The sequence below is a fragment of the Enterococcus sp. LJL99 genome, from assembly GCF_054871725.1.
Window position 1 is genome coordinate 173015 of the sequence record NZ_JBTXLT010000001.1, and the last position, 461373, is coordinate 634387.

The window sequence follows — 461373 nt, forward strand, 5'->3', positions numbered from 1 at the left end:
GCATAATCTGTGCATTTTTTAACATAATTTCTAAAATACTGTTAACTCAACGTTTATAAGAAGTTAGTTTTACTTTTTTTCAAGAGATTCCTGTGCTCAAAATTAATTATTTGCGTAGTAGCATAGATAATAAAAAGTAGCAATTTCTTTTAATTAATTTTTTGAATCACTAGCTATTTTTAACGTCTAAATTTATGCTTATTTATAGTAAAAAGTGATCAATCATGAAAGTACCGAAAAATCTAAAAGTTTCTTACTCGTTATTGAATGCTAATTCTACTTAGTATTTTAAATTTTCGTAGTTTGCCGTTTATTACGATACGTCCGAAAAATGAAGTAATTCAATGAAGTATTGTACCTAATTGATTCTTGAAGTTAAAGACTATCCTAACCTTGTTACTGCTCTTTAAGATAGTCTCGTTTTAGCAAGTAATAATAGTTCATATCTCTATATTCATCATACATTACTCTTTCTTCTTTTTGTGTTCCAACAAAAGTAAATCCACTCTTTAAAGCTACTTTATTACTAGATATATTTTCAACATCTGCAACAATTGTTAATCGATTCAAATTTAAGTTTATGAAAGCATGGTCACACAATTTTTTAACTACTTTAGAAATAATTCCTTGGTTTTTATATGTTGAATGAATCCAATAACCAATTTCAGCTTGTTTAGAAGTTAAATCAATTCCATGAAAATCTGTACAACCAATTAATTGATCATTTATAGCTATAAGAAAAAGGGCATCTGTCTGTTTGGCGATTCCTTCCAATTTCATTTTAAAATAACTTTCTTGACTCGTATAATCTACTGAAGCATCAACAAAATCTAAAAATGGTCTAAGGTGATCTCTATCCGAATCGATTAGCTTATGTAATTCTTTTGCCATTCTAATTTCGGGATAAACAAGGTATAATTCATCTTCAATATGCATCTTAAAATAGTTTTTATCCATCCTACTCAGCTCCTCTATAAATCACTTTGAATGTTTCAAAAACAACTAACGAATCTTCATCAAATTTTACTTCTTTATTTTCTTGGTACGAGCTTGTAAAAAATGCTATATGTACGTCACGCCAATATTCTAGTGACTTGTCACCCTCTCCTTCGGTAACAGCATGTTGCTCCGTAATTCCACTAAATTTTAGAACCTCAATTTCAGTATTTTTAATGAGTCATACTGGATTCCCTTTCCCATCTATAATTACATTCAAATCGTCCACTTGAGGGATTCTTTCATTTTCTAACTCATAAAGTTGATACAAACTCGTAGTCCCGCATTTTTCACCACTAAAGACTAATTTTGCCAGGTCATTCGCCATTTCTTCTTTTCTTCCAAAGGCATAAAAATCAACTTCTTTATTGGTATACTCAGGATTTTTTTCTTTAAACTTTGCTATATATAGTTCTATCTGATTCATATTTTTACTCCTTATTTCTGGTAACTTAATTATATTAGTAAAGCTTAGACGAGTGGAGCCAAAAGTAGCTACTATGCGATGCTTGATTATAACAATGAGATTGGGCAAACAGCTACTTGAAGGCTTCAGAAATAATCCGATATTAGTGTAAAACACCATGAATGAAACAAGTTGATGATGTAGAATCTTTAGTTGCTTACTAAAATTTGAAAAATATCCTTAAAAAGAATTCCGTAAATCATTTCTTTCATCTTGTTTTTTTATCTTAAAGTAAATGGTATAAATAATTCAATAACTTAATCCCCATAAATATTAAAGCAATTAAGTCTAAAAAATGCCAATTAATTGAGAAAAAACTTCTTAGTAGCATTGAAGCAATCATAATTAAGATGCCAATAAATGCGAACTTAACCTCTTCTATTCTTTCAATCACCTTTTTATTTCTCTTTTTTAGCGTTCCTACGTTTGGATTCCTCTAGTATTTAAAAAAATGCCATTCCATAAAAATAGTTTAAAAAAATGCTTTTATTAAACGATTTACTAAAAAATCAGTTTTCTATTTCGGTTACTGTATTCCTATAATTTTTTATAATATTTAGTGCCTCTTATTGTTTGATTTACAACATAACTAATAAAAAAAAGAATTGGTACGATAACTATACTTACAGAAGCTACTTGGCTTCCAACTCTATTAGTTAATAAAATAAAAACGATAAGCGTTTCTATTATCATAAATACTCCTGTAGCAACCATCGTTTTACTTGCATGTTTTCCCAATGCCTTTTCATCAATCTTTTCTCTTTTTTCTTTCGGGAGATCGTTATAACCAGCTATCCACATTAACCATTTCCCACTTTTAAGCTGATAACTAATAATAAAACTCATCAATGCAATACTTAGCATTAAAATTAAAATAATCATGTTTACAATCATTTCATAGCACCTTCTCATTTTTTCATTTCCTGCTTAAAGCTGATTTTATCAACTTTTTTCTTAAGCTGTTCTTCATCATATAAACGCATCAGCCGATAAACTTCACCTTCGATATTATATTTCATTTGCTTATTATAATTTAAATTTGTTAATGCTAATTCTACGTACTGCAAAACAACTTCCTGATCCATCTGCTTATCCTTCTCACTTATTAGTTTTTGACAATAAATCTCTTATACTCATTTTTTTGAGAGCAATCTATTTCAATTTTAGAACCATCCAATTTTCATTATAATAGTCATTTTTAAACTTTAGTGCATTTTTTTTATACCCCAAATTTTCAAAACCAAACTCAGTATATAATTTTATAACTGCTCGATTCGTTGAATTTAACGTTAAATTCACCTGTTCTAAACCCTCAATTGCTTTTAAATAAGAAATTGTATCACCTAAAATTTTTTCCCAATACCATTTTTCTGGAACCTAGAATCCACGTAAACTCCAAAAATAGTTCCTTTATGATTTGTCTTTATTCCTGTATCCCTTTTAAACGTTAAAAATTCCTACTAATTTTTCGTCTAAAAATGTACCTATAGTAAATACATAATCCTTTTGTTGGAGTTTTTCTTTTAATTCTAATAAAGTAACTTTTTTTTCTAAATCATAAGTAGATCCAAAAGCTGTTGGAAATTCCTTTAGAGCCTGTAAACGAAGTGTTTGATATTTTGAGGCGTCTTCTTGAGTTAAATTTCTACTCTTCATACTTTGACTCCTATCGGTCTTTTTTAATAAGCGTTTCTAATTCACTAACCACTACTTTATACTTATCCGAATTTTCTATTTCAAGTTGTTCAAGTTCTTTATAAGGATTCCAAACTCTATTCTTTTTCATAAACATTTTGTAATTTGTAAAAATTGCTACTACAATCAGAATAATCCCAAAACAAATTAACCATATTTTTTTAGATACCAGTATTCCTCCTAGAATAAGCGTATAGTACAAAATATTAACAAACTCTTCTTTTATAAATGCTTTAAAACTTTTATTCACTCTATGTATCTCCTTTAATGTTTTACTTTAAATCTAAAATTCCTCTTTTGAAACTAAATCTGTTTTTTCTGGTTTAAGAACTAAAACAGCTACTATGATACTAAGATTTTTATTCATTTTGTACCAACCAATCATTTGTCAGAATTCACTTTTTTCATTGTATCTTTTCCTAGTAATAAATAACTTAGAAAATATTTATCTCTTTTTAAGATTTCAACGCATTGTAAAACTTTTTATTGCATATGTTGGAATCTCTAGAAATTTTATAACAGTTTCACATCCAACTCCTATCATAGTGAATGTAACAAAAACAAATTTACTTTCTTCTGAATTTAATGATTCAATAACCGTACCAAGTACTTCTCATTATTATCTCCATAAATATTTTTTTACCCTATTCCCAAACCTTGCAAACTACTTCTAGAATACTTATTTCGAGGTTGGGACAAAAGCGGTTAGCTCTGAGAACCAAGTAGGTATGATACATCATCGAATCACTACGTTCTTCGTGATTTATCGCAATAAGAAGGAATTTCCGAAAATGACAAGAAACACGAAAAGTTTCCTTTCGCTGTTGAATGATTTCTACTTGGTGTTCTTCAAATTTTTGGTAACCGAGTGGGTATTGTGCAACATCAGCTCATTTCATTCGCTGTTTTTTACAACTATTTCGGCTTATTTCTGAAACCTTCAATTCTTAGAGCTTTAGCTCTTAGAAATTGTTGTGATCGAAGCGCAGCGTAGTAGCTACTTTTGCACCACCGTTTATCAGGTCATAAAACAATTGCTTAGAATTGAGCAATTGGACAAACCGTTCTTCGCAATGAATGATGGTCAGGAAATTGCCGATATTCTGGTTGTTTTACGCCGTTTGTTCGGTTTTAAAGGATAAAACAAAAGTGGTTTTCACTTTTGTCTCAGCCACAACTCTTTGCTAGGGATGTATTCAATTACTTATTTCCATAAAATAATTTTACCACAGATAATTTCATTAATAACAAGTTATTATGGATATTTATTTGTTAGAAAAAAATATCAGGTGAAAATCATTTAACATCGAATAGAAATGTTTCTTATCACTTTCATGCATTGTCGCATATTGAGATACACTCAAGAACGAAATGATTCAATGAGATATTGTAACTACTTAATTATTGAAGATAAATATTGATGTTCAAAGCTCTCTTCTACTTACTTTTCGATTTCTATTAATTCAAAATATTAAGAATTATTAATATACATACAGCCAACTGAAAATGAAGCTAAAAAAAATACTGTTGTTGAAGGAACTATTACAGAAACAGCTATCTTCTTCAAAAATGAGAGAGTCATTTTCAGGAGTTACAAAACAAAAAGAGGAAGTAGAAAATAACATAACAGTTTTAAAATAATTGATCCACCAACATATACCAACAGAACAACGATATTCTAATGAAAAAATTTGATATGCAAAAGAAGATAATAGAACCAATAATTAATTCAACTTTTCTGAACAAAATAATGCGACTATTGGAATCTCATAAATTTAAATACTATATTTTTGGTTATTTAGCACTATAACCAATACAATCTAGATAAATCAAGAGAGCACCCTATCAATTAATTGACAGAGGTGCTCTTAGACTGTAGATAAAATTATAAATATCGATTAATTTGGCATCAACGACACATGGATTTGAATAGAGAAATCCATAAAAAGAAAACAAACCACGAAACGAATAGTTACAGATGTATACGAAAATCATATTATGAGTTAGATTAAATATTGAAGGACTTAAAAAATCGACATGCGTCTAATTACCAATCCCTCTTAGTCTAAAATGTATTATGAGGTAATAAGAAAATTATTTGTTGCAATTTCGTTAATTCAGTTTAATTCTAAATCTAATTATAGAAAAAATCAGCAATAATCCTAAAACAATTATGGCAGGATTATTTGTTTCACCTGTATTTAACAACTCATTTCTAGATGAATTATTTGATATTGAGTTAATTGTTTTTTTATTTATATCATCTATATTTTTTTCAGTAGTACCTCTCTTCATCCATTTAGCATAGAGAGTCGTCGCCTGCGTTATCGGTGTATTAAAATCAAAAAGTTGTGTCAACGCTTCATCTACATACCAACCTGCAAACGTATATCCTTCTTTAATTGGATCATTCGGTTTGATTACTGTGGCGTTTTCCGCAATCGATTGACTCGGAACTAAGCTTCCACCATTACTATTGAAATCGACTGGGTACTTTTCTACCGGCAACACATTTTCCGTCCATTTAGCATAGAGAGTCGTCGCCTGCGTTATCGGTGTATTAAAATCAAAAAGTTGTGTCAACGCTTCATCTACATACCAACCTGCAAACGTATATCCTTCTTTAGTTGGATCATTCGGTTTGATTACTGTGGCATTTTCCGCAATCGATTGACTCGGAACTAAGCTTCCACCATTACTATTGAAATCGACTGGGTACTTTTCTACCGGCAACACATTTTTCGTCCATTTAGCATAGAGAGTCGTCGCCTGCGTTATCGGTGTATTAAAATCAAAAAGTTGTGTCAACGCTTCATCTACATACCAACCTGCAAACGTATATCCTTCTTTAGTTGGATCATTCGGTTTGATTACTGTGGCATTTTCCACAATCGATTGACTCGGAACTATGCTTCCACCATTACTATTGAAATCGACTGGGTACTTTTCTACCGGCAACACATTTTTCGTCCATTTAGCATAGAGAGTCATCGCCTGCGTTATCGGTGTATTAAAATCAAAAAGTTGTGTCAACGCTTCATCTACATACCAACCTACAAACGTATATCCTTCTTTAGTCGGATCATTCGGTTTGATTACTGTGGCATTTTCCACAATCGATTGACTCGGAACTATGCTTCCACCATTACTGTTGAAATCGACTGGGTACTTTTCTACCGGCAACACATATGCTGCCCATAGTGTAATATTATCCGTCACACGATTTTCATTGAAATCCCACAAAATTGGATTTCCCGATTCATCTAAGGCATGATACCATCCAATAAATTTGTACCCTGCTTTTTCTGGATCTGCAGGTTTTTCTGTTATCAAGCTCCCATCCTCTACCTCTATTTTGAACCAAGTGGGATAGCTTGTTCCATTATCTGGATCAAACACTACAGTATGTGTTTGTTCATATGCTGCCCATAGTGTAATATTATCCGTCACACGATTTTCATTGAAATCCCACAAAATTGGATTTCCCGATTCATCTAAGGCATGATACCATCCAATAAATTTGTACCCTGCTTTTTCTGGATCTGCAGGTTTTTCTGTTATCAAGCTCCCATCCTCTACCTCTATTTTGAACCAAGTGGGATAGCTTGTTCCATTATCTGGATCAAACACTACAGTATGCGTTTGTTCATATGCTGCCCACAATGTAGTATTATCCGTCACACGATTTTCATTGAAATCCCACAAAATTGGGTTTCCCGATTCATCTAAGGCATGATACCATCCAATAAATTTATACCCTACCTTTTCTGGATCTGCAGGTTTTTCTGTTATCAAGCTCCCATCCTCTACCTCTATTTTGAACCAAGTGGGATAGCTTGTTCCATTATCTGGATCAAACACTACAGTATGTGTTTGCTCATATGCTGCCCACAATGTAGTATTATCCGTCACACGATTTTCATTGAAATCCCACAAAATTGGGTTTCCCGATTCATCTAAGGTGTGATACCATCCAATAAATTTGTACCCTGCCTTTTCTGGATCTGCAGGCTTTTCTGTTATTAAGCTCCCGTCCTCTACCTCTGTTTTGAACCAAGTAGGATAGCTTGTTCCATTATCTGGATCAAACACTACAGTATAATGTTCTAATTCTTCAGCCTCCATACTAATGCTAGTCACTACATTAAAAAAACAAAAAAAAGCCAGCATAGCTACTAATATTCTTTTTTTCAAAAAAATCATCCTTTCAATATGTTAGTGACATTCTTCTATTCTAAATAACTAACACTAATTAAACTTAATCCATCACTGTTACGTCTATCTACACTTCAATTTTCTAGTTAAAACTTTTAGTCTTCGTGAAGCTTCACTTTATAGCCTAATCCTCTTATGGTACATACTTCTATGTAATCATTGTAATCTCTTAATTTCTTTCTCAAATACAACGACAATGTAGCTAACTGTGCTTTTTTTTGTGTTGATCCCCAAAGTAAGTTTGATAAATACTCATAGCTTTTAACATCATCAGGATTAACTAGAAGTTCCGCTAATAATTTGTACTCCCTTTTAGTCAGATAAACAGTACACTCACCTAATTTCACACTTAGCGACTCTGGAATTAATATAAGATTGTGTTTTCTATCATAATTCCCTTTTTTTATTTTTCTCATAAATACTCGATTAATTACTAGTATCAATTCATCACTATCTTCCTTTGAAAAGACACCATCTGCCCCAGAATATAGATATAGTAAACTAGACATTTTATCTTTTTTTTCTGGCAAACTAATCCATACTAACACATCAGAATATTTACGAATTTCGGTTAACCAAGACAATATATTTTTACCATCTTCAGGTAAATTGATAATAATACCATCTAATCCTAACAAATCTTCTTTTAACTTTTTTTTTATCAATCGTATATTAAAACCTTTTTGTTCTAATGTTTCTCGGAATAAATCATCAAAAGATGAAATCAATCCTATATTCATCATATACATTCCTCTCTATGAAAATATCTTTTTTAAGTTATATATTTAGATAACTTGATAATAAATAATTATACAATGTTAATAATGAATTGAAAGAACAATAATTTCATATTAGTTATGTTTTTTTTATCATATTTTTTTATTTTTCACTTTGAAAAAGATAAAAAAATATGCGATAATTTAAAAACTAAGTTAATTTACTATGAATCTTATGCCAAATTTTCATTTCAAAATAATTAGAATCACTTTAGATTAGATAAACCAACCATTATTAGTAAAATATATCTCTTTCATTAATATGAATTTCTGTTTTCTTAAAAAATTATGTTCAACAAATTCTTAGTAAAGGAAAAATACATTGAAAAAATAATTTTTAGAATAAAAATTTTTCAATATAATAAAAAGGAACGTAGCCTATCGAGATTGAGTCAAATGTGCTTAGCTCCAAGAAATAAGAGGAGTTTCCGAAGAAGCTGCTTTTATACCAACAGTTATTCGATTTTAAAAAGATAAGACAAAAGTGTTCTTTATTTTTGTTTCGCCCACATTTTTAGCTTAGCTCTCTAATTCACAAGTTTTATTGATTAATTTTTTTATATTTCAAGTTTTTGATTTCATATTTATTTCTATTTTTATGATTAAAATTATTCAGGAGGAATTTATAGATGGAACATATTTTTTTGGAAGATATCATATTGGATAAAGAAAATTTAATTAAGTATAACATTATTAAAAAAATTGAAGAGTCGGGTTTGTTAGAAGTTTCAAGCTCATATCTTTCAGCAGAACTTGGTATTTCACTCAGAACAGTATATAATTTGATAGATCAAATAAATAAAGATTTCTTATCTATTAAAAACCGGCCATTTTTTACTATCGCGCGAGGTAAAAAAATACAGGTCAACGAGACAGTTATTTCGTCAAAACTATTTAGGTCTTTTTGGTTTAAACAATCTTCCATTTATAATTTTTTCTATTCGATATCCTTCACAAAAACATATGATTTTGATTCCTTTTGCGAAGATAATTATGTAACTCATTCTACTATGTTAAGAAGGATAAACAAATTTAAACCAATTTTCAAAAGATTTAATATTAAATTTTCATCAACAAAATATAAACTGGTTGGAAACGAGGAGAATATTCGATCTTTCATATACCATTTCTTTTGGCTTGGATCTGATGGTATTTTTTGGCCATTCAATTGTATTGATGAAATCCCTATAATAAATTTCATAACAAAAAATCCAGCTTTAAATCAATTCTTATTTAATGAAATTATCCTAAAACAAATATCTTTTTGGATGGCGATTTGTATATTAAGAGTTTCCATCGGAGAGTTAATACTTGAAAATGAAATTGTTGAGTCACTCCTCCAAGAAAACAGATATTTTCAAGCAATTAATTATCAGTTTACGTTTGAAAGCTTGCCTAATTTTAATTTAGAAGATTTAAGATTTGTATTTTTGATGATTACATGCAAACCAATTTTTTCTAGACAGTCTCTATTCGCAAATTATCTTAATGATTACTATCAAGTTAAAATTCCCGAAATATATTCATTTTGCTCAGAATATAAAAAATATATTCTGACAAACTCAAACATAGCAATTACAGATTTTTCTCCTTATGAATTGGTTAACTTTATTTCTGTTACTCTAGGTGTCTATTTACAAGGTATCCCTTTTATAAGTTTAAAGCCCTTTCAAACAACTACTTATGACAAAGCACTTAAACTTTCAACTGATTTTTTAGAAATGTATATTGAGAAGAATCCAAATTTTATATTAAAAGATAAAAAAGAGCTTCTCTCTCAAATTTATTCTCAAATGTTAATACTAAGTTTTGGACCCGAAATTTTTTCTATACCAATCAAAATAGGACTCATTTGGGAAATAGAACGTGCTCCATTAGATCAATTAATTCACTTTTTAAGACTTTCATCGGGGGTTGAAATAACAGAACTAAACATTCATAGTAACAAAAATGCCTACAACTTAATAATTTCTACTTCTTATTTGGAAATTCCTCGTAATGTAAAATTATATGTGTGGCAACAAGCAACTATGTTTCACAACATTATTAATATATTATCAATCCTTATCTCACTTAATTAATATAGAGTTAATCAAATAACTTCGTTTTTGATAATCAATATTATTTGAATCCAAGTAAATCAAATAATATTTTGAAAATGATTTCAAGTTAAGATCATAAAAAATACAACTTATCTCAATCTGTTATGTTCAAATTTCAAATAATGTTGATAAATAGACCAGTTCTATTAACTATTATTTGTATAATTCTAAAAGGAAAAGCCTTTCTTTTTCTACTATTTGAAATTTCATTTCATTATGTTTTGAATATTTTACAATAAAGATAGACATTGTATACGTAGTAACTTTTTCAAGTTCTCCATAGTTCATCTAACACGTATCTTGTTTTTCATTTGAATCTACAGATATTCGTTAAATGGTTGGTTCTCTTTTTTCTAGATTTTTCTTCTCAGACTAGTACTACAACTGACCCAAAATTTAGGTCATCTTCTCAACCTCAAAATTTCTTTGTTGTACTTGAAACAAATCAAAATTCTGGATCAATTCACACAATTTTTAGCGAAGAAGAGGAAATTGAAAAAACTAAAGAATTTTTCGTTTCAACGTTTTTTTCTAACGATGATGTGAGTTTTGTTCCTATTAATAAAGTAGGAGAAGACTATGTAATCAAATGGATCATTGTATCTATGATATAGCGGGTGGATCAGATAGTGTTAGGTTTTATCATGGATTTCCACAAAGAGTAGTTATAAAAAACTGACTCTTATAGAACTCCATACTAATTACAACTGTATAGAATTTATGCAATCTTCTACATTAATTTGATAAACTTCACTACTTTAGCACTCATTGGATACTACATGAGTGGGACAAATAGCCATAGCGACTATCGCCCAACCAAACAGAATGGAAATTTAAAGTAATCGACCTACAACCAAACTCTCTTTTGCTGATTATTTTGAAATGGTATACTTGAAAAATATTGCTACCATAAGGATAAATAATCCTAACGAAATCGGAACAATCCATTTTAAGATAAACTTACTTATTTTGTTTCCAATTTTTCTTTCATATTCAAATTCAGGATTATATCGATCGGTTTTGAAATCATTTGGTAAACGAGATAAAAATAAGCCGTTCGTTTGTTTTATTACATATCCAAAAATAACGATTATCAAACTAATTAAAAAGAGAATAGCTACTATTATTAATTTTGATTCCAATGATTTTAGCCTCCTATCAATCGTTTTTGGTAAATCTGATATTACCATCAACTTAATCTAGCTTATTGTTCTTTTCCCCAATATAATTCATATTTTTTTATAGACATGTTTAATTCAGGATGCTCTTCCGCCATTGTTTTAATGAAAAGATATTCTGCTTTATGCGGCTCTGGCTCCCCTTTGTTTTCTGATAATTTTAAAATGCTATTTATTTCTTGATCAGACACCTTTTCAATAGCTTCTGACGTTGCTCCTGCTTGAAACATTCGTTCACGTTCAGTTGAATGTCCATCAAACGTTTTTTTAGTACGATCTATTTGCTTCTTGAGTTCTTTTGCATCTTCCATTATTTTTTTTGAGCCATCGTTTCCTTCAGCAATCTCTAAATCTTTTAACGCCGTTTCCCAATCCCTATTATAGCTAATATTGCGTTTCGCACTTAAATAACTATCTATTTGTTTTGATATTCTGTTTACCATATAGTCATTCGGATACTGTTGTTTCAAATTGTAGCTAATATCTATCGCTTGATCATAGTTTTCCTGATCTATATTGTCCAATAACTTTTTATAATCAATCCTATTTTCATTTGGTCGATTATTCGCTTCTATCTTTGAAGGATATTTTTTACTGCTACATCCCACGAGTAAAACCGCTATTAATGCTACCAAAACAATCACTTTTTTCATTCTTTTTGCTCCTTGCTAACTCTTTTTAACTATTTATTTCAAGAAATTTTTTCTAAGATTTGAGCAGCTGTTTCTTCTATAGATAAATGAGAAGTATCTATGTTTATACTATCGATTTTTTTAAAATTATCTAATCGCTCTATTGCTATTTTGATTGATTCTTCTGTTCTAGTTCCACTTAATATATCTTTTTGAATATTACTTTTTAATTTATTTTCTTCAGAAATTAATGAAATGGACGTAAAATCAATATCTATAATATCTAATCCACTTAAAATATCATCTATAATTTCTTGTCGATCCATTACCCAACAAAATATAATCGTTGTAAAATTTGAATTACTAATATATGAATTTAAAAGGTATTGAATATTATCAAGTACCATTTTTTTATTTTCTTCATTGAATACCCAAGGATTCATATACCAGCACCAATCGCCATCTAAAAAAACACAATTGTTTATACTGTTTTTTAGTCTATTTGAAACACTGCTTTTGCCAATCCCCATAGGGCCACTTATAAATAATAATTTTTTCAAAACAATACCTGTCTTTCTTACTAGTTATCATTCATTTTTACTATAGTCAATTTCATCCTTACAATTCTATACAATTCCATTTATTAACCATAAACGATTGTCCTTCATCCGTTGATTCAATAATACTTACACTAGTATTCTTTAGTGGCGTTCCTTTACGTATGTCGGCTAATTTTACTCCTTGAATCGTCTTGATAAAGCTTTGTAATAATAATCCGTGAGAAACAATTAGAACTGTTGCATCAGGATTTTCCTGAGCAATTCTCTCAAAAAATTGGAAACTTCTAGTTAGCACATCCTCAAATGTCTCTCCTTCGCTCGCTACTGCTTTATACAAATGCGGTTCCTTTACTAGTTGTTGAAATTCTTCTAGATGACGATAATCAGCTTCACGTTTTCCTTCCCATTTCCCGAATTCCATTTCTCTTAATTCAGGAATAGTTAATACTTCATGTGGGTAGTTATTTTCATTTAAAATGAGCTTACAAGTATCTTGTGCCCTTTTTAATGGACTAACCAACACTTTATCAAAGTGAATTGAACGTAACTGTTTCCCCATGTGAATGGCTCCATTTATTCCTTCTTCAATCAAAGCAGAGTCAACGATTCCTCCTTGGAAATACCCTTGTTGATTAAAGATTGTCTTTCCGTGTCTAACACAATAAAAAATGGTCATTTTCCATTCCATTCCTTTCTATTTTATGTACTTATATTTCTTCTTCAATTTATATAAGAGCAATTATCCATTTATCATTACTATTTTTCTTCATTCCATTATACCATCTTCATACCTATCTTTTACTATAACATCATCAATTCCTATGACTATTTCAGATAAAATAATAAGCAAAACAAACCATTTATCATTGCTATTAAGTATGATATAGTCAAATTAATAGAAGATTAAAAAAAGGTAGTGAGTACTTGTATTAAAGGAGGATTTATGAAAAAAGGTACTTGTTTTTTTATGGTTTCACTCTTAACTATTTTAGTCGGTTGTAAAAAAGAAGATGAGACAAAAGTCAAACTTGAAACAATTGATACAACTTTAGTGCAAAAAATTGTTGGAGAATGGCAGGATGATAGTTATGACTATGACGAATATATCATTTCAGTTGATAATCAAACGATTCATTTTAATTCAGAAATTTTATCCATAATTTCTACAGAAAATAATAAAATTTATACGAATGAAAAAAATGATAAAAAATCACATTACACTTTTGTAGTCGAAAATGATGCTGTTATTGTCTATCCAAGTTATGAAATAGAACAAACTTCAGATGAGATAATGGTTGGTGGAGATTTAGCTCCGATAACACTTAAAAAAAGTCCCGAAATTTCCACCACTAACATTTTAGGTAGCTGGAAATCGATTGAATCAAACTATCCAGCATTTATAAGAGTGAAAGCAACTTTTGATCCAGATCAAATTGAATTGATAATTGAACAAAATGAGGAAACAACAAATAGTAATCCTATTTTATTAACCTTAGAGTCTAAAAGTCATTCATCATTAACGTATCTAAATGAAGATAAAACAGTCAATTACACTTTTTCTAATTATGAAAACAGAAAACTAATTCTCGGAACAAGCGCTACTGGCAAGGACGTTATAGGCGAAGGGCGACCCTATATCTTGGAAAGAGTACAATAAATTTTAATAAGGGAAAAGAAACACCTTCGTATAACGAGAAATTGCCTCTCATTGCAAAAAGCAAGAAGAACACAATAGTTCAATGAACAACCTCACCTTTTTTTGGTACTAATCGCTTAAACAAATAGACTACTTTTTAGATAAAGATCGTTTTCACCGAAATATATCTATCATTTTTTTTAAATTCAATTATTTGTTATACTGAATTTATCAAATGGAAAGGAGATTTGAAAATGAAAACAACAGCGGAGTTAAAAAGTGAAGCTAAAGGTATTTTGAATGGACGCTGGAAAGATAGCGTCTTAATGTGTTTAGTTCCTACTCTAGTTTCGATTGCGATCGGATTGGTATTATTCTTTTTATTAGTTTTACCTACAATCACATTTGTTCAAAATAATGCTGATTTACTAAACAGTAGTGCAAATTATGATGGTAACTCTGGAGGTAGCGGTGGAAGTGGTTTTGTAGGTGGGTTGATTGGTGCCTTATTCAGTACAGGAATTTCTTGGACTTTTCTTGATCTTTTACGAGGAAAAAGAAAAACAATCGAACCTTTTTCAGATGCGTTTCGCGGTTTTGCAGGTCCAGTTATTCTAGGCGTTATTTGTATTTATTTATTAATGACTGTGTTTATTTCTTTATGGTTACTCTTGTTAATCATTCCTGGAATTATCAAAGGCTATTCTTATTCACAAGCTTACTTCATTTATTACGATCGTTACCAAGAAACAGACTTACGTCCTGGCTTTCTAGAATGTATTACTCGTAGCAAGCAAATGATGAAAGGACATAAAGGTCATTTGTTTATCTTAGATTTAAGTTTTATCGGCTGGCACTTACTCGCAATTCTAACTTTCGGAATTGGTTATCTTTGGTTGAAACCTTATATTACCGCAACTAAAGCAGCATTCTACGAAAATTTACCAAAAACAATTGCTTAAAAAATAAACCCGATTAAGTTGGACAAAAAGCTAAAAGCTTCGTCTCAGACTTAATCGAGTTTTTTTATTTAAAACTTATACTTTCTTGATAAATTGACTTTGACATTTTGCACAAGTAATTTTTATCTTCCCTTTTCCTTTTGGTGCCCGAAGTTCTTGTTTACAATTTGGGCAAGCAAAATATTTGTAGGCATGACGATTTTTAACCTTATTTTTTGTCCTAGAAAATCGATTAACTACCTTACTTTTTAACGCAAGATATTTTGTGTTTTCATTTGCACGCGGATAGATTTTTTTTGAAAAAAATCGATAGTAGGTTACTATAAGAATAAGCCAAGGAATAACCCGCAAAATAGTGGCATTTAAAAATATATTTAAAAACATCCCTGCAACACTTATACAAAGCAACGCACGATTCAATTGATCAAAGTGACCATATCTACCGCTCATCATCCGTTGAAATTTTGTTTGCCAACGTAATAATCGTTCCATCCATATTCGTCCCATTTTATCGCCTCTTTCTATTGCTATTATCCCAATAATTTTAAGCTGATTCAAGCATGACATTCAAAATAAAATAAATAGTTAATTATTGAACTCACTCCGCCTCATAAATTTTTTTATTAGCATTAGAAAAAAGGATGCCTCACACTTACTTGCTTGTTCAAAACTAAACGCTTCTATTTTAACTTTTTAATCTCTTAAAAATGAAAGATTTGATGTTTTTTTTATATAATCTTCATTTTTTTGATTCCAGCCTATTTCCTTCATTATTCAGTACTTATTGCACCATTCCAAGCGGACATCCCACCTAAAACATTGGTTATTTCATACCCTGAAGAAGCTAGCAATTGACTTGCAACTTGAGAACGTCCTCCTGAATGACAGATAACATAATAACTTGGCTCTTTTAGTGTGGCCATTTGTTCTTCTAATAAACCCAATGGTATATTTATCGCATTATGAATATGTCCATTTTCAAATTCACCCACTTCTCTAACATCAATCACCGTTAAAGTCGTTTGTTTTACTAACTGTTCAAATTCATTCATACTGACAGATTGATACATTCTTCTTCCTCCTTTGCAATTCAATAAAGATGGTTAGATTAGGGATTCAATAAATTAGTTAGAAAACTATGATGTTCAACTAACTTATTAAATCTACCAAAAACTTATACTATTAGTTCACAAAAAAATTCTTACTAAGCCAAACATTTTATTTCATATTTCATTACAATAGCTAAAAAAACAATAGCATCTTTTTGAATTTTCTGCCAAAATTTAGCATTTAGAGCATGACAAAAAACTCAAAATAATCTGAATCGCTTGGTTAAGCTTGGATTATTTTGAGTCTCTTTATTTATTTTTTTACTTGCTTAATCGTTCTTAGTGAGTGGTTCCAGTGTTTTCTTCAATATCAACATCTGTTTTTACCGCTGCTTCAATTGCATAAGTTAATGAATCGGCAATGGTTTGAATTGGCATTGATGCTGTTCCTACTGGACGATCAATCACTTGTGTTGGTTCAAACGGTACATGGATAAAGCCACCTTTTACTTTTGGAAATTCACGTTCAATCGTGTACAACAAACGGTACATGATATCATTACAAACAAACGTACCAGCCGTATATGAAATGTAAGCAGGTAATCCATGTTCTTGAATATTTTTCATCATCGCTTTAATCGGTAAAGAAGTAAAATAAGCTGTTTCGCCATCTTCCTCTAGCTTAACACCAATTGGTTGATTTCCTTTATTGTCTGGGATTCTAGCTTCTGCTAAATTGATTGCAACACGTTCTAATGAAACAGCTGCACGTCCACCAGCTTGTCCTACACAAATAACGATATCTGGCTGTTCTTTTTTCATTGCTGCTTTTAAAACATCCCCGCTTTCAGCAAACACTGTTGGGATCTCTAGCTTAATGATCTTCGCTCCTGCAACTTCTTCTGGGATCAATTTTACTGCTTCATAAGCAGGATTCACTTTATCTCCGCCAAATGGATCAAAACCAGTTACTAAAACTTTCATCGAAAAGTCCTCCTAAAAATTATTTAAATAAAATCATATAAACGATTTGGAATACCAGCATAAAAATAGCGATAAACCATTGATTTTTAATAACACCATATTTATCTTTCATATCTAACATTGCGACCGGAACAATATTAAAGTTGGCTGCCATCGGCGTCAACAACGTTCCACAATAACCGCATGTCAATGCTAACATACCAACAAGGGCAGGGTTGGCACCATACGCTAAAACAAATGGCGCACCAATTCCAACAGTCATCACTGTAATCGCAGCAAATGCATTTCCCATAATGATCGTAAACAATAACATTCCTACTGCATAAACAATAATCCCAACATTTACATTTCCTTCTGGTACTACATTTCCAACCAATGAAGAAATCACATCACCGACACCAGCGATAGTAAAAATAGCACCCAATGAAGCCAATAACATTGGTAACATACTCAATGGACCAACTGTTCCCAACATATCAGAAGCATCATCTAAAAACGTTGTTGGTTTATTATTTTTAGAGAAAATCATTAAAATAATCATTGCAACAAACACACCGACACCAACACCGACCAACGCGCCTAAATCTGTTCCTAGTGCAAAAATAATTGCAAAGACACCAATACTAAGTGCTGGAATAAAGATTTTCATGCCTAATTTTTTCGACATATCTTCCATATACTCTTTTGAAGGAAGTTTACTATTTCCTTTACTCACCTTCTTGAAAATAGCTGGAATGGTCATAGAGAAAATTAACACACCACTAACAATCGCTGGAATAAATTGACCACCGCCAATCACAATTCCCAACACACACCAGAAAAAACCAGTTCCATAACGATGTGGATTACTTTTATCTAAAAAATTTCTAATTCCTGTATATAATAGCACTAGACCCATAATGATATAAAGAACTTCTAATAATTTTGCGCCTAGTAAAATTTCTGGGTTTGAAAAATAAGACATTAGTTAGTTACGCTCCTTTTTTAGTTGAAACACCATAATATTTTTTCATCAATCGACGTTCTTTTAAGTAAAAATAAATACTTGCCGTTACCAATGCAACTAACGCTACTGGAATTTCTACAAAAGCCAATTGTGCAAGTGTTACTTCATAGCCTAATTCTTTTAACGTTGATTGAACTAATAGTCCGCCAGATCCCCCAATAAATAGTACCTGACCAAAGAACCAGCAAATATTTTCCATAGCTGACGCCATGCCTTTAAGCTCTTCTTCATACTCTGGATTCAATTCTAAATTTTGTGATTCAATCGTTCCTAAAGCCATTGGCAAAATAATCGGACGTACAAATCCAGCTACCCCGCCAAAACTAACATTAAATGCTGCAAAAATCATTCGGAAAACACCATAAATATCGATAATCAAACCAGCTGAAACTTTTTTAAATCGTTTGATTAACGTTGCCGCAGATTCTTTCAATCCGTTACGTTCTAACGTTCCTGTTGCCAACATAATAATAATAAAAATTGCCATTCCGCGATTACTTACGAAACTAGTCCCAAGGGTTTCAAACATCCCCTCAATCCCAATTCCACCAATCAATGCTGTTACAACTAATGAAATCATCACGATTAAGATTGAGTCAAGTTTCAATGCAAAACCAACGATTACAATCAGTACCCCGATTAAACTAAAAATATTTTCCACTACATATCCTACTTTCTATTTTGTTATATATGAATATTTAAAATCCAATTGTGCCATTGCTGGAATAATCCCTTTTAAATGAGTGTTTCTTAGATGAGCTTCTGCTGATTGATACAATGGACACACACCCATATCTTCCATAATAATCTGATCCGCCTTTTGTAACTCATCCCAACGTTTTTCAACATCTTGTGCATATTTTCCGGCAGCTAACGCAACTGCTTCATCATAGGCTTGATCACTATACTTACCATTATTATTCGCATTATCAGAAGTAAATAATGTCGTAAAATTACTGGCATCAGGATAAATTGCGGACCAACCACCCATCACTAAATCAAAATTTTGCGTATTGCTGCGATCTAAACGAACGGCGAACGGTACTGGAGAAACAGTAACCTTCATTCCAGGTAAAGCATCTTCAATACTACCTTGTAAATATTCTACAATCCGCTTGGATGAGTCCGTATCTGAAGCCAAAATATCAATTGTTAACTCATCAATAGATAACTCTTTTTTCGCTTTTTCCCAATATTCTTTCGCTTCTTCAGGTTTATAAGCTAAATAGTCCCCTGCTTCTTTGGCAAAATCTTCTCCTGTTTCAGGATTTTTCATCATGCCTTCTGGGATTAAACTAGTTGACGGAATTGAACCATTGCCTAAAATGATTGACGTCAAACTTTCACGATCAATTGCCGCTGAAATTGCCTTTCTGACATTCTCATTTTGAAATTCTTTTTTTGTTTGATTAAATTGTAACCACATGGTATTCGATTGTAATTGAGCAATAAATTCCTTGCTATCTTTTAATTGTTGCGCTTGCTCACCGCTCACGATAATATCGTCAATCTGTCCACTTTCAAATAAATTCAATGCAGTTCCAGCTTCTTTGATCACTTCAACATCGATCGAATCCATTGTGACATTTTCTTGATCCCAATAATTAGGATTTTTTTCATATTTCCATGAAGTGCTGATTCCCGGACCTTTGTAACCAGTTAAAACGAAAGCACCATTATAAACAGCCTTTTCGCTTGTACTATAACTCTCTTTCCCATTTTTAGTAACTTCGGCTTTATTTTGCGGGAAAAATGTCGGTAAGGTTAACAGATCTTTGAAATACGCTAACGGCTGTTCTAACGTAATTTCCAATTCATAGTCACTAACCGCTTTAATTCCTAACGTATCAACTGAAGCTTCTCCTTTGGCAATTTGCGGATAATTTTTGATTGGTTCATAAAGATAGGCAAATTCGGCTTGAGTTTCTGGATTTGTCGTTCTTTGCCATGCAAATACATAGTCTTCTGCTGTAACAGGGTCTCCATTTGACCACTTTGCATCTTGTCTCAATTTAAATAAATACGACTTTCCATCTTCACTAACAGTTGGTTCTTCTTCGGCACCCGCTAACGCTGGGACACCTTCTTTATCTAATCTATATAACCCTTCGCCAGTGTTTTTAACTACACCATAGCCAATCACATCCGTTTGTAAGGATGGATCGATTGAAGGAACTTCCGCTTGGACAGCGATTTTAAACGATTGATCCTTAGCCAATTCAGTTGATTCTTGCCCTTCAGAGGACGAATCAGTTGATTTTGTTTGACCACAGGCTGTAATAAACATGAGTGACATTGCAACAGTAATTCCTCTAATAATTTGTTTTTTCATAGCTATTCCTTTCTACCATCAATACTAAAACCAAAAGTTAAAATCCGTCATGTGAAAAGTTAAAAAAACGAAATTTTATTTCACCTAAAAATCTTTAACTCCTCCATTATACACAAAAATGAATGATTTTTTAATAAAAATTAGGATGTTCTACACAATTTTTTAATCTTGTATAGGACATCCTAAAAAGAAAATTTCTTTTTATTACTGATTTAAGTTAAAACTAAGGCTATTACGAACTAATTTCTATTTTACAGGAAAATTGATTTTCGAATGTAATTTTTCTGTTCGCAATTGCATAGCAACTTATTCCCCATATTGTTTTTTCATCATTCTAAATAAAATTCCAAAAACAAGTCCATCAAATATAATAGCTTCTATGTGCATATGCATATTATCAAGAAGGGATCCGTAAGGCATTCCAGCTGAAATAACTGGGATAAAATATCTGCCACTTTCTTGCCACTTATTACTAGGTAAATTACCAATAAAAAGTTGAATAATATGTAGTAAAAATATAATGATCATCGTATAACCTAGTGCTTTAAATACCATAAATTCATATCTTTCGTCAATTTCGTGCTTTCTGACTTTGACCAATAACTTAATTGCTTGTATTATAGAACGTATTCCAAAAATCCCTAAAAATAAAATTAGTAATGACGAGCCTATCCCCAACACTATATCCATATCCTTCACTCCTTGTCTTCTAAATAAAAAATTTCATCAAATGAACAATTGAAAAAAGCAACTAATTTTAAAGATAACTCTAAACTTGGGTTATACTTCCCATTTTCTATTGCAATAATCGTTTGTCTAGATACCTTTACTGCTTTTGCCAACTCTCCCTGGGTGATTTTTTTTTGTTTTCTTGTTTCTCTAATTGTGTTGATAACTTTCATGAAATTCTCCTTTTAAAAGTAAAGATATCTTAACTAAATCATAGCATTCGACTCAAAAAAAGTCTAGATATATTTACATTTTTATTATCAAGTATAGAATTATCGTAATTTAAGCAAAAAGTGATAACCAAATAGCATTTCAAGCCAGTCAAATAATAAAACTTTCTTAATTTTTCCAAATTTTATCAGAAGCTTTACCTTTATTTGCTTTAATTCAATATATATCCAGTGACTAGCTAAATCAATAAATATTTTAATTAGTACTTTATAGTAGAAACGAGGTTGTTATGCAGACATTTACATTTAAAAATAAAAATATTTTACCGATTTTATTGCTTCTTCTTTTATCAATCACAAGCCTGATTTTTCTTTTAAATAGAAATACTTCCGTTGTTGAAGACACCGCTACTGAAGAGCAAAAAGCGTTTATTACTACGATTGCTGAAGAAGCGCGGTTACTTCAAGATCAAACGCATTTATTTGCAAGTATTACGATTGCTCAAGCCATTTTAGAATCCAATTGGGGCCAAAGTGAATTAGCTGTTGAAGCCAATAATCTTTTTGGAATTAAAGGTTCTTACAATGATCAATCTAGTATTTTGCCTACAAATGAAGTGATAGATGGCGAGACGATAACAATTGAAGATTCGTTTAAAAAATACGATACTGTGCAAGAATCTATGGTTGATCATATCGATTTTTTGTCTGTCGGGACATATGAGGCAATCAAAACGAGTAAAAATTACAAAGAAGCTGCCTACGCTCTCCAAAATGGCGGTTATGCGACTGATCCTGATTATGCAGAAAAATTAATTGCTTTAATTGAAGAATTTCAGTTAAACAAATATGATTGATAAAAAAATAGTGAACCCCAAAGCGAACTATTACTTTTTGGGTTCACTACTTTCTTGCTGAGCTTTATCTTATCGATTATACTACTGCATTAATCGAAAAGATAACTCAACTGGATTATGATCAGAATATAAAAAACCAGTATCAACCACAGCTATTTTCTGTGCCTTGATATTTTTTGAAAGAATAAAACCATCAATCAACGCTACGAAAGACTCACCTTCAATATAAGGTTTATCGAGATTTCTTACCGAAGGTGTTACCATTCCAGTTTCTTGATAAGTAACAACTTCTAACCCAGCTGGCAATTCTTCTTTTGGAAAACGTTGGAGCCAAGAATAATCTTCTGATGTGTCATTTTCAAATATTTCGTTCGAAGAAGTCAAAAGGTCATGGTTAAAATCACCGCCACATAACACATAATTTCCTTTTTTATATTCCTTTTCCATCTGATCAAACAATGTCCTAAGTTGTTTTTTTTGAATAGCTTCATCTTTTAAATAGGCTGACAAATGAACATTGTACAACATCAAGCTTCTACCGTTTTCAACTGGAATTTCAGAAACAGTAAAGGCACGATCTAAATCAAAAAACTTATTAAAATTCGTCTCGATTGGCAAACTATATCTTCTACTTTCAATCATTTTCGTATTACTCAATGTCAGTAAACCTGATTTAGATTTACCAATTGGATCTAGAATGGGATACATCAAATAGGCTGAATCATAATTTACCGCAAATGCTTGATCGTAAGACGTAAATGCTTGTCCAATTTGAGTTACTTCATCTACTTTGCGACTTCTAGTAGCTGCTTCATCTACTTCTTGAAACAAAGCAAAATCTGGTGTTTGAGATTGAATCGTACTAATAGCACCATCAATAGCTTCTACCACACTTTGTTTACTTTCAGCTTTTGATTTTTCACCACCATCCATAAAAAAAGTATAGTCTGGTGGATAAGAACCATAACCAATATTATACGTCGTCACTTTATACTCATGATCTAGACTCAATTCGCTTTCCTCAGTTTTATGTGTAATGCTAAGTCGTTGATTATCCGCAACTCGATGATAACTTAAATAAACATAAGCAACATACACTAACAAAATGGAAAAAAGGATCACTAGTAAAAGCAGGAAATATCTCCACCAATTCTTTAGTTTATCTGTTTTCATTTTTTGCTCCTATTTTCAATTTATTGTAGTATTTATCGGGAAATTCTTACGAGGGAGTGTCTGAACACTTTCCCCTTATTTCACAGCATGGATACTGATCCATTTACTTGTTTCCTTTATTTCAATTATAACAAAGCCAAGCGATTTTAATAATGCAGTAAAATGGGAAACTTCTTCATATTCTTTTTTATGGTAATGAATTTTATATTTTTCCGTCACCACAAATAATGAACCATTACTTTTTAAAATACGATATAGTTCTCCAAATCCTGCTTCGACTTCATCCCAGTACATAAACGTTTGAATCGCAGTTACCAAATCAAATGTTTCTTTAGCAAAATCCAAATAAGCGACATCAGCAACTTCCAATTGAACCAAACCAGTTTCTATAGCTGTTCGATTTATTTTACTAGCAACTTCAAGTGCTGTCTGAGAAGTATCGATTCCAACTATTTTTCCAGTTGAAACCCTTTTAGTAAATTTTTGAATCGTCCTCCCTCCACCACAACCAACATCCAAAATAACCAGATTTGATTGCACTTCATAATTGGCTAGTCCCCAATCGGTCATATGATCAAATGTACGATTCCAAATTTTAGCTAAAACCAAACCAATTTTTCCAAATGGTTGCTTCGATTGACGAATAAAATAAGCAAATAGAAACTTCAATGCAAAAAAGCTAATCAAAAGAACAATAAAAACAACTTTCCAATTCATCCTTCATAACACTCCTTTTTGAACTTTAACATTTAATAGTTCAAAAAAATCATATCTTACTCTTAGATTACTGTCAACATTTTTTGAACTTTTTATTGAAAAAGTTCATTCACATTGATAAAATGATACATAGGAGGTTATTATGAATAAAGCTGAGCAACGAACGACAAAGAAAAAAGAAAAAATTATTCAAATAGCACTTGAACGGTTCTCTCAAAAAGGATATTCCTCTGTTAGCATTGAAGAAATTGCAGCAGAAGCTAACGTCTCTAAAGTCAGCATTTTCACTTATTTTGAAAATAAAAAAGGATTATTGGAAGCTTGTATGATTCAATCGATGGGCCAGCTCTTTTCTGAAGCAACCAAATTGTTAAATTCATCGATTCCTTATCGTGAAAAATTATTAGCCGCACTTGCTTTATGCCAAAACCAGTCCTCTATACAAGCGAGTCAACTCTTAACTGCTGAAATCAACCATCGAAATAGGCATGCTGAGCTAATTAGAACTAAGATAGAAAAACAAAAACTTACGATTTACGAAACGTATATCGACTACGGTCTGACTCATAATGAAATCGATCCAAGACTAACTAAATCCGCTATTCTCGCATTATTAGCCGCTATCAACGCTGAATCTTCCATTACCGAAGAATATCTTCCACAAATAATTCAGATTCTTTTCGACGGTTTTTTATTGAACTAACCGCTTGTAAAGTAAAAGTACGCTGAGATTCACAACAAACGAGTGAATTTCAGCGTACTTTTCAATTTTGACTAATCAACTAAAAAATTGTGGCTGAGACAAAAGTAAAAACCACATTTTGTCCCAACCTTTCTTATAAATCAAATTAAACGAAAGATTCAGTGACTACTGATTGCAAAGCATTCTTATTCTTCATCTTCAAGCTCAAACATTTGTTCACTCCAAAGATATCCTGCCGGATCTTCTGCGATGTGATACAATTTGGCTGCTTTATCCACTTGTAATTGTGTCAACAAATCCATTTTTTCATATGGAACAATCGACAAAATAGTTACCTCACTACCAATTAAATGTCTCATGCCTGGATAAACTTCTACTTTTCCATAATGCTTACCTACTTTTAAATCTTGACGTACAATCATCTTGTCATTAACTCTCATCACTTTGCTTCCTTCCTGTTTACGTATTAAGATCGATTTTGCAAAAAAACATTCCAAAATCAGATTAGTAAGATGTGAAACATTATTTAATTGCAACCTATGCATTTAAATAGACTTCATATATTATAAAATAGTCATCTTCTAGTTTGGTTATAGAAAAACAGTCTATTCTCCCCCCATAATAACATTTTCTTCCAAAATATTAAAACAATCTTGACTATCGCCATATTGTTAGGTTAAAATGACAGTATAAGAAAACAGAATAGAAGGCGCTCCGAAAAAAAGACTGCAATCTTATTGACCGAGCCCTGTATTATCAACACAACAATAATACAAACTGCCTATAACAATTACATTAACAATCTCTATGTTACTCAAAATTCAAAAAAACGTCTAGTATTTTACTTTGAATTTAGTTAATGTTTTATTTGTTGCACTTCGCAAAGTATTAGTGTTGACTGATACTTTTTTTGTTTTTCTTTTAAACAACGGTAATTAGAGCGAAAAAATAAATAGGCACTTTGTGAACGGACTGCAATCCATTCACAAAGCCCTGTAATATCAAACACAACCTTGATATACAAGTTGCCCAGTCAAATTCTCATTGACCATTTCATTTTACTCAATTTTTGTGGAAAACGCTAGTTTTTTTTACAATTTTTAAGCGAAATTTGAAATTTTAATTGGTTTTGGCTACTACTAGTATTGGAAAGGTGTCCAATACTTTTTTTTCGCTCTTTTTATATCGCAAATAAACTTTTGTTTGCTCTTACTTTGATTACAACTTACGACACACCTTTTATCCATTGACCAAATAGTTTGTTGCAACCAACTATTTGGATAAGACGTAAATTGTATCAAAATTTAATTGCTTGTCATTCTCTGCAAGTAATTAAGCCTGAATCAGCTACTCATCCATTATAACTCCTTAAATTTTTGATCAAATAGAATTTGCTCGAAATCTTATTTGATCAAAATAAAATAGTCATTCTCATTAGTAACTTCTTTTTCAGCTTATCTTTTTTGATAGGTATAAAACACTTACACACTAGGATGAGTAGCTGATTTCTTATTAATCGATTGTTTTTTTAATACACCTTATAGATTATTCCCCTATAGTAAACTGTAACTCCGATATCGCATACAGAACTGCTTGACCACTTAATAAGACACGATTGTTTTTTATTTCCGAATGAAGAATACCACTCCGCGGTGAAGCTTGATAGCAAATCAGCTGATTTTTCACTAATTTGTCACTCCAAAATGGAACTATATGACAGTGACCACTACCACATACTGGATCTTCAGGAATTTTTATTTTCGGAGCAAATGAACGTGATACACAATCATAGCTACTCCCTTGTGCAGTGATGTGAAAAAGTAAACCAGGTAGTTTTTCGATTGCTTTCATTTTAGGTTTATATTTTCTAACCTGATCTTCTGATGCTAAGACACAAACTAAATCTCTACCTAAATAGGCTTCAACTATTTCTATACCTAGCGCTTCACTCATAGCCTTAGTATCTACAATCGGCTTCAATTCATAGGCTGGGAAACTCATTTGATACAATTTTTGCTTTTTCTCTACCTCTAATTCACCACTTAACGTATGAAAAACGATTTGTTTCAACTTAGTCTCATAAAAATTTGTCAAAACAAAAGCTGCTGCTAACGTCGCATGACCACACAAATCGATTTCTCCACCCGGAGTAAACCAACGTAAATCATAATGATTTTCTTCTCTTTTTACTACAAAAGCCGTTTCAGAAAGATTGTTTTCTTTGGCAATACTCAATAATAAATTATCCGCTGGAAAAGCTTCTAAAACACAGACCGCTGCAGGATTCCCATGGAACAATTCATCTGTAAACGCATCTACTACATATTGTTTGATCATTTTTATCCCTTCCTTAAACGTTACAAAGTCATCTCTTATTAAAGAACCCTTCACTTATTTTGACTAGGTTACTAATTTTATTTTTAATGTACATGAAGCATATAAGAAAAACAATGTGAATTTTGAATGAAAAACAAATTTTTTACTTTGAAAATAAAATTATGATTCTTTGAGTTGAAAAATATATTTATAGAAATTTCTATTAACTAAGCAGTTTTACCTATAAGATTAAAAATCTAAAGCATTTAACCATAATACAACTTGTCTCTCTCTTTCTTTTAATTGAATTTCATCAGTCATTTTCCCTAAATATTTATCGGCAATGATTTCACCATCTGACATAAACAGAATTCGTTCAGTTTTGGCGGCGATTCTAGCATCATGAGTAACAAGAACTACAGTCGTACCTGTTCGATTGATGTCGTTGAACAAAGTCATAATTTCTGCAGCCGCCTTCGAGTTTAGTGCACCAGTTGGTTCGTCAGCAAAAATAATCACAGGTCGATTGATTAGTGCACGACAGATAGACACACGTTGTAATTGTCCTCCAGAAGCTTGGTTCACATCTTTTTGAGCAAGCTGGGCAACACCCGTCTGTTTCATTAATTCATCTGCTCGTTCATCAATTTGTTGCTTCGCTTCTTTCCTGCCTAAATAAGCTGAAATTACAATATTATCTTTCAAATTGAAATTTTTCAACAAGTTGGCTTGCTGAAACACAAATCCCATTTTAGTCAAACGTAACTCAGTCAATTGTTCCTCTGTTAAACTATTTAAATGTTTACCACAAAATTCAACGGTCCCTGAAGTAGGTTGCGTCATACCGCTAATAGTATATAGTAAGGTTGATTTGCCTGAACCACTAGCACCCATGATTGAAATAAATTCGCCTTCTTCAATCGATAAATTGATGTTGTTCAAAATTTGTTGAGGAGGCATATTTTCAATAGGAAAACTTTTTGATAGATTCATTGTTTTTAATAACATTGTTTTAGCTCCTTTATTCTGCTACTAGCATGATGTTGATCTTTTTTATAGACAAATTGACAAAATAGATAGACAGACAAACTACAACAAGCAAAGAGGCTGGTATAAGTAAATAATAAAGAACAGGATTCGCTACAAAAGTCAACGTTGAAACACCGGAAAGTAGTACACTCGCAACTTTTGATCCTAACAAATTAGTTGCAAGTTGGCCGATAATTAAGGCAATACCAAGACTAAAGATACCTCGTACCAAATATTGTTGTCCAATCGTTTTATTTGAAATGCCAATACTTTTCATGATGGCAATATTTTTCGCTTCTTTGGCTAAAATCATCTTGAAAAACATCGTAGTGATTAAACTAGCAATTAACAGGCCTAATACTAAAGCAACTATACTAATCATAGTAACTTGTTTGATAACACCACCCAATGTTTGTTGAATATATTCATTAGTATCAGTTACCTTTATATGCTTAAATTGCTGCTCTAACTTTTTTTTGATTTGCTTAATCTTTAGTTTATCTTTCACATCAAAATTAATCGTGTGCCACAAAATATTACTATTCTCACTAGCTAACATCGCTTTAGAAGTTTTACCACCATTGGTTACATCTTGATAAATTCCACTAACAGTTAATAATGTGGCTTTGTTGGCTAGCAAAATTATCAATTTATCGCCAACTGTTACATCGAATTCCTCGGCATTCATACTGGACAAGGCAATTTCTTTGTTATTTTGTGGAGCTTTCCCGCTAACATAACTCAATGGAAACGTTTGAAAATCATCTGTATTTTCAATTTTAATTGTGACATGCTTGTTATCAGTGTTCTTTACCTGGTAGGCACTAGTTGTATAGGAAACTTGTTTGGTAATATCAGGATCCTCTTTCAAAGCTACTTTTAACTGCTCAAATTCTTTTGGGTACTCCTTCGCTTGATGGACATCGATTCTTAGATCACTTTTCCCTGCCCCCATATACGAGATAAAACTCGGAGATTGGATTGTTTGCAAAAAGTGTAAGGGAACGCTCATAAGAAATAAACAAACGGCAACAATCAAGATTAATAAAATATAGCTTTTCAATTGAATTAAAACTTCTCGGACCCCAATAAAAATTGTGTGATTATGAATCAATCGTTTTTTTGCATTTAGTTGCAGCTTCCCAGCGGTTTTTCGATTACCACTAATCTCTCCAACTTGTAGTGCTTCATAAGCAGAAATTTTTTTGAAACGACGAAAGATAAGACGACAAAAAGCATAGACAAATAGAAATACACACAAAGCACCAACAAGTGGAACTAAATAAACTGAAAATGTTTTAGCACCAGTGCCCATATAAGTTGAGATGGATTGAGTAAATAAATTAGCCAGCGGTAAGGAAATCAGGTAGCCGACAATACAAGCAATTGCTGCAATCACTAAATATTTAGTCAAATAGATTTTTCGAATATTTTGATCATTAATCCCTATCACTTTCATAATTCCAATCTCACGATAGTCTTCTTCAAGCGCCGTTAAAATCGTAAACCGTAAACACAGAGCTGCAATCATTAAAAGTAATAGACTAATCAATGTAATAATCGCAACAATCAGACCATCAGTTAACGCATTTAACACTTGATACAATGAACGATTCAAGGCCGTACCGCTTTGAGGTAAATTAGACTGTTCGTATTGTTTTTCAAAGCTAGAAATTTTATCTTCATTTTTTAAGGCAAACTCAATTAAGTATTCACGCTTACTAATTTTGTTAGCCAAGTTTTGCCAATCGTTTTGACTAACTAAAAATCTTTTCGAAGTGACAAGAGCAGGATTCATTTGCGCATCTCGAATAAAAGTAGTAATACGATAGTTTTTTTGATAATCATTGATTTTGACCATTACTTGATCACCTAAGTTTAAGTGATATTTTTGCTGATGATAAATAGGCACACCAATTTCACCGTCAGCCACTTGGGCAATGTTATTTTCATTATCTAACAAAAAATCAAAATCTTTATTTTGTACAACAAAACTGTTTTCGATAATACTATTAACCTCAGAGTTTCCATTTTTTTGTAAGAATAGATTTTCTCCTGAAATTCCTAACATCGTTACAGTTTGTTGTGCTTGAATCAACTCATTATCTTGACTAAATTGGTCAATATCCTTTTGAGATAGGTCACCAGCGTACATTTGCACATAACTTGGCACCTTAGCTTTACTAAATAAATGATTTAATGAGCCATTTAAGTTAGTTATGACTATTAAAGCACTAGAAATGAGCAAAGTAGCTAGTAAAATAAACATAGTAAGGGTGAACATAATGATTTTATGATTTTTAAACTCTTTTTTTATACATCGTGTAATCATAAAGGTTCTCCTGTCAATTATTGATAGTTAACTATTCTTAATTCATTGCGATAAAGCCTTTTAGCTGAACACTAGCAAAAAGTTGGTAAAGATTACAACTAAACACCTTAAAATCAATACGATACAAAAAAATTTCTGTAAGTAGCAGAAGAACAAGAACAGCCATTCTTTCAAAATTTAATTTCATACTATCGAACATTATTTTGCAAACAAAGTTTTAGCCAATGACGTGGAGAAAAATATACTTCAAATCATTGGCTGCTGCGGATACAATTTTAAACAGAATAACAACAATAACTAAATTATCCTGTTTTGCTGAATCTTAGCTTTGTTTTTGCATGACTCACAGGAAACTAATCCAAGTTGTCTCATTCATTATGTTAACTTCTACCTTTTTTGATGAAAGGAATTTTTGCTACGATACCCGTTTGAACAACAGAAATCAAACTAGTTAATACGGCTTTTACGGTTAAAGCATCATAACTTGTTGTGGTACTGATTGATTCAACCATCTTTTCGTCAATGTCTTGTTTAAATGGGCGTTGTTTTTCTGTTTCACAGTATATTTCATAGGCTTTGACGATATTCTCACACGTTTCAAAATCTGTATCTGTAAGTTCGGTTAGTTTGTTTACTAATGCTTTATGATTCATTGATTATTCCTCCATTAATTTACTAATTTGATTTTTACTGATTTTTGTTTCATTTATACCTAATACTTGAAAAAAAGTTTCTAAAATTGCCATCTGATTTACTTTAATATGAGCATTTTCCAGATGACTGAGATCGTATAAAGTTTGGACACCAGCAAGTAGAAATTGTATATCAGCCAAGGGAGTCTTTGAAGAAAATATTTGTTGTTCATTTCCTTGGCTAATGATTTCTGCGTAAATTGGACAGATTATTTCCAATGTTCTTTGCAATGCTCGTTGTTTCATTAGGGCATTATTAGCTTCATACATCTGTTTTACCATGTTTATTTCATTATCCGATTGGTTTTGCTTAAATAAAGCTTTGATTAATTTTTCAATAGGCGTTATACTGTCGTCCGCTAAAATACTTTGCGCATATTTCAATTCCTCATCGACAAAACGCATGACGACTCCATCCATAACTTCTTCTTTTGAATCAAAGTAATAATAAAAAGTGCCTTTAGCAATCCCAATCTCTTTTAAAATCGTATTGACACTTGTTGATTCATAACCTTTTGTCATAAATAGCTTTGCTGCACAGTCTAAAATCTCATTTCTTTTAACATCAAAATCTTTTGTATTTGACAATGTATCCCCTCCCTCGACCAACGGTCTATAAGTATATATTACTCGACCGATGGTCTATTGTCAATTTTACTGCTTTTTATTTATCATCATTAAATAAGATAAAAAGAGAATTGATGAATAAGAACGTCATTTTAATATTCATTGCTTTCCAAAAATATAATTTCCTTCAGTGTACTTTTGCATAAAAAAAACGCTTCTTTTTACAGAAACGTCATTATACTACAAAATATTGTTGCTATTTATTTTTCAGTTGATTCATTTTCAAACTTCAGGCTCTTCATTACACAGTAACATAGTTTTGAATCTATTTATTTTGAAATCTATTACATACACTGGCAAAAACCCACTTTTTATAAACGTGCCTAAACTTAAATTTTTAAGCTTACCGTCTTTCTAACAACGTTACTGATTCAATATGTGTTGTTTGCGGGAAGTTATCAACTGGTTGAATTTCTTTTGCTTCATAACCACCTTCAACTAATAAAGCTATATCGCGAGCCAACGTAGCTGGATTACAACTTACATAAACAATTCGTTGTGGTTTTGTTTCAATCAACGTATCAATTAAGCTCGCTTCTAAACCTTTTCTTGGTGGATCAACGATTACAACATCTGGTTTGATTTCTTGTTCCAACATTCTTGGTAACACTTCTTCAACTAACCCACTAGTAAATGTTGCGTTTTCGATCCCATTTAATTTCGCGTTGCTTTCAGCATTTTTTACGGCTTCTTCAATGACTTCAATCCCATACACTTGTTTTGCTTCTTTTGCTAAAGTTAAGCCAATTGTTCCGATACCACAATACGCATCGACAACGATTTCTTCACCTGTCAAAGCCGCAAATTCTTTAACTTTATTATACATCACTTCAGTTTGAATTGGATTCACTTGATAGAATGAACGTGCAGAAATCTCAAATTTCAAATCAAAAATGGTATCAATCATCTTATCTTCACCATGTAGTAAAATTGTTTCATCGCCAAAAATGACATTCGTTTTCTTAGGATTAACATTTTGAACAATACTAACCACTTCTGGAAGTGCTGCTAAAATATCAGGAATAATTTTACTCGTTGGGAATAATTTAGGAGTACGAGTAATCAGCACCACCATCATTTCTCCAGTATAATAACCACGACGAACCACAATATGGCGTAAATTCCCAGTATTATCACTTTCGTTGTAAGGTTTTACACCATATTTTCTCATGATATCGCGAATTTTGATAATCGCTTCATCAATTTTAGGATCTTGAATATAAAAATGCTCTAAAGAAATCAAATCATGGCTATTCTTTCTAAAAAAACCAGTTTGTAGTTGATCATTTATTTTTCTAACAGGGATTTGCGCTTTATTACGATAGCCCCAAGGATTGCTCATACCAATAGTATCCAAAACTGGAACATCAGGTAATTTAGCTACTCGTTGCATTAAGTTCTTCACTTGGTTTGTTTTAAAATTCAGTTGCGCACCATAAGCTAAATGTTGTAGCGGGCTAATCCCAACTTTTGTAAAATTTTGATCCTTAACAGGTACACGGTCTTCACTTGATTTTAGGACATTTAATACTTTTCCGTACCCAAAACTTTTTCCTGTTTTTAAAACCTTGATTTCCATTTTTTCACCTGGCAAGGCATTTTCAATAAATAATGGATAGCCATCGATTTTTGCGACACCCATTCCTTCATGTGTTAAATCAATAATTTCAACTTCGATTGTTTCATTTTTCTTTACTGGAAAATTATTCATAAGTCGCTCCCTCTTCTATACGTCTAGACGCTCCACTTATTCTAATGAATAAAAGCAAAAAAAGCAATAAAGACTTTTGAATTATCCAATAAAGTCATTATTGCTTAAACATTATACCCACTACTTTTTACGAATCGGAAATTGAATCTCAGTCAACCACTCGTTTTCATTTTCTTTATTCCAAATACCGTCAAGATATGATTCTCTTAGGAAATCAGCGGGCTCATAACCATTTGCTTCCATCCATTTGACGAGTGCATAATAAGCTTTCGGAAATTGTTGATACGAACCTTTATGGAATAAACAAGCAGCTTGTTGAATTTGAGGAATTGTTTTAAAAGTTAAGCCTAAAGCATCTGATTTTATCTCTGTGACCGCTTCGCAAATTTCAACATCAATTGCAGTCTCACGATATTCACCATCGTGGTATATGCTGAAGCAATATTCAGGTTTCGCGCAAACACACCCTAATTGTTCCATTTTTGCGCCCATTTCTGGCATTACTTGGAATAACCTTTGATGAGAATCAATGATCTTTCGATTCGAAACAACTGTAACTTCTGGCAGTTCCTTGATTAATATTTCATATTCAGAAAAATCCTCTTCCTTTTCCATTAAATAAAATTCAACTTGCCCTAAACTTTTCGTTTTTTCAGCTATTTCAGCTAATAGTTTTAACTTTTTTTCTTGTAACAGCGACTTTTTAGATGTTCCACCGATAATTTTCTTAATTTCATCCAATTGAAAACCCATTTGTTTTAATGAATGAATACGATGCAAAGTATAAGATTGCCCTAAATCATAATAGCGATAACCAGTTTCTTTATCAATTCTAGCTGGTTTTAATAAACCAATCTCATCGTAATGATGAAGTGTTTTAATCGTCGTTTGATTCATTTTTGAGAACATTCCGATTTGATACATATTCATCACTCCCATCTAAACATTTTTGTAGCAATAAAAATTGCCAAGCCACCAATAACTAACAAAAAAATTGCAGCACTAACTCCACTATTGACTGGTTGATTCAACGTAATTGTTTCTAATAAGTTAATTCCTTGCGTCAACGGTAAAAATTGTAGGACATTTACAAGAACATTAGGCAGTATTTCTAGCGGTAAAGTCGCTCCAGATAAAAAAAGCATTGGAAAATAAACAATACTGCATAATAAATTCGTTGTATTCGTATTGGCAGAAACACTGGCGATAATCATTCCAATACCGAAAATAGCAAAGACGACTAAAATATAACCCAAAATAAATAGCGTGAAGTTTCCTATAAACTGAAAATCAAATAGTACGACCAATGTTAGCCAAACCAGAACACTAGATAAAACAGAAAGAGTCGCTTTAACTGCAAATTGAACGAGCAATACTTGAGCTGAACGAATCGGCGTCACTTTAAGCTGTTTCAACAGTTTATTTGCACGATATTGAGATAAAGTCAAAGGTAAGCCCATCAGTCCATTCGCACAAATGCCGATTGTACAAGCACTAGCAAATGTCTTTCCCATTGCCTCATTCCCACCACTAGCGTAGACAAAGCCTAAAACTGCCGAAACTAAAACAGGAAAAAGTAAGCCAAAAATCGGCACATCTAATTGTCTCACAGTTAGTTTAAATTCAGTCAAATACATGGTTTTAAATGCTCTCATCTTTTTCAACCTCCCCAGTATACCATAGATACGCTTCTTCTAATGTTTCCTTTTTGGTTTGAGTCTTAACTTCTGCGACCGTTCCTTCCACCATTATTTCACCATTTACAATGATTCCGATGCGATCACACAGTGCTTCAACCTCATCCATATAATGTGACGTCAATAAAATCGTTAGCCCTTGTTCCTTCAATTTTTTTAGTAGTTGCCAAACTTGTCTCCGCGCAATCGTGTCTAAACCTGTGGTTAATTCATCTAAAAAAACAACTTTTGGTTTTGGAATCAACGTTAATAATACCGATAATTTTTGTTGCTCCCCACCAGATAAATGAGTCACCTTTTGTTTTTCCTTCCCAGCTAAACCAAAATCTTTCAATAGCTGATCCCAAGGCTGAGGTTGTTCATAGTATGAAGCTGTCAATCTACACATTTCAGCAACCGTGATTTTATCTGGATAATGTGCTTGTTGAAATTGAACACCAATCTTTTCAAATAACGCTTTGGGTTGTTTCTTACCTATTTTTTTTCCTAGTAAATAAATTGATCCTTGGTCGACTTTCTTTAGTCCTAAAATACAATCAATGGTCGTCGATTTCCCAGCACCATTTGCTCCCAATAGACCATAAAACTCACCTTGCTTCACCTCAAATGTAAGATTTTTTAAAACTTCTTTTGCTAAATATTTTTTTTGAATCTGTTGTACCTCAATTATTTTCGTCATCTTAATCCCTCCTCCTTCTATAGAATAGATCCTCCTGTTAGCGGAGGGTCAAGAATTATTTTTTAACTTTTCATTCCTGATTTTTAATGAAACAAAAAAATCGACTTACTTGAAAATTAATTATCTTCAAGCAAATCGATTTATATTATTAAACTTAGAAATCTTTTGAACTACTCTTCTGTTTTTTTCTTATCCGCAATATAGCCGTCTCCATCGATATCCTCTTCAGTCAAACGCTCCACTTCTTTGACAAATTCTTTACTCGTCTCAGAGTATTCGTCAAAATCATCCAGCATTGAACCTATGATCGCATTTGAAGGAATATCATCTGTATTGGCATACATTTCAATATGTTGATGTAGATTGGTAAATTCCATCGGTGCATCACCGCCATACTCACCATCTAAATTAATCATCATCTTGCTCTTTTCGTTTAACGTTTCCGCACGTAAAAAGCTCGTTTTTGTATAGATAAGCCTTGGATCTTCAACGTGTTTACCACCTTTTAGCATTAAAGCGACTAAATGAAGGATTTCAAAAACATTCGCAGTCTTAACAACGATCAAAGAAAATTTCCCATCATCCAATTTAGCATCTGGCGCAATTTGCTCAAAGCCGCCAACTGAATTAGTCAATCCTAAGAAGAACATAGAAGCGTCCCCTTCATAAACCCCTTCATCATACGTCATGCGCATTTTGATTGGCTTAACTCTTGGTAACATTTCGGCACCTTTCGCCAAATAAGCTAAATAGCCAAAAATACTTTTTAATTCTGAAGGAACTTCATAAGTCAACTCGGTTAAATGACCGCCAGCCGCTATATTGATAAAATACGTTTCAGCAGCTTTACCAATATCCATCTTAACTAACTGATTTTTTTTGATGACCTCAGCAGCCTTTATGATATTATCTCGCGGAACTTTCAATGCTCTTGCATAATCATTGGTTGTTCCTGCAGGAATAATCGCCATTTTAGGCCGATCCTCTAACGGAGCAATTCCATTAACAACTTCATTGATGGTCCCATCACCACCGGCTGCTACAATCAAATCAAAACCTAATTGAGCCACTCGATGCGCTTCATTTTTTGCAGAGTCTTCTTCTGGAGTTGTAGCAAAAGCACTAGCTTCATAGCCACATTCTTCTAAAATGGACAAAATATCAGCTAAATTTTTTTTAACGAGTTCTTTTCCTGAGGTTGGATTATAAATCACTCTTGCTTTTTTCATACGATTTCCAGCTACTTTCTATCGTTTGGCTAATTCTTCTTGCAACAGCTTGTTCACAACACCAGGGTTTGCTTGTCCCTTAGTAGCTTTCATAATTTGACCAACAAGGAAACCAACCGCACGATCTTTTCCATTTTTAAAATCATCTACTGATTGTTGATTATTATCTAAAACGTCATTGATAATTGGTAATAATTGAGCAGGATCAGACAGTTGAACAAGCCCTTTCGCTTCTACGACCTGTTTTGCGTCGCCGCCATTTTCAATCAATTCTTTAAAGACTTTTTTCGCAATTTTAGAACTAATTGTGCCATCTGCAATCAATGTAATCAAACCAGCTAAATTAGCAGGTGTCAATTTGGTGTCTAAAAGCTCAATTTTTTCACTATTCAAGTAAGCAGATACTTCACCCATCAACCAGTTAGAAGCTTGTTTTGCATCTGCACCTTCAGCTAAAGTGCCTTCAAAGAAGTCAGACATTTCTTTTGTTAACGTTAAAACCATCGCATCATATTCTGGTAAACCTAGCTCATTGATATAACGTGCACGACGAGAAGCAGGCATTTCAGGCAAGCTAGCTCTTACTTTTTCAATCCACTCATCATCGATTTCAAAACGTGGTACATCAGGTTCTGGGAAGTAACGATAGTCACTTGATCCTTCTTTGACACGCATTAATAATGTTTTGTTTGTTGCTTCATCAAAACGACGCGTTTCTTGTTGGATTTCGCCACCAGATAAAAGAACTTTTGCTTGACGTTTTTCTTCAAACGCTAAACCTTTTTTAACAAAACTCATTGAGTTCAAATTTTTGATTTCAGCTTTTGTCCCAAATTCCTCTTGACCATAAGGACGTAAAGAAACGTTCGCGTCACAACGCATTGAACCTTCTTCCATTTTCACATCAGAAACATCTGTAAACAGGATAATTGAACGTAATGCTTCTAAATAAGCATAAGCTTCTTCTGGTGAACGCATGTCAGCTTCCGAAACAATCTCAATCAATGGTGTTCCTTGACGGTTTAAATCGACAAATGAATAACCTGCATCACCATGGATATTTTTCCCAGCATCTTCTTCTAAGTGAACACGTTCAATACGAATTCGTTTTGTTTTGCCATCCACTTCAATATCGATCCAACCATCGTGACCAATCGGTTGATCAAATTGGGAAATTTGATACGCTTTCGGATTATCTGGATAGAAATAGTTTTTACGATCAAAGTGTGTTTCTTTTGAAATTTCACAGTTCAAAGCTAAAGCAGCTTTCATGCCAAATTCAAGTGCTTGTTTATTCATTACAGGTAAAACACCTGGGAAACTCCAGTCAACGACGTTTGTGTTACTATTTGGCTCTGCTCCAAAATGAGCAGGAGCGGATGAAAATATTTTAGAATTTGTTTTTAGCTCTACATGGACCTCAAGTCCGATGACAGTTTCAAAATTCATTAGTCATTCCCCCCTAAGATCACAGGTTTTTTCGTATGGAAATCTGTCGCTTGTTCAAAAGCATACGCTGCTTTATACATCGTACTTTCATCAAATGGTTTCCCAATAATTTGCAAACCAACTGGTAATCCTTCTGAGAAGCCAGCAGGAATTGACATACCTGGTAAACCAGCTAAGTTAACTGGAATCGTCAATAAATCGTTCATATACATGGTAATTGGATCATTGATATTTTCACCTAGACCAAACGCTACCGTTGGTGATGCAGGACCAATGATAATGTCATAATTCTCAAACACGTTATCAAAATCTTGTTTAATTAAGGTACGAACTTGTCCTGCTTTTTTAAAGTAGGCATCATAATACCCCGCACTTAATGAGAAGGTTCCTAACATAATACGACGCTTAACTTCCACACCGAAACCTTCTGAACGAGAATTTACATACACATCTTCAAGGTTTGAGACATTTTCAGAACGGTAACCATAACGAATTCCGTCAAAACGTTGTAAGTTTGAACTTGCTTCTGATGAGGCAATAATATAGTATACGGCTACCCCATATTTTGAATGCGGTAAACTCACTTCTTCAACTGAGGCACCTAAAGCTTTAAATGTTTCTGCTGCCTTAAGAACGGCATCACGAACACCAGCATCCACTCCCTCACCTAAATATTCTTTAGGTAAAGCAACTTTCATTCCTTTAATATCGCCAGTCAAGCCTGCTGTAAAGTCTGGTACTTTCACGCCAGCAGAAGTGCCATCTTTTTCATCAAATCCACTGATTGCATTCAACGCTAATGCATTATCTTTAACATTTCGAGTTAACGGTCCAATTTGGTCTAAACTAGATGAAAACGCAATTAAACCAAAACGAGAAACACGTCCATACGTTGGTTTCAAGCCCACGATTCCGTTAAATGAAGCGGGTTGACGGATACTTCCGCCTGTATCGCTCCCTAAAGAAACAGGTACTTGACCTGCCGCAACGGCTGCTGCTGAACCACCTGAAGAACCTCCAGGAACTTTTGAATGATCCCAAGCATTTTTCGTTTTCTTGAAGTAAGAAGTTTCAGTACTACCGCCCATCGCAAATTCATCCATGTTTAATTTACCAACAGGAATCATGTCTGCTTGATAGATTTTATCCATAACTGTTGCATCATAAATTGGGTTAAAATTGTACAACATTTTTGAAGCTGCTGTCGTTAAAATATCTTTGGTTACAATGTTATCTTTAATCCCGATTGGAATACCAGCTAATGGATTTGATTCTGTAACTCCTTTTAAATCAATCCCTTTAGCAACTGCTAATGCTTGTTCTTCACTGATTGTGATAAACGCATCAATCTCTTTTTCTGTTTCTTTGATTCGAGCAAGTGTCTCTTTCGTTAAGTCCGTTGCAGTGATTTCTTTTGAAACTAATAAATCATGCAATTCTGTTAGTGATTTATCATATAATTTTGTCATTATGCACCAGCCTCCCCATTGTCAATAATAGCTGGCACTTTAATATAGCCATCTTCTGATTCAGGAACATTTCTCATTAAATCTTTACGGCTTGTTCCTGGAATCGCTACGTCTTCACGCATCACATTGATTGATTGTGTTACGTTTGATGTAAATGGAACACCCTCTGTATCAACTTCTCCTAATAATTCCACCATATCGATGATTTTCCCTAATTGATCTGTAAAATCAGTAAGCTCTTCATTTGAAAATGAAAGCTTAGACAATTTTGCTACATGTTTTGCTTGTTCTTCACTGATTGCCATGGGTACCCTTCTTTCCTCTAGAAAGACCAGTTAGACGTTTTTTCAAAAGCACTAATCCACTTTAAATAGAAAAATCGTTACTGGTCTTTATTCATTTTTATACTGTTAATGATTGATTTCATAAAAAAACAGCTTTTTTATTATTCTATCATAAAACTCTTAGAATTGAGCCTGTTGTTCATAGAAAATAGCTTAGTTTTTCAAAAATTTGTATGAAAAGAGAGCTTTCTTCCTGAATTTTAGTCCTCTTTGACAAAACTTTCGTCGATTGCACTCACCATTTGTTGTTCATCCCAAACTTCAATGCCAAGCTGTTCCGCCTTAGTCAATTTGCTTCCTGCTTCTGCACCAGCAACAACTAAATCCGTTTTCTTAGAAACACTTCCCGTTACTTTTCCACCAAGATTTTCAATTTTCTCTTTAGCTTCTTCACGAGTATAATGTGTCAATTTTCCAGTCAAAACAACGGTTTTATCTTTAAAAGGGGATTCAACCGCCTCTAGTTGCGAGGTTCTAACTCCTTTATACTCAAAATTCACGCCTGCTTTTGTCAACTCATCCATCAATTCATGAACTTCTTCATTTTCAAAATAAGTCACTAAGCTATCCGCAATCGTTTCTCCCATTGACTCTAAAGCAACGACTTCTTCTTGTTTTGCTTGACTGATTCGTTTTAGATCACCAAAATGTTCTGCTAATATTTTAGCTGCTTTGGCACCTACATGACGAATTCCTAAACCAAAAATCAAGCGTTCTACCGAGTTTTCTTTACTTGCTTGAATGGCTGTATAAATATTATTCGCTGACTTCTCTTTGATTTTATCCAATGTCATCAATTGGTCTTCATCTAAGAAATAGAGATCCGCAACATCTGCTACTAATTCTTTATCATACATCTGCGCTAATACTCTTGGCCCTAAGCCATCAATATTCATTGCATTTCGTGAAACAAAATGATTTAATCCTTCTTTGATTTGCGCTGGACATTTTGGATTAATACAACGCAAAGCGACTTCTTCATCCAAATGAACTAATTCACTGGCACAAACGGGACAGTGAGTCGGAACTTGATAAGGACGACTGTCTTCTGCTCGATCATCCAGAACAACTTGAGCCACTTCTGGAATAATATCGCCTGCTTTATAAATAATGACCGTATCATTCAGACGAATATCCTTCATCTCAATAAAATCAGGATTGTGTAAACTTGCTCGACTAACCGTCGTTCCCGCTACTCTAACCGGGGTCATAACAGCAGTCGGCGTCACAACGCCTGTCCGACCAATCGTCCATTCGATTTCTTCAATCACTGTTTTTGCTTCTTCTGGTGGAAATTTGTATGCGATCGCCCAGCGAGGCGCTTTGACAGTAAACCCTAACTCATCTTGAACAGAAAAATCATTTACTTTAATCACAATTCCATCAATTTCATAGGGAAGTTCTGCCCGTTTTTCATGATACTCTTCAATATATGCCCAGACATCATCAATTGTTTGACATAATTTCCTCTCTGGATTCGTGCGTAAACCAATTTCAGCTAATTCGTTCAAGGCATCGGCTTGTGTTTGCGCAGTCATTGGTCCAAAATCCGCTACAGTATATAAAAAAGTATTTAAATTACGTTTAGCAACGATACTTGTGTCAAGTTGACGTAAACTACCTGCTGCCGCATTTCGTGGATTTGCAAAAATATCTTGCCCAGCTTCTTCTCTCGCCTGATTCAAATCCACAAATGATTGTTTGGGCATATAACACTCACCACGAACTTCAATAGAAATCGGTTTTTTCAACTCCAAAGGAATCGATTTAATTGTTTTCAAATTTTCGGTAATATTTTCGCCAACCGTTCCATCTCCACGCGTTGCTCCTTGGACAAACTGACCATTTTCATACTTCAATGAGATCGCTAAACCATCAATTTTCAGTTCACAACAATAAGAGACTGCTCGTCCTGCTAATTTTTGCACCCGTTCATCAAAATCATAAATATCTTCTTTACTAAATCCATCATTCAGACTATACATTTGCACATCATGGGTCACTTTTTCAAATCCTTGCAGAATTTTCCCACCCACTCGTTGGGTAGGCGAATCGGCTGTAATCAAATCAGGAAATTCGGTCTCAATATCTACTAATTCTTTATACAAACGATCGTAAACATAATCTTCCACAGTTGGTTGATCTGCAACATAATACTCATGAGAATATTGATTTAACTTTATTCTTAGCTCTTTTGCTTGCTCAATTGCTTGTGCTAATGTTAACGGTTGTTCCACTAAAATCAGCCTCCTATATTTTTTCGATTGGCGCAAAGGCAGCCAGCAATCGTTTAATACCTTTTTCCGGGAAAGCAACATCTAGTTCTAAATCTTTCGCGTTACCTGAAACTCGAACGATTGTCCCTGTTCCCCAAGCCTTATGTTTCACCTTATCTCCTGCTTGCCAGTCTAGCGATTCTCCACCGCTTTCTACTTTGTTAGTGACTGGTTTTTTCGTTGGTTGCGCATAAGCTGGTTTAAAGACTTTAGGATCAAATGTTCTAGCTGGTGTTGCTGTAGTGGTTTGTCTACCTTCATTTTGAAGCAATTCTTCATCGATTTCGTTTAAAAAGCGACTCGGACGATTGTATTGTGTTTTCCCGTATAGTGTTCGTGAAAAAGCATTCGTCATAAATAAAATCTCTTCCGCACGAGTAATCCCTACATAAGCTAAACGACGCTCTTCCTCTAATTCACTTTCTTCCAACATTGCTCTAGATAAAGGAAAAACTCCTTCTTCTAAACCAATCAAAAAGACCACTGGAAACTCTAATCCTTTGGCAGCGTGCAATGTCATCAAGGTCACTTGAGAACTGCTCTCTTCAAAACTATCCAAATCAGAGACCAAAGCCAAATCACTTAAGAAATCAGCTAGTTTATTATCTTGTGCTTCTGAATCATCCTCGTTTTGAGCTTCAAAACGTTTATCAAATTCCTGGGTTACCGATAAAAATTCATCTAAGTTCTCTAGCCGAGCCTGAGCTTCTAAATTATTTTGACGTTTTAATTCATCCCGATAGCCACTACGATCCAATACTTCTTTGACTAGTTCAGTAATTGATAAAAAGCCAATCATCTCAGAAAGATCTTGAATCATCATTCCGAAGTTCCCTAATTCTTTCCCAGCTTTTCCCGAAATATTTGCTAAGTCTACATTTTGAGCGGCTTCCAATAATGACCAACCATGCATATCAGCAAAACTTCGCAGTTTTTCAACTGAACTTTTTCCGATTCCACGTTTTGGTTCATTGACCACTCGTTCAAAACTAATCGAATCACTGTTATTTGAAATAATATTCAAGTAAGCTAAAATATCTTTAATTTCTTTACGATCATAGAATTTATGTCCACCGACCATCGTATATGGAATATTAGATTTTAATAACATTTCTTCCATCACACGAGATTGTGCATTTGTCCGATAAAGAACTGCAAAATCACCATAAATTCGTTCGTTTTCTCGAATTTCTTTTTGAATCTGACTAACGATAAATTGTGTCTCATCTCTTTCATTATCGCCACTATATTGAACAATTTTTTCTCCATCGATATTTTCAGTCCATAATTGTTTTTCCCGACGGTTGCGATTATTTTTGATAACATTATTAGCAGCGGATAAAATCGTTTTGGTTGAACGATAATTTTGTTCCAATAAAATCACCGCAGCCTTTGGATAATCCTTTTCAAAATCTAAAATATTTTGCATATCGGCACCACGCCAACCATAAATACTCTGATCAGCGTCCCCAACAACACATAAGTTTTTAAAGCGTGCGGCTAACATATTGACTAGTGTATATTGCGCATGGTTTGTATCTTGATATTCATCTACATGAATATAATGGAATTTATTTTGATAATACCCTAAAGTATCAGGATCGTCCTTAAATAATCGAATCGTATTCATAATCAAATCATCAAAATCCATTGCCTGATTATTTCTTAATTCTTTTTGATAGGCTTTATAACATTTAGCAGCAATTTGCTCATAAGCTGACCCTTGCATTTCTTCCATTTTTTCAGGAGTCAGCAATTCATTTTTAGCATTACTAATCGTCCCTAAAATAGAGCGCGGATCGTATTTTTTCACATCGATATTCAAGTCATTTAAAATACGTTTCATCAACGTGCGTTGTTCTGATGGATCAACAATCGTAAAATTGCGATTATAGCCGATTTTATCTACATCTCGTCTTAAAATTCGAACACACATCGAGTGAAAAGTGGATACCCAAACATCTTCTCCACCATATCTTAAAAGCTTACTCACACGTTCTTTCATTTCTTTAGCGGCTTTATTGGTAAATGTAATCGCTAGAATATTCCAAGGATTGACCTCTTTTTCTTCAATTAAATAGGCAATACGGTGCGTCAATACGCGTGTTTTCCCACTCCCTGCACCAGCCATTACTAATAACGGTCCTTCAGTATATAATACTGCTTCTTTTTGTTTTGGATTCATACCTTGGATCAAGGCGTTTTCTTGTGCCATCATCAACGTCCTCTCTCTTTTTTCAATCTTGTCTATTATAACAAAAAAAGCCCAAAATCTGAACAGATTGTTCTGACCTTGCGCAAAGTTATTGTATGAAATGACTAATAAACTATTTAGCAATTGTTACTTCACTTCATTAAGCTTAATAATAAACAACTTACAAAAGCTAGCACAATCAAAATAAAAGTTATTAATTGTTCCTTAGAAATTCCATTGATATTCAATTTATTTGGCTTGAAGCTTGGGTTTATTGACTTTGTTTTATAATCTAAGCTACTTCCCAAAAAGACATCCGATGGAATCATAAACACTAATAAAATTCCATAAAAAACTGCCGTGCAGGAAGAAATCGACCATTTCAACCATAGACTAAGTAAACAACCACTCAACAAAGGAATTCCTAAATAACTTAAATTTATCAGTAATTGCCTCTTTATACTTTTTTTCATCAATCTCTCCTTTTCAACCACCACTTACAAATGATGTTTCCAAAACAAATTATACTCCCCAAAAAAGAATACTTGTATAAAAAGTCTCATCCTCTATCCATTGTTTATAAATACCATTATGATTTTCTACCGTTCGCTGAATGTTTTTGATTCCATAGCCTAGTTCCTTACGAGAGGCTCTTTGCTCAAGTTCCAAAACATCAAAACGATTCTTAACCTCAATCAATAAATTATTATCCAAAAATTTAATGATACAATCAACTTCTATTAACTGCTACAAATGCATTATCTATAAATTCCGATCACAATGCTAAAAATAGAAAATTCACTCATTATTTATTGTTCATTCAACAATAATACATTTCTTAATTCTTCAAAATTATTTTGAAAAATAAATCCTTTCATCCCAGTATTTGATGCACTTTCTATATTTAAAGGCATATCATCAATAAAGAAACAATCTACTGGATTTAATTGAAAATGAGCATAGAATGCACGATAGATGTCCAGTTCAGGTTTGATCATCTTCCAATCAGAAGAAATAAAGACACCTTGAAATAAATCAAACCCAGGAATTTTATCTTTAAACTGATGAAAATCTACAGAAACATTGGATAATATATAGAGTTCATGTCCTTTTCGAGCCAATTGTTCAACAATTGGTTTCATTTCTAGAATAGGATGAACATCATTATACCAATTATCAAGAATTGTTTTTGCTGTTTCTTCGAGTTCATTCGGTATTCGGTTACAAACGATTCGTTTCAACTCGTCCTTTTTTATTGTTCCTCTATCAAATTTTAGCCAGTCAATTGAGTGAAATATTTCTTTAAACAATATTTGTTGCGCTTCGACATCATCCGTGTATTTTTCAATCATTTCTTTAGGTTTATAAGAAATTAAAACATTTCCCATATCAAAAACTATTTTCTTTTTCATTTTCCCCTCTTTTCTTGATTTTAGAACTTATCGGAAAGTTCTAACAACACATATTTTTTATTCCCGCTAAAATTTCAGAAAACAAAAATGGTATGCTTGTTTTCTGAAACGTTCCTATTCAATTTTTTAACTTACTTTATTCTCATACCGAGCCAACAATTTTTCTTTATGCTTTTGCATGATGACATCCAAAGAAATATCATATTTATCAGCAATAATAAACAGATTATCCAGCACATCACCCAGTTCTTCTATTAAATTTTCCATTTGTTCTGCTCGATCAGCTTCAATTTCATCTGGACGATCCCTACCGATTTCCAGTGTTCGAATCGCACGACTAACTTCGCCTACCTCTTCTGACAAAAAATTGGAACGAATAAATGCATCATACTCATACCATTTTCTACTTTTATAAAAGTCACTAATAAATTGTTGATATTCTTTGATATTCAATTTTCTGCCTCCAAATTTTTCTTTAAAATAAAAATATTTTCTCCATCTTATCATACTATTTCATAATCAAATAACATTTATTATTTTTATTTCAAATTTATTCTGGAGTAGGATCGTCTCTTAGTTGATTTTTTTCTGTAAAATAATTTCTGCCTGATTCCACTCACCCGTTTCAATAAAGCCAAATTGTTTATATAGCGTTAAAGCGGACGTATTATCAGGTTTGGTCGATAGGGTAATATAGGAGACCCTTCATTTTTAAAATAATCAATCACAAGAGGGAGAACTTGTTTAGTCAGTCCTTTTCGTTGGTATTTTTCATCGATCATCAACTGCCATAACCAATAACGATAATTTTCTTCTTCAATTGTTTCGTCAAAAGCAAACATAGTAAAACCAATGATTTCATTTTCAGCCTCGATAAAAAAAGGACGTACTTTTTCAGTCGTTTCTTTAGACAATTGAATGGCATCTGGTACCGAAAATATTAGTGCTTCATCTATTTGCTTTTGTGTTACCTTTAAACTTTTTCCAAATGCTTCATTTTCACTAGTTACTGCTATTAATCCCATCTTATTAGGCTCCATTTCTAAAAGCTTTTTAGTTTCCTTGTAGTTTCAAGACATACATAAGCAACAAATCTAGGATAGCGATAATTAGGTAAACTGTTCCGATTTTTTTGCCAAAAAGACTATAAAAACTAATCACTCCAACAGAATAGACAAAAATTTCTAAAACTAATTTGTTGTTACCAGTTAATACATTAGGCGATTTGGGCGCTCCAAATCTAGCCCAAAGAATAGTCACAACCATTCCAACTAATAAGAAAAGTAGTTTTTGAACTATACTTTTTTTAATAAATACGCCACTAAAAATTCCTAAGACAGTAACTATTTCTAATAAAAAACGAACTGCTAGTACAATTCCTGAAATCATTTTTGTCCTCCTTATTCTTGCTAACTCTTCAATAAATCGTTACTTTATTTTACTTCAGAAACATTAAAAATAATTTCTTTTTCATCACTGATTCGTTTGGGATTACTTAACCTATATTCTTTCTTTACATCTCCTACCATTTGTTCATCTTCCAATTCCTGGTAATCCATTTTTTCATATATTTGCTTGGTACTTTCTTGTTTACCAAACGAATCTCCAGTTGTATTTGTAGTATAAATAAATTCTTGTCCATCGAATTCAAGAATCTCAACAATTGGGTCTCCTTCGATTGTATAATGGGTAATTTCTAGCTTAAAAGGCTCTTTCGCTTTTTTATATAAAGAATAGACTTTTTCCAGTTCCGCTTCATACTCTTTCAAACCGGCATTTTCCAAAGGAGTGATTTCTATTTTATTACTATAAACTTTACTCAAGGTAATCGGTGCTAGAACACCACCAGCAACGCCTTCTGGAACAGAAAAATACTGACTGATTACTAATTGTTTTTCATCTAAATTAAAATCGCAATACCATTCTTTGTCTTGTTTCTGATTTTCCTTCGTATAAACAATCGACCGATTTGTTTTAATTATTTGAAATTCTTTTTCTTTAAATAAAAGAGAATCCCCTTCTTTAAGAATCTGGTACTCGCCATAATTTTCTGGTTGATCCCCATACCACGTTCCAACGATTTGATTGACCAGTTCTTGATTGATTTTTTTTGATTGATTTTTACTTACAACTGTTTGACTAGTTTGCTTTTTGGTCGAACACGCAGCTACAACAAAAAGAAGTAAAACTAAGTTAATACCAACCCTCATTTTTTTCATGTTTTTTCCTCTTTCAAAACAAATTTCATTCTCCTATTACTTTATTATATACTATAGATAATTTTTTTTGACTTTTTTATCAAATATTAAAATAAGTAAAAGTAGGTTTTTGCTCGCTAGTGTCTAAAAATTAATAGCGGTTGGGACAAAGCGATTAACTCCTCACCTACCTGATTAGTTTCATTTTTAGTCGTACATGAATAACTATAGTCATAAAAAAATATTGCTTATCCTTGTTATAGCAATCAGGATAAACAATATTTTTTATCTCTTAAATACCTATTTGAAAATTTAGAGCTAAATCCCTTTCAAAGGGGAATGACTTCTAGCTATTTCCCAATACTACGTTTTTCTTAGAAAAGCACAAAAAAACAGACCCAACAGGATTTATGATTTTGATTCAATAATTTACTGGAGTGTCAAAAGTTGCTCCAATCTTAGCCTAAATTCCTGTTAGGTCCTATTCAGTTAGTAAGGAATACTTCAAATTCCCACGCCTTTCTAATAAAGTTTCTAAACCTTCATTCACCTATACGTAACCTACATCGTACGTATTCAATTAGCCATCATTATCTCAAAAGTTGCATATGTGTAACTCGTTTGCAAAATCTAAAGAACTAAAACTAATTGTGGGAACTTATGGCTCCTTACACTTATTATTATACATGAAAAGCGATTTTTTGCAAGCGTTTTCTATCGGGGTGATTACTAAGAATGAAGTATCAAATAAAAAAGCGATTAAGCGGTAAGAATAGAAGAAGCTTACTTCTTGAAATCATTCACTCTTATATTAACATTAACTTGCCAAAAATAAAAAAAGACGCTTCTATATCTACTCTAATGCTTGTATAGTTGTCGCTCTTAACAAAGATGGACTTTGTCTAAATAGTTATTTGTAGTTATCAAATGCACACCTAAATTCTGTAATCGACTATTCCAAAATATTCTCAATGGCTTAATAAGCGAATCATGCGCATCTTCGATTAATTGAACAGAATAATTATTTCTAAGCGCACCTTTGCATGTCGCTTGAACACAAGCATTACTCATTAACCCCGTAATAACCATATTATTGGTTTCTATTTCGGTAAGAACTTCTGTAAATTCACTTGAAGTAAAACTATCTGGTTTACTTTTATCAACAACATAATCCGTATCTCTTCTATTAAGTCTTACTGAAAGTGGCCCACAACCAATCTGTCTAACAAGAATCACAGGCAATCCTTTGCTGTGAAATTCATCCATTAAACTATTAATTCTCTGTAAAAATTTTTTTCGCCCCCAAAGTAGTACAATTGTCCCTTTTTGAACATCAATCACAACTAATACTTCTTTAATATTTCCTCTATTTTTTAAATTACTTCATCCACTTTTATTGTACTACTTCTTCAATATTTCTAATAATCATTTTTTCCCAATCTGAAATTTCCAACCTATTTTGAACGTTTTTAATTTTTATTGAATGTTTTTGACTGCTTTTGGTTGCGTATTTATTTTCTGTGTGATATTATAGTCAATGAAAAGAGGGTTGAAAATGCTTACAGAAGAAAGACATCAAATGATTTTGCACTTACTTGAACAACAATCCGTTGTCAAATCTCAGGAACTATCGACCTTACTAAACGCTTCTGAGTCAACGATTAGACGAGATTTACAAGAACTTGAGAACGCTGAACTATTGGAAAGAATTCATGGGGGAGCTAAACGAATTCTAAATTTAGGTTTCGAACAAAACATGAGTGAAAAATCAGTCAAAAACACGCAAGAAAAACAATTGATTGGTGCTTATGCAGCTAAATTCATTCATGATGGCGATGTGATTTATTTAGATGCTGGTTCAACAACCGTAGAAATTATTCCCTATCTTATAGATAAAAAAATCACAGTTGTCACAAATTCCGTTCACCACGCAGCTAAATTAGGGGACTTGAATATTGCCACGATAATTTTAGGTGGTTCCTTAAAACTTTCTACTAAAGCAATCGTCGGATCAACAAGTTTAGAACAATTAAGCCATTTCCGATTTAGCAAAGCATTTATGGGTATGAATGGCGTCCATCTAGACTATGGCTTAACTACTCCAGATCCTGAAGAAGCGGCTCTTAAAAGTTTAGCGATTAAACAATCTGATGAAGTTTATGTTTTAGTCGATCAATCAAAGTTGAATAAAATTACATTTACCAAAGTCGCTTCACTTGAAAAAATCACGATTTTAACAGATGATTGCGCACCAGAGTTATTAAAACAATTTCAGCAAAAAACAACGATTAAGGAGGTTACACAATGATTTATACAGTGACACTCAATCCATCCATCGATTTTATCGTTCATGTCGACGGATTAAAATTAGGTGATTTAAATCGCATGACCAATGATTTTAAATTACCTGGTGGTAAAGGAATCAACGTTTCGCGTATTTTAAAAAGAATCGGTACTGAATCAACAGCTTTAGGCTTCTTAGGTGGCTTTACTGGCATCTTCATTTCAGATTGGTTAAAAAACGAAGAAATTACCTCTCGTTTTACGACTGTTAGAGAAGACACTCGAATCAACATTAAATTGAAATCTGAAAGCGAAACTGAAATCAATGGTTTAGGTCCTGTTATTAGTAATGAAGAAATGCAAGAACTAAAACAAGCGTTGAGCACGATTACTTCAAATGATGTTGTCGTTCTTTCCGGTAGCACACCTGCTTCCCTTCGCGAAGGTTTTTATGAAGAATTGATTCAAATAGTTAAAGATAAACAAGCAGAATTTGTTATTGATACAACTGGTAAAGACTTACTTCACGCTTTGCCACAAAAGCCATTATTGGTTAAACCAAATAATCACGAATTAGCTGAATTATATAATGTCACTTTCCATTCGATTAAAGACATCATTCCTTATGGTAATCGCTTATTAACAGATGGTGCCCAGCATGTAATCATTTCGATGGCTGGCGATGGTGCACTGCTTTTCACTAACGATGGAGTTTATCGTTCAAATGTATTAAAACGTCCATTAAAAAATTCAGTAGGTGCTGGAGATTCGATGATTGCTGGTTTTGTAGGATCGTTTTCAAAAAATAATGATCCAGTCGAAGCATTTAAATGGGGAGTTGCTTGCGGTAGCGCAACTGCTTTCTCTGATGATTTAGCTACTAGTGACTTGATTCATGAACTAATTAATGAAGTAAAAATAGAAAAATTATAGGGGGCAAAAAAATGAACATCAAAGACTTATTAGCCAAAAATGTTATGATCATGGACCTTCAAGCGACAGATAAAAAAGGCGCCATCGATGAAATGGTTCAAAAATTGTATGACGCTGGTCGTATTTCTGATATCAATACGTACAAAGAAGGAATTTTGGCTCGCGAGGCACAAACATCTACTGGTCTTGGAGATGGTATTGCAATGCCGCATGCTAAAAATAGTGCAGTCAAAGAAGCGACAGTTTTATTTGCTAAAAGTAATAAAGGAGTCGACTATGAAGCTTTAGATGGGCAACCAACCTACTTATTCTTTATGATTGCCGCTCCAGAAGGCGCAAACGATACTCATTTACAAGCACTTGCTGCCCTTTCTCGTTTACTGATTGACCCTGACTTTGTTGCAAAATTAAAAGAAACAAAAACACCAGATGAAGTGCAAACGCTTTTCCAAACAGCTGAAAATGAAAAAGAAGCTGAAGAAAAAAGAGAACAAGAAGAAGCAGCTAAAGCAGCCACCGAAGCTTCTGAATCGAATCGTAAGTTTGTCGTAGCCGTTACAGCTTGTCCAACTGGAATTGCTCATACCTATATGGCAGAAGATTCATTGAAGAAAAAAGCCAAAGAAATGGGCATCGATATCAAAGTTGAAACAAATGGTTCAGAAGGAATCAAAAATCGTTTGACTGCTGAAGATATTGCTCGCGCTGATGGCGTAATCGTTGCAGCAGATAAAAAAGTAGCAATGGATCGTTTCGATGGTAAAGAATTAGTCAACCGTCCTGTAAGTGATGGCATCCGTAAAACGGAAGAATTGATTACACTAGCAACAAGTGGCAAAGCTCCTGTCTTCCATAGTAGCGGTTCAGATGCTCAAGAAGATGATGGTTCAGCAGAAGGTTCAATTGGTTCAAGAATCTATAAAGATTTGATGAATGGTGTTTCACATATGTTACCGTTCGTTATCGGCGGTGGGATTGCCATTGCGTTATCCTTTATGATTGATCAATTTATTGGTGTTCCTGATAGTCAGCTTAGCAGTTTAGGTTCTTACAATGAAGTCGCTAGCTGGTTTAATCAAATCGGTGGTGCTGCCTTTGGCTTTATGTTACCTGTTTTAGCCGGATATATTGCTTCAAGTATTGCTGATCGCCCTGGATTGATTGTTGGTTTCACAGCAGGTGCATTAGCAAGCACTGGTGGTGCTGGATTTTTAGGTGCTTTAGTCGGTGGTTTCTTAGCAGGTTACGTGATTGTCTTCTTGAAAAAACTTTTCAAAAGCCTACCAAAATCACTTGATGGAATCAAAACCATTCTTTTCTATCCAGTATTTGGTTTACTAATCACTGGCGGGGCCATGTTACTCATTAATATACCAATGAAAATTATCAATGACGGATTAAACAACTTCTTAATGGGTCTTGATGGAACAAATGCTGCTTTATTAGGTGCATTACTTGGTGGTATGATGGCAGTCGATTTAGGTGGTCCAATCAATAAAGCGGCTTACGTATTTGGGACAGCTTCAATTGCAGCAACGGTTACTGAAGGTGGTAGTATTATCATGGCTTCTGTAATGGCCGGTGGTATGGTTCCTCCATTGGCAATTTTTATTGCAACACTTTTATTTAAAAACAAATTTACGAAGGATCAACAAGATGCTGGTTTGACTAACTTAGTTATGGGTCTTTCATTCGTTACCGAAGGCGCTATTCCATTTGCTGCAGCGGATCCATTACGTGTGATTCCAAGTTTCGTTGTTGGTTCAGCGCTTGCTGGTGGTTTAGTCGGTGCGTTTGGTATTCGTTTACTTGCACCACATGGCGGTATCTTCGTTGCCTTACTATTAACAAATCCTATTTTATACCTATTGTTTATTGCGATTGGTTCACTAGTATCAGCAATCATCTTAGGTATTGTAAAAAAACCAGTTCCTCAACAATAAGCACTAACCAAAAAAGCGAAATACTTAAGAATCGACAGTTGATTCTTAAGTATTTCGGCTTTTTTTTAGTCCCCTTCTTCAAGGGTTTCATGGATTGATTCTAAACGACTATAGTCTAGAAAGACTACCTGTAGATGATTTCTAGCTTTCCTTAAATCAAAACGAGCAGAGTGTTCTTTTTGCGTTAAATTACTAATATTTATATCGTTTAGATTATCCTGCAATGCTTTAAAAGGAACTGCCGCCATTGCTTCTTTCGGTAAATAGAAGCGTAAAACAGAGGTAAATGTTTGATATTTTTCATCATTAATATCAATTTCCAAAAATTGACGAATATAAAACTCGTAGGCAGAAATCCCATTATCAATCGTTAAATCAGGATCTAAAACACGGTAGTTCATCATTCGTTGGTTACTTTCATCGACCCAAGGAAAATAGGCTTGCGCATTTAAAATGCCGTTTGTTCGATTTTCTACGTATTCTTTGTTTAGTGGATTATAGCTTCTAGTGACAAAATGGGTTGCTTTCTTTTTCTCTACAGGTTGAAATTGATGATTCTGGTATTGTACCGTTTGAATTGCATCTTCAGTAAAAGCATATTCAATGTAAGGAGGTCTTAAAACACCGATTCCATTGTTCCAGCCTAATTGATCAAAACCTAACTGATCTCTAAATAATCTTTGATACACTTGATTTACTTCTTTATCCCAATTGACAGGATTGGCAAATAGCGTAATTTTAATATGATTATTTTTTAATTCTTGAACAGAATGAACTTGTTGAATTTCCAGAAAAATCTGTTTAGGAATAATAGTAAAATAAGCATCTGAAAAATACATTTTCCAACAAGAAGTAAAACAAAGTCCTTTATAATATAAATCGAAACCAGCTAATTGATTACAATCTACAACTATTTCTTTACTGTCATTGTAACGTTTTGGTAATTTTTCTGTTTCTTCTGCTGTTTCGAACGTTCGTCGGTCAATTTTTTCTATATTATTATACAAATACTCATTTAGTGGTCGCATAAAGCCAAAAACACCAAAAGCTTCTATTCTAGTATCATAATAATTTTCAATCATCGCTTCATGTGCTAAGAAAACAGGTAACTGTATGATAGTTCTTTCTAAAAACCGCTTATCTACTACATGTATTTGGAATTCACCTTCTTCAGCATTTACTTTGATCCAAAGGTTTTCTTGGCGTTCCAAAGTAGCAATTTTCCGACTTATTTCGGTAACATCAAAATCTTCGACAGGCTCCTCGCCAAATCGAAAAGTTACCGGTGTTGTCACGATTCTTATAAAGAACAACCAATCTAAAAGACTGTCCTTCAATTCTTCTAAAGTAGTAGTTTCAAACTGATTCACCATATATATCTTATTTGTTTTTTCCAATTGGCTCACCTCATTTCTTATCTTAAGTATAGCTAAAAAATAGCTGAACAGCATCTTTTAAAACTCATCGGTTTAAAATCTGCTCACTTAAACAGTTAGCAACGAATGAAACATGTCTCTCCATTAATACAAACAGACTCTATTTAACCCTTTATTAACAAGCTTTCAGTTTCTTTTCATCACTCAATGGATTGCCATTTTTCACTTTTACTAGAATCGATTCATTTTAGTCCTAACGTTAGCCAAAATTTGACTTTCCATTTCTCCTAACATTTATCAATTAAAAAGATAAATAACTAACACTACATTATACCAAATTCTTTCACGATTATTCTATACTAAAAAAATAAACAAGGAACAAAACTAAGCTGCTGTTTTGTCCCTTGTTTATTTTTAATTCTACTAATTCGCTAGCTAAATTTTATTCAGCGAATTTATTTTTGTGATCATACCGATCATAATGAATATCATCACTAATCAAGTAATTATAGATATCATCTACTATTTCAATGCCTTCTTCTTCATATTTCTTCTCACGCATTCTTCCTCTTTCACCTGGATAATTCACTTCTTTAAATCCGGCACTTGGCGCCACTTCTTTCAATTCATCTAACATCGTTGAAATCGTCTGTTTAAATGTGTCTAACCCAACAAAGAATTCTGGATTAATCACAATATGCAACTGACCTAATTCTCTCCCTTTTGAAAGATCATGATACATTGAAGAAACATGTTTCCCAAACGGAACTCCTAGTAAAACACCAGATAAAATATCCACCATCATCATCAAACCATATCCTTTTGGTCCAGCGATTGGTAATAGCGCATTTACTTTTGTTGAATCAGTCGTTGGATTTCCTTGTTCGTCAACCGCCCAAGTATCAGGAATTGATTCTTTTCTAGAACGAGCATGTAAAATTTTGCCCCAAGCTTGCACGGTTGTTGCCATATCAAAAGTAATAATTCTTTCATCATTACTTGGCGCCGCAAAGGCAATAGGATTTGTTCCAAAGAATGGTTCACTACCACCGAATGGCACAACCATTGGATCAGATTGACAAACAGATAAAGCAACCATATCATTTGCTGCAGCTCTTTCTACATAATAAGCCAGTGCCCCACTATGAGAAATATTTTTAACACCAATTACAGCAACACCTGTTTCTTTCGCAATTTCGATTGCATGATCCATTGCTTTTTCTGCTGCAACAAACCCAGAACCATTATCTCCTTCAAAAACGCCACAACTTGGACCTCTTTTTTCAAAATTAAATTTAGGATCACTAGTGATTCCGCCTTTTGCAATTCGTTCAGAGTAATATTCTACACGCATAGCGCCATGGGAATGAATTCCTCTAGCATCTGCAAACGTTAAAACATCACTAACAATCGAAGCTTGATCTTCTGATAAACCTGCTTTATGGATTTTATTTTTGATTAAGTCATGTAAATCTGATTTTTTTATTCTCATTTTCATTCACCTTTTCCCTTTATTTTTAAATTTCTACTTAAATAATTCTCTCCCATCTTATAGTAAGCGTTTTCCAAAGATAATACATTAGTAGGTTCGGATAAAAAAAGAATCATTTTTTGTGCATTTTAAACATATAATCAAAATTGTTCTTTTTTTGTAAGCAAATGTTTAAAAGAAGCCGTTTGAATGAACAATATTTTTTAGTATTTTAACAAAATGACCTGAAACTTACTTTTTAGTTGTTTAATTTTCACAAAATTAATTTTGTCTCTTATTAGTATAAAAAATGACGTACCAACTTCATTTTCAAAAGTTAGTACATCATTTTTAAATCAACTAATTATTTTTCTACTGCTGATTCAGTAATCACTTCTACAGCTTTTTTCATGCTGATATCATGTTTTAACATATCTTCTGTTAAGAAACGTTTTACTTGATCAACAGGCATGTTGTATTGTTCTGATAATTCTTTAATTTCGTTATCGATTTCTTCTTGAGAAGCTTCGATTTTTTCAGCTGCAGCAACAGCTTCGATGACAAGGTTTGTTTTTGTACGAACTTCTGCTTCACCTTCGAATTGTTTGTGTAAATCAGCTTCTGTTGTACCAGTTAATTGATAGTACATTTCAGGTTCGATTCCTTGACGTTTCATGTTGTTTAAGAATTCATCCATAGAGCGGTGAACTTCATCATGAACCATTACATGTGGTAAATCAACGATTTCAGCATTGTCCACAGCTTGACGGATAGCCGCTTCGTCTTTTGCTTCTGTTGCAGCAGTTTCTTTTGCTTCAGTTAATTCGTTACGGTATTTTTCTTTTAATTCAGCTAATGTTTCAACTGAATCATCTACATCTTTCGCAAAATCATCATCTAATTCAGGTAATTCTTTTCCTTTAACTTCGTGAATTTTCACTTGGAAAACAACTGCTTGACCAGCTAAATCTTCTGCTTGATAATCTTCTGGGAAGGTTACATTTACTTCTACTTCTTCACCAGCTTTTTTACCGATTAATTGATCTTCAAAACCAGGAATAAATGAGTTAGAGCCTAATTCTAGTGAATAGTTTTCACCTTTTCCACCTTCAAAAGCCACACCATCTTTAAATCCTTCAAAATCAATAACAGCAGTATCGCCATTTTCAGCTGCTTCATCTTCTTTAATCACTAATTCAGCTTGTTTTTCTTGTTCTGTTTTCAAACGATTATCTACGTCTTCATCCGTTACTTCACGGTCTTGTTTTTCAACAGTTAGGTTTTTATACTCACCTAATTTTACTTCTGGTTTAACGGTTACTTCAGCAGTAACTACCCAATCTTCTCCTTTATTCATGCTTTCAACATCAATTTTAGGTTGAGATACTGGATCAATTCCAGATTCTTTGATTGCTGCTTCATAAACTTCTGGTAATACAGCGTTTAAAGCATCTTCATATAATGCTTCTTCACCATACATACGATTAAAAACTTGACGTGACACTTTTCCTTTACGGAATCCTGGTACATTAAGATTTTTCTTTACTTTATCAAACGCTTGTTTTAAACCTTTTTCAATTAGGGTTTGATCTACTGAAAAAGTTAACACACCATCATTGGTGCCTTTTTTTTCCCATTTTACAGACATTTGTTTCCCTCCGAGTTACTTAATTTTATACATCAATTCATGCTATGCATACCTTTAAATAGTACACTATCACTAGTTAAATGTAAACATTTTAGGTGACAAGATAGAAAATAAAAAAGGTTTTTTCTGCTATTTTTTATTTGTTTGTCGCTACATGTCATTTTTTTAAATCATAAACGCATTTATTCTGGTAAGATTGCAAAAGCTCTAACTGTAAATCCTGGTGCTTGTTGTATTTTTGGAACGCCTAAAACAATAACTGCTCCGGTTGCAGGAACTTCAGCTAAATTATTCAAGACTTCTACTTGAAACTTGTCTTGAGAAAGCCAATATCTTTCACCAATCAAATCCTTGTTTTCCGTACAACTGACTGCACTATCCGTATCTAAGGTTTCATGACCTATTGCTAAAATATTCCTTTGCTCATGCAAAAACTGTAATGCCTCTAATGACCAGCCAGGTGTGTGTGCTTGACCAAATTCGTCAAAATTATAAAAGTTTTCATGATTTCCCCACCGCTTAGACCAATCACTTGCAAAAGCTACCAAACTATCCGCTGGTAATTTTCCATATTTTGCTTCAAAATCCAAAATATCAGCGACTGTTACTTCATAATCAGAATTTTCATTAACTTCTTTTTCCTTATGTAAAACAAAAATTGGTAAGATTAATTCTTTTAAAGAAAGCTCTTCTAAAAAACGTTTTCCCGCAGAGAAATGAACAGGAGCATCAATATGTGTACCATATTGAGAAACCAACTGATATTCTTTAGCTAAAAAACCATCGTCATCAACGGTAAACAGAGTTCTTTCCTTTAATGGTTTAAATGAAGAGAAATAAGGAATTTCCGCTGAAACATTATGTGTTAAATCCAACCATTTTTTTGATTTTAAAATTGCTAAACATTCTACTATTGTTGTCAATTCGATCGACTCCTTTTTAATTTGCTTGGCTATTATTCTATATTAAACCCTTTTGGAATTCGCCGTAGTTCTTTTTTCTAAACAGCTTTCTACTTTGCTCATTAAAACTTAGCCTAACTTTAATCATATTATTTTATTATACGCTTAAATCGAAACGTAATAAATCTCAAAAAAACTCGTACACACTTCATATGAAAGGTACGAGGTTCTTTGCTGAATCATTTTTAGTTACTTCCATTACGTATCAACTGATCAACAAGATTTTTGGTTTGTTCAAAGGCATGCAACGCTGCAGTATCAATATTTTGATCAAATGAATCAGCCGCATCTTGACCAGCTATATCTGAAATGCCACGAATATTCAGCACTGGAATCTTATAAAAATGGGCGACTTGTGCTAAAGCTGTACATTCCATATCAGATGCCAATACACCTGGAAATTGCTGTTTAATGAATTCAACTAATTTTTTCTCACTCATAAATGAATCAGAAGTTACAATCAATCCACTATGCAGCTTATAATTAGTTGGTGAAGAAAGCAAATCAAAATACATCGTACTATTTTCTACTAAATAGTGACTAGGCATTTGCGGTACTTGTCCATAAATATAATCAAAACCAGTCGCATCAACATCACTATAGGTCAACGATGTCGCAAAAACAACATCTCCAATTGTAAGTTGCTCAGAAAAACCGCCAGCCGAGCCTGTATTAATAATCAAATCTGGATGATAGGATTCACAAAGTAAACTAGCGGCGGCAGCAGCATTTGCTTTTCCAATTCCTGTTTCTACTATATATATTGACGTTTTTTTCTCTACAAAAGTAATCTCTTCAATAATCGTTTTCCCTCGTTCAACAAGACGATTCACTTTATATTGCTTACGAAAAGGAGCCAATTCTTCTTTCATCGCTGCTGCGACTGCGATTTTCATTGAACATCCTCCCACAATTTTTTGATATCTTCTTGTACATCAACCTTCGTTCCACCAAAATGCTCTTCGATATAGTCTTTCACTTCTTGACTATGATAAAGCGCACTTAATTTTTGTAACTCTTCATCATTCTCACGCTCTTTTTTAGCAACAAGAACATTTATACTCAACTTGGTATTATCATCAATTTCTTCTTTATAAATAGCATCTTTCAGAACATTTAAGCCACCTTCAAAAGCAATCGTATTACTAATTAAAGCTAAATCAACATCTTGCAAAATTCTGGGGCCTGTTGTATCATCAATCAATTTGAATTCTAAATTTTTAGGATTTTCAACAATATCTGATGGGGTTCCCGTGCCACCATCAAAATCAGCTGATAGTTTGATTAAACCTGCTGATTCAAGCAAACGTAAACCTCGTGCTGTATTCGCTGGATTGTCGGCTAAAGCGACTAAAGCACCGTCTTTTACTTCATCAATTGATTGATATTTATCGGAATAAATTCCCATTGGTTCCATATAAGTTGTTGCGATTGGAACCAGTTCTTCTTGACTATCTTTATTAAAGCTTAATAGGTATCCTAACGATTGAAAGGCATTAACATCTGCTTGCCCTTCAACTGTAGCATTATTCAACTGTGGACCACCAGTTATTTCTTTGACTTCAATCTCTAATCCCGCCTTTTTGGTAGCCTCTGAATCAGCAATAAATTTCCAAATTTGGGCATCACTATCCGCCGAAGCAATCACAATTTTTTTTGATCCTACTTCTGCTTCCTTTGCCGTTGTCTCCTTCTTCGCCTGATTACCACAACCTGCTAAAAGGAGTAAACCTAAAATCACCAGAATCCCGAATTTCTTTTTCATACAATCCTCCTATTTCTATACATTCTCTAAACAAATAAAAATAGTTGCAAATCTGCTAAAACTTAAGTCTAACTAAAATCAATTATAATCGTTGAATTTTCCTATATTTTTAATGAAACTATCCACCGCTATTTTTCCAAACTTTTCTTAGTATTCAGGCTAGTGCATCGTCATGCCGCCTGTTACATTAATCGCTTGTCCAGTTAAATAAGCTGCCAGTGAACTAGCTAAAAACAAAACCACGTTTGCTACATCTTGAGGTTGCCCTGTCCGTCCAAGTGGCACTTGAGAAGCATCTTCTTTAGCGATTTCATCAGCTGTCAATCCTCGTAATTTTCCGCCTTCCACTCGTTCACGCCATTTCATTTCCGTTTCAATGATTCCTGGGCAAACGGCGTTAACCAAAATTTGATCTTGGGCAACTTCTAAAGCTAAATTTTTTGTCAATCCCAAAACAGCATGCTTTGAAGCAACGTAAGTGGACATCCCACGATACGCATTTTTCCCCGCTTGTGAGGCAATAATAATCACTCGCCCTGCTTTTTTTTCCTGCTTCATTTCATAAACAAGATACTTGCAAGCAAGATAAACGCCTCTAGTATTGACTGAAAAAACGTTATCAAAATCGGTTGTCTGGCTTTCTATGAAAAAATCCATTGTAGAAATTCCAGCTGAATGAACGAGTACATCTGGTATCAAGCTTCGTTCTTTCAATATTTTTACAAGCTCTTGAATAGATGCTTCTTGGCTTAAATCAACAAATAATTGATAGTTATTTTCAGCTAGTTGCGTAAACTGCTTTGAATACTGGATATCTGCATCAATCACGATTGCTTCTTGTTCGATAAATGTTTCCCGAATTGCTGCGCCGATTCCTTTGGCACCGCCAATAACAAGTACAACCTTTTGTTTTAATTCTGGAAATTTCACACCCTTCACTTCCACTTCTCTAAACGATTTGTCGTTCAAATGCGTCCGTACTGATTCCTTGTGCTAAAACCAAAGCTGCCCATTCTTTAGCAGAAAACAACGAATGGTCTTTATAATTCCCACAACTTTTAGCATCTGTACCTTGTACATCTGACCACTGCGTATCCTCAACAATTTGAGTTAAGGTTTCCTTCAATGCTTGTGCGACTTCTTGAGCTGAATGCTGACCCCAGACGATTAAATGAAACCCTGTCCGACAACCAAATGGCGAAATATCGATAATTCCAGATAAACGGTCACGTAATAAATCCGCAAATAAATGTTCTAATGTATGGATTGCTGCCGTCGGAATCTCCGCTTGATTTGGTTGCACCAAACGAAGATCATAATTGGTAATTTCATCTCCTTTTGGACCGATTTCTGTTGTTATTACACGAACATAAGGTGCTACTACTTTATTGTGATCCAAGGTAAAACTTTCTACTTCTGCCATTTTTATTTCCCTCTTTCTTCACTCACTTTTATTTTGTACCCCAAACCTCATTTGCTACATCAACTACTAAACGCAGTTTTGCCCACTGATCCTCTTCTGTTAAAATATTCCCTTCTTCCGTTGAAGCAAAACCACATTGTGGACTTAAACTTAATCGTTCAAGCGGAACATATTGACTCGCCTCATTAATACGAGCAATCAACGTTTCTTTATCCTCTAATTTTCCATCCTTACTAGTTACCAACCCTAAAACTACTTGTTTATTTTCTGGAACAAAACGTAAAGGTTCAAAATTCCCAGAACGATCATCATCAAACTCTAAAAAGAAGGCTTCTACTTCTTCGTGTCCTAATAAGGTATTTGCAACGGGTTCATACCCACCAGAAGTTGCCCAAGTAGAATGATAGTTGCCGCGACAAACATGTGTTGTAATATGCAGATCCTCTGGTAAATCAACTAATGCATCATTATTTAAACGTAAATAGAAATCTTGGATTGCTTGTGTATCATATTCCCCATTGGTCATTGTTTTCCAGAAACTCTTATCAACTAACATTCCCCATGTACAATCGTCCAATTTAATATCTCGACAACCTAAATCATACAAAGCCAAAATTGTTTCTCGATAAGCTGTGGCGATATCTTGGTATAATTCTTCTCTATCTGGATAAAATTCATCGACCTTTTCTTCGTTTGCCCCACGAACCAATTCTGCAAATAATTGTGCAGGTGCTGGAATACTTTGACGAACAGGCAACCCATCCGCAAGTTCAGTTAAAAATTTATATTCCTCAAACACTGGATGGTTTGGATTGAAACGAATCTTTCCAGATAAACGAGCCGAATCTGCACGCGTCTCTTCACCATGAAACAAGTACCCTTGATCCATCACATTATGCTCTACTCCGTTAAATCCCCAAAAGAAATCTAAATGCCAATAACTACGACGAAACTCCCCATCACTAATAAATTTCAAACCAATTTCTTTTTGTTTTTCAACTAATTCTCGAATCGCTTGATCTTCTATCGTTTTTAATTCATCCGCCGAAATAACTCCTGCGGCAAAATCTTCTCTTGCTTGCTTTAGTTCCTCTGGGCGTAAAAAACTTCCTACAATTTCAAAATGGTGCGCTGCTGATTGACACATAATGGATAGCCTCCTCAAATTTTAAATAAAAAAAATCCTTAGAACAGTCTAAGACTATTCTAAGGATGTAATAAACTTACATGGTACCACCTTAATTCACAAAAATCATTTGATTTTTGCCTCTGTTCCAATACGCTGTTTGCACGTAATATTGGGATTTTTGTTAACGAGTATCACCCCGTGTACCTCTAAAATAAATTGTCGAAGTACCCACTCAAAAGCCATTTTCAAATTCGTTTTCTTTCACCTTTTTTCAGCTACCAAGGCTCTCTGTTAGAAATGCCACAGAATTTTACTTTCTTTATCAACGTGTTTTTTATTAATTTTTAATTATAATATCAGAGGAAAGATGGCTTGTCAATTAGAAAACCTATTTATTTTTTTCATTTTATTTTATAAATACGAATTGAATCGTTCATACCTTGATAAAAAAATGATGATTTTCAGTGAAAAGTAACAAATGCAAGTACTCGCTAGTGATTCTTTTATTAAAACAAAGTTTCCCAGAAAATAAATGATTTCATGCACTTGTTTTTCTATCAAGAAAAATCATTAAATTGTATATTGTTCTCCAAATACCACTTCTGGGAAAATATTTTGAATAACTTGCTTCGTCTCTTTACTGATTTGTTGCATCTCACTGAATGATTGACCAAAACAATAAACAATCACTAAAGCATGGGTTGTTTTCTCTGAAATCATCGCTCGTTGTGAATCTGAGATTGGACTTCCAAAAGGACCCTGCTCATCACTTAATACTGGAAAATTCTCAATAATAATCAATCCTTTTCCAATTCCTTGATAGCTTTCATTTGCTTGCCCAACTCGATAAACCACTGAATCACCGAGTTGCTCTAAATCATAGCTCCCTACTGGAAGCTGAAATTTCATCGATAGATAATTATTCAAATCCACCAGTGTATTAATTTGATAAAGTCCATTTCCTTTAATAACCCGTCTTAACAAACTATCCGAAGAAGGACGATAACGTGAAGCATCTAATCCGATTGATTTGTAAAATACTTTCGTTTCTTTAATCCGTTTATTTGCTCTTAATGTTTCAAGGGTTTGAGTTTCTTTTATTTCATTCATCAAAGGTTCAAGGGAATCATCCCAAAGAGTAGTGTCATATTTACTATTAGATAAAGTCACCTCAGTGATAATCAAATTGGCTTTTCCTTGTAATTCATTACTTAATTGTATACTCACAAACTATTACCTCCATTTTGTTATTTTATGTCAAAAATTGAATTAATATCGACTGTTTCAATAATCACGCTTTTGTCCATACATCGTAAATGAAACAAAAGCATCGAAATGAGTTTTGCTTCATTTTAAGTATTTTGGAACATCGCATTCACATAATGGGGCATAAATCATTAGAATTCTCCTTTCATAACAGTCATGTGCTAAAAATCAACTCAGAGCAACTCATTAAATTTAAACGGACAAGTTAAATCAGCAATTTTTAATGCTAAAGATAGTTGCTCATAAAGGGAACAATCAGAAATGAACGCGTCATCCCCACTAATTAACTTCTTTATTTTTTGTATTCTATATCGAACCGAATTTTCGTGGATATTCAATGTTTGGGCGATTTTTTTGATGTCGCCCTCTTGCTGGACAAATATTTCTGCCGTTTCTAATAGTCTTCTATCTTTTTTAGAATCAGACTGCACAATTTTTTTAAGCAATTGTTGACTATATGTTGCTAAGACAGGGTCATTTCTATACGGAATCAATAATTGATAAACACCTAATTGATCATAAAAACTCTGATCTAATTGAAAATGTAAGGCATGATGAGCGCTTGCTAAAGCTTCATTTAGTGCCGTTTTAAACGAATACAATAACTGATGTTCATTACTAATCCCACCATAAAATTGCGAAATTGGAATACCGATTTTTTGTAAGATGGCTTCAATTGTTGGGTAATTTTGCCTAGCATTCATTTGACTAGTAGGAGCAATCAATAAAAAAATCCCTTCTTGATATTTAATTCCCTGAACAATCATTCCTAGTTGTTGATAGTTTTTTAGTAAAGAAAACCAATGAGAAAAAGAAATACTTAAATTTTTGGGTAATAAATAGCCAACTTTATAGCGATAAACATACGCATTTTTAAAAAAGAGGGTTTGAACTTGATGGTCTTCAAGCAATAATTCATTTTTTAGAAATCTCGTCAATTGTGATTCTAAGGCTTCTTGTGATTTTTCTAAGGAAATCATCGTGTTTAATTGTAAGATAATATCTTCAAAATGAACTGGAGCATTTTTTCCATAACTGAAGATAGGAAAGCCCATTTCATTAGCATAATCTAGCACTTCTTGCGAAAAAGAACGTAAAAAAATTTTTTTAACAATTAGACCAGATACTCCATCCCGATACAATAATTTCACAGTATCTAATAATAACTCTGGACTGTCTTTCAAAAAATATAAGCTAGTCAAAACTAAGGTGTTTGGATCAAATTTTCTTTTTGGGTTTTCTTTATCTTCATACTCATATTCTAACAAGCCAATTGTTTGAACTTGTTTCAGCGCTCCAGATTTTCCAGCCTCTAACGTTATAAAATCAAAAAAATCATACTGAATCATTTCTTGAATGGAAATACTCATAGCATGACCTCCCTTATTAATAAATATTTATTCATCTTTAGTATTCATTATCTATTCACAGTATACCATTTTTGTAATTTACACAAAATACTTTTTATTATTTGTGAAATTTACAAAATAATAATCGACTTTTCTGCTTTATAATAAAATCAATTTAAAAGAGTTACAAAAAATGAATGAATATTCAATAAGCAACGGAGGGGTAAAATGAAAAGAAGAGGCGTTACTGGATTATTATTCACGTTATTACTGGCTTTTTCTGTATTTTTTTACAGCGAATCTGCCTTGGCAGTACAGGATGATTCTCTGCAAAAAGTATTGGATAGCGGCACACTAAAGGTTGGTACGGCAGCAGATAATCCGCCAAAAGAGTTTATTCGCATGAATAATGGGAAAGAAGAAATTGTTGGTTTTGATATTGATGTTGCAAAACGGATTGCTAAAGAACTAGGGGTCGAATTAGAAATCACAAATATGAAATTTGATGGTTTAATCCCAAGTATCCAGACAAAAGAATTTGATATGGCCTTAGCGGGTTTTAATCCCACACCAGAACGAAAAGAAATTGTTGGTTTTTCTGATACCTATCATAATTTACCTTTTGTCATTTTAACGACTAAAGAAAAAGCTGAAAATTTTAAGTCTATTGATTCCTTAAATGGAAAAGAGATTGCTGCTCAAAAGGGATCTACCCAAGAAACAATTTTAAATGACTATTTACCAAATGCTAAACCAGTAGCATTAGGAAAATTACCAGAAGTAATCGCTGAAATCAATGCTGGAACAGTAGATGCAGGCGTGGTTGGGTGGTTAACCGCACGTAACTACTTGGATGTTTATCCTAATTTAGCTGTGGCAGATGTAAAAATCGATGTTCCAGAAGAAAAAACAGCGCAAGTAATTGCTTTTCCCAAAGAAAGCCAAGCACTTATTCAACGCGTCAATGAAATTATTGTTGAGATGAAAAATGATGGCTCTATGGAGCAATTATTAGAAAAAAATATCCAATTAGCAAATACAACAGATGAACAAGTAAGCACTCCCAATATGTTAAAAACCTATGGTCCAATCTTTCTAAAAGGTGCAGCAACCACTTTATTTGTAGCCTTAATTTGTGTTTTCTTCGGAACTTTACTTGGGATTTTCGTTGCATTATTAAGAATTTCGGCTAATAAGCTCTTAAAAGGGCTTGCTTTAGTTTATATTCAAGTACTGCGTGGGACACCTGCCCTACTGCAAGTCTTTATTTTTTACTTTGGCTTATCTTCCTTGATTCATATCCCATCCATTTATATTTGGGATGTTAATATTGCTCGATTGATTCCTGGCTGTATTGCCTTATCTATCAATTCAAGTGCTTATGTGGCAGAAATTATTCGTTCAGGAATTAATGCAGTTGATAAAGGACAAATGGAAGCGGGCTATTCTCTTGGATTAAACAAGAAAATCACAATGAAAGAAATCATTTTACCACAAGCAATCCGTAATATTTTACCTGCATTAGGAAATGAATTTATCTCTATGATCAAAGAGACTTCATTGCTTTCAGTAATTGCCGTTTCAGAATTGATGTTTGTCGCAGATACAGTGAAAGCAGCCACCTATCGAACGATGGAATCCCTTTTTATTGCAGCGATTATTTATTTCTGCATGACCTGTATTGTCTCTATCGCAATCTATTATTTTGAAAAGAAAATGGGAAAATCAGTTAGAAAATAAGGAGAACTTTTTATGAAACCATTAATCCAAGTGGAACATTTATCAAAAAAATTTGCTGAAAACCAAGTGCTTACCGATCTCTCAACAACTATTCATGCTGGAGAAGTTGTGGTCGTCATTGGACCTTCGGGTTCTGGAAAAAGTACCTTTTTACGTTGTTTGAATTTATTAGAAGAACCAACAAGCGGCAAGATTATTTTTGAAGAAACAGACTTAACTAATCCAAAAGTCAACATTTTTCAAATTCGGGAAAAAATGGGTATGGTTTTTCAATCCTTCAACCTATTTCCTCATAAAACAGTAATGGAAAATATTTGTTTAGCTCCATTAAAATTAAATAAAAAAAATCACGAACAAGCTCAGAAAAAAGCCCATGAATTATTGACTCAAGTTGGCTTAGCAGATAAAGCAGAAGCGTATCCGGATTCCCTATCTGGCGGACAAAAACAACGGATTGCTATCGCGCGTGCATTAGCAATGGAGCCAGATGTTATGCTGTTTGACGAACCAACTTCTGCTCTAGATCCAGAAATGGTCGGTGAAGTATTAGCCGTTATGAAAGACTTAGCTAAAGCCGGTATGACAATGGTCATCGTAACGCATGAAATGGGCTTTGCAAAAGAAGTTGGCGACCGCGTTTTATTTATGGATGAAGGAAAAATCCTTGAAGAAGCAGCACCAGAGCAGCTATTTTCACATCCTAAAAATCCACGTACAATTGAATTTTTAAGTAAAATTCTACATTAAAATTTTTGGAGGCTCATTATGTATATTAAACCTTTTGGTGTTGAGCGTTGGTTATCTTTGTATGAAACCAATGTTAAATACAATTTAACAAGTACCTCAATCATCCCATTTTCACTAAATGAATTGATTGATGTCACTTCTATTGATAAAAAACAAGTTGAAGAAGATATTTTTTCACTAAGATTAAGCTACGGTTCTATTAAAGGAGTACCTGATTATTTAACTGGCGTAGCTAGTTTGTATGATCGAATTACGCCTGAACAGGTAATTTCAACTCACGGTGGAGTCGGAGCCTCTCATTTAACCATGATGACTTTGATTGAACCTCAAGACCATGTTGTTGCTATCTTGCCTGCTTATCAACAAATTTATTCAGTTCCTGAATCGATTGGCGCTCAAGTCGACTATCTATTTTTACAGAAAGACGGAAACACTGATTATTTGATTGATTTAGATCATTTGAATACGATGGTCACGCCAAAAACAAAAGCTATTTGTTTAAATAATCCTAATAATCCTACTGGAGATGTAATTAGTGATGAGATACTGAAAAAAATCGTCGAGATTGCGCGTAAAAACGATGCCTACTTAATTTGTGATGAAGCATATCGCGGATTAGAGCATCGAGAAGGCTTCTCTTTATCTGTTGCGGATGCCTATGAAAAAGGAGTTAGTTTAGGCAGTATGTCCAAAGCCTTTGCCATGGCTGGACTCCGATTAGGTTGGATTGCAACACAAGATAAATGGCTCATTGAAACGGTAGAGATTCATCGTGACTATACCATGATTAGTTGCGGTGGATTAGATGAATATATTGCAGGTTTAGCTTTAAAGCATAAGCAAGTAATCTGCCAACGAAATTTATCAATTGTTCGTCACCGTGTTACTCTTTTTAAAGAGTGGATTGATCAGGAAGCAAAATTATCATGTGTATTGCCAAAAGGCGGAACCGTTGCTCTACCTTATTATGAAAGCCAACTTTCTTCAAAAGAATTTTGTCGCCAAGTGGCCGAACAAAAAAGTGTTTTATTAATGCCTGGAAGTGTCTTTGAACTGGAGAATTGCTTCCGTATGGGGTGTGCTAGAGAACCAGAAGAGACTTTCATAAAAGGTTTAGAACAAGTTTCTGATTTTCTAAAGCAACTGGATAAATAAAGGAGAAAAAAATGACGACTCTTAGAGTGTTAAATCAAACGATGGTAAAAAATGTTTTATCATTAGCAGACACAATTCAAACGGTTGAATCCGTTTATAAAAGTAAAGCTGAGCAAACTAGCACGATTTGGCCCATGATTTTTTATGAATTCGAGCCTGGTCAAGCAGACATGGACATCAAATCTGGTTTTATGAAAGAACTAGGTATTTATGGTTTAAAATTGGTCTCTTGGTATGGTGCAAATCCTAAAAAAAACTTACCTGCCTTATACGGAACAACGATGTTATTTGACGCTGAAAATGGCAAACCAATTGGGCTTGTGGATGCAGAATACATCACTGGCATGAGAACAGGTGCTGCTGGAGCAATCGGAAGTAAGTGGTTAGCAAGGAAAGATTCTGAAACGTTATTGATGGTTGGTACAGGACACCAAGCATTGTTTCAATTATTGAGTCATCTCCTTGTTATGCCTAATCTAAAACAACTTTATATTTGTGATCCGCTAGAACCACAAAATGAATTGAATTTTGTCAAAACATGTAAAGAAAAGCTAAAAGCGTTAGTAAAACAAACTGAGTCTTTTGCAGATGACTATGTATCAACTATTGATGCATTAATAATCGAAGCTTGTGTTGATTTAGCTGAAAAAGTGCCTAAAAGTGATATTATCGTAACGGCAACACCTGCTAGAACGCCCTTTATCAAAGCTAAGTGGGTCAAACCAGGTACTCATTTTAGTTGCGTCGGTGCCGATATGAGCGGTAAACAAGAAGTTGATCAGCAACTCTTTGCAAAAGCGCGAATTATTGTTGATGATTTGCACCAAGCAATCACTGTAGGAGAAACTGAAACAGCTATCAAAAAACAAGTAATCACTGAACAAGAAATTGCCGGTGAAATCGGTGCAGTGATATTGGGACAAATTGAAGGACGACGGACAGCTGAAGAAATCACAATCTATGACACAACCGGAATCGCTTTACAAGATTTAGCCGTCACAAAACAAGTTCTCGATCAAGCAGAAAAAATGGGTATCGGACAATTAGTAGATTTATAAAAAACCTAATTTCATAACATTTATGGTGGGGATTGAAAAAAGGGCGGTAACTTCGAGCCCTTTTTTCTCCAATCTCCTCACGATTCTCAATGTATTTGTACAAATTTTCATCACTTGTTCAAATACATTGATTTATATTCAAACCTTGATCCAACACTGTGAAATTTAACATCCGATAGTTTTGGATTTCTTAAATAGGTTGGCACCATTGAATAAATCGGAGTAATCCCTTGCGTATCCATCAATATTTTTTCGGCGTCCAATAAATCCTGAGTCCTTTTTTCAACCTCTAAAACATCTTCATTATCCGCTTTTTTCAGCAATTCATCGTATTCTTTATTGTTATATTTTCCCCAGTTATATGCAATATCTGAACGAAATAGTCGTAACATACTGCTTTTCTCCTCCAAATCAAAATACCTTTCTAAATCTATTTCTAGTTTCCCTTGATTTTTTCACTATACCAAATTCTAGTCCCTCTATCCTTTTAAACACTTCCTAATAAAAAATAAGCAAAACCATAAAAATCATGTTTCGATTTTTAGGAGTTTTGCTTATTTTATAGCATTATCACACTCTAAGATTGAATCAAAATTATTAGATTCAAAAATGCTGTGGCTACGGTATCAAATCACTATAATCTTCGTGGTTTATGGTTCACAGCTCTGAGTTTAACACTCATAACCTAAATTCGCTTTAGTCATTCTTTCGTAAAATTTTATCCATGCTTTTCCCTTTTGCTAATTCATCAACCAACTTATCCAAATATCGAATTTTTTGCATCAAAGGATCGTCGATTTCTTCCACTCGATAACCACAAATCATCCCTTTAATCAAGAGAACATTTTCATTCATCTGAGGAGCTTCAGCAAAAAAACGTTCCACAGTCACTTTCTTATCTAGTTGCTGTTTTAATGTCTCAGCATTATAACCTGTTAACCAACTAATAATTTCATCTACTTCCGTTTTTGTTCTATTTTTTCGTTCCGCCTTTTTAATGTATAATGGATAAATTGAAGAAAATTCCATTGTAAAAATTTTAGTATTTTTCATTTTTAAACGAACCTCCTAACAGTTATTGTGCTTCTGTTTATAATAACATAATAACTAAAAAACCGGATTAATCAAACATATACGAAAATTGAACTTCGTAAAATGGGGTCCATAACTTTCTCAACGAAACAATTGAAAATTTCATAAATTCTTTCATTTTCTTGCAAGTATCAAATCAATGATGGCTAGAAAACACTGTTTTATCTACCTTTTTAGCAATTTGTTTATTTATCACATAAAAAACAAATGTTCCAAGCAATAAAATAAAAATTGCTAGATCAAATGCATAGATTTTAGTTCCACCACTCAAATCAGAAATATAGCCTGTTAAAGAAGGAACAATTGCTGAAGAAGCCATCCCACAAAAATTGAATACACCGAACATTGTAGCAACATTTTTCTTAGGGGCAAATTGTCCTAACCAAGAAATAATGATTGGTTCAACCGCTAACTTTCCTAAAAAGCCATGCGCCATGATACCAAAAATCACTAAATTTTGATTATGAACATTGATAGTAAATAATAAAGAAACCGCGGCTAATAATTCCAATAAAACAATTAATTGAATTTTTTTCTCTGGGTATTTATCTGCCATTCGACTAAAAATCAAGGCTCCTGGTATCGCTGTAAAGAAAACCAATGAAGAGGCAAAGCCAATCATAACTCCTTCAAAGCCACGTTCTGTTTCTAAAAAATTGGGCAGCCATGTATTAATCAAATAATACGTATACAGTGTGGCAAAATACAAAATATAGGCAGCAATCATTTGTGGTTTGAATAGACTTTTAAACGAATTGTCTTGTGTCAATTTGCCACTATCTGGTTCTTCCATAATCACTTGCTTTTTTTCAGGCTTAACAAAACGGAAAAAAACTAAAATCATTACTACAATTAGAATAGCTGTAACAAAGTACAAGTATTGCCAAGGTAAGATTCCAGAACCAACTAAGTAACTAGCCGAAACCAATCCTAACCCACTCCCAATTGCGGTCCCACTATTAACGATTGCTGTGGCTAAACTTTTTTGCTCAGCAGGAACATACTCAGACGTAAATGAATAGGCAACCCCATAATACGTTCCACTTCCAATTCCAGAAATCAAACTAGCTATATACATAACTGGTAACGTTGTAGCGATTCCGGTAAGTATCGTCCCTAATCCGAAACAAAAAAAACCCGGTATCATAATTTTTTTCTTACCAAAACGGTCAACTAAAATCCCAGATGGAATTTGCATAATTACATAGCCCAAAAAATAAAAACTAGAAATATTTCCTAATTTTGTATCCGATACTCCACCAAAAAATTGACTAATGATTGGATAAATTGGTGTTAAAAGCGTTCGATTTAGCCAGATAACAATCCAACCTAACGTAAGAATGAAGACAATTTGTTTCCAGTAGACTTGTTTCTTTATTTTATTTGAATCCAATTTTTTACTCAGTTCCTTTCACTTTAAAAAAATATTACTACAAAAATCGGTAAATTAATCCCTTTGAAAAATAATAGTTATAATACGCTAAACAAGATATGCTGTAAAAATTTTGACGTATAATCAATAGAATAGCAATTTTTAACTCACTAGATAAGATAAACTTTATTTAATTCACCCAAAATTTTTATGTATTTATCACATTCACTTGAAGTTAAGTCAATCGATAGTGATTGACTATCTATACAATAATATTACGTTGGATGTAACCATTGGGACAGAAGCTAATATTCAAAATGCTTCTGTCCTAATAAAAATAATTCCATATCATTGCTTCAGTTGTTTCTTTCGCTTGATTTTCTTTATTACTAAGTAACTACTCAAAGCAAAGGAAAAACCAACTAGCCAAGAAACATCTGTTGCAAATTTACCACTTAATGAGCAGATAAAACCAATCAATGTCGCAATGTATGCTTGCCAATTAATACCATAATACTGATTTCTACTGTTATTGCCATTAAGATTCATATATAAAGCATCTAAATTTATTTTTTGTTTGGCAATGAAAAAGTAATGGGCAATCATAACGCCAGCAACTGGTCCTAAAATAGCTCCAATCAAATTTAAGAAAATAAAAATACTTTCTTGATTTTCCATCAATTTCCAAGGCATAATCATAAAACTAATGACAGCAGCAATCAGCACCCCTTTTTTATAATCGATTTTTTTAGGAAATAGCGCGCACAACTGATAAGCAGCTGGAACAATATTACCCGTAGCATTCGTAGAGATTGTTGTTAATAACAGGACACCTGTCGCCAAAACAACTGCTGGCAAACTATCCCACTTATTCACAATATTCAAAACATCCCATTCTGGTGCTCCATAATAAATAGAACCACCAATCAAAATCGTTACACTAGAAAAGGCAAAAATCAGATATGAAGTAATCAAACTTGCAGATTGACCAATCATTTGAGCTTTTGAAGAAACCGCGTTTTGAGTAAAATCTGAAACACTAGACCCAGGAGCAGCCCAAACAGAAAGGACAGAATTTATAATAATAAAATAAACAAATAAAGGATGAACACTACGAGTTGCCTCAACCTGATAAGACAAGATATTCCCGATTCCACCACTTTTAGACAAAGCCCAAACCATCATGCCACCGAAAATCAAATAAATCAACGGACTTAAAATAGCCGTAAACCTATTTAAAATAGCTCCGCCGCCTATGCCTATCAAAACATTCAGCAACCAAAATAGGGTAAATGTGATAAAACCTGGCACTGAAAGTCCTAAAATAGACGTAGAGCCACCAATTGTTAAAAATTCAGGCCAAATTTTACCAATTAATATTAATAATGCAATAGAACCAGTATAGGTTTGTAACCCAAACCAAGCAATAGCAGCTATACACCCTCTAAGAAATCCTGGTAGTTTTGCACCAACATTGCCATAAATTGACCGTAAAATGAATCGCAAATGGAATTCCATACTTTGAACCCGCCAGTCCATTGACACTCATGAAAAGTGATACAACAATCGAACTAATAATAATAGCAACTATAATATTAATCGGTGACAATCCTAAAAATAAAAAACCGCCTACTGCAGCATAATTAGGGATATTGTGAACAGAACCCATCCACAAAGTAAAATAATTAGCTGTTTTCATATTGCGTTTTTCTTTTGTTTTGGGTAATAAATCGTCAGAATAACCTCGTTTTTTAAATTGTTGAACTTCTTCAGAAGTAACTTCATATATTTGTTCTTCCAAAATACACCATCCTTTTACATTAAAATTAATAAGTAAAAAATAACCATTTATAACAAACATTAACAATCAAAATAATATTTAAAACCAGAAAGTATTTGTCCTATTTGGACAAACTATTTTTTTAAAACTAAAATCATTAAAAAGAAGAAACTAAACTATTTTTCTCCATCAAGCTAACAGTTACTCTTATACACAGAAAAAATAAGAACTGCTGTCAAATCAACAAGTAAACAAGAGCTAGTGTCTTTTCATTTTCTAATTGTTTAACCATTTGTTTATAATGCATAATTGATTGTAACAATTTATAGAAGTAAAAGCAATAATGGTTTTAATCTAGATTAAAATAACAAAAAAATAAAGATAGAGAGCGTAAAAAAACAATCAATATCTTTCAGTTTGTATTACTTTTCACTTTAAAAATTAGTCAATGATTCCACTAAAAAAAGCGCCCGCCATTCAGAATATATTCTAAACAGCTGACGCTTTTAATTATTATTATTTTGTAAATTCTTCAACTAATTCAATAACTTCTTCCATTGTATCGCAATCATTTAAGGCGCGATCTGCAAGTTCAGCCATTTTTTTAGTATCCAAACGTTTCATTAAGCTACGAGTTCGTAAAATTGAAGTCGCACTCATAGAGAATTCATCTAAGCCCATACCAACTAGTAGCGGTACAGCCATTTGATCTCCACCCATTTCTCCACACATACCAGTCCATTTACCTTCAGCATGAGATGCATCGATTACATTTTTGATTAAACGTAAAATTGAAGGATTGTATGGTTGGTAAAGGTAAGAAACGCGCTCATTCATACGATCTGCTGCCATTGTGTATTGAATCAAATCATTTGTTCCAATACTGAAGAAGTCTACTTCTTTAGCAAATTTATCAGCAATCACTGCTGCTGCTGGAATTTCAATCATGATACCAACTTGAATCGTATCAGAAACTGCTGTTCCTTCAGCAACTAATTTTGCTTTTTCTTCTTCAAAAATTTGTTTCGCTGCTCTGAATTCTTTCAAAGTAGCAACCATTGGGAACATGATACGTAAGTTTCCATGAACAGAAGCACGTAATAACGCACGCATTTGTGTACGGAACATTTCATCGCCACGTTCTGATAAACTAATACGTAATGCACGATACCCTAAGAATGGGTTCATTTCATGAGGTAATTGAAGGTAAGGTAATTCCTTGTCTCCACCGATGTCCATTGTACGAACAACAACTGGTTTACCTTCCATTCCTTCAAGAACTGCTTTATATGCAGTATATTGATCATCTTCAGTAGGGAAATCAGGAGAATCCATGTACAAGAATTCTGTACGATACAATCCAACTGCTTCCGCGCCATTATCACGCACACCTACTAAATCTTTTGGTGTTCCGATATTTGCTGCTAATTCAAAATGTTTTCCATCAGCAGTTTCTGTTTTCGCATGTTTAAGTTTTTCCCACTCAGCTTTAAGATCCGCATAAGCATTTCCTTTAGCTTCAAAATCAGCTTTTTCAGCATCTGTAGGAGCTAAAATAACTTCACCATCAATACCATTTACAGCTAAAATATCGCCCGCTTTAACTTTGGAAGTAATTTCCATTGTTCCTACAATCGCAGGTATTTCTAAAGAACGAGCCATAATTGCTGAATGAGAAGTACGTCCGCCAATGTCCGTTACAAATGCTTTTACATAAGTACGGTCTAATTGAGCAGTATCACTCGGTGTTAAATCGTGAGCAACAACAATCACTTCTTCGTTAATCATTGATGGGTTTGGTAAAGTTACTCCTAACAAGTGAGCCATAATACGCTTAGCAACATCACGGATATCTGCAGCACGTTCTTGCATGTAGGCATTATCATCCATAGCTTCAAACATACCGATATACATATCTGTTACATCTTTCAGTGCAGATTCTGCATTGACTTTGTTATCTTGGATCGCTTGTTTGATTTGACCAATCATTTCAGGGTCAGCTAGGACCATCAAATGGGCATCAAATACTTGAGCTTCTTCTTCACCAAGACTTTGTGCTGCTTTTTCTCTGATTGCTTGCAACTCAGTAGTTGATTTTGCAAGAGCTTCGTCAAGACGACTTTCCTCAGCTGCCACATCCTCTACTGTTGTTTTGCTAAACGACAAATCAGGTTGAACTAGCAGGTAAGCCTTCGCGATAGCAACACCATCACTTGCGGCAATTCCTTTTAGCATCTCTGACATTATTCTGACAATCCTTCTTTTTGCATCGTTTCAACGATTGCAGCGATAGCATCCGCTTCGTCAGCGCCTTCTACAGTGATTGTCACATCAGAACCTTGGCCAACGCCTAGAGACATAACGCCCATAATTGATTTAAGGTTAACAGATTTCCCTTTGTACTCTAAGTTAATATCAGAGTTAAATTTGCTTGCAGTTTGTACCAATAATGTAGCTGGACGAGCGTGAATACCTGTTTCTGCTACAACGTGAAAATCTTTCTTTTCCATATAAATCGGTCTCCTTCGTAAGTAAATATTTTTTTATGTTAGGGTTTTCTTTTTTTCTGTAATTCACAAAAATAGAGCAAAAAAGACCCTTTCAACTGTTAAGATTACCATTTTTTAAGCCTAGATACAACCGTTTTAGTATTTTTTTATTTGATTATTCTTCTGTTTTAAGATAACGATAAATAATTCGTCCATTTAAACCAGCTTCGCCAACTATATTTACCCGATCTGACAATTCTTTCCAAACTTCGCGAAAAGCTAAAAATTCATTCGATTCTACAACAATTTCATCAATCGAACCGTTCCTTAAAGCTTCAACTTTTTCTTCAAAAGAATTTTCACTCATTTCTATCACTACTTTCTAAATAATGTTTGTTTTTCAATGTAATTGTATGACAAAAAAAGAAGAATGTCTAAATCCTTTCCCTTTTCCAAAAATCTATCCGAAAACAATTGAACTTCTTCACAGTTGATATGATTCGATAGTCATTAATCAAAAAAAATTAACTTTTTTACCCAATCACCAAACATTCTCAAGTATTGCTAAATCATCAAATTTCTCTTATTTCATAATGATTACCTAAAAAAACAACAATTCTAACTTTTAAACTTTCAAATAGTACGAAGTAATTTGAAGTTCAATTACTTGATTCTTCGTTTAAACATGATATAATTATTTCAAAGGTCAAAGATGGTCAACTTTTTTTCTTGCCCCTTTTTCCTTACAACTCAGTCTTATATTTTGAAAGGACGTGTTCTATTATATGATGTGTCAAAATTGTCAACAAAATAATGCTACTATTCATTTGTACGCAACTGTAAATGGTCAAAGAAAACAATTAGATTATTGTCAAAGTTGCTATCAAAAGTTAAAAGCGCAAGCAAATAATACACAACCAACAATGTCGCAACAAGATCCTTTTGGTTTTGGAAGTTTAGATGATTTATACCGTTCTTTATCTCGTCAAATGCAACAGCAAGAAAATCCATATAATCAAGTTCCTCCAACTCAATTTGGTGGTTCGAATGGTATTAACGGCGGACAACCTCCCCGCAATAATCAAGGAAATGGTTTGTTGGATGAATATGGAATTAATATCACCGAAGCCGCTCGTAATGGAGATGTCGATCCTGTAATCGGCCGCGATGAAGAAATCAAACGAGTGATTGAAATCTTAAATCGTCGAACAAAAAACAATCCTGTTCTAATTGGTGAACCCGGTGTCGGTAAAACAGCCGTCGTCGAAGGTTTAGCACAAAAAATTGTCAATGGTGATGTGCCTCAAAAATTATTAGATAAGGAAGTGATTCGCTTAGATGTTGTGTCTCTTGTTCAAGGAACTGGTATTCGTGGTCAGTTTGAAGAACGGATGCAAAAGCTGATTGAAGAAGTTAAAAATGCAGAAAATATTATCTTGTTTATTGATGAAGTCCATGAAATCGTTGGTGCAGGTTCTGCTGGTGACGGTAATATGGATGCAGGAAATATATTAAAACCTGCTTTAGCTCGTGGTGAATTACAGATGGTTGGTGCTACAACCCTAAATGAATATCGAGTGATTGAAAAAGATGCTGCCTTAGAACGACGCATGCAACCTGTCCGAGTGGATGAGCCTTCTGTTCCAGAAACGATTGCTATTTTAAAAGGATTGCAAAACCGTTATGAAGATTTCCATCATGTAAAATATACTGATGAAGCGATTAAGGCTGCAGCAACGCTTTCTAATCGCTATATCCAAGATCGCTTTTTACCCGATAAAGCAATTGACCTCTTAGATGAATCTGGTTCTAAAATGAATCTAACGATTCAAGTCGTTGATCCAAAAATCATTGAACAAAAATTAATTGATGCAGAACAACAAAAACAAACGGCTTCATCCGAAGAGGATTTTGAAAAAGCAGCTTATTACCGTGATCAAATCAATAAATTGCAAGTGATGAAAGAAAAACAAATCACTGATGAGCAAACACCTGTGATTTCTGAAAAAGATATTGAACAAATCGTTGAACAAAAAACAGGTATCCCAGTTGGTGATTTGAAAGAAAAAGAACAAACACAATTGAAGAACTTAGCTCATGATTTAAATGAACATGTGATTGGTCAAAAAGATGCTGTAGATAAAGTTTCAAAAGCAATTCGTCGCAACAGAATTGGCTTAGGTAAACAAAATCGACCAATTGGTTCCTTCTTATTTGTTGGACCAACTGGAGTCGGCAAAACGGAATTAGCTAAACAACTTGCGCAAGAACTATTTGGCTCTCAAGAAGCAATGATTCGCTTTGATATGAGTGAGTACATGGAAAAACATAGTGTGGCTAAACTAATTGGGTCACCGCCAGGTTATGTTGGCTACGATGAAGCGGGTCAACTAACAGAAAAAGTTAGAAGAAATCCTTACAGCTTAATTTTATTGGATGAAATCGAAAAAGCACATCCAGACGTGCTGCATATGTTCTTACAAATTCTTGATGATGGCCGCTTAACAGATGCTCAAGGTCGAACAGTCAGCTTTAAAGACACCATCATTATTATGACAAGTAACGCTGGAACTAGTAAGATTGAAGCCAACGTTGGTTTTGGCGCTGCTAGAGAAGGGATAACACGATCTGTTTTAGGGCAGTTAAATAATTTCTTTACCCCTGAATTCCTAAATCGTTTTGATGGAATCGTTGAATTCAAATCCCTAAGTAAAAAAGATTTGATGAAGATTGTTACATTGATGTTAGCTGAAGTAAATCAACAACTAGCTTACCAACATTTAGTCATTACCGTTTCTGATGAAGTAAAAGAAAAATTAGTTGATTTAGGATATGATCCTACTATGGGCGCTAGACCTTTACGTCGAACAATTCAAGAACAAATTGAAGATGGGATTGCTGAATTTTATTTAGATCATCCTCAAGAACATCAATTGTTTGCTACCTTAGATAAAGATAAAAAGATTATTATCTCTAGTGAAAATACGGAACTAACTGAAAAAGTATCTGAAATAGACACGATAGAAGACTAAATTTCAGAGTATAACAAGAAAACCTCTCTTTTTTAATACTAAATGATACCTACTTGCTACTTTTCAAAGTTGAGGTAATAAGTAGGTATTGTATTCTCAAGGTTTGTTTATTTTAGTCACTATTTTTGTACAACCAAAACATAATCGCATAGAGATAAGCAATTATGTTTTGGTTGATAAAATGAATAACTTTGAACAAATTATCGAATTTCTGATTGCCTTATATCGTTTATTCGGTTTTAAAAGATAGACAAATAGAGCCTAACATTTTTGCTCAAGCCTATCTTCTAAAATCAAATAAATATGGATAGCTTAACCTCTTTCACTTTATTTCACAAACTTGCTAATTTTATTTATTCTTTTTTTTAAACAAAAAAGAACAAGTGTCATTTTTCCAAGCAAAGTTCTTTGTAATTTGGCCAAAAAAAATTATAATATAATTATAAGACTAATATAAAATATTAACTTTGCGTATTTTATGTTGTTATCGAAAAAAAAATCAAAAGGAAATTGAGGTGATTCAATGAAATTAGTCAATGTAACAAATAGTTATAAACGTTTAGTCAATAAACAATTAGAAAATACTGATGCGTATTTTGTGAAGGTCTATTCTGCTGGCAATACAACGGTCACTTACAGTGAGGCTGAAACCCATTCAGAAATTTTGATTGTAAACAAAAAACGCTCCATTCGAAAAACGGAAGCCAATGAAATTCTTGCTTATTTTCTAAAACGTATCCCAAAAGAAAAATACCATAAAGAAGACATCTCCATCATCCACTTACCCCATGCAATAGAAATTTCTATTCCGATAAAAGATTTAACTGCTTAATAAACTGTATAGAACATAAGAAAGATGTCTTCACACTTTTTTATGTTCTATACAGTTTATTCTTTCCTCTTCAAGAAGATTATGTCTTCATCTACCCTTATTCTGAAAAAAACTGGAAATTAACAAGTAGACAAAATTCTTTAGTGAGGTTGGGACAAAAGCGTTTAGCTCCGAGAAATTAAGAAGGAATTTCTGAAAATTGCTCTTCAAATTTTTGGTAAATTTCGGCTTATTTCTGAAGGAGCTGCTTTTTCACCACCGTTTGTTCGGTTTTAAGAGATAAAACAAAAGTGTTCTTTACTTTTGTCTCACCTTCTCTTTCGAATATTCTAAAATAATTTTGTTATAAATCAACTTGATCACATTTTCACAAAAACAAAAAGAAAGCGCTATTTTTATTAGAATTTGGATTGACAAATTGATAGTTAAAGACTAAAATGAAATTGAATTTAGGTTTACCTAAAAAATGAAAGGATGATGAAATATGAAGGCTAATTTATTATCTTTAAAAAATAATGAAGAAGGAATTATTTCCGATGTAACACATCCAGACAGTGGAATGAAACGTCGTTTATTAGATTTGGGATTTTACGAAGGAACACCGATTAAACGTGTTTTAGAAAGTCCTAAAGGAGATCCAATCGCTTATAAAGTGCGCGGAACCACTATTGCATTAAGAAATAGTGATAGCCAATACATATTGTTAAAAGGAGAAAACGATGAAGATAGAGAAGGAACAAAATGAACGCTTTATTGTTGAAAAAAGACAACCTAATGACCATGTGATTGCTTTAGCAGGAAATCCTAATGTAGGAAAAAGTTCTGTTTTTAATGAATTGACGGGCATGCGCCAACATACGGGAAACTGGCCTGGTAAAACAGTCGAATTAGCTCAAGGATACGCTTCACAAAAAGCTTACCCATTTGTTTTAGTTGATTTACCTGGTACTTATTCTTTGTCAGCGCATTCAGCTGAAGAAGAAGTTGCTAGAGATTTTATTGAATCTGACGATGCACAAGCGACGATTGTTGTTTGTGATGCAACGAGCTTAGAAAGAAATTTAAACTTAGTTTTACAAATTATTCGCATCACACCTAATGTTATTGTTTGTGTCAATCTTTTAGATGAAGCAAAAAAGAAAAAAATCGATATCAATTTAGACAAACTTCAAGAATTACTAGGTGTGCCCGTCGTCGGGACCTCTGCAGTAAAAAAAGAAGGTTTAGATCAATTATTACAGACATCAAAGGAAATGCTAAACGGAGAAATCAAGACCAATCCTTTTATGCGTGAAGCTCTTCAACAACTGCATTCACAAGAGGAAGAAAATGAAGGCATTGCTCTTTTGGATCGTGCTTCAGTCATTGCCAAAGAAGTTGTTACGTATAATAAAACCGATTATGATGCTAGAGATCGTAAGTTAGATAAAATTTTAACGCAAAAAAGTACTGGCCTTCCGATTATGATATTATTATTAATGATTATTTTTTGGTTTACTATTGAAGGTGCAAATGTTCCTTCAGACTTTTTAGCAGATGTTTTTGATCGTTTAGGAGAGTGGCTGACTAGTGTTGCTATTTCAGCTGGAATGCCCGTTGCACTTCGAGGTATGTTAATCGATGGTGTTTATAAAGTAATGACGACCGTTATTTCTGTTATGTTGCCACCGATGGCTATCTTCTTCCCGATTTTTACTCTTTTGGAAGATTTTGGTTATTTACCTCGCGTTGCCTTCAACTTAGATAAATATTTTCAAAAAGCTGGCGCATGTGGAAAACAAGCTTTAACCATGTGTATGGGATTCGGTTGTAATGCAGCTGGTGTTGTTGGGGCTAGAATAATTGATTCTCCAAGAGAACGATTAATCGCTACCATAACTAATAATTTCGTTCCATGTAATGGACGTTTCCCGATTTTGATTTCAGTTATCACTATGTTTTTTGTAGGTGGTTCGGTCACTTTATTTGGTTCTTTACGATCCGCTTTCTTCTTGACCGCTGTTATCTTGCTAGGAGTCGTTACAACTATCTTGGTATCACAATTGCTCTCTAAGACGATTTTAAAAGGGCTTCCTTCCTCTTTTTCTTTGGAATTACCTCCTTATCGTCGTCCACAAGTAAAACAAGTAGTCGTTCGCTCAATTCTCGATAGAACTCTTTTTGTTTTATTACGTGCAATTATTATTGCGGCACCTGCTGGGCTAGTCATTTGGATTTTAGCAAATATCAGTGTTGGTGATCAGAGTCTATTCCAAACAATCACAGTATTTCTTGATCCATTTGCAAAATTAATGGGGCTCGATGGTGTTATCTTGTTAGCTTTCATCCTTGGTTTTCCAGCAAATGAAATTGTGATTCCCATTATGATTATGGGATATATGGCAACCAGCACAATAACCGATTATAGTTCTTTAAATGAGTTCAAAAACCTTTTAGTTCAAAACGGCTGGACTTGGTTGACTGCTGCAAATGTCTTACTATTTACGCTATACCATTGGCCTTGTTCGACAACTATACTAACCATCTACAAAGAAACTAAAAGTAAAAAATGGACCTTTCTCTCCTTTATCATCCCAACAATTATTGGGGTGGGAATAACTATGCTGACGACACTCGTTGCACACTTATTCCACTTAGTTTAAATCAGTGCGCGAATGAATAAACATTTCTAGCCTACTTTCTGAAACTAAATCAATAATAAGAGCATAAACATCTTTCATATAAAAAGCGATAAATCATAAAAATTGCATGAACAATTTTTATGATTTATCGCTTTTTTTTGAGGTTACGCTCTCCATTCAAAATATCATAAGCTTTGCAAAAAAACGGTTTCAAAACTAGAAACCTTCTTGTATAATAAAGACTATACGAGTCGTAAATTTTTTAAGAAACTCTCGCGACGCTAAAAATGATTGGAGTAAAAAAATGAATTTTAGACGAGGTAACTACTCGATATAGCTGAAATTGATAGCCTCTATATCGAGATTATTGAATACTGCTGTCAAAAAGGCTATATCGCTATCGCTTATAACTAAATTTTAAGGAGATAGAAAAATGAATATAGCAAAACTAAGAGAAGCATGGATAAAAAGCGAGCAATCACAAAAAAAATTCAGTGGTTGGGATTTCAGTTACTTAGATAATAAAATGGATATGGAAAAACTAAATTGGTCTTATCCAGAAATCGTCTCATCTTATTTAAAGCCAACTATGAACTTATTAGATATGGGAACTGGTGGTGGCGAGCTGCTACAAAGTTTTAAGCATCCTTATGATAAGACCGCTGTTACAGAAGGTTACGATAAGAATTATCAATTATTAATGACTACGTTAAAACCCTTAGGCATTGACATTCAATTTGTGAAGGATGATGACTATTTAAACTTCCCTGATGATTCTTTCGATATTGTCTTAAATTCTCATGAATCTTTCTCAATTTCAGAGGTTCAACGAGTCTTGAAACCAAATGGTATTTTTATTACTCAGCAAGTGGGCGATTTTAACGGCGTGAACTTAGCCTCTCGATTAATTCCAAATTATAAAAAAGAGGGCTTTGATTTTCATCTATCAATAGTGGAAGCACAATTAAAAAAAGAGCAATTCAACATTTTATTCAAAAATGAACAATATTTAAAACAAAAATTTTATGATATGGATGGACTTATTTATTATGTAAGAACCATTCCTTGGGAATATACTGACTTTTCTGTCGAGAATAGCTTAGAACAACTAGTTGGTTTATACGATGAACTTCAACGTACAGGCTTTATTTATAATTTACAACATCGCTTTGTTCTAGTTGCTCGAAATAAAAAAAGGGAGTAAAAGCAACACTTACTGAAATAAATACTTCCAAATCTCATCTGTCTAGTCGATTAACTTAATTAGGCTCTTTGTCAAATAGGACTGATTGGCAAGATTAATTGAAAATCAGAATGGAGGAGCGACTCTTTCATTCTGATTTTTTTGTTATGTTATCTCAATCAAATCATTAATCAGAAAATGTCTTTATAATTAAAAATAAAAAAACTGAAATTCAAAAATCAGACGAATTCGAAAAAGTTAGGATATTTTTAAATTTCCCCTTCCTGTTCGTTAAGTTTTATGATTTTCAGCTTTTTTAAAGTATTTTTCTAATTGATGAAAATGAATCATTGTATTCAATTATCTGTGATTACATTTTATTGAATGGTGAAATCCATAATAATAAAAATAGGAGTAACGGCAATAAACATAATAAACCACATCTCTTAATCATTTTATTTTTCTTTATTATTCCAACGACCAGTAGAATGCTTCCTAGCACAAACAACAGTAACAAAATAACAGACATTTGTATTTCATTCCTCTTTTCATATAATAGTAAAAGCTTCTAAAATCAAAAGAGCTAGAACTATTTTTTCTTTTTTTGGTTTATAAAGTAAATAGTCTCTCTACAATTCAAGAGTAACACATCTTATTTGTAAGTGAGTTTTCTTAGTCAAATTTATTTATTTTTTAATCATTTTTCCCGATTAATGTCTTTTTCATTTGCATAAAGCAGATTATTAATTAATTTAGATTTATAAGATATACGCATCTTCCATTTCTATACAAAAAAATCCCTTTTTATCAAAATTTGATAAAAAAGGACTTCATGTAACTAGCATGTCAAGTTATGTTTTTAACATCGATAAATTCTGTTTTTTACAACAATGTTTTCAATTCTACATCTGGATACTTGTCCGCAAACCAACGTTCTGCAAATTGATTTTCAAATAGGAACAAAGGTTGGTCGAAACGGTCACGTGCCAAAATATTGCGGCTTGAACTCATGCGTTCATCTAAATCTTCTGGATTGATCCAACGTGCAATTTTTGAACCCATTGGTGTCATAACGACTTCAGCATTGTATTCATTCAACATTCTATATTGAAAAACTTCAAATTGAAGTTGTCCTACAGCACCGATAATATATTCTTCCGTCAAATAGGTTTTATATAGCTGAATCGCACCCTCTTGTACTAATTGATAAATCCCTTTATGGAAAGATTTTTGTTTCATTACATTTTTAGCTGTTACACGCATAAATAATTCTGGCGTAAATGATGGTAATTCTTCATACTGAACATTTAATTTCCCTTCAAATAACGTATCACCAATTTGATAATTTCCTGTATCGTAGATTCCAATAATGTCACCAGCCACCGCTTGCTCAACATTTTCACGCGTATCAGCCATAAACTGTGTCACATTACTTAATTTGACTTTCTTTTTCGTTCTTCCTAAAGTGACATCCATTCCTCGTTCAAAGGTTCCTGAACAAATACGAACAAAAGCAATACGATCACGATGCGCTGGATTCATGTTGGCTTGAATTTTAAAAACAAATCCTGAGAAATTTTCTTCATAAGGACTAACTTCTTGTCCCGCTTCAGTCAAATGAGCATAAGGAGCTGGAGCAAATTGTAGGAATGTTTCTAAAAAGGTTTGAACGCCAAAATTAGTTAAGGCTGATCCAAAAAAGACAGGCGTTTGGTCGCCACGAGCAATTTTTTCAGTATCAAACTCATCGCCAGCTTCTGTTAACAATTCAACTTCTTCAAGAGCTTGTGAATAAATACTTTCGCTGTGCAACGGTAAATCTGACGGTATATCGCCGTCTTTTAACGAAATAAAACGTTCTCCATCATTGGTCTCAGGACGATACACTTCTACTCGTTGATTGTAAATATCATACAAACCAGCTAAGCCTTTCCCCATCCCAATTGGCCAATTCATCGGGTACGATTCAATATCTAATAATTCTTCCAATTCTTCTAATAATTCTAGCGGTTCACGTCCATCACGGTCTAATTTATTGATGAAAGTAAAAATTGGAATTCCTCTTTTTTTAACAACTTGGAATAATTTTTTTGTTTGTGCTTCAATCCCTTTCGCACTATCAATAACCATCACAGCACTATCAACTGCCATTAATGTACGGTACGTATCTTCTGAAAAATCTTCGTGTCCAGGAGTATCTAAAATATTTACTCGCTTTCCTTGGTAATCAAATTGCATGACCGAACTAGTAACAGAAATTCCCCGTTGTTTTTCGATTTCCATCCAGTCAGATTTAGCAAAATTTCCCGTTTTCTTTCCTTTAACGGTTCCTGCTTGGCGAATTGCACCGCCAAAAAGTAATAATTGTTCAGTAATCGTGGTTTTCCCTGCATCTGGATGGGAAATGATGGCAAAGGTACGACGACTATCAACTTGTTGTTTTAATTGTGGATTATTCATTGCAAACTCCATTCTATTTTTTTGACTATCTATTTCAATTTTGGTATTTACTTTATTTACATATTTAAAATCTCCTATATTCAGACTTCAACTAGCATAGTATATCATGGAAATAGCCGTCTTATCAAAACCTTCTTGCTTTTTATTGAAAGAAAACGGAAAAAATCGTTATTTTCCTTTTTTCAACCTTTTAGAAAGACAAGAAAAAAGTAAAATAAACCGAAATTTTTAATTTGAAAGCACAGCTTCTTTCTAAAAATTTCAGTTTATTTAGTTAGTTTCTTTAGTTAACTAGAGTGAATCTGAAAAGAATCTTCTCTATCTTCTTGGTTCATCCTCTTCAACTTCCTTACGGAAAAAACGACGATTTTCTTCTGGTTCTTCATCTACTTCTTCTTCATCATGAAAAATAGCCTTTAAAACCAAAACTCGAGTGCCTTCCATTTCCTCAGAAATAAGTGTTAAATTTCCAATATCAAATGAAAGTTTTTCTCCTTCATCTGGAATTGTACCTAAAGCAGTAATTAAATATCCTGCCATTGTATCGACATCACTCATGTGTAAATCAGTATCAAACGCTTCATTGAATTCATCAATTAACATTCGTCCTTGGATCAAGTACTCATTTTCATTAATTTTCGAAAATAGATTTTCTACCTCATCCGATTCATCATCGATTTCACCAACAATTTCTTCTAATAAATCTTCTAATGTAGCTAATCCCACAACTCCACCATATTCATCTAGCAATATTGCCATTTGGTTTTGTGTTCGTTTCATTTCATAAAGAAGATCATCAATAAAAACTGTTTCTGGAACAAACAAAGGTTCTTGAATAATTGATAGTAGGTCAATATTTTCAAAGCCATTTTTATGCGCTGCTTTTAATAAATTTTTAGTATGCAAAATCCCGATAACTTTATCTTTATCTTCTCTATAAACTGGGATTCTTGAATAATTTTGTGCTAAAATCGCTTCAACATTTTCATTTATGCTGTCTTCAATATCAATCATAAAGGCATCTGTTCTGGGAACCATTACTTCTCGAGCAACCTTAGTATCTAAGGAAAAAACACCTTGCAGCATTTCCAACTCGTCGTTATCCAAAACACCTTCTGATTCGAGCATATAGCGCATCTCATCACGAGTCATCTTTGTATCCGCATCGTCAAACGTCATTGGAGTAAGTTTAGATAATAAATCAGTTGAAATCGATAAAAACCAAACAAATGGACGAGCAACAAAGCCAATGATTCGAACAAAGCCAGAAGTGTATTGAGCGACTTCTTCTGAGCGATTCATTGCGATTCTCTTTGGATAAAGCTCACCAAAAACAATCGAAACATACGTCAATAGCGCTAAAATAATGATATTCGCTAAGTTTTTAGCAGCAGAACCGCCACCTAAAACAGGCGCCAATCTAGCAGCTAGATTTTCAGCTAACGAAGCACCTGACAAAATATTGACTAAAGTAATACCGACTTGAATTGTTGATAAAAAATTGGTTGGATCATTTAAAATTTTAAGTAATTTCTTTGATTTTTTATCTCCTTCTTCGGCTTTTTGTTCTACACGATTTTTATTGATTGAAACAACCGCAATTTCAGCAGCAGCTAAAAAAGCATTGATTAATGTTAAAACAACTAATAAAATAATTTGCGCGATAAGCGACTGACTATCAGGGTCAGCAGTCATAATGTTTATTCTCTCCTCTTAAATTTTTTCTAATGAGTTTCAAGCTATTTCAAAATAAATATGATAGCATATTATCATTAATACCATACAAACTCAATGTTTTTTCTATTTTTCATTCATTGAATTTTCTTGTTCAATACTTAAAACAATCTTCTCTCTTTTATCCTCACGCACCATTCCCATTACGTGAGTAACAATCGTTTTTGCAATCGCATATACTGGAACACCTAAAAAGATTCCTAATAAACCAGCAATATTTCCTGCAACAAGTAGGACCAGGATGATTGTTAATGGATGAATTTTTAATGATTTTCCAATAACATTAGGATAAATCACATTTCCGTCAATCTGTTGAACAACTAATACAACAATACAACAAAGAATCGCTTTATATGGTTCATCAAAAATTGTCACAAAAACAGCTGGAGCTAATCCTAAATAAGGACCTAAATAAGGGATCAAGTTAGTAAACCCTGCAATGACACCAAATAAAAAGGCATAACGTACACCTAACAGAGAATAACCAATTGCCGTAAACGTTCCTACAAATAAACATTCAATCACTTGTCCACTAATATAATTTGATAATGTTTTATCCATTTTTTCAAGTAATTCGATAATACTTTCTTGTCTTTTTTCTGGTAAAAACTTTTTAATTCCTGGAACAAAACGATCACCATCTTTTAACATATAAAAAAGAATAAACGGTGCTGTAAAAACAACAATCGTCGTAGATGCTACCGTAGAAAAAATTGACCCAAGACTATTAGATAAACCACTTAAAAACTGTTGAATGATATCTCCATAAGAAATATCCAATTTTTCAATGTAGCTAGTCAAATCGACATCTTTAAAAATAGGCAATGCAGCCATTTTATAAACCCAGTCCTCAACATCGCTAAAAAAGTTCGGGATATTTGAAGCTAAACTAGCTAGTTGCGAAGCTAATTTTGGAATAACACTCACTAAAATCAAAACAAGTGCAACCACCAATATAAGTAGAACGATGATTACCGCATAGATTCGTTTCATTTTAGTTTTCATTAGTAACGTGACGATTGGATTTAGCATATAATACAAAAAGCCAGCCACTAAAACCGGTGCAAATAAGGTAGAAAAAAAGGTACCTATTGGTGCAAATAGAAAATTTATTTTTGATAAAACTAAAACGACTGTTGCAATAACCAATATTTCAATAGACCAAAAAAACAATTTAGAACTTTTCAATTTTTCGAACAAGACTGTTCCTCCTCCAAACAATAACTACGAATAAATCTTTTGCTAATTTTATTATAATATAATAAGTGTATTTATTGATTTTACCACATAATTTTAGAAATAGAATGCGAATACTCTTAGTTTTCAACATTTATTTTTTAGCTACTTATTTCACAAAAAATAGAAACGATTCGTTCTGTTGTTTGAAAAGCAAGCAACTAAAGGTATACTGAATTATTCGAACTCAAACGCACGAAAACAAATTTTACGGTATAATTAATTTGAAACTATTTTTGGAGGTACTCTAATGAAAATCATGCATACAACTGATGTAACGAATAAGACATATCTAGATGCTGTTTCGATTCGGAAAACCGTTTTTATAAACGAGCAAGGCGTTCCAAAAGAACTTGAACTAGATGACTATGAAAACAAGTGCATTTATTTAGTTTTATATTCCGATAAAGACGAACCAATCGCTACTTGCCGCTTACTTCCACTCAATAATGATACGGTTAAGCTACAACGAATGGCTGTAAAAAAAGAATTTCGCGGTCAAGCTTACGGGCGACTTTTAATTGAGGAAGCGGAAAAAATTGCCAAAGAAAAAGGCTATCAAATAATTACACTAGGCGCTCAAATTACAGCCCTTGGTTTTTACGAAAGATTAGGATATAAAAAATATGGTGAATTATTTTTAGATGCCGGTATTGAGCATTACCAAATGGACAAAACGCTTTAAATCCTTTAGCAAAAAAAAACTGGAGCACCCATTAAACAGGGACTCCAATTTTTTTAATCATTCTACACCACACCGGTCATTTTTTTGACAACTGCTGATAACGTTGATACCAGATATCCACATACTCATCTGAAAAAGGGCCTTTTTCATTGTTGATCCAGTCCACTAAAATCTTTACATTCTCTTTTAAAATGAAATCAATATCATTAGGATAATTCATTAATTTTCTGTGGAATTCATATTCATCTACATCGAGTAGACGTTTCTCTCCATCAGGAAAAACTTTGATATCCAAATCATAATCAATATACTTCAATGCTTCTTCATCCAAAAGATAGGGTGAAGCTAGATTACAATAATAAGAAACCCCCTTTTCTCTAATCATCGCTATTATGTTAAACCAGTACTTTTTGTGGAAATAAACAATGGCAGGCTCTCGAGTCACCCAACGACGACCGTCAGATTCCGTTACTAATGTATGATCATTGACACCAATCAATGAATATTCACTCGTTTTTAATACCATTGTATCTCGCCACGTTCGATGCAAATGACCATCGTGTTTGTAACTTTGAATCGTTACAAATTCACCTTCTTTTGGAATTGCCATAGTACCCCAACTTTCCCTAGTACGAAAAATTATTATAAAAGTTAAGTATTTTTCGTTTGGGTGTTCATTACACCGATATCACTACAATTATATCACAATTTTCAACTTTGCATACTAGAGAGTTTCGTTCAATCAAAATCAATTAGAGGTAAATCAAAACTTTCTAATTTATCATCTAATTTTTGCTTTTCAGAATCTTTAATCGTCGTTAAAAACATTATGAATTGTTGTTCCCAAAGAGTTTGCACATCTAATTCTAAAAAATCTTGCCACAGAAGTTTTTGTTCTCCACTATTCCTCTCAATTATTTTTGACAAAAGAGCCATTTCTTCCAATGAAAACTTTCTAAATAAATGAGTTAATTCATTTTCTGTTAAAATTTCTAAATCGAATAAATCCAAATAATCGTAAATCGAAACAAATTTATCGCGAAATAGGCAGATTTTTTCACTTTCGGATGATTGATTTGCTTGCTTTAGTATCACTTGAAATTCCTTATTAGTCACACCTTCATTCGGCAAATAAATGGCCTTTGATGAATTTTCAATGATAACTAGATGTTGTAAACAATTTTCACTTCGATCAACAAAAATTTGAGCCCATACGATATCTAAAGTTCTTTTATAATAAGACACATCTAGCAACTTTTGCTCTTTCAACAGTTGAATTAATTGCTCAAAGATCATTCTCTGCGAAATTTTCTCTATATTCTCAACAAGTCGCTCAAATTCCCTTTTATTTAAAACAAGTGTTGACCAATCAGGCTGTCCTGCAATCAATTTAGCTAGTACTTGAAGGAAAATTCGTTCATAAAGATTATTTACATCTTTACGATAATCCATTTTCAACTGTTTTTGGCTTATATAAAATAATTCATCAATTAAATGCGTTGAAAACAGTTGACAAAAATGATTTTCTACAAATAAATGCTGTAAATACTTTTCAATAAATAAAATTCCTTGGTACTCACGATCACTTACTGGAATAGCAAGTTGATAATCAATCCACGCACTATTGATTTCGTGAGCTTCATGTAAGATATCATACGTTTGAAAAAAAGTTTCTATTGCATTTATCGTTCCTTGATAAGCATCTACATCCAATGTAAGAGCATTTTTTCTAACTTTGTCATATAGCAGTTTTGTATCTGCAACTTTTTTGATAAGTTCTTGTTGTCCTGAATAAAATAGCTTTTCAATATCTTTTACCTCCTTTTCTTTTGCAAATGTTAGAACAAAAATAATTGATTGAAGAACGTTTTCCGCTTCTTCAATTGAGAAAGAAGTTGTTCCTCCACATTTTTCGAGTAATATTTTTTTCAATAATGTTAATACATCATATTGATTTATTTGATAAGTTAGTTCTTTCTTCATTTCTCATACCTCCAGTCTCGTAGATACTTACTAGCCATTCTTCTAAAGTAGCTTGCGTATTAGTTATAAAACCACTATTTTATCAACTAATAATCTATCATCAATCGTATTAGGAAGATCCATTCGAATAAAATAAAAAAGTTCTTGTAAATCAAGAAGTCTTTGAAAAAAATCTTGTTTCATAATATAGCTTGATTGACTTAACTGATTTGCTAAAAGAAAACTGACTGTCCACGAAAACTCTAAACGATGTGTTTCTGTCAGAGTCTTTTCTCGACTATCAACTAATTCATCAACTTGTGCTTCCGTCAATTCAAAATCCTTTCTAACTATTTTTTGATTGATTTCAGTAAATAATAATTTTTTTTGATCCCGTAATTCACTATTAAATAACTTCATCAAAGAATGATCCATAACTATCTCTCCTTTTCTTACATACTAATTAACATAAATAGAAGAAAAAGTATAGACTATATTTTATCTCTTATTTATGTTAATATAAGCTATATAAATACTAATAATTTTTGAAAAGCAACGATTTGTTTCTAACATTTGCTTATTTAAGATAGTTTAAACTCTTAATTGAATAATAAAATAACAAATAGGTCCTATACCAAAACTAACATGCAGTTTTGGTATAGGACCTATTTTTTGAATAGATTACGAGAAAAATGGCTATTAATTATTTTATAAATTCCATTTTTCTCTATATTTAGTTACGTTCGATTTTTTTGAATAATTCAATCATTTTTTGCTGTGGTTTTGGAAATACTAACTTAGAATATTCCGCTTCTTTTATCCAGCGCTGATTGTTTTGTAATTCTAATGGACCTATTTGACGACCATAAAAAACTAAAATATGCCATTTTAAATGACTAAAGACATGTGTCACTTCTCCAATGATTTTTTTTTGCCAAACCACTTGAGCATAATCCGCAAAAATATCTATTTCTTCTTCAGCCACCCTACCTTGCTCTGAAAGATCTAATGTCATTTGTTGATTTTCTTTCCCAAAATTTTCTTGTAATGACTCAAATTGTTTTTTGGTAACTTCTTCAATCGGGAACAGCCACATATTGGCTAACAATCCAGTTGACTCACGTTGATTCAATAAAAATTCCTGTTGTTTGTTTTCAATGATTCCAGCAAGATAATAAACATCTTTCGGTTTAACTTTTTTTGATTTTACTGGAAAATCAGTCATTGTATTGTTTTTATAGCTTAAACAGTAACTCTGAATAGGGCATTTTTCACATTTGGGTGAGGTTGGTGTGCAAATGGAGGAACCTAAATCCATCAATGCTTGATTAAAATCACCAGGTCGTTTTTGATCAATAATCTGATACATTGCTTGCTCAAAAATTTTACGACTACTAGCTTTAGCAATATCATCACTAATTTCAAATAGACGACTCACAACACGCATAACATTCCCATCAATCGCTGGTTCTGGTAATTGAAACGCAATACTTCCAATCGCACCTGCTGTATATGGACCGATTCCTTTTAGTTGGCGTATCTCGGTTATCGTTTCAGGCATTTTTCCATTAAATTCTGACATAATTTGTTGTGCAGCAATTTTCAAATTCCTAGCTCTTGAATAGTAGCCCAGTCCTTCCCAAGCTTTCAACAACTTGTCTTCTGGTGCTTCTGCTAGTGCTTGAATTGTAGGGAACCACTCCATAAACCGATAATAATAATCAATCACGGTATCGACTCTGGTTTGTTGTAACATAATCTCAGAAATCCAAATACGATAAGGATCTAAATTCACGCGCCAAGGTAAGTTTCTTTTTTCTTTCTCGTACCAAGTTATAAAATCTTTTTGAAAAGAGTTGAGTGTTGCTTGATTCCACGCTTCCCAATGGTGTTCACTCTTCATTTTCTAGTTCCTTTTCATTTAAATATTCTTGAATCAAATCTAAATCAAATTGTTTTTGGTAAAGGCTTTGCTTCACTTTCATTAAGCGTTTATATGGTTCTAGCTTACGATGTCTTTCCCATAATTTATCGCCTTCTTTTTTGATGATTTCTTCCTCTTGTTCTTCATCTTTTTCAAATGACAACTCTTCAAGAGCCAAATCAATAACCTCTCGATTAAACCCTTTTTGAATTAAATGTAGTTGAACTTTTTGTAGTCCATCTTTAAAACTTTTAGTTCGATAGCGTTTCATCGCCTTTTCAGCTGCAACTATAGCCACTTCCACTTGATCCTCCACTGTATAAAAAGTTAACCCATGCTGGATATCTTCATCATTCAAGCCTTTTCTTTTAAGTTGTTGCATAATCGTTTTAGGTCCCTTATCACTAGTTCTCATAAGCGTTCGAACGTAACTTTCACTAAATACTGCATCATTCAAAAGATTCATTTCTTCTAAACGTAAAACAATTTTCTTTCGATCGTCTAACAGAATCTCTTTCTCTTTTAAATAATCAAAAATTTCTTTTTTTGAACGCAATTGATAACTTAGATAGTTTAAGGACAGTTGTAACCCAACATCATAAGAGCCAGCTTTTTTGATTTCTTCAATACTCGATTGGGTTAGTTCTTGATCTTTTAGTAATCGTTGGCGAACTAACGTATCTTCTGAAACACGTAATTTTTCTCCCGAGGATAGCCAGATAAGATAAAACTGGCCTTTTTCTTTCGTAATTTTTATTATAGTTTCCATCTCTCTCCGCCTTTCTCATGAGAACGTACATTCTACTATACCATATAAATCGCAGAAGCTAAACTAGAGAGCGTCTGAAAATGATAGTAGTTAAGTTTCCCCTCAACTCATTTCTATTGACTCTAAAATGAACAATTTTCAATAGTTGAAACAAATCAATTCCTTAAACATCAATAATGAGTTAATGTTGCAAACTCATTTACAGTGGCTTGATTTTACCATTCAGCTAAATAAATCTTTGCATTTAAAACATCTATTTTATTGAAAATTCCAATCTATTTATATTTTTTTCGATATTTTTTAAAAAGTCCGCCTAAGATAACGACTACTACTAAGATATATAAGAGATTACTCGCTATAAACACACCTGAATTTTGAGCAAAGTTTTTCCAAAATTCAAGTTGCTGTTGCCAGTTTTTTTGAATTTGATTTTTCATTGGTTGTGCTACTTCTGAATCATCGGTCTCAATTAAATCAAGTTGAACAGGCACATATTCTACTGCATGATCTATTTGCTTATTTTTCTTAGTTAAGGTTTCTCTGTTTGTTCGAATATTCGTTAATCGCTCTTGAATTTTGATCATATCATCAAGACTAGTCGTTTTCTTCAACAACTCTATTAGTGCTGTCTCTTCAGCAGCTAATGCATTGATGTGACTTTCATTATCCACGTAATTCACTGAATAGTCAGTAGTATTTATTTGTTCATTGGTAGTAGTCCCTATACCATGAAGTTTTTCTAAACATTCTTCCAAATGTTCTTTAGGAATTCGCAATTGATAATTTGCTGCACTATTAGAAATATAGGAGTTCTCAATATAACCACTATAATCTTTTACAGTTTTTTGTACTGTTTGATTCCCTTTTTTAAATGAGTTAGTCGCTTGAGTGATTGTATAGGAAGAAACAACTTTATCCCCTCCTATGCCTGACTTATATTGAAGTAATGAATCTGAATCACTCTTATTCTCTGATTCTTCATTTGCTACTTCTTGGTTTAAATCCCCACTTGATACTTTTGATTTAACTAGACTTTCACTTTTTTCCATCGCAGTAGATGCTTTCTGTTCTATTGAACTATTTTTGATTAGAAAAAGACCACAGCAGAAAACAGCTACACATCCGATGGTAAATGCGATTCGATGCTTTTTCATCATTGTGAATAGATTAAAGCGTTGCTCTTTTTTTTCAGTTACTTGCTGCTCAAAGATTTTTTCTGTTAAACTATCTAATTTATCGACAGGTATGTCAATTGCATGCCATTGTTCGTGCCATTTTTGATTTAATTTCATTTTTCCTCCTCCAAATAGTTTTTTATTTTTTTTCGAGCTTCATACAATTTATATTTTGTTGTACCTAAAGGTTCTTCCATAACTAAACTAATTTCTTTGACTTTTTTTCCATAAAAATAGTGTAAAATCGTGATTTCTTGTAAATGTTTTGGAAGACGCTTTATTGCATCATAAATGTCCAATTTTTCTTCTTGTGATAACACTTCCTCTGCCTCTACCATTGGTTCATCCCACCCAAAAGTTGTTGTTTGATTTTTTTTAATAAAGTCTAATGAGGTAAAAATGACAATCCTAACACTCCAAGTGGTAAAATATTCTGGATATTTCAATTGATCGATTTTATTAATTATTTTAATCATAGCTTCTTGAACAATATCTAGCGCATCTGTTTCATTTTTAGTGTATAAATAAGCTGTTTTGTATAATTGTTGATAATTTTGCTTTAAAAGTTGTTCTAGAGCTATTTTGTCTCCTGCTATAGCAAGAGTAGCCAAATTTATTTCCATATTTTCAACTCCCTTATAGTTATTAGACGATAATGAAACACAAAAGGTTGGAATTTAAGTAAAAATTTTTGATTATTAAGACAAAAATATTATCTGTTTTATTAATCATACAACCATTGCGCAGGAGAAAATAGAAAAACTTATTTTTATTTTATAAAACTAAAGCGAACAATCTTCAAAAAATTGTACTCACCAATAATCTTTCTAGAAGTTAGACTCTTAATTAGTAAAAATACAGCTATTCTAAAACACTACTTACAATCCCATAAGCTAAACTAGGTAAACTATGCTAAAATAGAAGACGTATAAATTGGTGATTGAGATATAATTTTGTCTCAACCGCAACTCTTTATAAATATACGCATTTAAAGGATGAAATCATGAGTACACAACTTTTAAAAGAAGGACAAAATATTTCATTAAAAATTAAACGTTTAGGGATCAATGGCGAAGGAATCGGTTACTATAAGAAAACGATTATTTTCGTACCAGGCGCACTACCGAAAGAAGAAATTTCGGTAAGAATCAGTAAAGTGACTCCACGTTTTCTTGAAGGTGAATTACTAAAAATCATTAAAGCAGCACCAGAAAGAGTAGCACCACCTTGTCCAGTTTATGAAACTTGTGGCGGTTGTCAATTACAGCATCTTTCATATACCGCTCAGCTACATTTTAAAAAGGATCTACTAAAACAAGCTTTACATAAATTTAAGCCTAGAAATTTTGAACAGTATCAACTTCCTAAAACCATTGGGATGGAAAATCCTTGGAATTACCGAAATAAAGCACAATTTCAATTAAGAAAAATTGATGGAGAAGTCGAAGCGGGACTTTATCAAGCTGATTCTCATCGTTTAGTCCCAATCACTGATTGTCTTGTTCAACAACCAGTAACCACAAAGGTTATGAATGTCCTAGTCGAATTATTGAACAAGTACCAATTACCTATCTATAACGAGCGTAAAAATAGTGGGATCTTCCGAACATTAATGGTTCGTGTTGGGGTTAAAACAAATGAAGTACAAGTTGTCTTTATTACTCAATCGAAAAAATTACCGCAAAAAATAGCTTTAATCGATGAAATTACGCAGCAACTTCCAGAAGTGGTTTCTATTATGCAAAATGTTCAGAACAAACGAACTTCACTCGTAATGGGGGATGAAACGATTCATCTTTGGGGCAAAGATAGTATCAAAGAACAAATCAATGAAGTCGTGTTTGATTTATCATCGCGCGCATTTTTCCAATTAAATCCTGAACAAACTGAAGTTTTGTATGATCAAGCCATAAAAGCATTAGCTATTCAAAAAAATGAATCAGTAGTGGATGCATATTGTGGTGTAGGGACAATTGGCTTAAGTATTGCTAAACAAGCCAAAGAAGTTCGGGGAATGGATATCGTTCCCGCAGCGATTGTCGATGCCCAAAATAACGCTGAACGATTGGGAGTTAAAAATACTCATTATGAGGTAGGAACGGCTGAGGATCTTTTACCAAAATGGTTACAAAATGGCTTTAAACCAGATGCAATTATTGTTGACCCACCAAGAACAGGTTTAGATTCAAAATTACTAAATGCTATCCTTCGACAACCACCAAAAAAAATGGTTTATATCTCTTGTAATGTTTCAACTTTAGCAAAAGATTTAGTGCAGTTGGCTAAAGCCTTTGAAGTAGAGTATTTACAATCAGTTGATATGTTTCCACAAACTGCTCGCTGTGAAGTTGTGGTAAAATTGACAAAAAGATAAAAAAATTTCCGCTTTTTAATATAAGTACTTGAATTGCTAAAATTTTGAGTAGAAACGGAAAAATGATTAAAGATTGGAGAAAGTTATTTTTATTTTTTTCATTGTTGTTTGGGTTGTTCTTTTGCTCTTAATCGATTTATTGAGCAATCACTTTTAGATTTTTTAGAAGGTCTTTTTGCGACCTTAACAATTAATAGTTTTCTTTGCATGTTCTCAAAGAAATCGAGTAAAAAAGATGAGTAAAAATGAGATTGAAGAATCAAAAGTGATTTCTCAATCTCATTTTCTTTTTACATATCAAAGTTCTGATTCTTTTACAATATTACGCTATGATAAAAAATCAGAATGAATGAGTTCCTTCGCTCTTTCATTCTGATTTTTTTGACTTATCAATCTTTAATTGTTCCAAAAAAATGAAAAAAACAAAAACTATTTTTTACTTTTTTATTAATGGTAAACAAAAGTTGCACGAGATCTACTCTACGGTCATATATTAACTAACTAAGTTCTATTTCCACTTAAGAGGAATTGAACTATCTTTTTTATATATGGTCAAAAAAATAAAAAAAGACCGAAACCCTTGTATAGCAAGGATTTCAGCCTTCTAAAATTCAAAAGAATTATTTTAATGTTATGGTTTAATACCTTCGGACTTGTTTTAATATTTTCTGAAACCTTGATTTAACAACGTTTTAAGGATTAAACTTTTCTGAACAATTCGAGTTTTTCTTGCAAAGTATGGTCAAAGTATGGTCATTTTCGATTTATGACGCTTCTCTTTAAATTTGAGTTGATAATCTCTTTCTTGCATGGTTTAATTTAGATATATTAAAAACTATGGGGGATAGAAATGAATAATTTAGCACTTGTTATTATAATTTTAGGGTTGATTGGAGTATTTATTTTTAGAAAAAACAAGTCGAAAAGAAATATTTTTATAGCTGTTTCTATAGCTGCATTCTTAGTATTTGGATTAACTATGGATAAAGACGATAAAAACGAAACGACTGTTGAAAGTTCAAGTACTGAAAAGACAGTTGAATCTAAAAGTAAAAAAATTGAAAAGACAATAGATTCAACAGAAACAACTTTTAACGAACTGGAGCAAGCGGCAAATGATTCTTTAAATGACTTTTCTACTTTTGTTACAAATTATCAAAAGATACCTATGAAAGAAAAAACACCTTTTTGGGATAAAGTTTATGGTACTAAAGTAACATGGACTGGAACAGCTATTCAAGAAGGTGGAAATCGAGTATACATTATTGATAGTTCCAGATACACCCCTGACATGACTTGGGATTCTGTTTCTGGAACCGAAGATGAATATTATACCTTTGTTGCAAAATTTAATGACAAAATAACCGATGGTACTTTCATAACTGGAAACAAATATTCATTTACTGGATCTTTAGAAAGTCGTGGAACAGACCAAGAAATGGGATTCTTTTCTCATTGGAAGTTATATGATGCTGTTCAAAACTAATCAAGTCAATGTATATCCTCACTATTTTATGGTGAGGATTTTTTTGTGAAGCAAGTTAATTTTATCGAATAAAAGTATTGACTATATAGGACATATCCTATATAATATAATTATAGGAGGTGAGGGAAATGAAGAAGAAACGAAAAAAGAAGCGTAATAAGCAAGACTTGATTATCATAGTAAACCTGATAATAGCAGTTATCAGCTTACTAGAACAGTTAATCAAATTGCTTATCACACTCATTGACAAAAAGTAAGGTAAGGAGCTACGGCTCCTCTCCTTTATTCTTCTTCAATTATAGCATGAATTAAATCATAACTTCAATAAATAGAATAAAAATGAAAGGATTGAACTACAATGGAATACAAAACAGCTAAACGTTTAACAACTATTACAATCGTTCTATTGGCATTGTCAGTTATCTTGATGATAATTAACTGGATTATTTGAGGAGGAGTTTAAATGAAAGAATACAGTACTTCTGAGGCGCAAAGAAATGCTACTAAGCGCTATGAACAAAAAAATGCTGTTGCGAAGGCTTATCGCTCAAAAAAAGCCACTGCTAAAAATTTTATTCTAAAAACTGCAACTGATGAAGATATTTCTTTAGTAGAAGAATGGATTGCAGAACGCAAGAATGCAGTCGGTTTTAGAAATGCTGAATCAGATTAACAAAATAATAATAGAACCTCCTTCCTGTATCACATGAAAGGAGGTTTTAATTGATTAATTCGTTTTTAAAGGTTTATAATTGATATAAAAGGATTGAAATAATTTGAAAAAAATTAAAAGTTTTTATAATATGTTAAAAATCAAACTTTCTAATGACAGCATTGATAGTTATCATTATTTGGGAATCATCTACTGTTTGACACCTGTTTTTTTGTTTATTTTTTTTACAATAGAAATGTTTTTTTTGGGTTTAACTATACAGTACACAAAGTATATAATTAGAATGTTTTTAGAGTCTTTTTTAGGTATTCTATTCTTTATATTCAGTGTTCGGCTCCTTATTTTTTTTGTAAAAAAAGTTTTTTCTTATTTTAAAAACAAGTATTATCTATTGTGCTTTATTCTTTTTTTTACGATATTATTTCTTTTATTCGCCACTTTTTTATGGTTTATTATTGTTCTTGCAGATGTCCATAATTTTTTAGTTTTTATCTTTAATTTTGATACGCCATTAATTTTTCCATACCAAGCGTTGGAGCCAACAATTAACATTTTCGGAACAATACTTCAATTAATGGTTCTTTTTATATCTTTTATATCTTTATCCTTATTAATGAATTCGTTTTTACCTAGTAAATTACAAAAAAAAGATATTTCTCAAAAACAAAAACTTTTTCGTATAATATTTAAACTATCTATTGTAGTAATAGCAATTATACTTTCAATAGTATTTTCTATAATTGATAAAAATAATTTCAGCTCTATATCGCTACTTACTACACTATTTACATTTCTCTGTACACCTAAAACTATTCTTCGACTTTTTTCTAATAAAAAAAATATAGAAAAAGCTAATATTTCTGAAGATGTAACTAAAAGTTTTGAACTTATAAAATTTTGTTATTACGAATTTATTTTTTCGTGGTCAATTTCAATCTATATTTTCAATCCAAATGAAACGCAAAATAGAATTATAATTTCCTTTGTTATATTTTTTATATTAATAATAGCAACAAAGGTTAGTCAATTTTATTTAATAAATAAAAAGAATCATATATTCGATAAGTGGATTGTTAACGAAAATAGCAAAATAAATATAGAAAATACAAAAGAATAATTTATACTAAAAAAACCTAGAATTTAATCTAGGTTTTTTCTTTTTACGCATTACTAACTTTATGAATTAAATCGTTTTTATCCATCACAGACAGCCAAATATTACCACTATGCGATAAATTAACCTGACACCACTTATAGTTTCCCGAACCAGTTTGAGCACCGCTGACAGACTTAATATAATTTGTGTTAAAAACAAATAAACTACCTGTCTTGGTAGTTTGGTCTTTGAGGATATATCCGTTACTGTCTACTAAAACAATATCATCAACTGAGATACCGTTATCCGTCCAGTTGAATTCAGTCGGCACAAGGAAGTTACAACGTACTTGCCAGATACCATTAACCTTTTGTAAATCGTCCGCCCTGTAAATCCCTTGATTTACTTTTTGTGCTTTGTTACTTTGAGACGATAGTTGAGGCTTTACGGAGTTCGTTTTGCTTGGTGTTGTGGTTTGCTCTCCTTTGCCTATATAACGATAAATTGTAACAGGTGGCTTGCCGTTATAACCCCAAATAATATCGTGATCATTTACGGAAATTCCATTATATCCATAATTACAATGGATGATAGTATCCTTGTCATCCGTAAAAATACCTGTATGACCTGCTGCGCCACCACTTGCTCCACGATCACCCCAAATAAAAATGTCACCTCGTTTAACCTCGTAGTAACCTTTTGAGTTTAACGCTACTTTTTGCCATCCATTAGCTTCTAAATCGCCAAATAAACTATCTGTATTCCCCATCTTGTCTTGCTGTAAAAAACCTCCAGCAATCAATGCTAGATAAACAGCACTTGAACAGTCGTAGCTAGTTGGACCTAAACGAGCATTCATTGAATAGGTTACTTTTCCTTTACGCTCTGACATCCATTTAATCATTTTATTAATATCTGGCATTACTCTTCACCTTCTTTATTATATTGAGCTGTGCTGTGTAACATCGTCGCACCTAAAAAGGTTGTAATTGCTGCAATAGTGGTTACAGCAATATCTGTCGCTTCCCACCCATACGTTTTACCTAGTGAGCCAACAAGAACCCCTGTAGCTGGCAAAACAATAGATACAATCCACTTCACTTTGTTATATGTTTCGTTAGACATTTTCATTTTTTATTTCCTTCTTTCTTTTCTAGTTTTTTAACTAAATAACCATTTTCTTCTTTCAAATCATCTATTTCATGTTGTTGCTGAATAATCACTCGGTCTTTTTCAGCTAACAACTCATTTTTTATATCTAAATCAGCTTGTAATTTATCGACCTTTTCCTCAAGTTTTGCTAATCGTTTTTCCATAATGTCAAACGCTTTGTCGTCTTTTTGCATACGTGTTTGACTCTTCGTTCCCATATAAGTAAACAGCCCTGTAATGATTGCTACAATGACCGCTGGCGTAATCCATGCTTCCATCAAAACACCTCGTATTTAGCCGAAAGATAAATGAATATGTTATACCCTAGAAATAGAATCCAATCCATATTAGATACACCAAAAAATTCATTTAATATAAGGATGGTCGTGTACATCATCCAGAACATATTTAAGATGATTATAAAAATTCGTTGTGGTAACTTTGCTTTAAAATAGATAGACAAAAGTAAAATTACACCTAAAAAAATAGCCAACCCCCAAAAGAGTGGACTATCGAGAAAACCTATATTTTCTAATGGTGAATAATAGGCTACATCATCATGAAATGCTAACCATAAGCCATTTGCAATACTTTGAACTGCTACTATTTTTGTTAATAATTTATTTTGCATAACTTCCACCTCTCTCATTTAAATAATCTGAAAAAATACATTTAGTAAATTGGTCCAATAGTGACAATTTGTTTAAATCCATTTGTTCCGCATCGATTGGTTAATCGAAACAGTCCTCCCTCCTTTTGAAGTTGGAAATTATCCTGTGTTCCGTTCGTATTATTGCAAGAAACCATAAAAAAATGACCAATTTGAGGAATATATTTGATAGGTATACTTCCCATTTGACCCGTTTTATTCCACGCCCAACCATCAAAACGAATATATAAAACCCCACCAGTTACTCGCCAATGTAGCGAAGTATTACCTCCTATAGAAACCCAACTGGTATCAATTAAAGCCTCTTTAGGGAAATTTACCTTCATCATCGTTGTATTATCTATACCAACGATTCCAGCACTTCCATAACGTATAGAACCATCATTATCTGCACTAGCAGCGCCACCTCCGCCAACATCATAATTCGTGTACCTCCCTAATGCTTCATTTCTAGTTGATCCTTTAACGCCCCCAGCTTCAAAATAATCTGTGCTTGTACTTATGATTTTCCCAGTAGCTTTCTCATACTGTTCTGAAGTAATTAGAACCCTACCATCGGACATTTTAGACGTTCCTCGAACCCAAGCAACATCACTACCCTCTATCATTCGTCTATCAAACGTACTAGTAATGACTGAACCATTCATCGTTGCCCCTGTAATTGTAGATCCTGTAATATCAACTGCATTTAATTCCCTAATATTCAAAACGCTCTGATCAATTTCTTGTGAATGCCACTCACCGTCTCCGTAGATTCGATATTCTGTTATCTTGTTCCCACTCATCACCCACCAGCCATCACCATTTTTCGGTTTAGGTTCAACTGGAGGATTTGCACTAGTCGTTATCGTTGGTATTCTTGCAATATCAGTCTGTATCTGTGTTAATCCTTTGGAATCAGTCATAGCAGACCATTTGTAATCCGAAGCAATTTTACTTGGTGTACTACTATCCTTATTTTCTGCAATTCCCATGTATAGCTTTCCCTCAGAAGTAAACGATAGGTTTTTTCCATTTCCATCATCCGCATAGGCTACCCACATATACTTTGCCGGTCCTTGTTCACCCTTCCAAGGATTCCAACCATATTTAGTCGGATCTGTTGAAGATTCCAATAGTGTGTCTGAGTATGTCCCTATATATTTAAATGCAACTTCTTTACCGTATGGATAGTATGGTGTTGGTTCTTGCCCAGGTTCTAGTATCTCAATTTTGAAATGCGCGAAATCTAAATATGTGCTAGCCGCATTCGCTCCTGTTGGTTGATAGGCTAGGAATCTAAGTATATTACAGTCAGAAGGCCAAGATTGCCATATGGTTGTAAATGTAGACCACTCAGTTCCGATTGTAGTATAGTGATAATGATCATAATTAGCCGTTGTTGCTCCAGTAGAAGAATTTTGAGCATAACTCATTATAGTCATTGGATAACTTTTATCAGCACGACCTATATAGCTTATAGCTAGACGTTTTCCGGCATATTTAGAAGGATCAATTCCAATACTATTATATAATGATAATACGCTAGGATTCTTAGTAATTTCAGTTCTTTTTACACGTCTGAATAATATGCCGTTCTCAGTGATATCCTGAGCAGTTACGGGGTAATTGGTAGCATCATTTGACATTACTGCAAATAGTCCATGTGTTAATGGGTAAATGTTAGGTCTAGGCCACGCAGTTACTATATCTGTCTTATCTTCTGAGTTAGAATACGCAACATGCATTCTACTATCACTTCTATTTGGTACCCATGTGTAGTCGTCAGGATTAGTGGAATCTTCTAGAGTATAGTCAGCATATGTTCCAGTGAACGTTGGTTTTGAATAGTACTCACTATCATCAGAATTAGCTACAATACCAGTTGTGTTATCTGATAAACTATTACCACTCTCTTCTATTTTAATATCAAAGAATTTACCACGCTCTAACCTAACAAAAGTCGTTCCATTCATAGATCGATAAGTATACGCTAATATTCTCCATCCAGTTAAATCAGCTGGTGTTGTAAATGTAGCTTTTCTAGTCCGTTTAGTTCCTACAACCCATGTATTTGCATCAGGTACATTATTCGCTACGCCACCCAATTGAATATATGGTGTATTTCCATCTTTATACAGTAATAATGTTCCGTGAGCTGATTGCGTGAATGCTGTTGTGTTCGCGGTTTTAGTTAATAATTCGAATGTATATTGTATCGAATAAGTCGTGCTTGGTTTTAACATCTTTTTAAGTTCAGTATCAATAACAAACCAATCTGCCCATAAACCCGTAGATAAATATTCTAATAAACCAATCTTTCCAAGTTTCCCAGTCTTGTACACATGCGAATCCTTAAATAAATTTGGTCTTGGGTATTGATTACTGAACCATTTTTTGCCATCATCTGAGAATGCATATGCTGTGTGCAGTATAGGTGTTTTACCATCAGCTCCTTGCTTTCCTGGAATACCGACACCATCATTCACATTGACGATAGTTACTTCGTAGCCTCCTTTAGATAATCCTTCCTCATCTAATACATCAAACCGATATATTGCTTTAGAAGAAACATCAGAAGCATTAATCGTTATCGATTTATTTATGCCTACCGAATTACCATCTTTTGTCCAACGTAAATTGAAGGTGTCTGTAATGTCTTTAACACCATCTAAAACTTTTGCTGTTAACGTTGTTTGTCCTTCTCCATTTTTAAAGGTTGTTCCATTATTGGTTACTATTTGGTACTCATATTTTTTATTTGCTTCGATTAGTTCATTCATTCGAGCAATTAAATCCTGTGAAACTTCCGATTGAATTTGTTTGACGTTTGAGAAAGTAGTTTCACACGTACTAGGATTGGTCATGCATAATTTTTGAGAATTAATTCGTGCGATTAGTAATAATGTTGGCGAATAGCCACTATCATGAACTGAAATCGTATCTCCTATATCTGCTTTAATATATCCCTCAATTGTCCATGTAACAGCTGGTATACATAGTTCTTTTAATTTAGTTAATGCATTCCCAGCTAATGAAGCTTGTGTAGAATATTCTGTTTCCCAATCGTAAACAGTCCAACCATCATTTTTATTAATTAAATTTGATGGAAATTGTTCTCGTGATTGCGGCGCATAAATCATGCCATTTTTTAAGTAGTATAGGGTATTTCCATCTTCATCTACTACATCATTCATTTTATACCCACTTAAACTTAATCCATCTTTTCCTTTTGCTCTGATTGCAGTATAAAGATTCATAATATCGCTCGTCTTTTTGACTGTTGTAATGTCTTCGCCGAAATAAAATACTTCATTTGAACGATTTTTTCCCAAGCCTTGATTATTCTCGTCATGAGCTTTATACGCATTAATTTCCATCTGTTTTAATGAGCCATCGTCATTTAGGACAGAGTTAAATTCTATTTCTGCATCAAATACTGTGGCTAAACTAAATAATCTTTCTAGCATAGTCTGTTGTGATTCCCACTTATACGAAATCTTTTTGTCTGAAACTTCATTAACGTTCAGCGTAAGTATTTTCTCGCCATCAAAAGCATTTACGTATTGAGCAAAAGTCATTGACTTTCCGTCATAAGATGCTTTTGTTTCATTGTTTAATTCTAAAACTAATGACCATGCTGTAATAGTTATCAAATTTTCGTCTTCTTCTTTTTTTACAATAGTCATATGAAAATCTGTTTCTCGATACGTAAAGGATAACGAGTTCCCTTCACTTAATAATGAACGATAATTATTTTCGTCTAGTACAGACAAAGTAAGCACACCAACTTTTCCTTCTAGAAACATTTCTATAGAATCATTAAAATAGCCATATAGTACGCCTATTTGAACATCTGCACTATCTCTAATGGATATAATAGGGGCTTTCTCTTTTATCATATAAACGCCTCCTTTAAATACACTTTTATTTCTGGATCTGGTTTGTTAAAGTCAGAAAAATAAAAATTAATTTTCGTTTTTCCTTTAGGGATAGTGAAATACTCTGTTCCTTTTAACTGATCTGAATACCTAGGCAATTCATTTACATAAGGAGTCTTGGTTTGTCCGTCCATCCTGAGCACATCATCTGGTGCATATCTATTAGGTGTATCCTTCCAATAAGGTTCTTTTAATCTGGTAAATGCTAAATTATTGATATACATGTGTGTGACTTGCTGCTTCGTTGTATTTTGCCCTTTGTACTGACCGACAAAAAATTGTAATGTTTTTGCTTTTCGATTGGCTAACTCTGGAAGTAAATACGTATAATACTTACCTCTCCAAAAAAAACGAATACTTCCACCTTCTTTTCTTATGTCAAAAGGATTCCTATTCGCTCCTCTTGATTCAGAACCATATGGGTTATCTTTTTCCCAAAATGATGGTGTAAACACAATCGTATTGATTACCCGACTCCCACCGTTTCCAACTCCTACTAAAAAACGACAAGTTGCGGAGTTCCCCACCTTATCTACTTTTTCCAATGCCATCCCTGCAAGAATATAATTATTTTCATCTAAAATAGCTAATGTCCAACAACCTGTTTGTCCCATTAGACCAGTTTCGAACCATGCTTGCGCCCATAAATAGAAGTGTTCACTAGATTCAGTAAATGCTTTTTCTTTGATTGCTCCAAAACATGAGTAATTTGAAGGATTAGTATAATTTTGTGGCATAATCCCTAGACGACCACCATATTTGGTATCGCTCGTCATGGTAGTTACTTTCTTTTTATTCTGATTCTCATAAAAAATATTTCCATCAGACCAGTTGGCAAAATCTCCTGATTTATTTGATGTTAATACCGTACTTTTTTCAGCAATAACTCCATCCACTTCATCTCGTTTTCCAAACTCCATCACGCCATATTCCGAAACGATGCCCACATACCCATTGTCATGATTCATTTTCATTTCATAAGAAACAACTGATTCTGCTGTTCCGTCACTTTCTATTAGTGCTTCTAATACATCCTCACTGTTTGTATAAGCACTAAATTCTTTTTCTACAACTGAATAATGCAGTCCATCTAATATGAGTAACTCAATCTCAGTAGTGGCTGTCTTGTTGCCTAAAAACTCTATTTCAGAGGTTCCATTAAACAAAACATTACAGTAAACATTTGGGTCCTTACTATCCCAAAATTTTTGAGGTGTATCAGAATCGAAAAAGTAAGCAATCGATCGCTTCAAATCATGAATAGAAGTGATTTTAGCTTCCTGTAATTGTTCCATTGTAAATAAAATGTTTAGAATAATTTTTTTTGAATTGTATTTAATAGATTCTAGTTTTGAACCATAGCTATTAGGTATTTCTTGTGTATCAATCGATTTAGATAGTAATTCTTCTTTTTTGTCTACAATAAAAAAGAATCCATCTGAAGTTCTGTCATTAAATTTAATATATCTATCTTGATAAAAACTCATAGTCTTCTCCTTTCCTTTTCAACTACTTGTATATTTTTTGTCGTATCAAAATAAAAAAAAGAGAGCTTCTGCCCTCTCCTCATTTTTATATTAAACCTAGCCGTTTATTCGTTATGATGGCATTATCTTTTTTGATTCCCTCCAATTGCTTATTTACCTTTTTACCATCTAAATAGGTATTATTATCTTTCGCTAGTAGTTGAGTCATTAATTGAATCATTGTATCAAATTTTTCTTCTAAATTTTTGGTGTCTGTAGTCACGTTTTGTTGTAAAATCGTTCCTTCGTTGTCGCCTAACAAACTCTTTGTTTTTGCTAATAGTTGCATAGCACGGCTTCGTTTTGCTTTATCCAGAGGAATAACGACTTCTGGTTTGTTCCCTTCACCAACCATTGCCAAGTGTTGTTTTGTAATAAAGCCACCATTCGCATACCCCACACCTCTATATGCTGCAGTCAATGAGCCATATCTCGCAACTGCATAACGAATCGATGCTAAAATATTTGATAATGGATCGGTTAATGATTTATCATAACCTGGTCTTGCATACGTTCTGAACGTTGGTGGAATAACTTGTAGTAATCCTTGTGATGGAACACCATTAATTGCATTAATATCCCAATCATTAATTGCGTTTGGATTTCCTCCACTCTCTGTTTGCATTTGATAAAGTAGAGCTGTCAAGTTGGCTTCCGTGTATTGTCCTTCCATTTGTAATGCTTTTTTAGCGATTGCTCGCCATTGTTCCACTCCTGCTGTCGGATTATAGTTCACTTTAGGTGTTTCTGCTTCTTTCTTTTTGAACAATCCTGTTAGGAAGTCTTTCGCTGAATCCATGACAAAATTCACACCGCCTTTAGCCATTCCAAGCCAAGGGTTGAATAAATCACCAAAGTTCGCAAAATCAGCAAATACATTTTTTAATAGACCTATTGGGTCACCGATAAAGTCTAAAATGTCGCCAGTAAAATCTTTTACACCGTTCCAAGCCTTACCAGCTATTTCTTTTGTTGACTGCCACACGTCACCAATAAAGTTTCCTATTCCGTTTTTATAGCGGAAGGTTGGTGAATTCTTACCGAACATCATTGCAGTTTGTTCAGCAGTGAATACTCTTGTTCCTACTGGCATGTTTGGAATAAAGACATTTCGACCTTCTGGAATAAACGCTCGCCCATTTGGTAATTGGACCATTTCTGCGCCAGCTCCATCATTGACAATGGCATTTCCACCAGTATGACCGTCAGTACCTTTCGCATACTTTTTACCACCGCCCCAAGAAACGTGACCGATCTTATCTGCTCCTAATTTATCAAGTACCCAGTTAATCGCATCAATAACACCGTTTACTGCGCCACCAATACCAGAAGCAATCGCATCTCCAATGCCACCAGCCAATCGAGTAATTCCATTAACAAAACCTTCAAAACCGCTGGTAATCATTTTCCAAACACCTTCAACGATTGATTTCACACCGTTCCATGCTTTTGACCAATCTCCAGTAAATACACCGATAAATATATCTAATAACCCTTTGATTACAGTAAAAGTACCACTAAACACACCTTTAATTGTATCCCAACCAATTTTTACAAGGTCTACAATGGTTCTGAAAGTAGAGCCAAAGATTCCAGACCACATTTGTAATGCTGGCTGAATCAATGCCCATATCACACTAAAGAAATTTTGAACAGCTGCTAAAAACTGTGCGCCGTTTTGGTCCCACCAAGTTTTTATTGCAGTTGAAAGTTCATTAAATGCTCGAACGACTTCGTCTAACGCTGGCTTTATATACTCGTTATAGACTTTTTCCGCAAAATTACGAATACTTTCTAACAAACTATCTATAAAATCTTTGAATGGCTTTATATTTTGATAGGCGAGGACAAAAGCACCTACTAACAAAGCGATAGCTCCAATAGTTAGAGCAATTGGACTGGTTATAACACCTATCGCTGTTCCCATAGCAGCCATCATATTAGAAAAGATACCTGCTGGTACTAAGGCCACAATAAAGGCCACAGCTAAAGTGGCTATACCAGCAACCAACGCGCCAATTCCTAAAGAAGATACTGTAGGAAAATTTTCAAAAGCATTATTTATTAAATCTGTTATTTGGGATTTTAACCCACTAATTTTTTCACTAAATGGAGTAAACGCTCCTTGTACATTCCGTTTTAACGCTTCAAAAGGTTCACTATTTTTGATGGCATTATTTACTTCATCAGTCGTTCCTTTAACGTTTTTATATGCTTCATTCGTATTATTCAATGATTTAATAACTTTTAGACTGTTATCTTCTCCTAGAGCTGACCAAATATTCGATGCCAATGTTGCTTGATCTTGTTCATTAGTCATTCCTTTTAAATCATTAATTACTGAGTTAAAAACATCTTGTGAAGTAGCTTTACCTTCTTTAAATTGAGCAAATAATTCTTGAGTTCCTTGACTGAACGAACCTAAATTTTCTTCTATTCTTCCATCTGAAAGTGAAACCCCAAATTCTTTTACAAAATCATTCACTTTATCTAAATTGAAAGCACCGTTTCTCAATCCATTATCCAAAATAGCAAACATTTGCTCGGCACTAAATCCATTCTGGGCCCATAATTGACCGTATTCCGTTAAGTTATCTGCTAACTCTCCGCTTCTATTTAAGCCATTTTGAGCACCTTTATTCATTAGGTCAAATGCTTGTGTGGAAGTAAGGCCGAAGTTTTCCATTAAAGAGATGGCACCTCGTATAGACTCGTTCATATCTAATCCTGTTGCTTTAGTAAACGCTAGTGCTCCTTCCGTCATACTTTCAAGTTCTTTTCCATTTAGCTGAGGCATCATCTGCTTTATTTGAACCATAGCTTCTTTAATTTCATCCAAATCATCGCCAAAACCATCTTTAAAAACAGATTGAATACTACCTTGTAGTTTGCTGATATCCACGCCACTACCTAATTGCGCTTTCAACTCATTGTATTGTTTGCTGGATTCGTTAAGGTTCTCAATCACACTGCCTAACGCATCTTTCACTTTCTCGATACCAGCTGTCGCAAAGTTTGCTAACAGAGAGCCTTGAAACACTTCTGTTGCTGTGCTTGATTCCTTAAATTCTTCACTGGTTTCTCTTGTCTCATTTTTTAACCCGTCTAATTGCTTTTCAGTAATAGAACTTTGGTTTTTCAATGATTGTAGTGATTTTTCAGCCTTTTCAACTTGTGTAGATGATTCACCAAACTCTTTGGCCATCTGATCGACCACATTTTCTTGTGCTTTAATTGATTTTTTTAGCAAGTCGGACTGTGTAGCTAACCCTTTCATTTTCGCTTCTGCGGCACCTGCTTTATCGCCTACCGAAGACAACGCTTTAACTTCATCATTCATTGCTTTTTCGTTTTGTTTCAGTGCATCTTTTAAATCATTTACACCATTTTCAACATAAATAATTTCTTGTTTCGTTTTATCTAATTGTTGCGCATACGCACTTTGTTTAGCAATGGCATCGTTCAATTGTTTTTTCGTATTTGCAATGGCTTTCTCATTGCGATTTTCAGCGCTCTCTTGGCTTTTTAATCGTTGCGTTAGTAAATCCACCTTTTTATCGTAAGCGCCTGTTACATCGGTTAAATCCTTTTGTTTTTGAGCTAATGCATCATAACTATTTTGTGCTTTATCAAAAACTTTAAGATTCGCTTTCATCGAACTTTCTGCTACTTTAAGTTGCTGATTCACTTGGTCAATCGTTGTAGAAAGTTCTGTCCCGTCCAAACTAACACCTAACCGAATATTCCCAATCGGTTTTCCTTCTTTAGCCATGTTGTCACCTCTTCTTTAAAATAAAAAAACGACTGAATAATGGCTCTAAAAGCCTTTTACTCAGCCATTTACTTTGTACTTTGTCCAATCGATTGAAAGAACGCTTCTGCGCTCATTCGTTCGTCCTCTTTGCTCGTTGTTTCTGTAAATAAATGCAATAAATAAAAATAGTCAGCAGTTTCTACGTCTGAAATCGTCCAACCGCCTTCAATCAATTGTTTGTATAATTTATCAAGTTGCTTACTTGCTTCTTTAAATGTTATGCTTTCGCAATCGTCGGTGTAGTCATCTGCTTCCCCATATCAGCCACTTGTTCCAATACATTGGACAAAGAAGAAAACAACTCTTCTGCAGAAAGACCGTCTAGAATTGAATCAAAATTAACAGCTGGATCAGGGAATAAGTCCGCAACCAATACAATCATTTCGTCTAACATTTCTAATTCGGAAAGACTTTTTTCTTCTTCTGATTTTTCCGTTTTTGAGTAGAAGGCTAACATATTGCGCATTGAGCGTGCGCTCACTTCTTTTTGTTTAAATGTTTTTGTTTTTCCATCAATTTTTAATTTAAGTTCTAACATCTTATTCTCCTTTTCATTTCTAACTATAAAAAAAGAGAGAACATCATTGCTCTCTCTTTCATTGTTTACCCTGCAGCTTTTACATTATTTACTTTTTTAATAAATGCATCTTCTGTGACTGTTTCTGATTGAACAGCAGTCATATAAGCATATCCTCTAACGTCTGCAATAAATGAACCACTAGTTGCCACTGTCTTAGGATCGACTTTCCCATCCGATGTTTTTGTTCCTAATTCTAAATCAGGATGCGCAAACTTCCCTTTCGTCAAGCCAAAATACAAATCGTTTCCTTCGTGGTTTTCTGACACTAAAACTAAAGAAGTATACGGCGCTGAAGTATCCGCTCCAACAATAGCAACGCCATCTTCCGACTTGATACCATATAATGTTGGGTATAATCCTTCTACACTTTGAATATCAAATAGGGTTAAATCACAAGTGATATTTCCCACGCCTTTTTGATAAACGAAAAAAGGAATGTCTGAGGCATCAACGGTTGTTGCCTCGTTTGAAATCCCACTGATTTTTGCATCAATGGTTCCACCTTGTGTTTTGTCCACTACGAACGTTTTTTCGCCAATCGTGAAAATTGCTTTTTTAAATCCAATACTTGCCATAATTTAATTGCTCCTTTTCTTTTAATTCATTTCTAAATTCATTGTTCCGATGTATCGTTTAATTATTCGTTTCGCATTCTTTAAATCCTCATCATCCGTTTGCTCCGTGTAGGTACATTCCCATCCGTTTTTTCGCATAAGTAAATCCAAAGCATAATAATAAGTATCAACTTCTTTTAAATTGGACACCCATAAATCTATTTGAATGTAAAACGTAATCGTTAAGGGATTATCCGAAGAAAAATCAGTATAATCACCCTGTAGCTCTATAATTCTCATGATAGGGAGGACTGGACTTGTTAATTTGGTTTCTGGTATCCCATTTGTATGAATATCAACTGATTTTAACAGTGCTTCATTTTTTAACAATTCATAAACCATTGCGACTGCTGTCTTCATCCAAGTAACGCCCCCTTTATCACTTTTTCCATGATTGAAAGTACTTCCTGTTCTATTTGTGTTTGCGTTTTTTGAACGACTGCTTGTGGGAGTTGTTTAAACGTGCCAAATTCAACAAAATGCATTCGCCAAGAAACTTCGTCTGAGTATCCGACAAATGATTCGCCGTTTTTAACTTTCATATACACAACTTCACTGCTCGCATGTTTGTTCATATAGCTTCCACGTTTTCCTTTTGATTTTTTCCCTGTCCATACAGGCGTATTCTTCTCTAACGTTTGTGCTATAAATTTACTTGCTTGTTCAACAGCTTCTTTTTCAGCAGATTCAGCTTTCTTTTCTAATCGTTTCAATGCTTGTTGTGCATCTGAAACATCCACTTGAATAGCCATATTGATTACACCTGCTTTGCTGTGATTGTAGTGAAATCTTGTTTATAGATTCCTTTAGAAATATCAATAATCTCAAACTCAAGGTCATTATGTTTCAATTTCATTGAGGTATCGATTGTAAAATCTTGTCTGTAACGAATAATGACTGAAATAGTTCCTTCTAGGACCGTTCCAACTGTCGCCACTTTTTCTTTTAGCATTTGTTCACGAATACACGCCCAAACAGTTGCTACAACAATATTTCGTTCTTCTGTTTGTCCATAATCATCTTTTACGAATTCTTTAGAGAGAAACGATACTCGCTCTTTTAAATCGCTTGTTTGAATAAACTGAGCCATATCAGACACCCCTTAATTGTGTAATAAGACTTTGAACACCCAAAGGAATTTCTTGTATCGATCCTTGAACGGTATTTTCTCGTTGTGCGTACCAAGAACCAACTAAAAGAGCAACTGCTAGTTCAAACCGTTTGTCTTGTTTCACTTCTTCCGCATTTTCTATCGCATTCGTGATATAGTTTTCGGCAGATTCTTTTAAGACATCTAAAAGAGAGTCGTCCAGTGAAGTATCGACTCTCAAATAATTTTTAAGTTCTGTTAACTCCATTTAAGACGACTCCTTTCGATTACCCTGCTGCTGGAGCAGTGACCAACACATTGTATCCAGCTTCTTTATCAATTTCTTTATAATCAGAACGGATACCTACCGCAAGACCTTTGCTGTAACGGTCAAATTTTTCCCATTCCGCCGTAATGTCTTTTCGTTTGGCCATAAAGACTGATTCTGCCAAGTCACCCATAAAGATATAGCCAACAGATTTAGCAGGTGTTTTTGCCACTTTATTGGATACCACAATGACTTCTTTACCAAACAATACCTTTCCGCTATCTACTGCAATTGAATCTTGCAATAAGTAACGACCTTGCGAGTCTTTCAAGGTATCCAAGTATTGGTAAGCATCTTGATTCACCACAACTTTGATATCTAGTTCAGGATCTAATTCAACATTGACAATACTTTTCAGACCGTCAACATCCGTTACCGTTTTATTTCCAAACCCAGCAAGGACATCCAATACACCTTTGTTGTTTGTGTTTCGAACCATACGTTGCATTTGTTTTTCTGCATACGCCACTACATCGATTTCAGAATCTTCAAGTAATTCATTTGAAAAGGCAATTTGACCAATACGAGTCGCACATTTGTATTCAACATCAATGAATAATGGATCATTGATTTCTGCAATTTCTGCCAATTCTTCTTTTGTTGCCAAAATTGCACTGGCACGTTTAGCAACTGGGAATTTCCCTTGTCCAGTTCCTACTGCCTCAACAGTGACATATTTCGTTAAATCAACTAAATTATCTTTTAACTCTAATACGTTTGTTGACACGTCCACTGGTACTAGTACTGAACCACTAACCGTGTCTAATGAGCGTCTTTCTGTTCCTTCTGAACGAATAAATGCTTCAAAATCTTTTACCTTGTTTTCTCCTTGATGTAATTCTTTCATTGATCGCTCTTCTCCTTTTTCTTTTTTTAGTTTTTCTTCGGGATCGTCAACTTCTTCAATCACTGCAGCCGCTGCTTCTTGTTCCTGTTCAATTGCTTCTTCGACATCAGCCACTTCTTCAGGTTTATCTTCTGGCTTTGGTTCATCCGTTTTTACTTCCACATCATTTGTTGATTCTGTCAACTCGTTAAGTTCCTTCGATAGTTCTTCCGATTGCGACTCCGCTTTTTTCTTGGCTTTGATTTCATCAAGCAAGCCTTTCGCTTTTTCTAAATCGCCGTTTTCCAATGCTTCTTCAGCTTGTTTCTTTAACTCTTCGATGGTCACTTTGTCTCCTCCTTTATTTTTTTTAACGAACAAAAAAAGAACTAACTATTCAGCAGTTCCAATTCCAACGTTAATTTTTCTTTTTGATACTCTTTTTTTGCTTCTTCAAGATCACGCTTAATTTGTGCGGACGTTGAACCATAAGCTGGGTTTGCTACGATAGAGATTTCAGATAACCGACTAATTTTATTGACAACACGCAAATAGTTTCCATCAGCTAAACGCAATGTTTGTCTTGCATTCTTGTCTTTTTCATTAATCGTAAACCCGAACGAACATTCTGAAATATCCCCACGATTCACGGATTCATAAAGATCGTTTGCATAACTCGTATTAGGAATTTCAACCGAAAACTTTAACCCTATAGAGTCAATAATCAATTTTAGTGTTTTTGATAAGGTACGTCCTAAAATTTTACTAAAATCATGATCCACTAATATTTTCACATCGGATAAATCAACACCATTTAATGCGCCAGGTGCGATTTCTTCGTAGTAGTTCCCTAACTTTTTGCTTCGTTGCCCAAACTTCAAAGCGTATCCCTCGATGATGCGTTTTTCCCCTTGTTTCGTTGAAAGTAGATTGGCTTTTTTATCCCCTTCGTTACCTTGTATATTTTTTGTCGCATCAACCATTTACTCACCTCCTTTTAGTTCGTTAATATCTTTACTGGCACTATTTTTGAAAATAATATCGCCTATTTCAGCTGGTAAAGCATCAACACCATAAAAATCTCTAACTTCGTTAATCATTAATACGCCCTCGCCTTGCTTGTCTTGAATCAACTTACTAAGCAAGGTTTGTTTTGCTTGTCCTGTTAATGTTGAAAACTCAATAGATAAATCCGTATCTAATTTATCGTCACATTCTTGTTTCATCATGGTTTTATATGTGTTCAATGTAGAGGCGATATAAATATCATTTGCATCTGTATCTTTACTGTTTACTAATTCTTGACCAAATCGACTTAATGGAATCCCAAATGTTTTGGCTATCTGTTGTGTAGAGTATTTATTGTTTTGAATCATATCTAACACTTTTGTATCAACCTCTAATTGTTTAAATTCTTCTCCTTCGCCTAGAACCATAACCGAACCGCTATTAGAAGAACCGCTATTCGCTTCTTCAAACGATTCACGAATTGTTTTCTTGCTTTCATTGTTTAAGTTACCTTTAGCTAATTTTAAAATGCCGCTTGTTGAAATTCCTTTTTTAAAACTATTAACGAGTAATGATACACCATTCTTTTGCATAGCAATTTCAGGTTTCAACGCACTAATTGGACTTACGCCTAATTTACCATCGGTAGAAAATGCCTTTAAGTGAATAATATCTTTTTCAGAATATTCTCCAGAAAATTTACTATCTAAAATTTTATACCCTAATTCTTTTTCGTCTTCCGATTCTAAAACGGTCACTTTACTTGATTTAATATTTCGTAACCCTGTAATACCTTTCTCTTTATCTCGTTCAATCAATGCAAAGCCTTGACCAGTCAACAACGTATTTGCGATTAGTGTAAATAAAAAGGTATACGAAGTTGTGCTACTGTTTGCTTTTTTTGTAAACAAGTCTTCAACTAATGCATCGTTACTTGTTGTGTAGTCTGCAGTGGCGATATCTCCAGCAATAATTCGAATCGCTGTAAAAATATCCGATTGTAATAAAGCTGTTTCAGCACCAATATCGATAATTGCGCCGTTATCATTCAAAGCAATCAAATCGATAATAGAACCAATCGCTTTATCTGCACTTCGTTGATAGTGCGATTCTTTGATAAAAAAACCCATGTTTATTTTCCTCCTTTGTTCGTTTCTATACTCTGTAACTCGATTTGAAGCATAATCGCAATTCCGACCAATAAGCCACCAGAAACAATACAACCAACTACTCTATTAACTAAAAATCCAGCGACAACAAAAAAAGATAATCCTATAAAAAATAGAAGTATCTTCATACCATTTAAAAATCTCATATTTTTCTCTTTCCTTTCCTAATAACCGAAACCATACTCGCCATTTGCGATTAATTCGTTAATGTCTTCTTCGTCTAAATCGTGATACATTGCCTCGTTATAGGCATCAATCAATGCCATTAATGGGTCAATTTTATTGCGATTCATTGTTTTGTCAATCTGCACTAAATCATTGTCCTCAATCGTAATAGCATGGTAAATCGCTCGATTTAACAACGGATTATTGGCATGCATGATCTTATCGTTCAACGTGTCATACTTAAATTGACGGATTGGAGCAGTTAACACAAATTTCGTTTGTCGTACTTGAATCAATGGCAGCACACCATCTAATTTTTGAACAACTACATTCGCATACGCTGGATCATACGCAACTGCTTGAACATCTAATTTATTTTCATTCACAAAATGAATCAACCAATCAACCATAGTATCATAATCAATCAATCCACTTTCTAGCTCACTTATTGAACAATAACCTTGTCGTTCTAATTCTCTATAAAGCGTATTATCTTCTCTTTCTTTTAACTCAATTCCGCCTTTTGTCGCAACGAATGAAAAGGAATCTACAAAAAACTTGTTGTATTCTTCAAATGGAATCACCCAAGAAATAGAAGTCAAGTCACCACTTCTGGAAACATCAATACCAATATAAATTTTTCGCCCTTTGATTGTTGGCTTTTCTTTTGTGAATGCTGTTTGCCAATCATCCACAGTAAAATAGCTTTCTTTCGTTGCTTGGACCCAAATATTAAAGTGTTTGGTTAAAATATTTGAAACAGTTCCTTTGGCCAGACCTTCTTTGTATAATTTTTTGATCCTGGCAATCATTTTTTCGGTTTGAATACCACCGATTTCTAGTAAAGGATTTGATTTTATCCATTGCGATTCGTCTTCAACTTCTTTTACATTGTCTTGTTCCCAACATAAGGCTAAATACTCTTCGTCTTCAATATCTTGGTTCAAGATTTTTTCAATATAAGGATATTCCACACTATACATTGGATAAGTTAATTTCGATGATGCGGTACTTATAATAAGAATCAAGGGTTCATCTTGTAAACTCATGGACGTTTCGATAACATCCATCATTTCAGTTGTTCGACTAAGAGCGTATTCATCAAAGACACCTAATAATGTATCTAATCCATCTAAAGTATCCGCATCACTCGACAAAGGACTGACAAAACTATCGTCTGTCGTTTTTATTTCCGACTGCAAAATCTTAGTGAAATGCTTAATGCTTTTCGAATTTCCTCTAATCGCTTTGAGCTGCTTTTTAATCATGTTAAAAACAATTTTCGCTTGATCTCGTTTATTCGCCGTTGTATAGATTTGTCGTGATTCTTTTGGACTTCTTGAATAAAGCAACATGTACAAGGCAATCCCAGCACTTAACAACGATTTCCCATTTTTCCGTGCTAAAGAAATATACACTTTTTGAAACCGTCTAAATCCTGTCTTTTTACTCACCCAACCAAAAATTAAACAAATTACAAACTTTTGAAACAATGCTAATCCATTGACTTTCCCACTTTTTGGATCAGGTAAAGCACCAATAAATTTAATAGGCAATTCCGTTTTCTTTAAATCAAAAGTATAGGGATAATCTTCTGATTGGCTTTTAACCAAGTCTTGCTTGTGTCGGTCAATGGCTTGTTGAATCTTTTTGCCAACTTTAATTTTGCCTGTTTCGACAGCCTCAATGTATTCTGAAACATAATCTTTCATTGCTTATCAACTTCATTCATCATATCGCCGAAGGGATCGTCTACTTCTTTTTCAGAAGTCGGATTTTTAATGCGCATTCTGCTATCAATCGTTAACCCTAATTGGCTGGCTACAGATTTCAATTCTTTATTTGCGCCATTTAATACATCAATGACTTGGTTCTTTTTACCGTCATAAGTGAGAGGTTCATGATTCAATTGTTCCCTTGCACGTTCTGAAATAGAAACATACACACAATAATTCGTAACAATTGCACGGTCTAGCTCACTGATTGGTAAATTCTGCGTATCAACAATTTTCGCAAGTCGTTTCCATTCTTTTTTTGCCAAATCATCTAATTTTAACGGTAATTTCTTAAAGTTTAACGGCGGGAAAGTATAAAGAATTTCTTCTTCTTCTTTTTTCTTCTCCAGTTCTTCTTTCGTGTAATTCTTATTCGTGACAGCAGTTAGCTTCTTTTTTCGCCCCATTTCGCCCCTCCTTTATTTTCGTATTCATTACCTTGTATATTTTTTGTCGTATCTCAAACTTCATAAAGGGAATTTTTATCACAGAAAAGAGTACTCCGATTATTCAGCAAATTTAAACACAGCCCCTTTCCTTTGACCCCTTGTTCATTTTTAAAACTCTTTTCGATTAATTATTCATCAATGGTGTTAAACAGCTTAAAACGAATATTAGAGTGGTTTAAGGTGAATAAAAAAAGAGAACTAATTTGTCCTCTTATTTTGGCTATAATAATGTTTTTCTTTGTTGTGACATTTACGGTTGATTGCTTCTAGATTATCAACGTCTAGTCTTCGTTCCCAACCGTTAGGACTTCTTAATTCTTCTTTGTGATGGACAAGATTCGCTTCATGGACATATCCTTTTAACAAACAAGGTTGGCAAATATAATTGTCTCTTGATAAGACGAACGCTCTTGTCCTTCTCCATTCTGCTGAAGCATAGAACTTGGCTATCTCTTCATTGGTATGTCCGTTAGCAGTCACGTTTCTATTTGTCCTTACTTGCTTGTTGTAATCCTTATCTGCTTGCTTACTATGTTTGTCACAATACCTTCGACTGAAATCTACTAGCTCTCTGCAACCACCATACTCACACCTACGCTTAGCTACAATGTTCACGCTCCTTCTTATTCTTTCTAGTCCAGGTCAATGACCGTTGTTGCTTTTTAATCACACAACATTGACTTTCTCTAGTTGTATTTACTGCTCTACCATTCTTGGTGTATTTGATATAAATACCGTAACGACATAAGGTTTGGTGATTCCCATTATCAAATGCTAGGAATGGTCTATAACAAACTTCACATACTTTCCAACGATAAGGCTTGAGTAAAAAGTGAACGTCTACTTGATTCTTAGATTCAAAGTCATTGATGATCTCGACAAAGAAAGACTGCTTGTTGAATCGTTTAAAATCTTCTCGTAGACTATGAACAGTCAAATAGGTATCTTGACCAAAGATTGACAGCAAGAAAAGAGAAAGGCTATTGGCCACTTCTCTTTTTTCTTCTCTACTAAGTTCTTGAAATTTTCGCATAGACATTCACTCCTACTACTTATCGTCAAATTTTAATTCTGCTAATAATAAACTATGATCTCCATAAAATACATTGTTCCTTAAATCTTGCCTATAAAACTCGTCATTGCTTGCAGTTTTACGTTTCCCTGTTTCTGGTACTTCTTTTATGTTGTACGGTTTAACAGTGATATTATTCGTGTACGTTCGTTCGTCTTGAATCAAACCTAGATAAGAAGCTGCCAAGTCATCACCTAACATTGACAATAATTCTAGCAAGCCATCTAATGGACCCAAACTAAATGGATTCACATGCTTTATTTGAACCAATAAACATTTAGTTTTAAAAGAATTCGTTTTATAGTTTTCAAAAGGTTTACACTTTACTTTATGGCCATTCATGATAGCTTCTATATTTTCAAACAATTCATAGTCTAATTCTAAATATTCCGTATAATTCAAATGCATGATTGTTAATACTTGCATAACATTAAGTTCTAAGGCATATCTTAGAAAAATCAGATAGCGCATTTGACCAGTTATTATTTCTGCAGTTAATGCATAATCTAAATCATAATACAAAATATTGAACTCTTCTTTGTCCTTTAATCGTTCGTAAGAACATAATAAAGCTTCGATTATCTCCCTAGTGTATAAATCAAAAATAATGTGGTCAGCTCCTTTCTATGGTATAAATTGCTAAAGCTTATTTTAACTATTTGATACTTGGTATAATTCATTCTCAATCATTTCAAACAAATCAATATTTTCATTGCTAACCATTCCATAAAAGGAATTCATAATACCATCTTCTTTATTATCGGATTTTAGTAAGTTAAATAATTCTGCCTCAAAAAAGCGAATATCCCTTAACGACGAAGCAAGTAAATTGATAATTTCATCTAGCGACTTTTCTTTTCTCAACTTCTGAATTTCTAGCTCTAACAATTTTTGTTGTATATTGTCATATACAGATAAAATTTTGACTGTTTCTTTTTCGCTTGGACCAAATCGTTTTTCTAGGTTTTTGTATCTTTCACTGTTCTTATATACCCGACATTCTTGCTTTACAATTGCTTTTAAAAATTTAGGATTAATTTTTGTCATTTTGATTCCTCCAGTTTGATAATTTTTTCAAGTTCTTCAGCTATTTCTTTTTGTCTGTCATCTGCAAAACTGTTGCATTTAGGGCATGGTCTAATTAAAACTGTTCCAGCACTCTCAACTTGAATGACTTTCGTTCCGTTGCATCGACTACATTCATCCATGAATTTCACCTTTGGATAAACAATCGGAAAAATTTGCAATCGTTCCAACAGCAATTAATAGTTCTTGATGGACCACAATTTCTTCATCTTCCGAAATTTTTTTACCTTTCTTCGTTTTTTCTAAAATAGTAGTCAATTCTTTGTTAATGTATTGTAATCTTTCCCATGCGCTTAAGTTTTGTAATTTCATTCTACTTCCTCCTTAAAAAACTATTTTTTCTCGCTTATCTTTCGTTGCTTTCGTAAATGTAATGATATGACCCTCAACACCTTTAAAAATTCGACTTATTATTTTAGGGTTGTAAATCTCTCTTAATTCATCACTATTTAAATTAGTCGTTATTATGGTGCGCTCTCGTGCGTTTAACACGCCGAAAAGAACTTGTTGGATAAATTCACTTGCTTCTCGGTTATCACGCTTAAAACTCGATTCACTGCCCAAATCATCTAACACTAATACATCAACCTTAGTCAGCAGATGAACCATATTTGTTTCTGTATATTTACTTTCTGGATTATTAAAACTATCTTTTATCAGCCTTATTAAGTCATTGACTGATATAAACAAACAGCTTCCGTACGGTTTAAAATTTTCGTTGATTCCTTTTAACATGGACATAGCTAGATGAGATTTCCCAACTCCTGGAACACCCGAAAAAATAGTATTGAACTTTTTTTCTCGATCCAAATATTGTCCAGCGAATTTTCTTGCAGATGCTAAGGCAATTTCGGTTTCTTTATTGTCTGTTTGATAATTTTTAAACGTAGCATTCCACAAATTAGGATCTCCTACTAGTGAATCGAGCTTTAAAGTATCGATTGTTTTTCTTCGATGATTCCATTCAAACATTTCATTCACTCGTTTTTGTTCTTGTTGGTCCAATTCTTCTTTTTTGCACAATTGACAAAATGGAGCAAACTCTTTTATTTGTACTTTTGATATATTATGCTTCTCACAATATTCGCTTGTTTCCTTCAGTTCATTCAATAAAGAGAATTCCATTAAAATTCAACTCCTGAATTTGATGCTATTTTATTTTGAGTATTACTTGTTGTCCCAAACTCATATTCATCTTTCCATCTTCGGTTATTGAACCATGTTGAGCCATGAGCTATATACTGTTTGTTCGTACGTTTAAAATTGATTTCTTTTGTATAGTTCTCTATGCCTTCTCTAATCTCATCGTCATTAGCACCCTCTTTGATAGCTTTCTGATAAAACTTGAACGCTTTCTCTTTTCCTTTTTTATTTGGATAAAGTTTCCAAAGGATATTAAAACGCTCTGTCAATTCTTTGATTGACGGTTTTTGCTCTTTAATGTTTTTATTCTCTGTATTATTAATTATATTATTAAATAATGTATTATTATCTGGACCCTTTTCTTGCCTAGGGGGTGGTAACTTTTCTTGCCTAGGTTCGGTAACTATTGTTATCCACCTAGTATCGATTTCTTGCCCACCCTCTTTATACGAAACACTTCTCTTAATATAGCCATTATTTTCTAAAGACTTTAGCCATTTTTTTACTGATGTTTTGCTAACACTATATAGGTTGGCGAAGTAATCATTACTTGCCCAACAGTATCCTTTCTCATTGCAAAGCGCTGTTATTTCTCCATACAAAAGTTTTGCACTTGGTATCAAATTTTTGTCGTATCTTACCTCTGCAGGTATGATCGCATAATATGATTTATTAATTCGTTTATCCATCAGCTTACACCTCTATTCCAGCACCTAATAATCGAATTCTTTTTACTAACTCAACTCTTTTACTCAAACGTTCAGAAAGTCCGATATCATTGTATTTTTCGATAAAAGATTGAAAAAATTCAATCGATAGTGATAGTAGCATCGGCAAAAGTTCATTTGTCTTATTTACCTTTATACAGCCCGTATTTGAGTCGAATTGTTCAGTATCGTTAATCACTATAATCCTATCTCTTAAAAACTCAAATGTTTCAGCTGCCAACATCTGTATCATTTCTAAAGAGTATAAAACATTTTTATTCTCTGTTATTTTATCTTGCTCAATCAGAAAGGGAATGACAGCATTTGATACAATGGTTTTATATTCTGGTTCGACTAAAATAGCAAACCTTATAAAATAAGTTTCGTCATTGTTAATGATAAAAAGATTCTTGTTGCTATATTTATAGTGAACTTCATATTTCATTTTATTGACCTCGATTCTTCATTTGTTCAAGCTCAAAATCTTCCATATTTTTCGAATGCTTTTCTGTTAAACATTGGATCGCTGCAATCAATCCATTCAATTCGTCTATCTCATCTCTCGAAAAAGACATTCGATAAGAAAATCCGCTTAGTGCAGACATTGAACCACTTATATTCTGAGATTCAACAATCAATTCATCCAATTTTTTACTCATTGCTTTCACTCTCCATTTCGTCAATATCTGGACAGATGTCATTTGAAATTTTTTCAATAGAAATCTTCATTTCTGTTAGTTGATCACTCAAAACACTTAAAAGTCCATTTCCAACTTGATGATGTATTGGAAAATAATCTCCCTTAACTCTCGAATACTCCATGTTATCGAGTAGCATAGTAGTTAAATCTATTTGATTCGCCATGATTGTTAATTCTGTTGCTTTCTCTAATAAAATTTGTTTATCATCCATTTGATTTCCTCATTTCCAATTTTTAAATTCTATGATAGAATGAGGATACAAAAGTTGTGTGTCTTTCCTTGTCCGCCAAGACTATGAGGAAAGGCTTTTTTTGTATCCTTATTCATAGTGATTGCTCCTAATCTTCTAACTCAATGCCTAAAAGTTCGGCTAAACACATAATTTCCATATAAAACAGTTCTTGTATTTCTTCAATCGTGATTGGCTCTTCACTATCAAGTCTGTTAAATGTCGCTGCTGATAGTTCATGCAAATTTATAACTGTACTTTTCACCGTAGGCTCTTTTACACCATGAATTTCTTCCTGTAAACTTTGAATGCGTGATTGGATTTCACCTAGTTTTTCTGAATGCTCTTTATCCGGATTAGTTGGAATTGATACCATCGCTTCACTTGTAAGTTTTGTAATCCAATACTTGTTTTCTTCTAATTGTTTTTGATTCATTTTGCTTTCCTCCAATTTTTAAATTGTACTTCGTCATACGTCATAAATAGCAATACAAGAACACCTACAGTAATACAAAGTTTTGTGTCTGCTTGTACCTTCCCGAACAACAATCCTCCTAAAAAGGCTAAAACCATGCTTCTTAGTATCTTAAAATTTCTCATTCTTAAACTCCTTTCTATATCTCAAAAGTATTCTTTAAAAATCTTTGTAATTCTTCACGATCAACCCTTATATCTTGCTTGCTCCAGTGTTGGAATTTTAATCCTTTAGCTTCCCAGTCATTCAATTTATCATTACCAATTCCAAGAATTGACCTTATTTCACTTTTGTTCGGATATGGTCCTAATTCCATTGATTTATTAACTAATTTCAATCGCTTCTCTACCTCTGAAATAACTGTTGAAACTAATTGATTAACTAGCTCTGTATGAATGACTTCATCTGGTATTGTTAGTTGCATCTGTCGTTCCCTCCTATCTCAATCATTCGATATCTTCATACACAACATGATAATTTTGGTTTTTCCCAGTTATTACGGACGGATAATTATTGTCTTTAATCCAACTTTCTACTCTATTAATTACAGACTCAGCATATTTTGTTACTGAACCGCTCCATCCGTTTTTTGTTTCAGGTAAAATCTCGAATTCATCTTCTGACATTGGGATATATTCTTGAATAATTTGACTAACTGCTGTCCCATGTGGTTTTCTCTTCTTCGATAGAACCCCTAACCGTTTTGCAATTTGATCGCTATCATACAATTTACTTTTAAGTATTGGCATTTCTAATAATTTTTCACCAATTAAAGATTCTATTGCTTTATCTTGTAAAAGTGCTTTATTTACTTCAGTTGTTGCATCGTTAGCTAATTCAGCTAATAATTTTGCTTGACGACTGTTTGCGTTCTTCAATCTTGCTTCAGCATTCATTCGCTTCGTTTCTGAATCGATAGATACGTGTTGTTTACCTGATTTGATGTGTTCTTCCATTTGGTTGAATCGTTCAATATAAGCTACCGCAAATTGAGTACCTTTAACACCAGTCATTCGAGTTGAGTATAATTCGCATCCTTTTTTGGTGAAATCAAAACATGGACGTACCTCACCTTTTGAATCTGTATAACTAGATTCAATGAAATAATCAACAAGCGCAATTTTGCTCTCGTCTAATTGACTCATGACTTTTCTAGTATCTCTCAAAACTTCTTTATGTCCTCGTCCTACCATTTTTGCTACTTCTCTACTATTGATTGTTTGTTGTAATTGTTTCATTCCTTCTCCTCCTATCTGATTCTATAATCAGCGATAATTCTTAAAATGACTTGATTACCTTTTACAGTTTCCAATTTCCCACTAAGGTAACTTGCTAAATCTTGCTTCTTAATTCCATAAGCAACAGATAAATCGGTAATTGAAATATTGTTGTCTTCCATGTATTCATTTACCTTTTCTCTTCCTACTGCAATACTCGGCATAGTCTTTCACTCCTTTTTTTTAATTTGTAAGTTAATTAGAAAGAAAATCTTTAAAAGTGTTGACATATTTTAAAGATAATAGTAGACTAATGGCATAGTTAAATAAGCCTATTAACCGATAATAATTTTTAAAACCTCCGCCAAGATGTTTAATTATTAAGGTGTTTTTAGTTTGCTTTTACTGACTAACTAACTTACAACAACAGTATATTAAAGATTTCTTTATTTGTCAACAAATAATTATAGATATCTTTAAACACGTGTGTTGTATTAATAAGGAATGGTAATATGTCAACGTTTGAAATAGTAAAAAAACTTGCAGATGCTCAGAAAATATCTATTGTAGAGTTGGAAGAGAAACTTGATTTTAGTAAAAATTCTCTTTACTCTTGGAAAAAAAATAAGCCTTCTGCTGAAAAACTTGAAAAAGTTGCCGATTATTTTAACGTCTCTACGGACTACTTGCTAGGACGTACTGACAACCGTTATTTCGGTTTATCTGAAGAACAAAGAGATAGAACTGTGGATGAAGCTTTAAACTCTGTAATGAGTTATGATGGTGAGCCTGTGACTGAACATGATAGAGAAATCCTTAAAGGTATTATTGAAGGTTATCTCAACAATAAGGCAAAAGAGTAGGTGGTTTCTTGGATAAAAGAATACAACAAATAATAGATTCTCTTGGAGTTAATGTTGTCTATAACTCCGAATTAGAAAAGACAGCCTACTATATCCCATCAATTGATACAATATTAGTAAATTCTAGTAAACCTACTAAGGAGCAACAAAAATCTTTACTCCATGAACTAGGACATGTATGTAAACAGAAAAATGATTATGTTTTGTACAATCAAACATTCGCCTTACATTCTAAAATGGAAAACGAAGCTGAAGAGTATATGATTCAAAAAATGATTGAAGTTCGTTTTACAGATCCTGATTTTGAACTATCAACATTTAATGTTTGCAATTTTTTAGACAGTTATGAAATTGATTATAGTTATGAAAACGTAGTTAAAAGCTTTATGACTAATTATTTATCAGCTATAACAATATAATTTTTTTAAACAAAAATAGAACATACGTTCGGCAAGGGGTCTTTTTTTATGGCAATGATAAAGCAATATCAAAAAAAGAATGGTGATAAAGCCTGGTATTTTAAAACTTATCTTGGGCTTGACCCACTAACAGGAAAGAAAAAATACACGACCAAGAGAGGATTTAAAACACAGAAAGAAGCTAAAATTGCGCTTGCTCGATTGGAATTACTTTCAAAAGAAGATAAGTTAGTTGCTGATAAAAGTTTTACATTTGATCAAATTAAAGATATGTGGATGGAACAATATAAACCAACAGTTAGAGAAAGTACATTCTTACGAGTTGAATTTCTTTTTAGAAGAAATATTGGTCTATCTTTTGGAAATCGAAAGATAGAAAGCTATTCCATTGCCTACTGTCAAGAAGTTGCTAATAAATGGAAAAAGGAACTTGCCTCATACAAAGCTTTAAAATCCTATACTTCTGCAGTTTTTGATTACGCCAAAAAAATGAGAGTAATCGACAATAATCCTATGAAAGAGGTTGTTTTTTCTAAAGGTGACTCTAAACAAAAAAAGAAAAAAATTAAGTATTTTGAAAAAGATGAACTAAAAGACTTTCTCTCCTGTTGCGAAAAAGACGAGTTTCCTTTAACTTATCCACTATTCAGATTACTAGCATTTACAGGAATGAGAAAAGGCGAAGCATTAGCATTGCTATGGGAGGATATAGACTTCTTTAATAAAGCAATAAATATAAATAAGACTGTTGTACGTGGTCCAAATAACAAATTGAGAACTTCACCGCCTAAGACAGTCACATCGGAACGAGAAATTTCTATTGATGAAGCTACACTTTCAATTCTAAAAAATTGGCAATCTAAACAAAAACAATATTTGCTGAAATATGGACAAAATTATAATCAAGGAAAACAAATTATCTTTTCATCTTTAAATAATAATTACTTAGATATAACAAGACCGAATAAAGTTCTGACTAGAATTTGTAAAGAAAACAATTTTAATGATATCACTATACACGGTTTTAGACATACACATTGTAGTTTACTATTTGAAGCTGGTCTATCAATTAAAGAAGTACAAGTTAGATTAGGTCATTCTGACATTCATACAACTATGAACATCTATACTCATGTGACTGAAAAACAAAAAGAACGGTCTGCTGAAAAGTTCGCTCAATACGTCAACTTTTAAAAAAAGTATGGTCAAAAGTATGGTCAAAAAAACAAAAAAAGACCAAAACCCTTTTATATCAAGGGTTTCAGCCTTCTAAAATTCAAAAGAATTATTTTAATGTTACAGAAGCGCCAACTTCTTCTAAAGCAGCTTTTAATGCTTCAGCTTCTTCTTTAGATACGCCTTCTTTAACTGGTGCAGGAGCGCCATCAACTACTGCTTTAGCTTCTTTCAAGCCAAGACCAGTTGCTTCACGAACTGCTTTGATAACTTTAACTTTTTGATCTCCAGCTGCAGTTAATTCTACAGTGAATTCAGTTTGTTCTTCAGCGCCACCAGCTGCAGGTCCAGCTGCTGCTGCTACAGGAGCTGCTGCAGATACGTCAAATTTTTCTTCAATAGCTTTAACTAATTCGCTTAATTCTAAGATAGTTGCTGTTTCTAATTCAGCAATAATGTTTTCAATGTTCAATGCCATTTTTTGTTTCCTCCATTTAAAATAATTTAGTTTTTTATATTATATTGATAAGTAAAGATTAAACTGCAATTAAGCAACTTCTTCTTCTTTTTCTGCCACTGCTTTGATAGCGTAAGCCACGTTGCGGACTGGTGCTTGTAGCACAGATAGCAACATAGACAATAGACCATCGCGGCTTGGAAGTTTTGCCAAAGCTGTAATTTCTGCAACTGAAGATACTTTACCTTCAATCACACCACCTTTGATTTCCAATGCTTTTGCATTAGCTGCAAATTCATCGATGATTTTAGCAGGTGCTACTACGTCTTCATTACTGAAAGCGACTGCTGTAGGGCCTGTAAATACTTCATCCAAACCTTCTAAACCAGCTTTTTTAGCGGCACGAGTAAGGACAGAGTTTTTGATAACTTTCATTTCAACATTTGCATCACGCAATTGTTTACGTAAATTAGTCACTTCTTCTACAGTTAAACCACGGTAATCTACAATAACGACAGATGCCGCTGCTTCGAATTTCGCTGCTGCTTCATCAACTAGGGTTTCTTTTTTAGCGATTGCTGCTTCACTCATTTATTTTCACCTCCTGTAAGTATTAGATGGAGGAGTTCTCTGTTACGATAAAACAAAGTCCGTTTTTTGACTAGTTTTACAAATAATCATTCATAACAAAAAAGCTCCATGCCACCGTTGACATAGAGGGACGTAATTGTATGTATCAACAATTGTCCTCGGTAGGAAATTAAGACTTACGTCACCTACTGTCTTCGGTACAGTTAATTATTAACCTCAACTACCTTACCATAAGAAAGGTAGTTGAGTCAATGATTTTTTTAATTCGGCTTTACTTTTTTCTGTCATTGCTGAACTTTCTAATTAGAAAGAAGCTTGATCAACGTGTACCCCAGGACCAAATGTTGTTGTCACTGAAATATTTTTGATGTATTGACCTTTTGCAGCTGATGGTTTAGCTTTCAATAATACATCATTTATTGTGTTGAAGTTTTCAAGTAATTTTTGATCATCAAATGATACTTTACCGATTGGTACGTGGATATTCCCAGCTTTATCAACACGGTAAGTTACTTTACCTGCTTTTACTTCGTTAACTGCTTTAGTAACATCCATTGTTACTGTACCAGTTTTAGGGTTAGGCATTAAACCTTTAGGTCCTAATACACGTCCTAATTTACCAACTTCAGCCATCATGTCTGGTGTTGCAACAACAACATCAAAACCGAACCAGCCTTGTTGAATTTTATTTACCATATCAGCATCGCCTACGTAATCAGCACCAGCTGCTTCTGCTTCTTTAGCTTTATCACCTTTAGCAAAAACTAAAACAGATTGTGTTTTACCTGTACCATTTGGTAATACTACAGCACCACGGATTTGTTGGTCTGCTTTTTTAGGGTCTACGTTTAAACGGTAAGCAACTTCTACAGTTGCATCGAATTTCGCAATATTTGTTTCTTTAGCCAAAGCGATTGCTTCTGCTACTGGGTAAACTTTAGTTGTATCTACTTTTTTTAATGCATCTTGCATTTTTTTGCTCTTTTTAGCCATGTTGTTTCCTCCTTGATTGTGGTTATAACGGTAGAACCTCCCACGTAATTCATATCTTTCAATACGAAATAAACTGAGAAGCTACTTCTTAGGGATCTTGTACGGATAAAATAAAATTATTCGACAGTGATACCCATGCTTCGTGCAGTTCCTTCAACCATGCGCATTGCTGACTCAACGTTAGCGGCGTTTAGGTCTGCCATTTTAAGTTCAGCGATTTCTTTTACTTGATCGCTGGTTACTTTAGCTACTTTAGTTTTATTAGGCTCACCAGAACCTTTTTCGATTTTAGCTGCTTTTTTCAATAATACTGCAGCTGGTGGTGTTTTTGTAATGAATGTAAATGAACGATCTTCATATACAGAGATTACTACTGGAATAATCAAACCTGCTTGATCAGCTGTACGAGCATTGAATTCTTTTGTGAATCCCATGATGTTGATACCTGCTTGACCTAAAGCTGGACCTACTGGCGGAGCTGGTGTTGCTTTACCTGCAGGAATTTGCAATTTAACTAATTTTTCTACTTTTTTTGCCACGAGACATACCTCCTTGAGTCCGTGATGTGGTTAATTGGAGATGAAGATTTCTCCTCCCACTCGATCCTTTGACTCCTCAAAGAAACGTTGTGTGCAAACGCACACTGGAACATTATACCTCGCTTGTTAAATAATTTCAATGCTTAACGACTATTTTTAGCACAAAACTCATAAATCTGATTAAAGGTCACTAAAATTTTTCTTTTAAAATGAACTGTTTCTAGTTTCTTTCATCTATATATGTTAGACTTTCGTTAGCTTTTTAAACAATGTAAAGTAGGTGAATTCTATGGGAAATTTAAAGTATAACAGTGTTTTTGATATTATTGGTCCTGTCATGATTGGACCCAGCAGTTCTCATACTGCCGGCGCAGCTCGAATCGGGAAAATCGTTCGAAGTATTTTTGGCGAAACACCAGATACCGTGGATATTTATTTATATGAATCTTTTGCTAAAACTTATCGCGGACATGGGACAGATATTGCACTTGTCGGTGGATTATTGAATATGGAACCTGATGATGAACGTCTAGCTGATTCGTTAAAAATTGCGCATGAAGAAGGCGTTGAAGTCGCTTTTGTTCCGCTTCAAGAAAAAGCTGAACATCCTAATTCAGTTAAACTCTTAGTTTCAAAAGGAAATCGAAAATTATCTGTAACTGGAATTTCGATTGGCGGTGGAAATATTCAAATTTCTGAATTAAATGGATTCAAAATCTCACTCACGATGGGCACGCCTACCTTTATTATTGTCCATCAAGATTTACCTGGCATGATTGCTAGTGTGACTAATTTACTATCCGAAGCCGAGATTAATATCGGTACTATGACCGTTACTAGAGAGTCTAAAGGAGAAAAAGCAATCATGATTATTGAAGTCGATCAAGCTGAAATGGGTGATACAGTCATGAAATTGGTTGAGATTCCTCATATTTATAGTGTTAATTACTTTGATTAATTTTTACAAAGGAGCCTAAACTATGTTTTTTACAATAGAAGAACTTGTTGATCAAGCAGCTGCTTACCCTTCTGTAGCTGAAATGATGATTTCCGTCGAAATGGAAAATAATGGTTATAGCCGTGATCGTATTCTTGAAACAATGGAACGAAATTTAGCGGTTATGAAGCAATCAATCGAAGAAGGTGTTACAGGAGTCACATCGGTAACCGGGATTACTGGCGGTGATGCTGCTCGTTTAAATAGTTACCTATCAAATGGACAGTTTTTAAGTGGCGAAACTATTTTAACCGCTGTCAGAAATGCCGTTGCTGTGAATGAAGTCAATGCTAAAATGGGGCTAATTTGTGCCACACCAACAGCAGGCAGTGCAGGCGTAGTTCCTGGAGTTTTAATGGCTGCTATCGAGCGACTTGATTTAACGCATGAACAACAAATCGATTTTCTTTTTACTGCGGGTGCTTTTGGGCTTGTCATTGCAAATAACTCGTCAATCAGCGGTGCAGAAGGTGGCTGTCAAGCTGAAGTCGGTTCTGCTAGCGCTATGGCTAGTGCTGCATTAGTTTGTGCTGCTGGTGGTTCTGCCGAGCAAGCTGCCCAAGCTGTAGCCATTACGTTAAAAAATATGATGGGACTAATTTGTGATCCTGTTGCTGGTTTAGTAGAAGTGCCTTGTGTAAAGCGTAATGCGTTAGGGTCTTCGCAAGCCTTTATTTCAGCGGATATGGCATTAGCAGGGATTCGGAGCGTTATCCCACCAGATGAAGTCGTAGCTGCTATGTATCAAGTTGGGCGACAAATGCCACAAATCTTTAAAGAAACGGCAGAAGGTGGCTTAGCCGTTACACCAACTGCTAAAAAATTGGCACAAGAAATCCTAAATACTAAAAATGAATAAAGCTCAAACTAGATTTGCAAAGCCCTATTGAAAAGAATGATTTACTCTTTTTCAATAGGGCTTTACTTATTTAATACCTATCCTAAATCAGTCAAATTAGGGCATGTCTGAAAACATCTTTTATGCCTATTTCCATAAAAAGTCAGCAACTAATTGATCGACTTCAAGATTTTCATGTAGTTGACTATGTTGTGCATTTTTACCATAAAATATTTCTTCCTCCACCTTGTTCCCATTACTGCGCAGTAAAGAAACTACACTCATCGCATCAGCCACTGGAACGACTCCATCACTGACACTTTCATCTTCGATATCACCAGCAATGATTAATACAGATATCTCTTTAGAAACTACGTTAATTCCATTAAAAAAATCTGTATAGCGTTCACTTTGTATCGTTGGACCCTCACTAATCACTGAATCAACCGTCTCTCCTTCTGTTAATTCGACAAAATTATTAAATGGAGAGCCAATGGCCACAAATTTTTCGATAACTGGTAAATTTTGATCTGCTCCATAGGTGATTAAATACCGTAAAGAACTTACGCCTCCCATAGAATGTGTCACTAAATTAACTTTTGTTACTTGCTCATTTTCTTTCAAATAAGCCAAACAATTTTTAATCCACTCCGCTTGGTTCCATTCATGACTTTTATTATCAGAAAAAATAACCTGAATCATAGGATTCGTTTCTGTTTGAGTTAATTGACCATCTGCAGAGACTTCTCCTGTATCACTGACTGTTAAAACAAGTTCTTTTTTTGCACTATCTTGAGATTCAAAACGACGAATCATCCCTCCAAGAGAGTGCTTTGTTCCGCCGTATCCATGAATAAATAATGTAGGAGTTGTTGTTTTTTCGCTCTCGATTAAATTTGAAGAACTAATAGTCGTATGTTTGTTAGAATTTTCGCTTTTATTTTGTTTTTTGCTAGAGCAGGCCGCTAAACTAGCTATCAATGATAGAACAACTAGCCCCAAAAAAATGTAATTATTTTTCATTCGAATTCTCCTTTACAAAAAAATCCACAAAAAATTGCCTAGACAATTTTTTGTGGATTTTTGCTTAAGCGCGAGTTTTAAGATAAAAATCCGCAATAGATTATTTCAGCGATATACAATTTTTTATAGTGTATTTTTAGTTTGACTATAAAAACTTAGCTTCTGAATTTCTAACAGTTTAAATCGTATCTACTTGTTCAAAGTCTAACTCTGTACTTGTTTCACGACCGAACATATCGATATTTACTTTTAATTTTTGTCTTTCTTCATCTACTTCCGTCACTTCTCCTTCAAGTCCAGAGAAAGCACCTTCGATGATTCTAACGGTATCCCCTAAGCCAACTTCTAGATCAGATTGTCGTGTACTCATTCCGATAGAACGTAGAATATGATTAATTTCTTCTTGTAATAATGGAGCTGGTTTGCTTCCTGCTCCGTGAGAACCTACAAATCCAGTAACGCCTGGTGTATTACGAACAACATACCATGAATCATCTGTCATTGTCATTTCTACCAAAACATATCCAGGGAATGTTTTGTGAACTGTTTCTTTTGTTTTACCATTTTTTACTTCTGTTTCAGTTTCTTCTGGAACAACTACACGGAAAATAAAATCGCCCATGCCCATGCTTTGCGCACGAGATTCGATGTTTGCTTTTACTTTGTTTTCATAACCAGAGTAAGTGTGAAGAACGTACCAATTTTTTTCAAATGATTCCATTTTAATTGTGCTCCTTTGATTTTTATAATTATACTTTTGCAAAAAAGTTGGAACAAAAGAAATTAGTCAAGTATTCAATCCATTTTTATTCATACATCTCATAAAAGAGTATCATATGAACTTTATGCAACGATTTCCTTTGAACAATCTTTTGTCACAAGCTCTTCTTGTGTCGAATTTCAAATAAGAAAATAAAAAAACCCCAGTTCCCCGAAGTTTTTCTCTCGTTACCTATTATAGCACTGCTTTTCGTAAAATACTAGTTTGAATTATTTAAGAATCCAACCAAATACAGTTTGAATTGCTGTGTCCATCACAAAGAATAATACTGCAAAAAGAATAGATGTTTCGATAACAACTAGAGTATCTTTACGCAATTGCTTCTTAGATGGCCACGTCACTTGTTTCATTTCAGCTACTACACTGCGTAAAAACTTCATGCGTATCCCTCCAAAATCTATTTTGTTTCTTTATGTAAGGTGTATTGTTGACAGTATTTACAGAATTTTTTAATCTCTAAACGTTCGCCACGTTTACCTTCACTGACAGCTTTAGAATAGTTACGAGAGCCGCAAACTGAACAAGCAAGTGCAGATTTTTTGGTTGCCATTGTCAGACCTCCTCTATTCATATTTTTACTAGATAACATTATCATTCTTTTAGGTTGCTGTCAATGGGAAACGAGAGTGATTTTCTTATTTAACCACAGTAAACGCCAGTCTTAGCTCCTTAATAAACGATTCGGCTAGGGTTTCTATTCAAATTATGTTATCATTACCTTGTCATAATAATTTAATCTACAGGAGGTCACTTATGTTATTAAAATCTGTTGTTATTAAGAAAAAAAATCTTACTACAGTTAGCGAATCTTGTACTTTAGAAGAAGCTTTAAACATACTAGAAGATTCTGGGTATCGTTGTGTTCCTATTTTGGACGAATCTGAAAGTATTTTCCGCGGAAATATTTATAAAATGCATATTTATCGACATAAAGCAAATGGTGGGGATATGAATCTTCCTGTTACCTATTTACTAAAAAATGCCACAAAATTTATTTTCATTAATACTTCTTTTTTCAAAGTATTTTTCACAATTAAAGAGCTTCCTTATATTGCTGTACTAGATGAAAATAATTATTTTTATGGAATTTTAACTCACAGTGCTTTACTTAATATGCTCGCTCAATCTTGGAATATTGAACGTGGCAGTTATGTTTTAACGATTGCCACCATGGGTAAAAAAGGCGATTTAGCTGCAATAACTAAAGTAATCGCTAAACATAGTAGCATTGCCAGCTGTATTACGCTGGATATTGGTGAAGATGAATTTATTCGTCGAACATTGATTACCTTGCCGGCTGAAACAACTGAAGAAGTCTGTGCATTGATTGTTGAAAACTTAGAAAGAAAGAACTTAAAAGTAGTTGAAATCGAAGACTTAAAAAGTAAAACTGAATAAAGTAAACTAGCTTAATTTGACTATAAAAAAAGAACCGTCTATTCACGATTTTTTGTGAATAGACGGTTCTTTTACTTACTATGAGCGTGTATCATTTCCCCCGATTATTCAGTTAGTTGATTTCTCCAATAATACGGACTTCAGTTTCTAAAGTAACATCAAATTTTTCGTTGATTACTTGCTGAATATGAGCAATTAGTTCAACATAATCTGTTGCAGTTGCTTGATCAATATTTACAATAAAGCCAGCATGTTTCTCTGAAATTTGAGCGCCGCCCCACTTCAATCCTTGTAAGCCAGCATCTTGAATCAATTTACCTGTAAAATGACCTTCTGGACGTTTAAAAACACTTCCACAAGAAGGATATTCCAATGGTTGCTTTGATTCTCTTAAATAGGTTAATTCATCCATACGACCTTTAATTTCTTCATAGTTTCCCGATTTTAGCTGGAACGTTGCTTGCAAAACGACGCAGTGTTTATCTTGAAGCGTACTGTGACGATATGAAAAATCCATTTCTTCATTTGTTAATGTATTTACTGTTCCGTCTTCAAATAAGACATCTACAGAATAACAAACATCTTTAATTTCGCCACCATAAGCGCCAGCATTCATATAAATCGCGCCACCAACACTACCAGGAATCCCACAAGCAAATTCAAATCCGGTCAAAGAATGCTCCAATGCTTTATAAGTTGTATCAATCAATTTAGCGCCCGCTTCAACGATGATAGTTTCGTCGGTTACAGTAATATGATTCATTTTTTCAAGCATAATCACCATACCGCGAATACCACCGTCACGAACAATTAAGTTACTAGCATTCCCAAGTACCAACCAAGGCATTGAGGATTCTTTACAATAAGCGATAAGCTGCGCAATTTCTTCTTTGGATTTAGGAAATGCAAGGATATCTGCGGGTCCACCAGTTTTAGTAAAAGTAAAATTCTTCAAAGGTTCATCAAACAATAAGGTTATAGTTTCTAGTTTTTTAAGTGGTTCATTTTTATTCATCGAAAGTCGTTCCTTTCTTCTAAACATCCTATTATTCTAGCATGTCAGTTAGAAAGTTGCCAGTCTGATTTTTATAAAATATGCTGCTGATGATTATGAAGCATTTTCGCACATAATTCATGACTCAAAAAGATGTTCTCTTGCTTGAGTTTACTTGAATCATTTGTTTGAATCGCTTGAATAAAGTTTTCTACCATTTGCTTAAAGCCTCTTTTTTCGAGAGTTGTTGCCCAATCGCCAAAAATTTCTTTTTGGTTTTTGCCTGCAGATTTAATCGTTAATTCAGTTAATTCTTCTAACAAACAGGTGCCATCCTCACTAATCACTTGGAACGTTTCTGTATTTGCTCCAGCAAATAGATTCATCGAAGCAATTGCAGTCGTCGTTGGGGTTTCCACGTGTAATAATGCACGTTGTAATTCGCCATTTTCTTCAATAATCTTTGTTTGGATACTCTTGATTGAATCATCTAATAAATAAACCATCGTATCAACTACATGTAAAAAAAGATCATAAATAACAAATTCCGGACTATGATTCGCTGCAACACGATTTTTTTGAATAAACAACATATTTTTATTTTCAACAGTTTTTAATTGTTGGACAAGTGGCGCAAAACGACGATTAAAGCCCACCATTAAAAGCAACTGTTTTTCCTCTGCAATTTTCTGAATCTCAGCCACTTCATTCAAATTTTCGCTCAACGGTTTATCAACAAAAACATGAATTCCTGCTTCTAATAACTGCTTTACAACTTGACCATGAACTTTTGTCGCTACATGAACAAAGCAAGCCACTACTTTTGCTTGAATAAGAGCTTCCACTGTTTCTACTGTTTCTGTAAATCCGTATTTTTCACTTACATCACGAAGCGTTTTCTGATTTCTAGTAGCCAAAACAAATGTCGCTTGATCTCTTAATTCTGCATAGACAGGTAAATAAGCTTTTTGAGCAATATTTCCCAAACCAATTACACCGATTTTCATAATTTACCTCAATTCTCATTAGATGTTTTTGAAAACTATTTTATAGTTAAAATTGTTCCATGTTATTTTTAAAAGGATGAGTTAGGTTCTTTTAAAAACGCAATTTCTTCTTTAGTTGATGTTCTATTTAAGATTTCATTCCGATGTGGATAACGCCCAAAACGAGCAATGATTTCTTGATGTCTTTTTTCATACTCTAGATAGTTTTCTAAACCATTTTCAGAAAAATATTGTAATGCTTTTTCATGAATCACTAAAGACTCTGAATGCATTAATGGCATATAAAGAAAGGCTCGTTGATTCACAGTTAGCTTGTTTACTTGATTCGTAGCGATTGCTTCTTGTGTCAAAATTAAGGCCATTCCATCAGATGTAAATGAGCGAGGGTCATTTCGGTAAATATTTCTTGAAAACTGATCCAAAACGATAATTTCTGCTAATCGACCGACAATTGTTTCACGCCATCCAACTGTTTCACACTTTGTTGCTTTTGTATGAATCTCTAAAAAACGCTCCTTTATCTCTTGATCAAATTCAAGATTTTTTTGAAACCATTGACTAGGCTCACATTCTTCAAACCAAAAATTTATTACCTCTTGCGCTTTCAAACAAATTCCTCCCTCTACTTTCTTTTTTCATTTTAATTGTAGCATACTACCGAAAAAGAACGAATGATTTCACCTATCTACAATAATCTCAAACTGGTAAAAGAACTTACTTTTCGTTAAAATAGAAGTAATCAATCAAAAGAGAATTGAAAAGGAGTTTTTCACATGAAATGTATTTCTTGGAATGTTAATGGCTTACGAGCGGTTGTAAAAAAGAACTTTATGGACGTTTTTAATGAGTTAGATGCAGATTTTTTTTGCTTACAAGAAACCAAATTACAAGCAGGACAAATTGAATTAGATCTGCCTGGTTATCATCAATATTGGAATTATGCAGAAAAAAAAGGCTATTCTGGCACAGCGATTTTTGCTAAACAAGAAGCTCTATCCGTTCGCTATGGGATGGGAATTGATGAGTTTGATACAGAGGGTCGTTTGATTACTTTAGAATATCACGACTATTTTATGATTACTTGTTATACACCCAATTCTCAAAATGAATTAAAACGCTTGGATTATCGAATGGCTTGGGAAGATGCCTTTAGAAGCTATTTAAAACAATTAGAACAAGAAAAACCAGTTATCCTATGTGGCGATTTAAATGTGGCTCACGAAAATATTGATTTAAAAAATTGGAAGACTAATCAAAAGAATGCGGGTTTTACACCAGAAGAACGGGAAAAATTTACTGAATTATTAGCTAGTGGATTTATTGATACGTATCGCTATTTTTATCCTGATAAAGAAGGCGTCTATTCTTGGTGGAGTTATCGTTTTAATGCTCGTAAAAATAATGCAGGATGGCGGATTGATTATTTTGTGGTTTCTGATGCTTTAAAAAATCACTTAACAGCCGCAACCATTCACACTGATATTATCGGTAGTGATCATTGTCCAGTTGAACTAGACATGAAATTCCATTAATTTTTTTAGTAAACTAATATGAACGTATCAATCAACTCAAAAAATATAGAAAGGAATAGGATAGACTTATGAATTTTATCGCTTTTGATTTTGAAACTGCAAGTTATGCAAAGCACAGTGCTTGTTCGATAGCACTAGTCAAAGTAGAAAATAGTAAAATCGTTGGTGAGTACTATTCATTAATCCAACCAGAAACCGATTTTTTTTGGAAAAACATTCAGATTCATGGAATCCATCCTGAAGATGTCGAAAATGCACCAAAATTTCCCGAAGTTTGGTCTAAAATACATAATTATTTCCATGAGAACAGTCTTGTGGTTGCTCATAATGCTAGCTTTGACAACGGTGTTTTAGCTGGTTGTCTGGATTATTATGGAATTTCCAAACCACATTATTTGTCTCTTTGTACAGTAAAAACTAGTCGTAAATTATTTCCCGAAATGCCAAATCATAAATTAAATACCGTTTGTAATCGACTAGATATTCAATTGAACAATCATCATGATGCTTTAGAAGACAGTCGGGCTTGCGCAGAAATTTTACTTTATCAAGAAAAACATTTTGGTGTAGATCCTTTGAAAAAAATGGTTTTAGTTAAATAAGTTTGAGACAAAAAAGCTACTCTTCAACAAATTCCGCAAAAAAATAGGCTGTTCATCACAAAAATCAAGCCCTGCATTTTTTGTGATTGACAGTCTATTTCTATTTATTCCTCAATCTTATCCTGTAATTATTTTTCTAAAATTTCAATAATCTCATCCATGTTTTTCGAACCAAAGACGATTTCTTGATCATCAATAATCATTGCTGGGACACTCATAATTTTCTTCTCAGCTTTCAGTGCTGGAAATACCCCAATATCAATCATTTCTGCTTCTACATTATGATTGACAGACGCAATTCGTTGACAAGCAGCAACTACATCTGGACAGTAATGACAAGTTAATGAAACAAAGATTTGAACTTTTTTCTTCGGTAATGCTTCAATTTTCTCAATCGTCGTAGCTTCTAACGGTTGACCTGCACTTCCGACATTATAAACCGCTAAAACAATCGAATTCACTTCATGCCCACTTGGAATCCCGCTAAATTTGATACCAGTATATTCATTTTGATCATTCAAAATAACAACAGTTGGTAATTTATCGATTGCATAAGCTGTCTCTAATTCTGGTTTTTCACCTTTTTGAATCGTTTCTAACGTCATATATTCGCTTAATGAAGAAAATTCAGTTAAAAATGAATTTAGTTCTAATGATTTTTCTTCCGAACTATCCATCACTTGCAACAAGGTAACTTTTTTCGTAAGCTTGCTAAAAATGCCAGATAACTGTTCTCTCATTGCTTCTGGGAACCATTGACCACTCGTTGAACTCGTAGCTTTAGTCGCTTTGTTTTCAGTTGGATTAGTGTCTTTGGCAGTAGCTTTTTGTTCTGCAAGACGTTTTTCTAAACGCTTATTAACGATGGGTTGTCCTGCTTTTGTTTTTTCTTCTGTTATATATTTTTGAGCACTTGTTGCGGCAATTGCTCCATCTGCAACTGCAGTTACAATTTGGCGCAATTCTTTGATTCGTAAATCTCCTGCTGCATAAACACCAGCAACATTGGTTTCCATCAAGTCGTTCGTTGGGACATAACCACGGTCCAATTCAATTTTATCTGTAAAAATTTCAGTACTTGGTTTATTTCCTGCAAATACAAACATGCCAAAGGTACTTCCTTCAGGTGCTTCATACGTCGTTTCCTCACCTGTTTCATTGTTAATAAAAACAGCTTTACGAACAAAATCGTCCCCAGTAATTTCTTTGACTTCTGTGTTGTAAACAATTTTGATGTTCGGATGATTTTTTGCTGCTTCCGCTGTTAATTTTGCACAAGTAAAGTCAGGTTCACGAATAATCATAGTGACTGATTTTCCATAGCGAGTTAAATAAACTGCTTCTTCAGCTGCTGCATAACCGCCACCGATTACAAAAATATCTAATCCTTGGAAAAATTCCCCATCACACGTTGAACAATAAGCAATTCCTCGACCCGTAAATTCTACTTCTCCCGGAAAACCAATTTTGCGTGCAGATGCGCCAGTAGCAATAATCACTGCATACGCTTGATACGTTTTAGTCGCTGATTTTACCGTTTTAACCGTTTGGCTAAAATCAACATCGATAATATCATCTGTCGCAAAAGCAACACCAAAATCAAGTGCTTGTACACGCATATCTTCCATCAATTCTGGACCTGTTGTCATTCGAATCGCTGGATAATTAACGATTTCTGAAGTTGTGGTCACTTGTCCGCCAATTTTATCTTTTTCAATGATTAATGTATCTAACATTGCGCGACCAGCATAGATTCCTGCAGATAGAGCCGCTGAACCACCGCCGATTACAATTAAATCATAAATTTCTTCATTCATTTTTTTATCTTCCTTTTCATTTATTTCTTTTTTACTCTAGCATAGAGATTAATTTTTTATCAATTACTAAAAAAGGGCTTTGCATTTAGAAAATATTTGCGAACGATGACAGCGAATTGTTTCGTAAAACTTTATTCCTCAATCGTTTTCAGAAAGTTCCTAGTTATTATATTGCTTTTGGAAATTAAAGCTCGAAACAAAACCGATTTTTCGTTTTGCTTCGAGCTCTTTAATCTTTAACTAATTAGATTTTACCAACTAAATCTAAGCTTGGTGCAATTGTTTCTTCGCCTGGTTTCCAGTTTGCTGGACAAACTTTATCACCATGTTCTGCAACAAATTGAGACGCTTCTAATTTACGAACTAATTCGTCTGCATTACGACCAATTCCCATGTCATTGATTTCGTAAGATTTGATTTCACCTTCTGGACTAACAATGAATGTTCCACGGTAAGCTTGACCTAATTCTTCATTTAAAACGCCAAAGAAACGAGCGATTTTCCCAGTTGGATCTGCTAGCATTGGGTATTTGATTTTTCCAATTGTGTCTGTTGCATCTGCCCATGCTTTATGAACAAAATGACTATCTTCAGAAACAGAATAAACTTCACAGTTCAATTCTTTAAGGTGATCGTAATGATCTTGCATATCCCCAAGTTCTGTTGGACAAACAAATGAGAAGTCAGCTGGATAAAAGAAGAAAATACTCCATTTTCCAAGTACATCCTCAGTTTTTACTTTAATAAACTCACCATCTTGGTAAGCATCACATTCAAAATCAAGTAACTTCGTATTAATTAAATTCATATCTAGTCCTCCTCTTTTTTTCTACATTACTAGCATAGCAGTTTGAAATAATTACGTCAATAGAATTATTATAATTTAATCATTTTATTTCGTTAATTTCCTAGACCTTTTTTGAGAAAATCACGCTATTATTCTCAATAAGGCTTTTTATTGCTTTGTTACTCTAATAACAGGAACAGAACATAAAGAATTAATTAAGCAACATTCCCACTTTTGATTTTAACAGATAAAATTTTATTTATTCAAGTTACTTCTCCATAAAAACAAATTACGATAGATGTATTACCTCTAATTCTTTCTTTTACCAGAAAAAAGCCTTTATTTCATCAATAACCTGTTGATTTTCAACTAACGCACTATGATTAGTTTCTTTTCCTTTTACTAATATTTCTTCATAAGATTCGATTTGTTCTTGATAAATATATCTACCTGAAAAAACACTTTGTACTGGAACGGTATTATCCGATGCAGTATCTTCAACTTCACCAGCAATATTTAACATTTGAATAGTCTTCGGGATATTCTCTGTTAATGTCAAATAGCCTGCCAATAAATCAGTTGTTGTTTTTAGTTTAGTAAAAGTAGTCACTGCTTCATTATCTGTTGTCGAAGTTCCATTAAATGGAGTACCAATTGTTATTAATTTGGCTAATGTTGGATCTGTCTCTTTTTGAAATTCTTCTAAATAAGAGGTAATCACTAAACCTCCATTAGAATGCCCCACATAGTTATACGTATCAAAAAGATAATATTTTTGAATTTCTGCTAGCGCTTGTTGAAACCATTTCCCTTGAACAGTTAATGTTTCATCGCTACTATCTTTAAAACCAACAACGATGATTGGCTGACTATCATCAATAGCTAAACTACCCTTCTTTGTGATTGAGCCATCTTTATTTACCGTTATTTTCAATACATTATTTTGATGTTCGGTTTTTAATTGTTTAATTAGTGAATCAAACCGATTGACAGTTCCATTCGTTCCTGGAACAAAAATAGTTGGTGTTTGAATCTCCACTGCCTCTTTGGGTAGGGTTAATTTTTCAGCAAAAGCAAGAATACTATTTCCCACTAAAAAAAAGAACAGTCCGCTGACCAGCATGATTCCTAACATCAAAGACATTCGTTTGTTTCGTTGTAATTTTTTTATCATTTGCTTCATCCCCTCACACGTCTACTATAGAAGATGAAACTTAAATGAAAATAAAAAAGTAGCTCTACACAAAATTAGAATCAAACTTTGTGTACAGTTACTTTCAAATAAGATAAACAATTCTTGATTGTTTAAGGATTTTCAGGCAATTCAATTTCTGCTTTTTCTTTGGTAATCATGATTACTCCATCACCTAATGGTACCAATGTCGATGTTAAATCTGGATGTGTCATTACCGTTTCTAGAAAAGCGTTTAGTTTACGGTGAATTGTTCGTTGGCTGCGCGGAATTTCTTCGATTGGGTCTAAAATGGTTCCCGCTTGAAAAACATCATCTACCATCAAGACACCGCCAACACGCAATAAACGTAAGCATTCTGGTAAAAATTCAATATATTTTGATTTCGCACTATCCATAAAAATAAAATCATAGCTTTCAGTCAAAGTAGGTAAAATTTCGGCTGCTTGTCCTTCTAATAACGTAATTTTATCAGATAAACCTAGTCGTTCATAAGTCACTTTCGCTTTTCGAATCATCACATCGAAGCGATCAATTGTCGTAACATGTCCATCTTCACCAACGTATTGAGCCATTAAACTTGAAGAAAAACCAATCGCTGTACCTATCTCCAAGATATTTTTGGGCTGTAATTGTTGTAAAAGAAATTGTAAAAAAACGACCGTTTCATGTGGAATAACTGGAATCCCAGCTTCATGGGCTTCTTCTTCGATTTTACCTAATTCACCCGAAATCTTTTTTTGTTTTTCCCGCATAAAGTCGACTAATTCTTTTTTGACTACGGGGCGATGCATCATTTCATTTCGCATATTTATACTCCTGTTCCTTTAATCACTTGTTTTATTCTACTTTAGTAATATAACAGAATCAACAAAAAGTGAACACCTTTTTCACGTTTGCCAAATTCCATGGAGAAAAAAATCAACAACCTGATCCATCGTCAATGTATCATGTACTTCTTTTTTGATATAAGGTGCTAATGTTCCTAAGAAGTGCTTAACAGCTATTTCCGGCGTTGCTCCACCCCTCAAAAGCTGTTTTTCGGCTTTAAAAAAGCGTAAAAAGGGCTCGAAATAAGACGTTTGCCATAAAACAAATAATTTAGCGCGCAATTCTTTTGATAATTCAACTTCCATATCATGCATCATCATATTGAAATCGAAAGAATGTCTTTTTTTCAGTTCATTCGCCATTGCTTTTAACTTTTTCTCAGGATTTTTCTCATCACTAGCTAAAATTTCTTGCAAATTTTCTTGAACAGTGGCAGCTAATTGCTCAAAAACAGCTAAATAAACTGCTTCCTTATTTCTAAAATGACTATATAGATTTGGTTGAGTAATTCCCACCTCCAGCGCAATTTGCCGTGTAGATGTTGCTAAATAGCCATGTGTCATAAATAAATCAGTTGCTACATCAATAATCGCTTGACGCGTATTAACATGATTTACCATTCCTTTCACCTACCTTTTAAAGTAAACAATAAGCAAAAATCGCTGCAACAAAACCGGTCAAAATACCTGTAATCAAATTAACCATATTATTATCAATTCCTTTAATTCCAGAATATAGCAAGGTTGAAGTATCTTGTCCTTTGACTTCTGTAATCACTTGATTCTCTAACTGAAATTTTTCCTGTACAAGAATCCCTAAAATACTGTCAATCACTGAACTAATAAAACCACTCAAGACAATAATAACACTATATAAAAAGGCCTGCTCAATTGATTGCAATTTTCCAAAGAAAAACACAAGAAATGAAACAGCGATAAAACTAGCACCAAAAAAACTGGCAACTGTACCTAATAGTGTAATCCCACCAGATAAACCGGCCGCTATGGGTTTAAATGTAAGAATCGAAACAGGCGTTTTTTTACTTAAAATTCCAATTTCAGATGCCCAGGTATCCGCAGTTGCACCAGCAATCGTTCCAACCATTGCTAAATAAAAATAGGTTTGATTGGTAAAATAAAACAAACCCAAACAAATCAATGCTGGTACACTATTTGCAATCACTTGGATCGCACTACGTCCTTTTTTTTCTTCAACGACAAGTTCAGTTTCGTCTATTAATCCATAATATTTTTTAACTTTTCCGATGATACTGGATGAAAGAAAAAATAAAATCAATAATAACCAACTGAAAAAACCGCCAAATAGATAAAATAACATGCCAATCACAAAAGCCGTGATTGCACCATCTGTTGTCAACAATTTTTTCCTTGGTGCCAAAATAACAACACTACTATTTAATAAAAATCCTATAATCAACTGAAACATTTTTTTCTCCTCACACTAACTTAGAACTGCTTTGAAACTTTTAAAGAGGCTGAACTTTATTTTCATACTTAAATATCACTACCTCAATCTTTGTTCAAATAAACTCTAGTAAAATAACCACTGATAAATAAATGAAATACCTAATGGCAACGTCAAGTTATCTAAACCATTAGGTGTCAGTAATTCTAAAAAGGTCCCCACAAAAGCTAAAAATAAAGCAACCAACAATGATTGACCTGGACGATAAACGGTAAGAATTCCACTAATTACAACAAAGGTTACTATAAACATTGTCGCAGTTCCCAAAACCGTCTTCTTGCCATCTCCAAAGGGGAGTTTCATTTTTCCATATTTACTGCCAATCGCCGCTGCTAATCCGTCACCATAACCCATCGTTAAAATCCCTAATGCTCCAACATAAGGTTGACTAAACGAACTAAACGTCACTAAAGCTAAAATCGTTAACGAAATAGGATAATAAACCGTCCCCAAGCCAGCAAGATCCTTTTCTGTCCGTTCCATAGAAGAAATCAACGAATAACGGTAGGATAAACTATTAACGACAATAAAAATGATTGGAACAATACTGGCCCAAATATTATTTGTAAAAAAATGCATTGCAATAAACCAATAATTCGAAACGCCGATATGAACAAATTTTCTAGTCGTTTCCTCACTAAATAACGCTTTTTTTTGAGCAACTAAGCTAATAGCTAAAATCAACAAAACAAATAATGTCGAGACAATAAAACCATAAATATTACTCATTTAACTTGTTGCTCCTTTAATTGTGCTTTTACAGCTTGATATAGTTTTATTTGTTGCTGTTTCTTCACATAATTTCGTTTGGTGAAGCAATCATAGTCATTTTTTCTGACAGCATCCAAAATCGCTTCATAAAAAACGAGCGACAATAACAATGCTTCTTGAGCATCATCTTCGATTTGATCCATCATCGACAATGATTCTTGATACAGTTGTTCTGCACGTCTAGCTTCAAACTCCCACATGTCAATAAATGCTTCATCAATCGTTTCTGCGTTCAAAGCTTCTGCCGAAATACCATAAAATTCCATCACTTCTTCTGGAAAATAGATACGACCATTCCGCTGATCTTCTCCTACGTCACGCAAAATATTCGTTAATTGCATCGCTTGTCCAAGTTTAATTGCTTGTGATTCGATTTCATTAGGCACGTTTGAAAGAATCGGTAATAACATAATCCCCACAGCTCCTGCAACGAAATACGAATACTCCTCTAGTTCGGTTTGTGTCTCTGGTTGTTTAAAAGTAATATCCTTTTTTTGCCCAATCAGCATATCGTAAAAAGCTTGCTCATTCATTTTATAGGTAGCAAAAACAGGAACTAACGCACGCCAAAAAGGTCGGTCCGGAATATTTCCTGCTAAGAATTCATTCAGTTCAATTTCTAACTGATTTAATCTAGCTGGGTCATGAAAAACATCGATACTATCGTCTGCCTCTCGACAAAACGAATAAATAGCAAAAATACTCAATGCTTTTTGCTTTGGCAGTTGAGAAAATGCACGATAGAAACTTTTAGAATGTTTCTTTATTACTTTTTCACAAGCTTCAAAATCAGCAGCATACTCTAAAAAAAGCGGAGCCAGTTGCTCTTTAGGTTTTATCATCTTTCATCAGCTCCTCTACAGCTAGTTTAGCACTAGTAAGTACAATTGGAACACCCGCGCCTGGGTGTGTACTGCTGCCACAAAAATATAAATTGTCTGCATAATCAAATTTATTATGTGGACGATAATAATTACTTTGTTTCAATGTTGGTTTCAAGCCGAAAGTAGCCCCATTATAGGCGTTAAAATCCTGTTTAAACTCATTCGGTGTATAACAAGCTTCAAACACAATATGTTCGTCTATATCAGCAAAAATCGTTTCTTCTTTGACTAAATCAAGCACTCGTTTACGAAAAGCTTGTTTCGTTTGCTCATCCCACTGAACTCCTTTAGACAGCTCAGGAACAGGAACTAAAATATAAACTCCTTCATGGTCTTTCGGTGCTAATGTTTCATCCATCGAAGAAGGAACATACACATAAAATGAAGGATCATCTGGTAATTTTCCATCATCAAAAATATCATTGATATTTTTCTCAAAATCATTAGCAAAGCGAATCGTATGCAATGATTTAACTGGATATTTTTTATCTAATCCTAAATAAAGGATAAAACATGAACAAGAATATTCCATTTGATCGATTTTTTTATCTGTATATTTCCCACGATTTTTTTCATTTGGAATCAACGATTTCATCGCATAAGGAAAATCGGCATCACAAACAACATAATCAGACGAAATAACTCCTGTAGAAGTTCTTATGCCTGTTGCTTTCTTTTGTTCAAAAATAATTTCTTCAACGGGTGTATTTAAGTGAATCGTCCCACCAAGTTCTTCAAATAATCGGGCCATTCCAGAAGCTAAAGTATACATCCCACCTTTGATAAACCAAATTCCATAAATCAATTCAATCATCGGAATAATTGTATATAATGAAGGACCATTATAGGGCGAAACACCAATATAAAGCGTTTGAAAGGCTAGTGCTTTTCTTAAGCGATCATCTTTCACAAATTTAGAAATCGAACTGTAAGCATCGTTAAATGTGTGTAAACGAAATCCTTCAATTAACGATTTTGGATTATAGAAATCCCAAAACGAGCGAAAAGAACGCATGATAAATGCTCTTTTAGCTACTTGATAGCGTTTATAGATACTTGCAAGATATTCCAAATAGCCTTGCATATCATCTTCTGAGATTCCTTCCAAAACTTTTGTTAAAGAAACCAAATCGGAAGACATATCTAAGGGTTCTTCATTCGGAAAATTCAACGTCAACATCGGATCAACTTTTTCCATTGGAATATAATCATCTGGATTTTTGCCACATTCTGTAAACACTTCACGATAAATATCTGGCATCATTACGATTGTTGGACCGACATCAAAAGTAAATCCTTGCTCTTTGATTTGGTACATTTTTCCACCAACTTGAGGATTTTTTTCATAAAGATGCACATCATATCCTTGATTCTGTAAACGAACTGCTGACGCTAGACCTGCCGTTCCAGCACCAATCACAATAATTTTTTTCAAAAATCACACCACCCGTTTATTTTTATTAAAGTATAACCCTTATCAGTTGATAATGTAAATTATTTACTCTTTTGCGTAACTAAGTCGTTTGATTTTCATCCGTATAAAAGAGAAGAGAAAAAAATAATATTTAAAATGAAACAGATCCGTTCAATCATTTTATAAATATCAATTTTTATCTCTTCTCTTTTTTGACTTGATTGTTTTTAGTGTATCTTAATAGATCAGTTTAGCCAATTCCTCTTTTTCAATATTTCCAAAATATTTCTTCACATCTATTTTGTCTACTGCCGCTTGGATCGCCTGTTTCTCATATTTGACACCCGTCAATAATTTTTCAACATCAGCGATTTCACCTAAACCAAAGAAATCACCAAAAATTTTGATTTCTTTAATTGTGCTATCTTCAATATTCATTTGTAAATCGATTGTCCCAATCGGGAAACGATGGCGACGTTCTAAGTTAAATGCAGGAGATTTGCCATAATTCCATTCCCAATTTCGGTAATACTCCTCTGAAATTTTATCAATTGCTTGCCAATCTTCTTCCGTCAGTTCATAGGTTTTAACTTGATCAATTGAGGAAACACCGAATATTTTCAGTAAGATTTCTTCACTAAATTCTTCCGTTGTCATGCTCTGTTTTTCCGTTGGTAAAAATGGCTTAATATTCGTTACGCGTGAACGGATTGATTTAATTCCTTTTGATTCGATTTTATCTTTGCGGACTTTTAAAGCATTAACAACTTCGTTGATATCACTATCAAACATTAGTGTTCCATGAGCAAACATTCTGCCTTCCGTTGCATACATTGCATTACCAGAAAATTTCAACCCATCAATCACTAAATCATTACGACCTTTTAATTCCGCTCCTGAAACACCTAATTCATGTAACGCTTGAATAATCGGCTCAGTCACTTTTGCGAAATCCCGAAAAGAATTGCCATCATCCGGCATAATGAAACTAAAATTCAAATTTCCATGGTCATGATAAACGGCTCCGCCACCACTTAAACGACGAACAACTTGAATTCCTTGTTCATCCACATACTCTTGATTGATTTCTTCAATTGTATTTTGATTTCGACCAATAATAATCGAGGGATCATTGACATAAAATAAAAGAATCGGTTCATCTAATTGTTTTTCCTTTAACAGAAAAGTTTCAATCGCTAAATTAACAGTTGGATCGTTTTTATCATTACGTACAAAAATCATCGGCTCCACTCCTCTTTCAACTATATATCAATTACTAGATTTTTTTCAGCTAAAAGAACAGGAATTTCTTGTCCTGAAGCTTTTTCTGCTTGTTCTCGTAAAAGCGCTAACGACCCATGTTGAGGCAAATGGGTTAAAATCAATTTCTTGACGTTAGCCGCTTTGGCAATTTCACCAGATTCTTTTGCCGTAAAGTGCGCATGATGGTTTTCATTTCCTGCAAACAAATAAGTATCCGCTAAGAACACATCTGCCTCTTTAGCGAAGTCAATGAAGCTTTCTAAGTAACCAGAATCGCCTGTATAAACAAAGACTTTTCCTGTTTTTTCTTCAACAAAACGCATCGCATAACATGGCACGGGATGAATCGTTTTCATAAAGGTAATCAGAAACGGTCCTATTTTCAATTCCTCTGCTTCAAAATAAGGAATTGCAGTTGAAACATTCGCTAAGTTCAATGCTTCAAAGTGTTCTTGATCTTCTGTATGACCATAAATCGGTAAAATCGGCGTTGGTTCAAGAACTGGATATAGTTGTCTATAATATTGAAGCACACCCAGATCAGCAATATGATCATGATGGTAATGTGAAAGAATCACGGCATCTAAAGTTAATGGATCAATTTTTTCTTCTAAATTAACTAATGTTGTACTGCCCGCGTCTAAAAGCAAATGAAAGCCCTCAGATTCTAACAAATAAGAACTGGTTCCTTGTCCGTTGTAGGGATACGCACCTAAACAACCTAAAACAGTAATCTTCAATGTTGTCACCTTCCTTTAGTTAAGTATAACTAATAGTATCATAAAAAGCAGGGACAACAAAACTAAAAAAATGTCTTGCTATCCCTTCTTTTCTATTCAACTATAACCAAGTGCAGGTCTGAAAAATACCTCTTTTTCGCTCCCCTTCAGCCATACCTTAGCATTTTTTTTATACCTCTGAAACAAATGAGCCATTTTCTTCACGCGCTGTTTCATAAAAACTAGCAACGGCTACATTATGATACGGAATTACCCACAATAAACCTAAGCCTAAAGCTAATGCACCAATGATATACCAACCAACAAAGGAAAGCTGTAACAATAAATATTGTCCAAAACGACCGCTCATCAATGAATAAGAATAGCTAAGAATTTCTTTAACTCCCCACTCTGAATTATCGATTTTAGTCCAAACTGAAAATTGGAAAACACCACTGATAAATATGCTAATAAAAAACGTTAATGCACCAATAAATAGTAATAAAATCGCTAAAGATATGCTTGTTCCTATGTTGTTTTGAATTGTCAGAAGTGAATTAGTATTAAACATCAAGCTGAAATACAATGATCCACCATACGTAAGTAAAATAGGCAGTAAAACAATCAAATTAAGTAAAAAATTAATAATAACTTCAATCAAGTTAATTAAAAACATTGGCAAATAGAAGGTGCCGCTAAAAAATGACATTAGCATACTAACTTCCACTTTTTGACCTCTTAATACTTTCAGTGCACAATTATATGTTGCATACGTAATTGCAAAAAAGATAAATGTATTCAATAAAAACGAGGTAGTATTACTAGCTGCACTTTCTGCTGGAAAACGAGTGACTCCTTCAACAATTGCGCCAATGATTACTTTAATCAACCCTGCTACAAAGGTAATCCACGCCATTTTCCCCCAATTATTTGTTAAAGAGATTCGTGCTTGTTCACGATGCATTGCATTAGTTACTTTATTTTTCATTTTGGACTCCTTTTTTTTAAAACGCTCTTATTTTTTCAACCGTTTCAGCATCTAAACGCTTAACGACTTCTGTTACTAATTTCACCGTATTCAAATAATCATCTTCATGAATGATTGAAGTATGTGAATGTAAGTAACGTACAGGTACCGTAATCGCTAAGGACGGAATACCATTTCTAGTTAAATGCATTTTTCCTGCATCTGTTCCACCACCAGCAATCACTGTATACTGGAATGGAATATTATTTTCTTCTGCTACTTCAATCACAAAATCACGTAATTTTTTATGCGGAATCATTGAAGCATCAAAAATCAAAATTTGTGGTCCTTTTCCTAATTCGGAATCAGCTTCTTTAGCTGTCATTCCTGGGGTATCTCCTGCTGTTCCTGTATCTAGAGCAAACGCAATATCCGGATCAACAAGATGGGTACTCGTTTGAGCGCCACGTAATCCTACTTCCTCTTGGACATCACTACCTGCAAAAAGAATATTGGGATGTCCTTGTTGAGCTAAGTTCTCTAATACTTTTAAAGAAACAGCAGTCCCAACGCGGTTATCCCACGCTTTAGCTAACATGAATTTTGTTCCATTCATCCGTTTATATTCAATATAAGGAGTAATCATATCACCTGGTTTAATGCCCCACTCAGCGACTTCTGCTTCACTTGATGCACCAATATCAATAAACATCTCGGCTACATCATAGGGCTGTTGGCGCGCTTCTGCACTTAGAACATGCGGCGGTTTTGAACCAATCACTCCGTGAATGATTTTGCCTGCATTGGTTTTAATTTGGACTTGTTGCGCTAACATAACTTGACCCCACCAACCACCTAAAGTTTGAAATTTAATAAAACCTTTTTCAGTGATTTGAGTGACCATAAAGCCTACTTCATCCATATGACCTGAAAAGAAAATTTTCGGTCCTTCTTTTTCACCCACACGTTTTGCTATAATACTGCCTAATCCATCGTATATAATTTTATCTGCAAATGGTTCAGCATATTTTTTAAAGATTTCTCGAACTTCTCCTTCATTTCCAGGAACCCCTCTAGCATCAGTCAATTCAATTAAAAGTTGCTCATCTTTTTGTTCCATCGCTTTTCCTCCTATCATATATTCACATGTAAAGTAGTATACCATTTCTTAGTCGTATTTTAAAACAAACGTCATTAAACCCTTGATGAAAAAAATGCTTGTTTTAGAAGCAATATAAAAAGCTGATTGTGCTAAACGTTCAGAAATAGTATCACAACTTATATAAGCAAAAAAGTAGAGTTCCCTTGGTAAAGAGAGCGCCTCTACTTTAAAACTCTGTTCGCTACTTTTTGATTGTCTTTGGATCTTGTTGTTGCCATTCTTCGGAATAAAAGGAGTCATTCAAATGGTAAACTGGTTTCTTTTGATTGGTTGTTTCTAAAAACGGTTCAATATACTGATCAGCAGCTAACCAGCCACGCCAACCTAAATGAATCGTATCAGCCATAAAATATTGCGTTGAGGCTTCTTTTGAAAAATCAGCGATATTCGTAAATCCTTGGCTTTCTAATTGATAGGTTAATTTTTCACTAACTTCTTGTAACATTTCTTGCGATAGTCCTGTATAATCACTCCAATGTTTATTTACTGGTGGAATAATAAACAAAACATCCGCTTCGTTTTTCGCTAATTGATTTAAAACAACCTGAAAATCTGAATACTCAGGAGAATAACGATAATCTAAATCTTTTTGCGCGCCTTCAAGTTTTCCAATTTTCTTTTTCAAACGTTTCGTAAAGAAATTATTTGAAATTTCAAATTCGTTGTTACTCGTTGCTTTTTTACCAATTTCACAAGCTAGTTCATCTAACTCCGCATCATTATAAACAGCAGGTAATGACTTTTCAGCTTTCTTGATTGCTTCTTCTTTGCTAATCATTCCAATTTTACTGAATAATTCATCTTCACGAGCAAGTGCATTGATTGTCATATCCATCGTTTGCTTCTCAGAAAAAGTAGGAGTCTTTCCTTCTTTAATTCCTTCTAAGACAGTTGTTAATCGCTTATCTTCTTTTACCTTAGGAAATTCAAGCAGACGATTCGCAAGATATTTATCGTTCTCATCGACATTTTTAATACTAGTAACCCATTGGTAAACATGTAACTTTGAATAATAAGCATTGAAATAATCTTCCGTTATTCCTTTTTTAACGAACCATTGCGGGGATAAAATAAAGACCACTTTTTTATGATCCAAACTATCTCCCATCGATTGCATCATCATAGCTTGTGTTAATGATTGTGTCCCTGGAGCGCCTAGTAAGAATGGACGATAACTTCTATTGTATTTTTCAGCTAAAACAGATGGGTGGAACGGGCTAATTCGGCTCAATTCTGAAGAACCAAAGAAAGGAATATACTCTTCAGAACTGATTGCTTTATTTTTGATTGCATTTCCCCTAAGAACATTCGCGCTCATGGCAGTAGACGCATCTTCCAAAACAGACTTACTATCCAAATCTATTTTGATTGGGGTGAAAAAAAATATCAACAACAAAACCGCAGTTGCAATCAGAGGCCCAAAAACGCCTAATAATTTTTTCTTTGTCGTCATTATTGTAATGCTTTCACTTGCTCGATAACTTTAGTTGGTGTATTCCATAAATCGCGGTCAAATTCTGAAACAGGAACTTGTACACCTAACTGTCCTTCTATTTCTACTAGTAGTTGAACAGTTGCTAAAGAGTCCATCAATCCTTCTTCAAATAAATCAACTTCTCTATTTTCCTTTACTTCATCTGTACCTGTAATTTCTTCTAAAATATCTAAAACAGTTTCTTCAACATTCATTTTAATTTGCTCCTCTATGGCAGCGAAACGCTGCATATTTTTATTTTTTTATGGATTCAACTATTTAAAAAATAGCGTATCTAAAAAGCCTGAAAAGATCAAAAAGCTAAGGCATACGGCATTAAAGGTTAAAAATACCGCAAACGCATGAGTAAACTTATTCGACGGAATTTTTGCTTTATGTTTTTTCTTAAAGCGAAGCCAGGCATCTGTCACACAGATCAGTGTCGCATGGTAAAGTCCATAAACTAAATAATACCAAGTTAAGCCATGCCAAACACCCATTAATAAGAATAAAGCAAAGTAGCCGACATTTGAAGCAACAATTCTACTTTTAAACACTTTCTTTTTGATTAGCATAAACATCAAACGCATATAAACAAAATCTCTAAACCAAAAAGATAGCGTCATGTGCCAACGATTCCAAAACTCTTTAATATTCCAACTTAGGAAAGGTTTATTAAAGTTAATCGGTGTATCGTATCCCATCAAGTAACTTGTACCGACTGCAAATAAGCTATAACCGGCAAAGTCAAAAAAGAGATATAAACTATAAACATACATATAAACAACTAAATGCCACGATAGTCCACCAGATTTTTCCGCAAATTTCGCGACAATCGGCATCAAAACTTGCCCTAAATAATAGCCAATAATGAACTTATATAAAAAGCCCAAAAACAAATTATGAATCCCTTTTTCTAAAAAGAATAGATAATTATCCAAGTTCGGTGGATTATCAACATCTTTTTCAAAACGACGATAACGATCGATTGGTCCAGATGAAATCGTCGGAAAAAACAATAGGAACTGAATATATCTAAAAATACGGTAACTCTTAATCGTTCCATCCCGCATTTCCATAATCATTTGAACCGATTTAAAGGTTAAATAAGAAATTCCTAAAAAGCCAACTAAAGATGGTTTATGGGATAGAAACGGAGTTATTTTTACTAAAAACAAAGGCGCAATCGCCAGCATCACAGCACCATAAAAGATCCAGCTGTTGTTCTTTTTTTGGCGATAATGGAAATAGAGCCACACTAAAACCGTTTGAAAAACAACATAGCCTATTAACGCGACTCCTTGATGCCAGTCTTCTCCGCCAAAGCTCATAAACAAGAAAAACAAAGTGATTAACACTTGATACCACGACCAACGTTTTCCTTTGATTAATAACGTCGCGACCATCGGAGCCAGTGCAATAATCAAATAAATAAAATAAATTGGATTAGCATAAGGAATCATATAAGGGAAGTTACTCACTGGTGTTCACCTCATTTATTAATCCCTTACGATCAATCTTTCCATTTGATGTCAAAGGTAATTGTTCCACATAAATATACTTTTGAGGAATCATGTAATCCATAACAGAAGCACTTAATTCTTTCTTGATAGCTTTTGTCAATTTGAACTCTTTATCAAATTCATTTGGCTGCGCCACAATATACGCCACTAATTGCTGCACTTTATGATTTTGATATTTTGGAACAACCATTGCTTGTTTCACATAAGAAACCTCTGTTAAATGATGATCAATATCTTCTAATTCAATTCGATAGCCATGCATTTTTATTTGAAAATCAATTCGACCTTCGTAAATCAACATACCATCGACCAGTTTTCCAGCATCTCCCGTATGATAAGCAGGCTGTCCTTGATAATCAAAAAATGCAGCTTGCGTTTTTTCTGGATTATTCATATAGCCTTTTGAAACACTAGGACCAGCGATAATAATTTCACCCACCTGGTCAGGGGCAACTTCTTTATTTTCTTCCATAATATAGATTTTGGTATCTTCCTTAACATAACCGATAGGTACTCGACCATAATTTGATAATAGCTTTTCAGTAATTTGTACCCCTGAAATAGCTACTGTTGCTTCAGTCGGTCCATACGTATTGAAAACAGCCGTCTTTGGAAATCGCTCTAATAATTTTTGAGCTGTGGCTTTTGGTAATTCTTCGCCACAAAACAGCATTCGTTTCAATTGCGGGACATGTTTTCCATCAAAAGTCGGCTCCATTAAGCAGATATCCATAAAGGATGGCGTGGAAACCCAAACATCGATTTCTAATTGAGGCAACGCAGCAAAAAGTTGTTTAAAATCAGCAATCACTTCTTTGACTAATGGCGTTAATGACCCACCTGAAGCTAACGCAGGATACAAACTCATGACTGAAAGATCAAACGAATACGGTGCTTGCGCTAAAAAACGCATGCCTTCTGAAAGATTAAAATCTTTTATCAACCATTCAACAAAACTAACTAAATTATCATGACTGATCTGTACACCTTTTGGAACACCTGTCGTGCCAGAGGTAAAAATAATGTAATACGTTTCATCTGCAGTCACTGGCTTAAACTGAGTCATCGGCTTTTGTGCATTAAAAATCGACTGCAATTCTGGCGTTGAACAACGCTTTGTACTTGTTTGAATCGCTGGCCATTCATCAACTGAAAAAATCAGCGCTGGTTCCGCTACACTTAAAATCATTTCGATTCGTTCATTTGGCGTATGAGCATCGATTGGGATATAAGGATTGCCCGCTTTAGCTGCTCCCAAAAAACAAACCAGCATTTCAAATTCCAGCGCACCATAAACAACCACTGCTTGTTCTCGTTGAATTTTTTCTTGTAAATAGATGGCAACTTGATCTGAATATTTTTTTAATTCACCGTACGTATACGTTTTATTTTCTTCATTATAAACGGGACGATTTGGTTCTTTTTCACCCCAAAGATCAATTGTCTTTACTAAATCTTTTATTGTCATCCTATCACCCCTTCTTTTAAAACTCATTGTAAATAAATGATCCGCCATTGATATTTTTATAGTGATATAGATAAATCAATACAAGGATGATCATAAAGTAGAAAAAAGTTTTCCCAATAAATTTGCACCAGAAGCGGACATTTGGTTGATTTATAAATTCTTTCATTTTTTCCTCCAAAAGTGAACTACCTTTTACTTTTTTAACGTTATTGTATATGAAAAAAATCTTAAAAGAAAGCTTTTCAACGAATGATTTTGTTTTTTTCCCTAACAATTTTGTCACTTTAGATAAACAAGCGTTTTCTTGGCTTTTTCGCTTAGTATTCTCTTAAACATTTTTAACTTTCCACTAATTCTTACTATTAATTCGTATCTGCTTCGATCTCTAGGAGTTTAATGAATTCTAGCTCAAACTAGCCGAGCGACACCAAAAGCTAAAATAAAAATTACATTTTATTACAAATTAATTATTTCGTTATTTTTATAACTAATTTTTATTGTCAGCGATCTTTTCGGTGGACAATTCGACTATATATTGCTGAAGTTAAAAAGAAATAAAATAAATAGATTAGAATCAATAAACCACAAGCAAAGTAAGCTAACCAATATCCAGAACTACTGATTACTTTACTCAATATCAATATGGCAAAAAGCGCATGTAAACTTCCAATTATCATTGGTGGGAAAAAGATCATACTATTTTGTTGATAGACTAAACGAGTGATTTGCTTTTTGGGAACACCGATTTTTTTTAATAAATCATAACTTTCTTTTTCCTTTTCTGCTTCTGAAAATTGTTGCAACATTAAGATACTCCCACTAATAATAAAAGCTAGCACACCTAAAAACATCGCTACATATATAAATAACCCCATCACTCGGCGCTGATAACGTAAGTCAGGAAAACGGCTCGTATAATTAAGTTGCCACATTTCTTGCCGTTTATCTTCTATTTGCTTCTCTCCATCTTCTAGATTATTAGAACTTTTTTCAATTGTGCCTTCAACTTGATTATTGGCCCATTCATAATTATACTGAATCGGCATTTGCCAATCTGGTTTGATTTGATTTATAATTTTGTTTACTACTTTCTCTTCATTTTCTGCTGCTAAATCAAAGGCAACCAACATATAGTCTGTTCCCGTTTTTATTTGAGAAAACACTTGATCTGAAACAATTAAAGTCGGCGCATCATAACGCATCAAAATTTGACCTAAATAATCTCCTTGGACCGCTTGCACTTCCAAATTGATTCCCCCTGCTAAGTTAACAGGAATTTGATAATCGACCAAACCACTTAATAAATCTTGTTCACTATCCAATACAACCGTATTTTTTTCGCTATTCAGCGTAATTTCTTTCAAATATGGATTTATTTGCTGATATTCTTGGTAATTTGATAATGCCAATATATTGACTAAATTAGTAAAATCTTGACTAGCTGCTCTACCAATCCTATACTGCAGTTTAGCGCCTGTTAGTTTATAATGCAACTGGACTTTAGTCTCAATTTTAGCTTGCTTTTCTGACTGAATAATTTGATTCATTTGTTCAAAATGGTTTTCCGAAACTAAAAAATCTACTGGATCGGTCACATTTACAGAACGCATACCAATTGTATAAAAAGAAGTTGCTCCGCCAATCATACTTAGTGCAGTTGCCAAAAAAATAGTGATTGCGTATAATCGTTTGCGTCCTCTTTGAATATGAACTCTAGTATTCCCAAGCACTAACATATTCAAATGATGTTGCGCAAAATTGGTTTTACTTAATAAGAAAACTAGTAGGTAGATTGTATATTTATAAAATAGATATGTGCCAATCAAACAAACAAATAAAATAAATAATGGTAAAAAGATTGCACCGTCTATTCCTAATCTACTTTTCAATAAAAGCATAATCACTTCTATAATATTATAGGCCAGCAGATAGCCCAATAGAATCAAAAATAAACCTAAAAAACTTAAAAAAATACTTGTTTTAGTTAATTGATTCTCATTGCTATTTTTTTTATCCCAACGATCGAATACCTTGCTCAAATGATAACGATAAATCAAAAAAGTGCTTCGCGCAGAAATAATCAACAACATTAAAACAAAAATAATACTTGTTTGAATCATCGAAGGAATCGATAATGAAAATAAACTATCTACTTGGAGAAACATCGCTTTTGCTAGAACCATCGAAAATAATTTTGAAAAAATAATACCTAAAACCAAGCCTGAAAATAAAGAACACGCACCTAGTATCAGTGTTTCAGTAAAAAATAAAAAAGAAATTTTGCTTTTTCTCATACCAATCAATTGATAAATCCCAATTTCTTTTTCTCTTTTAGATAAGAAAAAATGATTAGCCGAAAGCATAAAACCTAAAATCATGATGATAACCAATGCCCCGCCTAAACTCATCGCTCCATTAATATGAATATCTTGTCCTGCCCGTCTTACCAAAGTACGATTATAGGTAAGCGCATTAAAACAATAATAAACAACAACCGCAAAAGTCATACTAACAAAGTAAACAAAATAATTCAAAAACTGACCTTTTAAACTTTTTTTGGCTAAATTAAAAATCATTGGCTCGTCCACCCCCACCGATTGTTGCTTGCATATCAATCACTCGGTTAAAGAATTCTTTGCGCGACCCTTGGCGAACAACTTCAGAGAAAATAACACCATCTTTAATGAATAAAATCCGATTACAATAACTAGCCGTATATGGATCATGTGTAACCATCATAATCGTTGCATCATCTTGAAGATTCATTTCAGTCATATATTGTAATAATTCTGCTGCTGATTTTGAATCTAGCGATCCTGTTGGTTCATCAGCAAAAATGATTTTCGGTTTCGTGATCAACGCTCTGGCTGCTGCAACACGCTGCTTTTGACCAATCGATATCGCATTTGGATAAGAGGATAAAATAGTCGTTATTCCCAAAATATTAGCTACATGAGCTAGACGTTCTTCCATATTATCTATAGCTAAACGATCAACAAACAATGGCAGTAAAATATTGTCTCTAACCGTCAGCGTATCCATCAAATTAAAGTCTTGAAAAATGAATCCTAATTTTTTACGTCTGAAATCACTTAATTCATTATCTCGCATTTTTAAAATATCTTGTCCATCAATAGAAACGGTTCCCATCGTAGGTAAAGAAATAGTTGAAATAGTATTTAACAGTGTTGATTTACCGGCTCCACTGGGACCCATAATCCCAATAAATTCCCCTTGATCAACAGAGAAAGACAAATTATCCAAAACCTGAACCTTATTATTTCTATGTCCATAGGATTTGCTTAGATGGTTTACTTCTAAAATTTTTTTCATCCTTTACACCTACTTTCCTGTGCTATTTTATTTTACCAATCTTTTAGTTTACTGAACATCATTTCACTCTATAAAAAAATCGATTTTTTTTACTTTTTTTTATCATTGCAATTCTTAATTAGAAACTCAACGGGCGATTGCTTTCATCCTCTTTTCAAAACCAGTTAAACACAACATATAGATGGTTTTTCCGTTATTTTAAAAAAATGACCACTATATCTAGTTGAAACAATATTGAATTTGTTTTATTATAGATAAGGAATAAGAAAGAGGAGCTGGGTAAAAATGATGGAAATCAAACAAGAAAAAAATCCTTTGAATGGAACAGATTCTACATTACACACATTAAAAATCGTCAAAAGAGATGGACGCTTAGTCGATTTTAATGATCAAAAAATATACGATGCTTTGATCAAAGCTGAACAAAAAATTCATGGTACCCTAGATCCTCTCGCTCATGAACGAATTCAAGAAATCGTTGAACGTGTTGATCAAGAAATCTCTGAACGTTTTCTAGATAATGTAAAAATTTATGAAATTCAAAACGTGGTCGAACATATCTTATTAGAGCTAAATGAATATGAACTGGCAGAAGAATATATTAATTACCGTACACGTCGCGACTTTGAGCGTAGTAAAGCAACAGATATTAATTTTACCATTGGCAAGCTAATCAATAAAGACCAAACCGTTGTCAACGAAAACGCGAATAAAGATAGTGATGTATTTAATACCCAACGAGATTTAACGGCTGGGATTGTTGGTAAATCAATTGGGCTTAAAATGTTGCCTGCACATGTAGCTAATGCGCACCAAAAAGGTGATATTCATTATCATGACTTAGATTACCATCCATACACACCGATGACTAACTGTTGTTTGATTGACTTTAAAGGGATGTTAAATGGCGGATTTAAAATTGGAAATGCCGAAGTTGAATCACCAAAATCGATTCAAACAGCAACAGCCCAAATTTCTCAAATCATTGCGAATGTTGCTTCAAGCCAATATGGTGGTTGTTCAGCTGACCGTGTGGATGAACTTTTAGCTCCCTTTGCAAAACTAAATTATGAAAAACATTTAGCAGATGCCAAAGAATGGATTGAGACCCCTGAACGCCAAGAAGCCTTTGCTAAATCAAAAACGAAAAAAGATATTTACGATGCTATGCAAAGTTTAGAATATGAAATCAATACGTTATTCACATCAAATGGTCAAACGCCCTTCACTTCTTTAGGGTTTGGCTTAGGGTTAAATTGGTTTGAACGTGAAATTCAACGTGCAATCTTACAAATCCGCATCAACGGACTTGGGAGTGAAAAACGTACCGCTATTTTTCCTAAATTGATTTTCACGTTAAGACGTGGGGTCAATTTGAACGCTGAAGATCCAAACTACGACATTAAGCAATTAGCACTAGAATGTGCTACTAAAAGAATGTACCCAGATATTTTAAATTATGATAAATTAGTTGACTTAACGGGTAGTTTCAAAGTTCCTATGGGTTGTCGTTCGTTTCTTCAAGGTTGGAAAAATGAAGAAGGCGAAGAAATCAATGTAGGACGCATGAACTTGGGTGTAGTTACATTAAACATTCCAAGAATTGCTTTAGAAGCACATGGCGATATCGATAAATTCTGGACACTCTTAGCTGAACGTTTGGAAACGATGAAAGATGCGCTAGTTTATCGTGTAGAACGCTGTAAAGAAGCAACCCCTGCCAATGCACCTATTCTCTATATGTATGGTGCCTTTGGAAAAAGATTATCTCGCAAAGATTCTGTCAATGAATTATTTAAAAACAAACGAGCAACTGTTTCAATGGGCTATATCGGCTTATACGAAGCTGCTTCTGCTTTCTTTGGTGGCGAATGGGAAAATGATCCTGAGGCAAAAGAATTTACCTTAGCAATCGTTAAAGAGTTAAAAGCTCACGCTGACCAATGGGGCAATGATTATGGTTATCATTTTAGTGTTTATTCAACACCAAGCGAAAGCTTAACGGATCGTTTTTGCCGTTTAGATACCGAAAAATTTGGTATTGTCGAAAATATTACCGATAAGGATTACTACACCAATAGTTTCCATTATGATGTGCGTAAAAATCCAACGCCGTTTGAAAAATTAGATTTCGAGAAAGATTATCCACAATATTGTTCAGGTGGTTTCATTCATTATTGTGAATATCCAGTTTTACAACAAAATCCTAAAGCTTTAGAAGCTGTTTGGGATTATGCTTACGATCGTGTCGGTTATCTTGGAACAAATACACCCATTGACCATTGTTATGAATGTGATTTTGAAGGGGACTTCCATCCAACTGAACGTGGGTTTGAATGTCCACAATGCGGCAATCATGATCCAAAATCTTGTGATGTAGTCAAACGTACTTGTGGTTATCTTGGTAATCCACAAGCAAGACCCATGGTTCACGGTCGTCATAAAGAAATCTCATCTCGAGTGAAACATATGAAATAGCAAAATCTATCTGTAAGATGAATGATTTTACTAGCTTTGATTTATGTTTCAACTGTTATTACAAGTTAACAAGCTATCACTTACTAAAAAACGATGTTCCCTGCATTCGCTTGTGAGCATCGTTTTTCCTTTGAAAGGGGGACTGACAATGAAAAATCCAGCACCAAAAGAATGGTTATCAGAAAAATTAAGTCAAAAATACATTGCAGATTACAAAACGTTTAATTTCGTTGATGGTGAAGGGGTTCGTAATAGCCTTTACGTCAGTGGCTGTTTATTTGCTTGTGAAGGTTGTTTCAATGAAGCCGTTCAAAGTTTTCGCTATGGAAAACCTTACACAAAAGAATTAGAAGAACAAATCCTAATTGATTTGGCTCATGATCATGTCCAAGGATTAACGCTATTGGGGGGAGAACCTTTTTTAAATACTGAAGTTTGTTTATCTGTAGTTAATCGAGTCAGAGAACAGTTTGGTGACACTAAAGATATTTGGTCTTGGTCAGGCTATACCTTCGAAGAATTAATTCAAGACTCTGAGGATAAATTAGAATTATTAAGTAAAATAGATATTTTAGTTGATGGTCGTTTCGAACTAGCCAAGCGTGATTTAAATCTGCAATTTCGCGGTAGTAGCAACCAAAGAATCTTAGATGTCAAAAAATCATTAGCCAGCGGTAAACCGATTATCTGGGATAAATGCCATGATGCAGAAAAATCCTACGAACAAATCAAGAAAGCCAAACTTATTTGATTGTTCTAATCATAAAAAAGAGCAGGAATAAGAAAAATCATTGTTGATTTTCTTATCTCTACTCTTTTTTATTATCGGAGGTTTGCTTTTCCCATAAAGGCAAAGTAATATTTTCATACGTCACAGGATCAAGATTTGTCACAGTGATACCTAATAGTCTGATTCCCGACTCCAAACCTAAAACTTCTTCCCAAATCAAATGCGCTTGATAATAAATCTGCTCCTTTTTCGAAACATATTCCGGTAACGTTTTTCTTTTGGTAATTGTTGTATAGTCCGCATAACGAACCTTCAAAACCACTGTTTTCCCATGTTTTTGCACTCGTTTTAAAGAAGCTTCTACTCGTTCTGAAAGCTGTCTAAGCTGAGTGACTACTTGATCCTCTGTTCTGAGCGGGACGCCATAGGTATGTTCTTTACCGACAGATTTACGATCTCGAGTTACATTTACTGGTGAATTATGAATCCCTCGAACTTTTCGATAAAGAGAATAGCCCATCTTGCCAAATTGCCGAATTAGTTCCATTTCATCGATATTATATAAATCTTCACCCGTAAAAACGCCTAAATCATGCATTTTCGGAACAGTTTTTTTACCGATTCCATGAAATTTTTCAATCGGTAAGGCCTTTAAAAAAGCTTCTGCATCCTCTGGCATTACAACTGTCAAACCTTTTGGCTTTTGGTGATCCGATGCTAGTTTAGCTAAAAATTTATTATAACTTACTCCTGCTGAACAAGTTAAATGAAGCTCGTTCCAAATATCAAATTGAATCAATTTCGCGACTTTAATTGCTGATTTACTACCAATTTTATTCGTTGTGACGTCTAAATAGGCTTCGTCAATCGAAACTGGTTCAATAATATCGGTATAACGACGAAAAATGGCTCGAATTTGCTGCGAAATCTCTGAATACTTTTGATGGTCACCAGGTTTAAAAATGGCTTCTGGACACAATTCAAACGCTTTTTGCGCACTCATCGCTGAATGAATCCCAAATTTGCGCGCTTCATAATTGGCAGTCGTTACCACTCCCCGTCCGCCTGTATCACTAGGATGGCGAGCAATGACTAATGGATGGCCAACAAGTTCTGGATGATCTCGTTCTTCGACAGATGCAAAAAAAGCATCCATATCAATATGAACAATTTTACGTGAAGTATCCTTTTTCAAAGGAAAACGTAATTCATTCGGCATTGAGATTTTCCCCCTAAAATAACTGCTTGTCGTTCTATTCATTATAGACGAACTTTTGTTCGTTATCAATAAAAAAAGACTCGTTTAGGTCAAAAGTAGTTCATAAAAAAATAAGCGATTTATCATAAAAACTTGAAGAACATCAAGTACCACTCATCCAACATAGAATGTGAACTTTTCATGTTTCTAGTTATCTTCATGATTTATCGCTTATTCTTATAAATTTACCATTTTTACTTTATTTAGTCGTGTTTTGGATTGCATTAACTCCACGTTCACCTGTTCGAATGCGGATTGCCTCGTCAACCGTTGAAATAAAAATTTTCCCATCTCCGACGGTTCCTGTTTGACAAGTTTCCAAAATCAACGAAATAACTTTCTCCACTGTTTCGTCTAAGACAACAAAACTAACTCTCACTTTTGGTAATAACGTAGTAATGACTTCTTGCCCGCGCACGTACTCTTTGATTCCCTTTTGATTCCCACAACCTAAAACCTGTGAAACAGTCATCCCCGTTGCATCGACAATCTCATTTAAAGCTAATTTTATTTCTTCTAATTTTTCTGGTTGAATGATTGCTTCTACTTTTTTCATTCATCGTCCTCCTAAGAATCTAATCCCATAAAGGTAGGATAAGCCGTTTCATCATGCTCGATTCGATCTAAGCCAATTGCTTCTTCTTTTGCCGTAACTCTAATTGGCATAAATAACTGAATGCCTTTAATAATTAAATAGCTAGCCACAGCAGCAAAAACAACGGTAAATGCAATACTAGCTACTTGAGCAATAAATAATTCCCCACCGCCATAAAGTAAACCAGTTTTTCCTCCAATTGAAGGATCAGCAAATACGCCCGTCATGATTCCACCAAAAATCCCACCAACACCATGACAACCAAACGCATCAAGGGCATCATCATAGCCTAATTTGTGTTTTACAAATGAAATGAAATAATAACAAAACGGGCTAACTAAAGCGCCAAAAACAAAAGAACTCCAAAGTGAGACAAAACCTGCTCCTGGTGTGATGGCTACTAAACCAACAACAGCTCCGGTACAAGCACCGATAACGGTTGGCTTTCCAATTGTTAATTTTTCAATCAACATCCAAGAAAGCATCGCAGTTGCAGCTGCAGTATTGGTCGTTAATAGCGCATGAATTGCTAACCCATCAGCTGCCAACGCCGAACCAGCATTGAAACCAAACCAACCGAACCAAAGTAACCCTGCTCCTAAAACAACAAACGGAATATTATGTGGTCGATATTCATTTTGTCGATACTCTCTTCGTTGACCTAAAACAATAGCTAATACTAAACCTGAAATACCTGAACTGATGTGAACAACATTTCCACCAGCGAAATCAATCGAACCAATTTCTTCTAAAAAGCCACCGCCCCAAACCATATGAGCCATTGGATAATAGACGATGATTGACCAAATAGCAATAAAAATAAAGATTGCTGAAAATCTCATTCTTCCAACAACCGCTCCTGTAATAATCGCCGTTGTAATAATCGCAAACATCATTTGAAATCCAGCAAATAAAGCCTCTGGAATTCCTTCACCTTCTGTTAATGAAACATGATTAAAAAATAATTTATCAAAATTTCCGACAAATAACTGGTCTCCACTAAATGAGAGACTATATCCTACAATAATCCATAATACAGAAGCTAAACCCATGACGCAGATAACCATCATAATAGTATTTAGAATGTTCTTTCGACGTTCTAATCCTCCATAAAAAAAAGCTAATGCAGGTGTCATTAAAAATACCATAGCCGAACAAATTAAAATAAATGCAATATTTCCAGCTTCCATATCAATCATCCCCCTAAAATAGTAAAAATTATCAACTCTCAACCAGTTGATGTTAGTTATTCTACCATCATATAATCCCAATAACTAGCAAAAACTTAAAAAAAATAAAAATAACTTCATTTTCCTAACAAATGAAGTTACTTTTATTAACATCGATAAATCAGTTTTCTATTTTTTCACTACTCATTCAACTATCAATCTAAAAAAATCAATCAACATGATATTCTTTATAGACTTCTTGCTTTTTTAATTTTCTACCTTTCGCTACTTCTTTAATTGCTTCTTTAGATGACAAACCTTCATCGATTAATTGCTCCACATGTTGACGAATTGATAACAACAATGATTCATCATCAATTTCTTTTTCACCAGAAAAGCCAGCCACAAGTAGGCAACATTCTCCTTTAAGTGTATTTTCAGCCAAGTAATCAATTAATTCAGCCAGTGAGCCACGCAAATATTCTTCATGCAGTTTTGTTAATTCGCGACAAATAACAGCTTGCCTTTCAAAACCAAATACCTCTGCCATATTTTTTATAGTAGCTAAAATACGGTAGGGGGATTCATAAAAAATACTAGTTGCTTCTAATTCTTTTAAATCAGCTAATCGTTCAACTTGTTCTTTTTTCTTTCGAGGTAAAAATCCGTAAAATGTAAAAGGTTGAGGAATCAATCCAGAAGCAATCAACGCAGTAATTCCTGCAGAAGGCCCCGGTAAGGCAATCACTTTAATGTTTTCTTTTAAACAAGCCTCCACCAATTCATGACCTGGATCACTAATAGAAGGCATCCCAGCATCACTAACTTGAGCAATGGTATCCCCTGCTTGCATTTTTTTTATTAATTGGGGAATTCTTTCTTTAAAATTATGCTCATGAAAACTTAATTGTGGTGTTGAAATTTCAAAATGGTTTAATAATTTTTGGGTATTTCTTGTATCTTCGCTAGCGATTAAAGTAGCGTTTTTAAGTTGTTTAATGCAGCGATAGCTCATATCTTCCAAGTTACCGATTGGCGTTGGAACTAAATATAAACACCCAGCTGAGCTTTCAGCATAGCTCTTTTGCTTTAGCATCTGCAACATCCTTTCAAAAATAGAGATTAAGACAATAGTGCCTTCATTTCAGAACCAAATAGTTACGATTAATTATCGTATTACTCAGCACCAAAATTCACACTCTTCGTCTCAATCTCTTACTATATTGTATTTTACTTATGTTTACTTCGTTCGCTCTCCATAAATTACATCTAAACAAAAGGCACATTCTTCATCATTTTCGCGACGAGAACCATATAAAATATTACATACGTGGAAGCCCTCTTCATAAAGTTTCTCTAAATTCATTCTAGATTTAGAAAGTTCTTGTTTGGCTGAATCAGCTGATTCATTTGCTAGTTTATTCAATTCTTGTAAATGTTCACGAAGTCGTTGATTCTCAATCTCTAAGGTCGTATTTTTTTCAACCAACTCATGCAAAGCCTCTTTAATCTCGCTCAATTGAGAAAGAGTTCCTTTTAATTCTTGTTCTAATGAATCTACACCATCATATAAAGAACGCTTATCCATTCAAATCACCCGTTTCGGCAACTCGAGCTTTTTCGGTAGCTTCTTTTATTTCTTCATACTCATATTCTACCGCTGTTTCACGTCCAACTAAGCGCACCTTAATCACTCTACTTAACAAGTTTAACCCAACTACTTTTCCTTTACCATCGGGTGTCACTACTTGTTTACCATAATCTGGTAATTCTTTTTTAGCTGCTTCGTACTCATCATTCTCATATTTTAAACAACACATCAAACGACCACATAGACCAGAGATTTTCACTGGATTAAGAGAGAGCCCTTGGTCTTTTGCCATCTTGATTGAAACTGGCATAAAATCACCTAAAAACGAAGAACAGCATAATGGTCGCCCACAAGGACCAATTCCACCCAAGATTTTGGCTTCATCTCTCACACCAATTTGGCGCAATTCGATTCTTGTACGAAAAATAGCTGCTAAATCTTTTACTAGCTCTCTAAAATCAATTCGACCATCTGCTGTAAAGTAAAAAATCATTTTACTACGATCAAAGGTATATTCAACACGAATTAATTTCATCTCTAATTCATGAGCCAAGATTTTTTCTTTCGCTGTAGACAAGGCAACTCGTGCATCATCCAAATTTTTTTGTTCTTTCTCCAAATCATTTTTTGATGCTTTATTTAAAATGGGTTTTAACTCATCTGGTAAATCTTCAGGATCAATCGTCTTTTTAGGTATGGCAACTGTCGCCAATTGTTTAGATTGTTGTGTTTCCACAAGGACTTTATCATTGTAAAAATACTCTGATTTTCCAGGAGCAAAATAATAGATATGACCAGCTTCTCGGAAGCGAACTCCTACTACTTCTACCATTTCCATCCTCCTACTTCTATTTTAGGGCAATCATACGTAGTACTAATTGTTCACAAACACTTTGCCAGCTAACATTGGCTTCCCATTTTTGGCGCGCCTTTAAAATCAGCTCAACAGCTTCTGCTTGCTTTTCAACAATTCTTTTAGATTTAGCTACCTTCACATCTTGAACAAGTTGTTTTCGAAAATAGGCTAATAAAAGCTCAAATCCTAGGGCTTGCTGCTCTTTTTCTTTAAAATCTTTAAGCATCTTTTTTTGAACATAAACAAATGCTTGGTGATCAGCTTGAACCAAGTAGTCAAACCATTGTTGAATTATTTCCCTAGCTTCATTAAACCATTCATCTTCAGCGATTTCAACTGCTTTATCAAAACTATTTGTGAGTTCTGTTAAAAGTTCTGCGGTTTGCTTAGTATATCCATTAGCAACAAGAGCATTTCTTAATTTTTCTTTATTTAATGGTTGAAAATGTAAGATTTGACATCTTGATTGGATTGTCGGCAAGATTTTAGGAAGTGAAGCTGTTTCTAAGATTGCCACAACTTTACCATCAGGTTCTTCTAAAAATTTAAGTAAACCATTCGCTGCGCCAATACTCATTTTTTCTGCTTGCTCAATAATGAAAACTTTTTTGGCTGCTTCCATCCCGCTTTTACTAAACTCCGATTTTAATTGTCTGATTTGATCGACTTTAATTGTTTGGCCGTCTGGCGTAATTCTAAGTACATCTGGATGTTCATTTTCATTGATTCGAATACAGTTATGGCATTCATTGCAAGGATTGTCATCGATTAAATGCGTACAAAAAATTCGTTTAGCCATCCATAAAGCAAATGCTTGTTTTCCTGTTCCGGAATCCCCTTCAAAAAGATAAGCATGGGCAATTCGACCATGCTTAAAACTTTTTTGAAGTTGCTGAAAGAGCAATGGTTGTTGCTCTGAAAGAACTTGCTTTTCATTCATATCAATATTGATGGAAGCCTTCAACTGGCAAGACAAACACCGTTGCCCCACCGACTTCAACCTCTACAGGATAAGGAACTTGACCATCCATTGAGATATCCAAGGTAACTGGTGTTGAAACGTATTGCTTACGTGATTCGCACGTTTTCTTAATTAATTCTAACGCCTCATCTACACGGTCATCGTCAATCCCCACGATAAATGTACTATTCCCTGCTTTCAAAAAACCACCTGTTGAAGATAGTTTTGTCGCACGAATATTTGCATCAATAAATTCGTTCGCTAATCGATTACTGTCTTTATCTTGTACAATTGCTAAAATAATTTTCATGGTGGTCACCTTCCTAGTTTCTAAAATAGTTTGGGTATCGATCAATAATTGCTTGGAACGTTGCTTCAACAACATTTTCTAAACTCATTCTAGCATCAATCTTAATGATTCGCTCTGGATTTTCATCAACTAATTTTAAATATTCATGACGAACACGTTGGTGAAATTCAAGCCCTTCTGAATCTAAACGATCGATTTGTTGTTTACGATTATTTTGAATTCTTCGTAAGCCAGTATCTGAATCAACATCTAAATAAATAGTAAAATCTGGAACAGTTCCTTCAATTGCAAATTCATTAATTGAAGCAATTGCTTCAACCCCAATTCTACGACCTGCTCCCTGATAGGCTAATGAACTATCAACAAATCGATCACATAAAACGATATCGCCCGCTTCTAAAGCTGGCAATACTTTTTGCATCAAATGTTGACGTCTAGCTGCTGCATATAACAAAGCTTCAGTTCGTTCATCCATTTCTTCATTTTTAGGGTCCAAAATGATTTGACGGATTTTTTCCGAAATCGGAATCCCTCCTGGTTCACGCGTTTTAATAATTGAACGTTTTGCTACTAAATCTAATTTCGGATACAATTCGCTTAGGACACTCGTTTTTCCTGCTCCATCTGGTCCTTCAATTGTTATAAAAATACCTTGCACTGTTTTTGCTCCTATCTTACTCATTTGAATCGTCTACTTTATTATACTGTATCTGTTCTTGACAGTCTAATTGAAACGGCTGATAAATGAAACTATTCTGCTTCTTTTTTATGCATGAAACATAAGTGAAATGTTTATCTTTAACCAAAAGAACCTTTTTAAAATAAAAAAGTGGGTGAACATCAGAATCTCGGCAAATCCCTGACCATCATTCATTGTAAAGAATGCAATAACTGTTCCTTCATCCAATTGCTCGGTTCTCAGACCTAATCACTTTTATCTCAACCTCTATTTTTTTTCTGGTTGTTTTGACTGATGGGCTTTTGCTAAGTAGACTTTTTTTGCCATTTTTTCGGCTTCATGTTCTAAGCGATTTAAGCGATGAGCTAAACTATTGCTTTCTTTTTTCGTTTCTGCCTGCACCAATTGTCTTTTGGTTGTAGTGATTTCTTCATCTAACTGTTTTTGCCACTGCTCGTTAAATTGATTCCACCATTCGGGAGAAAGATTTTCTCTATTTCTTCGTGCATCGCCCAAAGAAGTTTGTAAAATCCGAGAATACTTACGGGCTGAATTTCCCCAAAAGTTTTTCTTATCACTCAAATAAAAATCTTTTTGCTCTGTATCCATTTGATTAACAAAGGCTTCTTCTTCTCGATCAATTACATTTTGTAAAAAACTAAAAATCGGTAAAAACATGTAAATACCCAACGTCACGGTTACTGCAAAAAATGATAACAGTAATAGCACTAGCCTTAACCCAATCGTCATTATCGACCGTTTTTTCAATACCTCAATAAAAAAGGCATCGATTTTATGTTCTTGCATCGCTTCTTTAGTCAATGAAATTAGTAATAATTGTGTCAAAATCACAACTATTAAAGTCAGTAAACCATAGATAAATAGTGTTTCTTTCGTTGTATCTTCAATGATTAATCCAGTAGCTTTTGGCACTAAAGATAAGAAAAATAAGGAAATCAAATAAATAACTAAATCTTTATTTCTAACGACTTCTACCTTGTTAAATGCTTGCGCAGTTTGAAACCAAAGATCTGCGACAAAACAAAAACTGATAAAGTAAATCGCTACACTGCGTAATAACAAAACATAGTCCAATTCACCCGAAGAAAATTCAATCGGTAAATCAATCACCATAATCGTTAAAATGATTGCTATAATTGCATCACTAAATAATACGACACGTTCTTTCATAAAAACCTCCATAAAAAAAACAAGCGACAAGTTGTATACTCCTACTTCATTACCAACTAATCAATAATTCTTAACTATAAGTTCTTTACGACTCGACATGGGCTACCAAAAGCTAATACATTATCGGGAATATCTTTAGTTACTAAACTTCCCGCTCCAATTACACTATTCTCACCAATTGTTACTCCTGATAAAATAATCGAATTCGCTCCAATCCAGGCATTTTCCTTAATAAGTACGGGTAAGTTATACTGCGCTTTTGCTTTTCTTAACTTAGGATCAAGAGGGTGTTCTGCTGTACAAATCGTCACATTAGGACCAATCATTACCTCGTCCATGATTGTAATGGTTGTATCATCTACTAACGACAAATTGAAATTCGCATAAACATTTTTACCGAAATAAGTATTTTTCCCCCAGTTCGCTCTAAATGGTGGTTCAATATATGACCCGTCCCCAAAATCGCCCAATAATTTCGCTAAAATAGCCGCTTTTTCCTTGGTTTTACTTGGTAATAAATGATTAAATTCAAATAATAAATCACGATACATTGCTTGTTCTGCTGATAATTCCTGACTTTCATAATAAATTTCACCACTATGCATTTGCTTTTTCAGTTCATTAAGATCCATCTTCTCTCACCTCGCTTTCTTTTTTATCCACATTTACTAATCTCATCGGCTAATTCTAAAGCAACCGTTAATGCATTATGTAAGTTATTTCGATATTCTTTACGACTTCCCCATTCAACTGCATCTAAATTATCTGCCGTGAAGAAAAACGGGTATAACTGAACTTCACGGAATTGTGACCAAGCTAATAGAGCAGAACATTCCATTTCGACAACCGCACACCCTTGTTCTTTTCGCCGTTTTATTTTCGCTTCTGTTTCTCGATAAAGCGCATCGGTAGTCCAAGTTTTTGCTTCAATAAAAGGAATTTGCTTTTTAGAAAGAGTTTTCTTCATAAAGGATGAGTCCCTATATGGCATCGTTACCTCATCCGTCGGCACCATATAGTGATAAGAAGTTCCCTCATCTCTTACAGCTGCCGTCGGAAGAATAATCTGACTATGAGCAATCGAACGATCAAGAACACCACAAGTTCCAAATACAATAAATACTTTGACTCCTTGAGGAATCAATTCTTCTAAGTGTCCGACACAAGCAGATGCGCCTAAACAAGCCATTGTTATAGCAACTCTCAAATTTTCCTTTTCAAACAAATAAATCGGGATTTCCCCATTCAAAGAATAAGTACCGCCAATTTTTTCCAGATTATATTTTGCGACAAAATCATCAACTATTTTTTTAGAGAAACACGCAATCACGATTTCGGGAAAATTGGGACTCTTTTTTATTATCATTTGTGGATTGATTTTAGCCTTTTTATTTTCATCAAACTCTTCCAAGATCATTTTATTAGCTCCTTTTTACAACTAATTAAATAACTTCTAATTACTTTTTCTTTTATAAATACTTTATAGTTCCCGCCGACCTTCCACTGCTTTTAACAATGTCACTTCATCTGCATACTCGATATCACTACCAACAGATAGTCCATGTGCCAAACGAGTCACTTTGATTCCAGCTGGTTTGATTAAACGAGAGAGATACATAGCAGTTGCTTCTCCTTCTGTTGTTGCATTCGTTGCGATAATTACCTCTTTTACTTCATCATCATGTAGACGCTGAATCAATGAAGCAATATTGATATCTTCTGGTCCTGTTCCTTCCATTGGTGAAAGTACACCATGAAGAACATGATATAATCCATGGTATTCACGCATTTTCTCTAAAGCCATCACATCTTTTGGCTCTTCCACGACTAAAATCGTACTCCGGTCTCTGGTTTTGTCTTGGCAAATTTCACAAGGATCTTCTTCTGTGATATTTCCACAAATACTACAAAAATGTAAATCTCGTTTCACACTAATCAAAGATTTAGCGAAAGCATTGACATCCTCTTCTTTCATATCCAACGTATGAAAAGCCAAACGAACGGCTGTTTTCTGACCTATTCCAGGTAATTTCATATAACTTTCTACTAATTTTGCGATAGGTTCAGGATAATGCATCCTCTATCAGTCCTTTCATTCGTTTATCTTAAGCATTGAGCAAATAGAATTTTTTTATTATTTAGTTAAAAAATCAACTCTTATTATACCATTTTTCCTTTAAAAATTTGCTTATTTTCTATTAATCCAGTTGAATAAGCGATAGGACTTCTAATAATTAAATTAAGTAAATAAAGAGATTTAATCAAACAACCGAATCTTACCTGAAATCAGCTAGGATTTCGATAAGATTCGGTTGTTTAGTTTTAGGTCATAACCAGTTTATAGACCTGGGATTCCTTTAGCATATTGTCCCATGGTTGCTTCTGTTTCTTTTTCAATTTTAGCTAATGCATCATTAACCGCCATCACGATTAAATCTTGCAACATTTCTGCATCTTCAGGATCGATAACTTCTTCTTTAATCGTTAAATCTTTCATTTTACGATCTCCTGTAAAAATAGCCGTTACAAATTGATTCGTCGCTTCTCCTGTAAATTCCTTCACATTCAATGCATCTTGTGCTTTTGCCATATCTTTTTGCATTTTTTGAACTTGTTTCATCATGCCTTGCATATTTCCCATACCACGCATCATTATTTATCTTCTCCATTCTAATCATTTATTACTTCAACAAGCGAGTCACCAAATAAAGCAACCGCTTCGTCTACTACTGTATTTTCTTTTTCTTCAACTACTTCTTCAACATCCAATAATTCAGCACTAACAGTGACATCGGTTCGATCATTGGTATCTGTAGGATTTTCCTTATTTTGAGTGATAAACGACTGTCTCAAGCTTGGCCAACTATCTCTCGTAATACAAATCATAGACGGTGCATAATTGACCAATCTACTTAAATTATTGTGCACAGCAAGTTGTAACTCCTCGTCATCCATTGCACGACCACAAACAATTTCATAGTCAAAGGCTATGACGACTCCTGTAGGACTCGCTGCGACAGGCTCACTTGCTTTTAGCATCGCTCGTTGGGTTACAGAAAGCATTTGGAGCAAGTCTTCCCAAACATTCTTCACATGCCCTAAATGTTCTCGTGTCGCTTCATTTAGCACTTGATACACACGTTCAGTCGGGATACGAACCGCGTTTCGGCTATTAGTCACTCGATTATTAGTCGGTTTTGCTGGTTTTGTTTCTGACTGACTAATCCCATTTTTCTTCAATTCTGCTAACTCTTGTTGCAATTGCTCGATTTGTTTTTGTAAAATCGAGACATCTGGCAGATCGACTTCATGGCCTTGAGCTTGTACCTGTTTTTGTGGTTCCATTACAAGATTAGGTTGGACTGTTTTTGCTAATTTAACAGTAGCTACTTCTAAATAAATATTCGCATTATTTGTAAATCGAATCTCATTTTGCGTATCACTTAAGATTTGGATTAACTGATAGATTTTTTCAGCACTTGTATTCGTAGCAATTTCTTTAAAGCGCTCTGTTAGATGACCAGCCTTTTCACTCAATAAATTAGGTGCTTGTTGATACATCAATAAATCACGATTATACAGCAATAAATCTTCCAAAAAGCGACGTGCTTCTTTTCCAGAATCTAAAATAGTTTCTAATGCTTCTAATGACTGTTCGACATCACCTGCAACACAATATGAAATGTAATTATCCATCATTTCATAAGTCAAACTACCAGTCACTTGCATCGCATCAGCTAAAGTTACTTTATCTTCACTAAAGGAAATCGTTTGATCCAAGATACTCAACGCATCTCGCATCCCACCTTCAGCTGCTCGACCAATTACATATAAAGCTTGCTCTTCATAATCAACAGAAATTTCTTTTAAAATATACGCCATATGATTTACAATATCTTGTGTCGTGATTCGTTTAAAATCAAAACGTTGCGTTCTTGAAATAATCGTCAAAGGAATTTTATGCGGTTCTGTCGTAGCTAAAATAAAAATAACATTTTGTGGTGGTTCTTCTAGTGTTTTCAATAAAGCATTGAATGCTCCTGTTGATAACATATGTACTTCATCAATGATATATATTTTGTATTCGGCTTGCGTCGGAGCATACTTAGCTTTATCTCGAATATCTCTGATTTCTTCTACGCCATTATTACTTGCAGCATCTATTTCGATTACATCGTTTAAGCGCCCTTCTGTAATCGCAATACAGGTTTCACACTTATTACAAGGTTCGCCATCAACACTATGTTGACAGTTAATCGCTTTGGCAAAGATTTTAGCTGCACTTGTCTTTCCAGTTCCTCTTGGGCCGGTAAACAAATACGCATGCGAGGTTTTCTTTTGTACAATCGCATTTTTTAATGTTTGAGTAATTGCTTTTTGTCCCACAACATCATCAAAACGCTGTGAACGCCAAACACGGTATAATGCTTGATATGCCATTTTTTTACCCCTCCCTAGAAATTTCACTATCTACTATTATACGTGATTTTTATGGATAAGGCATTAAAAACATAGAAAGAAAATTTAATCTATCGTTCTACTTTTTAAAAGCATTGAAATAAAGCAAAACACAGCACTTTTTTAGCTTTAGGATTAATAATATTCTAAACAATCATTATCGATTTAGATAGTCGATTGCTTCTGGTAAAACTAAACGACGATTATCAATAAATTTTCTTAAATCAATCAAATTCTTAAATGACGGAATGTCTTCTACGATTACACTATTGATTTCTGGCACATCTTTAATCGTATAGTTAGACACATATAAATCATATTGACTAAGATCCAATGGCTTTCTCTCATCAACAATTGATTTTTCCTCTACTGTGATATCTATTTTGTGTTGGAAATTATCTTTTATTATTGATGCTAATAATTGTCCGTGTTCAATTCCTAGATCACTTAAAACAGCTACAGAAACCTTATGACGAATATCATCCAACAATTGAGGGAGTGATTCCCAACGAATAACGATTTCATGAAGGATTTCATCTAAATACATCGAATACCAAGGAAATTGCGTTTTATTTTCAAGCACTTGTAATGATTTTGATACCACTGCTGTAAAAACAACAAAACTTTGCTTAATCGCTTTACTAGAATAAAGAAAACGATCATACACCATATATTTTTTAAAGGGATACATTTTATGTTTAGCATAAATATACTCAATCAATCGACCGATATTTTCCCGACTTTCTTCAGTTATCGGAATTTCTAGTGCTTCTTTGATTGTCTTTACTAACCCAACACCTTGCTTGATAATGTTCATTCGCTCTTGGGGATTATCCCAACCAAAATCCCACCAAAAAATTGAATAACAAAAATCTTCATACCAATTATCTGGAACTTTTGCCTCTAAAGGTTTTACAATTTCTTCAATATCCGCTCGGTACTGCCGAACATCAATGGTATATTCTTTGAATCGTTGAATTGGATCTGATGTCGACTGAATCAAAAAGCCTTGATGCTCTCTAATCACCGTTACTGCAATGGAATATGCAAGATGAGCTAATTGAATATCGTTTAAATTAAGTTCAGAAGAATCATTAATATTTTGGGCTAAAGTCACTATTCTTTCTTTATCTAGCGGAAACGGCCATTCGTGGATTCCATAGACTTCTAAGAAATAAGAGGTAAAGAAATAGCGAACTTGTCGTTCCTCTGGACCATGAATATAATAAGGACTTCGACTCATCGTAATATTTCTCTTTTTCAAAGAAGTCGTGATTACATTAGATAAACGATACAAACTCGAATGACTTAAAAATAATTCTTGTTCCCAATATTCAGCCGTTTGTTTTGGATTAAAGAAAAGAGCTTCCAATAAGGTAAATGCGTTTGACTCTTGAATAATTTCAGCGTAAATATCATGAATCGAATGATGAGGCGACAAAATTAAATGAATCCCACTTTTTCTTGATGTTTCAATGGTCAAATAATCTAACCAACGATCCTCAACATATTGACAATCCAACATAACAGTTTTTTGTGAACAACCAATCAAATCCGCTAACCTTTCCGAAGTCACCCAACCATTCGAACTATTTAGCAAATTCAATAACGTTACTCGTCTGTGCATAGATGTTGATAATAAGAATTCCATTAACTTTCCTCTTTTCTATTTTAAATTTAGGTTATAAAGAAGGCGTTTTGGTTTGAGCAATTAGACCAAATTCAGTTATTGCGCTTTTAGCAATGAATGAGTTTTTACTAATTGCCTAAAACCTGACTTTTTTATACCGTCTACTTAGGGTTCAGTTTGCAAATTAAATTACTTCTTTATTTTATTTTTCAAAAAATAGTTTTTATTTATATTAAAAATTATACCATCTTAACTATTCAAATTATACCAATCAAATGGACGAATTCACTAACAAATCAGTTAAAATCATCAAATATAATGAATATTTAGTGTTTTTTTGGAAAATAATCATTTAAAAGAGCCAATTTGAGTAAAATAAAAAAGCGAAATTCATAGAAATCTGAACAATGATTTCCATAAATTTCAGCCTTTTTGATTTTAAATCATAATTATTGCGCCACAAGTGTACGCAATGTTTTATCTACATTTTCAGCAGCTAAACGTCCTTCACGGATAGCCCAAATCACTAAACTTGGTCCACGCTTAGCATCTCCTGCAACATAAACTCGTTCATTATTCGTTGAGTAATCATCAAATATTTCATCTACTTCTAAATGCTCTAATAAACTTCTTTCAGGCCCTACAAATCCCATAGCCAATAAAACTAAATCAGCTTTCATAATTGATTCGCTTCCAGCAATTGGTTGGAATTGATTATCGACTTGAGTGGTTTCAATCCCAATTAATTGACCTCTTTCCGCCCCAATAAACGCAGTCGTAGATGTTTGATAATGCGTCAATTGTTCTTTTTGAACCGTTTTTGCTTCCTCCTGACCATACCCATCTTTACTAGTCATTGGGTATTCTGGCCACGGATTGTTACCCGTGCGATGTTTAGGCATTTGAGGGGTGATTTCTAATTGTTTCACCGAAGCTGCTCCCTGACGAATCGCTGAACCAATACAGTCATTCCCTGTATCACCGCCGCCAATTACCACGACATTTTTCCCAGCAAGTTTTTTACTTGTTGCTTCTTTACCATATTTTAAGACATCTTTGGTAACCTCTGTCAAATAATCTACCGCAAATTGAATTCCTTGAAATTCTCTACCAGCTACTTTTAAATCTCGCGGAACACTGGCACCTGTCGCCACAATCACTCGATCATATTGCGCATATAGATCATCGATCATTAGATCAACACCGATTTCTGTATTTGCAACAAAGTTAATTCCGACTTCAACCATTACATCGATTCGTCTTTGAACAACATCTTTGTCTAATTTCATATTAGGAATCCCATACATCAACAAGCCACCAAATTTATCTGAGCGTTCGTAAATTGTCACCGAATGTCCTAGTTGATTTAAACGCCAAGCAGCAGATAACCCAGCAGGTCCACTTCCGATAATAGCGATTTTAAAATCAGTTTTTTCTTTTGGTAATCCTGTTGGACGAACCCAGTCATTTTCAAACGCTGTATCAATAATAAAACGTTCATTATCATGGATCGCAACTCCTGAACCATTCAACGCTTCCGTACATGACTTCTCACATGGAGCGGGACAAACTCGACCGGTCATTTCAGGTAATGGATTCGTTCGACTCAACCGTTCCCAGGCTTTTTCGGTTTCACCTCGGTAAACCAAATCGTTCCATTCTGGAATTAGATTATCATTAGGACACCCCGATACAGCACGTTTGCCGCCATAAAAGACACCCGTGTGACAGAAAGGAATCCCACAATCCATACATCTTCCAGCTTGTTCCTTTCTTTCTTTTTCATCTAAAGGAACTTGCAATTCATGCCAGTCTTTAATTCTTTCATCAACAGGTCTATAAGGGTTACTTTTTCGTTCATACTTTAAAAATCCATAAGGATCTCCCATACTAGTCACGCTCCTTCGCTTTAGATTTTGGTGGCACAACTTGTGTACCAATCACGGCTTCAAAAGCTTTTGTTACTAATTCTTCGCCTTTTAACCCTTGTTCTTTCAATTGTTCAGTTACTTGAATCATTTCATGATATTCTTTTGGATAAACCTTAACGAAAAATTGTTGTTCCTCTTCCCAATTAGCTAAAATAGCTTGGGCTTTTTCTGAATTGGTAAAAGCAACATGTTTTTCTAACAATTCTTTCAATTGTTCATCATGTCCAGACTCACCAATTGCAAATAATTCCACCATTTCCATGTTACATTTTTCAGCAAATTGATTTTCAGGGTCATAAATATACGCGACCCCTCCAGACATACCAGCACCGAAGTTACGACCAGTCGAACCTAAAATAACCGCTGTTCCACCTGTCATATATTCACACCCATGATCGCCAACGCCTTCAACGACGACAGTCGCGCCACTGTTTCTAACACAGAAACGTTCACCAGCTCGTCCTTTAAAGTACGCTTCCCCATGATTTGCACCGAAACAAGCAACGTTTCCGACGATTGGTGAACTAGAAGCATATGCCGCCTCTTCTGGTGGTACAATAATCAAACGACCACCACTCAGTCCTTTTCCTACATAATCATTGGCTTCACCAGTTAGTTTTAAGGACATTCCTTGCGTAATAAAAGCCCCGAAACTTTGACCCGCGGTTCCCTTATAATGATAGTTCAGCAATCCTGGTGTCACTTCATAATTACCGAAACGTTCGGCAATCCAACCACCCATACGAGCGCCAACTGTTCGATTCACATTCGTAATTTTTTCTTCAACATATACTTTTTGATTATTTTCAATCGCAGATTTCGCAAAGGCATCTAATTCTTTCCACTGACGCGTTTCTTGGAAAGGGTCTTCTACTTTTCGTTGAATACCGATTGTTTTACCTAACATTCTAGAAAAGTCTAATGATTTCGCTTTTCCTTTTGCCACAAATTTTGGTTTCAAGACTTCAGTGTGACCAACCATTTCATCAATTGTTCTAAAGCCTAGCTCTGCCATGATTTCACGCAAATCTTCTGCTAAGAACATCATCGTATTCACTACATGTTCTGGTTTTCCAGCAAAGAATTTTCTTAAAGCAGGATTTTGAGTAGCGACCCCTACTGGGCAAGTATTTAAACTACAAACTCTCATCATCACGCAGCCGACTGCTACAAGTGCTAATGAAGCAAAACTATACTCCTCTGCACCTAATAAAGCCGCAACTGCAATATCTCGTCCCGTCATTAATTTTCCATCTGTTTCTAAAACCATTCGTTGACGTAAATTATTCATCGATAGCGTTTGGTGTGCTTCTGACAAGCCCATTTCCCAAGGTAAGCCTGCATCACGGACCGAATTTCGCGGAGAGGCTCCCGTTCCGCCATCATAACCAGAGATAACGACTACATCTGCTCCAGCTTTAACAACACCTGTCGCAATCGTTCCAACGCCTGTACTAGAAACCAATTTAACATTAATTCTTGCATAAGGATTGATTGCTTTAAGGTCATAAATCAACTGCGCTAAATCTTCAATCGAATAAATATCATGGTGAGGCGGTGGTGAAATCAATCGAACACCTGGTGTCGAGCCTCTTATCTCAGCAACCCAAGGGAAAACTTTATTTCCAGGTAATTGGCCACCTTCTCCTGGTTTTGCTCCTTGCGCCATTTTTATTTGTAACTCTTCAGCGCTCATCAAGTACTCAGCATTCACTCCAAAACGTCCTGAAGCGACCTGTTTGATTTTACTATTTAAATTGACGCCGTTTGGTTTTGATTTAAATCGATTACGATTCTCTCCACCTTCTCCACTATTGCTTTTAGCTCCAATCGAGTTCATCGCTTCTGCGATACATTCATGTGCTTCTTGACTCAATGAACCATAACTCATTGCCCCTACTTTAAATCGTTTAACAATTGTTTCTGCTGGTTCAACTTCTGAAAGTTTAACGGGAGTTCGAGCTGTTTCAAATTCCCACATAGAACGCAAAGTTGTCGGCGTTTCTAAGGCTTCGTGATTCAGTTGCTCTGAATAGGTTTTATATAATGCATAGTCACCTGTACGAACTGCTTGTTGGAAATTGTAGATTGTTTTCGGATTAAACAAATGATGTTCTCCATCTGCCTTATATTGGAAACTTCCTCCTGATGGTAAGAAATCCGTCTCTTTTTCTCCATAAGCAGCTGTATGACGAGCTAGATATTCTTTTTCAATTTGATCAATCGTCAAGCCACTGATTCGGGTAGACGTACCTGTAAAGAATGTTTGAACAACATTTTCGGATAAACCAACCGCTTCAAATAACTGTGCGCCATGATAACCAGCAATCGTCGAAATTCCCATTCGCGACATAATTTTCACAATTCCTTTTTCAGCTGCTTTACGGTAATTTTCCAACTGATCTTCCAAGTGAAAATCTTTTAACGATACATACGTGCCATAAGGATGGATGGCACTTGCGCCATAACCAATCAACATCGCGTAATGATGCACTTCGCAGACTTCCGCTGAATCAACAACGATTGAAACAAGTCCCCGTTTTCCTTGCTTAACTAGATAGTTATGCAAACCTGCGACCGCAAGTAAAATCGGCATACTCATTTTATCTTCAGCTGCGCCACGATCAGATAAAATAATGATACTCGCACCGTTCTCAATTTCTTCCTCAACATCTTTAAACATCGCTTCTAATGCTCTTAATAAACGATTAGGTGCATCAGGAGTCAATGAATAAAGCGTCGTCTGAACGATGGCTTTTTGAGATTTTGTGTGTAAATTTCTTATTTTTAAGAAATCCTTTGTTGATAAAACAGGACTTTCAATTTTTAATTTATTACAGTTTTCTGGTTGATCTTCCAACAAATTACTGTCTCGACCCAAAAACATTTCTGTTCCGATTACTAATTTTTCACGAATCGCATCAATTGGCGGATTCGTAACTTGAGCAAATTGTTGTTTGAAGTACGTGAATAAAGATTGTGGTTTCTCACTTAAGACAGCTAGCGGTGAATCATACCCCATAGAAATGACCGGCTCTTCACCATTTTCAGCCATCGGAACAATCGTTTTACGAATAATTTCATCCGTATAACCATTTAATTTCCACATTTGATTGAGTGCTTCTTTGGATACTTCAGCATTTTCTTCCTGACCCTCTTCTAAATCATCGATTGTGATTAATTGCTCTTCCAACCATTGACGATAAGGATTCGCTGTCGCATAACGATCTTTAATTTCTTCATTACGATAAAATTTCCCTTCGACTGTATCGACCAAAATCATATTCGCAGGACCTAAAACACCTTTTTCAATCACTGTTTGAGGATCTAAATCAACAACACCAGATTCAGAAGCAACAACAATAAAATTATCTTTGGTAATTGAATAACGCGAAGGACGTAGACCATTTCGATCGAGTGTTGCACCAACCATATCTCCATCAGTGAAACAAAGGGCAGCAGGACCATCCCATGGTGCCATAAAACTAGAAGAATATTCATAGAAAGCGGCTACTTCTTCTTTTAAATTTGCTTCTTCAGACCAAGCTTCTGGAATCATCATCATCAGAGCTTGAGGAATCTCTCGACCATTGCGGTATAAGTATTCCATACAGTTTTCTAATTTTGCAGAATCGGAATTTTCTTCGTTGTAAACTTCGATATGATGGCTGTGCATCCAATTTTCGGCACCACGCAAAGTATTGATTTCACCATTATGCGCTAGAAAACGGAACGGCTGTGCTCGATCCCAGCTAGGAAAAGTGTTTGTTGAAAATCGTGAATGGATAAGAGCTATGCTACTCGCCATCGTTTTATCTTGTAAATCTGGATAAAATAGACGAACTTGATAGGCATGAAGCATCCCTTTATAAACGATTGTTTTTGAGGATAAACTACAGATGGCCAACTCATTTGGAGCGTAAATTTTTTCTAAATGGCGGCGTAAGCGGAATAAACGGTCTTCGAAAGCTCGACCTACCATGACATCAAAAGGTTTTTCAATCATGATCTGTACAAAACTCGGCATTACTTTTTGTGCACCAGGTCCACAATGTTCAAAAGAAAACGGAACTTCTCTTGTCCATAAAACGCGATACCCAGCTGTTTCAATTTCCAGTAGGACTGAAGATAACAAGTGTTCTTTTTTGTTTTCATCATTTGGTAAGAATAGGTTAGCGATTGCGTATTCTCCCTTATCCGGTAAGACAATTTGCTGAGCTGCTGCTTTTTTCCGGAAAAAAGTATCTGGCAAAGCCATTAAAATTCCAGCGCCATCTCCAGTATCCGGCTCAGCTCCTGTTCCTCCACGATGATTCATTCGTTCTAACATCGTCAATGCATGATCAATCAATTGGTGTGAAGCTATCCCATCGATTTGAGCGATAAAGCCCATACCACAAGCATCTTTTTCAAACGATGGATCATACATCGTTTTTTCTTGATTCTGTTGATGTGTTTTCATTACGCACCAGTCCTTTAATTAATTTGAATATTCTAATTTTTTTTTAATAGTTTACCTTTTTCTCTTCAATTTTACAATAAGCAGCTAGCAATTTTTACAAAAAAAATAATTAGAAAACGTTATCAAATTAAGCAACGCTGATAATTTCATTGATTTACTGGAAATTTTCAAAGCTTTTTTAAGATTAACATCTTATTAAATGGTCAAAAAAAGATTTTTCTGATAAACTATTTCTGATGGTTTCTTTGAAAGGATGAAAAATATGACACCAAATCGCGAAGACTACCTAAAGCTCATTTTTGAATTAGGTGGCGATGAAAATAAAATAAACAATAAGCAGATTGTTTCTGGTTTAGATGTCTCAGCTGCCTCCGTCAGTGAGATGATTTCAAAACTAGTAAAAGAAGGTTTGGTTGAGCACTCCCCTTATCAAGGCGTCCAACTAACAGAATCAGGTCTGAAAAAAGCCAGTACATTGATTCGCAAACATCGATTATGGGAAGTTTTTTTAGTCGAACATTTAAATTATTCATGGAATGAAGTTCATGATGAAGCAGAGGTTTTAGAACATGTGACCTCTCACTCATTAGCTAATCACTTAGCTGACTATTTAAATCAGCCAAAATTTTGCCCACATGGCGGTGTGATCCCTGATGATAATCAACCGGTCCATGAACAAAAGAGACAAACCTTGGCCGACTATCCTGTTGGTTCTAAGATTCGAATTGCACGTGTCTTGGATGAAAAGGAACTCTTAGATTACTTAGTTTCTATTGACTTAAATATCCATGAAGAATATCAAATCGATCATATTTCAGCCTATGAAGGACCGATTACAATCAAAAATGAACAAAAAGAAGTAGCTGTTAGCTATAAAGCAGCCGGAGCGATTTTTGTTGATGAATTAATCTAAACAAACAATATACTACTACGATGAAAAGAGGGGCTTATTTTATGAATGAAAAGATTGCGTTATTTACAATTTTTGGTGGTACTGGCGACTTAGCTAAAAGAAAGCTTTACCCTTCACTTTTTAGATTATATCGAAAAGGAACATTAGCCAAACATTTTGCTGTCATTGGTACGGCGCGTAGAGAATGGTCTGATGAACATTATCAAGAAGTTATTCGAGAAACCATCGCTGACTTAGGTCCTACAAAAGAAGAAGCCATGGAATTTTCTAGTCATTTCTATTATCAATCTCATAATGTAAATGACTCAGAGCATTACGATACCTTGAAAAAATTATCAGATACCTTAAACGATAAATATCAACTTCAGGGAAATCATATTTATTACTTGGCGATGGCACCTCAGTTTTTTGGTACAATCGTGCAACATCTAAAATCACAAAGCATTTTAACTGAAAATGGTTTTGATCGTTTAGTCATTGAAAAACCTTTTGGTTCAGATTATCAATCAGCCTCTCAGCTAAATAAAGAAATTAGAGCCGTGTTTCCCGAAAATGATATTTTTAGAATCGATCATTATCTAGGAAAAGAGATGATTCAAAATATTTCAGCTATTCGTTTTGCCAATAATATTTTTGAATCACAATGGAACAATCGTTACATTGATAACATCCAAATTACCTTTGCCGAAAGCTTAGGCGTTGAAGATCGTGGAGGTTACTATGATCATAGTGGCGCGTTAAAAGATATGGTACAAAACCATATTCTTCAAGTCGTTGCATTACTAGCGATGGAACCTCCAGTTGCTTTTTCAGAAGCTGACATTCGCGCGGAAAAAGTTAAAGCCTTACAAGCAATTCGTTTATACTCTGAAACAGAAGCACTAGAAAATTTTGTTCGTGGTCAATATGGAAGTGGAAAATTAGACAATACTGAGTTTACCGCTTATCGTAACGAACCAAATGTAGACCCAGAATCTCAAACAGAAACCTTTGTTGCTGGAAAATTTTTAATTGATAACTTCCGTTGGTCTGGCGTTCCATTTTACGTTCGAACAGGAAAACGTTTGACTGAAAAAGGCACACGAATCAGCATTGTCTTCAAACAAGTACCGATTAATGTCTTTAAAGATGATATTGAAAAATGCCAAGAAAAAACCGACTTGCCACCTAATGTTCTAACTATTTATATTCAACCGACTGAAGGATTTTCACTAACGTTGAATGGGAAAGAAATCGGTTTAGGTTTTACTACAACACCTGTTAAGCTTGATTATCGTCATAGTGCTGAAACAACCGAAAACAGTCCTGAAGCTTATGAAAAATTATTGCTAGATTGCTTAAATGGCGATGGAACTAACTTCTCACATTGGGATGAAGTTGCACAGTCATGGCGCATCGTAGATATCATCCGTGCTGCATGGGATAAAACAACCGTTGATTTTCCTAATTATGCAGCTGGAACGATGGGACCTCAATCAGCTTTTGATTTATTAGCTAAAGATAACTTTACATGGACATGGCAACCTGATACTTGGTACCGCGACCGTGGCCAACTAGAAGATTAATAGTAAACGAAATACAAAAATTCTAGCAACAAAATAAAAAAGTCAGTATTTTTGGTTTTATTTCCAAAAATCTGACTTTTTTATTTTAATTACTTTCGCTTGAATCGATCTTAACTTTCAAATCCTTCAGCAACTGCTTCTGGATAATTTTCTTCAACAATTGTTGCGCAACGACCACATAAATGAGGTAATTTTTGATCTTCACCTACATCGGTACGAACCGCACGACAACGATCACATGTTTCGCCTGCTGCTTTTTCAACTAAAATTGACATATCATCAAATTTCTCAGCAGTTTCAGGAACGGCTACTGTTTTATCTGCAATTTCAAAGTCAGAAACAATCAACAATTGCGCGATATCAGCATTTATAGCAAGCAATAATTGACGAACTTGTTCATTTGGATAAACTGTCACTTTCGCTTCTAACGATTTCCCAATCAACTTAGAATTCCGTGCTTCTTCTAAAGATTTCAATACATTATCTCTGAAGTTCATAAATGCTGACCATGTATCTAACAATTCTTCTTGATTTGTAAATTCTTCATAGCCTGGAAATTCAGCCAATTGAACAAATTCTTCGTCTTCTTTCAAGAAACTCCAAATCTCTTCAGAAGTATGAGGAATGATTGGTGTCAATAATTTAGTCAGTTTCACAGCAATTTGGTAAAAGACTGTTTGCATACAACGACGTTGATAATTATCTTCTGCTTCGATATAAACAACATCTTTCGCAAAATCTAAATAGAAAGAAGATAAATCAACCGTTAAGAAATTAATGATTGTACGGTAAATTTGCATGAAATTATATTTTTCATATCCTTTTTCACGAATTTCTTTGATCACTGAATTCAAACGAACAATCATATATTTATCAACTGATCTTAACTCTTCATAAGATACCGTATTTGTGTCAGGTTCAAAATCACTTGTATTTGCTAACAAGAAACGCATTGTGTTACGAATTTTGCGGTAAACTTCTGAGACTTGATTTAAGATATCCATTGAAACACGAACATCAGATTCATAATCCACACTACTTACCCAAAGACGTAAAATATCCGCACCCATTTGTTTAACTACTTTATCTGGTAAAATCGTATTTCCTAACGATTTACTCATTTTACGACCTTCACCATCTAATACAAATCCTTGAGATAAAACTGCCTTATAAGGAGCTACACCATTGATTGCCACACTTGTTGTAATACTTGAGTTGAACCAACCACGATATTGATCAGAACCTTCTAAATACATATCAGCGGGGAAAGCCAATTCTGGGCGTTGACGTAACACAGCTTCGTGAGAAGAACCAGAATCAAACCAAACATCCATGATATCATTTTCTTTTGTAAACTCACCATTTGGAGAACCTGGATGAGTAAATCCTTCTGGCAATAACTCTTTCGCTTCACGTTTAAACCAAATATTTGAACCATGTTCAGCGAATAAATTAGCTACATAATCAATCGTTTCAGGCGTGATAATCGCTTCACCATTTTCTGCATAGAAAATTGGTAGTGGAACGCCCCAAGCACGTTGACGTGAAATCACCCAATCGCCACGATCACGAATCATATTATAAAGACGTGTTTTGCCCCAAGGAATAATCCAATCAACTTTCTCTACTTCGTCCAAAATATTTTGGCGGAACTTATCAATTGAAGCAAACCATTGCGGCGTTGCACGGAAAATAACTGGTTTCTTCGTACGCCAATCATGAGGGTAACTATGAGTAAAGAAATCTAATTTCAACAAAGCATCTTTTTCATCTAATAATGCAGTAATCATTGGGTTGGCTTTATCATAGAAAACTCCTTCAAAACCAGGTGCTTCATCTGTAAAGATACCACGATCATCAACAGGTGAAAGAACCTCTAAACCGTATTTTTTACTAACAAAATAATCATCTTCCCCATGTCCTGGAGCTGTATGAACCAAGCCTGTACCAGCTTCTAACGTTACATGATCACCCAACATCACTAAGGACGTACGATCATAAAATGGATGATGAGCAGTCATATACTCTAATTCTGAACCAGCAATCGTTTGAATGATTTCTACCTCATCCCAACCAATTGCTTCTTTTACAGAATCTAAAAGATCTTTGGCCACCACATATTTTTTACCATAAGCTTTTACTACCACATATTGGTATGTCGGATTAACAGAAATTCCTAAGTTTGCCGGTAATGTCCATGGTGTTGTTGTCCAAATCACAAATGATGTATCTGTATCTAGAATTCCTTTGCCATCTGCTACTTTAAAAGCAACATAAATTGAAGCAGATTTAACATCTTTATATTCGATTTCGGCTTCTGCTAATGAAGATTCGCTAGATGGAGACCAATAAATTGGTTTTAATCCTTTATAAATATACCCTTTTTCAGCCATTTTTCCAAAAACACGAATCTCAGCGGCTTCATATGAAGGATCTAACGTAACGTATGGATGTTCCCAATCACCAGCCACTCCTAAACGTTTGAAATCAGTTCGTTGTGTATCAACTTGTGAACGTGCATATTTTTCACATTTTTCACGGTAATCAGCTAAAGACATTTCTTTTCTTTTGATACCTTTGTTCGTCAACACTTGTTCAATCGGTAATCCATGTGTATCCCATCCAGGAACATATGGTGAACGGAATCCAGACATTGACTTAGAACGGATAATAATATCCTTACTAATTTTATTCAATGAGTGCCCTAAATGGATATTCCCATTCGCATACGGCGGTCCATCATGTAAAATAAAGGTTGGTTTTCCTTCATTAAGCTCTTGTCTTTTCTCATAAACTTTCTTTTCGTCCCAATCTTTTTGCCACTCTAATTCACGATTAGGCAAATTTCCACGCATTGGAAAAGCAGTTTTCCCAAGTTGTAGTGTTTCTTTCATTTTCAAAATTGCTTCCTCACTTTCTTTTATAAAAACTTCTTGCAAAAACAATCAATTAATTGATTGATTGATTATTTATATACAAAAAAGTACTTCCATCCCAAGGGACGAAAGTACTCGCGTTACCACCCAAATTTAGAATGTTTTAAGTCAACAAAACATTCCCTCAAAAAATCGATAACGAGATTAATCGTCAAACTCTACGACCACAGGTTCAAGTTTGATTGTAAATAGAGGATCTTTCCAATAGCAGGGTCTATCAATCTTTCACTATCATTGACTCGCTTTAAGAATTTCTATTGGCTTTTCTAGTCTACTTATTTATCATCATTAAGTGTTTCTTTATTCAATAAATCAAGCATTGCTTTAGGATCAATAACACCGTCAGCGGTCATTACTTGTTCGGGGATTGGTTTTTCAGTAGCTACAGGCGTTTCTGTAACTACAGCTGAAGTTGTAGTAGTTACTGCTTCTACTGCTTCATCCGTATATTCTTTTTCCAAAACTTCTCTAATGATTGCATGAGAATCATTAACATAAGTTGAAAATGGTTTTAATAACTCATCCCAGTCTTCACTTTTCACTTGCTCTAATTGTGCTTCTAGCATTAAGCTTAAACGTTGGTGGAAAACACGTGTCTTCTTCTTCAAATCATCTGTCTCAACAGCTAACTGACGCGCACGCCCAGAAGCTTCCGTTAAAATTTCTGCTGCTTTTTCTTGGGCTGATGTAACTAATAGATTTGCTTTTTTCTCAGCAGATGATAATAAATCATTCGCTGTATTTTCAGCAGAAGTCACAATCACTTCAGATTCTCTATTAGCGCTTGTTTTCACTTTATCAGCAGTATCTTGTGCAACAATAATTGATTGGTTCAATGCGTCTTTTAATTCATTAAAATATTGCAGTTTTTCTTCCGCATGTTTTAATGATTTTTCAAGTTCTCTATTCTTTTGAAGGGAATCTTCATAGTCTTTTGTTACTTGATCTAAGAAATCATCCACATCATCTTGGTTGTACCCTCTCATTTTTGTAGAAAAATTCTTATTTTGAATATCTAATGGAGTTAATGCCATATCTCTTCACCTCTTTGGATTATTTTCTTAATACTCCCAATAACAAACGAAGCTTATCTTTTTTCGTCTTACCTTCTAGTTCTTGAATTTGAATTCGACCAAAACCTCTAATTGAGACAATATCTAGTAAGTCTACTAAAAAATCCGGCCTTGTATTTTCAGTCCAATTGACTTTGACTTTACCAGACTCTATTAACTGTTTTGATCTCTGTCTAGATATATTATATACATTTGACACCAAAATATCTAGCCGTAATGAACTAGTTGTTGTTCTTTCTTCAGACCAACCATCTTTAGGTGTTACAATTTCTGTATAACTACGTGCTTCTAACCTAACTGTTACTTTGCCGATTTTTTCTACTTGGTGTTGGACAAAACTAGCAACTTCTTTTCCTACAAAAAATTGCCACCGATTACCATCAGAAATAATATCACCAAAATACTCTCTTCTAATTCCAGTATTGACTAATGTTCCTAGTACTTTACCGTGAGATAAAGTAGCAAACTTAGCAGGATAAATAATTTCAAAAAGTTCAACTTCAAAATCATTCATCTCAGGTTGATAATAATTGGGATAAATTAAGCATCGTTTTCGTTCTGCTTGAGTATATCCGCCATAAAATTGAAATTCTAAATCGCTATTTTGACGAACCAATGTTTCTAAAATATAGGCTTGTCTAGGATCCAAAAAATCAGTTAAATATGGCGCATATTGACTTTCAACTTGTTCCAGCCAATCGCCAACAGAATCAATAAAAGGATGCTCATCTTTTCGAAAATGCTGGTATACATTTGCGTTCACAGATAATCACCCTTCCTTTATTTTAATAAAAAATCGACATCAAAATTATTCCTAATCCTCTAGACGCTAAGTTTAAAACAAGGATTCCAATCATCACATTCAAACCAACCATTCCGATTCTTAAATTCAATCGATCAAAGATACTTAGGTATGGTTCACAAATTTTTGAAAGTAACCGGCCAAGTGTTGACTCATACGCTCCTGGAAACCATGAAAGTAACGCATAGATAACTAATATAGCAGTGTAGATATCAACAGCCTTATATATAAAATTTAAAAAATCAATAATAGGAATTACCTCCTAGGAATTAAAAATCAAAAAGTTGTCTTTTGGCCAACGATTGTGCGGTAGCACTATCGATTTCCATATCAGATGGTGTACATAGAAATATTTCATCACCAACACGCTGAATGTCGCCATCCAGTGCATAAACAGTTCCTGTTAAGAAGTCAACAATTCTTCTTGCTTGATCTTCTTCAACAAGATGAAAATTAACAAGTACAGCTTCACAAGCAATAATATGTTTAGCAATGTTCATCGCTTCTGAATACACTCGCGGTTCAATAATTGTAATTTTATTAGATTTTCTAGATTGTTGCGTTTCTTGTGAACGTTTAGCATTTGAATTATTAGAGCTACGCATAGAGACAACTTTTTTTTCATTAAATGCTGTTTCTTGGTGTCTTTCTTGCTTATCTTGAGTCGTTTCCGTTGAACGGTAACGAGCAGACGGTTTTTCAGTTAGTGGTTCACTTATAGGTTGTACTTTTGGTTGTGGTTGACGAATCGGTTGTCTAACAGATTCTTGTCTCACAGGTTGTTCTTGATTTTCGTCATGCTCATCGTATTCATCGTCACTAGATAATCCAAAAAAATTCGACAACGCATTTTTACTAAAAATTGACATTGATTCCCCTCCTTTACGCACCTCTAAAAATTGCTGTACCGATTCGAACAAAAGTTGCACCGTTTTCTATAGCAATAGGAAAATCATGGCTCATTCCCATACTTAGTTCTGTACATGGTGCATGTACTAGATGCTCATTATTAATTGAATGTTGTAATTGTTGAAGTTGCGAAAACGTCTGATGGAGTTCTTTATCCGAAGCTCCTAAAGCTGCCATCGTCATCAAGCCAACTACTTTTATTTTATCCAAAGAGGAAATTTGCTGAATAAATGGTAATACTTCTTCTGGTTTCAAACCATGTTTACTTTCTTCCCCAGTAATATTCACCTCAACAAAACAAGAAATCACTTGATTCGCATGTTTTTGAATTTCTTCAGCTAATTTCAAACTCTCTAATGCATGAAAATAATCAATTTCATTAATAACTAATTTTACTTTCCTACGTTGTAAATTACCAATCAAATGCCATTTGATTGTTGAAAAGTCCTTTAAAGCTAATTTCTTTTCAAGTAATTTATCAACACGGTTTTCAGCTAAATTTTTTACGCCCAAGTTAACGATCTCTCGAGCTTTTTCACTATCTACAGATTTCGTTACAGCTATCATCGTAACTTCGTCAGCAGCACGATTTGATAAGTCACAAACTAGCTGAATTTCTTTTTGTATTTTATTTAGGTTATCAGCTAGCATTCTTTCGACCTCTCTTATCTTTTTCTACGGAAAAATGGTGGTGTATTCAATTCATCGTCATTTTGAGTTGGTTCTTCACGATGGAATGTTTCAAAATCTTTTTTCTCAACATTTTCAAAACTAGCATCTTCCACTTTTGGTCGAACATTTTGCTCGCGACGGATATCCCAATCACCGAATGCACTAGCATCTTCTTGTTGTTGGGCAGGCGCTTGCGTTGCTTTTGCTTGTTCCATATCCAAAACAGGTGCTTGTTGAACTGCTTGGATTTGTTGATTTTGTCTATTCGCCGCACGAGCGGGTCTTCTATCTTTTTTAGAAGGATCAATACCCGTCGCAATAACTGTTACACGAATTTCATCGCCTAAATCTTCATTAATAGATGTACCTAAAATAATATTAACATCACCACTTGCAGCTGCTGTAACAATATCTGAAGCATCTTGTGCTTCGAATAACGTCATATCTAAACCACCAGTGATATTCAACAATACTTGCTCTGCTCCATCGATTGATGTTTCTAATAATGGAGAAGAAATTGCTTTTTTAGTTGCTTCGATTACACGTTCTTCACCACTGGCAACACCTATACCCATCAATGCTGTACCTTGGTTTTCCATCACTGTTTTCACATCAGCAAAGTCCAAGTTTACGTAACCTGGTGCAGTGATTAAATCTGAAATTCCTTGTACTCCTTGACGTAATACATTATCCGCTTCACGGAAAGCTTCAAGCATCGGCGTCTTTTTATCGACAACTTCTAATAAACGATTATTTGAAATGATTAATAAGGTATCAACATTTTCTTTTAGTAAGGCAATACCTTCAGCAGCAAAACGGCCACGTTTTGGTCCTTCGAAACTAAATGGTCTAGTCACAACTCCGACTGTTAAAGCACCTAATTCTTTAGCGATTTTTGCTACAACTGGAGCAGCTCCTGTACCAGTTCCGCCACCCATACCAGCAGTAATGAAAATCATATCCGCTCCTTGTAATGAGTCAGCAAGCACTTGTTCACTTTCTTCTGCTGATTTTTGTCCAACTTCTGGTTGCGATCCAGCACCTAAACCTCTTGTATATTTAGGGCCTAATTGGATAACTGTTTCTGCTTTTGAGTTTTTAAGTGCTTGTACATCTGTGTTAGCCGCGATAAATTCAACGCCTTTTACATTTTCATCGATCATACGATTGACAGCATTTCCACCGCCACCACCAACACCGATAACTTTAATGACTGCACCATTATTAATGTTATTATCTAAAGAAAATTCCATAGTATCGTATCCTCCTATTTTACTTTTTAATCAAAGATGTTTGAGAAGAAATCTTTGATTTTGCCTGTTACTTTTTCACTAGATTCATGAATTTCAGTTTCTTCATATTCGTCTGTTGGTGCAGGTTCAGAGTAAGTCGTCTCATAACTTGTTTCTTGTACAACTGCAGTTTGAGTTGGTCTTACTTTTTCTCCTGGGATTGCGCCTTTTGCAATATGATAAATATCATTTAATTGAGAGGAATACTCTACAATACTAATAACATTTGTAAAGACTGGATTACGTAATCCCATGTGATTTGGTACGTATAATTTGACACTTACATCAAAAATTTCTTGCGCCAAATCAACAACACCTGGTAAACTTGCGCCGCCACCAGTCAAAATAACTCCACCAGGAAGTTCTAAAGCATCAATCTCATCCAAAATTTCTTTTGATTTTTTAAAGATTTGCTCGACTCTCGCTTCAATCACTTCTGATAAATAGCGTTCATCTACTTTAACTGGTTCTGATTTCCCAATCACATCAACAGGAAATTCTTCACTAACTGATGTTCTTTCTGGGAACGCATCACCATAGTTGATTTTCAATGCTTCTGCATTGTTGAATGATGTATTCAGAACAATAGAGATATCTTTTGTTACGAACTCTCCACCTTCTTGATCTACATGTGTATATTTTAATTGTTTATCATGCATGACAGAAGTCGTTGTTTGACCGCCACCCATGTCAATAACAATCGTTCCAAAATCTTTTTCACCATCAGATAAAACTGTTTCAGTCAAAGCAAGTGGCATTATTACTAGTTCATTACAAATCAAACCAGCTTTTTCTACACATTTTTTAGTATTATGGATAATGGTTTTAGGTCCAGTGAAAACTACACCAAACATTTCTAAACGAACGCCAATCATTCCACGAGGATCTTTAATTCCTTCAAATCCATCTACTGTGAATTCTTGGGGTAAAATCGCAACAATTTGACGTTCAGGAGGAGTTGAACGAACCAATGCCGCTGATGCAACATTTCGTACATCTTCATCAGTGATTTCTTTCGATTCACTACTTACAGCAATCATTCCTTGACAATTTTCAACTTCAAGTAAGTTTGCTGGCAACCCTACATTCACACTCTTTATCTGAATTCCTGCTTTTTCTTCTGCTTGTCTTACTGCTCTTTGAATTGCATTTACTGTTTTATCGATATCTACAATAATTCCTCGATTTAGTCCATCAGATTTTGCATTTCCAACGCCGATAATATTCATCTGTCCTTCGATAAATTCAGCGACTACTACTTTAACTGATGTCGTACCAATATCAAGGCCTACGTACATGCCTGTTTTTGCCATGACTGGGGTTCCTCCTCCTATTAATTCCAAGTAAATGAGTGAATGTTCTTCATCACTCATATGTAATTTTTATGAATACTCACTTCTTTCAATTTTACCACAAACATAAGCTCTATAGAAAGGAAATTCTACTAATTTTCTTACTTATTTTACAAATTTTCTTGACTTTCTTCAGAATTCTCTTCTACATCTTCATTCGTTTCTTTTTTTTCAAGCGGATAAGAGAAAATTCCAACTTCCATATCAATAACTCCAGGTTCTGTCATTTGACTTGCAACTTGTTGATAATAAGCCATTTTTTCACTTAATTGATCAATATTAACAATCACTTTATTCGCATCTTTCATATAAAGATTGATTAAATCTTTATTAGACTTCGATGGTTCATAGCGAATCTCAGAGATATTATTTTTAATATCATCTGGCAGTTTATTGTATGAAGTAATCAATTGTTTAATGATTGTTTCATCTGAAAAGTTTTGAAAAACTGGCATATCACTTTGTGGACTACTTTCTACTTCAGTTAAGATTTTGCCATTTTCTAAAATCGGATGATAAGTTCCTTCACTCGATTCCATTGCCACTACTTTATGCTCTTTAACATTGATTTTAAATGAATTCAATCCACTTAAACTAATGCTAGCACTTTTGACACGCGGCAAGCGACGAACAATATTTTTTTCATATATTTTGCGATCCCAAAATTGTTCCCAAAGACTGACGTTTTTTTCTAGTTTAGATTGAGCAATCACTTGATTTTCATCAACAGATTCAACACCAGAAACAGTGATATTCCCTAACTTACTAAGCGGGGAAATATAATAAAGAACAATTAAAATAGCCACAACAAACACCGATATAATCAACGTTAAGCGACGATGCAGTCGTTTGTTACGTTCTTTTTTAATATTTGGCAAACGATCTGCAAATGACTCATATGTCTGCTTGGTCTTTTCTTTACGTTCATTGATTTCTTTTTTTGACTCAATTTTTTCTTCATCTAGCTCATTTTCATTTGCTTCTTCTGATGTCTCTTTTTCTTCCGTCTCAGTTGTTTCATTTTCAATCAAAGATGGCTGCCATGATGGACTGTCCCCTTGACTTTTTAAATACTCTAAATTTTCTTTTTGCCAGGGGGTCAATGAAGAAGTATCAAGTGAATCGTCTTTTTGTTCTTGTTGCTCATCTGTTGACTCAGCATCATTTTTTTTCTTACTCATTTTTTTACACCCCTGATCATTTAGTAATTTCTTTCACTACATCATACAAACGGTCACTAGCATCAGGGATGCCTTCTTTTTTCGATGCACTTGCCATCTCAGCATGTTTTTCTTGATTAGACATAATTTTATCTATCATCTTAATCAAACTTGCACCTGTCAACTCTTGATCAGTAATCATCTCAACTGCGCCAATCTTCACTAAACTTTTCGCGTTTTTAGTCTGATGATCATTTGTTACATAGGGACTTGGAATCAAAATCGCTGGTAATCCTAACGCAGTAAATTCAGCAATTGAGGTTGCACCTGCACGGCCAACCATCAATTCCACATTCGCCATAACTTCTGCCATTTTATCAATATACGGCTGAATGCTTACATTTGTCAATTTATTTCCATAAAGATTAAACTTTTCTTGAAGTTCTTCATAATATCGTTGACCCGAAGCATAAAGAATTTGATACTCTTTATTTTCAAAATCAGGTAAAGCCTCTATAAATGCTTGATTGATTTTCAAAGCACCTCGACTACCACCAAAAATAACTACTGTGGGTTTTTCGGTGCTTAAACCATAATCAGCTAAAATAGACGATTTTTCAATTGCCGCGACTTCCTGCGCTCTTGGATTTCCTGTTAAAACGACTTTATTTTCAGGAAAGTAGCTTTTGGCATCTGGAAAACAAATGGCAATTTTCGTTGCATATCTACTCAAAAACTTATTTGTAACCCCTGGAACACTGTTCTGTTCATGAATAATTGTAGGGATTTTTAATTGCTTAGCCGCATAAACAACGGAACCAGATACGTAGCCTCCCGTTCCAATTACAACATCAGGCTGAAATTCTTTAATCAGCTTCTTAGCTCTCCCAATACTATTTAAAAATAGATACACGGTTTTCACATTTTGCGGACTTAGTGACCGACGAAATCCTTGAATTTTAATCGTTTCAAAAGGGATGTGATACTTCGGGACAATTTGACTTTCTAGCCCATTTTCTGTGCCAACATACATAAATTCAGTTTCTGGAGCTAACTCTTGTACTCTTTTTACAAAGGCTAGTGCCGGATAAATATGTCCGCCTGTTCCACCACCAGTTATCATTATCTTCATAATTTTCGTCTCACTTTTCTATTTCTTTTAACTGTTCTACAGCTTGTATAAATCGATTCCCACGTAGTTCAAAGTTAGCATATTGATCCCAACTTGCACAAGCTGGTGATAATAAAATGGTATCCTCACTCGCAGATAAGCGATACGCTTCTTTAACTGCCGTTTCAACATTTTCTGTTAATATAATCGTTTTTATCCCTGCAGTTTCAGCAGCTTCAGCAATTTTCTGTTTTGTTTCGCCAAACAAAACAATGGCTTTCACTCCTCTTAGAGAAGGAATCAGCTCATCAAAACGATTGCCTCGATCTAAGCCACCAGCTAATAAAATCAATGTTGACGAATCAAAACCACCCAACGCCATTTCAGTTGCTAAAATGTTCGTTGCTTTTGAATCATTATAAAAGGTACGACCGTTATATTTCCCTACATATTGAGTACGGTGAGGAACGCCAGAAAACTTCATTAACGTATGACGAATGGCTTCATTGGAAATTTGCCTCAACTTAGCTACAGCAATCGCCGCCAGTGCATTTTCTATATTGTGTGAACCAGGTACACCTAATTCAGTTTCTTCCATTATAAGTTCATTTTTAAAATATAATTTACCAGCTAACAAATAAGCACCTTCAACCACTTCAGTCGTTGAAAAAGGAACGATTGTTGCCTTAGATGTTTCAGCTAACGTTTGAAGCTCCGGTTGATTCCAATTAACTACTAAAAAGTCACTAGCGTTCATATTTTCTTGTATCCGCCATTTTGCAGCTACATAGTCAGCTCTTGTCCCATGATAATCTAAATGTGCTTCATATAAATTGGTAATCACAGCAATTTCCGGACAGAATGTCTCAATCCCCATCAATTGAAAGCTAGATAATTCCATGACTATTTCATCATCCGCTTGTGCTTTTTCAGCTACTTCGCTCGCAGGAAAACCAATATTTCCAGCTAACAGCGCCTTGCCTTTTTCTCGTTCGCCATTCAATAATAAAGAAATCATTGTGGTCGTTGTTGTCTTGCCGTTCGTTCCTGTAATTCCAATGATTGGACACTCAGCAATTTGATAGGCTAATTCAACTTCTGTTAAAATCGGTAAATTCAATTCTAATGCTTTTTTTATTAACGGATTAGAATAAGGAATTCCAGGGTTTTTAATAATTAGCGAAAAATCTTCATCTAATAATTCGATTGGATGACTACCGGTAATAACACGAATACCCAAGGTTAATAAATCTTGGGCTTCCGGGTTTTGTTCAAATTGTTTAAAATCGTTTACTGTAACAAATGCACCTAACTCATGCATCACTTTTGCTGCACTAACGCCGCTTTTGGCTAATCCTAAAATCAGCACTTTTTTATTTTGATAGTCCGTGATTTTTTTCATACTCTTTTCCCCTTACTCTAAAAAAGAATCCAAAGCGTGATGCCTGAACAAATCGCACCTGTCAACCAAAAAACAATATCAATCTTCCATTCTGACCAACCACACATTTCAAAGTGATGATGGATTGGCGACATCTTGAAAATTCGTTTACCAAATAATTTAAAAGACCCCACTTGGAGCATAACGCTAGCTGTTTCACAAACATAAACGAAACCAATCAATAATAACGTCCATTCTTGATGCAGAATAATTGAAATAGCTGCCAACAATCCACCTAATGCTAATGAACCAACATCGCCCATAAAGATTTTGGCTGGTTTTTTATTATAAGGGAAAAATCCTAGCAAGCCACCAATCACACTCAAGCAAATAATGACTACATCAAATTGTTGTTGCTTCCAAGCAATAATCGCATAGGTTGCAAATGAGATTGTTCCTAAACCAGCAACTAGCCCATCAATGCCATCAGTCAAGTTTACTGCATTTGAAAAACCTACTAACCAAAAAACAATAAAGACGCCATAAAAAGCCCCTAATGAAAGGGTCGTTACGCCAAATAAGTCTAGCGTGTCAGGTAATCCTTCAGAACGATACACAAAGTAAAAAACTAACCCACCAATAATTTGACCAATCAATTTTTGTAAAGAATTCAAGCCCATATTTCTTTTCTTGAAGACTTTGATAAAATCATCTAAAAATCCTAATAATCCGTACAAAATCAGAATAAAAAGAATAATTAGCAGAGATGGAGTAACTTCCTTTTGCCAAAAAGCAATCAGTATTGATGTAATAAAACTCGCAACTAGAAAAACAAGCCCCCCCATTGTCGGGGTTCCTGTTTTAACATTGTGCCATGTCGGTCCGTCTTCTCTAGTTGTTTGTCCTTGCTTTTTCATTTGAAAATAGCCAATAAACAGCGGCATTATCATCACTGTAATACCAAAGCTTAATGCTATGGGGATAAAAATTTGTGTCCACTCCATAAAATCTCTCCTAATTATCTTACTTACGTTTTTTTATTGATCAATAATTGTACTTCACTAAACTTAACGAAACATTGGATACATTAAAATTAGTTCAGCATTTATTTAGTTATTTATTTTCCTCGTTGTTTTGAGTATCCATTACAAATTTCATCAATGGATTAGCTATCTTTGCCAGCATTTGTTGGTTATAAGTTTGTGAATCAGGTTTTTGCGCTGTTAAATATAAGATATATTCGGGGTTCTCTGCAGGTACCATTTCTACAACTGAATAAGTATTTTCTGTTTTTCCAAGTAAATATGCGCCATTTTCAGTAATTTGAGCTGTTCCTGTTTTCGCAGCCACATGATACCCATCAACGGTGTAAACGTTATACGCAATTCCATAATTGGGATCTTCAACCGTATCAATCATATACGTGCGAACATCACTTGCTGCTTGCGCACTTACCACTTGGTCACCCACTTTTTCAGTTTGAGTCTCTTTAACCTCTCCAGTCTCATGATTTTCAATTTTTTTAATAAACTGAGGTTTAGTCATTGAGCCATCATTAGCAATCGCGGTGAATGCTTGCATCATTTGAAAATTTGTCACAGAGATTGCTTGACCAAATGAAGACATCGCTTGATCGACCCAGTTATCGCTTGGTAAACTTCCAGAAAGTTCTCCATCTAGACCAGAGTCTGTTGATTTTCCAAAACCAAATTTTTCTAGATAACCTTTCCAGACATCTCCAGTCATACTTTGCTCTAAATTGAGCATCCCGATATTACTGGACCAAGAAATTGCTTGGCGAAAAGTCAATGGACCTTTTTCACCATTATCATGGTCATTAACTGTTCGATCATCCAACTTATATCCTCCCACGGTGTTAAACGTCGCATTCGGATTAAACTTTCCTTCTTGGATGGCTGCTGCAGCGGTGAACAATTTGATTGTAGATCCTGGTTCAAATTGATCTTGAATCAGAATATTTCGCCACGATGCTCCTCCCTCATCTTCTTTTCCTAAACTATCTTTAGTTTCAGGATTAAAGGAAGGACGTTGACTCATCGCAAGAATTTCACCTGTTTTAGCTTTCATTAAAATTGCTGTCATATTTTGAGGTTTGTATTCTTCCATAACTGGATCCATTAATTCTTCTAAACGACTTTGGATTTTCAAGTCTAGTGTTGTATAAATATCTTCTCCATCGACTGCCTTCTTTTCAGATGCAATCGTACCTGGTAAAGGATTTCCATAAACGTCTTTTTGGTATTCAATTTTTCCGTCTGTTCCACTTAACACATCATTATAAGCTTGTTCTAATCCCATTTTTCCGACTAAACCTTTTGATTCGTCTTTTGAATCCGCTTGGTCAACATAACCAATGAAATGAGAAGCAAATATACCGTTAGGATAGATTCGAGCAGGATGGCCTTCAAAATAAATACCGGCTATTTTCTTTTCCTTTAATTCATCTTCAATTTTTTGCCGCTCATCTAAAGTAATCCCTTTTCCTTTATTCCCAAATTCCACTTGATATTGGATTGGTTTATTTTGATCATCCACACCATTTTTTAAATACTCTAGTGCTTCTTCTTTACTTAGCTTGGTATGTTTAGATAACACTTCGGCAATCGTATCAAAATCTTTAGGTTGTGCATAAAGCTTTTTCTTATTCTCACCTAGATAACTTTCAGATAAAATAGCATAAACAGAATAAGAAGTTGCATCTTCAGCAATCGTTTCTCCGTTGCGATCTAAAATAGCTCCTCGCTTGGCTTTGATCACGCTACTTCCTTGATACAACGCTTCTGTTTTCTCTGCTAAAGAAACACCTGATACCTTCCCGACAGCGACAATATACGTTAGGCGGAAGGCAAATAAAAAGAACAATCCAATACTCGTAGCAAATAAAATAATGCCTACTTTTTTACGATTGTTCATTGGATTTAAGTTCTTCTTTTTGACAAAATTCTTTATTTTATTTTTTATACTCATTATTTCACTTTCCTCAAGCTACCTTCATTTACTGAAAGTCCCTTATTTTTGGCAGCCGCTTTTACACGATCAGCTTTTGATAATTCACTTTTTTGTTGTTCCAATTTTAATGAAGCTTCTTCTTTTTCAGCAATCGTTGCTTGTGTTTCTGTAATCGAGTTTGTTACTTGAACAATAGACGTACGGACTTGAATCGTAAGAATAGCTATTCCAATAATCGCTACTATTAACAAAAAACCAATCGCTTTTTCTAAACGAGAAATATTCTTTAACCTTCTTTTAGGTGATTGGGGTAGATTATTATTTTTGTGAACTTTTCTTGGCTTGATTTCTGGCTGTACTTCTATGATAGGCTCATCTAAAACCGGCATATCGTATTGAAATTTTTCAGCTCTTTTTAATTCAGCCATGTTCTTGCCCCTTTTCTCTAATTGGATTTCATTTTTTCAGCGATTCTTAATTTTGCACTTCGTGAGCGATTATTTTCTGCCAGTTCTTCCTCACTAGGAAGAATTGGTTTTCGAGTAATAATCTTTACTTCTGGTTGGAATGCTTCTGGCACTACCGGTATGCCTGGCGGCAAATCTTGTGCAGTCCCATTGTTTTTAAATATATTTTTTACGATTCGATCTTCTAAAGAGTGAAAAGTAATCACACTTACTCGTCCATGTTTGTTTAAAATAGCGATTGCTTGTTCTAGTGATTCCTCAATAACACCTAATTCATCGTTCACGGCAATTCGAATCGCTTGGAAAATTCGTTTCGCTGGATGCCCCCCCTTACGTCTAGCAGGAGCAGGTATCGCAGACTTGATGATTTCTACAAGTTCATCGGTCGTTTGGATTGGTTGCTTTTCTCGTTCTCGCTCAATTGCTCTAGCAACTTGTTTCGAAAACTTCTCTTCTCCATAGCGGAAAAATATTTTCACTAATTCATGATAACTATAATTATTTACAACTTCATAAGCGGTCAATTCTGCTTCTTGATCCATCCGCATATCTAACGTTGCCTCTTTATGATAACTAAAACCACGTTCAGCTTCATCAAGTTGAGGGGATGAAACACCTAAATCATAGAGAATCCCATCCACATGATATACATTTAATTCTGCTAATTTTTCTTTAAGATAGCGAAAATTAGACTTAACAAATGTTACCATGCCTTTATCAACATATTTTTGCAAACGTATCGCCGCAAAATCTAAGGCTTTTTGATCCTGGTCAAAGGCATATAAGTGTCCTTCTTCATTCAATTGTGAAAGTAGGTACTCACTATGACCAGCGCCACCTAATGTGCAATCGACATAAATGCCGTCTTCTTTAACATTTAATCCATCAACCGTTTCTTTTAACAAAACAGTATAATGCTGAAAGCCCTCTGTCATAATTTTCCTCATTCCTAAAAACCAAAATCAATCATTGTTTCTGCAATTTCATCAAAATTCTCTTCTGCTTCATTTGAAAATTCTTGCCAACGCGCTTCATCCCAAATCTCAATCCGATTTGAAACACCGATGATTACACAAGCTTTTTCAATTTGAGCATGCGTTCTTAACGTCGAAGGGATATTAATCCGTCCTTGTTTGTCAATTTCACACTCAGTTGCCGCAGAATAAAAAAAGCGGACAAAAGTACGGGCATCTTTCTTAGCTAAAGGCATCTCTTTCAACTTTTCTTCCAAAAGTTCCCATTCGGACATTGGATAACCAAATAAACAGCCATCCATTCCTCTTGTCACTACAAACTTTTCGCCTAAAAGATCACGAAATTTAGCAGGTACAATAAGGCGACCTTTAGTGTCTATATTATGTTGAAATTCCCCCATAAACATAGCCAATTCTCCCTGATTTCCACTTTATAGAAATAGTCTACCACATCCTACCACTTTCTACCACCTAAATCAGGATAAACTTTCCCGTTTTAATGGTTATTTAAAATTTTTGTAATATATGTAGAGAACAACAAGGCTTCAACGACTTATTTTTTAACCATTATTACGAAAATCCATTTAAAAAAGGTCTTTTTAATGCAAGTTTAAAAACAAATGCAAAAAACGACCTTTCTTAATAAACAAAAACTAAACAATATAACTAAATATATTTAAAACTACTAAAAGTACATACAAAATCATACAAATTAAAAAAATCAAACGCCAAAACATTTTAAAATATCTTCCATAAATAATCTCACCGTAATAATACGCTTGAAAAACAGCAACACTAATCCCCAATAACAAAATAGATATGATCAAATATGGTAAAATAGATACATGGTACGAATCTTTCGATAATTCAGTAAGCCCAATAAACAAAAAAGGAACTGAAATATCTGTTGATTTGATCTTAAATCGTTCGGTTAAAGAGAATGTGGAAACTAAATAATTACAAGCAAATAAAACAATGACTGGAAATACATACCAAAAAAGCATAACGGCTGAAAAAGACACCATTTTTTAACAATTCCTTTCATCACACAATAGTCTAACTATACTTCATTTTCTTTACATAAATGTTTCATTTCATTTAAAGTTTGATGCCTAAATAATACTAATTGAAAAGCGGTCTATTCCTATAAACACTGACTTTTAATTATCATCAAGAATAACAAAATAATTTGATAAAAGAGGGATTTATTTGATAAATTATTTTAAAGAAAGTAATAATATATTTTTATCAGAACCGTCCAATAGTAAAGAGGTCGTTTGGATTTCTGTCAACGCACCCACAGCAGAAGAAATCAGCCAGTTGATTGATCAATATCAGTTACCTTCTGACTATATCACTGCAATTTTGGATGATAACGAAAATGCTCGTTTCGAAGGTTCCTATCAGCAGTCACCAGAAAAACCGATATTATTATTGCTTCAATATCCAAAAAAAGTCGAAAGCCCTAGTGGTTATCTACAATTTGATACTTTTCCATTTGCAGTTATTTTGACAATAGATAAAAAAATCATTACCATCTCTAAAGAAATACCGCCTTTTATTCAGCAAATGGATGACTGCACTCGTTCACCCGAAGAATTTAGTGTTCAAGAAGAACTGATTTTAAAATTATCATGGCATATTTCTCATGCCTACAATCACTATTTAAATCAACTCATCAAGAAAACGAATCAATTAGAAGGGGAACTACAAGTTTCTACTGAGAACAACCAATTATATCAAATCATGGATATCCAAAAGAGTTTGGTTTATTTCGAATCAGCTCTTACCGCTAATTTAGCAGTCTGGAATTTGCTTTATCCTGAAGCGACTGAAACTCAACCAACACACAAATCAAAGTTGCATGATATCTTAGTAGAAACGAAACAAGCCTTAGCAACTAGCAAAGTACAACTTCAACTAGTAGATAAAATCAGCGATACATTTTCAGCGATTGTTTCAAATAATTTAAACAATGTCATGAAAATTCTAACTTCCTTAACAATCGTTTTAACCATTCCAACGATTATCGGTGGATTATTCGGAATGAATGTCAAATTGCCTTTTTCTAATCGTGAAGATGCCTTTTGGTGGATCTTCATTATTACATTGGGTCTCTGTATTTTTGTTATCCGAAAACTAAAAAAACGTAATCTTTTATAAATTTCAGTTGCCGATTTAAAAAAAAGGTTGTAGAATGGAGACAATAAGTAAAAGAGGACGTGTAAAATCAATGAACAAAAAAAAGAGTAGTACTTTTTCTAAAGTGACTAAAACTGTTGTTTGGTTGATGTTGATCGCTATTATCGGATCTACGATATTAACTGCAGTTATGAGCATGCGCTAATCATAGCGATAATAGACTTTTTCTCTAATAAAAACGATTAATACTAATATAAAAAACGATTTACAGCTTTCTAGTCACACGATAGTGACTTCGGAAAAACTGTAAGTCGTTTTTACTTATTTTTTGAGGCTGAACACTTTTTTATCATCCTTGGTTATCAGTGAAAAAAAGCAACCTCTTCACAAATAACTCTCGTTTCTCATAAATTTGAACAGCAATTTCTGCGAAACGTTCTTTATTTTTTGAGGCTAAACACTTTTTTATCATCCTTGTTTTTTCGCCATATTTAATAATTCTTTCGCGTGTTCAACTGTTAGTTTAGTAATCTCGCTTCCGGCTAGCATTCTAGCTATTTCATTTACTCGTTCGTTCATATCAAGAATTCTAACTTTCGTTTCTGTGCGTTCACCTACGATTTCTTTTTCAATAAAATATTGTGAATCAGCAACAGCTGCAACTTGGGGTAAATGGGTAATGCAAAGAACTTGGGAATTCTCTGAAATTTGATAAATCTTATCTGCGATGGCTTGCGCTACGCGGCCACTGACACCTGTGTCTACTTCATCAAAAACAATACTTGTGATTCCTTGTGATTTAGAGAAAATAGTTTTAAGAGCTAGCATCACTCTTGATAATTCTCCCCCTGATGCTACTCTGACTAAGGGTTTCAATGGTTCTCCAGGATTAGTTGTAATATAAAATTCAACTTGATCTAAGCCGTCTTCCAGCAATTGCTCAGAAGGTAGCGGTAAAAATCGAACTTCAAATTCTGTTCGTTCCATGTAAAGTTCCTTTAGTTCTTTTAAGATATTTATTTCGAGCTTCTTAGCGATTTTCTTACGTACTTCACTTAGCTTGGTACCACTTCGCAAGGCTTGTGCTTTCTTTTCAGCTAATAATTCTTCTAATTGTCCCGTTCTACCTTCTAAAAAATCTGCTTCAGCTAATTCACTGGTGATTTCTTGATAATAATTTAAAATCGACTCTACAGATTCACCATATTTGCGTTTCATTTGTCGAATCAGCTCTAAACGATTTTCGACTTCATCAAGCCGATTTTCATCTAACTCTAGACCATCAATCAATCGAGTCAAATCCGCACTAGCTTCCTGTAAAAGATAATAACTATTTTGAACTGCTTCTGAAATTGCTTTATATTCTGAATCTAGGCGTTCAATCGAAGCCAGTTCATTCATTGCAAGCGCAACATTATCTAGACTACTTGCTCCTTCATCGTTGATTGCACCATAACTAATCGATAAAGCGCTGGCGATTTTTTGAAAATTACTTAATTTATCGCGCTCTTCACTTAATGATTCTTCCTCGCCAACAATTAATTGAGCTGCTTCAATTTCGTCTCGTTGAAATTGTAACATGTCCATTCGTTGTGCGAATTCTTTTTCATTTTTCTGACGATCACGTACTTTTCTTTCAATTGTACGATACTCAAAATAATGTTCTTGAAATTGTTCTTTTATTTTAAGCAAATCTTTTCCGCCAAAATCATCCAACATTTGAATATGTTTTTCACTTTGCATCAATTCCTGATGTTCATTTTGCCCATGGATATCAACTAAGTATTCACCAACTTTACGTAAATTAGCAATATTTACGATTCTACCATTCACTCGACAAACATTTTTACCGGACATCGAAATATCTCTTTGAATAACCAGCGACTCTTCATCCATCTCAACTCCTAATTCAGCCAACAAATTAACTAACTCTTGATTTTTAGGCATCGAAAATAGACCTTCTAACGTACATTTTGTTGCACCTTGACGAATATAATCACTTGAACCTCGTCCACCAGTCAACAAACCCATCGCATCAATAATGATTGATTTCCCAGCACCTGTTTCTCCTGTTAAAACCGTCATTCCCATTTGAAAATCTAATTGTAATGAAGAAATAATGGCAAAATTTTTGACAGAAAGTTCTTGAAGCATGTCAGCTCACCTCAGTTTTATAAATATTGAAAGAATTCCTTTTTTAAAAACTCAGCATCCGCTTCCGTTTTTGTAATCATCAAGACGCTATCATCTCCACTGATTGCTGCAAAAATATTTTCTTTATAATGTTTTTCGAGCAAATTAGCCGATGCAGCCCCACTACCTGGTATAGTACGCAAAAAAACATACTTTTCCATTTGATTGACAGAAATAAATGCATCTTTCATCAATCGTTCTAATTTAATCAAAGTATCTTCTTTGGTTTCTGCTGGCATACTATAACGATAGCCACCATCAACTGAGGGAACTTTGATTAGTTTCATTTCTTTAATATCGCGAGAAATTGTTGCTTGTGTTACATCAACCTCTTTTTCTCTTAAATAGGTAACAAAATCTTCTTGTTTTTGAATATTTTTTTCGACAAGTAAACGAGCAATTAAACGATGTCGGTCTTTTTTCCTCATAAATTCTCTCCTCATATGTTCAGTCACTTTTTATCATAGCTTATTTCTAAGACTTTTGAAAGCACAAAAAAAGATGCTTTGACAAAAAAAAACATGATTATTCATTCCTATTGTAGCAAATAAAAAGACAAACAAAGAAGCAAGACATTCATCTCACTTCCCATCTTATAGTTTTTATAATATTTTTAGTAAAAATAGTTCAACCTGATACATTAGTTTTTTAGCATTTGATGGGCTTTGCTCACTACTTCTTCGATTTCAGCGGATAAGTCAACGAGCGCATGATCATCAGAACTAACGAGATGAGCTAAAAACTCAATATTCCCTTCACCACCAGTAATCGGTGAATAATCTAGCCCTTTCACACGGTAGCCTTGTTTTTGTGCAAATGATAAGATTTCATCTAACACTATTCGATGAACTTCTGGCTCTCTAACGATTCCTTTTTTACCTACCAGTTCTTTCCCCGCTTCAAATTGCGGTTTAATTAGCGCTATTACATCTCCACCTTGTTGAAGGATTGCATGTAGCGGTGGTAAAATTAGTTTTAAAGAAATAAAAGATACATCAATTGTCGCAATTTCTGGCGTGCCTTCAGTAAAATCTTCTGGTGTGCTATAACGAAAATTGGTTCGTTCCATCACGACAACTCGCTCATCTTGCCTGATTTTCCAAGCAAGTTGATTGTAACCAACATCGAGTGCATAACTCAAACGAGCACCATTTTGTAAAGCAACATCCGTAAAACCACCAGTTGAGGAGCCAATATCTAGCATTGTTTTATTAGTTACATCGACCTCAAAAACGGCTAGCGCTTTTTCTAATTTCAATCCCCCTCTAGATACATATGGTAACTTTTGCCCTTTGATATGTAACGGTGTTTCAATCAAAATTTTCTCACCTGGTTTATCTAAGCGTTCTTCTTTGTCATTATAAACTAAACCAGCCATTACGCCTCGTTTTGCTTTTTCTCGCGTTTCAAATAGTCCTTGATTAAACGCCAAAACATCAATGCGTTCTTTTTTCATATCGTTCCTCTTCCTAACCTAATCGCAATTGTTCTGTGATTTCTTGTAATAATCCTAATTGAAATTCATTACTCATCTTTTTTATTTCGTTTAAGACAGCCAGCCCTAAATCCAATTGTTCTTTTAGCGCTTCTTTCGCTCCATCTATTCCTAACAAACTTGGATACGTACTTTTATTCAGTTCTTCATCACGACCGATTTTTTTTCCTAGTTCTGCTTCCGTACTCGTCGCATCCAATAAATCATCACGAATCTGAAACGCAAGGCCTAAATGTTTAGCAAAAACTGCCAACAACTCCACAATTGTTTCCGTTTGTTTCGCTAAAATACCGCCAGCTACTAAAGCAAATTCAATCAGCGCACCTGTTTTCTTTTCATGAACTTCAACCAATTCTTCCAAAGAAAGACATGTCTTCTCTCCTTGTAAATCACCAGCCTGTCCTGCGACCATCCCTTGTGTACCAGAAGCTTTACTTAACAATTGTAAGAGTAAAACTTTTTCATTTGCCTCAATTGAACTAAGTGCTAGGAGTTGAAAAGCAGCTGTCAATAAACCGTCGCCAGCAAGGATTGCATGAGCTTCCCCGTAAACTTTATGATTAGTTGGTTTCCCTCGTCTTAGATCATCATCATCCATAGCTGGTAAATCATCATGGATTAACGAGTAAGTATGAACCATCTCTAAAGCAGCCCCTACTTGATAATCGGGAGTGGCAATTTTTTTATTGAACGAAGATAAAACAGCTAAAATTAAAATCGGACGAAATCTTTTCCCACCAGCATCAATTGAATAGAGCATCGCTTCTTTCAATTGTTGATTCGTCGTATGCTGATTAATAAAATGAATCATTTCTTGTTCCACAAAAGGTAACTGTAACTGACGAAAAGATTGAAAGTTTTCCATCAATTTGTCTCCTCTTCCTCAAAAGGAATTTCCTCATTATTTTCAGTCATAATCTTTGTTAATGTTTTCTCCGCTTTTTCCAAAGTATCTTGACACTGTTTACTTAATGCCATTCCTTCTTGAAATGCGGCCAACGCTTCTTCTAAAGGAACATCTCCGCGCTCTAAGCGTTGCACAATTTCTTCTAGTTCGACTAACGATTCTTCAAACGTTTTTTCTTTTGTTTTTGCCATTTTTCCGCCTCCTCTAACACGAACTACGATTGTTTTAATTTATTTGAGCTTCACTGAATGATTTGTGGTAAGCCCTTAGCAGAACATTAATAATCTATGTTTTAGACCACTAAATTTTTCACACTATTTTTGCATTTCTATTTCAGCAATAACTACTTTGTCAGCAGTAACATCTATTTGACCATCCGCATAATGAATCGTCAATGTATCACCAACTTGCACATCATTCACTGACTTGACAACTTCATCCGTTTTCGTTGTATAACTATACCCACGCCCCATAATTTTCAAAGGACTTAACAAATCTAACTGTTGAACCGCTGAAGTAAAGCTTTTGTTTTTATCTTTCATATACTGTTCCATACGATCTTGTAATAATTTACTAGCATAAGTCAATTGTTGCTGACTTTCTCGTAATTTTCCTTGTGGCGATTGTTGATAAAATTGAGTGATAATTTGTTGTGCAATTCGTTGCTTTTGATGATAAACAGTTTCCATTGTTTGCATCAACCGTTGCGTTGCTCGATCTAATTTAATACTTTGCCCTTCATACAAGCGAACTGGCTGAGTAAATACATAGGAATTTTTTACCCGTTTAAATCGTTCATTTTTTTGCTGCAATTGATATAAGTAACTTTGTTCTAAACGACTTTGTCGCTCTTTGATTCTTAAAAGTTCCTCATTTAAAACAGGAACTGCTAATTCTGCCGCCGCTGTTGGCGTAGCCGCTCGCACATCTGCCACCATATCTGCAATCGTGACATCTGTTTCATGTCCGACAGAAGAAATAATAGGCGTTTTTGCCTGATAGATTGCACGGGCTACTCGCTCTTCATTAAATGGCCACAAATCTTCGATTGATCCACCACCGCGACCAATAATCATCGTATCAAAATTTGCTAAAGCTTCAACTCGTTGAATGTTTTTAACAATATCATCTGCCGCTTGATCTCCTTGAACAACTGTTGGAAATAAGACTAACTGAGCAATCGGGTACCGTCTCTTTACCGTTGTAATAATATCACGAATAACTGCTCCACTAGGACTTGTGATTACTGCAATTCGTTTAGGATATCGTGGGAGTAATTTTTTAGGACCTTCAAAAAGACCTTCTTTGCCTAATTTTTCTCGTAATTCGGCTAATGCCTGATATAATGCTCCGACACCATCAGGTTCCATATGTTCAACATAAATTTGATAAGAACCGCCAGCTTCATATAACGAAATGCGCCCTACTAAAAGAACTTTCATCCCTTCTTTGGGTTGAAATTTTAATTTTTGAAAAGCGGATTTAAACATGATTGCCGAAATTTTTGCACCATCATCTTTCAAACTAAAGTACTGATGAGCGTTTGCTCTTAAACGAAAATTAGAGATTTCTCCCGTCAAATAAACACGTTCTAAGTAAGGATCTGCATCAAATTTTCTTTTTAAATATTTTGTTAGGGCAGTGACAGTTAAATACTGCTTTTCCATCTTATTCACCTTACTTTGATTTTTTAGCTGCTTGAACCGTTTGATACATTAACATTGTGATTGTCATCGGACCAACACCTTTAGGAACTGGCGTGATATAGCTGGCAATTTCAGCAACTTCATCAAATTTCACATCGCCAATTAATTTTCCGTTTTCATCACGATTCATGCCTACATCAATCACCACGGCTCCTGGTTTCACAAATTCTTTGGTAACAAAATGACCGCGACCAATCGCCACCACAAGAATATCAGCTTCTCTTGCTAACTCAGGTAAATTTTTCGTTCTAGAGTGGGCAATCGTAACTGTCGCATTTTCCATCATCATCAAATGTGCCATCGGTTTGCCCACAATATTACTACGACCAATCACAACAGCATTTTTACCTTCTAATGAAATATCATACGCTTCAAACATTTTCATCACGCCATAAGGGGTACATGGAATCATCGTTGGGTTTCCGACAAATAAATGCCCCAAATTCATTGGATGAAACCCATCCACGTCTTTATTTGGATCAATAGCCGTTAACACTTTATCTTCATCAATATGTTTCGGTAATGGTAATTGAACTAAAATTCCATGGAATGCCGGATCTTGATTGTATTTTTCAATAATAGCTAATAATTCTGCTTCAGTAATCGTTTCTGGAAGACGATCGACCACAGAATGAATGCCTATTTTTTCAGCCGCCAAATCTTTATTTTTGACATATGTTTGACTCGCTGGATTTTCCCCTACCAACAAAACAACAAGTCCAGGGCGAATACCTGATTTTGTTAACTCTTCTACTTCATTTTTTATTTCTAGCTGCATTTTATCAGCTAATTCACGACCATTGATTAATGTACTCATACACACACTCCTACTCCTTTAAATTGAGATCATTTCTGTTAGTTCATCGTTTTTTGCTAGTTTTATTCTATCATAATTTTTAATCAGTTAGTACCAGAGCTGTTTCAAATAAAACATTCTCCTGAAAAAAATTCGCTTTCTCACTAAAACTTAGATACAGATTTAAATAAAATTGACTTTCTATTTTCCAATCTCTACAAAAAAAGCCGAATCATTCTGAAAACAATCATGATTTTCAGATGATTCGACTTTTTAATGCTTGATTTCGCGTACTATTTTGATTCGGGAATCTCTTTCATAACGTTCGATAGTACACCATTTACAAATTTCCGAGAATGATCGTCACTATACTTTTTAGTTAGCTCAATTGCTTCATTCAACGCAACTGTATTAGGAACATTATTTACATAGGTCATCTCAAAGATTGCCATACGTAAAATAATCAAATCTATTTTAGCAATTCGAGCAATCGTCCATTTGCTACCTAAATGTTTTGTGATTATTTCATCCAACTCATTCTTTTTATCGCAAACACCACCAACTAAAACATCTAAATATGTTGGTACAAATTCTTCACCATCTTCACTGATCAATTCTTCATGATCTAACTCAAGCGCATAGGAAATAGCATCTTGTTTGGTTAGATCAGCGTTTGAGTCTAAAGGAAATAATGACTGTAATGCTTTTTCACGGATTTCGTGACGAGTGAAACTCGGATTACTCATTCTCTTCTCCATCCTCCGGGAATAGTTCATCGAAATCAGGATTCGGTAATTTTTCCGGTACTACGGCCACAACATGAACATTCACTTCGACTAGATCAATATCCGTCATGAATAAAACTTGTTGTTTTACACGATCTTGCATTTCTAGTGCTACTTTCGGTACAGAAATTCCGTAATTTAAATAACAATAAATATCTACTTTTAAGCCTTCTTCTTCAGCTCGTAAAAAAATACCTTTGCCATGGGCTGCGCGACCAAGAAATTCATTCACATTGTTAGCGAATGTTCCACGCATGCCATACACACCATCTACTTTAGATGCTGCAATACCGATAATGACCTCAATCACTTCAGGTGCAATTACGATTTCGCCTAAAGAATCTTTTGTATTGATCACTAGATTATTATCATCAGCCATTGTTTATCCTCCTTAAAAATACACTTAGAACAAGTCATTACGAAATCGTATGAACCACGTAAATCAGTCCTTGCATATTTATCTATCAATCGTTTCTAGTTTATCATTAAACGACCAGTTTCGCTACCAGAAAAGCAAGATTTAAGCCTTACTAAAACAAAATCCTAAAAACTTGCTTCCTCTTTCCGAACTACTTTTCTGAAAGCTAACTACTTCTTTTTTATAAAATGATTAATTCTTTTGGTGCTTGTGTCAATACACGGTTTCCATTATCAGTGATTAATAAATCATCTTCAATACGAACGCCGCCAATCCCTGGCAAATAAATCCCTGGTTCGTCTGTTATTACATTCCCTGTGACAAACTGTTTATCTGCACGGAATGATACATTTGGACCTTCATGGATTTCAAGACCGATTCCATGACCTGTACTATGCCCAAACGCTTCTCCATAACCATAAGAAGCAATATGATCACGAGCAATCGCATCTAATTGAATCCCAGTTAAACCTGGTTTGGCTTCATCAATCACTTTCAATTGTGCTTCTAAAACGATTTGATAAATTTCTTTTAATTTATCACTAGGTTCACCGATTGCAAAAGTTCTGGTCATATCAGATACATATCCATCATAGTAACAACCAAAATCTAAAGTAATCATATCTCCTTTTTCAATGATTTTATCACTAGCAACTCCGTGAGGCATTGCTGAACGCAAACCACTTGCCACAATCGTATCAAATGAAACACTTGTTGCACCAAGAGAACGCATATAAAAATCTAATTGATTTGCAACTTCAATTTCCGTCATCCCAGGTTTGATAACTGTTAAAATATGTTTAAACCCTAAATCAGCAATACTACATGCTTTTTGAATAATCGCAATTTCTTCTTCATCTTTCACTTCACGCAACTCTTCAATCATCCCAGCAACTGGAATCAAGTCACAAGGAATAATTTCTTCTAATGCACTATATTCTGCAAAACTAATAAAATTTTCTTCAAAAGCAAGATTAGTTAATTTTTTACTTTCAATCAATTTGACTACTTCACCATAGATATCGGCATTGTGCTTGATAATTTCATAGCCGTCGATTTGTTCGGCTGCTTGTTCAGTATAACGAAAATCAGTTATAAAAAAAGCATCATCTTGAGTGATTAACGCAAGTCCCGCTGTTCCTGTAAAATTTGTTAAATAACGTAAATTATATGAGCTAGTCACTAAAAAACCAGCCAATTCATTTTTTTTCATCAATGCTCGTAATTTATTCACTCTTGCTAACATTTGTTCATCCTTCTTTCCATTAATAAATGCTCGTTTCTAGTATAACAAACTTTCTTTTTAAACAAAACAAATGAACAACAACTCTAATTAATTCTAAAGTTTTAAAGACAAAACAGCACTCTTTACTCTTTTTTAAAGTATTCAAACTATACTATGGATGATTCATGAAAAAGGAGGCCAATAAATGAAAAAAAGCATATTTTTCTTATTCTTTATCTTTTTATTCAGTTGTATCGCTATTTATGCGTTTATGATTGAACCAAAACGAATCGTTAAACATCGATATACCTTAGGAGAACAAAAAAAGCATCCACCAGTTACATTGGTACAACTATCGGATATCCATCTAAAAAAAGACTATTCAATTGCTCAACTGGAAAAAATCGTTGTTGAGGTAAATAAAGAAAAACCTGAACTTGTCGTCTTTACAGGAGATTTATTTGATCGATTTGCGACGTATGGTTCAGTTGAGGAAACAGTTGCAACATTAAAGAAAATCGATGCTTCTTTAGGAAAATTTGCTGTTTGGGGAAACCATGATTATGGCGGAGGCGCTAGTTCTATTTATCCAACTGTTTTAAGCGAGTCTGGTTTTCAATTATTAGAAAACGATGGAACCACAGTAATTACCGCAAATGGGGAAAAAATTTTTATCGCTGGATTAGATGATGCTTTATTAAGATCTGCTTCTATCTCAAAAGCCTTAGCGAAAAATGACGGGGCTTTTACAGTCTTATTAGGGCATGAGCCCGATGTTGCGGATCAACTACAAAACCAAAACGTTCAATTAATGCTTTCTGGACATAGTCACGGTGGCCAACTCAAGCTCCCTTTTTTCACGGTTAAAAATACGTTAGCTAAAAAGTACTATAACGGTTTTTATGATATCACTCCAAAAACAAAACTATATGTAAATTCTGGACTTGGAACAACAAAAATTTCCGCTAGATTACGTGTTCCCCCAGAAATTGCTATTTTTCAACTATATTTATAATTACAAAAATTCGATAAGTTCATTCTTTCTAGTTCAATAATACTTAATCAATAAGATGAGGTTGGGACAGAAGTGTTTAACTCCAAGAAATAAGCGACCAATCACGAAAATTATTTTTCAAATTTTTGTGATTGGTCGCTTATTTCCGTAGGAGTTGCTTCTGCTCCCACCGTTTATCAAGGTCATAAAACAATCGTTTAGAATCGAGCAATTGGACGAACCAGCAGTTATTGCGCTTTTTGCAATGAATGATGGAGAGGAAATTGCCGAGATTCTGATTGTTTTCTGCCGTTTATTCGTTTTTAGGACATAAAACAAAAGTGTTCTTTACTTTTGTCTCGCCCACATATCGAAATATGGTTATATTTTCCCAGTTATTTTCAGCTTGACCCACTTTCGTCAAACCCTTTCTGTAGCTATTTTTATACTTCTATTTGTTTTATTCTTCCACCAATTCGGTCAGCAAAGGCTTTTGCATAATATTTATTTGCGAACATTTTCGCATTTCGTTTGTCCCTCGTTCGCTGACCATTTTCATTGATATATCCATGAAGTACTTTTACTGCATACATAAAACATCGCTCCTTTTCTTAACTATCATCTACTCATTTCATGAATGGTTTAACATGATTCAACTATAACGAAAAGAGCTTAACTCAATCATAAAAAAATTCGAATTATTTATGACTAATGATTAAAAAAATATAAAATTATCTTTTTTCTAATAATCTAAAAGGTAATAATTACCTAAACAATGATTTCGTGCGTTCGTTTATCGACATGAATTTTGGCTGTCCATGTTTCAAAAGTCACAATTACTGGATTTTTTCGCTTTAATTCCTTTTGATAAGGTAAAAGTTGCGCTTGAATCACCTCAATAGATTCTATTAATTCAACAGAAAATTGTCCTTTTAAAAGTAAGCTCTCATGCTCCAATTCTTTATAACAACAAATTGAACCATTCGGATTTTTAAGGATATTTTGAACCGTTTCACCCGATCCATCTAAGTAAAATTGAAATTTTAGCAGACCTTCGCGAAACAATGGCTCTGAAACGGTAATAACGGAAGGGAATCCACGTTGATCTAAAGTAGCTATCAAAAAAGTTGTACTAGTTCCTAATAAATGAGTAATTCGCTCATGTAATAACATGTAATTTCATCACTTCTTTCTTGTTTATTTTACAATTAAATAATCTCAATCAAAACTATCTTTCCCTTTTTCACTATACTGGAATCATAATTAGAAAGTCAATTATTTATCAAAATTCACTAAAAAGAGCCATATACTACAGACAAATTAGTCTGATCATATGACTCCAGTTTTAGTTATTCTTATTTTCTTTTTTTATTAAAAATAATATTCGGATAGTTTTTAACAATTCGACTTAGTGTATAGTGTCTGATTTTCATTGGTTTGCTCTTTAATGAATGCAAGATTCGTTCTCGTACAGCAGAAGGTTTCTCATTATTAAATAAATGTTTCATCCGATATTCCTTAATACTTGCGTTTTCTGGATCAGAATTATCAACAACAGATTCCACTTCTTTTTTCGTTGTTTCAGTAAAAATCAAGGTCGAAATCACATCTATCATAAAAATAACAAAGAGAACAATTGGACCAATTCCATTAGTTGCAGAAACAAAATCATGAATCATATCTTGAATATTAGGATTAATTACTTTAATCAATAAAACACAGCCTACTCCCCAAAATAAAGAAACAGGTACAGCTACGCGTCCATCGATATTCATTGGTATTTTACTATAATTCCATAAAGTCATATTAAATAATTTTTCTAACAACCAACTTGTTATGTATTCTATCACGGTTACGATGACCACCACATTAAAATAAAGGTTTAAAAGAGATCCTACATGTTCTGGCACAAGTAATAAAACAGCTGTCACACCAAAACCATAAACTGGACAATACGGGCCTAATAAAAATCCTCTATAGACAAAATGTTTCGCTTTGATTGAACAGTAAAAACTTTCCCATAACCAACCAATAAAAGAATAAGTAATAAACGTCATAAAAATATTAGCCAAAAATTGACAACCCCTTTATAATCATTTGAGATCAAAAAAAATAGCATCTTTTTCTTTTGATTTTGTATTCCTTATGTACATATTAACATATTTAAAAAGCACCGCCTAAGTACATCATGAATAAACCAATTGCTCCAAGAACGCCGCCAACAAAAATTTGGCTAAACATACTTCGATCACCAAAGAAAAGTCGCAGTAAAAAAAACTTTTTACCAAAGCAAAAAATCAATAAGCCAATAAAAAAAATAACTAGACCAAACAAAACAGATGAGTTTGCTGTATAAGTTTCTGACATTTTTTCACCCACTTTCTTATTTTTTTTATACTATATCAATTTGTATCAAATAGCAATTAATAGCTAAGAGCTGCCTGAAAATTTCAGTAATGAGTTGGGAAAATCTTTTGTTCTATCTTCTAAAGTCTAATAAACAACAAAGAATATAATAACTAAAACTTCAGCTAATCACACCATGCCAAACTTTTTTTTATTCTAGGTATGCAATAGGAATAAAAATAACTCCACAGAATCAATTCATTACACAACTGACAAACCGAAGGACGAAGTGATTCGCTAATGCTTCTTACCTAAGTAGCTCATCAAGCTTCACTCTTCCATTCGAACCATAAATGGTTTCAGATACTCCCTAAAATAAATAAGCCATTCATCAGGATAAGAACTACTGAAAAATAGCACTCAAAAAAGAATCTGAAACAGTCTCTAACAAAAAGAAAATTTCTGCTGAATTTTAACTTTCTTAAACTTTATTATTAGAATTTTCATAATATTTGAATTTTCAATAGAGAAGACTTACAATAGTTGTGAATTAGTATAAAAAATACCAACTTTTCTGCTAAAAATCTTGGGGAAGATTGCATCGTTGGTATTTTTTTGTGTTCTTATTTACTTTAGTTCTCTATCCTGACATAAAAAAAGCCCTCACCGATAAGAGGTAAGCGACTTTATAATAAGTTTTTAATTATGTACTAGCTGAGTATGAAAAATTATTGTTTTTTCGCTCTTTTTGCCTTACCTCTTTGGTTACTCTGTTTAACCATTGAAGCAGCTGCAATTGTTGAAACGGCTCCTTTACCTACTACTTTATCAGTTACAGTCTTTGCCGCCTTGTATTTTAATGCTGATTTTAATAAACTCATAAGTTGCACCTCCATTGTCTTGATTCTTACTATAACAACCGAGTATGAATTTTTCATGAATTTTATTTTCCTTCTATATAACTATTGATAGATATACGATTGTTATTAAAAGATATTGATGATAGAAATGCAATCTGCTAACTATTTAATTTTTAGAATAGCTTTATTTTAAGTTTTGAAAAAAAACAATCGAGCCATATCCTTAACTAATTTTCCTGTTACTTCATTTACTGTATTTCATTGACTAAGTTCAAATTTCACTTAAAAACCCACCTCTATTGAGATGGGAAAAAAGGAGTATCACTCTGTTAGAGCAATAAATGAAAAATAAAAAGGGTTTGTTGGTATGAATTAATAATAGCTTATTTTTCGTCAGAAATCTATTTCAGTATTTACCTATCGTTGGTATTTTTTTGACACTCTTTAAGCATTACTTTCTTCTCTTTGTTATAATTATATGTAAATAATCTAAAGGAATGATACGATGAAAAAGAAATTGATGGGAATTTTGTTATTATTTATAGTATGTTTAGTTGGATGCGCTAAGGATAAATTTGCTGAACCTATTGAAAACAATACAAACAAGAAAATCGTGACTGCCTTTAATGAAAATAAACTAGCGATGTACAGTCCAAAATGGGACGGTCCTCATGAAATCGATATAAAAACTGAATATAGCTCTCAAGATTCAAAACCGACAAGTGGATTAACCTTTTTTACACAAAAAAAGGGTTCAAATTTTGAAAATAAAATAACTATATTTTCTTTCCAGACTTTCGATGAATTAGAAGCGTCGGATCTTTATACAAAACTGACCAATGCAGGAATAGCTACTGTCAATAAAAATATTAATTCAATCATGTTCACCAACAGGGATATAGGTGAAAAAACTTTTGAACAATATAAAATAATCTTTGATGAAATAAACTAATAAAGCCTCTTTGCGTAAGTGATCGCAAGGAGGCTTTATTGTGGGTGAGACAAAAGTAAAGAACACTTTTGTTCTATTTTATGAACCCGAACAAACGGTGGTACAAAAGCAGCTCCTTCAGAAATAAGCTGAAATTTACCAAAAATTTGAAGAGCACCAAGTAGGAATCATTCAACATCGAAAGGAAACCTTTCGTGTTTCTTGTCATTTTCGGAAATTCCTTCTTATTGCGATAAATCACGAAGAACGTAGTGATTCGATGATGCATCGTACCTACTTGGTTCTCGGAGCTAACCGCTTTTGTCTCAACCTCATTATCTTTCTAAAAATAGCTAACTACAAACCTAAAGAGTATTGTCTTAGAAAACCAAAATGATTTTAATGCTATCTCTGAAAAGTACATGAGAAAAATCACTTTAAAACGATTCGTAAAAAATCATCAATTTCCGAGTAGCTAATTATCATTGACGGGAAAGAAAATATATCTTTAACTTAATTTTTTAGCATATATAAGTCAAGTGGGAAAAATTCAGCTCATTTCCCGCTGAAACTCTGCTCTCAGCTAACTAGTTTATTTTTTGATTGATTTATTCAAATACTGTTCTCCCATTTAAAAATATAAGCAACTTCTTCTCAATTATTCATTCATCACGACATTTTTATGATTTAGCTAACTTTTTACCTTTGATATCCAATACTAACAAAAATACCCACCTCATAAGAGATGGGAAGGAATTAAGATTGAAAAAAAGTTTATTTGTTTTAGGGTTGAGTACATCATAATATGTTTGGCTTAAATAGACCTTAAATGATTATAAATATATTTTAGTTGTTTATTTTCAATCCTATTTTTTAAAACTAGTATAAGTTTGAACCAACTTTTTAATCTAGTTTTACTCAATTTATTTAGGACGATTCACTATTTTCACAATATCTATTAATCCAAATAAAAAAGCTCTACCCCTTACTACACAAGGGATAGAGCCGAAAGTTATTAAGCTTCTTGAGCTACTGGGTATAGATGATTCATAATTTCATAAGGTTTCATTTCGTATCATATCTAATAGTAGAAACACGATTCAACACTTCAAACTGTCACTGGATATCATTATCTATTTTGCTAATGGCATTCAATAATTCTCATTAGAGTGGGGCGCTATACATAAAATTATTCACTAATTCTTTTGTACTCCATAGGTGCACTTAAGCCCACCGTGTCTTTCTTCGTAGTACCTCTATTAAGAATAATATTCCCACTTGGTTTTAAAGCTATCGTATAAGACATTTCTTCTTTTCTATTTACAAAACTATAATACATATCATCTCCCTCTTTCGATCTTGAAGATGGCTCTGTATTAGTTTTTTCCTCTCCATCATATTGAATAGATAAGCCATTATCTGTTTTAGATATGTAAACTTTCTCTCCTGTCCAATCAGAATCGATACATTCCCATGTACCAACGAAAGAATCATACTCCTCTTTTGTTAACTCCAACTTAGTTTCCGAATTTTGTGTACTAGAATTAGAAATACTACTACTAGATATCGTTTTTTTATCATTAGAGTTACAACCTACCAGTAAAACTATGCTAGAAAGAATTAAACCACTCATAAATATTTTTCTCATATTGCACTCCTTTCAATTTCAAATTTGTTTTATCTACACATACAGACAAAAACCATCATGCCAATAGATATAAATTTTAATTCAATAATTCTCATTAGCGCAGGGCGCTATAAATAATTTTTAAGCTAATCATCTTTCCTTTTAAATAGTGGTTCGTCTTTATCATTATAGTAATCTTTATTAAGTTCATCATCCACACTCACACCAAACAAACTAACAAGTGATGCACCAAAACCTAGTACACCTAAAATAATAGACAAGGGAATGTAAATTTTTTTCTTTCTATACCATTTTTCTTTTTCCATATTCAACACCTCTGAAATTTTTATTTAGTTTGATTGACTTAAAAGACAAATATATAGTCAAGTTACATTACCTTTTTCTGTACTTCCAAGCGTGAACACCATAAGAGAAACCTGTAAACATAAAAAATATTAAAAAGAGTACAACGAGTATTGATAACCAAAATCCAAATAGATTTAACAATGTTTCTCTTAGCAATCCAATAATAAAAATAGTTGCGAAATTTATTACAAACTTCGTGCCAGTGCTATTTTCACTGTAATATTTACTTGCTTTTTTCAAACAATTTTTTACTTTGTCCATATATTCACCATTTTTTTATAATCATACCAAGAGTAAGAACAAATAGCTAGTGAGTATTGCACTAACAGACTAGAAAACATCTAGTTAGTTAAATTCATGCAACGAGGTTACTTTGAGTAACTCTGTTCTTAAATATTCCTGGATAAACAGAGTAGAATATTTCGACCTTGTAGCTAACTAGGTAGGCGCAAATTGCGCCCCCCTCAGCACGTATAATTCAATCAGCTGAAAAGTCGGGCTATTAGTACAAGGAAGTTTTCCTCTCCGCTAAATTTGAGTATTGTACATTTTGTGCTTAACTACCTCTATCCAATTTGGGACTAGGCTCTATAACTAACCAAAGCAATTTTTCTCTCGTTAAATTTCATGTTTCCCAACTTTTTGGGAAACCTATACAAAGGTACACCGATATTTTCGGCTTAGTTATACCCTAGCCATCCACAAGGTCATGTTTATAGAAATACATTTTGATAATCTACAATAAAAAGCCACCGCATAAGCGATGACTCTATATTAAAATTAAGCATTAAAATTTGTAATACGCTCAACAAATTTTGTAACTGGGTGAGTTCCTGGCCAATCATATTCTTTTAATTCTCTACCTGTAGTTTGTTTACAGATATTTTTTAATGCGCTGATTTCTTCTTGTGTTTTTAAGTGAACTCGATTTCCACCCATTACTCCAAACGCATCTTTTGTCTTTCCATCACTTCGTGCAGCCCAATACATAAACATAACTTCTTCATCTCCTTCATTTATTTTTATTTCACTATCATTTACTGGTGTGTTAAATAAATTAATTTCCTCTTGTCGACGGCGTCTTAATCCTTCTTCAAATTGTGTGCCTCTATTGATATAGTTTGCAAATGATTCTGTAATATAACTATTGGAAGCATTCTTATCCCAACCATCGTTTGCAAATGCTCCTGTTCCAACATTGTAAGCAAAACTTACCATTGCGTCGAATTGATTTTGATTAAACGAACGAGTAAAATAATTGTTTACTGCATTGGCATAACCTACGATATCTTGTTTGAACTGATTATCTGCTTGCGCTTGAGACCATGTAGTTACACCAGCGACTAAATTTGTTCGTCCTTTCGATTCTGCATGTCCCCAACCAATCGTAATCATTCCATCTCCGAGATCATAAGCAGTAAGTTTACATGATTCAAATTTTTTAATCAATGCCTCACCCTTAGATCCTAAAGTAGTAGCTTTTCCTCCTGATGTTGATGAACCACCACCACCAGAAATCCACTGATCTAAATTTAAAATGTCAGTAATAGCCACTTCCCCAACATTCTTTTTTGTTGCCAATCCAGCGTAGTTAGCTTGCCAACTATCAGATCCAATCTTAACCCAAACATGCCCGTATCCTCCGCCATCATATCTGTTAACAGCTATGTTAAGCGTACCAGAACCAGTTTTCGCAATCCCTTGAGAAACGTAGGTACTCGGAATATCTTTGGCATTTCCTCGCGCAGCATATGGATTAGGCGCTCCCAAAAATTCAAGTAGGTTTTTGATTAAACTCACACATTGTCCATTTAATGCGCTACTGGATTTATCAACAGTAATTTTACCAACAAGACTATCAAGAAAATTTCTTACTTCTCCAATTGTTTTTGCCATTTTTTTACCTCCTTCTTTATCATTTTGTAAGATCTTACAACGTTAGTATAGCTAAAAAAAATAGTTTAAAACTGTCAACTTCCTGTCAGTTTACTCCTATAAAAAATAGACCAGCTAATGTCTGATCTTTTTTAAATGCATCATAATATGTTTAGTCTAAGTGTATTACAAATACTTTTTCAACAGTTTGTAATTAATCATGTTCCCTTTCATCACATAATCATCAAACTTCGTCTTCAGTTGTTCGTACTTACTCCACTTCATATTTTTAGGCTTGCTAGGAAACAGATAGCAGCTCTCTCTCATGAACGTAAAGCCATCTACCCAAAACTCTTTATCTATCTGTCGTGCAATAGCGATAGCCTTGTTGTACCACGTCCAGAAGTCCGTTTTCGTGTCTTGCTGACTGCTATAGACTAGATCATGACACTTCACACAACCCCAACCGTCTTTAAAGTGTAGTATGCCTTTTCTTTGGCCACACAACGGACAGATGAACCACAGGAATGACATGGTGTAGAGGACAGCTCAATTCTACGCCCTCACATGATAAGGTATTCGTCTTTAAAATTGATAAGTGTTTCTACTCCCTGTTCTTTAAATGTGTATTCCGCTTCAATAACTGGATCCATTCCACGAAATTTACTTATGTCTTTAATTGCTAGGTTAGGATAGTAATTTCTACAACGTTTATTCATATTTTCTCACTTCTTTTGTAGTAATTAGAGTACTGTATTGCGTACCAAACTCTCGAAAACGCAATTATATCAACGTTTCAACTAGTTAATTATAATTGTTTTTTGTGTTTTATTTACTAAAAAAAACCTAAATCATTAGAGAACCTTAATAATCTAATAAATAATATTTTAACCTCAGATATTAAACTTGATTGTATTATACTCAAGCAAAAGGAGGGATACTCATGAGTGATTTTTATTATCTATCGGATAAACCCAATAAAGGTGGCGAATATGTTGTCCACTCTATGGACTGTGAAGAACTGCCATCTGTTACTGAACGAACGTTAATCGGATTTGAAGGAGGCTCTGAAGATGCTTTGAGCATAGCAAGAAATCAATTTCCTGATAAAAAAATTGTTACTTGTCCATCTTGTTATCACGTTAAGAGAAAAGGAAATTACAAAGAAGTAAAATAACTAGTAAGCCATTCGTATTTTGTAGTGACCCCAAAAAGTTAGACTTTTTGAATAGTAAACAAAAGAATGCCGCTGCCGAAAAACTAGCTAAATTTGCTAATTTCTAAGCGGAAGGCATTCAAGATGGTATTCAATTGTCTGTTTATCCAAATAAAAAAGCTCTACCCCTTACTACACAAGGGATAGAGCTGAAAGTTATTAAGCTTCTTGAGCTACTGGGTAAACAGACACTTGCTTTTTATCGCGGCCTTTACGTTCGAAACGTACAACGCCATCAACTTTAGCAAATAAAGTGTCGTCGCCACCAATACCTACGTTTGCTCCTGGGTAAATTTTAGTTCCGCGTTGACGGTATAAAATTGATCCACCAGTAACAGTTTGTCCATCAGCGCGTTTAGCACCTAGACGTTTAGATTCTGAATCACGTCCGTTGGAAGTAGAACCTCCACCTTTTTTATGGGCAAATAATTGTAAATTCATATTTAGTAACATGGTCTGCACCTCCTATTTTTTAGTTATCGTTTTAATTCGAATAAATTCTGAATTATCTTGCTCAATCGCTTGTAGACCTAACAAAAGGTTTTCCAATAAAATTTGAGCAATATTTTTTTGTTCTTGGTTTAGTGAAGAGAGCATTTCAACATAAAGGTAACCACCTTCTGTTTCATTCGTCTCTACAATCGGTTCGAAACCGGCTAAAGCGTCGATACCATTTACAGCACTAATCGCCAATGCAGACACAGCTGCACATACGATATCACTACCGTAAGGACCTGCTTCGGCATGGCCTGTTATCTCAAATGAAATAAGCTGACCAGCGTCATTTCGATTAAAAGAACCTTCGATCATTTGTAGGCCTTCTTTCTTGAGAACCTAAAATTATGCGTTGATTGCTTCAATGACAACTTTTGTATATGGTTGACGGTGACCTTGTTTGCGGTGAGTGTGTTTTTTAGGTTTATATTTGAAAGTTACCACTTTCTTTTGTTTACCGTGTTTTTCAACAGTACCTTCGACAGTCGCACCTGCAACAGTTGGAGCACCTACTTTTGTAGATTCGCCACCTACTAAGATAACTTCGTCAAACACAACTTTTTGTCCAGCTTCTACGTCTAATTTTTCAACGTAAATTGCTTGACCTACCTCAACTTTTACTTGTTTACCACCAGTTTTGATAATTGCGTACATGCTATACAGCACCTCCTTCTTCTAGACTTAGACTCGCCATCACAAGTGATAACTTACTCGTTATACTTAACGCTTGTTCTGTGCGGTTGTAGCTGTGGAGTCCACAATTACAACATTAATACTATATCAAAAAAGACCTCTCTAGTCAATTAAAACTGTAGATTTTGTTCTTTTAGATTGTATTTCAAAGTATTTCAAAAAAAAATGCTGTTATTTCTATTTTTTGATTGACTTTAGTTTCTATGTTCATTATAATAAATTTTGTCGTGTTAAGCATGCGCCAATAGCTCAGCTGGATAGAGCACTCGCCTTCTAAGCGAGCGGTCGGGAGTTCGAATCTCTCTTGGCGTATAAATAGTTAAAAGAACAACCTTGATTTTGCTCAGGTTGTTCTTTTTTTGTTGTAGCTATTTTCTGAAAATCATTGTTGCCTTCCGCTTTTTGACAGCCTTACTTTTGCAAGAATGAACAGAACAAAGGAGGCTATACAATTACTCTTCTTCCTCTTTCACATTTTTAATTTTTACATAATACGTATTGTTGATTTCTTGTGCCATTTTTTGCAAGGTTTGTAGTAGTAAAATAATCCAGCTAAATGCCAACATAAATGAAAACAACTCAAACGCTGTTAATGAAAGATAACCCACGCCCATAAACAAAACAACAATACCCACTAACATAATCACAATTAAATAGGAAATCGACATAAACTCTTTTGTTATATTAGGCAGTAACCATTTGATTCCTACAATTAAAATGATAATCAAATAAACAAGATATTCCGCAACATGATTATGAACCCCTTGGAAAGGACCCGTTTCAGTATAAGGAAACAGTCCGACTGCCCCTAAATCTAAAGCAGTTAAAGTCAATAAAATACGCAAGATAATCAAGCGTTTATTTTCTGGCATTGCTCGTTGTAAATCGACGAATAAGCAATCAATCAAGGCAACCATCAATAATGCTGAAAAAATCAAGGTTAAATTGAATTGCCATCTATTTTTTGCTTCAATCGTTCCTAAAAAACTGAAATTAAACTGCCACCATTGATAGTCTCGATTTGTGAACATTGCAAACAAAACGCCGCCCAAAATAACTACAATCAAAATACTGATTAATTTATCCGAAGTCACAGAGATTGCAGAGTAAATCATAAAATAATTGATAACCGCTGAAAAAATAAAAAACAATAACGTTGCTGTATAGCGGTCAAACGAAGCACCTATAAAAACTAAGCCTAATAATTTGAAGAAAATCAAAGTGCCTAATAGGGAAATAATAATAAAGGAAATCAAAATAGCTGGAAAATTCCGCCAACTAATATCCTTCGATTTTGAGACAATCTCATTTTTCTTTCCCTTCACAAAAGCCAAAATAAAACTAAACACACCACTCAATAAACCAATTGATAAAACCATATTAGCAATCGAGACTTCCCCTACTAAAGTAATCTGATGTTGATTTTTAATAAGAAGATAAACAAAAAATAACAAACTGACAATTGCCGTTGGAATCAAGAACCAACGTAAGGATAGCGTTTGGCTTCCCGCTGTTTTATTCGCTGTCTCCATCATTATTTTTTGATTTCTAACACTTAAAGTTACTTCATCTCCATTTTTTAAATCTAGTTCTTTTACTAATTGTTCTGGTAAAGACACAGTAACTTGTTCTTTTTCCATCCGTACATTCCTCCACGTTTAACTAATTACCATCTTTTATTATAATTTTTATCCTTTAAAATGCAATCATTTCCCTTAGTTCGATTTAGATATCGTAATTATTGGTGTTAGAGAAGTTGAAATAACAGTATTTAGCACTGAAAAACGATTAGATACAATCCTCATCGAATCACTACATTCTTCCTGATTTATCCCAATAAGAAGAACTATCCGAAAATAACAAGAAACACGAAAAGGTTCCTTTCGATGTTGAATGATTCCTACTTGGTAATCTTCAAATTTTTGGTGAATTTTAGAAGATGCGATTTACTTTTGTTTCACCCACCACCAATCCTACTTTTTATTCTTTTTCTCTTCACAAAACCGAACGTACGTTTTATAATAAAGAAAATTGTGAAAGGAGCTTATTATGAAAACGGCACTAACACTTGAAATAGAAGAATCTTTATATTATTATTGTCGCGAAAATGGCGATATTGTTGTTGAAGAAGTCACGATGCCTGAAGATCAAGGCATTGTTGATACGTTAAGCTGTCGTCTTTTGCCAACGAATCAATTTGAATGGCGTTGCTATGAAGTCAAGGTCAGTAAAGCTGATTTTCGTTCAACCGCCAAATTATCTTTTATCGGTCACTATAATTATTTCGTTTTGCCAGAAGCACTTTTCGAAAAAGTAAAAGAGGATATTCCAAAATCGATTGGAGTCATGGTTTATCATCAATACTTAACTTCTCAAGAACAAAAAAGTCCCGGTTACTTTACTGTTGAAAAGAAACCGCAACGTCAAGAATTAATTGTCAATGAACAAGCGTTACTTTTCCGATTAATTGCTGCGCAAGCACGCGAAGTTGGTAAAGCTAAACAGACTGCACGCGGTCTCAGAGTATTTTCAACGAATCAACTATATAAAGAATTGAAAAAAAGACAACCAGAATATGACTTATTTGGCGGTGGAATTAATTTTTATGATTGCTTTATTGAAGATACTCAATCACAAGCTGTTGAAGCACTGAAGGATGAATTAGCGGCTACACGTGAAGCCTATTTTAAACTTGAGCAACAGATTTTGGAGGACAACTAATGTACTATCCTTATTTTAGAGGCAAACAATTTGATTTAGCGGCATTGAATGATCTGTTAATCCATAATCGATTATCAATCCAAATAGCACCCATCATCGAACCAGTCAAACAATCGAAAACACTAACTAAAACAATCGAGCTATTTAAAGCAAAAGAGCAGCCATTTTATCTAATTCAAAATCCTCAAGCAGGTGACTTTCACACAATAAATGGGCCCGAAACTTTAGCAGCATACAACGCCCCTAACGCGCTTATTATCAATCATCCATTAAACATAAAGCAACATAAGCCTGATCTTTTTATCGTCGACTCAGCCAATGCTTCATTAGAAAGTGATTGGTCAGATAATCGAACCCAAGTCCTTATTAGAGAAGAATTTCGCTTACTAAACAAAGTAGTCGGTCCTTTGATTCTTTCACAAGATGTCTTTACCCGCTTACCTAAAAATAGTTTCTATCACGAATGTTCTGATGAGCTTTTTTCAACAGCTCATCTAACATACCAACAAAAAGGTTTTATCGGTTTTAGTGACTTTTCAATTGACAGTCGCATCTACTATGAACATAGCTATCCTTCGAAACAACTAAGCTTGCATTTAGTTTATTTAAAAAACGAACAACTTAGAATCCACCACTTTATTTCTAGTGAGGATCTTTCTTCTCAAAAAGATAAATTTTTCGAACTGATTGCTGAATTGGAACTTTGGCTTGCTACACTTTGTGGCGAGCAACTTACAGCAGGAATTCAATTACTATTAGCCGCCGCTGCTCAAGAAAAATTCCCTGGAATGGGAATAATGAGAAAAGCCTCCGTCATGCATCATTTGGAAATCATCTCTCGTTATTTAGATAACATCCGCTAAAGTCGGACAAGTCGAGATTTATACGAAAAAGCGCCAAATCACGAAAATGACAAAAAATACGCTGGGTTTTCTCTTAAGAAAAGCCCTTGTTTAGTATTCTTTAACTTTCTATAATTTGGCGTCTATTTCTATTTTCTTCGAACTGCTTTTTCTCGTTGCTTATTTCTATTTGTCTCCACCCATTGAAAGAACGTAATGATAAATCCTAATTCAGTCACTTTATTTAACGAAATCGGTAAAATATCAATCGACTCATCAGAAACTTCTTTCAAAAGTCTTCTCTCACATAAAATCATGGCATTTTTCTTTTTCACTTCTAATAAATCTAATTCGTCTAAATCATGATAAATTCGTGGATCTATTCTTGGTTCAAAAATATTGCTACGAAGCAAATCCTTATAAATCAAATATTTTGAATGAGAGTCCGTCACAATAATAATATTGACTACTGTACGTTTTACCAGTAAATACTGAGCACATTCATCAATAAAACGATTGATCGAATTTTGATCTAAATGTAACTCATTATCGAATTCTTCTCCCCATTTAATAATAATACTAGTTACAATAGAATAAATAGGGACTAAACTAGGAGCTAGTAAATACGTTCGATCGGGAATCAATGGTTGATAATTTCTCCAAGCTGTTCTAAATAGACGCATAAGCGCTTGTTCAAATGGCTGATTTCCTAATAAATTCTTTTCGGCTAATTCGCTAAATGTTTCAACCAGTTCAACCATTTTAGGTTTACTAGTGATAAAAATTTTGCGTACTTCCTCATGGTCTTCAAATAAGTCATTGATTTGTTCAAAAGAGTATGGACAAGCATTAAATAAAAAAGTAATAAATTCAATTTCTGATTCATTGATATACTCTTTTAATTTACTCTCTTGCCAGGCAGTCACTATATTAGTATAAATCGGTCTACGTCTAATTTCTGCCTTATAAAATGAATCAAATTGGACAGGGTTTTCCAGTTGTCTCTGATAACTAAGATACATCCCTTGGATAATAAAATATTTACTATCCTTGTCATAAACCCGTTTTGAAAATTTATTTTCTATTGTATCGATTAATTCTTCACAAGCAATTTCAAAGTCTACAGGATGAGTAAAATCCAATCCTTCATCCAATCGAATAAGAACATTCAAACTCACCAAACGCCATTCAATTTCAGATAAAACCAGTTGTCCTTTACTTTCTTTTAATCCAATTCGATTAAAAAAATCAAGGGCTTGATTTTTTAAAGCATATGCCTTACTGACAGAAATAAAGTCAGTTTCAACAAGCTCAAGATAATCAAACTTATCTAAAGCAAAATGTCCACATACTTTTAAAAAAATAGATTGCTGATAAATAGATTGTTTCAATTTATACAATGGAATCTCTTGATCAAATAACACATAATATAAAGAACGTGATTTATTAGACGTTTGAATCGCATAATCAAACTCAATAATGATTTTTTCAATATCTGATTCAATGGTTTTAGGGAAAACATCTAATAATTCTGCCATTTTTTTGATCGGTACTCTTGTTGAAGTATATAGATTTTCTAATAGCACAATTTGCCTGAATAAATTTTTTTCCATATATCTTTCTATCATCTATTTCAACTCCAATTTAGCTTTTCCTATTCAAATAGTCTTTTTTCATAAATACTAGAAAATAAACTTAAGCAGTTTACACGTTTTTGTTCACTTTCTAACAAAGTAACTTAAAATATTTGACTTACACTATTTTACTATATGAATTTTAAAGATTTTCTATAACCTTACTTCTCCAAGTAAGTTACATTTCCGTTTGAACGCCACTAAAAACTCAGTTTAAGTAAATACTTCATATATCCTTAAATAATTTCTCAATAACTTTAAACTTAACTAAAGGAAGACAATAGAAATAGGAAAATTCTTATAGCTCTATTCTACCAACAAACAAGGTATTTAGCTTTTATATTGCCTATACTTTGCTTCTAGCGTAGCTGTAGCCAATACATGCCCTTTTATTCCAGAGACTAATTCATTCAAATAGAACCCCTTTTCAAGCTCTACTAATGTATCTAATGCTAACACTTTTAGCGTATACAGGTGATCACCATTAGGTGGCGTCATTCCGCCATAAAATGAAGATAATTCTTTTGATTGATTTGCTTTTAAAGGACTATGCCAGCTATTGACCCCTTGAATAAAATCCGTTGCAGTCTGACTTTCATTCGCTAAGACTTCTTCTCGGGTCAAATTTGCTACGACCCAATGAATCCACGGAAAACCTTTTGTCACTTCATATGCATCTATATCATACAAAACAACCGCAAAACTTTTAGTTTCCTTCGGAGCATTTTTAATTTGAAAAGGAACAGAATAAGTAGGCATAAAATTTTCATTGAATTCCGTCCCGTGACCTCCATAACAATCTAAAAAATAGCCATCTTTTATTCCTGAACTTATGATTTCCATTTGCTCACCCCTTACTATTTTATCCTGCATTAATCGCTAAAAAAACAACAAAATTTACTTTTTATTAATAAATAAACTAGTTATGTATTGCTTCTACATTAGTCAGTAAAATAATAGTACTATATTGCGATTTTTCGAACAAGAAAAAAGAATTTTTATTTACTTATTTTAAATGAAACTATTTTTTTGTGTAATTAATCAACTTTTTTATGTCTTCAGATAAATACTGGCACAAAAGTAACTCTATCAGAGACAATTCCAAAGTTTTACAGTTGGAAATTTTAGCTAAGAGAACGAATTACTTTCTTTTACATAGAATAGGGAATAACTCGCAAAAGTTGAAGCAGACTTCACAGGACTCAATTATAAAAAAGGAACCATTCTATGATTTGCTATTTTTATCTGTTTCTTACAATATAACGCTTTATAGATGAATTACAAAAATTTCTAAACTCTTTGAATCCTACTATCTTTTTACCAATATTCTAAGTATTTTCTATTGCCCTTTTTTATAGATAACTTGCATCTTTTCTTCAATTTGTTGATCACTTTTATCTGTAATCAATGTAACAGAATTAAGGTCGAAAGCTCTTACTGCAGAGATTTTATGAAATTTTGAACTATCACAAAGAAGAAAGGACTTCTTAGAATTAGCTAGAACAGCTCTTTTTTTAGTCGCTTCTAATAAATTAGGCGTTGTAATTCCATGCATAATATCAATTCCATTCGCGCCTAAAAAAGCTTTGTCAAAAATAAAATTACTAAGATTCTCTATGGTTAGTGGACCACTCAACGAGGAGATATTGGGATTATAAGAGCCACCTAGAGTTGTAATTTCAGCTTTAATCGTTCGAGATAATCCAAATATATCCGTATTTGTTGTCACAATATGAATCTCTCTATTTAAAAGTTCTTCTAATAAAGTAGTACACGTCGATCCCGAATCTAAATAAATTGTTTCACCATCCATCACTTGTTGTTGAGCCAATTTAGCAATATATCTTTTTTCTTTAGTTTGCAAAACAGCTTTAGTAACAATTGGTAGCTCCGAAACGGTAGAATAGATTTTTACCGCTCCCCCTGTCAATAATTGAACCTTATTAAGCTTACTTAATTCTTTTAAATCTCTTCTTAATGTTGAAATAGAAGTGTCTGGAATGTATGTTTGTAAATCCTCAATACGTAAAAGTTCATTTTCACTCAATACTTCAAGTATTTTCTCTTGTCTTTCATATGGAATCATCATTAACCTCCTTTATCTTATCTAATAATATAACTATGATTATAGCATATTTTAATCACTGATCCGTTTTTTTGAATTTATAAAAAACCAATTACAGCGCCACATTAAACAAAGTTCTTGTCCTTGATTCTACTTCTTCTCCAACAAAATCCAATGATGTCTAAGTTAAACGAAAACTATTCAAGTACATAATAATAGGACATGTCTAAAATACTTGGATTTCTCCATAGTTTTCAGAAATGTCCTAGAAAAATGATTTTACTTCAAACTGTTTATTACAGAAATGTTTAGTTCCTACTTTCTAAAATATTAATTCAAGAAAATGACCATCAAGCTCAAACTAGTTTTTCATCTTTTGTAGTGAAAATATATCCTAAAACAGCAGACACAATCACAGAAATAGCTAAACCAATCATTGCTTGAATAAAGTTTGCTGAATCCCCTTCAACAAATGCAGGAAATGTTGTTACACTACCGAAAACAAACGAATTTGTTACCACATGCATCAATCCTAAATAAGCGCCACCAACAGCTCCTCCAATGATTTGAGCTAAAAATAACTTCTTATTTTTCACTAAAAGACCAAATAATGTTGGCTCAATAATAGCAGATAGAGCAACCGTCACCAAACCCGTTAAAGCAAAACTACGCAACTGTTTATTACGTGCTTTGAAATAAACACCAATCGTTGTTCCAATTACAGCAAAATTACAAGCAAAAGTAAAAGGTACAATATAGTCAAATCCGTAAGTAGATACATTATTAATCATGATAGGATTAACAGCCCAATGAATCCCTAAACTAACTAGGACACTCCAACCACCACCAATTACAACACCTGTTAAAATACTGCTTCGCTCAATCAACCAGTTAACTACATTCGCAACCAATTCACCACTATAAACACCAATTGGGCCAATTATAATAATTGTTAACGGTACCATAATTGCCAATGAAATCAACGGAACAACAACTAATTTAAGTGTTTCTGGAATTTTTCGATCTAAAAATTTATATAAGTATGAGAAAGCCCAAATCGATAAAATAATTGGTACGACTGTGGAATTATAATTCATTAACACAACTGGTATATTGAAGAACGTCGTAGTAGCACCATTTCCAGTATCTCCCATCAATGCAATAAAATCGGGATTAATCAATGAAGCACCAATCAAGGCTGAAATATATGGACTTGCGCCAAACCTTCTAGCTGAAGTAAACGCTAACAAAACTGGTAAAAAATAGAAAACACTCATTGAAGCAACAGATAAAATAGTATAAGTCCCACTGTTTTCCGAAATAAGTCCAAGTTGTACTGCTAAAATAAGTAATCCTCTAAGAATTCCAGATCCAGCTAAGGCAGGTAATAATGGTGCGAAAATGGCTGAAATCGCTGAAAAAATATTACTAACGATACTTCCAGATTGGTTAGAACTATCTTCATTCAACTGATTATTAGCATCTCCACTAACCAAGTATTCAAACTCTTCATAAAGTTTTGGCACTTCGGTTCCAATCAAAATTTGATATTGACCAGCTTTATTTATGACATCAACTACTCCGGTCAACGCTTTTACTTCCTGATCATTTACTTTCGAATCATCTTTCAAATTTAATCTTAAACGAGTTGCGCAATGCGATAAATTAGTAATGTTTTCTACTCCACCAACTTCAATTAGTATCTCTTTTGCTAGTTTTTGATAATCCATATCTAACACTTCCTTACTCTTAAATTTTTTTAACTATTGGAAATCTTAATTTAAGATTTCCAATAGTAAATCGCTAACGTGTACTGCACTGTTTTTAGAAATGATATCTGCTATGTGTTTCATTCCTATACGTTCAATAATCTCATCAATCTTTTGAATCATTTTTATATTTCGTTCACATTCAGCCAAAGGATCTTCAATAACGGGAAACGTGTCAAAATAGATTGCATGATCATAGTTATGCAATTTTGTATAATAAATAAATTCAATTGTTTTAAGTAAACTATTCGTTCCAATCATAAGTCCATCATCATTTAAACCATAACCATCATTTAAATGAACACCAAACAACTTCCCTCGACTCCCTAAAATACTAGCTCCATAAGCAGGATTTTCATGTTTCATTAGCATATGACAATAATCTAAAGTTATGCCAACATTCGGACGAGCAATATCATTTAGCATTGTCATCGCAATTCCTAAACTATCAATAAAAGCATAAGCACGAGGCTGAAAAGGCTTATATTCAATACTAAGTTTGATATCTGGTGCATAATCCGCAATTTCAATAAATGCATTTTTTATTTGTTCCCAAACTTTTTCATAATCAATTTGAAAAGAATAATCAAACCCATCAAAACCCAACCAAACAGTTACGACTTCTCCCTCTATTTCACGACAATAATCTAGCGCTTCTTTACATAATTGAATTGCTTTTTTGGAAATAGCCTGCTTTGAATTTCCAAGTTCCCCATTAATAAACTCTTCTCTAAATCTTAACGCTACTCCATTTGCTTGTAATTGATTTTGAGCTAAAAGTTGTTTCATTTCTGGTCCTGAAAAATCAGTAACGTGTTCTGGATAATTTAAATCAACATGGCTTAAACCGATTCGATGGAATTCTTCAAAAATTGTTTTCAAATCGTAGTCAAATTTTGGTAAAAATGAATTGATTCTTGTTGCTAACTTCATTTGATTTCCTCCTCCTCTATTTTCATACCCATCATAACACCACTTTTTTTCAAATGCAATCATTTTTTTTCTTCATTTTTCATCTTATTCCATATTTTTCTAAAAAAAATCAAAAGTGAGTGATTGAGATAAAAAAATACACTATTTAATAAGGAAAAAAGCGGAACGAGAAAGAAACCAATATCATAGCAACTAGGATAGACAAATAATCAGCTTATTTAATTAGTCGTTACTACCTGTTTTAAGATAAATACTGCTACTCATTCAACTTGTCGCTTTCGATTTCAGCAATCATTTCAACTCTTTTAGCATGTCTGCCTCCCTCATAATTAGCGTCTAACCACTCTTTTACAATCATTTTAGCTAAATCATTACCAACTACTCGTGCTCCAAAGGCTAATATATTCGTATTATTGTGTTGCTTAGAAAGTTTTGCCGTATAAGGCTCACTACATACAACTGCACGAATTCCTTTGACTTTATTTGCAGCAATCGAAATTCCTACGCCAGTTCCACAAATTAAAATTCCGCCATCAAAATTCTCTGCAGCCACTTCCTCCGCAACCTTTTTTCCGTAAATAGGATAGTCAGTCCTTTCAGCCGAAAAAGGACCAAAATCAGTAATGCTATGTCCTAGCTCTCCCAGATACTTAATAATTTCAGGTTTCAACTCAATTCCTACATGATCACTGCCAATAGCTATTTTCATTTTTTCTCTACTCCTTCCAATTTATTCATGTAATTGATTCAAAATCTTTTCATATGATTCTTTTTTACCAAATAAAGCTGAAGTGCCTAATACAAAACCATCGACACCTATTTTGTCTAAAGAAGTTATTTTCTCAGCGGAAATAGCGCCATCAACCATCACTTGAAATTTATATTGTTGTTTGATACTTGTCACATATTCAAGTTTCTTTTTTACATAGTCTAAATACTGTTGTCCAGCGAAACCAGGATTTACTGTCATAATCATTAAATAATCGATCAATGGTAATAACTCTTGAATACTAAAAATAGAAGTTCCTGGATTAATTGCAATGCCAACTTTTTTGTCTTTTTTTCTAATCATCTCCAAAGTTCTGGAAATCTGTTGATCAGATTCAGGATGAACATAAATAATATCAGCACCCAAATCTGCAAATAGCTCCACATAGCGACTTGGGTCTTGAATCATTAAATGAACATCAACTTCTTTTTCCGTTGATGAACGAATAAGTGAAAAATCTTGAATTCCCATACCGAAATTTGGTACAAAATGACCATCCATAATATCTACATGAAATATATCTGCACCTGAATTATCTAGCTCTTCAACCTCCTTTTGTAAATTAGAAAAATCAGCACACATCATTGAGGGACATAGTAATCTTGTCATCATCTCACTCCTTATTGCGGTAACGATTACTCAAAACCTAAAAATATAAAGGTTCGATTGAGTAATCGATTACCTAACTTGCTTAGAATATATCACTCTTATTAATTAAAGTCAACCCCTTTTAAAAGAATTGCTATCTGTAAATAAGTATGAGAAAATTTGGATTATGAAGTTTATTCATGTTAAGAATACTTGTGAGGTTTATTAAATGAAAAATTATTCTATCAAAGATATTGCTGAAATTAGTGGTGTTTCGGTCGCAACCGTTTCTAGAGTGATCAATAACAATGGTCGTTTTTCAGAGAAAACAAGGCAAAAAGTCTTAAAAGCAATTGAAGAAACTGGTTATAAAATGAACTATAGTGCTAAAAGTTTACGTATGAATAAATCTTTTTCAATCGGTATACTGGTACCAGATATTCGAAATTTCTTTTTTTCCAGTGTTGTTCAAAAAATAGAAGAAATATTATTTGAAAAGGGATACTCTACTATTATTTGTAACACTGCTAGAAATGAAGAAAAGGAAATTGCTTATTTACAAATGCTTCAGGGTAAAGGTGTCGACGGTCTTATTGTAATTTCTGGCGTAGAAGCATTTGAATTCGAGCATTCTTCAGCAACAAAACAAATTCCTTATATTTGTATCGATCGTGAACCTAAACAAAAAGAAAACACAATTTTTATTTCATCTAATCATTATCAAGGGGCGCAAGTAGCTACTGAACAATTGATTTTGTCAGGCTGTAAACAACCAGTTATTGCTATGTACACCCATAATTCTTCTTCTGCCAATGAACGTTTCAAAGGCTTTAAGGATGCCTTAAAGCAGGCTGACATTTTATTTAATTTTGAAAAAAATGTGCTTAAATTCGAGCATAATAAAACTACATTTTCTACTCAATTAAAAGAATTTATAGTAAAAAATCCTGAAGTTGATGGTATCTTCGCTATTAACGATTCTATTGCCTTGGATATTTTAATGCTTGCCTCTTCACTAGGAAAAGAGGTTCCTAAACAATTAAAAATAATTGGGTTTGATGATATTCCTTGTGCTAGTTATTCTACTCCTGGACTTTCTTCTGTAAAGCAAGATACTGCTACAATTGCTAAATCAGCAGTAGATTCATTATTACTACTTCTTTCTCAACCTGAACAAACTGGCAAATCAATTGTCGTTCCAGTTGAATTAATCTTACGAGAGTCTAGTCAAAAATGAGTTTTGCTTCAAAAATTTCACTCTTTAAAGCAGAATAATACAAAAATAAACGATAAATTATAAAGATTTGAAAAACAAATCTCGTTATTTATCGTTTATTTTCTTTACACTCCCAAGTACTTGTTATACCAATTTCATGAAAAAATCGAACAAATTTTATAGATTGGTGAATCGTTCATCTTCTTATTAATTAATCACTATTTTATAAGAAGTACGTGAAACAAATGGTTGCTCTTTCTTCAAAACAATCGATGGTAACTTCTCATCTTGTTCAGATCCAGGAGGTTGCTGCGCTTCTAATGTCACTGCGCCGCCATAAACTAATTTTCCGGTTGAGGTTTCCATTCCCTCCGCCCAACGACCAATGGTATAGATTACCACGCTTTGACGATCCGTCGTCATTTTAACTGTAATTTTTTTATCTGGACTTTCCAAAATAGCCTGTTCTTCTTGTGAATCAAGTAAAAATGGATGATCCAAGCCACCAGCTATTTCGATTTGTGTTTCTTTTTCATTAAAAATTTGCTTTAACAAAGTAGGTTCTCTAAAATCAAAAACAGTCCCTACAGTTTCCAAGCGATTGCCCGTCATGGTGTTATCCTCGTTCAAGGTTAAAATCGCTTCACTTTTTACATTTAAACTATGGTCAAATACTGATTCCTTTGCTGAACCACTTAAATTGAAATAAACATGATTCGTTGGATTATACAAAGTATCTTTATCACTTTGAGCACGGTACTCAATCACTACTTCATTTTCCTCCGTCAACGTATAACTCACTTGAGCGACAAGAGTTCCAGGAAAACCATTCTCCCCATCTAAACTAGTATGTTCAAAAACAACTTGATTCCCCTTTTCAGAAACCGTTTTCCAAACTACTGACTCAAAACCATGTTCTCCACCGTGTAATGTCGTCGTTCCTTCATTTTGCTGAAGCTGAATCTTCTTCCCATCGATTTCGACTGCTCCTTGAGCAATGCGTCCTGCTGTTCGACCAATTGTCGCTCCCAAATATGGACTTTCTTGATAGCTTGATAGCGTATCAAAACCAATCGTGATTTCTCGCTTTCCTTCGCCTGAAACAGGCACTTGAATACTGACAATTCGTGCACCAAAATTAGATACATTTACCTCTAGCTTATTTTTGTTTGTTAATGTGAATAGCTGGGAATTTTTTTGTATTTCACTTTTTGCCATTTTCCTCACCTCACTCTTATGGTAGTACACCTAAGTAAAGAAATCCATCATTTTTATGTTTCATTCTTTTTAAAATAAAAACCCCGTTCTAAAGAATAGGGTTAAAGTATTTTAAATTGTTAGGTTTGGATAGAAACATAGCAAACGACCTAACAGCTTAAATATTTCAATCTACTAGCTCTAAACAGAGCTAGACGGAATGTTGGACATGTGACCGTTAGTAAAATTATCATTTCAATCCACTAGCTCTAAACAGAGCTAGACTGTGAATTTCAAGTAAATATTCGGCAATTAGTCGCTAAAATTCACAAAAAGCCACTAAAATTAAAATAAAATGAGAAAAAGTTATGTTTTTCATACCAATTTTCTCTCCATTTTGGTGCGAACCTCCTAGGAATTTTATGGGCACTTGGGGTTCGCACCAACTTATGAGCTGTAGTAAGTCATTTACTTACAATCAAAATATATACAAAAAATTTTAATAAACACATTCCTCATATTATTAATAATAAATCGCCTTAATTAATTTTATAATTACATTATATCAAAATTTGATTCCTATAGATAATAATTATACTAGTAAAAATTCGTAATAAACAATTAATTTTCACGAGCTTTTATCACCGTTTTATATTATTTCTATTTTTAAATAAAAAATACCGAACTATTTATATAAAAAAATTGCTTTTTAACAAAACAAATGTTATATTTTTACCAAAAGGATTGGAATGATGTTTGCTATGAAAAAATTTATTACTATTTTATTGTCGAGTTCATTATTATTGGTAGTTGCTGGTTGTAATAATTCAACAACCACGAAATCTGAAAATAGTTCTTTCAGTGTTTCAAGTACAAAAAAAGAAAGTCAAGAGTCCACAAAACAACTTTCTGAAAGTTCATCTAGTAGTAGTGAATCTGATAGCGAGGAGGCTAGTTCATCAACAGTATCCATTAAAAATTCAGACAAATCACTTGATGAAATGAAAAAATTATTTGTAGTCTCTGGAAATAAGTCTAATGAAAGCTATGAAGAAAGTAGTATTATTTATACAGTTTCGGGGAAAACTCGCGATGAAGTCGTAGATGCTATGGAAAAAGGCCTTGATGCGATTGATGCTACGGAAGAAACTTTGCTTGATAATGATACAGTATACACCTATACAGGTAATTATGATGACAATCATGCCGCCGTTACAATCACTGTGACAAAAATTACCTCTGATACTTTTCAAGTTTTAATAACCTATTAAGTAAAGAAAGCCTATTTGTTGCTCAATCATGAGTGTTCTCAAAAAATAAAAGCGCCTGAGCTAAACTAAAATGTTTTGCTTAGGTGCTTTTATTTTTTCTGCTATACAGTTATTATTACAATAATTCAAACGTTGGAACTTGAGTATTTGAACGAATTTCGATTGTTTTGTTTTCTAAATCAAGTTGTAATTCGGCAAAATTCGTACCTGATTGATCTTTTCTGATGATAACCAATTCAGAATCAGAAATGACATTAACAGCGATACTTCCATTTAAATCAAATGCAGGACACTCATTACGGAAACGTAATAGTTTAAATAAATCTTTGACCACTGGGCGTTCAACTTCTTGCGCTGCTTCCGTTAAAGAATAATAATGACGATTGATATTGCGCCCTTCTTTTGTTCCTTCTAATAATTCTAAATCATTTTTTCCTGCTAATAAACCAACGTAATAAACTTGGGGAATCCCAGGAGCAAAACATTGAATCGCTCTAGCAATCAAATAGTCAACATCATTATCGCCCAATGCACTATAATAAGTACTATTGATTTGATAGATATCTAAGTTGTTATATTTTTCTGATGAGTAAACTTTTTTAACATTAGCCCCTACTTTATATAATTCTTCAGAAGTATAAGCTAATTCATCATCGCTTAATAAGTCTTTCGCATCAACAACACCAATTCCATCATGAGTATCCAATGTAGTAAATTGTTTCATTGGACTTTGCACTAACCAGTCTGCTAAACGGTTCACACGTTTACTGTATAAAGTAAATAGCGTAATCATTGGTAAAGCAAAATCATAAATGTAGTAATCATGATCAGCGATTTTCATTTGAATTGAGAAATGCTCATGAATCTCTGGTAACAATTCAACCTCATATTCAGCGGCTTCTTTTCTAACTTCATCTAACAATTCCCAGATTTCGGGCTCTACGAAAAAGTCGTTAGTATCAAGTTTTTTGATGGCATAGGCAAAAGCGTCTAAACGAATCAACGAACAACCATGTCCTGCCATATCTTTAATCGTCTCGCGAATAAACCGCTTCGTGATTTCTTTTGTTACATCTAAATCAATCTGTTCTTCACCAAATGTATTCCAAACTTCTTCTTGACTACCATCAGCGAATGTCACTTCTTGAAAAGGAGCTTTATCTTTTCGCTTATAAATCAAATCAATATCTGCTTGCGTTGGACGTCCCACAGGGAAAAATTCATTAATTCGGATAAACATCTCTTTGTAAACAGAATCATTATGCTTATTCTTGAAATCTTGGAAAAAGATAGACTCTCTAGAGATATGATTAATCATGAAATCAAACATTAAATAATACTTTTCACCCAATTTTTCAATGTCTTGCCAATCGCCAAAAGCTGAATCAACAACCGTATAATCACTTGGTGCAAAACCACGATCTCCAGTTGATGGGAAGAACGGTAATAAATGAATTCCACCAACCACACCTGCTAAATGATTTTCGGTAAAATCAGTTAATTCTTTTAAGTTTGTTCCTAAACTGTCTGAATAAGTAATCAACATCACTTCATTTTGAATCTTCATAATTTGTCCCCGCCTTTTTTATTAGTAAGTTCTATTTAAAATTAGGATAAAATACTCTTGAAAAGCTTTTGGTCCTAATCTTAGTTTCACTATTTAAGTTAAAACAGATGGTTAACCGAAACAAAATGTCAACCGGTTGACATTTTGTTTGTTACTGCTATTTTATGCTGTTCATAAAAAAAAGTCAATCTATTCTTTCACAAATTTTAATCCTTGCGTATAATGATAGTATTAACTTGCTGAGAGGAAACATATGAAAAAAATAAAATTAGAAGATGTTGCTAAAGAAGCAGGTGTATCACCAACCACTGTTTCACGAGTATTGAATAATCGTGGTTCTTTAAGCGAAAAAACAAAAAATAAAGTGTATGAAGCGATGGAAACATTAGGCTATTATCCTAACGAAATTGCCCGTTCTCTATTTGGTAAAAAAACGCGAACAATTGGACTTTTATTGCCTAACTTAATGGATCCTTTTTTTGGGGAATTAGCTACCAAGATTGAAAATGAATTAGCAAAACAAAATTATAAAGTATTGATTTGTAATACCCGAGATGAATTTGAGAAAGAAGAAAATTATTTAAAAATGCTTTTGGCCAATCAAGTGGATGGCATTATTGCGAGCTCTCATAATAAACCAAGTAAGTTATATGAGCGAGCGAATTTGCCAATTGTTGCTATTGATCGTTATGTTTCAGAAACGGTTCCTATTGTCCGTTCAAATAATTATCAGGGCGGTTGTTTAGCTACCAGTTATTTAATTAATAACGACTGCAAAAAAATTGCCCTACTTTCTGGAAGTAGTGAACGTGCGATTGAACAAGGAGAACAACGAGCCCAAGCATATACTGATACGATGCAGAAAAATGGATTGACTCCATTGATTTATCACGTTGAGTTTGATGATTCCATTCAAACTCAACGTGAACGAGTGAAACAATTTTTACTTGAATATCCAGAAATCGATGGTGTTTTTGCAACGGGTGATTCTCTCGCTGGACTACTCCATCAAATGGCTGCTGAGTTTAATCGAAAAATCCAAATTGTGGGGTTTGACGGGACAGAATTTATTCGTAATTATTTTAAAAATTTTACAACAATTCAACAACCTATCGATCAACTTGTTCAAAAAACAATTGAATTACTTTTTTCCTTTATTGCTGGTGATTTTTCAGAAGCTGGCAAAGAGTTTTTATTTGATACAAAATTGATTGAATAGAAAAAAATTCACGTTAAGAACGAACTCGATTTAGTCGTAGCCTTCTTAACGTGAACTTTTTAGTTTAATGCTAGTTATTCCTTTATTAATTGATCAAGCAATTGTCGAAAATCATTTTGAAGAGTTTTCAATTTTTCCTCCGCTGCAAATTCATTTTGTTCATGAACGGAGAAATAAATTTTACATTTCGGCTCCGTTCCAGATGGACGAATACATAGCCAATCTCCTGATTCGAAAATAAATTTAATTACATTCGATTTCGGCAATAAGATGCGCTCACTTTGTCCCGTTTTTATCACCAATTTTTCAGCCGAAAGATAGTCTTCTTGGTAGGCTATTTTATTGGTTCCTACTTGTTTTAAAGCAGCTCCACGAATTTGTTCCAATAGGCGTGCCATCTTCGTTTGACCACTTTTCCCTCTAAATTCAATGGTTTCTAGCGCTTCTTGATAAAAGCCATATTCTTGATATATTTCCATTAGTCGAGTGTACGCTGATCTTCCGGCTAATTTATAATTCAATGTAAGTTCCGCCATTAAAACAGCAGCTTGAATCGCATCTTTGTCTCGAACAAAAGGCTGGATTAAATACCCAAAACTTTCTTCATAACCAAATAAAAACTGTTTATCATCGCTTTGTTCCGCTTGTTTGATTTCTTCGCCAATAAATTTAAAACCAGTCAAAGTTTCACGCGTTTCAATTCCAAAATGTTCGGCGATACGTTTACCTAAATCTGAAGTTACAATCGTTTTTGCCAAAAAGTAATCAGTCAATTTTTTTCCCTGTACTCGTTTTTGTTGAATAAGATAATCAAGCAATAGAACGCCGATTTGGTTGCCATTTAGTAAAACAGGTTGTTGCTTTTCGTTCATAATAATGACTCCTAATCGATCCGCATCTGGATCCGTCGCCAAAAACAAATCGGTCAACTGTTCTTTTTCTGCAGTTAAAATTAGTTGAAAAGCCGCTGGATCTTCTGGATTTGGAATAGAAACGGTAGAAAAAGCTGGATCACCATCCGCCTGTTCTTTTAAAATAGAAAGATTCTTGAAACCAATTTGAGCAAGACCTTGCTTAATTAAAACTTCTCCAGTCCCATGTAAAGGTGTATAGGCGATTCGCAATTGTTCGCCATGTTCTTGGATCATTTGTGGCTGTTGTGTCACAGAAAGCAATTGTTTTAGATAGAGTTGATCCGCTTCTTTGCCGAAGAAAATAATCTGTTTCTTTGAGCAGTATTCAGCTAATGACTGTGTTTCAATCGTCAATTCATTTGTGATTGACTTTAAAATATCTAACAACTCTTGCGCTGTTTCTAATGTAATTTGCCCACCATCAGAGCCATAAACTTTAAAGCCATTATACTCTTTAGGATTGTGACTAGCGGTAATCATGACTCCAGCGAATGCCTGCCATTCTCGCACCAAAAACGACAGCTCTGGAGTTGGTCTCATTGCATCAGATAAATAGCATTTAATTCCACAAGACGCAAGAACGCTTGCTGTCCATTGCGCAAATTCTTTAGAGAAAAAGCGACTATCATAGGCAATCACCACACCTGCCTGTTTGGCTTTCACTCCTTGTTGCTCGATATATCGCGCTAATCCAAGAGCAACACGCTGAATCGTATATTGATTGATTCGATTGGTTCCAACACCTAATTCACCTCGCATGCCGCCCGTTCCAAACTCTAAATAGCGATAAAAACGATCTTCGATTTCCTTTTCGTTCGTCAATTGCCTTAATTCGTTTTTTAAATTCCGTGCTAATTGTTCATTTTCTAACCATTCATGGTATTTATCTTTCCACATTTAGCTATCAACTCTCTTTACTTATTTGAGCTAAAATTTCTTCAATATCCATTTCGCAACCAGCCATCGACGTATCTGCTACTCCGTAATACATCGTTAATTTCGTTCCATCGATAAGTCCTCCAGAACCAAAAACAACATCTCCGAAAAAGCCATTTTTTTCGTAATCAGCATCGGGTTCCATAATCGGTGTTTTAGTCCGACCAATCACTTTAGAGGGATCTTCTAAATCTAATAAAGCGGCCCCCATACAATAGCGATGCTCTTTTGTTGCGCCATGATAAATCACAAGCCAACCTTGATCGGTTTTAATTGGCACTAAACCGCCGCCAACACGTCCACTATCCCAATTATCTGTTCGGATCCCCAATAAATGTTTATGAGAACCCCAAGCCTTTAAATCTGGCGAACTAGCTAGCCAAATGTCATAATTACCGATACTTTTTAAGGACGGACGATGTAACGCATAATAATTGCCATTGATTTTCTCTGGAAACAACAAAACATCTTTATTTTCAGGTGCAAAAATATTCCCCATATCTTGATACGATTCAAAATCAGTCGTACACACAAGTGAATCGCATACGCCGTTCGGTGAAACTGAGGTATAAGAAATGTAGTAGTTCGAACCAATTTGAGTGCATCTAGCATCTTCTACGCCATACGTTTGATAATCATTGAATGGATACAAAAAGGCATAATCATCAACTACAAATTTACGTCCATCCTTACTTCGCGCAATTCTAATGTAAGACAATGAGGTCAGATAGAGAAAACCATCTAAATTCTCAGCTGATCGAATCATCCTTGGGTCGTCAAAATTGTAGGTTGGATCGTTACGATCAAATTCAAGGATTTGTAATTCTTTCGTCTCACTATCAACGATCGGCGCTTTGATCATATTTTTATCTTTAGAAATAGGTCGTTCAGCTACACGTAGCAATAAAAGTGTCTCATTTTTATACTTTGCTACGCCAGCATTGAAAGCACCGATCACTTCATGATCTTTATGTAACGGTGGAACGTCCAATGGAGTCACTAACGGATTTTCTGCAAAACGGTAAATTTTCATTTTTTCTCTTCCTAACTTAAAATGGATTTTGAATCGTTATTTTTTGTGCTTGCGCATCACTGATTCCCGCATAAAGAACGGTTTCTTCATCAGAAAAGGTCAAGCCACCACTAAAAACAACATCTGCTAAATCGGGACGTTTCATGGGTCCCGCTATAAAATCTTTTCTTTCAGCAATGATTTTTGCCTCTTTCATTGCTCCATTAGCGATATCTAAAACAAAGCTCATTGCATAATAATGACGCTCACCATTTCCATCAAACTTAGCAATATGTCCTAACACACAAATTTTTTTTTCTTTCAGATAAATTTCATTTGCTCCCCCCCATTCTGTTTCCGTAAATTGATCCTTAAGTAAGGGAGCATTCTCAACGATTTCAATAGTCAAATCAGCGAACTTATCAATTATCGTATAACCAATTTTTCCTCGACCACCCTTGATTCCTTGAGGACGAGTCAAAACTAAAATTTTTTGATTGGCTAATTGTTTTAAACGTAAATCCTTCATTCCTAGAGGCCCTTCAAACACTCGAACAGCTGTTGTTAAATCTTTTAATTCATACAATACCGTTCGCCACTGTACTTGATCCGCTGTTTTAAAGAAAACTTCGACTCCGCCCAGAATCAATTTCCCATCGATTTTAGTAAAAAAAGGATCTTGCAAAGTAAGCGAAAGGCTCTCTTCAAGTACTTGCCACTTTTCATTATTTTTTTCAAATAAACGAATAACTGATTTTTCACTCTCTCTCGCTTCAACTCTGCCTGCAATTAGATGCTTACCTTCAAACATAAATGGAGCGGTAATATTATAGACATCTAAGTCTCCAACACCTGAAAACAGCAGTATTTCAGGATTTTTAGTAGTATGTTTAGAACGATGAATAGGCAATAATTCTTTTATCTCTATCATTTGACTCTCTCCTCAACCCTTCTTTTGTTTTATTATTTTAATGTAAATTGCATACCATCTTGGAATCGTTTAGAGAAAATTAAAAACAGAATGATTAACGGTAATGTTAACAAAACAGAGGCCGCATACATCGGTCCTGGATAGGTTCCATAAGGACCAAACATTTGTGAAATCAAAACATTCAACGTCGTTGTGGAATCACTTTTAGAAACAATCATATCCCATAATAAATTTGTCCACCGATCTGTATATAAAAATAGAAAAATCACTGTAGTAATCGATTTTGACATTGGTAATACAATTTGGAATAAGATTTTTATATCACTTGCACCATCTAGTTTCGCTGCTTCAATCAGCGTATCTGGAATCGCTTTAAAGAAATTCGTATACATAAAAATGGCCCATAAACTAATCATCGTAGGAATAATCATTCCAGCATATGAATCCAGTAATCCCACTTTAGTAACCATCAAAAATTGTGGAATTAACAAAATAATGGCTGGAAAAAACATTTGAAATAGAATAAAATGATTGACCAATTTTTTTCCTTTAAATTGAATTTTCGCTAAAGCATATCCCACCATCAACGCAAAAAGCAACATTAAGGCTGTCGCAATAGTCGCAACAATAACCGTATTTATAAAAGCACCTAACCAAGAAGCATCAGCTGACGTCGCTGAATCGCCAAAAAGCCAACTCCATGAGCGCAAACTAAAATGAGTTGGAATGATTTTGCGATCGACTTGATCCCACTCAGCAAATGAATGTAAAACTAAATAAATAAAGGGAAAAATCATAATCAACATCACCAACGTTGTGATTGTATAGTGTAAAGAAACGCGCCATTTTTTCTTTTTAAGACCACCCATATTTTTCACCCCATTTTTCTAATAATTTACGAATCACACCAATTGAGGCGAAAGTCACGACAGAAGACATTAAAGCAATGGCCGATGCATACCCCGATTTCAATCCAACAAAAGCTTGATTATAAATCTCCATTTGCCAAGTATTAGTCGCAAAATTGGGTCCCCCACCTGTTAATTGATATACTTCGGTAAAAATACCAAAACTTATCCCTACAGCTAAAACGGTAACTGTAAATAAAGCTGGATAGAGCATCGGAAACGTTACTTTCCAAAAAGTTGTCCACTTGTCCGCGCCATCAATGGCTGCCGCTTCATATACTTCTTGATTGATATTAGATAAGCCTGAGATCAGAATCAAGCCATAGTAACCAGACATCTTCCACGCAATCATCAACGAAACAATAAATATCGCGGTATGCGGATTCCCTAACCAATCAATGTCTAAATTAAATTTTTGACGTAAGAAAACATTGAAGGGCCCATTGTAAGAAAGCAAACCTTTCACAATCAAGGAAGTAACAACACCACTAGAAAGATATGGAAGGAAAAAAGCCACCATATACAATCCTTTGAATTTCGGTAAACTATTTACCAATAAGGCAATCATCATAGATAAAAACAATGCCAATGGAACAAAAACTAGCAAAAATTTATACGTTACGAAAAACGCAGAACGAACCGCTGGACTTTTTGCAGCATCAATAAAATTTTTCGCACCAACAAATGTAATGTCTGGAGAAATCATATTCCAGTTCGTCAAAGCTAACCAGAAAGACCATAGTAACGGGAGTAAGAAAAAAATAAAGGTAAAGATTAGATAGGGGCTGGTAAATAACCAGCCCAATTTATTATTTGTCTTCATTATTGAAGCGCCCCTTCAACTGCTTTTTTCCCGTCAGTGAAAGCTGTAGAAGCATCTTTTTCACCTCGAACGACAGGGACCCAAGCTTGTTCACTGAAGGCTTGTTGAATGTCATTGTATTTTTCATTATCCATTGCTGGTACAGCATACGGTACATTTTCAGCAAAAACTTTCATTGCTGGATTTTTCTCGAAATAATCTTTAAATACTTCATTATCAGTCGCATCATCACGCGCTGGAATCAAACTAGTCACTTCTAACCATTTCAAATCATGTTTTTCGTCGCCATAAACAAATGCCAAAAACTTCATCGCTGCTTCTTGTTGCTCTTTTGTTGCTTGTGCATACATCACGATCCCTTTTGCATCCGCATAAGTAGAAACATGTTCTGCCGATTTCATTGCATCAGGTACGACCGGTGTTGTCACTGTATAATTTTCGCCAAATTTCAATTCTGGATATTTTTCCTCCCAATTTGGGAATGTCCATGGACCTAAATCAGTCATCAAACTATCGCCATTTTCAAAAGGATCAGTTGCTTCACCGGTACGTAATAATTTATTTTTTGCTAAGTCACTCATCAAACCGAACACTTCTTCAGTCGCTTTTTTATCTGCTACAAATTTATTATCCTCAACAAATGGCGCACCTTCGCTGGCTGCATCATATAACGGGAAGAAATCAAACCAACGCATCCATGCAGTCGGATCAGCTAAATCTTTTTTCGCCCAAAGTGCAACGTCTTTTTTCTCTTCGGATAATTTTTTACCAGCTGCTAACAACTCTGAGTATGTTTTCGGTACCTCTTCGATTCCTAACTCTTTCAATGTATCTAACCGCCATGCAAATAAAATCGGATTAGAGTAAGCCGGTAGGACGTATTGATTTCCATCTGAAAACTTCCAACTCTCAATACTTTTCGTCATATTCCGTTTTTCAACAATATTTTCAAAATCTGTTTGATCATTGAGCGGTAAAATAGCTTTGCTAGCTGATAATTGTGCCGCAAAACTACGGTTGATATTTTCAGATAAAGTCGGAGCCGTATTAGAAGCGATCGCCGATTGAATCGTTGCTTCTGAAGATGGACTTTCCTTCATCTGAGAAACTTCAACTGTGATATCAGGATTCGTTTTTTCAAATTCATCCGCCATTTCTTGCCAATACTTTAATTGTGTCGGATTAGGCGCTGCCCAGAAGGTGATTTTTGTTTTACCATCCTCTGTTGTTTCTTTGTTTGAAGAACCACATGCAGTCAATAAAACGCTTCCTAAAATAATTGCAGAAACACCGATTAAAAATTTCTTTGCTTTCATTTCTTTTCCTCCTATAAAGTAAACGCTTTCTGTTTTTTACAAATTCATATTATCACTTGTAATTATTTTTGTCAACATTACGTAACTAGCATTACAAATAATTACAAATGAACTTTTTTAAGTTTTATGTTACAATATAGAAAATTAAACTTAAGTTATCCGTTCAAGTAAACTATTTGCTGTAAAACAATAAAGCTTCTTCAACGCTAAAATTAAGGAGACCATTTATGAAAAAAGTATCGATGCAAGATATTGCAGATAAATTAGCGATTTCTAAAAACTCTGTCTCACAAGCCTTACGAGACACTGATGGAGTAAGTGAAACAACAAAAAAAGCAGTCATTCAAACTGCTCAAGAATTGGGTTATTCGTATAAAAGTAAAACGACTGCTAAAGAAAACGGGAAAATTTTATTAGTAGCAACTGATTTTGCATTATCACAAATCAGTTTTTTTGGCGAAATCATTGAAAGCATTCGCAAACAAGCAATGAAATTAGATTACTCTTTTGAGACACAAACAATTACAAAAAAAATGATTAACGAGCAAAAACTACCAGAATCGATTGAAGCCTACACTGGACTTATTGTTCTTTCTCACAGTGACAATGCTTATATAAAAAAACTTTTGGATTTAAACCTACCAACTGTTTTAGTTGACCACCATGATCCATCGTTACTAGTAGATACTATTTTGTCCAAAAATACTGATGGAACTTATTTAGCAATTTCTTTATTAAATCAAAATAACCATAAGCGTATCGGGTTTATTGGCGATATTCATTTTTCTCCCAGTTATTTAGAGCGTTATCGAGGATATCAACGAGCACTAACCGATTTAGGTCTACCAACTGAAGACGACATTGAGATTACAGCCATTGAAGAAAGCCAAGGCGCATTATTTGAACGGTTGAAACAGGTAAAAGAGATGCCAGATGCTTGGTTTTGTGTAAATTCAGGACTTGCATTTATGCTAAATACGTATCTCCAATCAAATGGTTATATCATCCCTGATGACTGTAGTATTATTTGTTTTGATGATACCGAATTTACCCGGATGGCTCAACCTGCTATCACAAATGTTGCAACAGACCTCAACTATATGGGTGAACTTGCTATGGAGACACTAGTCGAACGCATAGCTGATCAACTCCACCCTTTTGTTCATAAGCAAATCGTTCCTTCCTTAAATATCTATGATTCAGTAAAAAAAATGTGATTGTTTTTTACCAACTCAACGATTAAATAACCGTCCGCTAAAATTAAGTAAAAATAATTTTAGCAGACGGTTATTTAGGCTAACTTCTGTGGCTATGAAGAAAACGATGCGTCAGTATTTTTTCTATAGAATCATGCGATACGTAAAATTTTTTGGTAAAAATATTCCCATTATTTATACAAACATAATAATCAACTACCAATAATACAAATTTTGAAATCAGCGTTTATCGCTAATCATTTTAGCGCTAAATGAAAAAAGTTTTTAGATAATAACAACTATAAATATTTATTTTTTCATTATTCATTCCATAACATTATTTTTAATTATTTATAATGGATTATTCACTATTGATAACTTTTAAAACTATTCATATTCCTCTTCATTCTATTAATAAAACAAAATAATTAAACTAAAAGTAAATAATTAGTTATAAATAATCAAGAGTAGACGACCACATTTATAATATGTTATCTTAAATTAATTAAGAAAAAAATGTTGTTGGGAGTTGGGGAAATGCAAAAAGAAGTTGTTGTATTAGGTCTAGGTTATGTGGGGTTACCTAGTGTTGTTAATCATACGAAAAATGGGCATAAAGTAATAGGATTTGATGTCGATCAAAGAAAAGTTGATTCTTTAAATCAAGGAATCAGTTATTTAGACACCGTTGAAGATCTTGCTATAAAAGAACTTTTGGATCAAGGTGTTTTATTTACAGCGGAAGAACAAGATATTTGCGCGAAAGATATTTATGTCATCGATGTACCGACACCCATTGATGAAAACAAAATTCCAGATTTAAGCTATATTGAATCTGCTGTCACTATTATTAGAGATAAAGTTAAAAAAGGTTCATTGATTATTCTAGAAAGTACGACTTATCCAGGAACAACAGAAGAATTCATTGTACGATTGTTTGAAAAAGACAAGTTTACGGTCGGAGAAAATTTATTTGTCGCTTACTCACCAGAGCGAATTGATCCAGGAAATACATACTCATTAGGAGCCAAAATCCCTAGAATTGTTGCTGGTCACTCTAAAAATTGTTTAACAAAAGCCGTTGAATTCTTTGGCGACCATGTCCATCCAGTTGAAAATTTAAAAATAGCAGAACTCGCAAAGATTTACGAAAATACTTTTCGTCTGGTAAATATCGCACTGGCAGATGAGTTACAAAAAATCAGTGATTCACTAGAAATCAACAGTCAAGACGTCCTTGAAGCGGCTGCAACAAAACCATTTGGCTTTATGAAATTCACACCCAATTTAGGGATTGGCGGTCATTGTATTCCAGTTGATCCTTACTACATTACTTGGTTAATGCAAAACAAAGGTTTAGAAACGCCATTAATTTCAACTGCTGGTGCCATCAATGATTCTATGCTAGATTATAATTTCGATAAATTGTTAAACTATGTGAAAGAAAGCACAACTAAAAATATGGCTAAAATGAAGGTTGCTATTCTAGGTTTATCTTATAAAAAAAACATTGCGGATACCCGTATGTCGTCGGTAGTTACCTTAGCAAAACGACTTGAAACTCAAACTCGTTCAGTTCATATTTTTGACGATATTATTCATGCAAATAAAGGTCATGGTAGTGAAAAAGTTATCCCGCTTGAAAAAAATTATACTCAACTAAAGCAATTTGATTTGATTATTTATGCAGTAAACCATGATTTATATGAGCAAGAAAAAGAAATGATTGTAGAGAACAGCCCGCTATTTTATGATTTAACGATGGTGTAGCTATGCAAACATTAAAGTACAATAAAGACAAAATTATTTTCTCATTATTGATTATACTTTTTTTGCTATTAATATATTTTTTAAGAATAAAATCCTCGGGAAATTACCAGTTTTGGATGATTTTATACTCGGTCAATTTTACTTATCTCTTATGGAAATTACTTTTGGCTTTGTTTTATTCTCCTTACCGAAATAAAGCAGAAAATTTCAATATTTCCGTCGTAATCCCAAGTTTTAACGAAGATAAAGATTCTGTTGTAAGAGCCGTAACCATTTTATTAAAGCAAACATATCCTATTCATGAAATTATTTTTATCGATGATGGTAGTGATAGTGATGAGGCCTATCAAGCAGTTAAAAACATTCAGATTAATGAAATCGAAGGCGTTAGTAACGTTAATCGAAAAACAAAATTAATCAGTCTTCGTTTAGCCAAAAATAGCGGAAAAAAGAAAGCGCAAGAAGTTGGTTTTCGACAAGCAACTGGGGATTTATTTTTGTTAGTGGACTCAGATGGCGAACTTACAAAAGATACGTTAAAAGAAATGGTACGACCTTTTTCTGATCCTTCAGTTGGTTCAGTTGTCGGAAAAATCGAAGTAAGAAATTTGCAAGATAGTTTTTGGAGTCGATTGCAGGATATCATTTATTCAAACTCCTTTCAAATTGGTCGTGCCTCCCAATCAAAATTAGGCACTGTAATCGTTTGTTCTGGAGCCTTAAGTATGCATCGAGCAAACTTAGTAAAAAGAAATCTGCGAACCTTTAAAAAAGAAACATTTTTAGGGATTCCTTGTTCAGCTGGTGATGATCGATTATTGACTGATATTGCCTTACAAAGAATGTATAAAACTGTTTATCAATCAACTGCGTTATGCTATACAGATGTGCCGCCGACATTGAGAAAGTTTTTTAAGCAACAAGTTCGTTGGACAAAATCTGCATTAATCATGACTTTATATTCTTTTAGATATTGCTTTTTCCGTCCATTATCAATGATTTGGCAAGTATTAGAAACCTATCTTTGGCTGTATAATTTAGTATTGACCTTACTTTTAATTTATCAAAGAAATGTTTCAATGACTTTAGACGTACTATTTATTGCTGGTATTTATTTTATTTTAGTCAGCTACCTTTCTACCGTATTTTATTCTAAAAGAAATTTGAAAGTCTTTTTTCTAGCGTTTATTTACTCTTTTGCTTATTCACTGATTTTAATTGTGATTCGTACCTATTCGTTACTGACTATTTTTGATACGGGATGGAAAACACGATAATTAATGGTATTTTTTTTACAGAAAAAAAACACGAAAGAGGTTAGAACAAACAACTTCTTTCGTGTTTCTAACTATATTTATAAATTATAGCGTACTTCGATATTTTTCGAGTTGAAAACTTACAAAATAACTGGTTAAAATTGGACAAACAACACTTCAAAATAATTATTTCTATCCCAAAGTGTTTGTCCCAATCTCTAGTTGTTTTAGAAATTTTTTTATTCGCTTAAATCCGTTCCATTTGTTTCAATCACTTTTTTATACCATGCAAAGGAATCTTTTTTATAACGCTCCATTGAACCATTGCCTTCGTTGTCACGATCGACATAAATCATTCCGTAACGTTTTTTCATTTCACCTGTTGTAAATGATACAAGATCAATAATTCCCCACGGTGTATACCCTAATAAATCTACGCCATCATAATCAACCGCTTTTTCCAATGCCTCAATATGTTTCGTTAGATAATCGATACGTGCTTGGTCATGAATTGAACCATCTGCTTCTAATTCATCGACTGCACCAAAACCATTTTCTACAATAAATAATGGCAATTGATAGCGATCATATAAACGATTCAATGTGTAGCGTAACCCTTCTGGATCGATTGCCCATCCCCAATCACTAGATTGAATATATGGATTCTCAACGCCATTAGCTAATCCGCCGTTCACGACATCACCAAGATTATCATTACTTACATCAGCTTTTACGACTGTTGACATATAATAGCTGAACCCAATATAATCCACTGTTCCTTCCGCTAACACAACCAAATCTTCTTCAGGAATATCTAATTGGTATCCTTCACGCTCAAATTCTTTCAACGCATAGCTTGGATAATACCCACGTACATGTACATCAGCGAAGAAGAATCGTTGATGCATCGCTTCTTCTGCTGCCATAATATCTGCTGGATTACATGAGTAAGGATAGATTGGTACATGAGAAATCATACAGCCAATTTGTAGATCAGGATTGATTTTTTTGCCCGCAATTACCGCTTTGGCACTGGCTACTAATTCATTATGCGCCACTTGATACATGACTTCTTTCGCATTTTCACCTTCTTCTACAAGTACCCCTGAGTTGGTCCATAAGAAAATAGGATTATTAGTATCCATCTGATTATTGATTTCATTAAATGTCATCCAATATTTCACTTTATTTTGGTAGCGTTCAAAACAAACAATTGCAAATTTTTCAAAAAAGTCAATGACTTTACGGTTTCTAAACCCACCATATTCTTTTGCTAGATGTAATGGTATTTCAAAGTGAGACAAGGTGATGATCGGCTCGATCCCATTCTTTAATAATTCATCAAATAAATCATCATAAAACTGTAAACCTGCTTCGTTTGGTTTTTCTTCGTCACCATTTGGAAAAATTCGTGTCCAAGCAATTGAAGTGCGCAAACATTTCAAACCCATTTCTGCAAATAATGCCACATCTTCTTTGTAACGATGATAAAAATCAATCGCTTCATGGTTTGGATAAAATTTTCCTGATTCAATCGTTTCTGTAATTTCTCTTGGTACACCATGAGCTCCCGCCGTCATTACATCAATCACACTTGGTCCTTTTCCATCGGCATCCCAGCCACCTTCAAATTGATGAGCAGCTAATGCGCCACCCCATAAAAAATCATCTTTCATCTCATTACCTCCAGCTTTAATTTATTTGAATGCCAATATTGCTTCATATCTTTTTAACCTATTTTAACTAAGAACTGTACACATACATAATAATTGTGCATGCACAATTTGTCAATACATATAGAATTTAATAATTTTTATGTTAAAATAAGGGGAATATACTGAGGAGAACATGCGATGTTAAAATACAAAGAAATTGCTCTAGAAATCGAAAACCATATCCTTGAAAGTAATTTAAAACAAGGAACAAAACTGCCTAAATTTGAAGAACTGATCCAAACCTATCAAGTGAGTAAGAGTACCATCGTCAAAGCCTTGAATGTGCTTGAAAATCGTGGCGTTATTTATCAAATTCAAGGTAGTGGCGTTTTTGTTCGTAGACAAAAAAAAGTCGGCTACATCAATATGATTGAAAATCATGGTTTCACTGCAGATTTAGAACAATTTGATATTACGTCAAAAATCTTATCGTTAGAAATGATCACGCCTGATCAAGAAGTAAAAGAAGCCTTAACGCTTTCTGATGAGGAAAAAGTTTATTGGGTCAAACGAATTCGCTACATAAATGAACAAGTTTTATGTGTTGAGGAGTCTTTTTATCGATGCTCCATCGTTCCTTATTTAAACAATGAAATTGCTGATCAATCGATTTTCAACTATTTAAAAACTGCTTTAAAATTAACAATCGGTTTTTCTGATAAATACTTACAGGTGGTAAAAGTCAATCAATCTACTAGCACTGATTTAGGTGTTCAACCAAATGATCCTAGTTTATTTGTTGAAGAATTATTCTATTTATCTTCTGGTATCCCGTTTGATTTTTCGCGAACTTTTTATCATTATGAACATGCACAATTTTTTTTGCAAAGTACGAACTTAGACAATACCTGATAAGAGTACAAAGTATTGACTACTTAGTAAGCGAGACTAAAACAGACATACTGACTTTGGAAACCACTACTTCTTCTACACTTTTTTTGTTTTAGTAAATAAAATAATTCATCGTTTTACTTTCGATTCACTCACTCTTATATAGAATCCAGATAAAAAGCCCTATGGACAAAATCTCAAAAGTTGATTTGTCCATAGAAGCTTTTTACTTTATACTAACCTAATTAAGCAAAATCATAAATTTCAATAGCACTAGCATTTTTTGTAGTTACAGATTCCCAAAGTTAATAAACAAATTTAAACAGGAACAGATAAACGTTTTTTCAAAGATCAATCGTTAATCAAATTCCTTTGTTGGTCGTCTAGATTTATCCTCATTTTCAATTGGTTTAGAAGACCTTTTTCATATGTGTGAATTCACCTTCTTTTTTAGCATATCGATCGATCAATGGGACCAATCGTTTAAAATGGGCGGATTCAGTATGTTCCGTCAATGCATCCTTATCCACCCATTCCTCAATAAAAATGAAATGGCCTTCCTCGCGTAAATCATGATATAACTCATAAGAAATACACCCCTGTTCTTTTCTTGTCTCTTCTACAAGTTCTTTATACAGTGGAAATACTGTTGGTATATGTTGTGGTTCAATAAAATCTTCGGCAATAAGTTTTAGCATTTATTTTTCTCCTTTTCCTATTTTATTGACTGCTTTAAGTCATAAAATTATTTTTTTTATAATAAAAAGAAAATTTTGATATACACATTTTATTTTCTTTATCGTTTTATAGCTAAAGCTTCTCGTCTCATTCATGATGATTTATCAAATTGTTATTCGAATAATACTATATGTTTTTTAGGTTAATTGTAGGAGCAACTCAAGGAAGTATTTCAATCCACTAGCTCTAAACAGAGCTAGACGGAAAAGTGTTCTCGCTTCACTTGATAAGTTAAATATTTCAATCCACTAGCTCTAAACAGAGCTAGACTGACTGATTTACTTATAGTCATTACTGATTGGCTATTTCAATCCACTAGCTCTAAACAGAGCTAGACTGACTGATTTACTTATAGTCATTACTGATTGGCTATTTCAATCCACTAGCTCTAAACAGAGCTAGACTGTGAATTTCAGATAAAAACTGATTCTTTTGTTATCAAAATTCACAAAGTACAGCTATAAAATTAAAATAAAATTAGAAAAAGTCGTTTTTTTATTACTTTTTCATCAATATTATGGTGCGAACCTCCTAGAGATTTTATGGGCACTTGGGGTTCGCACCTTTTATTTGCTAAAAATCAATAATTCTACGACGATATTGATTATCTAATTGATAAGTTCTCAGATTATCAATTAAATCAAACTTTTTTCTTAACATACGCAAGAAACACTTTCGACCTCCAATCATAAATTAGAAAATTCATTCCCCTTCACTATTAACTGAAATTTATCTAATTTTTCATACAACCTTCTAGTCAAACACATTCATTTACTATTTTAATATATAGTTCAACTTATTTTTAAATATAATATAAAACAAAAAGAAAGCATTCGCTATTTATAATTATAGTATACTACTCTATATGAATAATTTTAAACATTTTTTTCATTCTACAAAATATTACTTAGCATTTCGTAATAAACTCATCTAAAAAATACTTTTCCCAATTTAATGCTTTTGTTCTAAAGTTTTTTACTTTATTAAAACTAACTAGTCAAAAAAATATTTACCACACAATCTATCAAATTTAATCAACTAAAATACACCTTATTTAATACCGCTAGTCATGATGATTAGTTTTATTTGGAATGCTATTTTTAATTTGGAGCTGTGCGGAATTCTTGTTTGAATTTTTTATGTATTTATTTGGTAGAAGTCAGTTAAATTTAGTGACTGATAAAATGAATTAATAACAATTTTCGTTATTTACTCTTGACTCGCAAACAAACTTATTGTAAAATATATTTTATAAGTGATCAAGCTTTGCACCAAAACCCCACCACTCGGCGAAAGTGGTGGGGTTCTTTTTGATTCTCAGTCGCTTTTTATTTACGCCGATTTTCAAGCCATTGTTTGAACAATGCTAAGATCATTCCAACAATCACTGGCGCAACTATTGTTGATAATAGTACGATCAAGCTTTACACCTCCTTTATGCGATACGTATCGCCATCGCAAAAGAGAAAGCGACCACTATTAAACTACTCGATTTTCTTTACTTATTTTTTTGATTCGATACAAAAATAGCTGATTTGTAAAAACTTTTTTTGTTATTTTATCTTATATATAAGGGAGCTTATTTTTTTGTTATTTAATCCATTTAAAGCAAAAATAAGATTGTCTCAATCACATTATTTGGGTATAATCAGTACCATAAGATAGAAACAATTCACATAAGTATAAATACTGGCTCTTCATAGTCTGGCGCCAACCAAACTAATGAAATTATGTTAGACAGCAAACCCTGTAAAACACGTTGCCTGTAGTGTAAGTATAGCTATGTTTTTTTGAAAAGCTTATTGCTAAAAAAACTAGTCTGCTTGCCTATTTGTAGACGATTACAGGAAATCTGTAGTCGTTTTTTTGTTTCTATCTTTAATAATTTTGAGAAAAAGAAAAAAGGCACTTCAATATTCGGCGCCAACCGTTTATTGAAGCCCTGAATAGAAAGCAAACCCTCTCTATCCAAGTTGCCTATTTACCAGTATCGAAATACTAGCTTCTTTATTGTACCTAATTTTTGTAAGAATTTCTAGACAGTTTTTGAAATTTCTTTGCTAGGTTCAAGAAATAGTTTCTTTATTGATAAATTGTTTGCACTAGAGATAGGCTCGTCCACTCTAGTGCTTTTCTTTTTCTCTCTAAAATCGAAAGGAGTTTCTCTATGAAAAAGAAGCCTGTTTATGTAAAAGCTGTTCCTTATCAAGAAATCATTCATCTTCGTGATACGATTGAGCGGTTGGAATCTTGGCAAGAACCATTGACTTCCTTGGAAAATTATTTTGCGCAGTCACACTATCCACTCAACAAAAAACAAGTCGTCAAACAATATTATGCTTGCGCACAATTGTTTCAAGCTTTTTACACTACTTACGGTCATTTATTGAAGGAAGCAGATCAAATGATTGATACGTTAACAAAAACTTCGAAAATAACCGTTTCAACTGATTTAAGATAAAGTGAAAAAGTGCTTGAGTCTGAATTAAATTCTTACTTAGCACTTTTCACTCTTATTTACTTAATTTCACTTATTAAATCAACTTTTTCGCTATATTGTAATGCTTATGCTCCGTTTTTTTTTCACTTTTCAAGACAATTCTATTTATTTATTATTAAAAAAATTTTTTTTACGCTATAATATACATTAAAACAATCATTTGCGCTTAAAATAACTAGTTAAGAAGACTTGAATTATATTTTTTAGGAGGAAATTTCTTATGAATATCACAGAAAAAAAATATGATATTTCAGATATAAGTACTATTTTCAATATTTTAAACAAAGTGGACAAAAAAAAGATAGCTGCCATAAAAAAGGAAATTTCTAAAAAAGAGACTAGTACTCAAAAAAAGATAAGCGTACTCACATTTAATAAAGAAGATGTAAAAATCATTTTTATGGAAAATAGCTTAATTGATATTGAACACAAATATACGAAAAAAGAAATTGAGAACATGTACATTTCACTGATAGGTTCCAAACCGTTGAGTTCTAGCAATAAAAAACAAGTAATTAAAAATATAGAATTATATTTTAGTTCTGCTCAAAGAGCTAAAAAAATACACGATAATTATAAACTAAGTTCATACTAACTAATTAGTTTAGCTTATCCATGTGTATTTTTGTTTATCAGAATAAAGTGCCTAACCCTTGCTTCCATCGTATGTTCAGCTTTGGTAGATGAAACAATTTTTTTACTTTTGTTTCATCTACTTTTTAATTACTCCATTTATTTTCTAGAAAAATTATTCTTTATTATAAAAATCTTTTACTCCCTAAATAACTTCCCTAATAATCGCCATATTCTGCTCCGCCTCTAAAGATCCATCAATCACCAAATCAACATCCTCAATAATAAATCTTTCATAGTCTACAAATATTGGTCGAGCAAACGTTAAATAACTCTCAGTCATTTCTTGAATCACTTCACCAGTTTGTCCTTGAAAATCTCTCAGTAACCTTCTAGCAAAGGAAATATCTAGCGGCGTTTGGACATAAATAACTGTATCGATCCATTCTTTCAAAGCTTCATGTTTATAGCCAAATGGAAAATCAAGAAATAAATAGGTGTATTTTCCATACTCTTTTCTTAAATCCTTTACCATTCTACGAATATCATATTGATTCACTGCTTGTTCAATCGGCATATCGATTGGCGGGGCGCTAGGCAAAGCATCAATATCATAATCATCAAACGCCAAACTTTTGCTATCAGGATAAGCTGCTACAAGTTTTTCTGTATAAAAAGACTTCCCACTTCCTCCCATTCCGCTAATAACAATCACTTTACTTTTTTTCATTACTACCAACTCCTCACTTTTCCACTCACAATGCTCCTTTTTTCCCTACCTACTTAATCCATTTATGTATTAAGAACAAATTACCTATCAATACTATTAGAGCAATCGGTACACAAAAAATAACAATTTTCAGTTCAAAAAAGGCAGAAAAATAAGAAAGTAACAAACTATTGACACCAAATGAAATGATTCCTAAAAATAGACCTGGCACATACGTCTTTAAACACAAACTTTGTGCCACATGAACGATGATGTGCAGGTTGTACGCAATAATAACTGCTGCATAAAATGATACAAATGAGAAATACCAACAAATTCCCATCATCAACAATAATAGAAGATACTCTTCCAACACCATTAAGCTAAACGAACGCGCCGATGTTTCTGGTAAGTTTTCGACTAATTTATTTACTTGCTTTTTCTTTTTTTGTTGATGAATCCAATCTGGCATTAGCGCTATTTCCTCTAGTTCATGTAACATAAAAACAATTGGAAATAGCAGAAAAAAACTTGCGATTGTCATATTTTTCATTAACTCCTTTAAGAAAAACTCTTTACTCAACTATTATATAATCTAACGAAAATATTAGCCCTTCTTCTGCTGATCCATAACTACCTGATCCAGTGATACCCGTTAATTGTTCCATTCCACTGCCTTTTTTGATCGTCAATTGACTTTGTGGTAAGCCATTGGCAAAGATTCCCTTTTCTTCTACAATAAAGGTGCCTTGTTTCCCATGAAGGCTTCCTGTAAATAATAAATAGCCCACGTACGTTGCTTCAGATAAATGGGGATCTTCTTGATTATAGTGAGAGTACTGTAATAGATACTCTCCCTGAAATTTCCCAGCTATTTCTTGAGTTCCTTCGTAGCATACGGAAGCTTTTGCTAAAGGTTGTTGTGGTAAAAATCCTGGTAAATTTTCTTCTGTCCAAGAACTAAGTGAAAATAAACTGTTAATAGGCATTGTTAGTCTCTCCGTTTTTCAATTTTTATTTAGTTTTACTTTACTGTTTCATAATAACCAAATTTACAGAATGCATACCATTGCTCTACTTCTTCGACAGACATTTCAGTCAAAGCGAGTAGCAATTCTCTGGCAAAATCTAAGGCAGCAGTTCCATTAGCTGTAATCAGTTGTCCATCCCGAACCACTTGCTTTTCTACATAATGATTAGCTCCAGTATAGCGAGTTCCTGCATAGTTTTGCAATTCTTTTAATTGATTGCTTGTGTGTTTGCCTGTATTCAAAAAACCTAGCTTGCCTAAAAAGACGGTAGCATCACAAATGGCTCCAATTACAGCCCCTTTTTCTTGTGCCAACTTACCGACAGCTAAAGCCTCTTCTGTTCGCCAAGAAGTTCCACCAATTAAAAGTAATCCAGCAAAATCTTTTTCCATCGCTTCTGCTATTGTGTAATCAGGTAGTGTCAAAAATCCACCCATTGATTGAACAGGTTCTTTGGTTAACGAAACAGTTTTCACTTCAATCGTTGCTTGGCGGTTCAGTTCCGCAGCAATCGGAGCAACCTCCCAATCCGCATATTCTGTTAAAATGACAATTAATACTTCTTTCATCCTAAATTCCTCCCTTATCTGTTGGAACCTAGCATACAATAGAAGTGTGACAACTGTTTGTCAGCTTTTATATAAAGAATAAATTTTTTCGATTTTTTCTTTGATTGCATCCACTAAAATTGGCGGCTCAAGTACTTTCACTTTATCGTGTAATCCTAAAATAAAGGTCACGGTCTGTTCTAAGTCAATCAGAGGAAAACGAATCACGTTAAGAGCAGTTGTTGATTCATCAAAAAATTCAACGCCTAATTTATCAATTAAAAATAAACGATCTTTTTTATCATAAGTTAAAACCGCTTCTTGATGGTTATTGATAGGCAAATGACTACCCCATTGAGCTCCACCATCAAGCTGTAAATTAATTACGCCAATTTCTCTCGGTTCAAATCGCTCGGCTTCGACCTCATACCGTTGAATACGAGTTAGTTTAAATAAGCGAAAGGCTTGTCTTTTCAAACAAAAACCATAAAGGTACCAATCAGAAGCTTTAAAAATCAACTTATAAGGTTCAATTTTTCGTAGCGTTACTTTTTTCTTTGAATGATAGTAGATTGAAAGCAACTGATGGCTAGCGATTACGCTTCGTAAATCATCTAACTTTGCTTGTTGCAGATTTGCTTGAGACCAAGAAGATAAATCAATCAGCAAATCATTTTGCATTTGTTCTTGATACTCACTGGTCGGCGCAATTTTCGATACTAAAGGCTTGAATTCAGTCGCAGTTGAGATACTTTGAATCGCTGTTAAACCAGTCATAATATGAGCAATATCTTGAATTGAAAAAATGGTTTTACTGATTTTGTATCCTTCCACAATACCAAATCCTCCACGAACGCCTGAATAAGAAACAATTGGAATACCAGCATAATTCAGTGTATCGATATCACGATAGATTGTTCGTTTCGATACTTCAAGTCGCTCAGCTAATTCTTTGGCAGATAAACGATCATAGGTAGATAACAGACTTAGTAAACTTAATAATCGTTCGATTTTCATTTTTGATCTCCTTTTTCAAAATTACAATTGAGCTATTATTCATTATACCTTGAATAATCATTAAAAATACTTTCAACAATAACAAAATATAGAATACCATTTAAAAAGAAACCTAGTATACTTTTAAGTATCGCTAAAAGGAGAGTAAAAATGAATAAACAAATTCAACAATTTTTATCTTATAAAAAGAATTACCATAATCTATCCATTCCAACAATTAAAGCATATCAATCAGATTTAACTACTCTATACCAATATTGTTGTGAAAATGATTTGCCATTAACACAAGGAATTTTACAGCATATAGAACATTTTCATCAGTTAAATTTACTAAAACCAACCAGTTTAAAAAGAAAAATGATTACTTACCGCATGTTTTACAATTATCTAGTAACAAAAAAATTTATCGAACGAGATCTTGAATTTGAGCATTATCGAGTGAACTACGTTATTCCTAAAAAAGTCCCTCGAACACTTAAAATAAGAGAAATTAATTTATTATTAAATTGTATGTATGAACGACTTGCACATTCTTCAACCAGTCTATACCAGAAAAAAAATTGTATTCGCGACATTGCTTTAATAGAAATGTTAATTGCTACAGGTATTCGAATTAGTGAAGCAAGCCTAATCAATTTAGCTGACTACGATCAAATAGAAAATTCGTTACTAATTTATGGGAAAAATAGAAAAGAACGAATGATTTATTTATCTAGCGAAGAAACGCGAATCGCCTTGTTAAACTATTTATCTATTCGTGAACAGTTTAATCCAGAAGATCAAAGTCTTTTTATCAATAAATATGGGAAACGTTTATCTATTTATGGAATCGAAGATATTTTTTCAAAATACTTAAAACTAGCAAAGATCCAAACAAAAGCAACACCACATTACTTACGTCATACATTTGCGACTGAGTTACTAAATAATGGAGCGAACATCCGTGAAGTGCAAGAATTACTTGGTCATTCAAGCATTGTGACCACACAAATTTACACAGAAATCTCAATTGAACGGAAAAAACATGTACTGAATAACTTTAATTATCGAAATGACATGGATGTAAAAACCTCCAAATAACTATAAATTATTTGGAGGTTTGAATTATGTTTGAATGGACATTTATGAATATAGACAACATAGAGCCTCATTCACTTTTTGAACACTTACTACACGAATTTTTAGAAGCAAAATTTGATAGCTATCATTGGGAATTAACCAAAAGTTCTGGAGATAATAATAGAGATGTACTAGGAACTAGTAAAAAATGTGGAGACAAGCATTGGGCAGAAGCAAAATTCATTAAAGATGTAAGAAAAAAAAACATTTCCTCAAGGCGTTTTGATTCAACACTTATTTCATCATTACTTAGTGAAGATAATATAATTGCCGTTCATTTTGGTACGAATATTTCTTTTCCAGACAGTTTTATAAGAAGATCAATACAGTATAATTCTTGTATAGAAATTGAGAATACATATTATATCAATAAGGAATCTCTAGAACACTGGCTATATGAAAATCCTGAAATTGCTAAAAAATATTTTGGTAGTCCTATTGATGTATCTATGTTGAGTCCTTCAAAAGTTAATATTGAAGAATTACTTTTTTTAAAAAAAAATGATTCTCATAAATTTGAGATAGTGGATCTTGGTATCATTTCTAGGAAAGTTATTTATCAAATAAAAGTAGTTATTCAAGTGAATAACATAAAAAAACAACAAATCAAACTTTTTGTAAACGGAAACGAATTAAATATTGAAGATGATTTGTTTATTGAAAGCGGAATTCAAGTATTCTCATTTTGTAGTGAGGAAATTTTACAAGATGGGGAAAACATAATTAAGATACTAGATTTAGAAGAAAACATATTAGATGAAAAGAAATTTTCAATTAAATATATTCAATATCAATTTACACAGACTCAAACAAGTTTTATTAATCATTTTAACAACAGGAAAAGTTCTAACACTATTTGGAATATACATGGAGAAAGTGGTACTGGAAAATCATGGATTTTGGATATTTTAGGTTCTAGCTATGGTAGTAGAGAAGAAATCGTTATTTTAGACTTTGATGGAAATATGCAAAGTATGAACACTCTTACTTACCTATTATGGAATTTAGAGAATTTCAAAATAGATACTATTGATGAGAATAGAACCGAATTTTATGAACAACTACAAGTAATGTTGCAAGATCAAGCTTTGGAACAATTATGCAATAGCTTTGAAGAAGCATATGGAGAAAAATGGATTTTTCCAAAAGAATTAAAAGGAAAATCAATTTTCATTTTTAAAAATATTTCAAGGTTAAGTAAAAAATTCTACGAATCCTTATTAATTCCTATATTTAATTACCTTATTGAACAAAATCAAACACTAATTATTGAATCTGAGAAAAAAATATCTTTTAAATTCATGAAACAAGAAAAATCTACTGGAATCTCATTTGAGGAAATGAGAATGCTAACGACAGAAGAAATTAAAGGTTTTTTTCTTCAAAAGCATTACTCATTAGATGAAGAAGAAAAAGAATGCGTTGCAATTCTATTAAAGAACTCTTTTAGATCATTAAAACAGATCTATGATTTTCAACCCGTATTATCAACAGATAAAAATTTTAAAGAAATAGTTCAAATAATTGAACAGGTAAGAATTGAACAACAGTTAACAGAAAATGATAGGATACTTTTACTAGCTTTAACTGAACTGGTTAATATAATCGAAGTACACTTATTAGATTTTCCAACACGTTATCAAAAATCTTTAAACAATTTACTCAATAAAAAGTATATTTCAAAAAAAGACGATGTGGTTTATGTAGATAAAAAGAATAACTATAAGTTAAACTTGAAAAAAAACTATCAAGAAATACTTTGTGAGTTTTATGAACAAACAAAAGAAATAAGAATTGCTTATAAAATTGTACAACTAGATGATACCAAATGGGAAGAGCTAAAACAGCCAATACTTGATGCTGCAGCTGAACTTTACAATAATAATTACTATTATGATGCATTAAAAGGATATGCACTATTTGTAAAATATATAAAAAAAGATTATTCCAGAATTAATATAAATGAAATTGACATAATATATAATTATGCTGAATGTTTAAATCATACAACTTCAGCTGAAAGTTCATTTGAACAACTACATTTTGCTTTAGCTCTTGCAAAAGAAAAAGGAACAAAGGAGCAAGTTTTTCATATTGAAGGAGAGCTGTTAAGTATAGCCTATTGGCGTTTTGTAAACAGTCATAATTTATTGGAACAAATCTTAATTTTTATCGAAAAAGTAGATGAGTATGGTTCCAAAAATATGATGACAAATAAAATCAGACGTGGTTATGAGACAGCGCATAACAGATATATGGTAACAACTTTATTAAATGATAACTTTGAAGAAGCTGAAGAATGGTTTATAAAAAATATTGAACTGAGTAAACTTCATGGTGAAAAAAGACATGAAGGATATACATTAATGGATTATGCTAAAGGTATATATCATAAAAAAAATCATTGGAAAAAAGCTTTGGAATTATTAAATAAGGCTTATTCTATTTTCAATGATGAAACGAATACTGAATTACGTCGGAAATTAGATTGTCAATGTGAAATAAGTTATTTAAAGTATCTAATGGACGAGTCTCTTGGGATCGAAGAATTTAGGCGCAATAAAGAAAAACTAAGAAAACATGGTTTTTTGACACAGTTTTATAAAGCCGAATTGAAAGAAATTATGCTTCATGTCTATTCTAATATTCAAAATCATGAAATGATAGAAAAATTAGATAAAATTGAAAAGTCAGATAAAATTTCACCTTCTCCTCGAACAAAATATTTGATAAAACACTTAAAATCTTTAGTACTATATAGAGAGGGTGATTTAAATAAAGCTAAATTACTAGCTGAAGAATGTTTAAATATACTACCAATGGACGGCTATGATAGCTATCGGGAAATAAATAGTTATAATACGGACATTGCTACAGAAAATTTTCTATTCGATTTTAGAATTTGGTAAACGGTAGATATTCCCATGTAAATCAGCAATGATAGAAAATCTGAGATCAAATATGGCAAATATATTAGCATTATTTTTGATATCTAAATAATGATCTGCCAAAAATATTATTGGAGCGATACCTTCCAAAATTTGCAAAGGAATTTTTTCTTCTAAAACTATTTTTTCTTTTTTTGAATATCTTTCGATATCAATAATAGGATCTTTGCAGTTTAAATTACTCAATAAAGGTTTCCAAGAATTATGAGGATAACTACTACAATTTATAACAGTATAATTAGTAGATAGTTCTATAGGATTTAGTTGTTGTAATATTAATTTATGAAAATCTAACATTAAAATGTCTTTCCATTTATACCAAAAATAACCATCTTGATAGGATGTATTTCTGAATATTGTCTCTCGACTACCTCCTTGAGTATGAAAAGCTTTGGCATTTGGGACAACAATACATTGTTTATTTAACTCATAAGTTACCCGTAAGGATAAATCTAAACCATCCCAAGCATTGTAGAAATATTCATCAAAACCATTTAAAGCAAAAAAATCAGTTTTTCTAATCATATAGAAGGCAGAAGTCAAACCTTGCCGAATGTTATTTTCTTTTAGAAGATCATTATCTAAATCAGTTCCATTCAATGCATGATTATTAAAAAAAGAACCAAAAACATGTCCAGCAGATTGAATTTTATTGGTTTGGGGATATATTAATAACCCTTGTGCAATCCCTTTTTCAGGAGAATCTTTCAATTGTTTTAAAAGAATATCTATAGAGGTTAACACTGGGAAAACATCAGTATTGATAAATAATAGATAGTCTCCAGAGGCACATTTAGCTGCTATATTATTAACTTTTGAGTATCCTAAATGATTTTTTTCAGTTTCTATATGTTTAATATTATTATTATTTTTTTCAAAATTGGAAATGAGTTGGTTGACAAAGCTACTTACTGCTCCATCTTGAATCATGATAACTTCATAATTATAGGTAGATACGATTTTATTAAGATGTGTAAGAAAATTTTCAAGTAATTGATAAGTATTCGTATATGATACAATAATACTAATATGTTCCATGTAAAAACCTCCAAATAATTTATAGTTATTTGGTTATTATTATACAGCAAATACCTACAAATAGATATATATTTGTTTCCTTATTTTTTATTTTTTGTCTATAAAATCATTTTTATAGCGTATATATTATAGGAATATCTTATTTATTATTCAAAATAAATTGAATTAAGAGAATAAGTTAGAGCTAAACAAATCTATCTATAAACATAGACTAGACTTGTTTAGCTCTTAAATTTTTCTATTCAAACATTTTCTTCGCTGCTTTTAACAATGTTGGAATATCTTTATCATATCTTGGAGTCTTCACTAACTTAGACATTGGAACACCTGCAAAATGGAACGCTGCAATTTCACCCGAACGGACAGCACTTTGTTCAGTGAAAATCATTTGATAGGGTTGTTCCACAAATTCACCTGTAAATGCTAAATTGGTTGAATGTTCTGGAATCACTTTTGGTCGATCAATTTTAGCTCTGTTGTTAAACAACGCAGAAGCATATGGCATATATACAGGAATATTATTGACAATACTTGCCAAGATTTCCTCTTCTTTTTCTACAATATTGATTGGTCCAGGATCAACTTTAGATAATTGTCCAATCAACTCTTGCGCCATTTCTTTACCAGTCATCTTGATATATTCTTTTTCAACAAATTCACCTTGACGTCTTGGATATAAGAAGTATCCCCAAATAACTGTTTCATTTGGTTTTTGTGTTGTAAAATGTGGTTGATGATGAACCACAATCGACATATTGACGTCTTTATGCCCTAATGGCGTAATTGGTGTGGTTGAAATAAATGAATTTAACGCATTTCCTGGTGTTTGAGTCGTGATTCTAACGATTTCATTCAATAATAAATGATTTTTAGTCGTCAACGTAAAACTTACCCATTCACTTGCATCACGATCGGCAAAGAATTTATCTGCATTACCTAGATTATAAAATTTTTCACTAATATTTTTCCAAAGAGTTGAAGCCGCACCGTAATCCATATTTTCGGCTGCTGGTGTATCATAGTCCCCTAAAGTTGCTGAATCAGTAATCGAACCATTGGTGAAAATAACCGCTGTATCATCATCGATTGGCAAATAGTGGCTTTCATTTGTTAGCGTATCAATCATTTTGATTCCTGTAACAGTAATTTCATCTTGCATTTTTGTTTCTTTAAAATCAAAATCAGTCACTAAACGATTTAACACAATTTCACAGCCTTGATCCTTTAAATAATTAATCAATGGCAACATGATACTTTCAAATTGATTGTATCTTGTCCGATTCACACCGACTAAATGTTCGATTTGAGTGAATTCATAAATCATTTGGTGCATATAACGACGAAATTCTTGAGCCGAACTTCTAGTTCTAAAAGCAAATGTTGTTTCCCACATAAACCAAAAATTCGTTTCAAAAAAGTGCGGATCGTCTTTAAAGTATTCCGCAATTGTCATATTATCTAGTTTTTCTTCTTCTGAATCTGGCATTGAAATTAATTTAGTCAACAGTTTTCGATCCGTGTTGTCAAATCCTAATTTTCCACCATCGATAATTCCTTTGCCACCTTCAAGTAAGCGCGCTTTATCATAGGTTCTATGTTTGGCATCAAATTCTCTAGTATCTTCTTCTGCCGTCATATTAGGCTCTGTAGCGGAAGGAATTCTACTTAATAAGTCCATTAAATCAACATAGGTCCGATAATTCAACATCCGACCACCACGTGCAATGTAGCCTTTCGTGTTTTCCATTGGATGATTTTCATTCCAATATTCATCGGTTACAGTATCGGTTGGTGCGCCATCATTGGATCCGTGATCATCTAATGAGTAAAATTTGATTTGAGAACCACGCCAACCACCTTCTTGAATAAGATAAACGGCCGCAGCCATATTTGCGATTCCAGCACCGATCATAACAGCTTTGTTTTTTCTCATAATAGTTTCTCCTTCAAATTTTGACTTTTACTTACTAGTATCATATTCATCATATAAATAATCATCGTTTTCAAGCAAACCAGTTTTTTTGCCTAAATACAATCCAGCGATTGTTAACAAACCGATTCCTACGCCTACTGCCATTAACTTGTTTTTCATAAGAACATCTCCTACCATTTTTTTGTAAAATCATTTTGATAAGTCGATTCTATTCCCCTAAAAGTTGAAATACAAGTATCTATACTTAAAAATCCATTTCATTTAAACACTTTATGCAAACTGTCTATATTTTTCATTTTTTTTAGCAAATCGCTTATACTTGAAACGGAGGTGAGTTAATGTTACTAATTCCATTACCTGATTATGGCTTTGATCCGACAGAAGCCGCTATCCCTTGGAAATTTTTCTCTCAAAAAAATGAAAAAATTGTTTTTGCCACCCCAACTGGTAAAATTGCTACGGGAGATCAACGTTTATTAACCGGCAAAGGCTTTGGATTATTGAAAAAAGCACTGATGGCACAACCTAGTGCAATCAGCGCGTATCACGAGATGATTTTATCTGAAGAATTTAAACATCCTATTAGTTATCAGGATATTATTCCAGAAAACTTTACTGGTCTTTTATTGCCTGGAGGACATGATCCTGGGATGAAAAGCTATTTAGCTAGTACAATTTTGCAAAATAAAGTTGCTGAATTTTTTGCAGCTCAAAAACCTATCGGTGCGGTTTGCCACGGAACAATTGTTGCCGCAAGAACGACAGATCAACAAACAAAACAATCTGTTCTGTATAACTACGAAACAACTGCTCTTTTAAAATCACAAGAAATGTTGGCTTATGGACTGACATTTTTATGGTTAAAAAATTACTATCGTACCTACCCAACACCTGTGCAAGTTGAAGTAACAAATGTATTAAAGAACTCAAAACAATTTCATACAGGACCGTTACCTCTTTTTAGAGATAGCGAAACGAACGATAAACACGCTTTTGTTGTAAAAGATCGCAATTATGTTTCAGCGAGATGGCCTGGTGATGCGCACTTATTTGCTAAGACATTTTATACTACTTATTTAGCTTATACTGATAATAAAAATAAGTAGAATATCATTTTTTGACAGATACGTTCTTAAAATTTTAAGCTCGAAAAAGTTACTCTAAAATAAACGGTAAATCACAAAATAGACAGTGACTATTGCATGATGCTTTTCAATTTTTGTGATTTAGCGCTTATTTTAAATGGATCTGAATAACAAGATCCTTTATTTATAGTAAATACAAAAAAGCGATAAACAAGCTCAAACATAATACAAAGACAAACAAAAAAATACGTGAATGTTTCAATTCATTTTTTAATTTATCCTCTTTTCCTTTTAATGAATACAAGTTCATTTTTAAATAGGAAAACGAAGCTAGATTCGTACAACTAGCCAGCCCAATAATTAAAAGACTCCATATTGAATCTATTTCTAATGGCAGATACATCAACATAAGTAAAAATATTCCTGTTGCAATAGGACCTACCCAATAAATTTTTGTTAAATCAGCAATTTTTTCTTTTTTCTTCATTTCATTAACTAAGGTAGAGTCTTCTAATAAAAGTTCATCTAAAGATAAATCAAAAAGTTTTGCAATCCGAATCAAACTTTCAATATCTGGTACCGTTCGTTCATTTTCCCAGTTTGATATCGTTTTTTTCGAAACAAAAATAGCTTCTGCTAATTGAATTTGGGTCCATTGTTTTTCTTTCCGTTTTTCCTTTAACATTCGACTAATTTCCATTTTTCCACCCCATACCTTCAACTCAATTTACTTCCTTTTGTCTCTAGTTTAGTTATTTTCTTTTCAATTAGCGATAGAAAATCATTCCTTCTATTCAAAAATCCAAGTGGAAAAACATTGCTTCTTCCTTTAGCTATAGGCTTTTCTTCCGCTAATGCTTGCTATTTGCTAAATAGTTAAATCATTTAAAATTATGGTGAGTATTTGTTCATGACTAACTTCTTCAGTGATTAATTGTTCATTTTCAAGACCAAGAAAATCTTTTTCAATAAACCATGAACGCATTTCTTTAGTATCGAAATTTGTTTTGTTTTTAGTCTGATGTCTTCGAATAGTTTCTTCAAAAGTTAAATCATAATAATAAACGAACGATTCATCTGCAAGTAGTAATGAGCGTCTCAACATTTCTCCATATTTATCCTTTGCTAAAATTCCTTCAATAATTGTATATTCACAATGGCGCAGCCCATAAAGTACCATTGTTTCAATCAATCCGATGGCTGAATTGTTAGGATAATCTTTCACTTGTAGCAACTCTCTTCGAATTGTATCTTGCGAAATCAATAAATTCCCCGCACCTAATCTAGTATGTAATTGTTTGGCAACGTTGGGTTTTCCGCTACCAGAGTTCCCACGAATCAAGATGACTTTTGACATTTCTTTTTCTTGCCTTCCCCGATTAGATTTTTTTCAGACATCAAAAAAACACTTCTTAATAATTTTACCATTTCACACCAAAGATGTTGATAAAACAATTAAAAAGCGCTGTGTTCTATAACTATTTTCTCTCTTGAATCATTTGATTCATCTCAACCAGTTGTTTTTTTACACTATTCATAATAAACAACCAAATCGCCACATAGATGCTTATATAAATAAACGTGAACGTTCCGATTTGTAACACATCAAGCTTAATCCATTGAGAAAGCAAGGCGACCGAAATAAACGAACCATAACAAAAAATAAAGTTTACAATTGTCATTTTAGTGATACTCCAATCCGTCACTTGAAAAATAAGTGCCGCTCCACTTGGAAAACCACCTAGAATACTCCATAAAAGGAGCGATACGACCATCGCTGTACTCTGATTACTGAATTGTTCCATAAATTTAGGCGTTGAAGGATAGTAGAAGCCTGAACCATTTAAATAAGAAAAGATAATCGAAATCACTAACCCCATAAAAATACCTAGCATAGCACCTGAAAAACTTTTTTTGACAATTTTTTTTAGCATCCTAATCGCTCCTTGATTTTTTTTAGATAGCGCCTTGACGAACTCGTCATCGCTCCTGTTTGAAACGTAATTAAAATAAGTCCATTTCTGGTTAATTCAAATTCTTTTACATCATCTAAATTGATAATTTCAGTATTCGAAATCCGCACAAAATTTTCGGTAACTTGCGTCTCTAACTCATACAATCGAGAAGCTATCAGCCATTCATTTTCTCCGCAAACCGCATATACTTTCTTTTGACTAGTATAAAAACGGCTCACTTGTTGTAGAGGAATTAGTTTGTTTTTTCCTGCTATTTTTCCCGAAATAACTTTTGGTTTTTTTTCAATATATGTAATCCACTCATTCACTTGCGCATTTTTTTCCTTCGCTTTTAGGATTACCAACTGTTCATTTAAATTTTGATCTTGTTCAAAATTAACCTTCATTCTCTCACCTCTATGATTAGTGTATAAGGAATGCCAATGAATGTATAGCTTTTTGGGATAGGTGGTTATTTTAAAATGATAAGTGGTAAACTTAAGTCAAGTGTCTCCGAATTTTACTCAAAATCAAACTTCCTATTGCTGTTATTAAAGCTAAAAGAACAAATATTTTTTGTGAATCTGTATAAGTGAACAAACGAATAAGATATGCCCCTACGATAGGACCTAATGTACTTCCGATTTTGATCAATTCTGTTAAAGCAAAATAAGTCGTTTTATGATTTTTGGGCGCTAATTTATCAACCGTATAATCTAAATGTGATCCTAACAATACTTCAGCCAGACTATAGACAATCATCATAAAAAAACAGCCACTCACATGATCAGCTACTAAAACTAGCAACAAACTTCCCGAAAATAACAGATTACTAGCAATCAAACTGATTTCAAGACTAAGTTTTTCTGTATATTTTAGCAGTACAAATTGAAATGACAGCACAAGTAATTGACAAATCGACATAGTAAGAGAATATCGTTCAATTCCATTAGAAAAACGACCACTATTCGTAAAATATTGTGAAACGGTTGAGGTAAATTGAGAATAGCCGAAATAAGAAAAGCTTATCCCAAATAGAAAAAAGAGAAAGGGACTTGCTGTTTTAAATGAAAAAGTTCTAGTTACACCTGAAGAATGATGTTCTTTCTTTCGATTTTCAATAGGTTTATTTCTAAAAAAAATAAAATGAATGACACCAATCCCTAAATAAATACTTCCTAACCAAAGATAGGAGGTTAATTTATCGTTAGTATTAACTATCATTCCTGCTAAAGGACCAAGTAAACCACCAAAATTAATTGCTAAGTAGCGCAGATTAAAAATAGTAAATTTTTGTATTTCTTCTGTAGTAAGCGATAGTAGAAACTTTGAACTTGATTCATAAATCGAATAGCAACAACCGTTTAATCCATTTAAAAGCATCAAAATCCAAAAACTTGTAGTAAAATAAAAGGAAAGAAATACCATGCCCAAAATTGTAGGAATCAAAAAAATCAGGTGTGTTATTTTGATTTTTTTCATTAATTTACTAACAAAAAAACTAGTGAAAACCACCATTAAAGGATTCATTCCAATAATATAGCCAGTCTGTACAGGTGTAAAATGAAGCCTATTTGTCAAATAAATAGAAAGAAATGGGACGCTCATAAATAATCCAATTCTTGAACAAAGGGTTCCTAGTAGTAAAATTTTTGCAGAAGTAGATACGTTTCTTTTCATTGATTCGCTCCTTTTAGTTATTCTCTCTAAAAGATATCAAAGAAAAAAGTTTAGCTACTTTCTTTGTGCCTTATCCTCACAAAAATAAGGAGGTCACTATGAAACAATATGGAAAAACCTTTAAATTTATTCGAAAAAATAAAAGTCTATCTCAAGAGATCGTTGCTCACCAAATCATGAGCCGTTCGAATTTATCCAGATTTGAACAGGGAACTTACGCCGTTAGTTATGTCGTTTTTATTCAATTACTTCAACGACTAGACATGCTTTACGAAGAATTTATCTATATTCATAATAACTATCAGCTTAGTAAAAAAGATCAATTGTATGCAACGCTTGTATCCGCAGAAACAAAGGAGGAATTAGCAAAAGTCAACGCCATTTCTCAGCACGCTCAACAAGAACTCGCTAAAGGAAATCTTGAATATGAATTACTTTTTTTTACAGCCCAAACAGCACTTTATCAAAAAAAAGAACCCTCGCAATTAACGAGGGATGAAATGAAAAACTATCTTCAAAAAAAGCTGATTGAAACGGATACTTGGTTTTTAAATGATTTTCGGGTACTAAACAACTTTCTAACCTTTTTGGAGAATGAAGAAATCGACTATTTTGTAGGTCGTGCAGTCAAAGAGTTTAGTAAATATGAACAAATTTTAGTAAGAAATAACGTTTATGTTCACCTACTTTTAAATGCTGGAACAATTTTTTTTAAGCGGCAAGATTTTGAAAAAGCTCGCATTTATCTGCTTGCTACAAAGCAATGCGCTGTCAAACAAAATAAATTACTGCAAGTTCTTTTAGCTGAATGTTATCTATACAGTATTGATATTTATGAAAAAAAGGAAGCGCAAATTGCCAAAAAAGAATGTGCTACGCGTTTAGACTTACTTTGTTCATGGGGGTATTCTACCTTAGTCGATGAATTAAAACGAATACTCATTCAAAACCAAGGTGAGGTTGGGACAAAAGCGGTTAGCTCCGAGAAATAAGAAGGAATTTCCGAAAATGACAGGAAACACGAAAGGTTCCCTTTCGATGTTGAATGATTCCTACTGGGTGTTCTTCAAATTTTTGGTGAATTTCGGCTTATTTCTGAAGGAGCTGCTTTTGCACCACCGTTTGTTCGGTTTTAAGAGATAAAACAAAAGTGTTTTTTACTTTTGTCTCACCCACTTGCTCAACGCTAAACAAATTAAGTGAAAATTTTTCATTCGTCTAAATGAACTTTTTTATGCACTGAGTCACGAACAATCAATTCAAATGGTAAATTTAAGATAATCGGCGCTTCTGAATCTTTTGCTTGAATCATTTTTGTTAGTGATTCTACTGCAAGCTCTCCTTTCTCAATTTGATCCAACTTGATTGTGGTCAGTGGTGGATCACTTAAACGAGCATAACGAATATCATCAAAACTAATAATAGAAATATTTTTTTTAGCATATAACTGTTGTTCCTTTAAATAATGAATCAACTCTATTGATAAAAAGTCTGCCGTAGTTATAATAGCTGAGTAATCTTGAAGATTTTTTGCTAACTTAGGTAGTTGCTTATCTGTATACAACTGTTTAGTATTGTATGTTAACTGATGTTGTTTTAATGCCGCTTGATACCCTTTAAAGCGTTCTTGAATAACACCAGCCACATTTTTTTTGAAAGGATAGCTAAAAAATGCAATCGATTCATGTCCATTTTCAATCAAATAATTTGTAGCAACCATAGCCGCTTGATAATTATCTGTATTAATAAAAAAGCGCTGCTGCTTGGTTTTTAATCCTTCAATCTGTTTTTCTGCCAAATGAGTATCGATAAAAACGATTGGCGCATTGATTTTTTGTTCAAAATCATCAAAAAATTCTTCAATAATACTAACGGCAATAAAGCCTTCAAATTTCCAATTACGCTGTAGTGCTTCGACATCTGCGACAGAAGTGACACTATGCACAAGAATAAAATACCCCAATTCTCGCGCTTTTTTTTCAATTCCATCTAATACTTCTGCAACAAATGGATCAGAAAAATTAGTTTGTTCAATTTCCGAATAATAAAGAACGCCAATCAAACTGGAGGAAGATTGAACCAAAGCACGAGCATTCATGTTAGGCGTATAATGGTATTTATCTATGATTTGATTAATCAACTGTATTTTTTCAGCTGAAACACGGTGTGCTTTTTTATTAATCACATTTGAAACAGTCGTTACACTAACACCTGCTTCTTCCGCAATTTTTTTGATTGTTACCCTCATGTTCTTCACCAAATTTCTAGTTTATTCTATACTTTTTACTATTCCATTCAAATGAAAGGACGAAACAAAACCAGCTGGTGCTTTTGTTCCATCCCTTTTATTATACCATTATTTTTTCATTTTCCAGATCCGCTTGCTACTCCTGCGATAAATTGTTTTTGGAAGATTATATATACAATAATCACTGGAATAATCGAAATAGAGGTTGCCGCAAACAAACCGCCATAATCTGTTCCATATTGACCATTGAATAACCGCAATCCAACAGAAATTAATTGTTTACTTTCATCATTAATCATTAAAAACGGCCATAAGAAGTCTTCCCAACTCCATAAAAACTGAAAAATTGCTAAACTAGCAATCGTATTGCGGGACATTGGTAAAATAATTTTGTGAAAAATAAAAAAATCTGAAGCACCATCTACACGAGCAGCCTCCATCATTTCATCAGAAATTTGTGAAATCGATTGACGAAACATAAAAATCCCGAAACCACTGACCATAGATGGAATAATTAATGCTTTATAGCTATCCAACCAACCAAAATCCACCATCATTTCATACTTTGGAATCACGGTTACAGCCCATGGTAACATCATCGTTGCCAAAACAATTCCAAATAATAAATTTCGACCTTTAAACTTAAATTTTGCAAATACAAAACCAACTAAAGCACTTGTATAAATAATAATAACAGTTGTTAATACTGAAACGAATAAACTGTTTAAAAACATTCGCATAAAATTAAATTTCTCTTGTACATCAATATAATTTTGTACAGTCGATGGTGTTGGAAAAAAACTACCACCAATTTTTACGATTTCACTATTTGGAGCAAAGGAAGAAACAAGCATCCAAATAAACGGAATAATCGTTAAAATAGCCAATCCTAATAAAAGTAAATTAAATAAAAACATCGCTGTCTTTTTCATTGCGCTTGTTTCCTTTCTCCAGTTAATTTAAACATCAAAATCGTTAAAATCCCTATGATTACAAACAAAATAATCGCCATCGCTGAAGCCGTGCCAAAATTATATTTTACAAATGCTTCATCAAAAATAAGATAGGAAATGACAAATGTTGAGGTTCCTGGTCCTCCTTCAGTCATAATAAGGATTTGAACATATGCTTGCAAATAAGTAATCAGAGAAGTAATCACAACAAATAACGTCGTCGGTTTTAGTAATGGCCATGTAATGTTGATAAATCGTTGCCAACGACTGGCACCATCAATATCAGCTGCTTCAAATACTTCTTCTGGCAAGCCCATTAAGCCACCTAAGAAAATAACCGTTGCATAACCAAAATCTTTCCAAATCGTCATGATAATTACGGCTGGTAAAGCCCATGTTGTGTCTTTCAGCCAATTAATATCTAAATGAAACACTTTGTTGATTAATCCGAATTGAGGATTAAACATCCACATCCAAACAAAGGAAACAGCTACTAAAGGAGTAATCGTCGGCATATAAAACATCCCTCTAAAAAAAGTTTTAAAACGCGCTAATTTGGAATACAATAGCATCGCCAAACCCAAGCCTAAAACAACTCGAAAAATAACGGAGAAAAATGCAAACACGAAGGTATTTTTAATTGATTTCCAAAATAACGAACTACTTAAAACGGTTTTAAAATTTTCTAAGCCAACCCAATCATATTTATCAATCAACGGATTCCAATCATGGAGACTTCCTGCAAAAGCCTTATAAATTGGATAAATCAAAAAAATAGCAAAATAGATAATCAATAAAAAAACAGTGATATTTTTCAGTGAAAACAACCGTGAAGATTTAACAGTTCCTTCTTTCATTTAACAAATTCCTCCTTTAGAAAAAGATAGACAGTTAACAAAACACTCCATTTCTTCGTTCGTTTCCGTCTATCTTTTCAACTAATGACAATTTAAAGCTACTTTTTTAGTCCAAATTGAGACAAAAAACGGTTTTTTTCTCAATTACACTTATTTTTTTGCTTCACTGTAAAATTCATAACTTGGTTCTAATGAAACAAAGTCTGTATTTTTCATTTCAGACGCCATTTTTTCTTGGCCATCTTTAATGGCTGTTTTGATATTTTTACCGTTGTATAATACATCTTCCATCGTTTGAGTCGCGGTTGTCTCAACGGTTGCAGGAAAAGCACCTGGCCAAATCAAACGATCTACTCGCGGAGCCAAAACACTTAGTACAGGATTTTCTAATACACTTTTATCATTAGCTAAATTTTTCTTCATAGGAAAAGATGCATAACTTAATGCAGCCTTTTTAGAATATTCGTCATTTGCTAAAAGGAAACGAATAAAATCTTGCGCAACAGCCTGCTGTTCTTTACTTTGATTTTGATTGATGCCAGGAGTACTTTCTCCATTGTATCGATCATAAGCAAACGGTACTTCTTCAGTCGGTGTTGGTGTTGCAAAAACACCAAAATCAATCGTTGGGTAGTTCGTATTTAATTCATTTAAAAAATGACCCCATTTATAAACCATAGCCGTTTGTCCATTTCCAAAACTTTGAGTAGAATCATCGCCAAAATCCTTTGAACCTACTTGATCCTTCTCATACAAATCAACTAAAAATTGCATATTATCAATTGTCGACTGATTGTCAAAATCTACCTCTTTGCCATTTTCTTTAAATAATAATTGACTGTTTTGATAATTCAATCCTTCATAGATTGCCGCGTAATCTTTATTAAAATTAAAACCTGCTTGACTAATTTTTCCGCCATCTGATTTCGTCAATTTCTTAGCTACTGTTCTAAATTGATCCCAAGTTTTTGGAATATCAGCATCAGTTAATCCCGCTTCTTGCCACAATTCTTTGTTATAATAAATACTACCTGTATTCATAACACTATCTGTATAGTAAATTTTATCATCAATCAAATGAGCATCTACACCATTGAAATCTGCTTGTAACTCATTGACCGGAATATCATAAGCTGCTAAATATGGAGATAATAAATCATGTTGCGAGTTATGAATATTAAATAAAGCAGGTCCATTTTTTCCTTTTAGTGCTAAAGGTAACTTTGTCCAGAAATCATCCCATGGATTATTCACGATTTTAATTTTGACATTTGGATAAATTTTTTCATATTCTTTAGCCATGTCAATTGCAGGATCTCCTTCATTCCAAGTCCAATATTCTAAATTGATGGGTTCGCCATCGTTAACCAACTTATTCGGATCAAATGTGAGTGTTTCACCTAAGATCTCCATCCCCTTATCCGCCTTGTCATCCTTTGTCCCTGAAGCTTCTTTACCACTAGAACCACCTGAAGAACATGCTGCCAACCCAACCATTACCACAATAGAAAACAATGCCAGCCAAACTTTCTTTTTCATTCTCTAGACCTCCAGAATTATTATTTCTATAAGTTTAACGTTAAACTTATTTTTATAAGCACAAGTTTAACGTTAAACCAAATGGATGTCAAGCGCTTTCAATAAATTAATTTTTTTTATTATTGGGAACAAATCTATGTATTCAATTGAATTCATTCAAAAAAACGCACGCTCATGAAAAAGTAAAAAAACACAACTAGAAACTATTCCATATCGAATAAGATCTCTTCGTATTTTTTTACTATTTTCATGAATGGTCGCTTATTTTATACTTGATTCTTCTTTCCTTCTATTCTTCAAACTCATCCAACTCGTCATCTAAATCTGGCAATTCAATCATTGTTACTGCTTGTTGTCCAATCATTTGTAGATACTCAGTTAGCTCGTCAATATCTTCAATTGCAGACACTGACGCTTCAATTAACATGGCTAAATTTAATCCCGAAAGAACTCTTAATTGTGTATATTCACCTAGCGCCATCATTGCGACATTACAAGGAGTCCCTCCTTTTAAATCAGCAATAATCAATGTTGGTACATCCCCATATTTTTTTAAAATTTTATCTAATTTAACTTGCGTTCCAGTCAGACCGTCTTCGGCTTCCATTGACACAACAGCGATATCTGCTAACTCGCCAACAATCATTTTAGCTGACGCTACTGTTTCTGCAGCCATTTGCCCATGACTCATAACTATTATCTTAACATTCATTTGCTCACTCCTTTTAAAAATATAAATGATATAGCGCCTCACGTTTGGCAATAAAACCACGCTCTTTGCGATCTGGGTGAATTCGATTTGTTAGTAAAATCAACGCCTCTTTCTTCTCAAAATTTAATCCAATCGAAGTTCCAGTAAATCCAGTATGATACAAGTAAGTCTCCTGATTGTGGTTCTGCTTAACTTCCCAGCCATACGTTCGTCCATTAAAATTGGTTGTTTGAATCTTAGTAAATAATTCTTGAGAAAATAACGGTTCTCCATTTGCGATTTGATTGTTTAAAAAGCCTCTAGAGAAACGACAAAGGTCTGTGAGTGTTGAAAATAAACCCGCACTTCCAATTTCATCAGCCAATTGAAAGGCTTTTGAATCCTGGACAATTCCTTGAATAGTTCCACGATTTTCTGTAATTTCAGTGGGAACAGCGTTTTGTTTATGCGTAAGATGATAGGTCGTTTTATGCATTTCTAACGGTAAAAATAAATTCTTTTTGAAACTTTCCGCTAACGTACATTGATCAATATTTCTGATTCCTTCACCAAGTAAATAAAAACCTAGATCAGAATAAATGACTTTTCCAGCATCTTCAGAAGGTAACTTTAGTAGAAATTGTCTAATTTTTTCTTTTGTTACCAGCTTTTTGTCAGGTAAGTCTGCTGGTAAGCCACTACAATGAAGCAGTAATTCTCCAATCGTTGCATTTAAGAAAATGAATTCCGGTACTATTTCACCAATAGATGTTTGAAAAGTTAGCTTTCCCTGATCGACCAATTGCAAAATTCTAGTTGTTGTACCAATCACTTTTGTCAAAGAAGCAAGATCGTAGTAATTTTTCTTCGTTAATTTCTGTGTATTATACGGAACAACTACACCTAAGTTCCCTTCGTAATGTACAATCGTTTGCTGCTCTTGGATTGTCGCCCACGAAGCACCTGAAATTGTATTCGTTTGAATAAGTTCTTGAATTGTTTCAGTGATTTTTTGTTGATTCATTGACTATCACTACTTTACTTTTTAATTGTTCATAACATCAGAAATTCTTCCATCATATTTTGCTAACCGTTCTTTAGCTGTTTGGTAATCGACTTGCATTTTCGCCATTACGATGGCTGGCGCTACTTCTAACTGCGCTTTTGTTAAATAGTCTTTTGCCAACGCTTCTTCGATTCCAGTTGCAGCAACAATAATATCGGTTGCTCGTTGAATTAATTTTTTATTCGTTGGTTGTACATTGACCATCAAATTCTGATAAATATTCCCTACTTTAACCATCAAACCGGTAGAAAACATATTGAGTACCATTTTTTGTGCAGTTCCAGCTTTCATTCGTGTTGAACCTGTTATAACTTCTGGTCCGACAATTGGAGCGATGCCAATATCGGCTAATCGGTTCATTGGACTTTGATCGTTACACGTGATTGAAATCGTCAAAGCGCCTACTTTTTTGCCATATTCAATCGCAGAAATACTGTACGGTGTTCGTCCACTAGCAGCGATTGCGATTAACACATCTTTTTCAGAAAGATGCTGTTCACTCAACTCATCGATAGCTAATTCTTTTGAATCTTCTGCTCCTTCAATCGCTTGAAACATTGCTTTTTCGCCACCAGCGATAATCCCAAACGCTTGCTCAGGTGAAACACTGTAGGTCGGCGTTAATTCAATGGCATCTAAGGCTCCTAAACGACCAGAAGTCCCTGCACCACAATAAATCAAACGCCCTTTTTTTTTAAAACGTTCCGCTGCACGATCAATCGCTTCAGCAATTGCTGGTAGCACTTTTTGTACCGCTAAAGCTACTTTTTGATCTTCTTGATTGATCAGTTTTACCATCTCAAGTGTCGATAATTGATCAATTTGATTGCTCGTTTCATTTCTTGTTTCCGTTGTTAATCCCTTTAAATTCATCCAAACACCTCTATTTCTCTTTTAACCGATTGACTAATTTATTTGTTTCAATCATATTTTGTTCAACTTTTGTTTCTAAGTCATCACGAATAACACCTAAATATAAAACATCCCCAATTGCCATAGAAGAAGCTACAGAAGAAATAGCTCCTACACGCACTAAATGTTCATTATTAGGGACAAGCAAAATTTCATCACTTAATTTCTGAATTTTTTCACTTGCATTGCTTGTAATAAAGATAACTTTTGTTTGGTTTTTCTTTGCAATTTCACAAGCAATCAATACTTCTTTCGTTAAACCACTATAAGAAATTGCGATTAAGACATCTTTTTCTGTGGTATAATTCAAAAATTCTAACATCATATGAGTATCGTAGTTAAACACTGCATGGCGCCCCGCTCGATTAAGTTTGTGGTAAAGATTATAGGTAGTCAAAGACGAGGCCCCAATTCCAACAAGGTGAATCGTGCCCGCTTTTTCCATCAACTCAATCGAGCGTTCCAATGCAGCTTTATCGATTGAGAAAAAGAGATCATCAATCGTTGTGGTTAATAAAGATTCGACCTTGGAACAAATCGTTTCAACAGAATCCTCGGTGGAAATAATCGGATCAATGCCAATTTTTTTATTGCCCTTCGCTTGTTTAACCGCAATTGATAATTTCAATTCTTCCCAACTATCAAAACCTAATTGTTTTGAAAATCGCGTGACAGAAGCAGGCGAAGTTTGACTGTTCATCGCTACTTCATTCGCTGTCAAAGTGAGCAGACGGGCAGGATCCTTTAAAATATAATCGGCAATTTTCTTATTGACTTTCGAAAAGTCTTTATATTTTTTTCTAATTTCACGAACTGCATCCATCTGCTCACTTCACTCCATTTCTATTTAATAAAATTTAGAATCGTTTCATCTGACTCTGAGGGAATCATTTGCGCAGTAATTTTAATTCCTTGGTCGGCTAAACGTTGAATCGTTTGACGATCTTCTTCAGTTAACGCCACTGATTTTTTGATTGGTTTACTACCTTCTTTTTGCGAAATATTCCCTACGTTAAAGCTTGCCAAAGGCACACCTGCATTAATCAATGCCGCCATATCAGCGATATCTTTAGTAATTAAGAAAACTTTTTCGTCTTCGTAATTGCCAGCTAAAATTTTTTCGATTGCTTTTCTTTTAGATAGAATAGACAATTTCACACCTGCTGGTTTAGCCATTTTTAGCGCACCAATCTGCAATTGATCTTTTACCGCTAAATCATTGACAACCATAATTCTTTGCGCACCAATCGTGTTGGTCCAAACTGTTGCTACTTGTCCATGTATTAAACGCTCATCTACTCTTGCATGTACGATTCCCATCATTAATCATCTCCACTTTATTTATAGTTTAAAATAAACCGCCTATTGTTGACAACAGGGTTTCTAAATTCCCCAATAACATTCCTAATAAAATCAATATAAAAATCAAACGTGTCGAATTAATTTTTTTCTTTCCTAATAACCAATATGAAAGCAACACGATTCCTAGCGGGATCAATGCTGGTAAAATTTTATCCAACATTTCTTGTACAGATAAGGTCACCTCACCCATTTTATACGTCAAATCAAGTTTATACGTAATCACTGAAGGAATCAATCCGCCAACTACCGTCAATCCTAAAATAGCAGCACCTTGAGTGAACAATTTCATTTTATCGGCAAATTCAGTGGCGATTTTTTTCCCTTGATTATAACCAATCCAAGTGAATTTATAACGAACCCATAGAACAGCGGCCCCAGCAAGTAACGGAATCAACAAGCCAACAATTTGTCCACTTTGTGCCATATAAGCCGCAATCGAGAAAACAATTGCACGATAAATGGCAATAAAAATCGTATCTCCTACCCCAGCAAAAGGGCCCATTAAACCAGTTTTCAACCCCGTAATTGCCGTTTCGTCTTTAATGCCGATTTCTTCTTCTAACGCCATATCAGCACCAATAATCAAATGTGACATCGCAGGCGTCGTATTCATAAAACCTAAATGTGTTTTCAAGGCTTTTTTCATGTCTTCAGGATTATCTGCATACAACCGTTTCAAGGCTGGCATCATCACCCATGAATACCCTAAACCTTGCATTTTTTCATAATTCCAACCCCATTGATATCCAAATAAATTACGAATATACACTTGATTGATATCACTTTTAGTCAATTTGTTAGTCATCGATTTCGACCTCCTCATCGTCTTCATAAACCACTGTGCCGCCAGCACTTGCTGCAGCTTTATTCGTATTTTGTTGATCCATCACATAAATAGCAGCTAGCGCTAACCCAACTAATGCTACACCTAACACTGAAAAGAATTCTGCACCATAAGCAAGCAATACAAACCCAATAATAAAATAAGGCCAGTACGTTTTTATTGGCAAATAGCGCATTAGAATCGCAATCCCCATCGCCGGCAAAATCGCACCTGCTGCTTTAAGACCATTCATCACCCAAACAGGAATCCAGTTATTAATCATGTTAACTACCTGTTCACCAAATGCCAATCCTACAAAGACTGGAAGCACACGAGAAATCGTCCAAGGGAAAATGCCAAATACATTACAACGTTCGACGCCTTTATAATTTCCTTCTTCAGCATAACGATCTGCTTTATGTTGAAAAAACGTGTTCGTCATTCTACCTAAAATATCTAACTGGGTTAATAATAATCCAATGGGTACAGCTACACCGATCCCGTACTCCGCACCATTGCCAGACATAATTGCGTAGGCGGTTCCCATAATTGCTCCTGAAAGAAAATCTGGTACAGTAGCCCCACCATACGTAGCAACACCTAAGGTCATCAGTTGTAATGTTGCGCCAATCATCAATCCAGTTTGAACATCGCCCAATACTAAACCAGTAAAGGTTGCAGCAAACAACGGCGTGTAAGGACCAATTTGGATCGAAATTTGATCCAGTACACCAATCACAGTATAAAGACATAAAATAAGAATAATTCCAAAAGAAATTTCCATCATACTTCCTCCTTGTATCCGTTTTCATTTTACGAACTCAGTATAGCATCAAAGAAATTTAATTTCAAGTGTGGAAAAATAATTCTAAAAAAAGAAATTCGATTTCTTTGCGATATTCTGTGATATACTGAATCAAAAGGCTATTACTGGAGGAAATAAAATGAAACTACTACTTATTTATTTTATAACAATCTTTTTATCTAATACTGTTGGTGCCCTTTCTGGAATGGGTGGGGGGGTTATTATTAAACCAGTTCTCGATTTTATTGGTTATCATTCATTGAGTAGTATTGCTTTTTATTCTAGTGTCGCTGTTTTTACGATGTCTATTTCCTCTACTTTTAAACAAATTCAAAACGGAATTCAGATTGAGCTAAAAAAGGCTACTGGGATTTCTCTTGGTTCACTTTTAGGTGGGGTTTTAGGAGATCATTTATTAAGCTTTGCTTTACGGATTGCTCCTCAACAAGCGACTGTTCAAGCAATTCAAGCTATTATTATGTTACTAACCTTGGTTATGGTACTATTTTATAATCGATTTGTCTCCTTTCATTTTTCATTCCACTCCCTTCCTACTTTTTGTCTTGTCGGAATCTTGCTAGGTACACTATCAACCTTTTTGGGAATTGGTGGCGGGCCAATTAATGTCGCTTGTCTGATTTTCTTTTTTGGAATGGAAATCAAATCAGCAACTGTCTATTCAATCATTACGATTTTCTTTTCTCAATTAGCTAAATTAGTTAGCATTGGGACTTCGACTGGTTTTGGTAGCTTTGATTTATCAATTTTATGGGCAATCATTCCTGCAGCTTTATTAGGCGGATACTTTGGCGGTTTTCTCAGTAAAAAATTAACAGACCAGCGAGTGACACAATTATATAATGGTGTCATTTCGCTAGTCATTTTATTAAATCTCTATAATCTGTATGCGGTACTTCATTAAAAAGACTTTTGTAGCTAAATTAAAATTTAAGTCCTCTATTTAAAAATCTAATTGTACTTCTTTCAATCAATGGTAATAAATTCAATTAGTTTTTGATAAGAAGGATAGGACGGATGCTTTTTCAGTTCACTGTTGTCAATAGCTAACGATTGTTTAGCAATAATTTCTTTGGTTAAGGAATCAGAAAAATTTACAAAATCATTTTGATATTTTTCATTATAGGCTAAAGAAAAATATTTTGATTGGCGATAATAAGGTTTTAATTCTTCCACACTAATTTTTTCTGGCTGATCGGCAAAATATTCATCATAACGTGCACTATCAATTTTTCCATTAGTAACCGTTAATTGAATTCTACCAATCAAACCATCCCCAAAATCTTCTGCATAACCAATATATTTTGTTTGAGAAGGTTGTCTGATTTCATCTTTCAACTCAGCAGCAATTGCCATTAAACCTTGTCTAGCAGTAGTTGAAGACCCTCTGACCGTTTCAAAATTGCCATCCACTCTATTTTCTTCTCTCATTTGTTTTTCTACAAACGTAATTCCATTAACGACTGTCACTAACGTTGTATCCGTTCTAGGATTTTGCGCTTGAAAAAAAGCGTAATCGGAAAGTCGTTTATTTGCTCCTGCATATTTAGATTCGTAATAGTTTTCCGCACCATACTCATTGAATTCAACATTAATAATTTTACCTGAATCATCAGTAACAATTTCAACAATTCCTTTATTCCCTACATCAAAGTAACCGTCGTTTGTAAAATAGTTTCCTTTCATTAATCCTAGCGGTGGTTGATTCGACCAGAACATCATAGCTAGTTTTTCCTCATAAGGATACAGTGGTTTAGGATTAGAGCCAAAAGTTGTTTGAGTAGCGCCAGTAACAACATCATAATTGTAAGAAGTCTCTTCAAAAGTAAGCTCATTTGCTTTTCTCTCAGTGACTTCTTCTGTTACTATCTCTTCAGTTGATACGCTACTTTCTGTAGTTGATTGATTGACTAATGGAGGTCTAACTAATACTTTTGATTCTTCTGTCTTTCTTTTTTGATCTGGTTTACAACCTGCTAGACCGACTAATACGATCAAAATGACAACTGTAAATAGGGTCTTTTTTTTCATAGGTTTCTCCTTTCAGCTGCGAGTTACGCGTTGAACCGATACCCACTGCCCCAAATAGTTTCTATAGGGATTTCTGATAATTTTGCTTTTTTTAGTTTCTCTCTAATTCGTCCAACATGAACGACGACTGTATAAATATCACCGTCAAGATCGTCCATTTCCCATACTTGTCGAAATAACTGTTCTTTCATCCAAACACGATTCGGATGTTCCATAAAAAATAGTAGTAAATCAAATTCTTTCGTTGGAAAAATCACTTCTTTTCCTAAAACAAAGACGCGTCGTGCATTTTTATCAATAAGAATTTGATTATTTTCCACAATATTCTCTGTTTGATCTACTCCAGTCAAGAGCTTGTACCGTTTAATATGAGCTTGAACACGAGCAACTAGCTCACTTGGACTAAACGGCTTTGTCATATAATCATCTGCGCCAAGTCCTAATCCTCTAACTTTATCGATATCTTCTTTTTTAGCAGAAACAATCATTAAAGGAATATTTTTCTTTTCTCGAATCCGACGACAAACTTCAAAACCATCCATCGTAGGCAACATAATATCAATCACAATCAAATCAAAAGATTCATTTAGCGCTCGATTCAATCCTTGTAGCCCATCACTGACAATTTCAGCCTCAATTTGATTGATTTCTAAATAATCCCTTTGTAATTCAGCGATACTTTCATCATCTTCAATCAATAAAACTCGTGCCTCTTTCTTTGTCATTTAGCTACGCCTCCTCGAGTTTTTTTAATAAAATGGTTACGATTGTTCCTTGATGATGTTCACTTTCAATCGTAATTTCACCTGCTAACGTATCAATAATTTGTTTCACGATTGCCAATCCTAATCCGCTACCGCCGGTTTTCGTTGAACGTTCTTGTTCTCCACGATAAAAATGATCAAATACAAATGGTAACTGTTCTTGTGTGATTCCTTGACCATTGTCAATCACACGAATAACCATATGCGTTACGTTTTCAGTTAGCTCAATTTTAATTGATAATGGACGTTCCGGATCTTTGAATTTAATACTATTTTCAATTAGATTTATAAATACTCGATTTAATTGGGTTCGATCTCCTAAAATCAGGCTGTTATTACTTAGTTCTGAAGTAAATTGAATCGATACTTGATCGTCTTGTAACTGAAACTCTTCAACGATATGTTGTAAAAACTCTTTACTATCAATGGGTTCATAGTGAAATGGAATCACGGCAGCATCTAGCTTAGAATATAAAAATAATTCTTCAATCATTTCATCTAAAGAAATAGCTTTTTTACGTATCGTCTGCAAATAACGCGCTTGTTTTTCTGGAGAATCTGCCACACCATCTAATAATCCTTCAACATAACCAATAATTGCAGTAATCGGGGTTTTTAAATCATGAGAAATACTGGCCACTAACTCTTTACGATTATTCTCTAATTTTTCTTGTTCTTGCATTGAATGAATCAATGTTTCTCGCATCATTTCAAAATCATTCGTTAATTTTTTCACTTCGTTTGCTGTTTGTTTCACTGGTTTTTCCATTGCAATTTCTAACTGTCCTTGACTAATTTCAGCGATTCCTTGTCCTAAATTTTCTAACGGATAAATAATCGTTCGCTCCATTAATCGAGTTAAAAATAGTAATCCGCCAATCGCAATCACTAAAATAAGTAAGATAATTAGAATGCCCCACTTCGTCATAAATTCCAAAAAGGTATTTTCCTTTTTTAAAATTAACAAACTACCTGGCGCCTGATCACTGAAATTGAAATCAAATTTCATATACCGATAGAGCCTTCCTGCATTATCAATTGTTCCTCTGGTAGTAAGATTATTAACATCAAATGTTGGGAAATGAGCAACTAAGGACTTCTCAACTAAATCTTTAGAATAATACATCATTTTTTCCTGTTTACGAACCACAATACCTAAAGACTCTTTTTCAGCTGCTTTCATTATCTCTCTCACTTCGCCACTTGGCGTTAAAAGTTGTTCTGGTTCAGATTTCGCTATCCCACGCAATTTTACGTAGGCTAATTCTTCTTCGGGACTTAATGAACGCTGTTGTGTGAAATACTTATAAACGGTTCCAGGACTAGGAACTTTCTCTGTTGTAATATAAAAAACAATACAAATAATTGAAACTAGTGATAAACAAGCAATCGCAATACCACCAATATAAGAAATAAGAAATCTTTTTTTTATAGTCATATTATTCTCCTTTTCTATATTATAATAAAACGATTGCTTTTATCCTAGAAAACCGGTTTAATTAACTGTTAGAAGCTAAATTCTGGTTTAAAATCTCCAGTATAAGGAACATGTTCAACAAAAATGGTGATTTCATTCCCCGCTTGATCTTTACCCATTCGTTTATACGTAAATTTTTGATCATTTAATTCTGTTAATTCCAAAGCTGCACCATATTTATTTTCTCCAATTGAAACGTGAGCTCGAATTTTATTATGATTTAGCACATCGAAATAGCCAAAATCATTACGGCTATTGCCAGTTTCTAAATCGAAAAACTCATATTTATTTGTTTTGGCATCAAATTTAGCGAGACTAATAAAATTCGCATTTTCTTCTGTTACATCGTTCCCCTCTTCATCCAATACCTTCGTGCCATTCCATAGTGTTTCACCTAAAAGCTCCGTTCCACTTCGTTTCGTTTCGATATCTCCTGTTGTTGTTTCTAACGTTTTTTCTGGTTCAGTAAATGTTAAATCCTCTTTGTAAGGAATATGCTCGACAAAAACTTCGACATCATTACCATCCTTATCTTTTCCCATTCTTTTGTAAGTAAACTTTTCGTTTGTTAATTCGGTTAAATCAACTACTGCTTGATAATTCATTGTTTCTGAAATCAAAATTCTTTTTGATCCATCATTTGTAATAAAGAACGTTCCAGAATCTCCTCGGCTATCTCCAGTTTTTGCATCAAAAAATTCATAACGACCTGTTTGATTATCGTATTTTGCTAGTCCAATAAAATTAGCATTTTCAGCAGTCAAATCATTATTTTCTTGATCATAAACTTTCGTTCCTTGCCAATTTGTCTTACTCAAAATATTGGCTAGTTCTTGCCCTTTTGTTTCTTTTGTTGACTGATCTGTTGATTGCTGTACTTCTTCTGTCTTATTTTCACTGCTTGCTTTAGATTCATTAGAAGCCTGTCCTTTTGCACCACAACCAGCTAATAATAAAACGAATCCTGCGATTCCTACGATGAGTTTCTTATTTTTCATAATTTTCTCTCTCCTCAATAATAAAATTAGTTTTCTGTTACTGACTTTTATTATAGAGAAGGGAAATAAACAAGAACGAACAAAATTATAAACAAATTATAAACAATCAGCTGATACAAAAAAATAGAAGACGGAGCCAACATTCACTACGTCTTCTATATTCATATTAATCTCTTTTATCGTTCATTTATTTTCCCTGTTCATCTTCTTTTTTTCTGCGTTTAACTAAAATAAAAAGAAGCACTACAAAAATAATCGCACCGCCAACATATGGCAACGACTTCATCACAACTTCACCTGTTTGTGGAAGCATGAAAAAAACCTCCTTTATATTAACTGTTTATTTTATTATGCACATAAAGTATAGAAAATTGCTATCTCTTTTTGTTTTTATCGATATTTTTTCCGCTAATTTAAATCTTTATTTAATAACTACTGTATAAACTGATGATAAAAAAACTTTTTTAATGCGCTAGATGGTTGCTGATTATTCAATCTTTTAGTTCGAATGACAGTTTAGGATAGCAATCAAGCATTTTAAGACATATTTTTTTAGTTGCTATAAATTCATGATATTCTCAGTAAAAAAGGAGGGATTCTGGTGAATATTTTTTTATTGCTTATTTTACTTGCAGTTTTCATACTGCTTTTCTTACTTCAAAAAGAAATTTCAACTAAAGAAACCAAAAACCAAAAGCTTATTCTTAATTTAACGATAATTTTAGCTGGCTTTGCTATTGGTATGCTAGGTTTCATCCTATTCGGTCATTAGTCTACACTTCATTTGTTAAGACCTTGGAACAAAAGCAGTTAGCTCCAAAAACCAAGTAAATATGATACATCATCCGTTATTGTATTCTTTGCAATGAATGACAGTTAGGAAATTGCCGAGATTCTGATTGATTTATACCATTTATTCGGTTCTATTAGATACCGCATAAGTGGGCTTTACTTTTGTTCCACTCACATGAACGTCTAAATAAACTAAGTGAGAAACGAATCAGATTCTTCTCTGACAAGTCTCTCACTTAGTTTATTTTTTGTTCTCTACTATATCAATCTTTCAGCGATTCTTACGACGCTTGCGGCGTTTTCGTTTACGACGTTTCAATTGCTGTTCTAATTTATTCGTACGTTTAAGCAAATAGACAATAAATATCCCTAGAATAACGAACAAACCAATTAATAAAACTGTAAGCCACGGAAAGACCGTTTCGGTTTTATCAGAAACATCTGATTTATTCAAGCTCGTTGCCTCTGACTGGTCGACTGTAAATGGTAGTTCTTCTTCCCAACTATATTCACCAGAAGTAACTTTTATAATACTAGAATAATCACCAGCATTAAATGCTTTACCATCTAATGGAATAGTCAATGGAAGTTCTGAATTAGGAGCAATTTTTAGATTTACTTTTTCACCTTTCAAAAATTCTTTCTCTTTATAGTGAATTTCATAAGTTACGTTAACTTTTTTGATATACGTTGCTGCTGTATTCTCCATAAGAATCTCAAGTGCATTTCGTTTATTACTTTGAATGGCTTTGATTTCTTTAAATACTAGCTCAGGCTCCACATCCTCTTTTTCAGTTCTGATGACTATGGCGATTTCTCTCGACAAAATATTTCTAATACTACCTTCAACCTGCTCTTTAGGCTCCTCAATCATATAAATAGCTCCAGCGACAATCCCTTTAAATGTTTTATCAGGCATCTCAATGGTGATTGATAGTTCTTTTTTTTCATGTGGCTTCAATTTTATTTCTTCAGTATTTAGCTTTGCAATTTCATTGATTTTTAAAGGAGCAGAAGTGGCATCAGATGCTAATTGACCCGAATATTCAACAACACCAGAACTGTTGGTAACTGCTTGATTGATTGAAGGCTTAAGCTCAATTTCTGTATCCTTATTGTTTTTTACAATCACCTTCAAAGTTTCCTTTTGATTCGGCTCTAATAATAAATCAAAATAGGAAACATCCTCGTTTATTTGACTGACAGGTTTAACCGCTTCAATCGTGAAACTATCTAAAATATTTTCTGCTGAAGCGTTTAGCGGAAAAAGAACTACCCAAAAAACGATCCCCAATAAAACAAAAATTAGTTTTTTTGTTTCTTTCATAAGCTACCACGTCCTATTCTCTCTACTTTATGGAGCTGTTGAAACGGTCCAAACAATATTCGCTTGATAAACGCCAGCTGTTGTCGCTTGTCCAGCAGGTATCGCTAATTTAAAATTAGTCAATGGTAATCTGGTAATTCCTTCCCCAGATCCTGTTGCAGCCACTAAAGCAGTTTGTTCACCGGCAGTCGTATTTAATTGAATTGAATTACTAGCCGGTCCAGTAATTCCTGTCACTGTTCCATTAGTAATATTGGTTGTGATTACACCCGTTGTAATCGTCAAATTCGTATTGTTCAATTTTTTAGTTGGACTTCCTACAATTGAAAAATCACTTTCTTGTTTTACTTTAATTTCCCAACCAGTTCCGACTCCTCGATTATCCTCTACCCCCAACGAACCGACAGTTGGTGACGCTTCATTATACTTAGTATTCAGTTCCGTTACATCGGTTATACCATCAGCATCAACTTCTCGTGCTTCCCATTCTTGTGATGCTGCAGATTGAATTTCATGATAACCAAAGTTTAAATTATTCGGCACCCATGACGCATAGTTTCCTCCAGCTTGTGGCGCCTCTGGTACGTTTGTTTCCGGATCAGCTGGACCACCCGTTCCAGGATCAACCGGTCCCGGATTAATTGATGTACCACCTGTAGTAAATTGGATCTTTCCTTGCGTATTCTCTTCCGCAAATACACTTCCGGCTCCTACCAAAGAAAATGCAACTAAACCGACTGATAACAATAAATTCTTTTTCATACTGATTTCCTCCTTAAAATAATATATAAACTATAAATTGTAACCAGGATGCCAATAAAAATTAAGAAATAACCATTCCTATCATTTGCTTTTAGCAAACTTTGCTGTTTAACAGTAGTTACTTTTTCTACAGACTCATTTTCATTACGCTCTTCATTATCCTTCGTCTCTTCCGTTTGTTCAGTTTGAACCGTACTGCTTGAACTCGTCGAGTCATCATAAAACTGAATTTGACCTTGTGTTGGCACAGCAGTAGTTATTTGAGGGGAAAAGAATACTAAAACGACAACAAGAGTTACACTCATCAATAGTTGCTGCTTCTTCATTTTCTCACTCCCAACTTAAGGACTCTCTGAAGCAGTCCAGATAACGGTTACCTGATATTCTCCAGCTTTTCTAACAGTATTTTTAGGAATAAACAATTCAAATTTAGTCAAATCAAAACCGAATTTTCCAGGTGCTGAAGTAGCATCTAGCCGAATAATTTCCTTTTCTTCATTGGCAGCTAATTCAATGGCTTGATTCGTTAAACTATAATTAATCGTAGTAGGATCAAAACCATCTGAGGAAAAATTAGCGCCATATATAAAAATAGAAGCGTCTAGTTGATGAGATCCATTCAACCAATTTGATTGTTTTTTCGCTTTCAAATTCCAGGCTTTCGAATTTTTTGTCGTATTGACATAATCGATTCGCCCAGTTGTTAGAACATTTGATTGGTTTCCATCTGTCGTTGCTTGCCATCGTTCATTTGTTATTGTTTGTATTTCATGCGAACCGAAATTTAACTGTGATGGCACATCTAAAGCGATTCTTTTTTCTGCTTTTTCGCCTTGAAGATAGACATTACTATTTCCAGTTACTGAACTAAATAAATTTATATCAACAATTTCAGATTTTAAAATTGTCATATAAAAAGGACTTGTTAAAATTCCATTTTCGTCTCCATAAAGCGCATGATTAGGCTTACTTAGTTGAATGGGAAAATCCACTTCCATCTCACTCAAAGCAGAGCCATTCACTAGTTCGTCTAATACTTCTGGCGTTGGATTAACCAACTGAGTCAGTAAATTATTAATAGCCGTCTGTAATGGATCCAGCAATGTTCCCACTAAGGTCCCAACTAAGCCGCCCGTTGCTTTTAATGTTTTAACATCTTGTGAAAGACTATTTAATAGCGTGACCAATTCAGTAACGATTGCCTCCGCTAAAGATGCTTGATAATCGGCAACAAGAATTTGTCCATTTGACTCAATTGGCGCTTCAAATTCAATTTCGCCTAAATTCTTTAGACGAGCTACCGTATTTGACATGCGTGTAATAACAACTCTAACCGCAGGTGACAATAGAGCTAAAGAGGGTTGCAGTAGATTAAGAATATTCTCGAGTAACGTAATAACCGTTCCTAATAGGCCACCCACCAATCCATTTTTCGACAGCAATACATCTACTTTCCCAATAGCATTAGCCGTTGATATCACGTTTCCAGATAATTCATCTGGAATATATAAAACTACTTTTTGGCTTCCAGGTAATAATTTAGCACCAACAATGTTAGCGCTAACAATTTTAAAAGAAAAAAAATGACTTTGATTATTTCCGCCAAAAATTAAGGGCTGAGTGACCAAACTCCCACTATTATTTGAAGCAGATTTACCAGATACTATTTCAACTTCAGCTAAAGTAGAAGCTTCACCACTAGGAACAACAACGACAAACCCATACCAATTAATCAGCAGACAGAGCAAAAATATTGATAAAAATTTTTTTTGCCACTCGAACAATTACTGAACACCTCCTCTAAAGTGAGAATTTAACGATATAATTAAAAGATAATACTCTAATTTCTTTAGTATATTTTAACAAAAATAAAAAATAACGACAAATGATATAGTAATTTTTACTTTAAATAACAAATCAAAGATTTTTTATTGCTAATCATTAGTACTCAGTTAATGGACACAATAAATAACTAAGTCATGAAGTGGGCTTTTCAAGGCTCTCTTTATAACTTAGTTCAGTATTTTCTATAGATTTCCATTTTCTAATTTTTATCTTGTTCATTCCATATCATATACATCTGTTTTTTATCTTAATTTATTTAAAAAATTATATCATTTCAGAATCTTGTTCGTTTTTTAGTTTTGTATCTAGTTTAAAAGATTCATTAATCCTTGGCATTCAAACTAATTTAAAGTATCTTTTCACCTCTCTACTTTTTTCTAACTATTCCTACCACCCAAATAATAACGACTTTCTTTCATCTGATTTTTTCAAAACTAATCATCATTTTTCTCCAATAAATAACAGTCATAATCAGTGTACTTATAATGATTCCAGTCTCTAAAATAACAACAAATTGATTTTCATAATCTGAGAAGTAAAACTTCCTCCCCACTTGTTCTCTATATCCTACTATTTTTACTTTAGATACTCCTAAATCTTTATCCAAACAACAACAATTATCACTCAATCATTTTGTTGCATTTATTTTCCAACGCGTTTTTTTATAATCCTTATTCAGTTTAATCTATTGACATTATTTTAGCAAAACACCGAATAATCTTTATTAATCAATAGCTTTTACTCTTTATTTTTTAGTCTTTTTTCACTCCCTATTTCCAACGCATCCATACTATGTTTTTTTATGTAAATGACAACTGAATATTTTTTCACTATATAAAGTGAAAAACAAGAACTTGAAAACGTTTTTCATCAACTATAAAATGAAATTGCATTAAGCGATTATTCGTTTAAGTGAAAAAAATAAAAAACAACTGAATATTTTTTCACTATATAAAGTGAAAAACAAGAACTTGAAAACGTTTTTCATCAACTATAAAATGAAATTGCATTAAGCGATTATTCGTTTAAGTGAAAAAAATAAAAAACAAAAGGAGAAAGTGAAATGAATGAGTCAATTGGGCTTTTAATCATGAGTCACGGCGATTACGGAAAAGCTGCCATCGAAAGTGCACAACTAATTGTGGGAGAACAAAAAAATTATGATACCTTAAGTGTTTTCGTCGTCGATCAAGTAGATGAATTAAAACAAGAAATGATGGTGAAAGTCGAAGCTTTGGATACAACAAAGGGGTTGTTGATCCTTACTGATATTATTGGAGGAACGCCAACTAATTTGGCAAGCCAATTATTAGTCAAAGCTGATACAGCTCTTGTTGCAGGAATGAATTTACCTATTTTACTTGAAGTATTAATGAATCGCGGGAAGACAATTGATGAACTACAAGAAGTTATTACTGCCGCCTATCAGCAAGGTCTAACAATCCGCACAAATAAAGATTTAGAAAAGGAAGATGATGAAGATGATTTGCTTTAGCAGAATTGATGATCGATTAATCCACGGACAAGTAGTAACTACATGGGTAAACATGTATAACATTGAACAAATTATTGTTTTAAATGATAAAATCGCCAACGATACAACTCAAAAAAACATTTTAGCAATGGCTGCACCTCAAGGGATTAAGGTCAAAGCCTTCCCCGTTGAGAAATTTGCTGAAATTATCAAAAAAACAGAGATCACGCGCAGAACAATGCTCTTATTTTCATCAAGTGTCGATGTATTAACTTCTGTTCAAGCTGGAGTTCCTATCGATGCATTAAATATCGGTGGCATGCGTTATCAAGAAGGCAGAGAACGTTTGACAAAAGCATTATCCGTAACACCTACAGAAAAAGAAGCTTTCCAAGAATTATTAATTAAAGGATTAGATATTACGGTACAGATGGTACCAAATGATGAAAAAATAAACTTGAAAGAGGTTATATAAATGATTACAGCCCTACTTATTTCTATTTGGGCGGGTCTTTGCGCGATCGATGATATCGGTCCCCAAATGATTCGCAGACCTTTGTTGATCGCAACTGTTGTTGGTATTATTATGGGGGATGTTCAAGCTGGTTTAGTGATTGGTGCGACTTTGGAAGTTATGTGGATGGGTGTGGGAAATGTCGGTGCTTACTCAGCACCGGATATTATCTCAGGAACAGCCATTGGAACAGCTTTAGGAATCGCCTCTGGCGGCACTGCAACAGCTGTCGCTTTAGCCGTACCAACTTCTTTACTTGCACAGCAATTATTGATTTTATACCGTTCAGGAATCGTTTATTTAAATCCAATCGCAGACAAAATCGCAGAAACTGGTGAATTTAAAAAAGTATTTAGAATCAATTATGTTCCAATGATGATTGCCTTCTTGATTCGTGCTGTACCAACCTTTGTGGCCATCTATTTTGGTGCTGGCACGATTGACAAAGTCGTTGAAGCATTACCAGACGACATCATGACTGGCCTAAGTGTAGCAGGTTCGATTATTCCTTCTGTCGGAATTGGTTTATTGATGTTAATGATGATCAAAAAAGGCGAGTTATGGACATTCTTGATTGCTGGTTTTACCTTAGCCGTTTATCTAGATTTATCTGTTTTACCAATCACTTTGATTGCTTTACCAATTGCCTTGATTTACGACTTAGCAACACATGAAAAAGTCGTTGTTGCAGGTAATACATCAAACAACACAAGTGATGACGAGGAGGATTATGACCTATGAGCAATCAAACACAAACAAATAAAATTACTAAAAAGGATTTAAACCGAATTTTTTGGAGAATGCAGCTATTAAATGTGACTAATAACTTTCAATCGATGCAAGCAATTGGTTTCTTATCTAGTTTTACTCCTGTTTTGGAACGTTTATACGCTGATCAACCTAATGAACTAAAGCAACAAGCAATGAAAAGGCATTTAGAATTTTTCAATAGTCATGTCAATGCGGATGCCTTAATTTTAGGTGTGGCAGCTGCGGTAGAAGAAACAACAACGGAAGAGGAAAAAGAAACAGTTACTGCAATCAAAACTGGATTAATGGGACCTTTAGCTGGAATCGGTGATAGTATCTTGAAATTCACTTGGTTACCAATTTGCGGTAGTATTGGCGCTTCATTAGCTCTAAATGGTAGTTTACTTGGTCCAATCTTAATGTTCGTTCTTTACAATACCGTCAATGTTGCCTCTAAATACTACGGAATCCATTTAGGTTACGCCAAAGGAATGGAAATGATTAACGGTGGTGGCGGTAATGTTTTACAACGGTTATCGAATATAGCAAATATTGTTGGGCTAATGGTTATCGGCGGTTTAGTCGCCTCGGTGGTCAAAGTAAATGTCGTAGCTGAAATCTCGGCTGGCGAAAACGTGATTAAGTTTCAAGAAATGTTTGATAAAGTAATGCCTGGTCTATTCAGCTTACTTGTCACAGTTGTTGTCTATAAGATTTTAAAGAAAACGAACGGAAAGCATGCGCCGCTGTTGATTTTGGGAATTATGGTTCTTTCAATTCTCCTAACGATGTTTGGCGTTTTAGGTAAATAAAATGAACGCAACTTACACAGTCACTCAAACAACAAAAAATACATTTACTTTTACAACAAGTGCTTCTTTCACTCAAAAAATAGAGGTATACTTGAAACAAACACCCGAAGATTCAGAACCACAGTTTTTAATTACAACAGAACAAGCGAACTTTACTATTGTGCTGCCAGCAATTGATTTCAGACCTTACTTTTTACTGAAAATTGGCGACACTCACATCACTGTAGCGGAACGGACACTTCCAATTGCTGGTATGAACAACTTTAGAGATATGGGTGGTTATCTGGCGGCAGATGGTAAAACAGTCAAATGGGGCGTACTCTATCGTTCGGATCATATTCATAATGCTGAACCCAAAGGAGTTACCTATTTACAGAAACTAAATATCCATACAATCATTGATTTTCGTAGCCAAGATGAAATTGAAAAATATCCCAATAAAAAAATTGCCGTTGATATTCAAACCTATCACTTAGATCCTGATGCTCATGCAGCGGAATTATCGGCTCAATTCACTTCTTCTAAAGATAATGAAGACCGTAATTTAATCGATAAAATCATTGAACAAAAGAAAAAGGGTCAATTAGTCAATCGCTATGATATTGTGATGGAACAATATGAAAACTTTGTCAAAAAAGAAAAATCGAAAGCAGCTTTTAGTGAATTATTAGCGATTGCTGCTGATCCAAAAGCACCTGCGATTATTCAACATTGTCGTGGCGGTAAAGATCGAACAGGTTTTGGTGCAATGCTTTTATTAGGTGTTTTAGGTGTATCAAAGGAAGATTTAGTTGCTGATTATATGCTGACTTATTCTAACCGTGTCGCTAGAAATGAATTAAAAATGACCGGCTACAAGAAATTAACAAATGATCCTGATATTTTAAACTATCTCTATTCGTTAATTGAAACAAAGCCTGAATTTATTGAAGCATCCATCGGTAAAATCGAAGACCAATATGGATCGATTAAAAATTATGCAAAAAGCGAACTGCAACTTACTGATGAAATGATCGAAACCATGAAAAAAATGTATTTAGAGTAACACAACTCATGATAAGGAAAAGTAAAGCAAATGAATCTATCAAAAAATATGGAATTCTTAGAAAATAAGGTAAGATTTAAAGCGCTTTTCCTTCTCCTGCTTCGTTCTGAAACATTTATCAAAAGTGAACATTTAGCAGCAGAATTAGGCGTTACCTCAAGAACTATCAAGACAGATATTCAAGCTTTAAAAGAAGAACTGGCAGAAATCGATATCATGATTGTTTCCAAACGTTCAAAAGGATACAAACTAGAAATCAACGATATACAGTATGAGAAAAGGATCAAAGAATTTTTCCAAATCTATCAAACAACAACTGTGGATAGCGAATTCGATACTAGGGTATACTACATTTTAAGACGATTATTGACTGCAAAAGGGCCGATAAAAATGGAAACCTTGCAGGAGGAATTAAATAGCAATACAAACAATTCTTTACGCAAAGAAATGCATCATGTCAAAAAATTATTAGCTGATTATCACCTAGCATTCCTAGTTCGTCCACATTATGGAATGTTGATTCAAGGAAGTCCTTTTAGGAAAATCATGTTAACTGTTCGAGTATATAAACAATTTGACAAAGTCTCTGATCCCGATTTTGGAATTCCAGCCTATAATGAACTCTTTTTTTGCGACCAAGCTGAAAAGGAGAAATTGCGAAAAGTATTTTATAAAACGATCATCGAATCACGGATTGTTTTTTCTGACATCAATGCGGAACGTTTTTTTGTTTATTTGATTTATTTTAGAAATCGTTCGATTGTGGATGAGGAACCTTTGGTAATGATGGATTTTCCTACAATTGATTTTGATTATCGAGCAACAGAAGAAAATGCTTTAGTGGTAGAAATTATTCAAAAATTGCGAAACCAATTTACTGGCTTTGAGTTTTCAGAAGAAATCAGTCGTTTTTTAACTTATATTGCCATTATTAGTACCGATTTATATCGCTTTAAGGATTGTACAAAAGAAAATTACGGCACTGTATTAGAGACTGCTGAAGAAACTAGAAATTTTCTACTTAGAAGATTGTCGAAAGATCTACAAATCGATATTTTTGATGATTATACCTGCATCAAAGATACGTTGAAAATCATGATTCCGATTAGTTTAAAAATCAAATTAAACGTTTCTGACAGTGTTGATTTAGGCTATGAACATATCAAAGATTATCAAAATGAACCAATCCTCGAACACTATATGAATAAATTATGTGCGGAATTCTATTCACAATATGGCTATTGTTTCTCGATTCGTGAACAGCATATTTTGTTTAGCACCTTCTTAGGTATGTTAAACCGAATCACGCTAGAACATCGACAATTAAAACTAGCAATCATTGCCATTGATGGACGTTTAGGGACCCAGAAATTAAAATTTAATTTACTACATCATTTTTCAGAATACATTGAAAAAATTGAAACACGTGTCTTATATGAACTAGATTTTTTAAAAGATCAAGGTTATGATTACTATCTTTGTTCTAACTATGGCAAAAATATGAATATCAACTATGCACCGATTTATTTTGCTGAAACAGATATGACTGAATTTGAATACGTAGATTCCTTGCGCCATATTTTTTTGGATGCTTTCGACTACGATAAAATCATGCCCCCCATTTCATTTATTGAAATGGATTTAAAATATAAGTTTAAGCATTTTCCAATTGAAACGTATTTTCAAAAAAATAGTCTGTATGAACATATTGAAATCAACGGAAATACGTCGATTCATCTATATTTTAGTTTAGATTCTCAAGTCGAAACATTTCAACTCTTCACCTTCCCAGAAATCACTGATTCTTCGATCGATGGACAGGAATATTATTTATTGATCAACCTTTCGATTGCAGAAGACAAACAAAAATTCCGAATGTTTTTGACAATTATCAATCACTTGGTAGTCAATCGAGGAACCTTAAAAAATGTTTGTCATGAAAGAAAAGAAACATATAGTCACTTTTTCTTGTAAGAATAAGGAAGTTTGTTGAAACAGAAATATTTCACTTCAAGAACCAAGTAGGTAATCCCCCATTGAATCACTTTTTTCTTCGAACGTATCGCAATAAACAACAACTCAAAAGAAACACCAGATAGGATTACATTCGATGTGGAATGATTCCTGTCTGGTGTTTTCAATTTTTGGGTAACCGAGTAGGTATTGTGCAACATCAGCTTATTTCCGAAATCTTCAAGTGGTTGTTTACTTTTGCCTCCCCCAAGTTTTATTCATTGTTTTCTTAAAGCTCAGAATATTTCTGATTGCTGCCTTTGCTTTTATCAATAGGATATTTTTGATTATTTTTCACCAATTTTTCTTCAATGATTTGATCAATATCAAATCCTAAATTATCTGCAAGCATATAAGAATAAATCAGCACATCTGCTAATTCCTCTTTCAATCTTTCTTCAGAAGTATTTACTGTTTCTTCTGCTGTTTTCCATTGAAATAATTCCAGCAATTCAGAAGCTTCTAATGTAATTGAAAGAGCTAAATCTTTTTCATTATGAAATTGGCGCCAATCCCGTTCATCTCTAAAACGATTGACTTTTTCCATACTAGTCTCTTCTTTTCCCATGATGATCACACACTCTCTCTAATTTCTCACTTTTCAATTAACGAATACCTCTATTATAAAAGAAATTGCTTATTATTCATACTTGACTGTTCATCAAGCTTAGGGAATACTTGACGAATCGTTTTCCAAATTGTTTTTTTAAGCTATCTCTGCTAATAATTAACGCAAAATCAACTGAAGCTTAAGCACTCTATAAGATTAAGACAAACAATTAAATTCTTCCACACCTCAGCTTTTTCAATTTAATTGATTTAAAAAATGGCGGATTTGTTTTTTGTTTTTTAGGACGACTACCTGTTTAGATTTAGGCGTATCTCTTAAAGCCTCTAAAATTTCAATTTTTTGTTTATTAGGAAAATTCCACACCCATTTGATAAAAGCAAAATCAAATTTTTCAGGACAATCCGCTTGCATATCAGGTCTGGTTGTTCCATTATATTTTTTTACTCTTTTTAAAATTTGATAAATACACATCCATCGATTGAAATCTAAAAAAATGATTGTGTCTGCTGCATCTATTCGGATATCTAATGTTCCGCCAAAATTTCCATCAATGATCCATGAAGGATTCTTAACCAAATTATTCTGGCACTCAATCTGATATTCTTGATCGGTCATTTCCCAATTAGGTTTCCATAACAAACGATCTAGATGAAACACTTCAATAGCTAATTTATCTCCTAATTCACAAGCTAATGTTGTTTTTCCAGCACCACTAGAACCAATTATTATAATTTTTTTCATGAGAACACCACTCCAGTCTATTTGAGGAAATGTTCATTATATCATGAAAACGAGCCGAATAATTAAGAAAATATTCACCGCTATTGTTTTCAGATACTCCCTAGTTCCATATGTACTTAATTATTTTCCATTTTGAGAATCTTTTTCTTGTGATTTTTTTGGTTTTACTTTAGCACCCATCAACCGTACAAGATCTAATAGTTCCTCATTCTTAGAAACTGAATAATGAAGTCAGCCACCATTAACACCACAAGGATAACGGTTTTCCAAAGCTACTTGAATTTCAGGTGACAAATCAGCCAACATATCTTCTACTTTCTGGGCACCTTTATCGTTTACAGAAATCGTACAGCAAAAACCGTTCTCTTCAAAAAAACATATAGCAACAACGTTTTTCTATGTGCATACCGGAATCCCCAGCCATATTCATTGCCAAAAGGAAATTTTAATTCACGATTTAACTCATACCGTTCCAACAACATATTCTCAAAGCAGATTAATCTTTGCCAAGCAGCAGCTCCTATAAAAAATTGAACATCCTTTTTTGTCGGTAGATTCTCTTTTTCAATCAAGCGTTTCTTCTCTGACATTTGAAAAACACCTTTCTATTTTTCGTTAATAACACCATAACATAAAAGAATGTAAATCTACCATTACCATTATGTTTTTATTTTGTTAAGTAAAATTAATTTACGTAGCAGAAAGCATATTCATAAAATTCAATTAAATAAAAAGATTCTACCTGTGATGTTATACAAAAAACGTTGGGAAAAAAGTGCCGCTTGAAATAAATTCATTTAGTTAACTAAAAAAATAATGACCGTTTGAGCGTGATTTACTACCATTTAAGATTTTTTAACTCTGTTGCTTCATACATTTAGTATACTTATAAAAAAGGAGTGATTAAAATGGCAAAATATACAACTAAAAATGCCTTCAGCACGCTAGGAATCTTCTGGCTGTGTTTTGCATTCGCTGCACTTTTCGGTTCAGGTATTCTTCAATTTATTGGCTCAATTCTTTTAATTACTTTTAGCTTTGGAATTACCGGATTATTTATTTGGTATAAGTTTAATGAAAAGAAAGCACCTTAATATTTAATATCTAACAAAAATAGCGAGGTTGGAACAGAAGTGTTTAACTCCATGAACTAAGCGACAAATCACGAAAATTGTTTTTCAAATTTTTGTGATTTGTCGCTTAGTTCCGTAGGATTTGCTTCAGCTCTCACCCTTTATTCGTTTTTAGGACATAAAATAAAAGTGGTTTTTACTTTTGTCCCACACTAAAACTGGATAAATGGCAAAATCCACCATTTCCTTCCTCTCATTTTTTATATACTAGAATTGCAAGAGCTGATGATTCGGTCAATTAGTCAGTATCATACATGTTATAATTTTTTACTTAAACCAATTTATTAACTACTTCTATTTCATGATGCATAACCTCAAATATAACAACCACAGATTCTTTCGCTACATTTTTTCTAGCAGTAGATTGATCATCTTTAGTTACACTTTGAATTTTCCAAGCTGGCTCAATTGTAAAAGTTCCATTTAAATTTAAAGTTTCTATATGCGTTTCGTGATGTACTGCACATGAAACTGTACCTCTAGGATTCGATTTTATTATATTCATTATCTTTATTTGCTCATCTAAATAAAACAACAAAGTAACAGAACCGGATCTTTCTAATACTTGAGATAAAATAATATTTTTTGGAAAACCATTTTTATCGACAGTAGACAAGACAAATGATTCTGCTTTTTTTATTATTTGTTCAAATCTATCCATAAATTACCTCTTTTCTCTAAAACCATTTAGCTATTGTAACAAATTAATTATTAGAAAATAAGAGGTTTTTTTTAATAATTTGGTAAGCAATCTTGTTGACTAGAAAAAAAGGGCCTATTTTGTTTTTAGTATCACTGATTCATTTTTTCGCTAAATATTTCTTTCTTTTTAAATCCAAGAGTCATCTACTGCTCCTTGGAAAGTCATCGGGCCATATTTAGCTTCTATTTCATATTCAGTCGACATTAGTCCTGTCTTCTTATTGAAGTTACGTTCAAAAACAATAGGATCTTTGTTTGGATCATCACTTGATTGTAATGTCAAAATATACTGTTTTTCAACTGGATGAATCCAAATACCAAACTCTTTCAAAGAATTTAAATCTAATTCCGGCATAGCTGATGAAAGGCATATTTTATACTGACGGCAATATAACATATCACTAAGTTTCATAGAACTTTTCCTCCTAAAGAAATACTTCACTAATTTATTAAACTAATTAATATTCTTTTTTAGTATATTTAACTTTTTCTACTACATAAATTCTAACATATCATCGATTATTGTCCACATACTATGTAAATAAACGACCACTCGCAAAAATGATACAGATCAAGAAAGGTTCTCATTCACCATCAATAGTAACACCTTTTTTCTTATCATTTGCTGAAATTACTTCTTATTGCGATAAATCACGAAGAACCAAGTATTTCGATAATGTTCGTACCTACTTGGTTCTAGGCGTTCATCACTTTTTTCTCAAACTCATTTCAATTATTTTTTATGAGTATTACCAAAGTTTTTAATGGTCGATTTGTCTTTGTAATTAAGCTTGTTGCTTCGTAGTTGCAATTGCTACTTCGCGAATATTCACTTCTTGTGGCATATCATAAATATATTTTACTACTTCCGCAACATGGATAGGATCTAAGGTTACTCCTCCCATTGATTCTTTCCAATTTTCATAATCAGATAATGCACGATTATCCGTTACTTGCCTCAATAATTCTGTTTCCGCTGCACCAGGAGAAACTAATGAGATTCTAACATTATCCATCGCAACTTCCTGACGTATCGTCTCTGTTAATCCATGAACACCAAATTTTGAAGCTACATACCCTGCATGATCTACAAAAGCTTTAAATCCTGCAATAGAAGATATATTGATAATCGTTCCTGTTTGTTGTTGTTTCATATTAGGCAGAACGATTTTCATTCCATTTAATACACCTAGTACGTTAGTGCTGAGCATTTTTTCCCACTCTGCTGGATCTTGCGTCAAGATATTTCCTAATAGCATAATACCTGCATTGTTAACTAGTAGATCCGTTTGTCCATATACTGCTTCAGCTTCTTGAACAGCTAGTTGAAATTCATCAAAATTCGTTACATCAACTTTTTTTACCATAACATTTGTGAAATCTAGTGGTAGTTGCTTAATTTTTTCTACTCTTCTACCTAACAATAATAATGGATATCCTTCTTTATTAAATAGTTTAGTAATTTCTGCTCCAAAACCTGAACTTGCGCCAGTAATCACAATTAATTTTTTTGTCATTATATATTCCTCCTAATAAACTAGACAAAGCATACACCCTAGAGTATACTTCAGGTCAAGAGAAAGGAGTTGTTTTTTTGAGTTACTCTATCGGAGAATTTTCTACCAAAGTAAATATTTCTGTAGACACACTGCGTTATTATGATAAAGAAGGATTGATGCCTTTTATTGAACGGAATTCTTCTGGTCGAAGAGTCTTTAAAGATGCAGATTTAAATTATGTTGAGGTCATTAAATGTTTAAAACGTTCGAATGTTTCAATCAAAGAGATACGAACATTTATAGAATGGTGCATGGAAGGCGACTCAACGCTCTTTTTAAGAAAAAATTTTTTTGATGAACAAGAGCTTGCTTTGGAAAAGCAAATTGCAGATTTAGAAAGTGCTCTTGCTTTTTTAAAATGGAAAAAATGGTACTACCAACAAGCCTACCAAGCTGGGACAGAAACAATCCATTTTATCTCTGGAACTAATGAGGTTGATCCAAATGTGAAAAAAAAATACGAGTCAAATCATAGTCTTTCACTAAGTTAATTTCTAAGTTATTATCTAAAATCAAAACAATACGATTAAAAATTTACATTGAACGCTCAGAAAAGTAAGTTTAAACAAATCTACCATTGCTTTTCTAAAATATTTAAAAAAGGAAAATGAAAAACAAAAAGTACCCAATATAACTACCTAATGAAATGATCGACAATTTAAAGTTAGAGAAGGATAGCCCTTGCTACCTATACGTTGAAAATCATAAAATAAAAATACAAAAGAAAACAACTGACAATGCCATTATTTATTTATGGTAGTTTCTTATTCCTTCACTAATTGCTAGTGTCGTATTCTTTACCTACTTCTATATGCAGGGATTTTCTCAAATCAAGTTAACTGGCGAACAATCGATTGCCACTATGGTAATTATTTTAGGTTTTTTCAGTGGAATTGTTCTATTTACTATTTTCTTTATTAGAGGAAAAAGAAGTAACTATTCTACACTAAAAAATATTTATTGGCGAAATTTCCCAGCCCTCTTAATTTCTTTTGGTATTATCTTGGTACTAACTATCATCGGATTTTTTTGGACGATTGGTGTTTTATTTGAAGGAGCTAGTTTTGATCTCATGACTTCAACGTTTATTGCGCTTACCTTTTTTTGTATCATTAACTACTTGATGATTTATTTGACCTTATCAATTTCCTCACAAATGATTACCATTCTGCTTATTTGTATCATTATTAGTGGGGTATTACTTTCTATGATTTCCAATAGTCAGTTACAATGGTGGTAATTTAATTTCAGCTTTTTAGGAACAGATAAAGCGAATGGTAGTTGGCAATTTAATCTTACATTAATTGTTTCTGCTTTATTAATGATTGCACTCATCGATTATTTGTTTGTCGTCTTACAAAAATCTTTACCAAAAAATAATCGCCTAACTATTTTACGAATTTTACTACTGTTGACTGCATTAGACTTGGGAGGTGTTGGTTTCTTTCCAAATAATGGTTCAGGTCAATTACATATGCTGCATAATCAAGTAGCTAATTTTTTAGTTTATCTTATTTTAATCTTAATTATTGGTATTCGTTGGTTACTCCCACAAGTGAAAAAAGAATTTCTAACACTCTCTTATTTGAATGGAGCGATTCTTTTCGTAGCAAGTATTTTATTTCAGGGCGTTGGTTATCTATCTTTAACCGCTTTTGAATTAATAGCTTTCCTGCTGGCATTTAGTTGGATTTTATTACTTTTGCAAAACCTTCAGAGATTAGCTATAGGTAGCTCGTCGATTTATTTTATTGAAATAGAGTAATGAGTTTTAATAGAAAAATTTAATGCTAAAAAACTAAGTAGGATGACGTTTGTGGATTCCTACTTAGTTTTTAGCATTAAATTTTTTTTTTTTTGTAACTAATTTCAATTAAGGACCAACCACTCTAAAAAAATAGAATGATCAAATAGATTATCGAATTTATTTCACTTTCAAACCAAATTACTTTTCTATCTAAATATTGAAATGAACAGATTTTTCTTGTTTCATTTTATTCAATTGTTTTGTTAAATGCCGATATTCTAAAATAAGCTAAACCGTGATTCAAAATTCTAAAAACTAAGAATATGAGCCCTAAAAAAACATTCACATAAGATAAAAGAAAAGATAAAGTATATAAAATAGTACTTAAAATTGGATATTTTCTATACTTTTTAAAACCAAATTCTTCTGTTTCATAACATTTTTGGATGTGCATAAATGTAGCTATAAATTAAATAAAAAAATAAGGAAATTAGGAATGCTAACAAGGCATAGATTGCGCAAAAAACTTGTAAATCTTTCAAATTTTGAGTTCTTAAAGTTTCTGCAAGAAGAGACATAGAGAGACTTAATAATGTTATGAAAAAAATCAATACTAAATTTATTATATTTAATTTAGTTGTTGTATATTTAATTGATTGAAAGGTATCATGATGAAACATCCATAAAATAAAAACATAAAAATAAGTCAGCACATAGGCAAATAGAGTTGGCTAATAGGTGATGATAGCCTAAGCAAAATTTCCAACTGTATAATGAGGTATTTTAAACTCTAAAACCAATATTGTAATTAAAATAGCGAAAATACCATCACTAAACGCCTGTACTCGATCTTTATTCATATAAAACTCCCCTTAATGATTTGATCTGAAAAGTTACTCATCAAATTCAATATCCAAATCAGCCTTTACTTTTTTGAACCTGTTTCAGTTGTTTCAAAATATACAAATAGTCTTTTTCACTAAGTGGATAATCAAATAAAACCGTCAAATCATTGTTTTTTTTCTTTGCCGCGATTGTCGATAACCGAATATCAGGTTTTTGAAGAAGATCGTTTTCTAAAAAAATTAATTTGAATTCATACTTAAACCGATCATATAATAGTTTTTTTATAATATTCTCATAAATTTCAGGTAAATCTGTTTCCAGTAAAACAGTTATCGTGGTTCCTAATAAAAGTTCTGGTTTAATAAATACCTCAACCATAAAGTAACGTTGTATCAGATACTTTCGCTCAAGAAACAAATCAAAATCAGACGTTTCATACAAGCAATCAAGAAATTTAGATATTTTTTCGTTAGAGTGAGGATGTTCTTTAGCGATTGTTTCAAGTAAAGAATTAGCATTGTAATCAGACTCTATTGCTTTGAATAAGTGCGCATATAAATGTGATCGATAAACAAACATAACTACTTCATCATACAATTCGATTGGAATCTCACAAAACTCTTCAGAAAATTTAGCTAAAAAGAGTTTAGTTGCTCGATTAACAATCGTATCTTCTTGAATAAAATCAATCAATTCTCTTTTGAATGGATTATCAATATACATCCACGAATGCGTCAGTATATTTATCGTTAGAAAATAGATTTCTTCATTTGAAACGATATGATTATTCATCATAAGTTTAGTCACACTATTCGATAGCTTCACCATATTTTCAGTTGGAAAATATTCTAACCACTCTTTTGAACAGCTAACAGTAAAACCCAACCGATACCTTAACATTGCAATCGTGATCAGATACGCTAATTCCCGTTTTTTTATAAAGTTAAGTGACAAATTAAGTTCTGTCGTTATCATCGTAACTGCTTCTGTTATCTTATTTTCTGGAATCGTTGAAAAAACCAGTGGCCATTCCTCTGCATCAAACAATACCCATGTCACACTATAACAAATCATCCTAATTTGACTTTCTTTTCCAATGATGGATAATTCTTTATCTGATACTTTCAACTCAAATTCAACTAAAAACATATTTACTTTTTTAATACTTTTAGCTAACGTAAACTCCGTTAACATGTATTTTTCACAATATTCTTTTTTAGTGATCCCTTTGTTAAAAAGCAAATAAATCAACAATTGAATATCTTTATCTTTTAAAAAAATATATTTTTCTAACATAGCCTGAGTGATTTCACTATTATTTACAAAACGAACTCCATGAGCTTTTGATATTTCAAATTGTATTGATTGATTTTTTTCCTCATTAAAATCGATGACTAAATCATTTAATTTATTCACATATCTTTGAACTGTTCTTGTAGACAGTGAATGTAATTGACTCAATTCGGCTATACTTATCCAATTTTCTTTCTCAAAGATACTTTTTGATAAAATATCGACTATTTGATTACTAGGTGACAACAATCCTCGCAATTTATTTCTCATGATTTATTCGCTCCAAACTAATAATAGTTACTCAAAAATAAAATTTTTGAACCATCAACCGAAATCTAACATAAAAATCATTTTTTTTCGAATAAGAAGAATTATGAAATGAATTATTTTAGACAGATACAATCAGATGACTAGAATTTTACTATATTTTTAATTATTTTTTGATATTTTTTAAACTAACTTTTTTCAATTTTTATATTGAGCTTCATTATTCTACTAGATAGTTACTCTAACGTATCAGTCTTGATATTAAAGAGTTTGGAACAGAGGTGTTTAATTCCAAGAAATAAGCGCCAAATCACGAAAATTGTTTTTCACATTTTTGTGATTCGGCGCTTATTTCCTTAAAATTTACTTTTACTTCCACCGTTTATTCGTTTTTAGGACATAAAAGAAAAATTTTCTTCTCCTAGTCACTATCTATAATTTTATTCCATTTTCCAAAGATTCTCATTTCTTTAATAACCACTATAAGAATTATCAATCAATAGTTTATACTTCTTTCATTTTTTTGATTATAAAAACATATAGAAAGACACTCAGTACTAGCACACCAAAAATAACGAATCTTACAGATAATTTTTCTCCTGCATTTAACAACTTATTTTGTGATGACTTTTCTCCCCCTTGACTTGGTTTATTTGGTTTTGTCGGCTCAGGAGGTGTCGTCGTTTCCATTGTATTGGTAATAAGTAGGTTTCCTTGATCTTCATTGTTTATGGATACGTCGTATCCAGATGGGACATTCACTTCTTTGACAGTATATATAATATCTTGTCCATTTGCTTTTTCGGGAAGTTCTGTCCAAGTATACTGCCATTGATTTCCTTCGTTCAAAGTAACTGGTGCCCCTACAGCTTCATTGTTTCCGTATAATTGTACTTGAATTTGGGATGGACGTTTCCCGTCTTGATTATTTTTATCGTCCCAGGATTTCGTTACCGTCGCACTCGTTTCACCTGGTGTATAACGATTGGTAACTTCCGTTCCTGTTATTTCTGTTGTATAATCTGGCACATTATCTTCTGTTACCGTATAAACGATTTCTTTACCGTCTTCATATTTTGGCAAATTCGTAAATTCATAGCTCCATTGATTGCTTGACGTAACTACTTTTTGGGCGACTTCTTCACCATTCGCTAATAAGTTGACCGTGATGCTTTCTGGGCGTTTTCCATCTTGGTTTTCTTTATCATCCCATGTTTTTGTTCCTTTTAGGTTTACTACTTCTGGTTCATACGTATTCGTAATAAGTAGGTTTCCTTGGTCTTCATTGTTTATGGATACGTCGTATCCATATGGGATATTCACTTCTTTGACAGTGTATACAATGTCTTGACCATTTGCTTTTTCGGGAAGTTCTGTCCAAGTATACTGCCATTGATTTCCTTCGTTCAAAGTAACTGGTGCCCCTACAGCTTCATTGTTTCCGTATAATTGTACTTGAATTTGGGACGGACGCTTCCCATCTTGATTATTTTTATCGTCCCAGGATTTCGTTACCGTCGCACTCGTTTCACCTGGTGTATAACGATTGGTAATTTCCGTTCCTGTTATTTCTGTTGTATAATCTGGCACATTATCTTCTGTTACCGTATAAACGATTTCTTTACCGTCTTCATATTTTGGCAAATTCGTAAATTCATAGCTCCATTGATTGCTTGATGTAACTACTTTTCGGGCGACTTCTTCACTATTCGCTAATAAGTTGACCGTGATGCTTTCTGGGCGTTTTCCATCTTGGTTTTCTTTGTCATCCCATGTTTTTGTTCCTTTTAGGTTTACTACTTCTGGTTCATACGTATTCGTAATAAGTAGGTTTCCTTGATCTTCATTGTTTATGGATACGTCGTATCCAGATGGGATATTCACTTCTTTGACAGTGTATACAATGTCTTGACCATTTGCTTTTTCGGGAAGTTCTGTCCAAGTATACTGCCATTGATTTCCTTCGTTCAAAGTAACTGGTGCCCCTACAGCTTCAGTGTTTCCGTATAATTGTACTTGAATTTGGGATGGACGTTTCCCGTCTTGATTATTTTTATCGTCCCAGGATTTCGTTACCGTCGCACTCGTTTCACCTGGTGTATAACGATTGGTAATTTCCGTTCCTGTTATTTCTGTTGTATAATCTGGCACATTATCTTCTGTTACCGTATAAACGATTTCTTTACCGTCTTCATATTTTGGCAAATTCGTAAATTCATAGCTCCATTGATTGCTTGATGTAACTACTTTTTGGGCGACTTCTTCACCATTCGCTAATAAGTTGACCGTAATTCTTTCTGGGCGTTTTCCATCTTGGTTTTCTTTGTCATCCCATGTTTTTGTTCCTTTTAGGTTTACTACTTCTGGTTCATACGTATTGGTAATAAGTAGGTTTTCTTGATCTTCATTGTTTATGGATACGTCGTATCCAGATGGGACATTCACTTCTTTGACAGTGTATACAATGTCTTGACCATTTGCTTTTTCGGGAAGTTCTGTCCAAGTATACTGCCATTGATTTCCTTCGTTCAAAGTAACTGGTGCTCCTACAGCTTCAGTGTTTCCGTATAATTGTACTTGAATTTGGGACGGACGCTTCCCATCTTGATTATTTTTATCGTCCCAGGATTTCGTTACCGAAATGTTTTTAAACTGTTGATTTTCTTGATTCTTAAATAAACCAATATTTTTATATTGAATCACTTGATTCGGTTCGTTCAAATCACTAGTAGTAATCGAGAAATTTAGTTTTTCATTTGATAATTCGAATCCTTCTGGCGATTCAGTTTCCAAAAAATAATAATTTCCAGTCGTCAAACGTTCTGTTCGAACTAAGCCTTCCTCATTCGATACAATATTACTTTTCACTTTTGAATAATTCCCAGTAATATTTTCCTTGTACAAATCAAACACAGCATTCTGTAAACCAGTTTCCGTTTTCTCATCAATTTTTTTAAATTCGACGCCTGCTGTTTTCCCCGTTATGGTTCCTTCAGCTACATTATATATCTGAGTATCTGATAAAACCCATGAATCTTCTGTTGAATCATTATAAACAATCGTAATTGTCGCATCATTATTAAATTCTGTATCTTCTATCACATCATAAATTGGTGTTGTGTAATAGCGTAGCAGATATTGTCTAAAACCAGCACTATTTTCTTTTGCATAATTTTCATATTTTAAAACAGAAGGTAAAATATCTAGTTGAAATCCATTAAAGTAAGAATTTGAACTATCTCTAGTCAAATTCATATCTTGTTGCGGAACACCACCATATTCCCAAGGAAGAGTAGTAAAAAAGCCTCCTTCAAAAGCATATGAACCAGACCAATAAGAATCTACATCATAAAAGGCGACCATTTTCTGATCATGCGGAGTATCTGAAATATAGATATGTTTAATTTCTTCAAAAGAATTTACTTTCCCTAGTAAAATATTTCTACCTAAACCAATATCCCACTCAAAAACTGTAGACGTAACATCAGGTGATTCTGGTAAGTTAACTGCAATAGCATCGCCTACCTTTTTATTATTAGAAGTATCTCCAGAACCTTCTCCTGAGCCTCCCCCAGAATGATTATCATCTGGTTTAGGTACAGTTATAATGATTTCTTTATCTGGAAAAATTATGGTATTTTCTGAATCTACTTTAATAAATTTTTCATTTAATATATAACTTAAGTTAAATGTACCAGAAACAGCTGAGTGAGTTTCCACATAATCTGTAGTAAAAGTCATATTAATTGTATAACCATTATCTGCATTACCTAGTATATTTACTTGTGCAATTTCTTCAGAATCTTCATATAAATTAAATCTAAAATTTTTCACTACTTTAAATTCTTTTGGGATAGAAAATTTTAGTGTATCTCCCTGTTGATACAAATTATCCGGAATTTCCCATTCATAATCCAATTCATAAATCTCATCAATTTCCATTATTCCATTGTTAGTGATAGTTTGATTAGAACTATCTGATATCTTTGTTGATGTTACATATGGATCTCCATCATATTCGTTCGCAGCATTTATTTTTGAATCGTTAAAAAAATAAAACAGTCCAATTATAAAAATAAAAATTATACCTACACTGAAACAAATTGCTTTAAGTTTCTGTATTTTCTTCATATTCTACACCCTTCCCATACATTTTTAACTTTTTTGATATATTCCGGATAAAAAAATACAACAAATCACAAAAACATTATAATCCATATTGATAATTTTTAAAAAAATATAGTATTAAGTTGATATAAACATTTTTCTATTTTTGTCGTAAAAAAAGCAATAATTACTAGATTGACATACATAATACCCCATTAAGTTGCTTTCATTAGTTAAACTTTACTTAAATTTAGATAATTCACTCGTTTAATAAGTTCTTTATTTTCTTATTTTTAGGAGTATTTTGAACTTATAAAAAAAATTTGCTATTATACTTTTTTTTAGCTATTCTATTACTACTAGTAATTAGGAGTGATCATTTTTGACTCAAAAACATAATTGGCAAACCATCAAATTTATTATTTGGGGAATCATCACCGTATTTTTTAATATTGTCTTGTATCATCTACTTTATCTAAAAATGGGACTAAATTATCAAGTAGCTAACATTATTACATGGTTTATTACCGTTTTATTTTCTTATGTGATCAATAAAGTTTTTGTCTTTGATTCAAAAACAAAAATTTCGATAACTGAAGTTTTTTTATTTTTTAGTTCAAGAGTTTTATCTTTAGTTGTTGAACTATTTGTTTTGTGGCTAATTTACGATTTGTTATCAGTTGAAATAACAGTAAGTAAAATTGTCAGCCACGGTATTGCTTTAGTTATCAATTATTTCTTAAGCAAAACTTTATTTTTAGAAAAGAAACCTACTTGACATAAGAATCATCTAAGTACATAAAGCAAAGACATTTCTACTCGATAAAAATAGCCATCATAACGATTAGTATTTCACGTTATGATGGCTATTTAATTAATTTTTAATGATCTATCTTTAACTTAAAATCGAGTTTAATTCATCTTTATCATAGTTATTATAGGTACCGACACGATTCATTAAATATTTTATTTCATGTAAAGCAACTTTATTTACTATTTTTTTCTCTGAAAATTGTTCAGTTACATCTTCATTTCTATCTACTATTAAATTTTCACATTCAGCATCTAATAAAATATTCAATAGTTTTTTTAATATCAATTCATCTTTTGGCATACTAGTTTCCTCCCAAACTTTAAGCAAATGTACTTACCTACTTTAGATTTACTTCTAACCCTCTTGCTCAAAAAAATTCGATAAACCAAATCTATCAATTTGTTGTTGGATTTCAGCTAATGCTTCTTTTTCCAATTGAAAAATTGCTGCTGCTTCATTCACAGGACATAACTCATTTACTTGTGCATCTAATGAATCTAAAATTGTACCAATTTTTATAAAGCAATCTTGTGTTTCATTTATATTTTTTTTCATATTATCTATCGCTACTTCCATAATAATTTTTTGTTGTATCATCATTTATACTACAGATTTAGTATAAATGGTAAATACCAATAAACTAATAAGGAATTAGGAAAATTTATAGTTTATTGTGAATAAATAGTGTCTGTTATTAACGATTTGTGCAGAGTCTATTTTACTATTAGTTTGAATGACTTTAAGTATTCTCGTCGATAAACAAAGTAACTAAAAAAATCATGATGTCTCACTTAGTTTTTCTTTGGAATCACCAATAACTTATCTTCTAATACTTATTTTAGCTATTCTTTATCTAGAAAGTCTTTCAATATTTCCCGATAACCATTTCTAGAAATAATTCCTTCTAAAAGTTGTCTATCATGAGTGTGCGTGATACCAGTTTCTAAAAGCTCTTGATACAGCTCAAAAAAAGGTAAATTGACCTCTTTAGAACGTTGTAATTCTTTTTGAATATCATAGGTTATTCTTCTAAAATCAAAATCTATGTTCCCCATTTCATTTATCTCCAAAATAGCATAGTGGGCTCTCTGGTCATGTTTAAAATTCTTCCACCCATTAAATGCCTGTCCAATCGAACCCGGATTTATAATCAGTTGATCTTGTGATCCATAGCGTAACATCTGATGATGTACATGTGCATAAATTGAGATATCTACCTGATTTTCAACCAATTGATCAAACATTGCTTGCTCTGCATTTGGTACTAAATCTCCACCGTAATTTTTATTGAGTAAATTATGAGTGATACTAAAATTCAATTCCTCTGACTTTTTTAATAATTGAATCGGAAGATTTTGTAAGAACTCAATTTCTACTGGTTTAAATTCTGATATGATCTTTGCTCCCAGTATTCCGATATAGACTTCTTCTGGATTTTTTAAATCAACTTTTTTGTCTGCAACCGATAAAAAACAATCATCCCAATTGCCTCGAACCCAAATCGTTGGCGCAATAGCCGTTAATTTGTCTAAAATCTCTCTTCCACTCGGTCCTGGTAAAAATAAATCTCCTAAAATCCAGTATTCAGTTATCTCTTTTTGTGCTGCATCTTCTAAAACAGCTTCTAAGGCGGTTAAATTTCCATGAATGTCTGCCAACAAACCAATTTTTTTACTCATTCGACTCCTCCTATTTATATTTTTCATCATTTATTTAGCAATTCACTTTAAAAAAACAACTAAAAATTTTTAGATTTTAGTTGTTTTTTTAGATAAATGGATTTTTTCCATCTTTCTACCTTATTTAATTGTACTCTTTTTTCTACTTAGAATAAATAGCTTTTCACTTTAGCGTTTACTTTTTCAACACATCTTGATATTCAGGTTTTCGGTCAAATTCTTTTTTAGCAAACGGACATAAAGGCATGATTTTTTTGCCTTCCAAACGTGCTTTTTCCACACCTTTTGCTACTAATTTTTCAGCTAAATGTTGTCCTCGATACGTTGGATCAACATAGGTATGATCAATAATCATAATATGGTCGCCGGCATTCGACCAAGTCATTTCACCGATTTCTTGTTCCTCATCATTTAACAATACAAAACGATTGGTTTCTTCTTTGATCGTCATTTGACTCCCCTACCTTTTTTCAATATATTTTAGTGCGCCACTTGGGCAGGTATTAATCACTCGAATCGCTTCTTCTGCACTAGCATTATTCGGTATAATCCAAGGTCTACGCCCCACTTCAAAAACAGCCCCATTGCCACGTACGCAATTGCCTGCATGTTCACAAATTTCTTGGCTGTAATAAATATCTAAAGATTCTCCACTATACTTTCTATACCCTTGTTCTAAAAGCGTTGCTTCTGTTACTTCGACATCATCAATTTTACTTCCGTCCATCAAATAAACCTCCAATTGAAATTTTAGTTGTAATCCTTCACTTTCTTACTTAAATTCTACGCTCATAAATAATTTATATCAAGAAGGATGCAGTTTACTTATTACTAAAACAAAAAATAATATTTATTGAAGCGTGAATGTTGGTTCTAAAGTACAAACTATACTTTTTTCTGATTAAAAATCACTTGATTAATCGTTTTTAAATCTTCGTCAAACTTTTGTGGTTCATCAAACATTGGAAAATAAGCAGAATTCTCATATAAATAAAACGTTTTTTGTGGAGCTGTAATGTTGTTATAGAATTGCTTTGCTTGTTCTGGGCAAGTCATCAAATCATATTTTCCATTAAAAATGAAAATTGGTACAGGTATTTCTTCAATTACAGAAGCATAGGTTTGTATCATAAATTCAGAAATTAAAGGAACGGCTTTTTGAGAAAATAAACTACCTAAAAACTGGAATTTTTCGCCTAAAGAATACCCTTTAAAACTAAATAAATCCTTCATCATTCTAAAATTCGAATAATTTTGACTATTAAAAACACCTCGTTTATATTTTGAAATATACTTACTGGTAATCATATAATAGTCTCTATTATTCTCAAATTCGATTTCATTCTTATTCGGAAATTTTTCCAAGAACTTAGAATTCCCTTCTTTCTTACAACAATCTTTTACAAATTCATAAACAATTTTTTGATGCTCATACATCGAATTAACTTGACCAATACCGATATAGGAAGAAAAAAGTTCTGGTCTTTTTTCACAGCTAAACTAGCAGTTATCGTTCCAAACGAATGGCCCATTATTACACAAGTATTTTTGTTCCATTTTTCTAAAAAATATTCTACCCATTCAATAATATCTTCAACAAGATTTTCCACAGATAATTGCTTTTTAGTACTGTTTACACTTAGACCACTACCTCTTGTTTCTGGAAAAATACATTGAAAATACTTATTTAATGCTGGATAATATCTTTCTATTAAAAATAATTCTGGATACAATGGACCTCCATGTATATATACTAAAAGAGGACGTTCATCTGACTTTTCATCAAAAAAAACGCCTCTTTTTTCTTCTTCAAAGGTTATTATTTCCTTTTTCATAATTTCTCTCCCAACTTTTCCTTCACGAACAAAATTTTTTATTCATTATATAAATAACTTACAAATAAATATTAATGTAGTCATTACTCTAAGTCAACAAAGTATAAAAAATGATTATAACGTTTCTATCACTTATTTTTGTATAATAGATAACAAAAAAACCTACCTCGGGGGAAGGTAGGAATAGGAGTTAAAAAAATGAAAAAGTGTTTTGTTAGGGTTGTTTGTTTGGTATAAACTTATAATACAAGGCAATCATGAATTATTTATGAATTTGAAATGTAAGTTTTGTGGAAATTTTATAAAGGATTCTAAACAAGATAATCTGACTTAAAAAATCAACTCAACATTCAATTACTTTCTAAAAAATAAATTAAACAAAATTTCCTTCATTGATTTTCCTGCTTTGATTTCATCTTCTTCTGTTTCTGATGATTCATTTTCTCTCATAATCGCTAAATCATCAACTTCCCAAAGTAAATCAGACTTTGAGAAGAAAGTTGGTTCGACATTTCCAGCCAACTCTTGAGGATTACCAAAAAAGGACGTTCCTCTCAATTCATCAAATAGTTCTTCTCCTTCAAACGTATATGCTGCGTAATAAAATAAGACGAGCGTTTCACCTTCTGTTAGACTAGCTCTGAGAATTTCTAAATAATTTATTTTCGATTTTTTCCATGAATTGTCTTCGTTGATGAATTTTAAGACTTGATAAAAGGTTCGAAAATAAGGCATGATTGCTTTATAATATCGTTTGAAAACGATTTGAATAAGTTCGATTCTTTCTGGCTCTGTTAAATCAGAAATATCTCTTTCAATCAGCTTTTGCATAAATTTCTCAATCTCAGTGGCCAATTGCTCACTAAATTCTAAATAGCTATCGTTAACCAGATAAAAATCATTAAAACTATTACTAATATAGTCCACTAAGCTACTTTCAACAAACGTATCAAAATCCTGATTAAGTTCTTCACAATCCGATTCAATTTCAATTGACCGATCAAATAAATAAGCCAATTCATTAAATAGAGGGCTATCAAGAAAAGGCGAATTCGTATCGATATAATGAGAAAACTTCACTTCTTTGTTTTTTATTTTAGCCAATTCTACTTTAAATTCTTCAGTTAAATCTATTTCTTTTGTCGAAATGTATTCATCAATTTCCTTTTTCATAGTAGATAAAAGGTTCAATAAATTCACTTTATTCTTGCAAACAAACTCATAAGCTTCATTTTCAAGTTTCACTGTTATTTCGCTTTTTATGTCAGCTAAAATAGTAGGAAAATAGTTTTCTTTCTGTACTAATTTATCTTGTTGTCGATTATATTGGTTTAACAAACTAAAAAAAGCACCATTATCTTGTTCTTGTTTTCTAGTTTCATTTTCTTTGTCCAACTGCAACGTCACAATATACAACGTGCCACAAATACCAACGAGTATTCCTAAATAGCCGCCAAAAAATCCTAACCATCCATCGCTAGTACCAATTAAAAAAATAGTGATTCCAATTAAAATCACTGTAACTATGCCCACAACAAAATAAACCCTTCTCAACTCTTTTATCATATTATTCTCCAATTTTTGTTTGATTTTCGTTTTACATAAACAGCTTTTCAGCTTTATTTTTCTTTTCATTAGATTTTTTATTGTTGTCTAAATGATAGCTCATTTGTAATATTAAGTAAACAAAACTTCGAGAAATTTTCGCTTATTTTTTGAAAAACAAATGCTATAGAAATAATCACTATAGTAACATCACTTGAATATATCTAAATCCAAATCAAGCACAAAAAAACCTACCTTTGGGGAAGGTAGGTCTAAGGAGTTAAAAATGAAAAAGTGTTTTGTTAGGGTTGTTTGTTTGGTATAAATATATAATACAAGGTAATAATGAATTATTTATGAATTTCAAGTGGAAGTTTTGTGGAAATTTTATTAAGGAATTAAAAAAGCACTCTTACCTATAAAAAATGATAGTCGTTAAATAATCCGTGCAAACGCAACGCTTAAAAAATTTAAGACCATCTGTAAAAATGAACTAATTCGATGATTCTCATATCTGCATACTTCCTAGTGTGTCATTTTTCTCTCCCAATCGCTTAGAATCAATTACTTCTTTCTAATTATTATTACTTAATTTAAGGTCTTTTTTCCACTAACTTCCATTTGAAAAAATACTATATAATTCCTGATACAGTACATCCTTTATTCATCTTTAGGTTTCGTTGTCTGTGGTCCTCCTTATATTTCTTTGGCTTGGCTAAGAATATAAGATTCTGCCTCTTGACTCCAGATACCATTCGTTTTTGCTAGAATTTTGCCAAGCTCAGAATTATTATCAACTTCAGCTAGTTTCGTTAAATCAATATCTTTATGTGTATAAACGAGTTTCTTGCCTCCACCGATTTCCGGCTGATCGAGCGTTGTTTCACCGACCGCATTCAACCCTAAGACATGGGTCACTACATTTGCCACGTGAACTTGTTTGTTTTCAATCAATGCGACAGCTTTACGCATATCTTCTGTATTCCCACCAGAAGTACCGACATAGTGGGTAAAACTATAATGAATATCATAGAAATTAATTTCAGCAAAAAATTCTTTCTGTTGTGGACCAGCAAAAAAGTTAAGACAACCGTCTGGATTCAATAAAGAAGAAGCCTCTTTAATCAGTGACGGAACTGGAACCATTACAAAAATATCGTCAAATCCAGTTTCTTTTGCCACTTTTTTTAATTCTTCCACTTGATTTTCACATTGACTAACATTTATATAATGAACTTCAATCCCATTTTGACTAGGATAAAGAGTTTGTGCCCGAGCCAATTTTTCGTCATTCATATCAGTAATCACTACTTTTTTAGGTTTGATTGGACCATGTAAAGCATAATCAATAGCTAATAAGCCCATCGGTCCCGTTCCACCCATAATCAACAACGTACCATCTGGTTTGATTCCCATTTGATGTTGATAACTTCCATGAATTAAATGATAATTTGCTTCAAAAGCACCAATTACACAAGATAAAGGTTCGATTAATGAACCTTCAAAAAACGTTTCCCCTTTATAAGAAATCAAGCAATCCTGTTCCATTACGTCTTTTGATAAAATAATATAGGTTGCATCACCACCAGTATACGCATACGAATAGCCTGGACAATCTGGACGATCAGGTAATTGTAAATTGGCTTGAACGACATAGCGTTCTCCCACTTGATAGTCGTTTTGCCATTTTTTTCCAACTTCAAGAATTTCACCACAAAACTCATGCCCAACGATGATTGGATTTTCATTTAGATCATTCGGTGCTTTTTTATGATATGCCCCTTGATTCGCTAATTTCCAAGTTGACATACAGATACTATCCGTGACAACGCTAGCTAAAATCTCATCTTCTTTGATTGCAGGCAATTCAAATTCTTCTAATCGTAAATCTTTTTTACCGTATAATCTAACTGCTTTTGTTTTCATTATCTATTCTCCTCGCTTATCCTAAAATTCCTAAACCATAACCAATAATTCCAACGGCAAATAAAATAAAAATCAATAAGATTGGACTTACTTTTTTCTTTAATAATTTCATCATTAATAAGGTCAATCCAAGTGCTAATAATCCTGGAACTAAATCGTCTAAAATATTTTGAACTGTTGTAATGACTTCTTTGCCATCAGCTCCTGTTGTTTCAGAAACAACAATCGGTATATTAATGGTTGTCCATTTGGTCACTAAAACTCCCATAATAAACAGTCCTAAAATCGTCGCTCCTTCAGTCAATTTTTGTAGTAGATTGCCTGACAAATCTTTAACAATATCTAGACCTTTTTGTAGTCCATAAGTTAAACCAAACCACTTCATCGACATCCGAACAGCATTAAAAGCAAAGAAGAAAAACAAAGGTCCCGCAATATTTCCTGTTAATGCCATTGAAGCCCCAATTGCGGCTGTGATTGGTCGTAAGGTTCCCCAAATTAAAGGATCTCCTACACCAGCTAATGGTCCCATCAGTCCAACTTTTAAACTATTGATTGTGCCATCATCGATGGGCGCACCACCGGCTTTAGCTTCTTCCATAGCGATTGTTACGCCAATCACTGGTCCACAAACGGCAGGTGTTGTATTGAAAAAAGTTAAATGTCTCTTTAGCGCTTCTGCTTGTTCTTCTTTCGTTTTATACACACGTCTGATTGTCGGAATCATATCCACACAAAAACCTAACGCATGAATCCGCTCATAATTGAATGACGCTTGTTGAAAATTAGAAAAAACAAAGGTAGTAAATAAATCTTTTTTTGTGATCGTTGACTGCAACGTTGGTATTTCTTCTGTCGTTTCTTGTATTTTTTCCATTTTATTTCCCCCTAATCTTCTAGTTCATCATCAACAAGCAAAGCATCATTTGAAAGAACAACCGATTCTTTTTGAGCAGTTTTATGAAAATTCGGATCTAATTGTACATATAAAATCGCTGTAATCAATCCAATAATCCCAAAAGCAAGCAAGCTGAAATCTAAATAGCCGCCAACGACAAAACCTAAATAGAAAAATGGCATCAAGTAAGCTACACTCATCATATTTAAAACCATCGCATACCCCACAACTACGATAAAACCACCAGCAACAGCTAATCCACCTGTAACCACATCTGGAATCATATCCAGCATGCTAGTTACCATTTCAGTACTAACAAAGGCCGCCACGATTGTCGCTGGAATCGCGACACGCATCGCTTGAACCAAGGAGGCACTAAAATGTAAGGCAATAATTTTATTGAAATTCGCTTGCTCAGCTTCTTTATCCGCTGCATGTTGAAAAGCAACCGTAATTGTACGAGCAATAACGGTCAAAACTTGACCCGCTGCCGCAACTGGTAAAGCAATTGCAATCCCTGCTTGAATATCTTGGTGCCCAACAATGACCAAAATCGTTGAAATAATACTTGCGAGTGCTGAATCTGGTGATTGAGCTGCCCCAATATTCATCCAACCCAACGCAATCAATTCTAAGGTTCCACCTAAAATAATTCCTGTTTGTAAATCGCCCAAAATTAACCCTACTACGGTACAAGTAATCAATGGGCGATGGGTTTGAAACTCATCTAGGACGCTCCCCATTCCAGCTACTGAAGAAAACAAGAAAATAAGGATAATTTGACCTGTTGATACATTCATCGTTCTTCCTCCTATTATTTACAAAAAAGATTTTTATAATCCAGCCTCTTTTAATTTTTCAGCAAAATCCGTTTTCCCGTCACTTGCCACCACACGACCATCCAACACCACATCAAGCGCTTTCAACGCTTTAAAAGAAGTTACGTCTTCGGGACCCACAGATACCGCTTTTGTTACTTGCGTTCTTCCGGTTTTAAATTGCATCCCTCCTACATTCAAGGTCTTAATCGGTACACCTGCTTGAACCATTTCTAATACTTCTGTAGGATTGGTGAACAAATAAAATACAGTTTCGTTTTCATATTTTGGATTATTATAAACTTTAACGGCTTTTTCAACATCGACAATATTCACTTTGATTCCCGGAGGCGCCGCTTGTTTCACTAGAGTTTTACGAATTTGATCATTGTTCACTTCTTCACTTACTACGATAATACGTTGCGCCCCTGCTTCCTTTGCCCAAACAGTCACCACTTGCCCATGGATTAATCGATCATCAATCCTTGATAATTTGATTTGCATTTTATAAATCCTCCTCTTCATCAATTACTTGGTCTTTAAATGAACATACAATAGTTGCTGCTGCCGTTTTACAATGCTCAACGATTTCTTGACTCGTTGCGGTCGAAAGCATACTAGCTATTTCTAAAACAAGTGGCAAAGACATACCTGAAAGAACTTCAAAATTTTTCTCTGTCTGCTCCAAACAAACTGCACACCCTGCATTATATGGAGTACCGCAAAATAAATCGGCAAAAACGAGTACTTCTTCCACTTCGGGTGCAATCGCATTAACAATTTTTTCTTTGATTGTTTCTAAACCGTCTTGCTTACAAAATTCCACTGCTGCAAAATCAGGTAATGTACCGAAAATCATTTCAGCTGAATTTTTCATTTCGAGCGCTAATTTTCCATGCGCTACTAAGATAATTTGTTTCATTGGTTAGCCTCTTGTCTTTCCACCAGCGATATTAACTGTTACACCGCTAATATAACTTGAACGATCGGAAACAAAGAATGCCACTAAATCTGCCACTTCTTTTAACTGACCACTTCTACCTAATGGAATCGTACTTGTCTTACTATACCCTGCTCGTAATTGATCAACTGAAATATTTCTGGTATAGGCTAAAGCTGTTTCATATTCAATTGTTCTTAAGCCAGTTTCCTCCATGATTCCAGGTGCGATTCCAACCACTCTGACGCCTTTTTTGCCTAATTCTTTTGCCCAAGATCTAGTAAAACTATTAATTGCTGCTTTAGTTGCAGCATAGGCACTTTGTCCTTCCGACCCTTCTAAACCGCTTTCAGAAGACATATTAATAATTACGCCCGTCCCTTTTTCAGCTAATACATGTCCAACAGCTTGACTTACTAAAAATACGCCTTTTTGATTAATTGCAATCATCTTATCAAAAATATGTTCACTAATTTGATACTCGCTATTCTCTTGCTTAATATCAGTTAACAAAGCTGGAATATTAATCCCGGCATTATTGACTACTGCATCGATAGTGCCAAATTTTGCTACTGTCTCTGCGACTAAATGATCTACTGATTTTTTTGAAGAAACATCTGTTTCAATAAAAGAAATATTTTCTACTGCCAGCCTTCCTGGTCTTAAATCTGCATTGATGACTTGTACGCCTAATTCAGAAAGTTCCTCAACGATTGAAGCACCAATTCCTGATGATCCACCTGTAACAATCACTACTTTATTTTCAATATTTAACCAATCCATTTTTCCACTCCTTAACATTTGTGATTTAAAATTAACTTTTGTGATTACATTATAACCAGCTCTATTTCTGTTTGTCAATAACTTTTGCACATTTTTTAAATCGGAATCACTTTTGTGCAAAAAAAGCATTTACTTCGTGAAAGATACGAAGTAAATGCTTTTCTATTATTTTGTTGATTAATTCTATTTTTTTTAATCTACCTAATTTAAATTTCTAATTTTAGCCAACTTGGATTATTCATACGCTAATCTAAGCATTTCTCTAGCTGTTGCTTCAGTTGTGACTAAAACGTTGATATAATTCCCGCGCAAAGCGCCTAAAATTGCTCTGGCTTTTTCAACTGATTCTGCCAAACCAATCCTTGTCTCAACATGCATTAAATCAGCAATATCCATCCCAATGATTTTGTCATCTAAGATACTAGAAATATGTTCCCCTTGGCTATTGTAAAATCTAGAAATAACGTCGCCCACAACTTCTTGTTGAGTCAACGATTGTAAAATATCTTCACCGTAAAAATCCATCCATGTTTGTTCCCCGCTAAGATTTGGACTACCGATTCCAAATATTGCGATATTTATTTTTTTCCAAATCGCCACAAGTTCTTGATTAAAATCATTTTTTAGTAATGCGGCTTTCATTTCCTCACTTTCTGGAAAGGCTGGAGCATCGATTAATAAGGCTTTACCATTTAATTTTTTGGCCGCTTCATAGGTAATGGTATTGACATGAAAATCACTACTTAATTTTCCAGCAGGTCCGCCAATCATCGGTACGCATAGAATCGCTTCTGTTTGTTTAGGCTTGATATGGTTTGCAAAAGTGGATAACACCGATCCCCATGAAAAACCAATCACTTGATTATCTTCCAAAATCGAACTTAAATATTCGTCGGCCGCTTGCGCAATTGCCACTTTTTTTTGTTCTTCTTTCATTTCTTTTGCAGAACGGACAATAATTATTTTCTTTAATTGAAACCGATCCAAAAACTGTTTTTCTAATTCATACGATTCATCTTTGTCATAATTAATCTTGATTTGAACAATCCCTTCTTCACGCGATTTTTTCAAAAGACGACTAATGGTAGAACGATGGATATTCAATGCTTTAGAAATTTCACTTTGATTTTTATTTTCTTGATAATACATTTCGGCAATACGAATTAACAACTTATCTTCATTCATTCATTCTAACCTCCTGAGTTTGTTTCAGTTCAGTATATCACATTCTATAAAATGTTTTCACAAAAGTGAAAAACTTAGTGACATAAAAGTAAGCTATGTTTTGAATGACAACACTAAAAAAGGTTGGGAAAAATAAATTAGCCCAACCTTCCTAGTCACTTAATATTTTTAGTTTTTCTGTAATGAAAAGTAATCGCAAAAAAGCGGGTACTTAATGTACATATATCAATCTAAGAGTATTTTTTCTTTAAAACTACTTGAAAATTATAATTTTTCATCGCAACCCAGTCACTTTTTCTTGTCCCACTCATATCATATCTAGCCGTTTTGAACGTCTCATAAGACAAACCAGTCTCTTTATTCATCTGACTAGTACTATATATTTGTCCCGTTATATTTAGAATTGCATAATCAGCAGGAAAATCAATGGGTTCCCTTATATCCTCATTTGGATTTTTTATTTCAAATTCATCCCAACTACTTGCTTCTTGATGAATATATGGGATTCCCATCATTTGTGACTGTTCATCATTTTTCTTGGTCATTAATATATCAGTAAAAATCGAAATAGTCACTGGGTTATATACGTAAGATAATTCTAGATGACTACGCCACTGTTTCTCATTATCTTGCTCTACTTCTTCTGAGATAGTCTCAGAATATATAGCAATTACTTTGTTATTTTTTTTATTTGTTACAACAGCCTTTTTACCATTTTCCATTTCACTGTACTCAACATTTACTTCGTCTACTGGTATTGAAGTTGGTATGTCAAAATTGATTAATTCAATCCGTTCATTAACGTTGGTATCCGTTTCTACTAATTCTTGATTTTTTTGTTCTGTATACTTCAATTCTTGTGTTGAATCGTCCGTTTTTTTACTAATATTTGAACAACTAATAAGTCCAATTGAAACTATGCCCAAACAGATAGACAACCAATATTTTTTCATTGACTAATCTCCTTCTCTATAAATCATATCAGGAACAACACTGAAAAGCTATACTAAAAATTGATGGCTTCCCGTTTAGAAAAAAAATAAAAAATAACAATGTACTACTATTCAAAAAAGTATTAATAAACTTATGCAGCATATATATACAGGAATGAACGGTAAATAAAAAAAGACATAATTCTTTTTATCTCCAACTATATTAGCAACTCTACAGATTACAGAATTTCTTTTTAAGGTTATCTACAAGATGTAGGTAGGATATAATATACGTATCAGCTATATTAAATCAAAGGAGGTCATTTTTTGGAAATCAGTAAACAAATAAAAAAATATCGAACGTTAAATAACATCACACAAAGAGAATTAGGAGCCTTACTAAATGTTTCAGACAAAACCGTTTCTAGTTGGGAAACAGGACGAACATACCCTGACATCCAGATTATCGTAAAAATATCAGACATCCTAGAAATTTCTTTAGATGAGTTATTGAGAGGAGATCAAAATGTGGTAGAGAAAATTGCTAAAGATACAAAAAACCGGAAAAAACTAACTAAAAAAGTTCAACTTTTATGGATTGGTATCCTTTTGTTGATATCATTAAGTCTCTTTTTTGGCTATAAAAACGTTGAACATCGAGATATTTCTGAGGCTCAACAAATACAATCTGTCACTATCAAAGATAACGATACCATAGTAGTAGAATTAAATTTACCTTTTTATAGAAGTGTATCTAGTTATTGGATGAACAATACTAATCCAGATGATGATAATTCAGATGATAGTAGTGTAGAATTAACACTAGGAGAGAGCATCGATTGGACAATGACGAATAGACAAACAATTGAAGTCCCAATCGATAAAGAAACCTTTCCTAAAATGAAACGGATCAATATTATTGGAAAATCTGGTACGATAAAATCAATTCCAATTAAATAGCAATAAAAAGAAAATCACAAAAACTTAAGTGAAAATCCTATTTCCTTCTTAATTAAAATAAGGAGTAAACAACTTGGGACTTTTCATCATTTTTTTGTGATTCTCAGTTTATTTTTTATTAAATCTCTTTAGCTGTTTCATAAGCAGCCCAGATAGCATCCATTACATTGGTTGGTTGTTTGGCATCCCCAATCAAATGAACATGCTCCTTTTTCATCTCTTCATACAATTGATCATTTGATTGATAACCAACTGAAACTATAATATTATCAGTTGGGATTTCGTGAACTTTTGGCATTCCTTTTGTCCCCAAAGCAAACATATGTTGTGCTCTATTAGCGATGTTAGGATAATTTTTAATCGTTTCAGTCACATATGCCGTATCATTTTCAAATTTAGTAACGACTGAGTTTTTCAGAACCGTCACTTGATAATAGTCTAAAAGTTCCATAATCATATTATAATTCGCTGCGGATAAACCAAAGGCGTTAATAATAGTTTCGCTCGCTTCAACTATCGTAACTTTTTTATTTTTTCTAGCTAAATCATAAGCGATTTCACAGCCTGTTAATCCGCCACCAACAACAAGAATGTTTTCACCAGAAACATCTTTATATCTGAGTGTATCAATCGCATAAGAAACGCTTTGGTCATCAAAGCCTGGCGTGGTTAATTTTTTCTCTGTTGCTCCTGTAGCAATGATAATTTCTTCGTAGGATTGTATTTGATCTGCTGTTACTTCAACATTAAAATGGATTGGTACTTGTAAATCCAGCATTTGTTTTTTATACCATGCTAATAATTGGCGATCATCTTCTTTAAAATCAGGACTAGCAGCAGCCACAAAAACACCGCCTAGTTCATCTGTTTTCTCAAATAAATCGACCTGATGTCCACGGATTTTTGCCACTCTAGCTGCTTCCATCCCAGCAAGTCCACCACCAACAATAGCGATTTTTTTAATTTGTTTCGCAGGTGTTAATGCATATGCTTTTTCACGTCCACAGGCAGGATTAACTGCACATGAAATATCCTTTCCTTGAAAAATCCTTCCTAAACAACCTTGATGGCAATAAATACACGGACGAATTTCTGCTAAGCGATTTTCCTTAAATTTGTTCGCTAACTCAGGATCTGCCAACAATGGTCGTCCCATTCCCATCATATCAAGCTTTCCATCAGCAATTACTTGATTAGCTAAAACAGGATCATCGAAACGACCTGCACAAACAACAGGAATCGAAACAACTTCCTTTATTTTTTTCACATCTTCTAAATTACAGGCTTTAGGCATATACATTGGCGGATGAGCCCAGAACCATGAATCATAGCTACCATTGTCACAATTTAGCATATCATAGCCAAACTCTTCTAATTTTTTAGCTACAATCAATGACTCTTCCATATCTCGACCTTTTTCCTCAAAAATTTCACCTGGAAGCGCCCCGCGATTAAAATCCTTAACATAACTTTTAGCACTATAGCGCATTGAAACAGGAAAATCTGACCCGCATTCTGCCTTGATTGCTTCGACGATTTCTTTAATAATCCTCAAACGATTTTCTAGAGAACCGCCATATTCATCGGTACGATTATTGAAAAACGCAATTGCAAATTGATCCAATAGATACCCTTCATGCACGGCATGAATCTCAACCCCATCAATCCCTGCTTCTTGCACCAATTTTGCACCTTTAGCGAAGTTTTGAATATATTCTTTGATTTCTTCCTTAGTCATGCCACGATCAGTTTTAGTTGGATCCCAAACATTTTGAATTGGAGCAGGTGCTGGACAAATACCATTCAATCCATGATTTACACGTCCTGTCAAAGCCGTTAATTGAACAAAAACTTTACTGCCAGCTTCGTGAACACCATCAGCTAAATATTTCATCTCTTCAACATACCCTTTGGGATTGGATAAAATACAAAAGCCCATATTATTTACCACTGGCATTAAACCAGTAATAATTAAGCCTGTTCCTCCTTTTGCTCGTTCAATATAATAATCAGCGCCTTCTTTTGTATAGGCAACCGTTTCCATATTTAACAAACGAGGAGAAAATACACCCATAGGCATCATTGCAATACGATTGGGTATCTCAACTGCTCCAACCAATAACGGTGAAAAAAGTGCTTCAAATTCTGTTTCCATTGCTATCTTCCTTCCTATTTTATAATCGGCAGCAAAAACGAAAAGCTATTGTGAAATTTTTCTCAATCTTATATAATTCAATTATAGGAAAATGATCTTAAGAGAACTATCACTTTTACGCTGATAAAGTATAAAAATTATGCGAAAGAGAGTTGGAAAAACATGTTTAGTAGCAAAAAGACCACTGATGAGACTTTTTTAACTGCAAAAGATTATACCAACGGATTGTTCCAATTAAATTATTTGTATACCATCCAAACAGAAGCTAATAATAAGTTTTCACAATCTAATATCTATTCTTTAAATCATGCCACTTTAACTTACAGTCTTGTAGGTCCATCAACAGGAATCTTTGCCTGCAAAAAGGGGTTAAACAAAGCTTTTCTCGCACTACGTTTTATTCGCCAAGGAAAAGAAATTCATCACACAGGAGATAAAAACTATGAACTAACAGCCTATACAATCGGCATTTTTGATCTTCAGGAAACAAGCTATTACCAGCGACAACAAATTACTGAAAGTGTAAATCTATTTATTGAAAAAAACAATCAAACAAAGAAATTGTTCGATATTCTAAAAAATAGCTTTGTTTTAGATGCAAGCGCTGGGATGACTAGATATCTTCTAGATAGTATGTTTCATTTGATCAGTGAATTCCCTAATTGTAAACTTGCTGAACGGCAATTGATTATAGATCAATACATTCAACTTTTTTGTAAATGGTCTATTTGCCAAGAAGAAAACCAACAAATTAAGTATAAAAAAAATCTTTTAGAGCGTGCGACTAACTATATTCAGTATTATTGGTCCGACAACACGTTAACCTTAGAACAAACAGCCAAGTATTGTTTTACATCGATTCGTACGTTGCAACAAGTATTCGCACAGGAAAATATTCATTTCAATCAGTATGTAAATAACTTGAGATTATCAGCTGCCGCCATAAAACTATATAGTACAGATGAAGAGATCACAACTATTGCTTTTGAATGTGGATTTAATAGTTCCGCTTATTTTAGTAAGCGCTTTAAAGAACGCTATTTTAAATCTCCTAAAGATTACCGTAAATACTTTAGCAACTCACTAAAAAACAACAATTCTGACCGTTGCCAAAATTGCTGTTTATATAAATGATCTAGTCTAAATTTGACTAGTCTACCAAAATAATCAACTGATTTTGCTCATTTCTAAAACAAAATTTATAGTTTAATTACTCTAAAACAGCCATTTTTTTACGACTATATTTAGTTATATATCATATCTAATTGATTGATATATAATTGCTTTAAACCTTTACTTTGACACGCGTCGATAGCTTTCTTGCATTGCTCATATGTTTTCTCCCAGTCTAAATCCTTCTTGTTTCGTTGAGCCAATATACATAACTGAAACTCAGTGATATTTTTTTCCGCTCCATATTGAATAAATGTGGCTTCTTTAGAGAGGTTATCTGCTATACCAATATTTTTATGATATACGTAGAAATAATAACTGATGGTAGCTACAATGATAGTATAATAATAGGTGTATTTTTTATAACTATCTACTTTTTGAGATAGCTCATTCAGAAGAATCATCCCGTTCTCTATTTCAGTCAATTCTATTTTATGTATTGCTTGTTGCATCCTATTATAAGCTACATAGATATTTTCAAGATCATAATCTATCGGTAATTCGAAGTATTGTTCTTCTAATTTATCCATTTTCTTTCCTTGTTTCAAGTGAAAATCGATCATAAATCCAGAATGAAAGGCTCTTTTAGCACTTTCAGAAGAATTTACTAATAAAACATTTTTCATATCGTTCGGTAGCCCACCAATAACCAAAGGAATCCCATTTAGAACCAACGAATAAAAGTTGAAAACAGCAAGCAATATAAACAATACACCTATTATTTTTCCATGTTCAGTTAACAATAACAGAAGTAAACTGATAAGCATCACCATTAAATTGGCTAAAATACCACCTAAATTATATAAGATAAATGTAAATTTTTCATATTTTGTCGGTGTCATCAAACACTGATTTTTCGGATTAGAATCTGCTCGTTTAAAACATAATTTTTTATTTTCCACGATTGTATACCCGAATAGCTTAAGTTGATATATTTTATATCCTGATAACAAACCAAAAATGAAATGCCCAATCTCATGAACAAAAATCGAGAAAAAATACGTAGCAAAAAATAGAATTACCATCTGAATCATTAAAATAAACATTTATATTCTCCAATCTATTATTTTTCAATACTTCTATCGTTAGCATAACTTATATTATCAACTAGCTTAAATAGAGCTAGTTTCAATCCTAAATCTAAATTTTTCCAGCAAATTGCGCTCGTCCCCCCCCTTTTCCCTAAGCTCAATTGATGAATTAGAAATGACGCATGAGAACATCTTTTTAAACCTAAACGAGGAAGTGTCTGAAAACAATTGAGGAATTCGAATTTTTTGGAAATTTAGTTAGAAATCAAGAAGGAAAAAGCAGCTTATGAGGAACATAAGCAAGGATTTGTAAATTTTATTTCCAGCTAAATGAAAAAATATTACCCATTATCTTTTTTAGCGTAAAAAAAGCAAAGATCATTTGTCAGAGCTCTCTTTAACTAGTCTTATTTTTTCTTTTTCCATTCGGCTGCATTCTTTTATTGTTCATAAAAAAAACTTTGTATTTTTACAATACCATATTAATACTATAATAACTATCTATTTTGTCTAAATGGTAAAAAAATACACCAAAATGTTTATTCAACCAAAAAGATTTTTCGCTAATGAAAAACAAAAAAAGTAGCCCTATCAAGAACTACTTCTCCTCTCTTTTGACTCGATAGTCTTTTTATGGACTGATCATCTTTCATCAACTGTGCAAATTCTCAATTTTTTAAGATTTCTTTTACCACTAGAAATAATTATATGCTTTAACTCTTCGCCACTAAAAAAGCGCATAGACATCGTCTTCTCTCCATCACCAATAAAAACTTCAATACTAGAAATATCAAGCACAATTTTTACTTGCTGAACGTTACACTCTTCATCCAACCAACTACGATGATTACGATAGTCAGCTTCTTTGCCAGTAATTTGATGAAATAAACGACTTCGATCTAATATAAAAAGATTTTGTTCTTTTTTAAATAATAATTCTTCTTGTTCATTTGATAAACAAAGTGAAAAATCTGACTCTTGTTCAAATTCAAGCTGAATAATTAACGGTTCATTTGTTAGTGTTCTTTCAAATTTATAAAAAAATGTTTTTTCAACACTAGGGGGTTGACTAACCGGTAAAAGCGGTTCTTGAATCAGTCGGTCATCAACTAAACGAAGTTTTCTAATTAAGGTCATACAACCTGCCCATTGATGCCCTAATTCATGTGTCGGGATTGTTCGATCCCACATTTGCATCCATGCAACTAAAAGAGGGGTTCCGTCAGCTAATTTAGCAGTTTGTGGTGCATAAAAATCTAATCCTGCATCGATTTCATCATAAGATTCATAAGTATAGGTCCCTGTTTGCCAATCCATGGTACCGATGAAATATAAACAAGAAGATAGATTCCGATATTTTTCTTCTTTACTAGGCATATGAATTGCTGAAAAAAGCAAAATATCTTTACCATCTACTTCAATTAAATCTGGACATTCCCACATTTCGCCAAACTCAGCAGTTCCTGTCAGGACAATTGATTTATAGTTCCAGTGAATACAATCCTTTGATTCAAACAACACGATTCTTCCCGTTTTTTCTTTCGTTTTCGTTACAATCAAAGCATAATAATGATTGTTACGTTTCATAATTTTTGGATCACGAAAATCCTCAATCGAAATAAATGACGGTAAATCTTTTTTTGCAATTACTGGATTTTCAACTTCTTTTTCAAAAGCCAAATAATCCTTTGAATAGGCAATACATTGTTGCTGAATAGCGGTCTCATCTTCTTTCATGCCACCCGTATACATCACAATTAGTTCTTGTTCATTCATTATTGCAGTTCCCGAAAAACAACCACTTTGATCATAATTTTTATCTGGTGCTAAAGCAGGTGGTAAATCAATCCAGTGAACACCATCAATCGTTTTAGCATGTCCCCAATGCATCGGTCCCCAAACACTATCATAGGGAAAAAATTGATAAAAAAGATGAATTTCTTCGCCAATCACAATAAAACCATTGGGATCATTCATCCAACCGGTTGGTGGTTGCAAATGTAATTTTTGTCGGTACTGCGGATGAACATTTGATGCATTACTTTCAATAAAGTTTATTGCTTTTTCAATCGTATACATACAGTCACCTCAGCCTTCTTTTACTAAAAAATCTTGGCAAACATAAAAAACAACTATCATTTTTTACGTTTGCCATTAGTGGTTATTCTCATCTTAAAAATTAGCTAAAACAACACTTTCATATGGTTGTAATGTATAAAAAGAATGACCCTCTATTAATTGATTTTCGTAATTACTTACTACTAACTGTGTATATTTTGCCTCAAGAGCAATGTTTTGAATTTGATTGGTTGGATTGATAGCAACTATCATTTTTTGATCCTGCCACACTCGTTCATACACTAGCGTATTCAAATTGACTTCTTTTACTGGTACAAATTGACCGTAAACAATCACTTCTTGATAAACACTATTTTTTCTTAGTGCAATCAATTGTTTGTAATAGTTTAAAACAGAAGTTGGATTTTCTTGTTCCTGTTTTGCATTCAATTCTAAATAGTTCGGATTGACTTTCAACCATGTCTTTTCTGCTGATGAAAAACCGGCATTTTTTGAGTCATCCCATTGCATTGGTGTTCTAGAATTATCCCGACTACGATGATTAATCGCTGCAAAAGCATCTTGTTTCGGCATTCCTGATAGAACTGCGCGTCGATATTGATCATGGGTAGCAATATCATCAAAATCGTCCATCGTATCCATTTGGATATTAGTCATTCCTAATTCTTGGCCTTGGTAAATAAAAGGGGTTCCTCTTAAAAACATAAATAAAGTCGCTAACATTTTTTTACTATAGTCATTACGATCTTTTTCAGGAATATATTTGTTAATCGAGCGCGGTTGATCATGATTTTCTAAATACAACGCACCCCACCCATTTTCTTGGGTAACTAATTGATTTAAAAAAATGTTTTCCCGCATATCATCCCAAGTCCAACCACTAATTTTATACCATTCACCCGTTTGTGGCACATCAATATCTGTATAACTAAAATCAAAAACCATAGAGAAAAATCCATCTTGACCAATATATTCTTTCAAGCGATCATTTGGAACATCTGCTTCAGCAACGGTCATGCTATTGTGCGGTCTAAAAGTTAATTCATTCATTTCATTCAACCAGACCTCAATCCCCGGCTGATTTAAAATCCAATGACCAATAAAAGCCAAACCATCCTCACCATCTGGTTCAAATTGCTTTAACTCAATTCTTTTTTTAATGTTTAAAATCGCATCAATCCTAAAACCACCTAAGCCCTTATCTAACCAATAGTTAATCATCGTATAAATCTCTTGACGTACTTCTTCATTTTCCCAATTTAAATCAGGTTGCTTTTTCGAAAACGCATGAAGATAATACATATTTTTTTCTCCTGGTACTTCAGTCCAGGCACAATCGCCAAAGTAAGATCGCCAATTATTAGGCGCTTTTCCATCAATTCCTGCTTTAAAAATATAATAATCACGATATTTGCTCGTTGGATCTTTCAATGCTTGCTGAAACCACTCGTGTTCATCTGAGGTATGATTCACAACTAAATCCATTAAAACCTTGATTCCTAATTTCTCCGCTTTTTGCAATAATCGTTCAAAGTCTTCGTTTGTTCCGAACATTTCATCTACTGTATAATAATCAGAAATATCATAACCACCATCATCCATCGGCGATTTATAGATTGGACAAATCCATAAAACATCAATTCCTAATTCCTGTAAATAATCCAATCGATCAATAATCCCTTGAATATCTCCCATCCCGTCTCCGTTACCGTCCTGAAAACTTTTTGGATATAATTGATAAACAACCGATTCTTTCCACCAATTTTTTTTCATACACTCACCCTCAACAACATTTTATTTAATTGCACCATCAACAACACCGGCAATAATTTTCTTTTGCATAATAAAATAGAAAATAAGTACAGGAATCAGTACGAGTACTAAAGCTGCCATCGCTACATTATAGTTCGCAGTATACTTTCCAAAGAAATAGAAAGTTGATAGCGGCAATGTTCGCACATCATCATTGACCAAAACTAATGATGGTAACAGAAAGTCATTCCAAACCCAAAGTACATCCAAGATAGCGATGGTTGCAGTCGTTGGTTTTAAAATAGGAAAGACCACTTTGAAAAAGACTTGAAAACGATTCGCTCCATCTATGATCGCTGCTTCTTCCAATTCGACAGGGATACTTTTAATAAATCCATGAAACATAAAGGTCGCCATACTTAAACCAAAACCTAAGTAAAAATAAATCAACATGCCGCGACTATTTAACAAGCCAAGATTTCCAAAAATCGTTACAAATGGGATCATTAGCGATTGAAATGGAATAATCATTGAAGCGACCATTGCCATAAAAATCACTTTATTGATTTTTGAATCATAACGGACTAAATAATAAGCTAACATCGATGAAAATAGAATAATTACAACAACCGAAATAAAGGTTACAATTAATGAATTAATTAATGCGCTGCCGTAATTCATCGTTGTAAAAGCTTCAATAAAGTTATCAAAACTAAACGCAGACGGCATTGCTAATGGATCAGCAACTACTTCCATTCTTGATTTAAATGAGTTTAAAATAATCAGTGCAAAGGGAAAGACATAAAGTAAAAAAAGCAGCGTACATACGGTAAAAACAATGATTTTATTTAAATTTCGTTCTAATTTCATTCCCATTATGCCTCAACCTCTTTTCTCTTCATGACCACTACTTGTGTTAACGCAACAGCTGCCACAATTAAGAACAGTACAATCGCTTTCGCTTGCCCGGTTCCATAATTTTGGTATAAGAAAGCATCATTATAGACATGCATTGAAATCAGTTCAGTCGAACGATAGGGTCCACCTTTAGTGAGTGATAAGTTCGTATCATAAACCATGAAACTCTTTTGTAACGTTAAAAAGATACTGATTGTAAACGACGGCACCATCATTGGTAATTTTATTTTTTTCAAAATCTGCCAATTGTTTGCACCATCTAACGCGGCAGCTTCTGTTAACGATTTAGGAATTCCTGCTAAACCTGCTATGTATAAAAGCATCATATAACCTGAATTTTGCCAAACGCCTACAATCACGAGAGCCCACAAAGCCATTTTTGGATCTGATAACCACGAATTTTCAAATAGTCCTATTCCCATGTTGCCACCAACAGAAACCAAAATTCTTGCAAAAATAAATTGCCAAATAAATCCTAAAATAACACCACCAATTAAGTTGGGGGTAAAAAAGCCCATTCTGAAGAAATTTTGGCCTTTAAACCCACTAGTAACCATCAAAGCTAAAGAAAATGAAAGCAAATTCGTTAAAATCAAAGACCAAAATGTATAATTCAAGGTTAAGAAGATTGAATCCCAAAAACCAGAATCACTAAATGCATCAATATAATTCTTAAAACCAACAAACTCAGTCGAAATATCTGTTCCGGTTGAATTGGTAAATGTCATATAAATACCTAGAAAAAATGGGATAATAATAACTGTTACAAAAACAAATACTGGGATTGCACCAAAAACACCAAATGTCTTTATTTTTTCCAAGAAACTTTTTTCAGAATACATGTATTTCCCCCCTATTCTATCAATATGAAAGAAGAGCGCTTATTCAGCGCTACTCTTCCAATAGTCTTCAAGTTCTTTAGCAAGTTCTGTGCGATCGATTTCATCCCCTAAATATTTTTGTAGAGAAGCACCCATTGCTGGGAAGGCTGTAGCTGGATAATGAGCATTCATCCATTCTAATCCGCGATCGTCTTGTAAGTATTGTAAAATTTGTTTTGATAGTTCATCTTTCGGTTCTACCTTGGCATTATCATTGATTGGGATAAAGCCCATTTTATTTACATAATAATCTTGACCTTTTTCATCTTCATATAACCATGTCAAAAATTCTTTAGCGCCTTCTTGTTGTTCTTTAGAAGATTGTGTGCCGTCAATTGTCCACGTTTGAGGAACACCAATCGAAATTTGCGTATTTCCATATGCACCAGCTTCTTCTGACATTGGTACTGGTAGAATACCGATTTTTGCATCTGGATTTGCTTCTCTTAATTGTGGATACGCCCAATTTCCCATAAACCATAAGCCAATATCGCCATTTGCCAAACCTAAAGTTGCTGAATCATAGTCTGCTGAAAGAGGTGATTTTGCTGCAGTATTATATTTTTTCATTAAGTCGAAGGTATCGACCCAGTTTTTATACACTTGATTGTCAGAAAGAGTTTCAGAACCAGCTTTCATGCCATCCATAAACGCCATCCGTTCGTTGGCTTGATCTGATTGATCTGTAAATAGTAAGTTTGTATAATGCGCACCTAATGACCAATCCATTGGAGAAACTTCTATTGCTTTTTTATCTTTTAACTTATCGATTTGTATCATTAATTTTTCTAAATCTTTACGATTAGTAATACTATCTGGATCAAAATCGCCACCTGTTGCTTCATCCAAGACATCTTTATTGTACAAATAACCAAACGCTTCGATCGTTGTTGGTAAGCCGATGACTTTTCCATCAACTGTTCCAGCATCTAAGTATTTTTGATCAATATGTTTTACGATCTCCATATCAGATAAATCTAAAAATTTCTCTTTCCATTGAGAAAGTTCAGAATAAACACCCGTATTCATAATCACTGGAGCATTTTTAGAAGCATACAACGACGTGATTTTTTCAGTCGCATTTTGTCCTGCTAAAGGAATTATTTTTACTTGATATTTATCTTGTGACGAATTATACGCTTCAACGGTTTCATCAAGCTCTTTGGCAATTTCTTCTTTCCCGATTAACATACTGATTTCTGTTTTTTTGCTATCGTCTCCCCCAGCTTTTTTTCCTCCACTACCACACCCGACTAAGAAAACACTCGCTGCTAACGCTAGTACACCTAAACCTATTAACTTTTTCTTCATGTCAAAATCCCCTTTAAATTTATATTTACAATTATTATTTCATAATTGTAGCTGACTATTCAGATTACTTTTAGCGAAATCGTCCAACCAAATACGTATCCGCTTTCTTTATGAATTGAGTATATGTCAATCGTTTTCATATGTCAATCGTTTTCATAAAATTTATTTGTTGCTATCTATGAGATTTTAGCTATAATTAAATTATAAAAAGTACAAAGGAGTAACCTATGGCTACAATCGAAGATGTTGCGAAAAAAGCGAAAGTATCAGTTACAACTGTCTCTCGCATGTTGAATGATCATCCTTATGTTTCAGAGAAAACAAAGAAAAAAATTTATACAGTAATGGAAGAATTGAACTATTATCCAAATAACGTAGCACAACAATTACGTGGAAAAGGTTCCATGATGATTGGTGTCATTATCTCCTACATCACTAATCCATTTTTTGCTTATCTTGTTGATGCGATTGAAAAAGAAGCATTAGCAAAAGGCTATCATTTAGTTGTTTTACAAACACAGGGAAATCCAAATCTGGAAGAATTTTATATTGAGTTAGTCCAAAAAAAACAATTGGATGGCTTGATTATTACAAATTTAGAAACAGCTACTAGCAAAATTAAAACGTTGATTACTGAAGGAAAAGTCGTGATTTGTAATCGTTATATTGGAGAAGAAAAATTACCTGTAATTCATATCGATGAGGAAGAAGCAAGTTTTAGAGGAACGGAATTTTTGATTCAAAAAGGACATCAGAAAATTGCTTTCTGTACAGGCAATGTTTTAAATAACAACGACCAGCGATTTAAAGGCTTTTTGAAAGCATTGAAGGAATATGATTTAGATTTTAATGAAAATTGGTTTTTGGAGCATACTTTAGGGATTGACGGAGGAAGAAACTTTATAAGATGGTTTATTGATACTCCTGAAGAACGCCCCACGGCTGTTTTTTCAAACGGAGATGAGGTCGCGGCTGGAATCATTAGCGAAGCACGAAAAAATAACATCCAAATTCCAAAAGACTTAGCTGTACTAGGTTTTGATAATCAACCAATTGCTGCTTTAACATTTCCTGAGATCACAACAATTTCTCAACCAATCGAGCTATTAGGAAAGTATTCCGCGCAAAAGTTGATTGCACAAATCGAAGGTGAAACACTTGAGCAAAATATTGCTTTAAAAACTGAATTGATTATTCGAGATTCCGTTTGATTAAGAGATTGGGATAAGAAGGCCAGCGCCAAGAATCCAGTAGATAAGATAACTCACGAAATTGACAAGAAACACGAAAAAGTTTCCATTCGATGTTGAATAATTTCTGCTTGTTTCTTGGAGTTTAGCCCTTCTTATCCCAATGATTTTGATATTTTTGAAATTGACATACTTTTTTTAATTATCAAAACCAACTGGTACATAATTCGTTCCAATAGCCCCATACAGTAAAACATTGATAACTGTACCATTTTGTGGCAAGTATCTAATGTGGCTATTTTTTTATCAATTTTAAACCAATAGTTAGAAATGTATATAACGTAAAAATGACCCTACCAATTAAAATCTATCCTACCCCTTTACCATTTTGTTGATCATTCACCTTTTAACGCCCCTTTTCTTTTTAAATTTTTCTCCATACAACTAGTTTTTCATCAACATTTTACGACAAATACTTGAATCTTTTTTGTCGTTATATTCAATTTATCCATTTTCAGAATTCAAGTTCTTATACCAAAAACCGCTCATTTTTCGATAGCATTTTCATACAATGAAGAACATCAATCTCAATGAAATTGAATAGGTAAATTTATTACATACAAGATATTTTTTTTACCGTATTTGCCGTTCTAATGGTGATACTATTTTTCAGTTTATTAGTAGCAGTTTTTGACCACCAATTTGTCTTTTGATAGTTTTTACGATTAAATGACCAAAATACAGAATTATTATAACTAGCTATCTGTTCATATTCTGCTTTAGGTTCCCCAAGTTCATTAGAAAGTTCTTTTGCCGATAAGGGCGGCATCATAAAAATAAGATTATCATAAATTTCTTTATTGTCGTCTCCCCACCATTCAGGAGCATTTTCCAATAATTCATTTAGTTCGTTTTGAGAAATAATGTAAACTGGAATCATTAGATTAAATTTGTTCATAATTATTGCTTTTATTTGATTTGAAAGGATAGTTTTATCCACAATTGTACTTGAAAAAATGATATTCCCACTATTTAAATAAGTAGTAACCTCTGAAAAACCACTTTCTACTACTTCTTTTTTTAACAACGGCATAGAAAGCTTATTTTTCCCGCCAACGTTAATCCCTCGTAACAAGGCAACATATCTTTTCATTATTCAGCTCCTCCTTTCTATTTTGGGTATAGATATGATTACACTAAAGATAAATGACGTGCTCGTCTTTTCTCATCAAATGACCGCCTGATAAATTATTCAAGCAATAGCTGTTTTAATACCTCAGGATCTACCATTTCAATATGACCAGAAATACACAGTTTTGGCTTCATTTCGATATATTCAGATATTGTCTTTCTAAATATATTTTTTTCCACTTCTAAACTTGGAAGTAGTTCACTCAGGTCATCGCCAATATTATCACTGATATTAAGAATTTTTTCTTTATCATCCCATACACTTATTGTATCCACTGTATGTCCAGGGGTGTGATATAAATATAATTGATCTTCTGGAAAAATTAGTTGATCATTGAACGTTAAATTTGGTAAATACATTTCTACATTTCCTTCTTTAAACTGCCCATTTTTTGCAATCATTTGTTGCCAGTTATTGCTCATCAACTGTCTGCATAAATCATGAGATACAACCAAATGGTTTTTAAATTCGCCATTTCCCCATACATGATCCCAGTGATAGTGACTATTTATTACAATCAACGGCTTAGAATCATTGTTCAAAAACTCCTTTATAGGTTGCATACTTAATGAACCTAACCCAGTATCTATCAAGTAATTCTTCATTTCACCAATAATCAAATGATTGGTTAATGTCCAATCAACTAAATCATGTGTAAAAAGGATATGTCGCTCACTAATTTTGGTCATTTTTGTGTTATTCATAATTTCCCCCTTCTTTTCAACCATCATTAGTCATAGCCTCTCATAAATTCACGAGATTTCATGACATGCTACCAAGTTTGGTCTAATTTATCTGAGTAATAGACCAATGCTTTTGTGTATTCTTTGATATCTTTATCGTTAGAAGTTGAAGCAAGTAACTGGAGTAAAATCCCCATCGATTCAGAAGACTCTTTCAAATTGTGTAATACCATTGCATAAAATACTTTCAACGCATTATTTGAAGGAAATTTAACCATCGCCCTTTTTAATGTTTTCTCTGCTAAGTCATACTTTCCAACTACTCGATAAGTACTACCTAAACCAATAAATGCTCCTTCTAAATCTTTACCTTCTAAACCGTTTTCAATTGATTTTTCATAATAATAGATAGCTTCTGTTTCTTTTTCTAAAAGATCAAAACTCCATGCGATTTGATAATTGATACACGGATCGCTACTTTCTTTTAATGTGATTAGTAAATTATTGGATTCTACTAATTTTCCTTGAGTTCTTAATAATAAGGCGTTTTTTACTATATTGTTGATAACGCTACCTCTCCTTTAAAGTTCGTTTTCAATTTTCTCTTTGAGAATCGTTTGCTGATTAAACAACTTAGCTATCAAAGTTTCATATTTATCTTCAGGTCTTAGTTTGTATGCCCTATAACGTGGACAATCTTTCCCAGAAAACATACCATCAAAAGCTTGAGTTTTTAATAGTATTTGCTCCACTTTCTTTTTATTAGATATGCTCTCTAACTCCAATCATACTTTATTATTGATTGTATTTTTTTCTTATTAAAATAGGCCGGAATTCACCCAAAAATTTGCAGAACAATTTTCGTAAAATTACGGCCTATTTCGCGGAGTTATCCGTTCTTATCTCAATTCAATCGTATTCCTAACCGTTGTATTTTAACTATTCTTAGGTTCATACTTATTTTATTTAATTTTTATGACAGTTAAGTACTCCTATAATCTTTGTATGAAACTTTGTCCATATTTAATCAACAATAATTTGTCCTGAAATCCTACCAAATGTAACAAAATATTCCTTATCGAAATAAAACGTTTTAATCAATCATCATACTCATCAAATGAACGTCTAAAAATTCACCAGCATCAGTTTTAGCTCCGCGTGGCATAATAGCTTCTGTTTTAAAGCCAAGTTTCTCATACACATGAATCGCTCGTTGATTTCTATCTTGAACGGTTAATTCTAGACGACGAATCACCTGACTTTCTCTTGACCAAAGAATAATTTCTTCCATCATCAAACTACCTAATCCAAAGCCCCAGTAATCCTTCAAAATACTAATTCCAATCTCCCCGATATGCTCCATCCTACTCTTTGAAGAAGCTTTGACTGAAGCCGTACCCACAACTTCATCATTGGCAAGGGCTACAAGCAACACATTATTGGAAGACTCATATAGATTCGCAAGATTTTCACGCATCGCTTCAGAATTCATTTCCAATCCTTTTTCATCCATAATCAAAAAAGGGGTCTCACTTCCAATGATTTTCAATACAGATAATATTTTATCCCCGTCATTTGGAATGGCTTCACGAATCACAAAATCTATAGCGGTCATTTTAGTTCCTCCAATTTTTCAATTTTTTGCAACAGTTTTTCAGCTTTTCTACCATGAGCTTTAATTGTCATGATTCTTTTTTCAAGATTTTCGGACTCTTTCTCTAAATCAATCGCAAGATAATTTTCTGGTAAATTTTCTTCTAATAACTGTCCCCACTCAACAACACTAACGCCATCTCCTTCGAAATACTCTTCCAAACCTAGTTCATCAGCCTCTCCGCCAATTCGATAAACGTCCATATGATACAATGGCAAACGTCCAGTTTGATATTCACGAATAATCGTGTATGTCGGGCTTTTGATCATTTGTTCAATCCCTAATCCTAACGCCAAACTTTTAGTAAATGTTGTTTTCCCAGCGCCTAAATCACCTGATAAAATGATGACATCTCCTGCAGAAACAAGTTTGCCAATCACTAAGCCTAATTGCTCCGTTTTTTCTAAATTTTGAACTGAAATTTTCATGCTATCCCTACTTTTCAACTGATTTACCGTTTTTTATGTAGTGTTAGTATACCGAAATATGAGCCTTTGAGCAATTAACAATAAAAAAAGAGTCAAAACCCACTAAAAAATGAGTTTTGACTCTTTTAAATGAATTAATCGTTCATCAATGTTTGTGCAGCTGTAATGATTGATAATTTATAAATATCTTCTTCATTTGCTCCACGAGATAAGTCTGAAACTGGTTTGTTCAATCCTTGTAAGATTGGTCCAATTGCTTCAAAATTTCCTAAGCGTTGTGCAATTTTGTAGCCAATATTTCCAGATTGTAATTCTGGGAAAACAAATACTGTTGCTTTTCCGGCTACTTTCGAATCAGGTGCTTTTAGTTGTGCAACTGAGGATACATAAGAAGCATCAAATTGTAATTCTCCATCAATTTCATATTGAGGAGCTAATTCTTGAGCGATTTTTGTTGCTTCTACCACTTTATCCACTTCAGGTGCTTTCGCAGACCCTTTGGTAGAGAAGCTCATCATCGCCACTTTAGGCTCAATATCAAATAGTTCAGCTGTTCTAGCACTGTCAACGGCGATTTCAGCAAGCTCTTGTGCCGTTGGATTTACATTAATCGCGCAGTCAGAGAAAATATATTTTTCCTGATCACGACCGCGAACCATAATCATCGCACCACTTGTACGGCTAATACCTGGTTTAGTTTTAATAATTTGTAGAGCAGGGCGTACTGTATCGCCAGTTGAATGGATTGCACCACTGACCATTCCATCAGCAAACCCCATATAAGTCAACATTGTACCAAAATAGTTAACATCTTTTAAGATTTTACGCGCATCTTCTTCAGTCACTTTGCCTTTTCTACGCTCAACAAAAGAAGCAACCATTTCATCCCAACGATCATAATTATCTGGATCAATAATAGTAAAGTTAGATGTTTTGATTCCTCTAGCGTGAGCTGCTTTTACGATTTCTTCTGATTTGCCGATTAAAATTGGTTCCATTAATTCTTCTGCTTTCAAACGTGCAGCAGCTCCCAAAATACGGGGATCTTTAGCTTCTGGGAAAACAATTTTAATGTTACGACGTACGATTTTAAATTTTAAGTTATCGAATAATTCCACGATATACCCTCCAATATTCTATTTACCTTCTCATCATACACCATTCTATAGAAAAAAAACAGTTCTTTCTAACTGTATTAGTGAAAAAAAGTTAGTCTGATAATGGTTTCACAAACTTAATGATCTACACTATAACAGATAGACCTTGTTGTACTACACTGTATCAGGTAGTTTCCAATCAATTGGTGTTTCACCCAATTCTTCTAACGCTCGATTTGCAGATGAAAAAGGTTTCGAACCAAAAAAGCCTCGGTAAGCAGATAATGGACTCGGATGAGGTCCTTTCAAGATAATATGGCGTGTCGTATCAATCATTTTGATTTTTTCTTGTGCTGGTTTGCCCCATAAAATAAATATAACTGGTTTTTCGCGCTCATTTAGTTTTTGAATAATTGCATCAGTCAAATTCTCCCACCCTTGACCGCGATGTGAATAAGCTTGACCATTACGGACAGTCAACACAGTATTCAGTAGTAAAACCCCTTGTTTGGCCCAACTTTCTAAAAATCCATGAGAAACAGGTGCATAGCCCAAATCATCTTCCAATTCTTTATAAATATTAACTAAAGAAGGAGGAATTTTGACTCCAGGTTGAACAGAAAAACTCAATCCATGTGCTTGATTAGGTCCATGATAAGGATCTTGACCTAAAATGACTACTTTTACCTCTTCAAAAGGCGTCAACTCCAAAGCAGAAAAAATATGATACATATCAGGATAAATTCGTTGGTGTTGATATTCTTGCTTTAAAAACGCTCTTAGTGTTAAATAATATTTTTTTGAAAACTCATCTTGTAAAACATTTTGCCAGCTATTGTGAATAATCTCTTTCATTTTTTCACTCCTTAATGTTTTTTAGCTATTTTTTTCTTGACTTTCATTCTCCCTTTTAAGGATAGCTAATTTTACGAAAAGGTACAAGGAAATTTTATACACTGAAAACACGAAATCGTGGTAGAATAGACGTAAGACAATTTAACGGGGTGTATATAAACAAATGATAAAATTAATTGCTTCAGATATGGATGGTACATTATTAGATTCAAAAATGAGTATTTCCAGCGATAACGCTTCGGCAATCCGCGAAGCCAATCGTCTAGGAATCGAATTTATGGTTGCAACAGGTCGCGCTTATACCGAAGCAAAACCAGCATTAGAAGAAGCTGGGATTGATTGTGCGATGATTGCCTTGAACGGTGCTCAAGTCTTCGATAAATTAGGCAACTCCCTTTTTACTGCTGGAATCGAAAAACAAAAAGCAAATGCTATCATAGATATTTTAGAAGAAAATGATATTTATTTTGAAGTTTCTACAAATAAAGGAATTTTTTCTCAACAACAAGAACGACGAATCGAAAACTTTGCTTCTCATATCGCAACAACGATGCCTCACTTAACGTATAAAGTAGCCATTGCAATGGCAGCGGCTCACTTATCACTATTGGCAATCAATTATGTTGATGATATTCGTGCGGTCATTGAAAAAGACGATGTTGAAGTTTTAAAAATCATCGGTTTTAGTATGGATGGTCCAAAAGTCTTAGGACCAGCAAGTCTTGAAATTGAAAAATTAGGAGAACTTGCCATCACTTCTTCTGCTCAAAACAACATTGAAATCAATCATGTTCGTGCGCAAAAAGGAATCGCTGTTGCACAAGTTGCCAAAGAACGAGGCATCTTACCTGAAGAAGTAATGACAATCGGCGATAATTTCAACGATGTCAGCATGTTGCAATGGGCTGGTGTTAGTTTTGCTATGGGAAATGCTGAATTAGCAGTCAAAGACGAAGCAAAATATACGACATCAACAAACTTGGAAAATGGTGTTGGTGAGGCTATTTTAAGAGCTATCAGAGAAGATTTATAATCGAACAATTAACAACTAGGATGGGAGGGTCACTTTGTGTCTGAATATTTTATTCAAGAAAAACAATTAAGTAATATCACTAGGACCATCGTCAAAGATGAAGATGGAACATCCCTGTTTCTGCTTGTCGGTCGCTGGGGAACTAAAGGTGATGCCCTCTCTCTTTATACAATGGAAGGTGAATTAGTCGCCAGTATCAAACAAACCTCTTTTGTCTTTGGTAGTCGTTTTGAATTACATAAGGATTTTAAAAAGGTTGGCGTCTTAAAAAAAATTGTAAATCTTAGACCAGAGTTTTACTATGTTCATCATTTACATTGGGTGGCTATTGGTGATATCTACAACCATCGCTACTCTATTTATCACATGAAACAAAAAATCATGGAAATGGATAAAGCAACGCTTTTTTCTGGGGATTATTTTATTTTGAATGTTCCTGATGATGAAGATGCACCACTATGTATTTGTATTGCTGCGATTTTAGACTATTGGCTTTATAATAAGAAAAAAAATACGTATAGAAAATTTACCCTCACGCCTAAAAGCTGTTAATTCATTAGAAAAAAGTAGCACTGAACCATTGGATTTGTGAATACTCCAATGATTTAGTGCTACTTTTACTTTTACTAATTTTAGTCGATTTTTTTCTGCATATGATCATAAAGATGACCACTCAAAGTCATTTCTTCCACAGTTTCAAACCCTTTACGGGCATATAATTTTTTAGCCGCTGGATTTGCCTGATCAACGTTTAAGCCAATTATTTTTTTTCCATCTCTTTTAGCAATATCTGGTAACGCATTTAGTAATTTCGAACCAATTCCCGTACCTCTGAATTTTTCATTAACAGAAATCGTATCTAAGTACCACTCATCAGGAAGGGTCTCAGGATCGACAAATAATTGAACGTCTTCTGGTAAATCATACTTTTTTAGTACTTTTTTCAATGGTTCATCGATTTGAGGCTCATCTTCACTTGGATAGCCAAACGCTACTCCAGCAATTTCACCCTCTACTTCATACACAATCCCTCTTTCAAAACCATAACGATAGGTTGGGTCACCAAGCGCTTCACTCAAAATTTCTACTATCGTCTCTTCAGAAACAATATCTAATAACGGTAATTCCATATCTTTTAAAATAACCAAAATTAATGGTGCAATTGCTTGCCCATCCTTTTTTGTTGCAAAACGAATCATCAATATTCCTCTCTTTCATTATTTAGTGTAGCATCTTTTTTGATAATAAACGAATTTTTGCATCACAATAAAAAAAACAAACAAAGAAATGGCCCTTAGAATTTTAGAAAGTCATCCTAAGAACCATTTTGTTTATTTACAAGATTTCTACACGAACGTTATGTCTACGTCCCCAAATTCTACATTGATCTACCGTATCAAAATGCACATCAATGATATTTCCTTTGATTGCGCCACCTGTATCACCAGCAATAGCAATTCCATAGCCTTCAACATTAACCAAAGAACCTAAAGGAATCACACTAGGGTCAACTGCAATCACATTACTATTCGTACGAACATCAATCCCAGTCGCAGTAATGTATCCTGAACCAGCTTCACGCCAAGAATAGGCAGTCGATTCCATATATAATACTTTTCCATTGCCAGTTGTATTTCCTACATCAGTGACTGGTGCTTCAGGTTGAACCGTAGAATCAGTTGAAGAACCTGAGCTAGTTTCGGTAACTGGTGGTGTACTTGACTCAGCCTTTTTAGCCTCTTCAGCTTCTTTGAGAGCTGCTTCTTCAGCTTTTCTAGCTTCCTCTGCTTCTCTTTGCTTCTTCGCTTCCGCCAATTTCTTTTCATCTTCAAGACGTTTTTCTTCTGTTTGTTTATCTGTAGAAATTTGTTTTAGAACTTCTTCATTATTTGCTAACTGATCTTTCAACGTCGCAACTTGTGCATCCATAGCAGTTGCTTCTTCTTGTAATTTTGCTTTATTATCAGTTAATTCTGTTTGTTTACTCTTTACAGTTTCTTGAAGCTCTGCTAATTTCTCTTTATCTTCAGATAATTTATCGATTTTTTCACGCTCAGCATTTTGTAATATGGTCATCGCATACGCTCGATTAAAAAAGTCCGATAAACTTTCAGCTTCTAATAATGCTTGCAACGTTCGTTGATCGCCGTTCACTTGGACATCTTTCATCCGTTCTCCGACTGCTTCTTTTCGGCGTTCGATACTTTTTTCTGTAGCAGTAATTTCAGCCTCAGAAGTCTTGATTTGTTCTTCTGTGTTTGAAATATCTACTTTAATTTTTTCAATTTCAGCGTATTTTTCATTAACATCATTTAAAGCACTATTAATATCTTTATTCAGTTCATTCCCTGTCTCAGTTGCTTGAGCTTCTTTTTGTTTTAAAGCATCTAGCGACTCTGCTGAGGCAGTAAGTGGAAGAGAACTCAACATTAAACTAACAGCTAAAAATGGTATCAACTGCTTTACTTTCACTGAATCCAACACCTTTCTTACATAAATCCAACTCAATCTATTATACTAATCAAAAACCCGTATATTATTTCAATAGCGTTACAATTGATTACATTTTAAAGAAAATAACCCTTTCACTGTAATATTTATAGCTAAAAAAACAATGATTATCCCTAGAAATCCTATTTTATCAATTGTTATTTAATATTCTTAAACAAACATTAACTATTTACTAGTATGCTTGTTTTGTTGCTTTTCTTTCTCATTTTCTATTAATTTTTTAGATTTTTTCTCATTTTCACCCGATTCTCCATCAAATATTACAAATCATTTCACTGATTTCTTACTATTTTTTACAAATCAATGATTAATCTTGTTTATTTTATGATAAAATTTTAAAGTTTGTCTATAAACTATACTTTTCATTCTTACTCTACACTACACTAAAAATTTTAATAGCCTATTCATTTAGTGATAACTTACGGAGTAAACAATAATTCAACGCTACGTCGTACCTATTTGTTTCTCGGAGTCAGCCACTTTCGAAACGATTTTAAAAAAAGTGTATAAGAAAAGACACTTTTGGAGGCGTATCTTATTTTGTTCCAACCTCAATCCTTTGCCTTTATTTCATTAGAATAGTGAGATACAATAGAATTTAGTTTAATAATTAGGAGGAGCAGTATGTTAGGTTTACTTAAATATGCAAAAAAATATCGAAAGCAAATTATATTAGGTCCTTTTTTTAAATTTTTAGAAGCTTGTTTTGAATTAGTCCTCCCACTCTTTATGGCAAAATTAGTTGATCAAGGAATCCGGATGAATGATTCTAGTTATGTTATTAAAATGGCTCTTTGGATGTTTGCAATGTCATTGATTGGATTGGGATGCGTCTTGATTTGTCAATATTTTTCTTCTATTGCATCACAAGGTTTTGGAACAGAACTACGAAATCAAGTTATGAAAAAAATCAATCAATTTTCTCATACTGAATTAAACTTTTTCGGGACTGATACATTAATCACTCGTGTAACCAATGATGTCAATCAATTACAATTAGCGTTAGCAATGTTGATTCGTCTAGTTATCCGAGCACCTTTTTTAAGTATTGGTTCAGTTATTATGGCATTTTATATTGATGTTCAAGCTGGTTTTATTTTTCTATTAATGTTGCCAATTTTTTGTCTGATTCTTTATATCATTATTAAAAAGACTGTTCCTTTATACAAAAAGGTTCAAGGCAAACTTGACTTGTTAAACCGCCAAGTTAGCCAAAATTTAAGCGGAGTTCGTGTCATTCGCGCTTTTGCTAGGAAAAAAACAGAAAAAAAACATATGGACGAAGTTACAGACGACTTATCGACTACTTATATTCATGTCTCAAATATATCGGCTCTCTTAACACCAGCTACTACTTTAGTAATGAACCTAGGTATTTTATTGATTCTTTATATAGGTGGCATTAAAGTTAATATTGGGCATTTAGAACAAGGACAAGTTTTAGCACTTATCAATTATATGAATCAAATGTTACTTGCTCTGATTGTCGTCTCAAATTTAGTCATTATTTTTACTCGTGCTTCTGCCTCAGCTTCAAGAATTAATGAGGTCTTAGAGATTGACTCCAGTATTTCTAATGAATTGACTGAAATCGAAGAATCAGCGGATGAAATTTTCTTTGAACATGTTTCTTTCCGTTATCAAAAAAATGCAGGACTCGCTTTAAGTGATCTTACCTTAACTATTCCTAAAAACTCAATGTTAGGAATCACAGGCCCCACGGGTAGCGGGAAAAGTACACTTACTCAATTAATTCCTCGGTTTTATGATGTCAGCGAAGGAACGATTTTTGTCAACGGGGTCGATGTGAAACAGTATCCATTAGAAAAATTACGTCAGCTAATCGGAATTACTCCTCAAACAGCCGTGTTATTCACTGGAACCATTCGAGAAAATTTACAATGGGGAAAACAAGATGCTACGGATGAAGAATGTTGGCAAGCGCTGGAGACTGCTCAGTGTAAAGAATTTGTAGTTGGACTTGAAAAAGGATTGGATACTCCTATTTATGAAGGCGGGAAAAACTTTTCTGGTGGTCAAAGACAACGACTAACGATTGCTCGCTCTTTAATCCGCAAACCGCAAATTTTGATTTTAGATGACTCGCTAAGTGCCTTGGATTATCAAACTGATTTAGATCTGCGTACCGCATTACGAAGAGATTTAAAAGAAACGACTTTAATCATTATTTCTCAACGAATCAGTTCAATCCAACAAGCACAACAAATTTTAGTCTTAGATAGTGGGAAACAAGTTGGTCTAGGTACACATGACACACTCTTAAAAACTTCTCCACATTATCAACAAATTGTTGATTCGCAAAAGGAGGATTCTGCAAATGATGAATAAAAAGAAGAAAAACGGCTCATTAAAGCGATTCATGCCTTATTTACTGCGTTATCGAATCGAGATGATTCTTGCAATCATTTTAGGACTTGCTAGTGGTTTAACGACTGTTTTGATGACTTATTATATGGGGAAATCGATTGATACTATGATTGGAAAACAAGCAGTTGATTTTACGCGTTTAATGCAGTTACTTGTTTATTTAGCAGCAATCTTATTTATCACTGTAATCAGTCAATGGTTAATCCAACGGTTAGGAAATCGCGTCTCTTACCTATCTGTTGCTGAACTAAGAAAAGATGCCTTTGATCATTTGAATAAATTACCGTTAAATTATTTTGATCGCTCTTCTCACGGAGATATTATTAGTCGCTTCACCAATGATATGGATAATATTTCAATTGCTTGTTCGGCTGTCTTTAATCAACTATTTTCTGGCGTAGCCGTCGTGATTTTTGCTTTGTTCTTTATGCTTTATTTAAGTCCTTTATTAACTTGTGTAGTCTTAATTTCTACGCCAATCATTTTTATTGTCAACTGGTTAGTAGTGAAAGCTTCACAAAAGAACTTCTCTGCGCAACAAAAAATCGTCGGAGAAATTTCTGGATTTGTTGCTGAAATGATTAGCAATCAAAAAATCGTCAAAGCTTTTCAGCAAGAAGAGGTTTCGCAAAATCGATTTGAAGAATTAAATCAACACCTTTATGTTCGAGGACAAAAAGCACAATTTTCTTCGTCACTAACCAATCCCCTCTCACGTTTTATTGACCATTTAGCGTATTTATTGATAGGTCTTGTAGGCGGATTACTCTATTTAAGCGGAAATCAATTCGTTACGATTGGAATCATTTCAAGTTTTACTATTTATTCAACTCAATTTTCTAAACCATTTATTGAATTATCAGGAATTACTACCCAAATCCAAACGGCCATAGCTGGACTTGATCGAACCAACGAAATCTTAAATCAACCACTGGAAACACCAGATAGTGAAACCGCCAAAGTTTTAGAAAAAGTCGTTGGGGAAGTCACCTTCAAAAATGTTGATTTTTCTTATGTACCAAATAAACCTTTAATTGAAGATTTTAATTTAAAGGCTTTGCCTGGTGAAACGATTGCTATCGTCGGAAAAACAGGTGCAGGAAAGTCGACTCTCGTTAATCTTTTGATGCGTTTTTATGATGTAAATAGTGGTGAAATCACAATTGATGGAACATCCATTAATCAAGTTACCAGAGATAGTTTACGCCAGAGCTTTGGAATGGTTTTACAAGACACCTGGCTGTTTGATAGCACTATTAAAGAAAATTTGATTTATGGAAATCCAAGCGCTACCGACGAAGAAATTGAGACCGCTATGAAAAAATCATATATCTATGATTTCATTGGTCGTTTACCTCAAGGTCTAAACACCTTAATTGGCGAAAGTGGGATTAAAATTTCCGAAGGACAACGTCAATTAATGACCATTGCCCGAACGATGATTAGTAATCCGCCGATGCTGATTTTAGATGAAGCAACTAGTTCAGTTGATACATTGACAGAAAAAAATATTCAAGATGCCTTTCTAGAAATGATGAAAGGAAAAACCAGTTTTGTTATTGCCCACCGCCTTTCAACAATCAAAAATGCCGATAAAATATTAGTAATGGATCAAGGGCATGTGATTGAAATTGGGACACACCAAGAGTTGATTCACAAATCAGACGGCGCTTATAAATCGCTTTATGAAGCTCAGTTTAAAAATCAACAAATTTAGTTAAGTAAGCACTTAAAAACCCCGCAAACTTCTCAAGAATGTTAGGAAGTTTGCGGTTTTTTTTTACTCCTATTTGATTGTAATGAAAAACTACGTTTATCTATTTCAATTCACAAATATAAGCTATAAAAATCTTACTATTTTCCTAGCGAAAAAGTAAAAACATTGTAATTACTTTTTCACGATGATATACTTAAAAGTAGAAAAGTATGAACATGCTGAAAAAAATCCATAATAAAGGAGCATTCACAATGAAGACAAGAAAACAAGGAAATGCTATTGTTTTGACTATCCCAACAAAATTTGGAATTCAGGAAAATGTTGAGTATATCGCAATCATGGGTGAAGATGAATCAATCACCTTTATAAAAAAAACACCAAACATTTTTGAACAAGCATTCGCAAATAACGAAAAAATCGATGTAGGCGATAGTTTCCCAGAAGATATAACCGGAAGAGAGATGTTGTAATGGTCTTTAAATATAAAGGATATCTGCCAAATCAAGGAGATATAATACAAATCAACTTTAATCCCAGCGCTGGACGTGAAATTCAAAAAAGACGGCCAGCAATTGTGATAAGTAGCCATTATTATAATGGCTCAACTGGGTTTGTAGCAGTCTGTCCTATAACTAGCACAAATAAAGCCAACTTTATCCCGCTAGATCGTTCTCATGTTACACATGGTTATATCAATCCATTACAAATAAAAACACTAGATTTTATTTCCAAACAACGCGATATCCACTTCATAGAAAAAGCTACAACAGCAGAACTTGGACAAACCGCTCAAATTGTATCTATGATTTTTGATTTTCAAAATTTAATCGGGACATAAAAAAACAATAATAATTACTTAAAACCCCACAAACTTCTCAAGGATGTTAGGAAGTTTGTGGGTTTTTTTTTTATTTTAATTTAGCAAATGATTTTGTCAAAAATTGTTTATATGGAATTTTATTGCCAAGATAATAAGTCGATATTACTTGAATCGGGAAGAAAACTACAGATTTGATAATTCTGGGTACCCACCAAGCAAAAATAGAAAGATCGACACCATACAATAAACTCAACCATAAAGGTGTTAGGATTAGATGTACAATAACGGTCACTAAAAAAGTCGCCATTACTATTCGGTACCAAGTCAACTCTTTTTTGTAATAAAAAAAGCCATAAATAGCCCCTGTGATAAAAGCATTTAAAGTAAATCCTGGGAAATATGGCCCTTTCGGGAAAAGCATCATGCCCACTGTATCTGCAAGTGCTGCACCAATTCCTGTCCAAAATGGACCAAATAAAATAGCCATCAATGATTCTGGAATAAACGTCAGACTGATTCTTAAAAATTGTGTTTCAATCGAAAGAAATCGAGTAAACACAACAATCAATGAAATCAAGAGTCCCATCATCGTTAATGCACGTGTATCTAACTTTCTCTTCATGTCTAGCATCTCCTTTAAGAGTTGCTACATCAATCTCATGCAGCGAATGCGAAAACAAAACCGCGAATCAAAAAGCACGGAGACTAATACTTTGCTTAGTTCCCAAACTCATCATTCTTCGTCCAAAAGGCAACATCCCATCCTCTTAGCACTTAACGCTCTATTTTCTACTCTGTTTATTTTTAGGCATACGCCTAGTTGAAATATAGCATATTCCCTACTATAGTGCAAACAACCGATTTCATTTAAAGGGAAATTGGTTGATTGTCCATTTCATGAACAACCTTTCTAAAATCAGCAAAACCTGCATCTAAGCCTCTTAGCAAAATTTCTGCAGTTCCGATATTTGTCGCTAGTGGAATCTCATAAACATCACTTAAACGAATCAACGCTGTTACATCTGGTTCATGCGGTTGTGCAGCTAGTGGATCTCGCAAAAAAATAACCATATCTAACTTATCTTCTGAAATCATTGCACCAATTTGTTGATCACCACCTAGTGGTCCTGATTTAAATCGATGAACAGATAATCCTGTCGCTTCAGAAATACGTAAACCCGTTGTTCCTGTAGCAAATAATTGATGCTTTGCTAAAATAGGTTGATAAGCTAGAGCCAACTTCACTATCAACTCTTTTTTTCGATCATGAGCAATCATTGCGATTTTCATCCTAATCCCTCTCTCCTCAAAAAACATCTTTTATCTATTATAACAAAATTGACTCCTTAATCCTATGAAGTAAGTAGAAATAGCGAGTATATTTTGACAAACAAATTAAACCATTCATTTTTCAATTCAATTTCTACCTACTCAATCCACGATAAGGTTAATGTACTTTACTAACTTTTTTGTCACTTTGACGAAAAAGAGAACGTTTTCTTGTGCAGTCTACCATTGAGGTACTATAGCGCTTTCATTATACTGAGTACATAAATAAAAAAGAAATGAGTGACGAAAATGGTAGAAATGGCTTTAAAACATGTATATAAAAAATATGATAATGCAGAAAATTATTCAGTAACCGATTTTAACTTAGATATCGCAGATCGCGAATTCATCGTATTTGTAGGACCTTCTGGTTGTGGTAAATCAACTACTTTACGAATGATTGCAGGTCTTGAAGATATTTCAGAAGGAGAATTATTGATTGGCGATAAAGTCATGAATGATATCGCTCCTAAAGATCGTGATATTGCCATGGTTTTCCAAAACTATGCGTTATACCCACATATGACCGTTTACGATAATATGGCTTTTGGTTTGAAACTTCGTAAATACGATAAAGCAGAAATCAAAAAACGTGTTGAAAATGCCGCAGAAATCTTAGGATTAACTGAATACTTAAAACGTAAACCAGCTGCACTTTCTGGTGGACAACGTCAACGTGTTGCCTTAGGTCGTGCCATCGTTCGTGATGCTAAAGTCTTCTTGATGGATGAACCATTATCAAACTTGGATGCTAAATTACGTGTTGCCATGCGTGCAGAAATTGCTAAATTGCACCGTCGTTTAGAAACAACAACAATTTACGTTACCCATGACCAAACAGAAGCGATGACTATGGCCGATCGAATCGTTATCATGAAAGATGGCTTTATTCAACAAATTGGTACTCCAAAAGAAGTATATAACACACCAAACAATGTTTTCGTTGCCGGATTTATCGGATCACCAGCTATGAACTTCTTTAACGTTACATTGAACAATGGTGTCGTTCGTGATGGTCACGGCTTAGAATTAACAATTCCTGAAGGAAAAAATAAAATTCTTGTGGAAAAAGGTTATGAAGGAAAATCAATTATTTTTGGTATTCGTCCAGAAGATATCCACAGTGAACAAGTAGCACTAGATACAATGAGCGATGCTGTCGTTGGATCTGAAGTTGTTGTTTCTGAGTTACTTGGTGCCGAAACAATGCTTTATACTCGCTTAGGAGATACTGAATTCATCTCTAAAGTAGATGCTCGCGACTTCCACAATCCAGGTGAAATGGTTGATTTAGCCTTCAATATCAACAAAGCTCATTTCTTTGATACAGAAACAGAAGATGTGATTAAACTTCCTTAAACTGGAAAATTAGATGATTTGACTTGATAGCTAGCAATGCTTATCTTCCCTATGCCCCCTATTAAATTTAAATAAAAGTAGGAAAGTGAGAACAACGTACATGCACGTTTGTCCTCACTTTCTTATTTTTTCAATTAATCATTTCTTTAATCACTGAATCAGCTTTTTTTAATTCATTTTCCTTTTGAGCTATTTTCTTAGCTTTAGTAAAAACGGGGATATCAAATCGTTTACTCAATGCATAAGAAATATAATAAGCGATACTATAATCAACCAAACTATGAATCAGCCCACCGATTCCCATCAATAAAAAAATAGAATACATAAATCCGGCTGTGTAATAAGTATCTGGCATATTTCCCATGGTGTAAAAAATACTCACTACCACTAATTCAGTAATAGAATGAAGAATGGCAATCACTAAATTGAACAGCTGAAAACGACCATTTAACAAAATAGATTTCTTATTCGTTAAAACGATGGTTGGATGTTTCTCCAAATAAATAGAACCAATTACAGCAAAAATAATATGAGAAAAAGCTCTAAAAGCAATAATAGGTGTTGCTGAAAGAAAAAAACCAAACCCAGTTCCTATCCCTACGGCAATAGCAACTCCGGGTGAGAAAAACATTGCAATAAAAATCGGTACATGACTTGCCAATGTAAAAGAGGCTGGTCCAATCGTAATTCTTGGCATAACTAAAGGAATAATAATTCCCATAGCAATTAGTAATGAAGAAAGTGTTAATTCTCTGACAGATATTCTTTTCATTATCTTCTCCCTCTCGATGTGTCAAGACACATATGATGGGTTCATTTTACGCAAAAAAAGATTAGGTGTCAAGACACATATAGAATTAACATCTAATTATCAAACTAAGTTCAAAATTCTATAGCTTTTTCTAGCTAGAACTCTCTTCATTCCACCAACATAAAAATTTATTAAGTAAGATAGTGGGGAAATAAAATACCGTTAACTTTTAGAATCAAGTAGATATTCTGCAACCTCGGTTCATTTCATTCACTGTGTTTTACAACAATTCTTAATTTTAAAGCCTTCAGTCATTAAGATTTGTTGTGATTGAAGCAAAGCATAATAACTACTTTTACTCAGCTCATGAAACAATCATTTAGAATCGAGCAATTAGACGGAACAGCTGTTATTGCGTTCTTTGCAATAAATGATGGTTCGGAAATTGCCGAGATTCTGATTGTTTTATACCATTTATTAGGTTTTCTAAGATAGACTAAACTTTTTTTACTTTTGTCTTCCCACTAAACGTTTTCTTGATAAAACGTGTAATGTAATCAAAAATTCAATGTCCAACTACTTAGTAAAAATATCATATCTTCTTTATCTAACTCTGCCCTACGGGTAATCGTTTTAAGTAAACAGCCATTAGAATAAAAATAAATTTCCACAGGTTCAGTAGTATTCATGATAAATTTTTTAAGTAGCTCAAAATTAGAGGTATACACTTCATCTTTCAAAACTTCTTGATCCCCTATTTCTTTGACAACAAAAACATGATCCTTAACGCCATCTTGCCCATTTCCTAACATAGTATCGTATGCTGGCGTTTCTTCTTTCATAACACTTCTTTTTAATACCAGCTTTTCATTTTTCTTTTTTTCATCTGACATATCAATCTTCCCCTTTCACTTATTTATGAGGTTGGGACAAAAGTGGCTAGCTCTGAGAAATAAAAAGGAATTTCCGAAAATTGCTCTTCAAATTTTTGGTAAATTTCGGCTTATTTCCAAAAGAGCTACTTTTGCACCACCGTTTGTTCGGTTTTAAAAGATAAAACAAAAGTGTTTTTTACTTTTGTCTCACCCACATACTGCTTGTAAATTCCCTAATGGAAGTATTTTCCTTTGTATACGAAATTTCCATTGCTGTTTTCTAGCAGTGAATGTCCAAACAGTTACTAAAAATCCCTTTTGGATTATACTATCTGAAATTTCATTTTTGTCGAATTCAACTTTTTGAACTAAATTACTTGAAAATTTACTGATAAAAAGAATGATTAGCTTATTTTCACTTAATAATAACATAGCTTCATTCGTGTTTGAGGACATTCCTTGTGCAATTACGTACCCTGACAACATAGATGATTCACCATAGTTATTTTTTAAGTATTCAATAGTTTCTTTGCGAATTAAAAACATTTACCCTCTTTCTCGCATGTACAAATGAATTTATTATAGCTGAATTCAAATAACTCATTTTCACGGTTTATATTTATTTCAAAATTAGAAACTATTTGAGTTAATTTCATAATTCGCAAAAAAACATTGAACCCGAACAATGATACAAGGAAAATAAAATTCATATGCCATTTTAGTGATGAAGGTAGTTGGTTAACTCTTATATACCGGTCTCATTTACAGTTATTGCAAGCATTATTCGTCTTTATTTCAAAAAAATGAATTATGAAATTGACTCATTTAGAAAAAAATATGATTAAAAAATTTTTTCCTATTTAGTTTAAAACTATATTATCTATTTTTACATTGTTATAAATATAATACTATAAGGGAAGTAATCAATCAAATGCAATTAAAAAAAAGAGAACCTATTGATACACTTCAGTATCTAGTTCTCAATTTATTTAAAATAATTTCTCTCAATTAACTATCATTTGAAAAAAGTAACGTCTATCAGTTTACAAAAATAATGCTTCAAAATTTTTTACATCTATTTTACATTATTTATTTTTTTCTAACGCATTACTTAATCGTGCAAATTCCTCTAAAGATAGCGTTTCACCTCTTCTTGAAGGAACAATTTCGGCTTCTGCTAAACTTTCAGTCAACCAAGCTTTCGTTTGATCATCTTTTCCATAGAAATGAATCAAATTATTCCATAACGTTTTACGTCTTAATTGAAAAGAAGCTTTCGTTAATTTAAAGAATTCCTTTTCATTCACCACACTCACCGCTGGTTTTTCACGTTTAGTCAACTTGATAATTGCGGAATCAACATTTGGTTGTGGAATAAAAACTGTTTTTGGAACGATAAAGGCAATACTTGCTTCCATAAAATATTGTACCGCAATCGATAAAGAGCCGTATGCTTTTGTTCCTGGTTTTGCTGAAATCCGATCCGCCACTTCCTTTTGCATCATCACAACCATTTCTTCAACCTCTAAATCAGATTCTAAAAAATGCATCATGATTGGGGTTGTAATATAATACGGTAAATTAGCAACCACTTTAATCGGTAGCTCTTGTTTAAATACTTCTTTCGTCGTTCCAACTAAATCCGCCTTAAGCACATCACTATGCACAACCGTAACATTTTCATAAGGACTTAATGTATCTGCTAAAACTGGAATTAAACGATCATCAATTTCAAATGCTAAAACTTGAGCCGCATTTTGAGCCAATTTTTCAGTTAATGCACCAATCCCTGGTCCCACTTCAATGACATTCGTTTCTTCATTGATTGCCGCCGCTTCGACGATTTTGCGTAATATATTTGGTTCCGTCAAAAAATTTTGCCCCAGGCTCTTTTTAAATGAAAAACCATGTTTCTTCAATATCTCTTTTGTTCTTGAAGGGGTAGCTATTTCTTTATACTCTGTCAATTTGATTCCTCCGATTGTTTCACACTTAAATCCTGTAATTTGTCCATTGTTTCTCTCAATTCACGCTCCGTGATACGAAACATTTTTAGTCGTTTAGTAAGTTGTTTACTGTTTGTATAGCCAATTCGCAATTCGTCTCCTAGTTTTTCTCGGCGCTCTTTCGCATGAGTTCCAGCAATTAAACCATAATCAAGCAAAACTTGCCTAGGAATCTCTTGATAGTCATCTTGCTCGTGAGATGGCGTAACGACTTTCTCTAGAGCCTCTAAAATTGTTTCATCGCTCGCATGCTCTACACCTAAACTACTACCACGCTTTTTAGGTGTTGCCAACCGACGAGAAAGGAAGGCATGTTTAGCATCTGGAACAACTTCCATGATTGTTTTACGGATCTTTTCTCCTGAATAGTCAGGATCAGTAAAAATAATTACTCCTCGCATTTCTTGTGCATGTTCAATTTGAGCTAAAATTTCTTCATTAATCGCAGAACCAATTGTTTCAATCGTATCTGCATCAACTACCTCTTGAATTCGGCGCGTATCATCTTTTCCTTCAACGACAATAATTTCTTCAATTTTAAGTTTTTCTGTCATTGGCTTAACCTAAATAAACGATGTGCATTTTTAGTTGTTTGTTTTGCTATATCTTCAAAGGGTACTTCTCTTAGTTCGGCAATTTTTTCAACAACATAGCGGGTATACCCTGGTTCATTTCGTTTTCCACGATAAGGTACTGGGGCCAAATACGGCGCGTCTGTTTCAACTAATAAAGATTCTAACGGTACCTGTTTAGCAACGTCTTGAACTTCAAGTGCTTTTTTAAACGTCACCACTCCGCTTAAAGAAATATGCATTCCTAAATCTAAAAACCGTTCCATCCACTCGCTATCGCCACTAAAGCTGTGCATAATGCCCCCGATATCTCGAATATCTTCGTCTTTTAAAATCTTGTACGTGTCTTCTATTGCATCTCTCGTATGAATGCTAATCGGTAAATTCATTTCTTTCGCAATCGCAATTTGGCGTCGAAACACACGATCTTGAACCTCTTTCGGATCTTCCATCCAATAATAATCTAAACCGATTTCGCCTAAAGCCACAACTTTCGGCAATGTTAATTGTTCTTGTAATTGTTTTTCAACTGAAGCTGTATAACTTCCAGCTTCTGTAGGGTGCCAGCCAATAATACTTTGAATTTCAGGATATTGTTGACTTAGTTCCAAAGATTTACGAATGGTCTGCTGATCAAACCCAACAACCGCCATTTCAGTCACACCTAATTCTTTTGCATGCTGAATTGTTTCGGGAATGTCTTCATTAAATTGTTCTGCATTTAAATGAGTATGAGAATCAAAAATCATCTATCATTTCTCCTTATATCATTTTACGTCCGACTCTGCCAAGTTTTTTTCAAACAACGACTGATCTTTACGTCTTCTATACTGTATCATATTTTACTCAAAAGCTGAATGGACAGCGTTCAGAAATTAAACCCTTCTTATTAGAAAAATAAGTAAAAAAAGATTGTAGCATTCGAATTTCCTGAAAATTTTAGTGAAAATAAGAAAAAAGACGTAACTTATAGATAAGGACATAAACAAAACTGGATTTCTAATATGGTTGAATTTCAACAAAATTGAAAAATCCTTGCCACTAATATTTTTAAGAACATCCTAATTGCATTATTTTCTAATGTCATTTACACTATTTAGTTACGCACTTTTTCACCGGGAGGAATGTTTATGTCACAAGAATTAATCACAGAGACAAATCATTTAAAAGAAATCAATCAGGAATTACTAGCAGCCCAAAAAGTCTATTCAGAAGCATTACAATCAATCAACACAACTGGGCAATCCGTCTTAAAACAATTTCAAGAAGATACTAAATTAAACTTTGATAGTTATCTTGATAATCTTGATACATTCTCTATGATGGAAATGAAAAATAGAGAAATCGATCAATTGAATATTCAAATGGAAACATTCGTAAAAAAATTGGAAAAAGTTGAGCACCTACTTCCCAGTCCTTATTTTGGCAAAATAGATGTCACATTTTTAGAGATGGATTCTGATCATGATAGTTTTTATATAGGGATGAATGATTTTACTAATTTAGAAGATCAATCACGAATCTTTGATTGGCGTTCTCCAATCGCAGCGCTTTTTTATAATAATGAGATTGGAACTAGCAGCTACATTGCCAACCAAGTTAAAATTGCCGTAGATGTGACACTGAAACGACAATTAATCATTAAAGAAAAAAAATTACTTAACTTTTTCGATACTAATCTAGCAATTCAAGATGATGTTTTATTACAATCTTTGGAAGCTGATTCTTCTCAGTACATGAAAGACATTACGACAACCATCCAGCAAGAACAAAATGAAATCATACGAGATGAAAAACAGCCACTATTACTTGTAAACGGGATTGCTGGTAGTGGAAAAACATCTGCCATTTTGCAACGAATCGCTTATTTACTTTATCAACACCGAACAGAAATCACCGCTGACGATATTTTATTACTTTCGCCCAATTCAAATTTTATTGATTATATTTCTCAAGTATTGCCTAATTTAGGTGAAAGAAATCCTTTAAATTTAACTCTCTTACAATTTTTAGAAAGCTTATTTCAAGACAAGCATGATATTGAAACCGAAACAACCTACTTTAAACGAATTACAGCTGAAATACAGTCAAGCCAAGAAAATATAATTCAATCGGCAGATTTTGTGAATTTTATAAAAAATTTCAAAGAAACAGCGCTGATTCAAATCACACTCTTTCGACCGATTCACTTTAAGAAGAAAGTGATTTTCTCGACTGAAACTATTTTTAGCTTATATCAAAAGACACCTGATATACTATCTATTCGTGAACGACTATCAGCAACAAAAGAAAAACTATTGAGCCAATGGACTCACTATTTGCGGCAGCAAGCAAAATCAAGAAACATGATTGATCAAATTCAAAATCTAACCGAGGCTGAACAACTACGCTATTTTGATCGAACACTTTCTGATGAAGATGAAATGCAATTAGCACAACTTGCCTTTCTCAGATTGCAAAAAAAATATACGAAGATAATCAATAAAATTACTGATTTTACTTGGTTTGATCGGTGGGCACTCTTTCAATTACTATATGAAAAAGCTCAACAATCTCCCTATCAAAAAAACGAACCTTTCTATACAGTTGATGAAGCCGTCTGTCTATTATTGATTAAGCACACCTTTGTAACTGATTTAACAAATCGTCAAATGGCTTTTATTCTAGTTGACGAAGTACAAGATTATACCTCAGCACAAATTGCACTACTATTGGAGTTATTTCCCCAAGCAAACTTTACTTTAGCAGGAGATGAAAATCAAGCAATCTTTACGACTTCAATTGATTTTACTATGCTACAAACAATTTTATCTCAGACTAAGCGTTCTGTTGCTTATTATCAATTACTGAATAGTTATCGCTCAAGTAAAGATATCACAGAACTATTTCAACATTTAACAACAAATAAGCAAGCACTAGCGATTCGTCCAATTCGTAAAGATGGGGAAGTCACCCGCTATCTTTCTTGTGAAGATCAACAAATATACATGAACACATTACGTACCATTATTTCGGAAAGTTCTAATGAAGAAAGTCTTGCTATTATTACTAAAACAAACGCTGAAAAAGAAGTATTAGCGCAACAATTGCTAAACTTAACAACAATGAAAAACGTTCAAATTCTCTCAATTGAGCATGCAAAAGGATTAGAATTTGAACGCGTAATTGTTCATGATTCCTCTTCAGTACACTACCAAAATACTGAAAGAGATAAAAAAATTCTATATACCGCCATTTCTAGAGCAATGAAACAAGTTATACTACCTTATATTGGTGAAATTTCAACTCTTTTAAATTTTTAAAAGAGATTGGAAATGTAGTAGTTACTTTTGCACTACCGTTTACTAAGGTCATAAAACCATCGTTTAGAATCGAGCAATTGGACAAAACAGCAGGTATTGCTCTCTTTGCAATGAATGGTGGATTGGTAATTGCCGAGATTCTGATTGTTTTATACCGATTTTTCATTTTTTCAAAGATAGAACAAAGTTTTTCTTTATTTTCGGTCCACTCAATAAATTCAAAAATCCTTTTAAAAAATTTTTTATCCTATATAATTAATTTTAACACGACTTATTGAACGGAAAATTTTATCACAATTTTAAATAATGATAGGAGTATTTTAGTGTATGAAAATCGAGTTATTTCATGTGGGCATTGCCACTTGTGTTCTCCGTATCAATGAAAAAATCAAAATAGCAATTGATCCTGCATTATCTCCCAAAGGAACTGTTTTTAATTTTAAATTATTTAAATCTAAACGATTAAAAGAACCACAATTTGATATCGATACGTTCGCGGATATTGATCTTTGGTTGATCAGCCATGCTCATGATGATCATATCGATCAATTGGGTTTAGAAAAAATAGCGCCAGAAACATTAGTTCTCAGTAGTAAAAATGCCTTACCTCTTCTAAAAAACAAAAACAGTAAAAAAATCGGTTGGGAACAAAAACATGTTTTCCAAAAAAATGATTTGTCTGTAACAATCATGGCGATCCCAGCTTATCACGGAAGTTCGTATTTGATGCGTACGTTAGTTGGAAAAGTCAATGGTTATCTCCTAACGATCAAGGAGCATAACGATGCAAAAGAAATCTATTTTACTGCTGATACGATTTATAACAACGATGTAATCAATATTTTACCTAGTCATGTTGATCTTTTAATTGCTAATTTAGGCAATGTACTTGCTGATAAAAAAGGTGGACCCTTAACTATGAATATTCCTATGCTTGATTCTTTTGTGGATAAATCAACTCCAGAGATAGTCGTTCCTATCCATATCGATGACCTTTCTCACTATGATATGACTGAAGAACAAGTCAAACAGGCAGGTTACGATGTTTTAAGTGTTGGTAAATGGCATACATTGATCGACTAAACATAAATAAGAAAAAGAACATTCACTAGCTACTTGAAGCAAGCTAGTGAATGTTCTTTTCATTTAAGCAATACTTGATCCGTTTGGCATTTCTTTAGGCGCTTCAACTAATTGCAATTTCCCATCCGCTGATTCAGCAGATAAAATCATTCCTTGGCTGATTTGTCCACGCATTTTTCTTGGTTTTAAATTAGCAACGATCACTACTTTTTTACCAATCAACGCACTTGGATCAGGATAAAATTCGGCAACCCCTGATAAAATTTGACGATCTTGACTGTCACCAGCATTTAAGCGGAATTGTAATAACTTATCTGCTCCTTTGACTTTCTTACAATCGATGACTTCAGCAACTTTTAATTCTACTTTGTCAAAATCTTCATATTTGATTTCTTTTTCTTTTATTGAGACCAATTCTGTTTGTTCTGGATCCCATTTGATTTCTTCAGTTGTCGTAGGTGAACCTTGACTCATTTTCCTTTGAATATAAATAACTTCTGTTTCCATATCCAAACGTGGGAAAATAGGTGTCCCTTTCGCTGTCACTTTGATCCCAGATGGGAATTCCCCAAAATGAATAGCTTCCATACTCATTTTTTCAGCTTCCAAACCTAGTTGTTCAAATATTCGCTTCGGTGTTGTCGTCATCACAGGCTGTAAAAGAATCGCAACGATTCTTAAACTTTCAGCTAGATGGACCATCACACTATCCAATTCATTTTTCTTGTCTTCATCTTTCGCTAAAACCCAAGGTTGAGTTTCATCGATATATTTATTAGCACGGGAAACCAATGTCCAAACTTCGGCGATCGCCGTATTGAATTCCATTTTTTCCATATATTCATGATATTTCCCAATAACATTGGCTGCGGTTGTCGATAATTCACTGTCAAAAGGTGTTACTTTTGAAGCATAATCTGGAACAAAACCATCACAGTATTTATTGATCATAGCGATCGTGCGGTTTAATAAGTTTCCTAAATCATTAGCCAAATCATAATTGACACGTGAAACAAAATCTTCTGGTGTAAATACGCCATCGCTCCCAAATGGGATCGCACGCAGTAAATAATAGCGCAATGCATCTAAACCATACCGCTCCACTAACATTTCAGGGTACACGACATTCCCTTTAGATTTAGACATCTTACCATCTCTCATCATTAACCAGCCATGACCAAAGATTTTTTTAGGTAATGGAATATCTAATGCCATTAACATAATTGGCCAATAGATTGTATGGAAGCGAACGATTTCCTTTCCTACCATATGAACATTTGCCGGCCAATATTTTTGGTATAAACTATCATCATCTGAACCGTAACCTAATGCCGTAATATAATTAGACAACGCATCAATCCATACATAAATAACATGCTTAGGATCATTGGTCAATGGAATCCCCCAAGAAAATGTCGTTCTAGAGACCGCTAAATCTTCTAATCCTGGTTTGATAAAGTTATTGATCATTTCATTTTTACGAGATTCTGGTTGAATAAAATCGGGATGCTCATTGTAGTAAGCTAGTAGACGGTCCGCATATTTACTCATACGGAAAAAGTAAGATTCTTCCTTAACTAATTCAACTTCGTGTCCACTTGGCGCTTTTCCGCCAATCACTTTTCCATCTTCATCACGGTAAACTTCCTCTAACTGTGTTTCAGTAAAATATTCTTCATCTGAAACAGAATACCAGCCTTCATACTCACCTAGATAAATATCTCCTTGTTCCAACAACTGATCAAAAATTTGTTGTACACTTTTTTTATGATAATCATCTGTTGTACGAATAAATTTGTCATAACTGATATCCAATGTTTTCCATAACTTTTGAACATCTACAGCCATTTTGTCCACATATTCTTGTGGGGTTACTGATAATTCTTCAGCTTTATTTTCAATTTTTTGACCATGCTCATCGACACCCGTTAAGTAAAAAACGTCAAATCCTTTTAAGCGTTTGTAGCGAGCCATCGTGTCGCAGGCAATTGTTGTGTACGAATTACCAATATGTAATTGGCCACTTGGATAATAAATCGGGGTAGTAATATAAAATGTCTCTTTCTGTGTCATGCAGAAAAATCCTCCTTTAAGGTCCTTCGACTATATTCCTAAACAGTATACCATATTTCAATTTATTTAAACTAAAAAAAAAGAGTGTTTCACACACAATTATAATATTAGATCTACAAAATCAAACCAATAATTCTTTAGCAATCGAAACCAAAAATCTTTAGTGTTGAAAAATCAATACGACTTTTCAACACTAAAGACCATTTTTACAGCATCAAACCAATAGCATTTATTTTATGCTCGAACAACGTCGTCTTTTTCTGCTGCTTTTGCAACTTCTTCAATAATGACTTCAACTAAGTCCTTATTGAATGGTGAAGGAATGATATAGTCTGCAGTAAGTTGATCTGTTGGGATACTTTCCGCAATCGCTCTAGCCGCCGCTAATTTCATATTTTCTGTAATTTTAGTCGCTTTAGCAACAAAGGCTCCTTTAAATAATCCTGGAAACGCCAAGACATTATTGATTTGATTTGGATTATCCGAACGTCCTGTACCAACAACTGCAGCGCCTGCCTCAATTGCTTCTTGATAAGAAATTTCAGATTCTGGATTTGCCATCGCAAACACAATAGCTCCTTTATTCATCGAAGCAACCATCTCTTTAGATACTAATTTAGGCGCAGAGACACCTATGAATACATCCGCGCCAACAAAAGCTTCCGCCATATTTCCTGCAAAATCAGTTGGATTAGTAATCAAAGCAATTTCTTCTTCCAAAAAGGTCATCGGTTTTCCTGAATTTTTCGATAAAACACCATCAATATTGAATGCAACAATATTTTTCACACCAAAATCATGAAGCATTTTAATAATTGCACTACCTGCTGCTCCCGTGCCAGAAACAACCACTTTGATTTCAGAAACTTCTTTTTTAACAAGTTTTAACGCATTAATTAACGCTGCGATTGTTACAATTGCTGTACCATGTTGGTCATCATGAAAAACTGGAATATCTAATTCGTTCATTAAAGCCCGTTCTATTTCCACACATCTTGGCGCGGAAATATCTTCTAAATTGATACCGCCAAACGTTGGAGCCATCCCCTTAACAATTGCAATAATTTCTTTAGGGTCTTTAGTTGCTAAACAAATTGGTACTGCATCAATTCCGGCAAACTCTTTAAATAATAATGCTTTACCTTCCATCACTGGCAGAGAAGCTTCTGGTCCAATATCTCCTAATCCAAGAACAGCCGTTCCATCAGTGACTACTGCTACAGAATTACCTTTCCATGTGTAATCATATACCTTAGCTGGGTCTTTAAAAATTTCTCGGCACGGTTCTGCTACTCCCGGTGTGTATGCTAGAGAAAGATCTTTCTTATTATTGACCTTAGCTTTTGAGGTCACAGCTATCTTCCCTTGCCATTCTTTATGCGCTTGTAATGCTTCTTCGTAAATTGATGTCATTTTTTCTACTCTCCTAACATTTTTTCAGGACGAACCCATAAATCATATTCTGCCTCAGTCAAAAGCCCACTGGAAAGTGCTGCTTCTTTTAACGTTAGGCTTTCACTAAACGCTTTTTTAGCAATCATTGCGCCATTATCGTACCCAATATGGGGATTTAATGCCGTTACTAACATCAACGAGCGCTCCACATATTCTTTCATTTTTGCTTTATTCGCGCTAATTCCAGCTAAACAATTTTCATCAAAAGAAAGTAATGCGTCCGTCAATAACTCAATACTTTGAATAAAGTTATAAGCAATTAAAGGCATAAACACATTTAATTCAAAATTGCCTTGAGAAGCTGCGATACCAATCGTCGTATCATTGCCCATTACTTGAACAGCGACCATCGTCAAAGCTTCACACTGCGTTGGATTTATTTTACCTGGCATGATGGAACTGCCTGGTTCGTTCGCAGGAATGGTGATTTCTCCTAAACCACTTCGAGGACCACTAGCCATCCAACGGATATCGTTTGCCATTTTCATACTATTAGCAGCGAGAGCTTTTAAAGCGCCAGAAGCAAATACAAAGGCATCTTTACTAGCTAAAGCGTAAAACTTATTGGAATTTTGTTGATAATTAGTGGCAGTTTCTTCGTTTAAATTAGTAATAAAAGTCGTCACATATTCTTCTGAAGCATTTAAGCCAGTCCCGACTGCGGTTCCGCCAATCGCTAATTGTTTTAATTCTTTTAGGGTATCTTCCAACATAGCATAATTATGTTCAAAACCTGCCCGCCAACCACTGATTTCTTGGGCAAAAGTGACTGGTGTGGCATCTTGTAAATGAGTCCGACCAATTTTTATCATCTGTTCATTTTCAGTTTCTAACTGTTTTAAAGTTGTTATAACGGTTATCAACGCAGGTAATAAGCTCGTTTCAATCAGCTGAACACCGGCAATATGCATAGCCGTTGGGAAAACATCATTCGAGCTTTGGGACATATTCACATGATCATTAGGATGAACTTGAATTTCTTTGTTTGTCGCTAAATTCGCAATCACTTCATTAACGTTCATATTCGTTTGTGTTCCGCTACCTGTTTGCCAAACAGCTAATGGAAATTGTTGTTCTAATTGCCCAGCTAATATTATTTCAGCTGCTTGATTAATTTGTTGACTAATTTTTGTATCCAATTTACCAGTCTCTTCATTGGCTTTAGCTGCTATTTTTTTCACTAAAACCAAGGCACGAATCAATGCTGGTGGCATTTTTTCACAACCAATCGCAAAATTTGTCAAACTTCGTTGTGTTTGTGCACCCCATAATGCGGATTCAGGTACTTGTATCTCGCCCATAGAATCTTTTTCTATTCGATATGACATATAGGAACCCCTTCTCTTCTCTACTAAATTCTACTCTAACTATACTTTATTTGTTCATAGCTCTGCAAATAAATTTTTATACTTTCTCATTTCAATCCTATAAACAAAGAAACTGAGTGCCACAAAAATTTCTGTGATACTCAGTTTTTTAATTTTATTATACTCTTCAACCTCTCTGTTCATTAAAATAACTCAAGAACGGAAAGAATAATTTCATGGTTGTTCCTTGTCCTTCAACTGACTCTACAGACAACTGATGACCTAATTTCGTAGCTAATTGTTTTGCTAAATACAAACCGATTCCTGTAGAATGTTGCTCACTTGTTCGTCCATTTTCCCCTGTAAATCCCTTATCAAAAATACGGCGCTGATCCTCTTGAGGAATCCCAATTCCTGTATCTTGTAACAATAATGAGACGCCTTCTTTATTTTTTTCAAACAGTACCTTGATTTTTCCTCCAGTAGGAGTATATTTAATCGCATTACTAATCAATTGCCTAAAAATAAAAGCCACCCATTTGACATCGGTCAAAACCGTTTGATCATCGCCTTCCATTGAAAACTGCAAACTTTTTTCAATAAAATAATTTCCTTGTGTCCTTATCACCGATTGAACGATTTCCTTCAATGAATATTCTTGAATCAAATAATCTCTAGAAAAACTATCTAAGCGAGCATAATAAAGGACCTGCTCGACATACTCATCTATTTTTCCTAATTCATTTTCTAATAAATAATACTTTTTTTCGGGAATATCATCTTCTATCGAATGCAGAATAAGGTCCACCGCCGCTAAAGGAACTTTGATTTCATGAACCCATGAATCGATATAATCTTTTTGATCTTGCTGACTATCTACTGCTTGTTGCATCACTTGCTGATGTTCAACAACTAATCCATTAATATAATTTTGAGCTAATTTTTCTTCTGCTTTATTGGCTTCTGTTAAATAACTTTGTAATGATGGTGGTTGCTCAGAAATATCTAGCGACCTCCACCACTGCCTTTTCAATGAATAATCAATCGTTAAAAAAAATGCTAGTAAGAGCCCTTCTAATAAGACGATATAACTCACCATAGAAAAATCAACGTACATATTTGGCGACAACCATAAAACAAAACAAGTAATTGCTACAAAAGCCACCCAACCAATAAATAGCAACCAACGATCTTTTAAATAGTTTCGAATCGTCATATTTTCTCCAATCTAGGGAACAATATAGCCTTGTCCAACCTTGGTTTCAATGTACCCTTCAATCCCTGCTTGTTCGATTTTTTTTCGTAACCGATTGATATTTACAGTCAACGTATTGTCATCAACGAAACGTTCATCTTCCCAGAGCGCACGTAATAACTTTTCTCTAGTCAATATTTTCCCGTGTTTTTTTACTAATATATACAATAAACGATACTCATTTTTACTTAAATCGATTGTTTCGCCCTTAATTTCCATACTACCATTGTCTACATTTAACGTAATGCCATTGTGAGAAAGTAATTCACTTCCCGCCTCAGAATAATTATATGAGCGACGTAACAAAGCATTGATTTTGGCAATCAATACATCTAGCTGAAAAGGTTTTGTAACAAAATCATCCGCGCCCATGTTCATCGCCATAATCATGTCCATATTCGTATTTCGACTAGATATAAAAATAATTGGGACTTTAGAGGTTTCACGAATTTTTTGACACCAATAATAGCCATCAAATACTGGCAAATTAATATCTAACAAAACTAGTTGTGGATCTTCACGCTGAAAATCTTCTAAAACTTGATTAAAGTTGGTCGTTCCTATAGTTTCAAAGTTCCATTTTTGTAATTCTTCTGCCAAAAGCTCTCTAATCGTTGCTTCATCTTCTACAATCATAATCTTAGCCATAACCATTCCTCCACCCTTTTCACTTACTTTATTTTACCTTATCAAGAAACTTGTGTCATTCATACAGAATTATTTACTTAAATGCTATCTCACTAGTTTAACCGAAGACTGAATGGCTCTTGTGCCATTTGAATGATAATTTTATAGCTAAACATAACAATTCTTTCTTCAAAACTCTGGCATAATTTTAACAAACTAAATCTGCCAGTTACTCATCTTGAGATTATTCATAAAAAATTCCAAACTAAAATAATTATAATTAACAAAACAGTCCTATTAAAAACCCTAATATTATAAAATAATATCATTTAAAAAATAGACATTTATTGAAGTTGGAATTTCAGAAAAGGCTTTCAATAATTGTTCAGATTTTTTTTATTACTTTACAACAAAAAAAGTCATTTATTTCAAACAGTTTATTGACCGCAAATGAATTTTCCTTTACAATATCAATAGATAGAAACAGGATAAACAAAAAAGGCACTTCATAATCTAGCTACCAACTAAATTATGAAGCCTCGAAAAGTCAGTAGGACCTGACCCTTCAAGTTGCCAAGTCAATGTTATTCATCGACTATTTCATTCTACTCAATTTTGAGAAAAAATTCTAGTGGTAACCTTAGTTTTTTCGAATGAGATTGTCCATGGTTATTTATTGAACTCAACAACAGTGTTGGCAAAAAGTCCAACACTGTTTTTTGTTCTATTTTGTTTCTATCCTAAAAGAGCGTTCCTTTTTCATACAAAAATAGTATCAAACTAGCATTTGAGCTATAAAAGCTAATCCCAACTAGCTAAACCATTCTCCGGTATGCAAAAATAGAACGTCCTCTTTTATGTAGTCAAACCTCTTATCCCACAGAATAAAAAAGAATTATTCCGAATGTTTGACTATTTTTAGAATGTTGTTCTTTACGAACAACATTCTATTTTTTATGAAATACATTGGGCTAACGACCATTCTTCATATTCTGGCATTTCAAACAAATATTTTTCTTTCCTTGTTGTTTTATATTCATTTTCAATCAAATGAATCCGATCAATAGCACTCCATTCCTCAAGTCCCTTTTCACTACAAATATAGAAAATAACTAAGGAACACTTTTCATCGATACCCATCAATTGAGCTAAAACCGATTTTAGATTGCTTGGATTCACTTCACTAACTAAACGATTTCCAATTTCAGCTAGTTCAGCATAGTAATCTAAAAATTCTTTTTGAATTTTGATAGTTGGATTGATTTTTTTAATATACTCTTCTAAGTTTATATTCCATAAAAATGATCCCATAGTTTATATCCCTCCAGGCAAATGACTTGTCTTGTAAAAAATAAAATACTTTTTCCAAAATGAAATACGGATTATCGTATATCTTTTTATAATAAATCTTTTTCTTCTTTTAATCAAACAAAACTATCTCTTTTTTTATTATTTATTATTAATTTCTTGTTAATAACAATAAATATTAAATAATAAAAACTTAAAGAAAGATTTCCAGTCACTCTACTCTATAAATTAGCAATTTAGAGAATAACTTATTTGATTTTCAAATACGTAATAATTAGTTATACTTAATTTTAGAGGTTAAGAAAAGAGGCAAAAATTAATGAGGAATCATCTTTTTAAAGAAAAAATACTCCTAAGAAATCTCTTACCAGGTTTAGGGATTTCATTTCTAGTTGCTTTAGCTAGCAAAAAAATTGCGGTATTATTCCCTAGTTTAGGAAGTGCTACTATTGCTATTTTGCTTGGGATTTTATTAGGAAACACACTGCTGAAACAACCTATTTTGGCTAAAGGAACTAAAATAGCAGAAAGCAAATTATTAGAATTTTCTGTGGTTCTTTTAGGAACAACCGTGACGTTTCAAACGATTTTACAAATAGGCGCCAAAGGATTTTTCTTTATTTGTTTACAAATGACTTTGACAATTCTCGGCGCTTATTTTATTGGGAGAAAAATGAATTTCTCCGAAAATATGGCTTTATTAATGGCTGGTGGTAATGCAGTCTGTGGTTCATCAGCTATTGCTTCAATTGCTCCTGCTATTCAAGCTAAAGAGGAAGAAAAAGGACAAATTATTACTTTAGTAAACCTTTTAGGCACACTAATGATGTTGACACTTCCTTTAATCGGTACAGTACTTTATGGAACAGATAGTCTTGCAAAAAGTGCGTTGATTGGAGGCACTTTGCAATCTGTTGGCCAAGTCGTTGCTAGTGGAAATATATTAAGTCCGCAAATCGCCGAACTATCTATGCTTTTTAAAATAATGCGCATCATTTTGCTAGTCGTTGTCGTTTTTAGTTTTAGTCGCTTTAAAAATAGACATCCGCAAACACAGATGGAAAATACTTCTCAATCCACTACTCGCAACAAAGTACTCCCTTGGTATGTTATTGGCTTTATTTTATGTTGTATCTTTAATAGTCTATTTCATTTCCCGAAACTGTTGAGTGATACGACTCATTTTATTAGTAGCTGGTTTGAAATTACTGCCTTAGCAGCGATTGGACTACGATTAGATTTTCAAAAATTTTTTAAAGAAGGCAAACGTTTCTTGATTTATGGTTTATCCGTTGGCGCTGTTCAGATCACCTTAGCAATTTTACTTATTCTATTATTCAAGCTTTAATGAGTAACAAAATAAAACGGTAATCCTTTTCTAAAATCTAAACAAGAAATTAGAAAAGGATTACTGTTTTTCATTTTCAACAATTTATTGAAATAATTTACTTTACGCTACTTTCTATTAGATCTCCGCTATAACTCCCCATCGCCTTTTGATTTAAACCCAGAGTAAGATTTATTCCCACTTAAATTCAAAACAAAAAGAACAACCACCAATAAAAGAATAGATAACGATAATAAGAGGGTTTGAACGCCATCTCCATGCAGAACCATTAATTGTCTTAAAATAGCGGTAATACAGATTAAAATCAGGTATCTGATAGGAATATGATGTCCTTCTTGAATATAGCGTAAAACCATCATGATAAACTCAAACAACATAAAGAAGGATACCACTTCTTGCATAACCACCGAAAAATTCTGTGTTGTCATCGGTTTTAGAATATACGTAGTAATATCAATCAAATGACGAACCATAAAAATCAAAATAAGAATAGCTAATAAACCTAAAACAACATCCAACAAAATATTGACATATTTTTTTAAAATACCAAAACGTTTTTCTTCTTGCATACTTCACTTTCCTTCTATAATTTAATAAATAACTGAGCTAGAGTAAAAACAAAAACCTGCTTTTGCTACAAACTATAGCTAATTTTTTTCTGTCACTACATTTAAACTTTCTCTAGCTAGAAAATTTATTGCAGGATTTGTTTTATCAAAATAAAGACTATAAAACAATAAATTTCTGAGTTATTCATTCAATCTTAATATATCATTAATCAATCAAGATGTAAAAATGTTTCGTTTATTCATTCGCTGAAGCCATCCTTAGTTATTTACTTTTAAAGTTTGGGATAATCAATAAATAAACTAACTAAATAACTAATTTCATTCGGGGGAATCGTTACATTGTATCTTTTTTCAATTTCGCTAAAAGATTCTCGGATAAGCTGATGCTCAACAGGAAATTGGCTTTCATACTCTATCTGTTCTGGAAAAATATTCCGTTCACTATTTTGTTTTAGCGAATCGACTAAACACGATATATGAAAAATAGCACCAAAAATGGTTCGAATAGAAAATTGACGATTCATTTTTGTTTCAATAATCGGCAATAATTGTTTCACTTCTTTTACAATCGACCGACTATCGATTTCTTTTAATTCTTTTTCAAGCGTTTGGTCAATACTGCGATAGGTATAATCAATATCAATCAATTCTTGTAGGTTATGGATACTTTCCGTTTGAAACAAATCGTATAATTGAAATTGAGGAATCGTTGTCTTAATCGGTAAAGAAGTAACCACACATAGAATGTTATATTCTTTTTGTTTCGATCTAAGATAGTGGTCCACACTTTCATTATGCAGCAATGTAACCGGAATGATTTCTATTTGATCCTCTTCGATTGTTAATTTTTGTTCTAAAATATTTTTCATGGTGACTGCTGTCCCTTCACCTGTTAAACAAAAAGTAAAAATGACAGAGGGCTTATCGTCATTAGCTAATGACGTAGTAATCGGTTCTTTTGCAGCTAAATAATCATTGACTTGTAACGTCGTTCGGTAAATTTCATCCAAAGAAATTCCTAGCATTGCCTTTCTTGTTGCTTCAAGCACATGTGAAGTACTAACTAATCCAATCGTTGCACATCGATTCCCCAGTGCTTTTTCAATTTCATAGCCAATATTATTTAAAGAACCCATATCGACTAAAAAAAGTAAATCTTCTTTCGTATTACTTTCTACTAATAATTGTGTCAATCTTTGTAACGTTGTTTTAGGACTTTCTGCAATATCCATATTAATACCCCATGCCCCATTTTCAGTGCTTAATAACTCATTAACAAAGGTCGTCATTGAAGTTGCCGTAGAAATTCCATGAGCTAAGACAATTACTTGGACTTTTTTTGTGGTCTCTTGTTTCTCTTCATTATAAATAAAGAACATCGCTAAAAAGGCCGCTTCTTCATTGGGAATGCTAATATTCAATGAACAATTTAAAAATAGTAAACATTCATAGGCAATCGCCATATACTCTGGGTATTCATTAGCAATTTCGCTACTTTCTGGATGTATTTGTACAGCTTCTCCACGACGAATCCGATGATACGTATTCAACAGATGGATTGCTAAACCCAACCGGATTTTTTCATTCATGGTTCTATTCAATAAAGTTTCTGCCAATTGAATCGTTTGAATACATGTTTCATATAAAGGTTCTGAAAACACCGTTCGTAGTTTTTCCATTGAATGCTCTTCATTTATTTCACCAGAAAAAGCGCCATAGCTTTCTTCAACAATTTTAACTAATTCTTCATAGCTTAATTTTCCAGATTTAACTTCATCTGTTTTCTCATCCACTAATGCATAAACTTTACTTTGTTTCGAAAACTGAATTTGTTCCGTCTGCTCTTCTGGTTGAAAAAAGATGTAGTGCCCTGTCGTTGCTCGAATTTTTTGCCAAACAATCCGCTTTTCTGGTTCTTGATATAACCCAGTTAAAATATGTGGCATTAACTCTGGACTATGAATACGAATATCTTGCTGTCCATGAATTAAAAAATCGGCATAAGCCTTTGCACAGCATAATTGAATATCATTTTTTAATTGCCCAATATTATGAGGACATGGATAACTAACTAAGGCACGAAAACTATTTTCGGTAATTTTGATTGGTTCATTCAGTCGGTTTGATTCTTCTTGTAGAAAAAGTGAGACCAGTGCTGCTCGTTCTTCAATCGTTCGTTCTGCTAAATTGGGAATTTTTAGGACCATCGGAATCCGACGTTGAAAAGTTTGCAACAAAGCCGAATTAGGCGCTTCCGTTGTTGCAGCAATCAATTGAACAGTTGCCTTTCGTTCTTGCGCTGTTTCACCCAAACGATTATAAACACCATAATCAATAAACGTAAATAACATTTCTTGTCCTTCTGGCGGTAAACGATGAATTTCATCTAAAAATAAGATTCCGCCATCGGCTTTTTCAATTAATCCACTGCGGTCTTCATTCGCTCCAGTATAGGCATTTCTTGTTACACCAAACAGCTGTCCCATTAACAACTGAGGATTATTAGCGTAGTCAGCGCAATTAAAACGAATAAACGGATAATTTTCTTCTTTTCGCTTAACCGATTTAGCATAGTCATAAATATACGAAACAAACATCGATTTTCCTACACCAGTTTCTCCATAAAATAGCATATTCAATCCATTTGGAGGATATAGGATCGCTGCTTGAGCCTGATTAATAATCATTTTTAAAGAAGGATTATCTTGTGCAAACTGCTCTAACTCACTTACTTTTATAATCGGATGATATAATACTGGCTTACCATTTTCCTTTTTTGCCAACCCTTGAGTTGTAAGCTGATTTAACTCACTACTAACATTAGCTCTTGATAGTCCTAATTTTTCTGCAAGCTGATTCGTTGTGATCCCAGCTCCATTATAGACTTCTATCAACCCCTGATAAACTAGTTCAATCCGTTTCATAAATCAAACACCTCACTTTTTTATCTAGCTCTATTGTAACCGCTTTTTAAAAAAAGTAAACCTAATCTGCTTCAATGTGTTTCGTTAAATATCAAAAAAAGAAAACACTTTCATTTTAAATTTAATTTTCCTCTAGAAATAAGAACTTTCAGAATAAAATCTGTTTTGGCACGCTACTTGCTTTATAAAAAGTATAAAGATGCTCAATTGAAAGGAGGTCACCTAGTGAAAAATAACCTACTAGAGGAGGACTGTGTAATAGGATTAATTGTCTATGGAGGAAATGCACGTAGTTTAGCGATGCAAGCCATCGACCATGCTGCAGCAGGTTGTTACAGACAATCAATTGAAAAAATGGACGAAGCACGTGACGCACTAAATCAAGCGCATGATTATCAAAATCATTTAATGAATGTTGCTACTAAAGAATTAGAACTCAAACAAACTTCCATGCTGATTATGCATGGACAAGACCATTTAATGAGTGCAATCAGTACCATTGACTTGGCTGAAAGATTTATTCAGCTTTATCAACGACTAGATAAAGGAGAAAAGTAATGATTAGAATCACTATTGCTTGTGCTGCTGGAATGTCTACTAGTCTTCTAGTCACTAAAATGGAAAAATACGCTATTGCAGAAAATATCGATGTAAAAATTATCGCTGTTCCAGAAAAACAATTTGATCATCACTTATCAGAAACAGATATTTTGCTCTTAGGTCCTCAGATTTCATTTCTAGAAGAAAAATATAAAAGAGAACTAGCACCAAAATCAATCGCTGTTGCAACCATCTCAATTATTGACTACGGTCGTATGGATGGAAAAAAAGTATTAGACATGGCTTTATCTTTACAAACACAAGGAGGATAATCAAATGAACAAATTTTTAGATAAATTACAGGAAAAGTTAGGCCCAATTGCTTATAAATTAGACTCAAATCGCTATCTAACTGCAATTAAAAACGGTTTTTTTGTTGCTATGCCATTATTAATCATCGGTTCTTTATTCTTACTACTTACGCAACTTCCAATCGAACCATATACTAATTTTATGCAGTCCGTTTTAGGGGAAAACTGGATGTCACTTTTCTTACAAGTAAATGATATGACCATGAATGCGATGACAATCTTCGTTATCTTAGGGATTGCAAGCGAGATGGCAAAATATTATTCTGTCGATAGAGGCTCAACTCAAGCGATTGCAATGGTTGCGTTTTTGATTTTAACACCAATTACTTCTACTGACGCTGGTAAATTTTTACCTTTAGGTAACTTTGGTGCTTCTGGACTTTTCGTTGGAATGATTACAGCCATCTTAGCTTCAGAAATTTTCCGTTGGGTTGTTCAAAAAGGTTGGACAATCAAAATGCCTGACTCTGTTCCTTCAAACGTAGCCAAATCATTTTCTGCCTTGATTCCAGGCTTATTTGTTGCTATTATATTCAATTTTATTCGTATCGGCTTTACGTATACAGAGTATCAAACAGCGCAAAACTTTATTTTCGAAATTTTACAAACACCACTACTAGCTTTAGGTAGCTCCCTACCAGCTACATTGATTATTTTATTCTTTGAAGCTTTACTTTGGGCATTCGGAATTCACGGTTCAAACATTGTCGGAGCAGTTATGCAGCCAATTTGGATTGCTTTAACCGTTGAAAATGCACAAGCTTTGGCCGCTGGACAAGAATTACCAAACATCGTCAACTATCAATTTTACAGTAACTTTGTTAAATTAGGTGGTTCTAGCGCAACAATTGGTTTAGCAATTGCTTGTATGTTTTTCGCAAGATCAACTCAATTTAAAACATTAGGAAAACTATCATTCGCTCCAGCTATTTTCAATATTAATGAACCACTAGTATTCGGTGTTCCGATTGTACTAAATCCAATGATGTTAATTCCTTTTGTTTTAACGCCACTAATCATGTGTATCATCGCTTATGTTGCAATGGCAACTGGATTAGTTCCACTAGCAAATGGTGTCAACTTACCTTGGACGATGCCACCAATCATTTCAGGATTAATTGTTAGCGGATGGCGCGGTGGTTTACTTCAAGTGATTCAAATCGGATTAAGTTTTGCTTTTTATTACCCATTCTTCAAACTAGAAGATGCGAAAGCTTATACGATTGAAACAGAAGGTGAAAAAGCGTTTGATGCAGAAATGCAAGCAGAAATTTCTGAAAAAGCATAATTCTTCCCTCATTTATAAATAAAACTGAAGTTCATGTAGCAAAGGTACGCTTCATGAACTTCAGTCTTTTTTATAGATCGAAATAAATTTTCTAGTTATGATTTATCTTTCTAACACTGTCTATTCTCCTTAAAACAGCCCCAGTGCTAAGGCAATCGCTCCAAGAATATTATTCAAAAAGTGGCTTCCGATACTTACTTCTAGACGTTGTGTTTTATAGTATACCATTGAAAAAATCAGTCCTACTAAAGCATAAATCAAGAAGCTAATCAAATCGGTTGGTCCATGAATCAAACCAAATGAAATCGTACTTAAGGCGATTGCTACAACGGGATATTTTTTTAGCCAAAAACCAATGATAGCTCCTCGAAAAACAATTTCTTCCATAATTGGCGCAGAAACAGCAATCAGTAGAATAATCAGTAGCGGATTTTCGCCAGAAAAAATAGTTTGAATTGTCGCATCATTCGCCGTTAATTCGGTTCCCTGATCCATCAATAATGACGTCCCAACAACCGCAATAATCCGAGCTAAAATAAAGCTGCCAAAAATAATACCACAATTCTTAAGTGTCAAAAAATCAAAAGATGGTTTGAAAAAGCCCAACTTTCTAGCTAAATAAACTAATAGCGCAATATTCGCTAGTGTCACAATAATTAAAAAAATGGTTGTTCCCACGGATAGTTTAGCGAACCCATTTGCGACTGAAGTCAACTTCATAACCGTAAATATAGTGATACTAATTTGACTTAATAAAAATAAACCTACTACAATAAAAAATTTTTTAATATAACTCATTAAATAAATTCCTCTCTCCTTAATCAACAATAGACCTAATGATTGATAAGTCACCGTTTCTTAACTATTGCGAAAATTCGAATAACTCAATTTTTTCAAATTTGGTCTAAATAACTTTTATATACTGCCCCTTTGTAATTGCCTGCTTCGTCTCGGCAATTTTTTCCTTAGCTTTTTCTGAGCTACGAGAAACTGGCTGAACGACTTCATCTCTATAAATCCCTGGATCAACAAAACGAATTTTATTTTTTCTTGAAAAATCATACTGCTCATTTTCTTGTACAACAACTAATCTCGGTAAATTGTTTATTTTTTTCAAAAAAAACTGACAATCTTGCTCACCAGATTTTAGAATTTTGTTTAGCAATTGCGTTTCAGTTAGAAGAAAATCGGTTTCAACGATTACTTTTTGCTGTAAAGCAACTTCTAAAACTTTTTTTAATTGCTCTGTGCCATAGATATTTTTAGGATCATAAAAAAAATCAACGACAATTCGATAATATTGATCCACAAACCATTCGGCTTGATCGGTAGATTGTACACATAACTCGCCACTTTTAAAAATTAATTCATCAAGGAAGTCATAAATTTCATTGAGAGGAACCTGATAATAGCGATGAACTTCTCTCAACGTATAATCGATTCGATCCGCACAAAGATGAGGAGCTTCTTTTTCCAATAATTGCCAATTAGTATCGCAATACAAAAGTTGCTCTATATTAAAACCATAGCGTAGCAGAATTTCTTCAATTTCATTTCCCTTAAGAAAGTTCTTTTTAATCTGTTCATGGTAATCTTCTTCTGATCGTTCAAACACATAATCAACAAGATGAGAGAATGCTGTATGTGAAATATCATGCAATAGACCAGCGATTTGCTCTTCTACAGAACCTCCCAATTTTTTTATTAATAACATCACCCCTAAAGAATGCTCATATCGCGTTTCATTCCACTTAGGATTAGCCAAATAAGCCGCACCTGCCATATGAATATCTTTTAAACGCTGAAAAGTTTTCGTTTGAATTAATTCTTTAAGAACGGGCGTAATTTCAAATTCTCCATAAAGTTCATCATAAATTACCAACTATTTTTACCAACTTTCTATTTGTTTTCATTTCTCCCTCTAACTCTCATTTTTCGATTCGTTCATACTCCATTGGTTTACTTAAGCCTACCATTTTTGAATTAGTCGTTCCTCGATTTAAGATAATATTTCCATCATCTTTTAAAGTAAAATAATAACCCAACTCTTCTTCCTTATTTTCAAATTGATAATGAGTACTATTCAATTCTTCTGTTTTGGAGACAAATTCAGTAGCAGCTTTTTCTTCATTGTCATATTGAATCAGTAAGCCTTTTTGATTTTTCTCGATAGTTACTTCGCTGCCAGGAGCTTCTTTATCGATACATGACCAAGTACCAACTAATTGTTCATAGTCTTGTACTGATAATTGTACATTCTCCGAAGCGTTCGTCGATTCGTTCGTTTTATCTTTATCACCACAACCAACCAAAACAAGACTAATTACTATACAAAAAATGGTAAAGTATTTTTTCATCTAGCTCACTTCCTTCTTTTTAATCTTATCAGCAGTCTAAAAAAAATACTACTGCAAATAAAAAAACTTTCGAAACAAAACTAAAAATCTGTTTTGTCTCGAAAGTTATAACAAAAATCACTCATAAAAAAATTTAGTTTGTATTTTTAGATTAAAATATATTTAAACAATTAAAAGATATGGGTTTTCCAAATAGTACGTGATTGTCTTCAAAAATTCTGCCGCTGGAGCTCCATCTATCACTTGATGATCGAAGGTTAAACTTAATGGTAATTCATAAATTTCTGCTATTTCTTTTTCTTCGTTAAAAATCAATTTCGCAGAACTACTGCCAACTCCTAAAATTCCAACTTCTGGCGTATTTAAAACTGGTGTAAAGTATTCGACCCCAAGATTCCCCAAATTGGTGATTGTAAAGGTTGACCCACTATAGGCTTCACCTTTCAGCGTTTCGTCGATTGCTCCTGTCGTTACTTCTACAAATTCTGTACCAATTTGTGTTAATGCCTTTTTATCAACATCCTTTATGACTGGAACGACTAATCCCTCATCCACAGCGACAGCTACACCCATATGAATAGCTTCATGGAAAATATAGTCTTTACCATTATAAGATGTATTCATTTCGGGATGCTCTTTAAGCGCTTTTGCCACTGCCTTAATAAGTAAGGTATTAATACTTATGGTACTTCGGCCGATGGTTGTACCCGCTTTTTGTTTCAATTCTTCTCTAAAAGTTAGCAATGCTGAAATATTAGCTTTTTTATGCAACGTTACTTGTGCGGTTTGTCTTAAACTATTATGCATTCTTTGGGCAATCACTTTACGCATTCCAGTAAGTCCCGCACCAACCACTTCAACTTTTTCTTCGGTTCGAGTACTGGGAACGTATCGTTCTACATCTCTTCGTGTGATTCGACCATTTCCACCAGTTCCTACAATCTCTGCTAATGAATATTTTTTTTCTGCAGCAATTTTCTTAGCTAATGGTGTCGCAAAAATACGCTGACCTCTCTCTTGTCTAGCAATCCCTTCTTCTGTTTCTTCAGTCAACATATTTTCTTTACTTACTTCTGATTCTTCAGGTTCTGCTGCTTTAGTTTCAACAGACGGTTGAGCTGAAATAGATTCCCCTTCTTCACCTACATAACCGATAATTTCTTGACAAGGAACTTCTCCGCCTTCATCAACAACAATGTCTAAAAGTACCCCATCGATTGGCGCTTCTACATCATGTGTCAATTTTTCTGAGCTAATAGAAACCACAGCTTCCCCTTTTTTTACACTATCACCAATTTTTTTATACCACTGATCGACTGTTCCTTCAGTCATAGTTAAACCTAGAGTGGGCATTACTAATGTTTCTGCCATTTGTCGTCACCTACCTTCTATTTTAAGTCTTTAATTAATTCTTCCGCCTGTGTTAATACTTTTTCCTTATTTGGTAAATACAATGCCTCTAAATTACTTGCAAATGGAACAGGCGTATTTGGTGCACAAATACATTTGATTGGGCCATCTAAATAATCAAAAGCTTTATCACCGATGACTGAGGCAATATCGGTTGCAGTATTATTATGAGGATTGGCTTCGTCAATCACGATTAAACGACCTGTTTTTTTAACAGAATCAATAATTGTTGCTTGATCCCAAGGTGCAACTGTGATTAAATCAATCACTTCAACTGAAATACCCGATTTTTCTAATTCTTCGGCAACTTGCAATGCTACATAAAGCATCTTTCCTATCGTCACAATTGTTAAATCATTTCCTTCGCGTTTCACCTTGGCTTTGCCGATTTCAACTTTATAATATTCCTCCGGCACCTCTCCTTTGATACCGTACAAAGTTTTATCTTCTGAAAAAATCACAATATTATCATCTTCAATCGCGGAAATCAATAATCCTTTCGCATCATAGGGATTGGATGGCACCACTACTTTTAACCCTGGAATTGACCCGAACATTCCATAATAAGAACCTGAATGTTGCGCTGCCGCTGAAGCTCCAGCTCCATGACACGTTCGAACCGTCATCGGAATCATTGCTTTTCCACCAAACATATAACGCATTTTTGATCCTTGTGCTAATAATGTATCAAAACAAAAGCCTAGAAAATCATTGAACATCAACTCTGGTACAGGTCGTAACCCAGTTGCTGCTGCACCAACTGAAGCTCCCATATAGCCCATCTCAGAGATAGGTGTATCAATCACCCGTTCATACCCATATTTCTCTACCAAGCCTTTAGTTACGCCAAATACTCCGCCCCATGCACCTGCTCCTTCTAAATGCTCAATATTTGTCCCACCAGCGATATCTTCTCCTAATAGAATGACCCGCTCGTCTTTCTCCATCGCCATATCTAGTCCTTCATTGATTGCTTGCATAAATGTTATTCTTCTAGTCATTATTGTCACTCCTTGTCTTTTCTTTAAGATGATTAAACTGAAACGTCTTCATACAATGCTTCAGATCGTGGTACCGCACTCTCTCTGGCAAACAGAACAGCATTTTCAATATCTTTAGTTGATTCAGCTTCGATCTCATCTGCTTTTTCAGCAGATAACCATTTGTTTTTAATAGCTACTTCTCTAAATTTCATAATATTATCGATATCTGCAAAGTCTTTTTCTTCGCCCGTTTTTGCTTTATATTTTTGCTCGTCTCCTTCGAAATGACCATAATTACGGTACGTTACGCATTCTAAAATGGTAGGACCTTCACCGTTTCGCGCTCGATCAATCGCCTCTCCCGCTGCTTCATAAACAGCCACTAAATCCTTACCATCTACTCGAACACCCGGAATGCCATACGCAGCACTTCTTTCTGCTATTGTTTTGGAACCAGAAGCGTATTTAACAGACGTTGACTCCGCAAATGAATTGTTTTCACAGACAAATACCACCGGTAATTTCCAAATTGCTGCCATATTTATTCCCTCATGGAAAGTTCCTTCATTGGCAGCCCCATCTCCAAAGAAACAGATAGCGACATCTTTTGTCTTTAAATACTTATTTCGTAAACCAGCACCCACCGCGATAGGAAACCCACCACCTACCATTCCGTTAGCGCCTAACATTCCTTTATCAATATCCGCAATATGCATGGAGCCGCCTTTTCCTTTGCATAACCCTGTTTCTTTCCCAAAGATTTCAGCCATCATACCATCTAAATCACAGCCTTTAGCAATACAATGCCCATGTCCTCGATGGGTACTGGTAATATAATCTTTCTCTGTTAAATGGGCGCAGACACCCGTTGCAATCGATTCTTCTCCAGCATATAAATGAACAAATCCTGGAATTTCCCCTGTCGTAAATATTTGATGAACCGTATCTTCAAAATTTCTGATGTCATTCATTGTTTTGTAAATCCATTCCGCTTGTTGTTTTGTCATTTTTTCCATTTCTATTCCTCCTAAAAAATCATTTCATTTGCCAACTCACCGATCATTTCCGATAAAGTTGGATGAGCAAATATCATTTTTTCAAGTTCATCTAGACGTCCTTCAGCTTCTTTAGTTGCCAGTAAGATATGAATTATTTCTGTCGCATTGGTACCAACCACCACACCTCCTAAAATTTCATGGTATTGCTTATCCGCTATCAATTTAATAAAACCAGTTGTTTCATTTCCAGCAATAGCCCGACCATTAGCCGAATAAGAAATTTTTGAAACAATTACATCATATTCCTGTTCTTTTGCTTCTACTTCACTTAAACCAAAACTAGCAATTTCTGGATGAGTGTATACACATCTTGGAACATGATGTTTTCTTACTGGCTGTTCTTTTTTGCCAAACATATGCCTAACTGCCTTGATGCCTTCTTTACTCGCCACATGTGCTAACATATAACTATCAACAATATCTCCAATTGCATAAATATTTTTGATAGACGTTTGATAATGACGGTTCACATCAATAAATTTATTGTTCTTGGTTAAATCTAAGTTCAATTGTTCTGCTAATGAAAGATTGGCTTTTCGTCCCGTTGAAATCAATAATTGCTCAAAAGAAATCACTTGGTCCGCTAAAATAACCTCATTTTCTCTAATTTGATTGATTTTACTTGCTTCAAAAACCTCAATCCCAAGTTCCGCCAATTTTTTACGAATAATTCCTACTGCTTCAATATCTTCTGTCATCAAAATACTCGATGCTACTTCAATCACAGTCACCTTTGTTCCAAGAGGGGCCATTGCAAAAGCCAATTCAATTCCAATCACACCGCCACCAATAATTACTAACCGTTCTGGTAATTCTCTTAATTCGAAAAAAGTATCCGTCGTTAAGTAGTCGATTGTATCGATTCCTGTAATTGGAGGAACAAAAGGACGACTACCCGTAGCAAGTAAAATAAACTCACTTTCTAATTGCTTATCATTTACCAAAACTTCATGATTCGATTGAATTTTCGCCTCCCCTTCAAAATAATCAACGCTATTTTTCTTAAGTAGATAATGAATACCACTCTGTAATTGAGATACCACCCCATCTTTTCTTTCAACTAATTTCGGAAAATTAATTTCTAACAATTCATTTTTGATTCCAAATTGATTGGCTGCTTTTAATTCTTCTACCCAATTCGCATTTTTTAAATACGCTTTTGAAGGAATACACCCCACATTTAAACAAGTTCCGCCAATTTTATTTTTTTCTATAATGGCAACTTTTTGCCCTAATTTTGCTGCTTCGATTGCTGCTGTATAGCCGCCAGGTCCTGCGCCAATGACAATCAAATCATATTTCTTCATACAATTGCCCTCCTACTTTTATCTTTCAATTTATTATAAGCAACTAGCATGCCAAAAATGAAAGCGCTTTAAAATGCGTTTTTGATTTTCTATCCTGTTTCATTGAAACAAAAGTGTCTCATTTTCGTTGCAACAAAAACAAGATTCACGGACTGATTTGATTAAAAAAACCGACTTCTTTTCAAAATGGTATGCATTTTGAAAAGAAGTCGGTTTTTTTAATAGTATTAAGATCTACCTGAAAACAATAGTCGTAGCTACTTTCTGGATTTATTTTGATTATTTAGGGATTTCAATCTGATATTTTGCTATTTTTCTATATAGTGTACTTCTTGCCATGTTTAATTGATCTGAGGTCTGCGTCAGATGATAATTGGTTGCTTTTAAAGCTGTTATAATTTTTTTTCGTTCATCCGTCATATGATTCTCAATCGATTTTATTTTTAGCGCTCCCACGGAAATCAGCTCAATCAGCTCTTGTTTCTTCGGTTCTTTGAATGGAAAATAAAGGTATAATCGCTCTAAAAAGTTTTGAAACTCACGAATATTTCCATGCCATTCAAACTCTTTTGCCGCATCAATAATCTTCTTTTTCCAAAGTGGCGTCCATTTTTTTACTTCACAAAATGTATCCACCAATACTTCAAAATCCTCTTGTCGTTGTCTAAGCGGAGGCAATAACAATGGAATAACATATACGCGATAAAATAGATCTTCTCTAAAATCATTCTTTTTTACTAATTCTTTCAAGTCCTTATTGCTGGCAGTTACTAGTCTAAAATCCACTTCCAATTCTTCATCACTACCTAAACGACTGAATTTTTTCTCCTCTAACACTCTAAGTAGCGCAACTTGCATTCGTTTGGACATACTATCAATTTCATCTAAAAAGAGCGTCCCTTTATCTGCCTGTTCTATTTTTCCTCTATAGCCAGCTAGATTAGCCCCTGTAAAAGCACCCGCTACGTAACCAAATAATTCACTTTCTAATAGGGATTCACTTAGGGCCCCACAGTTCACAGAAATCAGTTTTCCTGAATTTCTAACGCTATTGTAATGAATCGTTTTAGCTGAAATTTCTTTCCCACTACCTGTTTCACCATAAATATGAATGGGTAATTCCGACTTTGCTGCCTTAGATAACTGGTCAAGATATAGCTGATAGGTTTTATTTTTAGATGGAATACCAAAGCTAACAAAAGTAGTCTGAGGTTTTTCTATTTTTAGACGATAGCAAAAACCAATCAATCGATTTTCCCGATAAATTTTTTCTTTTTCGTACGCCATTCTTTTATCGTTGATAATATCAGCGATCTGTTTTCCTTCCCATTCCTTATATCTTGCCTCTAGGTCTTCCGATACAGAAAAAATATTGCCATTCAATTGAACTAAAAAAGCTTGTTCAAATGGTGAAGTTAAAACATCAAGAAATTGCTTTTTTTGATAGTCTACTACTTTTTGCTGTACATTTTTAGCAATCATTTTTAATGCAAATAAGGTGTAGTTCGTTTCATTCAATTGCTCCATCGTTGACACGTTTAGACAAGCAACGACTTGATTCTCTCCATCAAAAATAGGGGTAGAAGTACAGGTAAATGGGTGAGAAGCTTCCGAAAAATGTTGAAATCGTTCAACTGAAACGCTTTCAGATGTTCTAAGGGCAATGCCAATCGCATTAGTTCCGACTGCTTTTTCTGTCCAAATACTTCCTTCTAAAAAGCGAATATCATTCGCTCTATTTCTTGTTTCATGATGCCCTTCTCGCCAAAGAACGACTCCCTCACTATCTGTTAAAATAAACAAAGGTTTTTTTACATTGAAAAATTCATTTAAGCGCTTAATTTCTTCCTTAACAAATTGAATAATATGAAGCATTTTCTTCTTTTGATACACTAATTTTTGCTTAGAAAGCTGTTCAATACCTCTTTTAGAAAAAGGATCAACCATATTTTCCGAGCAATAATTCCAAGATTCAATAATATATTCCGGCAATAAGTTTTGATTCACTTTTTTTGATTGAACATATGTCTGCCACAACGTTTTTGTACTCAACAGGTTCACACGCCCTTCCGATATATTAATCAGTCCTAGTATATCACTTTTTCACAAACTTTAGTATAGATTACTTTCTCAACTCACACTTTCTTTTGAAATCAACATATCAACTATTAACTACCAAATATAAAAAGAAAAAGTATGTGAAAAACCGATAAAAAGATTGCTCATTTTGATCTGTCTTTTTGGTCGTTTAAAAAATGTTTGGCTTCTTTGTTTACTTTTTTCAAATCTATTCCTTGTTGCTTAGCGGCAAAAACACATCCACAATAACATTGACGATAAATATCATATTCTTTACATAATTGAATCGATCGTTGGTACCCACTATTTTTTTTGAAATCACTTGGCAAATACTTAACATCATATATTTTTTGAATGTCTATACCAATCGTATTGATTAATTGTGCATCTTTTTTAGGAGAAATTGTCAGTGCACTACCAAAATAATCATACCCTTCTTGAACTGCTCGCTCAGCTACTAAATCTAAACGCATTTGAAAACATGATGTACATCTTTTCCCGCCTTCAGGTTCATGGCTCATTTCAGTTTCTTTTACTAGTGAAATGAATTCATTAGGTTTATACGTATCTTCAATAAACCCAACAGAACAATTATTTCTCTGATTGAATTCATCAATAAATGTTTTCTGAACCACTGCACGTCTGCGATATTCACTTTCCGGATGAATATTAGAGTTAGCAAAAAAAATCGTGACCTTAGCAAATTGAATCAAAAATTCCAATGTATAGGTGCTACAAGGTGCACAACAACTATGAATTAGAAGCGATGGCTCTCGTTCTTCTTCCTGCCAAGTTTCAATAATCTTTCTTAAAATTTTATCATAATTGATTTTTTGATCGTTCTTATTTTCTAAAAGGGTCGTTAGATCAATCATCTTTTCACCTCAAACGAATTATAGTATCTTAAAAGAAAGTAGAACCAAAAAAACGATACCTCACGAGTATTTAAAAACATGAACATCTCATTGAATTGGAATAATTTTTGTTTGATGCTTTAAAATTTTTCGAGATTTATCGCTTATTTCCGTTACAGTTCCTTCTATTCCGTCGATTAAGTACTTAAAAAGGATGAACTAAAAATGACTGACACTTTTAGTTCATCCCTTAATTATTGTTTAATCAATACTGATTATTTAGCTAAAGCACCTTTAGCTTGGTCAGCTAATGTTGTGAATGCTGCTGCATCGTTTACAGCCAAATCAGCTAACATTTTGCGGTTGATATCGATTTCTGCCAATTTCAAACCGTGCATTAATTTAGAATAGCTCAAGCCATTCATACGAGCTGCCGCATTAATACGTGCAATCCATAATTTACGGAAATCACGTTTCTTTTGACGACGATCTCTGTATGCATAACTATATGATTTCATTACTTGTTCTTGTGCTGTTTTAAATAATGTATGTTTTGATCCATAATAGCCTTTCGCTAACTTAAGAATCTTTTTACGACGTTTACGGGCTACTACTCCACCTTTAACACGTGCCATGGTTAATTCCTCCTAAAATATCTTTCATTTCTAATTATTCGATTCATTATTTGCCTACTTCAAAGAATTTTTTCGGCTTGTAAAACTAATCTAGTCTGTCAACTAGCTGTTTTTATTTCATTCCAGCTAATTGTTGACGAATACGTTTGTAATCGCCTTTTGATACCATGCTTGCTTTACGCAATTGGCGACGTTGTTTTTTAGTTTTACCGTGGAAACGGTGACTTGTAAACGCACGGAATCTTTTCAAACCGCCTTTACCAGTACGTTTGAAACGTTTTGCTGATCCGCGGTGTGTTTTTTGTTTTGGCATGACTAATTTCCTCCTCAAAATCTTTCATTAAACGGAACAAGTTGATTAACTTGCTCTAATTGAACTGCATAAACGCATGCATGTATTCAAGTTTTTTAGTTACTTGTCATTTTTTGGTGCCAGCGTTAGAAACATGCTGCGTCCATCCATTTTCGCTTTTTGTTCGACTGTCGCAATATCTGCCGTCTCTTCAGCTAAACGATCTAGAACTTTCTGACCAATCTCTTTATGGGTAATGGCACGGCCTTTGAAACGGATCGAAGCTTTCACTTTGTCCCCTTTTTCTAAGAATTTACGTGCATTACGAAGTTTGGTATTAAAGTCATTGATGTCGATTGTTGGACTTAAACGAACTTCTTTTACGTTGATCACTTTTTGTTTTTTGCGAGCTTCACGCTCTTTCTTTTGCGTCTCGAAACGGAATTTTCCATAATCCATAATCCGCGCAACAGGTGGTTTCGCTGTAGGAGCTACAAGTACCAAATCTAAGTTTGCATCATCAGCAATCTGTAATGCTTCAAATTTTGTTTTAACACCTAATTGTTCGCCATCTTTACCGATCAAACGTAACTCACGCGCACGAATGCCGTCGTTCACCATCATATCCTTTGCTATGGTCATTCACCTCCAAGTTTTTTAAAGAAATATCCAGCAGCCTACTCTGCGTAATTTAAACACAAAAAAAAGCTCTGTAGACAGAACCCGCAACTTACGCACTTATACCTAATGATATAAGAGAGTACTTTATCTAGCCCAGTGACAAAATCAGCTAAGGCGAGAAGCGGGGGCTTCTGCTTTTATTTCCCAACTTCAAAATTGTACTACACTATCCTATGTTTGTCAAACAATTTTTATAAGAATAGTATTCTCAAAAAATAATTGGAACAAGTAAAGTGAGACAAACAGTCACGGTGCTGCTTGTTCACTTTCTTGTTCCAATCTTAACTGCTTTTTTTCTAATCAATCTATCGCAAGAGGATAAAACCACTCATCGTGTTATTCTATCCTACTTAAAATCAATTAAAATAATAATTAGTGGACTATCTCTAAAAGAGATTTCCTAGAAACAGATAAATAATCGATTTAGATTTTAAAGTTATCTTATATCCCCTAGGCTAACCCTGTAATCCCTACAGTTTATTTTCATACTACGTAATTGCTTCTTGTATCCCTTTTGCAAGAATTTCGATACTCGCAGCAATTTCAGCATCTTGTTTCCCTCTAGATTCATCAACATCTTTGATAAACATTTTACTTTGAGAACGATTGACAGAAGATTCAGAATATTCATCGCAAACAGAAACTCTAACTACTTGTTTATTATGCCAAGTAGCTTTATACTCCAATTTTGAAACAAATAGTGCCCACGAAACATCTGAAAACCCATTATTCAGCTTAATATTACGACAAAAATCATCTTTATGAATATCTTCAACACAAATCAAATCATACTTCTGAACAATCTCAGTCGTAATTTTATTTAAAAAATCATTGCGTTGATTCATTAATTTTTCTCGCATTTTTGCAACCTTAATTTTTTGTTTTTGATAATTTTTTTGTTGCGTTAATTCCATCCCTTTTTGACGTCCCATTTCCTTTCGACGCTTCAATTTTCGTTCTTCTCGAGCTATTTTTACTGCAAATTCCTTAGTAAACTTATCATTATCGATTCGGTTTCCATTTGATAAAACAGCAAATTCATTGGTTCCTAATGTGATTCCAATGGCAGAGTTCGTTTTTTCAGCAATTAAAACTGTTTCTTCACACAAGATAGATACAAAGTACTTATTGCTTGATGTCAACGAAATCGTGACTGATTTTATCTTTCCCGTAATGGGTCGATGCATTCTTAACTTAATCAACGTTTTTAATTTAGGTACTTTAATATATTTATCTTTGATAATCTTGACCGTTCCTCTTTGATTATTCGTTGTATAAGACCGAACAGCATCTTTTTTTTGCTTTGTTTTCGGAAAACCGACTGATTTTTCTTTATGGAATTTTTTAAACGCTCGATCCAAATGAACTTGAGCATTTGATAAAGCAAGACTATCCACTTCTCTCAAACATGGATGAATTTCTTTATACTTTGCCGGAGTCGGTAATTTGAACGTCATTTCAGGATTCTCTTTTAATTCCTTATATAGCTGAACTCGATCTTGAAGCAAAAGATTATACACGAGTCGAACACAAGAAAAGGTCTTCTTTATAAATACCTCTTGCGCTTTTGTAGGATAGAGTCGAAACTTGTACGCTTTTAACACCTTCAATTATACCACCTACCCTATTATTCTAAAAGAGCAATAAAATAAATGAACGAATTCATTCTCAAAATATCGACTTTCTGTCCATCCCGCTAAAAATCCAAGTGCTTATTTTTTTAGAATGAATTGTTCAGAAAAAAGTTGATGATTCTCAATGGAGATTCTAAAAATAAATAGGCGAAAGCAAAAACTCCACTAGCGATTTCATATTGCTATTCTTATGCAGTTAAAACCTACAGACTATCGCCTAACTTTTTTCTCATCGACGTTATCCTTATCAGTAATTTTAAAATTTCAACAAAATTAGAAAGAAAAGCCGAAGATTTAAGCTATTTTACAAATTGATGGTACACCTAAGGTCACATTCAATCTATTCATAACATCAAACCATTATCGACTTTAATTCAAACATTTATTTTTAAGAACATCTTATTTTCAACTGAGTCTCTTTTAAAATAATAATATACACAACAACTTTTTCATTTTTCAACAACTATTTTACTTACTTTACTTGCGCTTTTTTTTCTTCAATTTTTTTCCGATACATTGCTACTTCATCCTCAGAACAGTAAACGAAATGTTCTGCTGTGATTTCCCGTAATTTTCGTTCTTTCCCATCTTCTGGTATTGGTTTATAAACAATACGTTTACGTGTACGTTCATAATCAGGATCAGGTAATGGAATCGCAGATAATAAACTTTCTGTGTATGGATGAACCCCAAAATTATACACATCATCACTGGAGCCCATTTCTAATAATCTACCGCTATTCATTACACCAATTCGATCACTGATATGTTTTACCATTGATAAATCATGCGCGATAAATAAATAGGTCAAGCCAGAATTTTTTTGTAAATCTTGCAACAAGTTAACGACTTGTGCTTGAATTGAAACATCTAGTGCCGAAATCGGTTCATCACAAATAATAAAACGAGGATCCACCGCTAATGCACGGGCAATCCCAATCCGTTGACGTTGACCACCTGAAAACTCATGCGGGTAACGTGTTCCATGGCTAGGATCAAGTCCAACCGTTTTCAACAAATCATTAACTTTAGCTTCACGTTCAGCACTATCTTTAGCTAAGTGGTTGATGTCAATTCCTTCAGCGATGATATCATTAACTTTCATACGCGGATTCAACGAAGCATATGGATCTTGGAAAATCATTTGTACTTCGCGGCGGAAGGCTTGCATATCTTTTTTAGAACGAATTTTACTGATATCTTCCCCATCAAATAAAATCTCTCCTGCTGTCGGATCATACAAACGGATAACACTACGTCCAGTAGTTGATTTTCCGCTTCCTGATTCCCCAACTAAACCAAATGTTTCCCCTTCATAAATATGAAAACTAATATCGTCAACTGCTTTTACTTCATCAGGACGGTTTACATTAAAATATTGCTTTAATCCTTTTACATCTAAAAGAACTTTTCTATTGTCGGTCATTTAGCAGCACCTCCTGTTACTTCTTTATTGTGACGTTCTGCGTAAATAGCCCAACGTCTTGCAATTTCAGCTGGAGGTGTTACTTTTGGTGCTTGTGGAGCTAACAACCAAGTTGCAGCCGTATGCGTTGGAGAAACTTGGAAATAAGGTGGCTCTTGCTCTGCATCGATTTTCAATGCAAACTCATTACGTGGATAAAAGGCATCCCCTTTTGGTGGATCTAATAAATCCGGTGGTGAACCGGGGATTGCATACAATTTATCTTCTGTGCCCTCCATTGAAGGCATTGAACCTAATAACCCCCATGTATAAGGATGTTGCGGATTGTAGAAAATTTCTTCTGAAGTTCCTACTTCTACTAAACGTCCGCCGTACATTACAGCTACTCGATCAGCTACATTTGCTACTACACCCAAATCATGAGTGATAAAAATAATCGATGTGCTTATTTTTTGTTGTAAATCTTTTAATAACTCTAAAATTTGTGCTTGGATCGTTACATCCAATGCAGTCGTTGGCTCATCCGCAATCAAGATTTCCGGATAACAAATCAAAGCAATCGCAATAACGATTCGTTGACGTTGACCACCAGAGAATTGATGAGGATAATTTTTCAATCGTTTTTCAGCATTTGGGATACCCACAAGTTTCAGTAATTCTAACGCTTGTGCCAATCCTTCGCTTTTAGAAACTTTATTATGTTTGATCAATGACTCAGCCACTTGTTTACCGATTGGCATTGTTGGATCTAGTGAAGTCATTGGATCTTGGAAAATCATCGCAATTTCTTTTCCACGAATAGTTTGCATTTGTTTTTCTGATTTATTAACAATATCTGAACCTTTAAATAAAATTTCACCATTATCGATATTCGCATTACTGCTCAATAAACGCATGATACTTCTAGTCGTTACGGATTTACCACTACCAGATTCTCCAACGATTGCTAACGTTTCACCTTTATATAAATCAAAGCTCACACCGCGAATCGCATTGACTTTTCCAGCGAATGTATCAAAAGAAATTCTCAGGTCTTTTACTTCTAGTACTTTTTCCATAGTCATTCACTCTACTCTTTCATCTTAGGATCGAAGGCGTCGCGCAGTCCATCAGCTAATAAATTGAAACAAATCATGATCACTGATAGGGTCACTGCAGGAATCCACATCAAATATGGAAGGAATCGGAATGTTTTATATCCTTCATTCAATAAAGTTCCTAACGAAGCGGTCGGTGGACGTAGTCCTAACCCAATAAAGCTTAGGAACGCTTCAAAGAAAATAGCTGATGGGATACTAAACATCATTTGAACGATGATCACACTGGAAATATTCGGTAAAATATGTTTCACCGCGATTTTAAGACGTGATTCACCTAATGTTTGCGCAGCTAAAACAAATTCTTGATCTTTTAGCTTCATCGTCTGGGCTCGAACAATTCGAGCCATTGAAATCCAGTTGGTAATCACCATCGCTAAAACAATAGAAAGAATCCCTGGATCAAAAACAGTAAGCATCAAAATCATAACAACTAAGTTAGGAATTCCTGAAAGAACTTCTAAAATACGTTGCATAACGGTATCTACTCGACCACCTAATAAACCTGAGATCAGTCCATAGGTAACCCCAATCGTAATATCTAACAATGCCGCAATAAAAGCGATCAATAAAGAGATTCTAGTTCCCATAAACAAACGGCTAAGAACATCACGACCTAATCCATCAGTTCCTAGATAAAAGTTTAAATCATCTGGAACTTTCGCTTGTGCATATTTATCGACAACTTTTCCAGCAACCGTTGTTTTACCATTTAAGCCATTCACACCATCTAAAAATGGAATACGTGGCGGTAAATTGATATAAGAAACATTTTGTTGCGTTGGATTATGTGGAGATATCCAAATAGTGATGATTGAAATAAAAACAATTATCCCTAAAAAGACTAATGAAATTACTGCAGCGCGATTTTTTTTCAATCGACGCCAAGAATCTTGTAAGAAACTTAGTGAAGGAGTTGCGATACGCTCTCTTTCTTTTGTTGTCGAAGTATCCAAAGGTTGGAATTCACTGGTTGGGATTTCTTTGATTTTCTCAGGTACATCTTTTAAATTAACAGTATCCATTACCCTTTGCCACCTCCTGAAACACGAATTCTTGGATCAATCAATCCATAAAGTAAGTCAACAATCAAAATTACAACAACTAACATAGCAGAATATAAAATAGTAACCGCCATAATTGTTGGATAATCATTCGTCATAATTGATTTTACAAATTGTTCCCCAATACCAGGGATTGCAAAAATATTTTCAACAACTAACGAACCAGTCATCAGTCCAACAGCTAGTGGCCCTAACAGAGTAATCAATGGAATCAAACTATTTCTTAAACCATGTCTAAACGCTACTTGCCAACGGCTTAACCCTTTAGCCTTGGCTAATTCTACATAATCACTATGTAATACTTCTACCATCTCGGTTCGAATAAACCTGGCGGAATCGGCCATTGGACTCATTGCTAACGCAATGGTTGGTAAAATCGTATAGGCAAAACCGTTCCACATAGCAATTGGTAATACTTTCAATTTCATTGCAAAAATGTATTGTAGTAATACTGCAAAGACAAAGTTTGGTATAGAACGACCCAAAATTGCCATTAATGTAGCAGTTGTATCTACCCATGTATTTTGTCTCATCGCTGCAATGATTCCTAGTAAAATCCCTACTAAGGTACCTAAGATAATAGCTTGTCCCCCTAGTTGTAAGGATGGACCAATACGACCAGCTAAAAGTTTTGCTACTGGTTGGTTTTTAAATTGGAACGAGATACCAAAATCACCAACTACTAGATTTTTCAAGTAAATTCCATATTGAACAATAACTGGTTTATCTAAGCCAGATTGTTTATTCAACATAGCAATGGTTTCGGGACTAAGTTTTTCTTGGTTTGTATAGGGAGTACCTGGCAATAATTGCATTAAGAAAAACGTAATCGTAGCGATCAACCATAGTGTGATCACCATAAAGAAGACCCGTTTAAGAAAATATTTTCCAAAACTGTTCAAGAATGACACCTCCGCGATTATTTTGACTTCATCAGTTTTTTTAGATAAAGTAAGAATAGAAATTCATTTAGATAAGGATGAGCACATGAAAAATATGAAATGGCCCTTAATTACCTCTGTAGTCTCAAGCATTGGTATTTTCACTTACCTACTATTGAAACACTCACTAACTATCCGCGCTTTATCAGATACTTATTTTATTGTTTCACTTTTCTTTCTGATTATTGGGATTGCACTTTGGATTATGTCTTCGGGTTTTTTCGACACTTTCCAGCGTTCTATGAAAATGCATTTTCGTCTCAAGAAAAAAAAGGGACAAGAAGAATATATCCCATTTTCAGTAATTGGTAAAGAACATCGATTTTTTTGGTTACTGACAGGGAGTATTTTACTGACTTTAGCCGTTATTTCTTTACTATTTTACTTTTTATGAGTGAAGATAGCAAGAGGACCTCTGCCTTTTTTAATAATTAAGAAGGCAGGGTCCTTTTTTGCTACTTACTACAGTTTTAGATTACTCTGAAATATATGTCCATTTGTAATCATATTGAGCACCTGCTGGATGAGCAACTACGCCTTTAACTTTATCCGCACGTAAATGAGCTTCCGCTTTTTGGTAAATTGGAATGACACCCATCTCACCCATGATCAATTTCTCAGCATTTACCATATCATCCCAACGTTTTTCAGGATCATTTGCATTTGTTGTTGAAGCTGAATCAATTAGTTTGTCATACTCAGGATTACTATAACGTCCGCGGTTATACGAAACTCCTGTTTTAAATAAATCTAAGAAACTACTTGGATCTGCGTAATCAGCACCCCAACCGCCGATAACAGTGCTGAAATCACCTTTATTCGAACGATCTAATCTAACTGAGAATGGTACTGGACTTACTGTTACTTTCACTCCATCTAAGGTATCTTGAATAGCTCCTTGGATATATTCAACTACTTTCTTAGAAGAATCTGTATCCGATGAAAGAATGTCCATATCTAGAGAAGTGATATTCAAATCTTTTTTAGCTTTTTCCCAATGTTCTTTTGCTTTTTCTTGATCATAAGAAAGTTTATCTTCAGCAGCAGCACTAAAATCTTCTTTCCCATCTGGACTTGTGCTCATTTCAGCTGGTACTAATCCTTGTGGTGCCACGGATCCATCGCCCAAAATTTGATTTGCTAATGCATCTCTGTCAATAGAATAAGAAATAGCTTTTCTTAAATCTGCATTTCTAAATGGTGATTTTTCATCAATTTGATTTAATTCAATATAATAAGTAGTTGCTTCTTTTTGAATCGCTAATTGCGGGTCGTTAGCAGCTTGTTGAGCAAGTTCACCAGTTAAAATTACGTCATCAGCTTGTCCATCTTGGAACAAGTTGTATGAAGTAGGTGCTTCTTTTACAACATTGACATTGATTTGATCTAACTGTACAGTATCAGCATCCCAATAATCTTTATTCTTTTTATACGTCCAGTTTGTATCCGTTCCTGGACCATCAAAATCAGCTAATACAAAAGGACCATTATAGACAGCATTATCACTATTTGCAGCATAATCTTTCCCATATTTCTCAACAATATCTTTTCTTTGTGGGAAGTATGATGGGAATGCTAACAAGTAATCAAAATAAGGTGTTGGTTTTTCTAGAGTAATTTCTAACTCATTATCATTTACCGCTTTGATCCCTAGTTCTGATTTATCTTTTTTCCCCTCAGCAATATCCGCACCGTTTTTCACAGCTGCAAACATATAAGCATATTCAGATGCCGTAGCAGGATCTACTGTACGTTGCCAACCATAAACATAGTCTTCTGCTTTAACAGGTTCGCCATCAGACCATTTAGCATCTTCATTTAATTTGATTGTGTAAGTTAAACCATCATCACTCGGTTTTACCACTTCTGCCGCTCCAGCAGCAATTGGTTTATTATCTTTATCTAAACGATATAGCCCTTCATATACATTGTTTAACGCTGAAAAACTAATTGTATCTGTCGCAACTGATAAATCAGCACTTGGCATTTCTTGTTGGACATTTACGTTGAAAATTTGTTCACCGCTCGCTTTGTCATTGGCCGTTTTACCACCGCCTGAATCGTCTGTTGACCCACCGTTACCACATGCAGCAAGTGATACACTAAATAAAGCAATTAACCCTAAAGCAAATGATTTTTTTAACTTCATCTTAATTCCTCCTATGGATTAAATCAGTATTTTCTGAAAACTCAGAATTTAATAATTATTAAAGCTATGAGGTATAGTGTACAATCATTAAATTAAAAAATCAAGAAATATCTTATTTTAATTTAATTTTCCTAGACACAAAATTAGATTTCTCTCATTAAAGGAAAATTTATATTTCAAAATGAATAGTTTTATTCAAAAATTTTAAAAGTACCTATTATCCCATGTCACTTAACCTATCATGCTACAATAGAGAAAAAAGAATGATTTGTCAAAAATTATCTCCTGAGTCAATAAAAAAACTAGAACTAAACTTAAATACCCTCTAATCCATTTGAATAATCCCTTCACTCTTTTTACTTGAAATTAACTTAAAAAGAACGGTTCTCTTTTGTTTTTTTTACGAAACCATTCTTTTTTTTAAGCTATAATAAGAATCAGTAACAGGTTATCAAATACAACTATCAATCAAACTATGTAATTATTATATATACGGAGGAAACTACTTTGAAAAATAAAAAACCATTGGGCCCAACTTTTACAGAGCTAAAAGAAAGAGACTTTCTTACTATGGAAGACGAAGGATTGATTGAAAATGTCTTAGTAAAAAACCAAACCCTCAGTCCTCAAGAAGCTAGAAACCTTTTCATCAATGAAACGACTTTAGAAAAAGTCACGATGACTCGTAGTCATTTAGAACAATTAGAAGTCAGCAATGTTCTTTTTGATCGCTGTGATTTCTCAAATTCCGAGTGGATGGGAGCAAGTCTTCATTCAGTCCACTTCAAACAATGCAAACTAACAGGAACTAATTTTGCTGAAAGCTACTTAAGGGATTGTTTTTTTGAAGATTGTATCATTGATTATGGTTCCTTTAGCTTTTCTAACCAAAAAATGGTGACCTTTGAAAATACTAGTTTGAAGCAAGCAGAATTTTTCGAAATGACTTGGAAGGATTTATATTTCTCAGACTGCGAACTTTCAGACAGTAATTGGTTCAATACAAGCTTAAAAGATTTGGATCTAACAAAAACAACATTTGACAAAATAGCTTTTTCACAAGAATTGTTACGCGGCCTAAAAGTTTCAACAGAACAAGCAATCATTATTGCTGTTGGCCTGGGTTTAATCGTTCAATAAATAATACTGTGAAAAAATCAAAGTTTATGACTCGTTCAAAATGATTTTTTCACAGATTTTTACGCTCTTTTTCAATAGTACTCTCCAATTCAACTAACATCACTTTATTATGTCGCTTTCTGATCCTTCTACCTTTTTTATGTCATTTTCTTATTAGTCACTATTCGTTTCTTTGCCTTTTTTGATTCAGCAGGACAAAATAAGTATTTTCTCATCTTAACTACTAGAAATTGATTTTTATGGGTGAAACTTCGTGCCATATTCAAGCTAAAATGAGCAATACACTCATCTTATTCATCAGAACATCTAATTTAATCCCTTCAAATTTTAAATTTTCCATAATCCATCTATTTTATTTCAATTACCCTAAGTTCTACTATTGATTATCAAGGCGATAAAAGAATTGCTAAAATTCCGATTGTTTTAGACTATTTATTCAAATTTCGGAATTGAAATTGGTTTTGTCTCAAGCTCACTTTCGCATGTTTTCTCAATACTCCCTAATTAGATATACTAATTTTTCTTTGCGCAAAATCTTATAAATTTCACTTCAACCGTTTTTTTGGTACACTAGTTAAGCTGAGAACAATTCTCAATAAGAATATTCTCTTAATTCTCAGTAATAAAATAGTTCAAAAATAGATGAATAAACGCACTTATAGCGTTATGAGGAGGAACATTGTTGAAAAAGAATCTTGTAGAGATTTGGGGCGATTTAGTTAATTTAAAAGACTTGATTGTATCGATCCTAATTTGCAGTACAACAACGATGAGTGGTTTCTTTTTAGCACCAAAAACCGACACAACAAAACAATTATTTTTCGGATTAGGCGGTGCTGTTTTGGGTTTTATTATCAGTACGATTTTAATCAAGCCAAAACGAATCGTGATTGAGGAGGAACAAAAATAATGGATTTTACTATACTTTTCCAAATGGTCTTAGCTGTTTTGGGCGCAATTGTTTTATATACTTTTATTGGCTTTATTCCAGGAACGGATGAAACATCTGTATTAATGCCAGTCACCTTGGCAGTGGTTTTGGCTGGCACAAAACCAATTGTTGTGTTAACTTTTTTTATCGCTGCCATCATTACCTTAAATTTGATGAATGCAATCCCTACCGCATTAGTAGGGTTACCTGGCGGCGTGATGTCAACACCGATGATCGAGCATGCACTATATTTGAAAGATCAGGGAATGGCTGCTACAAGCATTAAAAAAATGGCAACTGGTTCTGTGATTGGAACTTTAGTGGCAGTACCCATCAGTCTATTATTAGCAAATGTTTTGGCTCCCTTCTCTGAATCAGTAAAAGATTACGCCTCACTGCTTTTTGTTTTTGGTGCGATTTTTCTATCATTGATAGGTAAAAATAAAATTCTAGCATTGATCAGCATTATTCCTTTAGCGCTATTATTTCAAGGTTTACGCTATTTATATTGGGGAATTGGCGTTTTACCACAAGAAAAAAATGTCACGATTTCTTTCTTTTTGGGAATTACGATTGGCCCCTTAATTGTCTCATTACTTAGCTTACTAAATAAACAAACAAGGGAATCGCTACCTTTACACGAAAAAAAAGAAATTGTGTTGAATCAAGTGGATGAAAAAGAAGCACTTCGTCATCCTTTAAAAACAATCACTAAAAAAGAGGCTGGAACTAGTGCTGTTGTTTCTTTTTTATCTAATTTTCTATTTTTCTTAAGTCCAGTAGGATTAACCATCCTTTTTGGTGAAGCTGTTTCAAATAAAGAAAGAGATCCAGTCAAAAAGGCCAGTATGGCGATAACATCAATGAGCGCCTTATCACATGCTACTTATCTATCTGGTGTAATTATTCCTTTAGTCGCCTTAGGAATTCCTTTATCTCCAGTAGCAGTAGGACCAGCGAATGCTTTATTTAATGCACCACCTGTTTTTACGTTAGAGCATAACTTGCATCATTTATTAAGTCGTTCAGAATTTATTTACGCTATTGTTTTTGCCGCAGTAATTACATCGTTTATCACATATTATATTGCCATGAAATATGCGCGAAAAATGACTGCTTTCGTTTTAGAAAAAATTCCACATGAAGCCATTTTAGGTTTGTTTATTGGGTTTATTTTATTACTTGCGTATATGGATGCTGGATTTGTGAATATTTTTGGTGTTTTACTTGTAGGAATCGTCTGTGGTACGCTTAATAAGATGGGCGTTAATTATGGTGTTCAATTTATGATCCTTTATGCAGCTCCATGGATCGCTACTCATTTGATATTTAATTAGAAAGGTCGTTTACAATGCAAAAAAGAAAAATCGGACAAGGAATGGCATCTGGAAAAATTATTTTGATGGGTGAACATGCCGTTGTTTATGGTCAGCCAGCCATTGCCTTTCCTTTTAATGAAACAAATGTCATTACAACCGTAGAAAAAAATACTGAATTAACCCTTAACTGCCATTATTTCTCAGGAAAATTGGCGCAAGCTCCCGAAAGACTGGCTAGCATTAAAGAGACCGTTTTAAACGTACTAGAACAATTAAATCAATCAAACTGTCCCTTAGCCATAACCATAACAAGTACCATCCCTGCCGAAAGAGGGATGGGTTCTAGCGCGGCGGTGGCAGTGGCAACGATTCGCGCCTTATTTAATTACTACGACCATTCTTATACTCAGGAAGAATTATTGACATTCGTTGATTATGCTGAAAAAATTGCTCATGGAAATCCTAGTGGAATTGATGCAGCAGCAACGAGCGGCAAAGACCCGATCTTTTTTATCAAAGGAACCCCATTGAAAAACTTTCCCATGAATCTTACTGATACTTTTTTAATTATTGCGGATACCGGAATTAAAGGACAAACACGAGAAGCAGTCAGTGATGTAGCTGTTTTATTAGAAAAAGATAAACAACAAATCACTAAAAAAATAGCTGAATTGGGTCAATTGACTTTATTAGCAAAAACAGCCATTGAAAATAATGATGCCGAAAAACTTGGGATTCAAATGAGTTCTGCTCAAGCTATTTTAAGAAGTTTAACTGTCAGCAACCAACAACTGGATCGATTGATTGAAACCGCTATTCAACAAGGGGCTTTAGGCGCTAAATTAACTGGTGGTGGACGGGGCGGTTGTATGTTAGCCCTATCAAACTCAAAAAAACAAGCGTATCATATTTCACGAGAACTACAAAAAGCAGGAGCTATTTCAACTTGGATTCAACCATTAGGAGTGACGGATAAATGAATATGGGAAAAGCGCGTGCCTACACAAATATCGCTTTAATCAAATATTGGGGTAAAAGAGATGAGCAATTGATTCTACCAATGAATAGTAGCCTTTCCTTGACGTTAGATGCTTTTTATACAGAAACAAGTGTTTATTTTGATCCAAATTTAAAAAATGATCTTTTTTTCTTGAACGGACAACAGCAAGTCTTAAACAATAGTAAAATTAATACTTTTTTCAACTATATTCGTAAAGAGTATGGTGGTGGTTATGCTAGAATAGAAAGTACTAACTTCGTACCAACTGCTGCTGGATTAGCCTCTTCTGCTAGTGGATTTGCGGCGCTTGCAGGAGCTAGTGCCGCTGCATTAAAACTCAACTTATCTGACACAGAACTTTCACGATTAGCCCGGCATGGTTCTGGTTCGGCTTGTCGAAGTATCTTTGGCGGATTTTCAGAATGGCAAAAAGGAACCTCTGATCAAGACTCTTATGCGGTTCCTATTTTATCCAATGATTTTGAAAATGAGTTGGCTATGTTGTTTGTCCTAGTAGATAGCCGAGCGAAAGATATTTCTAGTCGTGACGGAATGAGACGAACGGTACAAACCTCTAGTTTTTATGATGGTTGGCTTAGTACAATTGATCAAGATCTTGTAGCCATAAAAAAGGCGATTGCTGAAAAAGATTTTCAAAAATTAGGCGAAATCACTGAAGCAAATAGTTTAAGAATGCATGGAACAACTTTAGCAGCTTCTCCTCCTTTTACTTATTGGGTTCCCGAAAGTTTAAAAGTGATGCAAATCATTCGCCAGCTTAGAAATGAAGGAATTCCTTGTTATACGACGATGGATGCAGGCCCTAATGTAAAAATTTTAGTTAAAAAAAGCGATTTAGCCGCTTTAAAAACGGTCCTGCTCAATGATTTTTCAGAAGAACAATTGATTACTGCTCACGCTGGTCCAGGAATTGCTATACTCTAAAAAGAAAGGTCGTGTACTACCCATGATAGAAGTCTCCACCCCAGGAAAATTATTTATTGCCGGCGAATATGCAGTTGTAGAAGCAGGACACCCTGCGATTATTGTCGCAGTCGATCAGTTCGTAACCGTCACTGTTGAATCGGCAAAACAAACTGGGAGTATTCATTCAGCACAGTATCGTTCGTTACCCATTCGTTGGACTAGAAAAAACAATGAACTAGTGTTAGATATTCGTGAAAACCCCTTTCACTATGTACTTGAGGCCATTCGATTAATTGAAAAATATGCACAAGAAAAAAAGCGGTCACTTTCTTTCTATCATTTAAAAGTAACCAGTGAACTGGACAATTCAAATGGACGAAAATATGGTTTAGGTTCAAGTGGTGCCGTCACAGTAGCTACGGTCAAAGCGTTGAATCAATTTTATCAGTTAAATTTAACCAATGAAGCTATTTTTAAACTTTCAGCTTTAGCACATTTAGCCGTTCAAGGAAATGGTTCTTGTGGAGATATTGCGGCTAGTTGTTATGGTGGTTGGGTTGCTTTTTCCACCTTTGATCACCAATGGGTCAAAGAACAGCAACAACAGCTGACCCTTGAACAATTATTACATACGACTTGGCCCAAATTAATGATTCAACCATTAGAAGTACCGAAAAAATTACGCCTTCTAATCGGTTGGACGGGAAGCCCAGCTTCCACTTCTGATTTGGTGGATCAAGTAAATAAGGCAAAAAGAACCCAACCTGCTGCTTATCAAGAATTTTTGCAAGCAAGTAAAGACTGTGTCGAAATAATGATTACAGGGTTTAAAACAAACGATATTTCACTGATTCAAAAACAAATTCAGCAAAATCGTAGTTTATTGCAAAAATTAGCAACTACCGCTAAAGTACCCATCGAGACGCCCGCTTTAAAGCAACTTTGTGATCTTGCTCAAACTTATGGTGGAGCAGCCAAATCTTCTGGGGCTGGTGGAGGTGATTGTGGTATTGTACTTTTCAAACAAAAGTCAGGTATCTTACCTTTAATGAGTGCTTGGGAGAAAGAAGGAATCATCCCATTACCATTACATGTATATTTTTACAGAAAGAAGGAAATCAATGAATCGAAAAGATGAGCATCTCTCTTTAGCCAAAGCATTTCATAAAGAAAAAAAGAATGATTTTGACCAAATCAGATTCGTTCACCATTCATTTTCGGAAGTTGATGAAAATGATATTGACCTTTCAACCAATTTTCTTGGCTTTTCTTTTAAATATCCATTTTATATCAATGCGATGACTGGCGGTAGCGAACGAGCAAAAGCGATTAATCAACAAATCGGAATCATTGCCAAAGAAACGGGGCTGATGACAGCGACTGGTTCAGTCAGTGCTGCACTCAAAAATCCTGAACTAGCCGACACTTATCAAATTATGCGGAAAGAAAATCCTAATGGTATTATTTTTGCCAATATTGGAGCTGGACTTTCACTCGAAGTGGCTCAAAAAGCAGTCGATCTAATCCAAGCAGATGGCTTACAAATTCATGTCAATATTCCACAAGAATTAGTTATGCCTGAAGGCGACCGAAGTTTTAATGGTTGGTTAGATTCTATTGAAGAAATCGTTGCTCGACTTTCTGTCCCAGTGATTGTCAAAGAAGTCGGCTTTGGTATGAGCAGCGAAACGATTGAACAACTGATTTGGCGAGGGGTTAAAGCCGTAGATGTTAGCGGTCAAGGTGGAACTAGCTTTACTCAAATTGAAAATGCGCGTCGAAAAAAACGAGAACTTAGCTTTTTAGATGATTGGGGACAATCAACAACTATTTCCTTATTAGAGTCTACAAATTGGCAACACGATTTGACTATCTTAGCGTCCGGTGGCATTCGGCACTCACTCGATATTGTCAAAGCACTTAGTCTAGGAGCAAAAGGTGTTGGCATTGCGGGAACTATTTTAAATCAATTAATGACAAATGGTGTCGACGAAACAATCCAACTGATTCATCAATGGGAAGAGGAATTAAAGTTACTTTATACGATGCTTGGAAAACAAAACACCTTAGCATTAAGCACCACCGATCTTATTTTCTCAAGCGAAATCAGCCATTGGTGTGAAAGTCGTGGAATTCCTTATCAAAGTTTCGCTAAAAGAAACGCCCATTAATAAAAAACTAGACGAGGCTAAAATTCTTCCAACCTCGTCTAGCTTATATTTATTTTTCTTCGTATGCTTTTCTTAAAGCTGCAATATCAATTTTTTTCATTTTATATAATTCTTGCATAACCCGATAAGATCGCTCACGATCCTCATAATCAAATAACTCTTCCATCTCTTTAGTTACCGTTTGCCAACAAACGCCATATTCATCTTCCATCCAACCACAAGGCCATTCTTTCCCTTTAGTTGTTACAGCATGCCATAGTCGATCGATTTCATTTTGATCCTTACAATAAACATAAAAAGATGTTGCCATTGAAAATGTAAATTGATGATCTTCTGAGCTGTCCATTACTCGAAATGGTTGTCCATGCATCGTAAACAATGCTTGTAGCACACTGCCATCTGAATTTTTTTCAATATAGTCAATCTTTCCTTCTCCGAAAACCTCAATCCATTGATTCATTGCTGCTTCTGCTTTACCAAATTGTTTTCCTGTAAATAAAAAACTTGGCGTAATTGATTGTGTGGTTCCAGATAAAATCAGTTGCCATGAAACGCCATACTGATCTTCCAACCAACCATATTTTTCACTAAAAGGATAGCGCCCGTACTCCATCAAAACCTGTCCATTTTGGCTTAGTTTTTCCCATAACTGATCAATTTGCGCTTCCGTTTCACATTCCACAAACAAAGAAATAGCTGGTGTAAAAGAAAATTCAGGCCCGCCATTTAATAAAATTACTTCTTGATCAGCAAGCGTCAATGCAATAGTCAGAATAGATCCTTCTGGTTGGTGTTCACTATCAACATAATAATCCGTTCGACCGATACGACTATTCTCAAATGAATTTACATAAAAATTAGCCGCTTCTACAACTTTTCCATCAAACCACAAACAAGGCGAAAATTTAGTCATTCTACTCATCCTTTCTTTTTAGCAAGTTTTATATTTGTTACTTTCTATTATATAGAATCCCTTGCGTTTACGAAAAGATTTACCCTTTAAAATTATACAGTGGTTTAATAATTTCTTGAACCTCTGCAGTTTCCTTGATGTCTTCCAGTAATTGTTTCATTGATTTATAGGCTTTAGGTGCCTCATCAATTGTTTTTTTAGAAACCGAGGTGGTCCAAACATTTCTCATTACTCGTTGATAACTTTCTAGACTAATTCTCGCTTTTGCCTGTGAACGGCTCAGTTGGCGTCCAGCACCATGAGGACCAGAATAATTCCACTCAGCATTTCCTTTGCCGATAGCTAAAATACTACCATCTTTCATATTTAAAGGAATAATCATCTTCTCTCCCTTTTGCGCTGATGCTGCTCCTTTTCTTAAAAGCTTATGTTCTAAATCAATATAATTATGGGGACAATCAAACTGATCAATAACTGCTTTTTTCCATTTCATTCCTTTTAAAATAATCTCTGCCATCAATTGACGATTTTCAGCTGCATAAGCTTGAGCAATTTTCATGTCCGTTAAATAGTTTTCAAGATCTTGTTCTGTTACATAAGATAGCTCATAAGAAACTTTTATTTCTTCTCTCAATCGAGAGAATTGCTCTGCTTCGTCTATATTGCCTTTTGCTTTGGCATTTTTCAGTGCTATCTTCAATTCTTTTCTTTGTTGTGATAATTTTTGATAAGCGACCTCTTGGTGATATTCAGCAATTTCTTTACCTAATATGCGACTTCCACTATGAATAACCAAGTAATAACCTGATTGACCTTCAGCGATTTCAATAAAATGATTCCCACCACCTAATGTGCCTAAACTACGTAAAGCCCATCCTTTATGGATTGGTGCATGGATCTTTCCCAATTCAAATTCATGCAAACTTTTATCGTGCGTATGATTACCACTAGGAATTTTAGTCCGAATCACCCGATCCAATTTATCAAAATTAGTTTTAATCGACTTGTTTAATTGAACCACATAAACTCCACAACCAATATCGACACCAACTAAATTGGGAACTACCTTATCTTTGATTGTCATTGTCGTTCCAATAACACAACCTGTTCCAGTATGTGTATCAGGCATGATCCGAATTTTACTTTCCTTAAAATACGCTTGATTGCATAAAGACATAATTTGTCCAATCGTACTATCTTCCACATTATCTGTATAAACAATGGCGTCATTATATTTTCCTTTAATTGTTAACATTTATTTCCTCATCTCTTTCATGTATGTTGAAGATGGTAAAAAATCACTTTATTCTAAAAATAATTTTTATCATTTTCACTCTGTCTATTCAGAACATGAAACAAATGTTATTGCCTCATATTCCATTTTTACTTCTTTCTTCTTTTCCTTTTCCTTTTCCACTCATTGGAAACACCTCCATTAATCTATCAAAAATCTCTAAATCAAAAAAGCAGAAACAAAACTAGAAATCAGTTTTGCTTCCGCCTATAGTCTAACTAAATTTGAAAAAGAGTACATTTAAAATAACCAAGAAATTTTTCTTAATTATTTTCATACCTTAAAATCTTTTTCAATTAACCCATCTATTTATCTAAAAGAACATCCTTAAAAGCAAGAATGACACGTTCAGATAAACATTGTATCCAGTGACTATTTACCAACTGATTATTTATTTGCTTATGACTCATTACTTGACCCATCAGATATTCTCCTTTCATCATTTTTTCTAACACAACGAATAGTATCATCTTTTTTTCTATCTGTCAATTTTTCATAAAAAAAGCACTTAGAAAACTAAGCTAGTCTTCTAAGTGCTTTTCTAATTTAACTATTCATTGTTATCTTGAATGATTAGCCATTGTAAGCATCAACAATGATTTGTTTCAATTCACTGATTAATGGTTCTTTTGGATTTGCAGTTGTACATTGATCTTCGTAAGCAAGTTCAGCCATACGATCAACTGTTGTATCCAAGACTTTTTGTGTAACGCCTTGTGCTTTCAAGTTCATGTCGATGCCAACTTTCACACCTAAATCATAAACTGCTGTCGCAAGAGCTTCAACTAACTCAGCTGTATTTTTACCTTTAAGCCCTAAGAACTTAGCGATATCAGCATAATCTGTATCTGCACGGAAGTAATCATATTTAGGGAACATCGCATGTTTTGAAGGATCTTTCGCATTGTAACGGATAATATGCGGTAAAAGAATCGCATTTGTACGTCCGTGTGGAATACCGTATTCTCCACCAATTTTATGCGCTACAGAGTGACAAATTCCCAAGAATGCATTGGCAAACGCCATACCAGCCATTGTAGAAGCATTATGCATTTTTTCGCGAGATTCCATATCTGGTGTCTTCACTGATTTTTCTAAATAGTCAAAGACTAATTTAATTGCTTGTAAGCTTAAGCCACGAGTGTAATCAGATGCCATAACTGAAACATAAGATTCAATTGCGTGTGTCAAAACGTCCATCCCTGTATCAGCTGTTACAGAAGCTGGTACAGACATTACAAATTGAGGATCCACAATTGCTACATCTGGAGTCAACGCATAGTCAGCTAATGGATATTTTACGTGTGTATCACTATCTGTAATAACCGCAAATGGTGTTACTTCTGAACCAGTACCTGAAGTTGTTGGAATACATACAAATTGTGTTTTTTCAGGTTTTTCAATTTTGTACGTACGTTTACGGATATCCAAGAATTTTTGTTTAGCGCCAAAGAATGAAGTATCTGGGTGCTCATAGAACATCCACATGCCTTTAGCAGCATCCATTGCAGAACCACCACCTAAAGCGATGATTGTATCTGGTTGGAAGTCAACCATAACTTTTGTTCCTGCATAAACAGTATTTGTTGAAGGGTTAGGTTCAACATCTGAGAAGACTTCAATTTTCACGTCGTTTTTACGTTTTTGTAACTCTTTACGAACAGTGTCAGCATAACCAAATTGAACCATTCCTGGGTCACAAACGATCATTACACGTTCTACATTTTCCATTTTTTGTAAATATTGTAATGAATTTTTTTCAAAGAAAATTTTTGGTGGTAATTTAAACCATTGCATATTATTTCTCCGTTTCGCTACAGTTTTCACATTGATCAAGTTTACAGCAGATACGTTTTTAGAAACAGAGTTTTTACCGTATGAACCGCAACCTAATGTTAATGATGGAATCATTTCGTTATAGATATTACCAATTCCGCCTTCAGCAGATGGTGAGTTAACTAAGATACGACAAGCTTTCATGCGTAAGCCAAATTTCACTTGTAAATCTTCATCTTCAGTATGAATAACCGCTGTATGTCCTAATCCACCTAAATCAAGCATTGCTTCACATAAATCAAACGCATGGTCTGAGTTTGTTGATTTAATCATTGCTAAAACTGGTGATAATTTTTCACGAGATAATGGATACTCTGCTCCAGCTCCCTCTAATTCAGCGATAAGGATTTTTGTTCCTTTTGGTACTTTGATACCTGCTAATTCAGCAATATGTTCTGCAGAATAACCAACGATTGCAGGATTTACTGCATATTTACCTTCGTTCATCACTGCATTTTCTAATTTTTTCAATTCGTTCGGTTTTACAATGTATACTTGATGTGCTTCAAATTCAGCTTTAACTGCATCGTAAATATCTTTATCAACGATGACTGCTTGTTCAGAAGCACAAATCATTCCGTTATCAAATGATTTAGAAACGATTAGATCATTGACTGCACGTTTGATTTTCGCTGTTTTCTCGATATATGATGGTACGTTACCTGGTCCAACACCTAAAGCTGGTTTACCAGTAGAGTATGCTGATTTAACCATCGCAGCTCCACCTGTTGCTAAAACGATTGCCACACCTGGGTGGTTCATTAATGCAGAAGTTGCTTCAATTGATGGTTGTTCAATCCATTGTACACAGTTTTCTGGAGCGCCAGCTTCGATTGCTGCATCACGAACGATACGAGCTGCTTCAGCTGAACATTTTTGAGCGCTTGGATGGAAAGCAAAAATAATTGGGTTACGTGTTTTTAATGCAATCAATGCTTTAAAAATAGTTGTAGAAGTTGGGTTTGTTGTTGGTGTAACACCACAAACCACACCAACTGGTTCTGCGATTTCAATCAACCCTGTTTGATCATCTTGATTAATCACACCAACTGTTTTATCATGTTTAATACTGTTCCAAATATATTCAGAGGCATACATGTTTTTGATTGCCTTATCTTCGTAAATTCCACGGCCAGTTTCTTCAACAGCCATTTTAGCTAGTGGCATATGTTTATCTAACGCAGCCATTGCCATTTGATGAACAATGTAGTCTACCTTTTCTTGATCAAAATTTTCCATTTCTTTCAGTGCAACATTTCCTTTTGCAGCTAGATCATCAATCATTGCTTGTACATCAACTGTTTCTGACTTCTTTTCTTTTACCGTTTTAGCCATTATAGTCCTCCTAAAATAATTTTAAATTAGTTTGTTAACTATTTCACATTTATATCATACAACATCTTTCGAACGATGTAAATAGTTTTTTGTGATTTTTTTCACAGTTTTTCATAAAAAAAATCGCACCAAAAAAGAGAGCGTTTTCTTTTATCTTGATGAATAAAACAAGATACTCAATCTACTTTTTCAGTACACGATTAAGCTCTTGTTTATCTATATCTGAGTTTTAAACGCTCTGCTTTTTTAGAATAAATCTTCTAAGTCATGCCAATCATTAATTTTAACGTATTTAGTTTGCGCCAATAATTGTTGATAATCAAAAAAATCATTGGATTTTATATGTAAAATGTCTTCACGACACTCTTTAATTGAAAGTTTTGGTTTTTTCTTCCACCGATAAGACAATAGATAATTTAACAATTCTGCTTCGTCTACTGCTAAGTATCCTTGTTGCTTAAAGTTAGAACATTTTTCTTTAATATCTTTTTTCAATAATAGTTTTTGATGCCATGATAACTTTTCGATGTTACTCTCTCCCTTCTAAAAACAGAGCCTTCTTTTCTTACGAACGGAAGATCAGCGAAATAGACATACAGTTAAAAAATGACTTTCTAAAATCATTTAATTCTGAAAAATAAGATAAAATTCACAAAAATCTAAAAAACGATTCTTGTGAATTTCATCTCAATCTCTTTTTTTACTATCGATTTATTCAAAATAAAAACAAATGAATCAATCGATTACTACAGAAATAAATAACTGTTATTTTGTTTCTTCATTCTCAGCAGTTTCATTTGAATCTGCTTCTTGTACTTCAACCACTTCTTCTGTCACCGCTTCAACTGGTTGTTCTTCTACGATTGTTTCTGTCGTTACTGTTTTAGCAGGCGTTACAGTTTTAATTGCAGCTCGGTCAAATTCAAGAATAATCCCTTCACAATCAATTAGAATTGTTTTTTTTGTATCATCAAAATCAGAAATTACACCATGTAAGCCACCAATCGTTACAACACTGTCACCAATCTTCATACTATCTAATAAAGCTTGACGTTGATTTTGCTGTTTCTTTTGGGTACGAGTCATGAAAAACATCATTCCTCCAACAGCAACTAACATGAAAATCATTGAAAATCCACCCATTATTTGTTCACCTCATTATATTTATATACGCACTGTACTTACTTTAACAAAAATCACACACTAAAACTAGCATTTTAGTCCAATTTTTAAAAACTTTTTGCATTCTCTTTATTAAACCCATATTCTTCAAAAAATGCTTGTCTGAAATCTAATAAATTATCATCCATGATCGCTTGACGAACTTGTTTCATCAAGTTCAATAAGAAGTAAAGATTATGATAAGAAGTCAAACGAATTCCAAATGTTTCATTACATTTGATTAAATGTCTAATATAAGCTCTTGAATAGTTTTTACATGTATAACAATCACATTTTTCATCGATTGGACGGAAATCTCTTGTATATTGTGCATTCTTCACCACTAAACGACCTTTAGAGGTCATACAAGTCCCATTACGAGCAATTCTAGTTGGCAAAACACAGTCAAACATATCAATTCCGCGAATCACACCATCAATCAATGAATCTGCTGTTCCTACCCCCATCAAATAACGCGGTTTATGGTCTGGTATCAACGGTGTCGTGTAATCTAGCACACGATTCATCTCTTCTTTCGGTTCACCTACAGATAGACCACCAATCGAATAGCCTGGAAAATCCATACTAATTAAATCTTTGGCACTTTGTCTTCTTAGATCTTCAAATCCGGCTCCTTGAATAATCCCAAATAAGCCTTGACGATCTGGGTTAGCGTGCGCGTTTAAGCCACGTTCTGCCCAGCGAGAGGTTCGTTCAATTGATTTCTTTACATAATCATAACTCTCATCAAATGGTGGACATTCATCAAAACTCATCATGATGTCAGAGCCTAGTTTATTTTGAATCTCAATCGCTTTTTCTGGTGACAAGAATAATTTCGAGCCATTCAAATGGTTTCTAAAATGAACGCCTTCTTCTTTAATATCACGAATATCACTTAGTGAGAACACTTGAAATCCACCAGAATCAGTCAAAATGGGCTGATCCCAGTTCATAAATTTATGTAACCCACCAGCTTCTTCAACTAAATCTTCCCCTGGTCGTAACCAAAGATGGTAGGTATTGCTTAAAATCACCCCTGCACCCATCTCCTTTAATTCCTCTGGCGAAATAGTCTTCACTGTTGCTAAAGTCCCCACAGGCATAAACATCGGTGTTGGGAACGTCCCATGAGGCGTAATCAACTCACCTAAACGAGCCCCTGTATGTTTTTCTTTCTTTATTAAACGATAACGAATGGCTGGTTCCGTCATTCATTTCCCTACTTTCTTCTATATCATCTAGCGCAAATTTCTGCCCCAATCATCATACGTTGTTTTGATGGCTATTGCAAGAAGTTCCGTCATTTTTTACTTTTATATAACGATTTCTTCAATTTAATAAAAGCGCTGATTTTTGTTGCTGAGAAAAATAAAGTGGATGAGACACAAGCAAAGAACACTTTTGTTCTATCTTATAAACCCGAACAAACGGTGGTACAAAAGCAACTCCTTAAGAAATAAGCCGAAATTTACTAAAAATTTGAAGAGCACCAAGTAGGAATCATTCAACATCGAAAGGAAACCTTTCGTGTTTCTTGTCATTTTCGGAAATTCCTTCTTATTTCTCGGAGCTAACCGCTTTTGTGCCAACCTCATCAATTCTATTCTACTTTCATTTATATGAAACCTTAACTACTTTTCGATAGCTTGTAACCGCCAGGCGGTGATTTCCTTGATCAACTCATAAGGAATCGGCTGGTTTGCAGCAAATTGTATGGCACCTTTACTCGTTTTATAGGCGGTCAAAGAGTTTTCAAATACAACGATTGCTTTAGGCCCTGGATAAAAACCAATATGATGCTTTGCTTGAGCGAAATGAACCAGATTTTCTTTTTCGAAATAAGTGGGCATGCCATATTTAATACATTCTTCTGCATTTGGTAATTGTCCTTTGATTACTGCTCGAATCTGCTGTAATGTTTTTTGTTGTTCTAAAGAAAATTGTGCGATATATTCATCGACTGGACTCATTCTCATTCCCTCCAATTTTAATAAAAATCACTTGAAATATTTTTCGTAAATAGTTACAGCTTCTTCAGCTAATAGCCCTTTCTCAACTATTGGTTTATTAGGACTACTTGCAAAAATTTCTTCACTACCAATCATAATATTAAAGCCTGCAATATCCGCAAGTGTTTCATGAGATAAGCTATAAACCATTCGTCCTAAATTACTCCAAACCATGGCGCCTGAGCACATACAACAAGGTTCACAACTCGTATATAATGTATACTCTGCTAAATCACTAACCTTTTGCTCTGAACAAAATTTACGAATCAAACCCAATTCTGCATGATAAGTTGGATCGCTTTCTGTATGGATTCGATTAACTCCTGTCATAACAACTTGATTATTTTTCACTAAAAGTGCTCCAAACGGTTCATTTCCCGCAGCGGCAGCTTGTTCCGCTAACTTAAGCGCTTCTTTCATAAACGTGATATCCAATTCTTGCTGTGTCTTTTGATTCATTTTATTTCCTCCTTTTGATTTCCACTACGTTTCATTTATTTTTATATCTTTTGGACTAGCTTAGCAACCAGCTCACATACCTTATCAGCAATCATTTCTTGTAATTCTTCAGTAGTATGTACAGCTTTTTCATTTGCTTTATCACAGATTCCTCTAAGTGAGATATAACGAATCTCATTTAAATAACAACATTGCGCAATTGCAGCCGATTCCATGTCAACAGCGCTTATAGCAAATTCACGCCAAAGAATCTCTTTCATTGCATCATCTGATACAAACCCTTCCCCAGAACCAAATATTCCATTTTTCACATTGGGGAAATATTGATTCGTCAGTTCAATCATGCTAGGATCGCCCTGATAATATAATTTTTTAGGAAATGTATATTGTGATTGCTTTTTACGAACATCATAATGACAATACTCTGTTCCAACATAGATATCGTAAATTTTACTCTCTTCAGCAATCCCGCCAGAAACACCCACGTTAATCAAAATATCTGGCGTAAAATGAGTAAGTAAAAGCTGCGCATAAATCGTCGCATTTACTTTCCCGCGCCCCGAACAAACTGCCACAATCGTCTGATCCTTCGATTCATTAATATAGAAAGTATTTTGACAAATCTCCAACTGCCTTGAAAAAGAAAATTTTTGTAAAAATGGCCGTAATTCATTTTCCATTGCTGCAATCATTCCAATAATCATACGAACTCCTTCATTTTAACCTTTACTAGAGTAAAGATAAATCTTTTTGTTAGCTTTACCAATTAATTATTCTTAATAACTCATCCATTTATTATAAATGAAGAAACAGAAGCAACTCCTATAGCAATAGACGCTTCTGTCTCTCTTTATTAGTATTTAATTTTAAACTGGTGTACCATACTCTACCGGCTTATCAAATTCTCCTGGGGCACTATCATAGATATGACCATAAATAATAACGGCCATTCCAGGATAAGCTTCATTAAAGATTTGAGTAACAGCTTCAATCGGTGTATTAATACAACCATTACTTCCTGCATCAGTTTGATACGCTGTCTTATTCCCAAAATAAGGTCCTTTATCAGAATCATGAATCCCGATTTGAGTAATTACACCACCCAAACTCTTCAATGGCATCCAATATTTTACTGGCACACTATATTTTGAACCATCTAACATTGAGCCTTCTAATTTTGTATCTGTTTGTTTGTACAAAATCGTATGGAAACCAGGAACTGTGGCCGTTCCTTTATTATAACGACCTGTAATTACATCTGTTTCTACAACTTTAACACCATTTTTAAAGAAATACATCTTTTGATCGTTTAAATCAACTTCAACATAATCTTTATTGACAACATTTGACTGTGTAGCATCACCATCAATTGGAACAACGATTTCTTCAACTGCTTTATCACTATTCAATGCTTGGATAATTAAGTCGCGTGTCTGCGGCATATTGATATCCCAACCATAGCTTCCATTGTTAGTGTACTGTAATGTTTCGCCATGAACATTCGTAAAAGTAATTGGTTTAAAAATCGAACCACGTTGTTGATTGACTTGCTCTACCCAAGCATAAACCTTATCACCATCAACATCACCATTTTCATTCATAAATGACAAAATCTCATCTTTCGCTATTTCAACTTTTTCACCATTAATATCTAATGTAATCTTCTTATTTTCTTTTTTAGACATTAAAGCTAATTTTTCAGTTAACTCTTTATTATCTTTTAAAACTTTCGGTTTTTCGTAAAAGTTCTGCACTTCATAAACAGTGTTCACCTTATTTTGTTCCACATCTGTAGAGATTTGATTAATCAAGGCTTCTTTATCGACGACTGTTCCGTTTTGTTCAGGAACGATTTGATAATTGCCATCTACTTGTTCGATGCGGGCATCTTGACTAGGGGTGCCTTCATCAAAAGTAATCGCATTAATACTATTAGTCAATTCTTCTTTAAATTTCTGATTTTCAGGTAAAGTAATCGATGTTTTATTAAGTTCCTTCGTTAAAAATTCTTCTGTGATTTCATATCTTTCAGGAAACTGAATTTTTTCTTCACGATTAGCCATTTTAATCGTTAGTTCACCAGAGTTATTTTGGTCCTCTAGCTTTTGCTTCGCATCCTTTACACTTAACCAACCAATCGATGTATTACCAGCTTTTGCAGTGGGTAAAAAATGAGATTGAAAATAAGCATAGGCTCCCCCACCTGTTGTAAGAGCTAAAATAATCAATACTATAGCAATAGGGACTAACAATTTTTTTCCATTTTTAGAGGCTTTCTTTTTTCCATTACCTGTCGTTTGACTTCTTGAAGTCCGTGTAACTCCATCATTATTGTTCATTAAACATTCTTCCTTTTATCTCTATTTATGTCTGCAAAGTATAAAATCAAGTGTTCAATCATCTTATCACTAATCTGACATTTACGGTAGTAATTAGTTTCTCTCCATGCGCTTGCGTTCCATAATGAACACTATTACTTTTATTCTATGTGGTAAACTCATTAAAATCAACAGAATAATGTAAATTTTATAAAAAATACCAGTTTTTTTTAAGTTCAATATATTTTTTATATTATCCGAAAAGAAATCACTTAAAGACAAAAATCACTCTCTTGCAAAAATATTTTTCTTAAGAATATTTTCATTATACTAAGCTTTTCTTAATTAATACTTAAAAATAACTAAAGCTTGTATCTTCGGCTCCAATTCATTTACTTTCTATAATAAACTAAATTCTAAAGGGAGTGATCAATGTGAAGTGGTTCAAACGAATCGTTATTTTGTTGGTAAGTATAGGTATCATATATAGTCTAACAGTGCTTTTTTTAATTTTCAGTGGGAAAAAGGAACAGCCTAGCTCTGAACCTGATACAATCCTTATTTTAGGCGCCCAGGTTAAAGGAAACTCGGCGGAAACGGCGTATCCTAGTACCGTTTTAAAGGAACGATTAGATACAGCGATTCCATATATAAATGAACACCCTAAGGCTACGGTCATTGTTTGTGGCGGAAAAGGAACAGATGAACCCGATTCCGAAGCAGCTGTTATGTCTAAGTATCTAATAAAAGAAGGCATACCTGAAAATCAAATTTTAATTGAAGGAAAGTCCACCCGTACAAAAGAAAATATCCAAAATGCGCAAAAGAAAAAAGAGCTTGGCGAAACGGTGATTGTGACAAGCGATTTTCATATGTATCGTTCAGAACTATTAGCTAAACGCTTAGGAATTCAAGAAGTCAGCGGCTTACCTGCCGTTTCTCATTCTTCTGCTACATTTAAATCAAATCTCAGAGAAATCATTGCACTTGGTTATGGTCTAATTTTTGATCATTAACCAAAACTTGATGCTAACACCAATAAATAAGGTATATCTGGAGAATTTGGGTTTTACCAAATTTGCCGGATATACCTTATTTATTGAATTACACACAAAATTGGTTAGCTTCGAAACACAGAGAAGTCAGCTCGATTAGCCAATTTCTCCATAACTTATACTGATGTCTTTTATCGTTCCTAGGCTTGAAACTGTCCAATTATCACTAGACTCTTTCTTATAAAAATTCATCGTCATGGTTACAGGACCATCAGTAAAAATTTCGATTGAAGAAGTGTCTCTGAAAAACTCTAAATGCAGTTGATCACTTTTCAATGGAACTTTTACTTTCCGTGTATCTAAATGCTCAACTTCTGAACCAGTAATCGTATCCCCAACCATTGCTCGACTTATGGACAATAATTCTTCTGCTACATCATAGTTCACAAGCACAAATTCATTTTCTGATTTGGCGATTTCAAAAGTCACTTGCTGTGCTTCCTTAATCGTTGCTACAAATTTCAAGTAAGAAGCATCTGTAGTCAATCCCTCACATAGCAATGTCGCATTTGTCAATTCTTTTTCTTGTATATTCTTTTCATTTTGAATAAATGAGTAAATCGACTGAATTGGTTTTTGTACTAACTGATTTTGTTCAATTGATAACTCTCTCGGTAAAGTCATTGCACCTGCCCAAAGATGTCCTAAATCATTGGTCGGCATATTTCTAGCCCACATTTGCATCCAAGCCACCATAATTCGACGATTTTGTGCATCAAGACAAGTTTGTGGTGCATAGAAATCTAATCCTGAATCAATTTCATGATAATTATCAACCGTTAACTTCCCTGTCGTCCAATCAACCATCCCAATAAAGGCTACAGTCGAGTTCATATTGTGATACGCATTTCCTTCTCTTTGCATTTCGATTGGTGACATCAATAATACATCTTTTCCATCTAATTGGAATAAATCTGGACATTCCCACATAATTCCTTGGTGCGCTTTCCCTTCAAGTAAGACTGATTTAAACATCCAATTTAATAAATCATTGGATTGAAACAACAAGATTTGTCCTCGTTCATCCTCCGTTTTCGAAGCGACCACGCTATAGTATACATCATCTTTTTGAAAAACTTTTGGATCACGAAAATCTTCAATTGCCGCAATACCTTTAATGTGAGGTTCAGCAATTACTGGATTCCCAGCATATTTTTCAAAATGAATGCCATCTTCAGAAACTGCCATACACTGGACTTCTTTTTTGATGCCATTTCGTTCGTAATGACCAGTGTACATTAAATACAATTTACCATCTTTTTCAATTGCACTACCTGAAAAACAACCATCTGCTTCATATTCTTCTGTTGGGGCTAACGCAACTGGTAAATCTTCCCATTGAACAAGGTCTTTTGATTTTGCATGTCCCCAATGCATGGGTCCCCATACACTATCATAAGGATAAAATTGATAGAACAAATGATATTCTCCTTTAAAATAAACAAAACCATTCGGATCATTTATCCAACCAATCGGAGCCATCAAATGATAATGATGTCTATATAATTCATTTACTCGCTCTTTATTCTCTGCAATAAAATTATTCGCCTGCTCAACTGTTGTTCTCATCGTCTTCTCTCCTATTTGATTCCAGTACCAGAACCACCTAATCCTTGTAATATATATTTTTGTGCCACAATGTAGACAATAATCAATGGAATCGTTGAAATCGTCAAGACTGCCATCACTTGATTAATGTATACTGGTTGCGTTGTGTTAATCGTTGTAATCGCCACTTGCATTGAAAATTTGCTTTTATTTGTCAAGACCATCAATGGCCAAATATAATCATTCCAACTACCGATAAATGATAAAACACCTACTGTTGCAATTGCCGGTTTTGACATCGGCAACATGATTGTAAAGAAAATTTTAACAATACTCGCACCATCTAATTTTGCTGATTCAATAATTTCTTCTGGAATTGCAATAAAGAAATTACGGAATAAATAAATGTTAAAAGCACTAGCCATCGCTGGCAAAATTACGGCAATCCGTGTATTGACCAAACCTAATGAATTAACAATTGTAAATTGTGGAATCAAAATAGTTTCCATTGGCACAATCAACAAAGCTAACAAGATACCAAAAATAACTTTTTTACCTGAAAAATTGATTTTAGCAAACGCAAACCCAGCCAATGAATTGACTAAAATAGAACCTGTTGCAAAGGTGATTCCATAAAATAAACTATTAAATAAATAGGTTCCAATACTAAAACGTTCAATAACTTCTTGATAGGTTTTAAACCAGTTAGCTGGATTTAAACTAGGTAAAAAAGCTCTAAAAGATGTTAAGTTGTTGAAAACATCCGCTTCTGATTTCATCGAAGAAACAATCATCCACAACATTGGGAAAATGAATAGACAAGCTAAAAGGATCAATGATACGTACTCTATTATGGTTAATGGGCCAATTTTTTTCCTCATGCTTCTTCATCCTCCTTGATTAGTTTTCTTTGGGCAATTGTAATTAATCCAATCATGGTTGTGAAAATTAACGCAATCGAACTTGAATACCCAACCAATCGATCGGTAAACCCAGTTTGGTAAATATAGTAAACCATGGTCATTGTAGAACTCATTGGTCCACCTTGTGTCATAACCATTGGTTGAATCAATAGTTTGAAAGCTGAAATTAACGTCGTCAATAAGACAAAAATAGCTGTTGGTTTTAATAATGGCATCGTAATATAACGGAATTGTTGGAATTTTGAAAAACCATCAATTTCAGCAGCTTCGTATACATCTTGGGGAATGTTTTGCATGCCTCCTAGTAATAGCAACATTTGATACCCAGCACCTTGCCAAGCAGAAACAAAAACAATCGTGTACATCGCTTGTCTAGGACTTGTCAAAAAGGGTTGTGCTGGCAAACCAATTTTAGTCAATAACATGTTGATTAATCCTTCATTTGGATTCAACAAGTATAACCATAAAATAGAAATAACAACTAAAGACATTACCACTGGAGCAAAAAAGGCAACTTTGAAAAAGATATTTCCTTTGCGTTTTTTATTGATTAACAATGCCATTCCTAAAGCAGCTCCTAATTGAACAGGAATGATCCACACAACAAATTTTGCGGTATTCCAAATACTTTTTATAAATGTCGGATCGGCAAACAAACGTTTAAAATTATCTAATCCAATAAATTGGCGTGCATCTGGTGTTAGTAAATAATAATCCGTAAATGAATAATAAATGACCATACAAACAGGGATAATTAGAAAAACAGTCAATAATATCAATGCTGGTGCTAAAAAACCATACCCCAGTAGGTTTTCTTTTAACGTCGGCTTTCTATTCATGTAAACTCCTCCTTTTGCTTACTTAATCATGTTATCAATAGCTTGCTGCATTTCAGCAGCACGTATGTCTGCTACTTTTTGAACACCTGGACTGTCTTCGTAATAGCAAACATCCTGAATCGCTTGTTGGAAAGCTCTTGAAACTTGAGGATAAGCGACTACAACGGGACGAGCGTGACCAGAGCTTTGGTTTTGTTCCATTAAAAAGCGCATACCATCATTAACCTCATCTTTGATTAAGTCAATCGTCGAACGGCGAACTGGCAAAACACTATTTCCTAAACTCATGATTTTGCTTGATTCCGTACTTGTTACATATTTGATAAAAGCAGCTGATGCATCTTTCTTTTCCGTGTTTTCAGTCATCGCTACTTGCCAGCTTCCCGTTGGTGAAACCAATTTTTTCGTTTTATCAGAGACAGGGTATGGCAACATTCCATAATCGATATCTTGATAGTTCGTATCTAAATCAGCCATTGTCCATGACCCACTCAACAGCATTGGATATTTGCCTGTTTCAAATCCTTTTTCGACTGGAGTGATTGTTGTATAGCCTTCTTTAACTAAGTCTTGAATAAAAGCAAGGGCTTCAACTGTTTCTTGCTTATTGAAATATCCTTCTGCTTTTGTTCCATCTTCATTGACTACCTCACCGCCATTTGACCAAATAAATGGTGTATATGCATAAGTGGCCATTTCATCTTTTGAAGCAAGCTGCATATTAATTGCCGGAGTATTGTGTTTATCAACCAAGCGTTGACAAATATCTTCAAACTCTGACCAAGTCCATGGATTTTCTAATGTGGGTAATTCACTTTCCTTAATTCCTGCTTCTTTAAACATTTTTTTATTGTAGTAAACCCCTACATTCGATTCTGAAAAGCCAAATGCATAAAACTTGCCATTGTATGTTCCTTGCTGAATGATACTATCTAAGACATCGTCCATATCATTATCTTCTAAATAATCATCTAAAGGAGCAATAACTTTGGCATGCGCGTATGCTGCTGTATTTGGTCCATCCAAAGTAATCACATCTGGTAAAGTATTAGTAGTGATTGCTGCATTGACTTTATCTTCATATCCGCCACCACTTCCACTTCTAGGAATATATTCTGTAACGGCTTTATACTTTCCTTCATTTTCCTTATTAAAATTATCAACAATTTCTTGCCAAGCGATTCCTTCTGGCGTTTCATCAGAAAATTGGACCCAAATAGTAATTTCTCCTGGGCCACCACTTGTTGCTTGAATCTTTTTTTTGCCACACGCTGTTAAAAAATTAATTGAACAAAACAATAATAAGAACATCAAAAACCATTTCTTTTTCATTTTTTAACCTCCATTTTTTGAAACGTTTCCAGTTTTCCATGTCATTTCTGGAAACGTTTCATTTATAAAAAAAGGATAACATTGAAAGCGATTTCTGTCAACAATGTTTTTTCCTTTTTTTAATCGATTTTATTTTACTAGACTCAAAAACCTTATTATTAAGCACTTTTGTTGTTATTTCACAAAAAAATTTTTTTACTTTCAATCTATCCTCTTTAAACTTCTTTCACAAAATCACTACTTTATTTCATTAGTTGTTCCATTAGGCACAAATTTTACTGGCAAAACAATGCGTTTCGCGACTTCTTCGCCCTTTATTTTCTTTAAAATCGACTCGACGGCTGCCGCTGCCATCAATTCAACTGGTTGTGCAATACTTGATAGTACAAATTTACGTTCAACGGCCATTCTGATTCCATCAAATCCAATCAACTGGTAATCCTCTGGAGCTGTTAAATTAATCTTTTCCAAACTCTCAATCACATTCAACCCCATAAAATCATTCACTGTAAATAGACCATCAATTTCCGGATTTTCACGCATAAACGTTGTTACTTGCTGCTCTAAATCACTGATTGGTTCTGGCATATCCAAAACTTTATAAGAAATATTATTTTCTCTACAATAATTAAAAAAGCCTTCTCTACGATTAATCGTTTCATTTGGATAGGGAGAATGTCCACCAATATAAGCAATCTGCTGACAACCATGTTTAAGTAACTCTTCCGCTGCCATCATCCCACCAAAATAATTATCTGCGGTTACATAAGTAACATCTTCAGAAAAATGACGATCGATACTGACAAACGGTAAATTAGAAGAAACATACTTATCCACATCAGAATAAGTGATACCGATAATCCCATCAACTTTATTTTGCTTGACCATTTGGATATACTCATGCTCTTTCTCTGGATCTCCATCTGCATTACAAATATATAACTTATAATTTTTTTCACTTAATTTTTCTTCAACATAATAGGCAAATTCAGAGAAAAATGGATGCCAAATAGTAGGTAAAATCAACGCAATCGAATAGCTGCGATTTGTCTTGAGTGCGCGCGCATACTCATCTGGTTCATACGCTAACTCAGTAATTGCTGCTTCGACTTTTTCTTTCGTAGCAGCTTTAACTTGCACACCATTAATCACTCTTGAAACGGTTCCAACCCCTACACCTGCTAAAGCAGCCACATCTTTCATTGTTGCTTTCATCATATTTACCCCTTTCTTCTTTATTTACAATTGTATCATAAAAACCACTCGAAAAGGAAACGATTCCATTTTTTTGTTTAATAATTTTTATTTTTTGATCTATAAACTTCATTGCTACTCTATTTGGGTATTATAGGTTTTTTTATCCTCTTTTTTAAATATAAAAAATCAAGGCAGAAACGAGTATTACACATCGCTTTTGCCTCGATTATTATTTACTAAACCATACTAATTTGAATTTTAATCATTTATTAGCTTATTCAATTAATTTAAAACATTCGCTCCATTCGTTGCAATAACTTCTTTGTACCAGAAGAAACTATCTTTGCGCGAACGATCAAAACTACCATTTCCTTGATCATCTGCATCTACATAAACAAATCCATAACGTTTTGACATTTCTGATGTTGAAGCTGAAACTAAATCGGTACAGCCCCATGGCGTATAGCCCATTAACTCAACACCATCTTCAATCGCTTCATACATTTGTTCAATATGTGATTTCAAGTAGTTGATACGATATTCATCATGAATTGAGCCATCTTCTTCCACTGTGTCTAAAGCACCTAATCCATTTTCAACAATAAATAATGGAATTTCATAACGGTCGTATAGGTTATTTAAAGTGATTCGTAAACCAACAGGATCAATCTGCCAGCCCCAATCAGACGCTTTAAGATAAGGATTCACTTCACCTATAAGGAAATTACCCGCTGTTTCTTCGCCATCTTCTTTTGGTGTAAAACGAGCAATCGAACTCATATAATAAGAAAATGACATGAAATCTACAGGATATTCAGCTAATAATTCCAAATCTCCTTCTTCAATCTTAATTTCAATATTCTTCTCACGGAAAAAGCGTTTCGCATACGCTGGATATTTCCCACGAACTTGAACATCTGAGAAAAATAGATTTTCATGATCTTTATTAATTTCTTCCATCACATCAAGTGGATTTGGTGTTGCTGGATAAGATTGCATACGTGCTAACATCATCCCCACTTTGATTTCTGGATTTACTTCGTGTGCAATTTTTGTTGCTAAACTTGATGCAACAAATTGATGATGAGCTGCTTGATACATATCAGAGATATTTTGTGTTCCATCTTCTGAAATCAATGCCCCACCAATATAGCCAGAAATACTCATCACATTTATCTCATTAAACGTCAACCAATATTTTACTTTGTTTTTATAACGAGTTAAAACTGTTTCAACATACTTAACGAATAAGTCAATCACTTTCCGATTTTTCCAACCACCATAATTTAAAGCAATTCCGATTGGTGTTTCATAGTGAGACAATGTTACTAAAGGTTCGATCCCATATTTTTTACACTCATCAAAGACGTTATCGTAAAATTTTAGTCCTTCTTCATTCGGTTGTGCATCATCTCCATTAGGAAAAATACGAGACCAAGCAATTGATAGACGAAATGTTTTAAAACCCATCTCTGCATATAAAGCAATATCTTCTTTATAGCGATGATAAAAATCTGATCCCCAACGTTTTGGATATAAGCCCTCTTTATCACTCAAAGCGAACTCAACAGCTTCTCTACTCATTGGAGCTGCAAAGTCTTCGGTATTTTTTCTATTTTCTGGAAGAACAGCAATTGCTGTATCAGAAGTTGCTGGTCCACGTCCATCTTCGTTCCATGCTCCTTCAAATTGATTTGCAGCAGTAGCTCCACCCCATAAAAAATTCTTTGGAAATGTTTTTTCTGTCATGTTTTTTCCTTCTTTCTAGTAATTATTCATTTATTTTTTTAAATCCAATAATGGATCGGTTGCATGAAGTTGAGAACTAGTTGTTGCTGTGATTTCGCTAAAACTTGGTGTGTTTGTAACAATAATCGGCGTCACCAGCGAATAACCTGCTGCTTTTATTGCTTCGGTATCAAATGAAATTAATTTTTGTCCTGCAGTTACTCTGTCTCCTTGTTTAACAAATGCTTCAAAATATTTACCATCTAATTCAACAGTATTCATCCCAATATGAATTAAGAGTTCTGCTCCTTGATCAGTCATAATACCAATTGCATGTTTCGTCGGGAAAAGTAATTTAACAACGCCATCAGCTGGTGCAACGATTTCACCGACTGTTGGTTCGATGGCAATTCCATTTCCCATCGCTTTTGATGAAAAGACCTTATCTTCAACATCTTCTAAAGAAACTGCACGACCTGATACTGGGCTAACAATTTTTTGATCTTCAACTACTTCAACTGTAACTTGTGGTATTTGATTTGTTGTGTCATCTGCTACGATAACATCGTTGTTTCCATATAAAGTTGGAATTTTTAGGAACATCATGATAGCAAAAGATAATACAAGAGCTATCGCTGTACCAATCACTAAGTGAATGACACTATGAAAATTCCCAGTAGCTGGTTCAATGTATGAAGGGTATAAGAAAATCCCCATTCCACCCATTGCATAAGAAGTTACATTAAAGATGGATAAGTAAACACCTACGATTGCTGAAACAATACAAGAAACAACAAATGGCGTTTTCATCGGTAATGTATACCCGTAAATTGCTGGTTCTGTTACTCCAAAAATACCAGAAATCAAGGCTGGCATTGCACCGCGTTTCACTTTAGGTTCTTTTGTTTTCAACCAAATAGCTGCTAAAACCCCAACTTGAGTAAAACATGGTAAAACGGCTGCTGTTAAAAATACAGAATGTCCGTTTTGAGCGATATCCATGATTACTATTGGCACAAGTCCCCAATGAAGACCAAACATTACTAGAATTTGCCACATACCACCCAACACAGCGCCATAAATTATCGGACTAAAATTATAAACTGCTTGGAAACCAACGCCAATCCAGTTAGAAGCCGTATTTGCAATTGGACCTACTAAGAAAAAGGTCAATGGTACTGTAACTAGGATTGTAACCAAAGGAACTAGAAACATTTTAACTACATCTGGTGCTATTTTTCTCATGAATTTTTCAATATGAGAAGCAACCCAAATGGCAAGAATAACTGGAAGAACTGTATTGTAATAGCCACCAGTAGGAATCGTTAATGTCATTCCAAAAATTTTACTTGCTCCTGCAACTAGATCTGACAAGCCTGGATAAACCAATGCGCCTGCGATTGCAATTGCCGTATAGACATTCATCTTAAATTTCTTCGCTGCCGTTACCGCTAAAATGATTGGTAAATATTGAAACAGACCATCGCCTAAAGCGTTCATGACAACATATATGCCGTTAGTCGCTTCCATCCCAGAAGCTGCAAGTAACGCTGTAATTCCTTTCAAAATACCGGCAGCTGCCAAAGGTCCCAAGAATGGTTGGAATAAACTAGAAACAACATCGATAAAGCGATCAAATAAATTTCCTTTAGCTCCGTCTCCTTCATCGATGTCTAGCGAACCGCCATCAGCTAGTCCACCAACTTTTAACACCTCTTCGTAGACATCTGGTACATGATTCCCAATTACGACTTGATACTGTCCTCCAGCCTTGACTACTGTCACGATTCCGTCTCTTTGTTGTAAATAATTGGTATCTGCTTTGTTCTCATCTTTCAAGTTAAAACGTAGTCGTGTCACACAATGTTTCACTGTCGTAATATTTTCTTTCCCACCAATGTGATCGATAATATCTTTTGCTAAATCTGTATACTTAGCCATATTTTTCTCCTCTTTCTGGATATAATTTTTATAAAAAATAAAAAGACCAACAATTTCTACAAATATCCCGTTAATCCTTTTGCTTCAATACAAAAGAACGAACTACTTGTCAGAAAATGCAGGTCTTGCCAGCCGAACTGTAACGAATCCTTTAAAATTCTTGTTTATTTAATTTTAGAGTGTGCTGCTAAATTTCCAATATGCATAATCAAATACATTAGTTCCATATCATTAACTACCCATTTTTTTTGTTCATATAAATAATCTTTGATATACTCAGCCGTTTCCTTTTCTTTTGGATAACTGCTGAATGCTAACGCTACCATGGAAGAATTCGTGATTTCTTCTGTTGTTGGTTGGCTTTGGCGAATCAAATAGTAACGTATGTGAGTTACAAAACGTTGAAAATAAGACGAGTTTTCATCAAATTCAATATTCATACTATATCGAACGATTTTTAAAATATTGTTGGTTAATTCTGTGTGTTCATAAGCACTTTGGTCGATTCCATTTTGAAGCTGAGCATTAACAAAGTGAAACGCAATAAACGCAGCTTCTTCATCTGAGAATTTTGAATAAAGTTCTTTACGGACGAGCTCCACGGCCTTCAAGCCCATTGCATATTCCTTTGGATAAATTTTCTTGATTTCCCATTGAATCGGACTAACTAAAATAAGATCTTGTTTCTGTCTCTGAATCGCATATAAAACATGGTCCATTAATGTGAATAAAATATTGGGATTAAAGTCGGCTGTGACTTCTTCTTTAAAAATACGAATAATTTTATAAATAACTGCTATTTCCTTATCTGTTGCTTTTGTCATTAACATCAACATCTGATCAATTGTTAAATCATTCTCTGGGTAATAACGTTTTTCTACGATTTCAGAATTGATTTCATCTCCTTGTTTACTTTGAAACCCAAGACCTTTTCCAATTAAAATAACTTCACGTCCATTATCTTCAGAAAGAACAACATTATTATTGATTCTTTTTATGATTTTCAAAGTTATTCACCTTTCCCCTCCTTTTTGGATGGAGCATCAAGTTAACGAGATAAAAAAAAGACCCAAACAAAAAAGTATCTCCACTCACCTTAAGACAAGTAGCCATCTAAACTCTTTTGTTCTGGTCATGCCAGCCGAACTGTAACGAATCCAGTATTTAAAACACTCTCATGTTCTACACCCATATAATACTCGTTGGAGAAACAAATGTCAACAAATTAAGTAACCGTTTTCTATTTTTATAATTAAAACGAATTTTTCGTTATAAATAATTACTTATTAGAACTATTTTTCTCTCTTTTTTTTGATAAAAACTAAAAAAAATTGGGTAAGACAACATAAAAAGTGAGTGTATTCGATTAATACAATCGAAAAATTCTCTTTTTTGTCTTACCCTAACTTTCTTGAACCTGTTAAAATTGATCACTTTTCAATCAGAGATTACTCCCCTAAATCGACATTATGATACACTTTTTGAACATCATCTAGTTCTTCTAAAACATCAATCATTTTTTCGAATTTTTCTAAATCATCACCGGCTAAAGTCACATCATTTTGTGCAATCATTTCCAATTCAGCTACAGAAAACTCTTCAATGCCTTTTTCCTTCAATGCTTCTTGCACTTCATGAAAATCTTCTGGCTCTGTATAAACAATGATTTGTCCTTCTTCATCCATTACATCTCTGACATCGATATCCTTTTCCATTAAATATTCAAGGATTTCATCCGCATCATCACCACCAAACCCGATTACGCCAGTATGATCGAACATATAAGCTACTGCACCACTCACGCCCATATTTCCACCATTTTTCCCAAACGCCGCACGAACATCGGCAGCTGTACGGTTCACATTGTTCGTCAACGCATCAACGATTACCATTGAACCATTTGGACCAAAGCCTTCATAGCGTAATTCAGAATACTGCTCATCACCAGAGCCTTTCGCTTTTTCGATTGCACGATCAATAATATGTTTTGGAACATTATATGTTTTAGCACGTTCGACCACAAACCGTAATTTTTGATTTGTATCGGGATCAGGATCACCTGATTTTGCTGCAACATAGATTTCTATTCCGAATTTTGCATAAACTCGACTATTATTTGCATCTTTAGCAGCTTTTTTCTCTTTGATATTTGCCCATTTACGGCCCATATTCTCACTTCGCTTTCACTGATTTATGTTTTTGCATTGCGCCATTTCTATTATACTTGTCAGAATAAATTTTGTTAAGTGTTTTCTTTAGAATCAAGTGATCGAATCGGGAAACGACCATAGTTTTGTTCAGAAAGCTGTTGATTTCCTAAGCGATAAATTTGATCACTTCTTAGCGATAAAGCGAGTTGCTGGTTTGCTTCTTTAGAAACACGTGAAATCACTGGTAATTCTGTTTTTTGTTTCCGTTCTTTTAAAAATTGTTGTCCTTGTTCAGTAAAACCTAAAATATGTAAATAACTTTCCTGCCAAACTTGTTCGATTTCAGCCTGTTTTACTTGATTCAAAACATAGGTTGCTAATCGTTGCAATCTAGTCCATGTATATCTTTTGGTCTTTACTTTATTGATAAAGTCGTTAAAATCTTTCGCTTGATTACTCGCTTCTTTTAAACGAAATTCGATTCCTTCTTTCATTTGATAAATTTGAGCCAACTCTTTTGCTGATTGACTAACCAATGTATACTGTAATAATGGCCAATAATTTTCCCACGTAAGTAATGGCTTTTGTTGTAGATCTCTGTAAGTTTGGTTAGGAACAACGGTTTCAATTGCAGACCACTCCTTATTCTCTAAGGCTTTTCTGATAGCTGTTGCGCTAGACACAGAGCTTTTGATTGTTGTATCATGATACCCGGCTTGTTCTCGTTTTAAAGGAAAAAGTTGCATTGGTTGCTTATAACGGGCATTTTCTTTTGCATAACTTAGTCCTAAAATATGATTGGGAGAAGTAAAATCTAAGGTCATTTCTGGATACAATTCTCGAAATACTGCTGTCATTTGCTGCGGATAACTCATCGTTTTTTGAGCCATTTTTTGATAAAGAGCATCGATTTTCGCTTGATTTTCCACTACAAAATGACCAAATTCGGCATAATTAACAGGTTGTTCAATTTCAGTTCCAAAACATAACGAGTCGCAGCCAATCGCTTGAAGTAACTTGATTCCTCCACGTGCAAAATAATCTGCAGACTGGACTGACCAAGCAAAAGGTAATTCAATCACTAAATCCACGCCATTTTTTAGCGCTTCTTCAGCTCTTGTCCATTTATCCATGATAGCGAGTTCGCCTCGTTGCAAAAAATTACCACTCATTACAGCAATCACTACCTCAGCGCCACTTAACTTTCTCGCCATTTCAGCATGATATTTATGACCATTATGAAATGGATTATATTCAACAATAATTCCACATGATTTCATCTAAAGCTCCCCTCCTTCGTTCTATCATCTAAAAATAACTAAAACCGAATAAACAGTATAAAAAACGCAGAATTCCAGTAATTTCCAACCTCTCATTCATCACATAAATTGCAATAAACAACTCATCATCTAATTACTGGAATTCAACCGGTTTTTATACCATTTGTTCGGTTTTAAGAGATCAAACAAAAGTATTTTTACTTTTGCTTCATCCATACTTCATCTTGTCTTGAAATTCATTTTTTACAAACGAAAAACCAACGCAAGCTTTCATCCACAGGCGCTTCATCGGTGAAATCTGCATAGACAGAGACATCCATAAAGCCTGCACTTTCAAGCATTGTTAAGTAGTTTTCCAAGCTATAGGTTCTTTCTTTGTGTAGCTCATCATAACGTGTAAATGAATCAGATTCACTACCGTCTTCTTTAACAAAAAAAGTCAGAAAATGTTCGATACTATGTTCTTTTTCCCCTTGATAACTATCCCATAAAAAGGCAAATTCTTCCGTTTGATAGTGATAGCTATACTCAGGAAAAATTTTATCGATTTGATACGTCGAATGAACATCAAAAATAAATGTTCCTTCTTCTTCCAACGCTTGATAGACTTCGTCAAATACCTGTTGAACTTCTTGTCGATTTGCCATGTAGCATAATGAATCAGAAAAACAAGTAATCGCACTATACTGACCCATTTCTGATAAATCTAACATATTTCCTTGTACAAATTGGACCGTAGCCTCTTCATCAGCTGCACGTTTACTCGCCATCATCAACATTTCTTCGGATAAATCCAAAGCTGTTACTTCGTACCCATTTTTTGCAAAGGCAACAGCCAAAGCCCCGGTTCCACAAGCCATTTCTAAAATCGCCGAACTTGCTGGTAGATGACGTTTAGAAAAAGTCAGCCATTGATCATATAGTCCGTCGTCCATCACTTCATCATAAACAAAGGCAAATGTTTCGTATGCCATCTAATCGACCCAAGCATGTAGGTCAACCAACGGTGCATCTGACCATAATTTTTCTAAATTATAAAAAGAACGTTCTGATGTTTGGAAAACATGAACAATCACATCCCCAAGGTCAATTAAGACCCATTTTCCGCCATCTTTCCCTTCAACACGTTTAACTTCAATCTGAGCTTCTTCTTCTTTTTCAATGATTTCGTCAATCACTGCATTAATTTGACGTTCACTAGTTGCCTGACAAATCATAAAATAATCTGCTAGTAATGATAACTCACGTACGTCTAATGCGACAATTTCTTCTGCTCTTTTTGAATCTGCTGCTTTTACTGCTATTTCTAAAATTTGTTGACTATCGATGATTATTCCCTCCTAATTTTCCTTAAAACTTTCTAATTACTTCTCATGTTTTATTTTACTACCCAACGATTATAGGTTTCAATCGTTTTAGGATAAATTTGTTTACCTTGTTTTACTAAGTGTAACAAAGTTTGCTGTGTTTCAAAAGCAACCGCTACATCTAAGTCTCGCATTGCTAATTCACGCGCTTCTTGAACACCTGGAAAATCACGTCCCGGCTCAATATAATCAGCAACATAGATGATTTTATCTAACAAACTCATCTTAGCTGCCCCAGTAGTATGTAAACGGATTGCTTCTAAAATTTCAATATCATTGATTCCTAATTCTCGTTGAACAATACTAGCACCCACAACACCATGCCAAATGGCATTATTGTACTCTAATAATTCTAAATCAAAGCCATCACGCTCAATAATCAGCTTAAACTCCTCATCAGGGCGTTCCTTCGCATAATCATGAGTTAATGCCGCAATACTAGCCTTTTCTTCTGAAGCACCGTATTTGGCTGCTAAAGCGATTGCCATCTCTTCCACACCTAAAACATGTTCAAAGCGACGTTCACTCATTTGCATTTGAACTCGTTGCATCAATTCTTCGCGTTCAAAAGAAGTATATTTTTTACTAAAATCCATCCAAATACAGTCCTTTCTCCTGAATATAGTTTATCACATTATCAGGTAGAAGATAGCGAATCGAACAACCATTTTTGATTTTTTCACGAATTAACGAAGAACTAATGTCCATCTGAGGTACATCAACCCATATCAATGGGTATGTCGTCTCCAAGCCATAATTAGGTCGGCGAATCCCCACAAAATTCACTAATGTCAGTAATTCATCGATTTTATACCATTTCGGTAAATAATCAACCATATCACCGCCAATTATAAAGTAGTAATCCGTGTCAGGATTTTGTTCTGTAAGTAATTTCATCGTGTCGTACGTATAACTTTTTCCTTTACGTACTAGCTCGATAGGTTCAATTGCTAATTGTTCATTTCCAGCAACCGCTAATTCCAGCATTGCTAAACGGTGTTCACTAGCAATTGTCTTTTTTTCATCCACGTGGGGAGGTAAATAGCTAGGCATTAAATAAACTTTATCCAAGCCCAGTTGCTGCTGAACTTGATCAGCGATTACTAAATGAGTCAAATGAACTGGATTAAAGTTGCCACCTAAGATCCCCACTTGTTTTCGCTTAGGAAAAAGTTCAAGTTCCTCTTCAATAAGAACTTGCGCATTTATTCCTACATTTTTATTTATTCCCATGGTTGTGCCTCCACTTAAATTGCTTTCACTTCTTGTGAAATTTTTTGATATTTTTCTTTGGTAGAAGGTTTGAATAAAACTAACACTCGACCAATGATTTGAACAATCTCACAATGAATTTCTGCCTCTAATGACTTCGCTACATCTTCAGCAATTTCATCGGTATTTTGCAATAAAGTTACTTTAATTAATTCTCTTTTTTCTAATGCTTCATTTATTTGAACGATCATCGCACTATTTAAACCGCCTTTACCAATTTGAAAAATCGGTTGTAAATGATGTGCTTGACTACGTAAAAAACGTTTTTGTTTTCCTCTTAAATCCACTCATTTTTTCCTTCTCTCTATTTAAAGTCACTGCTAAACCAGTGCTTTTCTTCTAAGAACATCTACGCCTTTTGGAGCCCAACCAGCTACGACACCAGGTTCTGTAACTGTAATCCAGCCTAATCCAGCAAAAACAATATCGGTTTTTTCTTTAATTGAAAATTCAAAACGGACAAGTTCTGGAAAATCTGCTACTTCATCTGGTCTTGGTGGTTGTAATAAGCCCCCCACATGTTTTTGATAAAAGTCATCTGCTGTTACCATTTTGGTCCGATGAATAGATAAATCATTTGAAACATAGGCTATGAATGAGCTTCGTTCACCTTGAATAAAATCAAAACGGGCCAGTCCACCTAAAAACAATGTTTGCTCCGCGTTTAGTTGATAAACTTTAGGCTTGATCTCTTTTTGCGGCGCAATAATTTTTAAATCTTTTTTCCCTAAGTAATGGGCCATTTGATGACGGTGAATAATCCCTGGTGTATCGATTAAAAAGTGCCCATCATCTAATGGAATTTCAATCTTATCTAACGTTGTTCCCGGGAATTGAGACGTTGTAATCACATCTTTAATTCCAGCAGTATTTTTAATAATTTGATTAATCAATGTTGATTTCCCAACATTTGTCACACCGACTACATAAACATCACGGCCTTCACGATACGTTTCAATGGTAGCCAAAAGTTCTTCCATTTCATGCGGCTTTTTAGCACTAGTTAAGACAATTTCTTCAGGTCTTAATCCTGCTTCATGCGCTCGTTCTCTCATCCACTGGATCATTTTTGGCTTCTTTAATGACTTAGGTAAAATATCGACTTTATTTCCCACTAGTAAAACAGGATTATTCCCGACAAAACGATGCAAACCTGGAATCATCGAGCCATTAAAATCAAAAATATCAACTACATTGACGATTAATGCATCTTCTTTTCCTAGTTCATTTAATAACCGTAAAAAATCATCATCCGTTAGATGCACATCTTGAATTTCATTATAATGTCTTAAACGAAAACAACGTTGACAATAAATTTCTCCTGTTTCGATGCCTTTTTCATAGGCGGCTTTTGGTGTATAGCCAAGTTCATTCGGCGTATCCGTTTGAATAACCGCACCACAGCCTATACATTGAATTGCTTCACTCATTCTAATCCGCCTTTCCATATCATATCTGGATGTTTTTTTGCCAAATGTTTCATTATTTTCCGCTCAAAAAAACGATTGATTTGGGTTTTCCAACTGTCTGTATTAACAATTGGTTTAACTAAAATATTACGAATCCCAGCTGCATTCGCACTACGAATATCGGTCATGATTTGATCTCCGACCATCACAACTTCACTAGGTTTCATATTTAACATTCTCAAGGCTTCTTTGAGTCCTCTTGTAAATGGTTTTAACGCACGAGCAACATAAGGCAAATCAAATTTCTGGATTGCTCGTCCCACTCGCTCAGAATTATTATTAGAAACGACAATAACTGGAATTCCCGCATTTTTCATTTCTAGAATCCAGTTCATCAATTCTTCCGTTCCATCGGGATTATCCCAAGCAATCAACGTATTGTCTAAATCAGTCAATACCGCTTTGATTCCTAATTTTTTTAATTGCAATGGTGTGATTTTGTATATCGCATCCACCATCCATGTTGGTTTATATTTCGAAAACATGAATACTCCTCTTCTTAAAAAAGTTTCCTTTTGATTTTAAATTTCCCACTCATCGCAGAGCAAGAAAAATCATTTAGTTATCTATGGATCATAAAAGTATCCCGCCTAGCACTCACTCAAATAAACAGAAAACCAAACATCGCTCTTTTCAACATAAAAAAGAATTTATTCGAACAATTGAAATTGATTTTCAGAAATCTCACTTATCTGTCGCCTCTACTTTTGGCTCGATCTCTCGTGGTTTATTATACTGTATTTTAAGGAAAATTTCTATAAATGCCTGTAATTACTTTCACTCTCATCGTTTTGTAGTTACCGCACAAAAAAAACAGTCAAAACAAAACTACAATTGAGTTTTACCTTAACTGTTCTTTTTATTTAGTGATTTAATTTCAAATCAGTCGTCCGTTTTCAAAATCTTTTATAATACTTTAGATAAGAAATCAATCGTTCTAGGATTCTTTGGTTCTTCAAAAATTTCTGTAGGAGTTCCTTTTTCCATAACAATTCCTTCATCCATGAATAAAACTGTATCCCCTACTTCTTTTGCAAAGCCCATTTCATGAGTTACAATCACCATCGTCATCCCTTCACTAACTAGCTCCTTCATTACACCAAGAACTTCACCAACCATTTCTGGATCTAAAGCTGAGGTCGGTTCATCAAACAACATTACATCTGGTTCCATCGCTAAAGCTCTAGCAATTGCGATTCGTTGCTGTTGTCCACCAGATAGAGATTGGGGATAGGCCTTAGCTTTGTCTGTCAAACCAACTTTTTCTAATAACTGATAGGCCTTGGATTCTGCTTCTGATTTTGACATCTTTTTAACTTTAATTGGCGATAAAGTAATATTATCTAAAATCGTCATATTAGGAAATAAATTAAATTGTTGAAAAACCATCCCCATTTTTTCACGCATTGTAAAAATATCATTTGATTTATCCGTAATATCTTTCCCTTCAAAAAAAATATGACCGCCTGTCGGTACTTCTAATAAATTCAAACAACGTAAAAACGTACTTTTTCCAGAACCAGAAGGGCCGATGACCACTGTTACTTCACCATTTTTCACTTTATAGTCAATCCCTTTTAACACTTCGTTTTTACCGAAACTCTTATGTAGATTTTCAACAATAATTAATTCATTCGTCATTTACTTTGTCCTCCTATCGTTGATATCCTTTTCCCAATTTCTTTTCAAATAAAGACAGCACTCTAGAAGTTATAAAGGTCATGATGAAATAAATGATGGCTGCAACATAATAAGGCTCTAGCGGGATATATGTACTTGAAATAACTGTTTGGGCGCTACTTAATAATTCGTTAATCCCAATAATCGATAATAGAGACGAATCTTTGATTAAGATAATAAATTCATTCCCTAATGCTGGTAAAATATTTCTCAACGCTTGTGGTAAAACAACGTAACGCATTGTTTGCAACGGTCTCAACCCTAATGAATGTGCCGCTTCGGTTTGACCAAAATTTACTGCACTAATCCCCGCACGTACGATTTCTGCTACATAGGCACCTGAATTTAAAGACAACACAATCATCCCAGGAATCAAACGGCCCAAATCAATTGTCAATATCCCAATGGGTACATTAATCGATGGAAAATGATTTTGCAACATACCAAAACCAATCAAAATTTGAATCAACATTGGCGTTCCACGAAAAATCTCAATATAGATATTCGCTATCCAACGCAATGGAGATAATTTTGATAATTTTAAAAGAGCAATCAGGACACCTAATAGTGTCCCGAAAAAAACTGTAATAACTGAAATGATCAGGGTCACAATTGACCCTGAAAAAAAGTATTGTCCATATTGACTTAAGAAAGAAAAATCCATGTTATTTCTCCATTCTATTCCGCATTTTTATCTGCAAGTTCCATTGCATTTTTTACATAAGTATCGATGGAGCCATCTTTAATCATTTCTTTTAAAATATCATCAATCTCAGTTTTTAAAGTTCCAGCATCTTTTGGCATTGCAATCGCAAAGGCTTCATCTTCGCTAGATTTCAATTCAATATTAGCAAACATTAAATCTGGATTTTGGCTGATATAAGATTCTGCAATCGTTTCTTCAAGCACTAATGCATCGATTGATCCTTGATTTAATTCAACAATCAAATTAGGTACACGTGGAATTGCTACCGTTTGAACATCTGGTAATTGCGCTTTAACTACACCCTCTTGAATTGAACCTTTTTGTGCCCCAACTTTTTTACCTTTTAATGAATCAATTGAAGTAAACACATCTTTATTCTTTTTATTGATTACTACACGTTGCGGCGGATTGTAGTAAGGTGTTGAGAAATCAAATGTTTTTTGACGCTCTGGCGTAGCCGAAATCCCCGATACCGCAATATCAACTTTTCCTTGTTGCAACGCCACTAATACAGCATCAAACTGCATGTCCATAAATTCTACTTTAACACCCATTTTTTTAGCGATTTCTTTAACCATTTCGATATCTGAACCGACAATCGTATCTTTGCCGTCCACTAAAGTTTTAAATTCAAAAGGAGCGAAATCTGCTGAAGTTCCGACAACAATCGTTCCTTTATCTTTGATTTTCTTTAAAAGATCTTCACTACTTGCTTTATCTTCATTTTTAGAATCCTTTGTTCCCCCACTACTGCCGCATCCTGCCACCAAAAATAGTAGTACACCCAATATTGCCATTATTTTAAACTTTTTCATTAGTCATTCTCCTTCATTTTTTATTCAATTATTCTCTTGATATATACATCATAACATACTCTAAATGAAAATTCATCCATTTTATTCAATTAAATGAATTTTTATTCAAAAACATGCAATTGTAATCAAAAAAAGTAAGCGACAGATTGAAAAGACTCTAGCGAAAAAGCTTTCTCAAAGCTGAGATTGAGGTAAAAGCAGTTAGTTCTGAGAAACTTCGACTTATTTACGAAAGAGCTACTTCTGTCCCAACCTCCCTACCTAAGTTTACAAATAATAAAAACAACAAAAAAACCTAGCGATTTGATTCGTTATCTTATCGTCTAGGTTCTTGAAATCATCCTACTTCTTATTGTAGTCGATTATTATTAATATTTACGAAAACGCTGATACCGTTTTTCAATCAATGATTCCTTATCGATTTGAGCTAATTCATTGAATTTACCAATCAACGCTTTTTGAATCATTCGATTTATTTTCGTTCTCTCTAATGGTTTGCCGTTCATTTCTTCAGGAATCACACGATCAACCACACCTAATTCTTTTAACTCTTGTGCTGTAATCTTCATCAATTCCGCTGCTTCCTTGGCACGGCTACCATCTTTCCACAAAATAGAGGCAAAACCTTCCGGTGATAAAATAGCATAAATGGTATGCTCTAGCATCCAAACTTCATCAGCCAAAGCTAACGCTAATGCTCCACCACTTCCACCTTCGCCAGTAATAATCGAAATAATTGGAACCGATAAATCGGACATTTCTAATAAATTTCTGGCAATGGCTTCGCCTTCACCACGTTCTTCCGCTCCAATCCCGCAATAAGCTCCCGCAGTATTAATAAACGTCACCACTGGACGATTAAATTTTTCGGCTTGTTTCATCAAACGTAGCGCTTTACGATACCCTTCTGGGTTAGGAGCTCCAAAGTTTCGCTCAATATTTTCAGGTAAATTACGACCTTTTTGAATTCCTACTACTGTGACTGGTTTACCTGCTAGTGATGCAATTCCACCAACGATTGCTAAATCGTCAGCAAAATAACGATCTCCATGGAATTCTATAAAATCATCAAAGACTGCTTCTACATAGTCTAAAGTCGTCAAGCGATCTTGCGCTCTAGCTAGGGTGACAATATCATTGGCTGTTTTTTCCATGTCTAATTCCACCCTTCCATACTATGCAAACGAACTAATTTTGTCAGAACGTCTCTTAACTGATTTCGTGGCACGATTTTATCAACAAAACCATGCTCCAATAAAAATTCTGCTTTTTGGAAATCATCTGGTAGCTTTTGACGAATCGTTTGTTCAATTACACGACGACCAGCAAAACCAACTAAGCTTTGTGGTTCAGCTAAAATAATATCGCCTTCCATCGCAAAACTCGCCGTCACACCACCCGTTGTCGGATCAGTCAATACAGTAATATAAAGTAACCCTGCATTACTATGACGTTTAACAGCAGCTGAGATTTTTGCCATTTGCATCAAAGACAAGATTCCTTCTTGCATTCTAGCACCACCTGAGGCAGTAAAAATAATCACAGGTAGCTGTTCTTTCAAGGCACGTTCGAATAAACGAGTGATTTTTTCACCGACTACAGTTCCCATACTACCCATGATAAAGTTAGCGTCCATAATACCAATCGCAATTTTTTGACCGTCGATTGTTGCACTACCAGTCAAAACTGCTTCGCTTAAATCGGTTTTTTCCTGCATTTGTGCTATTTTGTCTAGATAGCCAGGAAAATTTAATGGATCTTTGGTTACTATATCAGAATCCCACTCTTCAAAGCTTTTTTCATCCACAGTTAGCGAGAGACGCACCCATGCTCCAATTCTAAAACTATACCCGCAATAGGGACAAACTTTTTCAGTTCCCATATCCTTAGTATAAAGTGTTCGTTTACAAGAAGGACACTTTGCCCACATATTATCAGGTACTACAGGTTTTTTTGAAGAAAGTTGATCGACTTCACGATTTGGATTGATTCGAATGTAGTTTTTCTTTTTAAATAACCCCATCTACTTACTCCTTGCTCTTCTTGTTGGTTCATAAAATTCATCTATCTGTGTAACCGGCAAGAATTAATCACTTATTTTTTAGTTTTCATTGACTGGTTTCCAATTAGGTAAAAAAGTTTCTTGTAAAAAACTCGTATCATAATCACCAGCGACTACTTGGTCATGAGCGATTAAATCTAATTGAAATTCAGCATTTGTAACGACACCATCCGTAACAATTTCTGTTAATGCTCGTTGCATTTTCATTAACGCATCAAAACGATCTTCTCCATGAACAATCACTTTAGCAATCATAGAATCATAGTATGGTGGAATCGTATAACCAGTATACATCGCACTATCCACTCGTAACCCCATCCCGCCACTCGGTAAAAGTAAATTATTGATTTTACCTGGTGATGGTGCAAAGTTGAAGGCTGGATTTTCCGCATTGATGCGACATTCAATTGCATGACCTGTCATTACAATATCTTCTTGTTTGATTAGCAACTCTTCGCCAGCCGCAATTTTTAATTGTGCCTTGACCAAATCGACTCCTGTTACCATTTCTGTTACTGGATGTTCAACTTGAATTCGAGTATTCATTTCCATAAAATAAAATTCGCCCGATTTATCCATCAAAAATTCAATTGTACCAGCATTTTGATAATTGACTGCTTTCGCTGCTCGCACAGCTGTTTCACCAATCAATCGACGTTTCTCTTCAGACATGATCACAGAAGGAGATTCCTCAAGAACCTTTTGATTATTCCGTTGCAATGAACAATCTCGTTCACCTAAATGAATCACATGCCCATAATTGTCACCTAAAATTTGCACTTCTATGTGTCTCGCTGGATAGATAATTTTTTCAATATACATATCATCATTGCCAAAAGCAGCTTTTGCCTCTTGTTGAGCAGATGTAAAATGTTGGGGTAATTCTTCTTTCGTTAACACTTTTCGAATTCCCTTACCACCGCCACCAGCCGCAGCCTTAAGCATCACAGGATAACCAATCGAACCAGCAATTGTCAATGCTTCTTCGACGGAGTTAATTACCCCTTCACTTCCAGGAATTACAGGAACTTTTGCTTCTTGCATCAAGCGTCGTGCATTGATCTTGTTTCCCATCGCATCAATCGTTTTGGCACTTGGACCAATAAACGTGATATTACATTCCTCACACATTGCTGCAAATTGACTATTTTCAGATAAGAAACCAAATCCAGGATGGATTGCCTCTGCGTTAGTTACGATTGCAGCACTTAAAACATGCTGCACATTTAAATATGAATCCACTGCCTTAGCAGGACCAATACAAATTGATTCATCCGCTAATTGTGTATGAAGCGCATCTTTATCTGCTTCTGAATAAACAGCGACTGTCTGAATACCTAATTCTCGACATGCACGAATGATTCTGACTGCAATTTCGCCACGATTAGCAATTAAAACTTTTGAAAACATATGTCACCTATCCAATCATAAAGGTTAATTCGGCCTCCGCAACTTTTTTTCCATTAACTGTTGCGATTCCTTTACCGACTCCTGCCATTGATCTTACTTTAATGATTTCGACTTCAAAAATCAATGTATCACCAGGAACTACTTTTTGTCTAAATTTTGCTTTATCGATGCCACCAAAATAAGCGGTTTTTCCTTTAAAATCTGGTAACGACAATAATGCAACTGCTCCAGCTTGAGCCATTGCTTCCACAATTAAAACACCTGGCATCGTTGGGTTTCCTGGGAAATGCCCTTGGAAAAACTCTTCATTTATCGTTACATTTTTTTTAGCAATAACTTTTTCGCCAGCTACAAGTTCCTCAACCGTATCTAATAAAAGAAAAGGGTAGCGGTGAGGGATAATATCCATGATTTCTTGTGTATTCATTATCATTCTCCTTTAGAAACGCGGAATAGCGGTTGATTAAATTCAACAACTTCTTCATTACTAACTAAAACTTCAGTAATCACGCCATCTACGGTTGCCGTAATTTCATTCATCAACTTCATTGCTTCAACAATACAGATAATCTCACCTTTTTTAACTGTATCGCCAATTTTTTTGAAATTATCTTGATCAGGTGCAGGTTTTAAATAAACAATTCCAACAATTGGTGATACAATATCCTCTGTATTCCCTGATGGTTTAGTTTCTGTTGTTACTGGAGTAGTTTTTTCTTCCGTTACAATAGAAGAGGTAGGAATACTAGGTTCTTGAACAATCGTTTCTGTCACAGTAGCTACATTTGGCACTGGATTTGAAACAGATTTTTGAGAAAGTTTATTTTTATTCATATATAAAGCAAATGAACCCTCTTTTAATTCAAATTCATTTACGGTTGATTGATCGAATTGTGTTAATAATTCTTTGACTTCTTGAATATTCATGTTAATCCTCCCAGCGTTTTAAACAAAGAACTGCATTATGACCACCAAAACCAAATGAATTAGTCAACGCATAATCAAACGTATGATCTTGAGGTTCGTTCGTCACAATTTCGATTTCGATTTCTTTATCTACTTGGTCAACATTAATGGTCGGTGGAATAAATTGATGTTGCAAAGCATTTAATGTTGCAATGGCTTCAATTCCGCCCGTTGCCCCCAAAGCATGCCCTGTCATACTCTTCGTACTACTTACTTTAACCTTTTTAGCTGCTTCATCACCCAAAGCTGATTGAATTGCTTTTGTTTCTGCCACATCATTTGATGGTGTACTTGTTCCATGAGCATTTATATACCCTACATCAGTACCTTCGATGCCTGCTTCTTCCATAGCTAATTTCATCGCTTTAGCAGCACCACTACCATCAGGTCTTGGAGAAGTCATATGATAAGCATCACAATTAGAGCCATAACCAGTAATTTCACCTAAAATCTTAGCACCACGTTTTTGAGCATGTTCTAAAGATTCTAAGACTAAAACAGCTGCTCCTTCGCCCATTACAAAACCATTGCGCTTTTCATCAAATGGAATAGACGCTTTGTTAGGATCTTCTTCAGATGTCACTGCTGTCAACGAAGCAAAACCAGCAATCCCGATTTCAGTAATTGAAGCTTCAGCGCCACCTGCCAATAATACATCTGAATAACCATGTTTAATATTTCTAAATGCTTCTCCAATTGAATTATTAGCCGTTGCACATGCCGTTACAGTTGCTGTACAAATCCCTCTAGCACCTACTCGTAACGCAATATTTCCCGCAGCCATATTTCCAATCGCCATTGGAATAAATAAAGGTGCCACACGTTTCGGTCCTTTTTCATTCATTCGCGTCACTTGATCTTGAATTGTTTGTAAACCACCAATTCCAGAACCAACCATTACACCAAAACGATCAACATCGATTTTTTCAGTATCTAATTGACTCATTTCTAACGCTTCTAATGCCGCATAAATGCCAAAAAGAGAAAATGAATCCATTCTTTTAGCATCTTTTTTGACAAAATATTTATCGAAAGGAAAATCTTTTACTTCAGCAGCCACTGTAATACCAGTTTCAGCTGCATCGAATTTAGTAATTGGACCAATCCCATTTTTTCCTGTTTTTAAACTTTCTAAAAATGTGTCTGCATCATTTCCAATTGGTGATGCCACACCGTAACCTGTAATCACTACACGATTCAATTTTATTGCTCCTTTCAAAGTTATCTATCCTTGCATAACTAATCCGCCATCCACATTCACTACTTGTCCTGTAATATAAGGACTTTTAGCTAAAAATAGCGCCGTATTTGCAACATCTTCTACTTGTCCAAAAGAATTTAATGGGATTTGTTGAGCCATTTGTTCTTTGATTTTATCTGATAAAACATCTGTCATCTCAGTTTGAATAAATCCTGGCGCAATTGCATTACAGGTAATTCCTCTTGCTGCTGCTTCTCGAGCAACTGATTTAGTCAAACCAACTACACCAGCTTTACTAGCTGCATAATTTGCTTGTCCAACATTTCCTGTCAAACCAACTACACTTGTCATGTTGATAATTTTTCCGCTACGTTGCTTCATCATTCGTTTAATCGCGTGCTGAGTCATATTGAATGTCCCTGTTAAATTAATTTGAATACAACGAGAAAAATCAGCTTCACTCATTCTTAGTAGTAATTTGTCATTTGTTACACCCGCATTATTTACTAGTACATCAATCGAGCCTAATTCATCTACTACTTTTTGAATCATCTCACCAGCAGCATCAAAATCAGCAATATCTCCAGAAACTCCAATGCATTTAACGCCTAGCGCTTCGATTTCAGCTATTTGTTCAGCAGCGATTTCTCCTCGACCATTCAAAGCAATATTTGCTCCTTCTTTTGCGAAAGCTAATGCGATGGCTTTTCCAATGCCACGTGTACTACCTGTAATAAATACATTTTGCCCTTTTAAACTCATCATTTCCCTCCATTTAAACAGTTAATTGCTTCTTCTAACGTTTCACGATCTTCTACACGAGCCGTTTTTATTTCCTTATCAATTTTTTTTATGAAACCAGTCAATGTTTTACCTGGGCCGATTTCAACAATTGTATCAATCCCCATCGATTTCATCGTCTCTATACTATCCGCAAAAAGAACAGCTGACATAACTTGTTTTTCAAGTAAATTTTTGATTTCCGCTTGTTCCATCACTTCAGCGGTTGTATTACTAATTACTGGAATCTGTAAATCAGCAAAATTAGTTTTTGCTAATTCAGTAGCAAGCTGATTTGCCGCAGGTTGAAGCAACGCAGTATGGAACGGTCCACTAACTTTTAAAGGAATCATTCGTTTTACGCCCTTTTCTTTTAGCAATTCAACCGCTTTATCTACTGCACCGACTTCTCCCCCAATTACGATTTGTTGTGGTGTATTGTAATTTGCAGGTGAAACGATTCCTTCTGTACTAGCCTCATTACAACATTCTTCAATCAACGAACGATCAGCATTCATGATTGCAACCATTTTTCCAGTCCCTGTTGGAGCTGCTTCCGTCATAAAACGACCACGTTTAGCAACTAATGCAACAGCTTCCTTAAATGAAAGTCCTCCGCTTACAACTAACGCAGAGTATTCACCTAAACTTAATCCCGCTACAACATCTGGCTGATAGCCTTTCTCTTTTAACAAACGATAAAAAGCAATACTTACCGTTAAAATCGCTGGTTGTGTATAACTTGTTTCATTTAGACGATCGTTTTCGGTAAAACATAAATCAGCCATATCATATCCTAAAACGTCACTAGCTTCCTTAAATGTTTCTCGAACAATTGCTTCTTGTTCATAAAGTTCTTTTCCCATATCAACATATTGAGCGCCTTGACCGCTAAAGACAAAAGCTGTTTTCATGTACGTATCTCCTTTTTCTAAACAAATCACTACTTATTATCTATTCATCTATCATTTTTTTCTTAATTAAAATTCTTTCAGGCAAAGCTTACTCACAAATTTTTGAGTTATTTTCTATATATATTTAATTGAACGAAGACTATCTAATTACTAAGGAATTTATTTGTTTTCGTTACAATGATTTTTCAACTACCGATTGTTTCTATGATTAAAATTTTTATAAATACGCTATTTATACGAATTTGGTAAATAAAATAATGGCAAGTTTTCTAGTTCGATATTTCTATTTATTAACGTAAAACAAAGGAGTGGGATTCATATCTTCCCACTTCCTTCATTTACTTTTTTTATTATTTTGCTTGTTGACCTTCAACATAAGTTACTAGATCTTGAACCGTTGTAAAACCATCTTCTGTTTCGATTTTCACGTCGAAAGCATCTTCTATTTCATTAATGATTTGGAATAAATCTAAACTATCTGCATCTAATTCTTCTTGAATATTTGTTGTTAATGTAACTTCCTCAGGATCTTTACCTAACTCTTCTACAATAATTGCTTGAATTTTTTCGAATACCATGTGTATGATTCCTCCAATAATTTTTTAATTTAATTTATATAGCAACAGGTTTTAAAGTGTAACTAAGAGTGATCCCCAAGTTAAACCACCACCATAACCTGTTAACACAATTTTTTGGTTGGTTCCTAATTTTAAAATGCCGCTTTCGATTGATTCATCGAGTAAAAGTGGAATACTCGCAGCAGAAGTATTGCCGTTCGTTTCCATATTCGTTAAGAATTTTTCTCTAGGAATAGCTAACTTTTTGGAAATTTTATCAATGATTCTTTTATTCGCTTGATGCAACAAAAGATAATCAATCGTTTCTTTTTTGTCTGTCAAAATATCTTGAATATTTTTAGTGACATCCTTTAATGAAAAATCATAAATATGGCGACCATTCATTTTTAAATATTTTGAAGCTTGTTGTATTTCCTTATCCTTATAATAAGGATTGGCATTTTCTGCATAACCAGAAGTCAATGATTCACTGCGCGTGCCATCTGAACAAAGCTGTTCATTCAAGAAGTGCTGCGATTTATCAGCTTCGACTAAAACACCCGCCGCACCATCGCCAAACAACACAGCTGTCGTACGATCTTGCCAGTCAATAACTTTAGATAACGTCTCGCCGCCAATCACCAAACCGATTTTTTTACCTGTTTGAATCAATTTATCGGCAACGCTTAGGCCATAAACAAACCCAGAACAAGCCGCACTAATATCGAAAGCAAAAGCTTGATGCGCTCCAATCCGTCCTTGTATTTGGCAAGCTACAGAAGGAGTTCCAAAATCTGGGGTCATTGTAGCTACAATAATAAAATCTATTTCATTCGGCTTTTTACCAGATTTTTCAAGTAACTTCTCAGCGACTTTAGTACATAAATCAGATGTATTTTCATCAATTGAAATGTGTCGAGAACGAATTCCTGTCCGACTAGATATCCATTCATCTGAAGTATCCATTATTTTTGAAAGTTGATCGTTTGTCACTACATTATTTGGTACATAGCGCGCCGTACAACTTATTTTTGTATACTGATCCATCTTGGTCCTCACTTTTACTTATATTCCTGTAAAAAATCATGTAGATTTTTCAATGCTTTTAATAAGGCTTTTTCTTCATCTTTTTCCATACCTGCTAAGATATTTTTAACCATTTCTCGATGGAAATGCTGATGGATTCGATAAAGTAGTTTTCCTTTTTTCGTTAAACCAAGTTTGACCACTCGACGGTCATCTTCACTTCTAATGCGTTCAACATATTCTTTCTTTACTAGATTATTGATAGCTACTGTTAACGTACCAACTGTAATTGATAATTCACGAGCAACTTCTGTAGACGTTTTTCTTTTATACATACCAATAGCTTCTATCGTGTGCATCTCAGTGATGGATAAATCTTTAAAGCGTGATTTTTTTAATTCTGATTCTTCGATAGTCAAGATATCGTTAAAGACATTGACTAAGTAATCATTAATTGTTTCTAGATTAGGTTCCATTTGAGCACCGTCCATATAGTTTGATTATCAAAACATTTGATGTTCAAACTATATCGCATATGAAAATAGAATGCAAGTAAAAAATTTGTTTTTTATATTTTCTTAATGACAAAATGAACTTTTTATAAAAAATCGTTGATATTACCTAAAAACATTTGACAGACTTCAAACGCTCAACTATATTTAGAATTAGTTTGATTATCAAAATATTTCTATTTTTTACTTAATTTTAAAAATAAAAGGAGCAGATCATGTCTTTAAAACCATTAGTAATAGGCAACCTTGAAGCAAAAGTTCCGATTATTCAAGGCGGTATGGGAATCGGTATAAGTTTAGCCAATTTAGCAGGTGCTGTAGCTCGAGAAGGCGGTATTGGTATTTTATCGACAGCTCAAATTGGCTATCGAGAAGAATTATTTGAGAAATCTTCCATGAGAGCAAATATGGAGGCAATAGAAAAACAATTTGATCAAGCAAAAAAAATTGCTGAAGGCGGACTGATTGGTTTTAATATCATGGCTGCTACGTTTCATTATGACCGTTATGTGAAAAAATGTGTTGAAGTTGGTGCTGACGTAATTATTTCTGGTGCTGGACTTCCTGTTGATTTACCGGAATTAGTTGCGGGAAGTAAAACCAAAATTGCTCCGATTGTCTCTTCGGATAAAGCGACAAAGGTTTTACTGAATTTATGGAAAAAACGTTATCAGCGAACGGCTGATTTTATTGTAATCGAAGGGCCGAAGGCTGGTGGTCATTTAGGTTTTAAAGCCGATCAGCTTGATAAAAATATTGAAACTATGGATCAAGAAGTCCTTAAAATTTTGGCTACTGTTCAACTTTATGAAAAAGAATTTCAACAAAAAATTCCAGTTATTTTCGCAGGAGGCGTATTTGATCGGTCTGATATTGATCATTATATGAATTTAGGTTGTTCTGGTGTTCAGATGGCTACCAGATTTGTCACAACAGAAGAATGTGATGCCCCTAAAAAATATAAAGATGCTTACGTTCATGCAACAAAAGAAGATATCATTGTAATCAAAAGTCCAGTTGGTATGCCTGGCAGAGCTATAAAAAATGCTTTTACTGAAAGAATTCAAAAAGAACAAATTCCAGTTGAAAAATGTCGTAGCTGTCTTTCGTACAAACATTGTGATCGGAAAACAATTCCTTATTGCATCTCAACTGCTTTACTGAATGCCGTCAATGGTGATCCAAGTCAATCCTTAGTTTTTGCTAGTACAAATGCTTATCGATTAAATGGAATCACAACCGTTAAAGCTATCTTTGAGGAACTGACTGTCGAATCAGCTTAATAAACAAATAAACGATAAAAACCTGTGAACATTAGTAACTTGTTCCTAACAGGTTTTTATCGTTTTCATTAACCAATTTATTCATTTAATTATTGAATTAAATCATAAATTTCCATTGCCACAATATCAATATTATCAAATTGATAACTTTGTTGTGAGTCAGTTTCAGTTAAATCAAAAGTTTCTGTTGATTTATCATAGTTTACGATACATTTCTCGACACCTTCGCGCTCAAAACGACGAACTTGAATTTCGTTATCAGTTGCTTCCGTCATTGCTTCGAGTCTCTTAATAATCGCCACAAGTTGTGAATGTTTCATGAATGGGCCTCCTTTTGCAAACTAGTTCTGTACCATTGTATCAAAACATTGGCAATCGTGCATGATTTTTATCCAAATTTTTTTATTTTTTTTCTATTCTTTAATCTTCCATATTTGGGACGATTCCATCAGCCCACCATAATTTGATCAACGCTTGGGTCCCGTCATCAGAAAAGCCTTTATTTGCAAGCTTTACATACAGTTCTTCTGCTAATTTGGTTGCAGGTAAAGATAGGTTCATCTTCTTCGCTTCGTCCAAAGCAATCTTTAAATCCTTAATAAAATGTTTAACAAAAAAGCCAGGAGTATAATCTTCTTTTAAAATCCTTGGACTATAATTACTTAATGACCAATTTGCTGCACTTCCACCAGAAACCGTTTCAACGACTTTTTCTAAATTCAAGCCAGCTTGATTTGCATAAACCAACATTTCTGTCATCCCTGTCATTGTACCGGCTACCATAATTTGATTAGCCATTTTGGTATGTTGTCCCTTGCCTGCACCACCATGTAATTCAAACGTTTTTCCAATCACATCAAAAATTGATAACACTTCTTGATACGCTTTTTCTGACCCACCTACCATAATTGTCAATGTCGCATTTTTAGCTCCTAAATCGCCTCCAGAAACAGGCGCATCCAAAGCCTCTCCACCTAGTTCTTGTGCTCTTAATGCAATTTTTTCAGCTAATGTTGGCGTGCTCGTTGTCAAATCAACTGCTATTTTCCCTGTAAAATCAGCTTCAAAAATACCAGTTTCGCCAAAATAGATTGTTTCTACATCCGTAGGGAAACCAACCATGGTGAAGATAATCTCACTATCCTCTACAATCTCTTT

The 461373-nt window shown here is 33.9% G+C and carries 462 protein-coding genes, 1 tRNA gene, 3 pseudogenes, 1 riboswitch and 4 other annotated features (1 of these 471 running past the window's edge); of the genes and pseudogenes, 96 read left to right on the forward strand and 370 right to left on the reverse strand.

The features are described 5' to 3' along the window. Positions 1–396 precede the first annotated feature (396 nt). From ACYSNW_RS00790 to ACYSNW_RS00840, 11 genes are all read right to left on the reverse strand, one after another. Positions 397–957, reverse strand: coding sequence for a GNAT family N-acetyltransferase (locus ACYSNW_RS00790; protein ID WP_461742389.1), 561 nt, complete (start codon positions 955–957; stop codon positions 397–399). Between the two features lies 1 nt (position 958). Then, positions 959–1174, reverse strand: a complete 216-nt coding sequence (locus ACYSNW_RS00795) for an ASCH domain-containing protein (RefSeq protein ID WP_461742986.1) — start codon at positions 1172–1174, stop codon at positions 959–961. A gap of 3 nt (positions 1175–1177) precedes the next feature. Then, a complete protein-coding gene (locus tag ACYSNW_RS00800) occupies positions 1178–1423 on the reverse strand; it encodes an ASCH domain-containing protein (RefSeq protein ID WP_461742390.1) in 246 nt (81 codons plus the stop codon). A 265-nt stretch (positions 1424–1688) separates the two neighbouring features. After that, positions 1689–1856 (reverse strand): hypothetical protein, encoded by a 168-nt coding sequence (locus ACYSNW_RS00805; protein ID WP_461742392.1) that lies wholly within the window; start codon positions 1854–1856, stop codon positions 1689–1691. Positions 1857–1999: 143 nt separating this feature from the next. After that, the gene (locus tag ACYSNW_RS00810; protein ID WP_461742394.1) at positions 2000–2356 is read right to left on the reverse strand and encodes a DUF3784 domain-containing protein; all 357 of its coding nucleotides are present in this window, start codon (positions 2354–2356) and stop codon (positions 2000–2002) included. A 14-nt stretch (positions 2357–2370) separates the two neighbouring features. Beyond that, on the reverse strand, positions 2371–2547 hold the full coding sequence (locus ACYSNW_RS00815; RefSeq protein WP_461742396.1) for a hypothetical protein: 177 nt from the start codon (positions 2545–2547) through the stop codon (positions 2371–2373). A 67-nt stretch (positions 2548–2614) separates the two neighbouring features. Next, positions 2615–2812, reverse strand: a complete 198-nt coding sequence (locus ACYSNW_RS00820) for a GNAT family N-acetyltransferase (RefSeq protein WP_461742987.1) — start codon at positions 2810–2812, stop codon at positions 2615–2617. Between the two features lie 90 nt (positions 2813–2902). Further along, a complete protein-coding gene (locus tag ACYSNW_RS00825; RefSeq protein WP_461742398.1) occupies positions 2903–3118 on the reverse strand; it encodes a hypothetical protein in 216 nt (71 codons plus the stop codon). Positions 3119–3128: 10 nt separating this feature from the next. Then, the gene (locus tag ACYSNW_RS00830; RefSeq protein WP_461742400.1) at positions 3129–3407 is read right to left on the reverse strand and encodes a hypothetical protein; all 279 of its coding nucleotides are present in this window, start codon (positions 3405–3407) and stop codon (positions 3129–3131) included. Between the two features lie 1862 nt (positions 3408–5269). Then, positions 5270–7351, reverse strand: a complete 2082-nt coding sequence (locus ACYSNW_RS00835; protein WP_461742402.1) for an InlB B-repeat-containing protein — start codon at positions 7349–7351, stop codon at positions 5270–5272. A gap of 116 nt (positions 7352–7467) precedes the next feature. Next, positions 7468–8115: a winged helix-turn-helix domain-containing protein gene (locus ACYSNW_RS00840; protein WP_461742404.1), complete on the reverse strand. Its 648-nt coding sequence runs from the start codon at positions 8113–8115 to the stop codon at positions 7468–7470. A gap of 662 nt (positions 8116–8777) precedes the next feature. Between ACYSNW_RS00840 and ACYSNW_RS00845 the strand changes: the two genes are divergently transcribed. Then, the gene (locus tag ACYSNW_RS00845; protein ID WP_461742406.1) at positions 8778–10229 is read left to right on the forward strand and encodes a helix-turn-helix domain-containing protein; all 1452 of its coding nucleotides are present in this window, start codon (positions 8778–8780) and stop codon (positions 10227–10229) included. A gap of 893 nt (positions 10230–11122) precedes the next feature. On the opposite strand, the gene ACYSNW_RS00850 is transcribed toward ACYSNW_RS00845, so the two are convergent. From ACYSNW_RS00850 to ACYSNW_RS00865, 4 genes are all read right to left on the reverse strand, one after another. Beyond that, on the reverse strand, positions 11123–11392 hold the full coding sequence (locus ACYSNW_RS00850) for a hypothetical protein (protein ID WP_461742407.1): 270 nt from the start codon (positions 11390–11392) through the stop codon (positions 11123–11125). A gap of 62 nt (positions 11393–11454) precedes the next feature. Continuing rightward, complete coding sequence (locus ACYSNW_RS00855; protein ID WP_461742409.1) at positions 11455–12081, reverse strand: hypothetical protein; 627 nt, start codon at positions 12079–12081, stop codon at positions 11455–11457. A 38-nt stretch (positions 12082–12119) separates the two neighbouring features. After that, entirely contained in the window at positions 12120–12620 is a 501-nt protein-coding gene (locus ACYSNW_RS00860; protein ID WP_461742410.1) for an AAA family ATPase, read from the reverse strand. A gap of 58 nt (positions 12621–12678) precedes the next feature. Next, entirely contained in the window at positions 12679–13296 is a 618-nt protein-coding gene (locus tag ACYSNW_RS00865; protein WP_461742411.1) for a histidine phosphatase family protein, read from the reverse strand. 267 nt (positions 13297–13563) lie between these two features. Between ACYSNW_RS00865 and ACYSNW_RS00870 the strand changes: the two genes are divergently transcribed. Continuing rightward, positions 13564–14277: a hypothetical protein gene (locus ACYSNW_RS00870; protein ID WP_461742413.1), complete on the forward strand. Its 714-nt coding sequence runs from the start codon at positions 13564–13566 to the stop codon at positions 14275–14277. A gap of 233 nt (positions 14278–14510) precedes the next feature. Further along, positions 14511–15218 (forward strand): DUF975 family protein, encoded by a 708-nt coding sequence (locus tag ACYSNW_RS00875; protein WP_461742414.1) that lies wholly within the window; start codon positions 14511–14513, stop codon positions 15216–15218. A 75-nt stretch (positions 15219–15293) separates the two neighbouring features. Here the strand turns inward: ACYSNW_RS00875 and ACYSNW_RS00880 are convergent, their stop codons facing one another. From ACYSNW_RS00880 to ACYSNW_RS00915, 8 genes are all read right to left on the reverse strand, one after another. After that, a complete protein-coding gene (locus ACYSNW_RS00880; protein ID WP_461742415.1) occupies positions 15294–15725 on the reverse strand; it encodes a hypothetical protein in 432 nt (143 codons plus the stop codon). Positions 15726–15988: 263 nt separating this feature from the next. Continuing rightward, positions 15989–16288 (reverse strand): rhodanese-like domain-containing protein, encoded by a 300-nt coding sequence (locus tag ACYSNW_RS00885; RefSeq protein WP_461742417.1) that lies wholly within the window; start codon positions 16286–16288, stop codon positions 15989–15991. Between the two features lie 318 nt (positions 16289–16606). Next, positions 16607–17251, reverse strand: coding sequence for a pyroglutamyl-peptidase I (gene pcp / locus ACYSNW_RS00890; RefSeq protein ID WP_461742419.1), 645 nt, complete (start codon positions 17249–17251; stop codon positions 16607–16609). A 19-nt stretch (positions 17252–17270) separates the two neighbouring features. After that, entirely contained in the window at positions 17271–18215 is a 945-nt protein-coding gene (locus ACYSNW_RS00895) for a DUF979 domain-containing protein (RefSeq protein WP_461742421.1), read from the reverse strand. Between the two features lie 7 nt (positions 18216–18222). Next, positions 18223–18918 (reverse strand): DUF969 domain-containing protein, encoded by a 696-nt coding sequence (locus tag ACYSNW_RS00900; protein ID WP_461742422.1) that lies wholly within the window; start codon positions 18916–18918, stop codon positions 18223–18225. 15 nt (positions 18919–18933) lie between these two features. Beyond that, entirely contained in the window at positions 18934–20589 is a 1656-nt protein-coding gene (locus tag ACYSNW_RS00905) for a peptide ABC transporter substrate-binding protein (RefSeq protein WP_461742424.1), read from the reverse strand. Positions 20590–20895: 306 nt separating this feature from the next. Then, entirely contained in the window at positions 20896–21279 is a 384-nt protein-coding gene (locus ACYSNW_RS00910; RefSeq protein WP_461742425.1) for a hypothetical protein, read from the reverse strand. A 5-nt stretch (positions 21280–21284) separates the two neighbouring features. Further along, positions 21285–21491 carry a helix-turn-helix transcriptional regulator gene (locus ACYSNW_RS00915; protein ID WP_461742426.1) on the reverse strand — a complete coding sequence of 69 codons (207 nt, stop codon included), beginning with the start codon at positions 21489–21491 and terminating at the stop codon, positions 21285–21287. Positions 21492–21778: 287 nt separating this feature from the next. Here ACYSNW_RS00915 and ACYSNW_RS00920 point away from each other — a divergent pair, with 287 nt between their 5' ends. After that, complete coding sequence (locus ACYSNW_RS00920; RefSeq protein WP_461742427.1) at positions 21779–22345, forward strand: glycoside hydrolase family 73 protein; 567 nt, start codon at positions 21779–21781, stop codon at positions 22343–22345. An 81-nt stretch (positions 22346–22426) separates the two neighbouring features. Here ACYSNW_RS00920 and ACYSNW_RS00925 read toward each other — a convergent pair whose 3' ends face one another. Continuing rightward, the gene (locus ACYSNW_RS00925) at positions 22427–23518 is read right to left on the reverse strand and encodes an exonuclease/endonuclease/phosphatase family protein (RefSeq protein WP_461742428.1); all 1092 of its coding nucleotides are present in this window, start codon (positions 23516–23518) and stop codon (positions 22427–22429) included. 75 nt (positions 23519–23593) lie between these two features. Continuing rightward, a complete protein-coding gene (locus tag ACYSNW_RS00930; RefSeq protein WP_461742429.1) occupies positions 23594–24235 on the reverse strand; it encodes a class I SAM-dependent methyltransferase in 642 nt (213 codons plus the stop codon). A 142-nt stretch (positions 24236–24377) separates the two neighbouring features. Here ACYSNW_RS00930 and ACYSNW_RS00935 point away from each other — a divergent pair, with 142 nt between their 5' ends. Beyond that, on the forward strand, positions 24378–24938 hold the full coding sequence (locus ACYSNW_RS00935) for a TetR/AcrR family transcriptional regulator (protein WP_461742430.1): 561 nt from the start codon (positions 24378–24380) through the stop codon (positions 24936–24938). Positions 24939–25123: 185 nt separating this feature from the next. On the opposite strand, the gene ACYSNW_RS00940 is transcribed toward ACYSNW_RS00935, so the two are convergent. From ACYSNW_RS00940 to ACYSNW_RS01055, 24 genes are all read right to left on the reverse strand, one after another. After that, a complete protein-coding gene (locus tag ACYSNW_RS00940; RefSeq protein ID WP_461742431.1) occupies positions 25124–25378 on the reverse strand; it encodes a hypothetical protein in 255 nt (84 codons plus the stop codon). 1105 nt (positions 25379–26483) lie between these two features. After that, on the reverse strand, positions 26484–27275 hold the full coding sequence (locus ACYSNW_RS00945) for a PhzF family phenazine biosynthesis protein (protein ID WP_461742432.1): 792 nt from the start codon (positions 27273–27275) through the stop codon (positions 26484–26486). Positions 27276–27503: 228 nt separating this feature from the next. Next, positions 27504–28262 carry an ABC transporter ATP-binding protein gene (locus ACYSNW_RS00950; protein ID WP_461742433.1) on the reverse strand — a complete coding sequence of 253 codons (759 nt, stop codon included), beginning with the start codon at positions 28260–28262 and terminating at the stop codon, positions 27504–27506. A 13-nt stretch (positions 28263–28275) separates the two neighbouring features. Next, positions 28276–30615 (reverse strand): ABC transporter permease, encoded by a 2340-nt coding sequence (locus ACYSNW_RS00955; RefSeq protein WP_461742434.1) that lies wholly within the window; start codon positions 30613–30615, stop codon positions 28276–28278. Between the two features lie 380 nt (positions 30616–30995). Next, entirely contained in the window at positions 30996–31268 is a 273-nt protein-coding gene (locus ACYSNW_RS00960) for a hypothetical protein (protein ID WP_461742435.1), read from the reverse strand. Between the two features lie 3 nt (positions 31269–31271). Next, positions 31272–31895, reverse strand: a complete 624-nt coding sequence (locus ACYSNW_RS00965; RefSeq protein ID WP_461742437.1) for a TetR/AcrR family transcriptional regulator — start codon at positions 31893–31895, stop codon at positions 31272–31274. Between the two features lie 382 nt (positions 31896–32277). Continuing rightward, positions 32278–33645 (reverse strand): 23S rRNA (uracil(1939)-C(5))-methyltransferase RlmD, encoded by a 1368-nt coding sequence (gene rlmD / locus ACYSNW_RS00970; RefSeq protein WP_461742438.1) that lies wholly within the window; start codon positions 33643–33645, stop codon positions 32278–32280. A 120-nt stretch (positions 33646–33765) separates the two neighbouring features. After that, positions 33766–34569 (reverse strand): MerR family transcriptional regulator, encoded by an 804-nt coding sequence (locus ACYSNW_RS00975; protein WP_461742439.1) that lies wholly within the window; start codon positions 34567–34569, stop codon positions 33766–33768. Between the two features lie 5 nt (positions 34570–34574). Further along, positions 34575–35300, reverse strand: coding sequence for an ABC transporter permease (locus tag ACYSNW_RS00980; RefSeq protein WP_461742440.1), 726 nt, complete (start codon positions 35298–35300; stop codon positions 34575–34577). Then, on the reverse strand, positions 35287–36021 hold the full coding sequence (locus ACYSNW_RS00985) for an ABC transporter ATP-binding protein (RefSeq protein ID WP_461742441.1): 735 nt from the start codon (positions 36019–36021) through the stop codon (positions 35287–35289). Before ACYSNW_RS00985 ends, ACYSNW_RS00980 begins: the two co-directional genes overlap by 14 nt. 170 nt (positions 36022–36191) lie before the next feature. After that, a complete protein-coding gene (locus ACYSNW_RS00990; RefSeq protein ID WP_461742442.1) occupies positions 36192–37250 on the reverse strand; it encodes a diacylglycerol kinase in 1059 nt (352 codons plus the stop codon). Between the two features lie 18 nt (positions 37251–37268). Next, complete coding sequence (gatB, locus tag ACYSNW_RS00995; RefSeq protein WP_461742443.1) at positions 37269–38699, reverse strand: Asp-tRNA(Asn)/Glu-tRNA(Gln) amidotransferase subunit GatB; 1431 nt, start codon at positions 38697–38699, stop codon at positions 37269–37271. Further along, positions 38699–40168 (reverse strand): Asp-tRNA(Asn)/Glu-tRNA(Gln) amidotransferase subunit GatA, encoded by a 1470-nt coding sequence (gatA, locus tag ACYSNW_RS01000; protein ID WP_461742444.1) that lies wholly within the window; start codon positions 40166–40168, stop codon positions 38699–38701. The genes gatB and gatA overlap by 1 nt, the downstream gene beginning before the upstream one ends. Then, positions 40168–40473 carry an Asp-tRNA(Asn)/Glu-tRNA(Gln) amidotransferase subunit GatC gene (gene gatC, locus ACYSNW_RS01005; protein WP_461742445.1) on the reverse strand — a complete coding sequence of 102 codons (306 nt, stop codon included), beginning with the start codon at positions 40471–40473 and terminating at the stop codon, positions 40168–40170. Before gatC ends, gatA begins: the two co-directional genes overlap by 1 nt. Before the next feature lie 239 nt (positions 40474–40712). Then, positions 40713–42749: an NAD-dependent DNA ligase LigA gene (ligA, locus tag ACYSNW_RS01010; RefSeq protein WP_461742446.1), complete on the reverse strand. Its 2037-nt coding sequence runs from the start codon at positions 42747–42749 to the stop codon at positions 40713–40715. A 13-nt stretch (positions 42750–42762) separates the two neighbouring features. Continuing rightward, positions 42763–45003, reverse strand: a complete 2241-nt coding sequence (gene pcrA / locus ACYSNW_RS01015) for a DNA helicase PcrA (RefSeq protein WP_461742447.1) — start codon at positions 45001–45003, stop codon at positions 42763–42765. A 131-nt stretch (positions 45004–45134) separates the two neighbouring features. Further along, positions 45135–45455, reverse strand: a complete 321-nt coding sequence (locus ACYSNW_RS01020; RefSeq protein ID WP_461742448.1) for a hypothetical protein — start codon at positions 45453–45455, stop codon at positions 45135–45137. A gap of 49 nt (positions 45456–45504) precedes the next feature. Then, entirely contained in the window at positions 45505–45681 is a 177-nt protein-coding gene (locus ACYSNW_RS01025; protein ID WP_461742449.1) for a GHKL domain-containing protein, read from the reverse strand. A gap of 110 nt (positions 45682–45791) precedes the next feature. Further along, positions 45792–46394: an HAD family hydrolase gene (locus tag ACYSNW_RS01030; protein ID WP_461742450.1), complete on the reverse strand. Its 603-nt coding sequence runs from the start codon at positions 46392–46394 to the stop codon at positions 45792–45794. Positions 46395–46520: 126 nt separating this feature from the next. After that, positions 46521–46847: a MazG nucleotide pyrophosphohydrolase domain-containing protein gene (locus ACYSNW_RS01035; RefSeq protein ID WP_461742451.1), complete on the reverse strand. Its 327-nt coding sequence runs from the start codon at positions 46845–46847 to the stop codon at positions 46521–46523. A 200-nt stretch (positions 46848–47047) separates the two neighbouring features. After that, the gene (locus ACYSNW_RS01040; protein ID WP_461742453.1) at positions 47048–47419 is read right to left on the reverse strand and encodes a GNAT family N-acetyltransferase; all 372 of its coding nucleotides are present in this window, start codon (positions 47417–47419) and stop codon (positions 47048–47050) included. A 28-nt stretch (positions 47420–47447) separates the two neighbouring features. Next, positions 47448–47783, reverse strand: a complete 336-nt coding sequence (locus ACYSNW_RS01045) for a YrdB family protein (RefSeq protein ID WP_461742455.1) — start codon at positions 47781–47783, stop codon at positions 47448–47450. A gap of 44 nt (positions 47784–47827) precedes the next feature. After that, positions 47828–48613 carry a DUF4362 domain-containing protein gene (locus tag ACYSNW_RS01050; protein WP_461742457.1) on the reverse strand — a complete coding sequence of 262 codons (786 nt, stop codon included), beginning with the start codon at positions 48611–48613 and terminating at the stop codon, positions 47828–47830. A gap of 861 nt (positions 48614–49474) precedes the next feature. After that, positions 49475–49933, reverse strand: a complete 459-nt coding sequence (locus ACYSNW_RS01055; protein WP_461742458.1) for an isochorismatase family protein — start codon at positions 49931–49933, stop codon at positions 49475–49477. Positions 49934–50147: 214 nt separating this feature from the next. Here ACYSNW_RS01055 and ACYSNW_RS01060 point away from each other — a divergent pair, with 214 nt between their 5' ends. The 3 genes from ACYSNW_RS01060 to ACYSNW_RS01070 are packed head-to-tail and all read left to right on the forward strand — an operon-like array spanning position 50148 to position 53751. After that, positions 50148–50900, forward strand: coding sequence for a DeoR/GlpR family DNA-binding transcription regulator (locus ACYSNW_RS01060; protein ID WP_461742459.1), 753 nt, complete (start codon positions 50148–50150; stop codon positions 50898–50900). Then, positions 50897–51808: a 1-phosphofructokinase gene (gene pfkB / locus ACYSNW_RS01065; RefSeq protein WP_461742460.1), complete on the forward strand. Its 912-nt coding sequence runs from the start codon at positions 50897–50899 to the stop codon at positions 51806–51808. The genes ACYSNW_RS01060 and pfkB overlap by 4 nt, the downstream gene beginning before the upstream one ends. An 11-nt stretch (positions 51809–51819) precedes the next feature. Beyond that, positions 51820–53751 (forward strand): PTS fructose transporter subunit IIABC, encoded by a 1932-nt coding sequence (locus ACYSNW_RS01070; protein WP_461742462.1) that lies wholly within the window; start codon positions 51820–51822, stop codon positions 53749–53751. Between the two features lie 65 nt (positions 53752–53816). Here ACYSNW_RS01070 and ACYSNW_RS01075 read toward each other — a convergent pair whose 3' ends face one another. The 11 genes from ACYSNW_RS01075 to ACYSNW_RS01125 form a co-directional block, all read right to left on the reverse strand. Continuing rightward, on the reverse strand, positions 53817–55157 hold the full coding sequence (locus tag ACYSNW_RS01075; RefSeq protein ID WP_461742464.1) for a hypothetical protein: 1341 nt from the start codon (positions 55155–55157) through the stop codon (positions 53817–53819). A gap of 412 nt (positions 55158–55569) precedes the next feature. Then, positions 55570–56619, reverse strand: a complete 1050-nt coding sequence (allD, locus tag ACYSNW_RS01080; protein ID WP_461742465.1) for an ureidoglycolate dehydrogenase — start codon at positions 56617–56619, stop codon at positions 55570–55572. A gap of 343 nt (positions 56620–56962) precedes the next feature. Beyond that, positions 56963–58246: a trigger factor gene (tig, locus tag ACYSNW_RS01085; RefSeq protein ID WP_461742466.1), complete on the reverse strand. Its 1284-nt coding sequence runs from the start codon at positions 58244–58246 to the stop codon at positions 56963–56965. A gap of 182 nt (positions 58247–58428) precedes the next feature. After that, positions 58429–59169, reverse strand: a complete 741-nt coding sequence (locus ACYSNW_RS01090) for a cyclase family protein (protein WP_461742467.1) — start codon at positions 59167–59169, stop codon at positions 58429–58431. Positions 59170–59393: 224 nt separating this feature from the next. Continuing rightward, entirely contained in the window at positions 59394–60104 is a 711-nt protein-coding gene (locus ACYSNW_RS01095) for a 5'-methylthioadenosine/adenosylhomocysteine nucleosidase (protein WP_461742468.1), read from the reverse strand. Continuing rightward, positions 60101–60973, reverse strand: a complete 873-nt coding sequence (locus tag ACYSNW_RS01100; RefSeq protein ID WP_461742469.1) for a MetQ/NlpA family ABC transporter substrate-binding protein — start codon at positions 60971–60973, stop codon at positions 60101–60103. The genes ACYSNW_RS01095 and ACYSNW_RS01100 overlap by 4 nt, the downstream gene beginning before the upstream one ends. 159 nt (positions 60974–61132) lie before the next feature. Further along, on the reverse strand, positions 61133–61903 hold the full coding sequence (locus ACYSNW_RS01105; protein ID WP_461742470.1) for an SDR family oxidoreductase: 771 nt from the start codon (positions 61901–61903) through the stop codon (positions 61133–61135). 19 nt (positions 61904–61922) lie between these two features. Then, entirely contained in the window at positions 61923–62396 is a 474-nt protein-coding gene (locus ACYSNW_RS01110; protein ID WP_461742471.1) for an S-ribosylhomocysteine lyase, read from the reverse strand. 28 nt (positions 62397–62424) lie between these two features. Next, on the reverse strand, positions 62425–63543 hold the full coding sequence (locus ACYSNW_RS01115; protein WP_461742472.1) for a 5-methyltetrahydropteroyltriglutamate--homocysteine S-methyltransferase: 1119 nt from the start codon (positions 63541–63543) through the stop codon (positions 62425–62427). A gap of 58 nt (positions 63544–63601) precedes the next feature. Continuing rightward, positions 63602–63860 (reverse strand) — a binding site (T-box leader). 235 nt (positions 63861–64095) lie between these two features. Then, positions 64096–64752, reverse strand: a complete 657-nt coding sequence (locus tag ACYSNW_RS01120; RefSeq protein WP_461742473.1) for a B3/B4 domain-containing protein — start codon at positions 64750–64752, stop codon at positions 64096–64098. Positions 64753–64964: 212 nt separating this feature from the next. Continuing rightward, positions 64965–66161, reverse strand: a complete 1197-nt coding sequence (locus ACYSNW_RS01125) for a PucR family transcriptional regulator (RefSeq protein ID WP_461742474.1) — start codon at positions 66159–66161, stop codon at positions 64965–64967. Positions 66162–66368: 207 nt separating this feature from the next. On the opposite strand from ACYSNW_RS01125, the gene ACYSNW_RS01130 reads away from it, so the two are divergent. Genes ACYSNW_RS01130 through ACYSNW_RS01145 form a run of 4 tightly spaced genes read left to right on the forward strand, consistent with a single transcriptional unit; the run spans position 66369 to position 70840 of the window. After that, entirely contained in the window at positions 66369–67880 is a 1512-nt protein-coding gene (locus tag ACYSNW_RS01130; RefSeq protein WP_461742475.1) for an ABC transporter substrate-binding protein/permease, read from the forward strand. A gap of 12 nt (positions 67881–67892) precedes the next feature. Next, a complete protein-coding gene (locus ACYSNW_RS01135; protein WP_461742477.1) occupies positions 67893–68627 on the forward strand; it encodes an amino acid ABC transporter ATP-binding protein in 735 nt (244 codons plus the stop codon). A gap of 18 nt (positions 68628–68645) precedes the next feature. Next, positions 68646–69782: an aminotransferase class I/II-fold pyridoxal phosphate-dependent enzyme gene (locus ACYSNW_RS01140; protein ID WP_461742478.1), complete on the forward strand. Its 1137-nt coding sequence runs from the start codon at positions 68646–68648 to the stop codon at positions 69780–69782. A gap of 11 nt (positions 69783–69793) precedes the next feature. Then, positions 69794–70840: an ornithine cyclodeaminase family protein gene (locus tag ACYSNW_RS01145; RefSeq protein ID WP_461742479.1), complete on the forward strand. Its 1047-nt coding sequence runs from the start codon at positions 69794–69796 to the stop codon at positions 70838–70840. 110 nt (positions 70841–70950) lie between these two features. Here ACYSNW_RS01145 and ACYSNW_RS01150 read toward each other — a convergent pair whose 3' ends face one another. The 7 genes and pseudogenes from ACYSNW_RS01150 to ACYSNW_RS01180 form a co-directional block, all read right to left on the reverse strand. Further along, on the reverse strand, positions 70951–71232 hold the full coding sequence (locus ACYSNW_RS01150; RefSeq protein ID WP_461742480.1) for a hypothetical protein: 282 nt from the start codon (positions 71230–71232) through the stop codon (positions 70951–70953). Between the two features lie 304 nt (positions 71233–71536). After that, positions 71537–71893: a DUF2200 domain-containing protein gene (locus ACYSNW_RS01155; RefSeq protein WP_461742481.1), complete on the reverse strand. Its 357-nt coding sequence runs from the start codon at positions 71891–71893 to the stop codon at positions 71537–71539. A gap of 175 nt (positions 71894–72068) precedes the next feature. Further along, positions 72069–73325: an MFS transporter gene (locus tag ACYSNW_RS01160; RefSeq protein ID WP_461742482.1), complete on the reverse strand. Its 1257-nt coding sequence runs from the start codon at positions 73323–73325 to the stop codon at positions 72069–72071. Between the two features lie 327 nt (positions 73326–73652). Continuing rightward, positions 73653–75105: pseudogene (gene allW, locus ACYSNW_RS01165) on the reverse strand (allantoin permease). Between the two features lie 495 nt (positions 75106–75600). Beyond that, on the reverse strand, positions 75601–77328 hold the full coding sequence (gene ptsP / locus ACYSNW_RS01170) for a phosphoenolpyruvate--protein phosphotransferase (protein WP_461742483.1): 1728 nt from the start codon (positions 77326–77328) through the stop codon (positions 75601–75603). Continuing rightward, a complete protein-coding gene (locus ACYSNW_RS01175) occupies positions 77328–77594 on the reverse strand; it encodes a phosphocarrier protein HPr (protein ID WP_461742485.1) in 267 nt (88 codons plus the stop codon). Before ACYSNW_RS01175 ends, ptsP begins: the two co-directional genes overlap by 1 nt. Positions 77595–77748: 154 nt before the next feature. Beyond that, positions 77749–77940, reverse strand: coding sequence for a hypothetical protein (locus ACYSNW_RS01180; protein WP_461742486.1), 192 nt, complete (start codon positions 77938–77940; stop codon positions 77749–77751). A 418-nt stretch (positions 77941–78358) separates the two neighbouring features. On the opposite strand from ACYSNW_RS01180, the gene ACYSNW_RS01185 reads away from it, so the two are divergent. From ACYSNW_RS01185 to ACYSNW_RS01205, 5 genes are all read left to right on the forward strand, one after another. After that, positions 78359–80605 carry an ATP-dependent Clp protease ATP-binding subunit gene (locus tag ACYSNW_RS01185; RefSeq protein ID WP_461742487.1) on the forward strand — a complete coding sequence of 749 codons (2247 nt, stop codon included), beginning with the start codon at positions 78359–78361 and terminating at the stop codon, positions 80603–80605. Between the two features lie 523 nt (positions 80606–81128). After that, positions 81129–81437 (forward strand): DUF1827 family protein, encoded by a 309-nt coding sequence (locus tag ACYSNW_RS01190; RefSeq protein WP_461742488.1) that lies wholly within the window; start codon positions 81129–81131, stop codon positions 81435–81437. A 484-nt stretch (positions 81438–81921) separates the two neighbouring features. Further along, on the forward strand, positions 81922–82182 hold the full coding sequence (locus ACYSNW_RS01195; protein ID WP_461742489.1) for a FeoA family protein: 261 nt from the start codon (positions 81922–81924) through the stop codon (positions 82180–82182). After that, positions 82157–84079 carry a ferrous iron transporter B gene (gene feoB, locus ACYSNW_RS01200; protein WP_461742490.1) on the forward strand — a complete coding sequence of 641 codons (1923 nt, stop codon included), beginning with the start codon at positions 82157–82159 and terminating at the stop codon, positions 84077–84079. Before ACYSNW_RS01195 ends, feoB begins: the two co-directional genes overlap by 26 nt. 412 nt (positions 84080–84491) lie before the next feature. Beyond that, entirely contained in the window at positions 84492–85262 is a 771-nt protein-coding gene (locus ACYSNW_RS01205) for a class I SAM-dependent methyltransferase (RefSeq protein ID WP_461742492.1), read from the forward strand. A gap of 861 nt (positions 85263–86123) precedes the next feature. Here the strand turns inward: ACYSNW_RS01205 and ACYSNW_RS01210 are convergent. The 3 genes from ACYSNW_RS01210 to ACYSNW_RS01220 form a co-directional block, all read right to left on the reverse strand. Next, positions 86124–87701 (reverse strand): peptide chain release factor 3, encoded by a 1578-nt coding sequence (locus ACYSNW_RS01210; RefSeq protein ID WP_461742493.1) that lies wholly within the window; start codon positions 87699–87701, stop codon positions 86124–86126. Between the two features lie 318 nt (positions 87702–88019). Next, complete coding sequence (locus tag ACYSNW_RS01215) at positions 88020–89396, reverse strand: hemolysin family protein (RefSeq protein ID WP_461742494.1); 1377 nt, start codon at positions 89394–89396, stop codon at positions 88020–88022. Positions 89397–89501: 105 nt separating this feature from the next. Further along, complete coding sequence (locus ACYSNW_RS01220) at positions 89502–90635, reverse strand: AI-2E family transporter (RefSeq protein WP_461742495.1); 1134 nt, start codon at positions 90633–90635, stop codon at positions 89502–89504. A gap of 286 nt (positions 90636–90921) precedes the next feature. Here ACYSNW_RS01220 and ACYSNW_RS01225 point away from each other — a divergent pair, with 286 nt between their 5' ends. After that, positions 90922–91356 carry a GNAT family N-acetyltransferase gene (locus ACYSNW_RS01225; RefSeq protein ID WP_461742496.1) on the forward strand — a complete coding sequence of 145 codons (435 nt, stop codon included), beginning with the start codon at positions 90922–90924 and terminating at the stop codon, positions 91354–91356. A 76-nt stretch (positions 91357–91432) separates the two neighbouring features. Here the strand turns inward: ACYSNW_RS01225 and bph are convergent, their stop codons facing one another. The 7 genes from bph to ACYSNW_RS01260 all read right to left on the reverse strand — a co-directional run bounded on the left by bph (position 91433) and on the right by ACYSNW_RS01260 (position 97809). Beyond that, a complete protein-coding gene (gene bph / locus ACYSNW_RS01230; protein WP_461742497.1) occupies positions 91433–91966 on the reverse strand; it encodes a biofilm phosphatase Bph in 534 nt (177 codons plus the stop codon). 128 nt (positions 91967–92094) lie between these two features. Further along, a complete protein-coding gene (locus ACYSNW_RS01235) occupies positions 92095–93339 on the reverse strand; it encodes a DUF6179 domain-containing protein (RefSeq protein WP_461742498.1) in 1245 nt (414 codons plus the stop codon). A 63-nt stretch (positions 93340–93402) separates the two neighbouring features. Then, positions 93403–93753 (reverse strand): DUF6323 family protein, encoded by a 351-nt coding sequence (locus tag ACYSNW_RS01240; RefSeq protein WP_461742500.1) that lies wholly within the window; start codon positions 93751–93753, stop codon positions 93403–93405. 298 nt (positions 93754–94051) lie between these two features. Next, complete coding sequence (gene mutY, locus ACYSNW_RS01245; RefSeq protein ID WP_461742501.1) at positions 94052–95221, reverse strand: A/G-specific adenine glycosylase; 1170 nt, start codon at positions 95219–95221, stop codon at positions 94052–94054. Then, complete coding sequence (gene recX / locus ACYSNW_RS01250; protein ID WP_461742502.1) at positions 95211–96011, reverse strand: recombination regulator RecX; 801 nt, start codon at positions 96009–96011, stop codon at positions 95211–95213. The genes mutY and recX overlap by 11 nt, the downstream gene beginning before the upstream one ends. Positions 96012–96286: 275 nt before the next feature. Next, a complete protein-coding gene (locus tag ACYSNW_RS01255) occupies positions 96287–97303 on the reverse strand; it encodes a DUF4349 domain-containing protein (RefSeq protein ID WP_461742503.1) in 1017 nt (338 codons plus the stop codon). Continuing rightward, the gene (locus ACYSNW_RS01260) at positions 97300–97809 is read right to left on the reverse strand and encodes a sigma-70 family RNA polymerase sigma factor (RefSeq protein WP_461742504.1); all 510 of its coding nucleotides are present in this window, start codon (positions 97807–97809) and stop codon (positions 97300–97302) included. Before ACYSNW_RS01260 ends, ACYSNW_RS01255 begins: the two co-directional genes overlap by 4 nt. Before the next feature lie 380 nt (positions 97810–98189). On the opposite strand from ACYSNW_RS01260, the gene rlmD (ACYSNW_RS01265) reads away from it, so the two are divergent. From rlmD (ACYSNW_RS01265) to ACYSNW_RS01285, 5 genes are all read left to right on the forward strand, one after another. Further along, on the forward strand, positions 98190–99560 hold the full coding sequence (gene rlmD / locus ACYSNW_RS01265; RefSeq protein WP_461742505.1) for a 23S rRNA (uracil(1939)-C(5))-methyltransferase RlmD: 1371 nt from the start codon (positions 98190–98192) through the stop codon (positions 99558–99560). An 850-nt stretch (positions 99561–100410) separates the two neighbouring features. Then, entirely contained in the window at positions 100411–101046 is a 636-nt protein-coding gene (locus ACYSNW_RS01270) for a hypothetical protein (protein ID WP_461742506.1), read from the forward strand. A gap of 128 nt (positions 101047–101174) precedes the next feature. Continuing rightward, a complete protein-coding gene (locus ACYSNW_RS01275; RefSeq protein WP_461742507.1) occupies positions 101175–101303 on the forward strand; it encodes a hypothetical protein in 129 nt (42 codons plus the stop codon). 206 nt (positions 101304–101509) lie between these two features. Next, positions 101510–101719 (forward strand): hypothetical protein, encoded by a 210-nt coding sequence (locus ACYSNW_RS01280; protein ID WP_461742508.1) that lies wholly within the window; start codon positions 101510–101512, stop codon positions 101717–101719. A gap of 103 nt (positions 101720–101822) precedes the next feature. Continuing rightward, entirely contained in the window at positions 101823–102836 is a 1014-nt protein-coding gene (locus tag ACYSNW_RS01285) for a hypothetical protein (RefSeq protein ID WP_461742509.1), read from the forward strand. 43 nt (positions 102837–102879) lie between these two features. On the opposite strand, the gene ACYSNW_RS01290 is transcribed toward ACYSNW_RS01285, so the two are convergent. The 35 genes from ACYSNW_RS01290 to ACYSNW_RS01460 all read right to left on the reverse strand — a co-directional run bounded on the left by ACYSNW_RS01290 (position 102880) and on the right by ACYSNW_RS01460 (position 128755). After that, complete coding sequence (locus ACYSNW_RS01290) at positions 102880–103737, reverse strand: peptidoglycan amidohydrolase family protein (RefSeq protein WP_461742510.1); 858 nt, start codon at positions 103735–103737, stop codon at positions 102880–102882. Continuing rightward, positions 103737–103946 carry a phage holin gene (locus ACYSNW_RS01295; RefSeq protein WP_461742511.1) on the reverse strand — a complete coding sequence of 70 codons (210 nt, stop codon included), beginning with the start codon at positions 103944–103946 and terminating at the stop codon, positions 103737–103739. Before ACYSNW_RS01295 ends, ACYSNW_RS01290 begins: the two co-directional genes overlap by 1 nt. Further along, positions 103943–104245 carry a hypothetical protein gene (locus ACYSNW_RS01300; RefSeq protein ID WP_461742512.1) on the reverse strand — a complete coding sequence of 101 codons (303 nt, stop codon included), beginning with the start codon at positions 104243–104245 and terminating at the stop codon, positions 103943–103945. The genes ACYSNW_RS01295 and ACYSNW_RS01300 overlap by 4 nt, the downstream gene beginning before the upstream one ends. Then, positions 104245–104598, reverse strand: a complete 354-nt coding sequence (locus tag ACYSNW_RS01305; RefSeq protein ID WP_461742513.1) for a hypothetical protein — start codon at positions 104596–104598, stop codon at positions 104245–104247. Before ACYSNW_RS01305 ends, ACYSNW_RS01300 begins: the two co-directional genes overlap by 1 nt. A gap of 41 nt (positions 104599–104639) precedes the next feature. Then, positions 104640–108518 carry a hypothetical protein gene (locus tag ACYSNW_RS01310; protein WP_461742514.1) on the reverse strand — a complete coding sequence of 1293 codons (3879 nt, stop codon included), beginning with the start codon at positions 108516–108518 and terminating at the stop codon, positions 104640–104642. Further along, positions 108515–110044, reverse strand: coding sequence for a phage tail domain-containing protein (locus ACYSNW_RS01315; protein ID WP_461742515.1), 1530 nt, complete (start codon positions 110042–110044; stop codon positions 108515–108517). Before ACYSNW_RS01315 ends, ACYSNW_RS01310 begins: the two co-directional genes overlap by 4 nt. 85 nt (positions 110045–110129) lie before the next feature. Next, the gene (locus ACYSNW_RS01320) at positions 110130–113855 is read right to left on the reverse strand and encodes a phage tail tape measure protein (protein WP_461742516.1); all 3726 of its coding nucleotides are present in this window, start codon (positions 113853–113855) and stop codon (positions 110130–110132) included. A 68-nt stretch (positions 113856–113923) separates the two neighbouring features. After that, a complete protein-coding gene (locus ACYSNW_RS01325) occupies positions 113924–114070 on the reverse strand; it encodes a hypothetical protein (RefSeq protein ID WP_461742517.1) in 147 nt (48 codons plus the stop codon). Between the two features lie 44 nt (positions 114071–114114). Then, positions 114115–114435 carry a phage tail assembly chaperone G gene (gpG, locus tag ACYSNW_RS01330; protein ID WP_461742518.1) on the reverse strand — a complete coding sequence of 107 codons (321 nt, stop codon included), beginning with the start codon at positions 114433–114435 and terminating at the stop codon, positions 114115–114117. A 65-nt stretch (positions 114436–114500) separates the two neighbouring features. Then, positions 114501–115052 (reverse strand): major tail protein, encoded by a 552-nt coding sequence (locus tag ACYSNW_RS01335; protein ID WP_461742519.1) that lies wholly within the window; start codon positions 115050–115052, stop codon positions 114501–114503. A gap of 21 nt (positions 115053–115073) precedes the next feature. Continuing rightward, positions 115074–115451, reverse strand: coding sequence for a hypothetical protein (locus tag ACYSNW_RS01340; protein WP_461742520.1), 378 nt, complete (start codon positions 115449–115451; stop codon positions 115074–115076). Beyond that, positions 115448–115843 (reverse strand): HK97-gp10 family putative phage morphogenesis protein, encoded by a 396-nt coding sequence (locus ACYSNW_RS01345; protein ID WP_461742521.1) that lies wholly within the window; start codon positions 115841–115843, stop codon positions 115448–115450. Before ACYSNW_RS01345 ends, ACYSNW_RS01340 begins: the two co-directional genes overlap by 4 nt. 5 nt (positions 115844–115848) lie before the next feature. Continuing rightward, positions 115849–116181: a phage head closure protein gene (locus ACYSNW_RS01350; protein ID WP_461742522.1), complete on the reverse strand. Its 333-nt coding sequence runs from the start codon at positions 116179–116181 to the stop codon at positions 115849–115851. Position 116182: 1 nt separating this feature from the next. Beyond that, positions 116183–116449, reverse strand: coding sequence for a head-tail connector protein (locus ACYSNW_RS01355; protein WP_461742524.1), 267 nt, complete (start codon positions 116447–116449; stop codon positions 116183–116185). Between the two features lie 19 nt (positions 116450–116468). Beyond that, positions 116469–117683, reverse strand: coding sequence for a phage major capsid protein (locus ACYSNW_RS01360; RefSeq protein ID WP_461742525.1), 1215 nt, complete (start codon positions 117681–117683; stop codon positions 116469–116471). A 41-nt stretch (positions 117684–117724) separates the two neighbouring features. Beyond that, positions 117725–118318, reverse strand: coding sequence for an HK97 family phage prohead protease (locus ACYSNW_RS01365; RefSeq protein ID WP_461742526.1), 594 nt, complete (start codon positions 118316–118318; stop codon positions 117725–117727). Further along, positions 118319–119473 (reverse strand): phage portal protein, encoded by a 1155-nt coding sequence (locus tag ACYSNW_RS01370; RefSeq protein ID WP_461742528.1) that lies wholly within the window; start codon positions 119471–119473, stop codon positions 118319–118321. 2 nt (positions 119474–119475) lie between these two features. Next, positions 119476–119658: a hypothetical protein gene (locus ACYSNW_RS01375; protein WP_461742530.1), complete on the reverse strand. Its 183-nt coding sequence runs from the start codon at positions 119656–119658 to the stop codon at positions 119476–119478. Between the two features lie 18 nt (positions 119659–119676). Beyond that, the gene (locus tag ACYSNW_RS01380; protein ID WP_461742532.1) at positions 119677–121389 is read right to left on the reverse strand and encodes a terminase large subunit; all 1713 of its coding nucleotides are present in this window, start codon (positions 121387–121389) and stop codon (positions 119677–119679) included. Beyond that, positions 121386–121859, reverse strand: coding sequence for a phage terminase small subunit P27 family (locus ACYSNW_RS01385; RefSeq protein WP_461742533.1), 474 nt, complete (start codon positions 121857–121859; stop codon positions 121386–121388). Before ACYSNW_RS01385 ends, ACYSNW_RS01380 begins: the two co-directional genes overlap by 4 nt. A 240-nt stretch (positions 121860–122099) precedes the next feature. Continuing rightward, positions 122100–122381: an HNH endonuclease gene (locus tag ACYSNW_RS01390; protein ID WP_461742535.1), complete on the reverse strand. Its 282-nt coding sequence runs from the start codon at positions 122379–122381 to the stop codon at positions 122100–122102. Between the two features lie 118 nt (positions 122382–122499). After that, the gene (locus ACYSNW_RS01395; protein WP_461742537.1) at positions 122500–122934 is read right to left on the reverse strand and encodes a hypothetical protein; all 435 of its coding nucleotides are present in this window, start codon (positions 122932–122934) and stop codon (positions 122500–122502) included. A 15-nt stretch (positions 122935–122949) separates the two neighbouring features. After that, on the reverse strand, positions 122950–123495 hold the full coding sequence (locus ACYSNW_RS01400; protein WP_461742539.1) for a hypothetical protein: 546 nt from the start codon (positions 123493–123495) through the stop codon (positions 122950–122952). A gap of 129 nt (positions 123496–123624) precedes the next feature. Further along, positions 123625–124020, reverse strand: coding sequence for a hypothetical protein (locus ACYSNW_RS01405; RefSeq protein ID WP_461742541.1), 396 nt, complete (start codon positions 124018–124020; stop codon positions 123625–123627). Between the two features lie 153 nt (positions 124021–124173). Further along, a complete protein-coding gene (locus ACYSNW_RS01410; protein ID WP_461742543.1) occupies positions 124174–124371 on the reverse strand; it encodes a hypothetical protein in 198 nt (65 codons plus the stop codon). A gap of 12 nt (positions 124372–124383) precedes the next feature. Next, positions 124384–125184: an ATP-binding protein gene (locus ACYSNW_RS01415; protein ID WP_461742545.1), complete on the reverse strand. Its 801-nt coding sequence runs from the start codon at positions 125182–125184 to the stop codon at positions 124384–124386. Then, a complete protein-coding gene (locus ACYSNW_RS01420; protein ID WP_461742547.1) occupies positions 125184–125891 on the reverse strand; it encodes a helix-turn-helix domain-containing protein in 708 nt (235 codons plus the stop codon). Before ACYSNW_RS01420 ends, ACYSNW_RS01415 begins: the two co-directional genes overlap by 1 nt. 4 nt (positions 125892–125895) lie before the next feature. Then, entirely contained in the window at positions 125896–126354 is a 459-nt protein-coding gene (locus ACYSNW_RS01425) for a hypothetical protein (protein WP_461742549.1), read from the reverse strand. 1 nt (position 126355) lies between these two features. Continuing rightward, the gene (locus tag ACYSNW_RS01430; protein ID WP_461742551.1) at positions 126356–126568 is read right to left on the reverse strand and encodes a hypothetical protein; all 213 of its coding nucleotides are present in this window, start codon (positions 126566–126568) and stop codon (positions 126356–126358) included. Then, positions 126561–126821, reverse strand: a complete 261-nt coding sequence (locus tag ACYSNW_RS01435; protein WP_461742553.1) for a hypothetical protein — start codon at positions 126819–126821, stop codon at positions 126561–126563. Before ACYSNW_RS01435 ends, ACYSNW_RS01430 begins: the two co-directional genes overlap by 8 nt. Before the next feature lie 127 nt (positions 126822–126948). Next, positions 126949–127275, reverse strand: coding sequence for a hypothetical protein (locus ACYSNW_RS01440; protein WP_461742555.1), 327 nt, complete (start codon positions 127273–127275; stop codon positions 126949–126951). Continuing rightward, positions 127272–127439 (reverse strand): hypothetical protein, encoded by a 168-nt coding sequence (locus ACYSNW_RS01445; RefSeq protein WP_461742557.1) that lies wholly within the window; start codon positions 127437–127439, stop codon positions 127272–127274. Before ACYSNW_RS01445 ends, ACYSNW_RS01440 begins: the two co-directional genes overlap by 4 nt. 14 nt (positions 127440–127453) lie before the next feature. Continuing rightward, positions 127454–127738, reverse strand: a complete 285-nt coding sequence (locus tag ACYSNW_RS01450) for a hypothetical protein (protein WP_461742559.1) — start codon at positions 127736–127738, stop codon at positions 127454–127456. A gap of 22 nt (positions 127739–127760) precedes the next feature. After that, complete coding sequence (locus ACYSNW_RS01455; protein WP_461742561.1) at positions 127761–128552, reverse strand: Rha family transcriptional regulator; 792 nt, start codon at positions 128550–128552, stop codon at positions 127761–127763. A gap of 11 nt (positions 128553–128563) precedes the next feature. Continuing rightward, positions 128564–128755, reverse strand: coding sequence for a helix-turn-helix domain-containing protein (locus tag ACYSNW_RS01460; RefSeq protein ID WP_461742563.1), 192 nt, complete (start codon positions 128753–128755; stop codon positions 128564–128566). A 288-nt stretch (positions 128756–129043) separates the two neighbouring features. Between ACYSNW_RS01460 and ACYSNW_RS01465 the strand changes: the two genes are divergently transcribed. From ACYSNW_RS01465 to ACYSNW_RS01475, 3 genes are read left to right on the forward strand one after another with little or no spacing between them, the layout of a single operon-like run. Further along, positions 129044–129394, forward strand: a complete 351-nt coding sequence (locus tag ACYSNW_RS01465) for a helix-turn-helix domain-containing protein (RefSeq protein WP_461742565.1) — start codon at positions 129044–129046, stop codon at positions 129392–129394. 8 nt (positions 129395–129402) lie between these two features. Next, positions 129403–129813 (forward strand): ImmA/IrrE family metallo-endopeptidase, encoded by a 411-nt coding sequence (locus tag ACYSNW_RS01470; protein ID WP_461742567.1) that lies wholly within the window; start codon positions 129403–129405, stop codon positions 129811–129813. A gap of 48 nt (positions 129814–129861) precedes the next feature. Next, positions 129862–131007, forward strand: coding sequence for a tyrosine-type recombinase/integrase (locus ACYSNW_RS01475; protein WP_461742568.1), 1146 nt, complete (start codon positions 129862–129864; stop codon positions 131005–131007). A 91-nt stretch (positions 131008–131098) separates the two neighbouring features. On the opposite strand, the gene rplL is transcribed toward ACYSNW_RS01475, so the two are convergent. From rplL to rplK, 4 genes are all read right to left on the reverse strand, one after another. After that, positions 131099–131467, reverse strand: a complete 369-nt coding sequence (gene rplL / locus ACYSNW_RS01480; protein WP_461742569.1) for a 50S ribosomal protein L7/L12 — start codon at positions 131465–131467, stop codon at positions 131099–131101. A 69-nt stretch (positions 131468–131536) separates the two neighbouring features. After that, a complete protein-coding gene (gene rplJ / locus ACYSNW_RS01485) occupies positions 131537–132037 on the reverse strand; it encodes a 50S ribosomal protein L10 (protein WP_461742570.1) in 501 nt (166 codons plus the stop codon). A gap of 88 nt (positions 132038–132125) precedes the next feature. Then, positions 132126–132253: a sequence feature (ribosomal protein L10 leader region), on the reverse strand. Between the two features lie 87 nt (positions 132254–132340). Next, complete coding sequence (gene rplA, locus ACYSNW_RS01490; RefSeq protein ID WP_461742571.1) at positions 132341–133030, reverse strand: 50S ribosomal protein L1; 690 nt, start codon at positions 133028–133030, stop codon at positions 132341–132343. Between the two features lie 116 nt (positions 133031–133146). Beyond that, on the reverse strand, positions 133147–133569 hold the full coding sequence (gene rplK, locus ACYSNW_RS01495) for a 50S ribosomal protein L11 (RefSeq protein ID WP_461742572.1): 423 nt from the start codon (positions 133567–133569) through the stop codon (positions 133147–133149). Positions 133570–133858: 289 nt separating this feature from the next. Between rplK and sdaAB the strand changes: the two genes are divergently transcribed. Together sdaAB and sdaAA are read left to right on the forward strand one after the other, a co-directional pair. Then, complete coding sequence (sdaAB, locus tag ACYSNW_RS01500; RefSeq protein WP_461742573.1) at positions 133859–134527, forward strand: L-serine ammonia-lyase, iron-sulfur-dependent subunit beta; 669 nt, start codon at positions 133859–133861, stop codon at positions 134525–134527. A gap of 22 nt (positions 134528–134549) precedes the next feature. Beyond that, entirely contained in the window at positions 134550–135425 is an 876-nt protein-coding gene (gene sdaAA / locus ACYSNW_RS01505; RefSeq protein WP_461742574.1) for an L-serine ammonia-lyase, iron-sulfur-dependent, subunit alpha, read from the forward strand. A 126-nt stretch (positions 135426–135551) separates the two neighbouring features. Here sdaAA and ACYSNW_RS01510 read toward each other — a convergent pair whose 3' ends face one another. The 4 genes from ACYSNW_RS01510 to rpmG all read right to left on the reverse strand — a co-directional run bounded on the left by ACYSNW_RS01510 (position 135552) and on the right by rpmG (position 137758). Next, positions 135552–136427, reverse strand: a complete 876-nt coding sequence (locus ACYSNW_RS01510) for an alpha/beta hydrolase (RefSeq protein ID WP_461742575.1) — start codon at positions 136425–136427, stop codon at positions 135552–135554. Positions 136428–136605: 178 nt separating this feature from the next. Further along, positions 136606–137148 (reverse strand): transcription termination/antitermination protein NusG, encoded by a 543-nt coding sequence (gene nusG / locus ACYSNW_RS01515; RefSeq protein WP_461742576.1) that lies wholly within the window; start codon positions 137146–137148, stop codon positions 136606–136608. 269 nt (positions 137149–137417) lie between these two features. Beyond that, positions 137418–137588 (reverse strand): preprotein translocase subunit SecE, encoded by a 171-nt coding sequence (gene secE / locus ACYSNW_RS01520; RefSeq protein WP_461742577.1) that lies wholly within the window; start codon positions 137586–137588, stop codon positions 137418–137420. Between the two features lie 17 nt (positions 137589–137605). Further along, positions 137606–137758, reverse strand: coding sequence for a 50S ribosomal protein L33 (rpmG, locus tag ACYSNW_RS01525; protein ID WP_461742578.1), 153 nt, complete (start codon positions 137756–137758; stop codon positions 137606–137608). Between the two features lie 203 nt (positions 137759–137961). Between rpmG and cbpA the strand changes: the two genes are divergently transcribed. Then, positions 137962–138606 (forward strand): cyclic di-AMP binding protein CbpA, encoded by a 645-nt coding sequence (gene cbpA, locus ACYSNW_RS01530; protein ID WP_461742579.1) that lies wholly within the window; start codon positions 137962–137964, stop codon positions 138604–138606. A 112-nt stretch (positions 138607–138718) separates the two neighbouring features. Here cbpA and murB read toward each other — a convergent pair whose 3' ends face one another. The 3 genes from murB to ACYSNW_RS01545 form a co-directional block, all read right to left on the reverse strand. Further along, a complete protein-coding gene (gene murB, locus ACYSNW_RS01535) occupies positions 138719–139621 on the reverse strand; it encodes a UDP-N-acetylmuramate dehydrogenase (protein WP_461742580.1) in 903 nt (300 codons plus the stop codon). 71 nt (positions 139622–139692) lie between these two features. After that, positions 139693–140607 (reverse strand): Gfo/Idh/MocA family protein, encoded by a 915-nt coding sequence (locus ACYSNW_RS01540; protein WP_461742581.1) that lies wholly within the window; start codon positions 140605–140607, stop codon positions 139693–139695. Between the two features lie 68 nt (positions 140608–140675). Beyond that, a complete protein-coding gene (locus ACYSNW_RS01545) occupies positions 140676–141215 on the reverse strand; it encodes a DUF924 family protein (RefSeq protein ID WP_461742583.1) in 540 nt (179 codons plus the stop codon). A 165-nt stretch (positions 141216–141380) separates the two neighbouring features. Here ACYSNW_RS01545 and ACYSNW_RS01550 point away from each other — a divergent pair, with 165 nt between their 5' ends. Then, positions 141381–142139, forward strand: a complete 759-nt coding sequence (locus ACYSNW_RS01550; RefSeq protein ID WP_461742585.1) for an exodeoxyribonuclease III — start codon at positions 141381–141383, stop codon at positions 142137–142139. A gap of 68 nt (positions 142140–142207) precedes the next feature. After that, complete coding sequence (locus tag ACYSNW_RS01555; RefSeq protein ID WP_461742586.1) at positions 142208–142741, forward strand: 3'-5' exonuclease; 534 nt, start codon at positions 142208–142210, stop codon at positions 142739–142741. Between the two features lie 128 nt (positions 142742–142869). On the opposite strand, the gene ACYSNW_RS01560 is transcribed toward ACYSNW_RS01555, so the two are convergent. The 20 genes from ACYSNW_RS01560 to ACYSNW_RS01655 all read right to left on the reverse strand — a co-directional run bounded on the left by ACYSNW_RS01560 (position 142870) and on the right by ACYSNW_RS01655 (position 163831). Next, positions 142870–144558, reverse strand: a complete 1689-nt coding sequence (locus ACYSNW_RS01560; RefSeq protein WP_461742587.1) for an FAD-dependent oxidoreductase — start codon at positions 144556–144558, stop codon at positions 142870–142872. A 244-nt stretch (positions 144559–144802) separates the two neighbouring features. Continuing rightward, a complete protein-coding gene (gene ahpC, locus ACYSNW_RS01565; protein WP_461742588.1) occupies positions 144803–145366 on the reverse strand; it encodes an alkyl hydroperoxide reductase subunit C in 564 nt (187 codons plus the stop codon). Positions 145367–145667: 301 nt separating this feature from the next. Continuing rightward, positions 145668–146519 (reverse strand): alpha/beta hydrolase, encoded by an 852-nt coding sequence (locus ACYSNW_RS01570; RefSeq protein ID WP_461742589.1) that lies wholly within the window; start codon positions 146517–146519, stop codon positions 145668–145670. Positions 146520–146650: 131 nt separating this feature from the next. Beyond that, positions 146651–147346 carry an O-methyltransferase gene (locus ACYSNW_RS01575; RefSeq protein ID WP_461742591.1) on the reverse strand — a complete coding sequence of 232 codons (696 nt, stop codon included), beginning with the start codon at positions 147344–147346 and terminating at the stop codon, positions 146651–146653. Between the two features lie 81 nt (positions 147347–147427). After that, the gene (locus ACYSNW_RS01580) at positions 147428–147988 is read right to left on the reverse strand and encodes a TetR/AcrR family transcriptional regulator (RefSeq protein ID WP_461742592.1); all 561 of its coding nucleotides are present in this window, start codon (positions 147986–147988) and stop codon (positions 147428–147430) included. 16 nt (positions 147989–148004) lie between these two features. Further along, on the reverse strand, positions 148005–148814 hold the full coding sequence (locus tag ACYSNW_RS01585) for a DUF92 domain-containing protein (protein ID WP_461742593.1): 810 nt from the start codon (positions 148812–148814) through the stop codon (positions 148005–148007). 105 nt (positions 148815–148919) lie between these two features. Then, a complete protein-coding gene (locus ACYSNW_RS01590) occupies positions 148920–149582 on the reverse strand; it encodes a diacylglycerol/polyprenol kinase family protein (RefSeq protein WP_461742594.1) in 663 nt (220 codons plus the stop codon). After that, positions 149579–150466, reverse strand: coding sequence for a phytoene/squalene synthase family protein (locus ACYSNW_RS01595; RefSeq protein WP_461742595.1), 888 nt, complete (start codon positions 150464–150466; stop codon positions 149579–149581). Before ACYSNW_RS01595 ends, ACYSNW_RS01590 begins: the two co-directional genes overlap by 4 nt. After that, positions 150453–151943 (reverse strand): phytoene desaturase family protein, encoded by a 1491-nt coding sequence (locus ACYSNW_RS01600; protein WP_461742596.1) that lies wholly within the window; start codon positions 151941–151943, stop codon positions 150453–150455. The genes ACYSNW_RS01595 and ACYSNW_RS01600 overlap by 14 nt, the downstream gene beginning before the upstream one ends. A 216-nt stretch (positions 151944–152159) precedes the next feature. Further along, complete coding sequence (locus ACYSNW_RS01605) at positions 152160–153164, reverse strand: lipoate--protein ligase (protein ID WP_461742597.1); 1005 nt, start codon at positions 153162–153164, stop codon at positions 152160–152162. Between the two features lie 20 nt (positions 153165–153184). Continuing rightward, the gene (locus ACYSNW_RS01610) at positions 153185–153925 is read right to left on the reverse strand and encodes an MBL fold metallo-hydrolase (RefSeq protein ID WP_461742988.1); all 741 of its coding nucleotides are present in this window, start codon (positions 153923–153925) and stop codon (positions 153185–153187) included. Positions 153926–154094: 169 nt separating this feature from the next. Further along, positions 154095–154892 (reverse strand): DUF975 family protein, encoded by a 798-nt coding sequence (locus ACYSNW_RS01615; RefSeq protein ID WP_461742598.1) that lies wholly within the window; start codon positions 154890–154892, stop codon positions 154095–154097. Between the two features lie 16 nt (positions 154893–154908). Then, positions 154909–155991, reverse strand: a complete 1083-nt coding sequence (locus tag ACYSNW_RS01620) for a M42 family metallopeptidase (protein ID WP_461742599.1) — start codon at positions 155989–155991, stop codon at positions 154909–154911. 223 nt (positions 155992–156214) lie between these two features. Continuing rightward, positions 156215–157486, reverse strand: a complete 1272-nt coding sequence (dltD, locus tag ACYSNW_RS01625; protein ID WP_461742600.1) for a D-alanyl-lipoteichoic acid biosynthesis protein DltD — start codon at positions 157484–157486, stop codon at positions 156215–156217. Further along, positions 157486–157722, reverse strand: coding sequence for a D-alanine--poly(phosphoribitol) ligase subunit DltC (gene dltC / locus ACYSNW_RS01630; RefSeq protein ID WP_461742601.1), 237 nt, complete (start codon positions 157720–157722; stop codon positions 157486–157488). Before dltC ends, dltD begins: the two co-directional genes overlap by 1 nt. A 60-nt stretch (positions 157723–157782) precedes the next feature. After that, positions 157783–158988 (reverse strand): D-alanyl-lipoteichoic acid biosynthesis protein DltB, encoded by a 1206-nt coding sequence (gene dltB, locus ACYSNW_RS01635; protein ID WP_461742603.1) that lies wholly within the window; start codon positions 158986–158988, stop codon positions 157783–157785. Next, on the reverse strand, positions 158981–160498 hold the full coding sequence (dltA, locus tag ACYSNW_RS01640) for a D-alanine--poly(phosphoribitol) ligase subunit DltA (protein WP_461742604.1): 1518 nt from the start codon (positions 160496–160498) through the stop codon (positions 158981–158983). Before dltA ends, dltB begins: the two co-directional genes overlap by 8 nt. Positions 160499–160514: 16 nt before the next feature. After that, on the reverse strand, positions 160515–160664 hold the full coding sequence (locus ACYSNW_RS01645; RefSeq protein WP_461742606.1) for a teichoic acid D-Ala incorporation-associated protein DltX: 150 nt from the start codon (positions 160662–160664) through the stop codon (positions 160515–160517). A 334-nt stretch (positions 160665–160998) separates the two neighbouring features. Then, on the reverse strand, positions 160999–163074 hold the full coding sequence (locus tag ACYSNW_RS01650; RefSeq protein WP_461742607.1) for an ABC transporter permease: 2076 nt from the start codon (positions 163072–163074) through the stop codon (positions 160999–161001). Next, the gene (locus tag ACYSNW_RS01655; protein ID WP_461742608.1) at positions 163064–163831 is read right to left on the reverse strand and encodes an ABC transporter ATP-binding protein; all 768 of its coding nucleotides are present in this window, start codon (positions 163829–163831) and stop codon (positions 163064–163066) included. The genes ACYSNW_RS01650 and ACYSNW_RS01655 overlap by 11 nt, the downstream gene beginning before the upstream one ends. 285 nt (positions 163832–164116) lie before the next feature. Here ACYSNW_RS01655 and nrdD point away from each other — a divergent pair, with 285 nt between their 5' ends. Next, a complete protein-coding gene (gene nrdD / locus ACYSNW_RS01660; RefSeq protein WP_461742609.1) occupies positions 164117–166309 on the forward strand; it encodes an anaerobic ribonucleoside-triphosphate reductase in 2193 nt (730 codons plus the stop codon). 148 nt (positions 166310–166457) lie between these two features. Then, positions 166458–167060: an anaerobic ribonucleoside-triphosphate reductase activating protein gene (gene nrdG, locus ACYSNW_RS01665; RefSeq protein ID WP_461742610.1), complete on the forward strand. Its 603-nt coding sequence runs from the start codon at positions 166458–166460 to the stop codon at positions 167058–167060. A 58-nt stretch (positions 167061–167118) separates the two neighbouring features. On the opposite strand, the gene dinB is transcribed toward nrdG, so the two are convergent. The 18 genes from dinB to gltB form a co-directional block, all read right to left on the reverse strand. Then, the gene (dinB, locus tag ACYSNW_RS01670) at positions 167119–168258 is read right to left on the reverse strand and encodes a DNA polymerase IV (RefSeq protein ID WP_461742611.1); all 1140 of its coding nucleotides are present in this window, start codon (positions 168256–168258) and stop codon (positions 167119–167121) included. 238 nt (positions 168259–168496) lie between these two features. Next, entirely contained in the window at positions 168497–168853 is a 357-nt protein-coding gene (locus ACYSNW_RS01675) for a P-II family nitrogen regulator (protein ID WP_461742612.1), read from the reverse strand. Between the two features lie 11 nt (positions 168854–168864). Then, on the reverse strand, positions 168865–170082 hold the full coding sequence (locus tag ACYSNW_RS01680) for an ammonium transporter (protein ID WP_461742613.1): 1218 nt from the start codon (positions 170080–170082) through the stop codon (positions 168865–168867). 208 nt (positions 170083–170290) lie between these two features. Beyond that, the gene (gene rsmI / locus ACYSNW_RS01685; protein WP_461742614.1) at positions 170291–171157 is read right to left on the reverse strand and encodes a 16S rRNA (cytidine(1402)-2'-O)-methyltransferase; all 867 of its coding nucleotides are present in this window, start codon (positions 171155–171157) and stop codon (positions 170291–170293) included. Between the two features lie 144 nt (positions 171158–171301). Beyond that, the gene (locus ACYSNW_RS01690; protein WP_461742615.1) at positions 171302–171649 is read right to left on the reverse strand and encodes a DNA replication initiation control protein YabA; all 348 of its coding nucleotides are present in this window, start codon (positions 171647–171649) and stop codon (positions 171302–171304) included. Further along, positions 171642–172484 (reverse strand): PSP1 domain-containing protein, encoded by an 843-nt coding sequence (locus ACYSNW_RS01695; protein WP_461742616.1) that lies wholly within the window; start codon positions 172482–172484, stop codon positions 171642–171644. The genes ACYSNW_RS01690 and ACYSNW_RS01695 overlap by 8 nt, the downstream gene beginning before the upstream one ends. A 16-nt stretch (positions 172485–172500) precedes the next feature. Then, positions 172501–173448, reverse strand: a complete 948-nt coding sequence (holB, locus tag ACYSNW_RS01700) for a DNA polymerase III subunit delta' (protein ID WP_461742989.1) — start codon at positions 173446–173448, stop codon at positions 172501–172503. Position 173449: 1 nt separating this feature from the next. Next, positions 173450–173779 carry a cyclic-di-AMP receptor gene (locus tag ACYSNW_RS01705; protein ID WP_461742617.1) on the reverse strand — a complete coding sequence of 110 codons (330 nt, stop codon included), beginning with the start codon at positions 173777–173779 and terminating at the stop codon, positions 173450–173452. Between the two features lie 13 nt (positions 173780–173792). Beyond that, positions 173793–174437 carry a dTMP kinase gene (gene tmk / locus ACYSNW_RS01710; protein WP_461742990.1) on the reverse strand — a complete coding sequence of 215 codons (645 nt, stop codon included), beginning with the start codon at positions 174435–174437 and terminating at the stop codon, positions 173793–173795. A 288-nt stretch (positions 174438–174725) separates the two neighbouring features. Further along, positions 174726–175649, reverse strand: coding sequence for a TMEM175 family protein (locus ACYSNW_RS01715; RefSeq protein WP_461742619.1), 924 nt, complete (start codon positions 175647–175649; stop codon positions 174726–174728). A gap of 74 nt (positions 175650–175723) precedes the next feature. After that, positions 175724–176281, reverse strand: a complete 558-nt coding sequence (locus ACYSNW_RS01720) for a sugar O-acetyltransferase (RefSeq protein WP_461742620.1) — start codon at positions 176279–176281, stop codon at positions 175724–175726. 23 nt (positions 176282–176304) lie between these two features. Continuing rightward, positions 176305–177066, reverse strand: a complete 762-nt coding sequence (locus ACYSNW_RS01725; RefSeq protein WP_461742622.1) for a nucleoside phosphorylase — start codon at positions 177064–177066, stop codon at positions 176305–176307. Between the two features lie 63 nt (positions 177067–177129). Beyond that, entirely contained in the window at positions 177130–177726 is a 597-nt protein-coding gene (gene recR, locus ACYSNW_RS01730; protein ID WP_461742623.1) for a recombination mediator RecR, read from the reverse strand. Positions 177727–177987: 261 nt separating this feature from the next. Continuing rightward, positions 177988–178302: a YbaB/EbfC family nucleoid-associated protein gene (locus ACYSNW_RS01735; protein ID WP_461742625.1), complete on the reverse strand. Its 315-nt coding sequence runs from the start codon at positions 178300–178302 to the stop codon at positions 177988–177990. A 17-nt stretch (positions 178303–178319) separates the two neighbouring features. Next, positions 178320–180089 carry a DNA polymerase III subunit gamma/tau gene (gene dnaX, locus ACYSNW_RS01740; RefSeq protein ID WP_461742626.1) on the reverse strand — a complete coding sequence of 590 codons (1770 nt, stop codon included), beginning with the start codon at positions 180087–180089 and terminating at the stop codon, positions 178320–178322. Positions 180090–180264: 175 nt separating this feature from the next. Next, positions 180265–181758, reverse strand: coding sequence for a helix-turn-helix domain-containing protein (locus ACYSNW_RS01745; RefSeq protein ID WP_461742627.1), 1494 nt, complete (start codon positions 181756–181758; stop codon positions 180265–180267). Between the two features lie 428 nt (positions 181759–182186). Then, positions 182187–183626, reverse strand: coding sequence for a glutamate synthase subunit beta (locus tag ACYSNW_RS01750; protein WP_461742629.1), 1440 nt, complete (start codon positions 183624–183626; stop codon positions 182187–182189). Position 183627: 1 nt separating this feature from the next. After that, positions 183628–188130 (reverse strand): glutamate synthase large subunit, encoded by a 4503-nt coding sequence (gene gltB / locus ACYSNW_RS01755; protein WP_461742631.1) that lies wholly within the window; start codon positions 188128–188130, stop codon positions 183628–183630. Between the two features lie 262 nt (positions 188131–188392). On the opposite strand from gltB, the gene efaR reads away from it, so the two are divergent. Then, positions 188393–189043: a transcriptional regulator EfaR gene (efaR, locus tag ACYSNW_RS01760; protein WP_461742632.1), complete on the forward strand. Its 651-nt coding sequence runs from the start codon at positions 188393–188395 to the stop codon at positions 189041–189043. A gap of 41 nt (positions 189044–189084) precedes the next feature. Next, on the forward strand, positions 189085–190608 hold the full coding sequence (zwf, locus tag ACYSNW_RS01765; protein ID WP_461742633.1) for a glucose-6-phosphate dehydrogenase: 1524 nt from the start codon (positions 189085–189087) through the stop codon (positions 190606–190608). Between the two features lie 110 nt (positions 190609–190718). Here the strand turns inward: zwf and ileS are convergent, their stop codons facing one another. The 17 genes from ileS to ACYSNW_RS01850 all read right to left on the reverse strand — a co-directional run bounded on the left by ileS (position 190719) and on the right by ACYSNW_RS01850 (position 208732). Continuing rightward, positions 190719–193508 (reverse strand): isoleucine--tRNA ligase, encoded by a 2790-nt coding sequence (ileS, locus tag ACYSNW_RS01770; protein ID WP_461742634.1) that lies wholly within the window; start codon positions 193506–193508, stop codon positions 190719–190721. Between the two features lie 94 nt (positions 193509–193602). Beyond that, positions 193603–193827: a binding site (T-box leader), on the reverse strand. Continuing rightward, positions 193820–194578, reverse strand: a complete 759-nt coding sequence (locus ACYSNW_RS01775; protein ID WP_461742635.1) for a DivIVA domain-containing protein — start codon at positions 194576–194578, stop codon at positions 193820–193822. (Overlaps the previous feature by 8 nt.) A gap of 19 nt (positions 194579–194597) precedes the next feature. Continuing rightward, the gene (locus ACYSNW_RS01780) at positions 194598–195380 is read right to left on the reverse strand and encodes a YlmH family RNA-binding protein (RefSeq protein ID WP_461742637.1); all 783 of its coding nucleotides are present in this window, start codon (positions 195378–195380) and stop codon (positions 194598–194600) included. Positions 195381–195402: 22 nt separating this feature from the next. Next, entirely contained in the window at positions 195403–195648 is a 246-nt protein-coding gene (locus tag ACYSNW_RS01785; RefSeq protein ID WP_461742991.1) for a YggT family protein, read from the reverse strand. A gap of 40 nt (positions 195649–195688) precedes the next feature. Next, positions 195689–196288 carry a cell division protein SepF gene (locus tag ACYSNW_RS01790; RefSeq protein WP_461742638.1) on the reverse strand — a complete coding sequence of 200 codons (600 nt, stop codon included), beginning with the start codon at positions 196286–196288 and terminating at the stop codon, positions 195689–195691. 13 nt (positions 196289–196301) lie between these two features. Then, on the reverse strand, positions 196302–196979 hold the full coding sequence (locus tag ACYSNW_RS01795) for a YggS family pyridoxal phosphate-dependent enzyme (RefSeq protein WP_461742639.1): 678 nt from the start codon (positions 196977–196979) through the stop codon (positions 196302–196304). 14 nt (positions 196980–196993) lie between these two features. Continuing rightward, complete coding sequence (ftsZ, locus tag ACYSNW_RS01800) at positions 196994–198253, reverse strand: cell division protein FtsZ (RefSeq protein WP_461742640.1); 1260 nt, start codon at positions 198251–198253, stop codon at positions 196994–196996. A gap of 26 nt (positions 198254–198279) precedes the next feature. Further along, complete coding sequence (gene ftsA, locus ACYSNW_RS01805; protein WP_461742642.1) at positions 198280–199605, reverse strand: cell division protein FtsA; 1326 nt, start codon at positions 199603–199605, stop codon at positions 198280–198282. Positions 199606–199754: 149 nt separating this feature from the next. Continuing rightward, positions 199755–200825: a cell division protein FtsQ/DivIB gene (locus ACYSNW_RS01810; protein ID WP_461742643.1), complete on the reverse strand. Its 1071-nt coding sequence runs from the start codon at positions 200823–200825 to the stop codon at positions 199755–199757. Positions 200826–200841: 16 nt separating this feature from the next. Continuing rightward, positions 200842–201936, reverse strand: coding sequence for an undecaprenyldiphospho-muramoylpentapeptide beta-N-acetylglucosaminyltransferase (murG, locus tag ACYSNW_RS01815; protein WP_461742644.1), 1095 nt, complete (start codon positions 201934–201936; stop codon positions 200842–200844). A gap of 10 nt (positions 201937–201946) precedes the next feature. Beyond that, positions 201947–203317 (reverse strand): UDP-N-acetylmuramoyl-L-alanine--D-glutamate ligase, encoded by a 1371-nt coding sequence (gene murD, locus ACYSNW_RS01820; RefSeq protein WP_461742646.1) that lies wholly within the window; start codon positions 203315–203317, stop codon positions 201947–201949. A gap of 17 nt (positions 203318–203334) precedes the next feature. Next, positions 203335–204300 (reverse strand): phospho-N-acetylmuramoyl-pentapeptide-transferase, encoded by a 966-nt coding sequence (gene mraY, locus ACYSNW_RS01825; protein ID WP_461742647.1) that lies wholly within the window; start codon positions 204298–204300, stop codon positions 203335–203337. A gap of 109 nt (positions 204301–204409) precedes the next feature. Then, complete coding sequence (locus tag ACYSNW_RS01830) at positions 204410–206284, reverse strand: peptidoglycan D,D-transpeptidase FtsI family protein (protein WP_461742648.1); 1875 nt, start codon at positions 206282–206284, stop codon at positions 204410–204412. Beyond that, a complete protein-coding gene (ftsL, locus tag ACYSNW_RS01835; protein WP_461742649.1) occupies positions 206284–206694 on the reverse strand; it encodes a cell division protein FtsL in 411 nt (136 codons plus the stop codon). The genes ACYSNW_RS01830 and ftsL overlap by 1 nt, the downstream gene beginning before the upstream one ends. A 17-nt stretch (positions 206695–206711) precedes the next feature. Next, the gene (rsmH, locus tag ACYSNW_RS01840) at positions 206712–207680 is read right to left on the reverse strand and encodes a 16S rRNA (cytosine(1402)-N(4))-methyltransferase RsmH (RefSeq protein ID WP_461742650.1); all 969 of its coding nucleotides are present in this window, start codon (positions 207678–207680) and stop codon (positions 206712–206714) included. Positions 207681–207682: 2 nt separating this feature from the next. Further along, the gene (mraZ, locus tag ACYSNW_RS01845) at positions 207683–208114 is read right to left on the reverse strand and encodes a division/cell wall cluster transcriptional repressor MraZ (RefSeq protein WP_461742651.1); all 432 of its coding nucleotides are present in this window, start codon (positions 208112–208114) and stop codon (positions 207683–207685) included. A gap of 246 nt (positions 208115–208360) precedes the next feature. Beyond that, complete coding sequence (locus ACYSNW_RS01850) at positions 208361–208732, reverse strand: DUF3397 domain-containing protein (RefSeq protein ID WP_461742652.1); 372 nt, start codon at positions 208730–208732, stop codon at positions 208361–208363. Between the two features lie 184 nt (positions 208733–208916). Between ACYSNW_RS01850 and ACYSNW_RS01855 the strand changes: the two genes are divergently transcribed. Both ACYSNW_RS01855 and ACYSNW_RS01860 read left to right on the forward strand, forming a co-directional pair. Then, the gene (locus ACYSNW_RS01855) at positions 208917–209870 is read left to right on the forward strand and encodes a magnesium transporter CorA family protein (RefSeq protein ID WP_461742653.1); all 954 of its coding nucleotides are present in this window, start codon (positions 208917–208919) and stop codon (positions 209868–209870) included. A 70-nt stretch (positions 209871–209940) separates the two neighbouring features. Beyond that, the gene (locus tag ACYSNW_RS01860) at positions 209941–210054 is read left to right on the forward strand and encodes a DUF4044 domain-containing protein (RefSeq protein ID WP_461742655.1); all 114 of its coding nucleotides are present in this window, start codon (positions 209941–209943) and stop codon (positions 210052–210054) included. A gap of 263 nt (positions 210055–210317) precedes the next feature. Here ACYSNW_RS01860 and recN read toward each other — a convergent pair whose 3' ends face one another. From recN to ACYSNW_RS01910, 10 genes are all read right to left on the reverse strand, one after another. Next, positions 210318–212003 carry a DNA repair protein RecN gene (gene recN / locus ACYSNW_RS01865; protein ID WP_461742656.1) on the reverse strand — a complete coding sequence of 562 codons (1686 nt, stop codon included), beginning with the start codon at positions 212001–212003 and terminating at the stop codon, positions 210318–210320. Positions 212004–212020: 17 nt separating this feature from the next. Continuing rightward, on the reverse strand, positions 212021–212470 hold the full coding sequence (locus tag ACYSNW_RS01870; protein WP_461742657.1) for an arginine repressor: 450 nt from the start codon (positions 212468–212470) through the stop codon (positions 212021–212023). Positions 212471–212682: 212 nt separating this feature from the next. Beyond that, on the reverse strand, positions 212683–213498 hold the full coding sequence (locus ACYSNW_RS01875; RefSeq protein WP_461742658.1) for a TlyA family RNA methyltransferase: 816 nt from the start codon (positions 213496–213498) through the stop codon (positions 212683–212685). Between the two features lie 13 nt (positions 213499–213511). Further along, positions 213512–214402: a polyprenyl synthetase family protein gene (locus ACYSNW_RS01880; RefSeq protein ID WP_461742659.1), complete on the reverse strand. Its 891-nt coding sequence runs from the start codon at positions 214400–214402 to the stop codon at positions 213512–213514. Continuing rightward, positions 214402–214635: an exodeoxyribonuclease VII small subunit gene (locus ACYSNW_RS01885; protein ID WP_461742660.1), complete on the reverse strand. Its 234-nt coding sequence runs from the start codon at positions 214633–214635 to the stop codon at positions 214402–214404. The genes ACYSNW_RS01880 and ACYSNW_RS01885 overlap by 1 nt, the downstream gene beginning before the upstream one ends. A gap of 123 nt (positions 214636–214758) precedes the next feature. Continuing rightward, positions 214759–216111, reverse strand: a complete 1353-nt coding sequence (xseA, locus tag ACYSNW_RS01890; RefSeq protein ID WP_461742661.1) for an exodeoxyribonuclease VII large subunit — start codon at positions 216109–216111, stop codon at positions 214759–214761. 10 nt (positions 216112–216121) lie between these two features. Continuing rightward, the gene (locus tag ACYSNW_RS01895; protein ID WP_461742662.1) at positions 216122–216967 is read right to left on the reverse strand and encodes a bifunctional methylenetetrahydrofolate dehydrogenase/methenyltetrahydrofolate cyclohydrolase; all 846 of its coding nucleotides are present in this window, start codon (positions 216965–216967) and stop codon (positions 216122–216124) included. 272 nt (positions 216968–217239) lie between these two features. Next, a complete protein-coding gene (nusB, locus tag ACYSNW_RS01900) occupies positions 217240–217692 on the reverse strand; it encodes a transcription antitermination factor NusB (RefSeq protein WP_461742663.1) in 453 nt (150 codons plus the stop codon). Next, on the reverse strand, positions 217685–218110 hold the full coding sequence (locus ACYSNW_RS01905) for an Asp23/Gls24 family envelope stress response protein (protein WP_461742664.1): 426 nt from the start codon (positions 218108–218110) through the stop codon (positions 217685–217687). The genes nusB and ACYSNW_RS01905 overlap by 8 nt, the downstream gene beginning before the upstream one ends. Before the next feature lie 220 nt (positions 218111–218330). After that, positions 218331–219395: a M24 family metallopeptidase gene (locus ACYSNW_RS01910; protein ID WP_461742665.1), complete on the reverse strand. Its 1065-nt coding sequence runs from the start codon at positions 219393–219395 to the stop codon at positions 218331–218333. Positions 219396–219579: 184 nt separating this feature from the next. On the opposite strand from ACYSNW_RS01910, the gene ACYSNW_RS01915 reads away from it, so the two are divergent. Beyond that, the gene (locus ACYSNW_RS01915) at positions 219580–220389 is read left to right on the forward strand and encodes a metallophosphoesterase (protein WP_461742666.1); all 810 of its coding nucleotides are present in this window, start codon (positions 219580–219582) and stop codon (positions 220387–220389) included. A gap of 422 nt (positions 220390–220811) precedes the next feature. Here ACYSNW_RS01915 and ACYSNW_RS01920 read toward each other — a convergent pair whose 3' ends face one another. The 5 genes from ACYSNW_RS01920 to ACYSNW_RS01940 form a co-directional block, all read right to left on the reverse strand. Continuing rightward, positions 220812–220961 carry a hypothetical protein gene (locus ACYSNW_RS01920; protein WP_461742667.1) on the reverse strand — a complete coding sequence of 50 codons (150 nt, stop codon included), beginning with the start codon at positions 220959–220961 and terminating at the stop codon, positions 220812–220814. A 175-nt stretch (positions 220962–221136) separates the two neighbouring features. Next, a complete protein-coding gene (locus ACYSNW_RS01925; protein ID WP_461742668.1) occupies positions 221137–221541 on the reverse strand; it encodes a pyridoxamine 5'-phosphate oxidase family protein in 405 nt (134 codons plus the stop codon). 182 nt (positions 221542–221723) lie between these two features. Then, positions 221724–222425 (reverse strand): putative ABC transporter permease, encoded by a 702-nt coding sequence (locus ACYSNW_RS01930; protein ID WP_461742992.1) that lies wholly within the window; start codon positions 222423–222425, stop codon positions 221724–221726. Between the two features lie 106 nt (positions 222426–222531). Continuing rightward, positions 222532–222735: a hypothetical protein gene (locus tag ACYSNW_RS01935; protein WP_461742670.1), complete on the reverse strand. Its 204-nt coding sequence runs from the start codon at positions 222733–222735 to the stop codon at positions 222532–222534. 707 nt (positions 222736–223442) lie between these two features. After that, complete coding sequence (locus ACYSNW_RS01940) at positions 223443–223595, reverse strand: hypothetical protein (protein ID WP_461742672.1); 153 nt, start codon at positions 223593–223595, stop codon at positions 223443–223445. Between the two features lie 484 nt (positions 223596–224079). Here ACYSNW_RS01940 and ACYSNW_RS01945 point away from each other — a divergent pair, with 484 nt between their 5' ends. After that, a complete protein-coding gene (locus ACYSNW_RS01945; protein ID WP_461742674.1) occupies positions 224080–224526 on the forward strand; it encodes a hypothetical protein in 447 nt (148 codons plus the stop codon). A 1168-nt stretch (positions 224527–225694) separates the two neighbouring features. Here the strand turns inward: ACYSNW_RS01945 and ACYSNW_RS01950 are convergent. The 4 genes from ACYSNW_RS01950 to ACYSNW_RS01965 form a co-directional block, all read right to left on the reverse strand. Then, the gene (locus ACYSNW_RS01950) at positions 225695–226153 is read right to left on the reverse strand and encodes a hypothetical protein (protein ID WP_461742675.1); all 459 of its coding nucleotides are present in this window, start codon (positions 226151–226153) and stop codon (positions 225695–225697) included. Between the two features lie 125 nt (positions 226154–226278). Next, positions 226279–226458 (reverse strand): hypothetical protein, encoded by a 180-nt coding sequence (locus ACYSNW_RS01955; RefSeq protein WP_461742676.1) that lies wholly within the window; start codon positions 226456–226458, stop codon positions 226279–226281. 820 nt (positions 226459–227278) lie between these two features. Then, entirely contained in the window at positions 227279–228394 is a 1116-nt protein-coding gene (locus ACYSNW_RS01960) for a lysozyme (RefSeq protein ID WP_461742677.1), read from the reverse strand. A 542-nt stretch (positions 228395–228936) separates the two neighbouring features. Next, positions 228937–229092: a hypothetical protein gene (locus ACYSNW_RS01965; protein WP_461742678.1), complete on the reverse strand. Its 156-nt coding sequence runs from the start codon at positions 229090–229092 to the stop codon at positions 228937–228939. Positions 229093–229316: 224 nt separating this feature from the next. On the opposite strand from ACYSNW_RS01965, the gene ACYSNW_RS01970 reads away from it, so the two are divergent. Beyond that, on the forward strand, positions 229317–229550 hold the full coding sequence (locus tag ACYSNW_RS01970) for a hypothetical protein (RefSeq protein ID WP_461742679.1): 234 nt from the start codon (positions 229317–229319) through the stop codon (positions 229548–229550). A gap of 198 nt (positions 229551–229748) precedes the next feature. Here the strand turns inward: ACYSNW_RS01970 and rpmA are convergent, their stop codons facing one another. From rpmA to rplU, 3 genes are read right to left on the reverse strand one after another with little or no spacing between them, the layout of a single operon-like run. Further along, the gene (gene rpmA, locus ACYSNW_RS01975) at positions 229749–230042 is read right to left on the reverse strand and encodes a 50S ribosomal protein L27 (protein WP_461742681.1); all 294 of its coding nucleotides are present in this window, start codon (positions 230040–230042) and stop codon (positions 229749–229751) included. Between the two features lie 12 nt (positions 230043–230054). Then, on the reverse strand, positions 230055–230399 hold the full coding sequence (locus ACYSNW_RS01980; RefSeq protein ID WP_461742682.1) for a ribosomal-processing cysteine protease Prp: 345 nt from the start codon (positions 230397–230399) through the stop codon (positions 230055–230057). A 30-nt stretch (positions 230400–230429) separates the two neighbouring features. Then, entirely contained in the window at positions 230430–230738 is a 309-nt protein-coding gene (rplU, locus tag ACYSNW_RS01985) for a 50S ribosomal protein L21 (protein ID WP_461742683.1), read from the reverse strand. Positions 230739–230757: 19 nt separating this feature from the next. Continuing rightward, positions 230758–230836, reverse strand: a sequence feature (ribosomal protein L21 leader region). A 179-nt stretch (positions 230837–231015) separates the two neighbouring features. On the opposite strand from rplU, the gene ACYSNW_RS01990 reads away from it, so the two are divergent. Then, positions 231016–231089 (forward strand) — tRNA-Arg (locus ACYSNW_RS01990). 140 nt (positions 231090–231229) lie between these two features. On the opposite strand, the gene ACYSNW_RS01995 is transcribed toward ACYSNW_RS01990, so the two are convergent. Then, complete coding sequence (locus tag ACYSNW_RS01995; protein WP_461742685.1) at positions 231230–232417, reverse strand: AbrB/MazE/SpoVT family DNA-binding domain-containing protein; 1188 nt, start codon at positions 232415–232417, stop codon at positions 231230–231232. Between the two features lie 409 nt (positions 232418–232826). Between ACYSNW_RS01995 and ACYSNW_RS02000 the strand changes: the two genes are divergently transcribed. Next, positions 232827–233498 carry a hypothetical protein gene (locus ACYSNW_RS02000; RefSeq protein WP_461742686.1) on the forward strand — a complete coding sequence of 224 codons (672 nt, stop codon included), beginning with the start codon at positions 232827–232829 and terminating at the stop codon, positions 233496–233498. After that, positions 233498–234361 (forward strand): sce7725 family protein, encoded by an 864-nt coding sequence (locus tag ACYSNW_RS02005; protein ID WP_461742687.1) that lies wholly within the window; start codon positions 233498–233500, stop codon positions 234359–234361. The genes ACYSNW_RS02000 and ACYSNW_RS02005 overlap by 1 nt, the downstream gene beginning before the upstream one ends. Before the next feature lie 128 nt (positions 234362–234489). On the opposite strand, the gene ACYSNW_RS02010 is transcribed toward ACYSNW_RS02005, so the two are convergent. The 7 genes from ACYSNW_RS02010 to rpe all read right to left on the reverse strand — a co-directional run bounded on the left by ACYSNW_RS02010 (position 234490) and on the right by rpe (position 242122). Further along, positions 234490–235968 (reverse strand): hypothetical protein, encoded by a 1479-nt coding sequence (locus ACYSNW_RS02010; RefSeq protein ID WP_461742688.1) that lies wholly within the window; start codon positions 235966–235968, stop codon positions 234490–234492. A gap of 336 nt (positions 235969–236304) precedes the next feature. Next, positions 236305–236817: a YbhB/YbcL family Raf kinase inhibitor-like protein gene (locus tag ACYSNW_RS02015; RefSeq protein WP_461742689.1), complete on the reverse strand. Its 513-nt coding sequence runs from the start codon at positions 236815–236817 to the stop codon at positions 236305–236307. Between the two features lie 496 nt (positions 236818–237313). After that, complete coding sequence (locus tag ACYSNW_RS02020; RefSeq protein ID WP_461742690.1) at positions 237314–238060, reverse strand: DeoR/GlpR family DNA-binding transcription regulator; 747 nt, start codon at positions 238058–238060, stop codon at positions 237314–237316. Between the two features lie 335 nt (positions 238061–238395). Beyond that, a complete protein-coding gene (locus tag ACYSNW_RS02025; RefSeq protein WP_461742692.1) occupies positions 238396–239769 on the reverse strand; it encodes a PTS transporter subunit EIIC in 1374 nt (457 codons plus the stop codon). 45 nt (positions 239770–239814) lie between these two features. Further along, positions 239815–240741, reverse strand: coding sequence for a sugar phosphate isomerase/epimerase family protein (locus ACYSNW_RS02030; protein WP_461742693.1), 927 nt, complete (start codon positions 240739–240741; stop codon positions 239815–239817). Between the two features lie 256 nt (positions 240742–240997). Beyond that, positions 240998–241450, reverse strand: coding sequence for a ribose 5-phosphate isomerase B (gene rpiB, locus ACYSNW_RS02035; RefSeq protein WP_461742694.1), 453 nt, complete (start codon positions 241448–241450; stop codon positions 240998–241000). A 21-nt stretch (positions 241451–241471) separates the two neighbouring features. Further along, entirely contained in the window at positions 241472–242122 is a 651-nt protein-coding gene (rpe, locus tag ACYSNW_RS02040; RefSeq protein ID WP_461742696.1) for a ribulose-phosphate 3-epimerase, read from the reverse strand. Positions 242123–242327: 205 nt separating this feature from the next. On the opposite strand from rpe, the gene ACYSNW_RS02045 reads away from it, so the two are divergent. Then, positions 242328–243335 carry a LacI family DNA-binding transcriptional regulator gene (locus ACYSNW_RS02045; protein ID WP_461742697.1) on the forward strand — a complete coding sequence of 336 codons (1008 nt, stop codon included), beginning with the start codon at positions 242328–242330 and terminating at the stop codon, positions 243333–243335. 186 nt (positions 243336–243521) lie between these two features. On the opposite strand, the gene ACYSNW_RS02050 is transcribed toward ACYSNW_RS02045, so the two are convergent. Next, positions 243522–244532 carry an aldose epimerase family protein gene (locus tag ACYSNW_RS02050; protein WP_461742699.1) on the reverse strand — a complete coding sequence of 337 codons (1011 nt, stop codon included), beginning with the start codon at positions 244530–244532 and terminating at the stop codon, positions 243522–243524. 731 nt (positions 244533–245263) lie between these two features. Here ACYSNW_RS02050 and ACYSNW_RS02055 point away from each other — a divergent pair. Beyond that, positions 245264–245782, forward strand: a complete 519-nt coding sequence (locus tag ACYSNW_RS02055; protein WP_461742701.1) for a hypothetical protein — start codon at positions 245264–245266, stop codon at positions 245780–245782. Between the two features lie 115 nt (positions 245783–245897). Here the strand turns inward: ACYSNW_RS02055 and gtfA are convergent, their stop codons facing one another. After that, a complete protein-coding gene (gene gtfA / locus ACYSNW_RS02060; protein ID WP_461742702.1) occupies positions 245898–247349 on the reverse strand; it encodes a sucrose phosphorylase in 1452 nt (483 codons plus the stop codon). Between the two features lie 253 nt (positions 247350–247602). Between gtfA and ACYSNW_RS02065 the strand changes: the two genes are divergently transcribed. Beyond that, entirely contained in the window at positions 247603–248568 is a 966-nt protein-coding gene (locus tag ACYSNW_RS02065; RefSeq protein ID WP_461742704.1) for a LacI family DNA-binding transcriptional regulator, read from the forward strand. Between the two features lie 74 nt (positions 248569–248642). On the opposite strand, the gene ACYSNW_RS02070 is transcribed toward ACYSNW_RS02065, so the two are convergent. The 6 genes from ACYSNW_RS02070 to ACYSNW_RS02095 are packed head-to-tail and all read right to left on the reverse strand — an operon-like array spanning position 248643 to position 255408. Next, entirely contained in the window at positions 248643–250379 is a 1737-nt protein-coding gene (locus ACYSNW_RS02070) for a phospho-sugar mutase (RefSeq protein WP_461742705.1), read from the reverse strand. Between the two features lie 7 nt (positions 250380–250386). After that, the gene (locus tag ACYSNW_RS02075; protein ID WP_461742707.1) at positions 250387–251451 is read right to left on the reverse strand and encodes a BtaManbiosPhlase; all 1065 of its coding nucleotides are present in this window, start codon (positions 251449–251451) and stop codon (positions 250387–250389) included. Positions 251452–251467: 16 nt separating this feature from the next. Beyond that, entirely contained in the window at positions 251468–252361 is an 894-nt protein-coding gene (locus ACYSNW_RS02080) for a DUF1861 family protein (protein ID WP_461742708.1), read from the reverse strand. Between the two features lie 32 nt (positions 252362–252393). After that, entirely contained in the window at positions 252394–253230 is an 837-nt protein-coding gene (locus tag ACYSNW_RS02085) for a carbohydrate ABC transporter permease (RefSeq protein WP_461742710.1), read from the reverse strand. Next, on the reverse strand, positions 253217–254092 hold the full coding sequence (locus tag ACYSNW_RS02090) for a carbohydrate ABC transporter permease (protein WP_461742711.1): 876 nt from the start codon (positions 254090–254092) through the stop codon (positions 253217–253219). Before ACYSNW_RS02090 ends, ACYSNW_RS02085 begins: the two co-directional genes overlap by 14 nt. Further along, the gene (locus tag ACYSNW_RS02095; protein ID WP_461742713.1) at positions 254092–255408 is read right to left on the reverse strand and encodes an ABC transporter substrate-binding protein; all 1317 of its coding nucleotides are present in this window, start codon (positions 255406–255408) and stop codon (positions 254092–254094) included. Before ACYSNW_RS02095 ends, ACYSNW_RS02090 begins: the two co-directional genes overlap by 1 nt. A gap of 227 nt (positions 255409–255635) precedes the next feature. On the opposite strand from ACYSNW_RS02095, the gene ACYSNW_RS02100 reads away from it, so the two are divergent. The 3 genes from ACYSNW_RS02100 (at position 255636) to ACYSNW_RS02110 (ending at position 259651) form a co-directional block, all read left to right on the forward strand. Continuing rightward, positions 255636–256625: a LacI family DNA-binding transcriptional regulator gene (locus tag ACYSNW_RS02100; RefSeq protein ID WP_461742714.1), complete on the forward strand. Its 990-nt coding sequence runs from the start codon at positions 255636–255638 to the stop codon at positions 256623–256625. 516 nt (positions 256626–257141) lie between these two features. Continuing rightward, positions 257142–258374, forward strand: a complete 1233-nt coding sequence (locus ACYSNW_RS02105) for a nucleotide sugar dehydrogenase (RefSeq protein WP_461742715.1) — start codon at positions 257142–257144, stop codon at positions 258372–258374. A gap of 164 nt (positions 258375–258538) precedes the next feature. After that, on the forward strand, positions 258539–259651 hold the full coding sequence (locus ACYSNW_RS02110) for a glycosyltransferase (protein WP_461742717.1): 1113 nt from the start codon (positions 258539–258541) through the stop codon (positions 259649–259651). 218 nt (positions 259652–259869) lie between these two features. On the opposite strand, the gene ACYSNW_RS02115 is transcribed toward ACYSNW_RS02110, so the two are convergent. Continuing rightward, a complete protein-coding gene (locus tag ACYSNW_RS02115) occupies positions 259870–261306 on the reverse strand; it encodes a 6-phospho-beta-glucosidase (RefSeq protein WP_461742718.1) in 1437 nt (478 codons plus the stop codon). Between the two features lie 177 nt (positions 261307–261483). On the opposite strand from ACYSNW_RS02115, the gene ACYSNW_RS02120 reads away from it, so the two are divergent. Next, positions 261484–262197 carry a GntR family transcriptional regulator gene (locus ACYSNW_RS02120; RefSeq protein ID WP_461742719.1) on the forward strand — a complete coding sequence of 238 codons (714 nt, stop codon included), beginning with the start codon at positions 261484–261486 and terminating at the stop codon, positions 262195–262197. A gap of 389 nt (positions 262198–262586) precedes the next feature. Here ACYSNW_RS02120 and ACYSNW_RS02125 read toward each other — a convergent pair whose 3' ends face one another. Both ACYSNW_RS02125 and ACYSNW_RS02130 read right to left on the reverse strand, forming a co-directional pair. Next, a complete protein-coding gene (locus tag ACYSNW_RS02125) occupies positions 262587–262874 on the reverse strand; it encodes a putative quinol monooxygenase (RefSeq protein WP_461742721.1) in 288 nt (95 codons plus the stop codon). 1368 nt (positions 262875–264242) lie between these two features. Beyond that, entirely contained in the window at positions 264243–264335 is a 93-nt protein-coding gene (locus ACYSNW_RS02130; protein ID WP_461742723.1) for a type I toxin-antitoxin system Fst family toxin, read from the reverse strand. Positions 264336–265081: 746 nt separating this feature from the next. Between ACYSNW_RS02130 and ACYSNW_RS02135 the strand changes: the two genes are divergently transcribed. Then, on the forward strand, positions 265082–265375 hold the full coding sequence (locus ACYSNW_RS02135) for a hypothetical protein (protein ID WP_461742724.1): 294 nt from the start codon (positions 265082–265084) through the stop codon (positions 265373–265375). Positions 265376–265634: 259 nt separating this feature from the next. Beyond that, positions 265635–266009, forward strand: a complete 375-nt coding sequence (locus ACYSNW_RS02140; RefSeq protein WP_461742725.1) for a hypothetical protein — start codon at positions 265635–265637, stop codon at positions 266007–266009. 183 nt (positions 266010–266192) lie between these two features. Here ACYSNW_RS02140 and ACYSNW_RS02145 read toward each other — a convergent pair whose 3' ends face one another. From ACYSNW_RS02145 to ACYSNW_RS02165, 5 genes are read right to left on the reverse strand one after another with little or no spacing between them, the layout of a single operon-like run. Continuing rightward, positions 266193–266717 carry a nucleoside/nucleotide kinase family protein gene (locus ACYSNW_RS02145; protein WP_461742727.1) on the reverse strand — a complete coding sequence of 175 codons (525 nt, stop codon included), beginning with the start codon at positions 266715–266717 and terminating at the stop codon, positions 266193–266195. Positions 266718–266766: 49 nt separating this feature from the next. After that, complete coding sequence (locus ACYSNW_RS02150) at positions 266767–267249, reverse strand: HXXEE domain-containing protein (protein ID WP_461742729.1); 483 nt, start codon at positions 267247–267249, stop codon at positions 266767–266769. A gap of 22 nt (positions 267250–267271) precedes the next feature. After that, the gene (locus ACYSNW_RS02155; RefSeq protein WP_461742730.1) at positions 267272–267685 is read right to left on the reverse strand and encodes a DUF3224 domain-containing protein; all 414 of its coding nucleotides are present in this window, start codon (positions 267683–267685) and stop codon (positions 267272–267274) included. A gap of 35 nt (positions 267686–267720) precedes the next feature. Then, the gene (locus ACYSNW_RS02160) at positions 267721–268296 is read right to left on the reverse strand and encodes a DJ-1/PfpI family protein (protein WP_461742732.1); all 576 of its coding nucleotides are present in this window, start codon (positions 268294–268296) and stop codon (positions 267721–267723) included. A gap of 60 nt (positions 268297–268356) precedes the next feature. Then, positions 268357–269292, reverse strand: a complete 936-nt coding sequence (locus ACYSNW_RS02165) for a helix-turn-helix transcriptional regulator (protein WP_461742734.1) — start codon at positions 269290–269292, stop codon at positions 268357–268359. A gap of 150 nt (positions 269293–269442) precedes the next feature. Here ACYSNW_RS02165 and ACYSNW_RS02170 point away from each other — a divergent pair, with 150 nt between their 5' ends. After that, positions 269443–270372: a tyrosine-type recombinase/integrase gene (locus ACYSNW_RS02170; protein ID WP_461742735.1), complete on the forward strand. Its 930-nt coding sequence runs from the start codon at positions 269443–269445 to the stop codon at positions 270370–270372. Positions 270373–270398: 26 nt separating this feature from the next. After that, positions 270399–273320 carry a P-loop NTPase family protein gene (locus ACYSNW_RS02175; RefSeq protein WP_461742737.1) on the forward strand — a complete coding sequence of 974 codons (2922 nt, stop codon included), beginning with the start codon at positions 270399–270401 and terminating at the stop codon, positions 273318–273320. Here ACYSNW_RS02175 and ACYSNW_RS02180 read toward each other — a convergent pair. The 3 genes from ACYSNW_RS02180 to ACYSNW_RS02190 all read right to left on the reverse strand — a co-directional run bounded on the left by ACYSNW_RS02180 (position 273297) and on the right by ACYSNW_RS02190 (position 276489). Then, a complete protein-coding gene (locus ACYSNW_RS02180) occupies positions 273297–274397 on the reverse strand; it encodes a glycosyltransferase family 2 protein (RefSeq protein ID WP_461742738.1) in 1101 nt (366 codons plus the stop codon). The genes ACYSNW_RS02175 and ACYSNW_RS02180 overlap by 24 nt on opposite strands. A gap of 238 nt (positions 274398–274635) precedes the next feature. Continuing rightward, the gene (locus ACYSNW_RS02185; RefSeq protein WP_461742740.1) at positions 274636–276330 is read right to left on the reverse strand and encodes an oleate hydratase; all 1695 of its coding nucleotides are present in this window, start codon (positions 276328–276330) and stop codon (positions 274636–274638) included. A 27-nt stretch (positions 276331–276357) separates the two neighbouring features. Then, complete coding sequence (locus ACYSNW_RS02190; RefSeq protein WP_461742742.1) at positions 276358–276489, reverse strand: methanol dehydrogenase; 132 nt, start codon at positions 276487–276489, stop codon at positions 276358–276360. Positions 276490–276668: 179 nt separating this feature from the next. Between ACYSNW_RS02190 and ACYSNW_RS02195 the strand changes: the two genes are divergently transcribed. Beyond that, positions 276669–277436, forward strand: a complete 768-nt coding sequence (locus tag ACYSNW_RS02195; RefSeq protein ID WP_461742744.1) for a type 1 glutamine amidotransferase domain-containing protein — start codon at positions 276669–276671, stop codon at positions 277434–277436. A 163-nt stretch (positions 277437–277599) separates the two neighbouring features. Here the strand turns inward: ACYSNW_RS02195 and ACYSNW_RS02200 are convergent, their stop codons facing one another. The 5 genes from ACYSNW_RS02200 to ACYSNW_RS02220 all read right to left on the reverse strand — a co-directional run bounded on the left by ACYSNW_RS02200 (position 277600) and on the right by ACYSNW_RS02220 (position 281050). Then, complete coding sequence (locus ACYSNW_RS02200; protein ID WP_461742746.1) at positions 277600–278136, reverse strand: helix-turn-helix domain-containing protein; 537 nt, start codon at positions 278134–278136, stop codon at positions 277600–277602. A gap of 147 nt (positions 278137–278283) precedes the next feature. Continuing rightward, on the reverse strand, positions 278284–278772 hold the full coding sequence (locus ACYSNW_RS02205; RefSeq protein ID WP_461742748.1) for a P-loop NTPase family protein: 489 nt from the start codon (positions 278770–278772) through the stop codon (positions 278284–278286). Between the two features lie 121 nt (positions 278773–278893). Further along, the gene (locus tag ACYSNW_RS02210; protein WP_461742750.1) at positions 278894–279349 is read right to left on the reverse strand and encodes a DUF3021 domain-containing protein; all 456 of its coding nucleotides are present in this window, start codon (positions 279347–279349) and stop codon (positions 278894–278896) included. Beyond that, the gene (locus ACYSNW_RS02215) at positions 279343–279777 is read right to left on the reverse strand and encodes a LytTR family DNA-binding domain-containing protein (protein ID WP_461742751.1); all 435 of its coding nucleotides are present in this window, start codon (positions 279775–279777) and stop codon (positions 279343–279345) included. Before ACYSNW_RS02215 ends, ACYSNW_RS02210 begins: the two co-directional genes overlap by 7 nt. A 91-nt stretch (positions 279778–279868) precedes the next feature. Then, on the reverse strand, positions 279869–281050 hold the full coding sequence (locus tag ACYSNW_RS02220; RefSeq protein ID WP_461742752.1) for an MFS transporter: 1182 nt from the start codon (positions 281048–281050) through the stop codon (positions 279869–279871). A gap of 98 nt (positions 281051–281148) precedes the next feature. Between ACYSNW_RS02220 and ACYSNW_RS02225 the strand changes: the two genes are divergently transcribed. Then, the gene (locus ACYSNW_RS02225; protein WP_461742753.1) at positions 281149–282042 is read left to right on the forward strand and encodes a helix-turn-helix domain-containing protein; all 894 of its coding nucleotides are present in this window, start codon (positions 281149–281151) and stop codon (positions 282040–282042) included. A gap of 218 nt (positions 282043–282260) precedes the next feature. On the opposite strand, the gene ACYSNW_RS02230 is transcribed toward ACYSNW_RS02225, so the two are convergent. The 11 genes from ACYSNW_RS02230 to ACYSNW_RS02280 all read right to left on the reverse strand — a co-directional run bounded on the left by ACYSNW_RS02230 (position 282261) and on the right by ACYSNW_RS02280 (position 292285). Continuing rightward, positions 282261–283298 (reverse strand): LacI family DNA-binding transcriptional regulator, encoded by a 1038-nt coding sequence (locus tag ACYSNW_RS02230; RefSeq protein ID WP_461742755.1) that lies wholly within the window; start codon positions 283296–283298, stop codon positions 282261–282263. A gap of 116 nt (positions 283299–283414) precedes the next feature. Continuing rightward, positions 283415–284230, reverse strand: a complete 816-nt coding sequence (locus ACYSNW_RS02235; RefSeq protein WP_461742756.1) for a carbohydrate ABC transporter permease — start codon at positions 284228–284230, stop codon at positions 283415–283417. Next, a complete protein-coding gene (locus ACYSNW_RS02240; RefSeq protein WP_461742758.1) occupies positions 284227–285108 on the reverse strand; it encodes a carbohydrate ABC transporter permease in 882 nt (293 codons plus the stop codon). The genes ACYSNW_RS02235 and ACYSNW_RS02240 overlap by 4 nt, the downstream gene beginning before the upstream one ends. 150 nt (positions 285109–285258) lie before the next feature. Beyond that, on the reverse strand, positions 285259–286647 hold the full coding sequence (locus ACYSNW_RS02245) for an extracellular solute-binding protein (RefSeq protein ID WP_461742760.1): 1389 nt from the start codon (positions 286645–286647) through the stop codon (positions 285259–285261). A 289-nt stretch (positions 286648–286936) separates the two neighbouring features. Next, a complete protein-coding gene (locus ACYSNW_RS02250; RefSeq protein WP_461742761.1) occupies positions 286937–287359 on the reverse strand; it encodes a PTS sugar transporter subunit IIA in 423 nt (140 codons plus the stop codon). A gap of 13 nt (positions 287360–287372) precedes the next feature. Next, entirely contained in the window at positions 287373–288362 is a 990-nt protein-coding gene (locus ACYSNW_RS02255) for a serine hydrolase domain-containing protein (protein WP_461742763.1), read from the reverse strand. A gap of 21 nt (positions 288363–288383) precedes the next feature. Further along, positions 288384–289277 (reverse strand): N-acetylmuramic acid 6-phosphate etherase, encoded by an 894-nt coding sequence (murQ, locus tag ACYSNW_RS02260; protein ID WP_461742765.1) that lies wholly within the window; start codon positions 289275–289277, stop codon positions 288384–288386. A gap of 10 nt (positions 289278–289287) precedes the next feature. Next, the gene (locus ACYSNW_RS02265) at positions 289288–290139 is read right to left on the reverse strand and encodes a MurR/RpiR family transcriptional regulator (protein ID WP_461742766.1); all 852 of its coding nucleotides are present in this window, start codon (positions 290137–290139) and stop codon (positions 289288–289290) included. A 20-nt stretch (positions 290140–290159) separates the two neighbouring features. Continuing rightward, the gene (locus tag ACYSNW_RS02270; RefSeq protein WP_461742993.1) at positions 290160–290636 is read right to left on the reverse strand and encodes a PTS system mannose/fructose/N-acetylgalactosamine-transporter subunit IIB; all 477 of its coding nucleotides are present in this window, start codon (positions 290634–290636) and stop codon (positions 290160–290162) included. Between the two features lie 28 nt (positions 290637–290664). Beyond that, positions 290665–291483 (reverse strand): PTS system mannose/fructose/sorbose family transporter subunit IID, encoded by an 819-nt coding sequence (locus ACYSNW_RS02275; protein WP_461742767.1) that lies wholly within the window; start codon positions 291481–291483, stop codon positions 290665–290667. Continuing rightward, positions 291476–292285 carry a PTS mannose/fructose/sorbose/N-acetylgalactosamine transporter subunit IIC gene (locus ACYSNW_RS02280; RefSeq protein WP_461742769.1) on the reverse strand — a complete coding sequence of 270 codons (810 nt, stop codon included), beginning with the start codon at positions 292283–292285 and terminating at the stop codon, positions 291476–291478. Before ACYSNW_RS02280 ends, ACYSNW_RS02275 begins: the two co-directional genes overlap by 8 nt. A gap of 160 nt (positions 292286–292445) precedes the next feature. On the opposite strand from ACYSNW_RS02280, the gene ACYSNW_RS02285 reads away from it, so the two are divergent. Beyond that, positions 292446–293228 (forward strand): sulfite exporter TauE/SafE family protein, encoded by a 783-nt coding sequence (locus ACYSNW_RS02285; RefSeq protein WP_461742771.1) that lies wholly within the window; start codon positions 292446–292448, stop codon positions 293226–293228. Positions 293229–293290: 62 nt separating this feature from the next. On the opposite strand, the gene ACYSNW_RS02290 is transcribed toward ACYSNW_RS02285, so the two are convergent. The 5 genes from ACYSNW_RS02290 to ACYSNW_RS02310 form a co-directional block, all read right to left on the reverse strand. Then, positions 293291–294355 (reverse strand): hypothetical protein, encoded by a 1065-nt coding sequence (locus tag ACYSNW_RS02290; RefSeq protein ID WP_461742772.1) that lies wholly within the window; start codon positions 294353–294355, stop codon positions 293291–293293. Positions 294356–294378: 23 nt separating this feature from the next. After that, positions 294379–295080, reverse strand: coding sequence for a response regulator transcription factor (locus ACYSNW_RS02295; protein WP_461742773.1), 702 nt, complete (start codon positions 295078–295080; stop codon positions 294379–294381). Positions 295081–295084: 4 nt separating this feature from the next. After that, positions 295085–296557 (reverse strand): sensor histidine kinase, encoded by a 1473-nt coding sequence (locus tag ACYSNW_RS02300; RefSeq protein WP_461742774.1) that lies wholly within the window; start codon positions 296555–296557, stop codon positions 295085–295087. A 68-nt stretch (positions 296558–296625) separates the two neighbouring features. After that, entirely contained in the window at positions 296626–297594 is a 969-nt protein-coding gene (locus ACYSNW_RS02305; RefSeq protein ID WP_461742775.1) for a DUF4822 domain-containing protein, read from the reverse strand. A 187-nt stretch (positions 297595–297781) separates the two neighbouring features. After that, entirely contained in the window at positions 297782–297907 is a 126-nt protein-coding gene (locus tag ACYSNW_RS02310) for an LPXTG cell wall anchor domain-containing protein (RefSeq protein ID WP_461742777.1), read from the reverse strand. A 288-nt stretch (positions 297908–298195) separates the two neighbouring features. Here ACYSNW_RS02310 and ACYSNW_RS02315 point away from each other — a divergent pair, with 288 nt between their 5' ends. After that, positions 298196–298366, forward strand: a complete 171-nt coding sequence (locus tag ACYSNW_RS02315) for a hypothetical protein (RefSeq protein WP_461742778.1) — start codon at positions 298196–298198, stop codon at positions 298364–298366. A gap of 291 nt (positions 298367–298657) precedes the next feature. Here the strand turns inward: ACYSNW_RS02315 and ACYSNW_RS02320 are convergent, their stop codons facing one another. Genes ACYSNW_RS02320 through ACYSNW_RS02335 form a run of 4 tightly spaced genes read right to left on the reverse strand, consistent with a single transcriptional unit; the run spans position 298658 to position 302259 of the window. Further along, positions 298658–299713 carry a DUF916 and DUF3324 domain-containing protein gene (locus tag ACYSNW_RS02320; protein WP_461742779.1) on the reverse strand — a complete coding sequence of 352 codons (1056 nt, stop codon included), beginning with the start codon at positions 299711–299713 and terminating at the stop codon, positions 298658–298660. 27 nt (positions 299714–299740) lie between these two features. Then, a complete protein-coding gene (locus ACYSNW_RS02325; RefSeq protein ID WP_461742780.1) occupies positions 299741–300475 on the reverse strand; it encodes a WxL domain-containing protein in 735 nt (244 codons plus the stop codon). After that, positions 300472–300801: a hypothetical protein gene (locus ACYSNW_RS02330; protein WP_461742781.1), complete on the reverse strand. Its 330-nt coding sequence runs from the start codon at positions 300799–300801 to the stop codon at positions 300472–300474. Before ACYSNW_RS02330 ends, ACYSNW_RS02325 begins: the two co-directional genes overlap by 4 nt. A 15-nt stretch (positions 300802–300816) precedes the next feature. Then, on the reverse strand, positions 300817–302259 hold the full coding sequence (locus tag ACYSNW_RS02335) for an adhesive domain-containing protein (RefSeq protein ID WP_461742782.1): 1443 nt from the start codon (positions 302257–302259) through the stop codon (positions 300817–300819). 1124 nt (positions 302260–303383) lie between these two features. On the opposite strand from ACYSNW_RS02335, the gene ACYSNW_RS02340 reads away from it, so the two are divergent. Genes ACYSNW_RS02340 through ACYSNW_RS02365 form a run of 6 tightly spaced genes read left to right on the forward strand, consistent with a single transcriptional unit; the run spans position 303384 to position 308889 of the window. Then, entirely contained in the window at positions 303384–303815 is a 432-nt protein-coding gene (locus tag ACYSNW_RS02340) for a PTS sugar transporter subunit IIA (protein ID WP_461742784.1), read from the forward strand. Beyond that, positions 303802–304269 carry a PTS system mannose/fructose/N-acetylgalactosamine-transporter subunit IIB gene (locus ACYSNW_RS02345; protein ID WP_461742785.1) on the forward strand — a complete coding sequence of 156 codons (468 nt, stop codon included), beginning with the start codon at positions 303802–303804 and terminating at the stop codon, positions 304267–304269. The genes ACYSNW_RS02340 and ACYSNW_RS02345 overlap by 14 nt, the downstream gene beginning before the upstream one ends. Beyond that, a complete protein-coding gene (locus ACYSNW_RS02350) occupies positions 304270–305049 on the forward strand; it encodes a PTS mannose/fructose/sorbose/N-acetylgalactosamine transporter subunit IIC (RefSeq protein WP_461742787.1) in 780 nt (259 codons plus the stop codon). Beyond that, positions 305046–305870: a PTS system mannose/fructose/sorbose family transporter subunit IID gene (locus ACYSNW_RS02355; RefSeq protein WP_461742788.1), complete on the forward strand. Its 825-nt coding sequence runs from the start codon at positions 305046–305048 to the stop codon at positions 305868–305870. Before ACYSNW_RS02350 ends, ACYSNW_RS02355 begins: the two co-directional genes overlap by 4 nt. Before the next feature lies 1 nt (position 305871). Next, the gene (locus ACYSNW_RS02360; protein ID WP_461742789.1) at positions 305872–306915 is read left to right on the forward strand and encodes a tyrosine-protein phosphatase; all 1044 of its coding nucleotides are present in this window, start codon (positions 305872–305874) and stop codon (positions 306913–306915) included. A 30-nt stretch (positions 306916–306945) separates the two neighbouring features. Then, entirely contained in the window at positions 306946–308889 is a 1944-nt protein-coding gene (locus tag ACYSNW_RS02365; RefSeq protein WP_461742790.1) for an HTH domain-containing protein, read from the forward strand. Between the two features lie 268 nt (positions 308890–309157). Here ACYSNW_RS02365 and ACYSNW_RS02370 read toward each other — a convergent pair whose 3' ends face one another. The 3 genes from ACYSNW_RS02370 to ACYSNW_RS02380 all read right to left on the reverse strand — a co-directional run bounded on the left by ACYSNW_RS02370 (position 309158) and on the right by ACYSNW_RS02380 (position 310830). Continuing rightward, complete coding sequence (locus ACYSNW_RS02370; protein WP_461742791.1) at positions 309158–309496, reverse strand: nucleotide pyrophosphohydrolase; 339 nt, start codon at positions 309494–309496, stop codon at positions 309158–309160. Between the two features lie 237 nt (positions 309497–309733). After that, positions 309734–310240, reverse strand: a complete 507-nt coding sequence (locus ACYSNW_RS02375) for a DNA topology modulation protein (protein WP_461742793.1) — start codon at positions 310238–310240, stop codon at positions 309734–309736. A 335-nt stretch (positions 310241–310575) separates the two neighbouring features. Beyond that, a complete protein-coding gene (locus ACYSNW_RS02380) occupies positions 310576–310830 on the reverse strand; it encodes a DUF3788 family protein (RefSeq protein ID WP_461742794.1) in 255 nt (84 codons plus the stop codon). Positions 310831–311148: 318 nt separating this feature from the next. Between ACYSNW_RS02380 and ACYSNW_RS02385 the strand changes: the two genes are divergently transcribed. Then, on the forward strand, positions 311149–311334 hold the full coding sequence (locus ACYSNW_RS02385; RefSeq protein ID WP_461742795.1) for a hypothetical protein: 186 nt from the start codon (positions 311149–311151) through the stop codon (positions 311332–311334). 310 nt (positions 311335–311644) lie between these two features. On the opposite strand, the gene ACYSNW_RS02390 is transcribed toward ACYSNW_RS02385, so the two are convergent. The 3 genes from ACYSNW_RS02390 to ACYSNW_RS02400 all read right to left on the reverse strand — a co-directional run bounded on the left by ACYSNW_RS02390 (position 311645) and on the right by ACYSNW_RS02400 (position 313592). After that, positions 311645–312034, reverse strand: coding sequence for a pyridoxamine 5'-phosphate oxidase family protein (locus tag ACYSNW_RS02390; protein WP_461742796.1), 390 nt, complete (start codon positions 312032–312034; stop codon positions 311645–311647). A 168-nt stretch (positions 312035–312202) separates the two neighbouring features. Further along, positions 312203–312487, reverse strand: coding sequence for a hypothetical protein (locus ACYSNW_RS02395; RefSeq protein WP_461742798.1), 285 nt, complete (start codon positions 312485–312487; stop codon positions 312203–312205). Positions 312488–312860: 373 nt separating this feature from the next. Next, on the reverse strand, positions 312861–313592 hold the full coding sequence (locus ACYSNW_RS02400) for an SDR family oxidoreductase (protein ID WP_461742800.1): 732 nt from the start codon (positions 313590–313592) through the stop codon (positions 312861–312863). Positions 313593–313669: 77 nt separating this feature from the next. Between ACYSNW_RS02400 and ACYSNW_RS02405 the strand changes: the two genes are divergently transcribed. The 3 genes and pseudogenes from ACYSNW_RS02405 to ACYSNW_RS02415 form a co-directional block, all read left to right on the forward strand. Next, on the forward strand, positions 313670–314125 hold the full coding sequence (locus ACYSNW_RS02405) for a MerR family transcriptional regulator (protein ID WP_461742802.1): 456 nt from the start codon (positions 313670–313672) through the stop codon (positions 314123–314125). Positions 314126–314496: 371 nt separating this feature from the next. Continuing rightward, the gene (locus ACYSNW_RS02410; RefSeq protein ID WP_461742804.1) at positions 314497–314874 is read left to right on the forward strand and encodes a hypothetical protein; all 378 of its coding nucleotides are present in this window, start codon (positions 314497–314499) and stop codon (positions 314872–314874) included. Positions 314875–314892: 18 nt separating this feature from the next. Then, positions 314893–315399, forward strand: a pseudogene (locus ACYSNW_RS02415) (DUF998 domain-containing protein); the annotation flags it as partial. A gap of 413 nt (positions 315400–315812) precedes the next feature. On the opposite strand, the pseudogene ACYSNW_RS02420 reads toward ACYSNW_RS02415, so the two are convergent. The 3 genes and pseudogenes from ACYSNW_RS02420 to ACYSNW_RS02430 all read right to left on the reverse strand — a co-directional run bounded on the left by ACYSNW_RS02420 (position 315813) and on the right by ACYSNW_RS02430 (position 321918). Then, positions 315813–316241: pseudogene (locus ACYSNW_RS02420) on the reverse strand (TMEM175 family protein). Between the two features lie 58 nt (positions 316242–316299). Next, on the reverse strand, positions 316300–317790 hold the full coding sequence (locus ACYSNW_RS02425; RefSeq protein ID WP_461742806.1) for a helix-turn-helix domain-containing protein: 1491 nt from the start codon (positions 317788–317790) through the stop codon (positions 316300–316302). A 501-nt stretch (positions 317791–318291) separates the two neighbouring features. Continuing rightward, positions 318292–321918, reverse strand: a complete 3627-nt coding sequence (locus tag ACYSNW_RS02430) for a Cna B-type domain-containing protein (protein WP_461742807.1) — start codon at positions 321916–321918, stop codon at positions 318292–318294. 358 nt (positions 321919–322276) lie between these two features. Between ACYSNW_RS02430 and ACYSNW_RS02435 the strand changes: the two genes are divergently transcribed. After that, positions 322277–322672: a GtrA family protein gene (locus ACYSNW_RS02435; protein ID WP_461742809.1), complete on the forward strand. Its 396-nt coding sequence runs from the start codon at positions 322277–322279 to the stop codon at positions 322670–322672. Between the two features lie 117 nt (positions 322673–322789). Here the strand turns inward: ACYSNW_RS02435 and ACYSNW_RS02440 are convergent, their stop codons facing one another. From ACYSNW_RS02440 to ACYSNW_RS02515, 16 genes are all read right to left on the reverse strand, one after another. Beyond that, positions 322790–323008, reverse strand: a complete 219-nt coding sequence (locus ACYSNW_RS02440) for a hypothetical protein (protein ID WP_461742810.1) — start codon at positions 323006–323008, stop codon at positions 322790–322792. Between the two features lie 54 nt (positions 323009–323062). Next, entirely contained in the window at positions 323063–323305 is a 243-nt protein-coding gene (locus ACYSNW_RS02445; protein ID WP_461742812.1) for a hypothetical protein, read from the reverse strand. A 245-nt stretch (positions 323306–323550) separates the two neighbouring features. Then, positions 323551–324387 carry a metallophosphoesterase family protein gene (locus ACYSNW_RS02450; RefSeq protein ID WP_461742813.1) on the reverse strand — a complete coding sequence of 279 codons (837 nt, stop codon included), beginning with the start codon at positions 324385–324387 and terminating at the stop codon, positions 323551–323553. Between the two features lie 175 nt (positions 324388–324562). After that, positions 324563–324838, reverse strand: a complete 276-nt coding sequence (locus ACYSNW_RS02455) for a GNAT family N-acetyltransferase (RefSeq protein WP_461742815.1) — start codon at positions 324836–324838, stop codon at positions 324563–324565. A 9-nt stretch (positions 324839–324847) separates the two neighbouring features. Then, complete coding sequence (locus ACYSNW_RS02460) at positions 324848–325114, reverse strand: (4Fe-4S)-binding protein (RefSeq protein ID WP_461742817.1); 267 nt, start codon at positions 325112–325114, stop codon at positions 324848–324850. A 158-nt stretch (positions 325115–325272) separates the two neighbouring features. Further along, positions 325273–325752: a hypothetical protein gene (locus tag ACYSNW_RS02465; protein ID WP_461742818.1), complete on the reverse strand. Its 480-nt coding sequence runs from the start codon at positions 325750–325752 to the stop codon at positions 325273–325275. Between the two features lie 35 nt (positions 325753–325787). After that, on the reverse strand, positions 325788–326222 hold the full coding sequence (locus ACYSNW_RS02470) for an alpha/beta fold hydrolase (protein WP_461742819.1): 435 nt from the start codon (positions 326220–326222) through the stop codon (positions 325788–325790). A 354-nt stretch (positions 326223–326576) separates the two neighbouring features. After that, positions 326577–327788, reverse strand: a complete 1212-nt coding sequence (locus tag ACYSNW_RS02475) for a putative phage abortive infection protein (RefSeq protein WP_461742821.1) — start codon at positions 327786–327788, stop codon at positions 326577–326579. A gap of 675 nt (positions 327789–328463) precedes the next feature. Further along, positions 328464–329693 (reverse strand): zinc-binding dehydrogenase, encoded by a 1230-nt coding sequence (locus ACYSNW_RS02480; RefSeq protein ID WP_461742823.1) that lies wholly within the window; start codon positions 329691–329693, stop codon positions 328464–328466. A gap of 16 nt (positions 329694–329709) precedes the next feature. Beyond that, entirely contained in the window at positions 329710–330570 is an 861-nt protein-coding gene (locus ACYSNW_RS02485; protein ID WP_461742824.1) for a mannose/fructose/sorbose PTS transporter subunit IID, read from the reverse strand. 11 nt (positions 330571–330581) lie between these two features. After that, positions 330582–331391 (reverse strand): PTS mannose/fructose/sorbose transporter subunit IIC, encoded by an 810-nt coding sequence (locus ACYSNW_RS02490; RefSeq protein WP_461742826.1) that lies wholly within the window; start codon positions 331389–331391, stop codon positions 330582–330584. Between the two features lie 33 nt (positions 331392–331424). Beyond that, a complete protein-coding gene (locus tag ACYSNW_RS02495; protein WP_461742827.1) occupies positions 331425–331913 on the reverse strand; it encodes a PTS system mannose/fructose/N-acetylgalactosamine-transporter subunit IIB in 489 nt (162 codons plus the stop codon). A gap of 1 nt (position 331914) precedes the next feature. After that, the gene (locus tag ACYSNW_RS02500; protein ID WP_461742828.1) at positions 331915–332331 is read right to left on the reverse strand and encodes a PTS sugar transporter subunit IIA; all 417 of its coding nucleotides are present in this window, start codon (positions 332329–332331) and stop codon (positions 331915–331917) included. A gap of 3 nt (positions 332332–332334) precedes the next feature. Next, positions 332335–333132, reverse strand: coding sequence for an SDR family oxidoreductase (locus ACYSNW_RS02505; RefSeq protein WP_461742830.1), 798 nt, complete (start codon positions 333130–333132; stop codon positions 332335–332337). A 234-nt stretch (positions 333133–333366) separates the two neighbouring features. Further along, entirely contained in the window at positions 333367–334317 is a 951-nt protein-coding gene (locus ACYSNW_RS02510) for a sugar-binding transcriptional regulator (protein ID WP_461742831.1), read from the reverse strand. A 230-nt stretch (positions 334318–334547) separates the two neighbouring features. Next, a complete protein-coding gene (locus ACYSNW_RS02515; RefSeq protein WP_461742832.1) occupies positions 334548–335270 on the reverse strand; it encodes a hypothetical protein in 723 nt (240 codons plus the stop codon). Between the two features lie 306 nt (positions 335271–335576). On the opposite strand from ACYSNW_RS02515, the gene ACYSNW_RS02520 reads away from it, so the two are divergent. Then, positions 335577–336209, forward strand: a complete 633-nt coding sequence (locus ACYSNW_RS02520) for a helix-turn-helix domain-containing protein (protein ID WP_461742833.1) — start codon at positions 335577–335579, stop codon at positions 336207–336209. 118 nt (positions 336210–336327) lie between these two features. On the opposite strand, the gene ACYSNW_RS02525 is transcribed toward ACYSNW_RS02520, so the two are convergent. After that, entirely contained in the window at positions 336328–338364 is a 2037-nt protein-coding gene (locus ACYSNW_RS02525) for an FAD-dependent oxidoreductase (protein ID WP_461742835.1), read from the reverse strand. Between the two features lie 162 nt (positions 338365–338526). Here ACYSNW_RS02525 and ACYSNW_RS02530 point away from each other — a divergent pair, with 162 nt between their 5' ends. Beyond that, positions 338527–339498, forward strand: coding sequence for a helix-turn-helix domain-containing protein (locus ACYSNW_RS02530; protein ID WP_461742836.1), 972 nt, complete (start codon positions 338527–338529; stop codon positions 339496–339498). A 110-nt stretch (positions 339499–339608) separates the two neighbouring features. Here the strand turns inward: ACYSNW_RS02530 and ACYSNW_RS02535 are convergent, their stop codons facing one another. The 6 genes from ACYSNW_RS02535 to ACYSNW_RS02560 all read right to left on the reverse strand — a co-directional run bounded on the left by ACYSNW_RS02535 (position 339609) and on the right by ACYSNW_RS02560 (position 347509). Next, positions 339609–340583 carry a hypothetical protein gene (locus ACYSNW_RS02535; protein WP_461742837.1) on the reverse strand — a complete coding sequence of 325 codons (975 nt, stop codon included), beginning with the start codon at positions 340581–340583 and terminating at the stop codon, positions 339609–339611. Positions 340584–341210: 627 nt separating this feature from the next. After that, on the reverse strand, positions 341211–342647 hold the full coding sequence (locus ACYSNW_RS02540; RefSeq protein WP_461742838.1) for a glycoside hydrolase family 32 protein: 1437 nt from the start codon (positions 342645–342647) through the stop codon (positions 341211–341213). Between the two features lie 93 nt (positions 342648–342740). Further along, complete coding sequence (locus tag ACYSNW_RS02545) at positions 342741–344420, reverse strand: alpha-glucosidase (RefSeq protein ID WP_461742839.1); 1680 nt, start codon at positions 344418–344420, stop codon at positions 342741–342743. Between the two features lie 21 nt (positions 344421–344441). Then, entirely contained in the window at positions 344442–345275 is an 834-nt protein-coding gene (locus ACYSNW_RS02550; RefSeq protein ID WP_461742841.1) for a carbohydrate ABC transporter permease, read from the reverse strand. Then, entirely contained in the window at positions 345275–346159 is an 885-nt protein-coding gene (locus tag ACYSNW_RS02555) for a carbohydrate ABC transporter permease (RefSeq protein WP_461742842.1), read from the reverse strand. Before ACYSNW_RS02555 ends, ACYSNW_RS02550 begins: the two co-directional genes overlap by 1 nt. A 39-nt stretch (positions 346160–346198) precedes the next feature. Continuing rightward, the gene (locus ACYSNW_RS02560; RefSeq protein WP_461742844.1) at positions 346199–347509 is read right to left on the reverse strand and encodes an ABC transporter substrate-binding protein; all 1311 of its coding nucleotides are present in this window, start codon (positions 347507–347509) and stop codon (positions 346199–346201) included. 227 nt (positions 347510–347736) lie between these two features. Here ACYSNW_RS02560 and ACYSNW_RS02565 point away from each other — a divergent pair, with 227 nt between their 5' ends. Then, positions 347737–348720, forward strand: coding sequence for a LacI family DNA-binding transcriptional regulator (locus ACYSNW_RS02565; RefSeq protein ID WP_461742845.1), 984 nt, complete (start codon positions 347737–347739; stop codon positions 348718–348720). Positions 348721–349312: 592 nt separating this feature from the next. Here the strand turns inward: ACYSNW_RS02565 and ACYSNW_RS02570 are convergent. The 7 genes from ACYSNW_RS02570 to ACYSNW_RS02600 form a co-directional block, all read right to left on the reverse strand. Then, positions 349313–349852, reverse strand: coding sequence for a DUF1697 domain-containing protein (locus tag ACYSNW_RS02570; protein WP_461742847.1), 540 nt, complete (start codon positions 349850–349852; stop codon positions 349313–349315). Positions 349853–349947: 95 nt separating this feature from the next. Then, positions 349948–350595, reverse strand: a complete 648-nt coding sequence (locus tag ACYSNW_RS02575; RefSeq protein WP_461742848.1) for an MBL fold metallo-hydrolase — start codon at positions 350593–350595, stop codon at positions 349948–349950. Positions 350596–350663: 68 nt separating this feature from the next. Next, positions 350664–351140, reverse strand: a complete 477-nt coding sequence (locus ACYSNW_RS02580; RefSeq protein ID WP_461742994.1) for a tetratricopeptide repeat protein — start codon at positions 351138–351140, stop codon at positions 350664–350666. Positions 351141–351667: 527 nt separating this feature from the next. After that, a complete protein-coding gene (locus ACYSNW_RS02585; protein WP_461742849.1) occupies positions 351668–352189 on the reverse strand; it encodes a GNAT family N-acetyltransferase in 522 nt (173 codons plus the stop codon). Next, positions 352186–352656, reverse strand: coding sequence for a tRNA (adenosine(37)-N6)-threonylcarbamoyltransferase complex ATPase subunit type 1 TsaE (gene tsaE, locus ACYSNW_RS02590; RefSeq protein ID WP_461742850.1), 471 nt, complete (start codon positions 352654–352656; stop codon positions 352186–352188). Before tsaE ends, ACYSNW_RS02585 begins: the two co-directional genes overlap by 4 nt. 134 nt (positions 352657–352790) lie before the next feature. Then, a complete protein-coding gene (gene pta, locus ACYSNW_RS02595; protein WP_461742852.1) occupies positions 352791–353774 on the reverse strand; it encodes a phosphate acetyltransferase in 984 nt (327 codons plus the stop codon). A 153-nt stretch (positions 353775–353927) separates the two neighbouring features. Next, positions 353928–354608, reverse strand: a complete 681-nt coding sequence (locus ACYSNW_RS02600; protein ID WP_461742853.1) for a uracil-DNA glycosylase — start codon at positions 354606–354608, stop codon at positions 353928–353930. A gap of 163 nt (positions 354609–354771) precedes the next feature. Here ACYSNW_RS02600 and ACYSNW_RS02605 point away from each other — a divergent pair, with 163 nt between their 5' ends. Then, positions 354772–355641 carry a Cof-type HAD-IIB family hydrolase gene (locus tag ACYSNW_RS02605; RefSeq protein WP_461742854.1) on the forward strand — a complete coding sequence of 290 codons (870 nt, stop codon included), beginning with the start codon at positions 354772–354774 and terminating at the stop codon, positions 355639–355641. A 36-nt stretch (positions 355642–355677) separates the two neighbouring features. Then, positions 355678–356193, forward strand: a complete 516-nt coding sequence (locus ACYSNW_RS02610; protein ID WP_461742855.1) for an LURP-one-related/scramblase family protein — start codon at positions 355678–355680, stop codon at positions 356191–356193. A gap of 80 nt (positions 356194–356273) precedes the next feature. On the opposite strand, the gene ACYSNW_RS02615 is transcribed toward ACYSNW_RS02610, so the two are convergent. Together ACYSNW_RS02615 and ACYSNW_RS02620 are read right to left on the reverse strand one after the other, a co-directional pair. Continuing rightward, complete coding sequence (locus ACYSNW_RS02615; RefSeq protein ID WP_461742856.1) at positions 356274–356840, reverse strand: GNAT family N-acetyltransferase; 567 nt, start codon at positions 356838–356840, stop codon at positions 356274–356276. A 136-nt stretch (positions 356841–356976) separates the two neighbouring features. Next, positions 356977–358125 carry a 3D domain-containing protein gene (locus ACYSNW_RS02620; protein ID WP_461742995.1) on the reverse strand — a complete coding sequence of 383 codons (1149 nt, stop codon included), beginning with the start codon at positions 358123–358125 and terminating at the stop codon, positions 356977–356979. Between the two features lie 651 nt (positions 358126–358776). Between ACYSNW_RS02620 and ACYSNW_RS02625 the strand changes: the two genes are divergently transcribed. The 4 genes from ACYSNW_RS02625 to ACYSNW_RS02640 all read left to right on the forward strand — a co-directional run bounded on the left by ACYSNW_RS02625 (position 358777) and on the right by ACYSNW_RS02640 (position 363095). Beyond that, the gene (locus tag ACYSNW_RS02625) at positions 358777–360501 is read left to right on the forward strand and encodes an ABC transporter ATP-binding protein (RefSeq protein ID WP_461742857.1); all 1725 of its coding nucleotides are present in this window, start codon (positions 358777–358779) and stop codon (positions 360499–360501) included. Beyond that, a complete protein-coding gene (locus ACYSNW_RS02630) occupies positions 360491–362257 on the forward strand; it encodes an ABC transporter ATP-binding protein (protein WP_461742859.1) in 1767 nt (588 codons plus the stop codon). Before ACYSNW_RS02625 ends, ACYSNW_RS02630 begins: the two co-directional genes overlap by 11 nt. A 251-nt stretch (positions 362258–362508) precedes the next feature. Beyond that, a complete protein-coding gene (mazE, locus tag ACYSNW_RS02635) occupies positions 362509–362727 on the forward strand; it encodes a type II toxin-antitoxin system PemI/MazE family antitoxin (RefSeq protein ID WP_461742860.1) in 219 nt (72 codons plus the stop codon). Next, complete coding sequence (locus ACYSNW_RS02640) at positions 362727–363095, forward strand: type II toxin-antitoxin system PemK/MazF family toxin (RefSeq protein ID WP_461742862.1); 369 nt, start codon at positions 362727–362729, stop codon at positions 363093–363095. Before mazE ends, ACYSNW_RS02640 begins: the two co-directional genes overlap by 1 nt. Before the next feature lie 70 nt (positions 363096–363165). Here the strand turns inward: ACYSNW_RS02640 and ACYSNW_RS02645 are convergent, their stop codons facing one another. Together ACYSNW_RS02645 and mgsA are read right to left on the reverse strand one after the other, a co-directional pair. Further along, positions 363166–363708 (reverse strand): folate family ECF transporter S component, encoded by a 543-nt coding sequence (locus ACYSNW_RS02645; protein ID WP_461742863.1) that lies wholly within the window; start codon positions 363706–363708, stop codon positions 363166–363168. 29 nt (positions 363709–363737) lie between these two features. Then, positions 363738–363876: riboswitch (THF riboswitch) on the reverse strand. Positions 363877–363944: 68 nt separating this feature from the next. Then, positions 363945–364367 (reverse strand): methylglyoxal synthase, encoded by a 423-nt coding sequence (gene mgsA / locus ACYSNW_RS02650; RefSeq protein ID WP_461742864.1) that lies wholly within the window; start codon positions 364365–364367, stop codon positions 363945–363947. 288 nt (positions 364368–364655) lie between these two features. On the opposite strand from mgsA, the gene ACYSNW_RS02655 reads away from it, so the two are divergent. Further along, a complete protein-coding gene (locus tag ACYSNW_RS02655) occupies positions 364656–365765 on the forward strand; it encodes an ABC transporter ATP-binding protein (RefSeq protein WP_461742865.1) in 1110 nt (369 codons plus the stop codon). Positions 365766–365895: 130 nt separating this feature from the next. Here ACYSNW_RS02655 and ACYSNW_RS02660 read toward each other — a convergent pair whose 3' ends face one another. Next, a complete protein-coding gene (locus ACYSNW_RS02660) occupies positions 365896–366537 on the reverse strand; it encodes a hypothetical protein (RefSeq protein WP_461742866.1) in 642 nt (213 codons plus the stop codon). A gap of 309 nt (positions 366538–366846) precedes the next feature. On the opposite strand from ACYSNW_RS02660, the gene ACYSNW_RS02665 reads away from it, so the two are divergent. After that, positions 366847–367011 carry a hypothetical protein gene (locus tag ACYSNW_RS02665; protein WP_461742868.1) on the forward strand — a complete coding sequence of 55 codons (165 nt, stop codon included), beginning with the start codon at positions 366847–366849 and terminating at the stop codon, positions 367009–367011. Positions 367012–367073: 62 nt separating this feature from the next. Here the strand turns inward: ACYSNW_RS02665 and ACYSNW_RS02670 are convergent, their stop codons facing one another. The 5 genes from ACYSNW_RS02670 to ACYSNW_RS02690 form a co-directional block, all read right to left on the reverse strand. Beyond that, on the reverse strand, positions 367074–367409 hold the full coding sequence (locus ACYSNW_RS02670; RefSeq protein ID WP_461742870.1) for a hypothetical protein: 336 nt from the start codon (positions 367407–367409) through the stop codon (positions 367074–367076). A 189-nt stretch (positions 367410–367598) separates the two neighbouring features. Further along, a complete protein-coding gene (locus tag ACYSNW_RS02675) occupies positions 367599–367937 on the reverse strand; it encodes a hypothetical protein (RefSeq protein ID WP_461742872.1) in 339 nt (112 codons plus the stop codon). A gap of 539 nt (positions 367938–368476) precedes the next feature. After that, entirely contained in the window at positions 368477–369358 is an 882-nt protein-coding gene (rsmA, locus tag ACYSNW_RS02680) for a 16S rRNA (adenine(1518)-N(6)/adenine(1519)-N(6))-dimethyltransferase RsmA (protein WP_461742874.1), read from the reverse strand. Continuing rightward, positions 369355–369951 (reverse strand): ribonuclease M5, encoded by a 597-nt coding sequence (rnmV, locus tag ACYSNW_RS02685; RefSeq protein WP_461742876.1) that lies wholly within the window; start codon positions 369949–369951, stop codon positions 369355–369357. Before rnmV ends, rsmA begins: the two co-directional genes overlap by 4 nt. Further along, positions 369948–370718: a TatD family hydrolase gene (locus tag ACYSNW_RS02690; protein WP_461742878.1), complete on the reverse strand. Its 771-nt coding sequence runs from the start codon at positions 370716–370718 to the stop codon at positions 369948–369950. Before ACYSNW_RS02690 ends, rnmV begins: the two co-directional genes overlap by 4 nt. A 381-nt stretch (positions 370719–371099) precedes the next feature. On the opposite strand from ACYSNW_RS02690, the gene ACYSNW_RS02695 reads away from it, so the two are divergent. Continuing rightward, the gene (locus tag ACYSNW_RS02695) at positions 371100–373271 is read left to right on the forward strand and encodes a HelD family protein (protein ID WP_461742880.1); all 2172 of its coding nucleotides are present in this window, start codon (positions 371100–371102) and stop codon (positions 373269–373271) included. Positions 373272–373598: 327 nt separating this feature from the next. Further along, positions 373599–374354, forward strand: a complete 756-nt coding sequence (locus tag ACYSNW_RS02700; RefSeq protein ID WP_461742882.1) for an MBL fold metallo-hydrolase — start codon at positions 373599–373601, stop codon at positions 374352–374354. Between the two features lie 63 nt (positions 374355–374417). Here the strand turns inward: ACYSNW_RS02700 and metG are convergent, their stop codons facing one another. From metG to ACYSNW_RS02730, 6 genes are all read right to left on the reverse strand, one after another. Beyond that, a complete protein-coding gene (metG, locus tag ACYSNW_RS02705) occupies positions 374418–376427 on the reverse strand; it encodes a methionine--tRNA ligase (protein ID WP_461742884.1) in 2010 nt (669 codons plus the stop codon). 234 nt (positions 376428–376661) lie between these two features. Beyond that, the gene (locus ACYSNW_RS02710; protein ID WP_461742886.1) at positions 376662–377840 is read right to left on the reverse strand and encodes an NAD(P)-dependent malic enzyme; all 1179 of its coding nucleotides are present in this window, start codon (positions 377838–377840) and stop codon (positions 376662–376664) included. A 5-nt stretch (positions 377841–377845) separates the two neighbouring features. Next, complete coding sequence (gene fumC, locus ACYSNW_RS02715) at positions 377846–379210, reverse strand: class II fumarate hydratase (RefSeq protein ID WP_461742888.1); 1365 nt, start codon at positions 379208–379210, stop codon at positions 377846–377848. A gap of 166 nt (positions 379211–379376) precedes the next feature. After that, the gene (gene sapS / locus ACYSNW_RS02720; RefSeq protein WP_461742889.1) at positions 379377–380405 is read right to left on the reverse strand and encodes a two-component system sensor histidine kinase SapS; all 1029 of its coding nucleotides are present in this window, start codon (positions 380403–380405) and stop codon (positions 379377–379379) included. Between the two features lie 12 nt (positions 380406–380417). Further along, a complete protein-coding gene (gene sapR / locus ACYSNW_RS02725; RefSeq protein WP_461742891.1) occupies positions 380418–381092 on the reverse strand; it encodes a two-component system response regulator SapR in 675 nt (224 codons plus the stop codon). Between the two features lie 933 nt (positions 381093–382025). Next, positions 382026–382382, reverse strand: a complete 357-nt coding sequence (locus tag ACYSNW_RS02730) for a DUF7006 family protein (RefSeq protein WP_461742892.1) — start codon at positions 382380–382382, stop codon at positions 382026–382028. Between the two features lie 316 nt (positions 382383–382698). Between ACYSNW_RS02730 and ACYSNW_RS02735 the strand changes: the two genes are divergently transcribed. After that, on the forward strand, positions 382699–383727 hold the full coding sequence (locus tag ACYSNW_RS02735) for a YeiH family protein (protein ID WP_461742893.1): 1029 nt from the start codon (positions 382699–382701) through the stop codon (positions 383725–383727). A gap of 128 nt (positions 383728–383855) precedes the next feature. Here ACYSNW_RS02735 and psiE read toward each other — a convergent pair whose 3' ends face one another. Together psiE and ACYSNW_RS02745 are read right to left on the reverse strand one after the other, a co-directional pair. Next, positions 383856–384296 carry a phosphate-starvation-inducible protein PsiE gene (gene psiE, locus ACYSNW_RS02740; RefSeq protein ID WP_461742895.1) on the reverse strand — a complete coding sequence of 147 codons (441 nt, stop codon included), beginning with the start codon at positions 384294–384296 and terminating at the stop codon, positions 383856–383858. Positions 384297–384568: 272 nt separating this feature from the next. Continuing rightward, positions 384569–387220 carry a sigma 54-interacting transcriptional regulator gene (locus ACYSNW_RS02745; protein WP_461742897.1) on the reverse strand — a complete coding sequence of 884 codons (2652 nt, stop codon included), beginning with the start codon at positions 387218–387220 and terminating at the stop codon, positions 384569–384571. 225 nt (positions 387221–387445) lie between these two features. On the opposite strand from ACYSNW_RS02745, the gene ACYSNW_RS02750 reads away from it, so the two are divergent. From ACYSNW_RS02750 to ACYSNW_RS02760, 3 genes are read left to right on the forward strand one after another with little or no spacing between them, the layout of a single operon-like run. Then, positions 387446–387778: a PTS lactose/cellobiose transporter subunit IIA gene (locus ACYSNW_RS02750; RefSeq protein ID WP_461742898.1), complete on the forward strand. Its 333-nt coding sequence runs from the start codon at positions 387446–387448 to the stop codon at positions 387776–387778. After that, complete coding sequence (locus ACYSNW_RS02755) at positions 387778–388092, forward strand: PTS sugar transporter subunit IIB (protein WP_461742899.1); 315 nt, start codon at positions 387778–387780, stop codon at positions 388090–388092. The genes ACYSNW_RS02750 and ACYSNW_RS02755 overlap by 1 nt, the downstream gene beginning before the upstream one ends. A gap of 4 nt (positions 388093–388096) precedes the next feature. Beyond that, positions 388097–389419, forward strand: a complete 1323-nt coding sequence (locus ACYSNW_RS02760) for a PTS sugar transporter subunit IIC (RefSeq protein WP_461742901.1) — start codon at positions 388097–388099, stop codon at positions 389417–389419. Positions 389420–389548: 129 nt separating this feature from the next. Here ACYSNW_RS02760 and ACYSNW_RS02765 read toward each other — a convergent pair whose 3' ends face one another. The 17 genes from ACYSNW_RS02765 to opp1B all read right to left on the reverse strand — a co-directional run bounded on the left by ACYSNW_RS02765 (position 389549) and on the right by opp1B (position 407198). Then, positions 389549–390217, reverse strand: coding sequence for a lysostaphin resistance A-like protein (locus ACYSNW_RS02765; protein ID WP_461742902.1), 669 nt, complete (start codon positions 390215–390217; stop codon positions 389549–389551). A 106-nt stretch (positions 390218–390323) separates the two neighbouring features. Next, positions 390324–391301, reverse strand: coding sequence for an HD domain-containing protein (locus ACYSNW_RS02770; protein ID WP_461742903.1), 978 nt, complete (start codon positions 391299–391301; stop codon positions 390324–390326). A gap of 46 nt (positions 391302–391347) precedes the next feature. Then, positions 391348–391776, reverse strand: a complete 429-nt coding sequence (locus ACYSNW_RS02775) for a hypothetical protein (RefSeq protein WP_461742904.1) — start codon at positions 391774–391776, stop codon at positions 391348–391350. Positions 391777–391938: 162 nt separating this feature from the next. After that, positions 391939–393147: a dihydrolipoamide acetyltransferase family protein gene (locus ACYSNW_RS02780; protein ID WP_461742905.1), complete on the reverse strand. Its 1209-nt coding sequence runs from the start codon at positions 393145–393147 to the stop codon at positions 391939–391941. 17 nt (positions 393148–393164) lie between these two features. Beyond that, on the reverse strand, positions 393165–394187 hold the full coding sequence (locus ACYSNW_RS02785; protein ID WP_461742907.1) for an alpha-ketoacid dehydrogenase subunit beta: 1023 nt from the start codon (positions 394185–394187) through the stop codon (positions 393165–393167). Between the two features lie 32 nt (positions 394188–394219). After that, complete coding sequence (locus ACYSNW_RS02790) at positions 394220–395185, reverse strand: thiamine pyrophosphate-dependent dehydrogenase E1 component subunit alpha (RefSeq protein WP_461742909.1); 966 nt, start codon at positions 395183–395185, stop codon at positions 394220–394222. 11 nt (positions 395186–395196) lie between these two features. Further along, on the reverse strand, positions 395197–396534 hold the full coding sequence (lpdA, locus tag ACYSNW_RS02795; RefSeq protein ID WP_461742910.1) for a dihydrolipoyl dehydrogenase: 1338 nt from the start codon (positions 396532–396534) through the stop codon (positions 395197–395199). Between the two features lie 279 nt (positions 396535–396813). Next, positions 396814–398586, reverse strand: a complete 1773-nt coding sequence (locus ACYSNW_RS02800; RefSeq protein WP_461742912.1) for a sigma-54-dependent Fis family transcriptional regulator — start codon at positions 398584–398586, stop codon at positions 396814–396816. A gap of 170 nt (positions 398587–398756) precedes the next feature. After that, positions 398757–399488, reverse strand: coding sequence for an epoxyqueuosine reductase QueH (locus ACYSNW_RS02805; protein WP_461742913.1), 732 nt, complete (start codon positions 399486–399488; stop codon positions 398757–398759). 254 nt (positions 399489–399742) lie between these two features. Continuing rightward, complete coding sequence (gene rplT / locus ACYSNW_RS02810) at positions 399743–400102, reverse strand: 50S ribosomal protein L20 (RefSeq protein WP_461742915.1); 360 nt, start codon at positions 400100–400102, stop codon at positions 399743–399745. 112 nt (positions 400103–400214) lie between these two features. After that, positions 400215–400415, reverse strand: coding sequence for a 50S ribosomal protein L35 (rpmI, locus tag ACYSNW_RS02815; protein WP_461742916.1), 201 nt, complete (start codon positions 400413–400415; stop codon positions 400215–400217). Positions 400416–400514: 99 nt separating this feature from the next. Then, positions 400515–401036, reverse strand: coding sequence for a translation initiation factor IF-3 (gene infC, locus ACYSNW_RS02820; protein ID WP_461742917.1), 522 nt, complete (start codon positions 401034–401036; stop codon positions 400515–400517). A gap of 527 nt (positions 401037–401563) precedes the next feature. Further along, complete coding sequence (locus ACYSNW_RS02825; protein ID WP_461742918.1) at positions 401564–402685, reverse strand: RNA-guided endonuclease TnpB family protein; 1122 nt, start codon at positions 402683–402685, stop codon at positions 401564–401566. Between the two features lie 496 nt (positions 402686–403181). After that, the gene (locus ACYSNW_RS02830; RefSeq protein ID WP_461742919.1) at positions 403182–404135 is read right to left on the reverse strand and encodes an ABC transporter ATP-binding protein; all 954 of its coding nucleotides are present in this window, start codon (positions 404133–404135) and stop codon (positions 403182–403184) included. Next, positions 404132–405199: an oligopeptide ABC transporter ATP-binding protein Opp1D gene (gene opp1D / locus ACYSNW_RS02835; protein WP_461742920.1), complete on the reverse strand. Its 1068-nt coding sequence runs from the start codon at positions 405197–405199 to the stop codon at positions 404132–404134. The genes ACYSNW_RS02830 and opp1D overlap by 4 nt, the downstream gene beginning before the upstream one ends. Positions 405200–405204: 5 nt before the next feature. After that, on the reverse strand, positions 405205–406257 hold the full coding sequence (gene opp3C, locus ACYSNW_RS02840; protein ID WP_461742922.1) for an oligopeptide ABC transporter permease: 1053 nt from the start codon (positions 406255–406257) through the stop codon (positions 405205–405207). Continuing rightward, a complete protein-coding gene (gene opp1B, locus ACYSNW_RS02845) occupies positions 406257–407198 on the reverse strand; it encodes an oligopeptide ABC transporter permease Opp1B (RefSeq protein ID WP_461742923.1) in 942 nt (313 codons plus the stop codon). The genes opp3C and opp1B overlap by 1 nt, the downstream gene beginning before the upstream one ends. Positions 407199–407283: 85 nt before the next feature. On the opposite strand from opp1B, the gene ACYSNW_RS02850 reads away from it, so the two are divergent. Further along, complete coding sequence (locus tag ACYSNW_RS02850) at positions 407284–407631, forward strand: DUF3899 domain-containing protein (protein WP_461742924.1); 348 nt, start codon at positions 407284–407286, stop codon at positions 407629–407631. Positions 407632–407712: 81 nt separating this feature from the next. Here the strand turns inward: ACYSNW_RS02850 and ACYSNW_RS02855 are convergent, their stop codons facing one another. Next, the gene (locus ACYSNW_RS02855) at positions 407713–409386 is read right to left on the reverse strand and encodes a peptide ABC transporter substrate-binding protein (protein WP_461742925.1); all 1674 of its coding nucleotides are present in this window, start codon (positions 409384–409386) and stop codon (positions 407713–407715) included. A gap of 507 nt (positions 409387–409893) precedes the next feature. On the opposite strand from ACYSNW_RS02855, the gene ACYSNW_RS02860 reads away from it, so the two are divergent. The 7 genes from ACYSNW_RS02860 (at position 409894) to fni (ending at position 416874) form a co-directional block, all read left to right on the forward strand. Further along, on the forward strand, positions 409894–410526 hold the full coding sequence (locus ACYSNW_RS02860; protein ID WP_461742926.1) for a pentapeptide repeat-containing protein: 633 nt from the start codon (positions 409894–409896) through the stop codon (positions 410524–410526). A gap of 682 nt (positions 410527–411208) precedes the next feature. Further along, positions 411209–411436 (forward strand): hypothetical protein, encoded by a 228-nt coding sequence (locus ACYSNW_RS02865; protein WP_461742927.1) that lies wholly within the window; start codon positions 411209–411211, stop codon positions 411434–411436. Beyond that, positions 411436–412794 carry a tripartite tricarboxylate transporter permease gene (locus ACYSNW_RS02870; protein WP_461742928.1) on the forward strand — a complete coding sequence of 453 codons (1359 nt, stop codon included), beginning with the start codon at positions 411436–411438 and terminating at the stop codon, positions 412792–412794. Before ACYSNW_RS02865 ends, ACYSNW_RS02870 begins: the two co-directional genes overlap by 1 nt. A gap of 14 nt (positions 412795–412808) precedes the next feature. After that, a complete protein-coding gene (mvk, locus tag ACYSNW_RS02875; protein WP_461742930.1) occupies positions 412809–413756 on the forward strand; it encodes a mevalonate kinase in 948 nt (315 codons plus the stop codon). Then, the gene (mvaD, locus tag ACYSNW_RS02880) at positions 413753–414721 is read left to right on the forward strand and encodes a diphosphomevalonate decarboxylase (protein ID WP_461742931.1); all 969 of its coding nucleotides are present in this window, start codon (positions 413753–413755) and stop codon (positions 414719–414721) included. The genes mvk and mvaD overlap by 4 nt, the downstream gene beginning before the upstream one ends. 22 nt (positions 414722–414743) lie before the next feature. Continuing rightward, positions 414744–415841: a phosphomevalonate kinase gene (locus tag ACYSNW_RS02885; RefSeq protein WP_461742932.1), complete on the forward strand. Its 1098-nt coding sequence runs from the start codon at positions 414744–414746 to the stop codon at positions 415839–415841. Continuing rightward, entirely contained in the window at positions 415825–416874 is a 1050-nt protein-coding gene (fni, locus tag ACYSNW_RS02890) for a type 2 isopentenyl-diphosphate Delta-isomerase (protein ID WP_461742933.1), read from the forward strand. The genes ACYSNW_RS02885 and fni overlap by 17 nt, the downstream gene beginning before the upstream one ends. Before the next feature lie 49 nt (positions 416875–416923). Here fni and ACYSNW_RS02895 read toward each other — a convergent pair whose 3' ends face one another. The 10 genes from ACYSNW_RS02895 to ACYSNW_RS02940 all read right to left on the reverse strand — a co-directional run bounded on the left by ACYSNW_RS02895 (position 416924) and on the right by ACYSNW_RS02940 (position 428223). Next, positions 416924–417787: a VOC family protein gene (locus ACYSNW_RS02895; protein ID WP_461742934.1), complete on the reverse strand. Its 864-nt coding sequence runs from the start codon at positions 417785–417787 to the stop codon at positions 416924–416926. Positions 417788–417866: 79 nt separating this feature from the next. Continuing rightward, positions 417867–419042, reverse strand: a complete 1176-nt coding sequence (locus ACYSNW_RS02900) for an RtcB family protein (protein ID WP_461742935.1) — start codon at positions 419040–419042, stop codon at positions 417867–417869. Between the two features lie 612 nt (positions 419043–419654). Next, positions 419655–422252 carry a bifunctional acetaldehyde-CoA/alcohol dehydrogenase gene (adhE, locus tag ACYSNW_RS02905; RefSeq protein ID WP_461742936.1) on the reverse strand — a complete coding sequence of 866 codons (2598 nt, stop codon included), beginning with the start codon at positions 422250–422252 and terminating at the stop codon, positions 419655–419657. Positions 422253–422498: 246 nt separating this feature from the next. Further along, positions 422499–422747 (reverse strand): post-transcriptional regulator, encoded by a 249-nt coding sequence (locus tag ACYSNW_RS02910; protein WP_461742937.1) that lies wholly within the window; start codon positions 422745–422747, stop codon positions 422499–422501. A 270-nt stretch (positions 422748–423017) separates the two neighbouring features. Next, positions 423018–423395: a preprotein translocase subunit YajC gene (gene yajC, locus ACYSNW_RS02915; protein WP_461742938.1), complete on the reverse strand. Its 378-nt coding sequence runs from the start codon at positions 423393–423395 to the stop codon at positions 423018–423020. 86 nt (positions 423396–423481) lie between these two features. Next, on the reverse strand, positions 423482–424627 hold the full coding sequence (tgt, locus tag ACYSNW_RS02920) for a tRNA guanosine(34) transglycosylase Tgt (protein WP_461742939.1): 1146 nt from the start codon (positions 424625–424627) through the stop codon (positions 423482–423484). A gap of 420 nt (positions 424628–425047) precedes the next feature. Next, a complete protein-coding gene (locus tag ACYSNW_RS02925; protein ID WP_461742940.1) occupies positions 425048–425386 on the reverse strand; it encodes an iron chaperone in 339 nt (112 codons plus the stop codon). 27 nt (positions 425387–425413) lie between these two features. Next, positions 425414–425884: a nucleoside deaminase gene (locus ACYSNW_RS02930; RefSeq protein WP_461742941.1), complete on the reverse strand. Its 471-nt coding sequence runs from the start codon at positions 425882–425884 to the stop codon at positions 425414–425416. A 41-nt stretch (positions 425885–425925) separates the two neighbouring features. Further along, positions 425926–426588 carry a 5'-methylthioadenosine/S-adenosylhomocysteine nucleosidase gene (gene mtnN, locus ACYSNW_RS02935; protein WP_461742942.1) on the reverse strand — a complete coding sequence of 221 codons (663 nt, stop codon included), beginning with the start codon at positions 426586–426588 and terminating at the stop codon, positions 425926–425928. 162 nt (positions 426589–426750) lie between these two features. Further along, positions 426751–428223, reverse strand: a complete 1473-nt coding sequence (locus ACYSNW_RS02940) for a L,D-transpeptidase (RefSeq protein WP_461742943.1) — start codon at positions 428221–428223, stop codon at positions 426751–426753. Positions 428224–428636: 413 nt separating this feature from the next. Here ACYSNW_RS02940 and ACYSNW_RS02945 point away from each other — a divergent pair, with 413 nt between their 5' ends. Further along, complete coding sequence (locus tag ACYSNW_RS02945; protein WP_461742944.1) at positions 428637–429218, forward strand: YdcF family protein; 582 nt, start codon at positions 428637–428639, stop codon at positions 429216–429218. A gap of 135 nt (positions 429219–429353) precedes the next feature. Here the strand turns inward: ACYSNW_RS02945 and ACYSNW_RS02950 are convergent, their stop codons facing one another. The 31 genes from ACYSNW_RS02950 to fabT all read right to left on the reverse strand — a co-directional run bounded on the left by ACYSNW_RS02950 (position 429354) and on the right by fabT (position 458896). Next, entirely contained in the window at positions 429354–430826 is a 1473-nt protein-coding gene (locus ACYSNW_RS02950; protein WP_461742945.1) for a glycoside hydrolase family 32 protein, read from the reverse strand. Positions 430827–430837: 11 nt separating this feature from the next. Further along, positions 430838–431686, reverse strand: coding sequence for a carbohydrate ABC transporter permease (locus ACYSNW_RS02955; RefSeq protein ID WP_461742946.1), 849 nt, complete (start codon positions 431684–431686; stop codon positions 430838–430840). Continuing rightward, the gene (locus ACYSNW_RS02960; protein WP_461742947.1) at positions 431683–432567 is read right to left on the reverse strand and encodes a carbohydrate ABC transporter permease; all 885 of its coding nucleotides are present in this window, start codon (positions 432565–432567) and stop codon (positions 431683–431685) included. Before ACYSNW_RS02960 ends, ACYSNW_RS02955 begins: the two co-directional genes overlap by 4 nt. An 18-nt stretch (positions 432568–432585) precedes the next feature. Beyond that, positions 432586–433899: an ABC transporter substrate-binding protein gene (locus ACYSNW_RS02965; protein WP_461742948.1), complete on the reverse strand. Its 1314-nt coding sequence runs from the start codon at positions 433897–433899 to the stop codon at positions 432586–432588. A gap of 237 nt (positions 433900–434136) precedes the next feature. After that, positions 434137–435114, reverse strand: a complete 978-nt coding sequence (locus ACYSNW_RS02970) for a LacI family DNA-binding transcriptional regulator (protein ID WP_461742949.1) — start codon at positions 435112–435114, stop codon at positions 434137–434139. A gap of 264 nt (positions 435115–435378) precedes the next feature. After that, positions 435379–436845: a glycoside hydrolase family 1 protein gene (locus ACYSNW_RS02975; protein ID WP_461742950.1), complete on the reverse strand. Its 1467-nt coding sequence runs from the start codon at positions 436843–436845 to the stop codon at positions 435379–435381. A 30-nt stretch (positions 436846–436875) separates the two neighbouring features. Next, entirely contained in the window at positions 436876–438765 is a 1890-nt protein-coding gene (locus ACYSNW_RS02980) for a beta-glucoside-specific PTS transporter subunit IIABC (protein ID WP_461742951.1), read from the reverse strand. Between the two features lie 164 nt (positions 438766–438929). After that, the gene (locus ACYSNW_RS02985; RefSeq protein WP_461742952.1) at positions 438930–439772 is read right to left on the reverse strand and encodes a PRD domain-containing protein; all 843 of its coding nucleotides are present in this window, start codon (positions 439770–439772) and stop codon (positions 438930–438932) included. A 441-nt stretch (positions 439773–440213) separates the two neighbouring features. Then, positions 440214–440933, reverse strand: a complete 720-nt coding sequence (locus ACYSNW_RS02990) for a YebC/PmpR family DNA-binding transcriptional regulator (protein ID WP_461742953.1) — start codon at positions 440931–440933, stop codon at positions 440214–440216. Between the two features lie 74 nt (positions 440934–441007). Beyond that, positions 441008–442195, reverse strand: coding sequence for a nucleotidyltransferase (locus ACYSNW_RS02995; protein ID WP_461742954.1), 1188 nt, complete (start codon positions 442193–442195; stop codon positions 441008–441010). 236 nt (positions 442196–442431) lie between these two features. Next, the gene (locus tag ACYSNW_RS03000) at positions 442432–443169 is read right to left on the reverse strand and encodes a class I SAM-dependent DNA methyltransferase (RefSeq protein ID WP_461742955.1); all 738 of its coding nucleotides are present in this window, start codon (positions 443167–443169) and stop codon (positions 442432–442434) included. After that, a complete protein-coding gene (rsfS, locus tag ACYSNW_RS03005) occupies positions 443170–443508 on the reverse strand; it encodes a ribosome silencing factor (protein ID WP_461742996.1) in 339 nt (112 codons plus the stop codon). Positions 443509–443573: 65 nt separating this feature from the next. Continuing rightward, positions 443574–444158, reverse strand: a complete 585-nt coding sequence (yqeK, locus tag ACYSNW_RS03010; protein ID WP_461742956.1) for a bis(5'-nucleosyl)-tetraphosphatase (symmetrical) YqeK — start codon at positions 444156–444158, stop codon at positions 443574–443576. Then, on the reverse strand, positions 444148–444795 hold the full coding sequence (locus tag ACYSNW_RS03015; protein WP_461742957.1) for a nicotinate-nucleotide adenylyltransferase: 648 nt from the start codon (positions 444793–444795) through the stop codon (positions 444148–444150). The genes yqeK and ACYSNW_RS03015 overlap by 11 nt, the downstream gene beginning before the upstream one ends. 14 nt (positions 444796–444809) lie before the next feature. Further along, entirely contained in the window at positions 444810–445121 is a 312-nt protein-coding gene (gene yhbY / locus ACYSNW_RS03020) for a ribosome assembly RNA-binding protein YhbY (RefSeq protein ID WP_461742958.1), read from the reverse strand. 33 nt (positions 445122–445154) lie between these two features. Beyond that, positions 445155–446264, reverse strand: a complete 1110-nt coding sequence (gene yqeH, locus ACYSNW_RS03025; protein ID WP_461742959.1) for a ribosome biogenesis GTPase YqeH — start codon at positions 446262–446264, stop codon at positions 445155–445157. Beyond that, positions 446261–446788, reverse strand: coding sequence for a YqeG family HAD IIIA-type phosphatase (locus ACYSNW_RS03030; protein WP_461742960.1), 528 nt, complete (start codon positions 446786–446788; stop codon positions 446261–446263). The genes yqeH and ACYSNW_RS03030 overlap by 4 nt, the downstream gene beginning before the upstream one ends. A gap of 421 nt (positions 446789–447209) precedes the next feature. Further along, the gene (locus tag ACYSNW_RS03035) at positions 447210–447944 is read right to left on the reverse strand and encodes an amino acid ABC transporter ATP-binding protein (RefSeq protein WP_461742961.1); all 735 of its coding nucleotides are present in this window, start codon (positions 447942–447944) and stop codon (positions 447210–447212) included. Between the two features lie 13 nt (positions 447945–447957). Further along, positions 447958–448647, reverse strand: a complete 690-nt coding sequence (locus ACYSNW_RS03040) for an amino acid ABC transporter permease (protein ID WP_461742962.1) — start codon at positions 448645–448647, stop codon at positions 447958–447960. 14 nt (positions 448648–448661) lie between these two features. Further along, positions 448662–449504 carry a transporter substrate-binding domain-containing protein gene (locus ACYSNW_RS03045; RefSeq protein ID WP_461742963.1) on the reverse strand — a complete coding sequence of 281 codons (843 nt, stop codon included), beginning with the start codon at positions 449502–449504 and terminating at the stop codon, positions 448662–448664. Between the two features lie 368 nt (positions 449505–449872). After that, on the reverse strand, positions 449873–450658 hold the full coding sequence (locus ACYSNW_RS03050; RefSeq protein ID WP_461742964.1) for an acetyl-CoA carboxylase carboxyl transferase subunit alpha: 786 nt from the start codon (positions 450656–450658) through the stop codon (positions 449873–449875). Positions 450659–450660: 2 nt separating this feature from the next. After that, a complete protein-coding gene (accD, locus tag ACYSNW_RS03055) occupies positions 450661–451527 on the reverse strand; it encodes an acetyl-CoA carboxylase, carboxyltransferase subunit beta (protein WP_461742965.1) in 867 nt (288 codons plus the stop codon). 78 nt (positions 451528–451605) lie between these two features. Next, positions 451606–452976 (reverse strand): acetyl-CoA carboxylase biotin carboxylase subunit, encoded by a 1371-nt coding sequence (locus tag ACYSNW_RS03060; protein ID WP_461742966.1) that lies wholly within the window; start codon positions 452974–452976, stop codon positions 451606–451608. Between the two features lie 7 nt (positions 452977–452983). Further along, positions 452984–453403 (reverse strand): 3-hydroxyacyl-ACP dehydratase FabZ, encoded by a 420-nt coding sequence (gene fabZ, locus ACYSNW_RS03065; RefSeq protein WP_461742967.1) that lies wholly within the window; start codon positions 453401–453403, stop codon positions 452984–452986. Between the two features lie 2 nt (positions 453404–453405). After that, positions 453406–453903: an acetyl-CoA carboxylase biotin carboxyl carrier protein gene (accB, locus tag ACYSNW_RS03070; RefSeq protein WP_461742968.1), complete on the reverse strand. Its 498-nt coding sequence runs from the start codon at positions 453901–453903 to the stop codon at positions 453406–453408. Between the two features lies 1 nt (position 453904). Continuing rightward, positions 453905–455143, reverse strand: a complete 1239-nt coding sequence (gene fabF, locus ACYSNW_RS03075) for a beta-ketoacyl-ACP synthase II (RefSeq protein WP_461742969.1) — start codon at positions 455141–455143, stop codon at positions 453905–453907. Positions 455144–455167: 24 nt separating this feature from the next. After that, positions 455168–455905: a 3-oxoacyl-[acyl-carrier-protein] reductase gene (fabG, locus tag ACYSNW_RS03080; protein WP_461742970.1), complete on the reverse strand. Its 738-nt coding sequence runs from the start codon at positions 455903–455905 to the stop codon at positions 455168–455170. Beyond that, positions 455905–456837: an ACP S-malonyltransferase gene (gene fabD, locus ACYSNW_RS03085; protein WP_461742971.1), complete on the reverse strand. Its 933-nt coding sequence runs from the start codon at positions 456835–456837 to the stop codon at positions 455905–455907. The genes fabG and fabD overlap by 1 nt, the downstream gene beginning before the upstream one ends. A gap of 350 nt (positions 456838–457187) precedes the next feature. Next, positions 457188–457415: an acyl carrier protein gene (locus ACYSNW_RS03090; protein ID WP_461742972.1), complete on the reverse strand. Its 228-nt coding sequence runs from the start codon at positions 457413–457415 to the stop codon at positions 457188–457190. A 51-nt stretch (positions 457416–457466) separates the two neighbouring features. Next, a complete protein-coding gene (locus tag ACYSNW_RS03095; protein WP_461742973.1) occupies positions 457467–458441 on the reverse strand; it encodes a beta-ketoacyl-ACP synthase III in 975 nt (324 codons plus the stop codon). Between the two features lie 14 nt (positions 458442–458455). Further along, the gene (gene fabT, locus ACYSNW_RS03100) at positions 458456–458896 is read right to left on the reverse strand and encodes a fatty acid biosynthesis transcriptional regulator FabT (RefSeq protein WP_461742974.1); all 441 of its coding nucleotides are present in this window, start codon (positions 458894–458896) and stop codon (positions 458456–458458) included. A gap of 251 nt (positions 458897–459147) precedes the next feature. Between fabT and ACYSNW_RS03105 the strand changes: the two genes are divergently transcribed. After that, the gene (locus ACYSNW_RS03105) at positions 459148–460215 is read left to right on the forward strand and encodes an NAD(P)H-dependent flavin oxidoreductase (protein ID WP_461742975.1); all 1068 of its coding nucleotides are present in this window, start codon (positions 459148–459150) and stop codon (positions 460213–460215) included. An 89-nt stretch (positions 460216–460304) separates the two neighbouring features. On the opposite strand, the gene ACYSNW_RS03110 is transcribed toward ACYSNW_RS03105, so the two are convergent. Beyond that, positions 460305–460535 (reverse strand): YkuJ family protein, encoded by a 231-nt coding sequence (locus tag ACYSNW_RS03110; protein ID WP_461742976.1) that lies wholly within the window; start codon positions 460533–460535, stop codon positions 460305–460307. 100 nt (positions 460536–460635) lie between these two features. After that, positions 460636–461373: the 3' portion of an NAD(P)-dependent oxidoreductase gene (locus ACYSNW_RS03115; protein WP_461742977.1), read on the reverse strand. Its footprint extends 153 nt past the window's final position; 738 of the gene's 891 nt are visible here — the last part of the coding sequence; its start codon lies beyond the right edge, outside the window; its stop codon occupies positions 460636–460638.

Coding starts and splice junctions, on each gene's coding strand:
- metG (WP_461742884.1), bottom strand. CDS start 376,427: ATGACACAGAAAGAGACATTTTATATTACTACCCCGATTTATTATCCA.
- ACYSNW_RS02000 (WP_461742686.1), top strand. CDS start 232,827: ATGAAAACGGCACTAACACTTGAAATAGAAGAATCTTTATATTATTAT.
- ACYSNW_RS02135 (WP_461742724.1), top strand. CDS start 265,082: ATGAAAAAGAAGCCTGTTTATGTAAAAGCTGTTCCTTATCAAGAAATC.
- ACYSNW_RS02080 (WP_461742708.1), bottom strand. CDS start 252,361: ATGATAGAGATAAAAGAATTATTGCCTATTCATCGTTCTAAACATACT.
- mtnN (WP_461742942.1), bottom strand. CDS start 426,588: ATGATTATTGGAATGATTGCAGCAATGGAAAATGAATTACGGCCATTT.
- ACYSNW_RS01615 (WP_461742598.1), bottom strand. CDS start 154,892: ATGAAAAATAAAGTAACTAATGCAATGCATCGTGAACAAGCACGAATC.
- rpmG (WP_461742578.1), bottom strand. CDS start 137,758: ATGGCAACCAAAAAATCTGCACTTGCTTGTTCAGTTTGCGGCTCTCGT.
- rsmI (WP_461742614.1), bottom strand. CDS start 171,157: ATGCTAAAGCAAAAGAGCTATGCTGAAAGCTCAGCTGGGTGTTTATAT.
- ACYSNW_RS01585 (WP_461742593.1), bottom strand. CDS start 148,814: ATGTTTCAGTTGATTATAGGATTTTTATTAAATAGTAGTGTTGTTATT.
- ACYSNW_RS00840 (WP_461742404.1), bottom strand. CDS start 8,115: ATGATGAATATAGGATTGATTTCATCTTTTGATGATTTATTCCGAGAA.
- sapR (WP_461742891.1), bottom strand. CDS start 381,092: ATGGCTAAGATTATGATTGTAGAAGATGAAGCAACGATTAGAGAGCTT.
- ACYSNW_RS00790 (WP_461742389.1), bottom strand. CDS start 957: ATGGATAAAAACTATTTTAAGATGCATATTGAAGATGAATTATACCTT.
- ACYSNW_RS02870 (WP_461742928.1), top strand. CDS start 411,436: ATGGATTTTACTATACTTTTCCAAATGGTCTTAGCTGTTTTGGGCGCA.
- adhE (WP_461742936.1), bottom strand. CDS start 422,252: ATGGCTAAAACGGTAAAAGAAAAGAAGTCAGAAACAGTTGATGTACAA.
- ACYSNW_RS01275 (WP_461742507.1), top strand. CDS start 101,175: ATGAAGAAGAAACGAAAAAAGAAGCGTAATAAGCAAGACTTGATTATC.
- ACYSNW_RS00865 (WP_461742411.1), bottom strand. CDS start 13,296: ATGACCATTTTTTATTGTGTTAGACACGGAAAGACAATCTTTAATCAA.
- ACYSNW_RS01110 (WP_461742471.1), bottom strand. CDS start 62,396: ATGGCAGAAGTAGAAAGTTTTACCTTGGATCACAATAAAGTAGTAGCA.
- fni (WP_461742933.1), top strand. CDS start 415,825: ATGAATCGAAAAGATGAGCATCTCTCTTTAGCCAAAGCATTTCATAAA.
- ACYSNW_RS01355 (WP_461742524.1), bottom strand. CDS start 116,449: ATGGAGTTAACAGAACTTAAAAATTATTTGAGAGTCGATACTTCACTG.
- ACYSNW_RS00885 (WP_461742417.1), bottom strand. CDS start 16,288: ATGTATCAATCTGTCAGTATGAATGAATTTGAACAGTTAGTAAAACAA.
- pcp (WP_461742419.1), bottom strand. CDS start 17,251: ATGAAAGTTTTAGTAACTGGTTTTGATCCATTTGGCGGAGATAAAGTG.
- ACYSNW_RS02940 (WP_461742943.1), bottom strand. CDS start 428,223: ATGAACAATAATGATGGAGTTACACGGACTTCAAGAAGTCAAACGACA.
- ACYSNW_RS02645 (WP_461742863.1), bottom strand. CDS start 363,708: ATGCTAGACATGAAGAGAAAGTTAGATACACGTGCATTAACGATGATG.
- ACYSNW_RS02215 (WP_461742751.1), bottom strand. CDS start 279,777: ATGAAGGTTAATTTTGAACAAGATCAAAATTTAAATGAACAGTTGGTA.
- ACYSNW_RS02895 (WP_461742934.1), bottom strand. CDS start 417,787: ATGACTAAATTTTCGCCTTGTTTGTGGTTTGATGGAAAAGTTGTAGAA.
- ACYSNW_RS02010 (WP_461742688.1), bottom strand. CDS start 235,968: ATGATAGAAAGATATATGGAAAAAAATTTATTCAGGCAAATTGTGCTA.
- ACYSNW_RS01130 (WP_461742475.1), top strand. CDS start 66,369: ATGAAAAGAAGAGGCGTTACTGGATTATTATTCACGTTATTACTGGCT.
- ACYSNW_RS01370 (WP_461742528.1), bottom strand. CDS start 119,473: ATGGGTTTTTTTATCAAAGAATCGCACTATCAACGAAGTGCAGATAAA.
- rpiB (WP_461742694.1), bottom strand. CDS start 241,450: ATGAAAATAGCTATTGGCAGTGATCATGTAGGAATTGAGTTGAAACCT.
- ACYSNW_RS02510 (WP_461742831.1), bottom strand. CDS start 334,317: ATGAATGAAGATAAGTTGTTAATTCGTATTGCCGAAATGTATTATCAA.
- mvk (WP_461742930.1), top strand. CDS start 412,809: ATGCAAAAAAGAAAAATCGGACAAGGAATGGCATCTGGAAAAATTATT.
- ACYSNW_RS00940 (WP_461742431.1), bottom strand. CDS start 25,378: ATGAGAGTTAATGACAAGATGATTGTACGTCAAGATTTAAAAGTAGGT.
- nrdD (WP_461742609.1), top strand. CDS start 164,117: ATGATGGAAATCAAACAAGAAAAAAATCCTTTGAATGGAACAGATTCT.
- ACYSNW_RS01620 (WP_461742599.1), bottom strand. CDS start 155,991: ATGGAACAAAAAGATGAGCAACTTTTAATTGAATTGACTGATGCTAGA.
- ACYSNW_RS02850 (WP_461742924.1), top strand. CDS start 407,284: ATGAAAAATATGAAATGGCCCTTAATTACCTCTGTAGTCTCAAGCATT.
- ACYSNW_RS00880 (WP_461742415.1), bottom strand. CDS start 15,725: ATGGGACGAATATGGATGGAACGATTATTACGTTGGCAAACAAAATTT.
- dinB (WP_461742611.1), bottom strand. CDS start 168,258: ATGCCGAATGAATTACGTTTTCCTTTGAAAAAGGATACTTCACGTAAA.
- ACYSNW_RS02005 (WP_461742687.1), top strand. CDS start 233,498: ATGTACTATCCTTATTTTAGAGGCAAACAATTTGATTTAGCGGCATTG.
- ACYSNW_RS00825 (WP_461742398.1), bottom strand. CDS start 3,118: ATGAAGAGTAGAAATTTAACTCAAGAAGACGCCTCAAAATATCAAACA.
- ACYSNW_RS02885 (WP_461742932.1), top strand. CDS start 414,744: ATGATAGAAGTCTCCACCCCAGGAAAATTATTTATTGCCGGCGAATAT.
- accD (WP_461742965.1), bottom strand. CDS start 451,527: ATGGGGTTATTTAAAAAGAAAAACTACATTCGAATCAATCCAAATCGT.
- ACYSNW_RS03105 (WP_461742975.1), top strand. CDS start 459,148: ATGTCTTTAAAACCATTAGTAATAGGCAACCTTGAAGCAAAAGTTCCG.
- ACYSNW_RS00990 (WP_461742442.1), bottom strand. CDS start 37,250: ATGAAAAAAGCAAGAGTGATTTATAATCCAACCTCAGGAAAAGAACTC.
- cbpA (WP_461742579.1), top strand. CDS start 137,962: ATGTTATTAAAATCTGTTGTTATTAAGAAAAAAAATCTTACTACAGTT.
- ACYSNW_RS01225 (WP_461742496.1), top strand. CDS start 90,922: ATGAAAATCATGCATACAACTGATGTAACGAATAAGACATATCTAGAT.
- ACYSNW_RS02295 (WP_461742773.1), bottom strand. CDS start 295,080: ATGACAAAGAAAGAGGCACGAGTTTTATTGATTGAAGATGATGAAAGT.
- ACYSNW_RS02855 (WP_461742925.1), bottom strand. CDS start 409,386: ATGAAGTTAAAAAAATCATTTGCTTTAGGGTTAATTGCTTTATTTAGT.
- ACYSNW_RS02655 (WP_461742865.1), top strand. CDS start 364,656: ATGGTAGAAATGGCTTTAAAACATGTATATAAAAAATATGATAATGCA.
- ACYSNW_RS02525 (WP_461742835.1), bottom strand. CDS start 338,364: ATGGAAACAGAATTTGAAGCACTTTTTTCACCGTTATTGGTTGGAGCA.
- ACYSNW_RS02050 (WP_461742699.1), bottom strand. CDS start 244,532: ATGGCAAAAAGTGAAATACAAAAAAATTCCCAGCTATTCACATTAACA.
- ACYSNW_RS01410 (WP_461742543.1), bottom strand. CDS start 124,371: ATGAAATTACAAAACTTAAGCGCATGGGAAAGATTACAATACATTAAC.
- ACYSNW_RS02630 (WP_461742859.1), top strand. CDS start 360,491: ATGATGAATAAAAAGAAGAAAAACGGCTCATTAAAGCGATTCATGCCT.
- ACYSNW_RS01650 (WP_461742607.1), bottom strand. CDS start 163,074: ATGATTTTTAATTTAGCCAAAAAAAGTTTAAAAGGTCAGTTTTTGAAT.
- murG (WP_461742644.1), bottom strand. CDS start 201,936: ATGAAGATAATGATAACTGGTGGTGGAACAGGCGGACATATTTATCCG.
- fumC (WP_461742888.1), bottom strand. CDS start 379,210: ATGTCATATCGAATAGAAAAAGATTCTATGGGCGAGATACAAGTACCT.
- ACYSNW_RS01750 (WP_461742629.1), bottom strand. CDS start 183,626: ATGGGAGATCCTTATGGATTTTTAAAGTATGAACGAAAAAGTAACCCT.
- ACYSNW_RS02555 (WP_461742842.1), bottom strand. CDS start 346,159: ATGTATTCTGAAAAAAGTTTCTTGGAAAAAATAAAGACATTTGGTGTT.
- ACYSNW_RS02505 (WP_461742830.1), bottom strand. CDS start 333,132: ATGGATTGGTTAAATATTGAAAATAAAGTAGTGATTGTTACAGGTGGA.
- ACYSNW_RS01560 (WP_461742587.1), bottom strand. CDS start 144,558: ATGAATGAAGAAATTTATGATTTAATTGTAATCGGCGGTGGTTCAGCG.
- ACYSNW_RS00855 (WP_461742409.1), bottom strand. CDS start 12,081: ATGAAAAAAGTGATTGTTTTGGTAGCATTAATAGCGGTTTTACTCGTG.
- ACYSNW_RS00800 (WP_461742390.1), bottom strand. CDS start 1,423: ATGAATCAGATAGAACTATATATAGCAAAGTTTAAAGAAAAAAATCCT.
- opp3C (WP_461742922.1), bottom strand. CDS start 406,257: ATGGATACTGTTAATTTAAAAGATGTACCTGAGAAAATCAAAGAAATC.
- ACYSNW_RS02350 (WP_461742787.1), top strand. CDS start 304,270: ATGATTACAGCCCTACTTATTTCTATTTGGGCGGGTCTTTGCGCGATC.
- nrdG (WP_461742610.1), top strand. CDS start 166,458: ATGAAAAATCCAGCACCAAAAGAATGGTTATCAGAAAAATTAAGTCAA.
- ACYSNW_RS00945 (WP_461742432.1), bottom strand. CDS start 27,275: ATGATCAAACAATATGTAGTAGATGCGTTTACAGATGAATTGTTCCAT.
- ACYSNW_RS01645 (WP_461742606.1), bottom strand. CDS start 160,664: ATGAAAGAATTTATAAATCAACCAAATGTCCGCTTCTGGTGCAAATTT.
- ACYSNW_RS01675 (WP_461742612.1), bottom strand. CDS start 168,853: ATGAAAAAAGTAGAAGCAATCATTCAACCAGAAAAATTAGAAGAAATA.
- ACYSNW_RS02330 (WP_461742781.1), bottom strand. CDS start 300,801: ATGAAGAAGCAGCAACTATTGATGAGTGTAACTCTTGTTGTCGTTTTA.
- sdaAA (WP_461742574.1), top strand. CDS start 134,550: ATGTTTTTTACAATAGAAGAACTTGTTGATCAAGCAGCTGCTTACCCT.
- ACYSNW_RS01550 (WP_461742585.1), top strand. CDS start 141,381: ATGAAATGTATTTCTTGGAATGTTAATGGCTTACGAGCGGTTGTAAAA.
- dltD (WP_461742600.1), bottom strand. CDS start 157,486: ATGACGACAAAGAAAAAATTATTAGGCGTTTTTGGGCCTCTGATTGCA.
- ACYSNW_RS01045 (WP_461742455.1), bottom strand. CDS start 47,783: ATGATTTCAGGAATTGTACTAGCAGTTCGTTTTTTATTAGAAATAGTT.
- ACYSNW_RS02220 (WP_461742752.1), bottom strand. CDS start 281,050: ATGAAAAGAAACGTATCTACTTCTGCAAAAATTTTACTACTAGGAACC.
- bph (WP_461742497.1), bottom strand. CDS start 91,966: ATGGCAATTCCAAAAGAAGGTGAATTTGTAACGATTCAAAGTTACAAA.
- yajC (WP_461742938.1), bottom strand. CDS start 423,395: ATGGGTGGATTTTCAATGATTTTCATGTTAGTTGCTGTTGGAGGAATG.
- ACYSNW_RS02145 (WP_461742727.1), bottom strand. CDS start 266,717: ATGAAAAAAAGTAAAGTGATTGTTATTAGCGGAATGGGAGGAAGTGGG.
- ACYSNW_RS01125 (WP_461742474.1), bottom strand. CDS start 66,161: ATGAGTATTTCCATTCAAGAAATGATTCAGTATGATTTTTTTGATTTT.
- ACYSNW_RS01180 (WP_461742486.1), bottom strand. CDS start 77,940: ATGAGTGAAAATTCTTTTGAAGAAAAAGTTGAAGCTTTAAGGAACGGT.
- ACYSNW_RS02205 (WP_461742748.1), bottom strand. CDS start 278,772: ATGTCAAAAGTCATCTTGATTCGTGGGAACTCTGGTAGCGGAAAACCC.
- ACYSNW_RS02365 (WP_461742790.1), top strand. CDS start 306,946: ATGAATCTATCAAAAAATATGGAATTCTTAGAAAATAAGGTAAGATTT.
- ACYSNW_RS01320 (WP_461742516.1), bottom strand. CDS start 113,855: ATGGCTAAAGAAGGAAAACCGATTGGGAATATTCGGTTAGGTGTTAGT.
- ACYSNW_RS02430 (WP_461742807.1), bottom strand. CDS start 321,918: ATGAAGAAAATACAGAAACTTAAAGCAATTTGTTTCAGTGTAGGTATA.
- ACYSNW_RS02585 (WP_461742849.1), bottom strand. CDS start 352,189: ATGACCGCTATAGATTTTGTGATTCGTGAAGCCATTCCAAATGACGGG.
- lpdA (WP_461742910.1), bottom strand. CDS start 396,534: ATGAAGAAATATGATTTGATTGTCATTGGCGCAGGACCTGGCGGCTAT.
- ACYSNW_RS01980 (WP_461742682.1), bottom strand. CDS start 230,399: ATGATCGAAGGTTCTTTTAATCGAAATGACGCTGGTCAGCTTATTTCA.
- ACYSNW_RS02370 (WP_461742791.1), bottom strand. CDS start 309,496: ATGGGAAAAGAAGAGACTAGTATGGAAAAAGTCAATCGTTTTAGAGAT.
- ACYSNW_RS02195 (WP_461742744.1), top strand. CDS start 276,669: ATGTTACTAATTCCATTACCTGATTATGGCTTTGATCCGACAGAAGCC.
- ACYSNW_RS01995 (WP_461742685.1), bottom strand. CDS start 232,417: ATGGAAAAAGAACAAGTTACTGTGTCTTTACCAGAACAATTAGTAAAA.
- ACYSNW_RS02375 (WP_461742793.1), bottom strand. CDS start 310,240: ATGAAAAAAATTATAATAATTGGTTCTAGTGGTGCTGGAAAAACAACA.
- dltC (WP_461742601.1), bottom strand. CDS start 157,722: ATGAATGTTGAAGAAACTGTTTTAGATATTTTAGAAGAAATTACAGGT.
- ACYSNW_RS02495 (WP_461742827.1), bottom strand. CDS start 331,913: ATGCAAATCAAATTATCAAGGATTGATGATCGATTAATCCATGGGCAA.
- ACYSNW_RS03000 (WP_461742955.1), bottom strand. CDS start 443,169: ATGGCATACGAAACATTTGCCTTTGTTTATGATGAAGTGATGGACGAC.
- ACYSNW_RS02165 (WP_461742734.1), bottom strand. CDS start 269,292: ATGAAAATCGAACGATTATTAAGTTTACTAAGTCTGTTATCTACCTAT.
- ACYSNW_RS02325 (WP_461742780.1), bottom strand. CDS start 300,475: ATGAAAAAGAATTTATTGTTATCAGTCGGTTTAGTTGCATTTTCTTTG.
- ACYSNW_RS01790 (WP_461742638.1), bottom strand. CDS start 196,288: ATGTCAATTTTTAGTAAAAATGCGTTGTCGAATTTTTTTGGATTATCT.
- ACYSNW_RS02445 (WP_461742812.1), bottom strand. CDS start 323,305: ATGATACAACAAAAAATTATTATGGAAGTAGCGATAGATAATATGAAA.
- mutY (WP_461742501.1), bottom strand. CDS start 95,221: ATGAAGAGTGAACACCATTGGGAAGCGTGGAATCAAGCAACACTCAAC.
- ACYSNW_RS02470 (WP_461742819.1), bottom strand. CDS start 326,222: ATGAAAAAGGAAATAATAACCTTTGAAGAAGAAAAAAGAGGCGTTTTT.
- efaR (WP_461742632.1), top strand. CDS start 188,393: ATGACACCAAATCGCGAAGACTACCTAAAGCTCATTTTTGAATTAGGT.
- ACYSNW_RS00895 (WP_461742421.1), bottom strand. CDS start 18,215: ATGTCTTATTTTTCAAACCCAGAAATTTTACTAGGCGCAAAATTATTA.
- mvaD (WP_461742931.1), top strand. CDS start 413,753: ATGAATATGGGAAAAGCGCGTGCCTACACAAATATCGCTTTAATCAAA.
- ACYSNW_RS01875 (WP_461742658.1), bottom strand. CDS start 213,498: ATGAAAAAAGAACGCATTGATGTTTTGGCGTTTAATCAAGGACTATTT.
- ACYSNW_RS01965 (WP_461742678.1), bottom strand. CDS start 229,092: ATGAATAAACGTTGTAGAAATTACTATCCTAACCTAGCAATTAAAGAC.
- ACYSNW_RS02785 (WP_461742907.1), bottom strand. CDS start 394,187: ATGACTAGAAGAATAACATTTATGCAAGCAATCAATGAAGGACTAGAT.
- ACYSNW_RS02550 (WP_461742841.1), bottom strand. CDS start 345,275: ATGGGAATGAAATTAGAACGAAATTTAAATAAAATCATTGTTTTTACC.
- rnmV (WP_461742876.1), bottom strand. CDS start 369,951: ATGACAGAAAAACTTAAAATTGAAGAAATTATTGTCGTTGAAGGAAAA.
- ACYSNW_RS02160 (WP_461742732.1), bottom strand. CDS start 268,296: ATGAAAGAAGTATTAATTGTCATTTTAACAGAATATGCGGATTGGGAG.
- ACYSNW_RS01440 (WP_461742555.1), bottom strand. CDS start 127,275: ATGAATCAAAAACAATTAGAAGAAAACAAGTATTGGATTACAAAACTT.
- ACYSNW_RS02025 (WP_461742692.1), bottom strand. CDS start 239,769: ATGGATTATCAAAAACTAGCAAAAGAGATACTAATTGAAGTTGGTGGA.
- ACYSNW_RS02975 (WP_461742950.1), bottom strand. CDS start 436,845: ATGACAGAAAAAACATTTCCAAAGAATTTTTTATGGGGTGGAGCTACT.
- ACYSNW_RS02545 (WP_461742839.1), bottom strand. CDS start 344,420: ATGAAAAAAAATTGGTGGAAAGAATCGGTTGTTTATCAATTATATCCA.
- ACYSNW_RS00915 (WP_461742426.1), bottom strand. CDS start 21,491: ATGAAAGTTATCAACACAATTAGAGAAACAAGAAAACAAAAAAAAATC.
- rpmA (WP_461742681.1), bottom strand. CDS start 230,042: ATGTTACTAAATATGAATTTACAATTATTTGCCCATAAAAAAGGTGGA.
- rplJ (WP_461742570.1), bottom strand. CDS start 132,037: ATGAGTGAAGCAGCAATCGCTAAAAAAGAAACCCTAGTTGATGAAGCA.
- ACYSNW_RS03095 (WP_461742973.1), bottom strand. CDS start 458,441: ATGGATCAGTATACAAAAATAAGTTGTACGGCGCGCTATGTACCAAAT.
- sdaAB (WP_461742573.1), top strand. CDS start 133,859: ATGGGAAATTTAAAGTATAACAGTGTTTTTGATATTATTGGTCCTGTC.
- ACYSNW_RS01655 (WP_461742608.1), bottom strand. CDS start 163,831: ATGAAAAAAATTTTAGAAGTAAACCATCTAAGCAAATCCTATGGACAT.
- ACYSNW_RS01190 (WP_461742488.1), top strand. CDS start 81,129: ATGAAATTAGTCAATGTAACAAATAGTTATAAACGTTTAGTCAATAAA.
- ACYSNW_RS00910 (WP_461742425.1), bottom strand. CDS start 21,279: ATGGATATAGTGTTGGGGATAGGCTCGTCATTACTAATTTTATTTTTA.
- ACYSNW_RS00810 (WP_461742394.1), bottom strand. CDS start 2,356: ATGATTGTAAACATGATTATTTTAATTTTAATGCTAAGTATTGCATTG.
- xseA (WP_461742661.1), bottom strand. CDS start 216,111: ATGGAAAAGCAGTATTTAACTGTCACTGCCCTAACAAAATATTTAAAA.
- ACYSNW_RS02120 (WP_461742719.1), top strand. CDS start 261,484: ATGTTAAAATACAAAGAAATTGCTCTAGAAATCGAAAACCATATCCTT.
- ACYSNW_RS02015 (WP_461742689.1), bottom strand. CDS start 236,817: ATGGAAATCATAAGTTCAGGAATAAAAGATGGCTATTTTTTAGATTGT.
- ACYSNW_RS03090 (WP_461742972.1), bottom strand. CDS start 457,415: ATGGTATTCGAAAAAATTCAAGCAATTATTGTAGAAGAGTTAGGTAAA.
- ACYSNW_RS01430 (WP_461742551.1), bottom strand. CDS start 126,568: ATGAGTAAAAAATTGGATGAATTGATTGTTGAATCTCAGAATATAAGT.
- ACYSNW_RS01145 (WP_461742479.1), top strand. CDS start 69,794: ATGACGACTCTTAGAGTGTTAAATCAAACGATGGTAAAAAATGTTTTA.
- ACYSNW_RS01150 (WP_461742480.1), bottom strand. CDS start 71,232: ATGTTACGACTATTTCGTTCAGATATTGCATATAACTGGGGAAAATAT.
- ACYSNW_RS01175 (WP_461742485.1), bottom strand. CDS start 77,594: ATGGAAAAGAAAGATTTTCACGTTGTAGCAGAAACAGGTATTCACGCT.
- ACYSNW_RS03035 (WP_461742961.1), bottom strand. CDS start 447,944: ATGACGAATGAATTAATTATTGTTGAAAATCTACATAAGAGTTTCGGT.
- mgsA (WP_461742864.1), bottom strand. CDS start 364,367: ATGAAAATCGCAATGATTGCTCATGATCGAAAAAAAGAGTTGATAGTG.
- sapS (WP_461742889.1), bottom strand. CDS start 380,405: ATGACGATTCGAAACTATTTAAAAGATCGTTGGTTGCTATTTATTGGT.
- gpG (WP_461742518.1), bottom strand. CDS start 114,435: ATGTTAGAACTTAAATTAAAAATTGATGGAAAAACAAAAACATTTAAA.
- ACYSNW_RS00875 (WP_461742414.1), top strand. CDS start 14,511: ATGAAAACAACAGCGGAGTTAAAAAGTGAAGCTAAAGGTATTTTGAAT.
- murD (WP_461742646.1), bottom strand. CDS start 203,317: ATGAAAAAAATCACGGACTATCAAAATAAAAAAGTGCTGATTTTAGGA.
- ACYSNW_RS02360 (WP_461742789.1), top strand. CDS start 305,872: ATGAACGCAACTTACACAGTCACTCAAACAACAAAAAATACATTTACT.
- fabG (WP_461742970.1), bottom strand. CDS start 455,905: ATGAGTTTAAAAGGGCAAAATGTATTTATTACAGGTAGTACACGTGGC.
- ACYSNW_RS02090 (WP_461742711.1), bottom strand. CDS start 254,092: ATGAAGACAAATAATAAATTGGGCTGGTTATTTACCAGCCCCTATCTA.
- ACYSNW_RS03015 (WP_461742957.1), bottom strand. CDS start 444,795: ATGGGAATAAATAAAAATGTAGGAATAAATGCGCAAGTTCTTATTGAA.
- ACYSNW_RS00845 (WP_461742406.1), top strand. CDS start 8,778: ATGGAACATATTTTTTTGGAAGATATCATATTGGATAAAGAAAATTTA.
- ACYSNW_RS00985 (WP_461742441.1), bottom strand. CDS start 36,021: ATGACGAAAATAATTGAGGTACAACAGATTCAAAAAAAATATTTAGCA.
- ACYSNW_RS01580 (WP_461742592.1), bottom strand. CDS start 147,988: ATGGTAAATCATGTTAATACGCGTCAAGCGATTATTGATGTAGCAACT.
- ACYSNW_RS02690 (WP_461742878.1), bottom strand. CDS start 370,718: ATGATTTTTGATTCTCATACTCATTTAAATGCAGAACAATTTAATGAA.
- ACYSNW_RS02285 (WP_461742771.1), top strand. CDS start 292,446: ATGAAACTACTACTTATTTATTTTATAACAATCTTTTTATCTAATACT.
- ACYSNW_RS01970 (WP_461742679.1), top strand. CDS start 229,317: ATGAGTGATTTTTATTATCTATCGGATAAACCCAATAAAGGTGGCGAA.
- gtfA (WP_461742702.1), bottom strand. CDS start 247,349: ATGAAGATTCAAAATGAAGTGATGTTGATTACTTATTCAGACAGTTTA.
- mraZ (WP_461742651.1), bottom strand. CDS start 208,114: ATGTTTATGGGGGAATTTCAACATAATATAGACACTAAAGGTCGCCTT.
- ACYSNW_RS02775 (WP_461742904.1), bottom strand. CDS start 391,776: ATGAAAAAATACTTTACCATTTTTTGTATAGTAATTAGTCTTGTTTTG.
- ACYSNW_RS01095 (WP_461742468.1), bottom strand. CDS start 60,104: ATGAAAATCGCAGTCGCAGCAGCGATGAAAGAAGAATTGGCTCCTTTT.
- ACYSNW_RS02380 (WP_461742794.1), bottom strand. CDS start 310,830: ATGTCAGAGAAGAAACGCTTGATTGAAAAAGAGAATCTACCGACAAAA.
- dnaX (WP_461742626.1), bottom strand. CDS start 180,089: ATGGCATATCAAGCATTATACCGTGTTTGGCGTTCACAGCGTTTTGAT.
- ACYSNW_RS02210 (WP_461742750.1), bottom strand. CDS start 279,349: ATGCTAAAAAAAATTGTCAAAAAAAGTTTTTCAGGTGCTATGCTAGGT.
- ACYSNW_RS02425 (WP_461742806.1), bottom strand. CDS start 317,790: ATGAGAAATAAATTGCGAGGATTGTTGTCACCTAGTAATCAAATAGTC.
- ACYSNW_RS02190 (WP_461742742.1), bottom strand. CDS start 276,489: ATGAAAAACAAGTTAATGGCAGTAGGCGTAGGAATCGGTTTGTTAACA.
- ACYSNW_RS02730 (WP_461742892.1), bottom strand. CDS start 382,382: ATGGGATCATTTTTATGGAATATAAACTTAGAAGAGTATATTAAAAAA.
- ACYSNW_RS01100 (WP_461742469.1), bottom strand. CDS start 60,973: ATGAAAAAGAAATTCGGGATTCTGGTGATTTTAGGTTTACTCCTTTTA.
- ACYSNW_RS01380 (WP_461742532.1), bottom strand. CDS start 121,389: ATGAAAGATTATGTTTCAGAATACATTGAGGCTGTCGAAACAGGCAAA.
- ACYSNW_RS02275 (WP_461742767.1), bottom strand. CDS start 291,483: ATGACTAACAAATTGACTAAAAGTGATATCAATCAAGTGTATATTCGT.
- ACYSNW_RS02400 (WP_461742800.1), bottom strand. CDS start 313,592: ATGACAAAAAAATTAATTGTGATTACTGGCGCAAGTTCAGGTTTTGGA.
- gatC (WP_461742445.1), bottom strand. CDS start 40,473: ATGGCAATCAGTGAAGAACAAGCAAAACATGTAGCAAAATTGTCTAAG.
- ACYSNW_RS02710 (WP_461742886.1), bottom strand. CDS start 377,840: ATGACATCAATTTACGAAGAAGCATTACAAGCGCATAAAGAATGGCAA.
- ACYSNW_RS02340 (WP_461742784.1), top strand. CDS start 303,384: ATGAATGAGTCAATTGGGCTTTTAATCATGAGTCACGGCGATTACGGA.
- ACYSNW_RS02980 (WP_461742951.1), bottom strand. CDS start 438,765: ATGGCTAAGTATACAGATTTAGCAAAAGATATTATCGATCACATTGGT.
- ACYSNW_RS01695 (WP_461742616.1), bottom strand. CDS start 172,484: ATGGTAGAAGTAGTAGGAGTTCGCTTCCGAGAAGCTGGTCATATCTAT.
- ACYSNW_RS01255 (WP_461742503.1), bottom strand. CDS start 97,303: ATGAAATTAAATCAAAAATGGCACGAACAATGGCATGCAATTGACATA.
- ACYSNW_RS02660 (WP_461742866.1), bottom strand. CDS start 366,537: ATGAAAAGAATATCTGTCAGAGAATTAACACTTTCTTCATTACTAATT.
- ACYSNW_RS00925 (WP_461742428.1), bottom strand. CDS start 23,518: ATGAAAACAGATAAACTAAAGAATTGGTGGAGATATTTCCTGCTTTTA.
- mraY (WP_461742647.1), bottom strand. CDS start 204,300: ATGGAGTGGACACAAATTTTTATCCCCATAGCATTAAGCTTTGGTATT.
- ftsZ (WP_461742640.1), bottom strand. CDS start 198,253: ATGGAATTTTCTTTAGATAATAACATTAATAATGGTGCAGTCATTAAA.
- ACYSNW_RS02045 (WP_461742697.1), top strand. CDS start 242,328: ATGAAAAATTATTCTATCAAAGATATTGCTGAAATTAGTGGTGTTTCG.
- ACYSNW_RS02115 (WP_461742718.1), bottom strand. CDS start 261,306: ATGAAAGATGATTTTTTATGGGGTGGCGCATTAGCTGCTCATCAATTT.
- ACYSNW_RS01895 (WP_461742662.1), bottom strand. CDS start 216,967: ATGAGTACATTAATCAATGGTCGTGAATTAGCTGATAAAATGCAGCTA.
- feoB (WP_461742490.1), top strand. CDS start 82,157: ATGAAGATAGAGAAGGAACAAAATGAACGCTTTATTGTTGAAAAAAGA.
- ACYSNW_RS02235 (WP_461742756.1), bottom strand. CDS start 284,230: ATGAAAAAGACAGCGATGTTTTTATTTAATTTACTTTTATTAGGATTG.
- ACYSNW_RS02180 (WP_461742738.1), bottom strand. CDS start 274,397: ATGGAACATATTAGTATTATTGTATCATATACGAATACTTATCAATTA.
- ACYSNW_RS01405 (WP_461742541.1), bottom strand. CDS start 124,020: ATGACAAAAATTAATCCTAAATTTTTAAAAGCAATTGTAAAGCAAGAA.
- ACYSNW_RS01745 (WP_461742627.1), bottom strand. CDS start 181,758: ATGGAATTCTTATTATCAACATCTATGCACAGACGAGTAACGTTATTG.
- ACYSNW_RS02480 (WP_461742823.1), bottom strand. CDS start 329,693: ATGAAAACAAAAGCAGTTAGATTATACGGTAAAAAAGATTTACGATTA.
- opp1D (WP_461742920.1), bottom strand. CDS start 405,199: ATGACTATGGAAAAAGTACTAGAAGTAAAAGACCTGAGAATTTCTTTT.
- ACYSNW_RS02355 (WP_461742788.1), top strand. CDS start 305,046: ATGAGCAATCAAACACAAACAAATAAAATTACTAAAAAGGATTTAAAC.
- ACYSNW_RS02950 (WP_461742945.1), bottom strand. CDS start 430,826: ATGAGAACAACAGTTGAGCAGGCGAATAATTTTATTGCAGAGAATAAA.
- rsmH (WP_461742650.1), bottom strand. CDS start 207,680: ATGAGGAAAATTATGACAGAGGGCTTTCAGCATTATACTGTTTTGTTA.
- ACYSNW_RS01280 (WP_461742508.1), top strand. CDS start 101,510: ATGAAAGAATACAGTACTTCTGAGGCGCAAAGAAATGCTACTAAGCGC.
- ACYSNW_RS01050 (WP_461742457.1), bottom strand. CDS start 48,613: ATGAAAAAAATGAGGGTTGGTATTAACTTAGTTTTACTTCTTTTTGTT.
- ACYSNW_RS02560 (WP_461742844.1), bottom strand. CDS start 347,509: ATGAAGAAAAAGTTAATAGGTTTAGGTGTACTAGCGTTAGCAGCGAGT.
- ACYSNW_RS02540 (WP_461742838.1), bottom strand. CDS start 342,647: ATGTATACGATTGAAAAAGCAATAAACTTTATTGAAAGTAATGCATCA.
- ACYSNW_RS01575 (WP_461742591.1), bottom strand. CDS start 147,346: ATGCGAAATGAAATGATGCATCGCCCCGTAGTCAAAAAAGAATTAGTC.
- ACYSNW_RS03110 (WP_461742976.1), bottom strand. CDS start 460,535: ATGAAACATTCACAACTTGTGGCGATTATTAAGAGACTCGAAGCAATG.
- ACYSNW_RS01350 (WP_461742522.1), bottom strand. CDS start 116,181: ATGGCTCAGTTTATTCAAACAAGCGATTTAAAAGAGCGAGTATCGTTT.
- ACYSNW_RS01335 (WP_461742519.1), bottom strand. CDS start 115,052: ATGGCAAGTATTGGATTTAAAAAAGCAATTTTCACGATTGGCGAAAAA.
- ACYSNW_RS01930 (WP_461742992.1), bottom strand. CDS start 222,425: ATGACGTTTATTACTTATTCTTTTATTGGTTGGTTATGGGAAAGTTTT.
- secE (WP_461742577.1), bottom strand. CDS start 137,588: ATGAAGTTTTTACGCAGTGTAGTAGCTGAAATGAAACAAGTGACGTGG.
- ACYSNW_RS02125 (WP_461742721.1), bottom strand. CDS start 262,874: ATGCTAAAACTTATTGCCGAAGATTTTATTGAACCACAACATATACCA.
- ACYSNW_RS00870 (WP_461742413.1), top strand. CDS start 13,564: ATGAAAAAAGGTACTTGTTTTTTTATGGTTTCACTCTTAACTATTTTA.
- infC (WP_461742917.1), bottom strand. CDS start 401,036: ATGACCATAGCAAAGGATATGATGGTGAACGACGGCATTCGTGCGCGT.
- ACYSNW_RS00980 (WP_461742440.1), bottom strand. CDS start 35,300: ATGAGAGCATTTAAAACCATGTATTTGACTGAATTTAAACTAACTGTG.
- ACYSNW_RS01375 (WP_461742530.1), bottom strand. CDS start 119,658: ATGAGATTTTTAAATGGTATGAAGATACTTCTATTTTTTATAGGATTA.
- ACYSNW_RS01070 (WP_461742462.1), top strand. CDS start 51,820: ATGAACATCAAAGACTTATTAGCCAAAAATGTTATGATCATGGACCTT.
- ACYSNW_RS02385 (WP_461742795.1), top strand. CDS start 311,149: ATGGCAAAATATACAACTAAAAATGCCTTCAGCACGCTAGGAATCTTC.
- ACYSNW_RS01020 (WP_461742448.1), bottom strand. CDS start 45,455: ATGAAAAAAAGTATAAAGAGGCAATTACTGATAAATTTAAGTTATTTA.
- rplT (WP_461742915.1), bottom strand. CDS start 400,102: ATGGCACGTGTTAAAGGTGGAGTAGTAGCCCGTAAACGTCGTAAAAAG.
- ACYSNW_RS01510 (WP_461742575.1), bottom strand. CDS start 136,427: ATGAAAAATAATTACATTTTTTTGGGGCTAGTTGTTCTATCATTGATA.
- tgt (WP_461742939.1), bottom strand. CDS start 424,627: ATGACGGAACCAGCCATTCGTTATCGTTTAATAAAGAAAGAAAAACAT.
- fabZ (WP_461742967.1), bottom strand. CDS start 453,403: ATGAATACACAAGAAATCATGGATATTATCCCTCACCGCTACCCTTTT.
- ACYSNW_RS01290 (WP_461742510.1), bottom strand. CDS start 103,737: ATGCCAGATATTAATAAAATGATTAAATGGATGTCAGAGCGTAAAGGA.
- ACYSNW_RS01425 (WP_461742549.1), bottom strand. CDS start 126,354: ATGAAATATGAAGTTCACTATAAATATAGCAACAAGAATCTTTTTATC.
- ACYSNW_RS01340 (WP_461742520.1), bottom strand. CDS start 115,451: ATGAAGACAGCAGTCGCAATGGTTTATGAATTGTTAAAAAATGAAGCA.
- ACYSNW_RS01155 (WP_461742481.1), bottom strand. CDS start 71,893: ATGAAAAATACTAAAATTTTTACAATGGAATTTTCTTCAATTTATCCA.
- ACYSNW_RS02700 (WP_461742882.1), top strand. CDS start 373,599: ATGAAAATCGAGTTATTTCATGTGGGCATTGCCACTTGTGTTCTCCGT.
- ACYSNW_RS01850 (WP_461742652.1), bottom strand. CDS start 208,732: ATGGTGTCTTTTTCAGCCGTTATGCTTTTTTGGTATGTATTTCCAGTC.
- gatB (WP_461742443.1), bottom strand. CDS start 38,699: ATGAATTTTGAAACTGTCATCGGACTTGAGGTCCATGTAGAGCTAAAA.
- nusB (WP_461742663.1), bottom strand. CDS start 217,692: ATGAGTAATCCGAGTTTCACTCGTCACGAAATCCGTGAAAAAGCATTA.
- ACYSNW_RS01205 (WP_461742492.1), top strand. CDS start 84,492: ATGAATATAGCAAAACTAAGAGAAGCATGGATAAAAAGCGAGCAATCA.
- ACYSNW_RS01185 (WP_461742487.1), top strand. CDS start 78,359: ATGATGTGTCAAAATTGTCAACAAAATAATGCTACTATTCATTTGTAC.
- ACYSNW_RS01705 (WP_461742617.1), bottom strand. CDS start 173,779: ATGAAAATTATTTTAGCAATTGTACAAGATAAAGACAGTAATCGATTA.
- ACYSNW_RS01910 (WP_461742665.1), bottom strand. CDS start 219,395: ATGTTAGCAAGAGTGAATAAATTACGAGCATTGATGAAAAAAAATGAA.
- ACYSNW_RS02440 (WP_461742810.1), bottom strand. CDS start 323,008: ATGCCAAAAGATGAATTGATATTAAAAAAACTATTGAATATTTTATTA.
- ACYSNW_RS01115 (WP_461742472.1), bottom strand. CDS start 63,543: ATGTGTCAATCAGCAGCGCACCATTTTGAAATTGTAGGAAGTTTTTTA.
- ACYSNW_RS01395 (WP_461742537.1), bottom strand. CDS start 122,934: ATGCGAAAATTTCAAGAACTTAGTAGAGAAGAAAAAAGAGAAGTGGCC.
- ACYSNW_RS02255 (WP_461742763.1), bottom strand. CDS start 288,362: ATGAATCAACAAAAAATCACTGAAACAATTCAAGAACTTATTCAAACG.
- ACYSNW_RS00920 (WP_461742427.1), top strand. CDS start 21,779: ATGCAGACATTTACATTTAAAAATAAAAATATTTTACCGATTTTATTG.
- ACYSNW_RS01210 (WP_461742493.1), bottom strand. CDS start 87,701: ATGAATAATCCACAATTAAAACAACAAGTTGATAGTCGTCGTACCTTT.
- ACYSNW_RS02460 (WP_461742817.1), bottom strand. CDS start 325,114: ATGGACGGAAGTAAAATTGATGATGTCGAAGTAACAGAAGCAACGCTT.
- ACYSNW_RS02055 (WP_461742701.1), top strand. CDS start 245,264: ATGTTTGCTATGAAAAAATTTATTACTATTTTATTGTCGAGTTCATTA.
- rlmD (WP_461742505.1), top strand. CDS start 98,190: ATGAGTACACAACTTTTAAAAGAAGGACAAAATATTTCATTAAAAATT.
- ACYSNW_RS01465 (WP_461742565.1), top strand. CDS start 129,044: ATGTCAACGTTTGAAATAGTAAAAAAACTTGCAGATGCTCAGAAAATA.
- ACYSNW_RS00950 (WP_461742433.1), bottom strand. CDS start 28,262: ATGTTATTAAAAACAATGAATCTATCAAAAAGTTTTCCTATTGAAAAT.
- ACYSNW_RS02960 (WP_461742947.1), bottom strand. CDS start 432,567: ATGAATAGAAAGCCGACGTTAAAAGAAAACCTACTGGGGTATGGTTTT.
- ACYSNW_RS01830 (WP_461742648.1), bottom strand. CDS start 206,284: ATGAGTATAAAAAATAAAATAAAGAATTTTGTCAAAAAGAAGAACTTA.
- ACYSNW_RS02535 (WP_461742837.1), bottom strand. CDS start 340,583: ATGTTTATTTTAATGATTCAGATGGTAATTCTATTTTTTGCTACGTAT.
- ACYSNW_RS02805 (WP_461742913.1), bottom strand. CDS start 399,488: ATGATTGATCTAACGACCCTTTTAGAAAATAAGAACGATCAAAAAATC.
- rlmD (WP_461742438.1), bottom strand. CDS start 33,645: ATGAATAATTTTCCAGTAAAGAAAAATGAAACAATCGAAGTTGAAATT.
- ACYSNW_RS01310 (WP_461742514.1), bottom strand. CDS start 108,518: ATGATAAAAGAGAAAGCCCCTATTATATCCATTAGAGATAGTGCAGAT.
- ACYSNW_RS02990 (WP_461742953.1), bottom strand. CDS start 440,933: ATGGGCCGTAAATGGGCAAATATCAAAGAGAAAAAAGCTGCTAAAGAT.
- ACYSNW_RS02625 (WP_461742857.1), top strand. CDS start 358,777: ATGTTAGGTTTACTTAAATATGCAAAAAAATATCGAAAGCAAATTATA.
- ACYSNW_RS02175 (WP_461742737.1), top strand. CDS start 270,399: ATGTTTGAATGGACATTTATGAATATAGACAACATAGAGCCTCATTCA.
- ACYSNW_RS00975 (WP_461742439.1), bottom strand. CDS start 34,569: ATGTATCAAATCGGAATGTTCTCAAAAATGAATCAAACGACGATTAAA.
- accB (WP_461742968.1), bottom strand. CDS start 453,903: ATGAATATTCAAGAAGTCAAAGAATTATTAACACAATTCGATCAATCA.
- ACYSNW_RS01940 (WP_461742672.1), bottom strand. CDS start 223,595: ATGAGTTTATTAAAATCAGCATTAAAATACAAGGCGGCAAAGACTGTA.
- ACYSNW_RS02250 (WP_461742761.1), bottom strand. CDS start 287,359: ATGAATGTTAAGATAATAGTTATGAGTCATGGGCAAATGGCTGCAGAA.
- ACYSNW_RS02320 (WP_461742779.1), bottom strand. CDS start 299,713: ATGAAAGAAACAAAAAAACTAATTTTTGTTTTATTGGGGATCGTTTTT.
- ACYSNW_RS00930 (WP_461742429.1), bottom strand. CDS start 24,235: ATGAATTGGAAAGTTGTTTTTATTGTTCTTTTGATTAGCTTTTTTGCA.
- ACYSNW_RS02515 (WP_461742832.1), bottom strand. CDS start 335,270: ATGAAAAAATATTGGTTGTCTATCTGTTTGGGCATAGTTTCAATTGGA.
- pcrA (WP_461742447.1), bottom strand. CDS start 45,003: ATGGCACAAGAAAACGCCTTGATCCAAGGTATGAATCCAAAACAAAAA.
- ACYSNW_RS01935 (WP_461742670.1), bottom strand. CDS start 222,735: ATGTCAGAAACTTATACAGCAAACTCATCTGTTTTGTTTGGTCTAGTT.
- ACYSNW_RS02245 (WP_461742760.1), bottom strand. CDS start 286,647: ATGAAAAAGAAAGTTTGGCTGGCATTGTTTTCTATTGTGGTAATGGTT.
- ACYSNW_RS02085 (WP_461742710.1), bottom strand. CDS start 253,230: ATGGGTGGTCTTAAAAAGAAAAAATGGCGCGTTTCTTTACACTATACA.
- ACYSNW_RS02575 (WP_461742848.1), bottom strand. CDS start 350,595: ATGAATAACACAAAAATGACCAAAATTAGTGAGCGACATATCCTTTTT.
- ACYSNW_RS01720 (WP_461742620.1), bottom strand. CDS start 176,281: ATGGATCTTAATGAACTGAAAAAGCAAATGCATAGTGGTGAAATTTAT.
- ACYSNW_RS02475 (WP_461742821.1), bottom strand. CDS start 327,788: ATGATAAAAGAGTTGAGAAGGGTTTATTTTGTTGTGGGCATAGTTACA.
- ACYSNW_RS02500 (WP_461742828.1), bottom strand. CDS start 332,331: ATGAAACAAATTATCTTAGTAGCGCATGGAAAATTAGCGCTCGAAATG.
- ACYSNW_RS01435 (WP_461742553.1), bottom strand. CDS start 126,821: ATGGATGATAAACAAATTTTATTAGAGAAAGCAACAGAATTAACAATC.
- ACYSNW_RS02965 (WP_461742948.1), bottom strand. CDS start 433,899: ATGAAAAAGAAATGGTTTTTGATGTTCTTATTATTGTTTTGTTCAATT.
- tsaE (WP_461742850.1), bottom strand. CDS start 352,656: ATGAAAATTTCAGTTCAAAATTTAGAAAAAACGGAGCAATTAGGCTTA.
- ACYSNW_RS02150 (WP_461742729.1), bottom strand. CDS start 267,249: ATGAAAAATATGACAATCGCAAGTTTTTTTCTGCTATTTCCAATTGTT.
- ACYSNW_RS02105 (WP_461742715.1), top strand. CDS start 257,142: ATGCAAAAAGAAGTTGTTGTATTAGGTCTAGGTTATGTGGGGTTACCT.
- ACYSNW_RS02565 (WP_461742845.1), top strand. CDS start 347,737: ATGGCTACAATCGAAGATGTTGCGAAAAAAGCGAAAGTATCAGTTACA.
- ACYSNW_RS02900 (WP_461742935.1), bottom strand. CDS start 419,042: ATGTTAACAATTAAAGGAAAATATAATGACGCCATTGTTTATACAGAT.
- recX (WP_461742502.1), bottom strand. CDS start 96,011: ATGGAAACTATAATAAAAATTACGAAAGAAAAAGGCCAGTTTTATCTT.
- ACYSNW_RS01860 (WP_461742655.1), top strand. CDS start 209,941: ATGAACAAAAAAAAGAGTAGTACTTTTTCTAAAGTGACTAAAACTGTT.
- ACYSNW_RS02390 (WP_461742796.1), bottom strand. CDS start 312,034: ATGGATAGATTTGAACAAATAATAAAAAAAGCAGAATCATTTGTCTTG.
- ACYSNW_RS01605 (WP_461742597.1), bottom strand. CDS start 153,164: ATGATTTTTGTACGTAATGATAAAAACGATCCAACTGTTAATTTAGCG.
- ACYSNW_RS00815 (WP_461742396.1), bottom strand. CDS start 2,547: ATGGATCAGGAAGTTGTTTTGCAGTACGTAGAATTAGCATTAACAAAT.
- ACYSNW_RS02570 (WP_461742847.1), bottom strand. CDS start 349,852: ATGAAAAGATATGTTGCCTTGTTACGAGGGATTAACGTTGGCGGGAAA.
- ACYSNW_RS01315 (WP_461742515.1), bottom strand. CDS start 110,044: ATGAGTTTTTATCAAGATAGATATATTAAATTTAATGACAGAACTTCA.
- yqeH (WP_461742959.1), bottom strand. CDS start 446,264: ATGAGTGAAGCAATTCAATGTATAGGCTGTGGTGCGGTTATTCAAACG.
- ACYSNW_RS01295 (WP_461742511.1), bottom strand. CDS start 103,946: ATGAAAATGTCTAACGAAACATATAACAAAGTGAAGTGGATTGTATCT.
- ACYSNW_RS02450 (WP_461742813.1), bottom strand. CDS start 324,387: ATGAGTAAAAAAATTGGTTTGTTGGCAGACATTCATGGAAATTTAACC.
- ACYSNW_RS02735 (WP_461742893.1), top strand. CDS start 382,699: ATGAGGAATCATCTTTTTAAAGAAAAAATACTCCTAAGAAATCTCTTA.
- allD (WP_461742465.1), bottom strand. CDS start 56,619: ATGAGAATAAAAAAATCAGATTTACATGACTTAATCAAAAATAAAATC.
- ACYSNW_RS01240 (WP_461742500.1), bottom strand. CDS start 93,753: ATGGATCATTCTTTGATGAAGTTATTTAATAGTGAATTACGGGATCAA.
- rpe (WP_461742696.1), bottom strand. CDS start 242,122: ATGATGACAAGATTACTATGTCCCTCAATGATGTGTGCTGATTTTTCT.
- ACYSNW_RS02185 (WP_461742740.1), bottom strand. CDS start 276,330: ATGAGAAAAAACAAAGCTGTTATGATCGGTGCTGGAATCGCAAATATG.
- murB (WP_461742580.1), bottom strand. CDS start 139,621: ATGAATAAAAATGAACCACTTAAAAAACTAGAAACTATAACCTTATTG.
- tig (WP_461742466.1), bottom strand. CDS start 58,246: ATGTCTGTAAAATGGGAAAAAAAAGGCACCAATGATGGTGTGTTAACT.
- ACYSNW_RS01540 (WP_461742581.1), bottom strand. CDS start 140,607: ATGAAAATCGGTGTAATTGGTTTGGGAAATATTGCTCAAAAAGCTTAT.
- ACYSNW_RS01905 (WP_461742664.1), bottom strand. CDS start 218,110: ATGGCTGATGATAATAATCTAGTGATCAATACAAAAGATTCTTTAGGC.
- ACYSNW_RS01300 (WP_461742512.1), bottom strand. CDS start 104,245: ATGGAAGCATGGATTACGCCAGCGGTCATTGTAGCAATCATTACAGGG.
- rplA (WP_461742571.1), bottom strand. CDS start 133,030: ATGGCTAAAAAGAGCAAAAAAATGCAAGATGCATTAAAAAAAGTAGAT.
- ACYSNW_RS02280 (WP_461742769.1), bottom strand. CDS start 292,285: ATGGAAATTTCTTTTGGAATTATTCTTATTTTATGTCTTTATACTGTG.
- dltA (WP_461742604.1), bottom strand. CDS start 160,498: ATGACAATAAAAGATTTAGTAAAGACAATTGATCTTTGGGGTGAAAAA.
- ACYSNW_RS02070 (WP_461742705.1), bottom strand. CDS start 250,379: ATGTGGAAAGATAAATACCATGAATGGTTAGAAAATGAACAATTAGCA.
- ACYSNW_RS01810 (WP_461742643.1), bottom strand. CDS start 200,825: ATGAGTAAGAAAAAAAATGATGCTGAGTCAACAGATGAGCAACAAGAA.
- ACYSNW_RS00960 (WP_461742435.1), bottom strand. CDS start 31,268: ATGAATCATAAAGCATTAGTAAACAAACTAACCGAACTTACAGATACA.
- gltB (WP_461742631.1), bottom strand. CDS start 188,130: ATGAAAACACATCAACAGAATCAAGAAAAAACGATGTATGATCCATCG.
- ACYSNW_RS01590 (WP_461742594.1), bottom strand. CDS start 149,582: ATGAGTAATATTTATGGTTTTATTGTCTCGACATTATTTGTTTTGTTG.
- ACYSNW_RS01555 (WP_461742586.1), top strand. CDS start 142,208: ATGAATTTTATCGCTTTTGATTTTGAAACTGCAAGTTATGCAAAGCAC.
- ACYSNW_RS01385 (WP_461742533.1), bottom strand. CDS start 121,859: ATGGGGCGAAAAAAGAAGCTAACTGCTGTCACGAATAAGAATTACACG.
- ACYSNW_RS03045 (WP_461742963.1), bottom strand. CDS start 449,504: ATGAAAAAGTTTAAAATAATGGCAATATTGGGTGTACTACTATTTTTG.
- ACYSNW_RS02695 (WP_461742880.1), top strand. CDS start 371,100: ATGTCACAAGAATTAATCACAGAGACAAATCATTTAAAAGAAATCAAT.
- ACYSNW_RS02095 (WP_461742713.1), bottom strand. CDS start 255,408: ATGAAAGCAAAGAAATTTTTAATCGGTGTTTCTGCAATTATTTTAGGA.
- nusG (WP_461742576.1), bottom strand. CDS start 137,148: ATGGAATCATTTGAAAAAAATTGGTACGTTCTTCACACTTACTCTGGT.
- psiE (WP_461742895.1), bottom strand. CDS start 384,296: ATGCAAGAAGAAAAACGTTTTGGTATTTTAAAAAAATATGTCAATATT.
- ACYSNW_RS01950 (WP_461742675.1), bottom strand. CDS start 226,153: ATGAGAAAAATATTTATGAGTGGTTTAATTCTTTCTAGCATAGTTTTA.
- ACYSNW_RS02395 (WP_461742798.1), bottom strand. CDS start 312,487: ATGAAACTTAGTGATATGTTATATTGCCGTCAGTATAAAATATGCCTT.
- ACYSNW_RS01235 (WP_461742498.1), bottom strand. CDS start 93,339: ATGAAGAAAGAACTAACTTATCAAATAAATCAATATGATGTATTAACA.
- ACYSNW_RS01690 (WP_461742615.1), bottom strand. CDS start 171,649: ATGGATAAGCGTTCTTTATATGATGGTGTAGATTCATTAGAACAAGAA.
- fabD (WP_461742971.1), bottom strand. CDS start 456,837: ATGAAAACAGCTTTTGTCTTTAGCGGTCAAGGCGCTCAATATGTTGAT.
- ACYSNW_RS01060 (WP_461742459.1), top strand. CDS start 50,148: ATGCTTACAGAAGAAAGACATCAAATGATTTTGCACTTACTTGAACAA.
- yqeK (WP_461742956.1), bottom strand. CDS start 444,158: ATGGATTTTAGTAAAAAATATACTTCTTTTGAACGCGAAGAATTGATG.
- ACYSNW_RS01365 (WP_461742526.1), bottom strand. CDS start 118,318: ATGGTTGATGCGACAAAAAATATACAAGGTAACGAAGGGGATAAAAAA.
- ACYSNW_RS03060 (WP_461742966.1), bottom strand. CDS start 452,976: ATGTTTTCAAAAGTTTTAATTGCTAATCGTGGCGAAATTGCAGTCAGA.
- ACYSNW_RS01775 (WP_461742635.1), bottom strand. CDS start 194,578: ATGGCATTAACTCCATTAGATATTCAAAATAAGAATTTTTCTACAAAA.
- ACYSNW_RS01260 (WP_461742504.1), bottom strand. CDS start 97,809: ATGGAAATAAATTTGGCTACTCTTGCTATAGCAGGAGACAAAATAGCT.
- ACYSNW_RS02100 (WP_461742714.1), top strand. CDS start 255,636: ATGAAAAAAGTATCGATGCAAGATATTGCAGATAAATTAGCGATTTCT.
- ACYSNW_RS01135 (WP_461742477.1), top strand. CDS start 67,893: ATGAAACCATTAATCCAAGTGGAACATTTATCAAAAAAATTTGCTGAA.
- ACYSNW_RS01925 (WP_461742668.1), bottom strand. CDS start 221,541: ATGTTATTACATGAGCGAATTACTCATTTATTAGGAACTAGTACAACT.
- ACYSNW_RS02075 (WP_461742707.1), bottom strand. CDS start 251,451: ATGAAAATTTACCGTTTTGCAGAAAATCCGTTAGTGACTCCATTGGAC.
- ACYSNW_RS02065 (WP_461742704.1), top strand. CDS start 247,603: ATGAAAAAAATAAAATTAGAAGATGTTGCTAAAGAAGCAGGTGTATCA.
- recR (WP_461742623.1), bottom strand. CDS start 177,726: ATGCATTATCCTGAACCTATCGCAAAATTAGTAGAAAGTTATATGAAA.
- ACYSNW_RS02925 (WP_461742940.1), bottom strand. CDS start 425,386: ATGAGTCCAGTCGATGAATATATCGCACAATTTTCTTTAGAACAACAA.
- ACYSNW_RS01415 (WP_461742545.1), bottom strand. CDS start 125,184: ATGGAATTCTCTTTATTGAATGAACTGAAGGAAACAAGCGAATATTGT.
- ACYSNW_RS01140 (WP_461742478.1), top strand. CDS start 68,646: ATGTATATTAAACCTTTTGGTGTTGAGCGTTGGTTATCTTTGTATGAA.
- ACYSNW_RS01030 (WP_461742450.1), bottom strand. CDS start 46,394: ATGAAAAAGAAAATAGTTTTTGATATGGGAAATGTTTTAATTTCTTAT.
- ptsP (WP_461742483.1), bottom strand. CDS start 77,328: ATGTCAGAGATGCTAAAAGGAATTGCCGCAAGTGATGGTGTTGCTATC.
- ACYSNW_RS02670 (WP_461742870.1), bottom strand. CDS start 367,409: ATGTCAGATGAAAAAAAGAAAAATGAAAAGCTGGTATTAAAAAGAAGT.
- ACYSNW_RS00905 (WP_461742424.1), bottom strand. CDS start 20,589: ATGAAAAAACAAATTATTAGAGGAATTACTGTTGCAATGTCACTCATG.
- ACYSNW_RS02600 (WP_461742853.1), bottom strand. CDS start 354,608: ATGAAAGAGATTATTCACAATAGCTGGCAAAATGTTTTACAAGATGAG.
- gatA (WP_461742444.1), bottom strand. CDS start 40,168: ATGACAAAATTATATGATAAATCACTAACAGAATTGCATGATTTATTA.
- ACYSNW_RS01795 (WP_461742639.1), bottom strand. CDS start 196,979: ATGCTAGCTGATAACCTAAATAAAATACAAAAAGAAATTCAGCTAGTT.
- ACYSNW_RS02455 (WP_461742815.1), bottom strand. CDS start 324,838: ATGACGATCAAAGAAGAAACCAATCGTTTTGTATTGTTAAATGATGAG.
- ahpC (WP_461742588.1), bottom strand. CDS start 145,366: ATGAATTTAATTAATACGAAGTTACTTGATTTTGAATGTGATGCTTAC.
- ACYSNW_RS01955 (WP_461742676.1), bottom strand. CDS start 226,458: ATGGAAAAAGAAAAATGGTATAGAAAGAAAAAAATTTACATTCCCTTG.
- ACYSNW_RS02290 (WP_461742772.1), bottom strand. CDS start 294,355: ATGAAAAAAAAGACCCTATTTACAGTTGTCATTTTGATCGTATTAGTC.
- ACYSNW_RS01455 (WP_461742561.1), bottom strand. CDS start 128,552: ATGAAACAATTACAACAAACAATCAATAGTAGAGAAGTAGCAAAAATG.
- ACYSNW_RS02995 (WP_461742954.1), bottom strand. CDS start 442,195: ATGAAATCATGTGGAATTATTGTTGAATATAATCCATTTCATAATGGT.
- ACYSNW_RS02265 (WP_461742766.1), bottom strand. CDS start 290,139: ATGGATGCAGTTCGTGAAATTAGAAAAAAATATAAAGACTTTTCGAAA.
- ACYSNW_RS02765 (WP_461742902.1), bottom strand. CDS start 390,217: ATGAGTTATATTAAAAAATTTTTTATTGTAGTAGGTTTATTTTTATTA.
- ACYSNW_RS02230 (WP_461742755.1), bottom strand. CDS start 283,298: ATGAGGGTAACAATCAAAAAAATTGCGGAAGAAGCAGGTGTTAGTGTA.
- ACYSNW_RS02305 (WP_461742775.1), bottom strand. CDS start 297,594: ATGAAAAATAAGAAACTCATCGTAGGAATCGCAGGATTCGTTTTATTA.
- ACYSNW_RS03030 (WP_461742960.1), bottom strand. CDS start 446,788: ATGTTTTCGAAATATAAACCAACATGGATGGTGGATGCGATATACAAA.
- ACYSNW_RS02345 (WP_461742785.1), top strand. CDS start 303,802: ATGATTTGCTTTAGCAGAATTGATGATCGATTAATCCACGGACAAGTA.
- ACYSNW_RS01460 (WP_461742563.1), bottom strand. CDS start 128,755: ATGCCGAGTATTGCAGTAGGAAGAGAAAAGGTAAATGAATACATGGAA.
- ACYSNW_RS01040 (WP_461742453.1), bottom strand. CDS start 47,419: ATGGGATTAATAGCAGTAACTAGTGAAAATGAAGCATTTGGAAAAAGT.
- ACYSNW_RS02745 (WP_461742897.1), bottom strand. CDS start 387,220: ATGAAACGGATTGAACTAGTTTATCAGGGGTTGATAGAAGTCTATAAT.
- ACYSNW_RS02640 (WP_461742862.1), top strand. CDS start 362,727: ATGGTCTTTAAATATAAAGGATATCTGCCAAATCAAGGAGATATAATA.
- ACYSNW_RS01215 (WP_461742494.1), bottom strand. CDS start 89,396: ATGACTGCTGACCCTGATAGTCAGTCGCTTATCGCGCAAATTATTTTA.
- holB (WP_461742989.1), bottom strand. CDS start 173,448: ATGAATGAAAAGCAAGTTCTTTCAGAGCAACAACCATTGCTCTTTCAG.
- recN (WP_461742656.1), bottom strand. CDS start 212,003: ATGCTTCAAGAACTTTCTGTCAAAAATTTTGCCATTATTTCTTCATTA.
- ACYSNW_RS01570 (WP_461742589.1), bottom strand. CDS start 146,519: ATGATAAAAAAATTACAACGAAACAAACGAATGTCTTTGATGTTAGGA.
- ACYSNW_RS02970 (WP_461742949.1), bottom strand. CDS start 435,114: ATGAAAGCAACAATGAAAGATGTGGCTGCTTTAGCAGGTGTAGGGGTT.
- ACYSNW_RS02020 (WP_461742690.1), bottom strand. CDS start 238,060: ATGATTCCATATGAAAGACAAGAGAAAATACTTGAAGTATTGAGTGAA.
- ACYSNW_RS01735 (WP_461742625.1), bottom strand. CDS start 178,302: ATGATGCGTGGTATGGGAAATATGCAAGGCATGATGAAACAAGTTCAA.
- ACYSNW_RS01870 (WP_461742657.1), bottom strand. CDS start 212,470: ATGAGGAAAAAAGACCGACATCGTTTAATTGCTCGTTTACTTGTCGAA.
- ACYSNW_RS02930 (WP_461742941.1), bottom strand. CDS start 425,884: ATGAATCAAAAGACACAGCAAGAATTGGATATCACGTTTATGAAAGAA.
- ACYSNW_RS02760 (WP_461742901.1), top strand. CDS start 388,097: ATGAACAAATTTTTAGATAAATTACAGGAAAAGTTAGGCCCAATTGCT.
- ACYSNW_RS01595 (WP_461742595.1), bottom strand. CDS start 150,466: ATGATAAAACCTAAAGAGCAACTGGCTCCGCTTTTTTTAGAGTATGCT.
- ACYSNW_RS02225 (WP_461742753.1), top strand. CDS start 281,149: ATGAAACAATATGGAAAAACCTTTAAATTTATTCGAAAAAATAAAAGT.
- ACYSNW_RS02675 (WP_461742872.1), bottom strand. CDS start 367,937: ATGTTTTTAATTCGCAAAGAAACTATTGAATACTTAAAAAATAACTAT.
- ACYSNW_RS01420 (WP_461742547.1), bottom strand. CDS start 125,891: ATGGATAAACGAATTAATAAATCATATTATGCGATCATACCTGCAGAG.
- ACYSNW_RS02755 (WP_461742899.1), top strand. CDS start 387,778: ATGATTAGAATCACTATTGCTTGTGCTGCTGGAATGTCTACTAGTCTT.
- ACYSNW_RS00955 (WP_461742434.1), bottom strand. CDS start 30,615: ATGATTACACGATGTATAAAAAAAGAGTTTAAAAATCATAAAATCATT.
- ACYSNW_RS02605 (WP_461742854.1), top strand. CDS start 354,772: ATGATAAAATTAATTGCTTCAGATATGGATGGTACATTATTAGATTCA.
- ACYSNW_RS02490 (WP_461742826.1), bottom strand. CDS start 331,391: ATGAATGTATCAACAGGTCAAATTATCCTTATTTTCTTGTTTTCTTCA.
- ACYSNW_RS03050 (WP_461742964.1), bottom strand. CDS start 450,658: ATGGAAAAAACAGCCAATGATATTGTCACCCTAGCTAGAGCGCAAGAT.
- ACYSNW_RS02410 (WP_461742804.1), top strand. CDS start 314,497: ATGGTAATTATTTTAGGTTTTTTCAGTGGAATTGTTCTATTTACTATT.
- ACYSNW_RS01345 (WP_461742521.1), bottom strand. CDS start 115,843: ATGGCTATTCAAGTGGATGTTTCAGATGCACAACAAGCATTGAAACGA.
- ACYSNW_RS02955 (WP_461742946.1), bottom strand. CDS start 431,686: ATGAGGAAAAAAATTGGCCCATTAACCATAATAGAGTACGTATCATTG.
- pfkB (WP_461742460.1), top strand. CDS start 50,897: ATGATTTATACAGTGACACTCAATCCATCCATCGATTTTATCGTTCAT.
- mazE (WP_461742860.1), top strand. CDS start 362,509: ATGAAGACAAGAAAACAAGGAAATGCTATTGTTTTGACTATCCCAACA.
- ACYSNW_RS02270 (WP_461742993.1), bottom strand. CDS start 290,636: ATGGGAATCGTACATGCAAGAGTAGATGAGCGTTTAATACATGGACAA.
- ACYSNW_RS02310 (WP_461742777.1), bottom strand. CDS start 297,907: ATGCTTCCACAAACAGGTGAAGTTGTGATGAAGTCGTTGCCATATGTT.
- ftsA (WP_461742642.1), bottom strand. CDS start 199,605: ATGGCAAAAACAGGCATGTACGTAGGCCTTGATATTGGTACGACATCA.
- ACYSNW_RS01945 (WP_461742674.1), top strand. CDS start 224,080: ATGAAAAAGAAATTGATGGGAATTTTGTTATTATTTATAGTATGTTTA.
- ACYSNW_RS02140 (WP_461742725.1), top strand. CDS start 265,635: ATGAATATCACAGAAAAAAAATATGATATTTCAGATATAAGTACTATT.
- ACYSNW_RS01915 (WP_461742666.1), top strand. CDS start 219,580: ATGAAAAAAAGCATATTTTTCTTATTCTTTATCTTTTTATTCAGTTGT.
- zwf (WP_461742633.1), top strand. CDS start 189,085: ATGAATGAAAAGATTGCGTTATTTACAATTTTTGGTGGTACTGGCGAC.
- ACYSNW_RS02300 (WP_461742774.1), bottom strand. CDS start 296,557: ATGACTATAAAAAAAAGATTTCTTATTTCTTATATTGGTGGTATTGCG.
- ACYSNW_RS01880 (WP_461742659.1), bottom strand. CDS start 214,402: ATGGAAAACTTTCAATCTTTTCGTCAGTTACAGTTACCTTTTGTGGAA.
- ACYSNW_RS02030 (WP_461742693.1), bottom strand. CDS start 240,741: ATGAAGTTAGCAACAAGAATCAATTCATTTTTACCAAAATTTGACTAC.
- ACYSNW_RS02240 (WP_461742758.1), bottom strand. CDS start 285,108: ATGAAAGAAGGAACTGTTAAATCTTCACGGTTGTTTTCACTGAAAAAT.
- ACYSNW_RS02530 (WP_461742836.1), top strand. CDS start 338,527: ATGTTTAGTAGCAAAAAGACCACTGATGAGACTTTTTTAACTGCAAAA.
- ACYSNW_RS02830 (WP_461742919.1), bottom strand. CDS start 404,135: ATGACCGACAATAGAAAAGTTCTTTTAGATGTAAAAGGATTAAAGCAA.
- ACYSNW_RS02780 (WP_461742905.1), bottom strand. CDS start 393,147: ATGGCAGAAACATTAGTAATGCCCACTCTAGGTTTAACTATGACTGAA.
- rplL (WP_461742569.1), bottom strand. CDS start 131,467: ATGGCATTGAACATTGAAAACATTATTGCTGAATTAGAAACAGCAACT.
- fabT (WP_461742974.1), bottom strand. CDS start 458,896: ATGGAACCTAATCTAGAAACAATTAATGATTACTTAGTCAATGTCTTT.
- ACYSNW_RS02170 (WP_461742735.1), top strand. CDS start 269,443: ATGAATAAACAAATTCAACAATTTTTATCTTATAAAAAGAATTACCAT.
- ACYSNW_RS01445 (WP_461742557.1), bottom strand. CDS start 127,439: ATGAGAAATTTTAAGATACTAAGAAGCATGGTTTTAGCCTTTTTAGGA.
- ACYSNW_RS01475 (WP_461742568.1), top strand. CDS start 129,862: ATGGCAATGATAAAGCAATATCAAAAAAAGAATGGTGATAAAGCCTGG.
- ACYSNW_RS01305 (WP_461742513.1), bottom strand. CDS start 104,598: ATGCAAAATAAATTATTAACAAAAATAGTAGCAGTTCAAAGTATTGCA.
- ftsL (WP_461742649.1), bottom strand. CDS start 206,694: ATGGCTGAATTAAAAAGAGCTGAAAAATTTCAATACGATATGCCGGTT.
- ACYSNW_RS01450 (WP_461742559.1), bottom strand. CDS start 127,738: ATGCAACTAACAATACCAGATGAAGTCATTCATACAGAGCTAGTTAAT.
- ACYSNW_RS01885 (WP_461742660.1), bottom strand. CDS start 214,635: ATGGCAAAAACAAAAGAAAAAACGTTTGAAGAATCGTTAGTCGAACTA.
- murQ (WP_461742765.1), bottom strand. CDS start 289,277: ATGAATTTAAAGGGATTAACAACGGAAACAAGAAATGAAACGAGCAAT.
- rplU (WP_461742683.1), bottom strand. CDS start 230,738: ATGTACGCAATTATCAAAACTGGTGGTAAACAAGTAAAAGTTGAGGTA.
- ACYSNW_RS03040 (WP_461742962.1), bottom strand. CDS start 448,647: ATGGATTTTTCTTTCTTAAGTCAATATGGACAATACTTTTTTTCAGGG.
- ACYSNW_RS00935 (WP_461742430.1), top strand. CDS start 24,378: ATGAATAAAGCTGAGCAACGAACGACAAAGAAAAAAGAAAAAATTATT.
- ACYSNW_RS01960 (WP_461742677.1), bottom strand. CDS start 228,394: ATGGCAAAAACAATTGGAGAAGTAAGAAATTTTCTTGATAGTCTTGTT.
- ACYSNW_RS01195 (WP_461742489.1), top strand. CDS start 81,922: ATGAAGGCTAATTTATTATCTTTAAAAAATAATGAAGAAGGAATTATT.
- ACYSNW_RS01725 (WP_461742622.1), bottom strand. CDS start 177,066: ATGATCTTGGAAGAGTTTGATGAAAATAAAAAGGCTAAAATCAATCCA.
- ACYSNW_RS01715 (WP_461742619.1), bottom strand. CDS start 175,649: ATGAAAGAACGTGTCGTATTATTTAGTGATGCAATTATAGCAATCATT.
- ACYSNW_RS02485 (WP_461742824.1), bottom strand. CDS start 330,570: ATGGAAAAAATACAAGAAACGACAGAAGAAATACCAACGTTGCAGTCA.
- ACYSNW_RS01680 (WP_461742613.1), bottom strand. CDS start 170,082: ATGGAAGCTGGAAATATTGCATTTATTTTAATTTGTTCGGCTATGGTA.
- ACYSNW_RS01270 (WP_461742506.1), top strand. CDS start 100,411: ATGAATAATTTAGCACTTGTTATTATAATTTTAGGGTTGATTGGAGTA.
- rpmI (WP_461742916.1), bottom strand. CDS start 400,415: ATGCCAAAACAAAAAACACACCGCGGATCAGCAAAACGTTTCAAACGT.
- ACYSNW_RS02615 (WP_461742856.1), bottom strand. CDS start 356,840: ATGATTCGTTTTGCAACAAAAAAGGATGGGCAAGCAATTGCACCATTA.
- ACYSNW_RS02155 (WP_461742730.1), bottom strand. CDS start 267,685: ATGCCTATTAACAGTTTATTTTCACTTAGTTCTTGGACAGAAGAAAAT.
- ACYSNW_RS02790 (WP_461742909.1), bottom strand. CDS start 395,185: ATGGAAAAAATGACAAAACAACAAGCGGAATGGATTTACAAAACAATG.
- ACYSNW_RS01920 (WP_461742667.1), bottom strand. CDS start 220,961: ATGTATGCAGTAAAAGTACTTCATGGATATATCAATGAAAATGGTCAG.